At 61.2% G+C, this 461373-nt stretch carries 358 protein-coding genes, 7 tRNA genes, 5 pseudogenes and 4 riboswitches (1 of these 374 cut by a window edge); of the genes and pseudogenes, 235 read left to right on the top strand and 135 right to left on the bottom strand.

Annotated elements, in window-relative coordinates; translation table 11 throughout:
* The 4 genes from JF70_RS05815 to JF70_RS05800 form a co-directional block, all read left to right on the top strand.
* Positions 1–651, top strand: partial view of an ATP-binding cassette domain-containing protein gene (locus JF70_RS05815; RefSeq protein WP_045935616.1) — the 3' portion only. It extends 210 nt beyond the left edge of the window; the window shows 651 of its 861 coding nt (coding positions 211–861); its start codon lies beyond the left edge, outside the window; the stop codon is at positions 649–651.
* Complete coding sequence (locus JF70_RS05810) at positions 648–1610, top strand: hypothetical protein (RefSeq protein WP_045935615.1); 963 nt, start codon at positions 648–650, stop codon at positions 1608–1610. Before JF70_RS05815 ends, JF70_RS05810 begins: the two co-directional genes overlap by 4 nt.
* 90 nt (positions 1611–1700) lie before the next feature.
* Complete coding sequence (locus JF70_RS05805) at positions 1701–3704, top strand: RecQ family ATP-dependent DNA helicase (RefSeq protein ID WP_045935614.1); 2004 nt, start codon at positions 1701–1703, stop codon at positions 3702–3704.
* 78 nt (positions 3705–3782) lie between these two features.
* Complete coding sequence (locus tag JF70_RS05800; protein WP_029678668.1) at positions 3783–4265, top strand: S-ribosylhomocysteine lyase; 483 nt, start codon at positions 3783–3785, stop codon at positions 4263–4265.
* 78 nt (positions 4266–4343) lie between these two features.
* Here JF70_RS05800 and JF70_RS05795 read toward each other — a convergent pair whose 3' ends face one another.
* The 5 genes from JF70_RS05795 to JF70_RS05775 all read right to left on the bottom strand — a co-directional run bounded on the left by JF70_RS05795 (position 4344) and on the right by JF70_RS05775 (position 9478).
* Complete coding sequence (locus tag JF70_RS05795; RefSeq protein WP_045935613.1) at positions 4344–5243, bottom strand: dihydrodipicolinate synthase family protein; 900 nt, start codon at positions 5241–5243, stop codon at positions 4344–4346.
* A 2-nt stretch (positions 5244–5245) separates the two neighbouring features.
* Entirely contained in the window at positions 5246–6043 is a 798-nt protein-coding gene (locus tag JF70_RS05790; RefSeq protein ID WP_045935612.1) for an amidohydrolase family protein, read from the bottom strand.
* Position 6044: 1 nt separating this feature from the next.
* On the bottom strand, positions 6045–7313 hold the full coding sequence (locus JF70_RS05785; protein WP_045935611.1) for an MFS transporter: 1269 nt from the start codon (positions 7311–7313) through the stop codon (positions 6045–6047).
* Between the two features lie 8 nt (positions 7314–7321).
* Positions 7322–8113, bottom strand: a complete 792-nt coding sequence (locus JF70_RS05780) for an SDR family oxidoreductase (RefSeq protein WP_045924701.1) — start codon at positions 8111–8113, stop codon at positions 7322–7324.
* Positions 8114–8194: 81 nt separating this feature from the next.
* Positions 8195–9478, bottom strand: coding sequence for an enolase C-terminal domain-like protein (locus tag JF70_RS05775; RefSeq protein ID WP_045935610.1), 1284 nt, complete (start codon positions 9476–9478; stop codon positions 8195–8197).
* Between the two features lie 150 nt (positions 9479–9628).
* Between JF70_RS05775 and JF70_RS05770 the strand changes: the two genes are divergently transcribed.
* The 6 genes from JF70_RS05770 (at position 9629) to dnaG (ending at position 16846) form a co-directional block, all read left to right on the top strand.
* A complete protein-coding gene (locus JF70_RS05770) occupies positions 9629–10684 on the top strand; it encodes a LacI family DNA-binding transcriptional regulator (RefSeq protein WP_052690774.1) in 1056 nt (351 codons plus the stop codon).
* A gap of 146 nt (positions 10685–10830) precedes the next feature.
* Positions 10831–11466 (top strand): hypothetical protein, encoded by a 636-nt coding sequence (locus JF70_RS05765; protein WP_045935608.1) that lies wholly within the window; start codon positions 10831–10833, stop codon positions 11464–11466.
* A gap of 42 nt (positions 11467–11508) precedes the next feature.
* Positions 11509–12867, top strand: a complete 1359-nt coding sequence (gene alr, locus JF70_RS05760) for an alanine racemase (protein ID WP_045935607.1) — start codon at positions 11509–11511, stop codon at positions 12865–12867.
* Positions 12868–12937: 70 nt separating this feature from the next.
* A complete protein-coding gene (locus JF70_RS05755; protein WP_045935606.1) occupies positions 12938–13396 on the top strand; it encodes an Ohr family peroxiredoxin in 459 nt (152 codons plus the stop codon).
* A gap of 18 nt (positions 13397–13414) precedes the next feature.
* Positions 13415–14698, top strand: coding sequence for a deoxyguanosinetriphosphate triphosphohydrolase (locus tag JF70_RS05750; RefSeq protein ID WP_045935605.1), 1284 nt, complete (start codon positions 13415–13417; stop codon positions 14696–14698).
* 57 nt (positions 14699–14755) lie between these two features.
* The gene (dnaG, locus tag JF70_RS05745) at positions 14756–16846 is read left to right on the top strand and encodes a DNA primase (RefSeq protein ID WP_045935604.1); all 2091 of its coding nucleotides are present in this window, start codon (positions 14756–14758) and stop codon (positions 16844–16846) included.
* Between the two features lie 121 nt (positions 16847–16967).
* Here dnaG and JF70_RS05740 read toward each other — a convergent pair whose 3' ends face one another.
* Positions 16968–17177 carry a hypothetical protein gene (locus JF70_RS05740; RefSeq protein WP_045935603.1) on the bottom strand — a complete coding sequence of 70 codons (210 nt, stop codon included), beginning with the start codon at positions 17175–17177 and terminating at the stop codon, positions 16968–16970.
* A 536-nt stretch (positions 17178–17713) separates the two neighbouring features.
* On the opposite strand from JF70_RS05740, the gene JF70_RS05735 reads away from it, so the two are divergent.
* On the top strand, positions 17714–18424 hold the full coding sequence (locus JF70_RS05735; protein WP_045936182.1) for an HAD family hydrolase: 711 nt from the start codon (positions 17714–17716) through the stop codon (positions 18422–18424).
* Positions 18425–18434: 10 nt separating this feature from the next.
* Here JF70_RS05735 and JF70_RS05730 read toward each other — a convergent pair whose 3' ends face one another.
* A complete protein-coding gene (locus tag JF70_RS05730; RefSeq protein WP_045935602.1) occupies positions 18435–18767 on the bottom strand; it encodes a nucleotide pyrophosphohydrolase in 333 nt (110 codons plus the stop codon).
* 67 nt (positions 18768–18834) lie between these two features.
* Between JF70_RS05730 and JF70_RS05725 the strand changes: the two genes are divergently transcribed.
* The 4 genes from JF70_RS05725 (at position 18835) to JF70_RS05710 (ending at position 24919) form a co-directional block, all read left to right on the top strand.
* Positions 18835–20988, top strand: a complete 2154-nt coding sequence (locus JF70_RS05725; RefSeq protein WP_045935601.1) for a DUF2075 domain-containing protein — start codon at positions 18835–18837, stop codon at positions 20986–20988.
* A 105-nt stretch (positions 20989–21093) separates the two neighbouring features.
* The gene (uriH, locus tag JF70_RS05720) at positions 21094–22038 is read left to right on the top strand and encodes a uridine-preferring nucleoside hydrolase UriH (protein WP_045936181.1); all 945 of its coding nucleotides are present in this window, start codon (positions 21094–21096) and stop codon (positions 22036–22038) included.
* Positions 22039–22043: 5 nt separating this feature from the next.
* Positions 22044–23492: a uridine transporter UriT gene (gene uriT / locus JF70_RS05715; protein WP_156149616.1), complete on the top strand. Its 1449-nt coding sequence runs from the start codon at positions 22044–22046 to the stop codon at positions 23490–23492.
* A 245-nt stretch (positions 23493–23737) separates the two neighbouring features.
* A complete protein-coding gene (locus JF70_RS05710) occupies positions 23738–24919 on the top strand; it encodes an SLC13 family permease (RefSeq protein ID WP_045935600.1) in 1182 nt (393 codons plus the stop codon).
* 11 nt (positions 24920–24930) lie between these two features.
* Here JF70_RS05710 and JF70_RS09195 read toward each other — a convergent pair whose 3' ends face one another.
* A complete protein-coding gene (locus JF70_RS09195) occupies positions 24931–25113 on the bottom strand; it encodes a hypothetical protein (RefSeq protein WP_045935599.1) in 183 nt (60 codons plus the stop codon).
* Here JF70_RS09195 and JF70_RS08775 point away from each other — a divergent pair.
* The gene (locus tag JF70_RS08775) at positions 25055–26221 is read left to right on the top strand and encodes an MFS transporter (protein WP_338058846.1); all 1167 of its coding nucleotides are present in this window, start codon (positions 25055–25057) and stop codon (positions 26219–26221) included. The two genes, JF70_RS09195 and JF70_RS08775, sit on opposite strands and share 59 nt — an antisense overlap.
* A gap of 46 nt (positions 26222–26267) precedes the next feature.
* Here the strand turns inward: JF70_RS08775 and JF70_RS05695 are convergent, their stop codons facing one another.
* The 3 genes from JF70_RS05695 to JF70_RS05685 are packed head-to-tail and all read right to left on the bottom strand — an operon-like array spanning position 26268 to position 28005.
* Positions 26268–26873, bottom strand: coding sequence for a DNA-3-methyladenine glycosylase (locus JF70_RS05695; RefSeq protein ID WP_045935597.1), 606 nt, complete (start codon positions 26871–26873; stop codon positions 26268–26270).
* Positions 26870–27256 (bottom strand): ferredoxin, encoded by a 387-nt coding sequence (gene fdxA, locus JF70_RS05690; protein ID WP_045935596.1) that lies wholly within the window; start codon positions 27254–27256, stop codon positions 26870–26872. The genes JF70_RS05695 and fdxA overlap by 4 nt, the downstream gene beginning before the upstream one ends.
* Entirely contained in the window at positions 27253–28005 is a 753-nt protein-coding gene (locus tag JF70_RS05685) for a helix-turn-helix transcriptional regulator (protein WP_156149615.1), read from the bottom strand. Before JF70_RS05685 ends, fdxA begins: the two co-directional genes overlap by 4 nt.
* A gap of 58 nt (positions 28006–28063) precedes the next feature.
* Between JF70_RS05685 and JF70_RS08585 the strand changes: the two genes are divergently transcribed.
* On the top strand, positions 28064–30718 hold the full coding sequence (locus tag JF70_RS08585; protein ID WP_052690772.1) for a multicopper oxidase domain-containing protein: 2655 nt from the start codon (positions 28064–28066) through the stop codon (positions 30716–30718).
* Between the two features lie 25 nt (positions 30719–30743).
* On the opposite strand, the gene JF70_RS09115 is transcribed toward JF70_RS08585, so the two are convergent.
* Positions 30744–30989, bottom strand: coding sequence for a TM2 domain-containing protein (locus JF70_RS09115; protein WP_052108376.1), 246 nt, complete (start codon positions 30987–30989; stop codon positions 30744–30746).
* A gap of 833 nt (positions 30990–31822) precedes the next feature.
* Between JF70_RS09115 and JF70_RS05670 the strand changes: the two genes are divergently transcribed.
* The 4 genes from JF70_RS05670 (at position 31823) to JF70_RS05660 (ending at position 35315) form a co-directional block, all read left to right on the top strand.
* On the top strand, positions 31823–33379 hold the full coding sequence (locus JF70_RS05670) for a hypothetical protein (protein ID WP_156149614.1): 1557 nt from the start codon (positions 31823–31825) through the stop codon (positions 33377–33379).
* A gap of 156 nt (positions 33380–33535) precedes the next feature.
* Positions 33536–34021, top strand: a complete 486-nt coding sequence (locus JF70_RS08575) for an NUDIX hydrolase (RefSeq protein WP_156149613.1) — start codon at positions 33536–33538, stop codon at positions 34019–34021.
* A 487-nt stretch (positions 34022–34508) separates the two neighbouring features.
* On the top strand, positions 34509–34685 hold the full coding sequence (locus JF70_RS08975; RefSeq protein ID WP_156149612.1) for a hypothetical protein: 177 nt from the start codon (positions 34509–34511) through the stop codon (positions 34683–34685).
* 6 nt (positions 34686–34691) lie between these two features.
* Positions 34692–35315: a hypothetical protein gene (locus tag JF70_RS05660; RefSeq protein ID WP_045935593.1), complete on the top strand. Its 624-nt coding sequence runs from the start codon at positions 34692–34694 to the stop codon at positions 35313–35315.
* Between the two features lie 629 nt (positions 35316–35944).
* Here JF70_RS05660 and JF70_RS05655 read toward each other — a convergent pair.
* Positions 35945–36021 (bottom strand) — tRNA-Arg (locus tag JF70_RS05655).
* Between the two features lie 38 nt (positions 36022–36059).
* Positions 36060–37961, bottom strand: coding sequence for a 1-deoxy-D-xylulose-5-phosphate synthase (locus JF70_RS05650; protein WP_045935592.1), 1902 nt, complete (start codon positions 37959–37961; stop codon positions 36060–36062).
* A gap of 179 nt (positions 37962–38140) precedes the next feature.
* Here JF70_RS05650 and purE point away from each other — a divergent pair, with 179 nt between their 5' ends.
* The 3 genes from purE (at position 38141) to JF70_RS05635 (ending at position 40310) form a co-directional block, all read left to right on the top strand.
* Entirely contained in the window at positions 38141–38647 is a 507-nt protein-coding gene (purE, locus tag JF70_RS05645; RefSeq protein ID WP_024626635.1) for a 5-(carboxyamino)imidazole ribonucleotide mutase, read from the top strand.
* Positions 38631–39797, top strand: coding sequence for a 5-(carboxyamino)imidazole ribonucleotide synthase (purK, locus tag JF70_RS05640; RefSeq protein WP_045935591.1), 1167 nt, complete (start codon positions 38631–38633; stop codon positions 39795–39797). The genes purE and purK overlap by 17 nt, the downstream gene beginning before the upstream one ends.
* 69 nt (positions 39798–39866) lie before the next feature.
* On the top strand, positions 39867–40310 hold the full coding sequence (locus tag JF70_RS05635) for a Fur family transcriptional regulator (protein ID WP_045935590.1): 444 nt from the start codon (positions 39867–39869) through the stop codon (positions 40308–40310).
* Here the strand turns inward: JF70_RS05635 and JF70_RS05630 are convergent.
* Together JF70_RS05630 and JF70_RS05625 are read right to left on the bottom strand one after the other, a co-directional pair.
* The gene (locus JF70_RS05630; RefSeq protein ID WP_082069416.1) at positions 40282–42867 is read right to left on the bottom strand and encodes a bifunctional lysylphosphatidylglycerol flippase/synthetase MprF; all 2586 of its coding nucleotides are present in this window, start codon (positions 42865–42867) and stop codon (positions 40282–40284) included. The genes JF70_RS05635 and JF70_RS05630 overlap by 29 nt on opposite strands.
* Positions 42868–42921: 54 nt before the next feature.
* On the bottom strand, positions 42922–44286 hold the full coding sequence (locus tag JF70_RS05625; RefSeq protein ID WP_045935588.1) for an alpha/beta hydrolase: 1365 nt from the start codon (positions 44284–44286) through the stop codon (positions 42922–42924).
* A gap of 189 nt (positions 44287–44475) precedes the next feature.
* Here JF70_RS05625 and JF70_RS05620 point away from each other — a divergent pair, with 189 nt between their 5' ends.
* The gene (locus JF70_RS05620) at positions 44476–45396 is read left to right on the top strand and encodes a metal ABC transporter solute-binding protein, Zn/Mn family (protein ID WP_045935587.1); all 921 of its coding nucleotides are present in this window, start codon (positions 44476–44478) and stop codon (positions 45394–45396) included.
* Between the two features lie 127 nt (positions 45397–45523).
* Positions 45524–47671 (top strand): LTA synthase family protein, encoded by a 2148-nt coding sequence (locus JF70_RS05615; RefSeq protein WP_052690769.1) that lies wholly within the window; start codon positions 45524–45526, stop codon positions 47669–47671.
* On the opposite strand, the gene purD is transcribed toward JF70_RS05615, so the two are convergent.
* The 6 genes from purD to purT form a co-directional block, all read right to left on the bottom strand.
* Positions 47668–48939 (bottom strand): phosphoribosylamine--glycine ligase, encoded by a 1272-nt coding sequence (purD, locus tag JF70_RS05610; RefSeq protein WP_045935586.1) that lies wholly within the window; start codon positions 48937–48939, stop codon positions 47668–47670. The genes JF70_RS05615 and purD overlap by 4 nt on opposite strands.
* Before the next feature lie 15 nt (positions 48940–48954).
* Complete coding sequence (purM, locus tag JF70_RS05605; protein WP_045935585.1) at positions 48955–50007, bottom strand: phosphoribosylformylglycinamidine cyclo-ligase; 1053 nt, start codon at positions 50005–50007, stop codon at positions 48955–48957.
* Positions 50008–50052: 45 nt separating this feature from the next.
* Positions 50053–51558: an amidophosphoribosyltransferase gene (gene purF, locus JF70_RS05600; RefSeq protein ID WP_045935584.1), complete on the bottom strand. Its 1506-nt coding sequence runs from the start codon at positions 51556–51558 to the stop codon at positions 50053–50055.
* A 17-nt stretch (positions 51559–51575) separates the two neighbouring features.
* Positions 51576–55355: a phosphoribosylformylglycinamidine synthase gene (locus tag JF70_RS05595; RefSeq protein WP_045935583.1), complete on the bottom strand. Its 3780-nt coding sequence runs from the start codon at positions 55353–55355 to the stop codon at positions 51576–51578.
* Positions 55356–55434: 79 nt separating this feature from the next.
* Positions 55435–56187 (bottom strand): phosphoribosylaminoimidazolesuccinocarboxamide synthase, encoded by a 753-nt coding sequence (gene purC, locus JF70_RS05590; protein WP_045935582.1) that lies wholly within the window; start codon positions 56185–56187, stop codon positions 55435–55437.
* 77 nt (positions 56188–56264) lie between these two features.
* The gene (gene purT / locus JF70_RS05585) at positions 56265–57572 is read right to left on the bottom strand and encodes a formate-dependent phosphoribosylglycinamide formyltransferase (RefSeq protein WP_052690768.1); all 1308 of its coding nucleotides are present in this window, start codon (positions 57570–57572) and stop codon (positions 56265–56267) included.
* Positions 57573–57707: 135 nt separating this feature from the next.
* Here purT and JF70_RS05580 point away from each other — a divergent pair, with 135 nt between their 5' ends.
* From JF70_RS05580 to JF70_RS05560, 5 genes are all read left to right on the top strand, one after another.
* Entirely contained in the window at positions 57708–58760 is a 1053-nt protein-coding gene (locus tag JF70_RS05580; RefSeq protein WP_197069108.1) for a methionine ABC transporter ATP-binding protein, read from the top strand.
* Positions 58757–59437, top strand: coding sequence for a methionine ABC transporter permease (locus JF70_RS05575; protein ID WP_045935580.1), 681 nt, complete (start codon positions 58757–58759; stop codon positions 59435–59437). The genes JF70_RS05580 and JF70_RS05575 overlap by 4 nt, the downstream gene beginning before the upstream one ends.
* A gap of 25 nt (positions 59438–59462) precedes the next feature.
* Complete coding sequence (locus tag JF70_RS05570; protein ID WP_052690767.1) at positions 59463–60344, top strand: MetQ/NlpA family ABC transporter substrate-binding protein; 882 nt, start codon at positions 59463–59465, stop codon at positions 60342–60344.
* 33 nt (positions 60345–60377) lie between these two features.
* Positions 60378–61241, top strand: a complete 864-nt coding sequence (locus JF70_RS05565) for a MetQ/NlpA family ABC transporter substrate-binding protein (RefSeq protein WP_045935579.1) — start codon at positions 60378–60380, stop codon at positions 61239–61241.
* Between the two features lie 77 nt (positions 61242–61318).
* Positions 61319–62476, top strand: coding sequence for a glycosyltransferase (locus JF70_RS05560; protein ID WP_045935578.1), 1158 nt, complete (start codon positions 61319–61321; stop codon positions 62474–62476).
* Positions 62477–62488: 12 nt separating this feature from the next.
* Here JF70_RS05560 and JF70_RS08570 read toward each other — a convergent pair whose 3' ends face one another.
* Together JF70_RS08570 and JF70_RS05550 are read right to left on the bottom strand one after the other, a co-directional pair.
* Entirely contained in the window at positions 62489–63265 is a 777-nt protein-coding gene (locus JF70_RS08570; protein ID WP_052690766.1) for an ABC transporter permease, read from the bottom strand.
* A 2-nt stretch (positions 63266–63267) separates the two neighbouring features.
* A complete protein-coding gene (locus JF70_RS05550; RefSeq protein WP_045935577.1) occupies positions 63268–64194 on the bottom strand; it encodes an ABC transporter ATP-binding protein in 927 nt (308 codons plus the stop codon).
* 157 nt (positions 64195–64351) lie between these two features.
* On the opposite strand from JF70_RS05550, the gene JF70_RS05545 reads away from it, so the two are divergent.
* On the top strand, positions 64352–65044 hold the full coding sequence (locus tag JF70_RS05545) for a response regulator transcription factor (protein ID WP_015022157.1): 693 nt from the start codon (positions 64352–64354) through the stop codon (positions 65042–65044).
* Positions 65045–65093: 49 nt separating this feature from the next.
* Positions 65094–65999 carry a sensor histidine kinase gene (locus JF70_RS05540; RefSeq protein WP_197069107.1) on the top strand — a complete coding sequence of 302 codons (906 nt, stop codon included), beginning with the start codon at positions 65094–65096 and terminating at the stop codon, positions 65997–65999.
* Between the two features lie 206 nt (positions 66000–66205).
* On the opposite strand, the gene JF70_RS05535 is transcribed toward JF70_RS05540, so the two are convergent.
* The 8 genes from JF70_RS05535 to JF70_RS05500 form a co-directional block, all read right to left on the bottom strand.
* Positions 66206–67255 carry an NAD(P)-dependent alcohol dehydrogenase gene (locus JF70_RS05535; RefSeq protein WP_045935576.1) on the bottom strand — a complete coding sequence of 350 codons (1050 nt, stop codon included), beginning with the start codon at positions 67253–67255 and terminating at the stop codon, positions 66206–66208.
* Between the two features lie 265 nt (positions 67256–67520).
* Positions 67521–68546 (bottom strand): threonine aldolase family protein, encoded by a 1026-nt coding sequence (locus JF70_RS05530; protein WP_045935575.1) that lies wholly within the window; start codon positions 68544–68546, stop codon positions 67521–67523.
* A gap of 81 nt (positions 68547–68627) precedes the next feature.
* On the bottom strand, positions 68628–70037 hold the full coding sequence (locus JF70_RS05525; protein WP_045935574.1) for an NAD(P)(+) transhydrogenase (Re/Si-specific) subunit beta: 1410 nt from the start codon (positions 70035–70037) through the stop codon (positions 68628–68630).
* Positions 70034–70402 carry an NAD(P) transhydrogenase subunit alpha part 2 gene (locus JF70_RS05520; protein WP_045935573.1) on the bottom strand — a complete coding sequence of 123 codons (369 nt, stop codon included), beginning with the start codon at positions 70400–70402 and terminating at the stop codon, positions 70034–70036. The genes JF70_RS05525 and JF70_RS05520 overlap by 4 nt, the downstream gene beginning before the upstream one ends.
* Positions 70399–71589 carry an NAD(P) transhydrogenase subunit alpha gene (locus JF70_RS05515; protein WP_045935572.1) on the bottom strand — a complete coding sequence of 397 codons (1191 nt, stop codon included), beginning with the start codon at positions 71587–71589 and terminating at the stop codon, positions 70399–70401. The genes JF70_RS05520 and JF70_RS05515 overlap by 4 nt, the downstream gene beginning before the upstream one ends.
* 488 nt (positions 71590–72077) lie before the next feature.
* The gene (locus JF70_RS05510; protein ID WP_231578866.1) at positions 72078–72815 is read right to left on the bottom strand and encodes a hypothetical protein; all 738 of its coding nucleotides are present in this window, start codon (positions 72813–72815) and stop codon (positions 72078–72080) included.
* 659 nt (positions 72816–73474) lie between these two features.
* A complete protein-coding gene (locus JF70_RS05505) occupies positions 73475–73984 on the bottom strand; it encodes an NAD(P)H-dependent oxidoreductase (RefSeq protein WP_045935570.1) in 510 nt (169 codons plus the stop codon).
* A 60-nt stretch (positions 73985–74044) separates the two neighbouring features.
* On the bottom strand, positions 74045–74371 hold the full coding sequence (locus tag JF70_RS05500; RefSeq protein ID WP_045935569.1) for a carboxymuconolactone decarboxylase family protein: 327 nt from the start codon (positions 74369–74371) through the stop codon (positions 74045–74047).
* A 304-nt stretch (positions 74372–74675) separates the two neighbouring features.
* Between JF70_RS05500 and JF70_RS05495 the strand changes: the two genes are divergently transcribed.
* Positions 74676–75059, top strand: coding sequence for a VOC family protein (locus JF70_RS05495; protein ID WP_045935568.1), 384 nt, complete (start codon positions 74676–74678; stop codon positions 75057–75059).
* Between the two features lie 114 nt (positions 75060–75173).
* Here JF70_RS05495 and JF70_RS05490 read toward each other — a convergent pair whose 3' ends face one another.
* The 7 genes from JF70_RS05490 to JF70_RS05460 form a co-directional block, all read right to left on the bottom strand.
* Entirely contained in the window at positions 75174–76082 is a 909-nt protein-coding gene (locus JF70_RS05490; protein WP_045935567.1) for a LysR family transcriptional regulator, read from the bottom strand.
* A gap of 764 nt (positions 76083–76846) precedes the next feature.
* Positions 76847–78922, bottom strand: coding sequence for a BbrUII/HgiDII family restriction enzyme (locus JF70_RS05485; RefSeq protein WP_045935566.1), 2076 nt, complete (start codon positions 78920–78922; stop codon positions 76847–76849).
* Positions 78919–79974 (bottom strand): DNA cytosine methyltransferase, encoded by a 1056-nt coding sequence (locus JF70_RS08770; protein ID WP_045935565.1) that lies wholly within the window; start codon positions 79972–79974, stop codon positions 78919–78921. The genes JF70_RS05485 and JF70_RS08770 overlap by 4 nt, the downstream gene beginning before the upstream one ends.
* 1160 nt (positions 79975–81134) lie before the next feature.
* Positions 81135–81207 (bottom strand) — tRNA-His (locus JF70_RS05475).
* Positions 81208–81327: 120 nt separating this feature from the next.
* Complete coding sequence (locus JF70_RS05470; protein ID WP_045935564.1) at positions 81328–81786, bottom strand: ASCH domain-containing protein; 459 nt, start codon at positions 81784–81786, stop codon at positions 81328–81330.
* On the bottom strand, positions 81776–82351 hold the full coding sequence (locus tag JF70_RS05465) for a DNA-deoxyinosine glycosylase (RefSeq protein ID WP_045935563.1): 576 nt from the start codon (positions 82349–82351) through the stop codon (positions 81776–81778). Before JF70_RS05465 ends, JF70_RS05470 begins: the two co-directional genes overlap by 11 nt.
* A complete protein-coding gene (locus JF70_RS05460) occupies positions 82348–83340 on the bottom strand; it encodes a YwiC-like family protein (protein WP_197069106.1) in 993 nt (330 codons plus the stop codon). Before JF70_RS05460 ends, JF70_RS05465 begins: the two co-directional genes overlap by 4 nt.
* Before the next feature lie 118 nt (positions 83341–83458).
* Here JF70_RS05460 and JF70_RS05455 point away from each other — a divergent pair, with 118 nt between their 5' ends.
* The 10 genes from JF70_RS05455 to gmk all read left to right on the top strand — a co-directional run bounded on the left by JF70_RS05455 (position 83459) and on the right by gmk (position 95848).
* Entirely contained in the window at positions 83459–83827 is a 369-nt protein-coding gene (locus tag JF70_RS05455; protein ID WP_045936171.1) for a DUF488 domain-containing protein, read from the top strand.
* Positions 83828–84414: 587 nt separating this feature from the next.
* Positions 84415–84786 carry a 30S ribosomal protein S12 gene (rpsL, locus tag JF70_RS05450; protein WP_015022141.1) on the top strand — a complete coding sequence of 124 codons (372 nt, stop codon included), beginning with the start codon at positions 84415–84417 and terminating at the stop codon, positions 84784–84786.
* Between the two features lie 3 nt (positions 84787–84789).
* Positions 84790–85260 (top strand): 30S ribosomal protein S7, encoded by a 471-nt coding sequence (gene rpsG / locus JF70_RS05445; protein ID WP_015022140.1) that lies wholly within the window; start codon positions 84790–84792, stop codon positions 85258–85260.
* A 25-nt stretch (positions 85261–85285) separates the two neighbouring features.
* A complete protein-coding gene (gene fusA, locus JF70_RS05440; RefSeq protein ID WP_045935561.1) occupies positions 85286–87412 on the top strand; it encodes an elongation factor G in 2127 nt (708 codons plus the stop codon).
* A gap of 195 nt (positions 87413–87607) precedes the next feature.
* Positions 87608–88807 (top strand): elongation factor Tu, encoded by a 1200-nt coding sequence (tuf, locus tag JF70_RS05435; protein WP_045935560.1) that lies wholly within the window; start codon positions 87608–87610, stop codon positions 88805–88807.
* Positions 88808–89043: 236 nt separating this feature from the next.
* Positions 89044–89607: an elongation factor P gene (gene efp, locus JF70_RS05430; RefSeq protein ID WP_045935559.1), complete on the top strand. Its 564-nt coding sequence runs from the start codon at positions 89044–89046 to the stop codon at positions 89605–89607.
* A gap of 22 nt (positions 89608–89629) precedes the next feature.
* Positions 89630–90334 (top strand): transcription antitermination factor NusB, encoded by a 705-nt coding sequence (gene nusB, locus JF70_RS09300; RefSeq protein WP_045935558.1) that lies wholly within the window; start codon positions 89630–89632, stop codon positions 90332–90334.
* A gap of 196 nt (positions 90335–90530) precedes the next feature.
* Positions 90531–91760, top strand: a complete 1230-nt coding sequence (gene carA, locus JF70_RS05420; RefSeq protein ID WP_045935557.1) for a glutamine-hydrolyzing carbamoyl-phosphate synthase small subunit — start codon at positions 90531–90533, stop codon at positions 91758–91760.
* Positions 91753–95127 (top strand): carbamoyl-phosphate synthase large subunit, encoded by a 3375-nt coding sequence (gene carB, locus JF70_RS05415; RefSeq protein ID WP_045935556.1) that lies wholly within the window; start codon positions 91753–91755, stop codon positions 95125–95127. The genes carA and carB overlap by 8 nt, the downstream gene beginning before the upstream one ends.
* Positions 95128–95224: 97 nt before the next feature.
* Positions 95225–95848, top strand: coding sequence for a guanylate kinase (gmk, locus tag JF70_RS05410; RefSeq protein ID WP_045936170.1), 624 nt, complete (start codon positions 95225–95227; stop codon positions 95846–95848).
* Positions 95849–95923: 75 nt separating this feature from the next.
* Here gmk and ilvD read toward each other — a convergent pair whose 3' ends face one another.
* A complete protein-coding gene (ilvD, locus tag JF70_RS05405) occupies positions 95924–97783 on the bottom strand; it encodes a dihydroxy-acid dehydratase (RefSeq protein WP_045935555.1) in 1860 nt (619 codons plus the stop codon).
* Between the two features lie 178 nt (positions 97784–97961).
* On the opposite strand from ilvD, the gene rpoZ reads away from it, so the two are divergent.
* From rpoZ to JF70_RS05355, 10 genes are all read left to right on the top strand, one after another.
* A complete protein-coding gene (gene rpoZ / locus JF70_RS05400; protein ID WP_015022131.1) occupies positions 97962–98246 on the top strand; it encodes a DNA-directed RNA polymerase subunit omega in 285 nt (94 codons plus the stop codon).
* 61 nt (positions 98247–98307) lie between these two features.
* Positions 98308–99528 carry a methionine adenosyltransferase gene (gene metK / locus JF70_RS05395; RefSeq protein WP_045935554.1) on the top strand — a complete coding sequence of 407 codons (1221 nt, stop codon included), beginning with the start codon at positions 98308–98310 and terminating at the stop codon, positions 99526–99528.
* A gap of 93 nt (positions 99529–99621) precedes the next feature.
* The gene (locus tag JF70_RS05390) at positions 99622–101925 is read left to right on the top strand and encodes a primosomal protein N' family DNA-binding protein (RefSeq protein WP_045935553.1); all 2304 of its coding nucleotides are present in this window, start codon (positions 99622–99624) and stop codon (positions 101923–101925) included.
* A 101-nt stretch (positions 101926–102026) separates the two neighbouring features.
* Positions 102027–102731 carry an HAD family hydrolase gene (locus tag JF70_RS05385; RefSeq protein ID WP_045935552.1) on the top strand — a complete coding sequence of 235 codons (705 nt, stop codon included), beginning with the start codon at positions 102027–102029 and terminating at the stop codon, positions 102729–102731.
* Positions 102732–102776: 45 nt separating this feature from the next.
* On the top strand, positions 102777–103751 hold the full coding sequence (fmt, locus tag JF70_RS05380; protein ID WP_045935551.1) for a methionyl-tRNA formyltransferase: 975 nt from the start codon (positions 102777–102779) through the stop codon (positions 103749–103751).
* 66 nt (positions 103752–103817) lie between these two features.
* Positions 103818–105380 (top strand): proteasome ATPase, encoded by a 1563-nt coding sequence (arc, locus tag JF70_RS05375; RefSeq protein WP_045935550.1) that lies wholly within the window; start codon positions 103818–103820, stop codon positions 105378–105380.
* Entirely contained in the window at positions 105377–106885 is a 1509-nt protein-coding gene (gene dop, locus JF70_RS05370; protein WP_045935549.1) for a depupylase/deamidase Dop, read from the top strand. Before arc ends, dop begins: the two co-directional genes overlap by 4 nt.
* Before the next feature lie 90 nt (positions 106886–106975).
* On the top strand, positions 106976–107812 hold the full coding sequence (locus JF70_RS05365; RefSeq protein ID WP_045935548.1) for an inositol monophosphatase family protein: 837 nt from the start codon (positions 106976–106978) through the stop codon (positions 107810–107812).
* A 54-nt stretch (positions 107813–107866) separates the two neighbouring features.
* Positions 107867–108040: a ubiquitin-like protein Pup gene (locus JF70_RS05360; RefSeq protein WP_045936169.1), complete on the top strand. Its 174-nt coding sequence runs from the start codon at positions 107867–107869 to the stop codon at positions 108038–108040.
* A gap of 3 nt (positions 108041–108043) precedes the next feature.
* The gene (locus JF70_RS05355; protein WP_045935547.1) at positions 108044–109471 is read left to right on the top strand and encodes a proteasome accessory factor PafA2 family protein; all 1428 of its coding nucleotides are present in this window, start codon (positions 108044–108046) and stop codon (positions 109469–109471) included.
* A gap of 100 nt (positions 109472–109571) precedes the next feature.
* Here JF70_RS05355 and JF70_RS05350 read toward each other — a convergent pair whose 3' ends face one another.
* From JF70_RS05350 to JF70_RS05295, 12 genes are all read right to left on the bottom strand, one after another.
* Positions 109572–109859, bottom strand: coding sequence for an HU family DNA-binding protein (locus tag JF70_RS05350; RefSeq protein ID WP_015022121.1), 288 nt, complete (start codon positions 109857–109859; stop codon positions 109572–109574).
* Positions 109860–110028: 169 nt separating this feature from the next.
* Positions 110029–112500 (bottom strand): lysylphosphatidylglycerol synthase transmembrane domain-containing protein, encoded by a 2472-nt coding sequence (locus JF70_RS05345; protein WP_197069105.1) that lies wholly within the window; start codon positions 112498–112500, stop codon positions 110029–110031.
* A gap of 2 nt (positions 112501–112502) precedes the next feature.
* The gene (gene purB, locus JF70_RS05340; RefSeq protein WP_045935546.1) at positions 112503–113948 is read right to left on the bottom strand and encodes an adenylosuccinate lyase; all 1446 of its coding nucleotides are present in this window, start codon (positions 113946–113948) and stop codon (positions 112503–112505) included.
* Positions 113949–114019: 71 nt separating this feature from the next.
* A complete protein-coding gene (locus JF70_RS05335) occupies positions 114020–115447 on the bottom strand; it encodes a PGAP1-like alpha/beta domain-containing protein (RefSeq protein ID WP_045935545.1) in 1428 nt (475 codons plus the stop codon).
* Positions 115444–115770 (bottom strand): hypothetical protein, encoded by a 327-nt coding sequence (locus JF70_RS05330; protein WP_045935544.1) that lies wholly within the window; start codon positions 115768–115770, stop codon positions 115444–115446. The genes JF70_RS05335 and JF70_RS05330 overlap by 4 nt, the downstream gene beginning before the upstream one ends.
* 201 nt (positions 115771–115971) lie before the next feature.
* Positions 115972–116523, bottom strand: a complete 552-nt coding sequence (locus tag JF70_RS05325) for a DUF6466 family protein (protein ID WP_156149608.1) — start codon at positions 116521–116523, stop codon at positions 115972–115974.
* Complete coding sequence (locus tag JF70_RS05320; RefSeq protein ID WP_045935542.1) at positions 116520–117548, bottom strand: vWA domain-containing protein; 1029 nt, start codon at positions 117546–117548, stop codon at positions 116520–116522. The genes JF70_RS05325 and JF70_RS05320 overlap by 4 nt, the downstream gene beginning before the upstream one ends.
* Positions 117545–118621, bottom strand: a complete 1077-nt coding sequence (locus JF70_RS05315) for a vWA domain-containing protein (RefSeq protein WP_045935541.1) — start codon at positions 118619–118621, stop codon at positions 117545–117547. The genes JF70_RS05320 and JF70_RS05315 overlap by 4 nt, the downstream gene beginning before the upstream one ends.
* Complete coding sequence (locus JF70_RS05310; RefSeq protein WP_052690764.1) at positions 118618–119151, bottom strand: hypothetical protein; 534 nt, start codon at positions 119149–119151, stop codon at positions 118618–118620. Before JF70_RS05310 ends, JF70_RS05315 begins: the two co-directional genes overlap by 4 nt.
* The gene (locus JF70_RS05305) at positions 119148–120080 is read right to left on the bottom strand and encodes a DUF58 domain-containing protein (RefSeq protein WP_045935540.1); all 933 of its coding nucleotides are present in this window, start codon (positions 120078–120080) and stop codon (positions 119148–119150) included. Before JF70_RS05305 ends, JF70_RS05310 begins: the two co-directional genes overlap by 4 nt.
* Positions 120077–121132, bottom strand: a complete 1056-nt coding sequence (locus tag JF70_RS05300) for an AAA family ATPase (RefSeq protein ID WP_045935539.1) — start codon at positions 121130–121132, stop codon at positions 120077–120079. The genes JF70_RS05305 and JF70_RS05300 overlap by 4 nt, the downstream gene beginning before the upstream one ends.
* 45 nt (positions 121133–121177) lie before the next feature.
* Positions 121178–121966 (bottom strand): uracil-DNA glycosylase, encoded by a 789-nt coding sequence (locus tag JF70_RS05295; RefSeq protein WP_231578864.1) that lies wholly within the window; start codon positions 121964–121966, stop codon positions 121178–121180.
* A 150-nt stretch (positions 121967–122116) separates the two neighbouring features.
* On the opposite strand from JF70_RS05295, the gene JF70_RS05290 reads away from it, so the two are divergent.
* The 3 genes from JF70_RS05290 (at position 122117) to groL (ending at position 125070) form a co-directional block, all read left to right on the top strand.
* A complete protein-coding gene (locus JF70_RS05290) occupies positions 122117–122761 on the top strand; it encodes a LytR C-terminal domain-containing protein (protein WP_045935538.1) in 645 nt (214 codons plus the stop codon).
* A gap of 169 nt (positions 122762–122930) precedes the next feature.
* Entirely contained in the window at positions 122931–123134 is a 204-nt protein-coding gene (locus JF70_RS05285; RefSeq protein ID WP_015022108.1) for a cold-shock protein, read from the top strand.
* Positions 123135–123450: 316 nt separating this feature from the next.
* Complete coding sequence (groL, locus tag JF70_RS05280; RefSeq protein ID WP_015022107.1) at positions 123451–125070, top strand: chaperonin GroEL; 1620 nt, start codon at positions 123451–123453, stop codon at positions 125068–125070.
* A gap of 193 nt (positions 125071–125263) precedes the next feature.
* On the opposite strand, the gene JF70_RS05275 is transcribed toward groL, so the two are convergent.
* Positions 125264–125557, bottom strand: coding sequence for a WXG100 family type VII secretion target (locus JF70_RS05275; protein WP_015022106.1), 294 nt, complete (start codon positions 125555–125557; stop codon positions 125264–125266).
* 189 nt (positions 125558–125746) lie between these two features.
* Between JF70_RS05275 and JF70_RS05270 the strand changes: the two genes are divergently transcribed.
* From JF70_RS05270 to JF70_RS05245, 6 genes and pseudogenes are all read left to right on the top strand, one after another.
* Positions 125747–126418, top strand: coding sequence for a TPM domain-containing protein (locus tag JF70_RS05270; protein ID WP_052690763.1), 672 nt, complete (start codon positions 125747–125749; stop codon positions 126416–126418).
* 4 nt (positions 126419–126422) lie between these two features.
* The gene (locus JF70_RS05265) at positions 126423–127181 is read left to right on the top strand and encodes a response regulator transcription factor (RefSeq protein WP_029678575.1); all 759 of its coding nucleotides are present in this window, start codon (positions 126423–126425) and stop codon (positions 127179–127181) included.
* Positions 127171–129090, top strand: a complete 1920-nt coding sequence (locus JF70_RS09230; protein WP_052690762.1) for a sensor histidine kinase — start codon at positions 127171–127173, stop codon at positions 129088–129090. Before JF70_RS05265 ends, JF70_RS09230 begins: the two co-directional genes overlap by 11 nt.
* Before the next feature lie 122 nt (positions 129091–129212).
* Positions 129213–129602: a cold-shock protein gene (locus JF70_RS05255; protein ID WP_015022102.1), complete on the top strand. Its 390-nt coding sequence runs from the start codon at positions 129213–129215 to the stop codon at positions 129600–129602.
* 68 nt (positions 129603–129670) lie between these two features.
* Positions 129671–130645, top strand: a pseudogene (locus JF70_RS05250) (DUF3027 domain-containing protein); the annotation flags it as partial.
* A 131-nt stretch (positions 130646–130776) separates the two neighbouring features.
* A complete protein-coding gene (locus tag JF70_RS05245) occupies positions 130777–133425 on the top strand; it encodes an ATP-dependent Clp protease ATP-binding subunit (protein WP_045935535.1) in 2649 nt (882 codons plus the stop codon).
* 417 nt (positions 133426–133842) lie between these two features.
* Here the strand turns inward: JF70_RS05245 and JF70_RS05240 are convergent, their stop codons facing one another.
* The 4 genes from JF70_RS05240 to JF70_RS05225 all read right to left on the bottom strand — a co-directional run bounded on the left by JF70_RS05240 (position 133843) and on the right by JF70_RS05225 (position 138795).
* Complete coding sequence (locus JF70_RS05240; RefSeq protein ID WP_231578863.1) at positions 133843–136287, bottom strand: energy-coupling factor transporter ATPase; 2445 nt, start codon at positions 136285–136287, stop codon at positions 133843–133845.
* A gap of 21 nt (positions 136288–136308) precedes the next feature.
* Positions 136309–136914, bottom strand: a complete 606-nt coding sequence (locus JF70_RS05235) for an ECF transporter S component (RefSeq protein ID WP_015022098.1) — start codon at positions 136912–136914, stop codon at positions 136309–136311.
* Between the two features lie 5 nt (positions 136915–136919).
* A riboswitch (FMN riboswitch) is annotated at positions 136920–137054 on the bottom strand.
* Between the two features lie 136 nt (positions 137055–137190).
* Positions 137191–137964 (bottom strand): histidine phosphatase family protein, encoded by a 774-nt coding sequence (locus JF70_RS05230; protein ID WP_082069414.1) that lies wholly within the window; start codon positions 137962–137964, stop codon positions 137191–137193.
* A gap of 51 nt (positions 137965–138015) precedes the next feature.
* Positions 138016–138795 (bottom strand): nitroreductase family protein, encoded by a 780-nt coding sequence (locus JF70_RS05225; RefSeq protein ID WP_045935533.1) that lies wholly within the window; start codon positions 138793–138795, stop codon positions 138016–138018.
* 173 nt (positions 138796–138968) lie between these two features.
* Between JF70_RS05225 and ppgK the strand changes: the two genes are divergently transcribed.
* From ppgK to JF70_RS05205, 4 genes are all read left to right on the top strand, one after another.
* Positions 138969–139739, top strand: a complete 771-nt coding sequence (gene ppgK, locus JF70_RS05220) for a polyphosphate--glucose phosphotransferase (RefSeq protein ID WP_029678405.1) — start codon at positions 138969–138971, stop codon at positions 139737–139739.
* 75 nt (positions 139740–139814) lie between these two features.
* Positions 139815–141011, top strand: coding sequence for a pyridoxal phosphate-dependent aminotransferase (locus tag JF70_RS05215; protein ID WP_045935532.1), 1197 nt, complete (start codon positions 139815–139817; stop codon positions 141009–141011).
* A 116-nt stretch (positions 141012–141127) separates the two neighbouring features.
* The gene (locus tag JF70_RS05210) at positions 141128–142504 is read left to right on the top strand and encodes an MFS transporter (RefSeq protein WP_231578862.1); all 1377 of its coding nucleotides are present in this window, start codon (positions 141128–141130) and stop codon (positions 142502–142504) included.
* Between the two features lie 78 nt (positions 142505–142582).
* On the top strand, positions 142583–144820 hold the full coding sequence (locus JF70_RS05205) for an exo-alpha-(1->6)-L-arabinopyranosidase (protein WP_045935531.1): 2238 nt from the start codon (positions 142583–142585) through the stop codon (positions 144818–144820).
* A gap of 18 nt (positions 144821–144838) precedes the next feature.
* On the opposite strand, the gene JF70_RS05200 is transcribed toward JF70_RS05205, so the two are convergent.
* Positions 144839–147097, bottom strand: coding sequence for a hypothetical protein (locus tag JF70_RS05200; RefSeq protein WP_156149605.1), 2259 nt, complete (start codon positions 147095–147097; stop codon positions 144839–144841).
* Between the two features lie 50 nt (positions 147098–147147).
* Here JF70_RS05200 and JF70_RS05195 point away from each other — a divergent pair, with 50 nt between their 5' ends.
* From JF70_RS05195 to JF70_RS05185, 3 genes are all read left to right on the top strand, one after another.
* Positions 147148–150552: a tetratricopeptide repeat protein gene (locus JF70_RS05195; RefSeq protein WP_231578861.1), complete on the top strand. Its 3405-nt coding sequence runs from the start codon at positions 147148–147150 to the stop codon at positions 150550–150552.
* On the top strand, positions 150545–153109 hold the full coding sequence (gene ligA / locus JF70_RS05190; protein WP_052690760.1) for an NAD-dependent DNA ligase LigA: 2565 nt from the start codon (positions 150545–150547) through the stop codon (positions 153107–153109). The genes JF70_RS05195 and ligA overlap by 8 nt, the downstream gene beginning before the upstream one ends.
* A 69-nt stretch (positions 153110–153178) precedes the next feature.
* Positions 153179–154375, top strand: a complete 1197-nt coding sequence (locus JF70_RS05185) for an Mrp/NBP35 family ATP-binding protein (RefSeq protein WP_045935529.1) — start codon at positions 153179–153181, stop codon at positions 154373–154375.
* 133 nt (positions 154376–154508) lie between these two features.
* On the opposite strand, the gene JF70_RS05180 is transcribed toward JF70_RS05185, so the two are convergent.
* The 5 genes from JF70_RS05180 to JF70_RS05160 all read right to left on the bottom strand — a co-directional run bounded on the left by JF70_RS05180 (position 154509) and on the right by JF70_RS05160 (position 160678).
* A complete protein-coding gene (locus tag JF70_RS05180; protein WP_045935528.1) occupies positions 154509–155855 on the bottom strand; it encodes an MFS transporter in 1347 nt (448 codons plus the stop codon).
* 202 nt (positions 155856–156057) lie between these two features.
* The gene (glnA, locus tag JF70_RS05175) at positions 156058–157494 is read right to left on the bottom strand and encodes a type I glutamate--ammonia ligase (RefSeq protein WP_045935527.1); all 1437 of its coding nucleotides are present in this window, start codon (positions 157492–157494) and stop codon (positions 156058–156060) included.
* Between the two features lie 145 nt (positions 157495–157639).
* On the bottom strand, positions 157640–158374 hold the full coding sequence (locus JF70_RS05170; RefSeq protein WP_045935526.1) for a DUF4191 domain-containing protein: 735 nt from the start codon (positions 158372–158374) through the stop codon (positions 157640–157642).
* A 48-nt stretch (positions 158375–158422) separates the two neighbouring features.
* Complete coding sequence (locus tag JF70_RS05165) at positions 158423–159910, bottom strand: dihydrolipoyl dehydrogenase family protein (RefSeq protein ID WP_082069413.1); 1488 nt, start codon at positions 159908–159910, stop codon at positions 158423–158425.
* A gap of 141 nt (positions 159911–160051) precedes the next feature.
* Positions 160052–160678 (bottom strand): DUF3043 domain-containing protein, encoded by a 627-nt coding sequence (locus JF70_RS05160; RefSeq protein WP_045935525.1) that lies wholly within the window; start codon positions 160676–160678, stop codon positions 160052–160054.
* A 66-nt stretch (positions 160679–160744) separates the two neighbouring features.
* Between JF70_RS05160 and JF70_RS05155 the strand changes: the two genes are divergently transcribed.
* From JF70_RS05155 to JF70_RS09285, 5 genes and pseudogenes are all read left to right on the top strand, one after another.
* Positions 160745–162121, top strand: a complete 1377-nt coding sequence (locus JF70_RS05155) for a dipeptidase (RefSeq protein WP_045935524.1) — start codon at positions 160745–160747, stop codon at positions 162119–162121.
* A 27-nt stretch (positions 162122–162148) separates the two neighbouring features.
* A riboswitch (TPP riboswitch) is annotated at positions 162149–162264 on the top strand.
* A gap of 49 nt (positions 162265–162313) precedes the next feature.
* Complete coding sequence (locus JF70_RS05150; protein ID WP_231578860.1) at positions 162314–162988, top strand: ECF transporter S component; 675 nt, start codon at positions 162314–162316, stop codon at positions 162986–162988.
* Positions 162989–162998: 10 nt separating this feature from the next.
* A pseudogene (locus JF70_RS09295) lies at positions 162999–163559 on the top strand (energy-coupling factor ABC transporter ATP-binding protein); the annotation flags it as partial.
* Positions 163533–164456 (top strand): annotated as a pseudogene (locus JF70_RS09290) (ATP-binding cassette domain-containing protein); the annotation flags it as partial. The pseudogenes JF70_RS09295 and JF70_RS09290, both read left to right, overlap by 27 nt.
* A gap of 42 nt (positions 164457–164498) precedes the next feature.
* Positions 164499–165494, top strand: a complete 996-nt coding sequence (locus tag JF70_RS09285) for an energy-coupling factor transporter transmembrane component T family protein (RefSeq protein WP_420042866.1) — start codon at positions 164499–164501, stop codon at positions 165492–165494.
* Positions 165495–165606: 112 nt separating this feature from the next.
* Here the strand turns inward: JF70_RS09285 and JF70_RS05140 are convergent, their stop codons facing one another.
* Positions 165607–166227: a superoxide dismutase gene (locus JF70_RS05140; protein ID WP_015022073.1), complete on the bottom strand. Its 621-nt coding sequence runs from the start codon at positions 166225–166227 to the stop codon at positions 165607–165609.
* 220 nt (positions 166228–166447) lie between these two features.
* Here JF70_RS05140 and JF70_RS05135 point away from each other — a divergent pair, with 220 nt between their 5' ends.
* From JF70_RS05135 to JF70_RS05045, 20 genes are all read left to right on the top strand, one after another.
* Positions 166448–167368, top strand: coding sequence for a TrmH family RNA methyltransferase (locus tag JF70_RS05135; RefSeq protein WP_045935522.1), 921 nt, complete (start codon positions 166448–166450; stop codon positions 167366–167368).
* 69 nt (positions 167369–167437) lie between these two features.
* On the top strand, positions 167438–168505 hold the full coding sequence (gene pheS, locus JF70_RS05130; RefSeq protein ID WP_045935521.1) for a phenylalanine--tRNA ligase subunit alpha: 1068 nt from the start codon (positions 167438–167440) through the stop codon (positions 168503–168505).
* Between the two features lie 7 nt (positions 168506–168512).
* On the top strand, positions 168513–171119 hold the full coding sequence (gene pheT / locus JF70_RS05125) for a phenylalanine--tRNA ligase subunit beta (protein WP_082069412.1): 2607 nt from the start codon (positions 168513–168515) through the stop codon (positions 171117–171119).
* A gap of 25 nt (positions 171120–171144) precedes the next feature.
* Entirely contained in the window at positions 171145–171753 is a 609-nt protein-coding gene (locus JF70_RS05120) for a DUF4190 domain-containing protein (RefSeq protein WP_052690759.1), read from the top strand.
* A gap of 232 nt (positions 171754–171985) precedes the next feature.
* The gene (locus JF70_RS05115) at positions 171986–172588 is read left to right on the top strand and encodes a DJ-1/PfpI family protein (protein WP_045935519.1); all 603 of its coding nucleotides are present in this window, start codon (positions 171986–171988) and stop codon (positions 172586–172588) included.
* 74 nt (positions 172589–172662) lie between these two features.
* Positions 172663–173754, top strand: a complete 1092-nt coding sequence (gene argC, locus JF70_RS05110; RefSeq protein ID WP_045935518.1) for an N-acetyl-gamma-glutamyl-phosphate reductase — start codon at positions 172663–172665, stop codon at positions 173752–173754.
* Entirely contained in the window at positions 173751–174920 is a 1170-nt protein-coding gene (gene argJ / locus JF70_RS05105) for a bifunctional glutamate N-acetyltransferase/amino-acid acetyltransferase ArgJ (RefSeq protein WP_045935517.1), read from the top strand. Before argC ends, argJ begins: the two co-directional genes overlap by 4 nt.
* Positions 174921–174984: 64 nt before the next feature.
* Positions 174985–175932, top strand: a complete 948-nt coding sequence (gene argB / locus JF70_RS05100) for an acetylglutamate kinase (RefSeq protein ID WP_045935516.1) — start codon at positions 174985–174987, stop codon at positions 175930–175932.
* A complete protein-coding gene (locus JF70_RS05095) occupies positions 175919–177235 on the top strand; it encodes an acetylornithine transaminase (protein WP_045935515.1) in 1317 nt (438 codons plus the stop codon). The genes argB and JF70_RS05095 overlap by 14 nt, the downstream gene beginning before the upstream one ends.
* Positions 177236–177283: 48 nt before the next feature.
* The gene (argF, locus tag JF70_RS05090; RefSeq protein WP_045935514.1) at positions 177284–178258 is read left to right on the top strand and encodes an ornithine carbamoyltransferase; all 975 of its coding nucleotides are present in this window, start codon (positions 177284–177286) and stop codon (positions 178256–178258) included.
* Positions 178258–178794 carry an arginine repressor gene (locus tag JF70_RS05085; protein ID WP_045935513.1) on the top strand — a complete coding sequence of 179 codons (537 nt, stop codon included), beginning with the start codon at positions 178258–178260 and terminating at the stop codon, positions 178792–178794. Before argF ends, JF70_RS05085 begins: the two co-directional genes overlap by 1 nt.
* A 59-nt stretch (positions 178795–178853) precedes the next feature.
* On the top strand, positions 178854–180104 hold the full coding sequence (locus JF70_RS05080; protein WP_045935512.1) for an argininosuccinate synthase: 1251 nt from the start codon (positions 178854–178856) through the stop codon (positions 180102–180104).
* 17 nt (positions 180105–180121) lie between these two features.
* Complete coding sequence (argH, locus tag JF70_RS05075; RefSeq protein ID WP_082069490.1) at positions 180122–181567, top strand: argininosuccinate lyase; 1446 nt, start codon at positions 180122–180124, stop codon at positions 181565–181567.
* A 93-nt stretch (positions 181568–181660) separates the two neighbouring features.
* Positions 181661–182392 (top strand): SGNH/GDSL hydrolase family protein, encoded by a 732-nt coding sequence (locus JF70_RS05070; RefSeq protein ID WP_045935510.1) that lies wholly within the window; start codon positions 181661–181663, stop codon positions 182390–182392.
* 244 nt (positions 182393–182636) lie between these two features.
* Positions 182637–183968, top strand: coding sequence for a tyrosine--tRNA ligase (gene tyrS / locus JF70_RS05065; protein ID WP_045935509.1), 1332 nt, complete (start codon positions 182637–182639; stop codon positions 183966–183968).
* Between the two features lie 23 nt (positions 183969–183991).
* The gene (locus JF70_RS09180) at positions 183992–186181 is read left to right on the top strand and encodes a helicase (RefSeq protein ID WP_231578859.1); all 2190 of its coding nucleotides are present in this window, start codon (positions 183992–183994) and stop codon (positions 186179–186181) included.
* Positions 186181–187245: an HAD-IIA family hydrolase gene (locus tag JF70_RS05055; protein WP_045935508.1), complete on the top strand. Its 1065-nt coding sequence runs from the start codon at positions 186181–186183 to the stop codon at positions 187243–187245. The genes JF70_RS09180 and JF70_RS05055 overlap by 1 nt, the downstream gene beginning before the upstream one ends.
* A gap of 5 nt (positions 187246–187250) precedes the next feature.
* Positions 187251–187571 (top strand): hypothetical protein, encoded by a 321-nt coding sequence (locus tag JF70_RS08965; protein WP_156149604.1) that lies wholly within the window; start codon positions 187251–187253, stop codon positions 187569–187571.
* A gap of 47 nt (positions 187572–187618) precedes the next feature.
* Positions 187619–188377 carry a TlyA family RNA methyltransferase gene (locus JF70_RS05050; protein WP_045936157.1) on the top strand — a complete coding sequence of 253 codons (759 nt, stop codon included), beginning with the start codon at positions 187619–187621 and terminating at the stop codon, positions 188375–188377.
* Positions 188378–188483: 106 nt separating this feature from the next.
* Positions 188484–188560 (top strand) — tRNA-Arg (locus tag JF70_RS05045).
* A gap of 148 nt (positions 188561–188708) precedes the next feature.
* Here the strand turns inward: JF70_RS05045 and JF70_RS05040 are convergent.
* Positions 188709–189569: an Ltp family lipoprotein gene (locus JF70_RS05040; RefSeq protein WP_052690758.1), complete on the bottom strand. Its 861-nt coding sequence runs from the start codon at positions 189567–189569 to the stop codon at positions 188709–188711.
* 873 nt (positions 189570–190442) lie between these two features.
* Positions 190443–191735 (bottom strand): MFS transporter, encoded by a 1293-nt coding sequence (locus JF70_RS08765; protein ID WP_082069410.1) that lies wholly within the window; start codon positions 191733–191735, stop codon positions 190443–190445.
* Positions 191736–192613: 878 nt separating this feature from the next.
* Here JF70_RS08765 and JF70_RS08960 point away from each other — a divergent pair.
* Positions 192614–196378 carry a hypothetical protein gene (locus JF70_RS08960; RefSeq protein WP_156149602.1) on the top strand — a complete coding sequence of 1255 codons (3765 nt, stop codon included), beginning with the start codon at positions 192614–192616 and terminating at the stop codon, positions 196376–196378.
* A 468-nt stretch (positions 196379–196846) separates the two neighbouring features.
* Here JF70_RS08960 and JF70_RS05030 read toward each other — a convergent pair whose 3' ends face one another.
* Positions 196847–197836 (bottom strand): helix-turn-helix domain-containing protein, encoded by a 990-nt coding sequence (locus tag JF70_RS05030; protein WP_045935507.1) that lies wholly within the window; start codon positions 197834–197836, stop codon positions 196847–196849.
* A gap of 176 nt (positions 197837–198012) precedes the next feature.
* On the opposite strand from JF70_RS05030, the gene JF70_RS05025 reads away from it, so the two are divergent.
* From JF70_RS05025 to JF70_RS05000, 6 genes are all read left to right on the top strand, one after another.
* Positions 198013–200031: an ABC transporter ATP-binding protein gene (locus JF70_RS05025; RefSeq protein ID WP_052690757.1), complete on the top strand. Its 2019-nt coding sequence runs from the start codon at positions 198013–198015 to the stop codon at positions 200029–200031.
* Positions 200032–201789, top strand: coding sequence for an ABC transporter ATP-binding protein (locus JF70_RS05020; protein ID WP_197069103.1), 1758 nt, complete (start codon positions 200032–200034; stop codon positions 201787–201789).
* A 319-nt stretch (positions 201790–202108) separates the two neighbouring features.
* The gene (locus JF70_RS05015; protein ID WP_045935506.1) at positions 202109–202651 is read left to right on the top strand and encodes a hypothetical protein; all 543 of its coding nucleotides are present in this window, start codon (positions 202109–202111) and stop codon (positions 202649–202651) included.
* Positions 202648–203871 carry an ABC transporter permease gene (locus JF70_RS05010; RefSeq protein ID WP_045935505.1) on the top strand — a complete coding sequence of 408 codons (1224 nt, stop codon included), beginning with the start codon at positions 202648–202650 and terminating at the stop codon, positions 203869–203871. Before JF70_RS05015 ends, JF70_RS05010 begins: the two co-directional genes overlap by 4 nt.
* Entirely contained in the window at positions 203871–204536 is a 666-nt protein-coding gene (locus tag JF70_RS05005; RefSeq protein WP_045935504.1) for an ABC transporter ATP-binding protein, read from the top strand. The genes JF70_RS05010 and JF70_RS05005 overlap by 1 nt, the downstream gene beginning before the upstream one ends.
* Positions 204537–205137: 601 nt before the next feature.
* Complete coding sequence (locus JF70_RS05000) at positions 205138–205905, top strand: LOG family protein (RefSeq protein ID WP_045935503.1); 768 nt, start codon at positions 205138–205140, stop codon at positions 205903–205905.
* Between the two features lie 18 nt (positions 205906–205923).
* On the opposite strand, the gene JF70_RS04995 is transcribed toward JF70_RS05000, so the two are convergent.
* From JF70_RS04995 to JF70_RS04985, 3 genes are all read right to left on the bottom strand, one after another.
* Positions 205924–206601, bottom strand: coding sequence for an O-methyltransferase (locus tag JF70_RS04995; RefSeq protein WP_045935502.1), 678 nt, complete (start codon positions 206599–206601; stop codon positions 205924–205926).
* Positions 206602–206674: 73 nt separating this feature from the next.
* Positions 206675–207826, bottom strand: coding sequence for a succinate dehydrogenase/fumarate reductase iron-sulfur subunit (locus tag JF70_RS08760; protein WP_420804937.1), 1152 nt, complete (start codon positions 207824–207826; stop codon positions 206675–206677).
* A gap of 142 nt (positions 207827–207968) precedes the next feature.
* A complete protein-coding gene (locus JF70_RS04985) occupies positions 207969–209870 on the bottom strand; it encodes an FAD-dependent oxidoreductase (protein ID WP_045936152.1) in 1902 nt (633 codons plus the stop codon).
* Between the two features lie 78 nt (positions 209871–209948).
* Between JF70_RS04985 and JF70_RS08755 the strand changes: the two genes are divergently transcribed.
* The gene (locus JF70_RS08755) at positions 209949–210293 is read left to right on the top strand and encodes an MGMT family protein (protein ID WP_082067705.1); all 345 of its coding nucleotides are present in this window, start codon (positions 209949–209951) and stop codon (positions 210291–210293) included.
* On the opposite strand, the gene JF70_RS08555 is transcribed toward JF70_RS08755, so the two are convergent.
* The 4 genes from JF70_RS08555 to JF70_RS04965 form a co-directional block, all read right to left on the bottom strand.
* A complete protein-coding gene (locus JF70_RS08555; protein WP_052690755.1) occupies positions 210209–211822 on the bottom strand; it encodes a DNA-processing protein DprA in 1614 nt (537 codons plus the stop codon). The two genes, JF70_RS08755 and JF70_RS08555, sit on opposite strands and share 85 nt — an antisense overlap.
* 49 nt (positions 211823–211871) lie before the next feature.
* Complete coding sequence (locus tag JF70_RS04975; RefSeq protein ID WP_045935501.1) at positions 211872–213458, bottom strand: YifB family Mg chelatase-like AAA ATPase; 1587 nt, start codon at positions 213456–213458, stop codon at positions 211872–211874.
* Positions 213458–213976 carry a YraN family protein gene (locus JF70_RS04970; RefSeq protein WP_082069406.1) on the bottom strand — a complete coding sequence of 173 codons (519 nt, stop codon included), beginning with the start codon at positions 213974–213976 and terminating at the stop codon, positions 213458–213460. The genes JF70_RS04975 and JF70_RS04970 overlap by 1 nt, the downstream gene beginning before the upstream one ends.
* 740 nt (positions 213977–214716) lie before the next feature.
* The gene (locus tag JF70_RS04965) at positions 214717–215613 is read right to left on the bottom strand and encodes a pyridoxamine kinase (RefSeq protein ID WP_045935500.1); all 897 of its coding nucleotides are present in this window, start codon (positions 215611–215613) and stop codon (positions 214717–214719) included.
* 266 nt (positions 215614–215879) lie between these two features.
* Here JF70_RS04965 and JF70_RS04960 point away from each other — a divergent pair, with 266 nt between their 5' ends.
* The 5 genes from JF70_RS04960 to JF70_RS04940 all read left to right on the top strand — a co-directional run bounded on the left by JF70_RS04960 (position 215880) and on the right by JF70_RS04940 (position 224954).
* Positions 215880–217199, top strand: a complete 1320-nt coding sequence (locus JF70_RS04960) for an O-acetylhomoserine aminocarboxypropyltransferase/cysteine synthase family protein (RefSeq protein WP_045935499.1) — start codon at positions 215880–215882, stop codon at positions 217197–217199.
* Positions 217200–217394: 195 nt separating this feature from the next.
* Entirely contained in the window at positions 217395–218285 is an 891-nt protein-coding gene (locus JF70_RS04955) for an ABC transporter ATP-binding protein (protein ID WP_231578857.1), read from the top strand.
* Positions 218286–218296: 11 nt separating this feature from the next.
* Positions 218297–220990, top strand: coding sequence for an ABC transporter permease (locus JF70_RS04950; RefSeq protein ID WP_197069102.1), 2694 nt, complete (start codon positions 218297–218299; stop codon positions 220988–220990).
* A 392-nt stretch (positions 220991–221382) separates the two neighbouring features.
* Positions 221383–222267, top strand: coding sequence for an ABC transporter ATP-binding protein (locus tag JF70_RS04945; RefSeq protein WP_156149601.1), 885 nt, complete (start codon positions 221383–221385; stop codon positions 222265–222267).
* 35 nt (positions 222268–222302) lie between these two features.
* Positions 222303–224954 (top strand): ABC transporter permease, encoded by a 2652-nt coding sequence (locus JF70_RS04940; protein ID WP_231578856.1) that lies wholly within the window; start codon positions 222303–222305, stop codon positions 224952–224954.
* A gap of 19 nt (positions 224955–224973) precedes the next feature.
* Here the strand turns inward: JF70_RS04940 and JF70_RS04935 are convergent, their stop codons facing one another.
* The 7 genes and pseudogenes from JF70_RS04935 to JF70_RS08530 form a co-directional block, all read right to left on the bottom strand.
* Complete coding sequence (locus JF70_RS04935) at positions 224974–225663, bottom strand: response regulator (RefSeq protein WP_045935496.1); 690 nt, start codon at positions 225661–225663, stop codon at positions 224974–224976.
* A gap of 325 nt (positions 225664–225988) precedes the next feature.
* Complete coding sequence (locus JF70_RS04930) at positions 225989–228697, bottom strand: sensor histidine kinase (protein ID WP_045935495.1); 2709 nt, start codon at positions 228695–228697, stop codon at positions 225989–225991.
* A gap of 391 nt (positions 228698–229088) precedes the next feature.
* Complete coding sequence (locus JF70_RS04925; RefSeq protein ID WP_420804936.1) at positions 229089–230072, bottom strand: ribokinase; 984 nt, start codon at positions 230070–230072, stop codon at positions 229089–229091.
* A gap of 54 nt (positions 230073–230126) precedes the next feature.
* Positions 230127–231161: a LacI family DNA-binding transcriptional regulator gene (locus JF70_RS04920; RefSeq protein WP_024626484.1), complete on the bottom strand. Its 1035-nt coding sequence runs from the start codon at positions 231159–231161 to the stop codon at positions 230127–230129.
* 479 nt (positions 231162–231640) lie between these two features.
* The gene (locus tag JF70_RS08550) at positions 231641–235276 is read right to left on the bottom strand and encodes an RCC1 domain-containing protein (protein WP_082069402.1); all 3636 of its coding nucleotides are present in this window, start codon (positions 235274–235276) and stop codon (positions 231641–231643) included.
* Between the two features lie 526 nt (positions 235277–235802).
* Positions 235803–238669: pseudogene (locus JF70_RS08540) on the bottom strand (InlB B-repeat-containing protein).
* Positions 238670–239189: 520 nt separating this feature from the next.
* Positions 239190–242786: an RCC1 domain-containing protein gene (locus JF70_RS08530; protein WP_082069401.1), complete on the bottom strand. Its 3597-nt coding sequence runs from the start codon at positions 242784–242786 to the stop codon at positions 239190–239192.
* A 253-nt stretch (positions 242787–243039) separates the two neighbouring features.
* Between JF70_RS08530 and JF70_RS04895 the strand changes: the two genes are divergently transcribed.
* The 6 genes from JF70_RS04895 to JF70_RS04870 all read left to right on the top strand — a co-directional run bounded on the left by JF70_RS04895 (position 243040) and on the right by JF70_RS04870 (position 249178).
* Positions 243040–244419, top strand: a complete 1380-nt coding sequence (locus JF70_RS04895; RefSeq protein WP_045935493.1) for an alpha/beta fold hydrolase — start codon at positions 243040–243042, stop codon at positions 244417–244419.
* A 10-nt stretch (positions 244420–244429) separates the two neighbouring features.
* On the top strand, positions 244430–245233 hold the full coding sequence (gene proC, locus JF70_RS04890; RefSeq protein WP_045935492.1) for a pyrroline-5-carboxylate reductase: 804 nt from the start codon (positions 244430–244432) through the stop codon (positions 245231–245233).
* 42 nt (positions 245234–245275) lie between these two features.
* Entirely contained in the window at positions 245276–246382 is a 1107-nt protein-coding gene (gene ychF, locus JF70_RS04885; RefSeq protein WP_045924585.1) for a redox-regulated ATPase YchF, read from the top strand.
* The gene (locus tag JF70_RS04880) at positions 246379–247179 is read left to right on the top strand and encodes an alpha/beta fold hydrolase (protein WP_045935491.1); all 801 of its coding nucleotides are present in this window, start codon (positions 246379–246381) and stop codon (positions 247177–247179) included. The genes ychF and JF70_RS04880 overlap by 4 nt, the downstream gene beginning before the upstream one ends.
* Before the next feature lie 54 nt (positions 247180–247233).
* Positions 247234–248049: a L,D-transpeptidase gene (locus JF70_RS08750; RefSeq protein ID WP_082069400.1), complete on the top strand. Its 816-nt coding sequence runs from the start codon at positions 247234–247236 to the stop codon at positions 248047–248049.
* Between the two features lie 121 nt (positions 248050–248170).
* A complete protein-coding gene (locus JF70_RS04870; RefSeq protein WP_045935490.1) occupies positions 248171–249178 on the top strand; it encodes a bile acid:sodium symporter family protein in 1008 nt (335 codons plus the stop codon).
* Between the two features lie 33 nt (positions 249179–249211).
* Here JF70_RS04870 and JF70_RS04865 read toward each other — a convergent pair whose 3' ends face one another.
* The 4 genes from JF70_RS04865 to JF70_RS04850 form a co-directional block, all read right to left on the bottom strand.
* On the bottom strand, positions 249212–249592 hold the full coding sequence (locus tag JF70_RS04865; RefSeq protein ID WP_045935489.1) for a fluoride efflux transporter FluC: 381 nt from the start codon (positions 249590–249592) through the stop codon (positions 249212–249214).
* On the bottom strand, positions 249589–250026 hold the full coding sequence (locus tag JF70_RS04860; RefSeq protein WP_045936143.1) for a FluC/FEX family fluoride channel: 438 nt from the start codon (positions 250024–250026) through the stop codon (positions 249589–249591). The genes JF70_RS04865 and JF70_RS04860 overlap by 4 nt, the downstream gene beginning before the upstream one ends.
* An 89-nt stretch (positions 250027–250115) precedes the next feature.
* Positions 250116–250188: riboswitch (Fluoride riboswitch) on the bottom strand.
* Between the two features lie 38 nt (positions 250189–250226).
* Positions 250227–251579, bottom strand: a complete 1353-nt coding sequence (locus JF70_RS04855; protein ID WP_156149600.1) for an ABC transporter ATP-binding protein — start codon at positions 251577–251579, stop codon at positions 250227–250229.
* Positions 251580–251599: 20 nt separating this feature from the next.
* Positions 251600–253339 (bottom strand): ABC transporter permease, encoded by a 1740-nt coding sequence (locus JF70_RS04850; protein WP_045935487.1) that lies wholly within the window; start codon positions 253337–253339, stop codon positions 251600–251602.
* A 97-nt stretch (positions 253340–253436) separates the two neighbouring features.
* A riboswitch (M-box (ykoK) riboswitch) is annotated at positions 253437–253595 on the bottom strand.
* 133 nt (positions 253596–253728) lie between these two features.
* On the opposite strand from JF70_RS04850, the gene JF70_RS04845 reads away from it, so the two are divergent.
* The 13 genes from JF70_RS04845 (at position 253729) to JF70_RS04785 (ending at position 268464) form a co-directional block, all read left to right on the top strand.
* Positions 253729–254361 carry an NAD(P)H-dependent oxidoreductase gene (locus tag JF70_RS04845; RefSeq protein WP_045935486.1) on the top strand — a complete coding sequence of 211 codons (633 nt, stop codon included), beginning with the start codon at positions 253729–253731 and terminating at the stop codon, positions 254359–254361.
* On the top strand, positions 254358–255521 hold the full coding sequence (locus tag JF70_RS04840) for a glycosyltransferase family 4 protein (protein WP_045935485.1): 1164 nt from the start codon (positions 254358–254360) through the stop codon (positions 255519–255521). The genes JF70_RS04845 and JF70_RS04840 overlap by 4 nt, the downstream gene beginning before the upstream one ends.
* Before the next feature lie 9 nt (positions 255522–255530).
* Positions 255531–258731 (top strand): UPF0182 family membrane protein, encoded by a 3201-nt coding sequence (locus JF70_RS04835; RefSeq protein WP_045935484.1) that lies wholly within the window; start codon positions 255531–255533, stop codon positions 258729–258731.
* Complete coding sequence (locus JF70_RS04830) at positions 258728–259258, top strand: GNAT family N-acetyltransferase (protein WP_052690747.1); 531 nt, start codon at positions 258728–258730, stop codon at positions 259256–259258. The genes JF70_RS04835 and JF70_RS04830 overlap by 4 nt, the downstream gene beginning before the upstream one ends.
* Before the next feature lie 40 nt (positions 259259–259298).
* On the top strand, positions 259299–259898 hold the full coding sequence (gene pth / locus JF70_RS04825) for an aminoacyl-tRNA hydrolase (protein ID WP_045935483.1): 600 nt from the start codon (positions 259299–259301) through the stop codon (positions 259896–259898).
* The gene (gene mfd, locus JF70_RS04820; protein WP_045935482.1) at positions 259888–263490 is read left to right on the top strand and encodes a transcription-repair coupling factor; all 3603 of its coding nucleotides are present in this window, start codon (positions 259888–259890) and stop codon (positions 263488–263490) included. The genes pth and mfd overlap by 11 nt, the downstream gene beginning before the upstream one ends.
* 43 nt (positions 263491–263533) lie before the next feature.
* Positions 263534–264829, top strand: a complete 1296-nt coding sequence (gene eno / locus JF70_RS04815; RefSeq protein ID WP_024627326.1) for a phosphopyruvate hydratase — start codon at positions 263534–263536, stop codon at positions 264827–264829.
* Between the two features lie 95 nt (positions 264830–264924).
* Positions 264925–265509: an FtsB family cell division protein gene (locus tag JF70_RS04810; protein ID WP_052690746.1), complete on the top strand. Its 585-nt coding sequence runs from the start codon at positions 264925–264927 to the stop codon at positions 265507–265509.
* A 158-nt stretch (positions 265510–265667) separates the two neighbouring features.
* Positions 265668–266258: a DUF501 domain-containing protein gene (locus JF70_RS04805; protein ID WP_156149668.1), complete on the top strand. Its 591-nt coding sequence runs from the start codon at positions 265668–265670 to the stop codon at positions 266256–266258.
* Between the two features lie 11 nt (positions 266259–266269).
* On the top strand, positions 266270–267271 hold the full coding sequence (locus JF70_RS04800; protein WP_045936140.1) for a Ppx/GppA phosphatase family protein: 1002 nt from the start codon (positions 266270–266272) through the stop codon (positions 267269–267271).
* A gap of 24 nt (positions 267272–267295) precedes the next feature.
* Positions 267296–267381: transfer RNA gene (locus JF70_RS04795), tRNA-Leu, on the top strand.
* Positions 267382–267471: 90 nt separating this feature from the next.
* Positions 267472–267879 carry an FKBP-type peptidyl-prolyl cis-trans isomerase gene (locus JF70_RS04790; RefSeq protein ID WP_024627330.1) on the top strand — a complete coding sequence of 136 codons (408 nt, stop codon included), beginning with the start codon at positions 267472–267474 and terminating at the stop codon, positions 267877–267879.
* Positions 267880–267984: 105 nt separating this feature from the next.
* The gene (locus JF70_RS04785; RefSeq protein ID WP_024627331.1) at positions 267985–268464 is read left to right on the top strand and encodes a GreA/GreB family elongation factor; all 480 of its coding nucleotides are present in this window, start codon (positions 267985–267987) and stop codon (positions 268462–268464) included.
* A 178-nt stretch (positions 268465–268642) separates the two neighbouring features.
* Here the strand turns inward: JF70_RS04785 and trhA are convergent, their stop codons facing one another.
* Positions 268643–269563: a PAQR family membrane homeostasis protein TrhA gene (gene trhA, locus JF70_RS04780; protein WP_156149597.1), complete on the bottom strand. Its 921-nt coding sequence runs from the start codon at positions 269561–269563 to the stop codon at positions 268643–268645.
* Between the two features lie 168 nt (positions 269564–269731).
* Here trhA and JF70_RS04775 point away from each other — a divergent pair, with 168 nt between their 5' ends.
* Entirely contained in the window at positions 269732–271219 is a 1488-nt protein-coding gene (locus JF70_RS04775) for a sensor histidine kinase (protein WP_045935480.1), read from the top strand.
* A 129-nt stretch (positions 271220–271348) separates the two neighbouring features.
* Here JF70_RS04775 and JF70_RS04770 read toward each other — a convergent pair whose 3' ends face one another.
* The 4 genes from JF70_RS04770 to JF70_RS04755 all read right to left on the bottom strand — a co-directional run bounded on the left by JF70_RS04770 (position 271349) and on the right by JF70_RS04755 (position 276568).
* Positions 271349–271627, bottom strand: a complete 279-nt coding sequence (locus JF70_RS04770; protein ID WP_015021978.1) for a WhiB family transcriptional regulator — start codon at positions 271625–271627, stop codon at positions 271349–271351.
* A gap of 77 nt (positions 271628–271704) precedes the next feature.
* Complete coding sequence (locus tag JF70_RS04765) at positions 271705–273660, bottom strand: FtsK/SpoIIIE domain-containing protein (protein WP_052690745.1); 1956 nt, start codon at positions 273658–273660, stop codon at positions 271705–271707.
* Between the two features lie 87 nt (positions 273661–273747).
* A complete protein-coding gene (locus tag JF70_RS04760; RefSeq protein WP_045935479.1) occupies positions 273748–275028 on the bottom strand; it encodes an LCP family protein in 1281 nt (426 codons plus the stop codon).
* Between the two features lie 73 nt (positions 275029–275101).
* Entirely contained in the window at positions 275102–276568 is a 1467-nt protein-coding gene (locus JF70_RS04755) for an LCP family protein (RefSeq protein ID WP_052690744.1), read from the bottom strand.
* Positions 276569–276873: 305 nt separating this feature from the next.
* On the opposite strand from JF70_RS04755, the gene JF70_RS04750 reads away from it, so the two are divergent.
* The 3 genes from JF70_RS04750 to JF70_RS04740 are packed head-to-tail and all read left to right on the top strand — an operon-like array spanning position 276874 to position 281850.
* Entirely contained in the window at positions 276874–277131 is a 258-nt protein-coding gene (locus tag JF70_RS04750; RefSeq protein WP_029678496.1) for a WhiB family transcriptional regulator, read from the top strand.
* Between the two features lie 58 nt (positions 277132–277189).
* Positions 277190–280330 carry a glycosyltransferase family 2 protein gene (locus JF70_RS04745; RefSeq protein WP_045935477.1) on the top strand — a complete coding sequence of 1047 codons (3141 nt, stop codon included), beginning with the start codon at positions 277190–277192 and terminating at the stop codon, positions 280328–280330.
* A complete protein-coding gene (locus JF70_RS04740; protein ID WP_045935476.1) occupies positions 280327–281850 on the top strand; it encodes a DUF5719 family protein in 1524 nt (507 codons plus the stop codon). Before JF70_RS04745 ends, JF70_RS04740 begins: the two co-directional genes overlap by 4 nt.
* Positions 281851–281860: 10 nt before the next feature.
* On the opposite strand, the gene JF70_RS04735 is transcribed toward JF70_RS04740, so the two are convergent.
* Positions 281861–282295, bottom strand: a complete 435-nt coding sequence (locus tag JF70_RS04735; RefSeq protein ID WP_029678500.1) for a metallopeptidase family protein — start codon at positions 282293–282295, stop codon at positions 281861–281863.
* A 65-nt stretch (positions 282296–282360) separates the two neighbouring features.
* Between JF70_RS04735 and JF70_RS04730 the strand changes: the two genes are divergently transcribed.
* Together JF70_RS04730 and JF70_RS04725 are read left to right on the top strand one after the other, a co-directional pair.
* Entirely contained in the window at positions 282361–283200 is an 840-nt protein-coding gene (locus JF70_RS04730; protein ID WP_420804935.1) for an HAD-IIB family hydrolase, read from the top strand.
* A gap of 97 nt (positions 283201–283297) precedes the next feature.
* Positions 283298–284077, top strand: coding sequence for a ComF family protein (locus JF70_RS04725; protein ID WP_082069398.1), 780 nt, complete (start codon positions 283298–283300; stop codon positions 284075–284077).
* On the opposite strand, the gene JF70_RS04720 is transcribed toward JF70_RS04725, so the two are convergent.
* The 4 genes from JF70_RS04720 to JF70_RS04705 form a co-directional block, all read right to left on the bottom strand.
* Positions 284074–285426 carry a Y-family DNA polymerase gene (locus JF70_RS04720; protein ID WP_045935474.1) on the bottom strand — a complete coding sequence of 451 codons (1353 nt, stop codon included), beginning with the start codon at positions 285424–285426 and terminating at the stop codon, positions 284074–284076. The two genes, JF70_RS04725 and JF70_RS04720, sit on opposite strands and share 4 nt — an antisense overlap.
* Complete coding sequence (locus JF70_RS04715; protein WP_052690743.1) at positions 285423–286040, bottom strand: LexA family protein; 618 nt, start codon at positions 286038–286040, stop codon at positions 285423–285425. Before JF70_RS04715 ends, JF70_RS04720 begins: the two co-directional genes overlap by 4 nt.
* A gap of 70 nt (positions 286041–286110) precedes the next feature.
* Positions 286111–287250: a sensor histidine kinase gene (locus JF70_RS04710; RefSeq protein ID WP_082069397.1), complete on the bottom strand. Its 1140-nt coding sequence runs from the start codon at positions 287248–287250 to the stop codon at positions 286111–286113.
* Between the two features lie 9 nt (positions 287251–287259).
* Positions 287260–288003 carry a response regulator transcription factor gene (locus JF70_RS04705; RefSeq protein ID WP_045935473.1) on the bottom strand — a complete coding sequence of 248 codons (744 nt, stop codon included), beginning with the start codon at positions 288001–288003 and terminating at the stop codon, positions 287260–287262.
* 223 nt (positions 288004–288226) lie between these two features.
* Here JF70_RS04705 and JF70_RS04700 point away from each other — a divergent pair, with 223 nt between their 5' ends.
* A complete protein-coding gene (locus JF70_RS04700) occupies positions 288227–288847 on the top strand; it encodes a CarD family transcriptional regulator (RefSeq protein ID WP_045935472.1) in 621 nt (206 codons plus the stop codon).
* A 14-nt stretch (positions 288848–288861) separates the two neighbouring features.
* Positions 288862–289341, top strand: a complete 480-nt coding sequence (locus JF70_RS04695) for a 2-C-methyl-D-erythritol 2,4-cyclodiphosphate synthase (RefSeq protein WP_045935471.1) — start codon at positions 288862–288864, stop codon at positions 289339–289341.
* A gap of 6 nt (positions 289342–289347) precedes the next feature.
* On the opposite strand, the gene JF70_RS04690 is transcribed toward JF70_RS04695, so the two are convergent.
* Entirely contained in the window at positions 289348–290175 is an 828-nt protein-coding gene (locus JF70_RS04690) for a metal ABC transporter permease (protein WP_045935470.1), read from the bottom strand.
* Positions 290172–291047, bottom strand: coding sequence for an ABC transporter ATP-binding protein (locus JF70_RS04685; RefSeq protein WP_045936134.1), 876 nt, complete (start codon positions 291045–291047; stop codon positions 290172–290174). The genes JF70_RS04690 and JF70_RS04685 overlap by 4 nt, the downstream gene beginning before the upstream one ends.
* Before the next feature lie 209 nt (positions 291048–291256).
* On the opposite strand from JF70_RS04685, the gene JF70_RS04680 reads away from it, so the two are divergent.
* The 6 genes from JF70_RS04680 to pyk all read left to right on the top strand — a co-directional run bounded on the left by JF70_RS04680 (position 291257) and on the right by pyk (position 299384).
* The gene (locus JF70_RS04680) at positions 291257–292177 is read left to right on the top strand and encodes a bifunctional methylenetetrahydrofolate dehydrogenase/methenyltetrahydrofolate cyclohydrolase (RefSeq protein WP_045935469.1); all 921 of its coding nucleotides are present in this window, start codon (positions 291257–291259) and stop codon (positions 292175–292177) included.
* 102 nt (positions 292178–292279) lie between these two features.
* On the top strand, positions 292280–293785 hold the full coding sequence (rpsA, locus tag JF70_RS04675) for a 30S ribosomal protein S1 (protein WP_045935468.1): 1506 nt from the start codon (positions 292280–292282) through the stop codon (positions 293783–293785).
* Between the two features lie 71 nt (positions 293786–293856).
* Positions 293857–294504: a dephospho-CoA kinase gene (coaE, locus tag JF70_RS04670; RefSeq protein WP_231578855.1), complete on the top strand. Its 648-nt coding sequence runs from the start codon at positions 293857–293859 to the stop codon at positions 294502–294504.
* Positions 294505–294542: 38 nt separating this feature from the next.
* A complete protein-coding gene (gene uvrB, locus JF70_RS04665) occupies positions 294543–296654 on the top strand; it encodes an excinuclease ABC subunit UvrB (protein ID WP_045935467.1) in 2112 nt (703 codons plus the stop codon).
* 174 nt (positions 296655–296828) lie between these two features.
* A complete protein-coding gene (locus JF70_RS04660; RefSeq protein ID WP_045935466.1) occupies positions 296829–297830 on the top strand; it encodes a TerC family protein in 1002 nt (333 codons plus the stop codon).
* A 111-nt stretch (positions 297831–297941) separates the two neighbouring features.
* A complete protein-coding gene (gene pyk, locus JF70_RS04655) occupies positions 297942–299384 on the top strand; it encodes a pyruvate kinase (protein ID WP_045935465.1) in 1443 nt (480 codons plus the stop codon).
* A 152-nt stretch (positions 299385–299536) separates the two neighbouring features.
* Here pyk and JF70_RS04650 read toward each other — a convergent pair whose 3' ends face one another.
* Positions 299537–300130 (bottom strand): NUDIX domain-containing protein, encoded by a 594-nt coding sequence (locus tag JF70_RS04650; RefSeq protein ID WP_045936132.1) that lies wholly within the window; start codon positions 300128–300130, stop codon positions 299537–299539.
* Between the two features lie 121 nt (positions 300131–300251).
* On the opposite strand from JF70_RS04650, the gene JF70_RS04645 reads away from it, so the two are divergent.
* The 9 genes from JF70_RS04645 (at position 300252) to JF70_RS08745 (ending at position 309295) form a co-directional block, all read left to right on the top strand.
* Positions 300252–300325, top strand: a tRNA-Leu gene (locus JF70_RS04645).
* A gap of 49 nt (positions 300326–300374) precedes the next feature.
* The gene (locus JF70_RS04640) at positions 300375–301022 is read left to right on the top strand and encodes an ANTAR domain-containing response regulator (RefSeq protein WP_110413020.1); all 648 of its coding nucleotides are present in this window, start codon (positions 300375–300377) and stop codon (positions 301020–301022) included.
* Positions 301023–301029: 7 nt separating this feature from the next.
* Entirely contained in the window at positions 301030–303924 is a 2895-nt protein-coding gene (gene polA, locus JF70_RS04635; RefSeq protein WP_045935464.1) for a DNA polymerase I, read from the top strand.
* A 48-nt stretch (positions 303925–303972) separates the two neighbouring features.
* A complete protein-coding gene (locus tag JF70_RS04630) occupies positions 303973–304890 on the top strand; it encodes a Nif3-like dinuclear metal center hexameric protein (protein ID WP_045935463.1) in 918 nt (305 codons plus the stop codon).
* Between the two features lie 35 nt (positions 304891–304925).
* The gene (locus JF70_RS04625; protein WP_082069489.1) at positions 304926–305609 is read left to right on the top strand and encodes an NUDIX hydrolase; all 684 of its coding nucleotides are present in this window, start codon (positions 304926–304928) and stop codon (positions 305607–305609) included.
* Between the two features lie 127 nt (positions 305610–305736).
* The gene (locus JF70_RS04620) at positions 305737–306450 is read left to right on the top strand and encodes a TetR/AcrR family transcriptional regulator (RefSeq protein ID WP_052690742.1); all 714 of its coding nucleotides are present in this window, start codon (positions 305737–305739) and stop codon (positions 306448–306450) included.
* 116 nt (positions 306451–306566) lie between these two features.
* Entirely contained in the window at positions 306567–307298 is a 732-nt protein-coding gene (locus JF70_RS04615; protein WP_045935462.1) for an ABC transporter ATP-binding protein, read from the top strand.
* Position 307299: 1 nt separating this feature from the next.
* A complete protein-coding gene (locus tag JF70_RS04610; RefSeq protein ID WP_045935461.1) occupies positions 307300–307995 on the top strand; it encodes an ABC transporter permease in 696 nt (231 codons plus the stop codon).
* Positions 307996–308008: 13 nt separating this feature from the next.
* Positions 308009–309295 (top strand): MFS transporter, encoded by a 1287-nt coding sequence (locus JF70_RS08745; protein WP_082069395.1) that lies wholly within the window; start codon positions 308009–308011, stop codon positions 309293–309295.
* On the opposite strand, the gene JF70_RS04600 is transcribed toward JF70_RS08745, so the two are convergent.
* Positions 309287–309360: transfer RNA gene (locus tag JF70_RS04600), tRNA-Pro, on the bottom strand. The genes JF70_RS08745 and JF70_RS04600 overlap by 9 nt on opposite strands.
* Positions 309361–309476: 116 nt before the next feature.
* On the opposite strand from JF70_RS04600, the gene aroA reads away from it, so the two are divergent.
* Positions 309477–310835: a 3-phosphoshikimate 1-carboxyvinyltransferase gene (aroA, locus tag JF70_RS04595; RefSeq protein ID WP_156149596.1), complete on the top strand. Its 1359-nt coding sequence runs from the start codon at positions 309477–309479 to the stop codon at positions 310833–310835.
* Between the two features lie 32 nt (positions 310836–310867).
* A complete protein-coding gene (gene hisN, locus JF70_RS04590) occupies positions 310868–311668 on the top strand; it encodes a histidinol-phosphatase (RefSeq protein ID WP_045935459.1) in 801 nt (266 codons plus the stop codon).
* A gap of 147 nt (positions 311669–311815) precedes the next feature.
* Here hisN and JF70_RS04585 read toward each other — a convergent pair whose 3' ends face one another.
* From JF70_RS04585 to JF70_RS04575, 3 genes are all read right to left on the bottom strand, one after another.
* Entirely contained in the window at positions 311816–313042 is a 1227-nt protein-coding gene (locus tag JF70_RS04585; protein WP_045935458.1) for an acetate/propionate family kinase, read from the bottom strand.
* A gap of 191 nt (positions 313043–313233) precedes the next feature.
* Entirely contained in the window at positions 313234–314922 is a 1689-nt protein-coding gene (pta, locus tag JF70_RS04580; protein WP_045935457.1) for a phosphate acetyltransferase, read from the bottom strand.
* A gap of 126 nt (positions 314923–315048) precedes the next feature.
* Positions 315049–317523: a phosphoketolase gene (locus tag JF70_RS04575; protein ID WP_045935456.1), complete on the bottom strand. Its 2475-nt coding sequence runs from the start codon at positions 317521–317523 to the stop codon at positions 315049–315051.
* A 337-nt stretch (positions 317524–317860) separates the two neighbouring features.
* On the opposite strand from JF70_RS04575, the gene guaA reads away from it, so the two are divergent.
* The gene (guaA, locus tag JF70_RS04570; RefSeq protein WP_045935455.1) at positions 317861–319423 is read left to right on the top strand and encodes a glutamine-hydrolyzing GMP synthase; all 1563 of its coding nucleotides are present in this window, start codon (positions 317861–317863) and stop codon (positions 319421–319423) included.
* A 135-nt stretch (positions 319424–319558) separates the two neighbouring features.
* Here guaA and JF70_RS04565 read toward each other — a convergent pair whose 3' ends face one another.
* The 7 genes from JF70_RS04565 to JF70_RS04545 form a co-directional block, all read right to left on the bottom strand.
* A complete protein-coding gene (locus JF70_RS04565; RefSeq protein WP_045935454.1) occupies positions 319559–319915 on the bottom strand; it encodes a PH domain-containing protein in 357 nt (118 codons plus the stop codon).
* A gap of 3 nt (positions 319916–319918) precedes the next feature.
* Positions 319919–320338 carry a TetR/AcrR family transcriptional regulator gene (locus JF70_RS04560; RefSeq protein WP_045935453.1) on the bottom strand — a complete coding sequence of 140 codons (420 nt, stop codon included), beginning with the start codon at positions 320336–320338 and terminating at the stop codon, positions 319919–319921.
* A 32-nt stretch (positions 320339–320370) separates the two neighbouring features.
* Positions 320371–320712 carry a hypothetical protein gene (locus tag JF70_RS08955; protein WP_156149595.1) on the bottom strand — a complete coding sequence of 114 codons (342 nt, stop codon included), beginning with the start codon at positions 320710–320712 and terminating at the stop codon, positions 320371–320373.
* Positions 320713–321598: 886 nt separating this feature from the next.
* Entirely contained in the window at positions 321599–321895 is a 297-nt protein-coding gene (locus tag JF70_RS04555) for a hypothetical protein (protein WP_045935452.1), read from the bottom strand.
* A gap of 246 nt (positions 321896–322141) precedes the next feature.
* Positions 322142–322255, bottom strand: a complete 114-nt coding sequence (locus tag JF70_RS09175) for a ParA family protein (protein WP_231578853.1) — start codon at positions 322253–322255, stop codon at positions 322142–322144.
* 296 nt (positions 322256–322551) lie between these two features.
* Complete coding sequence (locus tag JF70_RS04550; protein WP_045935451.1) at positions 322552–322917, bottom strand: hypothetical protein; 366 nt, start codon at positions 322915–322917, stop codon at positions 322552–322554.
* Between the two features lie 214 nt (positions 322918–323131).
* Positions 323132–323605 (bottom strand): hypothetical protein, encoded by a 474-nt coding sequence (locus JF70_RS04545; protein WP_045935450.1) that lies wholly within the window; start codon positions 323603–323605, stop codon positions 323132–323134.
* A 604-nt stretch (positions 323606–324209) separates the two neighbouring features.
* Between JF70_RS04545 and JF70_RS04540 the strand changes: the two genes are divergently transcribed.
* The 3 genes from JF70_RS04540 to JF70_RS09225 all read left to right on the top strand — a co-directional run bounded on the left by JF70_RS04540 (position 324210) and on the right by JF70_RS09225 (position 330533).
* Positions 324210–325262 carry a hypothetical protein gene (locus tag JF70_RS04540; RefSeq protein WP_052690741.1) on the top strand — a complete coding sequence of 351 codons (1053 nt, stop codon included), beginning with the start codon at positions 324210–324212 and terminating at the stop codon, positions 325260–325262.
* A gap of 114 nt (positions 325263–325376) precedes the next feature.
* Entirely contained in the window at positions 325377–329729 is a 4353-nt protein-coding gene (locus JF70_RS04535; RefSeq protein WP_156149594.1) for an LPXTG cell wall anchor domain-containing protein, read from the top strand.
* Between the two features lie 219 nt (positions 329730–329948).
* Positions 329949–330533 carry a DUF4062 domain-containing protein gene (locus JF70_RS09225; RefSeq protein WP_082069393.1) on the top strand — a complete coding sequence of 195 codons (585 nt, stop codon included), beginning with the start codon at positions 329949–329951 and terminating at the stop codon, positions 330531–330533.
* Between the two features lie 447 nt (positions 330534–330980).
* Here the strand turns inward: JF70_RS09225 and JF70_RS09220 are convergent, their stop codons facing one another.
* The 3 genes from JF70_RS09220 to JF70_RS04520 all read right to left on the bottom strand — a co-directional run bounded on the left by JF70_RS09220 (position 330981) and on the right by JF70_RS04520 (position 333117).
* Entirely contained in the window at positions 330981–331379 is a 399-nt protein-coding gene (locus JF70_RS09220) for an isoaspartyl peptidase/L-asparaginase (protein ID WP_052690740.1), read from the bottom strand.
* 60 nt (positions 331380–331439) lie between these two features.
* Positions 331440–331676: an isoaspartyl peptidase/L-asparaginase gene (locus JF70_RS09100; protein WP_231578847.1), complete on the bottom strand. Its 237-nt coding sequence runs from the start codon at positions 331674–331676 to the stop codon at positions 331440–331442.
* Positions 331677–332292: 616 nt separating this feature from the next.
* Entirely contained in the window at positions 332293–333117 is an 825-nt protein-coding gene (locus JF70_RS04520) for an oxidoreductase (RefSeq protein ID WP_045936125.1), read from the bottom strand.
* Between the two features lie 773 nt (positions 333118–333890).
* Here JF70_RS04520 and JF70_RS04515 point away from each other — a divergent pair.
* Both JF70_RS04515 and JF70_RS04510 read left to right on the top strand, forming a co-directional pair.
* Positions 333891–335063 (top strand): aminotransferase class I/II-fold pyridoxal phosphate-dependent enzyme, encoded by a 1173-nt coding sequence (locus JF70_RS04515; protein ID WP_045935448.1) that lies wholly within the window; start codon positions 333891–333893, stop codon positions 335061–335063.
* Between the two features lie 80 nt (positions 335064–335143).
* Positions 335144–336136 (top strand): D-2-hydroxyacid dehydrogenase, encoded by a 993-nt coding sequence (locus tag JF70_RS04510; RefSeq protein WP_045935447.1) that lies wholly within the window; start codon positions 335144–335146, stop codon positions 336134–336136.
* A gap of 39 nt (positions 336137–336175) precedes the next feature.
* On the opposite strand, the gene JF70_RS04505 is transcribed toward JF70_RS04510, so the two are convergent.
* Positions 336176–336766, bottom strand: coding sequence for a xanthine phosphoribosyltransferase (locus tag JF70_RS04505; protein ID WP_045935446.1), 591 nt, complete (start codon positions 336764–336766; stop codon positions 336176–336178).
* 247 nt (positions 336767–337013) lie between these two features.
* Between JF70_RS04505 and JF70_RS04500 the strand changes: the two genes are divergently transcribed.
* Together JF70_RS04500 and JF70_RS04495 are read left to right on the top strand one after the other, a co-directional pair.
* Positions 337014–337307, top strand: a complete 294-nt coding sequence (locus JF70_RS04500) for a hypothetical protein (protein ID WP_045924523.1) — start codon at positions 337014–337016, stop codon at positions 337305–337307.
* A gap of 204 nt (positions 337308–337511) precedes the next feature.
* On the top strand, positions 337512–340016 hold the full coding sequence (locus tag JF70_RS04495; protein ID WP_045935445.1) for a UvrD-helicase domain-containing protein: 2505 nt from the start codon (positions 337512–337514) through the stop codon (positions 340014–340016).
* A gap of 51 nt (positions 340017–340067) precedes the next feature.
* Here the strand turns inward: JF70_RS04495 and JF70_RS04490 are convergent, their stop codons facing one another.
* The gene (locus tag JF70_RS04490; protein ID WP_045935444.1) at positions 340068–340721 is read right to left on the bottom strand and encodes a response regulator transcription factor; all 654 of its coding nucleotides are present in this window, start codon (positions 340719–340721) and stop codon (positions 340068–340070) included.
* Positions 340718–341953 (bottom strand): sensor histidine kinase, encoded by a 1236-nt coding sequence (locus JF70_RS04485; protein ID WP_045935443.1) that lies wholly within the window; start codon positions 341951–341953, stop codon positions 340718–340720. The genes JF70_RS04490 and JF70_RS04485 overlap by 4 nt, the downstream gene beginning before the upstream one ends.
* A 179-nt stretch (positions 341954–342132) precedes the next feature.
* Between JF70_RS04485 and JF70_RS04480 the strand changes: the two genes are divergently transcribed.
* From JF70_RS04480 to JF70_RS04470, 3 genes are read left to right on the top strand one after another with little or no spacing between them, the layout of a single operon-like run.
* Positions 342133–343089, top strand: a complete 957-nt coding sequence (locus JF70_RS04480) for an ABC transporter ATP-binding protein (protein ID WP_045935442.1) — start codon at positions 342133–342135, stop codon at positions 343087–343089.
* Positions 343090–343130: 41 nt separating this feature from the next.
* Positions 343131–344324 (top strand): ABC transporter permease, encoded by a 1194-nt coding sequence (locus tag JF70_RS04475; RefSeq protein ID WP_045935441.1) that lies wholly within the window; start codon positions 343131–343133, stop codon positions 344322–344324.
* Positions 344311–345645, top strand: a complete 1335-nt coding sequence (locus JF70_RS04470) for an ABC transporter permease (protein WP_045935440.1) — start codon at positions 344311–344313, stop codon at positions 345643–345645. Before JF70_RS04475 ends, JF70_RS04470 begins: the two co-directional genes overlap by 14 nt.
* 15 nt (positions 345646–345660) lie before the next feature.
* Here the strand turns inward: JF70_RS04470 and JF70_RS04465 are convergent, their stop codons facing one another.
* Both JF70_RS04465 and JF70_RS04460 read right to left on the bottom strand, forming a co-directional pair.
* Positions 345661–346905 carry an MFS transporter gene (locus JF70_RS04465; RefSeq protein ID WP_231578845.1) on the bottom strand — a complete coding sequence of 415 codons (1245 nt, stop codon included), beginning with the start codon at positions 346903–346905 and terminating at the stop codon, positions 345661–345663.
* A gap of 29 nt (positions 346906–346934) precedes the next feature.
* Positions 346935–347621: a TetR/AcrR family transcriptional regulator gene (locus tag JF70_RS04460; RefSeq protein WP_052690736.1), complete on the bottom strand. Its 687-nt coding sequence runs from the start codon at positions 347619–347621 to the stop codon at positions 346935–346937.
* A gap of 320 nt (positions 347622–347941) precedes the next feature.
* Here JF70_RS04460 and rpsD point away from each other — a divergent pair, with 320 nt between their 5' ends.
* From rpsD to mltG, 7 genes are all read left to right on the top strand, one after another.
* The gene (gene rpsD / locus JF70_RS04455) at positions 347942–348568 is read left to right on the top strand and encodes a 30S ribosomal protein S4 (RefSeq protein WP_015021916.1); all 627 of its coding nucleotides are present in this window, start codon (positions 347942–347944) and stop codon (positions 348566–348568) included.
* A 92-nt stretch (positions 348569–348660) separates the two neighbouring features.
* Positions 348661–349329: a histidine phosphatase family protein gene (locus JF70_RS04450; protein ID WP_045935439.1), complete on the top strand. Its 669-nt coding sequence runs from the start codon at positions 348661–348663 to the stop codon at positions 349327–349329.
* 92 nt (positions 349330–349421) lie between these two features.
* Positions 349422–349853 carry a DUF948 domain-containing protein gene (locus JF70_RS04445; protein ID WP_045935438.1) on the top strand — a complete coding sequence of 144 codons (432 nt, stop codon included), beginning with the start codon at positions 349422–349424 and terminating at the stop codon, positions 349851–349853.
* Positions 349853–350092 carry a hypothetical protein gene (locus tag JF70_RS04440; RefSeq protein ID WP_045935437.1) on the top strand — a complete coding sequence of 80 codons (240 nt, stop codon included), beginning with the start codon at positions 349853–349855 and terminating at the stop codon, positions 350090–350092. The genes JF70_RS04445 and JF70_RS04440 overlap by 1 nt, the downstream gene beginning before the upstream one ends.
* Positions 350093–350258: 166 nt before the next feature.
* A complete protein-coding gene (gene alaS, locus JF70_RS04435) occupies positions 350259–352940 on the top strand; it encodes an alanine--tRNA ligase (protein WP_045935436.1) in 2682 nt (893 codons plus the stop codon).
* 8 nt (positions 352941–352948) lie between these two features.
* On the top strand, positions 352949–353431 hold the full coding sequence (ruvX, locus tag JF70_RS04430) for a Holliday junction resolvase RuvX (RefSeq protein ID WP_082069392.1): 483 nt from the start codon (positions 352949–352951) through the stop codon (positions 353429–353431).
* A complete protein-coding gene (gene mltG, locus JF70_RS04425) occupies positions 353432–354628 on the top strand; it encodes an endolytic transglycosylase MltG (protein ID WP_045935435.1) in 1197 nt (398 codons plus the stop codon).
* 30 nt (positions 354629–354658) lie between these two features.
* Here the strand turns inward: mltG and JF70_RS04420 are convergent, their stop codons facing one another.
* Positions 354659–355132 carry a hypothetical protein gene (locus tag JF70_RS04420; RefSeq protein WP_045935434.1) on the bottom strand — a complete coding sequence of 158 codons (474 nt, stop codon included), beginning with the start codon at positions 355130–355132 and terminating at the stop codon, positions 354659–354661.
* A 62-nt stretch (positions 355133–355194) separates the two neighbouring features.
* Between JF70_RS04420 and aroC the strand changes: the two genes are divergently transcribed.
* The 12 genes from aroC (at position 355195) to JF70_RS04360 (ending at position 370580) form a co-directional block, all read left to right on the top strand.
* Positions 355195–356388, top strand: coding sequence for a chorismate synthase (aroC, locus tag JF70_RS04415; RefSeq protein WP_045935433.1), 1194 nt, complete (start codon positions 355195–355197; stop codon positions 356386–356388).
* A 13-nt stretch (positions 356389–356401) separates the two neighbouring features.
* The gene (locus JF70_RS04410; protein ID WP_045935432.1) at positions 356402–358033 is read left to right on the top strand and encodes a bifunctional shikimate kinase/3-dehydroquinate synthase; all 1632 of its coding nucleotides are present in this window, start codon (positions 356402–356404) and stop codon (positions 358031–358033) included.
* Between the two features lie 3 nt (positions 358034–358036).
* A complete protein-coding gene (gene aroQ / locus JF70_RS04405) occupies positions 358037–358507 on the top strand; it encodes a type II 3-dehydroquinate dehydratase (RefSeq protein ID WP_045935431.1) in 471 nt (156 codons plus the stop codon).
* On the top strand, positions 358504–361047 hold the full coding sequence (locus tag JF70_RS04400) for an excinuclease ABC subunit UvrA (RefSeq protein ID WP_045935430.1): 2544 nt from the start codon (positions 358504–358506) through the stop codon (positions 361045–361047). The genes aroQ and JF70_RS04400 overlap by 4 nt, the downstream gene beginning before the upstream one ends.
* A gap of 65 nt (positions 361048–361112) precedes the next feature.
* Positions 361113–362777: a CTP synthase gene (locus JF70_RS04395; RefSeq protein WP_045935429.1), complete on the top strand. Its 1665-nt coding sequence runs from the start codon at positions 361113–361115 to the stop codon at positions 362775–362777.
* A gap of 260 nt (positions 362778–363037) precedes the next feature.
* Entirely contained in the window at positions 363038–364492 is a 1455-nt protein-coding gene (gene sufB / locus JF70_RS04390; protein WP_154313578.1) for a Fe-S cluster assembly protein SufB, read from the top strand.
* Positions 364492–365718, top strand: a complete 1227-nt coding sequence (gene sufD / locus JF70_RS04385; protein ID WP_045924506.1) for a Fe-S cluster assembly protein SufD — start codon at positions 364492–364494, stop codon at positions 365716–365718. The genes sufB and sufD overlap by 1 nt, the downstream gene beginning before the upstream one ends.
* Position 365719: 1 nt before the next feature.
* Positions 365720–366499, top strand: a complete 780-nt coding sequence (gene sufC, locus JF70_RS04380) for a Fe-S cluster assembly ATPase SufC (RefSeq protein WP_045924505.1) — start codon at positions 365720–365722, stop codon at positions 366497–366499.
* Between the two features lie 21 nt (positions 366500–366520).
* The gene (locus JF70_RS04375) at positions 366521–367795 is read left to right on the top strand and encodes a SufS family cysteine desulfurase (protein ID WP_045935428.1); all 1275 of its coding nucleotides are present in this window, start codon (positions 366521–366523) and stop codon (positions 367793–367795) included.
* 60 nt (positions 367796–367855) lie between these two features.
* Positions 367856–368443 carry a Fe-S cluster assembly sulfur transfer protein SufU gene (sufU, locus tag JF70_RS04370; RefSeq protein WP_045935427.1) on the top strand — a complete coding sequence of 196 codons (588 nt, stop codon included), beginning with the start codon at positions 367856–367858 and terminating at the stop codon, positions 368441–368443.
* Positions 368440–369162, top strand: coding sequence for a metal-sulfur cluster assembly factor (locus tag JF70_RS04365; protein WP_045935426.1), 723 nt, complete (start codon positions 368440–368442; stop codon positions 369160–369162). The genes sufU and JF70_RS04365 overlap by 4 nt, the downstream gene beginning before the upstream one ends.
* 101 nt (positions 369163–369263) lie before the next feature.
* Positions 369264–370580, top strand: coding sequence for a uracil-xanthine permease family protein (locus JF70_RS04360; protein WP_045935425.1), 1317 nt, complete (start codon positions 369264–369266; stop codon positions 370578–370580).
* Between the two features lie 130 nt (positions 370581–370710).
* Here JF70_RS04360 and JF70_RS04355 read toward each other — a convergent pair whose 3' ends face one another.
* Positions 370711–371586, bottom strand: a complete 876-nt coding sequence (locus tag JF70_RS04355) for a TrmH family RNA methyltransferase (RefSeq protein WP_045935424.1) — start codon at positions 371584–371586, stop codon at positions 370711–370713.
* Between the two features lie 238 nt (positions 371587–371824).
* A tRNA-Leu gene (locus tag JF70_RS04350) sits at positions 371825–371913 on the bottom strand.
* Positions 371914–372031: 118 nt separating this feature from the next.
* Here JF70_RS04350 and JF70_RS04345 point away from each other — a divergent pair.
* The 6 genes from JF70_RS04345 to era all read left to right on the top strand — a co-directional run bounded on the left by JF70_RS04345 (position 372032) and on the right by era (position 377400).
* Complete coding sequence (locus JF70_RS04345) at positions 372032–372832, top strand: 16S rRNA (uracil(1498)-N(3))-methyltransferase (protein WP_045935423.1); 801 nt, start codon at positions 372032–372034, stop codon at positions 372830–372832.
* An 89-nt stretch (positions 372833–372921) separates the two neighbouring features.
* Positions 372922–373269 carry a histidine triad nucleotide-binding protein gene (locus JF70_RS04340; RefSeq protein ID WP_045935422.1) on the top strand — a complete coding sequence of 116 codons (348 nt, stop codon included), beginning with the start codon at positions 372922–372924 and terminating at the stop codon, positions 373267–373269.
* Positions 373270–373309: 40 nt separating this feature from the next.
* Positions 373310–374494 carry a PhoH family protein gene (locus tag JF70_RS04335; protein WP_045935421.1) on the top strand — a complete coding sequence of 395 codons (1185 nt, stop codon included), beginning with the start codon at positions 373310–373312 and terminating at the stop codon, positions 374492–374494.
* Positions 374491–375045, top strand: a complete 555-nt coding sequence (gene ybeY / locus JF70_RS04330; protein ID WP_045924471.1) for an rRNA maturation RNase YbeY — start codon at positions 374491–374493, stop codon at positions 375043–375045. Before JF70_RS04335 ends, ybeY begins: the two co-directional genes overlap by 4 nt.
* Positions 375038–376450: a hemolysin family protein gene (locus tag JF70_RS04325; protein ID WP_045935420.1), complete on the top strand. Its 1413-nt coding sequence runs from the start codon at positions 375038–375040 to the stop codon at positions 376448–376450. The genes ybeY and JF70_RS04325 overlap by 8 nt, the downstream gene beginning before the upstream one ends.
* Positions 376447–377400, top strand: coding sequence for a GTPase Era (era, locus tag JF70_RS04320; protein ID WP_045935419.1), 954 nt, complete (start codon positions 376447–376449; stop codon positions 377398–377400). The genes JF70_RS04325 and era overlap by 4 nt, the downstream gene beginning before the upstream one ends.
* Positions 377401–377406: 6 nt before the next feature.
* Here era and JF70_RS04315 read toward each other — a convergent pair whose 3' ends face one another.
* A complete protein-coding gene (locus JF70_RS04315) occupies positions 377407–379377 on the bottom strand; it encodes an AMP-dependent synthetase/ligase (protein ID WP_231578926.1) in 1971 nt (656 codons plus the stop codon).
* 286 nt (positions 379378–379663) lie between these two features.
* On the opposite strand from JF70_RS04315, the gene JF70_RS04310 reads away from it, so the two are divergent.
* The 3 genes from JF70_RS04310 (at position 379664) to JF70_RS04300 (ending at position 382580) form a co-directional block, all read left to right on the top strand.
* Complete coding sequence (locus JF70_RS04310) at positions 379664–380287, top strand: 50S ribosomal protein L25/general stress protein Ctc (protein ID WP_045935417.1); 624 nt, start codon at positions 379664–379666, stop codon at positions 380285–380287.
* Between the two features lie 187 nt (positions 380288–380474).
* Positions 380475–381602, top strand: coding sequence for a branched-chain amino acid aminotransferase (locus JF70_RS04305; protein WP_045935416.1), 1128 nt, complete (start codon positions 380475–380477; stop codon positions 381600–381602).
* 183 nt (positions 381603–381785) lie between these two features.
* Positions 381786–382580, top strand: a complete 795-nt coding sequence (locus JF70_RS04300) for a trimeric intracellular cation channel family protein (protein ID WP_045935415.1) — start codon at positions 381786–381788, stop codon at positions 382578–382580.
* Between the two features lie 40 nt (positions 382581–382620).
* Here JF70_RS04300 and rpsT read toward each other — a convergent pair whose 3' ends face one another.
* Complete coding sequence (gene rpsT, locus JF70_RS04295) at positions 382621–382881, bottom strand: 30S ribosomal protein S20 (protein ID WP_015021872.1); 261 nt, start codon at positions 382879–382881, stop codon at positions 382621–382623.
* A 145-nt stretch (positions 382882–383026) separates the two neighbouring features.
* Here rpsT and lepA point away from each other — a divergent pair, with 145 nt between their 5' ends.
* From lepA to metF, 12 genes are all read left to right on the top strand, one after another.
* The gene (gene lepA, locus JF70_RS04290) at positions 383027–384904 is read left to right on the top strand and encodes a translation elongation factor 4 (RefSeq protein ID WP_045935414.1); all 1878 of its coding nucleotides are present in this window, start codon (positions 383027–383029) and stop codon (positions 384902–384904) included.
* Positions 384905–384908: 4 nt separating this feature from the next.
* Positions 384909–386252, top strand: a complete 1344-nt coding sequence (hemW, locus tag JF70_RS04285; protein WP_082069391.1) for a radical SAM family heme chaperone HemW — start codon at positions 384909–384911, stop codon at positions 386250–386252.
* 123 nt (positions 386253–386375) lie between these two features.
* On the top strand, positions 386376–390950 hold the full coding sequence (gltB, locus tag JF70_RS04280; RefSeq protein ID WP_045935413.1) for a glutamate synthase large subunit: 4575 nt from the start codon (positions 386376–386378) through the stop codon (positions 390948–390950).
* Between the two features lies 1 nt (position 390951).
* Entirely contained in the window at positions 390952–392499 is a 1548-nt protein-coding gene (locus tag JF70_RS04275; protein ID WP_045935412.1) for a glutamate synthase subunit beta, read from the top strand.
* A gap of 45 nt (positions 392500–392544) precedes the next feature.
* Positions 392545–392997: a hypothetical protein gene (locus tag JF70_RS04270; protein ID WP_045935411.1), complete on the top strand. Its 453-nt coding sequence runs from the start codon at positions 392545–392547 to the stop codon at positions 392995–392997.
* A 2-nt stretch (positions 392998–392999) separates the two neighbouring features.
* Positions 393000–393839, top strand: coding sequence for an ABC transporter ATP-binding protein (locus tag JF70_RS04265; RefSeq protein WP_045935410.1), 840 nt, complete (start codon positions 393000–393002; stop codon positions 393837–393839).
* A gap of 142 nt (positions 393840–393981) precedes the next feature.
* Positions 393982–395745: an ABC transporter ATP-binding protein gene (locus JF70_RS04260; RefSeq protein WP_045935409.1), complete on the top strand. Its 1764-nt coding sequence runs from the start codon at positions 393982–393984 to the stop codon at positions 395743–395745.
* 12 nt (positions 395746–395757) lie between these two features.
* Complete coding sequence (locus tag JF70_RS04255) at positions 395758–397692, top strand: ABC transporter ATP-binding protein (RefSeq protein WP_045935408.1); 1935 nt, start codon at positions 395758–395760, stop codon at positions 397690–397692.
* Positions 397693–397698: 6 nt separating this feature from the next.
* Entirely contained in the window at positions 397699–398832 is a 1134-nt protein-coding gene (locus JF70_RS04250) for a tRNA (adenine-N1)-methyltransferase (RefSeq protein WP_045935407.1), read from the top strand.
* A gap of 80 nt (positions 398833–398912) precedes the next feature.
* Positions 398913–399473 carry a SixA phosphatase family protein gene (locus tag JF70_RS04245; protein ID WP_045935406.1) on the top strand — a complete coding sequence of 187 codons (561 nt, stop codon included), beginning with the start codon at positions 398913–398915 and terminating at the stop codon, positions 399471–399473.
* Between the two features lie 178 nt (positions 399474–399651).
* Positions 399652–401988, top strand: a complete 2337-nt coding sequence (gene metE / locus JF70_RS04240) for a 5-methyltetrahydropteroyltriglutamate--homocysteine S-methyltransferase (protein WP_045935405.1) — start codon at positions 399652–399654, stop codon at positions 401986–401988.
* Positions 401981–402862 carry a methylenetetrahydrofolate reductase [NAD(P)H] gene (gene metF, locus JF70_RS04235; RefSeq protein WP_045935404.1) on the top strand — a complete coding sequence of 294 codons (882 nt, stop codon included), beginning with the start codon at positions 401981–401983 and terminating at the stop codon, positions 402860–402862. Before metE ends, metF begins: the two co-directional genes overlap by 8 nt.
* 29 nt (positions 402863–402891) lie before the next feature.
* Here metF and JF70_RS08735 read toward each other — a convergent pair whose 3' ends face one another.
* From JF70_RS08735 to JF70_RS09330, 3 genes and pseudogenes are all read right to left on the bottom strand, one after another.
* The gene (locus tag JF70_RS08735) at positions 402892–404685 is read right to left on the bottom strand and encodes a sialate O-acetylesterase (RefSeq protein WP_082069390.1); all 1794 of its coding nucleotides are present in this window, start codon (positions 404683–404685) and stop codon (positions 402892–402894) included.
* 14 nt (positions 404686–404699) lie between these two features.
* A complete protein-coding gene (locus JF70_RS08730) occupies positions 404700–405578 on the bottom strand; it encodes a GDSL-type esterase/lipase family protein (protein ID WP_231578924.1) in 879 nt (292 codons plus the stop codon).
* A gap of 18 nt (positions 405579–405596) precedes the next feature.
* Positions 405597–405776, bottom strand: a pseudogene (locus JF70_RS09330) (electron transporter RnfD); the annotation flags it as partial.
* Positions 405777–406324: 548 nt separating this feature from the next.
* On the opposite strand from JF70_RS09330, the gene JF70_RS04230 reads away from it, so the two are divergent.
* The 5 genes from JF70_RS04230 (at position 406325) to JF70_RS04210 (ending at position 413719) form a co-directional block, all read left to right on the top strand.
* Positions 406325–407728: an ABC transporter substrate-binding protein gene (locus JF70_RS04230; RefSeq protein WP_045935403.1), complete on the top strand. Its 1404-nt coding sequence runs from the start codon at positions 406325–406327 to the stop codon at positions 407726–407728.
* Between the two features lie 75 nt (positions 407729–407803).
* On the top strand, positions 407804–408862 hold the full coding sequence (locus tag JF70_RS04225) for a carbohydrate ABC transporter permease (protein ID WP_045936120.1): 1059 nt from the start codon (positions 407804–407806) through the stop codon (positions 408860–408862).
* Positions 408862–409755 carry a carbohydrate ABC transporter permease gene (locus tag JF70_RS04220; protein ID WP_231578839.1) on the top strand — a complete coding sequence of 298 codons (894 nt, stop codon included), beginning with the start codon at positions 408862–408864 and terminating at the stop codon, positions 409753–409755. Before JF70_RS04225 ends, JF70_RS04220 begins: the two co-directional genes overlap by 1 nt.
* 122 nt (positions 409756–409877) lie before the next feature.
* Complete coding sequence (locus JF70_RS04215; protein ID WP_082069389.1) at positions 409878–412589, top strand: glycoside hydrolase family 2 protein; 2712 nt, start codon at positions 409878–409880, stop codon at positions 412587–412589.
* A 98-nt stretch (positions 412590–412687) separates the two neighbouring features.
* Complete coding sequence (locus tag JF70_RS04210) at positions 412688–413719, top strand: LacI family DNA-binding transcriptional regulator (protein WP_045935402.1); 1032 nt, start codon at positions 412688–412690, stop codon at positions 413717–413719.
* A 43-nt stretch (positions 413720–413762) separates the two neighbouring features.
* Here the strand turns inward: JF70_RS04210 and JF70_RS04205 are convergent, their stop codons facing one another.
* On the bottom strand, positions 413763–414350 hold the full coding sequence (locus JF70_RS04205) for a DUF624 domain-containing protein (RefSeq protein WP_231578922.1): 588 nt from the start codon (positions 414348–414350) through the stop codon (positions 413763–413765).
* Positions 414351–414396: 46 nt separating this feature from the next.
* The gene (locus tag JF70_RS04200) at positions 414397–415167 is read right to left on the bottom strand and encodes a hypothetical protein (protein WP_045935400.1); all 771 of its coding nucleotides are present in this window, start codon (positions 415165–415167) and stop codon (positions 414397–414399) included.
* Between the two features lie 219 nt (positions 415168–415386).
* On the opposite strand from JF70_RS04200, the gene JF70_RS08725 reads away from it, so the two are divergent.
* The 10 genes from JF70_RS08725 to JF70_RS04150 all read left to right on the top strand — a co-directional run bounded on the left by JF70_RS08725 (position 415387) and on the right by JF70_RS04150 (position 427456).
* Complete coding sequence (locus JF70_RS08725; RefSeq protein ID WP_082069387.1) at positions 415387–416556, top strand: glycoside hydrolase family 26 protein; 1170 nt, start codon at positions 415387–415389, stop codon at positions 416554–416556.
* Positions 416557–416689: 133 nt separating this feature from the next.
* Positions 416690–419770 (top strand): bifunctional [glutamine synthetase] adenylyltransferase/[glutamine synthetase]-adenylyl-L-tyrosine phosphorylase, encoded by a 3081-nt coding sequence (locus JF70_RS04190; RefSeq protein WP_045935398.1) that lies wholly within the window; start codon positions 416690–416692, stop codon positions 419768–419770.
* A 70-nt stretch (positions 419771–419840) separates the two neighbouring features.
* On the top strand, positions 419841–420848 hold the full coding sequence (gene pyrB / locus JF70_RS04185) for an aspartate carbamoyltransferase (RefSeq protein WP_045935397.1): 1008 nt from the start codon (positions 419841–419843) through the stop codon (positions 420846–420848).
* Positions 420845–421258, top strand: coding sequence for an aspartate carbamoyltransferase regulatory subunit (locus JF70_RS04180; RefSeq protein WP_015021856.1), 414 nt, complete (start codon positions 420845–420847; stop codon positions 421256–421258). Before pyrB ends, JF70_RS04180 begins: the two co-directional genes overlap by 4 nt.
* A gap of 1 nt (position 421259) precedes the next feature.
* Positions 421260–422684, top strand: a complete 1425-nt coding sequence (locus JF70_RS04175) for a dihydroorotase (protein ID WP_045935396.1) — start codon at positions 421260–421262, stop codon at positions 422682–422684.
* The gene (pyrF, locus tag JF70_RS04170) at positions 422672–423733 is read left to right on the top strand and encodes an orotidine-5'-phosphate decarboxylase (RefSeq protein WP_045935395.1); all 1062 of its coding nucleotides are present in this window, start codon (positions 422672–422674) and stop codon (positions 423731–423733) included. The genes JF70_RS04175 and pyrF overlap by 13 nt, the downstream gene beginning before the upstream one ends.
* Complete coding sequence (locus tag JF70_RS04165) at positions 423730–424575, top strand: iron-sulfur cluster-binding protein (protein ID WP_045935394.1); 846 nt, start codon at positions 423730–423732, stop codon at positions 424573–424575. The genes pyrF and JF70_RS04165 overlap by 4 nt, the downstream gene beginning before the upstream one ends.
* A complete protein-coding gene (locus tag JF70_RS04160; RefSeq protein WP_045935393.1) occupies positions 424572–425519 on the top strand; it encodes a dihydroorotate dehydrogenase in 948 nt (315 codons plus the stop codon). The genes JF70_RS04165 and JF70_RS04160 overlap by 4 nt, the downstream gene beginning before the upstream one ends.
* Entirely contained in the window at positions 425516–426265 is a 750-nt protein-coding gene (gene pyrE / locus JF70_RS04155) for an orotate phosphoribosyltransferase (protein ID WP_231578834.1), read from the top strand. The genes JF70_RS04160 and pyrE overlap by 4 nt, the downstream gene beginning before the upstream one ends.
* A 126-nt stretch (positions 426266–426391) precedes the next feature.
* Complete coding sequence (locus tag JF70_RS04150) at positions 426392–427456, top strand: DsbA family protein (protein WP_052690735.1); 1065 nt, start codon at positions 426392–426394, stop codon at positions 427454–427456.
* A 109-nt stretch (positions 427457–427565) separates the two neighbouring features.
* Here the strand turns inward: JF70_RS04150 and JF70_RS04145 are convergent, their stop codons facing one another.
* The 3 genes from JF70_RS04145 to JF70_RS04135 are packed head-to-tail and all read right to left on the bottom strand — an operon-like array spanning position 427566 to position 431242.
* The gene (locus JF70_RS04145; protein ID WP_045935392.1) at positions 427566–428504 is read right to left on the bottom strand and encodes a LysR family transcriptional regulator; all 939 of its coding nucleotides are present in this window, start codon (positions 428502–428504) and stop codon (positions 427566–427568) included.
* 24 nt (positions 428505–428528) lie between these two features.
* The gene (locus tag JF70_RS04140; RefSeq protein WP_045935391.1) at positions 428529–429311 is read right to left on the bottom strand and encodes a 2,3-bisphosphoglycerate-dependent phosphoglycerate mutase; all 783 of its coding nucleotides are present in this window, start codon (positions 429309–429311) and stop codon (positions 428529–428531) included.
* A 26-nt stretch (positions 429312–429337) separates the two neighbouring features.
* Positions 429338–431242, bottom strand: coding sequence for a bifunctional ADP-dependent NAD(P)H-hydrate dehydratase/NAD(P)H-hydrate epimerase (locus tag JF70_RS04135; protein ID WP_045935390.1), 1905 nt, complete (start codon positions 431240–431242; stop codon positions 429338–429340).
* Positions 431243–431375: 133 nt separating this feature from the next.
* On the opposite strand from JF70_RS04135, the gene JF70_RS04130 reads away from it, so the two are divergent.
* Positions 431376–432065: an MgtC/SapB family protein gene (locus JF70_RS04130; RefSeq protein ID WP_015021846.1), complete on the top strand. Its 690-nt coding sequence runs from the start codon at positions 431376–431378 to the stop codon at positions 432063–432065.
* Positions 432066–432089: 24 nt separating this feature from the next.
* Here the strand turns inward: JF70_RS04130 and JF70_RS04125 are convergent, their stop codons facing one another.
* Together JF70_RS04125 and JF70_RS04120 are read right to left on the bottom strand one after the other, a co-directional pair.
* Positions 432090–433691 carry an ABC-F family ATP-binding cassette domain-containing protein gene (locus tag JF70_RS04125; RefSeq protein ID WP_045935389.1) on the bottom strand — a complete coding sequence of 534 codons (1602 nt, stop codon included), beginning with the start codon at positions 433689–433691 and terminating at the stop codon, positions 432090–432092.
* Between the two features lie 117 nt (positions 433692–433808).
* On the bottom strand, positions 433809–434978 hold the full coding sequence (locus tag JF70_RS04120; protein WP_045935388.1) for a TspO/MBR family protein: 1170 nt from the start codon (positions 434976–434978) through the stop codon (positions 433809–433811).
* A 182-nt stretch (positions 434979–435160) separates the two neighbouring features.
* Between JF70_RS04120 and JF70_RS04115 the strand changes: the two genes are divergently transcribed.
* The 12 genes from JF70_RS04115 (at position 435161) to hemH (ending at position 449908) form a co-directional block, all read left to right on the top strand.
* Positions 435161–435763, top strand: a complete 603-nt coding sequence (locus JF70_RS04115; protein WP_045935387.1) for a DNA-3-methyladenine glycosylase I — start codon at positions 435161–435163, stop codon at positions 435761–435763.
* A 162-nt stretch (positions 435764–435925) separates the two neighbouring features.
* Entirely contained in the window at positions 435926–438847 is a 2922-nt protein-coding gene (uvrA, locus tag JF70_RS04110) for an excinuclease ABC subunit UvrA (protein WP_045936115.1), read from the top strand.
* On the top strand, positions 438844–441144 hold the full coding sequence (gene uvrC / locus JF70_RS04105; RefSeq protein ID WP_045935386.1) for an excinuclease ABC subunit UvrC: 2301 nt from the start codon (positions 438844–438846) through the stop codon (positions 441142–441144). The genes uvrA and uvrC overlap by 4 nt, the downstream gene beginning before the upstream one ends.
* Positions 441145–441205: 61 nt before the next feature.
* Complete coding sequence (locus JF70_RS04100; RefSeq protein WP_045936114.1) at positions 441206–442165, top strand: shikimate dehydrogenase family protein; 960 nt, start codon at positions 441206–441208, stop codon at positions 442163–442165.
* A 2-nt stretch (positions 442166–442167) separates the two neighbouring features.
* The gene (rapZ, locus tag JF70_RS04095; RefSeq protein ID WP_156149590.1) at positions 442168–443061 is read left to right on the top strand and encodes an RNase adapter RapZ; all 894 of its coding nucleotides are present in this window, start codon (positions 442168–442170) and stop codon (positions 443059–443061) included.
* A 120-nt stretch (positions 443062–443181) separates the two neighbouring features.
* Positions 443182–444141: a DNA-binding protein WhiA gene (gene whiA, locus JF70_RS04090; RefSeq protein ID WP_045935384.1), complete on the top strand. Its 960-nt coding sequence runs from the start codon at positions 443182–443184 to the stop codon at positions 444139–444141.
* Between the two features lie 79 nt (positions 444142–444220).
* Positions 444221–445417 (top strand): phosphoglycerate kinase, encoded by a 1197-nt coding sequence (locus tag JF70_RS04085; protein WP_024628061.1) that lies wholly within the window; start codon positions 444221–444223, stop codon positions 445415–445417.
* Positions 445418–445507: 90 nt separating this feature from the next.
* Positions 445508–446290 (top strand): triose-phosphate isomerase, encoded by a 783-nt coding sequence (gene tpiA, locus JF70_RS04080; protein ID WP_045935383.1) that lies wholly within the window; start codon positions 445508–445510, stop codon positions 446288–446290.
* A gap of 60 nt (positions 446291–446350) precedes the next feature.
* Positions 446351–446599: a preprotein translocase subunit SecG gene (secG, locus tag JF70_RS04075; RefSeq protein WP_045935382.1), complete on the top strand. Its 249-nt coding sequence runs from the start codon at positions 446351–446353 to the stop codon at positions 446597–446599.
* Between the two features lie 232 nt (positions 446600–446831).
* Positions 446832–447590 carry a hydrogen peroxide-dependent heme synthase gene (hemQ, locus tag JF70_RS04070; protein WP_045935381.1) on the top strand — a complete coding sequence of 253 codons (759 nt, stop codon included), beginning with the start codon at positions 446832–446834 and terminating at the stop codon, positions 447588–447590.
* A 4-nt stretch (positions 447591–447594) separates the two neighbouring features.
* Positions 447595–448992, top strand: a complete 1398-nt coding sequence (locus JF70_RS04065; RefSeq protein WP_045935380.1) for an MFS transporter — start codon at positions 447595–447597, stop codon at positions 448990–448992.
* Entirely contained in the window at positions 448985–449908 is a 924-nt protein-coding gene (gene hemH, locus JF70_RS04060; RefSeq protein WP_045935379.1) for a ferrochelatase, read from the top strand. The genes JF70_RS04065 and hemH overlap by 8 nt, the downstream gene beginning before the upstream one ends.
* A gap of 104 nt (positions 449909–450012) precedes the next feature.
* Here the strand turns inward: hemH and tal are convergent, their stop codons facing one another.
* Complete coding sequence (gene tal / locus JF70_RS04055) at positions 450013–451122, bottom strand: transaldolase (RefSeq protein ID WP_029678820.1); 1110 nt, start codon at positions 451120–451122, stop codon at positions 450013–450015.
* 155 nt (positions 451123–451277) lie between these two features.
* Complete coding sequence (gene tkt, locus JF70_RS04050) at positions 451278–453380, bottom strand: transketolase (RefSeq protein WP_045935378.1); 2103 nt, start codon at positions 453378–453380, stop codon at positions 451278–451280.
* 184 nt (positions 453381–453564) lie between these two features.
* On the opposite strand from tkt, the gene hrcA reads away from it, so the two are divergent.
* Together hrcA and dnaJ are read left to right on the top strand one after the other, a co-directional pair.
* The gene (gene hrcA / locus JF70_RS04045) at positions 453565–454638 is read left to right on the top strand and encodes a heat-inducible transcriptional repressor HrcA (protein WP_156149589.1); all 1074 of its coding nucleotides are present in this window, start codon (positions 453565–453567) and stop codon (positions 454636–454638) included.
* Between the two features lie 84 nt (positions 454639–454722).
* Positions 454723–455859 (top strand): molecular chaperone DnaJ, encoded by a 1137-nt coding sequence (dnaJ, locus tag JF70_RS04040; RefSeq protein ID WP_045935376.1) that lies wholly within the window; start codon positions 454723–454725, stop codon positions 455857–455859.
* A gap of 10 nt (positions 455860–455869) precedes the next feature.
* Here dnaJ and JF70_RS04035 read toward each other — a convergent pair whose 3' ends face one another.
* The gene (locus JF70_RS04035; protein WP_045936113.1) at positions 455870–456664 is read right to left on the bottom strand and encodes a fructosamine kinase family protein; all 795 of its coding nucleotides are present in this window, start codon (positions 456662–456664) and stop codon (positions 455870–455872) included.
* 145 nt (positions 456665–456809) lie between these two features.
* On the opposite strand from JF70_RS04035, the gene JF70_RS04030 reads away from it, so the two are divergent.
* Both JF70_RS04030 and JF70_RS08515 read left to right on the top strand, forming a co-directional pair.
* A complete protein-coding gene (locus JF70_RS04030) occupies positions 456810–457685 on the top strand; it encodes an undecaprenyl-diphosphate phosphatase (RefSeq protein ID WP_045935375.1) in 876 nt (291 codons plus the stop codon).
* 184 nt (positions 457686–457869) lie between these two features.
* The gene (locus JF70_RS08515; protein WP_082069385.1) at positions 457870–461232 is read left to right on the top strand and encodes an RCC1 domain-containing protein; all 3363 of its coding nucleotides are present in this window, start codon (positions 457870–457872) and stop codon (positions 461230–461232) included.
* Positions 461233–461373: the final 141 nt, after the last annotated feature.

The raw sequence follows: 461373 nt of genomic DNA, 5'->3' as shown, positions 1-461373 counted from the left end.
AGAATCGTTCGCCGAGTGGCTTTGGTCAACGAAACCTGGCCCTATCCATCCCGACGGCGCATTAGACAGGCATTTGCCATGGCCGAGGGGTTTTACGGCGGTTTCGACTGGCACTTGGCTGAGAGTATTCTTAAGAGCTTCGCATTGAGGCTGACTGACACTTTTGCCTCCCTTTCCACGGGGCAGCGTCAGGTGGTCAAGGACGTCATCGGACTCTGCCTGCCTGTGGAATACCTCATTCTGGATGAACCGACGACAGGAATGGATGCGGCGGCCAGGGAGAGGATCTACTCCTTCCTTCTGGAGTCCTATCAGCGCCGCGGACCGACCATGATCATCGCTACCCATATCATCAACGAGGTCAGCCAGCTCATCTCCCGCGTCACGATCATCGACCAGGGGCGGGTCCTGCGATCTTTCAGCGTGGATGATCTGTCAGGTCTGGGGACCACTGTCACTGGCCGTCCGCGTGACGTGGAGGGCTACCTTGCACAGGGCGACCCGAAGCTGCTGGGCAGGCAGCGCATCGGCGACCTGCTACGCGTCAGCTTCGAGGGTCCGGTGACCGACGAGCAGCCCAAGGGGCTTATTGTCGCCCCCATGGACTTGCAGACCTACTTCGTCCAGATTACGGAAGGTGTGGCACAATGAGTAACACGCAAGTTGCAGAGACGGTAGGGACGAAGACCAAGCCGGGGTCAGACAGCCCCGACCTAGGTTCCGGACCTGCTGAAGGCTGGGCTCAAATCAAGCGCTTCCTGTTGCCTGCGGTGCAGACCCGTATGGCCCTGCGCGTACAGGTGATGCCGAGGCTGATCGTCTTTTTGATTTGGGCCCTCGTCCTCGCTCTGGGGGTTATGGGGTTTATCCCCTTGAGTTCTGGATTCACCGGTCTGTTCACCGAGATGGTGCTTATGGCCACCGCCTTTGTCTGCTCACTGACGACTTTCCGGCCCTTGATCTCCAATGCTGTGACCCGCTCCACAATCGCATGGACCCAGATCATCTCCAATGTGGTCATGGCCCTGGCGACAAGCACTTTCATGATCGTGGTCGCGATTATCAGCAGCCTAGGCCAAATCGGATGGATGCCCTTTACGGAAAGTTACCAAAGGTTTCTTGTACAGGGCTGTTCGCCTTGGAGACTGACTCTTGATCCCTGGAGTGTGTCATGCTTTAACCGGTCGTATGCCCAGCAACCGTCCCGTTGGCTGGCTCTGGCGCTGCATGTCTTTATGGTGCAGGTAGCCTTCATTCTGCTTGGCCAGGTGCTGGGTGACCTGGCCGCCCGTCTTGACCGAAAAGGCAGATGCCTGCTGCTGGCAGGGCTGTTGATCTGTGTTGGTTTCTGGCATTCGATTTCCGGTTGGAATTTCTGGGGATGGCCGCAAACGGCGGTTCAGATGCTCAACCTGGCGCGCGGTCATTGGATGTACAAGACCTTGAGCCCCTTCATGAATACGGACCTCTGGGGATACTTCACCGTGTATGTGCTCTGGCCCCAGGTGGTCTTCACCCTGGTCTTCTCCGCCATATGCGTCCTGTTCAGCTACTGGCTCACCAGCCGTCGGCAGCTATCGGCCATCCAAGGGTTCAGCATTCTGGGTTAGTGCCAGGATAGCCATGCATTCCGGCGACAATTGACCACATGGTCGTTCGCCCACTGCTTGACTCCTGCCGGGGCAATAGACTGGGGAATCATGGTGGACATCCAGGATGCAGGGCAGGCGCTGAAGCGGTATTTCGGATATGAGTCCTTTCGCCCGGGTCAGGAGGATCTGGTCAAGGCCATCCTGAATGGGCGGGACTGCCTGGGTGTTATGCCGACCGGGGCCGGCAAGTCCATCTGCTATCAGATTCCTGCCACCCTCCTGGACGGTCTGACCATCGTCATCTCTCCCTTGGTCTCCCTGATGAAGGACCAGGTGGACGGGCTGGAGGATGCCGGCATCCCGGCTTCCTTCGTCAATTCCACCCAGGATATGGATGAGCAGTCCCTGGCCCTGGCTCAGGCTGCCCAGGGACGCAGCAAGATCCTCTACGTGGCCCCCGAGCGGCTGGATGCCCCCAGGTTCAGAGATTTCGCCCAGCATACGAAAATCTCCCTGCTGGCAGTGGATGAAGCCCACTGCGTATCCCAGTGGGGTCAGGACTTCCGCCCTGCCTACTTGGGCATCGGCGACTTCATCGGATCCCTGCCTAACCGGCCCACGGTGGCGGCCTTCACCGCTACGGCGACCGAGAAGGTCCGGCGCGATATCGCATACATGCTGGGTCTGAACGATCCTTACGTAGCAGTGACGGGATTCGACAGGCCCAACCTTTTCTTCGACGTGATCAAGCTGGAGAGCAAATACAAGAATCGCTGGGTGGTCCGGTACGCCCTGAAGCATGGCGATGACTCAGGTATCGTTTACTGCGCCACCCGCAAGGAGACCGAAGCCCTGGCGGATGATCTGACCAAGGCCGGTGTCAGCGCTGTCAGCTATCACGCTGGCATGGATACCCAGGACAGGGAGCAGGCGCAACGGGACTTCGTCAACGACAAGGTGCAGGTGGTCGTGGCCACCAACGCCTTCGGTATGGGCATCGACAAGTCCAATGTGCGCTATGTCATTCATCACAACATGCCTGAAAGCATCGAGGCCTACTACCAGGAGGCAGGCAGGGCGGGACGCGACGGCGAGCCGGCTCGTTGCTCCCTGCTATGGAACGAGAGCGACATCGTCACCCGCAGGCGCCTGCTGGACATGGACAACGGCAACGACAGACTGACTGGCGAGCAGGCTGAAGCCGTCAGGGCCGAACACCGGCGTTTGCTCAATGTCATGATTGGCTACTGTCGAACCACTGGCTGCCTTCACCAGTATATGCTGCGTTACTTCGGCGAGGAGGTGGACCAGGCTGCCGCGGGTCTTTCGCCTGCCGAGGCCGACAAGGGCAAATCAGTCCCGGTCGGGCATCCCGACACGGGCAGCGGCGGCTGTCAGAACTGTTCCAACTGTCTGAGCACCTTCACGACCATCGACGTCAGCGACGTGGCCCGTGCCATCAGCAGGTGTGTGCATGATGTGAACCAGGGGTTCGGCTCCGGCAAGATCGCCCAGATCCTTCGGGGTTCGCGCTCGCAGGACCTTCTTCGGCGCGGGCTGGATAGGTGCCCCAGCTATGGCGCTCTGGCCCAGGTTCCAGAGGCGCGGATTCGCGACGTGCTCAACCAGATGGCCTCGGACGGGTATCTGTATATCACCGAAGGACGGCTGCCCATGGTCCATTTCGGGCCCAAGGCCGCGCAGACGGTCAGTCCGGACTTTCACTACGAAATCAAGCGGACGGAACGACCATGTGCCTCGGGCAAGGTCTTCGGCGGCAGATCCTCTTCAACGGTCGACGATGTTGGTCTCGACCAGGCCGGTGCAAGCGATGCCAGCCCAGAGGATGAGGAACTTTTCCAGAAGCTGCGCGATCTGCGGACCAGCATAGCCCGCAAGATCGGCAAGCCTCCCTACATCGTCTTCTCCGACAAGGCACTGCGAGATATGTGTCGCCTTCGGCCCGTCGATGATGCGACCTTCCTGGCTGTCAACGGAGTGGGGCAGCACAAGCTGGAGCAGTATGGGCCCCAGTTCATGGGGGTCATCTCAGAGTTCTCGGCCAGAAAAGCAGTGAATGTGGTCATGGGTGCCGCCGGATCTGATAGGTAGGTCGGCCTACCATGAGATGTACATGACTTTATCAAGGTTGCCTTTCATACCGGGCGCCCGACAGGAAAGGAAATAACAATGGCTGACAAACCTATTGTGGAGAGCTTCCAGCTGGATCACACCAAGGTCAAGGCGCCCTACGTTCGTCTGATCGACGAGGAGAAGGGCCCCCAGGGAGACATCATCTCCAACTATGATCTGCGCTTGGTCCAGCCCAACCAGAACGCCATCCCAACTGCAGGCCTGCACACCATCGAGCACACCATCGCCGTGCTCCTGCGCGAGCGCATCCCCGGCTACATCGACTGCTCTCCCTTCGGTTGCCGGACGGGCTTCCACCTGCTCGCCTGGGGCCGTCATTCAACCGAGGATGTGGCCAAGGCACTGAAGGAGTCGCTGGAGTTCATCGCCGAAAAGGCCACCTGGGACGACGTACCCGGCACCGAGATCACCTCGTGCGGCAACTACCGCGACCATTCGCTCTTCTCGGCCAAGCAGTGGAGCCGTGACATCGTCGCTGCCGGCATCAGCTCCGATCCTTACGAGCGCAAGCTGGTCTGAACGCTGACAGACAAACAACCGGGCCTGAGGAAGGGCGGGTTCCCTTCCTTAAGCCCGGTTCAATGAAGAGACGAAAGCTCAACTACGCAGTATGGTTCCGATCTGTTTCATCTGGTCATCATCAATCTGCATGGCAGGTTCGCGGATGCGTGTGCTGATGGGCAGACCCTGCAGTCGCACGGCTCCCTTGATGGCCGATACGAACAAATCCGCAGTGTCGTAAATTGCCATCAAGTGGTTGATGCGTCGGGCCTTGTCTAGCGCAGTCCGGTAATCGCCCTCTTGATAGGCCCGATGCATGGCAACGAAGGTTTCCGGCTCCACGTTGGTCAGGCCCGATAAAACACCGTTACCTCCGCAAATGCGGTTGACCATATAGTATTCGTCGAATCCAGAGAACACCGAGAACTCAGGGCTGACACGTCTGACTGCTGATACGACCCGACGTGTGTGGCTGATTGTGTCCACCGTGTCTTTGATGCCAACGATGTTTGTACATTCCTGAGCCAGTCTCGCGACCAACTCCGGTGAGCAGTCGTTACCTGTACGAGCAGGGAAGTTGTAGAGGATCACCGGTACAGCCGAGGCCTGGGCGATGCTGGTGAAATATCGGTAAGCGGTCGGTTCCGAAGGACCGAAATAATAGGGACTGACAGCCACTACGGCATCGGCGCCGATTTGTCCGGCAAACTTGGTCAGATCCATAACCCGGTCCATGTCAGTGTCGCCTACTCCGACGAATAACTTCATGCGCCCCCGTATATGGTCGACGGCAAATTGCAGGGCTGAGCGCTTCTCTTGGAGATCATAGGCATAGAACTCGCCGATGCTTCCGAACAGAAGCACTCCATTAATGCCAGCCTGGATCAGATGGTCCAGATGTCGTCCCCACAGGTCGGTGTCGATGACTCCTTGATCGTCGCTGATGGTAATCGACGGGCAGAATATTCCCTCGAATTTAGCTGATGATGTGCTCATGTTCACCCTTCCACAGTAAGCATATCGGCATGGATCCCATAGGCCCTCATGGCATTGTGCTTGAAGAAGTCCTCATCAGGGCCAAAGATGTCCAGCATCAGTTGCCAGTGTTCCCTGAGTGAGGAGTGCACGGTGACGACCGGCCAGTTGGAGGCATAGAGGATCCTATCCGGGGGAAATGTGTCCCTGACGAAGGCGACGATGTCGCGATCGACCGGCAAGTCGCCTGACACCTTGATATAACAGTGCGGCAGGGCCGCCATGGCCTGCATGGCCTTTCTGGAGGCCGGCGACAAGTCGGGCATGTTGCCCAGATGGTCCATGATGACAGTCAGGGAAGGAACCTGAGAGAAAGCCTGAGCCATGTCCGGCAGTTCTGCCCCCCGGTTGCATAGCTCAAAGGGCAGGCCCTTATCAGCCATGGCGCGGAGCCCAGCGATGAAGGAGGGTTCCATGCAACGGCCGCGAGGGGCAGAGTCAGTATGCAGTGGCTCTCTGATGCCCGTAGCGTTGATGGGCACTCTCATATAGGGCCCTACCTGGGCTCGGAGCATTCGGGCAAGGATTTTGGGGTCATTGTTCTCATAGACCAAGCGGTCCTCTAACAGGGGGTCATCCGAGTCTACTTCCACATAGACTCCGCCCAGAAATTCCGCTCCCAGCTGCTCGTACTCGTTTTCGAGCTCATGAAGGGGAAAGCTTCGGTCCAGTGAGGGCATTCCGTCCAGCCATGGCAGATGCTGCCGCTCAAGATTCCACATATGGAAGTGAGCATCGATGACCTGTAGTTGTCGTGTCATGTCAGGCTCCCTGCTTAAGACCTATGCGGCACCCACGGAAGGCATACCAGGCAATGTAGAGGAATCCGGGCACGGTCACCAGCATGGCGATTTCGATGCCCATGGCATCCTGAATGGCACCCAGCAGCAGCGGGATCAGGGCTGCTCCGACGATACTCATGACCAGCGCCGAAGAGCCGGTCTTGGCATCGTTGCCCCTGATGCCCTTGAGCGTCAGCGAGAAGATGGTGGGGTATCCGATTGATATGAACAGATAGGCAACCAGGAAGCAAATGACCGAGAACCGTCCCAGACCTAGGAATACCAGAACCATCAGCACGGCTGTGATGCACATGTAGATGCCCAGTATCTTGCCGGCATCGAATTTGGTCATTAACGGAGTGGTCAGGAACCGCCCAAGGGTGAACAGTAGCGACAGCAAGGCCAACAGTGTGGCAGCCAGACCGGCGGTGATGCCGGCGCCCCAGTGTTTGAGGGCATAAGCGGAGAACATGGCCATGCCTGCCACCTGCAAGCCGATAAAAATGAACTCGGCAATCACGCCCAGTACGAAGTAAGGGCGTTTCAACAGACTTGAGGTGCCGGAACCGGTGCCAGTTTCCCCCTCCTGCTCGTCATCGCCGGGCGGTGTTGGCAGTTTGAAGACGATGAAGACAGCTAACACCAGCAGAAGGACGATGCCGATGACGATATAGATCATTCTGGTATCTGACAGGAACTTGACCTTGGCTTGCTCAAAGCCCGGCTCTTTTGGGGTCAGGGTTTTGGACAGGACTCTGCCCAAAATCAGAGGCCCTACCACGTTGCCGACGCCGTTGAAGCTCTGTGCCAGATTGAGTCTGAAGGATTCGCCTTTTTCGTCGCCCAGCTTGGTGACATAAGGGTTGCAGTTGGTCTCCAGCGAGGAGGCTCCCAGCGCTACCACGAACATGGCGAATAAGAAGAGTCCGTAGCTGGCCATATTTGTGGCTGGTACCACGATGAATGCTCCAACCGCGAACAGTATCAGTCCGGAAATGACCCCGCCCTTGTAGCCGAAGCGCTTGGAGATGATTCCTGCTGGGATGGCCATGACGAAGTAGGCTCCGTAGTAGGCCACCTGCAGCAGCGATGCCTGGGTGCTGTTCAGCTCCATGTAGTTGCTGAATGGGCTGTTGAGGGCGTTGACCAGATTCATGGTCAATCCCCAGATGAAGAAGAGTCCGATGACCAGGGTTATGGCGACAGTGGCCTTGGACCCGCCCTTGTTTCGTGTATTTGTATTTTCCATGGCAGAGCTCAATTCAGTGCCCGGTCCAGGTGGACGTATCCGCCATCGACGAACACCCATTGGCCGGTGGTGTGTGATGCGCGATCAGAGAGCAGGAAGGTGGCGGTGTTCCCGATCTCCTCGGGTGTGGTCATGCGATGTTCCAGAGGAATCTTGTCTGTGATGACTGAGAGACGGGCCTGCTGGGCCTTTTCATCGCCAAAGGTCTTGATCCAGTCGGCATAGAGCGGGGTCCAGCATTCCGAGACCACGATGGCGTTCACTCGTACGTCATCGTGCACCAAGGCCGCAGCCCATTCTCTGGTCAGGCCCAGAACTCCGCCCTTGGCTGCCGCGTAGGCGCTGGTCTTGCCCTGACCGGTCACGGCGGTTTTGGAGGTGATGTTGATGACGGATCCGTGGCTTTCCTTGAGGTAGGCACAAGAGGCATGCATGAGCTCGTAGTAGTGGGTGAGATTGCCGTGTACGGAACGCTCGAACTCCCGCCAGTCAGTGGTTTCCAAAGCTTTGTTGTCGTTGACTCCAGCGTTGTTGACTATGCCATCGATATGGCCGAATTCCTTGTGTACCTGCTCCACAATGGGGGCTATGCCGTCGGTGTCATTCAGATCCAAAATGAAGGTCCGGTAGGTATCGGTATAGGCCTCGATGTCTTTGCAGAACTGGTCCCTGGCTGACTCGTCACGGTCTATGACTGCGGTTATGGCGCCCTCCTGGGCCAGTTGTAGGGTTATGCCCCTGCCGATGCCCTTGAAGCCACCGGTGATGATGAATACCTTGTTCTTGAGATGCAAATCCATGAGAACTCCTTTGTCTATATGGATGGATGATTTGTTAGAGGTCCAGTGATTGGACCGGATTTTGATTGAGGTGGCCCGAGGTCACTTCTGATGGAGGTAGCGCTGTGCAGTCTCCACGGTCATTTCAGCCCCATTGCCGGGAGCGGTCGGTGCCTGATACATGCCTTGGCTGATACGCACGGGGTTCACGAAATATTCGTGCTGGTTGTCTACGTATTCGATCATTCGGCCCTGTGTGGTGCAGGAGACGGCTGCGTAGTCGAACATGGCGAAGTGGCAGACCATCTCGCACAATCCGACCCCGCCGGCGTGGGGGCAGACTATCTTGTGGAACTTGCGAGCCAGCAGGTATTCCAGAACTATCTCCTGGGGGCCTGCCACTCTGGTGGCGTCGATCTGCATGATGCCGAAGGCGTTAGCCTGCAGGAATTGCTTGAACATGATGCGGTTCTGCATCTGTTCGCCGGTTGCCACGGGGATGGGATTGATGGCCCTGGCAATGGTTGCGTGGCCGATGATGTCGTCGGGGCTGGTGGGCTCTTCGACCCATGCCAGGTCGAAGTCATGGAAATGGTTGATCCAATCAATGGCTTGCGGGACATCCCAGACCTGATTAGCGTCGACGGCCAGGCGGACGTCGGGACCGATGGCATCCCTGGCCAGTCCCAGGCGGCGTATGTCATCATCGAGGTTCTGGCCTACCTTGAGCTTGATCTGCTTAAAGCCCTTTTCCTGCGTCTCCCGTTTAGCGATCTCCACCATTTTTTCGTCGCTATAGCCAAGCCAGCCTGGTGCTGTCGAATAACCGGGGTACCCGTGCTGGCGAATGTCCTCGATGCGCTCCTGCTTGCCGGATTGCCCATCCTTGAGGATGTCTATGGCCTCCTCGGGGCGCAGGGCGTCAGACAGATATCGAAAGTCCAATGTGCTGACAAGATCCTCAGGATCCATTTCAGCCAGCAGCAACCACAAGGGTTTTCTCGCCCTTTTGGCTTTCATGTCCCAAAGGGCGCTCAGCAGTGCGCCAATGGCCATGTGCTCTACTCCCTTTTCGGGCCCCAGCCAGCGCAGCTGTGAGTCATGGACCAATAGGTCCCAGGCCAGACCCATGCTGTCCAGCAGACGTTCAACCTCTAGGCCACGCAGAGTCTCTCCTATGGAATCTATGGCTCTGCAAACAACATCGTTGCCTCGTCCGATGGTGAAGACCAGACCACAACCTTTGATGCCGTCGTCAGCCGAGGTGTGTATTTCCACATAGGCAGCCGAATAGTCTGGGTCTTTGTTCATGGCATCCGACCCTGAGAGGGTCAGAGAAGTGGGAAAACGAAAGTCATACGTTTTCACCGCAGTGATAGTACTCATCGTGGCTCCTTTGCCAATCTTGTGAACGTATACCCCAGTATAGGCGTAGAAATAGAAATTTGAAAATTAGAAATGTAAAAATTCTAAATCTGACGTGGATGCTTTCGCTGCTTCCTTGGTTACGATTGGTGGGTAATGGAAAGGACGCACATGGCCAGACAGGAACCAGGCAATCCGCACGTTGGCGCCATAGCCGAGCAGCTCGGCATCTCTGCTTCGACCGTCTCCAAGGTGATCAACGGTCGACCGGGCGTGGCGGCAAAAACCCGTCGAAGAGTCGAAAAAGCTTTGGCAGACGAGGGCTATGCGCATCCGCTTGTCAGCACGAAGATTGCTCAGACTATTGAGCTGGTTGTGGATTATATTGCCAACAATGGCACTATCGAGATGATACGTTATGCCTCAAAGTGGGCTTTGGATGCCGGTTTGGCTCTGACGGTGACACAGACCGATCACCAGCGGCGTGCCGAGGAATGCCTGAGGGGGATCATTGATCGCAACCCGCTGGGTGTGATCACCCAGATGTCCTCCATAGACCAGGAGGGCAAGAATGTGCTCAAGGCAAGGGGCATTCCCCTAGTGGCGGTCGATCCGGTGGACTTGGTAAGCGATGAGGACATGAGCATAACGCTAGACAATTGGACCGGAGGATACCAAGCGGCCAAATGCCTTCTTGATGCCGGGCACCGGCGCATTGGCGTTATCGCTGGACCGGCGAATGTGCAATCCGCGCAGGCCAGACTGGCTGGATACCGAGCAGCATTGGCGGCCATTGGTGCCGGTCTGCCGTCAAATATGGTTCAGCAGGGAGACTATTTGCCTGACAGAGGGTACCAAGCCGCCTGCGATCTGCTGGACCGCGCGCATCGTCCAACAGCGATTCTGGCCTGCAACGACTTGACAGCCGTCAATATCTACAGAGCGGCGCGCGAACGTGGGCTGGAGCCCGGGCAGGACCTGTCTGTGGTCGGATTCGACAACGTATATCCATCCTCTTATCTGATGCCCGCTCTTACCACGGTGGACCAGCCATTTGATTTGATGGCCAGGATGGCGGTGGGAATGATTCTTGATGCACGCCAGGGCAAGGAGTTCCAGCGGCATGTGGTCATGCCAACCCGTCTGGTCAGCCGACACAGCGTGGTCAACCTGACCCGTGCTCGTCGTTTGCGCTCGGAAGATCGGGTTCAGGAGAGTGCACAATAGCCCAAACTATTCCCCGATTCGCTCAATGCGTACTCACTTCGTGACTGCCTGCTGATGGATACACTCGTACTTCGGCAATCGCGGGGGCGGGTCTCGTCCCTGCCGCACCGGTCGAGAAAGAGGTAGCCACAGTGAGCAGGTACGCGATGGAGACTGCACGTTGGATCCGTCATGCCACCATGGACGACTTTGAGGCGATCATGCCTGTCTACGCCTACGCCAGAAAGCGGATGGCCGAGACCGGCAACCCCCGTCAGTGGGGGGACAAGTACCCTCTGCCTGAACGCATCCGTGAGGACATCGCCGGGGGCCACACCATGCTCTTGGTTGACGATGCAGCTGGCATGGATCAGATTCCTGAGGATCCAGCCTATCCTGAACCTGAGTTGGACGAGCACAAGGGCAGTCACGAGCGCATCATCGGTGTTTTTGCTCTCTTTCATGACCCGGAACCCGACTATAAGGTCATTGATGGCAGCTGGCTTGACGACCGGCCCTATACCACCATCCATCGGGTGGCTGCCTCGGGACTGGGGCGTCACGCGGCTGGGGACCTGCTTGACTGGAGCATGCGCCGGTACGAGAATATCCGCGCCGACACGGGACTGAAGAACTATGCCATGCAGCACATCCTGGAGACTCATGGGTTCACCCGCTGCGGCAACATCATCATGCCTGAGAACAAGGAGATCGAGAACGTGCGGGTGGCCTACCAGCGGCACGATCGGCCCCTTGACCTGGCTGAGCGCGAGAGGGCGGCCAAGCATTTGGTTGCCGTCTGAGGGCGGGTGCCGACCGTCGCTGCGGCGTCGCACAATGGGGCCATGACATTGAGTGCAGCACCGGCATGGCGGTTTTCCGGGCCCGAGGGCCAGCAGCATTACGAGCAAGCTCTTCGGGCCTATCCTGGGCAGATCATCGTGGACTTGCGGACCTTGAAGGCCAATATGGCCACCCTGGTTAAGCTGGTTCATTCCACGAACCCCGGTGCTGCAGTCATGGGTGTGGTCAAGGCCGATGCCTACGGGCACGGGCTCATCCCCACAGCCCTGGCGGCCTTGTCCGGCGGGGCCACCTGGCTAGGCACGGCCCAGTCCAGCGAGGCCCTGCGTCTGCGCCGAGCAGGCATCGGCCCCGACCGTTGCCGGATTCTGTCCTGGATGTTCAATGGGGACCGCGCGCCCTTCGACCAGCTGATTCAGGCTGACATCGACCTGGGCATCGGTTCCCTGAAGACCATGGACATGGCGGCGCAGGCGGCAGATCAGATCGGCAGGCCTGCCCGTGTCCATATCAAGGTGGACACCGGCTTTGGACGCAACGGCTTCACTCCTGAAACCTTCGAGGATGCCCTGCGTGAGCTCTCCCGCCTGGCCGCCCAGGGTCTGTTGGAACCTGTGGGGCTCTTCAGCCACCTGGCAGTGGCCGACATGCCTGACGTTGACGAGTTCGTGTCGTCCACTGACGAGCAAATCGCCCTGTTCGAGGAGTTCTCCGATAGGATGACCGCCGCAGGCATGAAGCCTGAAATCCGGCATCTGGCCAATACCGCAGCCACGCTCACCCGTCCTGGGATACGTTATGACCTGACCCGTCCTGGCGTCGGCCTGTACGGTTACGAGCCCGATCCCTCCATGGGGGTTTCGGCCGATTATGGTCTGCGTCCGGCAATGACCCTCCAGGCCCAGTTGGGCACCGTCAAGGATATGCCGGCCGGTCATGGCATCTCTTACGGGCGTACCTATCTGACGGAGAATCCGACAAGCACGGCCATCATGCCACTGGGCTACGCTGATGGTATCCATCGGTCAGCCTCGGGCTTCGACCGCGAGGGTGCCATAGGCCGCGAGCACCTGGGCGGTCCCGTCCGTCTGATGACTCGCCAAGGGCCCAGGCTGGTTCGTGTCGCTGGAAGGGTCTGTATGGACCAGTGCGTACTGGATCTGAAGGGTATGGCTTCGGATTTGGGAGTGAGCGAGGGCGATACTGTTGTCCTCTTCGGGCCGGGCCAGGGGGAGGATCAGGCCGAGCCAACCGCTGATGACTGGGCCCGGGCCGCCGACACCATCAGCTATGAGATTTTCACCTGCCTGCGTAGCCGGATTCCACGACTTTACCTTGGTGTGCACGAGGTGGTGAACCCTTCCGACCTGCATCTGTTTGCCCCTGAATCCATTCTTTGAGACCACTATCACAGGTAGAACCTAGACCTGGGGCCTTGTCAAGGGGCAACATAAGTGGTGAGATGAGGTTATGACTACATATACAGGAAATGAACCAAGCAATATCTCATACACAGCCGTAGCTGACATCACCGGTGGTCGCGAGGGCCATGCGGACAGCCACGAGCCCGACCTCTCCCTGGACCTGGACACACCCAAGGCCATGGGGGGCAAGGGCCAGGGCACCAATCCCGAGCAGCTTTTCGCAATCGGTTGGGGCGCCTGCTTCCAGGGAGCCATGGGACTGGCCGGCAAGGAGTTGCGCGTGCCGGCCACCAAGCTGGCCCAGAGCAGGGTGCGCACCCATATCTCCCTCGGTGACCAGGGCGAGTCCTTCGGCATCAAGGCTCTGATCGAGGTCTGCCTGCCTGGTGTCGATCGTGATCTGGCCACCCGTCTGGTGGAGCGCACCCAGGAACTCTGCCCCTATTCCAAGGCCACGGCGGGCAATGTGCCCACTGAAGTGGTGGTCGTGGACAATCTGGACTGAACAGAGCGGACACGCCTGATGGGCACTGACGAGGAGGGCGGTTCCCGCCTGCTGGCCGAGGGCTATTCCGCCCGGGATCAGGAAAGGTGGGCTCCAGAGCCTCCAAAGACCAGCGGCAGGACTCCTTTCGAACGTGATCGGGCGCGCCTGGTCCATTCTTCGGCGCTGCGTCGGTTGGGGGCCAAGACGCAGATCCTGGTCGCCGGCACTGACGACTTTGCCCGCACACGGCTGACCCACACTCTTGAAGTGGCCCAGATTGGACGGCAGATCGGGACCATGCTGGGCTGCGACCCCGATGTGGTGGACTGTGCCTGCCTGGCCCATGACCTGGGTCATCCGCCCTTCGGCCACAACGGCGAACGTGCCCTGTCCTCGCTGGCCTCGGATATAGGGGGATTCGAGGGCAACGCGCAGACCCTTCGACTACTGACCAGGCTGGAGCCCAAGGTCTTCCACCCGGACGGACGTTCAGCAGGGGTCAACCTGACCAGGGCTGCCCTGGACGCTGCGGTCAAGTATCCCTGGACCCTGGCCGAGGCCTCGGCTCATCCCAAGGGGGAGAGGACCGCCAAGTTCTGCGTCTATCCGGACGACCAGGAGGTCTTCCATTGGCTTAAGCAGGGGGCGCCGCAGGCCAGCACACCTATGGAGTGCCAGGTCATGGACCTGGCTGACGACATCGCCTACAGCGTCCATGACGTGGAGGACGCCATTGTGGTCGGTTCCTTCGTGCCTGAACGGCTGGCTGAGCCCCGGATCATCGATGGCGTGGTCCGGGCCGCCCGATCCTGGTATGGGGACCGATGGGATGCCGACCAGTTGGTCCGAGCCTTGGAGGCCGTCCGTGGCATGCTGCCGACGGGCTTCGACGGTTCACGCCGGGCCCTGGCTACGTTGAAAAACACCACCAGTTACCTGATCGGACGCTTTGCCGACTCCGTGGAGGCGGCCACCCGAAGCCGCCACGGCCAAGGCCCGCTGACCAGGTATTCGGCGGGGCTGGTCATTCCTGCCCGGACCTCCTACGAGATTGTGGCCTTGAAGGGGATTGCCGTCTACTTCGTCATGGCTCCCCGTGAGAAGGAGCCCTTCCACGCAGAGCAGCTGAAAATCGTGACCGACCTGGTTGAGGTTATGATGGCCGACTCGCCAGCCCCCTCGGATGCTCTGGAGGATGTCTTCCTGGAGGATTGGCGCCAGGCGGGTTCGGATGGTGAACGCCTGAGGGTGGCCATCGACCAGGTGGCCTCCCTGACCGACGGTTCGGCGCTGGCCCTGCATTCCCTGGTCTGCCCCTAGGCCTGCGGCATTTATGCCGGGCGCAACACATCGCCCTGAACCGGTAGGCTGGGTGTCATGTCCGGAATGATCAAGAAGGAAGACATCGAGAAGGTCAGAGCCAAGGCCGATCTGTATGAGATCGTATCTGAAAGCGTGACTCTGAAGCCTTCAGGTTCCGGCACTTACATGGGCCTGTGCCCCTTCCACGACGAGAAGTCTCCCTCTTTTTCGGTGCGTCCGTCCATGGGGGTCTGGCACTGCTTCGGCTGCGGCCTGGGTGGCGATGTCTTCACCTACGTGGAGCAGGAGGAGAACGTCGAGTTCGGCGATGCCGTCGAGATCCTGGCAGACAAGTACCAGATCGAGCTGCATTATGAAAACTCCCGCCAGGACAAGCGCCGCGGGTCCAAACGTTCCCGGCTGCTGGAGGCCAACGAGGAAGCCCAGCGTTTTTTCGTCTCGCAGATCATGAGCAAGGAGGCGCTGGCGGCGCGCAAGCTCTTGGCGGGCAGGACCTTTTCCCAGGCTGACAGCGCACATTTCGGCTGCGGATACGCTCCACGAGGATGGGACAACCTGGTTCGCCATCTTGCTACCAAGGGCTTCACCCAGCAGGAGATGCTGGATGCGGGTCTGGCCAGGCAGGGACAACGGGGGGTCTATGACTACTTCCGGGGCAGGGTCACCTGGCCTATCAGGGATTCCACGGGCCGTACCCTGGGCTTCGGCGCTCGCAAGCTCTATGAGGACGACGGCATCAATGCCAAGTACATCAACACGCCGGACACCCAGCTCTACCGCAAGAATCAGGTGCTCTACGGCATCGACCTGGCCAAGGATGCCATCGTCAAAAAGCGGCAGGTGGTCATTGTGGAGGGTTATACCGACGTCATGGCCTGCCACCTTGCCGGCGTTGACACGGCCGTAGCCACCTGCGGCACTGCATTCGGCGAGGACCACGCCAAGATCGTCCGTAGACTCATCTCTGATGACGCCTTGGGGGCTATCCAACTGGTGGGACCGGTCCAGGGCTCCCGGGTGGTCTTCACCTTCGACGGGGATGCCGCCGGGCAGAAGGCCGCCCTGCATGCTTTCGGCCTTGACGGGAGCTTCCTGACGCAGACCTTCGTAGCGGTGGCCCGGGAAAATCTGGATCCCTGCGATCTGCGTATCCGGTACGGTGATGAGGCCGTGCGATCATTGGTCGAGCATGCCCGGCCGCTGTACGACTTCGTCATCGACACCGCTGTGGCCATGTTCGACACCCAGTACACTACCGGGCAAATGGGGGCTGTCAAGGCTGTGGCACCCATCCTGGCGCAGATCAGGGATCGCTCCCTGGTGGGGGCCTACACCCGCAAGACCGCCAGAAAAATCGGGGTGGATCTGGATCTGCTGCGTCAGGAGGTCAACAGGGCCCGTCGCAAGCTGCATGTAAAGGACCAGGATGCCTATGCGGTCCGCACTCCTCACCGCGGTGCAAATGAATCGGGAGGTCGCGCGGGCCATGGCAGCGACGACGCCATGCAACGCCGGAGGATACAGCGTGAGGATGCCCTCCGACAGGGCTATCATCACATCGATGATTCGGTCTTCATCTGTGAGCAGCAGTTCATGGGCGTGCTTATCCAGATTCCCAGGGCGGTCGGATCCGATGCCTTCGGCCAGCTGAGTCCGGAAAGTTTCGAGGTTCCGATTTTCCGCTCGCTCTATCGGGCTGTGCAGGCCGCCGGAGGGTTGCCTGACAAAAAGACGCCTCAGGGACTGTGGATGCATAATCTGACCAAGGCGGGCGGGCCCATGCTGGAGTCGGCCATCAACGAGTTGGCTGTCATGCCCTTGCCGCTGAATTTGGATAAGCAGGAGGATAGGCAGAGGGGCTCAGTACCGGGCTCCAAGAAAGGCGATAATGGGGACGAACAGGGTGCAGACTCCGATGACACGGATGTTCAGCTGAAGCAGCCTAGCCCGGAGGAGCGTCAGTATGCTTCCGAATTGCTGGCAAGACTGTTGGACGCCACCTACATGCGGCTTATTGCATCGGCCAGGCATCGGATGAATCAGTTGCCAGACGGACAGGAGAAGTTCGATCTTCTTGGCCAGCTCACCCAATACGAGACCCAGCGCAACGAATTGCGCAACCAAGTCTTCGGCAACGCCGAGTGAACTGGTGATCAGATAGGTTAGTCCTCCCTGTCCTTGTTGACATCTTTGCTTCCGAACAGGGGCGGGAAGGACTTGGGTTTTTAGTTTCCTGTAAGGCGGAGAAGTAGAGCTGGGAGTTGATTCAGGTCATCACGGTGACCATAATCGCAGTTATGATGCCACCCAGATAGGGATTCCTGGTGTGACGGTAGATCGCCTGAGCCTCCAGATGCAGGACGGCCAGTTGGACCAAAGGTATCAGCATCCAGTCGGGTGTCTGCGTGTCGATACCAAAAAGACTGTTGGCTCCGATGACGAAGAAATATCCATATCCAGGTGCTACTACAAGCAACGCAGTAGCTTGAACAGCGACAAATTCATTGTTGATGCAAGGCAGAGTTTGAGAATTCTTCCTTGTTTATAAACCCGTAATGCCTTACAAATATAGTATTACTGGTAAAGCACGATAATTCACTCTTTGTTCCTACTTTGGCTGTATGGCACATTCTCAAGTACCGAGCGGGTGGGCGGAATACGCCGTGGTATTAGGCTTGAACATACAACGCCGAAGGACGGCTTTACATTACAGCCAAGAGTTCGTCGCCTATAATGCCAACCTTTCCCGATTCGCATATCAACAGTTGGAGCATGGTCAGTCGCGACCCGGGAGCCCAGCCAATCCCAGTTTGATCAACATAATGGCAGTTGCTCAAGTGCTTAATCTGGGTCTGGATGAGCTGCTACCTGATCCATGGCCGGATCTTCATGCCAAGTAATGCGCAGCAGCGCTATTCTCAAGACGAGCCTTGCCGATAGGGTGAATGCATGAACATGGAGCATAAAAGGGAAGAAAGCCGTGCCGGGTCGACTGACAAAGCCCGGTCTGATATGGGTCACCGACCGCTTGCGGTCTTCTGGGACATGGACGGAACCTTGATCGATTCAGAGCCCTACTGGCATCAGGCGGAGGTCGATCTGGTGCGCGAGCATGGGGGGGACTGGAATGCCGACATGGGCTGGCAGGTTTCCGGCAAACCTCTCACCAAAGTGGCAAGGTTAATGCGGGAGCGTGGTCTTGACCTTCCTGAGGACCAGATTCCGGATTTGTTGATCGATGGGGTAATCGCCATGGAGGAGCGTCACATGCCATGGATCGAAGGGGTTCGTGCCATCCTGACAGACCTGGTTGAGGCTGGCATCCCTTCGATTCTGGTCACTACTTCGCCACGCCGCATGGCTCAGGCTGTGGTCGCCAAGGCACCCAAGGGGGCTTTTGCCGACTATGTTTGCGGGGATGATGGGCTGGCCCAGAAGCCCGATCCTGCCCCCTATCTGCATGCGGCCGGTCTGGTGGGCATCAACAGCCCTGATCTGATGGCCTCCTGCCTGGCTTTCGAGGATACCTTGACCGGCATCACTTCGGCTGTGGCATCAGGAGCCACCACTGTGGCCTATACCGGCACCAACCCGGTCGACACCTCGTCAGGCCCTCAGTTCGCTTCCATAAACAGCTATCGGGGAGTCACCTTGGATGATCTATCCGCACTGATCGCCAAGCGACTCGGACGGTCGGGGCCGTCGGCTGCGCAGACCTGCTGAATCGATCCGCCTACTGCAGGGGCCGGTATTTCCGGCTGGAGCCGCGTGAGGTTGCCACCGGATACCTCTCGGCCGTCCTTTGCAGTTTGTCCATGATGATTCGGTCCATGTCCAGATCCAGCCGATCCGCCAGCTGGATGCAATAGGTGAGCACGTCAGCCAGTTCGTCGGTCACGTGGCCCTCATCTCCGTCCCTGGGATCATCCCCCCACTGATAGCATTCCAAGAGCTCGGCGGCTTCGATGCAGATTGATTTGGCCAGATTTGCGGGCGTATGGAATTGATCCCAGTCGCGCTCGTGCACAAAATCCATCACCGCTGTTTCCGTTTCCTTGCTGATCATGATTTCGAGCCTATCAGTCGGCTCTCCTTGCATCAGTTTGGTATGGGTTCGTGGCATAGTGAAAATCATGGATTCATCAAGTGCGCCGCAGCCTGTGGTGATGACTCTGCCCTATGGCAATTTCAGGGATGAGGATTTTTCCAAGGCTATTGCCGAGTACAAGCAGTCGGAAGCTGTCGGCAGCCGGGACAGCAATTTCGAGGAGAGGCTGCTTGAGGAGCTGTTCCTGCGCTATCCCACTGTATATATTGTCTCTGCCGACGTAGGGGACAGTGGCAAAAAGCATGGTGGTGGACCCCCTTATGTGGTTTACGTCGGTGAGACCAACGACATCCGTTCTCGAACCAGGCAGCACATCGAGCTGGATCCACGTACACGAACGGATTGGGAACGCCTGGTGCGATTCATGCGCAATCATCAGGACAGGGTCTGCCAGTACATCATCGGTGATCGCCACTTCAATAAGTCCCTGACTCTGGATATGGAAAATCGGTTGATGGGGTATATGCAGAGCGTAGACGCGGTCAAGCTGGTTATGAACCGTAGAACCAACGCTCAGGATATGTATTACACCAGCGACGAGTTCGACAGCATCTTTTCCAAGGCCTGGCAGACCCTGCACGAAATGGAGCCCGATCTGTTCCCGGAAGAGAAGGCGATCCTGGATTCCGCCCTGTTCAAGGCCTCGCCCTTCCGCAAACTCACCGACGAGCAACGGCGGGCTGAAGAGGCTGTGCTGCATGTGTTGGAGTCGGTCATTGTTCAAAATCGTGACGAGGGTTTCCACTCATTGACGGAATCGACAGGACCGGTTCGGATCAACGATAAAGTCCATACCCAGGTCATTGTCGTTCAGGGCATGTCAGGGACCGGCAAGACCGTTTTGCTCAGCCATCTCTTCTATCAGATATGTGCCAGATATGGCATCTATGGGAACTTGAACGGCAAGGACGATAACCGTTCGGCAAAGGCCAGGCAGCGTTCCTACATCATTGTCAACCAGGCCGAGCAGGCCAATGTCTATAACCAGATGGCTCTGAAGCTTGGATTGCAAAAGCAGCGCGGCCAGTGCGTGGTTGGCGCTGTCCAGTTCATCAACCGGTTCAGCAAGCACACCAATCGAAATGGCCGATCCACAGGCAGGGCAGCGGATCCTATGAATAGCGTCGATGCCAAGGCGGATGTGGTGCTGATTGACGAGGCACATCTGCTGCTGACACAAGGGTCGCAGAGCTACTCCGGAGGCAACCAGCTCTACGATATTCTCCGGCGGTCAAAAGTGGCCATCGTGGTCTTCGACCCGGAACAGGTCTTGCGTGGATCCCAGTTCGTGGATGCCCAGGAAAGTCGGCTTCTGGGATTGACGGGTTCCGAGCATGGCACAACCTTCTCGCAACCCATGCTCATCCGTGAGAAGTCACGGGATGGCCAACATGCACGCGAGGATACCTTCCAGGTCAGTCATGTTCGTTTGGACCAACAGATGCGCATTCAGGCTGACCCTGCAACCTGCGCCTGGCTGGATCGGATGACAGTCAAGGATGGCGTCATTGGTCCCTTGCGTCCGGATCCTTCGGAACATCCTTATGAGATCAAGGTATTTGACTCGCCTACGGACTTGAGGAAGTTCATTCGTCGAAAGGACCAGGAGCAAAGGGGCGAGGGCTCCTTGGGCCTCTGCCGACTCCTGGCCACCTATGACTGGCCTTATAGCAGCAAGAATCAACCGGATCCACGCGAACCCTCCCGACATTGGCAGGTTGCACTACGCCAAGAGGATTCAGGTCAATGGGTGTGGGCCGAAGAGGGGCAGGACGGGGATGGTGAATTCGCCATGCCCTGGAATTACGAGCTATATGAGGCGCAGGGAAACTCCACTGCAAATCACCGGATCGCCTGGGCCGAGTTGCCTTTCACCATTGATGAGGTGGGCTCCATCTTCACCATCCAAGGTTTTGATCTCAACTACGCGGGGGTCATTATCGGGCCCTCGGTCACTTACAGGAACGGAAAGATCGAATTCGAACCCAAGTTCAGTTGCAACACATTGGCGACCAACCAGCGGTCGGAGCCGGAGATGAATCCTGTGGATAATCTTCGGCACGAGTTCAATGTGCTGCTCAAACGAGGGGTGCACGGATTGGGGCTATTCGCAGTTGATCCCGAGCTTCGGGATCGACTGGCCTGGGCAGTGGGTGGGTTCGCCCAGGTCCGGGGCTGACCAGTCTAACGCGCCTACATCGATTGAATGCCAATCAGCGGTATCATGTCCTGGGCCATGATCAATGGCCCAGGACATATTCATGAGAAAGGCGTAGGCGAGTATATGACGACGCGCAAGATCATCCTGGACTGCGATCCAGGTCATGACGATGCGGTGGCTATCCTTCTGGCAGTAGGCGATCCGCGGATCGACCTGATCGGAGTGACTACGGTTGGCGGCAACCAGAGTCTGGACAAGGTTACCTATAATGCGAGGGCTGTGCTGGAGAAGGCACATGCGCGCCAGGTGCCGGTCCATGCCGGATGCGATAGGCCGTTGGTGCGTCCTCAGGAGGTGGCTGCTTCCATCCATGGCCAGACCGGCCTGGACGGCGTCGAGCTGCCTGAACCTACCCGACCCCTGGACCCCGGGCATGCAGTCGACTGGATCATCGAGACCATCATGCGCGAGGAGCCGGGCACGGTGACCCTGGTTCCCACTGGGCCCCTGACCAACATCGCCATGGCCGTCCGCAAGGAACCCCGCATTGTCGATCGCGTCCGCGAGGTCGTGCTCATGGGCGGCGGTTACCATGTGGGCAACTGGAGCGCTGTCGCTGAATTCAATATCAAGGTTGATCCCGAGGCCGCTCACATCGTCTTCAACGAGCCCTGGCCGGTCACCATGGTGGGGCTGGATCTGACCCATCAAGCCCTGTGCACCCCGGAGGTTCAACAGCGCATCGAGGGCATCGGCACCGATCCGGCCCACTTCGTCAGCGGGCTGATGGACTTCTTCCGCAAGTCCTACCAGGACAACCAGGACTTCGTGGATCCGCCTGTGCACGATCCCTGTACTGTGGCCTATCTGATCGACCCCTCTATTGTGAGCACCCGTCGTTGCCCGGTAGATGTGGAGCTGCGCGGGGACCTGACCTGCGGGATGACCGTGGCCGATCTGCGCGGCCCGGAGCCCTCTGCCGAGGACTGCCACACCCAGGTGGCCGTCAAGCTGGACTTCCAGGGATTCTGGGACCTGGTGGTCAAGGCCATCACCGCGATTGGATGAGATCAATGAAGACTTCGAACATAGCCGCACCCAAGACTGATAAGCCCATAGATACGACCGCTGGCGGCTCAGGCTCTTCCATCGTCGCCTTGATGACGGCCCTCATGGCCGCCGTCTTCGCCTTCCAGCTCAACGCCTCCATGCTCTCGCCGGCCCTGACGACCATGGGGACCGAGCTCAATGCCAGCAGCTCCAGCATCGGTCTGACCCAGACGGTGTTCTTCACCTCCTGTGCGGTCTTCTCCCTCTTCCTGCCCCGGCTGGGCGATCTGGCTGGCCGCAAGAAAGTACTGCTGGGCATGCTGAGCCTTACGGCGCTGGGATGCGTGGTCTCCGCTTTGGCTCCCAACGTGACGGTGCTCATGATTGGGCGCGTCATTCAGGGGGTGGCCGGTCCGGTCGTGCCCATGACCCTGATCATGCTGCACGCCGAAGTGACTGATGAGGCCCGATACGCCAGGCTCATGGCTGTTCTCACGGCTGTCAACGGCGGCATCGGCGGCGTTGATGCCATCCTGGGTGGATGGCTGGCCGGCACTTTCGGCTTCCGCTCGGTCTTCTGGTTCATGGTGGCCATTGCGGTGATTGCCGTCCTTCTGGTGGCACTGTTCGCCCGCGAGAGCTATGCAGACGATCGCCCCCGCATGGACTGGGCCGGTGTGGTCTTCCTCTGCATCGCCTTCCTGGCCGCATATCTGGCTATCAATGAGGTCGAGAAGCTAGCCCAGGCGCGCTGGATCCTTGTGGTTGTCGAGATTCTGGTTGCTGCGGTCTTCTTCATGATCTTCTGGAAAGTCGAAAGCTCCACGTCGGCACCCATGGTCACCACCACCTACCTCAAGCAGCGGCGCACCTGGGGGCTTCTGCTGACGACTCTCACCACCATGGTCGGTGTCTTCGCCATCATGAACGGGATTGTTCCGGCCCTGGCCCAGGACGGCGAGGTCGGTGTCGGTTTGAAGGCCAGCATCGTCTCCTTTGCCACACTGACCCCCTATGCCCTGGTCGGTCTGGTCTTCGGCCCGGTGGCCGGGACGCTGGCATCGCGCTTCGGCTACCTCAAGGTTCTGAGAGTCGGTCAGCTGGTGAGCGTGTTGGGACTGGTCTTCGGCATCTACGTCTGCCTGGTGCCCAGCATCTGGAGTCTGGTGGCCCTCTCCCTGATCCTGGGCGTCTCCTATGCGGGGACGGCCAACATCATGCTCAACGGGCTGGGCGTGGTCCTGTCCCCTGCGGACAACACCGGTTATCTGCCGGGACTCAACGCCGGAGCCTTCAATCTCGGTTCGGGCCTGAGCTATGCGGTCCTCTACGCATTCATGAGCGGCCTGGCGGCGTCCGGGGGAGCCCGTACCGGCTATGTGGCGGCCATGATCGGCGGCGGCGTGCTGGTGCTGATTGCCTTGGCTCTGTCCTATCTGATCCCCGATCCGGAACGAATGGACGACAAGTAATATTGACAACTGATGGGGGCCCTGCGAATACAACCTATCCGCGGGACCCCTTTCCATGCTTTGTGGGCATCCGACTTTATGCGTATCCGACCAAGGGCAAAAGTCGGGGCGAGACAGGCTAGCAGCCAGTAGCTCGCAAGTGTTCCGACCGTAGGCTCAGCAGCGGAAAATAGCGCCAGGAGAGGTCCTGTAAGCCATGGGCCGGCGCGTAAACTAAGTGGGGAATTCGTTCGCCGGAGGTGACCATGCAACATCGGGTGATCGGACTGCTGAAAAACGAGACCGTCCTGGTCGTCGCGGCAGTCATCGCTCTCGTATCCTGCATCCTCATTCCTCCCGACCGACAGTATCTGGGCTATATCCACGTCAATACCCTCACCCAGCTGGGTTCCCTGATGATGGTGGTCTGCGGCTTCCAGCGCATCGGGGTCTTCCACGCCATTGGTGCCGGCCTGTTGAGCCGTGTCCGCTCGGTGCGTGGCCTGGCCCTGGTCCTGGTTTCCCTGCCCTTCTTCTCCAGCATGTTCATCACGAACGATGTAGCCCTGGTTACCTTCGTGCCCTTCGCCATTGCTGTTCTCATCATGGCCGGGCTGGAAAGCCATGCCCTGCTGATCGTCACCCTGATGACCCTGGGTGCCAATGTGGGCAGCATGCTGACGCCCATCGGCAATGCCCACAACTTATACCTCAAGGCCCGCTCCGAGATGCCTGCTGGTGAGTTCCTCCTCCTTATGGCTCCTTATACACTGGTTGCGGCACTGATGCTCTTCCTGTGTTGCTGGTTCGCCTTCAGGAATCAGCGTCTGAACAAGTTCGAAGGCATGGATGCGCAAGAGATTCGCCGCAGCATACTTGCGCCCAGGGAGGAGGGGATACAGCCTCAGGTCAAGGAGATGCAGCAGTCCAGCGGCTGGCGTATCGCCATCTATCTCCTTCTCTTTCTTGTCTGCCTGCTCGGTGTGGCCAAGCTGATTCCACAATGGGCCATGGTCCTGGTGGTGGCGGTGACCTTTCTGATCTGCGACAGGCGGGTCTTTCTTCATGTGGATTGGGGACTGCTGCTGACCTTCGTGGCTTTCTTTATTTTCATAGGCAACGCCAGGAGGATTCCCCAGTTTTATAACCTGGTCAGCGGCCTGGTCAATATCCACCCTTTGATTACCTCGGTCCTGTGCAGCCAGCTCATCAGCAATGTGCCGACGGCCCTCCTGGTCTCAGGGTTTTCGACAGCTTGGCGCCCGATCATTCTGGGCACCAACCTGGGTGGGCTCGGCACCCTGGTGGCTTCAATGGCCTCACTGATTTCCTACAAGGCTGTAGTCAAGCAGTATCCGGGCAAGAAAGGCTATTACCTGAAAATCTATACCGTTTTTAATCTGCTCTTCCTCGTCGTGTTGGTTGGCATGGCCCTGCTGCTGGAGTAGACTGCCCTCCATCAACCAAATGGTGCCGCTAACATTGAGAGGGAGGCAGGAACGATGGAACCGGCCCCGTGCACGTCTAAGCCAAAGCACACAGGGATATTGACCAGACGGAATCTTGGGGTTCTGGTCGGAATCATGGCCTTGGCCATCATGTCGCGGTTTGACTCCATCATCTCTCCTTCCGTTGCAGCCATCCAGGCATCCTTTCCTCATACCGATCCCTCCACCGTTGAATCGGTGGTCTCCATAGGCTCTTCGGCAGCTATAGTTTCAGCTCTTTTATTTGGCCAACTCTTGACCAGAATGAGTTTCAGAATTGCTGCCTGCATCAGCTGTCTGTGCGTCGCCCTGGGCGGCTTGATGCCCTTGGTTGTGCACAGCAGCGTAAGCCAGCTTCTCCTGTTTGCTTTGGTAGTCGGGTTTGGCGTGGGTATCGCTACCACAGTTCTCCCTAGTCTGTCGGCCAGGTTCTTCTGCGGGAGGAAGTTGGCGGCGCTGATGGGGCTGGTCCTGGCTGTTCAGGATGGCTCTTCCATGCTGGTTCTTGCCCTGGGCGGTGTTCTGGCCAAGGGAGGGTGGCTGCACAACTATTGGCTTTATTTCCTGGCCTTGCCTGCCCTGGTCCTGGTCATCTTCATGGTCCCCGGGGTCGGTGCCGTCGAGGAGGAGTCGGGAAAGGTCGTAGGTTCTAAAGTATCGTCCTCCCGAAAAAGCGGACAATGCTGGTGGGCTACCATTTCCTGTATTCTTATCGGGTTTCTGAGCATTTTCCTGGTCGCGGTCCTCTACAACAAGCTTGCGGTCTACATAGCCAAGTACGGTCTGGGCGGCACCAGTGCAGCCGGGGTGGCCCTGATGTTCAACACGGGTTCCTCGGTCGTGATCGGGCTTAGTATCAACGCCATCAAGCGGATTTGTCGACAATGGACCATTCCGGTCGCCTTCCTTCTGATGGCCCTGGGCGCCCTGCTCTTCCTGACCACCCGCTCCTTCCCGTTGGTCTGCTTATCCGCCTTCCTGGTTGGTTCAGGTAGTGCCATCAATATGGCCACCTGCCCCTTCCTCCTGTCCAATCTGACTCCACACAAGCGCTATCCACTGGTCATGGGGATCTTTTCGGCCACCACCAGCCTCGGTTTTACGGCATCCACCTGGGCCTTCAAGGCTTTCTCATCAGTGTTCGGACTGAATCCGGTAACAGGCAGTTTCATAGGCATGCTGATCATCGCTCTGCTGGCTGCTGTCATTCTCTCGCTTGTCCGATTCCAGAGCTGTGTGGAATCGCGCTACGTTGAGCAATAAGCCGCCCTTTAGGCCGTAGAAGTCAGAAGTGTAGGATCCTGTCCTTTCATCGCGACAGGTAGGGGTTGCCGGTGATGACGAACCGTCGCAGGGTCTCTTTGGCATGGGATATGCTGATTCGGGGGGTCGCCGTGATGGTCTCGTCCTGGGCAAGTCCAGCGGTTGCCAGGCGGATGGGCGGTTTTCTGAGGTCGTGGCCGTAGTGGCGCTTGTCGATGTCCAATGCCTGACAGAGCTTGGCGGGTCCGTTGGTCAGATCCTGGTCCGGGTGACGGCCGTGCCTGTGGCTGCGCAGAAGATCCAGACCCTGCACTGGCTGGCAGGCTCGAATCAGCACCCCGGCGCCGAACCCGTCCTCCTGGCAGGAGATGTTCATGCAATAGTGCATGCCATAAGTGAAGTAGACATACATGTGTCCGCTGGGGCCGAAAAGGGCGGCGTTGCGGGTCGATCGTCCATCGTAGGCGTGGCTGGCCGGATCATTCTGATCGTAGGCTTCGGTTTCCACAATTCGAACCCTGGCCTGTTCACCTTCCGACCCATAATCACGAATGATCAAGCAGCCCAGAAGCATCCGGGCGGCCTGATCCACAGGACGGTCCAGAAAGTCGGGGAAGACCTGGTGATCGTCATGGCTTGCACCGGCCTTCATTCCGCTTGGTCCTTGCGGACCCAGACCGCGCGCTGACCGCGTGATTCCGGCTGAATGCAGATGAAGTTGTTCTGATGGGGCAGGGCTGCGACCTGTGGATGGTCGTGATCATAGGGTCCCTGGGCCTGGGCGCCGCCGGCGTCACCGACCTGGGCAAAGAAGTCTTCGGAGGCATCCTTGAACCAGGTCCATTCCTCTGGCAGGTCCTCTTCGTAGAAGATCGCCTCCACGGGGCAAACGGGCTCGCACGCGCCGCAGTCGATGCATTCGTTGGGGTTGATATACAGGTTCCTGGGGCCCTCGTAGATGCAATCCACCGGGCACTCGTCCACGCAGGCCTTGTCCTTGACGTCCACGCAGGGCTGGGCAATCACGTAGGTCATTGCTTTCCTTTCCTCCTTGGTTGGTTGTCTGCTGTCGCTGCTTTCAGGAAGCATCCCTTTGGCGATGACAGAGGTTTCAGCGACACACTGGCCTTTTTGTCCCTGGCCGCCATGCTGCTGCCCTCCACGATTCCTTGGACCATACCCAGATGGATTGTGCAGATGATGGGATGGGCGTTGACGCTGTCCAAGAAGGGGCATGAGGTCAGATACAGACTCGCTGAATCCGGTTCTGCCGCAACCGGAGCAAACCCCAGGGTGGCCAAAGTGTTCAACAGTGTCTGCGTCATGCTCGATGACATGCCCTTTTTTGCATTCCCCCTGCTTTGTCTGGCCAGGGCACGGCCCCAGGCCTGACCTGCTTTCAGTGCAGCCCTATCCCTACTGCCAGTATCGGGGCAGGCAGTTTCCAGAGCCATGCAGAGCGAGGAGATCATATCCTCCTGGGTGTGGTTTGTGGATGTGCGGGAGTAGATGACAGGCGGTCTGCCCCGTCCGGCTGATTGACCATCGCTGTCGTTTCTCCGGCGGACTGCTTCGCCCTGTTCGACCAGATGTTCAAGATGGAAACGAGCAGTCGTCGGATGGATGCCAAAGGCAGCTCCGATCTGCTGTGCGGTCAGACCTGTGCCGGTCTGTTCGGCCGCCATATGCAGATAATCCAAGATTGCGGAGCGGATCTCCTCACCGCTTCTGCGCTTGCCGGGGGCTTGGACCAGTTGTTTACGGGCTTGAATTTCCTGACTCATCGATTAAATTGTATAACTATCAAATTAATTATCAAACCAGGACAAGGCGGACAGACCCATGCACAATGACGCGAAGATGCGCAAGTCCGGCGGCAGGACGGCCTTGCCCAGGTCCAGGATGGTCCTCCTCATCGGCGCAGGCCTGGCTGCGCTGCTTGGCCTTGTTGCTGCGCTGATCCGCGCGGATCTGATCCATCCCTCAGGCAGGGTACCCCTGGCTGATCTGCACGGCGGGCTCATGGTCTATGGGTTTTTGGGCGCTGCCATTGGTCTTGAAAGGGCAGTGGCTTATCGTAGCGGCGGACCTGGCAAACCCTCCTGGGGATTTTTCGCTCCCGCCTTGGGCTTGCTGGGGTCTTTGCTCTGCCTGCTGTCGCTGATGGTTTCGAGCCCCGCTGCTGTCCCGGCATGGGTCAGAGTGGAGTTTTTGGGCGGCATTCCGTGGACTTTGTCCATGTTGGTCCTGACAGCCATGTACTTGGCCATCTGGCGTCGGCAGCCTTCTGCGGAGGTGCTCATACAGGTCCTCGGATCCCTGGTGGGTCTGGTCGGGGCTGCTGCATGGGTTGCAGGATTGGACGCCTCGGTTCTGGCTCCAACCTGGCTCTTCTTTCTGATTCTGACCATCGTGGGGGAACGGGTGGAACTGGCCAGGGCGGTCTTTTCGGATGTCCGTCTTGAATCGGGGATTCTGGGACTCAGCCTCCTGGCGGTCCTGATGCTGCCGGTCCAAGCCATGGCGCCTTCGGTCGGCTATCCGCTTCTGGGGCTGTCCCTGGGCCTGCTCCTCCTGGTCATGGCCAGTCATGATGTGGCCAAGGGCACCTTCCATCATGGAGGCCTGCCAGGATTCATGGGCACCTGCATGCTGTCGGCCTACGCCTGGGGACTCCTGGCTGCCCTCATCTGGATGGCGGCACCTCTGGATTCCAGCACCTACTGGGGCGACATGGCACTGCATGCCTTGGCTGTGGGATTCATCATGACCATGGTCATTGCCCATGTCTGCATGATCGTCCCCTCCGTCATTCGCAGGCCTCTGCCATTTCATCCGCTCCTTTGGGGTGCCTGGGCGCTTATGCAAGTCGGTTTGCTGATCAGGCTCCTCGGAGCCATCCGGCTCTACACGCCCTTGTGGAAGGCGGGGAACCTGCTGAATGTCCTGGGAATCCTCTCCATGATGCTGACCGTGGTCTACCTGGCTGCTCGTGGCAAGCAGGTCCTGGCATCCAAGCGCTACCGTCGGCGCCAGCCAGAGGGTTCACAAGCCGAACATGTTGGGACCCTGGCCCTGCGGATGGACCTGATTGCCACCTCGGCTACAGTGCTGGTCCTGGTGGCCGCCGTTGTTTTGATGGCCCTGCGGCCGACGCTGGCCGTCTCGGTCGGGGCTGCGCCCACCGGAGGTGTCCAGGAGGCTTCATCGAAGAGCGTCCAGCCGACGGGTCACATCAGCCGAGCTTCAATCAGAGTAAAGGGGATGGCCTTTGTGCCGGATACCATCACCATCGAGGCAGGCGACCGGCTGGTTGTAAATTTTCAGAACACCGGAGATCAGCGGCATGACCTGGTTTTCGCCAATGGCAAGAGCACGGGGTCAGTTCCGGTAGGCCAGAGCGTCTCGGTTGACGTAGGGGTCCTGGGGGGCGACACACTGGGCTGGTGCTCCTTGGCAGGGCATCGTCAGATGGGCATGGAGCTCAAGATCAGGGCAAAGGGGGGAACCGTTGCCGAGCAAAGTCGGTCCTCTGCAGGGAAGGCAGTGCAAAGCCATGTCCCATCAGCCGCCAAGCTCAAGTCGCAGGCTGAGAAGAGCGACCCCGCCAAGGCCGCCCTTCCGCCACTGGACAATCATGGGAATGCTGGAACCAGAAAATACACACTGGACGTCAAAGAGCGCAAGGAGCAGGTGGCAGCAGGGTTTGATCGCACGGTCTGGAGCTTCGACGATGCGGGCGATCCACGGGATAAAGGGTCGCGGCCCCTGGCTCAAGGTCCGGTGCTCAGAGGTCGGGTGGGGGACACCTTTGAAGTAACCATCAGGAACAAGGGAAGCATGAGCCATTCCATTGACTTTCACGCCGGCCCGGCCGTCCCTCAGACCATGATGCGCAACATAGAGCCAGGCAAGGAGCTCCTGTATACCTTCACCGCGGATCGGGCTGGCATTTGGATGTATCACTGCAGCAGCGACCCCATGTCAAACCATATTGCCAACGGCATGTACGGGGCCGTGGTCGTCGATGACGGCACCCTGCCGCCGGTAAGCGCGGAGTATGTTCTGGTCCAGTCTGAAATTTATCTGGGGTCCAATGGAGGGAGTGCCGATGCTGAAAAGGTGGCGGCCATGAATCCGGATATCATGACCTTCAACGGACGGGCCTTTCAATATGACGCCCACCCTCTCAAGCTGGAGAAGGGGCAAAGAGTCCGCATTTGGGTTCTGGATGCGGGTCCCAACCAGCCGCTGTCCTTCCATATTGTGGGCACCCAGTTCGATACGGTCTGGACCGAGGGCCGCTATCTGATAGGCGGAGGTGCAGGCGTGAATTCTGCCGGCGCTTCATCGGCCGGAGCGCAGGTCCTGCCCCTGCTGCCGGCCCAAGGCGGATTTGTCGAGCTCAAGGTCGATCAGCCAGGCGATTATTCCATAGTCAACCATGTCATGAGCCTGGCCGAGAAGGGTGCGCATGGCATCATGCGGGTGTCGTGACGCTATCAAGCGGCGTCCGTCGCCTTCAATCCTGCAGCTGGAGTCCCTTGCCGTCCATGTGGTAAGGCGAGCCTGGATGTGAGCCAAGAATCTGCGCACCTTCGACGATGGCCCAGATTGATGAGATGAGAGGGCCGATGAAGAGGACGAAGATGGTGATCAGCAGCTGAGCTACCCCGCGCCCGGTCTTGCCCAGATAGAAGTTGTGTATGCCGAAGCCGCCCAGGAAGAAAGCCAGGATGGCCGCCGTGACCTTCGACTTGTTCGACATGCCCGGCCCGCTGATATATTGGGCCTGAAGCTGCCAAGGTTGAATTTGGGCCGGTCCGCTGGTGCCGGTGGATTGAGGCGTATATGCGGTTTGGCCATAGGGATTCTGCGGCCCTCCCTGGGTGCTCGTGCTCGGAGCCTGCCAAGTTTGATTCGTATCCGGGTACCCGTTGGCAGTTGCCGAGGGATTACCCTGCTGGGAAGCAGACTTGTAGCTTTGGTTGGAAGGCTCTTGCCCGTATTCCCTGTAGCCTGAGTAATTCTGGCTTGCCTGAGCCGTCGGGTCTTGGTCCTCACCTGTTTGCTTATCTGTGGGTTGATGCCAATCGTTCATGGTTGCCTTTCTTATCCATACCATTGTGGGAATGCAACATTATATCTCCAAGAGGGTTTGACTAAAGAGAGGACTTGGCCCTGAAATCTGTTCAGCCAAGACTTAAAAAAGTAGGGCAAAGAATTATTTGGTCATTATTTGGCTATGGATATGTGCTTTGCGCCGGTGACGTCGGCTGTTCTGTGGATCCTATGGAAAACGGCTGATACTAGGTTTGGTTGTTGAATCGAATATACTTTGCAAGAGCAGAGCGCGGGCTTGCAGACAGGCAGAGAGGGTCAGTGAACAAAGTTCTCATTCATGCTTATAGGCATATTCGAGTTTGTGTTTATTTGCAGATGGTTCCCAAGGGAAGCGGCAACCGTGGTGTGGAACATCCCGCGTCTCCATGACCAGCAATCGGTCTTTTCGGCGTTTTCTTTCATGACTCAGTTGCTTGTACCGGCTTTAAGAGGGAATGTGCTGAACGAGTAGGTAAACACGAGGTCTAGCATATAGACATGAGTCAGAGCGTAGGTTCATATGCCATCATGCTGACCAATTTCGATTCGGAGGAACAGCTGAACGATTGGAATCAGGTCAGGCTTCTATGCAACAGCAAGCATAAGCAGAAATGCGATCAAGAGCGCATTCCAGAGGTGAATTCGAAGTTCTGGTCAGATGGTCCTGACGGAGTGAGCGTCTGTGAAAGAACCATTCAGCAGCATCCGGAGTTCCTAGAACGATTTGCCGGCATTCTCAGAACGGCATTCCTTTATAGTCCCCGTGTCCTTGTCACTGATGCGGAGCTCTTTGATGGCGTGTATTTTCTGGCATTTGGCCCTGATGTCGTCCTTGACCTTCTGGGGCAGAATGGTTATGAAACGCCTTTCCTCACCGTTTCCGGCAGACAACCGACCTTGGAGCAGTGCCTGCTGCGCTTCACTACAGTGCCGCTTGACCATCAGCATCAACTTTCAGCCGGAGAAGAGACGATTACTCTGCCGGAGATAGGTACGCTGCGTCCGCTGCAATATCAGGTTTTGCAGAAGACCATCACCTCTGAAGAAAGCCAACGGTTCGTTCCCCAGGCCAGAGCCGTCTTGAGTGAGCATGCAGAGGATAATTGGTCAATAGCTCACAGGATCGCTTGCTTGTACTCCGCATACTGCCAGCAGGATCCGTCTGAGGGTACCTGCCAATTGCTGGCTCAGCGCTGGCAGGAATGGATAGATGCCGAACGGAAGGGTCTCATCAGGTATGAGCAACAACGTTCTCAAACTGAGTCGAATTCCGGCATCGTCCGCAGCTTCAATGATGCCTTTCTTCCTGTTGTCAGCGAAAACGCCGATTGCCTGCGTTCCTGGTGTTCCACATCCAAGGCGAACGAGGTAGAAAAGACCGCATTTCGGGATGTCTTGGACAAGATAAGTCATGAGCCGAGGCGGTCCAAGGCCTTTGCGCTCATCAGGCATTCTGCTTTGCCCTTGGGCACGACTGATTGCAATAGGACCATGGAATGCGACCAGCAAACGCTGGTGGACTGGTACCAGTTCGTCTACCGCTTGGCAATGGCGGATTACCTGGGCTGCTGCCTTATGGCCGTACAAAGCAAACCGAATTCGTATGAGCGCTATGCTGGCCGGACAGGTGGGCGCTCATTGATGCTGTCGGGTAAGGTAACTGAATTGTTCGGGCAGATGCCTTCCGGCTGTTTCGTGCAGTTCTGTTATCAGTCAAGAGATGCGATACAGCAGTGGCGTAATTGTCGACCGAACGCCCCGGACTCTGACCAGCAGCAGCATATTCGTAACATTGCCTATTGCGTGCAGAAGTTTGCATCGCAGCTAGACCGAAAACAGGACAAGTTTAAAATTATCAAACAGTTCATTGCGACCCTGATCATCGCATCCATATCCGTTTTTTGTGACAAGATCATTTTTTCAAGTTCGATATCCATTATCGTGATATTGACTGGGGCTTGGTTCATTGAAGTATTTCCCGAGTTGCTGACAATGATGGAGTGGATGCACGATCAGCATACGGCAACACAAACCATGGTATTCGCTCAACGGTAATCATCGACCAGGAAGGTGACTGTGAAAAACGCTGACGAGTTGAGGCCTAGGGTTCCTCTGCAGGAAATAAGGCGTAGGAAAGTCTTCGAGGAAGCCGGGGGAGCCGACTTTACCGTGACTGCTGTGGACGTCAAGGTGAGGGACACAGGTGCAAACATGACCTTGCACGTGGCATCTGTCAAACAGGGTCGACCGGGTGTGATCTGTGTGACGGTCGTAGAACGAGGGGGAGAGGACTTCTATCTGATAGCGCGCCACTGGCGGGTCGCTGTAGAAGACTGGCTATGGGAATTTCCGCGAGGTATGGGGGAGCAAGGCGAGAATCCACAGACTACAGCCATCCGTGAATTGCACGAAGAGACCGGACTGTGGGCTCAGCCTGACACCGTCCGTCAGTTGCACAGGCTTCATGCCGATGCCGGGGTGCTTCAAGACGACGTGCGGGTGATGGAAATACGGCTTGATCACGTTTCATCCATTCCTGTACTCGATAGCGTCAAGCAAGGCGGTGATTGGGAATTGGAGGATCTGCAATGGCTGCGGTCAGCTGATATTACCAATATGATCCGTGAAGGACAGCTGATTGATGGGCTTACCATAGCTGCATTCTCAATACGGGAGATTGATAAGCGAAAGCAGTAAGGCTCTTGTGCGATTTGCGTATTTGCGGTCTGCTGCGCAAAGTTCGGACTGCTTGCGTGCTTGATAGGACAATTGCCACCATTGAACGAACCCTTGTCGGCAGTCGTCAATTACTGCGAATCGTCTTACCTATTATTTTTGAAGATATGTGATTCGGTCGGCTCCTTGCTTTCGATGCTGAGGCGCTGGCCCTGAAGGTAGATGTGGACGTAAGCGGTGAGGCGCCAATGCAGTCGATGACAGTTTTGAATATTTGATGAGCCAGATTGCGCTGGACATTAGAGACAGCGAGTGGCGAGATAATTGGATAAAAGAGCTGTGAACAGTTTGCCTCAACTTTGTCCATGCTATGAAAAATGAATACAAATGTCGTAGTTTCCGCTATAATTAGGGATACTGGTTTTCTATAAGAAGACAGCGCGTTGAAATTGACAGTAATTCATGCCCGTTTCGAATGGATAAATCAGTATAGGAAAGGACGAATAAAATGGCGTTCCGTTCATTGACGCAACACTATGTGATCGATCCGGCCCAAATAACTGAGGAGAAGATCGAGGAGTCCAAGAGGAATGCTGCAGATTTTGTTGCCAGCTTTGCATCGTGGGATTCCGACCAGGTCACCATGCCCCGGCATGAGATTGGTTTCACCGCGCATCGGGACTGAAATTTAATGAACGTACAGCATGAAGTGGTCGGAGTGGGGGAATTTGACTCACACCCCGACCAATCTTTTATCGCTGATTTGAAAAAACAGATGAGAGAATTTTCGTGCTGTCGAAGCTCTACCATCCAATCGTTCATAACAACCGATAAAATATATAATGGAGAGAATCACGGAGAATCTCGCTCCTATGTTATCTGCGATTCTAAGAGAAAGTTGCTTGGTTTTTTCACTTTGGGAATCACTGCCATAGAGTGGAATACCGTTGAGAATAGTTCCGCGTGGCAAGCGTTGCCAAAGAAGAAAAAGAAGCATCTAGGCAACTACCTGCGTACCAATGCGGGCTATATAGGCATTTACACTATTGGCGAGCTTGCGCGTAAAGATGGCGTGAAAAGTGAGGATCTTCCGGGGAAGGTAATTCTGATGTTTGCTTTGAGGAGCATCCTTAAGGCAAGCAAAATTGCAGGAGGAAGGTTCGTGCTCGTAGATTCTCGCCGAACTGTTTTCGATAGTCTTTACCATGAAGCTGGATTCATGGAAGTAGGAACTAAGGAATCACCCAATAAAGGTGAAGACGAGCAGTTTGTAATTAGTCTGCTGCCCTTGGAAAACGTCGCAGGTTTGTTATAAGACCGTATTCACCGACAATAATTTGGCCTTCGAGAGATTAAGTTATACCTTAATCCAACATTACGTCTATTTGGATTGATGCCGTTAGCGATGCCATTGTGTTTGCATCTACTGCAATTCACCCGTCGTTTGTGATGGCCCCACACTATCGATAGAACAGACAGGTCATGCGCTTACGTTCATGTTCCCTTTCTTATAGTGACGGTAGGATTGGGTTCCGTGTAGTCCGCAAGGGTGACCAGCCGTTGCCCGCCTGTCGGAGGCATTCAAGAATGACGAGTCAGTGCATCTCAACGCAGAGCCCGCAAAATTCGGTGTGTGCGATGTCGCACTCCCTTACGGTTACTCCCATTTCATCTACCCGGTAGTAGTAGCGGCGAGCCTGTACACCTACAGGCTAACTTACGATTCCTTTCCGTGCATATGCTTGTACTGAATCTGATTTCGCTGACAGTTGCTAGCTGTCGAAATCATCCGACTCGAGTTTGCGCTCCTTGTTCGTATCCTCGAATGCGGACACTCTGTGCTTGCCGGAGTTCAGCACGATTTACGCCAACAGCCCATTGGTAATTTCACTTTTTGGAAGAGTCTGATGCCTCAGTCTCCCAATGAGGAATAGAACATGTCACTGGTGACCCCGGAGAGATTCGAACTCTCGACCTACAGATTAGAAGTCAGTTGCTCTATCCAGCTGAGCTACGGGGCCAAACCCTTTCATTCTACCCGCCTGGGTCCACCGGCGGGTCAGATCCATGAAGCCTGGTCGGTAAGGGCATCCGATATGGCTCGAGTCATTGCCGGAACGGTCATGCCATACCTTTCCAGCAGGGTGGTCTTGGGGACCCGGTCGTTGAACTCCTTGGCCGCTCCGAACGCCAGGGTGTGAACCTGACTAGGTCCGTAGTATGCAGCCACGGCTTGGCCCCAGCCGCCGTCCAGCTGACCGTCCTCGATGGTGACCACCAGGGAGTGAGAACCGGTCAAGGTGTCCAGGGTCTGCTCATCCAAGCTGTCGTAGCGATGGGGATCTACCAGTGTGGGCTTCAGCCCCGTGGACCTCTCCAAGGAATCAGCAAGATCGCAGCCAAGTGGAAGGGCATCGCCGAGAGCCAGTAGGGCTACGGTCTTACCTTCTTGCAGGATTCGATAGTGATCCCAGGGAGCAGCGTCCGATCCGCATTCAGCATTGGTCTTCGAGGGATTTGCAGCCAGCTCCATTGGCTTGCCTACGCGTTCCGTCGCCAGCGTGCGCTCGCCGGGCACCCTGATGACCACCGGCTGCCGGGCCGGGCCCGTGGCCCAGGCCAGCATGTCCAGGAACTCGGCCCCGCTGGTCGGAGCCAGGCAGATCAGTCCGGGGATGCCTCGCATCATGACCATGTCGGCCGTGCCTGAATGCGTGGCATCGGTTTTGGCAACACCGGTGGAGAAAACCAGCAGGGTCACCGCGCTGCCGTTCAAGGCCATCTCCTGCTCGATCTGGTCGTAGGCCCTCTGGAAGAAGGTGGCTGAGGTGGCGACTACAGGCGTGCCTCCGGCCTTGGCGATGCCCGCGGCATAGGCTATCGCGTGAGATTCGGCGATGCCCACGTCCCGGTAATGGTTCCCGGCCCGCTGGCGGAAGTCGGGATCGATACCGTTGGACAGAGGCGTGGCGGGGGAGATGACTACCAGGCCCGGCTCTTGTGGGAACCTGGCCTCCAAGGCCTGCATGGCCATTCTTCCGTAAGTCTTTCGTGAGTTGGGCAGGCGACCCAGAGAATCCAGGCCGTCCTGCCAGTGGTTGGCCTCCACCGGACCTTCGGCGGGCAAATCCGGCAGGGGAGTCATATGGGATGTTTGCCCATCGCTCTGGGTTATCGAAGTCGGGCCGATCTGCCCCTGACTGCCCTGTCCAAGCCCCAGACCCTTGCGGGTGTGGATATGGACCACCACCGGATGATCGGTGTCCTTGACCTGACGGAAGGCCTCTATCAGATCCTCGATCCGGTTGCCCTTCTCCACGTATCGGTAGTCCAGTCCAAGGGCGCGGAAGGGATTGTCTGAACTGCGTCCCCCACTGGCACGCAGGGCGGCCAGGCTCCTGTAGAGCCCCCCGTGGTTCTCGGCGATGGACATTTCGTTGTCATTGACCACGATGATCAGGTTGCCGCCCTGTTCTGCGGCCCAGTCCAGCCCTTCGAAGGCCGGCCCGCTGCTCAGTGAACCATCCCCGATGAAGGCGATGATGTTGTCCTTGCCGCCGGTCGCATTCCGCTGGGCCGCCATTCCGCAGGCCAGGCCGATGGAGGTGCCGGTGTGCCCCAGCATGAAGTCGTCGTAGGGGCTCTCCTTGGGCGAGGTGAATCCGGACAGATCCTCCTGTGACCCAGGGTCCGTGTAGGCCCGGCGCCGACCGGTCAGAATCTTGTGGGTGTAGGCCTGATGGGAGACGTCGAAGATCAGATGATCATGGGGCATGTCGAAGACGTAGTGCAGGGCGATGATGGGCTCGATGGTGGCCAGGTTGGAGCCCAGGTGGCCGCCGTGACGTCGACAGAAGCGGATCAGCAACTGACGGATCTCGTCGGCCAGTTGATTCAGCTCTTCCAGGGAGAGAACCTTCAGATCCTGTGGGGAGTCGATGCTGTCCAGAAGCTTGCCCATAACCCTCCTGTCGGTTTCTGTAATGCAATCCAATGATTCTAGGTCTGGCACGGGAGTTCGGAGCCGCTGAAAGCCCGATGTTCACCAAGCCCGGCCCTTACATCCATAGGACCGTCACGATTGGCTGGCTTCTCCCCGGTCTTGCGTAGTATCGAATGTGCATGAACATTGGAGGGCCAATGGCTGACAATACACATGAAGGGGCTCGCGTCGCAGTGATCATGGGATCATCGAGCGACTGGGAGACGATGAAGGAAGCCTGTCGGATGCTGGACCGGTTCGCTATCGTCTACACCAAGGAGGTCATCTCCGCCCATCGCACACCTGGGCGCATGGCGGAGTTCGCGCATCAGGCCCGGAGCCAGGGCATAGGGGTCATCATTGCCGGGGCCGGTGGGGCAGCCCATCTGCCGGGCATGGTGGCGGCCCAGACCACGCTGCCGGTCATCGGGGTGCCCGTGAAGTCCCACGCCTTGAGCGGGGTTGATTCACTCCTGTCCATTGTGCAGATGCCTGCCGGTATTCCTGTGGCGACCACGGCCATAGGAGCATCCGGGGCTACCAACGCCGGTCTGCTGGCGGCTTCGATTCTCTCCATCAATGATCCGAGGCTGGCTCAAGCCCTGGATGACTACCGTGCCGAGCTGGCCCGATCCGTGGAGGCTTCCAATGCCAAGCTTGTCTGAGGAGACCAAGGGAAGAATCGACCACCTGGAGCCGGGGTCCGTCATCGGTATCGTGGGTGGCGGCCAGCTGGGACGGATGATGGCCCTGAGCGCCCGCTACCACGGATTCCGTATCGGTGTGCTGGACCCCACACCCGATGCTCCCGCGGCCCAGGTGGCCGACTTCCAGGAGACGGCCGACTATGACGACCTCGACGCTATCAAAAGGCTTGCCGACCGCAGCGATGTGCTCACCTACGAATTCGAAAATGTGGATGCCGACGCACTGGATCAGGTGAGGGACCGTGTGGCCATCCCCCAGGGAACCGACCTGCTCAGGGTCACCCAGGACCGTGTCCACGAGAAGACCTTCATCAACCGCCATGGCATCGATACCGCCCCTTGGAAGCAGGTTGACGGTCTTGAACAGCTTGACTCAGCCCTGAAAGAGCTGGGAATGCCCGCTGTGCTCAAGACGCGAACCGGCGGCTATGACGGCCACGGTCAGGCGGTCCTGCGCACGAAGGAGGATCTTCAGGCCCTGCAGGCGCGGATGAAGGGCCGGGACTTCCCACCCTCCGTGCTGGAGGGGTTCGTGGACTTCGCCTTCGAGGCCTCCATACTGGTCTCAGGCAACGGGAAGGACTATGTCACTTTCCCCATGGTGCGCAACGAGCACCGTCACAACATCCTGCACATGACTCTGGCGCCGGCCCAGGTCGAGCCTGAGATGGCCGACCGGGCGCGTGACATGGCCCTGACCCTGGCTGACGGCTTCAAGCTGGCCGGGACTTTGGCACTCGAGCTCTTTGTCATGTCCGATGGCGGTCTGGTGGTCAACGAGTTGGCCCCACGCCCCCATAACTCCGGTCACTACACCATCGAGGCCTGTTCCATGGACCAGTTCGATGCCCATGTCCGGGGCATCGCCGGGTGGCCCTTGCCCAATCCCCGCCTGCTCAGCCCGGCAGTCATGGTCAACGTTCTGGGCCAGCATGTGGCCCCGGTCAGAAGGCTGCTTGGTGAGCATCCCGAATGGTACCTGCATGATTACGGCAAGGCCGAAGTGCGTACCGACCGCAAGATGGGGCATCTGACGGTGCTGACCGACGATCTCGAGCAGACAGCCAAGGATCTGGAGGCCACAGGCTGCTGGTCCGACCTGGGCTGAACCGAATCCTCACATCTGTCCCGACAATCCGGATGTAGGCTTGGTGGAGCCCAAGGAGTGTGTCTAATCATGAACGCTGGCTCATCCGTCGGCCGCCGGACGCGGCAGAAGAACGCCATCTGGAGGGTTCTTCAGGCCCAGAACGACTTTGTCTCAGCCAAGGAGCTGCACCGGCTTCTTCGCGATTCAGGCCAGCGAATCGGCTTGGCAACGGTCTATCGTCAGCTGGGCTCCCTGCATATGTCCGGCAGCCTGGACTGCATTGAGCACGGAGGCATCCACCTCTACAGGGTCTGCCTGGCCCAGCGGAGGCACCACCATCATCTGGTCTGTGAACGCTGCGGCAGGACCGTCGAAATCAGCCCTCCGGACGATGGTTGGCTGAAGGCCGTGGCAGATGAACATGGCTTTACGGTATCCTCGCACACCTTGGAGGTCTACGGCCTGTGCAGCAGCTGTCGGGACCACTCCGGTCAGACAGAGCTCAGTGATCCTCCCGGCCCTTGGGCATGATGGTCTTGATGGCATCCCAGGCCTGCGAAGCCTTGAGATTGGGCAGGTAGGCCTGGACCACAGCCAGCCCGATCTGGGCCAGCTGGGCTGGGTCGGGATAGCAGATATAGACCGGGTGCTCGCTGGGTTGGAACTTCTTCTTGAAGAAGAAGAGGGAGCGGAAGCCATAGGCCGGTTCCATCAGGTCGGCCACCAGATGCAGGGCATGCTGCAGGAAGGCGGTCCGATCTTCGCCGCCGTCCATGCCGGCCAGGGGAGCGGCCGACAGGCTCATGAATTCCGCCGTACCCTGGCCGCGCAGCCGTTCGGCCATGCGTGCTATCAGGAACTCCATGATTCCGTTGGGGCTGTCGGTCCGGTGCCGCATGAAGTCCAGGGTCCAGCCGATCACCTGGCCCTGGCGGTAGGTGGGCATCCAGCTGGTCACGGCCAGCACCTTGCCCTGGTCGTCCACGGCGTACAGGATGGCCATGCGCGGGTCCCTCAGCTCATCCAGGCCGCCCAGGGTGAACTTCATCTCAGGAAGCGCCTTGAGCTCGGCCCACTGCTCGGAGATGTCAACGATCTGCGACTGGACGTCCCAGGAGGCGTCGTTGAAGGTGGTCAGCACGTCGGTGATGTTGTCACGCTTGGCCTTGTTGATGGCTGTGCGAATGTCCTGCCACTTCTTGCCCTTGGTCTGCCAGAGGCTGGGGGTGACCACCATCTCCGTGCCGACCGTCAGGGTGGACCAGCCGCGTGCGGCAAGCAGATCACGTTGGGGCTTGTGGACGCTGTAGAAGACCGGTGACCAGGAGTGGGCGTTGCAGAAGCGCGTGAATTCGTCCAGGTCGTCCGTATATTCGTCAGGGTCGCCGAATGGGCCAGTGGTGGTCAGGGCTATGCCGTGCAAAAGCCGGTAGGCGATGCCAGAGTGGCCGCTGGGGGAGAACCAGTAGCTGTTGCCCTCCCAGGTGGTCATGAAGGACATGCTTTCGCCACCGTACTCGACCAGCTTGTCGGCCTCCTGGCGTTCGCTGCCGTTCTGGATGACCGAGCTGCGCATCCAGGAGAGCAGCACCACCAGGACCACCAGCCAGAAGATCAGTCCTATTCCATGGCTGACTATTCTGCCAGTGGGGGTGCGCGGCACCAGGGTCGGAAGGAAGCGTGAAGCCACTCCATTGGGCAGGTAGAGCTCAGGCAGCTGGGAAAGTGCTCTGCCCGTGGTGGGCCAGGGGCTGAAGGAGCCTGGACTGATGGCGGTGAAGGCCATATAGCCCATTGCGGTGGCCAGGAAGGCCAGGACGATGGCCGCCCAGCCCAGTTGCAGACGTGAGGTCTTGGTCCGGACCAGGAAGATTCCCAGGTTGCGCACCAGGAACCAGCTGAGAATCAGCGGCGGCAGGGTGATGATCAGCAGCGAGGGGATGGCGCCGTGGCGGATGGCCTGGGGCAGACCTTCGCCGATGGTCAGTGGGAATACCAGGAAATAGAGCAGAGCCAGGACGACGGTCAGAGCGTTGAGGACCACACCGGTGACTGCGGCGACGCGCCGGCCGTGGTAGATGCCCCAAGCCGCAACCAGCATAACCAGCGTGGGCATGATCAGGGCGGAGATGCCGGTGGGGGCATGGCCGGCGACCAGGCCGTAGTGGGCGTAGCAGCTGACCTGGTTGTTTTCCGCAAGGCAGTGAGACAGTGCAGCGCTTCCGCCTGTATTGGAGCCCATGAATGTACCCAGGGGGGTGAGGAAGCCGGCGCGGATGCGGGAGGAAACGGTGACCAGGGGGCCGAGAGCCAGAACCGTGGCGACCGCTCCCAGCAGGTGTCGGGTCTCGTAGGATCCGCTATGGCCGTGCGGATTGGCATCCTGGACTGGCCCGTGCCAGAGGTGCCCGGTCAGGTGTCCGATCAGCGCAGCCGCCAGGGCGCAATAGGAACCCGGATTGCCGGTGTAGAGCACCATAAGGATCAAGGCTGTGTAACCGATGGTGGCGATCCTGCGTCGCCAGAGGAAGTCGCTGAAGGGGATGGATGCCATCAGGGAACCGACCACCAGGATGATGGGGCTGAGCGACATGGGCACTCTGATGAACCAGGCCCAATGATCCTGGAGGGCGTTGATCAGCCAGCAGATGATCAGACCGGCCGCCGCGCCGCCTACTGCGCTGATGACCGCTGCCAGCACGGTGCGCCTGCGCCCCAGCCTGGTTTCGGCGATGCATAGCATTACCAGCACCAGTGCGACGTCGATAGCCAGCGGCAGGGGTCCGGGGGTGATGACCAAGGACACCAGTAGTCGTGCAAACTGGACCAAGAGCGATGGGCGACCCTGACCATGGAAGGGCCGGGAGGCCTGACGAATGATCAAATCGGACAGGGGCATGCCCAGCCGGTTTCTGCCGGGGATGCGCAGCAGCCAGATCAGCAGCCAGCTGATCAGATTAAGCAGGATCAGTCCGAGGCTGAAGGCCAGTGCGAGCGCGTGGCGTCTGGCCCATTGTGCCAAGTCTGTCAGCAAGACACTCTTGGGTGAAGGTTCCATGAGTCTGGATCCCTTATTCGTTGTCTGCATGATTGCGGCGGCTCTTTCTGCTGATGATCTCTATTGATCTGCTGTATCGGCGCTTCAGCTGATGTTCATCTCAACAATATCCGGAAAGTCCTGGACTGGTTGGGATATTGGCCCAAGACCCATGGCTTCGCCAAGCCATTCCAGACCGGGCTTCCAGGCGGTCTTGACCGTGTGCCAGTCATGGCCCGAGCCCTGGGTTATGACGGCCTCCACGCTCATGCCTGCCTGGTCTGCGGCCTTGGCGATGACCATCATATTGTGTTGGGACTCCTTGTCGTTGGAACCAGCGGCAGTGAATAACCGTTGGCTCGATGGCGCCCGATCAGTGATGGCTTTGGCAGGGACCTGGGCCAGGAAGCCTTTCCGGTCGCCGCCGAAGTAGTCGTGGATCATCCGGTCCTGTCGACCCTGGGTCGGTTCCAGCTCCCCATCGGCGGGGAGCATGTTCCCGTAGACGTCGGGATGCCGTGCACCCAGCTGTGTGGAGCAGGTCCCTCCCTGGGAGAATCCTCCGATGGCCCAGAGCTGGGGTTTGCTGTCGACCGGCAGATTGGCCCGGATCCACCTAGGCACGTCACGGCTCAAATAGGTTTCAGCCTTTCCATAGACGGGGGAGTCTACGCACAGGCTGTTGTGGAAGGAGGACCCGTTCTGGTCGGGGGAGACCACCACCGGAGCCAGTCCATCGTGTTCGGCGGCGTAAGCATCCATCATGGCGGGGATGGATCCGGCGGTGAAGAGCCGGTCGGGGCTGCCGGGCTGACCGGCCAGAAGGACGAAGACCGGCAGGGCCGGAGGCTTCTTGCTCAACGCAGCGGGCGGCAGGTAAATATCGGCCGGTCGGGCCAGGAAACGGGAGCTGTCATTGGGGATGTGCACGCTGTAGGAGCGACCGGTGCGGGGATGGGCCGGCAGGTCGCCCCGGGAGGCCCTGGCGCGCCACTGGGCCACGCTCATGGCCGGTCTGGCCGCCTGATGACTCCCATAGTCAGGATAGAGGGTGACGCTGAAAAGGGATCCCAGTGTGGTGAACTCCCCATAGATGATATCCACCCGCAGACCGGTGGACAGCAGACAGAGCAGGACGCTCAGGGCTGCCAGGAGCCTTCGCCATCCATGTGCAGTAACGAGGATGCATACGGCGAACCCCACAGCCAGGAAGCCCAAGGCCACGGTGATGATGACCATCCAACCCAGGGAGACTCCGAAGAGCATGAAGACGTCGGAGACCAGCCAGGTGGCCAGCAGTCCCAGGGCTCCTATGCCTACGGCGATGGCGACCTGCCTCAACAGGGTCCGCCAGCGTCCATGGGTCAGTCCGGTCAACACCAGCAGGGCCAGGGCCAGGGCCGTCAGGGTGAACAGCGTCGTGGGCAGCCATCCCTGGGTCAGATGGACCTTTGCCAGCCATGTACCCATGCAGTTCCTTCCAGCAAAACGTATCCGCAGTTCAGTATAGGGAGTGTTCAGGCGGATGATTGCCATTTGCCTGGGCAACCTTTCTGGCCATTGGTTGTTCTATGGTAGATTTATTGATAATCAATCTCAGTAACGCTCGTAGGGTTTGCCAAATGACCTCACGTTGTTGCCAGGAAGGAACCTATATCCATGCATGCCAGCAGCCCACGCCTTCGCCGGACCCGCACCTTGGTCGCCGCCCTTCTGGCCGGACTGACCCTGCTGACCAGTCTGACAGGCTGTGGGAATAGCGAAGCGTCCTCGTCGCCCACTGGGTCCGGCCCTTTGCAGGTGGTGGCCAGCATCAATCAGTGGCAATCCCTGGCCGAGGACCTGGGCGGCGACCAGGCCCAGGTGGACACCATTCTGAGCAACACTTCGACTGATGCCCATGACTATGAGCCGACGACGGCCGACATCGCCCGAATCAGCCGTGCCGATCTGGTCATAGTCAACGGGGCCGGCATCGACGACTGGGCTGCCAAGGCCGCTGAAACCGGGCAGGTCAAGTTGGTGGACATATCCAAGGCATCAGGGCGCAAGGCCGGCGACAACCCCCATCTCTGGTTCTCTTCCCAGGGCAGGAGCGCGGCTGCCAAGGCCGTGCATGAGGCCTATCGGCAGCTGCGTCCAGGCCGCGAGGCCGATTTTGACAAGGCCTACCAGGACTGGCAGGTTCGACAGACCCGGCTGGACAATCTGATAGCCGATGCGCGCAGGCAGACCCAGGGACGTCACTATGCGGCCACGGAATCGGCTGCCTATTATCTCTGTCATGACCTGGGCATGGAGGACCTGACCCCCGAGGGGTACCTGCGGGCGGCCGCCAACGAGAGCGAGCCTTCGCCCGAGGACCTGGTGGCCTTCCGTCATCTGCTGGCATCCGGGCAATTGGACATGCTGGTGCTCAACGTTCAGGAGGTCAATCGAACCTCCAAGGATCTGGCCATTGAGGCGCGTAAGGCCCATGTGCCGGTCTTCGAGGTCAGCGAGCAGCGCCCCAACAAGTACCGGAACCTGGAGGATTGGATCAGCGCCCTGGTCCAGCGGGTGCCGGGCGCCAAGGCCTGATGGGTCCGCTCGCTCTTCATGTTCGCTAAGGGGTGTTTTCATGGGGCTTGTCGTCCTTAATGGGAACAATGGCACAGGTATCGGTAAAAGGCCTATGGGGCCCAGTCACCAAAGTCAGGAGTAAGCGGTGAAGGATCGTAAGCGTCAGCCCGGCCGGTGGACATCCTGGATGCAGAACATGACCGGACGTCTTCGGGTGCGTGGGTGGGTCTACCTGCTCGCCTTCATCCTGATTGACTTCCTGTCGGTAGGCATCCTTCAGTGGGGGGTCTCCCTGAACAGTTCCCGCGTAGAGCTGTCCAACCCGCTGATCGGCTTCTGGGGCTTCATCTCGGCCATGTGGACCCAGCGTCGGTTCGTCCTGGTGCTCAACATGCTGGCTATAGGCCTGGTTTACCTGGCCCTGGCCTACCTGACCAATCGCTTCTGGGCGGCATCGGGCCTGATTCTGGCCATCTGTGCGGTCATTGCGATCATCGAGCGTTTCAAGGTGCGTGCAAGGTATGAGGCCGTCCTGCCCTCCGATTTGGACTTTCTCCATGCCGATGCGGCCAACTTGGTCTCCTTCCTGCCGGCCCGGTCCCTGATCATGATCGGGCTGGGAGTTGTAGCTTTGATTATTCTCGGATTGCTCTGCTGGGTGGTGACACGGATGGATGCCCGTCGCGGTCGTCCGGTGTCCACCGGCAACAAACCCCTGGGCGCCGGGCTGCGTACGGCAGGGGTCCTGGTCCCGGTCCTGGTGGTGGCACTCTTCATGTCCACTGTGGGCACCTACGGCAGCCCCGCCTACCGCTTCTCGCAGTTCATGGGCGACATACCCTCCATGTGGGACTCGGTCTATGACGCCCAGCGCAACGGGGTCTTCGTCTCCTTCTCCCGGCAGCTGCGGCCCAAGGTCATGGACCAGCCCTCAGGATACAGCCGCGCCACCATGCAGTCTCTGGCCCACCGCTACCAGCTTTCGGCGGACCGTATCAACCGTGACCGCAAGTCCTATATGAATGAGTCGAGCCTGGTCTATATCCTCTCCGAGTCCTTCTCGGACCCCACACGGGTGCCGGGCGTGGCACTCAACCAGGACCCCATGCCCCATATCAGGTCCATCAAGGAGGGCACCACCAGCGGGCTCATGCTCTCCTCCGGCTATGGCGGGGGTACGGCCAATCTGGAGTTCCAGGCCATGACCGGCCTGTCCATGGCCAACTTCGATCCTTCGCTGACCTCTCCCTATCAGCAGGTCATCCCTCACCTGAGCTGGATACCCACGGTCAATCAGGCCTGGGGGTCGCCATCCAGGTCCCTGGCCTTCCACCCTTATGAGTCCTCCATGTACTCCAGGGCCGAGAACTACAAGAAGTTCGGCTTCTCGCACTTCTACTCGCTGACGGGCCCCGACCAGATAGCCCACCAGGACCGTATCGACCGCAGCCAGTATGTGGGGGACCGGTCCGCCTACGATTCCGCCCTGGAGCAGATGGGCGACGACAAGGGCAACCAGTTCGTCGAGGTCATCACCATGCAGAACCACATGCCCTACAACGACTGGTATGACGACAACAACTTCTCGGTCAGCTCCTCTGACCCCAACATGCCCCTGGGCGACGATGAGATGCAATCCATCCGCACCTACGCCAAGGGGGTCAGTCTGACCGATCAGGCCACTGCCGATTTCCTGAACAGCCTGGACTCCCAGAGCAAACCGGTCACCGTGGTCTTCTATGGGGATCATCTGCCCGGCATCTATGGCACGGCCGGTTCGGACCAGCGCAACTCCCTGGCCCTGCATCTGACCGACTACTTCATCTGGTCAAACAAGGCCTCGGATGCATCGGGGACACAGGTCAGCAACAGCGCCTATTCCTCTCCCAACTTCTTCCAGGCCCAGGTGGCCGAACACATGGATACCAAGGTCTCTCCCTTCACGGCCTTCCTGACCGAGCTGCACGACAAGATCAGTGCCATCGAGCCCCCGGTGGCCAACCAGATCCAGGACTGGAACAGGATCCCTGCAGGGCAGACCAACTATCTGGATGCCCAGGGTCAGCCCATGAACGCCCGTGACTTCGACCAGGCCACCCGGCAGCTCCTGAACGACTACAAGCTGATCCAGTACGACATCATGGCCGGCAAGCACTACCTGCAGGGGACCGGCTTCAACACCACGCCCACCCGCCATTCGGATGCCGCCCGGCAGAAGGCCAAGGAACAAGCCCGCCAGGAGGAGCAAAGCCAGGATAAAGACAGCGGGGACTCGACCAGCTCGGCCAATTAGGCTTCCAGGCCGCGGTGGCCGATGTCGTGCCGATAGAACAGGCCGGGCATCGACAAGCCGTCCAGCCGGGCATAGACCCGGTGGGCTGCCTGGGCCAGGTCGTCGCCTTGGGCCACCACCAGGGCGGTCCTCCCAGAGGACGATGTCAGACCGGTTGAAGCCGAGCCGGACACTCCGGCGTAGTAGGCTCTGAGGTCCTGCTCCGGAGCAATCAATGGCACGGGCACCCCGGTCTTGGGGTTCCCGGGATAGCCCTGTGCTGCCAGGACCACTCCAAGGCGGCTGTGGGAGTCGTCCCAGGTGAATTGCGGCTCTCCGCCCTCCATCAGTGTGCGGATGGCCGTGCCCAAGTCGCTGGTCAGTGCAGGCAGCACCACCTCGGTCTCCGGGTCACCCAATCGCGCATTGAATTCGATGACCTGAGGGCCTTGATCGGTGACCATCAACCCCGTGTACAGGACCCCGGTGAAGGGACTGCCTTCCCGGGCCAGGGCACGAACGGTGGGTGCGACGATGGCGTCCAGGGCCTTTTGGGTCAGTTCCGGGCCGAACTGCGGAAGAGGGGAGTAGGCCCCCATGCCGCCGGTGTTGGGACCCCGGTCCCCGTCATAGGCGGGCTTGTGGTCCTGCGACAGCGGCATGGGCCAGAACTGCTCACCCCGGACGAAGCACATGAGCGAGCACTCCTGGCCCACCAGCTGATCCTCGATGACCACCTGGGCTCCGGCCTGCCCGAACTTATGATCGATGAAGATGGCATCCAGGGCCTGCATGGCCTGGTCAAGGTCGGTGGCCACCGTCACACCCTTGCCCGCAGCCAGCCCGTCAGCCTTGATGACCACTGGTGCTCCGTGCGAGCGCACATAGGACTTGGCACCGTCCAAGTCATGAAAGACCGCATAGTCGGCGGTCGGGATTCCATGCCTGCGCATCAGGTCCTTGGCAAAGCCCTTGGATCCCTCTATGCGGGCCGCAGCCTTGCTGGGTCCAAAGGCGGGGATGCCGGCAGCCTGCAGTTCGTCGACCAATCCAGCCGTCAAAGGAGCCTCGGGCCCGACGAAGACCCAGTCGATTCCCAACTCGCGTATGGCAGCGATCAGTTTTTCGGGTTGTGTGGGATCCTCTCGAAGCAGGCTGATGCCGTCCGGTTCCATGCCCGGGTTGCCCGGGGCGCACCAGACCCGATCCACTCCTGGCCCGGACAGCAGGGTGGTGGCGATAACGTGCTCCCTGGCTCCCGATCCGATGACCAGTACCTTGTCCGCCATGATGGGCTCCTCTCGCTATTGCTGACGACCGTCTTCGTTAAGAATGACCCGCTGGCCGTTTTGAGCACCTGTCACCCGACCGATCAGGGCGTAGGGCTCCTGCTCCTCATCCAGGACTGCGCGGGTCTGGTCCAGCCGGTCAGGGGAGACGACCAGGACCATCCCAATGCCCATGTTGAAGATGTTGTACATCTCCAGATGGTCGACCCTGCCCATCTCCTCGATCATCGTGAAGATGGGCGGCACCTTCCAGGAATCGAGGTCGAAGCTGGCAGCCAGACCCTCGGGCAGAATCCGGGGTACTTTCTCCACGAAGCCGCCCCCGGTGATGTGCGCCGCACCCCTGAGCAGGCCAGAGGCGAAGAGCGGGCGCAGCGCCTTGACGTAGATGCGGGTGGGCGTCAGCAGTTCCTCACCCAGGGTCCGTCCGCCAAGCTGGTAGGGCCGGTCCTCCAGCTTCATGCCCCCCTGGTCAAGCAGGACCTGACGAATCAGGGAGAATCCGTTGGAGTGGACTCCCGAGGAGGGCAGGCCGATCAGCTGGTCGCCTTCTGTGATGGCCGAACCATCCACCAGGGACTCCCGTTCGACCACGCCCACGGTGAATCCGGCCAGGTCGTACTCGTCGGGCTGGTACATGTCGGGCATCTCGGCGGTCTCCCCGCCTACCAGGGCGGCCCCGGCCTGGACGCAGCCGTCGGCGACGCCCTTGACCACCTGCTCCAGCAGAGCCGGGTCGTTGTGCCCGCAGGCGATGTAGTCCAGGAAGATCAGCGGCTCGGCCCCCTGGGCGATGATGTCATTGACGCACATGGCCACGCAGTCCTGGCCGATGGTGTCATGGCGGTCGGCCTCCCGGGCCACCATCAGCTTGGTGCCCACGCCGTCGGTGCCTGAGACCAGGACCGGGTGGCGGTAGTTGAGTGCAGACAGGTCGAAGTCGCCGCCGAAGCCGCCGATGTCACCGGCGCCCGGCCTATGGGTTCTGGCCGTGTGGGAGCGGATCCTGTCGATCAGTTCGTATCCGGCCTCCACCGATACCCCAGCCTGCTCATATGCCTTCGGCATGGTTGCCCCTTTCTCTGCCCTGTCTGTCCTGCTCTTCGCTAGTGCTCATTGGTCTGTTCTCCGGCTCGACCCTGCAGACATGTCAAGCCCATAGGATCCCTTGGAGGCTTCCAGCCGGGCCCGGTCCTCCGGAGTCAGCGAGGCCAGGAAACCCTGCTCGTAGTCGTCAAGCTGCGTTGGGTAGTCTCCGTTGAAATAGGCCACGCAGAGCCCTTGGTAGGGTGCATCACGGCCCAGACCGATGGATTCCACCAGACCGTCCAGACTCAGGTAGGCCAGGGAATCGGCCTCGATGGCTTCCCTGATCTGCTCCACGGACTTTTTGGCGGCGATCAGTTCGGATGTCCGTTGGATGTCGATGCCGTAGTAGCAGGGGTAGCGCAGGGGCGGGGAGGCGATGCGCATGTGCACCTCGCTCGCCCCGGCCTCCCGCAGCAGACGGACGATTCTGCGCGAGGTGGTGCCTCGGACGATGGAATCGTCGATGACCACCACCCGCTTGCCGGCCACGACACCGCGCACTGCTGCCAGTTTCATCCTGACTCCCTGTTCGCGCATGGCCTGGCTGGGTTGGATGAAGGTGCGTGCCACATACTGGTTCTTGATCAGTCCCATCTCGTTGGGCAACCCGGCCGCCTCGGCATAGCCTGAGGCTGCGGAAAGGGAGGAGTTGGGCACCCCGATGACCATGTCGGCGTCCACCGGGGCCTCGCGGGCCAGCCTGGCTCCCATCCTCTTGCGGGCCGAGTGGACGTTGACCCCGTAAATATTGGAATCGGGCCTGGCGAAGTAAATGAATTCCATGGAGCAGATGGACAGGCAGGTCTGATCGGTATAGCGCTCGATGCTGTAACCCGAGTCATCCACCCTGACGATTTCACCGGGGCCGATGTCCCGCACCAGCGTGGCGCCGACCAGGTCCAAGGCGCAGGTCTCGGAGGCCAGGACATAGGCCCCACCTGGCAGCTGTCCCAGCGAGAGGGGACGGAAGCCGTTTGGATCCATGGCTCCGATCATGGCGTCCTCCGTCATGAGCAGGTAGGCGAATCCGCCATGGACCTGGCGCAGGGCCTGTTTGAGCGCCGCCATGAACTCCTTTTCGGGGCTGCGGCGGATCAGGTGCATGAGCACCTCGGTGTCGGAGTTGGAGTGGAAGATGGCACCCTGATCCTCCAGCTGTGCCTTGAGGCTGTTGCAGTTGGTCAGGTTGCCGTTGTGGGCCAGGGCTATATCCCCGTCGTGGAAGCGAAAGACGAAGGGCTGGATGTTCTCGATGGACCCCGATCCGGTCGTGGCGTAGCGCACATGCCCGACGGCCCGGTCCCCGGTCAGCGGTGTCAGGCTGGACTCGTCCGGGAAGACCTGAGTCAGCAGGCCCAGACCCCGCCGTCCGATCAGGTGCCCCTGGTCGTTGGAAACGATGCCGGCACCCTCCTGACCGCGGTGCTGCAGGGCATGCAGGCCGAAGTAGGTTAGTCGGGCGGCATCGGGATGGCCCCAGACCCCGAAGATCCCGCACTCCTCGTGGATGCCTTCAAGCTCCAACGACATGGTCTATGTCCTTTCCCCTAGGCGGTAAAGTAGTCCACTCCAGACTGGAAGAGCGGTTGCGTATTTTTTCCGGGCACATTCAGATACAGGTCGGGGCCGCTGCGTTCCGTGTGACCCATCTTGCCCAGCACCCGGCCGTCCGGGCTGGTGATGGCCTCGACGGCCATGTCTGACCCATTGGGGTTGACCAGCGGATCCATGGAAGGATGACCCTGCTCATCCACATACTGGGCAGCCACCTGTCCTCGGTCAATCAGGGTGCGCAGGAAACTAGGCTCGGCCACGAACCGTCCTTCGCCGTGGCTGATGGGCATGGTGTGGATGTCGCCCACCCGGCAGGCACTCAGCCAGGGGGAGCGTGTGGAGCTGATCCGGGTGTGGACCAGACGGCTCTGATGGCGTCCGATGGTATTGACAGCCAGGGTGGGATCCTTGGGTGAGCCGGTGACGATTTTGCCATAGGGAACCAGGCCCAGCTTGATCAGCGCCTGAAAGCCGTTGCAAACGCCCAGGACCAGTCCGTCCCGGTCCTGCAAAAGCTCCTGGAGGGCATCGGCAACCTGGTTCGAGCGCAGGAAGGAGGCCACCAGTTTGGCCGAGCCGTCGGGTTCATCGCCGCCGGAGAAGCCACCGGGCAGCATCAGTATCTGGCTGTTGCGGATGGCCTGGGCCAGGCGGCGGGAGCTCTCGGTCACGTCCTTGGCATTCAGGTTGCGGATGACCACAGTCTCCACCTGGGCTCCAGCATCCCGGAAGGCTCGTGCGGAGTCGAATTCGCAGTTGGTGCCGGGGAAGACGGGCATGACGACCCTGGGTCGGGCGGTCATGGAAGTCCCCTTGGCTCTGTGTGCTGCTGGCCTGCCGGACTGGCGGTCGGTGCGGCCAATGGTCGGCACTGGGTCGCCTTGGCCCCGGTATGGGAAGATTGATTCCAGACCCTCGGCACGGATCTCCTCCAGCTCGGCCAGGTCCAGATCCTCGTTGCCGCAGCGCAGGCGATAGTCCTCGCGAGTGTGCCCTAGTAGGCGCAGATGCAGGCCTGAACTCTGAATGAACAGGGGTTCCGGACCAGAGGCCTCCAGGATGAAGCTTCCATAGGCGGGGCGGAAGAGCGCAGGTATGGCAGTGTCTGGCGCCAGGTCCAGCCCGATTCTGTTGCCCAGGCACATCTCCATCAGGGACTGGGCCATGCATCCGTAGCCCGGTGTGGCTGCAGCATCCACCAGGCCCTGGCTGATCAGCGTCTCCACCTGGTCCATGACGGTCCGCAGGCTCTCCGGGTCGGGCAGCAATCCGTCCTCCCGGTATTCGGGGGTCAAGAGGTAGACCTGACGGTCAGCCGCCTTGAATTCGGGGGAGACCGCATCCTTGGCCTGCCCCAGGGCCACGGCAAAGCTGATCAGGGTGGGTGGAACATCCAGGTCCTCGAAGCTGCCGGACATGGAGTCCTTGCCGCCTATGGCGCCCACGGAAAGATCCAGCTGGGCCTGGAGGGCTCCCAGGACGCCGGCCACCGGCAGACCCCATCGCCGGGGGTCGGCACCTGGCTTGGGGTAGTACTCCTGCAGGCTCAGGTGGGCCCGGGAACGGCTGAAGCCAGAGGCCACCAGCTTGGCCAGGCTCTCGACCACGGCCAGGTAGGCGCCGGTGTATGGGTCCTGGCTGCTGATCCAGGGGTTGAATCCCCAGGCCATGGCCGAAGCGGTGGTGGTGTGCCCATCCACCGGCAGCTTGGCCACCATGGCCTGTGCCGGAGTCAGCTGTCGGGCTCCGCCGAAGGGCATGAGGACGGTGCCTGCGCCGATGGTGGAGTCGAACTGTTCGGCCAGACCCTGCTGGGAGCAGACGTTGATGTCCGTAAGCAGGGCCCTCATGCGCGCATCCAGGCCGCCTTGGACCTCGAAGGGGGCGTGGTAGGGAGCGGGGACCGGCACCTGGGCACCGGCCTTATGCGGGGCGCCGTTGGAGGCCAGGAAGGCTCGGGGGATGTCCACGATGGTCTTTGACCGCCAGGTCATCCGCAGCCGGGGTTCTTCCGTCACCTTGGCGATGACGGTGGCCTCGAGGTCCTCCTGCCGGGCGTATTCGATGAAGGTGGGTGCGTCTTCGGCAGCCAGGGCCACGGCCATGCGCTCCTGGCTCTCGGAAATGGCGATTTCGGTCCCGTCCAGCCCCCGGTACTTGAGTGGCACCCGGTCCAGGTCCACGCTCAGTCCGTCCGCCAGCTCGCCTACGGCCACGGCAACGCCGCCGGCTCCGAAATCGTTACAGCGCTCAATCAGCCTGGCTGCCTCCGGGCGGCGGAAGAGGCGCTGGAGCTTGCGCTCCTCAGGCGCGTCGCCCTTCTGCACCTCGGCTCCGCAACGTTCCAGACTCTGCTCGTCCTGGGACTTGGAAGCCCCTGTGGCGCCGCCGATTCCATCGCGGCCGGTCCTCCCTCCGACCAGGATGATCAGATCGCCGGGTGCAGGCCGACGGCGGATCACATGGTCGGCTGGGGTGGCTGCCACCACTGCGCCGACCTCCATCCGTTTGGCTGCATAGCCGGGGTGGTAGATCTCCCGAACCTGTCCGGTGGCCAGCCCGATCTGATTGCCATAGGAGGAGTAGCCATCGGCCGCCTGACGGACGATCCGGCGCTGGGGCAGCTTGCCGGGCAGGGTCTGATCCAGGGGCTGGCGGGGGTCTGCTGCCCCGCTGACCCTCATGGCCTGGTAGACGTAGCCCCTTCCGGACAGAGGATCGCGGATGGCTCCGCCGATGCAGGTGGCGGCACCGCCGAAGGGCTCGATCTCGGTGGGATGGTTATGGGTTTCGTTTTTAAAGAGGAAGAGCCAGTCCTGAACCTGGCCATTCACGTCGACCTTGGTCCGGATAGTGCAGGCGTTGACCTCCTCGGACTGGTCCACGTCGTTCAGGATGCCTCGCTTCTGCAGGTACTTGGCTCCGATGGTGGCCATGTCCATCAGGCATTCCGGCCGGTCCTGGCGGCCCAGCTCTTCGCGGATGGTCCGATACCGTTCCAGCGTGTCACGGGCCCGGGGGTTGTCCGCATCGATCCGCTCCAGCCTGGTGTTGAAGGTGGTGTGCCGACAGTGGTCGGACCAGTAGGTGTCGATCACCTTGAGCTCGGTCAGGGTGGGGTCGCGCTTCTCCTGACGGTAGTGGTCACGGCAGAATCGGACATCCGGCAGATCCATGGCCAGGTCCAGTTTGTCGATCAGCGCTTCCAGTCCAGGATCATCCAGATCGCGGAACCCGTCCAACACCGGCACTGGATCCGGGTCGTCATCAGGCAAGGCCAGGGTCTTGGGCTGCTCCAGCCCTACCACCCGTGAGTCGACCGGGTTGACCAGGTAATTGCGGACGGCCTCGATCTGCCCGGCATTCAGGTCGCCCTGGAGCAGATAGACGGTGGCCGTGGCCACCAAGGGGCGGGCGCCCTGGCCGATCAGCTGGACACACTGGGCTGCGGAGTCGGCTCGTTGATCGAACTGACCGGGCAAGGGGGCCACGGCGAAGAGCATGGGGGAGTCCAGGGATGGCAGATCCTCATCGCCCTTCATGCGTAGGGCCTGCTCCAGTTTGGTGGCCACCAGGTCGGTCTGGGGCTGGGCGAAGACCGTGGGCAGGCAGCGTTCGAAGAGGTCTTCGTCGATCCCTTCCAGATCGTAGCGGTTGATCATGCGCAGGCCGGTCAGCCCTTGCACACCCGGCAGGGTGCGAAGCTGTTCGGCAAGCCTTTCGGCGGCCTGGTCGAAGCCCTGCTTTTTCTCGGTATAGACACGGAAGAGCACAATGGATCCTTTCGCGATGGACTGGTTGGGGACCAATGAAAAACCCGGAGGCGATATGCTCGCTTCCGGGTCGACCGATTCAGCTGTTCGATTGGCTCTCGCGTTCCTCCAATTCGGTCAGCCCATCCAGAATGGTTTGATAAGCCGGAATGATGCTTCCCAGGTCCCTGCGGAAGATGTCCTTGTCCAGGTGGGTGACATGGCTGTCATTATTGTTGCCGATCGCCCAGAGCCGGCAGGTGTCAGGGGTGATCTCGTCGCCGAGAAGGATGATGCCCGAGCCGGTCTTGCCCATTTCGATCTTGAAATCCACCAGCTCCACGTTGATGGCGCGGAAGATGCCGGTCAGCGCGCCGTTGATCTCCCTGGTCTTTGCGGCGATGATGTCCAGATCCTGCTCGGTGGCCAGTCCCAGGGCCAGGATATCGTCCCGGTTGATAAATGGATCATCCAGGGGATCGGACTTGTAGAAGAACTCCAGCACAGGCTGCTTCAAGGCGGTGCCCTCCGCAACCCCGTACCGCTGGGCGAAGGAGCCTGCGACCCGGTTGCGCATGACGATCTCCAGGGGGAACATGTCCAGCCGACGATTGAGCTGTTCGGTATCCGAGATGCTACGTATGAAGTGGCTGGGGATCCCCCGGCGGGCCAGCAGGGAGAATATCACCGTGGTGATCCTGTTGTTCAGTCTGGCCTTGCCTTCGATATTGGCCTTCTTGGCCCCGTTCCCCGCGGTGGCCTGGTCGGTGTACTCAACCCAGAGTATGTCCGGATCATCCGTCTCGTACAGTTTCTTGGCCTTGCCTTGATAGCGCATTCCCAACTTTTCCACTGTTCGCCTTCCTCGAGTTTGTTGCGAATTGGAAACTTCTGCACTGCTTGGGACACGACCACCATAGCAAGCCCGGGTTACATCCCCGTGCCCACCCGGGGTTTCAGATCGTGGACCACGGCTTCGGCACGCTTGGTGGCGGTCTGCAGGTCAGGGCCCAGGGCCAGGGCCACGCCCATGCGGCGCAGGCCATGCACTTCCGGCTTGGAGAAGATGCGCAGATCGGTGCCTGGGTGGTCAAGGGCCTGGGGCAAGCCTTGGAAGCTGACCGGTCCCTGGCCCCTGACCAGGATGGGCCGGCTGACCGCGCATGTGCCTTCCGGCAGACCCAGGGTCAGATCCTCCTGGTGGACGGGAATGCCCAGGATGGCCCGGGCGTGAAGATCGAACTCGCTCAGCCGTTGGGAGATCATGGTCACCATGCCGGTGTCATGGGGACGTGGGGCCACCTCGTTGAAGAGCAGCGACCCGTCGCGCAGGACGAAGATCTCCACACCGTAGATCCCCCAACCGGTCTCGCCACTCTGGCGGGCCAGGGAGGTCATGGCCTCAACCAACCGGGTGGCCATGCTCCGGGCCTGCTGCAGGATGTCAGGATTCAGATCCGCAGGTTGCCAGGAGAGGCGGTAGTCCCCGTCCTCCTGACGCTGGCCGATGGGTGTACAGGTGGCCACGCCGGCGCAGGAGGCCACGGTCAGAACAGTCAGCTCATGGGCCAGGGGGGCCAGGGCCTCCACGATGACCTCGGCCTTGCCCTGGTGCCTGGTGGCTGCCCGGCCTTGGGTCAGTGCCGAATTCCATGCTTGCGACAAACCCTCCCTGCTCCGCACCAGGGTCTGTCCGTGGCCGGAGGAGCTCATCAGGGGTTTGACCATGCAGGGGTAGCCCACCTGGTCCGCCGCGCTGGCCAGCTCTTCGGGGGAGTCGGCGAATCGGTAGGGGGTGGTGGGCAGGCCCACCTGCTCGTGGGCGAAGACGCGCAGGGCCCGGCGGTCCATGCACATGGCCGCCAGGGGGGCGGCAGGCACTACCTGGATGCCCCTGGCCGCGGCACCGACTAGGCGGTCTGTGGCGATGGCCTCCACCTCAGGCACGATCAAATCGGGGTGGACCTTGTCGATCAGGTCCTCCAAAGCCTGGGGATCGCTCATTTTCACCTGGTAGCCGGCATGGGCCACCTGGGTGGCCGGTGCGCCAGGGTAGGAGTCCGCCGCGCCGACCCAGGCACCCAGCCGCATCAGGCTGATGGCAATCTCGCGTCCGAGTTCGCCGGCTCCCAACAGAAGGACTCGTGTAGGTCTTGGCCCCAGAGGAGAGCCGAACGGTCGCTCCCCGGGATTGATGGTATTGATAATCCGCTGCTGACCGGATGCGCTCATACCCATATTCTGCCACCGACCCGTAGACCAAGCAGGTGAATTATCGATACATGCCTATAAACGACATCTATAGAGGCCTTCTTGTCCGCTGGCCGTCGGGACGATTACCATGTCATGCAGTCGACCAGGGAAGGCGGGAACGTGAGCGAGCGGACACCGGCGGTGCGGATGGAGCACCTGACCAAGACCTATCACAGCGACGACGACGAAGACAAGACGGCACTGGCCGACATCGATCTGACCGTCGAGACTGGGGATATTTTCGGCATCATCGGACTGAGCGGGGCAGGCAAGTCCACACTGGTCCGCTGCATCAACGGGCTCGAGGATTACGACTCGGGCAGCGTCAAGGTTCGCGGCCGTGAGGTCAAGGATCTGTCACCGGCTGAGTTGAGGGACTTGAGGCGTCGTACCGGCATGATCTTCCAGCACTTCAACCTGATGCCCTCCAGGACGGTGGCCGACAATGTGGGCCTTCCCCTGCGGGGGAGCGGACGCGACCGTGCCTCTCGACGGGCCCGGGTGTCCGAGCTTCTGGAACTGGTAGGGCTGACCGAGCTGGCCGATCACTACCCAGCCGAGCTCTCCGGCGGCCAGCAGCAGCGCGTGGCCATCGCCCGAGCCCTGGCCAACGAACCTGATATCCTGCTCAGCGATGAGGCCACCAGTGCACTGGATCCGACCACCACGCGCTCCATTCTTCAGCTGCTGCGTGATCTGCACGACCAGCTGGGCATCACCGTGGTCATGATCACCCATGAGATGTCAGTCATCAGGCAGATCTGCAACCGGGTGGCGGTCATCGACCAGGGCGTCATCGTGGAGCAGGGCAGGGTCTTCAATGTCTTTGCGGACCCCAAGGCCCAGCTGACCAAATCCTTCGTGGCCACAACCTCCAACCTGGACAAGGTCAAGGATCTGATGGCCGCCGATTCGCCCCTGGTGGCCCTGGAGCCCGGACAGATCCTCATGCGCATGTCCTATGTCTCCAAGGAGGTCTCCGAGGCCCTGGTCTCCACCATCAGCCGTCGCTACAACCTGGACGTCAACATCATCTTCGGCGACATCGATGTGGTGGAGGGGGCGCCCCTGGGCGGACTGGTGGTCAGGATGGGCGGCGACACTGAAAATATCCGTCAGGCCATGGAATACCTGCGCTCGCGCAACATCGGAATCGAGGTTCTCAAGTCATGACGTCCCTGCTTACCACCTGGTTCCCCAACGTCATGAGCCGGCTGCCGGAGTTTTTCAGCAGCATGGTTCAGACCCTGGTCATGGTCGGCGTCTCCGGGGTGATCTCCTTCCTGTTCGCTCTGGTCATCGGGGTGGGGCTGATCATCAGCCGACGTGACGGCATCCGCCACAACGGCCTGGTCTTCACCATCCTGGACAAGCTGATCGATCTCTTCCGCTCCATCCCTTTCATCATTTTGGCGGCGGCCCTGGTGCCGGTGACCAGGATGCTCATGGGCACGGCCATCGGGCCCAAGGGGGCGATCTTCCCCCTGGTCGTGGGGATTACTCCTTTCTTCTCCCGGCAGATCGAGTCGGCCCTTGCTGGTCTGGACCCTGGGTACGTCGAGGCGGCGGAGTCCATGGGTATGACCACCTGGCAGATCATCTGGCATGTCTACCTGCGTGAGGGCATCCCCTCCATCATCCGGGTGACCACCATCACCATCGTCAGTCTGGTGGGTGAGACCGCCACCGTGGGCATCGTGGGCGGCGGAGGTCTGGGCGACTTCGCCATCCGTCTGGGCTACCAGCGGTCCATGAACGACGTGACCATCGCCACCATCATCGTGCTGGTCATCTTCATCGCCCTGATCGAACTGTTCGGCCGACTTCTGGCCGAGGTCGTCGAACACTGAGCACCCCGGGAAAGGTCAGATTATCGTGGTCGGTCGCAGTCACGTCGGCAAAAAGAACAGAGCCAAGGTCCAGCTGGCGGCGCTCAGCCTGGTCATCGTCCTCCTGCTGGCGCTGGTGGTCGGCACCGATGTCCGCCTGAACCAGGTGGGTGCCGATGTCAAGGTCGTCAAGGTCGGCGTCATCGGCAGTTCGGACGACCAGATCTGGAAGGCGGTCCAGGCAGAGCTGGATCGGCGGGGCGAGCACATCAGGATCGAGCTCAAGCCCTTCCAGGATGCCATCTACGTCAACCAGGCCACAGCCAACCGCGAGGTGGATTTCAACGCCGCCCAGCATTACGCCTACCTGGAGGACGATGTGAAAACCAACCACTACCAGCTGGCAGTGCTTGGCAATACCTATATCTCGCCCATGAACCTCTACTCGCAGCGCTATGCCAAGCCCTCCCAGTTCCAGGACGGCGACCGGGTGGCCATCCCCAACAACGCCACCAATATGGGCCGGGCACTGAAGGTCCTGGCCGATGCCAAGCTGATAGGTCTGCGCGACCCCAAGGCCACCAACCCGCTGCCCGAGGATGTGGTGGACAATCCCAAGCATCTGCACATCGAGCAGGTGGACCCGGCCGGCATCCTCAACCTTCTTCCTGATTATGCAGGTGGGGTCACCAATGCCAACTTCGTGGTTGACGCAGGTCGCAGCGTGCACGATGCCATCCATGAGGTTCCCTACGATCTGCAGAACCCGGCCAACAAGCCCTATATCAACATCATCGTCACCACCAAGGATCAGCGGGATAATCCCACCTACGCCGCAGTGGTACGAGCCTATCATTCCAAGCCCGTGGCCGACACCATCGTTCGTGTCTACAAGGGCGCCTGTCTGCCGGCCTTCAAGGTTTCCTGATGCGATAGGTTCAACAAATGAAGGAGGACGGATATGAGCACCAGAAGAACCAGGGCCAAGCGGGAGCTGGCGGCTGTCTCGGTCGTCATCCTGGTGGTCGCCGTCCTGATGGGTCTGGCCTATATTAAGGTCAACCAGCCCGAGCGCGGCCAGCGGGAGATCAGCATCGGCCTGGTGGGCGATGCCGATGAGGAGATCTGGAAGGCCGTTCAGCATGAACTGGACCAGCGCCGGGCCGGCATAAAAATCAAGCTCCGATCCTTCCAATACGGGCGTTACGCCAATCAGGCGCTGTCCAACGGGGAAATCGACCTGAACGCCTTCCAGCACTATGCCTTTTTGGAGCAGGAGTCCAAACAGCACGGGTACCGGTTCGCAGCGATCGGAGACACCTACATCTCACCCCTCAACCTGTACTCCAAGAAGTACCGGAGCGTCGACCAGATAGGGCATGGCGAGCGGCTGGCCATCCCCAGCGATCCCATTGACCTGGGCCGCTCCCTGAAAGTGCTTGCCAGCGCCGGGCTGATCGGTCTGCGAGATCCCAAGGCCACCACGCCGGTTCCTGAAGACATTGTCGACAACCCGCGCGGGCTGGTCCTGGACCAGGTCGATCCACCGGGAATCGTCAAGGTCCTGCCCGACTATGCGGCCGGCATCACCAACACCAATTTCATCCTGGATGCCGGCATGAAGATCCAGGATGCCATCTACCAGGTTCCCGGCGATCTCAAATCGCCAGCCAATCACCCCTATGTCAACATCATCGTGGCCAGGCAGGCCGACAAAAACGACCCCGCCTATACGGCCCTGGTCTCCGCCTACCACAGCCGCTACGTGGCTGATGCCATCAACCGCTACTACCGCGGTGCGGCCGTCCCGGCCTTCTCCTACTAATAGTGGGTGCAATCGGGCGGTCGCCTTGTCTTGGCCCGGTCCAAGTCTGCAACTGTAGAACAGCGGAGGGAACGCTGATGAAGGATCATGATCGCCTGACGCTGGCCCTGGTCCTGGACTCCTTCGGCAACAGGGGCAATGGGACCTCCAACTCCGCCATTCAGTACGCCCAGGGTCTGGAGGCGCTGGGGTACCGGGTCCGTCTGGTGGGAGTGGGTTCGACCGACTATCCGGCGCGGGTGCATCGAATCCCTCTGGTCTCCCGTGTGGCGGCCAGACAGCAGATGAGCTTCGCTCGTCCCGATCCGGAACTCTTCCGAAGGGCCTTTGCCGGTGTGGACCTGGTTCATATCTACGAACCCTTCGCCTTCGGCCGCGCCGCCCTGGCCCAGGCCAGGTCCATGGGCATACCGGTGACCGCCGGGTTTCACATTCAGCCTGAGAACATCACCTATTCCTCTGGCCCATTGCGCTGGATGCCTGGGGTGGATGCGGCCATCTACCGGCTCTTTCGGTTCTGGCTCTACGATCACGTCGGGCACATCCACGTTCCCACCCGGCTGACGGCCGACCTGCTGCGCTCGCATGGGTACAGGGCCCGTCTGCACGTCATATCCAACGGGTATCAGCCCAGGTTCAATCCCGGCGCCCGATATGAGCGGCAGCGATCCGGCCGGTTGATCCATGTCGTGGCCTCCGGCAGGCTGGCCCGGGAAAAGGACCATCTGACCCTGATTCGAGCCCTAGCTTTGTGCAGGAACAAATACAGGATCCGCTTGACCATAGCAGGCACAGGGCCCATGGAGCGCCGACTGAGGGCGGAAGTCGCCAGGCAGCTGGACGGCATGCCAGTCTCGATTGGATTCCATCAGAATGCAACCATGCCCGACCTGCTCAGGCGGGCCGATCTTCTTATTCACCCCTCAATCGCGGATTTGGAATCGGTCAGCGTTCTGGAGGGGATGGCTTGCGGCGCAGTCCCGATCATCGCCCGATCCGAGCTGAGTGCCGCCGGCCATTTCGCCCTGACACAGCACTCGCTCTTCCCGGTCGGCAAGGCTCGGTTCCTGGCTGAGCAAATCGACTGGTGGGTAGACCATCCCGATGCCCTTGCAGTCTGGTCCAGACGCTACGCCGAACATGCCAAGGAACATTACTCACTGGATGCCTCCGTCAGGGCCTTTGCCCATATGGCCGTCCAGGCCGTCAGCGATCAAGAGTCGGGCCAGGCATAGCCCTGACCGGGCTTAGATCTCCTGCTTGGATATGATCAGAGCCGACCCGATGATGGCCACCAGGACCACGCCCACGGATACTCCGGCATAGATCCAGACCTGATTGGCCTGCAAAGTGCCAAGGATCATCTGGTCGCCGAACCCGACAAAGTCGAAGTATTTCAGCCAGTTCAACTTAAAGGCATACTCCACGAGGGAGATCAGAATAGGCCATATCACGATCACCACCGCTGGAATGACCAGGGATTTGGTAATGATCAAGAGGATAATGCCCAGACTGATGATGACGGAAATACAGAAGCCAACCGTCAAAGTCATGAAAGCCACATCCTTGCCCAAGATGCCCCAGCCAGCCCCCGGCTTCCTTCCCAAGGCGAGTCCGGTCAGCAGGATGGTGATGTAGTAGCACAGGGTCAGGAGGATGATGTCAGTCAGGATGGTCACATACTTGCCCAAGATGAACTGTATCCGCGAGATGCCAGAGGTCAACGTGTTCTTCAGGGTGTGCTGGCTGTATTCCGCACCAATGACAATGACGAAGACCGCGATGTAAAAGTAGATTAGAGACGAGGCGGAGGCGACACCCACTTGCAGGCCGGTCCTGATGGTCCAGCTTTGGCCCTGAATTTCCATCAGTTTATGAGCGTATTCTTCGCCCCCAGTGCTCATTCCTATGGTCGTCTTGCTCCATGTGATTACTATGCCGAGTGCCACAGTGGCAATCAGCAGTATCAGCATGCCGATGGAGCGTCGCTGTCTGTAAAAGTCTGCCCTGATCTGGTTAATCATTGTTACCTCCTAGGCTCTTGAGAATCCTTGTTCAGCAGATCCGCGAAATATTCCTCCAGCGATCCCTTCTGCTGGCTGATTTGATTGACCAGGATGCCTTCCTGAACAAGAAGACTGTTGATGGGTCCCGGTTCCAGATTCCCTTGCCTGATCAGAATCTGATGGTCGTCAAGGACTTGGAAGGGGCCGATTCCCTGGCGATCCAGGAGCATGGCGGCCCTGGAGCTCTGGTCCACGTCGATCAAAAGTCCATTTTGATTGATCCGGTCCAGTTCATCCTTGTTTACTTCCTTGATCAGGCGACCGTGGCTGATGAATCCGAACCGGGAGGAGACCAGGTAGAGTTCGCTCAGAATGTGACTGGAGATGAGAAGGGTCGTCTGGCGCTCCTTGTTGAGCTTGTCCAGGAGTGTTCTGAATTCCATGATTCCTGCCGGGTCCAGGCCGTTGATGGGCTCGTCCAGAATCAGGAAATCGGGTCGGGTGAGGATGGCCATGGCCAGCCCCAAGCGCTGACGCTGGCCCAGAGAGAGGTGACCGGCCCGAGTCTTGGCCTTTTCGCTCAGGCCGACGAAGTCGATGGTCTGATCGATGGCCTTGTCGTCGGCCAGCCCGTGCTGGATGGCTGTCAGCTTCATGTTCTGGCTGACGGTCAGTTTTTTGAAGGCGGCTGGTGCCTCAATGACCGAGCCTATTCTGCTCAGTATCCGGCTGTCCTTGCCAATTGTGTGCCCCATTAGCCTTATGGTTCCCTTCTGTATGGGGGACAGTCCGGTGATCAGACGCATCAGGGTGGTTTTGCCAGCGCCGTTCTCGCCGATCAGCCCGTAGATCTCGCCCTTGTTTATGGAGAGGCTGAGATCGTCCAGTGCCTGGAAGCGGCCGAACCGTTTGCTGACATGGTTAATATCCAGAATGGTATCGTCCATGGAATTCCTTTCCCTGTGTCGCTATCAGAGAATCTAAAGTGCCTTTCTTAATTGCATGGCTAAGAAATCATTAAGAATTGCATAAATCCGCTTGGGCGAGACCGGCCTCGTTAGGTAGCTTCAGTAACATGAGAGTGACCTGCGAAAGGAAGACAGTATGCCGACGATTCTGGTCGTGGAGGATCAGGAGGACATCCAGTCCCTGCTCAAGGATGTGCTGGGCGAGACCTACAGGATTATCCAGGCGACGACGGGCGCCCAGGCCTTGGCCCGCTTTCAGCAGGAGGAACCCGACCTGATCCTTCTGGATCTGATGCTCCCTGTAGTTACCGGGGACAGCGTCCTCAAGGCCATTCGGCATATGTCGTCGGTGCCGGTCATCATCCTCACGGCCATTCAGGATAAGACCAGAACCGTCAGCCTCCTGGAGCAGGGCGCCAATGATTATGTGACCAAGCCTTTCGACATTGACGAGCTCCGCGCTCGTGTCCAGGTCCAGCTGCGCCAATCCGGGGCACTGAAAGCCGATGCGGATGCAGCAGGTGAATCCGACGCCAAGATTTGTTTTCAGGGGATCGAGCTGGACCGGATGGAGCACACGGTCAGCGTTGATGGGCACAGGGTCGAACTGGCACGCAAGGAATTCGCCATCCTTGAGCTTCTGATGGACCATCCACATCGGGTCTTCGAGAAGGAGGACCTCTACAGGCAGGTTTGGAACCAGCCATACATCAATGCCGAGAATACTCTCAATGTGCACCTGAGCACCTTGCGGACCAGTCTGAACAGATACGCCGGCAGTCAGCGCTACATCGTGTCGGTCTGGGGCATCGGCGTTCGCCTGGTCTGAATTCGGATGGAAGAAAGAACGATGAATAAGGGTCGTCGGAGGTGAATCCGTGAAGGTGGTTGCACTTGTTTTGGGTCTTGTCGCTCTCGCCCTGGCGATTGGCCTGATAATGCTGATTGTCGACCTCAAACGGATCAGTGACGATCTGGACTTCATCAACCATGCCGACACTAATGCCTTGGTAACCACTGGGTCCAATATCGGGCTCATCCGCACTCTGGCGGATAGGATCAACGCCGTTCTGAACAAGACCAGACGGCTGCAGATCACTCAGGCTGAGCAGAACAAGCAAGTCCGGCAGATGCTGACCAACTTAACCCATGACATCAAGACCCCGCTGACCGTGGCCAGAGGATACGCCCAGCTGCTCAAGGAAGGATCGGCTGATCAGGAGCAATTGGGCAAGATCCTCAACAACCTGCAGTCGGTGGATCACTATCTGCATTACCTGATGGATTTCAATCTGATACAGGAGAAGAGCGTGAGTCTGGATCTGACCAGGGTGAACCTATCGGCATTGGTTCAGCAGGAGCTCTTCAATGCCTTCGATTCTCTGACTGCGCGGTCAGTCATTGTGGAGCCCAGAATCCAAAATGGTGTGGAAATTTCGACGGACCAGACCATGGTAAGTCGAATAATCCAGAACCTGATCGGCAACTGGCTCAAGTATGCGCAGGATTCAGCCTGGGTTGACCTGCACCAGGATGAAGACGGGCGGATTCATCTGGACTTCGGCAACGAAACCAAGGGCGGAGCCGTCGATGTGGACAGGCTCATGGAACGGTTCCAGACCGATGATCAATCACGGACCGAGATCAGAAGCACAGGTCTGGGTCTGAGCATCGTCGATTCCCTGGTGGATTCGCTCGGCGGCTCCATGAGGTTGGAATCCGCCAACGGAATTTTCTTGGTCCACTTGCTGCTAAGTGATGTTCCCCAATCAAGCAAACTGTAAATACCGCGGGTTTGAGGCCGCTTGGTGAAATGCTGTGGCCTGCCATGGCCTTATAGCAAGACCGTGACAGGCCACCAGCGCATGTAGACGAAGAATGGTGTCAGCGTGTGAACCTAGCTGTTCTTGAATCTGACAGTACTTGAATCTGATCGTGCTTAAATCCGACAAGTAGATGAGCCGTTTCTCCGTCTACGCACAAGGGGGAATCAGGCCTTGGTGTGGGGGACTATGACGGCCCTGGCCGAAAGCTTGTTGTCGACCAGCTTGTGGTAGGCATCCAGGGCGTTGTCCAGCGAGTAGGTTTCGATCTCGGTCTCGATCTGGCCGTGGCGATACATGTTGGCCACATCGTAGAGCTCAGGGATGGAGCCCCAGTAGACGCCAAGCAGCTCCTGCTCCCAGGGCTTGGAATACCAGTCGTATTCCGCCTTGCCGCCGGCGATGCCGACCACGGTCACCCGGGATCCCGGGCCGCCCGAAGCCTGTGCCGCAGCAATGGTCGGCGCCACACCCACGAAATCAAAGGCGGCGTCCACACCCTCGCCGTGGGTGATCTTCCTGATGTTCTCCACCTGATGTTCGTCGCTTACCACGGGGATGGCACCCTTGGCCTCAGCCTTGGCCAGGGCCTCCGGCTTGGTGTCGGTGGCAATCACGGTGGCGCCGGTCAGGGCGTGAAGAATCTGAATGGCGATCTGGCCCAGTCCGCCCAGGCCAATGACCAGAGCATACTTTCCGCCGCCGTTCAGATGGGGCATGGCAGCCCGGATGGCGTGGTATGGAGTCAGGGCCGCATCAGCCAGGGGTGCTGCGCCGATTGGATCAGCATCGCCCAGGGGTACCAGGTTGCGGGCCGGGACGGTCATGTATTCTGCCATGCCGCCGTCGCGCCCCAGACCCAGAGCCAGCGACTTGTTGGTTGCGGCGCTGGAGCAGTAGTTCTCCTGGCCGGCTACACAGTGAGGGCAGTGGCCGCATCCGGTGGGTCCGTAGACGATGTAGGCATCGCCCTTCTTGAAGCCCGTGACGTCGGGCCCTACCTCTTCGACCCAGCCCGTGGTCTCATGTCCCAGAATGAACGGCGGCTTGGTGTGACTGCCTGTTTCGGGGGTGTAGTCCTGGAAGACCGAGACGTCGGAATGGCAGCAACCTGCCCCGGCCACCTTGAGCAGCACCTCGCCGCTCCCGGGAGTCGGCTCCGGCACTTCCTTGAGGGTGGGGAAGGTGTTGAATTGCTCGAAAACAACGGCTTTCATAAGTTTCCTTTCATCGTTGAAGCATTTCTGCCCTTGCGTTCAGGGCGGGAGTGTCTGCATCTACATCGGTGCAATAAAAATTTTACTGAACGTCAGATTTGCACTCACCCGAAAGAGTGTGAGATGTCCAACAATGCAGGATTGGCCATGCCTATAGGTCGGGCCGAAAAGCCATATATACATATCCCCCCCCCCCCCTAAGACGAACTGGAAGGGGAGGGGACAAAATGATCTGGCGCTAGCCTTGGATGAATGTGAGCGGCTTTTACAGCAGACTGATCAGAGCCTGGGTGTCCTCAACGGTTGTCGCCCATGAGGTTGCCAGTCGGATGACTGTGTGGGTGGCATCGCTGCGTTCCCAGAAGTCGAAGGTGACCTGCTTGGACAGCTTCTCCATGCGCTCATTGTCCAGGCGGACGAAAGTCTGGTTGGTGGGGGAGTCCATGACAATCTGATACCCCTTCTCCCGCAGGGCCTTTTTGATCATCGCCGCCGTCTGGACGGCGTTGCGGCTGATTCGTAAGTAGAGGTCGTCGGTGAAGAGGGCATCGAACTGCACCCCCAGAAGCCTTCCCTTGGCCAGGAGTGCTCCCCTTCTTTTGATCATGGTGCTGAAATGCTCGGGAGCGTTCCCCCTGGGGAAGACCACCGCTTCCCCACAGAGTGCGCCGACCTTGGTCCCGCCGATGTAGAAGACGTCGCAAAGACGGGCTATGTCCGTCAGATCGACGTCGGTTCCGGGGGCCACCAGCCCGTACCCAAGCCTGGCCCCGTCCAGGTAGAGCGGGATCTTGTGTTCCCGACAGATTTGCGAGAGGTCTTCCAGCTCCTGGCGGGTGTAGAGGGTTCCATACTCTGTGGGATGGGAGATGTAGACCATTCCGGGGAAGACCATCTGCTCATGGTTTTCGTCGGCGTAGAAGCCTTCCAGGAAGGCCTTGAGATCCCCTGCACGAATCTTTCCCCGTTCGCCGGGGATGGTCAGAACCTTGTGGCCTACGGCTTCAATGGCACCGGCCTCGTGGACGTTGACGTGGCCGGTGTCCGCAGCGATCACTCCCTGGTAGGACTTCAGCAGGCAGGAGGTGACGACCTGGTTGGTTTGGGTCCCGCCGGCCAGGAAATAGACATGAGCCTCGGGGCAGTCGCAGGCCTGAGCGATCTTCTGAGCGGCGGAGGAGCAGTACCGATCCTTGCCATAGCCGGGAAGGTGCTCCATGTTGGTGTCGATCAGCCGCTGCAGGACTTCGGGGTGGGCGCCCTCGGAATAGTCGTTGACGAATGACAGCATGTGGGTCCTTCCTGTTCGGCGATAATTGGCTCCGGACCAGCCAAGCCAATCCGGAGCCATGGCTCTGACTACAGCATATGCTCAGGCGATGAGCTCCTTGACGGAGGCAATGATCGCCTGAAGGCTGACCTTGGCGTCGTTGAAGAGCATCTGCGTGTTCGGGTTGAAGTAGAGATCGTTTTCGATGCCGGCGTACCCCTTGCCTCTGCCTCTCTTGAGGACAACGACATGCTGGGCCTTGTCAACATCCAGAATGGGCATGCCGGATACCGCGGTCCCCGGTCGGCGGGCTGCCGGGTTGGTCACGTCATTGGCGCCAACCACCAGGGCGACGTTGGCTGATGGGAACTGGGGATTGATGTCGTCTAGGTCGATCAATTCCTCATAGGGAACGTTGGCCTCGGCCAAGAGGACGTTCATATGCCCGGGCATACGGCCGGCCACCGGATGGATGGCATAGGAGACCTCCACGCCGCGGCCCTTGAGCAGTTCGCCCAGGTCGGCCAGTTCGCGCTGGGCCTGGGCCTGCGCCAGACCGAAGCCGGGGACGAAGATGACCTTGTCGGCGTAGACCAGCTGGACGGCCACATCGTCGGGTGTGGTCTCCTTCATGGTCCCCTGGGCACCCTGATCCTCGCTGGAGCTGACAGAGGAGCTGCCGAACCCGCCGGCCAGAACGCTCAGGAGCGGCCTGTTCATGGCCTGGGCCATCAGGACGGATAGAGTGGCACCTGCTGCGCCTACCAAGGCGCCTGCCACGATCAAGGCGACGTTGTTGATGGCCAGACCGTTCATAGCCACAGCTGTGCCGGTGCAGGCATTCAAGACGGAGATGACCACGGGCATGTCGGCGCCGCCGATGGGGATGACGAAGACCAGTCCGTAGCCCAGGGCGAATATTGCCGTGAGGAGGGCCCATAGGGTCCGATTGTCCGGATTCAGACAGAGCATGATCAGGCTGAGGATCGTCAGTAGGGCGAATAGCATATTCCAGACAGCCTTGGCCGGCAGCTTCAGGTTTTTGATCACGCTGATGCCCTGGAGCTTGCCGGCAGCTATCAGGGAGCCGGTGAAGGTGATGGAACCGATGACCACGCCCAGGCCGGCGGTGATCAGCACCACCAGAGTCGGGGTGCCCTCGGAAGTCAGTATGTCGTTCAGGGCGACCAGGGCTGCAGCGCCGCCGCCGACCGTGTTGAAGACGGAAACCAGCTGAGGCATGTCCGTCATTTTGACCTTTCTGGCCGAGTAGACCCCTGCTGCCGATCCGATCAGGATGCCGAGCACGAGCAGAATGATGGCCAGGGAGGAGTTGAAACCGGTGGCGAACAGATGGATGAAGGCCATGGCTACGGCGATGACCATGCCTGCCGCAGAAATCCTATTGCCTGTACGGGCCGTCTTGGGGGAGTTCATGTAGTGCAGGCCCATGACGAACATGACTGAGGAAAGGAGATAGACGAACCAGGTAATGATATCGAGGGTGTTCACTTGTCGGCTCCCTGGTCCTGAGCGTTTTCGGTCGTGACGGCCGAAGCCTGTTCGTCCTGGCTGGCCTTATTTTTACCCTTGCCTAGTTTGGAGGACTTGAACATCTCCAGCATCCGGTCGGTTACCACGTAGCCGCCCACCACATTCATGGCGCCAAGGACGGCAGCCAGGAATATGAGTACGTAGGAAAGCGGGGAGTGGGCCTCCGCCGCGATGATGATTACCCCGACGATCACAATGCCATGAATGGAGTTGGCGCCCGACATGAGCGGTGTGTGAAGCGTGGCCGGAACCTTGCCAATCACCTCCACGCCGATCAGCAGGGCCAGAATGAAGAGCGTAATTGCTATGACCAAAGAATTCATTGCTCCCGACCTTTCTCTTCGGTCTCTTCGGCATCTGGAGCATTCGCGCTTTCGCTCGTGCCGGATTCGGCTGCTCCTGTTACAACCAGTGCTTGATCAATCTCGTCGTCTGCTTTTATGCTGAGCGCGCCATTGCGAAGGAAATGCACCAGCACGTCCGCCACATTTCTGGACAGCAGGTTGGATGCCGTCGTGGCTACGCCGCTGGCCAGGTACGGAGCCCCGATCATGGTGACCCCCTTGTCGGTGGTTCTGGTTCCCACCTGTGAACCCTCGACGTTGCCGCCCAGGTCACTGGCGGCGCAGTCCACGACCACAGCTCCGGGGTGCAGGTTGGCCACACCCTCGGCGCTCAGGAGGCGAGGAGGCTTTCCACCTGGAACCTTTGCCGTGGTGATGACCACATCGAAGCCTGCCGCCTTGGCATCCACCGCAGCCTGCTGCTGGGCCTGTTCCTGATCGGTCAACTGGCGCGCATAGCCTCCCTGGCCCTGTCCTTTGGAGAAGTCCAGTCCCAGGTCGAGGAACTTGGCTCCCAAGGATTCCACCTCCTGTCTGGAAGCGGGTCTGACGTCATAGGCGGTGACCACGGCTCCCAACCGTTTTGCGGTCCCGATGGCCTGCAAGCCTGCGATGCCAGCGCCCAGAACCAGGACCTTGGCCGGTCGGATGGTTCCCGCTGCGGTGGTCATCATGGGGAAGAAGGATCCATAGGCATCGGCAGCCACAAGTGCCGCCTTGTATCCCATGACCGAGTTCTGCGAGGTCATCTCATCCATGGATTGGGCCGAGCTGAGCTGTCGGGGGAGTCGCTCCATGGCGATTCCGGTAAGCCCTGACGCCTCCAGGGATTTGACGTAGTCCTTGTCGCTCAATGACCCCAGCATGCCGATGATCCATGTTCCGGCTGGAATTCGCTTTAGCAAGGGGCTATCCGGTCTGCCGACGAAACCCAGGACTGTCGACTTGGATAGGACAGTATCCCTGTCGGTGACTGTGGCTCCCTCCTGCTGGTAGTCCTCATCCATGAAGCCGGCTCGAGCCCCGGCTCCGGACTCCAATAGGCAGGTAATGCCTTGTCTGGTCAGCCGGGTCACGATATCGGGCGTCAGGGCAACACGGTACTCCTCATCGTCTGTCTCTTTGAGGACCCCGAAGGTTACAGGAGATTGTTCTGGTCCACTCATGTCTTTCCTTCTTCAAGCACAACTGCGTGTGAACAATTTCATCAATGATTCTAGTTGCTGAATGTTCTTGTTGGCAGGCCAAGACAACTTATTATGCATCTGCGTTTTATAAGTACCAGTCGAGGATAAACTAAGTTCAAGATAACTTGTAGGGTATCTTGGCTTGGGGGATGAGAAACAGAAAGAGCAAAAGCTATGCTCGCCCAGTTGTGTCTACACAGCTCATAAATTGTCTGAAGAGTGGTTTCGCGGTTTTGATGCCGGATTTTTATGAGCCGGGCGGCATAGTGCAGGGCATTGCGGCCCGAGTCAAGCTGCAGCAGGTGACATGATCAAATTAAAGGGTGCCGCGCATCTTCATGAACGATGAGCGGCACCCTGAGGCGGAAGGCCTTGGCGGGAAGAACGCTGTGGGGATTTCACATGCACGGCCTGCTATTTGGCCTTCCCGGCCTTCTTCGCAGTTTCAGACCAATGCTCGCCGCCCCTTATTGCTTCCCCTTGCGTTGATCGTTTGCCGCAGGGTCCTTGGGCTTGGATTGTAGGGGATTGTGATGATAGATAAGGGCGAAGGCAGCCAGGGTCTCGATCATGCTGGCGATGATCCAGGTGATGACGATGGCGTTCTGGTGTTTGCCGACTGTTCCCATTCGGGTGAAGATGAACACATCCATGATGAAGGTCTGCAGAACCAGAAGGACCGTCGCCACAACTACCGTCCTGGTGTGCCTGTCCGTCTCCGTTCCCTCTCCTTCTGGTTTGCCGGGAGACTTGAAGCTGGCATAGGAGAGGAGCCAGATGCCGATTCCAAAGAGGACAGCGGCAAGAGGCAGGGAGAAGAAGATCGGCATGGTGCTCAGGCTGAGGCCCAGAGCTGCGACCAGGACTGCCGAGGACAGGCCCAGATAGAAGGAATCATGGTTTTTCGCCTTGCCCGGTTTAGGTATGCTGGCAACGCTCGTCGGTTGAGATGCCTTGTCGACAGGCTTGCTGGGCTGGTTCGGCTTGTCGTCAGGGGAGGGGCCACGCTCTTTGTCCGGATGGCCGGCTTGCACATGGCCGGTGGTTAGACCCTGTTCCTGCTTATTTTGCGTTTCAGGTCCGCCATGGTCAGCGTTCTTGTTGGATGAGCCCCTGCCTTCCTTCTCGCCTGTTTGTCCTGATACAGGCTTGGTCTTGGAAGCATTTTCAGCTTTGCTTTCTTTTCCGCTGTTCGCATTCCCCACTGGTTTCGGCATGCGATTCTTGTCATCCATTGTTGAGTGTTGGGAACTTTCCCGGGTGCCATTGCTCCGTGAGGAGTTGCCCTCGTACCTCTTTTGCTGGTTATCGGGCACCCGCGATTCCTCATGCCTGCCTTGGTTCTTATTTGCACGTTCGTTTCGATTGTTGCTCATCTGACCCTCCAGGCTTGTTCTTCCCCATTACTTGTGGCAGGTCATCTGGCGGCCTGCCCATTTTCAGGAAGCAACCTCCGTTGAGGCCAGTGTATGCGCCGTTTTCTCGTAAAAGCGGCATTGACCGGCACCAAGTTAGCATCATTTTTGCGGGTGGAGTGCTGATGGTTAGACAAAAGGGGGAGCCTGCAAAAGCACTGGATTTGTTGCAATATATTCGATGACGAAGGGTGCTTGTTTATGCACGGGCAGCATCAATGTTCATGTTCTGAACTTTCCACTCTTGGCCTATGTTGCTTGTGCGCTCTTACGTCCACTTATTCTTCTGCTCATTCTTGATGTGGGTACGTCCGAGGAGGCTACACGTCTGCATGTGATATCTTATATACAGTGACTGAGGTCTGCTGAGCCGATAAGACGAGGGCGCCCGCACTTGAAGATTCCAGTGTGGGCGCCTTCGTCTCGATATCAGGGATTGTCGCTGAGGCCTATTGTGCTGGCCAATCGCCTTGCAGACAGCTCAAGTAATCCTTGGCCGCCTTTTCCAGGTTTCGATTGCTCATGTCTGAGCTAACGCCGGTCAGAATGAAAGGCTTCCGATAGATAGCTCCGATGAGATTGCTGGTAGCTTTGAACGGAACCAGGAGTTCGTCCACCGTATAGCCGAATTCACCCTCATGGTGATAGTTCTCTCCAGCAGAGCCGACCGAGACGGCGAGCATGAGTTCCTTGCCTTTCAAGGCATCGCCGTGGGTACCGTAGGCCCATCCGTAGGTAAGCACCAGGTCTTCCCACTCCTTGAGCAGGGGAGGGCAGCTGTACCAGTACATGGGAAACTGCCATACCAGACGGTCACAGCCTTTGACGAATGCTTGTTCGCCGGGAATATCGATTTGACCTGAGCGCAAAGCGGCGTATTCGTCCCGGACCAGAATGCTCTCATCCTCATGCCCAATGGCTTCCCGCATGAGGCGGGCGTTGATCCGTGATGCTTCCATACGGGGGTGGAAGACACCAGGACCGCCGTCTTGGTGTTTTGTTTCATTCCTTACTCTCTTTCAGTCATTATTTTGCCAGATTTGCTTGGCGCGGTTGAAGGCCGACCAGGCCTTCGGCCAGCCTCCGTGGAAGGCCAGATGGGTGATTTCCGCTACTATCTCGTCCTTGGTGATTCCGTTCTTTTTCCCGATGTTCAGATGAGCGTCGAGCTGTTCTGTGCTGCCCATGGCAATCAATGCAGCTATGGTGATCATGCTTCTGTCGTGTGCGGACAGTGCTTGTTCATCAGCCCAGACTTCGCCGAATAGAACATCGTCATTCAGAGCTGCGAACTGAGCTGCGAATTCGCCCAATTGCTCTCTTCCTGCTGTTTGTTTTTTGGCCATGATCTTCCCTTCCTTGCCGACTGTATGATGGTCCAATATGCAGGTTCACTGCTGTCTTGGATGTGAATGGCAACAGTCTAGGGCTCTCGAAACGATATGTATAATGCTGATTGCTTATATGTAGGTATTCGTTTTTTGCATGGATTTATTGTCGTGCTTCTGCCCGATCGGTTTCTTCTCGGCCCGGGTAGAGGACTTGTCTGTTGTGGCAATGGGTCGCCTTCTTTGCTGGTCGTAATGCCGTTTTTTGGCTTGCGGGAGTCTAGGCTGTCTTTTGGGTTGTTCTGCGATTGGAGTTGGGTGAATGAGGATCACTGGTTTGGATCATCTGGTCATCACGGTGCGGGATGTCGATGCGACCTGTGCCTTTTACCGTGAGGTGCTGGGCATGCAGGTGCAGACTTTCGGCAATGGGCGGTTAGCGTTGAAATTCGGCCGGCAGAAGATCAACATTCATGAGGCCGGCCACGAGATTGACCCCAAGGCGGACAGGCCCACGCCCGGCTCTGTTGATTTGTGTTTGCTGGTGGAGGATTCGCTGGATGATGTGGTTGCCGCGCTTGATGAGCATCGTGTCGACTATCTGGGTCCGGTCAGCCGGACCGGCGCGGATGGGGCCATCAACTCGGTGTATGTCAGGGACCCCGATAGGAACCTGATCGAGCTTTCCAGATACGACCAGGACTGATACTGGAGAAGAACCGGATGCGTCGGCGCATGCATCCTTGCGGCTAGATTCTTTGAGCCGGTGGTTCGATAAGTGCAGGCTGGGTTTCGTGTTTCTGATATATTTTGAGTCGAATCATAGGGTTTTCCTGGCTTCTGCCGATTTGCAGGCGTTTTCTGCTCCAATCTGGCTTCGTAATATTTCCAGGTACCGACTCGCCGCCGATGAAAAATGTCTATTGCTCTTCCAAACCAGGTTCACTCTTGTTCTAAGTTCAGGCACCAGAGGTTTGAAGACCAGATTCGAGTCTTCGGTCAGATTGATGATCCGGTCCGGGCAGAGCGCGTAACCACAACCTTCACTGACGAATAGTGACGCGTTGAAGAGCAGATTGTAGGTTCCTACAACATGCAGTTCGTGCTCCGAGAAGGAACTCCACCCGCTGAATTCTCTGTCGAACCTGACTTGCCGTGAGAGCAGGAGGGGTATCTGCTCAAGATCTTCCTGGCGGATGCCATCATGGCTGGCCAACGTGGAGTCCTTGCGCATGAGCAATCCCCACCTGTCGGCTGTAGGCAAGCTGATATAGGAGTATTTGGTGTTGTCCGATGGCTCAAATAGCAGGCCAAAATCCAGAAGCCCTGATTCTAATTGATCTGTTACGGCCTGACCGTTGCCGCTGAAAATGTGGAACTTTACCTGAGGATATTGCTGTAGCATGCACTCTGCGGCCCTGGCCAGGAAGCGCACGGCTTCTGTTTCCCCTGCGCCGATGTAGACATTGCCGTTGATTGGCCTGTCTATGCTTGTGAGCTCGGCCTCGGCACGGTCTGCCATGAACACGATCTCGCGTGCCCGGTCACGCAGCAGTTCTCCGGCCGGAGTCAGCGTGATTGTGCGGCTTCCGCGGTCAAAGAGTTTGTGCCCTAGATGCTCTTCCAGATCTTTTATCTGCCTGGACAGGGATGGCTGGGATATGCTCAGGTACTCAGCTGCCCCACTGATGCTTCCCTCTTCAACGATGGCCAGGGAATACCTCAGCACCCGTTAATTCAATTTGAGCCACTGGCTTGATCTTTTAGGAAGGTTGCTTGGCAGCGCTCAGAAAAAAATAACTGTCCTATAGGCAGTATAGAAACGAATTCTCTTAAGTAAGTACTGATTCATTTTTCTCATACAGTAGCTTCTACGAAGTCAGCAGACGAGGTAGCCATATAAGAAAACTGTGATTAACAAAATTCAAAAAATAAATAAGCATAACAGATTTCTTTGAATTAAACAATAACTAATAGTTTATATCCGCTCTTACCAGCAAAGTTGTCACCTATTAATCAATAGGAATGCAAATACTACGCAAAGCGCTGGACTCTGTCAATACTATATCTCCAACAGAAAGTAGCAACGTGTTCTAAACAATCAGCACTTTAAAAGAATACAGTACCTTACAAACGAAACCATGTAACATTGTTGACGGAGAATAAAGAACTCACAAAAAGCTATAAAAAGCTATAGCCGTCAGGCTTGAATATATATATTCGCAGGCTGGATCAAGTTCAATATTGACGTATTCTTAAATTTATAATAACGATACGAAGTGCATTAACCGGTAACGCCGTAGACTATTTGATTTCATTTTTGTTACATTGTTTTATTACGCCTTTATTCGGGTAAAGTGTATTCGTGGGCGTGCAAGGAAGCATAATTGACATTATAATGACCGTAAAAACGAAATCGGGGCATAGCCTGCTAAGTTAAAAACTCATACAACTCTAGTCGAGGGAATTGTTTGATAGTTATTAGGAGCAAAGTCATGAAGATTGATTATTTTTACAGTAATCTTCAACCGCTTTTATAGCATGTCCTACAAGATCATCTTCATTAGCTGCATCGATGAATTCCTTATAACGTTCGCTACTTTGTACCAACATATCAGAAAAATATAAGAACTTTGCGTTATACAACGCTACTTCAGAATTAGCTGTCTTCGGCTTTAGCATCTCCCCATCTTCGTCAAAAACTCCTTGTACAATTATTATGATGTTAACCCGGTTGTCAATACCCCTCTCGTTAGTCGGATATTGGTGCTTTTCCCCCTTCGATTCATCATATTGTTGCAGTACACGTGTCATTGCTTTTGCATATCTAAGAATTTGATCTCTGATTTCATTAATTTTTACCTTACGGTCATACCGTTTGAATTCAACTATAACTTGTCTGTCCGTACTCTCAAGATACTTTAGATCCACTCTACTGTTGGATTCAGAATCATCCGTAAAGTCAATTTTATACTCTTCTTTTGCTACTCTTCTAAAGCTCTTTTCTTTTACAATATTTTCAGTAGCCCTTTCCCATGAAGGGTCAAGCAGCCATGGATTCGATGCTACAAAGTCTCTTGTCGTATTTTCTAATGCATTGGTATCTAACAAGTTCTGCAGTTTATTGATCACTAGTAATCGAGAGCGCACTATCTCGGCATACTCAACATCTTCATAGCTAGAATAAGAAGTGAGAATTTTCAGCAAGGTTTCGGGCGTCAAGGAATCAACTTCTGATAATGTTGATAACTCATCGTGTTGTTGTAATCGTGTAAAAGCAATCATCGAAGATTGATACAGAGAAAATCGATCATCTGAGCTGATGCTATCTATCTTTGCAATACTATTAATCATTTTGCTGGCTGCCTGCTTGCTGTCTCCCTTTAAGCTATCCAGCCATTTTTTAACTTCTGGTAAGGTTTTATAAAGCAATTTCGTATTTGAAGTAGTCCGGCTATCTGACCACTGTTGGTCGGCCGTTTTGAAAGCTTCTTTAACCTGTTTATACAATAATTGAACACGTGGGTCGCTTTCAACCAAACGTTGTCTGTCTGATGTAGCTAAGTCGTCACTTCCATTTTCGTCCAAATAGTCGGCTTGGATCTGGCCTGTTACGTAGTTAGTGAAATGCTTGTCATAATTTAGGTGGTCAAGCAGCCCTTCTTGTATAGGACGCTTTCGAGCAAGTACAATGATATTTTTCATAGTTTCTGTATCATCATCGAACACTCTATCTTTCGGATGCTTTACACTTCCTATCCAGCCTGATATATTCCAATCCGAATTCCCCGCATCAGGTTCTGTTGTGATTTGGAAAACAGTCGCACTAGTCTTGGCTTCTTCCGGAAGTTTAAATCCATTCAGAAGCCATATATATTCTAGTTTTTGTAAATCCCCACGATCCTCATATGTAACCGCCTTATCGTTTATTATTATTTCGAATCGACCTTCATCCTTAGGCACGTTTGCATAATGAAGAACATCAAAGCGACGAGCAATGCGCCTTCGTACAGCATTTAGTGTAAGATGTACACGCTTACTTCTTAATTTGGATAGCTTTATCTGTGTTCCATGATTTGTTGGGAAGGTCGAACTAGGTATTTCTTTTATAGGGGCGGGATGGTAAATTCTGTCTATTGATCTAGCCTCATTCATTTTCTTTTCTAATTCATCGACTTTGATTGTGAATCCGTGAGCTTCTTGCTCATCAGTTTTTGAAAGAACAGTAATTTCATCAGCTATGGAGAAAGCCGACAATTTACCAATGCCTTTTTGCCCCATGAAAGGCCTTTTATACTTTGGTGATACGTCTCCTTCGAGTTTTCTTTTGTGATAACCAACCGTCAAAAATCTTGCGTTGAGTTTTTCCAAATCCATACCCGAACCATCATCACATATCTTTATGAAATCATTATCGCGGTCGTATTGGATATTTACTGAATTAGCGTCGGCATCCCAAGAATTTGCAACAAATTCAGTAAGCACAGCGGCAGCGTTTGAATACAGATTTCTGCCTAACGCATCAATAGTTGCAATATCCACAGTTAATGTATAGAGGGAATCACTCAATTGTTCTCCTTTGAATTTAGTGCTTTAATAATCTCGTGAGCAATTGCATCTCCAAATACGGGAGGCACCGCATTGCCTATCAATTTTCCTATTGTTGATACAACAATAGGTTTATTTGGATCGTTAAAGATATAAGAATCTGGGAAACCTTGTAAACGAGAAGCTTCGCGTAAAGTCAATGATCGGTCCTGTTCTGGGTGAGTGAACCGACCAGCTCCGGGGTTGTAAAACTGAGTCGTAATGGTCGGAGAAGGCTCATCCCAACGCATGCGCCCATAAAATGACTTAAAGGTTTTCCCTTTTTCTGTTTTTTGGCAGTTTAATCTTAACTCCTCTGGCCAGTCCAACCACGTACCACCAGGCCTGGAAGCGCGTAGTCTTTTCAAATTTAATGGTGTAAGGTTTCTTGCTGCGTGCAAGGGATCGTTTGGATCTCTCTCCCCAGAAGCAAGGGACGGAAGATCATGAATTGCGTCATATACTGTATGGTAATTGTTTTTTTCATATTTTGGCTTAGGGAGTTGCACCTCGTAGCCAAGTCCTGCAAGTAAGACGAGTCTTTTACGTTTTTGGGGGAGGCCATAGTCAGGCCCATATAACACCGTGTATTTAACTGTATATCCTAAAGATTTGAGAGTATTAACAAAATTATTGAATACAATTGAAGAGCTGATGTTTGGGACATTTTCCATTGTGACGAATTCCGGGTGTGTTTCATCAACTAATCTCCCGAACTCTTTAAGTAGTGGCCATGCTTTTTCATTACGGGTGTCAGCTCCGCGTCTCTGGCTGGAGAAAGGTTGACACGGTGCGCATCCAGCAAGTAAGCGTATCTCAGACTGGTTCCACAGTTGATTTAGATCAGCACCCGTTATGTCGGCTACACTGGCTTTGATGAATTTTGCTTTCAAATTATACTTATATGGATATTCACAGGCATCGGCATTATCAATACCTGCAATAATGTTAATCCCCCCTTGCTTGAGCCCAAGAGATAAACCACCAGTACCGCAAAAGAGATCTATGGCTTCTACTCTTGATTTTCCTAACATAAAAAAACATGATACTCCTTACAAGCTGTGCCACCAATCCAATTGGGGACTTTCATATGTGTGATAGCCAACAAAATAAGAAACAAGTAAATTTGTTGTGATTGCTTATTGCTAGGTAGCTTTTCTTAAAGACCTATAGTTGTAATAGACAACTTGAAAAGGCTTCTTAAAGAATTAGTCCTGTTCAATAGATTCGAACATTATTTGGTCTTAAAACCTTGTTGCCTTCTAAGTTGGCTTATCTTCCGTCTGTAAAGCTTCGTGTGTTTGGAATTCACAGGGTTAGAGTTAAATCTTATTTTATATCTCACTTTTTCAAATTGCTCACATCTTTTATTTTCTTTTAGGGTTTCTGATCTATAGAAGAAATTGATTTGAGAAAAGTCTGATTCTTCACTTTGGTCAAGAGCTTGTACAATGTTCTTCAATTCAGTCTAGGCTCCATATAGTTAAAGAACAGAGTCTCCTTTGAGGTTGTGTTTGCCTATTTGATAAACGTACAACTTTTTAACGGTGACTACGATTTATTCTTACTTATCACGTATAGATAAGCATAGCAACTTACATGCTGTCTTAGCGTATTAATATCTTGTTTTGTAGTTTAGTGGTGAGTCAATTAAAAAGCTGCCTGCAATATGCGCATACACGGTTTATCGTCGTTTGCTCTTTAGCTCCTTACCTATCCGGGAAGCTACCGATAATTACTTTATTATGCTTGATTCTTTGCTTAATTGATAATATCGGCTATGATTCAAAGGATTTGCTGTTAATGATAGAGTCATTCCTTATCCTTTAACACTGTAGTGACTGTATGCGCGAAAAAGCAATATGACCTTATTCCTATATCGCTCGTTGGAAGTAATCTTTATATACAAGCTATCGGTTCCAGGGGTAGTTTTATTTTACTGATTTTATCGGAATTTATATTCCACTGATTTGGCCGGTTGTATACTGATTTGTAGCCTTGCAATCTTTCTTAAAAAGAGTGCGGTAGGAGAAATGTGTAATTCCAGTATACGCGAGCAATCTGGTATATGTTCGAATTTAACTTCCTGAAATTGGGGTAAATGAATAACTAGCAAGTTCAGTTTAGAATCAGGTTTGACTTATTTAAGACACTATTTTTAATTAACTACTAATCAGCAGTAAGCGGCTAGCAGGGTGGCTAACGCGGCTCGAACGCGCGACCTCCTGAACCACAATCAGGTGCTCTACCGACTGAGCTATAGCCACCATAGTGAATTGACCCGCATAGCGGATCAATGCAACAGATGAAACTATACACGATGGTATGACATGGCACGCCGGTGAAGTGTCACCCGGGTGGCAAAGGCCGTGTTTGTCATTGGGCCTTCAGTTCACGACTATGGCCTCTACATAAAAAGCCTCTAGCACCACCAGGGTCTGGTCGTCGACGGTGAAGTCCGGATCATCCAGTACCTGTCGCATGTTCTCTGAGGTCCAGAAGGACTTATGAGCCTGGCGCCACTCAGGAAGGCTTTTATAGTCTTCTCCTTCATTCAGAACATGCTGCGGCGTGACCAGGCCGAGTCGGGTCACGCTCACCGAGGCATATCTGAGGACGGCAACTGGCTGGTCATCTGAGTTCAACAGAAGCGTTCGTCGGCCGGCGGCGGGGAGTGGCTCATGATTATGAATGAACTCTGCCATCAGGCTGGTCGTAGTAGTTTTGCGCCCCTCCAGGATCGCTTCCACCAGGCAATCACGTTCTGGACCAGGGAAAGCGAATTCATCCTTGGGAAGGTTCGCAACATCTTGGGCTTTGACCGTTGGTATTTGCCTATTTGTCATAGTCGTTGTGGTTGTCTTGCCTATCAAGCTTAGGCTCTTTGTCGTCGAGCACTTTTCTTATGGGTTGGTAGGCCTTGATCAGATCGGCCAGGCTCATAGCGGCATTGGCGGGGCTGGTGGATGGCAGATTGATCATCGTCGGTCGATACCCTTTCTCCTGCAGGATCGGCAGGCAGTAGCGACGGTAAAGCTGGCCGGCCTTGCGTCCTGTGGTGAATATGGTGCCGATGGGCACACGGTCCAGCAAGCCAGCGATGTCGGTCGGCACGACATTGGTTATTGAAGCGTCGGAGGCGCCGTGGATGTCGCATTCCTGGATGACATCCCAGAGTGCTATGCAATGATTGAGGGCAAACCTAGCACGGACAGCCGGATCAGGCCCTGGAACAGGCTGATCGAAGAGTGCGGCCAGTACGGGCCAGAAGCGATTGCGCGGAAACATGTAGTAGAAGCCGGCCACGCGCGAACTCGGGCTGGGAATGGAACCCAGGATCAGCACACGAGATCGGTCATCCCAGACAGGCCCGAATCCGTGGGTGACATGGGTGACGGAACCTGCAGTCATGCGCCAAGCAGGCTTGTCAGAGACGCGGTCATCACGTCAGCCTGTGCAATTACCAGAATGAAGACCAGGAGGCTGGTTGCGCATTCAACCAGGCCCACATACAGAATGGGGATGCGGCGCCGGCGGGAAATGGCTGGCAGTAGGGCCGCACGTATCAGCAGAACCAGGGCGGTCAACAGAGGCCACCATCCTGCGGTGTGCACCATGGCGACCCCGATCAGGCAGAGTGCCAGGTTCCAAGCCAGCGAAAGCAGGTAGCACCAGGTCTTGCCGCGCTCGCGGATCATGGTCTTGACGAAGATGACCGAACCGAACTGGGTCACAGCGAATACAGCTGCACTGACGACTCCGATCGATGGCAGGGCGGCGCTTGGCAGGAATCCGCTGGCGAAGCAGTCCACAGCAGGATTCGGCTGGCACCCGAAGTAGCCGGCGTTGGCACCTTCCAGTCCTGGTCCGGGCTTCTGGAATCGTGACCCCAGGGAGACAGCGATCAGACAGAGCGTGCAGGCCGCAATCACGACTACCGTATCGTTCCACCAGGAGCGCTCTGCACGCATCCAGGCGGCGGCAAAGTTCAGCACGCCCAGCACCAGGTAGAGCGGGGCCCATCGCAGAAGCCCAGGGGTGCCGACCAATAGGATCAGTCCGGTCACGGCCGTGAGCAGGGCGTAACCCAGAGCTGGTGGTGCGAATCTGGCAGCCCGGTGCGAGACCATCCATCGCGAGCCGGTGAACTCAAAGCAGTAGCAGAAGACCCAGGCGACCATGAGCAGCAGACCCCTCCAGGTCGGGCCTCCGATCAGCAGACCGGCTAGGCCCGGCATCAAGGCCATGGCCCAGCCGCCTATCTGGTCGGGTATCCATAGCCGCCGCCACTGTCGTCCCTTGGATCCTGATCCGGTCGATTCTGCCGATTTGCGGGCTTGAGGGTTTGGTCTGCTGCCGTTCGACCCGGCGGCCTTGCCCTTGTCTGCGTCTGTAAGCATACTCATCAGCCTACGCCCCGGTATGGCTGTCACTGCCTCTTCCGTAATGCCGATTCGGTCAATATCATGGTCCAAGGAGTCATGAATCACACGGGTTCCTGGTTTCAGGAGGCAGATGATGGGTCAGGTGGATATCAAGCGCGTATACGAGCAGGCCGCCGATGAGGACGGGGTCCGCATCCTGGTCGACAGGCTTTGGCCACGTGGCGTCAGCAAGGAGCGGGCAGCCCTGTCCGGCTGGCTCAAGGATGTCGCACCCAGTCCGGACCTGCGACGCTGGTGGCACCATGATCCTGACCGCTTCGAGGACTTCGCCCGCCGGTACCGTACTGAGCTGGATGACAATCCTGCCTTGGAGGATCTGCTGAGCATTGTGCGCGAACACGATCGGACGACACTGGTCTATGCGGCCAAGGATCCAGCCGTCAACCATGCCCTGATCCTGCGCGACTACATTCGGCAGGCTCTTGAGAAGGAGGACAGGTAGACGGCTGGCCATCCACGAATTCCAGATCACAACCGGACAATCACATTTGTGTCACCGGATGCCGGCACTTACGTCCCCGGACACCGGCAGCTATGTTTCCGGCATCGATATTTACTGATTGAGTTATGTATTTTCCGACACCTATATAGACACCTATATATTAGGGAGCTGTTATAGGCGGATAAGCGATTATTAATCTGTGGATACAAGTATGCAACTCCATGAATACGGGTATGCGTAAGGATTTGTTACAGATCTCTTCCAAGCCTTTCCTACTGACGGTTCCGGTGCGGTACCACAGTGAGCAAAGCCCAGAGCATACTTCCGAGTGCAAAACGTGGCCATGTCCGCCCGGGTGATATACTTTTCAACGTGTGTGCCGGCAGCACGCCTTATGTCACAGGTGAGCTTGTCGGGATATCCCTGAATCCGAAGAGTGCAGGCAGCAATGCCCGGCAGGAGGATCACGGGCCATCGGGCCGGTGGACAGTGGCTGATCTCTCCTCCTGGGAGCGACTGCGGCTGCGGTGCGGCGGTCTCGCAGTGCAAACGAAGACAAGTTCATCGAAGGAATCGGAGAGAGTCAGTTGCCAACAATTGAACAGCTCGTCCGCAAAGGGCGCAAGGCCAAGCCTCGCAAGTCGAAGACTTTGGCACTCAAGGGCAGCCCGCTGCGTCGCGGCGTGTGCACCCGTGTCTACACCACCACCCCCAAGAAGCCGAATTCGGCTCTGCGGAAGGTTGCCCGTGTCCGTCTGAGCTCCGGCATCGAGGTTTCCGCCTACATCCCCGGAGAGGGACACAATCTGCAGGAGCACTCCATCGTGCTGGTGCGCGGCGGACGTGTCAAGGATCTGCCCGGCGTGCGCTACCACATCGTGCGCGGTGCGCTGGATACCCAGGGAGTCAAGGATCGCAAGCAGGGCCGTTCCCTGTACGGAGCAAAGAAGGCCAAGTAACACATGTCACGCAAAGGACCAGCCAAAAAGCACCAGCTCCTGCCCGACCCCATCTACGGTTCCACCGTGGTGGCCCAGCTGATCAACAAGATCCTGCTGGACGGCAAGAAGTCCATCGCCGAGAACATCGTCTACACCGCCCTGGAGCAGGTCAAGGAGAAGACCGACCAGGAGCCTGTGGCCGTGCTCAAGCGCGCCTTGGACAACATTCGTCCCAGCCTGGAGGTCCGCAGCCGTCGTGTCGGCGGTGCCACCTATCAGGTCCCCGTCGAGGTCAAGCCGAACCGCGCCAATACGCTCTCGTTGCGGTGGCTGACCGATTACAGCCGCGCCCGTCGTGAGAAGACCATGTCGGAGCGGCTGGCCAACGAGATCCTTGATGCCTCCAACGGCCTGGGTGCCGCGGTCAAGCGCCGCGAGGACACCCACAAGATGGCCGAGGCCAACAAGGCGTTCGCCCACTATCGCTGGTAATCCAAGAGAGCGAGAACAAGGAATTATGGCACAAGACGTGCTCACGGACCTGACCAAGGTCCGCAACATCGGCATCATGGCCCACATCGATGCCGGCAAGACAACGACGACCGAGCGTATTCTCTACTACACCGGCGTCAACTACAAGATCGGCGAGACCCACGACGGCGCCTCCACCATGGACTGGATGGACCAGGAGAAAGAACGTGGCATCACGATCACCTCCGCCGCCATCACGGCCTTCTGGAACCGCCAGTCCCACGATCCTGAGGACCGCTACCAGATCAACATCATCGACACCCCCGGCCACGTGGACTTCACCGCCGAGGTGGAGCGCTCCCTGCGCGTGCTCGATGGCGCTGTGGCGGTGTTCGACGGCAAGGAGGGTGTGGAGCCCCAGTCCGAGACCGTCTGGCGTCAGGCCGACAAGTATGGCGTGCCCCGCATCTGCTTCATCAACAAGATGGACAAGCTGGGCGCCGACTTCTACTACTCGGTGGACACCATCAAGGACAAGCTGGGTGTCAAGCCGCTGGTCATGCAGCTGCCCATCGGCGCTGAGAGCGACTTCCACGGCGTGGTCGACCTGGTGCGCATGGTGGCCTACTACTGGAAGGACGAGGCCGATCTGGGCGCCAAGTACGACACCATCGACATCCCCGACGACCTCAAGGACAAGGCCGAGCAGTACCACACCGAGCTGCTTGAGGCCGTGGCCGAGTCGGATGAGGATCTGCTGGAGAAGTATCTGGGCGGTGAGGAGATCTCCCAGCAGGAGATCCGCAGCGCTGTGCGCAAGATGACCATCGAGCAGTCGGCCTTCCCGGTCTTCTGCGGATCCGCATTCAAGGACAAGGGCGTGCAGCCCATGCTGGACGCGGTCGTGGACTACCTGCCCAGCCCCGAGGACGTGCCGGCCATCAAGGGCTACAAGATCGGCGACGAGTCCGTCGAGATCGACCGCAAGCCCACCGTGGACGAGCCCTTCTCGGCCCTGGCCTTCAAGGTGGCCACCCACCCCTTCTACGGCAAGCTGATCTACGTGCGCGTCTACTCCGGCAAGGTGGCCCAGGGCGAAACGGTCCTGGACTCCACCAAGGACAAGAAGGAGCGCGTCGGCAAGCTCTTCCAGATGCACTCCAACAAGGAGAATCCGGTCGACGAGGCCATCGCCGGCAACATCTACGCCTTCGTCGGGCTCAAGAACGTCACCACCGGTGACACCCTGTGCGACGAGAAGGCACCGCTGGTGCTGGAATCCATGACCTTCCCCGATCCTGTGATCGAGGTCGCCGTGGAGCCCAAGACCAAGGCCGACCAGGAGAAGATGGGCATCGCCCTGCAGAAGCTCTCCGAGGAGGATCCCACCTTCCAGGTCAAGACGGACGAGGAGTCCGGCCAGACCCTGATTTCCGGCATGGGTGAGCTCCAGCTGGACATCCTGGTGGACCGCATGCGCCGCGAGTTCCATGTGGAGTGCAACGTGGGCAAGCCCCAGGTGGCTTACCGCGAGACCATCCGCAAGCCCGTCATGAACCAGGAATACACCCACAAGAAGCAGACCGGCGGGTCCGGCCAGTTCGCCAAGGTGCTCATGAACTTCGAGCCCCTGGATACTTCCGAGGGTGAATCCTACATCTTCGAGAACAAGGTCACCGGCGGTCACATCACCAAGGAGTTCATCCCCTCGGTCGACGCGGGCGTGCAGGAGGCCATGGAGTCCGGCGTGCTGGCAGGCTTCCCGGTCGTGGGTGTCAAGGCGACCCTGACCGACGGCCAGATCCACGAGGTCGACTCTTCGGAGATGGCCTTCAAGATCGCCGGCTCCATGTGCTTCAAGGAGGCCGCTCCCAAGGCCAAGCCCGTCATCCTCGAGCCCATCATGGCCGTCGAGGTCCGTACTCCCGAGGAGTACATGGGCGACGTCATGGGCGACATCAACTCCCGTCGTGGCTCCATCCAGTCCATGACCGACGCCACCGGCGTCAAGGTCATCGATGCCAAGGTGCCCCTGTCGGAGATGTTCGGCTACATCGGCGACCTCAGGTCCAAGACCCAGGGCCGCGCAATGTTCACCATGCAGATGGACTCCTACGCTGAGGTTCCCAAGACCGTAAGCGACGAGATCATCAAGGCCCAGCGAGGCGAGTAATGCCGGTCCGGTCCGCCGCCACGGCGGGCCCGCGCAAAAAGGCTCTTCTGTCACAAGTCGGCGTTACACTCTTGTAGCGCTGACTGGGCGGAGGGCAAAAGTGGCAAAGAACCCGATAACCCAGTAATATGTAGCGAGTGCTCTGTGCGTGGTTCGCGCAGGCAACCTACGAGACGTCCAGGAGGACAAAACACAATGGCAAAGGAAAAGTACGAGCGGACCAAGCCGCACGTTAACATTGGCACCATCGGCCACGTCGATCACGGCAAGACCACCCTGACCGCGGCCATCTCCAAGGTGCTGCATGAGGAGTACCCGGACGTCAACCCCGAGTACGATTTCGCCCAGATCGACGCTGCTCCTGAGGAGAAGGAGCGCGGCATCACCATCAACATCGCGCACATCGAGTACCAGACCGCCAAGCGCCATTACGCCCACGTGGACTGCCCCGGGCACGCCGACTTCGTCAAGAACATGATCACCGGCGCTGCTCAGATGGATGGCGCCATCCTGGTGGTCGCCGCAACCGACGGCCCCATGGCCCAGACTCGTGAGCACGTGTTGCTGGCCCGCCAGGTCGGCGTGCCGAAGATCCTGGTCGCCCTGAACAAGTGCGACATGGTCGACGACGAAGAGCTGATCGAGCTGGTCGAGGAGGAAGTCCGCGATCTGCTGGACGAGAACGGCTTCGACCGTGATTGCCCCGTCATCCGCACCTCCGCCTACGGTGCCCTGCATGACGATGCTCCCGACCATGACAAGTGGGTTCAGACCATCAAGGATCTCATGAATGCCGTCGACGACTACATCCCCACCCCGGTCCACGACCTGGACAAGCCCTTCCTGATGCCCATCGAGGATGTCTTCACCATCTCCGGCCGCGGCACTGTGGTGACCGGCCGTGTCGAGCGCGGCAAGCTGCCCGTAAACACCAACGTGGAGATCGTCGGCCTGCGTGACACCCAGTCCACCACCGTCACCTCCATCGAGACCTTCCACAAGCAGATGGACGAGGCTGAGGCCGGCGACAACACTGGTCTGCTGCTGCGCGGCATCGGCCGTGAGGACGTCGAGCGCGGTCAGGTTGTGGCTGCTCCTGGCACCGTGACCCCTCACCACAAGTTCGAGGGCGAGGTCTACGTGCTGACCAAGGACGAGGGTGGACGCCACTCGCCGTTCTTCTCCAACTACCGTCCGCAGTTCTACTTCCGGACCACCGACGTCACCGGCGTCATCACCCTGCCCGAGGGCGTGGAGATGGTTCAGCCCGGCGATCACGCCACCTTCTCCGTCGAGCTGATTCAGCCCGTCGCCATGGAGGAGGGCCTGACCTTCGCTGTTCGTGAAGGCGGCCACACGGTCGGCTCAGGTCGAGTCACCAAGATCATCGAGTAGGATTGCCTGTCGCTTATCGACACGATCCAATGACGGGGCCCGGAATCCTTCCTGTGATTCCGGGCCCTGCCCATATCCGGCAGACTTCGCCGCCGGACCAGCCGCGGTGTTCATGCGCCGTGGCATAATAGGCGAGGATTTATCGCGAGCGGGCCGGATCCTGTGTGGCCCGGTGCTTTCGGCAGATGGCCAGGAGCCCTCCGAAGGAACGTTCATCAGAATGAGGTGGTATCAAGGTGGCACAGACTTCCAACGACATCAAGAACGGATCGGTCATCAACCTGGATGGCAAGCTTTGGACCGTCATCAAGTTCCAGCACGTCAAGCCGGGCAAGGGACCGGCCTTTGTACGCACGACCATCAAGGACGTCCTCACAGGTAAGATTGTGGACCGCACCTTCAATGCGGGCATGAAGATGGATTTCGAGACCGTCGACAACCGGACCATGCAGTACTCCTACCGCGACGGGGACTCCTTCGTCTTCATGGACATGAACACCTATGAGCAGGTCAACATCCCCGAGGCCCTGGTCGGCGATCAGGAGCGCTTCCTGCTTGAGGGCACCGACTGCATCATCAGCTTCCATGACGGCAACCCCCTGTCCGTGGAGCTGCCTGCGTCCGTGGTGCTGACCGTGACGGCAACCGAGCCCGGCGTGCAGGGCAACCGTTCCAACGCCGGCACCAAGCCTGCAACTGTGGAGACCGGTGCCGAGATTCAGGTGCCCCTCTTCGTAGGCGAGGGCGAGAAGGTCAAGGTGGACACCCGCGACGGCTCCTACCTGGGCCGCGAGAACTGAGTCAGGCAGAAACCACACATCCATGGCACGTTCCACAGCCCGCAAGCGGGCCTTGAATACCCTGTATGAGGCCGATGAGAAGAGCCAGGATTTCCTTTCCCTGTTGGAAGAGCGCAAGGTTCGGCCTGGGGCTCAGACACCTCTGCCTGCTTATGCGGTGACCATCGTCGAGGGTGTGGCAGAGCATCGTCGAGATATCGATGAGGCTTTGCAAACCCATTCCACCCGATGGCCGCTGAGCCGGATGCATGCCATTGACCGCAACATTCTGCGTATCGCCGCCTGGGAGATGCTCTACAACCCCGAGGTTCCTGACAAGGTGGCCATCGATGAGGCCCTGTCCTTGGCCAAGACACTTTCGGATGCCGATGCTCCCTCCTTCATTCACGGCGTTCTCAGCGCCCTGGAGCAGGAGAAGGATGAGCATCAGGCTCGTCGTGAGCAAGCCGATCGAATTGCTGCCCTGGCTGATGCCGAGGCCGATGCAGATGTTTCGGATGATGAATCCGATAAAGCAAAAGCAGAGGTCGTAACCTCCGAGCCCGTTTCCTCCGAGGACGCCCATGCTGACAGCGAGTCGGAATCGGCAGCGAGTGGATCCGAAGGAGGGGAATCCGGTCAGGTTCCTGACCATACTGTTGATCAGTCGGCCCCCAGCTTGGACCAGCTGAAACTGACCTTGCCGGAGGAACTGACCTCCGATGTGGATCGTCCTTCAGGCAACTGAGCAATGATTCGGATAAAGGCCGACCGATGCCCGCTAACTATCAGGGCATCAGGTCGGCCTTTTGCCCTATTCGGACTGGTTGACCAGCGGTCTATCCTGCAAGATTTGACCAACCATTTTTTGGCTGGGTCTGCCGGCATAATCCATGGGGGTCATTAATATGGGTGCGAATATCCGCGGTAAACAAGGGGGTTCGGTGAACCTGAAAGACACCAACACCATCACCTCCGATAGCCGTTTCTCCAATCGTGCCTTGCTCATCCTTGAGGATGGGGAAGTGTATGTGGGGAGAGCCTTCGGAGCGGTGGGCACTACCATAGGTGAAATTGTTTTCTCGACCGGAATGACGGGGTATCAGGAAACCCTGACGGATCCCAGCTATGCTCGGCAGATCGTTGTGCAGACCTTCCCCCACATCGGTAATACCGGTGTCAATGACCAAGACGGGGAGTCAGACAGGTTCTGGGTGGCAGGATATGTAGTCCGGGAACCCAGCCCCAACGTCAGCAACTGGCGGGCCCGGGGCAGTCTCCATGACCAGCTGGTCGATCAGGGCATCGTCGGTATCAGTCACATAGACACCCGCCGGCTCGTGCGACACTTGCGTTCTGCAGGTGTCATGCGGGCCGGTATTTTTTCAGGCCCGGACCCAATGCTCAACGACGGCGGTAGGCCCAGAACCATGCAGGAACTCCTCAATCAGGTCCGTTCGGCCCCCAAGATGACCGGGTCCCATCTGACCGGCGAGGTCAGCACAGACAGGTCCTATATCGTCGAACCAGTCGGAGACCGTCAGACGAAAGAGCCTGTCTGCACGGTGGCAGCGGTGGATTTGGGAATCAAGTCCATGACCCCTCACAGGCTGGCTGAGCGCAGGTGCAGGGTCCACGTACTCCCCGTCGACACCACCATCGAGCAGATAAAGGCCCTGCGGCCTGACGGGGTTTTCTTCTCCAACGGTCCAGGCGACCCATCGACCGCGGACGAGGAGGTGTCGCTCCTCAGGCAGGTTTTGGATGCCGGACTGCCATTCTTCGGCATCTGCCTGGGCAACCAGCTTCTAGGCCGTGCCCTGGGCTTCGAGACCTATAAGCTGAAATTCGGTCATCGCGGCATCAATCAGCCGGTCATGGATCTCAGCACTGGCAAGGTTGAGATCACCGCCCATAATCACGGATTTGCAGTCAAGGCACCCAAGGGAGACCCAGTCCCCTCACCCTACGGTGAAGGCCGATATGGCCGTGTCCGGGTGTCTCACGTCGATCTCAACGACGGCGTGGTCGAGGGTCTGGAGTGTCTGGACATTCCGGCCTTTTCCGTTCAGTACCATCCGGAGGCGGCGGCTGGTCCGCACGATGCCTCCTATCTGTTTGACAGGTTCGTCACTTTGATGCAGGACGCCAGGGAAGGGAAGGCACATGCCTAAGCGGCAGGACATCCATTCAGTCATGGTTATCGGCTCGGGGCCCATTGTCATCGGGCAAGCGGCCGAGTTCGACTATTCGGGGACCCAGGCCTGCCGGGTGCTGCGCGAAGAGGGGATTCGTGTCATCCTGGTCAATTCCAATCCCGCCACCATCATGACGGACCCCGAGATGGCCGATGCCACCTACATTGAGCCCATCGCCCTGCCCTTCCTGGAGCGGATCATCGCCAAGGAGCGGCCTGATGCGCTGCTGCCCACCCTGGGCGGCCAGACCGCTCTGAACGCTGCCGTGGAGCTGGGCAAGGCTGGCGTGCTGGAGCGCTATGGGGTTGAGCTAATCGGCGCTTCGCTGGAGGCTATCGACAGGGGAGAGGATCGCGAGCTCTTCAAGCAGGTGGTGGACCAGGCCGGTGCCGAGTCGGCCAAGTCCCGCATCGCCCACAGTCTGGATGAGGCCGAGGCAGTGGCCGCCGAACTGGGCTACCCCCTGGTTGTTCGTCCATCCTTCACCATGGGCGGCCTGGGCTCGGGCATCGCGCACGATCGCGAGGAGTTGAGGCGGATCGCCGGCGCTGGCATCCATTATTCGCCTACCGATGAGATTCTTCTGGAGGAGGGCATCGAGGGGTGGAAGGAGTATGAGCTGGAGCTCATGCGGGACCGCCTGGACAATGTGGTTGTGGTCTGCCCCATCGAGAATGTGGACCCGGTCGGCGTGCACACCGGTGACTCCATCACCGTGGCTCCGGTCTTCACCCTGACCGACCGGGAATATCAGCGCATGCGCGACATCGGCATCGCCATCATCCGCGGCGTGGGGGTGGATACAGGCGGCTGCAATATCCAATTCGCCGTCAACCCGAAGAACGGCCGGATCATCGTCATCGAAATGAATCCCCGTGTTTCGCGCTCTTCGGCCCTAGCTTCCAAGGCCACCGGCTTCCCCATCGCCAAGATCGCGGTCAAGCTGGCCCTGGGATACACCCTGGATGAGATCGAGAACGACATTACCCGCTCAACGCCTGCCTCCTTCGAACCAACCATTGATTATGTGGTCACCAAGATCCCGCGCTTCACCTTCGAGAAGTTCCCCGGGGCGGACACGACTCTGACCACCTCAATGAAGTCCGTGGGCGAGGCCATGGCCCTGGCCGGAAACTTCCGTGAATCCCTGGGCAAGGCCATGCGCTCCATCGACAAGCGGCACATGACCTTCTCCTGGGATGGCCCCCGGCCCGACCAGGCCGAAACGGATCGGCTGCTGGAGGCCATGCACACCCCCACCGAGCACCGTTACCTGCAGATCCAGCGGGCCTTCTGGGGCGGAGCCACTGTGGAGCAGGTCCACCAGGCCACCAGGATCGATCCCTGGTTCCTGGAACAGATCAGCATGATCAATGACCTGGCCCTTCAGGTGCGCGAATCTGAGGTCCTGGACGATGACCTGCTGCGCCGGGCGAAGCAATCAGGACTGAGCGACCTGCAGATCGCCCACCTGCGCGGCATGGGAGACCAGGGTGAGGCGGTTGTCAGGGAGCTTCGCTGGGCCTTCGGTCTTCATCCTGTCTACAAGACTGTGGACACCTGCGCAGCCGAGTTCGATGCGGTCACACCCTACTACTACTCCTGCTACGCCGACGAGTCCGAGCTGCGACCCCGTCAGCGCGAGGCGGTCATCATCCTGGGTTCGGGCCCCAACCGGATCGGCCAGGGGGTCGAGTTCGACTACACCTGCGTGCACGCCGTCCAGGAGCTGGGCAAGGACTATGACACCATCATGGTCAACTGCAATCCCGAGACGGTCTCCACCGACTATGACATGTCCGACAGGCTCTACTTCGAGCCGCTGACCTTCGAGGACGTTCTGGAGATATACCGGGCCGAGAAGGCCATGGGACCGGTCAAGGGTGTCATCGTCCAGCTGGGCGGTCAGACCCCCCTGTCCCTGGCGGCCAGGCTCAAGGCGGCCGGGGTGCCCATCCTTGGCACCAGCCCCGAGTCCATCGACCTGGCCGAGAACCGCGAGCTCTTCGGGCAGGTACTCAGCAAGGAGCACCTCAACGCTCCACGGTACGGCACCGCTCTTTCTTTGGATGAGGCCAGGGAAGCGGCCCATGCCATCGGCTACCCGGTTCTGGTCAGGCCCTCCTACGTGCTGGGCGGACGAGGCATGGAGATCGTCTACGATGACCAGCAGCTGGCCACCTACGTGGATCGCGCCCTGGATGAGGCCAAGGCCGATACGGTGGTCTCCGGCCGGCTGCCCTCGCCTCTGCTGATTGACAAGTTCCTCCAGGATGCCATCGAAATAGACGTGGATGCCCTCTATGACGGGCAGGAGCTCTACATCGGCGGCATCATGGAGCATGTGGAAGAGGCCGGGGTCCACTCCGGCGATGCCGCCTGCACCCTGCCGCCTTCAACCCTCTCCGACGACCAGATCAACCGGCTGCGGCAGGCCACCCTGGCTATAGCCCAAGGTTGCGGGGTCCAAGGACTGATCAATGTTCAGTATGCCTTCATGGCCAACACCCTCTATGTGATCGAGGCCAATCCCCGCGCATCCAGGACCGTTCCCTTCGCCTCCAAGGCCACGGGTACGGCACTGGCCAAGGCCGCGGCGCGGATCATGGTGGGGGAGTCCATCGCCCAGCAACGAGCCAATGGTCTGCTCCTGCCCGTCGGCGACGGTGGCATGGTCCGTGTCGGCCAGCCTGTGGCGGTCAAGGAGTCCGTCCTGCCCTTCAAACGCTTCCGCACTCCGGTGGGTCGGACCGTGGACATCCTGTTGGGACCGGAGATGCGTTCCACCGGGGAGGTCATGGGCTTCGATCGGGACTTTCCGCACGCCTTCGCAAAGAGCCAGCTGGCCGCCTACCAGGGAGGATTGCCCACCGGTGGGGTCGCCTTCCTGTCGGTCAATGATTCGGACAAGCGCCAGCTGCCCATGCTGGCCGCCCGTCTACTGGAGCAGGGCTTCAGTATCTGCGCCACCAGTGGCACGGCTTCAGTCCTGCGCCGGTATGGCTTCGATGTGGCCGTTGTCGACAAGATCAGCGATGGCGAAGAACAGGGTCGGGCCTTCACGGATGCCGACGGGGTCAGACACATGGGCCGCAATCCCGTCCAGCTTATTGAGGATGGGTCCATCGACATGATCCTCAACACGCCCAGTTCCAGGGGCTCGCGTTCTGACGGCTATCTGATCCGCGTGGCCGCCATAGCCGCCGATCTGCCACAGTTCACCACCATCACCGAGTTCTCAGCCGCCCTGATGGCCATTGACGTGGTCAAAAAGGACGACTACGAGGTCATGAGCATCCAGGAACATGCGGAGCGGCTGCTGGAGTTGGAGAAGGCCAGGTAGGTACTGGCTATATGATTGACCCATGTTCCGGTCCATATATGCCGGAGGATGACCCTTAGGAAAGGAAGTGGCCGTGTCAGCGATCAACGGTGCCGACATGTCGATTCAGGATTCTTCGGGAGAACAGACCGGAGGTCCAAGGAAGGCGGGCGGCCGGCTGATCGTGCTGACGGGGCCCACGGCCGTAGGCAAGGGCACTGTGGAGGCGGCCCTACGCCATGCCCACCCGGAAGTCTGGGTCTCCGTCTCGGCCACCACCCGGGCGCCGCGTCCGGGCGAAAAGGACGGCATCACCTACTGGTTCATGGATGAGCAGGAGTTTGCCCGCAGGGAGGCCGCCGGAGAATTTCTGGAGACAGCGCTGGTCCATGGCATGTCCCACTACGGCACCCCGCTGCAGCCGGTTCTGAATCATCTGGCGGCAGGGGTGCCCACAATTCTGGAAATTGATCTGCAGGGGGCGCATCGTGTCCGCCAACGCGCGGGGGAGCTGGGCCTGGAAGTGTTCTACGTCTTCCTGGCACCGCCCTCATTCCAGGACCTGGTTACCAGGCTGAACATGCGGGGGACCGAAAATGAGGAACAGCGGGCCCGCAGGCTGGAGACCGCCAAGGTGGAGCTGGCCTCAGAGAATCAGTTCGACCGGGTCATAGTCAACGACAGCGTGGATAAGGCAGCCCAGGCGCTCTGGGAGGTAATCTCCAAGGAATACGGTCTCTGAGCACCTGGACTTTACTTCAGAAGAGTCAAAGAATCCCCCAATCGAGTGGGAGCCCGATCGGGGGATTTTGGTTTATCAGTCCAGACCCGACAGTTGGTTGATCAGATCCGGGTCGCGGGTGGCGCCCTTGTCTGCCGAGCGGGCGAAGGCGGCGTAGGCCTTCAGCGCCAGGGAGACCTTGCGGTCCCTGTGGGCTACGTATCCCTCGCCGGCCTCCAGCTCTGCGCGGCGCTGGGCGAGTTCCTCATCGCTCAGCTCGACGTCTACACGCCGGTTGGGGATATCGATGCGGATCATGTCGCCGTTGCGGATCAGGGCGATTGGGCCCTTGTTGGCTGCTTCAGGAGCGATATGGCCGATGGCCAGGCCTGATGAGCCGCCGGAGTAGCGGCCGTCGGTCAGCAGGGCCACATCCTTGCCGATGCCCTTGCCCTTGACGAATGAGGTGGGGTAGAGCATCTCCTGCATGCCTGGTCCGCCCTTGGGTCCCTCGTAACGGATGACCAGGGCCTGACCCTTGTGCAGGGTGCCGTTGAGTATGACCTCCACGGCCTGCTCCTGCGATTCGACCACCAGGGCCGGTCCGCGGAAGTTCCAGATTTCCTTGGGCACGCCTGCGGTCTTGACCACGCAGCCATCGGGGGCCAGATTGCCTCGCAGTATGGCCAGGCCGCCTTCGGAGACGGCCGGGTGATCCAGGTCGTGAATGGCGCCGTTGACGCGGTCGGTGTCCAGGTCCTCCCACTCCTTGGACTGGTTGAAGGGCTCGGGCGAGGTGATGTGTCCGGGCGCTGCGTGATAGAGTTCCTTGGCCTCGTCCAGGCAGGTGGGTCGCATGATGTCCCAGTCGTTGAGCTTGGACTCCAGGTCCGGGTAGTCGATGGAATGCGTGTCCTGGTGAAGGACCCCGCCACGGTCCAGCTCGCCCAGGATGCCGCAGATGCCACCTGCCCGGTGGACGTCGGATATCTCCCAGTCTCCGGAGGGAGAGGCCTTGCAGATGCAGGGGACCGTGTGGGAGATACGCTCGATGTCGTCCAGGGTGAAGTCCACATCCGCAGACTGTGCGGCGGCGAGGATGTGCAGGACGGTGTTGGTTGATCCGCCCATGGCCACATCCATGGTCATGGCGTTTTCGAAGGCCTTCTTGGTGGCGATGGAACGCGGCAGGACCGAGTCGTCGTCATCCTGGTAGTACCGGTTGGCGATTTCGACGACCAGCTTGCCGGCCCGCTCGAAGAGCATCTTCCGCGCTGTGTGCGAGGCCAGGGTGGTGCCGTTTCCGGGCAGGGCCAGACCCATGGCCTCGGTAAGGCAGTTCATGGAATTGGCGGTGAACATGCCAGCGCAGGAACCACAGGTTGGGCAGACCGTCTTCTCCAGGGCCAGCAGACCCGCATCATCGATGCTGTCATCCGCCGAGGCGTACATGACGTCGATCAGATCGGTGCTCTCTTGAACCGTCCCGTCGGGCATGACGGTACGTCCGGCCTCCATGGGGCCGCCGGAGACGAAGACCGTGGGGATGTTCAGACGCAGAGCGGCCATGAGCATGCCGGGGGTGATCTTGTCACAGTTGGAAATGCAGATCAGGGCATCGGCGCAGTGGGCGTTGACCGAGTACTCCACGGCATCCGCTATCAGGTCACGGCTGGGCAAAGAGTAGAGCATGCCGGTATGACCCATGGCGATGCCGTCGTCCACGGCGATGGTGTTGAACTCGCGGGGGATGCCTCCCGCTTCCTTGACGGCCTTGGAGACCAGACGCCCCACCTTGTTCAGGTGGACGTGGCCGGGCACGAATTCGGAGAAGGAATTGGCGATGGCCACGATGGGCTTGCCGAAGTCCTCACCCTTGACGCCAGCGGCACGATAGAGAGCACGGGCGCCCGCGAACTCTCGTTCCTTCATCAACTTGGCTGATCGCATCTGCATAGTTTTATTCAAGTGATTGCGGGCATCGACGGGTTGGTCATGACCACATGTTGGAATTTTCGGCCTTTTCGCCCAGCTTTTTCCGGCAGAGAAGCATCCGAGGCTAAAATCGAGCCCGGGCGGTAAAATCATTCAGATTGAATGAATGGTTCATCCAGTTGAATTGGAGAAACATCTTATGGCATTCGGTACCGAGCCCCATCCGCAGGGATTTGCGAATCCTCCCATCGACGACCTCATGAAGCACGCCGATTCGAAGTATGCACTCTCTATCTTCGCGGCCAAGCGGGCCCGTCAGATCAATTCCTATTTCACTCAGCTCAATGAGGGCCTGCTGCAGAACGTCGGCCCCCTGGTCGAGTACCAGAACCAGGAGAAACCCCTGTCCATCGCCTTCCGTGAGATCAACGAGGGCCTGCTTGAGGAGACCCTGGGCGAGGACGATCTGAGCGAAGGCAACTGAGCCTTCGACTCTCATTGCAGGGTTCTCGGGCGGTGACGGTTTCTAGACAAAGGTGAATGAAATGACAGAGCGACGGCTGATTTCGGCTGAATCAGTGACCGAGGGCCATCCAGACAAGGTCTGCGACCAGATTTCCGATGCCATCCTGGACGATCTTATCGCCCAGGATCCGCATTCGCATGTGGCTGTGGAGACCTCGGCGGCCACTGGCCTCTTCTTCGTCTTCGGAGAGGTCTCATCACAGGGCTACACGGATATTCAGTCTCAGGTTCGGTCGGTGCTGCGCAGGATCGGCTACACCTCATCCGATATTGGACTGGACGCGGATTCCTGCGGCGTGACCGTGGCTCTGAGCGAGCAGAGCAAGGAAATCAACCAGGGTGTGGAACGGCTGTCGGCCAGCCAGGAGAGCGCCGCCACCCGCGAGGAGCGCTACCAGTCCCAGGGGGCCGGCGACCAGGGCGTCATGTTCGGCTACGCCTGCGATGAAACCGATACGCTTATGCCCCTGCCCATCTATCTGGCCCACCAGCTGGCCTTCCGGCTGGCACAGGTGCGCAAGGAGGGGATCATCCCTCATTTGCGTCCCGACGGCAAGACCCAGGTCACCATCGAATACGATCAGGATGACCGCCCCCGCCGTGTGGACACGGTCCTCATCTCCACCCAGCATGATCCCGAGGTGGGGCATGACTGGCTGCAGGAGCAGTTGATGGAGCATGTCATCACGCCCGTTCTGGATCGCGTCTGCGGCAAGGCCGTCGAGCACCAGGGCTACCGGGTGCTGGTCAATCCGACCGGTTCCTTTGTTCTGGGCGGACCAGCGGCTGACGCAGGATTGACCGGACGCAAGATCATCGTGGACACCTATGGCGGTGCGGCCCATCATGGAGGCGGCGCCTTCTCCGGCAAGGATCCCAGCAAGGTCGACCGGTCCGCTGCCTACGCTGCGCGTTGGGTGGCCAAGAACATCGTGGCCGCTGGACTGGCGCACAAGGTCGAGGTCCAGGTGGCCTATGCCATTGGCGTGGCCGATCCGGTCAGCGTCAACGTGGAGACCTATGGCACCGAGCAGGGGGTCAGCCGCGAGCAGATCCAGGAGGCCGTGCGCGAGGTCTTCGACCTGCGGCCTGCTGCCATCATCGATGAGCTGGATCTGTTGAGACCCATCTATGCCAAGACTGCAGCCTATGGGCACTTCGGCCGGGAGGACCCGGATTTCACCTGGGAGCAGGTGGACAAGGTGGGCGAGCTCAAGGCCGCCATCGGCATGACCAGGTAGTAGCTGTTCGTCAAGAGCCACGGCGGGTTTCCAGGTCATCGACTGGGGGAATCCGCCGTGGTTCTCTTAATTGTGAAAGCGAGGGGAGCATCCATGGATTCGCAGGCCGTCAGTCAGCCCGCCCTGGATGGCCTTGCCCCACGCCGTCGTTCGAACAGCAGTCGAAGGAAGCCTCCGCGCCGACCGGCCGATGGACTCCCTGTGGCACGGGTGGTGCTGGACGTGCAGGCCACCCATCTGGGCGGGACCTTCGATTATCTGGTGGATGCCGACCAGGACGATCATGCACAGCCGGGATGCCTGGTTCGCGTCCGGTTCGGGGCGCGCAGGGTCAACGGCATCATCTGGGAACGTGTGGCAGACAGCCAGGTTCCCCGTGCCTCCCTGCGTTTCCTGGAGCGGGTGGTGCTGGATCGCAGCCTGATTTCACCTTCCCTGCGCGCGGACATCACTGCCATCGCCGGAGCCTATGGGGGCACCGAGGCCAATATTCTGCGGCTGGCCCTTCCCCCTCGAGTGGCGCGCATTGACAAGGAGCAGCAGCTAGTTCCCGGTCAGCCCCGATTGGCTTCCGACCCCGCCTGGGTGGCCGGGCTGGCCCAGCGACACAAGGACCTGAAACAAAGGCTTGATCCGGGCTATCAGGGGTTGGAGAATCTGGACCAATCGCTGGAAGACGATGCCTTCGCCTCCTTTTTGGCTGACATTCTGCCTGGCATGGACCAGGCCGCCCTACTGGCTGCCAGGGTGCTGATAGCCGCCCTGCTGGCCGGCAGATCGGCGGTTATGGTGCTGCCGGGCACCCGTCAGGTGGTCCACCTGTCCGCAGTCCTCCAGCAACTTGGGTTGCGTCCCTTCGGCCCTTCTGTCACAGCAGGACCTGGCCAACAGGAGGCCCGCGGCTGGTCCGGAGATTTCGCCATTCTGGACAGCGGCATGGCTCCTGCCGAGCGGTACAGGGCCTACCTTGCTCTGGCTTCCGGTCAGGTCCGTTGCGCCATAGGACTGCGGGCTGCCATGTACGCCCCGGTGGAGGGTCCAGCCCTCTTCGCCCTGATGGACGATGCCAGCTATCAGTACGCCGACGGGATGATGCCCTACGCCAACGCCCGGGGAGTGCTGAGGCTGCGGGCACGTGCCCACGGCGGCGTCTTCCTGGCCATGGCCCGAGCCAGAAGCGTGCGTTCCCACTGGGAGGGTCTGCCCGAGGCCACCGAATCGGATTCTGGCGTGACCGGTCCAGGTACCGCCTTGACCCTTGACCGGTCTGCGGTGACGACACTGCTGCCCTGGATCCGCTGGCTGAACCGGGAGGAACTGAGTCATCTGGCCGACCCGACCATTGGCGCCCGGGTTCCTCATACCGCCGTCGCCGTTATCAACAAAGCCCTGGAGCGTGGCCCGGTTCTGCTGTCCATCCCGCAGGACGGCATCTTCGAGAGCCTGAGCTGCGCTCGCTGCCATCATCAGGCTCGTTGCCCGCGTTGCACCGGACCCCTGCGGGCCAGGCGGTCTGGCGCGCCCCGCTGCGCCTGGTGCGGTGCTGCGGCTACGGACTGGTCCTGCCCGGATTGTGGGGGTTCACGGCTTCGGGTGGTCAGGGTAGGCGCCGCTGGGACGGCCCAGGAGCTGCGCATGCTCTTCAGAAATGTGCCCATCGTCATCTCTTCGCCCAGCCAGCCCCGCGGGGTGGTCGAGCGTGTACAGGATCGTCCCAGTCTGGTCATCGCCACCCCGGGCGCCGAGCCCAGGGTGGTTGGTTCGGGCGTTGATGGCAACAATACAGACACTGGCGATCCGAATCTGCCCAGGCTGTCGCGAGGATACCGTGCGGTGGCAATTCTGGATGCCTGGACCAGCCTGTATGCCCCTGGCGTCGATGCACGTATGGACACTCTGGGAGCCTGGATGCGCGTGGCCTCCTTCTGTCGCCCCCGGGCCCAAGGAGGTCAGGTGCTCCTGCTGGGGGAGTGCGATCCCCAGCTGGCCCAGGCGCTGATGACCTGGCAGGGGCCGGTGTTGGCTGCCGCCGATCTGGAGGACCGCCGGTTGACTGCCATGCCCCCTGCTGTCGGCATGGCTGCAATCTGGGGCGAAAGAGAGGCCGTTGTCTGGATGTTGGACGCCGTCGGGATTGCGCCGGGTCAGGAGGCTGTGACGGATGCTGGCCCTGAGCCAGTTCCTGCCTTGCTTGGGCCTGTACCCATACCGGCACCGTCCACGCTGAAAGCCGGCTATCTGGAGGGAACCCAGGACAGGGTCCGGGCCCTGGTTCGGGTGCGCACCAGCCGCCGGGACAAGCTGGCTGACGATCTCAAGCAGGCTCAGGCCAAGTATGTGGCCGGTCGCGGGAGAGGAGAGCTGCGCTTCCGGATGGATCCCAAGGATCTGACCTGATTGGCGATCCAGGTGGATACGCAGGGGGTCTATGCGGCGTGGTTTCATGAGGGGACGCAGGCAAAGGCGTATATGAACGAATTCAGGAAAGGCGGAGCGTCATGAAGGGCTGGCCGGGCGAGATCCAGGTTGAGGCAGATGTGATCCAGGCTGGGTGGCAAGCGGCTCAGGCCCAGGGTCAGCCCATTGAACAGGTCATCTTCGACTTCGGCAATGTCCTGATTCGTTGGCAGCCTGAGATGGCCATGGTGGCCCGATACGGGCGCAGCAGCATCGAAGCCATGCTGGACGACAACCGTTCCGGCTTCTACCGGGCCAACAACATGATGGACGGCGGAGCCACCTGCGCCCAGGCCTGTGACTGGGTGGCCGCCGAATGCGGATCCCCCTGGGATGCCATGTTCGCCTACTACTGTGATCACTTCGTCGATTCGCTGACCGGCCCGGTGCCTGGTGCCCGCATGCTGGTGGAGGATCTGAAGGCGGCAGGTCTGGGCGTTTGGGGGTTGACCAACTGGGGTGCCGAGCTCTTCCATCATGCCTGGGACGGCGACTCCTTCCTGCATAGGCTGGACGGGGTGGTGGTCTCCGGGCCCATCCACATGCGCAAGCCTGACCCGGCCATCTACCGCTATGCCCTGGATCAGTTCGGAATCCAGGCTGGCAGGACCCTCTTCGTGGATGACAAGGGTATGAATGTAGTTGGCGCCAACAAGGCCGGCATCCGCAGCCTGCGATTCAGCGACCCCTACGGACTGCGCACCGCCCTGATCGAGGCCGGGGTGAACATTCCTCAGGTGCAGTGAAAGCGCGGAGGTCCACAGCCGTCGGATGAAAAGGAGATTGCCGATATGGTCATGACATTGCTGTTTGCGGGCACACCTCAGGTCGCCTTGCCATCTCTGAGATTGCTGGCGGCCGATCAGGAGCATTTCCGGGTTGCTGCCGTGCTCACCAGACCCGACGCCCCCCAGGGGCGTGGAAGGCATCTGCATCCCAGTCCGGTCAAGGCTGAGGCACTGAAGCTGGGGATCCCTGTTCTTGAGGACGACCCATCCGATCCGGATTTTCCGGCGCGGTTGCAGGATACGGGTGCCAGCTGTGCGGCCGTCGTGGCCTACGGGCGGATCCTGCGTCAGCCGGTTCTGGACGCCTTTGAGGGTGGCTGGTACAATCTGCACTTTTCCCTGTTGCCGCAGTGGCGGGGGGCGGCCCCGGTGCAGCGGGCCATCTGGGCCGGGGATGCCATCACCGGCGCCACGGTTTTTCAGCTGACGGCCGGCATGGATGAGGGGCCCATCCTGGCTCAGTCCACCGTCGAGATTGGGCCGCACGAGACCTCGGGCGAGCTGCTGGATCGGCTGGCTGAGGATGGGTCCCATCTGCTGGCTGCCAGTCTGGAGGCCCTTGCCGAAGGTCGGATTCAACCCAAGGAGCAGACACAGGGCGCCTACCAGGTGGCCGCTAAAATCACCCACCAGGATGCTCACATGCGTTTCGATGTGCCCGTCTTTGCCCTGGATCGACAGGTTCGGGCCTGCAGCCCGGAACCGGGAGCCTGGTGCCTGTATCAGCAAGGCAATGGCCCGCAGGACAAGCAGACAGGGCTAACCGTGCTCAGGGCGGCACCAGCCCGGGGGAATGAGCCCGGTCTTCCCTCGCATCTGGAGCCGGGTCGGCTGGCCATGGACCGTCGCCACCTCTGGGTGGGCACCAAGACCCTGCCTCTGGAGCTGCAGATGGTCAAGGCTGCCGGCAAGCGTGCCATGAAGGCCATGGACTGGGCCCGTGGCGCTCGCTTGGAAGACGGGGCCCGCTGCAGCTGAGCTCTTCCGCTCGGCTGGCGGTCCAAGCTGAGAGGGGATTCCAGGGAGGGACGAAGGAGAGAAGCCATGCAGTCCGATGATGTCGAGCAGGCTGAACCTGCCAATGACCGGGACCAGGCCGCTGATCGGCGCAACCGGGCCTTGGCTGCGGCGCTGACCAGGGCTGCCAAGGAACTGGCCAAGGCCAAGAGCCAGTTGGCCCAGCTGGGTCAGCCGCCCTTGACGGTCGCCCTGGCCTTGGGTGTGGATTCCGTCGCATATGACAGCCAGGGGGTGCAGCAGGCCCGCCTGCTGATTCTGAACGGTTCCAGGCGGATGGTGGTTCCTCTGGCACCTGATATCCGTGCCGAACGGATAAGGGCCGGCCAGGAGGTTCTGCTCAACGCCGATATGGTGGTGGTGCGTGTGGGCGATCAACCGGTGACCGGGCAGGTCCGCACGCTGCGGGAGACCTTGGAATCCGGTGCCCTGCTGGTGGAAGACCCTTCCGGACAGACCCGCGTCGCTGCACGTGCGGGCTCTCTGCAGGACCAGCCCATCGAGGCGGGCAGCGCCTTGCTCATGGATGAAAGCTGTAGGATGGCCCTGGCTGTTCTGCCTGAGTCGGACCAGTCCGACATGCTGCTGGAGGAGACTCCTGATGTGGACTTCTCGGATATCGGCGGCCTGGACAGGCAGATCGAGCGGATTCGTGATGCGGTACAGCTGCCCTTCCAGCATGCCGATCTGATGCGCCGTTACGGGCTCCAGGCCCCCAAGGGTGTCCTGCTCTACGGACCGCCCGGCAATGGCAAGACCATGATCGCCAAGGCCCTGGCCCGTGCACTGGCCCAGGAGAGCGACGGCCACGGGGTCTTCCTATCGGTCAAGGGCCCCGAGGTGCTCAACAAGTTCGTGGGCGAGTCCGAACGTCTGATCCGCCGCCTGTTCGCCAGGGCCCGCAGCCTGGCAGGCCAGGGTGGACCCGTGGTGGTCTTCATCGACGAGATGGATGCCCTGCTGCGCACCCGTGGGTCGGGCATCTCATCGGATGTGGAGACCACCATCGTCCCCCAGTTTCTGACTGAGCTTGACGGTGTCGAGTCACTGGACCAGGTCATGGTCATCGGTGCCTCCAACCGCATCGACATGATCGACCCGGCGGTTCTGCGCCCAGGACGGCTGGATGTCAAAATCCGCATCGATCGGCCCGACAGGACCAGGTCGGCCGCCATCCTGGGTAAGTATCTGAGCTCCGATATGCCCATGGAGGATGATGCCAGGCCCGAGGAGCTGATCCAAACACTGGTCGACGGACTCTTCGCTCGGGATGATGACCACCTGCTGGGCAGGATCATGGATGCCACGGGCCGCTGGCAGCCCCTCTACCTGGAGTCCGTGGTCTCCGGCGCCATGCTGCACAACCTGGTTGACCGGGTCAAGACCATGGCGGTCAAGGCCTCCATCGAACAGGGTCGGCAGGTGGGTCTTGACCGTGGGTTCTGCAAGAGGGCGGTCCGCAGGCAGTATGAGGACACTCTTGAGGAGCTCCGTGGCCAGGATCCGGACCGCTGGGCCGATCTGGCCGGACTGCGTCCAGGGCAGGTCCAGGAGGTTCGCCCGGTCGACGGGCCAGGGGAGCGGTCATGAGTGCCGGGCGGGTCATAGGCACCGAGACGGAGTATGCCATTGCCGACCCCGGGGATCCCGGCGCTGATCCACGTGCTCTGGCCCTGCGTCTGGTAAGGGCCGCTGCCCAGCCGGACCTGGCTCACATCCGCTGGGACTATGGTGGCGAGGATCCGGTCAATGACGCCAGGGGAGGTCGGCTGCCGCGTTCCGCTGCAGCACCGAGCATGCTCACTGATGCACCCGGCGCCCGGCTGATCGATGTGGCAGCTGCCAATGGGGCACGGATTTATGTGGATCACGCCCATCCCGAGTATGCCTCGGCGGAAACGGTGAATGCCTTCGATGCTCTGGTCCAGGACCGAGCGGGTGACCGGATGATGGCCCAGGCCGCAGAAAGGGCCGGAGATTTGGCCCTCTACAAGAACAACGTGGATGGCAAGGGTGCCGCCTGGGGATCCCATGAGAACTATCTGATGGATAGGGCGGTGCCCTTCGCCAGGGTGGCGGCCCTGATGACCATTCATTTCGTCACCCGACAGATCTATACCGGTTCGGGCAGGGTGGGTCTGGGACCCAGGAGCGAGGGGGCCGGCTTCCAGCTCAGCCAGCGCGCCGACTATCTGACCAGCCGTATTGGACTGCAGACCACCTTCGGGCGGCCGATCATCAATACCCGGGACGAGTCACACGCCGGGCCGGGCAGCCGCCGTCTCCATGTGATCGTGGGCGATGCCAACCGTCTGGATGCGCCCCTGGTCCTCAAGCTGGGGACCACCGATCTGCTGCTGGGGCTCCTGGAGTCCGAGGGCGATTCGACAAGTCTGGTTGATGAACTGTTGGATCGCTGGATGCTGGATGATCCGGTGGCGGCCTTGCACACGGTTTCCCATGATGTCACCTTGACCAAACCGCTGGCCTTGGCAAACGGAGGGTTCGCCGATGCGCTTGCCATCCAAAAGGCACTTCTGGGTGCGGCCCGCCAGGGCAGACGGGATGCCGATAGACCAGGTCCTGCCGGCGACCGCGTTCTGAAACTCTGGGACCAGGCGCTTGAGGATCTGGCTCTGGTTCGGTCTGGCGACGACGAGGCCCGTCTGGCCATGCATGACCAGGCAGGCAGGTTGGAATGGCTGCTCAAGTGGCAGCTCTTGGAGCGTCTGCGCCGTCGTCGGTCCATATCGGACTGGTCGGATCCCCGTCTGGCGGCCCTGGACCTGGCCTGGGCACGGGTGGATCCCGGCCGTGATCTGCCTTGGCGACTCAGAGGATCCGTTCTGCGACTGGCCGATTCCGACCAGATCACCAGGGCCATGGACCAGGGGCCTGAGCAGACCCGGGCCTGGTGCCGGTCCCAGCTGCTTCACCGTTGCCCTGATGCGGTCAGGGCCGTCTCCTGGAGTCGTGTCATCCTTGAGGAGCGGGGATCGGATGGTGAGCCTGGGACCAGGGTTGTGGACCTGTCCGATCCGCTGGGTCACACACGGTCTTCCTGCCGGGATGACCGCGACATATACTGCAGATAGCGCAGAAAACAGTCCGATATCCGACCGGACGACCACCGGTGGACCACGGTCGGCAATGCCTCGACCACCCGTTTGAAAGAGAAGAGAAGTATGGAATTGCGCGATTTGGCCATGCAGGCCGCCACCATCGCTGTGGAGGCCGGCCGTCATGCCCTCCAGGACCAGATCAACCCCCACGATCCCCGCTCCACCTCAGCCATCGGCCAGGGCACCCAGTTCTCGCCGGGCATCGATACGCGTCTGATCCGCTATTGCCGAACCAAGATCGCCGCCCTGGACCCCATGGATGGCTTCTGGGAGGAGGAGGCTGGCAACCGCCGTCCTGGCGGCCGCTACTGGTGCCTGGGCCACATCGACGGCCCGGTCAACTATGTGCGCAACATGGCCGAATGGACGCTGACCATCTCCCTGTTCGCCGTGGACGAGAAGGGCCACGCTTCGCCGGTCCTGGGCATCGTGCATGCGCCGGTCCTGGGCCTGACCTATCTGGCCGCCAAGGGCCAGGGCGCCATCAGGATCCGACGGACCATCGTGGGCGACAAGCGGGAGAAGATCATCCCCTCCACGATGACCACCCTGACCGGATCAGTGATCAGCTTCGGCATGTCCTACTTTCCCAACGAGTCCGAAAAGGTCCTGCAGATCGTCTCGCGCATGGCCGGCAAGCCTGCCGACATCAAGCGCGTCGGTCCGGTCTCGCTGGACCTGTGCCGGGTGGCGGACGGCAGCTACGACGCCTACTTCGAACCGGCCTTGCACTCCTGGGACATCCCTGCCGTCTCCGCAGCGGCTGTCGTGGTCCGGGAGGCCAAGGGCACCCTCTGGCGCTGGGACGGCGGGCATGTGCGTTGGGAGGGCAGCAACGACGTGGTGGCCACCAACGGACTCATCGCGGAGGATCTGAATACGTATCTGAGCGGGCGCTGATCCGCTCCGGAAAGGAGAGCGACCATGGCTGAGGCATCCCAGCAGGGACGGCGCATGGCAGTCGGGCAGCAGCAGGAGCAGGAAGAGGATTTGCCGCAGACCGGTGCACATGAACAGGACCAGGCGGCTGGGTCCGACCTGGATGCCGTCCTGGATGACATCGAGACCACCCTGGAGACCAATGCCAAGGAGTATGTGCAGGGCTTCGTCCAGAAGGGCGGCCAGTGATCCATGGCGGACGGGCAGGGCAGTGACTCGGACTTTCGCAGGATATTCGGCATCGAGACCGAGTATGGACTGAGCCTGACCGGTGCCAGTGCCCCATATGCCGCCGGCAGGGTGGCCATGGCCATGTTCCGCCCGCTCATTGTTAAGCACGGTTCAACCAACATCTATCTGCCCAATGGCGCCAGACTCTACCTGGATGTGGGCTCCCACCCGGAGTATGCCACGGCGGAGGCGCGCGATCCGCTGACGGCACTGACCCAGGTGCTGGCCGGGGAGCGGATCATGACCGACCTCGCGGAGCGCGCCGGGAAACGCTTGGCGGAGGACCTGGGCAGGCCCGTGAAGGTTCACGTCTTCGCCAACAATGTGGATGCCCAAGGCCATGCCTTCGGCTGCCATGAGAACTACCTGTTGGACCGGCGAGTCCCCCTGGACATGATCGGAGCCTGCCTGGTTCCCTTTCTTGTCACCCGACAGCTGATAACGGGGGCGGGTCGTCTGAGTTCGGATGGGTTCCAGCTCAGCCAGCGGGCAGACTTTCTGGACGAGGCGGTCTCCTCGGCCACCACCCGTGCCCGTCCCATGGTCAACACCCGTGATGAGCCTCTGGCCGATCCTGAACGATGGCGGCGTCTGCATGTGATCGTAGGGGATACCAACCGGTCGCCGTTGGCCACTTGGTTCAAGATGGCCAGTACCCACCTGGTCCTCAACCTGATTGAGCAGGCCTGCCGTCGGGGCCGACGGCCAGACCTGGCCGACTGGGCCCTGGCTGATCCCGGTACAGCAGTCCGAGCCGTCAGCCGGGATCGGACCGGCCGGGTCACCCTGGAGCTGCAGGATTCCACGAAGACCAGCGGCATCAGCGCTCTGGGTCTGCAAGAGGCCTATTGGTCGGCCTGCAAGGCCTTGGTGGACCAGCAGGAGGATATAGGCGTCGACCGGTCCCAGGCTCTGCGTGCCCTGCAACTTTGGAGGGCGGCCCTGGATGCGCTGGATGCGGGACGTTGGCGGGATCTGGCTGACTGGGTGGATTGGGCTGCCAAGCTGCGGCTGCTCCGAAGGCTGAGTCGACGAGGCGCCGGACGGGATCTGGACGAGGCGCTGGACCTGGACTATCACGATCTGAGCGCGGGAAGGTCCTACTCCGGCCTGATCAGTCATGGACTCATGCGCTCGCCGATCGACGATTCCGAGGTACAGCGCGCCATGGTTCAGCCTCCACAGGATACCCGGGCCCGTTTGCGTGGCGACTTCGTCCGTGCCGCAGACCGGGGAACACGCACATGGTCATGCGACTGGAGCCACCTGGTTCTGGGCGGTTCTCACCGAGTCGAGGTGGACTTGCCTGACCCCTTCGACCATCTGGGACCGTCCCGATACCACTCCCTGATGGACTTTCTAAAGAGTGCCGCAGAGCCTGGTGCCTAGAAGCCCGGTTTGCATTGCGGGACTTCAATTGGGTTTCTTCTGACAAGAAGGGCCCTGGCATCCGTGGATGGATGCCAGGGCCCTTGCAGAAAGGCTGGTTTCACTTCTTGTTGGTGACGGCCTTCTTCAACAGCGAGCCGGCAGAGATGCGCACGCCATAGCTGGCCGGAATCTTGATGGTCTCACCGGTACGGGGGTTGCGGCCGGTGCGGGCGGCGCGCTTGACACGCTCGGCCGAGAACAGACCGGTCAGCTTCAGACCCTCACCGGACTTCATGGCCTCGACGAAGACATCCTGGAAGGCGTTGACAGCAGCTTCCGCCTGAGCCTTGGTCAGGTTGGACTTCTGCGCAATCTTCGAAACGAGATCAGACTTGTTGTATGCCATAGAACATCCTTCTTTCGGGGGCCTCCCATTGCTTGATTTGGGGAAAGCCCAACGGTCAATGACTGATATTACCGCAGATTAGGCCCAAACACCGCATTTTCCGGGGGTTTCCGACATTTCATCAAGCGATTTTTGAGGTCCTCTGGATTGGGCCTGCCCGAAGGGCCCTTCAGATGCGATTATGGCTGCCCAGCCAGCGCATGGCCAGGGCTCCCAGGGGAATGCGGAGCCAATAGGTGGCCACCCGGAAGACCAGAGTGGCCGATATGGCCACGCCCGAGGGAACACCAGCCAGGCGGAAGGCGGAAAAGAGCACCGCTTCAATGGCCCCCAGGCCGCCGGGGGTGGGGACGGCCGAGCCTAGCGTGTTGGCCAGGAGGAAGACGAAGGTGGTCTCGAACACGTTGGTCCGACAGCCGAAGGCCATCAGGGCGGCCCAGAAACTCATGCCCAGGGCGGCTGACTGCAGTACGGCCCCAAGCACGGCCACCACCAGTTGCCTGGGCTGGGTCAGAATCTCCACAAGGTGGCGGGCGTAGGAGGCCACGATGGGCATCAGCCGCTCCATGACCAGTCGCCGTGTGTAAGGGATGGCCATAATCAGGGCTGCGACAATGGCCACCGTCCCGATGACGATGACCAGGGTGTTGGTGGGGATCATCCCGGATAGGGTGTTGCGCCCGGTGAACAGCCCGATGACGATCAGCAGGCAGAAGGTGGTCGCAAACTGGACGGCCACCACGGCGCTCATGATGGCCGTGGCCATGGTGTTGTCATAACCGTCCCGCCGCAGGAACTGCAGGTTGACGAAGGCTGGGCCCACCCCGGCGGGCATGGAGACCGAGGTGAACGAGGAGGCCACCTGGGACAGGAAGATGCCCTTGAAGTCGCGCTTGGCTGGGTCGATGAAAACTCCCAGGGTGATGGCGCAGCCCACCCAGGACAGCGACCCCAGCAGGAAGGAGAGTCCGGCCATCCAAGGGTTGGCGTTGCGGACGGCGCTGATGACCTGGGGCAGGTTGAACTGGGTGACGATGACCGCCACAGCCACTACCAAGAGGGCCAGGGCCACGAAGCTGCGCAGGCTGAAGCGGGAGAGGGTCACCTGGCCGGTCTCCGCCACCGACTCAGGAGGAGCCAGGGCCCGCAGCTGTTTTCGCAGGTCAGTCAGAATCTGTCGATCCCAGCCGGGCAGGGCCTGGGTCTGTGAGGGAATGGCCACCATCTGGCAGAAGGGCGACAGTCCCGCCAGGGTCTTGACCCCCCAGGATGCGCGGGCGGCCTGGATGGCTTGGTCCACGCCGATCAGCGTGGCGACCAAGGTCAGAAGCTGGATTCGGTCCAGGGCGATGTTGGCCTGAGAGCTGGCGCTGTCGCCGTTCTCCCAGCCGGCGATGACCATGGAGCCCGACTGGTCCATGGCCAGAGTCTCCGGACGGATGCGACGGTGCGTGAAGCCGCGCTCGTTGGCCCGGCGGAGGTAGTCCATCAGCTGCTTGGCCCTGTCCGTGTCCAGGCTACCCGGTTCCAGGGGCCGAAGGTGGACGTCATCCTCCAGGACCAGAATTGAGGATTCCGCGCTCTCCGCCAGACCATAGGGGTGCAGGGCGGTCAGCCCCAGGTCCCGCAGTTCAGCCAGCATGGCCATGTGATGTTGCATGGAGTTTCTGACTGACCGGTCCCGGCGCATGGAGACTCCGGACAGCTTGATCCACTGCCAGAGCTGCATCAGATAGCCCATGGTGTGCAGCTGGCCGTCCATGACCGACACCGTATAGTTATGGCCATCCCTGTCCCGGGCTCTGTAGATGCGGGAGGCCTCGATAAGGTCGTCGTCGAGGGCGGGCAGGGGCTGGCCATCAGTATCCAGACTGGGATCCTGACGTTCCAGGCTGGCGGCGTGGATACCGATGGAGGCTATGGCCTGTACCACTCCCTGCCCCCAGGCGCCCTTGTTCTGCGTGCCCGCCAGGTATCGGACGACCATGCCCATGATCCGTCCCAGAATCAGCGAGACCAGAACCCCGCTGGCCGAATTGGAGGATATGGCGACCATGATGATGGCCACAATATAGAGAGCGTTCCACCCCCACTTGACCGAGCTGCGCAGGCGACGGGGTCCTGCTGCGCTCAGGAAGGCAGCCAGACCTGCATAGAAGTCAGGCAGCAGGACGGGCGACCCTATGGTGTTCTGGGAGCTGAATGAGGCGATCAGGGTCGGGTTGCCCGCCTTCAGGATCAGGTTGGAGGTCAGCATGACCAGCCCGAACCCCAGGAACATGGCCAGGGGGGCAGTGATGGCCTGGATCCACTCCCTGTTGACCAGCAGGTGGACAATCACGGCCAGGACCACGGTCACGGTCACTGCCTGCTGGAGGAAGGATGTGGGTACGTCCATGAGCCAGTCCATGGCATTGCCGGCCTGGCGCATGTCCGACTCGACCCCGGCGGCTATGCCTTTCAGATAGACAGCTGCCAGGGTGATCAGGATTCCCAGGATCAGGGCAGCCAAGGCTCGCAACAGGTCTTCGGCGTCGTGGACCCGTTGTGGAGGGGTATCCCGGATGACGACCTGATCTGTCTGATCGGTGTCGACAGAATCGGTGTCCTCGGGGGTGATGGTCGACTGGGACGGGGTCATGATCAGTCGCGATCGAAGTCCACCAAGGTTCCGGCTGCACCGGTGTAGGTTGCCGGTGTCAAGGCCTTGAGCCGACTGGCCGTGTCCTGGTCCAGGTCCAGGCCATCGATGAAGTGCTCGACATCCTCACGTCCGATCCTCTTGCCGCGCATCAGCTCCTTGACCTGCTCATAGGGATGATCCATGCCTGAGCGTCCAGCCAGACCTGCAGCCCGCATGGCCGTCTGTATGGGCTCGCCCAGGACCTCCCAGTTGCTGTTCAGCTCGCGGGCCATCAGGGCCTTGTCCGGGTGGATGGTCTGCAGGCCGCCGTCCAGGTTGTCCAGAGCCAGCAGGCTGTAGCCCAGGGCCGAACCGATGTTGCGCTGGGTGGTGGAGTCGGTCAGGTCCCGCTGCCAGCGGGTTTCGGTCAGGGTGGCGGCCAGGGTGTCCAGCAGGGCTCCTGAGATCTCCAGATTGGCTTCGGCGTTCTCGAAGCGTATGGGGTTGACCTTGTGGGGCATGGTGCTGGACCCTGTCGCGCCTTTAACGGGTTCCTGGGCGAAGACGCCGCGGGAGATGTACATCCAGACATCCACGGCCAGGTTGTGCAGGATCCGCCCCAGGTGGGCGATGTTGCTGAAGAGCTCGGCCTGCCAGTCGTGCGACTCGATCTGGGTGGTCAGAGGATTCCAGACCAGACCCATCCGCTCCACGATGAAGGTCCGGGTCAGATCGATCCAATCCACCTGCGGCAGGGCGGCCAGATGGGCGCCAAAGGTTCCAGTAGCGCCATTCATCTTGCCCATGTAGTCCTGATTACGAATCCGGTCCAGCTGCCGGTGCAGCCGGTGGACGTAGACCGCCATCTCCTTGCCCAGGGTGGTGGGTGTGGCCGGCTGGCCGTGGGTCAGGGCGAGCATGGGCAGATCCCGGTATTGCTCAGCCATGGTGGCCAGATGCTCCTCGATCCGGGTGGCCTTCGGGAGCCAGACCTGCTCGACTCCGCCTCGGATGCAGCGGGCATAGGCCAGGTTGTTGATGTCCTCGCTGGTGCAGGCGAAATGGACCAGGGGTGTCAGCCTCGGAAGTTGGGACTCGGGGCCAAGGGCTGTTGCTGCAGTCTCCAGACGGCGGTCGATGTAGTATTCCACAGCTTTGACATCGTGGTGGGTCTGGGCTTCGATGCCAGCCAGTTCGGTGATGCCGTCGGCATCGAAATCCTCGGGTATGGCTCGCAGGTAGGCCATTTCAGCCTCGGTCAGAGGCTCTACGCCCGGTAGGACCGGGTGCTGGCCGTTGCCCTGGTAGCCGTTGGCCAGCATGATCATCCATTCGACTTCGACCCGCATGCGCTCGCGGTTCAAGGCAGGTTCGCTCAGAAAGTCCACCAGATCGGCGGTCTGTCTGCGATAACGTCCGTCCAGGGGATTAAGGGGGATGACTGGGGTGATTCGGCTCAGGTTCATGCCTCCAGCCTAGACGACCGGGTCAACCAGCGGGAACCGGCATGGGCGCCCTGGGGGCCAGCGTGTCTCGCTCATCGTCGTAGTCTGCCACGGTAGTAGCGGGTCTCCTGCAAATCGCCCTCGATGGCATGGGCGAAGTGGTCGTCCTGGCGTCGTACTGCGGGTGAGTTCTGATCCCGGGCATCGGCCCAGGCTGCCTGTTGGTAGGCCATGCCGTGGGTGGATTCCTTGCCGGGTCCAACGGTGATCACTGTCCGGCCAGTCTGGTCGCCGCCTGGAGGGGGAGGTCCGCCCGCTCTTCCCCTGACTGTCAGTCGATTGGGTCGAGAGGGGTTGTCGGCTCCATCAAGGCTGGAGACCAGCTCTTCGCGCATCTCCACACTGGTCACCCAGGTGTCAGACTGTATTTTGCGATGGGCGATGGGCGAGCCGACGGTCACGATGTGATCAAAGCGGTAGCGGTCTGAAAGATCCGAGGCCATGGTGGCGGCCACAATGCCACCCTGGGAATGGCCCACCAGGCTGACCGGATCATCCGGACGCACCCCCGCATCCCGCATGGCCCGGTCCACTAGACGTAGGGAGGCTGCCCTGTCACGAACTGAAGCCTTGTCGCTCATGAGCTGGATGTTCTGGGCCCAGCCGATGGGGGAGTCCAGATGGGAGCTGGTGCCGGGTATGTAGACCAGCCAGTGGTCCTTGCCGTCGGCCTTTCGGTAGCGCTGTACGGCGACTGTGGCGTAGGGAATGCCGTCGCGGCAGGATCCCAGGGTCTCCAGGTTGTGCAGGGCGCCGGCGATGTCATGGGCCTCGCCCAATCCTTTGCCCTGTGGCTGAACGGGATCCATCGTGATTCGGTCACCCTGGAAATGAGCGAGTATCAGGGGCATCAGCAGGCCGGGGCCGGTGACCAATCCGCCGATGGGATCATGATGGTCCGAAGACAGGCCGGATGCGACAGCGGTCAGCAGGGGCTGTTGGATGCTGGCTGTGGTTTCCATAAATTCCTGGAATTGCGATGTGTCCAGGTGACCGGTTAGTTTGGCCATCCCCAGGCCCAAACTGATGGATCCCAGCATGAACGGGGCAATAGGCTGAAAGACGGTCAGGGCCTTGGAGGTCAGGGAGCCCATCAGCCGGTCCATGAACGATTCAGCTTGCGAGTACAGCCCGTAGGCCTTGGTCAATCGATCGGCCACAGACTGGAGCCGGGTGCGCAGATCTTCGCAGGCCCGGGCCTGGTCACTGCAGAAGGACACCATCCGATCCATGGGCAGACGGGCATGGCCCGGCGGCGGTACGGCAGCCTGGGTGCAGGGGAGGGCAGGCAGTCCCGGCATGGTTCTGCAGATGGCCTGATTGGTCAGAACCCATTGGGACTGCATGGTGGCCAGGGCACCACCTGCTTGGTTGAGCCGGTCCGCCATGCCGGTCAGGTGGTCCAGCTCGGTGCGCGTATAGCCGTTGGCGTCGGGGGCGGCGGTGATTGTCCGCTTCATGGCCGGATCTCTTGATCGATCAGGCTCAGGGTGCGACTTGCCTGGATGCGCTGATCCTGGCAGACGGCATCCATGGCCCGCACCTGGGCCCTATAGGCCTCAGCAGCCCGGCCTTCCCAGTCGACCCTCAGAGCTTGGTCGGCTAATTCACTCAGATGGACCAGAGTGGTTCGCGACTGCCGTGCCATATCGGACAGCATGGCCCGGCAGCGGGCCGCTCTAGCATGACAGGGGCAGGTTTGGGCCGCTTCCGGATCAGCCAGGAAGGATTGCTGCTCAAGGAAGGGACCCAGGGTGGGTAGTGACGAGGATGACCTATGCATGTCTCCACTACAACATTGCAATCATCCTGAAATGATCCCCGTAGGGCCATGTGGTCGAATGAGGTCCGATTCATCTGGCTGTGGACGGATTTACCGCTAATTCTGTCGGTCTGATAGTCATGGGACGTTCGTCTGCATGGGGATCGATTTGTTGGGGAAGAGGGTGGTGGAGTGACTCACGCGAAAGGTTGTGTGGGCCGGTCACCAAGGCTTGACGTTCTTCCCTTGACCCTTGTTGTCGCCCGCCTTGCCTGTCGGCGTGGGGGAGGTAGACGGTTCACTCTGTTGCTGATTGCGCTTGAGCAGATCCTCCACCTCGGCCTCCTGCTGCTTGGTCAGCCCTGAGGAGGAGCCCTTGCCGGATCCGTTATTTCCGTCCTGGGCCTTATCGGCCTTCTGCTTCTTGAGCAGATGCTCCGTGCGGCTGGTCAGCGCAGCGTTGGCAGCGCGGTTGGCCTGGGCAGCCTGTCTGGTCTGTGGCAGAATCAGGGGTCCCGGCCGTTCGACCTGGGCGAAGAGGCGCTCGGCCTGGTCCTGCAGGGCCTTGATGGATGCTGGATCGGCCTGGGGGTTTTGGGCCTGTCGAACGTTGGTGCTCAGCGTGTGCGTGCCTTCGTTATAGGTGGCGATGGCTTTGACGTTGATCAGGCCCCAGGCCCCGGCCAGGGCTGCGACCAAGGCCAAGCCAGCCAAAATCAGGCGCACTCGCAGGCGGCCCCCGCTCCTTGCTCTCTGCTGGGACTTCCTACTCATAGCAGTCTCCTTGAAGTATGGACCCACAGCCCCGCCTCAATCAGGATCAGGGCCAGTTCCACCAGTGCCAGCGGCCAGACCAGCGGAGTGACATGCTGGCGGACCTGGTCGACCCTGGTAACCCGGTAGCGCTTGGAAGCCGTCGCCGTAGCTCCCTCGCGTACGGTGGCCCCCTTGGCCAGGGCCTGGTAGTGGCCGCTCATCTCGTCGGCCATGGCCTTGAGGGTTTTCGGGTCCATGGAGGAGATGCCAGGCTGGCCGGTCTTGGGGTCCGTCACCCAGCCGTCGGCATCACTGCCAGCGACATCCGAGCTCATGGGCACCATGCCGCCCTTGGCCGAGCCGGTTCCCAGCACGAAGGCATCGTCCAATCCCTCCCTGAGCACGCTGAAGGATCGTCGTTCATCCGGTCCGGTCTGTTCGCCGTCGCTGATCAGGTAGAGCAGGATTCGGTCGTCGGGATGCCGATCCCTGGTCTGCTTCATGACCAGACTCAGGCGATCCAGCGGAGCATCCAGGCTGGAGCCGGCGGACCTGGATGTGGGCTCCGTAGCCAGCCCCCTGGCCCAATTGTCCACAGCCCGCACGTCGGGAGTCAAAGGCAGATCGACGCTGGCTGAGGCGCCGAAGCTCAGGGCTGAGAAGGAGGCATCCGGGTAGATGCGTGTCAGGTCGTGGGCGGCCGCCCGGGCCGCCTCCAGTCGGCTGATTCCTTCCTGGTCGCCATATCCGGCATCCTTGACAGCCATGGAACCGGTCACGTCAACTGCAATGAAGACATCAGTGGCGTTGACGGCTTTATTGGTGGTTTTGCTGACCGTGCTTGGGGTCAGGACCATGAGGGCCAGAATCAGGACCATGGCGGTGCGTCGGGTCAGGGCCCAGCGATCGGCATCGGTATCCCGGCCCTTGTGCAGTCCATGGATGACCAGCGCAAGGGCCAGGAGCAGCAGCAGACCCGCCAGAAGGCCGCCGGCCACCCAGCCCAGGGCAGGCTCAAAGGTCAGGGATTTGAGTATGTTCATCGCTTCAGCCTCCAGGCCAGGAGCAGATAACCCGACAGTGCCAGGGCCAGGGCCAAGGTCCACCAGCCGGGTGCATCCACCAGGCTGGACTGCTCCTGCTGGCGGGGGTCGGCTCCGTGCCGATGCTCAATTTGGCGGACCAGTGCGTTGATGGAGTTCCCGTCCTGCCGTCTAAGGAAGATGCCGCCACGGGCCTCGATCAGCCGCTGCATCTGCTTGGTGCTCTCATCCTCGGTACCCTGGTCCGGTCCCGAATAGAGGCCGTCCACGGCGATTCCTGCGGCCGAGGTCAGCTTGAGCGCCTCCTCCAGGGTGTAAGTGGGTTTGCCGGAGACCACGTTATCGGTGGCCAGGACCAGGGAGCTCGATCGTTGGCCGGCCTTTGCCGGTTTGCTCTGGTCCTTGGGGGCGAATTGCGGCAGGAGCGCAGCGCAGCCCACCAGCCCGTCGCCGATCAGTGAGGTGGTGTCCCGGCGGTTCTGTGTGCCCTCCAGCCAGTCGCTGATGTCCTGGTACTGTCGCCCGCTCATGGCATCGATGCGGTCCTGGGACTGCACCCCGTCCAGGATCCGCCGCGCCTTGCTCAATTCGGCGGTGATCATGTCGTAGTCATCGGTCAGGGGGAAGACGGTGCGCGAGGTGGAGTTGAATATGCTCAGAGCCATGCGTTCGCCCTGGAAGTTGCGGACCAGATCAAGGTAGGAGGCGATCACCTGCCGGTCGTAGGGCAGGGTGGAGCCGGACACATCCAGGCATAGGACAATATCGCGGTTATGGCCCTGCTCCAACGTCCGATCGACCCGGGCGGGCCTTGCAGCCAGGCTCAGAACCATCAACAAGGCCAGAGAGAGCAGGGCTGCGGCGCAACGGTTCAATCGCCGCCAGCGCCGCAGGGCTTCATGCCCCTCCTCGGTGTCCAGGTCGCTGTTCAAGGTCCAGACCCGGGCTCCCGGTTCCTGATCAGACCTGCCACGACGCGCCTTACGGTAGGCCAGCAGGCTGAACGCCAGGGCCAGGACCAGGGCCAGAACAGGCAGCCAGGGCCATCTCCAGGACAGATTGCCCATGCTCATCGCGGCCACCGTTCAATCAAGTCCCGTACCCAGTCGGCCGCCTGATTCACCGTGGCGTCGGTTCCTGCGCTGTCTCGGGGAAGGGCGAATTCAGGCGGGTAGAGGGCATCTATGGTCTGCCGAAGCAGGTCCAGGCCCTTCCGGGTGCCCGGCGTACGGGGCTGGGCCTGGATTTCGGCCAGAGTCTTGGATTTCATGTCGCTGTTCCAGGAGCGGGAGGCGAATCCACGAGCGATGGTGGCCAGTGCCGTCATGGCCTGGTCGCGGTCCAGCTCGCCGTTGTCGTACCGGGCCACCACCTGATCAATCCGTTGCCGCCATGCATCGCGGGAGTCGGAGCTCACCTGGGCCGGACCCTCCTCTTGCTGACGGCGGAACCTGGGCAGGAGAACGGCCGCTGCGGCCAGAGCCAGGGTCAGAATGATGGCGGTCGTCGTCAGGGTCAGCAACCAGGTGGGCTGGGTCATGGTGGGCATGACCTTGATCCGGCCATGACCTGACGCAAGACGAATAAGGGCGACAGCGTTCATGCCGCCATCACCGTCCGTCGCATGGGGATGCCCGGTCGGCCGGCTGAAAGCAGGTGGATGAACCTGTTGAACATGGCTGTGCTGGAGTCGGCACGGATCAGCGAGGCTCCGATTCTGGACAGTTCCCGGCCAAAGGCTTCAATTTGATAGCGCCTGTGCAGGTCCACAGCCTTTGTTCCGTTCGCAGTGCGCAGGAATGCCGGGATCTTCCGTCCGCTGGGCGCATCCGTTACCGAGCCCACAGCGGGCTGCTGGCGCAGGGGGTTCATGGTCTCCACACCGATGAGATTCACGGGGTGGGTGGTGGCCAGCTGGCGGATGGTCGGCATCAGGTCAAGGTTCAAGGCCGACTGGTCGGTGGCGATGACCAGCATGGCCTGTCGGTCCTGGATGCCGGCGGCGTAACCCAGCAGGGCCTCAAGGTTGCGTGGCTGATCCGGCGGTGACTCCAGAGCCCGGTCCAGGGTCTGCTCGAAACGGGCGAAGCCGCCCTGGCAGGGTATGCGGCGGATGGCGGTTGAATCGACCAGGACCAGGTCCACCTCATCACTGCGGCGCAGGCAGAGGGAGGCGAACATGCACAGGGCGTTGGCCGCCACCTGGATGGCCTGCTCCCCATCAGGGCATGTTCCTGACATCTCACGGCCGATGTCCAGCAGCAGCCAGACCCTGCTGGTGACCAGGCGCTCGCGCTCGACAACCATAGGCCGACCCACCCGCGCGCTGGCGTGCCAGTCGATCATGCGGGTTTCGTCTCCGAACTCATAGGCGCGCAGGTCGGCACGCTCGTCTCCGCCGCCTCGACGGCCGGAGGAATGCTCGCCCTCCAACAGGCCCAGGGCCCGGCGCACCGTGGGAAGGCGCAGGCTGGTATCCAAGGACTCGATCCGCCTGCGGACCGGGTCGCGATCCGAGCGTCGACGGCTCATGGCACCGGCACCGTGTCGACGATCTGGTTGATGACATCATCGCTGCTGATGCCGTCGGCCTGGGCCTCGAAGGTCAGCAGGATCCGGTGGCGGAGCACCGAATGGGCCCAGTCCTTCAGATCCTCGGGAATGACGTAATCCCTGCCTGTCAGCAGGGCTCTGGCCTGGCCGATGCGCACCAGGGCGATGGAGGCGCGTGGACTGGCTCCCAGCCTCACCTGCTCGGCCAGCCCTTGGATGGGCCGCGATCCGGCCCCCCTGCTGGTGGCTGCCAGATCGACTGCATATCGCATGATGGGCTGTGCCACGTGGACCTGCCGGGCCTTCCGCCTCAGGAAGTCCACATCGGCGATGGTCAGCGCATCCCGATCGTCCTTGCCGGGCATATCGGTGCCGCGGCTGGTCAGCATCTGCAGCATCCGGGTCTCCTGGTCGGCATCAGGATAGGTCATGACGGCCTTGAGCATGAACCGGTCCATCTGGGCCTCGGGCAGGTTGTACGTGCCCTCCTCCTCGATGGGGTTCTGGGTGGCGATCACCATGAAGGGCCTGGGCAGGGCTATGCGCTCGCCGCCGATGGTGGTGGCGCCCTCGGCCATGGCTTCCAGCATGGCCGACTGGGTCTTGGCGTTGGAGCGGTTGATCTCGTCCAGGAGGACGAAGTTGGCGTGGATGGGGCCCAGCTGTGTGGAGAATCGTTGGGTGGAGAAGTCGTAGACCTGGGTGCCTACCAGATCCGAGGGCATCAGGTCGGGTGTGCACTGGATCCGTTTGAAGCTGCCGGAGACCGAAGTGGCCAGGGTCTGGGCGGCAGTGGTCTTGGCCAGTCCGGGAACGGATTCGATCAGGATGTGTCCGGAGGCCACCAGCGTCAGGATCAGTGCCTCGCGCAGGTTTTCCTGCCCTACCAGGGTCCTTGAAAAGCGGGTCCGGATGCGGTCGGCCAACTGACGGCAACGTTGCAGGTCGTCCTGGCTGATCGGCGGAACCTGCCGGTCCTGACTGGGCTGAACAGATGGGGACTGACTGGGTCGAGGTGGGAATAATGCCATAGCAGACATGGTAATGGCATTTCCTGACGACTCAGCCAGCAGGACTCAGGTCAGCGACCAGTCCACCGGCTCGGCGCCCATGGCCTCCAGCGCTTGGTTGGCCTTGGAGAACGGACGGGAACCGAAGAAGCCGTACCGGGCCGACAAGGGGCTGGGATGCGGGGATTTGATGATGGCCGCGTTGGTCAGCAGGGGCTCCAAGCTCTGGGCCTGTCGTCCCCAAAGAATGGCCACCAGGGGACGGATTTTGCCCTCCTGGTCGCGTCTGTCGTTCAGAGCCCGGATGGCGGCGTCGGTAATCTCCTCCCAGCCCTTGTTCCGGTGGCTGGCCGGCTTGCCCACCCGCACGGTCAGGCAGCGGTTGAGCAGCATGACCCCTCGCCTGGTCCAAGGCGTCAGATCGCCGTTGGAGGGTGTGGGAAGGCCCAGGTCGGCGCTCAGCTCGGCGTAGATGTTCCGCAGGGAGCCGGGGATGGGGTTGACAGCGGGGTCCACGCAGAAGCTCAGGCCCACCGGATGGCCGGGCGTTGGATAGGGATCCTGACCCACGATCAGGACCTTGATGGAGTCGAAGGGGATGGTAAAGGCGCGCAGAATGTTTTTGCTGGCAGGCAGATAGCGATGGCCCTGGGCCAGCTCGCTCCTGAGGAAGTCGCCCATCCGGTGGATGTTGGGTTCGACTGGTGCCAGAGCGCGGGCCCAGCCGGGGTCCACCAGGGCGCTCAAAGGTTTGCGCTGGGTTCGGCCCTGGCCTCCTGCTATGGTCGGAGGATTGGTACCGGTTCGGTTCGTCGGATCAGGGGAGGTTGCGGCAATTGGCTGGCTGCTGTTCATAAGGTCACTATATCGCTTGGCGTTATGGGCCGGTCAGGGCTGCCTCGGCCATTCCAGGGTTGGCGGAGGACGTCGAATGGCCGGTTGAATGTTGACCCGGCGACGCATTACTTATAATGGTTCATGATCCGGTGGAGCAGAGGAGAGTTCATGGCTAGCACGCGCGACAATGGGACGCAGGCGCGCCCTCAGGTTCATGATGCGTTCGACAACCCTCCCAAGGGGCCGGTCGGCGTGCATCGCGGGCCCCGTTCCCTGTCGGTCAGGGTCCTGCCCTACCTGCTGGTGGTTGTCTTGGCGGTGCTGTGCGGTCTGGGCGTATGGGCTGCGGTCAGCGGCTCCCTGCCCTGGCAACAGACGCACACTGAAGCCTCCAGGGTCATCAGCAGCCATCTGCCGAAGCGTTCAGCCTCCTCTTCGGCTTCAAGCAGCGCGACCGCTACCGATCAAGCCTCCCAGGAACAAACTTCTGAGCCCTCCTCCCAGTCGCCTTCAGCGAGCGCTTCCAGCAGCAGCCCGGCTCCTGTGGTCAACCGGGGCACGCGGGTAACCGTCATCAATGGAACCAGGGTCACCGGGTATGCCGGCAAGAAGCGCCAGGTTCTGGTCAATGCCGGGTACACTGCGGTCACGGCATCCAACCCGCAAGGTGCCCTGCCTGGCGTAAGCATGGTCCGCTACCGTGACGAGGCCGACAAGGCCACAGCCCAAGAGGTGGCCAACGTGTTGGGTATTGCCCAGGTGGAGCAGTCCTCCGTGACCACGACTCCGGTTGAAGCCATCCTCATGCAGTGAAGTTCGGCCAACCGGAGAGTGGAAGAAATACCACGGCAAAACATTCGGAATTTCGGCTCGGCGTTTTGCAATTGCCCCATAAATAGGCCTAAACTGACCTTGCCGACCAGGCAGATGCGGTCAGTCTCGTATCTGTTGTGACGCGGCACCTATGTTAAGGAAGTTAGTTATGGCACAAGGCACTGTGAAATTCTTCAGCGCTGGCAAGGGTTACGGATTCATCAATCCCGACGATGGCGGCGAGGACGTGTTCGTGCACTACTCGGCCATTCAGTCCGATGGCTTCAAGACCCTTGATGAGGGAGATAAGGTCGAATATCAGGTGGAGCAGGGCCCCAAGGGTCTGCAGGCAACCAAGGTCACCAAGCTCTGATTGTCGTCTTCTGTATTCGTCATGGGGACCCCGGTCATTCCGGGGTCCTTTTTTATGGCACGTTGCCTATAGCCAGATCTGAGCCAGGACTGCACAGGGTGCGGATTGTTTGTCGGTGCGACCGATATTTCTGGGCAAATATGACATACAGCCTGCAGCGTATTTTCACTTCGGGTTGGCACTCGGCCTCATCGAGTGCTAATCTGCTGAATTAGCACTCGAGGTGCGGGAGTGATAACGCGACAGCTGACGGTCGGGTTCCGTTCCACGCCGACAGTGGGTCATGAAACCTCAAGCCATGACGGAGGAAGCAACAATGGCAAAAATCATCGAGTATGACGAGGAAGCTCGTCAGGGCATGCTTGCCGGCCTGGACAAGCTGGCCGATACAGTTAAGGTCACTCTGGGCCCCAAGGGTCGCAATGTGGTGCTGGATAAGTCCTATGGCGCCCCGACCATCACCAACGATGGCGTCTCCATCGCCAAGGAGATCGACCTGGAGGATCCCTACGAGCGCATCGGCGCCGAGCTGGTCAAGGAAGTCGCCAAGAAGACCGACGACGTCGCCGGAGACGGCACCACCACCGCCACCGTGCTGGCCCAGGCCCTGGTGCATGAGGGTCTGAAGAACGTGGCTGCCGGGTCCAACCCGATCGCCCTGCGCCGCGGCATCGAGAAGGCTGCCGACGCTATCGTCAAGGAGCTCGTGGCCCAGTCCAAGGAAGTCGAGACCAAGGACCAGATCGCTGCCACCGCCACCATCTCCGCAGGCGACCCTGAGATCGGCAATGAGATTGCCGAGGCTCTGGACAAGGTCGGCCAGGATGGTGTGGTCACCGTCGAGGACAACAACCGCTTCGGACTGGACCTGGAGTTCACCGAGGGCATGCGCTTCGACAAGGGCTACATCGCTCCCTACTTCGTCACCAACAACGACGACCAGACCGCTGTTCTGGATGATCCCTACATCCTGCTGACCTCGGGCAAGGTCTCCAGCCAGCAGGACGTGGTCCACATCGCCGAGCTGGTCATGAAGACCGGCAAGCCCCTGCTGATCGTGGCCGAGGATGTGGACGGCGAGGCGCTGCCCACCCTGATCCTCAACAAGATTCGCGGCACCTTCAACTCCTGCGCCGTCAAGGCTCCTGGCTTTGGAGACCGCCGCAAGGCCATGCTGCAGGATATGGCCATTCTGACCGGCGCACAGGTTGTCTCCGATGAGCTTGGTCTCAAGCTGGACTCCATCGACATGAGCGTGCTGGGCACCGCCAAGAAGGTCATCGTCTCCAAGGACGAGACCACCATCGTCTCCGGTGGCGGTTCCAAGGACGAGGTCTCCGCCCGCGTGGGCCAGATCCGCACCGAGATCGAGAACACCGATTCCGACTACGACCGCGAGAAGCTGCAGGAGCGGCTGGCCAAGCTGGCAGGCGGCGTGGCCGTCATCAAGGTCGGCGCAGCCACTGAGGTCGAGGCCAAGGAGCGCAAGCACCGCATCGAGGATGCTGTCCGTAACGCCAAGGCCGCCATCGAAGAGGGTCTGCTGCCCGGAGGCGGCGTGGCTCTGGTTCAGGCCGCTGCCAAGGCCGAGAAGGATGTCAAGCTGGATGGCGACGAATCCACCGGCGCCTCCATCGTCTTCCGCGCCATCGAGGCCCCGATCAAGCAGATTGCCGAGAACAGCGGCGTCTCCGGTGACGTGGTCATCAACAAGGTCCGCTCGCTGCCTGCCGGCCAGGGCTTCAACGCAGCCAACAACGAGTACCAGGACCTGCTGGAGGCCGGCGTGGCCGACCCCGTCAAGGTGACCCGTTCCGCCCTGCAGAACGCTGCCTCCATCGCCGGGCTCTTCCTGACCACCGAGGCTGTCGTGGCCAACAAGCCCGAGCCTCCGGCACCTGCTGCCGCTCAGCCTCAGGGCGACATGGGCTACTGATCCCTTGAGGTTCGGCCGGAATTTCGGCTGAACCGGGTGATTGCCAAAGACAGGGGCCTGCGCACCGGACAATGGTGCGCAGGCCCCTGTCTCTGTTATGTTCTGCCTTTCCATGTGCCTGTCAGGTCTGGATCCGATACGTCATGAATACCCTGTGGTTGTATGGCTTTGAGCTGCCTCATCATCCAGGCGTTCAGGCTCCGGCGAAGAGGCGGGTGGCCTGGGCCTCGGTGTCTGCATAGAGAGCCGAGGCCTGTGTCAGGGCCGCCTGGATGCCTTCAAGCGCCTGCTCCATCTGGGCCTGCGAGGCACGCCACTGCTGGGCCACTGTGGCGAATTGGCTGGCTGCCGAACCCTGCCAGACGCTTTGCAGATTGTCCAGATTGGTGTACATTCCCGCCACGGCATCTCTGATGGCCCCTATCGAGCCGCTGACCGCGCCGGAGGCAGTCTGTATCTGATCCGAATCAACTTGGAACCGTGTCATGGTTGTCCTTTCCGTGAATGGCGGTGATGGTGGGGGAGTCCAAGGCCGTCAACCGCTACTGTGGACACTATGACAGTGTTCACGCAGTTGCCCCGTCCACGGACCCATGTGGTCGAACGAGTTCCCCTCCACAAGACGGGTCTGTTCCGTCTTTCGACAGTGAGGCGGGTTCTGTCTCTTCTGCTTTTGATGGTTTTGGCGGTCGGCGCTCTTGGACCGACCAGTGCTTTTGCCGATGAACCTCAGACCGGGGCCGGAACCATGACCGATACAATCACCGATCCGCAGAATCTGCTGGGTTCTGATGTGGGCTCCGTCAAGGATGCAATCAAGGAGACTGCAGAGCAAACCGGAGTATCGGTCCGACTGCTCTACCTGCCGCATTTCTATGAGGGCGTCAAGCCGGAGACCTGGGCATCCCGGGTGCTCGAATCGATGAAGCCCGCCCACGACACAGTCATGCTGGCCGTGGCCTCCCAGGACGGCAAATTGGTCGTGGCGGTCTCCAGCAACTCGCAGGCCTGGCTCAAGGATCAAACCAGCGTGGACCAGCTCTCACAGGCTGCTCTGGAGCCGGTCACCAAGGGTCGGAACCCTGACTGGGTGGGCTCGGCCAAGGCCATGATGACCCAGGTGGAGACCCTGAACCAAAACCAACGACATCACCGAATCATGATCATCGCTCTTTCGGCGACGGCTGTGGTCCTGGTCATTCTGGCCGTGGTCGTTGTGATCTGGTGGCGTCGCAGCAGCCGAGCCGGGGCTCATCATCGCAAGTCCAGCCTTGCGAAGAAGAAATCACGTCCGACAGAGACGATCAGCGAACTTTCAGACAATACCCAGAAAGAGGCGGCAAGCTGAAGTCATGAGCAAACCGACGCAAGCACAACTGGTCGTGGTCGACGACGAACCGTCCATCAGGGATCTGCTGGTGGCCTCCCTGCACTTCGCAGGCTTTGCTGTCGAGACCGCGGCATCCGGCTCCGAGGCCATTCAGGTTATCGAGCGCGTCCAGCCTGATCTGATTGTCTTGGATGTCATGCTGCCTGACATCGATGGGTTCACGGTCACCTCCCGCATCCGTCAGGAGGGAATCGATGCGCCGGTGCTCTTCCTGACCGCCAGGGACGACACCCAGGACAAGGTCATGGGGTTGACCGTAGGCGGCGACGATTATGTGACCAAGCCTTTCAGCCTGGAGGAGGTCGTGGCCAGGATCAAGGCCATACTGCGCAGGACCCGCGAGCACCAGGAGGACGACCCGATCATCCGCGTGGGCGATCTGGAGATCAACGAGGATTCCCACGACGTCACCAGGGCCGGCCGACCCATCGACCTGAGCCCGACCGAATACAAGCTGCTGCGCTACCTGATGGACAACGAGGGTCGTGTGCTCAGCAAGGCCCAGATCCTGGACCACGTCTGGCAATACGACTGGGGCGGCGATGCAGCCATTGTGGAATCCTACATCTCCTACCTGCGCAAGAAAGTGGATGGCATCACCGTCAGCGACGGACACGGCGGGGAGCACAAGGTCACACCGCTGATCGAGACCAAGCGGGGCATCGGCTACATGATCCGGGCACCCAGGCAGAACGCATCGGACGGCGGCGATGGCGACTAGTCGCCAGGATCCGGCCCCCAAGACAGAACCGTCGGCCGCTCCCGACCCGAGGGCGGCTGAAAGGTCCGGATCCTTCATGGGTTCGGACTCCGGCAAGGCAGCCGGCTCCGGCAAGCCGAGGGGTCGCTCTTTGCCCAGGTCGCCTCTGGCTGCCATTCCCCTAAGTACCAAACTTGTGGCCAGCATGCTCATCCTGCTCATCGTGGGCACGGTGGGCGTCTCCGTAGCCATCTGCCAGATGGCCGACGACTATCTGATGAAGCGTACGGACACGCAATTGATCCGCCAGGCCAACCTGGGAATTCGCAACGCCACCCTTCTTCGCCAGGAGGATCTGAGCAAGAACGGCCTGGGCCCAACCGACTACTTCCTGCAGATCCGCGACAACGACCTGCACATCATTTCGGACGATCTGAACCCCATGCAGGTCAACGGGGTCATCTCCCGCCCGCGCCTTCCAACCGACGGCAGCCTGGGCTCGATACCCCTGGGCCAGCCGACCACGGTACCGGCCTACGTGCGCATCTCCAAGCAGGCCTCGCCCGACCGGGACACCATGAAGCGGGCCCGGGCCTCCTGGCGTGTTGTGGCCATGCAGTGGAAGCTGCGCAACGAACTGGACGATTCCGAAATCAGCGGCGTGCTCTTCATCGGCCTGTCCATGAGCGACCAGGACGAGGCTGTGCATGATCTGACGGCTTTCTGCATGATCATTTCCGTCGTGGTGGTTCTTTTGGGCGGAGTCATCTCGGTCCTGCTGATCCAGTCCACCCTGGTTCCCCTCAAACGCATCGAGAAGACCGCTGCAAAGATAGCGGCCGGCGACCTTTCCCAACGCATTCCCAGCTTCCCGGAGAATACCGAGGTGGGCTCCCTGGCGGCATCCCTCAATGCCATGCTGGCGCGAATCGAGCATTCCTTCGAGGAGCAGCGCCAGACCACTGAAAAGATGAAACAGTTCGTTTCGGATGCCAGCCATGAGCTGCGTACCCCACTGGCAGCCATCCACGGCTATGCAGAGCTTTACAGGATGCAGCGCGACTATCCAGGGGCTCTTGAGCGTGCCGACAAGTCCATCCAGCACATCGAGGACTCTTCCACCAGGATGACGGTCCTGGTCACGGATCTGCTCTCGCTTGCACGCCTGGATGAGGGCAGGGGGATTGACCCGACCCTGTCAGTCGATCTGACTGGACTGGTTCGAGACGGGGTGGACGACCTGCATGCCCTGGATCTGGGAAGAGAAGTGGCTACGGGAAAGGTTTGCCTGCACACCGAGGATCAGCCAGCCCCCCAGGAGGTCCCGGTCGCAGCCAACAAGGGTCTGCCGGGCCTCAAGGCACGCAGCAAGGAGAAAATCACGGTGGGCGGGCACCTGGGTCCATCCGTCAGCCTGGACATTCAGGAGGGCCCCCTGCCCCCGGTACAGGTGACTGGCGACCCCAGCCGCCTGCGTCAGGTGATCACCAATATCGTGGGCAATATCCACCGCTACACTCCGTCTGATTCGCCGGTTCAAGTGGGATTGGGCCTGGTCAAGGCGACCATTGCTCCAGCGGATCTGACCAGGCTGGAGGCCACCGAATCCTCTCTGGGACACCTGACCGAGGCGATCCAGGTGGCGGAGAACAGCCATGTGGGCACTGACTACGCCATCATCCGGGTGGTCGACCACGGGCCAGGTGTCCCGGAGGAATCCAGGTCCAGGCTCTTCGAGCGCTTCTACACAGCCGATCCGTCCAGGGCTCGGGAGAAGGGCGGCACGGGGCTGGGCCTAGCTATCGTCCAGTCCATTGTCAAGGCTCATCAGGGGTTCATCTGCGCCTCTCCGACCCCGGGAGGCGGTTTGACCTTCACCATCGTCATACCCCAGGGCGTCAGGCGGGATCAGGGGGGAGCTGAGGGTTAGGCCAATCCTGCCACCAACCGCCCCGTACGCCTATGACAAGATGGGTCGTCCTGCCCGTCCTGTTCAGGTAAACTGATTTCGGATATACCTGTTCAAGAAGCAACGTAAGGAAGTGGCAGAGCATGCCCAGCGGGAGAGTACGGTGGTACGACGCCAAGCGGGGGTTCGGGTTCATCACGGATGAACAAGGTGGGGATGTCTTCCTGCCCTCATCAGCCCTGCCCGCTGGTGTATCCACCATACGCAAGGGATCCCGGGTGGAGTTCTCGGTGGCTGAGGGCCGCAAGGGCCCCCAGGCCCTGGATCTGAAGCTGGTGGGGCCGACCCCCTCCATTCTGCGCGCCAAGCGACCCGATCCGGACGATATGGCCGCCATCGTGGAGGATTTGATCAAGCTGCTGGACTCGGCTGGCAATGGCCTGCGTCGGCACCACTATCCGGGTCGGGCCGAATCCGCCAAGCTGGCCACCCTCCTGAGGGCTGTGGCAGATGACTTTGACGTGCCGGACTGAGTGGACGGCGAGAAGAATCCGACGTGGATCGGTCTTGTCCGATCCCACTGATGATGAAGGTGTGATAGATGGTTCAAGAGGACCTGGATCCTGAGGAACTGGCCAGGCGGGTGGCTCTGAGCGTGGCTGCCGACAGCGATGAGGTCGGTGCGCTGGTCGGCCGTACCCTGATCGGGGATGGAGTCTGGGACTACCGGTTCGCCTCGGCCATCAAGGGCTATGAGGGCTGGCAGTGGTCGGTCACTCTTTACCGTGATGAGGATGCCGATACCTGGACTGTGGATGAATCCTCTCTGGTGCCCACCGATGCGGCCCTGCAGCCCCCGGCATGGGTTCCTTGGAAGGATCGTCTGCTGCCCTCGGATCTGAGCGTGACCGATGCCATGGGAACCGACCCCGACGACCCCAGGCTGACGGGCGGATACAAGCCTGTGCAGGCTAAGCCTCAGAATTCTGAAGTACAGCAGACCCCAGGGGACAATGAAGAAGGCCAGAAAGCATTAACCTCGGCGGAGACTGACGGCTCTGATCAGCAGACCGACGGTGCGGTCTTCCGCCTGGTGGACCGCTCGGGTGACGAAAAAGACGTTCATGAGCAGGAAGCGGATGATCAGGTTTCCTTCGGCGCACAGACCTCCTCCGACGACCTGGACGAGGCCGTCGATCGCTTCGCTCTGACCCGTCGGCACCTGATGACCCCTGAGGCCAGATCCGCCACTGCCAAGCGCTGGTACGAGGGGCAGCACGGTCCCAAGTCCCTGTCGACCCGGACGGCCAAGGGCAAGGTCTGCGAGACCTGCGGCTTCATGATTCCCCTGGCAGGCGATCTGGGTACCATGTTCGGCGTCTGTGCCAACCGTTGGAGCCCGGACGACGGGCGCGTGGTCTCCCTGGATCACGGCTGCGGCGAGCATTCCGAGATCGAGCCCCAGGAGGAGTCCCATCTCTGGGTACAGTCCCAGCCGGCCTATGACGATCTTCATATCGATGTGGTCAGGCAGAAGCCACGGGAGGAGCGTCCTGAGGTGGAACTCATGGAGCAGATGCAGTCGGAAGACGGCTCAGAGGACTGATTCCAGGCCTCGTTGCGTTCAGAGCGCAATCACCGGCGGGCCGAGAATAAACGTCACCGTAAATCTGTAGAGTGAATTACGGATCAAAGGGAAGGACAAGTATGTTCGAACGGTTTACCGACCGTGCGCGGCGGGTGATTGTGCTGGCGCAGGAAGAGGCCCGCACCCTGCAGCACAATTACATCGGCACCGAGCACCTCCTCCTGGGCCTGATCAGGGAGGGTGACGGTGTCGCCGCCAAGGCCCTGGCCTCCAAGGGCGTGGAACTGGATGCCACCCGCAAGCAGGTCGAGGAGATGATCGGTAAGGGCAATGCGGTTCCCAATGGGCACATCCCATTCACGCCGCACGCCCGTCAGGTCCTTGAGCTGTCGCTGCGCGAGGCGCTTCAGCTGGGTCACTCTTACATTGGCACTGAGCACATTCTGCTGGGACTCATCCGCGAGGGTGAGGGCGTCGGCACCCAGGTGCTGATCAAGATGGGTGTGGACCTGGGCGATCTGCGGACCGCCACGATTGACATGATTCGCGGCAACCATGAGGGTGGCGATGCCGGCAAGGGCGATCTTGCCAATGCCGGCGGCGTTGCCAACAAGGGCGGACAGACCGGTTCGGCCATTCTGGACCAGTTCGGCAGGAACCTGACCCAGGAAGCCGCTGAGGGCAAGCTGGACCCGGTCATCGGCCGGGCCAACGAGATCGAGCGGGTCATGGTCGTCCTTTCCAGGAGGACCAAGAACAACCCTGTGCTGATCGGTGAGCCCGGCGTGGGCAAGACCGCCGTGGTCGAGGGCCTGGCCCAGAAGATCCATAACGGCGATGTCCCCGAGACCCTCAAGGGCAAGCAGGTCTACTCGCTGGATCTGGGCTCCATGGTGGCCGGTTCACGCTACCGGGGCGACTTCGAGGAGCGTCTGAAGAAGGTGCTCAAGGAGATCAAGACCCGCGGCGACATAATTCTCTTCATCGATGAGATTCACACCATCGTCGGCGCAGGTTCGGCGGATGGGGCCCTCGGTGCCTCTGACATGCTCAAGCCCCTGCTGGCCCGCGGCGAGCTGCAGACCATCGGAGCGACCACTACCGACGAGTACCGTAAGTACATCGAGAAGGATGCGGCCCTGGAGCGGCGCTTCCAGCCCATCCAGGTCTCCGAGCCCACCATCGCCCAGACCATCGAGATCCTCAAGGGTCTGCGCGGCCGCTACGAGCATCACCACCACGTCACGATCACTGACAAGGCCCTGCAGTCGGCGGCCGAGCTCTCTGCGCGTTACATTCAGGACAGGAACCTGCCTGACAAGGCTATCGACCTGATTGATGAGGCCGGCGCACGTCTGCGCATCAAGCGGCTGACCGCCCCGCCGGAGCTCAAGGAGCTGGATGCCAAGGTGGATCGCATCTCCGCCCAGAAGGACCAGGCCATCAAGGACCAGGACTTCGAGAAGGCCGCTCAGCTGCGCGACAGCCAGGAGAAGCTGGAGGCCGAGCGCAAGGAGAAGGAACAGGCCTGGCACGAGGGCGAATCCGACGTCAAGATGGTTGTCGACGAGGATGTGATCGCCGAGGTGGTCTCTTCGACCACCGGAATCCCGGTCTTCAAGCTGACCCAGGCCGAGTCCAAGAAGCTCCTGGGCATGGAGAAGGAGCTGCACAAGCGGATCATCGGCCAGGATGAGGCTGTCTCCGCCCTGTCCCGCTCCATCCGCCGTACCCGTGTGGGCCTCAAGGATCCCAAGCGTCCCGCAGGTTCATTCATCTTCGCCGGGCCCACCGGCGTGGGCAAGACCGAGCTGGCCAAGGCTCTGGCCCAGTTCCTCTTTGACGACGAGAATGCCCTGATTCGGGTGGATATGTCCGAGTTCTCGGAAAAGTACTCCACCTCTCGTCTCTTCGGTGCCCCTCCGGGGTACGTGGGATACGAAGAGGGCGGCGAGCTCACCGAGAAGGTCAGGCGCAAGCCGTTCTCCGTGGTCCTCTTCGACGAGATCGAGAAGGCTCATCCGGACATCTTCAACACCCTTCTGCAGGTGCTGGACGACGGCCACCTGACCGATGGGCAGGGTCGCATGGTGGACTTCAAGAACACCATCATCATCCTGACCACCAACCTGGGAACCCGTGACATCGCCAAGGCGGCCAACACCGGCTTCAACGTGAGCGGCAACACCGAAACCTCCTATCAGCGGATGAAGGACCAGGTGACCAGTGAGCTCAAGCAGCAGTTCAGGCCCGAGTTCCTGAACCGCCTGGATGACATCATCGTCTTCCAGCAGCTGACCGAGCCCCAGGTCCGGCAGATTGTCGATCTGGACATCGCTCAGCTCAACGACCGTCTCTTCGAGCGCCACATGTCCCTGGATTTGACCGACAAGGCCAAGGATCTGCTGGCCGAGAAGGGCTTCGATCCGCTCCTGGGTGCCCGGCCCCTGCGCCGTGTCATCCAGCGGGATATCGAGGATGCCGTCTCCGAGAAGATCCTCATGGGCGACCTTACGGACAATGAGTCCGTCCAGGTCGATGCCGAAGGCGAGGGCATCCTGGGTGAGTTCACCTTCACAGGAAAGCCCTTCGAGGGACCCCGGCATGCGGCCAGCTCCGCTGATAAACAGGACCAGAAGTCTGAACTGGTGGGAGCTTCGGTGAGCTCTTCCGACGCTGATGTTCCGCCAGCAGGCGAGGCCGACAGCCAGAGCCAGGATGGTCAAGGTTCTGAGCAGTCCGCTCAGAGTTCGCCTGCCAGTGACTGAGATAAGGGTTGAGGCCCGACGCAGCTGACTGAAGAGGGGTTGGGGCACATTACAGTGCTCCAACCCCTCTTATTCTGTGCTGCCGGGGATTTGCGTCGATCTCTGTAATGCAGTTTCTGAAACGTCACTTGGAATCCATGGCTTCTATTGGCAGTGTGAGCTCGGCATTTGCTTTTGCTTGCGAGTCCATCGAATGGTTCGATCATTCTCTCATATCAGGCTTAAGGCAGCGATGGAATTGGCAGGTAATTGACATCAGTGTTTGCCAGGTCAGCATTCCATGCATAACGGTTCGTTTACCCCAAACGGCCGGCGACTCAGGCAGTTGCGTGGTGAAGAACTCAGGCCAGGCGTGGAAGAAGGCCTTGTTGACCTTGAAGGAACAAGGAACCTAAATGCTTGACGTAGCCGGACCCCTCAGAACAGGGGATGCAGCAGCAGGGCCAACAGATAAAGGGCCATGAGAGCAATGAACAGGATGTCCATCCTGCCCAGTTGCAGCAATCGGTAGTGGGTGCGCTGTTGACGGCTGCCCTCATAGCATCGGGCATCCAAGGCCCGGCTCAGATTGTCAGCGTGGCGCAGAGCTCCGGCGAAGACGGGAACCGTGATGGCTATGGCCGCATGCAGGCGTTGCGAGAGCGAGCCGGACTCGATGGATCCGCCACGGGCTGACTGGGCTTCCACGATGGCCTGAACCTCACGTCCCAGTGTGGGGATGAAGCGCAGAGCCAGTGAGAGGACCAGGGCTATCTCATTGGTGTGGATGCCCAGCCTGGACAGTGGACTCAGCAGCGATTCACAGGCATCGGTCATCTGCGTTGGGGTGGTGGTCTCCACTAGGAGCGCGCCCAGAAAGATGATCAGCATGAAGCGGCAGGCATAGAGCACAGCCACCCAGATGCCACCGGTGGTCAGCACGAATGGACCCCAGGCAGCCAGTCTACGGCCGGTCTGGGTGACCAGAAGATTGAATACGGCCAGTAGAAGCATGAGGATCAGAAAGCCCTTGACTGATTTCATAATGGAACGAAGTGGGGCTCGGGCGGCGGCAAAGAGGCCGATAGTAACCACCAGCGCCAGAACAAGCTGCGCAGGCGTGGAAATGGCGAAAGCGGTGAACATGGCTAGGAGGAAGGTCACCAGCTTGGCTCGCGGGTCCAGCCTTGCCAGCAAGGATAAGGGTTTCTGGTCGGCTTGGGTGCGATCCGCTTTCCTGCCTGAAGTTTCTTTGCCAGCGGCCTCCTTCTCCGCTGCGTCTGTGGCGAGCAGCTGATGGTAGCGCTCCACGACTTTGGCAGTAGGCCCATAGGCTAGCGTTTCTCCATGCTCCAGGAGCAGGGTCTGGTCGGCCAGGTCCAGGGCCTCGCGATCGGCGTGGGTGCTCATGACGATGGTGACGCCGCGCTGATGGAGCACCCGAAGCAATGCCATAATTCGTACGCAGGCCTGGGGGTCGAGACTGGCGGTGGCTTCGTCCAAAACCAGCAGTTGCGGGCTGCAGGCCACGACGCCGGCGATGGCCACCAGGCGCCGCTGACCCCCCGAGAGGTCGAAGGGGGAGCGGTCGGCCAGGTCACTGATGCCCAGAAGCTTCATGGCCTCATCCACCCGCTGCTGCACCTGTTCGGGCCCATAGCCCAGGTTGTGCGGACCATAGGCGATGTCCTGGGCAACGGTGTCCGCAAAAAGCTGATGTTCGGGGTATTGCATGACATAGCCGACCCTTTGGCGCAGAAGCTTCAGATTCCGTCGTCGCAGATGCTTGGCCTTGGGCCGGTCGGGCCCGGCCAGGGGCAGGCCGGCCACCTGGATGGATCCGCTGTCTGGGGTGGCCAGGGCGCAGATGAGCCTGGCCAGGGTGGACTTGCCGGATCCATTGCGCCCGATGATGGCTAGGGTCTGTCCTGCCGCCAGCTCCAGATTCACTTGGCTGAGGGCTTTGCTCCCGGAATCCGGAAAACTGTAAGAGACATCAGACAACTTGACCATGGGGAGAGCGTGGTCATCGACCGGGGTCTTCGCATCCGTGTCTGATACCTTGCTTTGGGTCAGCGGATTTGGGTCAGGTTCGCCGACAAGGGCTGGCAGATCCTGCCTGTTCAGGATCTGGTTCGGACTTCCGGAGGCCACGATGCGCCCATGGTCAAGTACCAGGACCCGATCGGCCTGTCTGGCCTGTTCGAGCAGGTGGGTGATGTGCACGACAGCCGTGCCCTGGGTCGTCAGCCGGCAGAGGATTGATTGAATCTCCTGTCGACCGGCCGCGTCGAGCATGGCACCAGGTTCGTCCAGCACCATCATGCCTGGATTCATGGCCAGGCCGCCGGCCAGGGCCAGTCGTTGTTGCTGTCCGCCCGACATGCGGGTGGGATCATCATTCATCCGCGTCTGCAAGTCGACCTGTTTCAGGGCCGCTGGCACACAGGAGAGCATCTTCTGGCGGGGTATGCCCAGATTCTCGGGTCCGAAAGCCACGTCGTCCTGGACGACGGTGGTCACGATCTGGTCCTCAGGGCTCTGAAAGACCATGCCGATGCTCCGCCGTGCCTGTCGGTAGGCCTCAGTGTCGATCTGTCGGCCCTGATCCGGGGTGTCGGAGCAGACCGCTCGGCCCATAAGCTCGACCTGGCCGTGGTCAGGTGCCGTCGCACCCGAGAGGATGCTTCCCAGCGTGGATTTGCCGGAACCATTTGCTCCCAGGATGCATAGATGCTCGCCTGCATGCACCTCCATGGAAAGATGGTCCAGGGCCCAGGTCTGGCCTTCGTCATAGGAGAAAGAGACCTGGTTGAGTCGGGCGACGGTTGCCTTCGAATCCGCTGAATCGGAGCCTGTGGATTGGGTCATGGATGCTGCCATGACGTTCCGAACCGCCGTGGCCTACTTGTTGATCAGCGTGGAGATGGGCTTGTAGATCAGGAAAGTGACCACGCCGTGGATGGCGAACTTCATCAGGTTGAAGGGCAGAAGGATCGGCACGATCATGGCAATCACCTTGGCCATGGACATGTGCGCGTAGAAGGGGGTGATCACCACGTTGCACAGTATGGCTGCGATCACGCCCAGAACAGCGCCGGAGACGATCCCGATGACCGCTCCTTTACGGCTGTGCATCCTCCGGTAGACCAAGGCCGCCGGCACGCTCAGAGCCAGGGCCACGATCATCGAGATCAGAGCACCGAAGGGGTTGGTGAACAGGTGCGGGACGAATCCCAGGATGGAGATGATGGCGGCAGCCGCTGGGCCGAAGGCGAAGCCGCATACCAGGACGACGATGCCCGAGGGGTCATATTTGAGCCAGGGTGCGGCAGGAAAGATCGGGAAGGAGAAGAAGCTCAGAACCATGGCCAGGGCTACGAAGAGCGCGTAGACTGCAATCCGCTTGGTCGACCAGCGTCCTGAACCACCTGCACCTGTGGAGTGGACATCGTTGAAGCGCGTGTCCTTGTTTGTAGTGGTGTGCGAATGAGAATTGGGCATGCTCATAGAGGGCCTCGTTTCTTCCATCCGGACTGTAACCGTTGGCTTCGGATTTTGACCGATATCCACCGCTTGCGCGGGTCGCGGGCTCCCGGCATTCAGCCGGATACCGCCAGTAAGGACTTTCACCTTCCCTGAAACTGACGATTTCAATATAGCTGCGGTCCTTGGAATGGTCAATTCCCTCTTGCTGCTGGTGCATTTTCAAGACAAGCAGGAAGGCAATAAAACCGCTAAAATCCAACAGCCGGAGAAGTGCGGCGCGCTTGAACGTTCTGCCTGCTACTTGTCCTGGCTGCCTGCCTGGAAGTATTCCATGGAGCTGACCGGGCCCGCCAGGCGGAAGCCGTCATCCCCATAAATCACCTTGGTGACTGCGGTGTTGTCCATGTCGGGAATGGGGCAGTGGTCGTCGATGGCCACCAGGAACTGTTGCAGGCACATGCCCGAGGAGACCACCAGGACAGGTCCGCCTCCCTCTTCGATGGCAGACCGGGCGATGCGCGTCAGCGCGCCGATCATTCTGCCGCGGACCTGGGCCGTGGTCTCAGCCCGGTCCTCTTTCTCCAGTCCGGCGGACAGGACGTCCTGGGTATCCAGCCGGTGGAAAGTGTCCTGCATATGGACGGGGATGTCCCTGCCGTAGGTTGCCTTGGCCGCGGCAAAGTCCTTGAAACCCATGGCGGCGCAGACCTGGTTCAGAGTGGTGGGCTCGTCCCGGCCCTCGAAACTGCCGAAATTGTCCTCGCGCAGATCGGGGTCCACCCCCACCCGCAGGTCACCATTGCCGGACATGTCAAGGGCCAGGCGGGCCGTTTCATACTGTCGGCTCAGATCGCTACTCCAGGCTGCCCGGAAACGAATGGGTCGCAGTCCCCGGCCGAACTGACGCACATCCTCGCGACCTTGCCTGGTCAGGGGAAAATCGGACCAGCCCTGCATCAGATGCATGACGTTGGCCGTCGTTCTGCCGTGCCGGGTCAGGTACAGGGTTGTCGAACCCGCTTCAGTGCTCGGTTCGGCGACGGATTGTGATGAAGATGCTCCATTGTTCATAGTTCATCACCCTACACGGCCCCTTGCCGGGTCACTGGGATACCGCTACGGTCAGGACCTGATGAAACGGCCTCCATCGCCCCAGGTCCATGTGCCGCCCCCGGCCCCGATCTGGAAGTTCATTTTGGCTATGCCCAGGTCGACTGCGGACCTGTAGGAAACCGAGGGGTCCAGGGTGGCGATCGCATCGCCTGTGTCCTTGTCCCAGGCGAAAAGCACCGGCTGTCCGTTCATGGCCGAAGGAGCCTTGGCGGCGGCAGCCACGCCGGCCTTGAACCATTCCGGTGCATCCTGGCGGTCCTGTGCGCTCATGGCTGAGGTCAACTCCTCATAACTCTTGGAGGTTCGATGCTCGCTCTGACGTTGGCAAAGCTTGTCGAAGTCCTGGTTGCCGTAGCCGACCTGGTCGGCCGGATAGCCGATGGTGACCACCAGATAGAGCGACTGGCTGGGGGTGATCCGGCAGTGGCGCTCGGCAGCCTGACGGTCCCAGCTGCCCGACACCCATCCTGTCCCCAGTCCATACAGCGTGGCGGCAAGAACCATGCGCTCGCCATAAAAGCCGGCTTTTTCCAGGCTCTCCTGATCATCCTTGGGTCCGACCAGGGCAAGGTAGTTGGCCGCATTGGCCAGGTGGCCGGAAGCGTTGTCGGTCGCGAAGGCGTCCGGTTTGCCTAGGACCAGTTGCATGTCCAGACCGCTGAGCGTATTCAGAGCGTTCAAGGTGCTGCCGAGCTGTCTGGCGAGGTCGGGATCGATAGGCTTAGGATCGTATTCTCTGGTAGTGATGCGCACGTTAACTGCATCAATGAGCTGTGTGTGTTCGGTCATAGCCTTATTATTCCACTCAATTCTTCTTCCTGCAGTTTGTAGCACAGTGCCAGCGAAACAGCCTGACCCTCTTCCGGCTCATGCCGCTCCTACGAGTTGCAGAGGCATGGCTTGGGGTACAATCGCTACCGTGCCGGTTCGGACCCTCATCTTTGATCAGCTAAGGAGCAGCAATGATTGAAACAGCGCAGGCTTTCGGAGTGGATATTGGTGGATCCGGCATTAAGGCTGCCCCTGTTGACTTGACGATCGGCGATTTTGCAGAGCCTCGCAAAAAAATTCTGACTCCGGAACATTCCACGCCAGAGGCTGTGGGGGCTGTTGTCAAGGAGCTCTTGGATCGTTTTGAAGTTCCGTCGGATGTGCCTGTGGGCATCGCCTTCCCGGCCCCTGTCAAGCCTGACAAGCCGCTGGATTTCATGGCCAACCTGGACCAGGCCTGGGTCGGTACTAATGTCCAAGAGGTTCTTTCCAAGGCCTGCGGTAGACCCGTCAGCGTTGTCAACGACGCGGATGCGGCCGGGCTTGCCGAGGTGCAGTACGGGGCTGCCAAGGGCCAGAAGGGTCTGGTCATCGCCACCACACTGGGCACTGGCATCGGCACGGCACTGATATATAACGGCGTTCTGATTCCCAACAGCGAGCTGGGCCATCTGACGCTGGACGGCAAGGACGCAGAGAAGTACGCAGCATCATCGGTGCGTGACCGCAAGAAGCTGAGCTATAAGAAGTGGGCCAATCGTCTGACCAAGTACTACCGCTTGCTTGAGCACTACTTCAACCCTGACTTCTTCGTTGTCGGTGGCGGAGTCAGCAGGATGAGCGAGAAGTTCCTGCCCCACATCGACATCAAGACCCCCATTGTGGCTGCCAAGCTGCGCAACCAGGCCGGTATCGTGGGTGCCGCTTATCTGGCTGACCTCCGGCAAAAGCATCTGGGGTGAAGCAGAGCGTTTTCTGCGACCAATCTACATGAGGCGTTTAGGCGGTTGCTGGATCGGATGAGGAGCTGAAAAATCATGCATTTTTCTCACCGTACCGGGTCTGACCGCCCCAATCGCATAGCTCTGGCCGAGTCAGAAGCACGAGCCCATGGTCTCAAGTTAGGCAGGTTGAATGATTCCAATCCCACCCGTTTCGGACTGGCCCCGGCATTTCTGCCTCAGGTCTACGAGGCCGAACCGAGGGGGCCTCGTAAGGCTCGGCAGGCTCTGGCTGAGTTTCTGACCAAGCATCAGAGTTTGTACGGCAAGGATCGTGGTATTGCGGTTGATCCTGATAACCTCTACCTGCTCTCTTCCACATCCCAGGCTTATTCCTGGCTGATGAAGCTCCTCTGCGACCCGGGTGACGCCATTCTGGAGCCCAGACCGGGATATCCTCTGATTGAATCCATCGCCGGTCTGGAATGCGTCCGAACAATACCATACCGCCTGACCTATGACGGGTCCTGGGTCCTTGACTTGGCCACGGTAAGGCAGGCCCTGGAGGGGCCTGGAGGCGACCGTATCCGTGCCCTGGTCCTTATCAACCCCAACAACCCCACCGGTTCCTACATTCATCCGGAAGAGCGTCGGTCGCTGCTGGAACTCTGCCAGCGGCAGGGGGTGGCCATCATCGCCGACGAGGTCTTCTTCGGTTATCCTCTGGATCCCCTGCCGGGCCGTGCCCGGCTGGCTGGTGAGGATCGGGTGCTGACCTTCGCCCTGGATGGGTTCTCGAAGAGTCTGGCAGCCCCCCATGCCAAGTTGGGCTGGATCCAGGTTTCCGGGCCCGCAGACCAAGTAGCCGCCGCCAAGCGTCATCTTGACCTGATAGCCGATGACTACCTGCCCATGAGTCTTCTGATCACCAGGGATATGGAAGCCATGCTCTCGGATATTCCCGTTCAGACCAGCCGGGTGGGCAAGCGTATCAGGGGCAATCTCGAAATCCTCAGACAGACATTGAGCCAAAAGGAGTCCTGCGTCTCCCTGCTCAGGCCTGAGGGAGGCTGGAACGTTCTGTTGCGTTTTCCTCAGGTCATCGACGAGGAGGAGCTGATTCTTCGTCTGATTGGGTCCTACGGGTTGACTGGCCAGCCCGGATACTTTTTCGACATGCCAGGCAACGGATATCTGGCCCTGTCGCTCCTGCCGGAATCCTCGGAATTCCGCCGAAATGTGAACTCAGTCGTCTCAGCTATCGGAAAAATAACCTGTTTAGAACCCACGTAATGCACTGTTCGCTCCGATAATATATTCGGAACAATTGCCGGTTATGGAAGGGGGAGATTGGTACGGCTCAATGATGAGCCACTGATTGCAAGGCTGCACACGAAGGAGTGATAACGATGGTAGACGAAAATAAGGATCGAAGGGGAGGCCCAGCCGACGGGGCTGGTGCCCGAATCGGGGAAAACATCAAGGCCATGGCCTCTGTAGATGAGACCGGAGGTGCTGTGGCGAATCAAGGCGTGGATCCAAGCCTGGCTCCGGATACGGGCAGAAGGCTCAACAGCGCGGAGAAGGTCCGCTTTGCCATTGGGTTCGTCCTGGTATCCCTGCTCTGGGCCGCGCCATTTACCATGGGGTCCGGGGTCCTCCTGCCTCAGATTTTCAATTCCCTGCATGGAGTCAGCGCTGAAGCGGCTCTGGGGACGATGAATTCGATAGGCTGCGTGTTCGCCTTGGTGGCCAACGTTGTTTTCGGCGCTCTCTCTGACATGTCCAGGTTCCGAGTCGGCAAGCGCACCCCCTGGATCGTGCTGGGCGGCATCATCGGCGCCCTTGGCTTCCTGCTGGTCATTGAGTCCCATACGCTCCCCATGATCATTTTCGGCTGGTGTATTGTGCAGGTGGGCATCAACTGCTTGATAGCCCCGGCCGTGGCAGTCCTCTCAGACAGGATTCCCGAGTCGACCAGGGGAACCTACTCGGCACTCTATGGTGCCAGCCAGGTCATCGGCCAGCAGTTGGGAACCATCATCGGCAGCTCGTTCATGGGCAACATCCATACCGGCCTTGTAGTCGCCATGATCATCTTCCTCTTTTCCGGCATTCTCACCGTGCTGATCTGGCCCCGGGAGAAGTCGGCTGCCAACACGGTCGTGGAACGGACCTGGGCGGATGTCGGCCGGTCCTTCATACCGCCCACCAAGAATTGCCGCGACTTCTACCTGGCGCTTCTGGGCAGGTTCACCTTCGTCGTCGGCTGCTTCATGATTCAGGGCTACCAGCTTTATATACTGCAGAAGTACTGCCACATGAGCGATGCCCAGGCCGCATCCACACTCAAGGTCATGGCACTGATCTCGGTGGTGACAACCATCCTGGCCTCCGTGGTCTCGGGTCCGCTCTCGGACTTCCTGCACAGACGGAAGGTGATCGTAGCCACCAGCTGCCTGATCCTCGCCGTCGGCATACTCTTCCCCTTCCTGATGCCGACCGCCACGGGCATGTACTTCTATGCCGCCCTGGCTGGAATCGGCAACGGCTGCTACATGTCAGTCGACCAGGCGCTGAACGTCGACGTGTTGCCGAACGCCAAGGAGGCGGGTAAGGATCTGGGCATCCTCAACCTGGCCAATACGATCGGTCAGGTGATCGCCCCCGGGTGCACCACGCTGGTCATTGGCGTTTTCGGCGGCTACAGGATGATCTTCCCAGTCGCCATCGTCTGCCTGCTGGTGGGAACCGTCTTCATCATGATGATCCGCAAGGTCAAGTGAGTCTGAAAACCTGTAATCTGAACCTGTGCTGAGCCGCGGACCGGCTAATCGAACCCGAAAACTCGAAAGGAAAAAGACATGACAGAACAAACGCATACCAAAGCCAAGGATCTGGACCTGCAAGAGGAGGCCTCGCTGACCTCGGGGTCCGACTCCTGGCACCTGCAGGGGCTGCCCGACAAGGGCTATGAAGGTTATATGATCACTGACGGCCCCTACGGCCTGCGCAAGGCCACCGGTTCTGACGTCTACGGATCGGTTCCGGCCACTTGCTTCCCTCCGACCGCCGGATTGGCCTCCTCCTGGAATCCTGATCTGACCTACCAAGTGGGCCAGGCCATGGGCGAGGAGTGCGTCCAGGAGAAGGTGGCTGTAATCCTGGGACCAGGCATCAACATCAAGCGAAGCCCGCTGGGTGGCCGCAACTTCGAGTTTTACTCGGAGGATCCTGTGCTGGCCGGGCATGAAGCCGCAGGTCTGGTTGAAGGTGTCCAATCCAAGGGGGTTGGAACCTCTCTGAAGCACTTTGCAGCCAACAACCAGGAGACCGACCGGCTCAGGGTCAGCTCTGACGTGGACGTGCGCACCCTGCGCGAGATCTACCTGCCGGCCTTCGAATATGTGGTCAGGAATGCCAAGCCCTGGACCATCATGTGCGCCTACAACAAGATCAATGGCGTCTTCAGCTCGGAGAACCGCTGGTTGCTGACGGACGTTCTGCGCGGCGAGTGGGGCTACCAGGGCATGGTCATGTCAGACTGGGGTGCCGTCCACAACAGGGTCAACGCTCTGCAGGCCGGACTCAATCTGGAGATGCCGCCCTCCCGCACTGATGACCAGGTTGTCCAGGCTGTACAGGCTGGCAATTTGGACAAGGAGCAGCTGGACCAGATGGCTCAGGGGATCCTGGACCTGATCGACAAGGCCCGTCCGGCCATGTCCCAACAGGGTTATCGCTACGATGTCCAGGAACACAACAACATGGCCCGTCGCGCGGCCCAGGAGTCCATCGTCCTCTTGCGCAATGAGGACAGGATTCTGCCTCTTGATCCGAAGCAGAAAGTTGCCGTCATCGGCGAATTCGCCCGGACTCCGCGCTATCAGGGTGGAGGTTCCTCGCACATCACACCGACCGAGGTCTCATCAGCGCTGGATGGCTTCAAGGAGGCCGGTGTGAATGTGGACTTCGCACCCGGGTTCACGCTGGATGAGAAGGAACAGGATCCTGCTCTGACCCAGCAGGCGCTGGATGTGGCGCGCGGAGCCGACACCGTGGTGCTCTTCCTGGGATTGCCTGAAGATGCCGAGTCCGAGGGCTTCGACCGCACCAGCATGGATCTTCCCGACAAGCAGGTGGCTCTACTCAAGGCCGTGTCCGAGGTCAATGACCGGGTGGTCGCCGTCCTCTCCAATGGAGCCGTGGTGACTGTTGCCGACTGGATGGACAAGACCAAGGGCTTGCTGGAGACCTGGCTTTTGGGCCAGGAGGGTGGACGCGCCGTGGTGGATGTGCTGACCGGTGCCGCCAACCCTTCGGGCCATCTGCCTGAAACCATCCCGGTTCGGCTGGAGGACAACCCCACCATCACCTCCTTCCCCGGCGAGGAGGGTCACTCCCGCTACGGCGAGGGCGTCTACGTGGGATACCGCTACTACGACACCTTCCAGCGTCCGGTGGCCTTCCCCTTCGGATTCGGTCTGTCCTATGCCGACTTCGATCTGGATCAGGTTGCGGTGACCAAGACCGGAGCCAACTCGGCTCGGGTGGAGGTGACCGTGACCAACACCTCGCAGGTGGATGGCGCCCAGACCGTGCAGGTCTATGTGGCCCCCTGCGCCAGCCGGGTGAATCGGCCCAGTCATGAGCTCAAGGCCTTCACCAAGGTCTTTCTGAAGGCGGGACAGTCCAGCCGGGTGAGCATGGACTTGACCGAGCGCGACTTCGCTTACTGGTCGACAGCCATGGATGCCTGGCATGTGGAGGCGGGCACCTACCGCATCCAGGTGGGTACCTCCAGCCGCGATCTGGTTGCAGAAGAGAATCTGCAGGTGGATGGCGACGGCCGGTTCATTCCGCTGAATGCCGAATCGACCATGGCCGAGTGGCGCGAGAATTCAATCGGCGGACCTATCCTGCGCGATCGTATCGATCAGGATGGCATACCGCTGCCCGACGATCCCAACACAGCCCAGCTCTTCGACACCATGCCTCTGGCCTCGGTCATCACCTTGTCGGGTGGCGATGGCAATGGCATCGTGGCTGACATGGTCGACCGGTATCACCAGGCCCTCAAGCAGCAGGGTCTGGACTCCTGATATCACTGTCGGCTGGGCTCAGGGTGCTATAAACCAGACGGCTACGTTCATGGCCTGACTGAGGTCGAAGTGCTCCAGCAGGACCATGGCGTTGATGAACGTCAGGACCAGTCCAGCCAGACAGGCTAGTGTTAGCAGGCTCATGACGGCCGCTCCCGCTGAGGAGCGGCCGTCTTCGTATGTTGAGGATGCGGTGGCCATGACCACAACAGCAACCAGGCAGATCAGCCAGGCGAAATCGATACTGTAGCGCACCGAGAACCCGCCTAGGTAGGAGTCTGCAGCCATGACCAGGACTGCCAGAGCCAGGGCCAGGATCAAGGCGGGCATCCACCTCCGACGTTGCAGTTCCTTTCGCATCCTGGGCAGAGCAAGAAGTGCAAGGGTCAGTATGAGTACCGGTGTAGTGATCAGCAGCCCGCCCAGGCCGGGTTCGGTGAAGTGCCAGACCTGCATAGGAGCGGGGGAGAATTGCAGGTAGGGGAAGACCGGCAGGGTGGTCAACGGCTGCAGCAGGTAGTAGCCAAAGACCTGAAGCAGGCCCCGGGTGCCGGGATGATAGTTGGTCAGGTCCAGGACGGTCATCTGATACCGGTTGCCGAAGTCCAGCAGGGACCCGAAGCGCCAGCGGTTGTACCAGAGCAGGGGAGCGGCCACCAGGAGGACCGGCAAGAGGCCGCAGACCAGCAGGGACAGCGCCCGCCTCCGAGACAGGTCTGCAGGATGGCTCCTGCGCGTGAACAGGGAGTTGATGACTGCCCTTATTTCCTTGGCGAACAGAGGCAGCGCCAGCAGGCCTGCAGCCAGGAAGGTGGGTCGGCAGCCCAGGGTGGCAGCCACCGACAGCGATCCCAGGAAAAGCCGTGGTCTGGACAGATGCCAGGGTCGGTCCCCATCCTCCACGGTCCACATCCGTGTTGATCCACGACCCGAATGTTCGCCAGTGTCCGCAGACTGTCGCTGGACCCGTCTGGCCCCCATCCAGAGCCAGAGTCCCGTCATGACCGCAAGCAAGGAGGCATCGAAGGGAATCGTATAGAAGTTGCGGCGGCACCAGAGGTAGACCATGCCGGATCCTCCCAGCATGGTTATAAGGGCCATGCCGACAACGGCCAGGTTGACCCGGGGGAACCAGCGGGCCAGCAGGCGGATGGTGGCCAGGACGGTCATGATGGTGGCCGCCGCAACCAGCAGGGCTGCGGCCGAGCTGGTGGGCAGGGCATAGCCGCCCGGATGCACCAGGCTGGTTATCACTCGGTAGGGCAGGAAGAGCAGCAGCACCGGCAGGACACCGAAGTAGGAGTACCAGTGGCCGTTCCGGTAGACGTAGTCCCAATATATGGGTTGCTGGTCCTGGGCCAGCAGCGCGTTGCGGGTGGCTATGTCGAAGGGGTTTGCTGCCTGGGCCAGACCCGGTGCCTGGCCAAGATCCAGCCAGGGGCGTCCATGCAGCAGTGCCCGGGCCACGTGATCGTACTGGTTGAAATCGTAGACATAGGCATGCGGCTGGTGGTAGGCCATGGGAGTGAAGGTGGACAGATCGTGCTGGATGTTCCAGCAGGACCAGGCTGCCAGCGGAGCCAGAATCAGGGCCAGGACCAGGCGCTGGCCCACCGAGCCAGTATCCAGCCGTATCCGCCAGAGGGCCGAGCCGGGCAGGTAGCCCAGGATCAGCGCCGCCATGCAGGCCAGCATCAGTATCCGCGCCGGGTTGAGGTCCAGGGGGACCACCCTGACCGGAGTCATTCCGGTCAGCTCCAGCCGGGATCCGATGGGCTCCTGTATCCACAGTCGCATGGCCTGGATCCGGGCTCCGCTGGGTTTGCCCCTGATGCGCAGATAATGGCTGCGGGCCTGACCGGGGCAGATCAGCCCTCGAGTGCCCTGGGTCCAGTCCCTGTCGCCGACCAAGTGTAGGTCGAGACGTACATGGATCTGCGACAGGAATGAACCCTCGATGTCCTCTGCAAAGTAGGCCTGGGCGAAGGATGCCTGTCCATCTGCGACAGGGACATCCACCCAGGCGCCAGCCGGATCGGTGACTTTTAGACCCCCGCCATGCAGCCGGGACAGCCCTGGTCCCAGCCGGTCCGGTCGTGATTCAATGTTGTCTGCAGTCCCTGCCGAAGAGCCCGATGCGGAACCCGCCAGCGACTGCCAATGAGCCAGGTTGAATACCCCCAGTTCGAGGATGAGCACAACAATAAGTGCTACCAGCAGTCGGATGGTCGTGCCCCTGGCCGGGGCGGGGCGTCGCAGGGCTGGCAGAGTCATCACGGTTTTATTCTAACGGCGACATGTCGGGCTGGATTGGGACAATCAAAGGTATGTCCAAGAACGCGAAGAAGTCCCGGGGGTTCGGGAATCTGTCCGGCCTGGGCCGTTCCATTCTTTCCGCACTGGAAGGACTGGTAGGCTCCTCTCGGCCGACCACAGGGGGTCGCGGGGATCGTCCCCTGGATTCTTCGGTGGCCGACATGGTCAATCTGATCAACCGGACGGGGCGTCATCCTGACGATCGGCAGATGCGCGAATTTCTGGCCTCCCACAGCCGTATTCTGGGTATCGCTGTCAAGCGCCGGCTTTTTCCTCGGCTGCAGGGCGTGCCCGAGGGGCTGACGCTGGGCTGGGTCCAGTGGCCTGACGCGCCGGGCCGCGGCTTCGCGCTGGGGATCTTCACCGATCGTCGTCACTTTGCCCAGATCGCTCTGGCCGACGACCATGGCCGTGTCTTCATCGGCGAGCAGGGTCGGATGGACCTGCAGAACATGGAGCCCGCCTTCCTGCTGGGTCGGGAAGAGGAGGTGACCCTGGCCGACGGTCGCCGGCTGGGTCGTGATCCGGGTCAGGATTCGGGGCCGGTCCGCGCCCTCCAGGGTGCTGTAGCAGGCCGTGACGATGCCGGCCACATGCGCTGGCTGGCCTCCTGGCTGCGAGCCGATGGGCGCTATTCGCTTGAGCAGCTGCGTCCACTCCTGCCCCCGGAGATGCGCCTGGACCTGGAATACCGGGATGCCGTGGCCATCGCCTTCTTCGCCGCCTATCTGCTGCCGCGCATCCAGGGAACCTTCACCGGGTTCGGCTCGGGCAACATCTTCTACCGGCTCAACCGGGAGGCGCCCATGGGAGCCATCCGACGCAGCGTGGGCGACATGATCCAGGCGCGCTCCCACGGACAGCGGGTCTCCGGCCTGGAGGATCTGTTCGCCGACCTGATGCGCGAAGCCGGGGCCTTATCACCTGTCTCCGGTCTTGAGGCTGTTCACGGGGCCGAACCCCTGCATCTATACGCTTCCTCTTACTCCGGCGCCTACTTCCTGAGCTGGGACAACGGACTGGAGTTCACCGCCGCCCTTGCAGCCCTGCGCATCGAGGGCAATCTCAACAGGTTTGCTGCCGTCAGTGCCTGGCTGGAGCGCAATGCCCGCCTGGGGACGCTGCCCACTGAGGACTCGATCAACCGCGTCCAGGCAACCCGGCTGGACCAGGCACTGTTGGAAGATCCTGCCATTGTCGCCCTGATGCGCCCGGGAGACTATCCGATTCGCTTCGACCCCCTGGAGGACGATGGGCGGACCGCCATCAACGCCATGGTCGGCAAGGCCGCAGCAACCGCTGCCATGGTCCGTCAACAGGCTCCCCAGGCTCTGCCGGTGCGAGCGGACGGCCAGGGTCAGGAGCCGGTGCGTTCCGAGTGGGTCTACCGGCAGACGCTGTCCATGCTGATGCGATCCCTGCGGCTGCCCTTCCGCTTCGATGTGGAGTTCAGATCCAACCTCGCCCAGGGGAAGGTGGCCCTGGCTTTCACTGCGGCAGGACGCACCATGATGCCATCCAGCCGCTATGAGGACCAGTCACGGGCCTGGCGGGACCTGGACGACGGCGAGCGATCCGCCATGAGCGCTGACTACAACCTGCGCGTCGGGCTGATGATGGCCGCCCTGGCCTTCGGGGTGGATCCTTCCGTGCGCGAGGTCAGCCTGCAGATCGACTCAATCGGTCTGGAGGAGGCTGTCGACCAGCAGAACTCGGCCATCAGGACCATGATGGGACAGGCCCTGGAGGCCTTTGAGCGCATGCGTTCCGGCGAGGTGGCCCCCACTGGGTCCAAGGCTGATCCCAAGGATGGCGACGTGCACGGCGATCCCACCAAGCCCATTGCCTCACGTATGGCTCCTGAGCAGCAAGAGGGCAATGAGGAGGACAAGGCAGGGGATCAGGGTGAAAAGGAATCCGTGGATCGAGAGTTCAAGGATCTTATGCAGGGCGTGGACCTTGACTCTGCCGCCTTTGCGCCGCCGTCGTCAGCCAATGATGATGCATCCAAGGAGGATGCCTCGGATGAGGATGCCTCTGCGGATCAGACTGACGAAGGTGCATCCCAGAATCCGCTCAGCGCCCTGCAGAGCAATCCGACCATTCGCACACTGGTCTCGGTGGTCTTCAGCAGGGAACTCCTCCTCTCCCGCATCCGTTCGCAGGGGCTGAAGGATCCACGTGCCATCTACCGCTTCTTCGATGCGGCCATGCGGGTGGATTCCCAAGGCGGACTCAAGCCCACCGAGGCTGTCTTCGACATGCGCGATGACCACTTCAGCCCTCATGGCAGCCAGGAGGAGCCCGAGTTTTCGGAGGTGGCCTTTGCCGACAAGTCTGCCAAGGCCCTGGGCGCGCATAAGGCCGTGGACCTTTCCATCCAACGGGCCGACCTGCTGCAAAGGGCTGTAGGAGGTTTCCATCAGCTGGCCTCGGACCGGACCATGACTTCGGCAGCCAAGGCCCAGGAAGCCACGAGCATCATAGAAAGCATCGGTGACCCGGAGCTGGAACAGCTATCACCACAGGTTGCCAGCGCCATGATTGACGGCACCCCTGTTCCAGACTTCGACTTCTCCCTGTCCTCACAACTGGACAAGGAGCGTGTCAGGGCCCGCGATCTGCTCTTTTCCGGCGGAGCGGCCCAGGGCATACAGGTGGAGCAAGACGCTATCGCTCATCTGGATGCCGTCTTTGCGGCCGAGGGCCAGGTGCCCCGCTACTTCAATTCCTACGCCGAGCGGGTGGTCTATAACCGCCTCTTCGCCACACCGGGGGAGCGTACCCTGCTCATTCCTGACAACCTCTTCTACGCCCACCTGGAGATAGCCGACCTCCTGGCCCAGCTCAAGGAGGACCAGGCAGCCCTCAAGCATCTGAACGCCATGGTGGCCTATGCGCCCGCCTACCCGCTCTCCCACCTGAAGCTGGCGGTCATGCTGGCCAACCGGGAGGACTGGGATTCGGCCCGGGCTGCCACCCTGAACGCCCTGCGGGTGGCTCTGGACCGGGACGATGCCTCCTTCGCCTACTACCGTCTGGCCTATGCCTCATGGATGCGCGACGAGTTCGACGTGGCTGCAGCGGCCTATCTGATGAGCGAGCACATCAGTCCCGACCGGATACCGGCCCTCAAGAGTGAGCTGGCCGAGCTGCAGGCCAGGGCCCGCTCCCAGTGCGTTGTCCTGCCCGAAGACCACAGGCAGGCTCGCCGGGTCCTGGCCGAACATGGCCTGCCGGTCTGGCCTCACACTGAGGTGGCCTCCATAGTGCGCCAGGCCGCGCGCATCTGTGTGGACGGTGGGCTCTTCGTCCCGGCCCGGACCCTGTCAATGGCGGCCGCCAGGATGAACGACGACGATAATGAAGGTGTTGATGTGGTACAGGCACAGTTCATGAGGTCGCTCAATGCATGACGGAACAGCTCAGAAAGATATTCAGCAAACCAGTGATGAGGGCGGGAATGCCGAGTCCAGGCCCAGGCCGGGCACTGACCGATGGATAGCCTCCCTGCAGCCTGACGATGCTGATGCCATGCGACTGGGGGAGCTGGACCTTGACTCCTTGGGAGCCCAACAGGCCCAGCGTCTATGGTCCAGGCTGGCCGCCTGGGTGGAGTCCGACCAGGTCGCCTACTACATAGACGATGCGCCGGTCTCCTCCGACGCGGCCTATGACGCCAGGATGCGTTGCCTGCAGGAGCTGGAGTCCCGCTTCCCAAGCCTGGATACCCCCCAGTCGCCAACGCACCGGGTCGGAGGGACCTTCTCCAACGACTTCGCCTCCGTCCGCCACCCCTCCCGGATGCTCAGCCTGGATGACGTTTTCAGCGTCGCCGAGCTGCGCCAATGGTATGACGGGCTTCGCAACGAGCTCGACTGGCCGCAGGACAAGGCCCTGCCCATGACCAGCGAGGTCAAGATCGACGGCCTGGCCCTCAACCTCCTCTACCGCAACGGGGTCCTGGAGCAGGGCCTGACCAGGGGGGACGGGGTTACCGGCGAGGATATCACCCTCAACGTCAGAACCATTCCGGGCATTCCCCAGAATCTGTCGGGCCCGGCCCGCGACATCCCCGAGTTCGTGGAGGTCCGTGGTGAGGTCTTCATGCGGTTCGACGACTTCAATGCCCTGAACGAGCAGCAGGAACAGGAGGGCAAGGCGCCCTTCGCCAACCCCCGCAATGCCGCCGCCGGGTCGCTCAGGCAGAAGGATCCGCGCATCACCGCCAGTCGCCGTCTGAGCTTCTACGCCCATGGCCTGGGCTCCCTGAGGTGGGGCCCGGCCCATCCCAAGGGGACCCACGATGAGGTCATCGACCAGTCACAGGCCTACGACCTCTACAAGCAGTGGGGGATTCCGGTCTCGCCCCACAACCGGGTTGTCACCTCCTTCGATCAGATCCTGGACATGATCGACTATTACGGTCAGCACCGCAATGACATCGAGCATGCCCTGGACGGCATCGTGGTCAAGCTTCAGGACCGGGATCTTCAGCGTAGGCTTGGAGCCACCTCGCGTGCCCCCCGCTGGGCCGTGGCCTACAAGTACCCTCCGGAGGAGGTCAATACCCGGCTTCTGGACATCACCGTCCAGGTGGGCCGGACCGGGCGAATCACCCCGGTGGCGGTTCTCACCCCGGTTACCGTGGCAGGTTCCACAGTATCCAGGACCACTCTTCACAACGCCTCCGAGGTCAAGCGCAAAGGCATTCTGATCGGGGACACGGTGGTGGTCCGCAAGGCTGGCGATGTGATCCCCGAGCTGGTCGGACCGGTCGTCGAGGCCAGGAAGGGGCGTGAGAAGGATCTGAGGCCCTTCGTCATGCCCGAGACCTGCCCCAGCTGCGGCGCCCGCCTGGCCCCGGCCAAGGAGGGCGACGTGGACATCCGCTGCCCCAATGTGGAGTCCTGCCCGGCCCAGCTGACCGAGCGGATCATTCATATGGCCTCGCGGAAGGCCCTGGATATCGAGCATCTGGGGGAACAGAGCGCCATAGCCTTGACCAACCCCGATGAGAACCGTCCCGATTCCGTGGAGGTCTATGCTCCCGGCCTGCGCGAGGTCCTGGTCGACCAGGGCGGCCAGGCAGCCCCCTACCAGCCGGACCCGGACCTGAGGCTTCCACCATGTCAGGATCCGGTTCTGACCAGCGAGGCGGGCCTGTTCGACCTGAAAGTGGAGGATTTGCGCCAGGTCTATGTCTGGCGTGAGGTTCCCCTGATGGAGCAGGTGGAGGTCGAAGGCCGACAGGGGCACACTACAACCAAGCGTCGGACTGGCGGCAGCGGTCTCTGGTACCGGGTGCCCGCCTTCTATAACCAGGGCGAACGGGCCATGAACAGTCATGAGACCCAGGCCCAGGAGGCCGCCCTGGGCACTGCCGATGCCCAACCCTCCAGGAACACCCTGCAGATGCTTGAAGAGATCGACAAGGCCAGGCATGCCGACCTGTGGAGGGTCCTGGTGGCCCTGTCCATACGGCACCTGGGACCGACCTCGGCCCGAGCCATAGCCACCCGCTTCCCGTCGCTCAAGGCCGTGGAGGAGGCCAGCGTGGCGGACCTGTCCGAGCTGGACGGGGTGGGCCCGGAAATTGCGCACTCCATTCATGACTGGTTCCAGGGTGCGCGACAGCCCGGCGACTGGCGCGGGCGCATCCTGGATGCCTGGCAGGCCGCCGGGGTGGGCGCTCACGTGGAACGCAGCACCAAGCCGCAGACCCTGAAGGGCATGACCGTGGTGGTCACCGGCAGTCTGGAGGACTTCTCCAGGGACTCCGCCAAGGAGGCCATCGTGGAGCGCGGCGGCAAGGCCTCGGGGTCCGTCAGTAAGAAGACCACCTATGTGGTGGTGGGCGCCAACCCGGGCTCCAAGGCTGACAAGGCCGAGAGTCTGGGCCTGCCCATCCTGGACGAGGCGGCTTTCCACCGACTGCTTGATACCGGCGACCCCAGCCCGGTCCAAGCCTGATTGTGACATTCGCAATATCCGACCAGCCGCGCCCTGGCAGCCGATGGCTGGGCGCGATATGGTGACGGCATGGAACAAGTAGAGCATCGCAAGGAAGGGACCCGGAATCTGGAGGAGCTGCCTCGAAGAATCAAGGGGGAGGTCTATGAGCGGCTCAGCCGGGTCATCGATCCGGAACTGGGACGGTCCATCACCGATCTTGGCATGATCACCGACATCATCGTCGAGCCAGCCAGGGATGCCCAGGCCGACTACGAGGTGACCGTACGGGTGGAGCTGACCATCAAGGGATGCCCATTGTCGACCACCATCACCAACCAGATCAATGGGACCGTGACCTCCTACCCGCGAGCCCGGCTGCGCCCGCACATCGATGTCTCCTCCATGAGTCGGGAAAAGCTGGACAACCTGGTGGCCGACCTCAAGGCGGCCCGGCGCAGCAATCCCTTCTCCAAGCCTGGCGTGGGCACCCGCATCTTCGCCATCGCCTCCGGCAAGGGGGGCGTGGGCAAGTCCTCGGTGACGGTCAATCTGGCTGCCACCTTGGCGGCCCTGGGCTATGACACTGCCGCCATCGACGCTGACATCTACGGATTTTCCCTGCCTGGGCTCTTCGGCGTGCACAGCCGGCCCACCAATCTGCATGGCATGCTGATGCCGGTGACCGCCTGGGGGGTCAAGCTGATCTCCATCGGCATGTTCGCCGGGTCGGACCGGGCCATTCTCTGGAGGGGTCCGCGCCTGCAGCGCTCGCTGGAGCAGTTCCTCTCCGATGTCTGGTGGGGGGACCCCGACGTGCTCCTGCTGGATCTGGCCCCAGGCACCGGGGACATGGCCCTGTCCGTGGCCCAGGCCCTCCCCAACAGCCGGCTGATCGTGGTCACCACCCCCCAGCCATCGGCCTCGCAGGTGGCCGTGCGTTCAGGGTTGGTGGCCCTGCAACTGCCCACCAAGGTCCAGGGTGTGATTGAAAACATGTCCTGGTACGAGCACAATGGCGAGCGTCTGCGCATCTTCGGTCAGGGGGGAGGCCAGCGTGTGGCCGACCAGCTGACCCGGGATCTGGGGTATCAGGTGCCCCTGCTGGAGCAGCTGCCCCTGCAGACCGATCTGCGCGAGTCGGGGGAGTCCGGACGTCCGGCCGTGCTCAGACCAGATGGTTCCCTGGACGATTCTCCGCTGACCAGACGGTTTGTGGACCTGGCCAAGACCCTGATGGCGGGTTCGGAGCCCGGCGATGCCCATAGGGCAGCCGATGAAGACTGACTTTAAACGAGGACTGACTCTCAAGAGGTAACTCAGTCTGTCGGACTGGTCATTGAGGGTATGCCTTTTTGACCGCTCTTCGAATCGACCGCCCCTCAAAAGTTGTTGGTCCGGTGCCGTGCCTTGCCCGAGGTCAGACGGCGGCCGGGCTCTTCTGGCTGGTGATCTGCCGCGAGGGGATGGCCAGGAACCAGGGGACGGCCAGCACGACCAGGCCGATGGCGCACATGGCCAGGAAGGGAATGGCCTCATGCCCGGCCAGGATGTAGGAGGCGAACATGGGTCCCACGATGTAGCCCATGGAAGCGGCGGTGTTGAGCAGGCCGAACATGCGCCCGCTGAACGAGGGTCCGGCCAGCTCGGCGGCCACCACCGGCTGGGAGATGCCCATCATGACCTCGCCCAGCCCGAAGATGGTGATGCCCAGGGATGCCACGCTCAGGGCGCCGGCAGTGGAATCCAGGCGCAGGCCCAGGACGATGATCACCCAGGCCGCAGCCCAGAAGACCGGCACGGTGCGCAACATTCGCACATGGTTGGCGTCCTTGAGGCGGGGCAGCAGCACGATGTTCATGATGACCACCGAGAAGGTGTTGACCACATCCACCACCGACAGGGACCAGCGGGGGATGTGCGGATCTGAGATCAGGGTGGTGACCAGGCCGGCGTCGAACTGGGAGTAGCCGAACAGGTCCATGAAGAAGGTGCCCAGGGTCAGCAGGGCCATGGATGCCAGCACCCTGGTCAGGGAGCTGGTCCGTCCGCCGAAGGTGCCGTTGATGGCCATGCTTGCTTTGTTGTCCGACTGCTTAGTCTGCAGGGCGCCGATGGCCCCAGCGGATTCCTGGACGATCTCCCGCTCCGCCTGGGCCTTGAGCTCGGCCGTCAACCGACGCAGCTGCCAGTGGCGTTCGATGACCAGCAGGGACAGGCTGAGCAGGGCGAATCCCAGGGCCCTGCCGCCGAAGCCAATGCGATAGAGGAAGTCCTGACCGCCTGCGGCCAGCAGTCCGCCCACGGCCGCTCCCAGGCCGATGCCCAGGTTGAGCTCGGCCTGGTTGATTCCGTAGACGATCCGGTGTTGCTCCCTGGTGGAGATCTGCGTCAGAATGCTGGCCCAGGAGGTCTGCATGCCCATTCCCAGGCCCGAGACGAAGGCGCCCGCCACCGCTGCCCGGTAGTCGTGGGCCATGGTGAAGATCAGGGGGCCGATGACCGAGAAGATCATGGCCGTGTGCATGGCCAGCCAGGAGGAGCGACGGTCCGAGACCCATCCGATGATGGGGTTGGAGATCAGGGAACCTACCGAGCTGATGGTCACCAGAAGGGCGGCCTCGCTCATGGTGGCGCCCAGGGAGTGGGTGGCGAAGAGCAGTTCGATGGGCATGACCAGGCCGATGCCGAAGTTGCACATGAGGTCCACGATGAGCATGGCTCGCAGATATACGGGCAACTCCATGAACTCACGCAGCCAGCGCATCGGTCTCCACCTCCATCGGATCTGTTTGCATACCTCTCCTCATTCTGGCCTCACCGCATGCCGGTATGCCGGGGCTGGCGTGTTGCCATCAACGGGCGAATGCCGATGGTTGTGTGACGACGCAAAAGGCCCGACCCCTCAGCAGGAAGGATCGGGCCTTTTGCGACCTGTCCGGTCAGCCGGCCTTGGTCGTCATGCGAACTCAGATGTGGAAGTAGAGTTCATACTCCAGGGGGGTGGGGGCCAGACGGGTCTGGTCCAGTTCACCGCGCTTCAAGTCCAGCCAGGTCTGGATCAGGTCGTCGGTGAAGACGTCGCCCTCGCTGAGGAAGTCGTGATCCTCCTCCAGCGCGTCCAGGGCCTCCTCCAGGGAGCCGGGCACCTGCTTGATCCGGGCGTGCTCCTCCGGGGGCAGCTCATAGAGGTCCTTATCGATGGGGGCCGGGGGCTCGGTGTGGTTGAGGATGCCGTCCAGTCCTGCCATCAGCTGGGCCGAGAATGCCAGGAAGGGGTTGCAGGAGGGGTCGGGAGCGCGGAACTCGATCCTCTTGGCGGCAGGAGAGGTGCCGGCCAGGGGGATGCGGATGGCCGCCGAACGGTTCCGGGCCGAGTAGACCAGGTTGACCGGGGCCTCGTAGCCGGGCACCAGCCTCTTGTAGGAGTTGGTGGAGGGGTTGGTGAAGGCCAGAACGGACGAGGCATGCTCAATCAGACCGCCCACATACCAGCGGGCGATGTCGGAGAGACCACCGTAGCCGTTCTCGTCGTAGAAGAGGGGCTTGCCATCCTTCCAGAGGGACTGATGGCAGTGCATGCCGGTCCCGTTGTCCCCGGCGATTGGCTTGGGCATGAAGGTGGCCGCCTTGCCGGCCAGGGCGGCGGTCTCGTGGACCACGTACTTGTATTTCATCAGGTCGTCGCCAGCGTGCAGCAGGGTGTTGAAGCGGTAGTTGATCTCCTGCTGGCCGGCGCCGCCCACCTCGTGATGTGAGCGCTCCAGAATCAGGCCCACCTTCTGCAGGTTGGCCACCATGTCGTCGCGCAGATCCTGGTAGTGGTCGATGGGTGGTACGGGGAAGTAGCCCTTCTTTACCCGGTTCTTGAAACCGATGTTGTCGGAGCCGTCCTCCTCGACATCCACGCCCGAGTTCCAGGGGGCCTCGATGGAGTCGACCTCGTAGAAGGAGCGCTGCATGCTGTTCTCGAAGCGGACCTTGTCGAAGATGAAGAACTCGGCCTCGGGAGCGAAGGAGGCCGTGTCGGCGATGCCTGTGGAGCGCAGGTAGGCCTCGGCCTTGGAGGCGATCTGCCGGGGGTCGCGCGAGTAAGGCTCGTCGGTCACCGGGTCCACGATGGAGAAGGCCACATTCAAAGTGCGGTGGCGCCGGAAGGGATCCAGGTAGGCTGTTTCAGGATCCGGAATCAGCTTCATATCGGATTCGTTGATGGCTTGGAAGCCTTGGACGGAGGAGCCGTCGAAGGCCATGCCGTCCGTGAAAGCCTCTTTGAGGAATTCGCTGGCGGGGACGGTGAAGTGCTGCTGGACCCCGATCAGGTCCGTGAACCTGACTGAGACATATTCCACGCCCTCCTGGTTTATCAGAGCTTCGCAATCGGCCTTTGACTTCAGTTCTCTCACTGAACTGCTCCTTTCGTGGAAACCGTAACGGTCCCCCAGTCTAGGGGACCGGTTTTTTCGGCAATGCGCCACTGAGGTTACGGGGGTGTTTCATGCGAAGGTCCCGGCGCCTCCCTGGTGGAAGATGCCGGGACCTTGGAAAACATCAACGCCCGCGCATGGCCTTGCGGCTGACGTGTATCCTGGTCGGATCGATGCCCTTGGGCATTCCCAGGGCGTTCTGCCGCTTTTGCAGGGTGACCAACCGGTCGTTCAGGGTCTCCAGCTCGGTGGCGGTCAGCTTGATCTTCTTCTTGACCACAGTGCGCTGGAGCTTGTTGAGCGGGACCTGGTCTGGGCCGTGGCCCACGCTGATCCGGTAGATGGGGATGGCAGACCCGCGGGTGATGCGGCGGATCTTCTCCTCCTCGCGGTTCATGGCCTTGTTGACGCGGTTGTAGTCGCCCTCGGCTATCAGATAGACCCCGGTGCGACCGGTGCCCCTCCAGATGGCATCCTTGGTCTTGGCGTCAATCCAGACGGGTTCCTGGGGGAAGGAGAAACCTGCCTTGGAGATGCTGCTCAGGACGGCGGCGGCAGCGCCTGGACGACCCTCCATCTTGGCGTAGCCGACACGGTCTGATCGCCTGGTCAGGGTCATGGTGGCCAGAAGCAGGCCGACCATGATGCCCAGAAGCACGGTCAGGATCCAGGACAACCAGCCGAAGTGGGCCAGCAGGCAGATCACCACTGCTATCAGGGTGGGTACCAGAATGGCCGCGGCCAGCAGCCAGGGAAGGGCCTTGTCCTCTTCATAAGTGAATCGGTAGATCTTGACGATCTGGCTGATCGTACTGGTCTTCTTTTTTGCTTTTTTGCCCTTGGTGTCCTCTGTAGCCATGCCATCCTCACTCGGAAACGTTCACTGGTTGACCAGTCTACCGCATGCCTACCGCATGTTCAGGGGTCTGCCGTCAGCCTTGAGCAGGGCCTCTCCAATGGCTTCCGAGAAGGTGGGATGGGGGTGGATGAGCCCGGCCGCCCGGTGCAGGGGAATCTGGTTGCCCACCAGCTGCTGGGCCTCGGCGATGTTTTCCGAGGCCTGGGGGGATACCATCTCCAGACCGACCACTATCTGCTTCTCCATGTCGGTGGCTTGGCAGGCGGTGATCAGACTGAGGGTGCCCTGCATGCCGCTCATGCGCATGCGCGAGTTGGACATCATGGGGTAGATGGTCTCCTTGACCTGATTCAGTGATGGATCGTCCTCGGCCTCCTGACGGCTGAAGCCCACAGCTGCGGCCTGGGGGGAGGAGAAGACCACGCGGGGGATGGTGGCCTCGTTGACCGGCTCGGGGTCCAGACCGGAGGCGGCATCGGCCAGGGTGATGCCCTGCTGGAAGGCCCTGTGGGCCAGGTGGTGACCCGGGGTGATGTCGCCCAGGGCCCAGACCCGGTCACGGCTGGTGCGTCCCTGGGAGTCGGTCAGGACCTGGCCATGTTCGTCCAGGTCGATGCCCAGCTCCTTCATGTGCCTGGGATCGGTGTTGGGGTCCCTGCCGATGGCCACCAGGACCAGATCAGTCTCGATCGTTCCCGCCTGGCCCTTGTCGTCCGTTGGCTGGTAGTCGACCTGGATGCCTCCATCAGCGGGTAGACGGTGCCCGCCCGAACAGCGGGCATGGGTGATGATCCGAATCCCTTGACGCTCCAGCTCCCGGGTCAGGATCTGACCGGTCCGCCGCCCCCAGTGGGAGAGGACCCGGTCCCGCCTGACCATCAGGGTCACTTGGCAGCCGGCTTGATTCCAAATGGTGGCGAATTCCAGGGCCACCGCACCTGAGCCGATGATCAGTGCCCGGCGGGGGAAGGGCTTGAAGGTCAGGGCCCGGTCGGTGTCGATGACAAGATCATCGAAGGGGAGTTCCTCCAGGGCCCTGGCATGAGACCCGGTGGCCAGGATGGTGTCACAGGTGGTCAGGCGGGTTTGATTGCCGTCAGCATCGGTCACCTCCACCAGGCCGTCGCCGACGATGGTGCCATGGCCGTGCACCACGGTGATGCCACGCTGCTTCAGCAGGCTCGACAGGCCTCCGGTCATGGCATCAACCATCCGGTCCTGATAATCCTGGAGCTTCCGGTAGTCGATATCGGCCGACTTGACGTTGATGCCCATGGCGGCCCCGAGGTCGGCCTGTTCGAGAACCTGGGTGGCGGTCAGCAGGGCCTTGGTGGGGATGCATCCCCGGTTCAGACAGACACCGCCAACAACAGGGTCCTGCTCGACCAGGGCCACCCTTCCGCCCAGCTCTGCCGTGCGAAGGGCCGTGGCATAGCCGCCTGGGCCGGATCCGATGATGATGGTGTCGTACTGGCGGCTGTTGGCATCCCAGGGGTCTAGGGACTGCGTACCGGGTTGGTTGATCGATTGCTGCATAACAATCAATGCTAGCCGTAGAGGCTGGGAGAATGAAGACCATCAGCAGAATGTGGAGTGAATACGAAGAACGCCCGGAACCTCAAGTGGAACCGGGCGGCGCGGCTAATCGATGGGTCGGTAAGTCAGGACAACCGGCTGTCACTTGGGCCAGTGCCCACGCTTGCTCTGGCTGGGCTTGGGGACCCGCCAGCGCCGGACCATCATGGCCCGTTGCCAGGCATAGGAGGCCGAGCGGGAACCCTTGGCCACCGAGCGCTCGCCGAACTTGTCGATCAGCAGGCGCTTGAGTTTGCGCCACATCAGCCAGGTGTCGACCAGGGCCACGATCAGGTAGCCATAGAGAAGGATGGTCACCACCATGGTGAAGGTGGCGTAATGCTGCGGACCCACGAACATGCCCATCAGGGTGGCCACGAACATGAGGATGATGGCCGGGAAGATCCATTCCAGCAGATTGAAGCGGGCATCCACATAGTCGCGGATGTAGATCCTCCAGGGCAGGCGCTCCGACTTGGGCATGTGGTCGATGTCACCGGTCCTCATGGCCTCGTACTGGGCATCCTCACGGGCTCGGATCCGGGCTTTGGCGGCCTTGCGCGAGGCCTTGCGGTCCTTGGGGACCAGCGGACGCAGGTTCCGGGCCTCGGCCTGCTTGCGCTTGGGTGTGGGGCGTCCCTTGCCTCGTACCTCTTCAGCGGAGGCCGTCTGGTCCGCCTCCGCCTCTTTGTCCCGTCGATCCTTGCGTGAGAAGGGGTTCCATGTCATGCGAACAGGTTACGGTGACGCCTAGACTCGCAAGCATTGATACGCAGGCAATTATAGGAGGTAACCATGGCGGAACTGGGCCTGGAGACGATCCGCACCCGTGTGCAGGACGATAGGAGCCGGATCGTCGATCTGCTCAGGGACAAGATCGCCCTGGCCTCGGTCTCGGCCAAGGGAATCACCGGGGATCACATGCGGCGTTCGGCCGACTATGTGGCCGGACAGCTTAGGCAGGTGGGCGTGGACGCCCGTGTGGTCCAGGCCGCCAATCCTGACGGGACCCTGGGAGCCTTCGAGGTCATCGGATCCCGGCAGGTGGATGCCAATGCCCCGACCGTCCTGCTCTATGCCCATCACGACGTACAGCCGGTGCCCGATCCCTCCCAGTGGTCCACTGATCCCTTTACCGGCGTGGAGAAGGATGGACGGCTCTACGGACGCGGATCGGCCGACGACGGCGGCGGCATCGCCATCCACTCGGGTGCCCTGCATGCCTTGGGCAAGGACCTGCGCGTCAATGTCAAGGTCTTCATCGAGGGTGAGGAGGAGATGGGCTCGCGCAGCTTCATCCCCTTCCTCCAGGCTCATCGGGACGATTTCGCCTCGGATCTGATCATCGTGGCCGACTCGGGCAACTGGTCGGCGGACACCCCGAGTCTGACCACCTCACTGCGAGGGAATGCGGACCTGGATGTCACGGTCACAGTCCTGGAGCACCCGGTCCACTCCGGGCAGTTCGGCGGGCCCATCCTGGATGCCAACACCCTGGCCGCCATGCTGATCGCCTCCATGTATGACGACCAGGGTCAGCTGGCGGTGCCCGGCCTGGAGGGCGGACAGCCCATCGGCGGCCTGCAGCGTGACCTGGACCAGGCCCAGCTGCGTGCCGATGCCGGCGTGGTGGACTCCTACCGGCTGGCCGGAACCGACTCCCTGGCCTCCCGGCTCTGGACCAAGCCGGCGGCGGCGGTGATCGGCTTCGATGCCCACCCGGTGGAGGGTTCCTTCAACGTGCTGGCCGATAAGACCCGCTTCCGCATTTCCCTGCGCACTGCGCCCACCCAGCGTCCTGAGCAGGCCGCGCAGGCACTGGCTGATTTCCTGATCGCCCATGCTCCTCAGGGGGCCAGGGTGGAGGTCACGCCCGGCGACATGGGCATGGGATGGGCCATGGATGCCGACAGCCCGGTGGTCCGGCAGGCCGAGGAGGCCATGCGGCAGGCCTTCGGACGCGACCCGGTCAACAAGGGCGAGGGCGGATCCATCCCCTTCATTCCCGAACTCAAGCGGCTCTTCCCTGAGGCTCAGGTTCTGGTGACCGGCCCCGAGGATCCCCAGTCCAACGCCCACAGTCCGAACGAGTCCATCTCCCTGCAGGGGCTGGTCGACAACATCATCACCGAGGCCCTCCTGCTGGATTCCCTGGGCGCGGGTCAGAACTGACTTTTTGGCCACGGTGTGTTCTAGGGTTATAGGTGACACGGGGGCCGTATGCCTGAGGGCGTGCGGCTGAGAGGAGGCTCAGCCTCAACCGGACGAACGTTTACCGGGTAATGCCGGCGCACGGATGTCACTGGACCCGTGCCTGAACGGGATGGCGCTCATAGGGAGCGCCCCGAGGAAAGGCACAAGATCATGACCGATGGTCATTTCATGAACAATACTGTTTCCGGATCGGAGCCGGAGTCTGAGCGGACCCCCTCCCAGGTCAGGATCCCCTCCAAACGGTGGAGGGTGGTGGATATCGCCGTCGCCTCGGTCATCGGGGTGGCCTCCGCCGTCATCTACTGGGTGGTCGCCATGGTGACCACCATTCCCTGGTCCTTCCTGGATGGGGTTGTGCCCGGTCTGGGAGGTATCCTCAATGGCCTCTACCTATTCGCCGGGCCCCTGGCTTTGGTCATCGTACGCAAGCCGGGGGCTGCCGTCTACGCCGAGCTGGTGGCAGCCATCCTGGAGTCGCTGTTGGGCAGCCAATGGGTGCCTGTGGAGACCATACTGATCGGTCTGCTTCAGGGCTTCATGGCCGAGCTGGTCTTCATGCTGCTGCGTTATCGGCGTTGGAACATGCCCACGGTGGCGCTGTCCGGTGGGGCAGCTGGTTTCGGCTGCTGGCTATATTCCTTCTGCACGCACCTGCAGGCCATCAACCTGACCGGCCCCTACGGGGTGATCTATCTGATAGCCACCCTGATTTCGGGCGCGCTGATCGCCGGAGTGCTGGTCTGGTACCTCTACAAGGCCATCGCCGCGACCGGGGCCCTGGACCGCTTCGCATCCGGCCGCGATATTCGCATGGCCGGGAAGTAGAGGATCGGGAGTGGACCAGAGCATCCAGGACAATCCCTATCGACCCGCAGCCTTGGAACTGCGCGGCTGGGGGTACCGGCATGCCTATCGGAACCACTTCGCCGTCAGGGATCTTTCCCTGCGCATTCCTGCAGGTCAGCGGGTGCTTCTGCTGGGAGCCTCGGGCATTGGCAAGTCGACCATCCTTGAAGGTGTGGCCGGTCTGCTGGGCGATCATGCACCGCAGAGCGGCCAGGACCAGGTCGAGGATGACGAGGGCGGGGTGACCCAGGGCCAGGTCCTGATCGACGGCAATCCCGCCGTCTCCAGCCGGGGGCGTGTGGGACTGGTCCTTCAGGACCCGGATGCTCAGGCCATCTTTCAGCGCCTTGGCGACAATGTGGCCTTCGGACCGGAGAACATGGGACTGCCTCGAGATCAGATCTGGCCACGGGTGCGTCAGGCCATGGCCGAGGTGGGCCTGGCTGACCTGCAGTTGACCCGGTCCACCATGCATCTGAGCGGAGGGCAGATGCAGCGTCTGGCCTTGGCCGGCGCCCTGGCCATGCAGCCTGGGCTGCTCTTATTGGACGAACCTACGGCCAACCTGGACCCGGTCGGCGTCGAGCAGATAGTCGATGCCGTCAGGAAGGTCCTGGACCGGCAAGGCTCCACCATGGTTCTGGTCGAGCACCGGGCGGGGCCTTGGATGGACATGATCGACCGGGTCATCGTGCTCGGGCTGGGTGAAGTTGAAGGCGGTGTCGGCGGTTCGGGCGCTGAGTCCTATCGCAAGACCGTGATCATGGCCGACGGCAGTCCCCAGGAGGTCTTCACTGATTCCGAACTGGACCTGGCCTCCCTGGGTATCTGGGTTCCCGAGGTTTATAGGAGCGCCAGGGATTCGCTCCCTGAGCTTGGCCAGGACAGGATCAGGTCTGGGCAATCCGGTCCCGGCCAGGATGGTCATCCCGTCCTGCTGGCCGCCCGGGATCTGGCGGTGGGCCGTCAGGGTAAGGCAGTGGCCGAGCATATCGATCTGGAATTCAGGGCCGGTCAGGTCACCGCCCTGGTCGGGGTCAACGGGGCCGGCAAGTCCACTCTGGCCATGACCCTGGCCGGTCTGTTGGAGCCGGTGGCCGGTTCGGTCCTTGCCCGGAATCGTCTGCTTCGGGGGCCCCAGGGGCAGACGCCCGTGGAGTCCGAGCCCATCCGGTGGACCTCATCCCAGCTGGCGGCGCGCATCGCCTATGTCTTTCAGAATCCCGAGCATCAGTTCGCCCGGGGCACGGTCCTGGATGAGGTCAAACTGGCCCCCATCCGCACCGGCATGAGCGAGGACCAGGCCCAGACCCGCGCCCTGGAACTGTTGGGCCGCTTCAGACTGAGGCAGTACGGGCGAGCCAACCCCTACACGCTCTCCGGCGGCGAGAAGCGGCGGCTCACAGTGGCCTCGGCCCTGGCCGCTGCGCCCCAGGTGCTGATTCTTGACGAGCCGACCTTCGGGCAGGACAGGAACACCTGGGTCAGCATGGCCCGGCTGATTGCAGACCTGCGCGACCAGGGCGCCTGCATCATCCTGGTCACCCACGACCGGGAACTGGTCCAGGCCCTGGACGCCCGTCTGGTGGAGATGACGCCTCCGGGAGCCCGGAAAGCCGTCTGGCCTGCAGCCGGGTCAGACTTGCAGGCTCCTCAGGAGACTGTTGCGGCCAGACTGACCGTCACGCCCATGGATCAGCGGGATGAGCCGGTCAAGCCGGCCAGCCGGTCGCCATACATAGCCTCCATCAATCCGGCCTTCCGTCTGATCGGGGCCTTTCTGGCGGCTCTGCCCCTGCTGATCAGTCTGGACCCGGTCTCGGCCACGACGGCCCTGATCCTGGAGTTCCTGCTGCTGGGTGCGGCAGGCTTCACGCCCCTGCGCGTGGTCAGATCCACCTGGCCCATCTTCCTGGGGGCACCAGGTTCGGCCCTGGCTATCATCCTCTATGGCAAGAGCGGCGGCGCCACCTTCTGGCAGTGGGGGATGATCCACATCACCCAGCGCTCGCTGGATCTGGCCCTGGCCACTGCCTTGCGAATCCTGGCCATCGGAATCCCCGCCATCATCACCGTACTGGGAATAGACGCCACCGACCTGGCCGATGCCTTCAGCCAGGTGCTCCACCTGCCTGATCGCTTCGTCTACGGGGGGCTGGCCGGTATGCGGCTCTTCACTGTTCTCAAGGATGATTGGTCGGCTCTGACCGCCTCGCGCCGCAGCCGTGGACTGGGCGATGAGAACCGTTTCAAGGCCTTTATGCCACAGGCTTTCGCTCTGTTGGTCCTGTCCATCAGGCGTTCGACGACCTTGGCCACGGCCATGGAGGCCAGGGGCTTCGGCGGCAGCACACCGCGCACCCATGCCCGGGTCTCCCAGATCAGACCACGTGATGCGGGCTTCCTGCTCATATGCCTGGCCGTGCCCGCGATTTCCCTTACCGTGGCTGCGCTGACCGGCTCCATCGCCTTCTTCGGCAACTGACTGTCGGGGATTTCTGCAGCAGACTCCGGATATGGAGGGACCCCGGTCCTTTCCGCCTCCCGCAGAGAGGGGAAAGGACCGGGGTCCGCCTGTGGTTGGAAGCGCTGGTCTTTTACCTGGCCAGTGTGGTGTTGATGTTGCGCACCTCGTCAAAGCGCTTGGAGGCATCCTCCCAGTTGACGATGTGCCACCAGGCCTTGACGTAGCTGGCCCGGTCGTTCAGGTACTCCAGGTAGTAGGCGTGCTCCCAGAGGTCCAGCAGAACCAGCGGGAAGATGGTGACGGGCAGGTTGCCCTGGTGGTCGTACATCTGCAGGGTGACCAGGCGTTCGCCCAGGGTATCCCAGGCAAGGACGGCCCAGCCGGAGCCCTGGATGCCTGCGCACATGGACTCGAAGTAGGTCTGGAAGCCCTGGAAGGACCCGAACTGGTCCTCGATGGCGGCCTTGAGCTCGCCAGTGGGCTCCTGGCCGATGGCCGGGGCCATGTTCTTCCAGAAGATGGAGTGGTTCTTGTGCCCGGCCAGGTTGAAGGCCAGGTTCTTCTCCAGCAGGTTGGACTGAGCCACGTTGCCGGACTCGGCCGCGTCGTGGATCTGCTCCAGAGCCTTGTTGGCACCGTTCACATAAGCCTGATGGTGCTTGTCATGGTGCAGCTCCATGATCTTGCCGGACACGTACGGCTCCAGCGCCGAGTAGTCGTAGGGCAGATCGGGAAGTGTGTATACGGGCATATCGTCTCCTCACAATGATTCTGGCCAAGCCAGATGAGTGATGGTCGGTCTGCGCCATACCAACGACGGACGTGGTCGACCCGACCGGTTCTTTTCACACTAGCCCCTTGTCCGGCGAGCACAAGGGGTGAAGACCTTTCTTTCAGTGAATTTTCCCACAGATGTGGGCCCATCAAGGCCCGGCTGCCGGGCTCTCGACTGCCGGGGCTAGAGTTGTGCCATGCCCTTTGATGATTCCCTTCTTGACAATCCCCGTGCCCAACGAATTCGCCGTCTGGCTGAATTGCAGGATCGGCGGGCCCGGCAGCGTCATGGCCGCTTCCTGATAGAGGGGCCGCAGAGCGTACGCGAGGCGGTCCGCTGGCGTCCCGACCTGCTGACCGACCTTTATATTCAGGCGGACGAATCCTCTCCTGTAGCCCAGGGCGGTCATCAGCAGCCGCTCAACGAGACCGTAGGCGCCATCATGGAGCAGGCTCGGGAGCTACCCGACTGCTACGGGCACTTTGTCTCCGCTCGGGTCATGCGTGCCATCAGCGGCAACGCCCAGGGGATTCTGGCCCAAGCGCGCACGGACGGATTCCTGGCCCAAGCGACGGATCCTGACGATCCCCGGAGCCTGACGAGGCAGGGACCCGACCTGGTGGCAGCCTTCTGGCAGATTCGTGATCCAGGCAATGCCGGAACCGTCATCCGCACCGCCGATGCCGCAGGCTGCAGGGCGGTCATCCTGGTGGACCAGTGCGTGGAACCCACCAATCCCAAGGTCATCCGCTCCACGGCCGGTTCGGCCTTTCATATACCCCTGATGACCATGGGCACCGAGGACTTCCTGGCCCTGTGCAGACGGCAGGGCCGGGCCATGGTGGCGGCAGATGTCTATGGCACGCCGGACAAACCCGTCCGCTCCCTGACTGAATTGATGGCGGGCGGTGCCCTGACCAAGCCAGACTCGGCGGGTCAGCCCATGGCCCTGCTCTTCGGCAATGAGGCTCGTGGACTTCCTGATGACCTGCTGCAGGCCATGGATCAGATCGTTCGGATACCCATATACGGGCGTGCTGAATCCCTCAACCTGGCCACCTCGGCGGCGGTGCTGCTCTACGCCATGGCCATGTCGAGTCGTATTGAAAGAATGTGAAGGCGTCAACGACCGGGATTTCCGCTGATTTGCGGCCCGGACACGGCATTGGCAACAGTGGAAAGGTCCATGGTGGCACAGGAAGAATTCGACCCCGCGGCGATGACCGACGAGGTCAACGAGGGCATCGGCAGGATTCGCGAAGCCTCCGATCTGGAAGAGCTCAAGGCGATCAAGGCCAAATATGCGGGGACAGGTTCAGCCCTGGCCGGATCCGGACGGATCATCGGAAGGCTGCCAGCGGATCAGAAGAAGACCGCCGGCCGCCTGGCTGGCAAGCTCAAGGCTGATTTCGGCCGTGCCTACGGGCTCAAGGAGCGGCAGCTGCGCCAGGAGGAGGAGTCCCGCCGCCTGGCTGCCGAGCAGGTGGACATGACCCTGCCGGTCAACCGCCGTCCCCAGGGCGCCCGGCACCCGCTGTCCAAGCTCATGGAGGACGTGGAGGACTTCTTCGTCTCCATGGGTTGGAGCATCGCCCAGGGCCCCGAGCTGGAAGCCGAGTGGTACAACTTCGATGCCCTCAACTTCGGCCCTGACCATCCTGCCCGCCAGATGCAGGACACCTTCTACGTCAAGGGCAGCCAGGCCAGGGACGCCGCCGGTTTCGTCGGGTCCAACATGGTCATGCGTACCCATACCTCGCCCGACCAGGCCCGTTCCCTGATAACCCGTGGTGTGCCGCTCTACGTGGCCTGCACGGGCAGGGTCTTCCGCACCGACGAGCTGGATGCCACCCATACCCCGGTCTTCCACCAGTGCGAGGCCATCGCGGTCGATGAGCACCTGACCATGGCCGACCTCAAGGGCACCCTGGACAAGCTCGCCGTGGCCATGTTCGGCCCCGAGGCCCGGACCAGACTGCGTCCCTCATACTTCCCCTTCACCGAGCCCAGCGCCGAGATGGACCTGTGGTTCCCCGACAAGAAGGGCGGTCCCGGATGGATCGAATGGGGAGGCTGCGGCATGGTCAACCCCAACGTTCTGAGGTCGGCCGGCGTGGACCCGCAGCGATACTCAGGGTTCGCCTTCGGCGTGGGCATGGAGCGTACCCTGCTCCTGCGTCACGATATCAACGACATGCACGACCTGGTCGAGGGTGACGTGCGGTTCAGCCAGCAGTTCGAGATGGGGGAGTGACCGTCAGATGCCAATGGTAGATATCGACTGGCTCAAGGAGCATGTGCAGGTTCCCGAGGATCTGACCTATGAACAGCTGGCCAAGGACCTGGTCCGGGTCGGCCTGGAGGAGGAGGACATCCATCAGTCCACAGTGACCGGTCCCATCGTGGTCGGCTATGTGGTGGATGCCGAGCCTGAGCCTCAGAAGAACGGCAAGACCATCAACTGGTGCCATGTGGATGTGGGCGAGCAGTACAACGCTGTGGACGACCAGGGCCGCAAGGTGCCCAGGGGCATCGTCTGCGGGGCCCCGAACATGGCTGCGGGCGAGAAAGTGGTGGTGACCCTGCCGGGGGCCGTTCTGCCCGGGGACTTCCGTATCGAACCGCGCAAGACCTATGGCCACATCTCGGACGGCATGTGCGCCTCCGAGCGTGAGTTGGGGCTGGGTTCGGACCATCAGGGCATCATCCTGTTGCGCGATTACGGGTTCACCCCCGAGCAGTACGATCAGCTCAAGCCCGGGGACGATGCCATGAGCCTGTTGCATATGAACAGGCCCGTGCTTGAAATCAACATCACCCCGGACCGTGGCTACGCCTTCTCCTACCGGGGGGTTGCCCGGGAATACCACCACTCCACGGGCGCCGAGTACACGGATCCGGTGATCGAGCTGAACAAGACCGTGCCTGCCTCCGCAACTCAGGAGGATCAGGCTCCGCTGGCCGTGCATGTTGAGGACGACAACCCCATTCATGGTCAGGTCGGCTGTGACCGCTACTATCTGCGGGCCCTGACCGGGTGCGACCCCAAAGCCGCCACTCCCAGCTGGATGCGTCGTCGGCTGGTGCGGGCCGGCATGCGCTCCATCAGCCTGCCGGTGGACATAACCAACTACGTCATGCTGGATCTGGGCCAGCCCCTGCACGCCTACGATCTGGACAAGCTCAGCGGCCCCATCGTCGTCCGCAGGGCCAGGCAGGGCGAGCACCTGACAACTCTGGATGGAAAGGATCGCCAGCTCAGTACCGAAGATCTGCTCATCACCGACTCACCCGAGGGACAAGAGGGCTCCCGCATCCTGGGTCTGGCCGGGGTCATGGGCGGTCTGTATGGGGAGGTGACCGATCAGACGAAGAACATCCTGATCGAGTCCGCCCACTTCGACCAGGTGACCATCGCCCGGACCGCCCGTCGCCACAAGCTGCCCTCGGAGGCCTCCAAGCGCTTTGAACGCGGGGTCGATCCGCAGATGCAGCCGGCCGCCGCGGCTATGGCCGCCGACCTGTTGCATCGCCTTGCCGGTGGCCAGGACCTGGATGCCCCGCTGGATATGGACCAGACCAAGCCCATGCCGGTCATCGACTTCGCGGTCAGCGAGGTGGCACGTCTGACCGGACTGGAGGTGGAGCCCCAGCGCATCGTGGCCATTCTGCGTGACATCGGCTGCACGGTCCAGGGTGATCCTCAGGACCGGCTGTCGGTGACCCCGCCAACCTGGAGGCCCGACCTGGGCGAGGGTTGCGACCTGGTCGAGGAGGTGGCCCGCCTGGTGGGCTATGACCGCATCCCCGTCACCGTGCCATCGCCCAAGGTGTCCGGTGCGGTTGGTCTGACCGATCGCCAGCAGCGTCGCCGTTGGGTGGCTGACACCCTGGCCGAGTATGGGCTGACCGAGGTCCTGGACTACCCGTTCGTCGGCGATAATGATTTCAAGGCCTTTGGCATGGATCCTGACGAGGTCCATGTCAACAGCGTGGAGCTGGCCAATCCCATGGCCGCTGACCGGCCCTACCTGCGGCAGAGCCTGCTGCTGCCACTGGCCAATACCGTGGAGCGCAACCTGCGCCGCGGCAACACGGATGTGCGTCTCTTCGAGATCGGCTATGTCTTCCGTCGCGACCCTCAGGCTCCTGCTGTGCCCACCCTTCCTGGCGGCGTGCGGCCCAGCGACGAGGATCTGGCCCGACTGGACCAGGGTCTGCCGGAGCAGCGGTTGCATGTGGCGGCCCTGTTGACCGGCCGCGCCCAGGAGGACGGCTGGCTCAAGGACAGCAGGGATGTGGACTGGACCGATGCAGTCGAATCGGCTCGTCGGGTTCTGGATAGGCTGGGCGCCGACTATCGGCTGGAGCAGTCCCCGGCCGAGCAGGTGCCCGATCAGTGGCATCCGGGCCGTACCGCCAGACTGGTCCTCGATGATGGCATGCTTGCCGGTATGGTGGGCGAGCTGCATCCCCGGGTTGATCAGGCTCTGGGCCTTCCTGCCCATTCGGCCGCCTTCGAGCTGAGTCTGGACACGGTGCTGGACCACCTGGACTACACGCCCCTGCAGGCCAAGCCGGTCTCGACCTTCCCGCCGGTCCGCCAGGATCTGGCCTTCACCGTGCTGGACACGGTCTCGGCCGCCGAGCTGACTTCCGCCATCAGAGAAGCGGCTGGGTCTAGTCTTGAATCCATCGAGCTGTTCGACGTTTTCACGGGCGATCAGATCGGTGAGCATGCAAAATCGCTGGCCTTCGCAGTCACTTTCCGCGCCCCGGACCGTACATTGACGTCCGAGGACAGCGAATCCCTGCGTCAGGCCATCGTTGACAAGACTGCGGGTCTGGGCGCAGTATTGCGCGCCTGACCGGGCATCAAGGGGACCGAGGGACATGACGGATTCTCAAGAACAGGGCACAGCCGGTGGACCTGACCGCCAGGATCATGATGGGAGCGACCAGCCCTTGTACGGCGCGCGCGCCGATCGTTATCCAGGATGGAATCCCTACATATACGGTCGACCGGACCCCGAACCCAAGGCCAAGGAATCGGATTCCTCCCAGCGCAACCCCGCCAACAGGCCCATGCCCATGGCGGGGCAGCCGGGCCCCGGACGTGGCGGGAATCCCGGGAATCCTCAGACCCGTCCCGGCGCGCCCGGATGGCCTCCCCAGGGCATGCCCAATTTGAACGATCCCTCGCAAAATCCGGTCTACGGCCACTGGGATCCCTGCGCCATCATCGCTTTCTTCATGGCCCTTTTCCTGCCCATGCCCGTGATTCCAGCTCTGCTCGGCGGCATTTCCATGTATCGGACACGTCGCCTGCATATGAAGGGCTATGGGCTGGCCATGGCTGCCCTGATCATCAATCTGCTCTTCACCCTGGCCTGGATCTGGCTGCTGGCCAACGGCATTTCCCTGAATGACTTCTACCAGCAGATGGTGCCGTCGCCCTCAACGGGTGGTGGCGGCTCTGGCTCAGGTGGCGTCAGCGCCTGAACTCCCACGATACGGGTGTCGCCAGTGTCAACGTGGGCTGTGGGTAAGAGGCTGTGAAAGAGTGCCAGGAAGGACCTGGCAGTTATAGGCCTGGCGGTACCATCGATTGAAGCGGTGATGCCACTTTCTGAAAGTGAGCATTGGCGTCAACGAGTAATTCATGCCTGTGTGACTGATGTCAGCCTTGAGACTGATGAGGGGCGGGTCTGCCAGTGGGGAGAGGTTCATTCGAATGGTGCCGGATGCCAATATTGTCGTATTCGATGGATTCGAACCCCTGGATGTCTCCGGGCCCTTTGAGGTTTTCATCAACACAGATGGTGCCGGCGTGCGGATATTCTCCCTGGACGCTCCCGGTGTGAAAGTCGGCGAGGGCGGCGTCAGGGTCGAGGCCCTGGGACCGGAAAAGATCGATCCCAAGGGGGTTCTGCTGATGCCTGGAGGGCCCGGCGCGCGCGACCTGGTTGACGATGATCGCTGGCTGGACAAGTTGCGGAGCCTGGTTGCGCAGTCTTCACAGGTGCTGACGGTCCGCACGGGCTCGGCTCTGCTGGCTGCTGCCGGTGTTCTGGATGGTCGGCGGGCCACCCCCAACGATCCGGCCTTTGACTGGGTGGTCAGTACGGCTGAGCGGGTGGATTGGGTTGAAGGGGCCCGTTGGGTGGTCGATGGAAAGCCCCAGACCTCTTCGGGCATTTCGGTTGGCATCGATATGACCTTGGACTATGTTGAAAACGCATGCGGGCCCGAGGTTGCGGACCAGGCCAGTACCCGGATGGGATACATCCGCAACCGGGAGTCCGGTTATGACCCTTTTGCAAAAACGGAAGCATAACGACACGCCAGATTGCATAATTATGCATTTTGTCGCATGACTATTTATGATGGTGCCCGGTGAAAGGAGCGTTCATGCACCAATATACAGTGGCCGTGGTGGGAGCCTCAGGGTATGCCGGTTCTGAAATGATCCGACTCATGGCCGCTCACCCCGCCTTCCGGGTATGCACGGTCACTGGTCGCGGTTCAGCGGGTCGACAGCTGGGGGAGTTCTCGTCCAATCTTCCCAATTCGTTGGCCTCGCTACAGATTCAGCCCACGGATCCGAAGGTCCTGGCCGGCCATGATCTGGTGGTGCTGGCCCTGCCCCATGGTGCCTCCGGTCCCCTGGCAGAGCAGCTGGATCCGCAATCCTTGCTGGTCGATCTGGGTGCCGACCATCGGTTGGAGGATCCGGTCGATTGGCAGGACTACTACGGCGGCCACTTTTTCTCCCCCTGGACCTACGGGATGCCGGAGCTATTGACGGCAAAGGGCGTCCGTCAGCGTGAACTGCTCAAGCATGCCCGCCGGATAGCAGGTCCGGGTTGCAACGTAACCGCAGTCACCCTGGCTTTCCAGCCGGCCCTGGCTGCCGGTTTGGTGCAGGCCGATGACCTGGTGGCCGACCTTGCCGTGGCTTACTCGGGTGCCGGTCGCTCCAGCAGCAGGATGGATCTGCTCGCGGCCGAGGCCATCAACTCAGCCCATCCCTATTCGGTCGGCGGCACCCACAGGCACATCCCCGAAATCCTGCAGAACCTGCGCAAGGCAGAGGCTGCCAATCCCGACCCCGGGGGAGATCATCAACCGATTCGCCTGGGGCTGACCCCCATCCTGGTTCCCATGTCGCGAGGGATCCTGGCCGTGGTTTCGGCCAGGCTGAACGCGCGTGGACGTGCATTGGGGGCGGAGGGCATTCGTGCCGTCTGGGAAAAGATCTATGCCAAGGAGCCATTCGTTGATCTGCTGCCCCAAGGCAGACTCCCCTCCACGGCCGACGTGTACGGTTCGAACCTGGCGCAGGTTCAGGTCCTTGCAGACGAACGCGCCGACCGTCTCTATGCTTTCGCAGCCATCGACAACCTGACCCGGGGCACCGCCGGCCAGGCCCTTCAGGCCGTCAACCTGGCCCTGGGTCTGCCCGAGGAAACCGGTCTGACAACCATAGGAGTGGCACCATGAGCATCACCTACGCCGCGGGCTTCCAGACAGGCACCGCCATCGCCCACCGCCCGGGAGGCTCACGTCGCCGCAACCTGGCCCTGGTTGTCAATAAGGGGCCCATGGACACTGCTGTGGGCGTCTTCACTCCCAACCGCTTCCGGGCCGCTCCGGTCATCTGGACCAGTAGGATTCTGGAAGAGGGCCGGGCAGGGGCCGTGGTCATCAACTCGGGCAATGCCAACGCCTGCACGGGTTCCGAGGGTCTGGACCAGGCCAAGGCCATGGCCGAGCGGACAGGCAGAAATCTGGGCCTGCCAGCCGAACAGGTTGCCGTCTGTTCCACCGGGATCATCGGCCACCTGCTGCATCTGGACCCCATACTGGCCGGCATCGACCAGGCGGCCCAGGAGCTGTCGACCAGCCAGGAGGCCGGCGAGGCGGCAGCCAAGGCCATATTGACCACCGACACCTGCACCAAGACCGTGGCCCTGGACGGCTCCGGCTGGCGGCTGGGCGGCATGGTCAAGGGCTCGGGGATGATCGCCCCGCAGCTGGCCACCATGATCTGTCTGATCACAACTGATGCCATTGTGGAGCCTGACCAGGCCCGCCGCGCTCTGTCTGAAGCCTGCCGGCTCAGCTTCAACCGGATTGATGTGGACGGTTGCATGTCCACCAATGACACGGTCCTGCTCATGGCTTCGGGCGCTTCCGGCGTTCGGCCTGACCCTGTTGAGTTCCAGGAGTTGCTCAGCCAGGCCTGCGGTGAGCTATCCCGCCGCATTGTGGCCGACGGCGAGGGCAGCCGCCACCGTATCCGCATCCAGGTGGACGGCGCCGGGAACGAGGACGCGGCCCTGGCTTGTGCCCGCGCTGTCTCCGGCTCCACCCTGCTCAAGTGCGCCGTGGCTGGAGAGGATCCCAACTGGGGTCGCGTAGTAGCCTCCCTGGGCACCGTGCCGGTTTCGACGGCGGCCTATGATCCGGACCATGTGGATGTCAGCTTCAATGGAGTCAAAGTCTGCCAAGGGGGCCGCCCCGGACAGGATCCCTCCCTGGTCGACATGCACGTGCCCGAGGTCCATATCGATATCGATCTTGGCCATGGCGACAGCCAGGCCACGGTTTGGACTGACGATCTGACCCACGAATATGTGACCATCAACGCCGACTACCACACCTGATCCGGCACATGCGCACGAGCGTGAGGCACCGGAGGCAGAAGCGGCAATGAGGAAAGGGAAAAGGATGGCAGATGGCGAGCAGGAGGCAGAAGCCGAACGGGCCCTGGACGATGTCAGCAAGGCCCAGGTGCTGATTGAGGCCCTACCCTGGCTGGAGGAGTTTGCAGGTCAGCGGATCGTGGTCAAGTACGGCGGCCATGCCATGGTTGATGACCACCTGCGCCGGTGCTTTGCCCAGGACATGGTCTTCCTGCGGCAGGTCGGCATGCACCCGGTGGTTGTCCATGGGGGAGGCCCCCAGATCTCTGCCATGCTTCAGGCCCTGGGCATCCCCTCGGTGTTCCGCGGTGGTCTTCGGGTGACCACGCCGGAAATCATGAAGGTGGTCCGCATGGTCCTGACCGGTCAGGTGGGCAGGGATTTGGTCGGTGCCATCAATGCCCATGGTCCCATGGCCGTCGGTCTGTCTGGAGAAGATGCCGGTCTGTTCAGCGCTGCCCGTCGTACCGCTATGGTGGACGGTCACCCGGTGGACTTGGGCCTGGTGGGCGAAGTCGTGGCTGTGGATGCTTCGGCCGTGGAGGATCTGATTGATGCCGGGCGGATTCCTGTGGTTTCTTCGGTGGCTCCGGACGAGCAGGACGCCACCCAGGTGCTCAACGTGAATGCCGACGCCGCCGCCTCTGCCCTGGCTGCGGCCTTGGGCGCCAGAAAGCTGGTCATTCTCACCGATGTGGAGGGACTCTATGCCAACTGGCCTCAGACCGATTCCCTGATTTCCAGCATTGGAGTGGATCGTTTGGATGGTCTGCTTGGAGACATGAAGGCGGGGATGCGTCCCAAGATGGAGGCCTGCCTGCAGGCTGTGCGTGCCGGGGTCAGTCAGGCCCACATCATTGACGGGCGGCAGCCGCACTCCATGCTCACCGAAATCTTCACCCAAAACGGGATCGGCACCGTGGTTGTGCCGGGTCATGAAATGGTCATGAGGAGGAGCCATGAACAAGGCTGATCAAGATTGCGCCAACGTCGCGGAGCCAGCCGAAACGGTTGAGGGTCCCCGGAGTCGCCAATGGGCCGATCGCTATGACCATGTCCACATGCAGGTCTTCGGAAGGCCGGGCAGGGTCATGGACCACGGCCAAGGCGCATGGATATGGGACATCGACGGCAATCGTTATCTGGACATGTTGGCAGGGATCGCGGTCAACGCCCTGGGCTATGCCCATCCGGCCTGGAACAGGGCCCTGGCCCAGCAGGCCGGCAAAATGGCCCACATCAGCAACTTCTTCGCCTCCCGGCCTCAGATTGAACTGGCAGAGCGGCTGCTGGAGCTGGCCCAGGCCCCGGATGGTTCACGCGTCTTCTTCTGCAACTCCGGAACCGAGGCCAATGAGGCGGCCATCAAGCTGGCCCGGCTACATGGCACTCGCATGGGCGGGCATCCCGGCCGGATCCTGGCCCTGACGCACAGTTTTCACGGTCGTAGCATGGGCTCGCTCAGCCTGACTTGGAAGCCAGCCATCCGTGAGCCCTTCCAGCCTCTGGTACCAGGGATGGGCTTCCTGCCGGCCGGCGACTCCACAGCCTTGGAACAGGCTTTCACTGGCGAAGAGGCTTCCGACCAGCCGGTGGTCGCTGTCATACTGGAGCTCATCCAGGGTGAGGCTGGCGTGCTGCCGCTGGAGCCCGACTATGTGGAAAAAGTGCGTGAGCTCTGCAGTCGGCATGGTGCATTGATGATTCTTGACGAGGTGCAGACCGGCATGGGCAGAACCGGCCACTGGTTCGCCTTCCAGGATCAAAGCCTGTCCGGCGGTGCCTGCCCTGATGTGCTCACCTTCGCCAAGGGGGTGGCCGGCGGCTTCCCCATGGGCGGGATGATCACCTTCGGCTCCGGGCCTTCCGGTCTGCTGACCCCTGGCACGCACGGTTCCACCTTCGGTGGCAACCCCCTGGGATCGGCCCTGGCGCTGACCACCCTGGAGACCATCCAGCGGGAGGGTCTGCTGGAACGGGCAGAGCGGATGGGGAAGAGGCTGCGCGATGGCATAGCCGCCTGCGGCAACCCCCTCTTCACTTCGGTCAGAGGCAGGGGTCTGCTGGATGCCATCCAGCTGAGGTCCCCCTGTGCCAGCAAGGTGGCCGCCTGGTGCCTGGACCACGGGCTGATAGTCAATCCCGTGGCCCCTGATGCCCTGCGTCTGGCGCCGCCGCTGATCATCCAGGCCGATCAGATCGACCTGGCCGTTGACATTCTTTCCAAGGTCCCGACCCGTCTCGGGGACGTGGATTCGCCGCAGGGTGATCGGTGATTTACAGCATTCAGAGACAATCGTGACGACACCGTAAGGGAGGCAGAGATGAACAGCGGTTTGCGGCACATGCTTCGTGACGACGACCTCGACCACGAGGAGCAGCTGGAGGTGCTTCGGCTGGGCATGGCCTTCAGGGCCAATCCCTATTTGTCCAGGCCTTTCCTGGGTCCTCAAGCCGTGGCGATCATCTTCGACAAACCCAGCACGCGCACCAGAACCAGCTTCTGCGTAGGCGTGGCCCAGCTGGGCGGCTACCCCATGGTCATCGACAGCCCAGGCTCGCAGCTGGGCCGTGGCGAGCCCGTGGCGGACACCGCCAACGTGCTGACGCGGATGACATCCGCCATAGTCTGGCGCACCTTCGGCCAGGATCGGGTGGAGACCATGGCCGCCCATGCCACCGTGCCCGTCATCAATGCGCTGACCGACTCCTTCCACCCCTGCCAGGTCCTGGCCGACTTCCTGACCCTGGCCCAGCACCGGGGCGGGGTCGACGCCCTGGCCGGCATGACCATCGCGTATTTGGGCGACGCAGCCAACAACATGGCCAACTCCTATCTGCTGGGCGGGGCGGTGGCCGGCATGAACGTGCGGATTGCCGGCCCCCACGGCTTCCTGCCAGATCCGAGCCTGGTGGAACAGGCGCGGACCCTGGCCGCTGAAAACGGAGGTTCCATTCTGGTCACCACGGATCCGGTCCAGGCCGTCGAGGACGCCGACTGCGTCTTCACCGACACCTGGGTCTCCATGGGCGAGGAGGACCAGTACGCCGTTCGCTCCCATCCCTTCCTGCCCTATCAGGTCAACGCCCGACTTATGGCCCATGCCCGCCCGGATGCCCTCTTCCAGCACTGCCTGCCCGCCTACAGGGGCCGGGAGGTGACGGCCGAGGTCATCGACGGCCCCCAGTCCGTGGTCTGGGACGAGGCTGAAAACCGGTTGCACGCCCAGAAGGCACTGATGACCTGGTTGGTGGCCCGCTCCCGGGGTGACGAATCCCTCCTGCAGGGGGTGTGCTGATGCGTCCGACGACCAAGGTGGCCCGGCTGGATGCCATCCGCCAGGCCCTGAACCGACATCGGGTCAACTCCCAGCAGCAGCTGTCCTCCCTCCTGGCTGAGCAGGGCATCGAGGTGACCCAGGCCACCCTGAGCCGGGACCTGGACGACCTGCATGCCACCAAGCTGCGGTATGCAGACGGGAGCATGGCCTACTGGATTCCCGCCACCACCGATCAGCAGGCCATGGAGGCCGCTGCCGCCGAAGGGCCTGAGGTCGAGGGGGAGAACAAGACCGACGCCTACCTGGCCAAGATCCTGACCGGGCTGATCACCTCGGTGGCCCGGGCCCGCAACCTGTTGGTGGTAAGAACCCCGGCCGGCGCCGCCCAGTATGCGGCTTCCGCCCTGGACCGTCAGCCGATCAAGGGCATCCTGGGCACCATAGCCGGGGACGACACGATTCTGATCATCGCAGCCGACGATGAAGTGGCATCATCCCGGGCCAACTGGCTCATGACCATCGTCTCCGGCCAGGAGGACTCCCGGGCCCGATGATCGGTGAAAGCGCGAACTGAATATCTGCAAGTGTGAAATTAGAAGGAAAGAGGATCGCCATGACCGAAAACAATCGCATCGTGCTGGCCTACTCGGGCGGCCTGGACACCTCGGTGTCCATTCCCTACCTCAAGGAGCGCACCGGCAAGGATGTGGTGGCCGTCTCCCTGGATGTGGGCCAGGGCGGCGAGCGTCTGCAGACCATCCGCCAGCGGGCCCTGGACTGCGGGGCCGTCGAGTCCGTCGTGGTGGATGCCCGGGATGAATTCGCCAGGGATTATTGCATGCTGGCGCTCAAGGCCAATGCCATGTACGAGGGCGTCTACCCGCTGGTCTCGGCCATCTCCAGGCCGCTGATCACCAAGCATCTGGTCCAGGCGGCCCACCAGTACGGTGCCGATACCATAGCCCACGGCTGCACCGGCAAGGGCAACGACCAGGTCCGTTTCGAGGTCTCCATCATGTCCATCGACCCCTCGTTGAAGGCCATCAGCCCCATCCGCGACCTGGGATTGATGCGCGATGTGGAGATCGCCTACGCCAAGGAGCACCACCTGCCCATCGAACAGACCGAGGAGAGCCCCTATTCCATCGACCAGAATGTCTGGGGACGGGCCATCGAGACCGGCTACCTGGAGGATCCCTGGAACGGACCCACCAAGGATGTCTACTCCTACACCGACGACCCGGCCTTCCCGCCGGTCGAGGACGAGGTGATCATCGACTTCGAGCAGGGCATTCCCGTGCGCATCGACGGCAGGGCCGTCACCCCTCTGGAGGCCATCGAGGAGATGAACCGCCGCGCCGGAGCCCAGGGGATCGGACGTGTGGATCTGATTGAGGACAGGCTGGTGGGCATCAAGTCCCGCGAGCTCTACGAGGCTCCGGGGGCCGTGGCCCTGATCACCGCCCACCAGGAGTTGGAGAACTGCTGCCTGGAGCGCGAACAGCACCGGATCAAGCGCGACATCGACAAGCGCTGGGGCGAGCTGGTCTACGACGCCCAGTGGTACTCGCCTGCCGTCCGTTCACTGAACGCCTTCATCGAAGAGACCCAACGCTATGTCTCCGGTCGCATCCGCATGGTCATGCACGGAGGACGGGCCGTGGTCACCGGCCGGCACTCCGACAGCTCCCTCTACGACTACAGCCTGGCCACCTATGAGTCCGGCGATAGCTTCGACCAGAACGCCTCCAACGGGTTCATCGCCATCTACGGCCTGGCCGACAAGGTGGCCGCCGCCCGTGATATGCGCTTCGGCAACGGCATTGCACAGGACGGGCAAGACCAGGACGGACAAGAGCGGTGAGCAGCGGCGACAAGCCCATGGCCCTCTGGGGCGGGCGATTCAGCAGTGGGCCCTCGCCGGCCCTGGTCGAGCTTAGCCGATCCACCCAGTTCGACTGGCGGCTGGCCGACGACGACCTGGCTGGTTCTCGAGCCCACGCACGGGCCCTCAACCGTGCTGGACTGCTGGATGATGACGAGCTGGCACGTATGGAGCAGGCTCTGGATGAACTCCAGGACCAGGTGGACTCCGGCGCCTTCGCCCCTGAGCCTGGCGACGAGGATGAGGCCACGGCCCTGGAGCGCGGCCTCATTGACATAGCGGGGGACCAGCTGGGCGGCAAGCTGCGGGCCGGGCGCTCGCGCAACGATCAGATCGCCACCCTCATTCGGATCTGGCTGCGTCGCCACGCCCGGGTGCTGGCCAAGGACCTGCTGAGCGCGGCCCAGGCTCTGATGGATCAGGCTCGGGCTGCGGGAACCACGGTCATGCCCGGCCGCACCCACATGCAGCATGCCCAACCCGTCCTGCTGGCCCACCAACTCATGGCCCATGTCTGGCCTCTTGTCCGTGACCTGGAACGCCTGAGGGACTGGGATAAGCGTGCCGATGCCAGCCCATATGGATCTGGCGCGCTCGCCGGCACCACCCTGGGTCTGGACCCCCTGCCGGTGGCCCGGGATCTGGGCTTTAGCCGGGTCTGCGCCAACTCCATCGACGGGACCGCCGCCAGGGATGTGGTGGCTGAGTTCGCCTTCGTCGCCGCCATGATCGGCGTGGATCTGTCCAGGCTGGCCGAGGAGATCATCATCTGGAACACCCAGGAGTTCGCTTTTGTCCGCTTGGATGACGGTTACTCGACCGGGTCCTCCATCATGCCCCAGAAGAAGAATCCGGATGTTGCCGAGCTGGCCCGAGGCAAGGCCGGTCGACTGGTCGGGGATCTGGCAGGCCTGCTGACCACTCTCAAGGGGCTGCCGACAGCCTATGCACGCGATCTGCAGGAGGATAAGGAGGCGGTCTTCGACCAGGTGGACACCCTGGAAGTCCTGCTTCCCGCCTTTGCCGGCATGGTCGCCACCCTGACCTTTAACAAGGATCGCCTGGAGGAGCAGGCCCCCACAGGCTTTGCGTTGGCCACCGACCTGGCTGAGTGGCTGGTCAGGCAGGGAGTGCCCTTCCGGCATGCCCATGAGCTCTCCGGGGCCTGCGTCAAGCTGGCCGAGGGTCGTGGTTGTGAGTTGGCCGACCTGGATGATGGCGATTTCGTCAAGGTCTTCGCTGACTGGGTGCCCGCAGATCGGGCTCCAGAGGTTCGCTCGGTCCTGACCGCCGGGGGAGCCGTGCGCGCTCGCCGGGGCCAGGGAGGCACTGCACCGGAGAGGGTCAAGGAGCAGATGGACCAGGCTGCACATGCGCTGAAGGAGCTGCAGACCTTCGCTGACTCGCAGTCTGATGGGCCTGCCTACCGTCCGCCCAGGTGAGTCTTCTGATCTCTGCTAGGCCGATGGCCGCGCTAGAATGCCCAACGGCAATCCCTCAAGGTGAACGGCAAACAGCGAAAGGCGGCGGCGATCATGAATCCGGTGGCACTGGTCCAGGCTTGGTGGGCCAAACAGCACATCACTCTGGCCAAGGAGCCCCCCGGTTCCCGCCAGGGGCTGTGCTCGCCTCCGGACCAAGGCCGCGACCTGGAGCCGCTGACCATGCTGGTGGTGGGCGACTCCATGGCGGTCGGCTGCGGGGTGAAGGACCAGAGCCAGGGCTTCGTTCCTGACATAGCCGCCTGCCTGGCCACCCGGCTGGGGCGTCCGGTATCCTGGTCGACCCAGGGTCGGCTGGGGGCCACCATCCGCAGGGTGCGCTACCGGTTCCTGCCCGCCCTGCAGGACCATCCCGATCTGCTGGTCCTGTGTGCAGGATCCAACGACATCATGGCCAATCGCACCGATGAGCAGTGGCGGGATGACCTGGCTGCCAGCATCGAGCTGGCCAAGGGCAAGGGCCGTCGGGTGCTGGTCCTCAGCTCCGGTCAGCTCTATCGGGATCCTGCCCTGGGCCGGGCGCTCAGGGCTGAGGTGGAGCGTCGGATAGCCCGCCAGACGCAGACCAGCCGTCAGGTCTGTCAAGAGGCCTCGGTGCCCTTCGTGGATGCCACCCGCGACGACGTTGGCACCGACCGACCCGACTTCTGGGGCATCGATCACTTCCATCCGGGGGTTGAAGGTTACCGGCGCATGGCCGCCTGCGTGGTCGACCACATCCCTCAAGACCTGATCAATCAGTTGTCTGTGTCTGCGCGTTCCTGACTTAGACGCGGTGGTTTTGCTGAGAGGATTCAGCCGGCCGCCCCGTCTTGGCAAAAGCAGCCAGCGGTTAATCGCCAATCCGCAGTGGTCGATTCACAGTGATTATCCGGTTTCGCCCCCTGGGGATTCCTGCTTGGTGAGGCCTTGTCTGCGGCGGTCCGGGGCCCTGCCGTGTCGGTATCTGTTGCAAGAATAGTAGGGTTTAGCGTACATTCATCAAATATTCGATAGGGAGTAGCCTCTCATGTCGCAGGTCACCGATTTCAGGCAGGCGGGTTTCGACTCGCTTTTCGACGAACTCAAGTGGCGCGGTCTCATTGCCCAGTGCACGGACGAGTCCGAGCTCAGGAAGGTGCTGGCCGACCCCTCGGTGACCTATTATTGCGGATTTGACCCCACAGCTCCCTCTCTGCACGTGGGCAATCTGGTCCAGTTGCTCAACATGCGCCACCTGCAGGCGGCCGGTCTGCATCCCATCGCCGTTGTGGGCGGGGCCACAGGGCTTATCGGCGACCCTCGGCAGTCGGGTGAGCGCACCCTGAATCCCAAGCAGACCGTGGCCGAATGGACCGAGCGCCTGCGTGGACAGATCGGACGCTTCCTGGACACCGAGGGGGACAACCCTGTCCGGTTCGTCAATAATTATGAGTGGACAGGGTCCATGAGCACCATCGACTTCCTGCGCGATGTGGGCAAGAACTTCCGCATGGGCACCATGCTGGCCAAGGACACGGTGGCCCGCCGTCTGAATTCCGACGAGGGCATCTCCTTTACCGAGTTCAGCTACCAGGTGCTCCAGGGCAACGACTTCCTGGAGCTCTTCGACCGCTACGGATGCAGTCTGCAGCTGGGCGGCAGCGACCAGTGGGGGAACCTGACCAGCGGTCTGGACCTGATCCGCAAGGTGCGCAATGCCTCCGTCAACGTCATGACCAGCCCGTTGATCACGGACTCCCAGGGCAAGAAGTTCGGCAAGTCCGAGGGCAACGCGGTCTGGCTGGATCCCACCATGTTCAGCCCCTACCGCTTCTACCAGTTCTGGTTCAACCAGCCTGACGACCAGGTGGTCAAGTTGCTGAAGACCTTCACCTTCCTGCCCAAGGCCGAGATCGAGCGTCTGGAGGAGCGGACCGCCCAGGATCCTGGTGCCCGCGAGGCCCAGAAGGTCCTGGCATGGCAGGTGACCTCCTACGTGCACGGCGAGCATGCCGCCCAGGGGGCCATCGATGCCTCGGGCGCCCTCTTCGGTCGTGGCAAGACCCTGGAGGAGCTGGACGAGGATGTGCTGGATTCCGCACTGGACGGCCTCAAGGTCGATGATGGTCAAGGCGGACGAGCCCTGCCTGCGGCCAGCGAGGGTCAGCGTCTGGTGGAGGCCGGAGTTGCGGCCGGACTCTTCCGTTCGGTCTCCGAGGCTCGGAAGACTGTGGCCGCGGGCGGTTTCTACCTGAATAACCAGCGTGTCGAGGATCCGGATCAGGTATTGGGCAACAAGGACTTTCTGCACGGGCGCTTCGCCCTGGTTCGCAGAGGAAAGAAGGCCCTGGGCGCACTTGAGCGTCGGGCCGGCAAGTAGGAACGCAGGAATTAAGGACACTGATGGCAGAAGAACACAATCATTCCCGGAGCGATCGCGGACGGGACCGGGGCGGTTCGCGCCCAGGCGGCTTCCGGTCGGGCGGCCGTCGCTCTTCGGGCTTCCACAAGGGCGGTTCTCACTCGGGCGGGTACCGCTCCGGAGGATATCGTTCGGGAGGTCACCGTTCCGGCAACTTCCACAACCATGACGGCGAAGGCGGCGAAGAGCGTCGTTCCGAGGGCAGGAATGGACAACGGCCCTTCCGCGGGCGAGGGCACGACCGGTTCGACCGTGACAATCGCGGATACAGGCATGACCGTCAGGATGGCCACGGCGGCTTCCACAGGGATTCCGACCGGGATCGCCATGGCCGTCGGAAGGATGGAGACCGTCCACGTCGTGACTTCCATGCCAATGGGCATGGCGGATACGGGCATGGTGGGTACGGGCATCGTGATCATGACAACGACCGCGGTCGGTCGGGATATGGCGAACGTCGTTCCGGACGTGGCTACCAGCGGCATGACCGTGACCGTGATCGTGGTCAGGGCTTCCACGGTGACCGCCGTCGGGGTGACGACCGGAGGTTTGATCGTCGGCAGGATGAGCGGTCCGGCGGGGATCGTCCATGGAACAACCGCTCCCGTGATGACCGTCCACGTCAGGACCGTTCACGTGGGGACCGTCCCTATGGCAAGCGCTCTTACGGTGACCGTTCTCATGACGACCATCGTCAAGGCGGCTATCGGGGCGACCGCTCCCATGGCAACAGGTATCAGGGCCAGCATGGTCGTGATGACCGTCGTCGTGACGACCATCGTTATGACGACCGCCGTGGGGCCTATCAGCGTGACCGCCAGAATGGCTATGACCGCGGTCGCCGCAACTCAGACGGGACCATCTCCTATCCCTCGCAGAACCCCTACACGGATCGCCGGCCTGGCGAGCCCAAGATGCCCAAGGGCCTTGAATGGTCTATGCTCTCCAAGGATGACCGTCTGCGCCTGCGCGGACTGAGCAAGGAACACGCGGAGAACATCGGCCTGCACATCCTGGCCGCCTACGCGCTGGAGGAGACTGATCCCCAGGGAGCTCTGGCTCATGCCAAGTGGGCTGCCCGGCAGGCCTCGCGGATCGATCTTGCCCGTGAAACCCTGGCCCTGGTGGCTTATCGTCAGGGCGACTACAAGCTGGCCTTGAAGGAGTTCCGCACTGCACACCGTATGAACGGCTATTCCGATTACCTGCCTTTCATCGCCGACTGCGAGCGGGGTCTGGGCAATCCTCGCAAGGCCATTGAGGAGGCCACCTCTGAGGAGGGCAGCCAGCTGCAGGGCGAGTCCAAGGCGGAGATGTTCCTGGTCTATGCCGGAGCCTTAGGCGATCTGGGCCTCTGGGACAAGGCCATCGAGACCGTTCAGGCCCTGGTCAAAGCCCGGGGGCTCAGCGGCGACTACCGGATGCGTGCCGTGCAGGCCGAGCAGAACTTCCTCGAACAGGCTGGTCGCAGCCAGGAGGCTCTGGAGCTGGAACCCCTGCTGGATCGGCTGGAGACGGAGTATGCCGACGAGGATGAGGACGAGGATGGTCAGAAGGACGGGCAGTCTGAGGAAATCCTGATCGACTACGACCTGGAGCACCTGGATTCGGCCATGATGGAGGATCTCTCCATTGACCCGGATGGCGGTGAGGATGACTCGGATGAGACTGAAGCTGAGACTGAAACCGCCCAGTCTGATTTCACTGATGCATCCGATCAGGGTGCCGATGACAGCCTGGTTGAGGAATCTCCAGAATCAGTTGCTTCGGACGATTCAGCGGATTCAACTGACACTGGTAACTCATCCGATTCGACTGATACATCTGATTCGACTGATACATCCGACGCGGTTGATTCGACTGGTTCGTCCGACTCAACTGCTTCATCTGAAGTGTCGGAATCTGAAGTGCCGGAATCGTCAGATACTGTGAAGCAACCCGGGGGGGAGTCCTCTCGCCTTGATGCAGAAACTTCGGACGATGGGTCTCAAAGTGACCAGAACGGTAGCGAAGCTGACGTGGCTGTCGCCGATAAATCTGCTGCTGACAACGGTGACGCGACTGTCCAGGCTGCAGGATCCGAGGCAGGCGCTATCGATCATGAAACTGAACAGGCCAAGGATGAGCAGGTCAATGAGTCCGATACGCCTGATGAAGCTAGGACTGAATAGTGACCGTATTCCTCAAAGGAACTGACGACGCTCCGGCAAAGACCTATCATCTGGCACTGCTTGACCTGGATGGGGTGGTCTACCGGGGTGCTGACCCTGTTGAGCATGCGGCCGAGGGCATCGACCGCGCTCAGACGCTCGGCATGCGCATGGCCTACACCACCAACAATGCATCCCGGTTTCCCCATGTAGTGGCCGATCAGCTGCGCGGGTTCGGTCTGACCCTGGACGATGGCCAGGTCATCACCTCGGCCGTAGTCGCCGCACGAATGCTACGCCGACACCTGCAGGAGGGAGCCAGGGTGCTCGTCATTGGATCCGATCATCTACGTGATCAGATCCGCCTCAACGGAATGGTACCGGTAAACAAGGCCGCAGATAAGCCAGAGGCCGTCATTCAGGCCTGGTATCCCGAGCTGAGCTGGCAGGACCTGGCCCAGGCCGCCTTTGCCATCGAAAACGGTGCACGCTACTTCACCACCAACAAGGATCAGACCCTGCCCCGCGAAGGTGGCATGGCGCCCGGGAATGGGGCTATGCTCCAACCGGTGATTCTGGCTACTGGCAAGCAGCCGGAGGACTCGGCCGGCAAGCCGGAATCGGCCATGTACGACGAGGCACGGCAGCTGTTGACCGACAGCCAGGAGAAGAGCTTGGACATCGGCCGGTGCCTGCCTGTGGGCGATCGTCTGGACACCGACATCGAGGCAGCCAACCGGGGCGGGTACGACTCAATGCTCGTCCTGACGGGTGTGGCCCGAACACCTGCCATTCTGACTGCACCGGCCAAGTTGCGGCCTACCTATCTGGCTGAAGACCTGCGCGGCCTGACTGCACCACAACCCCAGCCCAGTAAGGAGGCCGACCAGACCTGGCACTGCGGCGGCCAAACCGCAAAGGTGGATGACGACGGGCATGTCACATTGCGTGCTCTTGAGGGTGGCGGCGACCCCCTGTCCGATCTGGATGCCGTGCGGGCCTGCGCCTGTGCGCTCTGGGAGTACCAGGATCGTGGCGGAGACATGGACGCGCTGGATCTGCCCGCCTTCGTCGTAGGGGCATAGAGGCCATGACGGAAGAGGTCGATTCCGGACAACCGGGAGCGAGTGGACCATCCCAGGAGTCCAATCACTACGGGCCACCTGAGCAGTCCGGCCAGACCGGGCAGCCTGTAGAGTCTGAGCGTTCTGGATGGTCCTCTCAGGCAGATGACGAGGATACGACTGCCTCAGTACCCGAAGAGCCCATGGATAAGCAGGCTATGGCACCTCTTTTGGAACGTTTCCCTGATTTGGCTCAATTGGACGATCTGGACGATGCCCAACAGGTCGAGCTGCTCGGCAAGGTGCTGGCCGGGCTCCAGCACGACCTGAACCGGGAGGGCAAGTGAACGTTGAGGACACGGTCGTCAGCGCTGGGGACGGTCGTCGAAGGACCGTGGCTCACACCCGCGACCGGCTTGACCGCATCCTGCCTGCACAGGGGCTGACGGATTCACGGGCCAGAGCCCAGGCGTTGATTCGGCAGGGCCGAGTTACGGTCAACGATCATCTGGCTTCAAGACCTGCTCAGAGCGTCCAGCCAGGCGATGTAATTCTCCTGGACCCGGGCGATGACTATGCCTCCCGGGGAGCGCTGAAGCTGGAGGGCGCCCTGACGACTTTTGCGGCGCAGGGGATGCCCGGTCCGCAGGACAGGCTCTGTCTCGATATCGGGGCCTCCACGGGCGGTTTCACTGACGTTCTGCTCAGACACGGGGCAAGGCGAGTTATCGCCCTTGATGTGGGCCACGGACAGTTGCTGGAACGGATTGCCGCTGATCCTAGGGTGATTGACAGGAGCGGTGTCAACATACGCGAAGTCCAGCTGGGCGACCTGCCGTATCGCCCGGAATATGTGGTTTCGGATGTGTCCTTCATCTCGCTGACCTATGTCATTCCCGTCCTTCCTGCCTTGCTGGCGCCTGCTGCCAACTGCCTGCTGCTGGTCAAGCCCCAGTTCGAGGTCGGACGCAGCCTGCTGGGCCATCATGGCATTGTGACGGACGAGGATCGCAGGCACGAGGCGTTGGAGCGCGTCTTGGCCTGTGCATGTGAGTATGAATTCGTTGTCCGTGCTACCATGCCATCTCCCATAACGGGAGCCCATGGCAATGTGGAATATCTGCTCTGGCTGTCTTGGTCACAGTCGGTCTGAAGGCTGTGGCTTCCCGCTTTCCACGCGACACACCAGACTGGACAGAATCTACAGTTGCGGTAATATAAATGAGTTGTCAAAAACGAGTTCCTCGTCGAGATGACATGCGCCAGTAGCCCAACGGATTAGAGCAGCTGACTACGGATCAGCAGGTTGCAGGTTCGAATCCTGTCTGGCGCACCACACGAAAGCCTTACAGCCACAACGGTTGCGGGGCTTTTCCATTACTCGGCAAGTTTGCTTAAAACTTGATTTTGTGTGACATTTGTGTGATAAAGGTTCCCGCAAAGGAAAAGCCCCGCCGGAGCAGGGCTGATCCGTTGGGATCTGGTTACTGATTGAGATGCTGCATGGCGTAAGCCACTTCTTCGGGGGTGAACTTACCTCCGTACTGACTGGCCAGCTGATGCCGGATTTCTGCTGGGCTCATGTTCGTGTACTTCTGGTAGTCTTTGGCTGCGGCGAGAGCAGTGGCCTTGTAGTCGGCTTTGAGGTTATCTACGGCGTGCTGGGCGACATTGGGCGTGAATTTATCCTCGCTGGTGAGGTCGTAGTAGATGCCCTCCTTGCTCTCGTGTGTTATTTCCAGGTAATGTTTGGCTTTGGCGTGAGCAGCCGCGTTGTCGTCGGCTTTGAGGTTATCTACGGCGTGCTGGGCGGCCTCGGGCGTGAATTTATCCTCGCTGGTGAGCTCATCGTAGATGCCCCGCTTGCTCATGTGCATTCTTTTCTGGTAGTGTTTGGCTTCGGCAAGGGCATTGGCGTTGTAGTCGGCTTTGAGATGGTCTACGGCGTACTGGGCGGCCTCGGGCGTGAATTTATCCACGCTGGTGAGCCTATCGTAGATGCCCTGCTTGCTCATGTACAGGAGCTCAGAGAAGTCTTGCGCCTGAGCCAGAGCCGCCTTGTGATTGTCAGAGTCAGGGTTAGCAGGTTTTTTAGGGGCTTTTATAGTTTTCTTCATCTTGTTCAGTTGCTGTGATATACCGGCTGTCTCGATCTTAGGGACGCTGATTGGCAACTTGATGTTTGATCCTGCGGTTGCGGCAAAAACAAGAATGGCAACGACGGCGATGACGACCCAGAACCAGACCCTCTTGTAAATCGGCTTTTCCTCCGGTGGCTGCATCCACGGGGGCACGGGTGTCTGTGGGGTCTTTGGAGTCTGTGGGGTCTGTTCAGCGTTGGGCATGACTTACCTTCTCCCTTCGTCCTCTATGACTACCAGCAGGCTACCATTTATTCTGTACGGTGATCTTGCTTGTTGGGGTTGACTCTGTGCTTTGTAGCGCATCCGGCTCGAATCGGGTATGGGCTGGTAGTAGCCCTGGTTGATTTGGAGGGCGGCGTCGGGTTCGCAGACGATCCGATATTCGAGGGGTTGGCGAGCTTCAGCGCGGTTTCGCGCCTTGTACGGCGTTCCAGGCGCAGACCGTAACGCCTGTTCTAGTAGCGTCGGTGTGCTGCCAGTGGATGGTCGCCCGTCTTGACTGTGTCCAAGCACATAAGGCGCCTTCTTATCCTCTGAGAGTCGAAGGGAATCCACAGTCAGAGAGGATAGGGGCTAGGCTTTCCGTCATACGTTGCTCGGCCCTGCGGATGACCACCCTGATGTCCGACACATATAGTCGCAGATCTCATTGGCAACTGCTACCTCTATTGGAGGCTTTGCATTTAGCCAGTTCGACATTGCGGATCTTGCATGGTCCAGGGGTCTGCCACCTTGCCTTGACTGTATCCGTGTGAGGCGTGGAACTCTCAACCCTACATCAATGTATATCCGTACAACATCGCCCTGTTGTGAACAGTACTGGTCGTGCAAGCACTAACCTGCATTTCTGGTGAGCAGTAACTGAATCCATTGCGGTAGGCTGACCGATGCGTCATCAACCCTTCCGGTTAGTCATACTTAGAAGCACAGCTATATCACGCAAAGAACCACGAGGAAGGTCAATATAACTCTACATGCATGCATGTATATCCGCGGACATCTTATTGATGCCTTACTTTAAATATTGAACTATGATTATCAGCTAATTACTTTTTCTTGTTGGACAAAATTGAACTAAACCTTTTCTACTCGATATCGAAGCATGGTCAATCCCGCAAAGGTTCCTGCGCCTATTAGACTAACTGCCGCTAGAATTGCGGTATTCGTAGGACCGACTAAGTCTGATAACCAGCCGGTTAGAGATCCTCCGATAAGATATCCGACCGTACCTACCGCGCCTATAGTGGACATTACAGAAGCTCTATATTCATTGGGGGAGAGAACTTGCTCAAGTAATTCTTCAATTACATTGGCAATTGTATAGAATAAGGAAAATACAAAAAAGCTGCAGAAAGCGAAAATCAGAGATTGACCGCTCAATGCAAACGCGCAGAAGGCTATTCCAGAAGCGATGAGGGACATTGGCAAACTTTTTATTGCTGATCGGGTATTTGAGGAAAAAGGTGCAGCTAGTGCTGCTCCGATAAGTGCCCCAATGGATCCAATCGTGTTTAAATACCCGTAAACAGAGTTTGGAGCATGTAACACCGTACGGGTGAAAACAACGAGTAGAGTTTCTTGTAGTCCGAGGCCGAACCAAAGTGCAAGAACAACAATGGACAGGGCAGCAAGAAGTCGTTCCTTTTTGATAAGGTCTAAAACATTTTTTAATCGAATGGTGGTTGAAGAAATTATCCCTTTTAACTTAACCCAGAAGGAAATACTATGACTTTCGCGAAAACCATTGTGTGAATCGACAGCTCGCTTCGAATTATGCTCCTCATGTGAATAGCAACCGTCAAGTGAAGCCGCAATTAAGCTGCCAAAAGCAGCAACCGCAAATGCAGCGACACTGTTGAAATTGGTGAGCAAACCGGCGAGGGCGCCAGAGGCGATACCTGCAGCATTGATCATGAAAGATAAAACAGAATTGAGAACTGACAGTTTTGAATCTGAAACTAGTTCAGCAGCTTTTGCATATCGTGCTGGCTTCATAACCGCAGCTATGCTTGTTATAACAAAAGCAAGAATAAATGAAAGAGCAATGTTATGGTTAAATGCGAGCAACAGACAACAAAGAGCTCGTAGCGTTCCGCCCACTGCTAAAACAATCCTGCGATTGTATTTGTCAGCTATACCAGAAAACAGCGGAGCTACAATTAAATTTGGCATAAAGGTAACTAAAAAGAGGGCACTGACCGCCAGCGGAGACGATCCCGAAATATCGTATACATGAATGGTCAGTAAGAGATTAACGATTCCACCGACAAGACTGGTAAAGAAAGCACCAAGCGATAATGTAACCAATGGTTTGTGTCTCAAAACGTCTTTGAGGGCTACGAATGTTGTCGCTGCTTTACTTAACATGTGGCATACATCCTTCGTCTACTTATGGCTCAGTCAGCAGATTGGTTTAAACTTTCAAGGATTTCATCGTGTGGAATTCAAATTTCGTAATAGATAATATTATGCCATCCGTGACTTGTTCATCTTTGATTTCAAAATGGCCAATTTGGGTCTAGTAGAATCCGTGCTTCGGCTCAGTACTGCATTTTATGCTCCACGAGGTTAGGTTCAAGTGCTACGTGGATTGCTTAATTAAATCTTGTCTTCTTGAAAGCGACATGCTGCATCTTTGCGGCATTTATATATCAGATTTCCCATGTTGGTGCTACTGCTCGATATGCGTACAGCTATTAGGTATTCTTCATATATTCGTTCGCAATCAGAACTAAAATCCCGGCGATTCCAAGGGTATTGATTGCGACATTTCGATCCGCACTCCAACCTATGATCGTGTTGCAGAGCATGCCAATCAAGCTTCCCAACGAGCTCGCAATATTAAGAACAGTGGAGTGCCGATCAGGCGGAATCAAACTATTCGCAACTGCCGGAGTTATGGGCTCTCTTCCATTCATGCCCACTACGACAAGCAGGAATCCTATCGCTACGACGATGGCGAAGGAACTGCCATGTGCGCGAAACGGGCTGCCCCTATAGTAAAGGCTAAAAAGAGAGCTTTTGATCTTTTAAGGTATACCTCAAGCTTGTCAGAAAGGTAGCTATAAACTGAGGCTCAAATAAGAGCAGCGGACGCCAGCAGGCCCCAGTATGACATAGGCAAATTCGTATGCTCATATAAGGGTTGATTTAAGGTATAAACAGCGTTGAAAAGCACGTATCAAATCTTATAGGGCGAAGAAGTAAAGTAGGTGTAGTCGTTTCATAAGGTCAGGAAGGGAATTATGGGGAGACTGCCGTATTTAGCTCAGCTCAAAGATGTTTATTCATTTGGAAGAACAACTACAGCTCGTTCGGCATTGCCTATCCTGATAAGAAGAATTATCTTGCAGTCAAATCAAACAATCACTTTTATTAAAATGCCCGGAGAGGAAGATACGGACCTAGGTGGATACGATGGTCAAGTGCGTGCTGGGCAAGGAAACGCATTTGTTCCATCAGGGTACAGTGTATGGGAATTTGGCACATCTCGTGGTATCAAAGCTAAGGCTAATTCTGACTATATCAAGCGTACAAAAGAACCATTAGGTATAAACCAATCCGAAACCACCTTCGTGTTTGTTACCCTGGGGAGATGGGCGGATGCACAGGCTTGGGCTCACGAGAAAAGCAAAGAGGGAATATGGAAAGAAGTCCGTGTATATACCGCCGATGACATATTAACAGCGCTTGAGGAAACTCCAACGGTATATTTGTGGTTTTCTGAAATGTGCGGGAAATCGGTTCATGGATTATCCAGTCTGGAAACTTGGTGGAATGACTACCGAAAACCGTGTGATAATCTACTTACTTCTGAGCTTGTCTTGTGTAATCGATCTTATGAAAAAAGTCTTCTTAAGAAGAAACTAAGTGACAGCAAGCCGAGTCAAATAATAATACGGTCTGTGACGATTGAAGATTGTCTTGCATTCGTGGCGGCGACTTTGCTTTCTGATGAGCAAGGAACGCTGTCTAAAGCTGTGGTCGTTAGTGAGGCAAGCGCACTGGAGTATTTAAGACACCTGTCAGAACGTCTGATTGTGCTTTTGTCAGATGCTGCTCTAGTAAGAGAAGCTGAACTACTTACCGGACACCATATAGTTATTGGCGTAAATAAAGTGCAGCAAATCGCGCCAACAATAAATTTGCCTGACATCTCGTATGAAAAAGCCGTAAACTATTTCAAAACAAAAAATATATCAGATGAAAAACAGACGGAGTATGCACGTGCGGTACATAAAAGTATACCACTCCTGCGTAATAAAATTGCTTTAACACCTCTTCCAGATGAGCTCTTACCGAATTCAAATTCTCCTCATGCAAATCAACTAGTTAGAAGAGCATGGATGCTTGGGCGGTGGGACGGTGCAATAAAGGGGGATGCAGACGTGGTTGCTCGTTTTGTGATAGACCCCAACGATGAAGAGTTAACTGATGCGCTACTTAAGGACGCTAATAGTGCTAATCCTATTTTTTCAATATTTGGAAGTGTGCGTGCAGTTATTTCCCCCATTGAGAGTGCTGAACGCTTGTTGCAAGCGATAACAAGATCCGATTTGGTTGCCTTTCGAGAGGTGGTTTGTTCTGCACTGGAAGAAGCAAATCCCGCCCTTGCACTTCCAGAAGATCAGCGATGGGCGGCGAAAATTTATGGAAAGGGGAGGAAAGAATCTGACGATCTTAGAAAGGGAATTGCGACTACACTAGCCTTGCTAGGTTCCTCGAGTGCGACTGTAAGCGATTTTCCCTCTCTGTCTTTTTCGGATTGGGCGGCCAATGTCGTTTCAGATATACTGCGCTTCGCAAATGACGATTGCACCGGGGGCATATGGATTTCGATAAATGATGTTTTGTTGGAAATTGCTGAGGCGGCACCCGAAGAGTTTCTGGATGAATTGCAAAGAGCAATAAGTCCAAGCGGTGTACTTATGGATAAATTATTCCATGAATCATCTAATTTGTTGGCACCTACCAGCCCGCATGTACAAGTGCTTTGGGCTTTGGAACGCCTGGCAATGGTTCCCGATTATTTTGGGAGAGCTATGTGGTTACTTGCATTACTTGCTGATTACGATCCTGGCGGGAAACTTGCTAATCGGCCGTTAAACTCTCTCGCTACTATTCTGCGTGTATGGTATCCTCAAACAGCTGCATTATCGGATGAAAGGCATTCGTTCGTTCAAAAAGTCTGCAGAAAACTACCTGAGGTTGGTAAATCACTAGTTATTGCTCTCATTCCCAGGATAGGAGAAAGCACTTCAACAATTACGCCGTTTGAATTTAGACAATCCGCTTCACCAAATAAGCCGACCGACAATCAAATCGTTGATGATATTAACGTATATCTTGGCTGTGCTGTTGACCTTGCTGAAAGTGATCCATCAATCTGGATCAAGATCATCCCTAAGTTGCCTTATTTGCCTCAAAAGAGCAAAAATACTGCTTTGAATAAGCTTAGTCTAGCTAAGTTGAAACCAACCGATACACGTGATGCGATATGGTTGGAGTTTTATAAACTTATCGGGAAACATCAGTCTTCAGCAAATGTGTCAGCGTCTTTATATCTCAAAGATATCGAATACTTCAAATCAGTCATGAAAGAGCTAGAACCCGTGGATCCTGTTGTTCAAGTAGCCCCGCTATTTACTTACGACTGGTTGGTTTACGTCTTGGACAATCATAACCAGTCGATTGATAGAAAGCAGCTTCTAGGAAAAGCCAGAAATGATGCAATTAGTAAGGTCTTTGAGGAAGGTGGTCTGGAGAGCGTATTGCGACTTGCCAAAAGAGTTGAATGCCCTTGGATCGTTGGAGACGCGTTTGCTTGTCTCGGCCTACAGATACAAGAACACGCGATTGCCAGACTATTAGAAAGCGAGTTTTCCAAAGTATGTTCTTTTGCGAGATCGGCTTTGTATAGGCTAACGAATGGTAAATTAAGCAATCTACTGGAGATAATGCATAGTGATAGTTTGTCCAACACGGTAAAAGCTCGCTTGCTCTTACTCTCTAATGAATTCGATGAAGTATGGACATCTCTTGGTAGTTATGATGAAGAAGTGGAGATGATACATTGGCTGGAGTTTCCAATTGATCACTTAGGAACCGATTTCACGTTAGCCAATGAAGCAGCAAAACAGCTTGCGAGTCATGGACGAATCGTGGACGCTCTCAAATTGCTCGCGTTATATTGTGAGGCCAGTGCTGTTAAAGTTGATTCGGGCTTAGCGGCTGATCTTATGGAAAAGTTCCTGATATGCCATGATCATGAAAGTGAGACATTATCTAGTCATGAAATAGAAGTGCTGATAAAACTCCTCCAAGATAGTGTGAGTATAGACCGTACTCGTCTTGAGAAACTTGAATGGGCCTATTTGCGTGCATTTAATGATGGGCATGTGTGCTTATTTTTGCACCGGAAACTCGCTGATGATCCGCGCTATTTTGCTGACATTCTCTCTCTTGTATACCCAGAAACTGCTAATGGTGGAAAACAGCCGGAGGTCCCGAAAGAGCAGTCGGAAAAAGCTTGGCTTCTGCTAAATACTTGGAGAACAATCCCTGGAGCGGTCAATGAGTCAAGTGAAATTGTCGAAGAACAACTGAGATCATGGATTCAAGAAGTTCAAAAGATACTGGGCTCGCGTGATCTAACTAAACGAGGAGATTACTATATTGGAAAAGTACTGGCTTATGCTCCCGCTGATAGTGACGGCACATGGCCATGTAAATCAGTATGTAATATAATAGAAGACTCTCAATCCACGTCTTTAGATGAAGGTTTCAGTGCTGAGCTGTTCAACAAAAGAGGGGCGGTTAGTCGTAGTTTAGAAGAAGGCGGGAAACAAGAGTATGAGCTTGAAGATGAGCTCCAAAAATGTGCTAACAGAATTAACGTTCAATGGCCGAAAGTGGCTGCGCTGCTGACAAGACAAGCGAGAGAATATCACTCAATGGGATTAAACGAAGATGAGCAAGCTAAAAGGTATAAAGAGGGAATAGATTATTGAGTCCGGTGCTCTGGACTGCGGATAATGTGGTTTTGCATTTGGTGGTTAAGCAGTAAAACTGGTAATAGTCCTGCTCTTTGGCGTTTTCAGTGGTACATATGCCACCAGGCGTCTTATTTTGTCCGTGTTTAGCGAATTCAATACAAGTAATTCGCCTGTGCCTTTTGCCATTCAAAATAGTAAAGAATAAATCGACATATACGCCTGGAAGTTCTAGAAATAACGATTCGTGGCGACAAGCCGCGGATAGGCTCCTTAGTTTCGATGCAGAGCCATATGGGCCTGATCTATATATGAGGAGGAACGTGAGCTGGTTCCCTCTGCCAGGACGGGAACATCACCATCGCTCCATACAGCTCCTCTGCCTGGACGCCAAAATCGGACAATGGTCTCAGCTAGGGGAACGTTCATAAAGTCATAGTCCTCGGGTCTGTGACCGTCTACTTGACTTTCGCAATTGTGGACTTATCAATTGCAGCGAGCTTGTTCGATACGCTTGCTTTGCTTGCGCCAAGCGATTGGAGTAACACCGGTTTCTCTGGTGAAAGTCGCGCTGAATGAACTGGGACGTATATATCCGACCTGCCTGCCGATCCAGGCAATGTCCTCCCCAGTGGACGAGAGAAGATGGCGGGCCTGGTCCATTCTTTGCTCTCTGATGTACCTGGCCAGACTTGTGCCGGTCTGACGTCTGAAGGCGAGGCATAAACGTGTGCGTCCCACATACAGGGATTGGGCTATCTGATCGATGGAGAGGTCGCCGCCAAGATGGGATTTGATGTGGGCTTTGACCTGCTGGACCAGGTCGCGGTCGAGCGACAGTTCGTGGCTCTGTTCAGGCGCGGAGGAAACCTGGGCCAACATTGCCATGAGGAGGTCGATGTGTGCTTTGATGAGGAACTCCGTTTGCCCCGGCCTTCCGGGGGACAACTTTGACATGGCGGTTAAAGCGGCCAGGGCAATATCGGATGGCCAGGGTTGGCGGAAGGCGTCAAAGAGTCCCTTGACCTGGCCAGGCCATTGGTTTTCCAACTCCATGAAATAGTCGGGCAGGATGCAGATGCTCCGGGTCCGCGAGCGGGAGCCTGCCGGTATGCGGTTGGTGACCGATCCCGCCTGCTGGATTAGGGAGACCATATTGCCCTCCTGCTTTGTACATGGCTGCAACCCATAAGGAGCGGGGTTGGCTGCCGGGCTTTCATCCAGGGTCAGGCAGGCATGGTCGGTCATGGCGTACTCGTTAAAGTTCATTTCGCGCAGGAAGGTGATGTCGTGCCATATGACCAGGCAATGAGGACCTGCCGGATTGGCTTGGAATCTTCCCTGGCAGATATCGCCATCGACCTGCCCTTCCAGTCTTCCCGATCGGTGATGGAGTTCCATGCCGAGTTGCTCCACCTGGGGGCGATACAGGGTCTGTATCTCGCGGGACTCGGAACGTATCGTGTGGTCTGTCATGGCTCACCTGCTTTCATCCTGCCGGCTTTCACAGCAATCTCGGCGGACTTTCGTTTTCGTTCGCACCTTTTACGGATTCATCCGTCGCTCTGTGACGGTCTTCCAGCCGTTGGCTTCTCAGATTACGTTCGATGGCAGCGAACGACAAGAGTTTTGGATGAACCTGGAGGAAAGAGATGACCACAGATCAGGCGGATTCGGGTAGCAAATCGGATCCTGCAGAAGGTAAAGCACAGGGCGGGGGAGGTGCGCCTAATCGTGAGAGGTCGCATGGGCGTAGTTCCCTCAGGCGGCTGCTTGATTTCGCCGGCCCTCGCAAGGTGTTCTCCTATCTCGGCTGTGGTCTGTCCGCACTCTCCACGATTGCCGGCCTTGGACCCTACATCTGCATATGGCTGGCGGTAAAAGACCTCCTCGCCGTAGCGCCGAAGTGGTCCCAGGCCACGGGAATCGCCATATACGGATGGGCCGGATTGGGGTTTGCGGCGGCTTCCGTCATGCTGTACTGTGCAGGACTGTTGATGACGCATCTGGCAGCTTTTCGGAGTGCCTCCAACATGCGTAAAGAGGCCGTAAGCCACCTGATGAGCCTGCCTCTGGGGTATTTCGACCTCCACGCTTCAGGCGAGTTGCGTCGCACCATTGATGGCTCGGCGGGCGATACCGAGAATCTGCTTGCCCATATACTCCCTGATGCAGCCGGCTCCTTCGCCATGATTCTGAGCATGCCGATACTGATGCTGATTTTCGACTGGCGTATGGGCCTGGCCTGTCTCTTCCCCATCCTGATTGCCCTGGTCTGCATCCGTGTCATGATGAACGATCAGGGACAGTCCTTTATGAAGGAATACCAGGATGCCCTGGTGCGAATGTCCAAGACGGGAACCGAATATGTCCGTGGCATTCCAGTGGTCAAGGTCTTCCAGCAGACGGTTTATTCCTTCAAGGCCTTCCATGAGGCCATCGAGCATTACAGCAGAATAGCCAGGAACTATGCCATGAAGATCTGTCACCTGCCTCAGACCATTCAGATGACGGCCCTGAACGGGACTGTGGTTTTCCTTGTTCCTGTAGCCATCCTGCTGGCTCCAGGGCAGAGTGACTTTACCTCTTTCCTGACCGATTTCGCCTTCTATGCCGTCTTCTCGGGCATGGTTCCCACGGCCATGACCCGTCTGCAGTTCTCCAGTGAGTCCTTCAGCAAGGCTGACGATGCCTTAAACAGAATCACCGGCGTGCTCAGTATTGATCCCCTGACGGTAGCTGCTCAACCGAAACACCCGAAGTCGGCGGATGTGTCTCTGGATCAGGTATCATATACCTATCCGGGTGCCAATCGTCCGGCACTGGATCGGATTGACTTCAAGGTGCCGGAGGGTGGAATGGTCGCTCTGGTCGGTCCCTCGGGAGGCGGCAAATCGACCTGTGCCAGTCTGTTGCCACGTTTTTGGGATGTGGATTCGGGCAGGGTCGCTATGGGCGGCATTGATGTCAGATCCATCGATCCACATGATCTGATGGGGCAGGTCGCCTTTGTCTTCCAGACCAACAGGCTCTTTTCGACCACCCTGCTGGAGAACGTTCGCGCAGCCAGACCGGACGCCGCTCCTGAGCAGGTTATGGAGGCATTGAGAGCGGCCCAATGCATGGACATCGTTGACAAGCTTCCCGAGGGGTTGGATACTATGCTCGGCTCAGGTGGAACCTACCTTTCCGGGGGGGAGGTCCAGCGCGTGGCCCTGGCCAGGGCAATCCTCAAGGAGTCTCCCATTGTGGTCCTGGATGAGGCGACTGCTTTTGCCGATCCCGAGAATGAATTCTTGATACAGAAGGCGCTGACCAAATTGACACGGGCCGAAGGGGGCCGACGGCGAACCGTTCTCATGATTGCCCACCGTCTATCGACTGTGGCTCATGTCGATCGAATCCTGGTATTGGATGGGGGCCACCTGGTAGAGCAGGGCCCTCATCGCCAGCTTCTTGATGCGCAGGGTACCTATGCCCGTATCTGGTCTGATTACGAACGGGCGGTCTCCTGGAAGGTCGACAATTCTCCGAAGGCTGCCGCCGGAGCGGGTCAAAATCCCGCCGGCCCCATTGCGGGTGAGAAGCACGTCGTTCCCGGTGTCGGGCCATTCGCTACGGACTCGTCTACCGGTGATTCCGACATCCAGAGGAAAGGAGGTGAGGCATAAGTGTTCGCCTCATTCAAGAAGAAGTATGCCCTGTCCGACCAAGGTATGAAGATCGTGGTTCTGGGAACGCTATGGACCGCGCTGACCAATCTGATTATCATGGCGGGAACAACCTCCCTTCTGCTGGTCATGAACGCTTTTGTTGAGCACCTGACGGCAGGGGCGTCTTTACCGAAGGTCCTGCCCTATCTGGTTGGTCTCCTGGTCTTTGCGCTTATTCTCTTCGGCACCTCCTGGTTTCAGTACAGTTATTCCTATGGCGCGGTCTTCAGCCAGACCGGAACGCAGCGGATCGACCTGGCCGAGAGACTGCGCAAACTCCCACTCTCCTTTTTCGGGCGGCGTGACCTGGCTGATCTGACCGATACAATTCTGGGTGACGTGGCCACCATGGAACATGCCTACGCCCATGCGCTGAGCCAGCTCTATGGCGCAGTCGTTTCATCCGTCCTGATATTCCTGTCGCTTCTGCCCATCGATTGGGCACTTGATTTGGCTGCATTCTGGAGCGTGCCGGTGGCTTTCACTATCATCTTTGCCACTCGACGATTCGTTGAAGCTTCGTCACGGCGTACGAGGCAGGCCCAGATTCGGGTCAGTGACGGCATTCAGGAGGCGCTTGACTGCGTTCGGGAGATTCACGCCACCAACCAGGAGGAGAGGTATCTGGAAAGGCTTTCCTCGACCATCGATGACACCGAAGCCACTACGGTCCGAACCGAGATGACCAATGGCCTCATATTGAACTCCGCCATGGTGGTTTTGAGGTTGGGTGTGGCAACGACCTTCCTGGTGGCTGCCGGATTGATCATCCAGGGCAGGATTGACTTCATGGTTATGTTCCTATTCCTCCTGATGGTCTCACGGATTTACTCGCCCTTTGATCAGGCGCTGATGCTGGTTTCGGAACTCTTCCAATCCCAGGGCTCGGCCCGGCGGATTCGCTCCATCAACGAGGAACCTGTAGCTGAGGGGAGTGAGGAATTCCACCCCGATGGGCACGATATCGTCTTCGACCACGTTGCCTTTTCCTATCCCGCGCTTGCGGGTAAGGCGGTAGGCGAGCCGGTTCTCGAAGATGTGAGTTTCACCGCCCGGGAGGGGGAGGTCACGGCCCTGGTCGGTCCTTCGGGTTCCGGGAAATCAACCTGTGCTCGGCTGGCGGCTCGCTTCTGGGAAGCTGCTGCAGGCTCCATCACCGTAGGAGGAGTGGATGTGAGCCAAGTGGATCCGGAGGTTCTTCTGCGCGACTATGCCGTGGTTTTCCAGGACGTGATGCTCTTTGATGACACGGTCATGGGCAATATTCGGATGGGTCGGAACGGTGCAACTGATGAGGAAGTGTTGGCTGCAGCCAGGGCCGCCAACTGCGACCAGTTCGTCTCGTGCCTGCCACAGGGGTACCAGACGAAGATTGGTGAAAACGGCTCCAGACTTTCCGGGGGCGAGCGGCAACGAATCTCCATTGCCAGAGCCATCCTCAAGAATGCACCGATTGTCTTGCTTGACGAGGCTACCTCCTCCCTGGATGTGGAGAACGAGACGCAGGTGCAGGAAGCCCTGTCACAACTGCTGGTGGGGAAGACCGTCATGGTCATCGCCCACCGGATGCGCACCGTCGAGCAGGCTGACAAGATTGTGGTTCTGGGCCATGGGCGCGTGGTCGAGCAAGGTTCCCCGCAGAAGCTCATGGCCGCAGATGGTGAATTTGCGCGGATGGTTCGTTTGCAGGCAGAGAGCGCAGACTGGTCCTTGTAGAGAGGGCTTGGACCGACTCTTGGTATCGCCAAACGGCAGAGAAGGGCAACACTACATCATAGGCAGTCAGAATATTTCCGAACAAACTGAGGAACGAGTGGCTGAATGCGAGATTTCTTTCCAAAATTGATTGTTCCAAAGACTGTTCCGAGTAAGCTTGAACTGTTTGCATTTATATTGCTGACTTTTATCAACGCGTAGTATAAAATTTTAATTTATAAGTTTTAATGTAAGCTCACATGCTTCACAAGGAGGTGGCTTTACAGAGAGAATTGAATTTGATTGAGCCTCTTCTGCCGCTCGAAACAAGTCATGAAATTTGATCAGCATCATCAAAGGTAAGTATCACTGGATAATCAAGCAGCTCGGACATGTCGAAATTAGCCTGGTGGCGTCTGCGAAAGGTGGCACGGTGAGACGCTTTATGGATAGATCGATACTGAGGCTCAACAATCGCCTGGAGTTGGTCTTTCTGTATTTGGGCTGCTTTCTATTGGCTGGGTTTTTCGTGTATTTGAAACACCAGGCGGATGATTCGGAAGTGTTGATGAGTTACATCAAATTCATGATCGAAAAACGGCGCGCTTTCGTTCTGGGGTTTTCTGCGTTTGTGTTGGTGTTTCTTTATCAATTGGTGACAAAAGCCAGAACTGAGGTCAGATGCCGGGTACTGGTGGGAGATACGTTGAGGCAGATAAAACTCCGGTATCTTGTCGAATGCCTGATATTGCTCGGCATTTCTTTCTTGCTTTCGACTGTGGTCCATCTGCTGTTGGGCTTCGAGATAGTTGATAGCTTCTATGTGCTCTTGGCCCTGGCCGCATACGTACTGTTGAGCGCTCTGTTCTTGGGGGCAAGATGAAGGTTTTCCGCTTCTTTCTGACTCGTGTATTTCTCAGGAAACCAATCTTTGCCATAGGTGCGCTGGTCTTGTTCTTGATGGCCAACTACATGGCATTTCTGACAGCTCATAGTGTTTTGTCCACGCGTGAGGGATACCAGCAAATGGCGCATTTTGACAAGGAGGGAACATTCGTAGCGAACCTGGATCCGAATTCAGATTTTGGTAACAAGGACATCTCAAAAGCATCGATTCAGAAAGTCTACGATCGTCTGGACAGCCGATATCACTACGCGCTCTATACGGACGGAATGATGACCAATCTGGCTAATGGTTGCGGGGTTAAGGTTCCAGTGAGTTATATGAATCAGCGATATAACGACCTGGATGGGTTTCCCATTGCTCAAGGAAGCGGGTTGACGTTTGATTACAGCCTGGTGCGGAACGATGCCATTCCCGTGTTGGTGGGCGAGGGACTGGCCGACGACTATCCGCTTGGCACGCAATTCAAGATGCATGACCCTGCCCTGCTGCGAGAAGTAAGGGTGAAGGTCGTCGGTGTCATCGCCGAGAATTCGGTGCGTTCAAACTTCTACGCGCTTAATTCGAAGAAGTACTACAATTTTTCAGTAGTTGTGCCCGTCACCACGGCTTTCATCAAACAGGCTGATGTCAGTTTTAATATCAACGCACTCAACGATCTCGTTCTATCTGATACCGATCGTGCGGACGTGTCCGAATTGGGCGATTACATCGACAAGACGATTGGGGCCAAGTTCAACCTTTACAGTTATCAGGACAACATTGACTATTACAACGAATATTTGTTCTCTTCTTTGCGTTTTCTGACCGTGGCTTCAGGCCTACTGCTTATTCTCATCGTTTTGCTGTCTGTCTGGAGTGCACTGATCAGTGTGCGGGTAATGATGCGTGATTTCACGATCAACCTCATGGTGGGGCTGAGCTATGGCAGGCTTCGTCGGCTTTTCTACGCATATTATGCGGGCCTTTCCTTAATTGCATTGCTTGCCGTTTTCGCTATGGCAGCTTATTCGCGGCATAGCTACTGGCGAAGGAAGGATGCATTCTTAATGACCTATGGCTTGTGGGGAATGATCAGGATGGACTGGCTGGCCTTACTTGTCGCGTCGCTGTTCGATTTTCTTTTGGTTGCCATGCTCGCTCAATTGATCACCTGGAGGCTCAGGCGTGTTCCTATCTCATTGGGGGTGCTGCAGTAATGGACAAGGTCATCGATCTCAACCTGGATCATAAAACATACAGGAAGGGCTCATCTTCAGTCACTCTTCTTGAACATTTCTCGCTGACGGTCGCCGAGGGCGAGAAGGTCGCAATCGTTGGAGAGTCCGGCGTTGGCAAGAGCACATTGCTGAACATCCTCGGTCTGCTCGATACACGCTATGAAGGCTCTTACACGCTGCTGGGCAGATCCGCGCGCACGCTGTCCGACCTCGAATCGGCCGCATGGAGGAACCAGAAAATCGGGTTCGTCCTGCAGGAATCAGCACTCATCGGTTCCTTGAGCATCGCGGACAACATCAGGTTGCCCCTGCTTTACGCGCGGACACCGCGCAAGGGGGATTCTCGAAGATTCGACCAGGTGGTGGACTCTTTAGGCATCGGGTCGATACTGAGCAAAAAACCGCTTGAATGCTCCGGAGGGGAAAAATCAAGAGCAGTCTTCGCACGGGCCGTCATTATGAACCCCGAGGTTGTTCTTGCCGATGAGCCCACTGCCTCACTCGATTCAGAGAACCGGTCGAGGATCATCGCCCTGCTCTTTGCCCTGAACCGCGATTCGGGATCCACAATCGTCACCGTTACACACGATGCCTCACTGGCTGACCAACATGATCGAATCATCAAACTTCAACGAAAGGACTAGAGCATGGGTTTCTGGATTATGGTATTCGAGGCTTTTCTCGGGCTGGTGCTTCTAATTCTGGGAGTCGTTCGGGGGCAAGAATGACAAGCGCTGGTTTGCGCTGTGCATATTGGGCATAGCATGCCTGGCATTCGCCGTTTGGCTTGCCATATGAGCACCTGGTGAAACAATAAGACTCACATTTGGCGACCGTACAGATTCTTGTCATAGTAGGCGCATCAGTATTGCCCAATCTGCTTTCGTTCAGGGATGTTGGTCTAGTTTTTGTCCTGTCCTTATTGGGCCTGGTCATGTTCCTTTATTAAGCATGTATAACAGTTGAACTGTCAAAGTGAGTCGTAAGTTATCTATACTGCAAGCCGTAAAAGGGTTGGAGGGCCGAACTAGGTTTTTCTCTTAGTTATTTGTCCATGTCCGAGACTGCAACACCATACTCCGTTGATCTGATTCGAGTCGTCCACGCTACACCCATCGCTTGGGGCGATTTCTTCAGATATGAATCTGGCCTTGCCATCAGCCAGGCGGCGGGGGCCGCTATCATGAGAGCCGGAACAGGATCGAGCGGGTCCTTCTGATCGGGGCCCGATGAAGGAATGCGTACATGGCGGATATGGTTGACAATCACAATGACGACGAAGGCCCGGACCTGGGCCGGACCTACCACAGCGGTCCGGTCATCATGCGCGGGCCCATGATTCCCGAGGCGGATGCCAATGCTGGGTTGCTCTCGTCGGGCGGTGACACGGACTGGCTGCATATGGATCCCTGGCGGGTGCTGCGCATCCAGGCCGAGTTCGTCGACGGGTTCGGTGCGCTGGCGGAGCTGGGGCCCGCAGCCGCTATCTTTGGGTCAGCCCGGACCGGCAGGGATGATTCCACCTATGCGGCTGCGCGCAAGATGGGCGGCGACCTGGCCAAGGCCGGTATGACGGTCATCACGGGGGGAGGGCCCGGCATCATGGAGGCGGCCAACAAGGGCGCTGCTGAGGTCGGTGGCAAGTCCGTCGGTCTGGGCATCGAATTGCCCATGGAGCAGGGACTCAACCGCTGGGTGAATCTGGGCATCACCTTCCGCTACTTCTTCGTGCGCAAGATGATGTTCATGAAATACTCCTCGGGCATCATCGTCTGCCCTGGTGGGTTCGGCACCCTGGATGAGATGTTCGAGGTGCTGACCCTGGTCCAAACCCATAAGGCGCCCAGCATGCCCATCGTCCTCTTCGACAGGGCCTACTGGCAGGGGCTCTTTGACTGGATTTCGGACACAGTGAAACAGCGGGGCATGATTTCTGAGCTGGACCCCGATCTGGTCATCCGCACTGATGATCCTGATGAGGCTGTCCAGGCTATCCTGCGTCACCGTGCCTGAAAATTAGGCGAGCGGCAGTCAGTGGGCGCGGGTGGCCATGATCATGCCCGTGCCGATGGGCAGCAGGCAGGATTCCCAGGCATTGTCTTTGCTTATGGCCTCCATGATGGTCCGTAGGGTGGTCGTTTTGGCGGATCTGTTGGCCGGGTTGAGCACGCCGCCCTTGTCCGGGTCCTCCAGCAGGTCGAAGGCATCCGTGAAGATCAGCTGTCCCCGGTCCTTGAGCAGGCGCGGGGCCTGGTCCATGACCTGTTGGTAGTTGTCCCTGTTTCCCGAGACGACGATAAGGTCATAGTCGCTGGGGTTGAGCCTGGGGAAGTATGTTCTGGCAGCTGCGTTGACCGCCCGCAGTCTCATGCCGGGGTGGGCTTTCTCCATTCCCGCGAATATTTTTTTGACCAGAGAAGTGCCTTGGGCTGTGGAGTCGACGGCGGTGAACTGGCCATGGCCATGCAGGCCTGTCATCAGGCGCAGGGCTTCGACCACGGAGCCGTTGCCGACAAGGATGATGGATGCCGGAGCGTTCCGGCCGGCCAAGAACTGCAGAAAGGCGCCTTGAGACCGGGAACACTGGGCGAATCCGGCCTCCGAAGCCTTGTCTCGCAAGGTCTGCAACTTGTCGGATTCGACGTTCAGAGCGCTTGCCTCGGCGAATTCCCATCCTCTGGCGATGTTGTTGTACGAGGTTTTGTCCATGCTAACCATGGTAACGACTAGAGGGCACAAGCCTGTCGCATGCTCACGCTGGCCTGTGTGTGCAGGAGTTTGGCTACTCCTTGACGGCTTCGACCAGCTTCCACATCTCTTCACCCACGTCGATGCCTCTGGGGCAGGGTCGGGTGCAGGCACGTATGGACTGGCATGCCTGGATACCGTCCACCTGGTCAATGGCCTCAAGACGTTCCTGCCGATGACTGTCGCGGGAATCGTTGATGAATCGAGCCGCTGCTATCATGGCCGCCGGGCCGGCAAATGCCTCACCGCCCGCATAAATAGGACAGGCACTCTGGCATAGTCCGCAGGCGATGCAGGTGCTGAGCAGTTCATACCGGGCCAGCTCTTCTGGCGTTTGCTTGTATTCTGACGCTGGTTCTGTCTTGGCTGCTTTCGTCCGGTCCGCTTGGCCGCTATCGGCAGAGGAGTCATCATGGAGCAGATAAGGCTTGAAGCGCCGAATCTGCTCGAACATGGCATTGGTGTCCACTATCAGGTCCCTGAGCGGGGTGAAGCCGGGAAGCGGGCGAATCTCCACTGCTGAAGATTCTGCAGGGTCCGGTTTTTCTGTGGGGTGTGGGGCGCCTATAAGGCCTGTAGTTTTTGTAGCGGTTGCGGTTTTCCTAGGATCTGTAGCTAAGAAGTCCGGGACCGTTGAATCTGAATCTGAATCTGAGACCGAGCCTGAGTGCGATGCCGACATGGATACGGCCGTTGCGGTTGTCGTTGTACCTGTGCGACGGAAGGCCGGAGGTTGCTGAGCCTGTAGGTTTCCTGTAGCTACACCGGGGGAGGCGTATACGTTCGGTATGGTCTTGGATACAGACAGGCAGTCGGCAATGGTGGCTGTGCAGAGCAGATCCGGACGGCCGTTGATGAGCACGGCATCCGATCCGCACATGCCATGGCCACAGGAGTACCGGAAGTTCAGTGTGGGATCCACCTCACGCTTGATCTGCAGAAGGGCATCCAGAACGGTGCGCTGTGGGGCGATACGAATCGTGTACTCCTGCGTCCAACGACGGCCGCGGGCCCGTCGGTTACCGGCTGTGGCGAAAGGATAGCTTTTGGCGAATGGGTTGGTTCGCGCCGGACGCTCTGATTGAGGTCGTGGGGTAAACCGGGCTATTCGGAAGGTCACCGGGCGGGGATCGCGGTCCGATGCGGATGCCTTGGATCCGTCTGATTCCGTGGACTGTGATGTCACGGTTGCTCCTGTCCTTGTTCGGGAAACGGCCCGATGCCCACTGATATGCGCGGACTCCATCCTAATCCCTGCCTGACCTAGATAGGTGTCGAACAGGTACCTGACTGAACAGATTGGTCTCAGAGTCCATCATCAGGGTCCATCAGTAGTTGCGACCCTTGGGAGGCATGTCGACGATATGAACGGGCTGCCAGGAGACGTTTTCCTCGGCATCGATCATGGTGTGAGCCAGGTAGTGTTCGTCATCGCGCTGCGGATAATCGCTCCGGTACAGGGCGCCGCGGGACTCCCGACGCTGCAGGCTGGCGTTCAGGACGGCCCGGGCCAGGGTCAGCAGGTTGTCCACCTCCATGATGGCGGTCACCTCCTGGTTGAGCACTGCCGTGCCACTGTGTGCGCGCAGCTGTCTGGCATCAGCATCCAGTTGATTCAGGCCGCGCAAACCCTTTTCGATGCTGCTCTGATCGCATCGGACGGCAACGGCCTCCTCCATCAGCCGTCCCAGTCGGCCCATCAGTGCGTAAGGATTGTTCAGGTTGGACCGATCACTGGTGTCGGATTCTCGGTTTTGATTGTCGGCCAATGCTGGTTCCGAGGGCCCGGCGTTGCTTGCGCCAGCCAGCAACTCGTCCATGAAGGCCTGACGCTTCTGCAGAATTTGTACCAGCGGAGACGTGTCGGTAATGTCGTTTGGCTTGTCGGCATTGGACATGGCGGCGGCGATGGTCTGTCCTGTTCGGGTACCGAAGAGGCAGGCATCCAGCAGGGAGTTGCCGCCCAGTCGGTTGGCCCCATGAACGCTGACACAGGAGCATTCCCCGGCGGCGAACAGTCCGTCGACTATTCGACGGCGGCCATCCTGCCAACGATAGACGCGGCCGCGATCGGTGATGGGGATGCCTCCCATGGTGTAGTGGGCGGTGGGCTTGACCGGAACCATGTCCACAGTGGGATCCAGATGGGCGTAGCGATGGATGGTCTCGGTGACCTGGGGGAGCAGGGTGGTCATGCGCTGGCCGTCAATGCCGGTCATATCCAGCCAGACGCAATCATGAGGTCCGTCAGGGTCCGATGGATCGGCCACTCCCCGGTCTGCATCAATCTCGGCCATGATGGAACGGCTGACCACATCCCTGGCAGCCAGGTCGCCGTGTCCCGGCGCGTAGTCCTGCATGAAGGCCCGTCCCTGACTGTTCCTGAGCACGCCGCCTTCTGCGCGTGAGGCCTCCGACAACAGGATGCCCGTGTGGCCCAGGCCCGTGGGATGGAATTGGATGAACTCCACATCCTCCAGCTGCAGGCCGGACTGCAGGGCTAGCGCCATGCCATCGCCGGTCAGATCCCAGGAGTTGGAGGTCGTATGGAAGAGCCGGCCGGCCCCGCCCGTGCACAGGACGATATTGTCGGCTTGGATGGCCTGCAGCTTGCCGGCGTGGGTATCCAGGACGATCAGTCCTCGGGCATGGCCGCCGGATTCCTCATCAGTGGGCGGATCAACGACCAGATCGGTCACATACCACTCCTCGGCGAACTCGACTCCCTGACGCAGGCACTGCTGCCAAAGGGCGTGGAGGATCTGATGGCCGATACGGTCGGCTGCATAGGCTGCCCTTTTGACTGGGTGGCCGCCATAATCAGCGGTATGGCCGCCGAACTTCCGCTGGGCGATGTGCCCGTCTTCAGTTCTTGAGAAAGCCACTCCGTCATGCTCCAGCTGGATGACGATGCTCGGGGCCTGCTCGGCCAGAATCCGCACGGCATCCTGGTCAGCCAGCCAGTCGCTGCCCTTGATGGTGTCGTAGTAGTGCCAATGCCAGTCGTCCTTCTCCTGGTTGCCCAGACTGGCCGCAATGCCGCCCTCTGCTGAGCCGGTGTGGGATCGCAGGGGCTGCAGCTTGGAGACGACCAGGACCTTTGGCGACGAGCCGTTCCTGTTTCCGTCGCTCTCCAGAGCTCTGTGGAGTCCCAGAGCCGTCGACAATCCGGCCGCTCCGGCTCCGACGATGACGGCATCATAGCGGTTTCTGACCTTCTGCGGATTCATACCATTGATACTGTCACGACCTATTGATAGCGGCGGCTCCTCCGGCCCATGTCTGCTTGCGCGGGCAGAATGGGTCCCATGACCGAACTTTCCTTCTCCCAGCAGGTGTATCAGGTCGTCAGGCGGATCCCTCGCGGCAAGGTGGCCACCTACGGGCAGGTCGCCTCTCTGACTGGCCATCCGCGCAACGCCAGGTTCGTGGGTTATGCGCTTCACGACAATCCTGAACCTGGGGTGATTCCCTGTCATCGCGTGGTCTTCCGCGATGGTTCTCTGGCCCCGGGATTCGCTTTTGGCGGGCCTGAACGTCAGCGTCAGCTGCTGGAGGATGAAGGCGTTCATTTTGTTCCTCCCCGCAGCGATGAATCGGCTGGTGCGGACGGCTGGGTGGTGGATTTGGATCGCTGTCGCTGGAAGGCTTGATTCTTCTGGTCTTCAGCTACCACGCATCCATTCTGCAGGCTGATCAGACCACAGATCTCCAGGGAACCCAGCAGCTGCATCAGATGCCTGACTGAGAGCTCATGTCCCTGATTGGCCAGCTCAGCGCGAAGCTGTCCCATCATGGGCGGACCGCCCCGGCACTGGCAGGTACGGATAGCCGCCAGCACGGTTGCCTCTTCCTTGGTTAAAGGCAAGTCGTCAGTTTTTTCACATTCACAGTCCCTACCTGGATTCGATGGCGGGGTTGAAGGATGCTCTTTGTGCTGAGAGTGGGTCGGAAGCCTACCTCCATTAGTGCCGGATTGTTTGAGTGTGATCTGGAGCGGCTGATTGCCATGAGTGGTTTGGATCGGATGATCACAGTCAAGCGGCGGTACGCGCTGCGTGGGCTGCATACTTCCTTGATGCTCATGATCTTCGGTGGTTTTGACTAAGCCGCTGGTTCCTTGTTGAACAGACCTTCCAGGGTGGATAGATGCATGGGCGGGATGGCAGATGTCTTGGATGTCGGATGCCGACAGGAGCAACTCCGCCTTGCCCTCATGGATGAGGCGGTTGCAGCCGGTGTTTTCCGGCTGGTCGATTCTGCCGGGCGCAGCCAGTACGCGACGGCCCAATTCCACGCCCCAGTTGGCTGTGTTCAGTGCGCCTGATCGGTGCCGTGCCTGTGCTACCACGATATCGAAGGCCAAGGCTGCAATGATTCGGTTACGCAGCAGGAACCGACGCGCCTCAGGGATGGTGTCAGGGGGTAGCTCGCTGATCAGTGCGCCGCCATCCGCCTCAATGTTCTCGAACAGACGGCTGTTGCGTTTGGGCCCCATATGTCGCAGGCCTCCGGCAAAAACGGCTACTGTGCGTCCGCCGCCGGCGGCCAGGGCTCCCCAGTGGGCTGCGGCGTCCGTGCCCATGGCTCCGCCGGAGACGACCAGGTGGCCTTGGCTGGCGGCCTGTCTGGCAATCTGGTGGGCGATGGACCGGCCATACTCGTCGCAGGCCCTGGACCCGACCACGGCCAAGGGGCGGTCACAGCAGATCAATGCTTCAGGATCGCCACGTCCCCATAGACAGAGGGGAGGAGCCCAGTCGGATCGGCGTGCCAGGTCATCCATCTGGCCTGGCCAGCAGGAGTCACCTGGGGTCATCACCCAGAATTGGCCTCCACCAGTCATCATGGTCCGTACTTGGCCAGTGTCCATGACCAGCAAGGGAGTCAGGCGTCTTCGCCAGGTGTCGCTGGTCTTGTGGAACCGGGTGAGATCCTCAGGGCTCGTTTGCCGTCCCCATCGAGCCGTCCCCTTAAGAAAGCGTTCGTCCAGGCTGGTGCGAGCAGCATCATGGGGGCTGTCGCCCCCCGGCTGGTTCGGCGCTCCCAACTCGATCAGGTTTCGGCACAGGTCGGCTGCCTGGTCCGAGCCCAGCAGGCAGGCGATCATAAAGGCATCGGGGCCATCTGCAGCCATGGTCAGGACAGCTCTGGCAAGCCAGTCGCTTTCAACCGTGGTCATTGGTCGCGGTTGGCTGTCGGGTATGGTCTTCATCAAGGGTCGGGACATCTCAGACAACCCTCGTTCTGAGCAGGATGCCGGTGGTCACATCGTCGGCATCGGGGCTGGTCCGTCCATCCAGGTCCGCCAGAGTCCATGCCAGTCGCATGGTTCGGTCGGCTCCTCGCAGACTGATCCGTTGTTTGCGCAGGGCCTGGTCCACAACCGAACGTGCCTTGGCTGATGTGTTCTGGCGCAGCCATTCGCCGCTGATCTGGGCATTGCAGGTCCAGCCCTGCTTGCGGAAGCGTTCTTTTGCTGTCTGACGGGCGCGGGTCACACGCTTGCGGATCTGGGCGCTGTGCTGGCGTGGACGGTGGTCGTCGAATCTCGGGTCGGTCACCGGGGGGACTGTGGTCTGGATGTCGATGCGGTCCATGATGGGTCCTGACAGCCTGTTCCAGTAGCGGAGGCGCTCGCGGGGCGTGCAGGTGCAGCGCTCGCCTGTGCCGTATCCGTATCCGCAGGGGCAGGGGTTGGCAGCCATGACCAGTTGGAAACGAGCCGGGAAGGTGGTGCTGCCCTTGGCGCGGGACAGGAAGATTCGCCCGATCTCCAGGGGCTCGCGCAGGGATTGGATCACTCTTGGTGAGAATTCCGGGGCTTCATCCATGAAGAGGACTCCGCGATGGGCACGGGTGATGGCGCCAGGTGTGGCCAGTCCTGCGCCGCCCCCGACCATGGCCGCCATGGAGATCGTATGATGAGGAGCCTCGAAAGGCGGCACATCGGTGATCCCATACTGGCTCAGCGTGCCACACAGGGATCGGATGGAAGCCACCTCCAGCTGTTGGACAGCGTCCAGGGCGGGCATGATGCTGGGAAGCCGTTCCGCAAGCATACTCTTGCCGGCTCCCGGGGGACCGACCATGAGCATGTGATGGCCGCCGGCTGCAGCCACCATCATCGCCCACTTGGTCTCCTCCTGGCCGATCACGTCAGCCATGTCCGGCTTGGGCGGAGTTGGATCGACATTGGCGGGGGAGTTGTCTTCATGCTGGCCGGTTCTGGGATGTGCACGCACTATGGTGGCCGGCTTGTCAGAAGTCTGGCGAGTGTCTGCTTCGGGGATGGCGACCCTGCTTCGCCCGCCCAAGGCTTGGATGAGCTGGCCCAGGTGGCGCAGTCCCACGACCTCGATATCGGGAACCAGACGGGCCTCGTCAAGGTTGTCTGCCGGGACGAAAGCCCGAGTGATTCCCTGAGCTCTGGCCTGGGTCAGAATGGGCAGCAGACCGTTGATGGGTAGAATCGTGCCGTCCAGGTTGAGTTCGCCCAGGATGACCGTATGCTCCAGGCCTTCCGTCGGCAGTGCTCCTCCAGCTTCCAGAACGCTGGTCGCTATGGCCAGATCATGCGAGGAGCCATGTTTGGGTTTTGAAGCAGGGGACATGTTGACGGTGACCCTGGTTTGCGGCCACCGGAATCCGCAGGCCGAGCAGGCGGATTTGACCCGTTCCCGTGACTCCGACAAGGAGGCATCCGGCAGACCGATGATGGAGAAGTAGGGCAGCCCTGGGGAGATGAAGGACTGCACGTGGATGAGAAAGGCCTTGAGGCCTATCAGTCCCACGGATTCAGCGGATCCGAGACGCATCAGAAGGCCTCCTCGGTGTGTCTGAGGAAGACCGATCCCGGATTCCATCCGCCCCTGCCCGAACGGTTGGTTTCCCTGGCAGCCTCGGTGGATGTCTGGCAGGAAGCCAGGGGATAAGGGCTCTCGGAATGCATGCTCCTACCAGGGTCGGACTTGACTGACAGGCTGATGACATCGAAACGGGTGCCGCGATGCCGTGCGATGGGATCCCGGTCGTGACTGATCAGCCATTGGACTGCTGCGCGACGAAGATGGGTCTGTTTGCGCGGGCCGACAGCCTGTTCCGGGGACCCGAACCGACCGGTGCGCCTGGTTTTGACCTCTACGAAGACCAGAATCGCTTCGGGATCCAGGGCGATGATGTCCAGCTCGCCGAACCTGCTTCTCCAATTCCGGGCAAGGATTCTCCAGTTTCGTTCTCGCAGCCACTGGCAGGCGTAGTCTTCGCCCAATCGTCCCAGCTCTCGGCTGTTTATGCCACTGACTCTGATCTGTCGTTCAATATCTGCCAGCTCCATGTCATTGGACTCATCGTTGCTTGTGCCTAACCTTGTTCTCCAAGGTCGCGTAATTTCTGGATTGTCGGCGGACCTTATGGAATCGGGCAGAGTGCTTATGGGCTGTGTGACCGATGGGTCTGCGAACATAGCGTCGGCATCGGTTCTGTCATCCTTATCGTTGAGAACTGTGCGGAGATTGGTTGGTCTAGTCAGTGCTTGTGTGTCCATGTTTCTAGGAGACCACTGGAAGGAAGTCGGCGACCAGTCGAACCAGGCATGTGGTCGAATGAACCTGCGCACGCACGAAAGTGGATGAACGGGTGGGTTGACGATGCTGACGCTTTATCGATTGCACTCATCTCTGCATCAGGAAGAGGCGGCAGAGGCAAGAAGGGCTGAAACAGAAACGAAAGAAAACGGAAACCAAGCAAATCTGACCCAAGGAAACAGAAACCAAGGAAACAGAAACGAGTGGCACCAAGTAAAGCAAATAAGCGAAGGGAGCAAGACAGCAAGCAGCTAAATGAACCAGAAACAACGAGATAACAGAGACCGGAAGGTACCGCCGGCGAATTCGCTGGCAACGCCCTCCGGTCTGGTGGGTCCGCATAGCTCTATGACGGATTTATCACCTTGTAGACGAGTATCCGATCGGCAAGAATGCGGCCATTGAGGTGGTTTGGGTTCCACTCATCCACCTTGGTCCTCCGCTCTTGACAAATTCCCGTATTCCTAGGCCGCTTTCACCGGCCTTGGGCTCACTGCCCCTGCATCAGGGCGGTCATCTGCCCCAGGTCCAGCTCGAAGCTGACCCCGCGCTGCTGATAGTCAGGCTGGTTGCGTGTGTGCTGCATGGCCGAGCGGACGAATTCGCCGGCGATCCGGGCGGCATCGGCCAGGCCTCGCCCCGCAAAGAGCGCCCCGCAGAGGCTGGATGCAAAGGCATCGCCGGTTCCGTGGATCATGAAGGGCAGCTTGTCGTGGACCAGCTCGGTGCGCTCGCCGACACCGCCATGATCTGCCGAGGCCACGAAGTTGCGCAGCTTGCCGTCCTTCCGGTCAATGCCCTTGATGATGACGTTTTTCGCGCCCATGTCCAGCAGACGGCCCAGACGCTCGCCAACCTGGGCGTCGTCAAGGTCCTGGCCTTCGTAGTCGATGCCGGTCAGCAGACTGACCTCGGTCAGGTTGGGCATGAGCAGGTCGGCACCATCGACCAGGTTGGTCACGGCCCGGCACATTTCCTCGGTGTAGGTGGGGTACATGGATCCGCCGTCGCCCATGACCGGGTCGACCAGCCGCAGGGCCTTGGGGTATTCCCGATACATGCGCTGAATGATGTCGACCTGTTCGGCGCTGCCCAGGAACCCGCTGTAGATCCCGTCCAGCTCGACGCCCTCCTTCTGCCAGGCATCCAGGTATCCCGGCAGCATCTCGGTGGTGTCGTGGAAGGTGTAGTCCTTGAACATGGTATGCGCGCTGAACAGGGCCGTGGGCACCGGGCAAACGTCGCATCCGGCAGCAGAAAGGATGGGGATGGCGGCCGTCAGCGAGCACTTGCCATACCCGCACATGTCATGCACAGCGGCGACTCGGGGGATGTACTTGCTGTCGCGCTGGTAGAGCCTGTTCTGATCGTCCGTCTGTCCGGCCATCTTTTGAACTCCTTCATGCCTGCTGAGGCTGTTCGCAGCGGAGCCTTCTCCGTTGCTTACCCGACTCTACAGCGAAGGGGTTAAACGGGTACCTCCGCGTGTGCAATGTCGAGACGGAAAAGGCCCGCTTTCAACCTTTTGGAAGCTGTTATAAAAAAGGACGATACCGAAAAGTCCTTTCCGGCTTGAACAGGTGGGCTTGGGCCGCTTATGGTCACATCAAGAACTTGACCGATGACGTACGTCACCAACAGATAGGAATCGACATGACCGACCAGAACACGCACAAGTACCATTTCGAGACGCTTCAGCTCCACGTGGGCCAGGAGCAGGCCGACCCCGCCACTGATTCCCGGGCCGTGCCCATCTACGCCACCACCAGCTACGTCTTCCACGACTTCGATCACGCCGAGGCCCGGTTCGCCTTGAAGGACCCGGGCAACATCTACGGCCGTCTGACCAACTCCACCCAGGGGGTCTTCGAGGACAGGATCGCCGCCCTGGAGAACGGCACCGCCGGTTTGGCCGTGGCCTCGGGAGCAGCCGCCGTGGAATATGCCTTCCGGAACATCACCCAGACCGGGGATCATATCGTGTCCTCCAAGAACATCTACGGAGGAACCTTCAACCTGCTCAAGCACACCCTGCCCCGCGATGGTGTCGAGACCACCTTCGTGGATCCTTCGGACCCGTCCAACTTCGAGTCAGCCATCCAGGAGAACACCAAGCTGGTCTTCTTCGAGACCTTCGGCAACCCCAACGCCGACTTGCCCGACTTCGAGGCCATTTCAAAGATCGCCCATGACCACAACCTGCCGGTGATTGTCGACAACACCTTCGCCACTCCTTACCTGTTCCGGCCGCTGGAGCACGGGGCTGACATCGTCGTGGAATCGGCCACCAAGTTCATCGGCGGCCATGGCACCACCCTGGGCGGGGTCGTCGTGGAAGGGGGACAGTTCGACTGGGCGGCAGTGCCCGGCAAGTTCCCCACCTTGACCGAACCCGACCCCAGCTACCATGGTCTGCGCTTCTACCAGGATCTGGGGGCTGCGGCCTTCGTCACCCGTATCCGCGCCATCCTCCTGCGTGACACCGGTGCCGTCATCTCGCCCTTTGCAGCCTTCCTCCTCCTGCAAGGGACCGAGACGCTCTCGCTCAGGGTTGAGCGTCATGTCGAGAACGCCCTGAAGGTGGTGGACTACCTGCAGACCGTGCCGGAGGTGGAGTCGGTCAGCCATCCGGCCATCGAGGGCCGCCCCGATCACGAGCTCTACGAGCGCTACTTCCCGAACGGTGCCGGCTCCATCTTCACCTTCGATCTGAAGGGCGGCAAGGATGCGGCCAGGGTCTTCATCAACAACCTGCATCTCTTCTCCCTCCTGGCCAACGTGGCTGACGTGAAGTCGCTGGCCATCCACCCGGCATCGACCACCCACTCCCAGGAGACGCCGGAGGAGCTGGAGGATCAGGCCATCCATCCAGGTACCATCAGGCTCTCCATTGGCACGGAGAACATCGAAGACATCCTGGATGATCTCAAGGGTGCCTTCCAGGCATTGAAGGGGTCCGGTCTGGCCAAGTAGCCGGCAATCACACTTCCTTCCTGGTCCCGTATATGCGTGATATATGACCAAGAAGGCGAAGAAGCACAGGGTGCCTGTCGAAACCTCATTACGTTTCGATGGGCACCTTTGTATATGTCCTCTCCTCACCTCTCCCCAGTGGCAGGAAGCACCTGACATGTGAATCGGAAATTTTGCGGTGGGTAAGATGGGGGCATGAAACATGGAGCAAAGACGAGGTCGTCTTCTGATTCGTCGTCCGGTGCGGGGAAACCGAGGCAGATCGCCCAGGTGGCCATCAAGGCAAAGGGACTGACCAAGGACTATGGGAGTGGGGAGAACCTGGTCCATGCCCTGCGGGGTGTGGATGTCGAATTCGAACGGGGCAGGTTTACGGTCATCATGGGTCCCTCCGGGTCGGGCAAGTCCACCCTCATGCATACCTTGGCCGGCTTGGACACCGTCACCTCCGGTCATGTCTACCTGAACGGGACCGATGCCGTCGGGGTGAAGGGCAGGCGGGCCCACCGTCAAGGAGGGCGGAGGGGCGTGGTCGACCTGACCAAGCTCAATGACAATCAGCTGACCCTCTTGAGGCGCCAGAGCCTGGGCTTCATTTTCCAGAGCTTCAACCTCCTGCCCATGTTTACGGCCAAGCAGAATATCCTCATGCCTCTGATTCTGGATGGGGCCAAGCCAGACACAGCCTGGCTGGACGTTCTGGCCAAGACCTTGGGCCTGGAGGAAAGACTGAGCCATCGGCCCAGTGAGCTCTCGGGTGGTCAGCAGCAGCGTGTGGCAATCGCCAGGGCCCTCATCACCAAGCCTTCGATTGTCTTTGCGGACGAACCCACGGGAAACCTGGACACAGCTTCCTCGACCGAGGTGCTCAGCTTCCTGCGGGACTCGGTTCGCGAGCTGGGGCAGACCATCATCATGGTCACGCATGATGTCTTTGCGGCCTCCTTTGCCGACCGTGCCCTGGTATTTGCGGATGGGCGAATCGTGGCGGACCAGGACAGGCCCACTGTGGATTCCATGAACTCCCTGCTCTCCGAGGAAGTAATGGCCTCTGCAGATACAGCTGACTCAGCTGCTCATCGCTGAGGGGAATGCTCATGTGGTTCGTTGCCAGAAAAATGATGCGGCATGACCTGGGCATGATGGTTCCCGCCGGCATCGCCATTGTCGTCGGAACACTGTTTATTGCCATGACCTTCCTCTTCGGCAACACCATGGACGTTTCCATGCGGCGGATGGTCTCATCCGATGCTGCCCAGGCCAACTACGCCATCATCCCCGCGGAGGGCAGCCATCCCGATCAGAAGAGAGTGAAGGACTTCAAAACCGAGGAGCTGGCAAAAGTCCCAGAAGTTCACGCAGTCAGATCAGACACCCAGCTCATGGCGGATGTCCGCGCCGGCAAGATTAAGAGCGAGGGTGTAATCGCCATTCCTATGGCGGATTCATCGCTGATGCCGGTCGGTCTTGCCAAGGGATCCTGGCCCAGCGCCGATGACCAAGTGGTCCTACCAGGACCGACTGTGTCCAGGCTCAGGCTCTCCCTGGGCGACAAGGTGAATCTGAACCTGTCGCCTAACATGCTGTACATATCCGAGGACCATGGGTCGAAAAATCAGGCCAGTGCCGACCAGGTGGCGGGCAGGTTCATATCGGAGCCCCTGACCTTGTCGGGCGTCAGTTCGAACCGGGGCAACGAAGGCGGCGAGTTTGGCGAGTCGGGCGGCGCAATCGTGCTGACCCCCAAGACCATAGATGCCTTTATGGCTACAGCAGGCCTTGGCAACATGGGTAATCTGTATGCCCAAAATGCCTACTTGAATGTTGCCGGACAGGGCAGCGACCTCGATGGGACTCTGGCCTCTCTGCGCAAGCTCATGCCTTCGGGCTATTCCCTAGAGGACCGTCACACCATGGAGGACCGGCTGGTCAAGACCGCGCTCGGCGGTTCCCAAAACCCCGTGACCACCTTCCTTCTGGTCTTTGGCACACTGGCCATGTTCGTGGCTGCCACCGTCATCGCCAACACCTTCCAGGTCATGGTCGCTCGGCAACGTCGCTATTTGGCCCTCCTGAGGACGATAGGCGCCAATAAGAGCCAGGTCAGGGCCAGTGTTCTGATGCGTTCAATCATCCTGGGCGCTGTGGCATCCCTGATCGGGGTTGGCGTCGCCATCGGCATCATGGCTGTTCTGGGTGCAGCCAAGGCTCATACGAGTTCCCTCTACTTCCAATTGAAGCTGACTCCGGCCGTCTTCCTGGTGCCTCTTGTTTTCGGCATCATTGTCACGGTCCTGGCCTCCCTGGGCTCCTCATGGGCCGCCACCAGGGTCAGTCCTTTGGAGGCGCTGAGGCCTGCCGATCTTCTGGAGAACAAGCGGACGAGCAGGATGCGTCTGTTCGTCAGCGTGGTCATGATTCTGCTGGGCATCACCATGACGGTCTGGTCCCTCTGGCAGGTCAGGCTCAGTGCCACGGCAGACAAGGCCAGCAAGACATCCGGAGACGGGCCGAACATTGTTGCTGCCATGGCTGTCATCGGCATTGTTCTTGCCTTCCTGGGCATTTTGTCCAGTGCCAATCGTTGGATTCCTTTCATCCTCAAGGAAGTCGGGTCCCTGGTTTCTAGGATCGGGCCCTCGTCCACAATCGCCGTGGCCAACATTGCGCGGAATCATTCCCGTGTGGCGGCTACGGGTACCGCCCTCCTAATCGGCGTGACACTGGTCGCCACCCTGGCCACGGGCGCCGCCAGTGCCAAGCAGACCATGGCCAACATGCTGGACGAGCACTACTCCGTCGATCTGCAGATCAGCGCCGATGGCCTGGATGACAAGGCTCTGAACGCCATTCGTCGAATCGACGGGGTCGCGCAGGCCGAGCTGGTGCCCCAGTATGCTGCCATGGTCAAATCAGGCGGTGAGAACGGTGCGGGAATGACTATTTTCGCCCTGGATTCACACAAGATCGATCGTCTCCTGAACGCCAAGGTCGGCAAGGATCTTTCCGGACAGGATGCCCTTTTGCTCCCGGAAAGCCGCATGGACAAACAGAAGGATTTTCATGACGGAGGGAATCTGGGGCTCAATATTCTCAACCCGATTCAAGGCGACGCTCATGGCGGATCCGCATCGGTGGCTCAAAGACTCTTCGTGACCAGTGTCTATGCGCCCTTCCAGGGGATTGATGCCAGTAATTTCTATGGTCTGACTGACTCATCCTCGCTAAATGGCGTTCAGCCTCAGACCGTGCAGATCTGGGCCAAGGTCGATGGTTCACCAACAGTCCCGGCATTGATTGACAAGGTGAAAGACGCGCTTTCTGGTTATTCGGCTGTTGCCGTCAAGGGTGGTCTGGCTGAAAAGCAGCAGTGGGATCGGACCATCGACAGCCTGCTCATGATCATCCTGGCTCTCTTGGCGGTTGCAGTGGCCATCGCCCTGATTGGCGTGGCCAACACGCTTTCCCTCTCGGTACTGGAACGCCGACGGGAGTCCGCCACCCTGCGGGCCATCGGGATGACCCGGAAGCAGATCAGGCGGTCCCTGGCTGTGGAGTCAGCGTTGATAGCTCTGGTGTCGTCCTTGTCTGGCATGGTCCTGGGCCTGCTTTTCGGCTGGGCTGCAGCCTATGAGATCTTCTCCTCGCTGGGTACGGTGGCTTTCCCCATTCCCTGGTCCACTGGTCTGGTGATTCTGCTGGTGGCGCTCGTAGCCGCGATCTTGGCAAGCGTTCTGCCTGCAAGACGCGTCAACCGGACTCCGCCGGTCGTGGCTCTTGCAGAGGAATGACGGCAAGCCAACCTTCATTCTGGCATGCCTTGGTCGGCGCCGGGAATGAATGACTCATTCTGCCAGGTGATGTTTTCCTTGACGCTGCTTGGGTGTTCCTGTAGTCAATCACGGGAATCCAGACAACTGTTTCAATCCCTTGGTCCGATGGTTGCATGTCTTGTGGCTCGTGTCTTTTGTGCTGAACAAGATGTTCCTCATCTCCGCAGATGTCCATTCCCGCAGCCCCGCGTTGAGTTGGATGGTGTCAGCCTAACAGGAGGACTTCTTCAGCGCACTCATCCGTAAGGATGATTATCTTCATCGCTCCCAGGGAGCATATCGCGGCAGCTAATAGCCGCATAGGGTCGGAAGCTGACGGGAGAAAGGTTTCCTCGCGGATAAGGAGCACCATGCAGAACAAAGCGGATACTTCGTCTTCACAAGGGTTGATCGACAGAGCAGGTCCAGGCGTCGTGGGACAGCCGGCCGTCAGCGCCAGGCAGCTGACCAAGGATTATGGGCAAGGATCGAACGCCGTCCATGCCCTGCGTGGAATCGACGTGAATTTCGAGCGTGGCCGGTTCACGGCCATCATGGGACCCTCAGGTTCGGGCAAGTCAACGCTCATGCACGTTCTGGCTGGTCTGGATACTGTCACCTCAGGCCATGTCTATATGGCCGCTGATCTTCTGCATTCGAAGAGCGGAGATCGTCACCATCCATCGATTGATCAGGCCGGCCGAGTCGACCTGACACGAATGGACGACCGTCAGCTGACCCTTATCAGGAGACGGCATCTGGGATTCATCTTCCAGAGCTTCAACCTATTGCCTATGTTCACTGCCAAACAGAACATCCTCATGCCGCTGGTACTGGACGATGTTCGGCCCGACACCTCATGGATGGAGCAGCTGGTAGAGACTCTGGGATTGTCGGAGAGGCTGGACCATCTTCCCAGTGAATTATCCGGGGGGCAGCAGCAACGGGTCGCCATCGCCAGAGCGCTGATAACCAAACCCGGTCTGGTCTTTGCGGACGAACCGACGGGCAACTTGGACCTGGCCTCCAGCACTGGTGTTCTGAAGTTCCTGCGTGATTCCGTGCGCGAGCTGAATCAGACCGTTATCATGGTCACTCATGATGCCTATGCCGCATCCTACGCAGATCGTGCGCTTGTCCTTGCCGACGGACGGATAGTCGCGGACCGACAGAATCCGACAGTGAAGGCCATGAATGACCTTCTGGCTGAACAAGTGTCGGCTGGCACTGCTGACGATTCCCAGGTACAGGACTAGGGGGGTGCACTGTGTGGCGGATAACCCGTACGATGATGAAGCGCGATGCACGTATGATGATGCCGGCTGGTCTGGCCATCGTGATCGGCACCATCTTTATGTGCCTGACGCTCCTTTTTGGCAACGTGGCGAATGCCTCCATGCGTCGCGAAATCAGTATGGATGCAGGTCACGCCAACTATGCTGTGACCTCCAGAAGGGATCAGGACCAGCCGATCCTGCTCGACGAATTCAATGGCAAGGGGCTGTCGAAACTGCGCGGTGTTAGTGGTTTGCGCCCTGATGTCGACCTTATGGTGGATACGGAAGCAAACGGTCAGTCCAGCAAGGGGATTCTGGCCATTGTGGGTGCCAGGCAGGAGCTTATGCCTATCGATCTGGATCGGGGGCAATGGCCTGATTCAGACGATCAGGTTGTGCTGCCGCATTCCGTCGCCAACAGGCTCCAGGCTGGTCTGGGTGATAAGGTGCGCCTGCATCTGTCCTCGGCGATGCTGCCAGGTGGTGATAGCGATAGTGCTCAGGATTCTTCAAGTAAAGAACGCCTTGTTGACCAAGGCACTGTAGACTTGACCATCTCAGGCATCAGCAAGAGCCATGGAGGAAAGTACGACGACTTCGGCGGAGCTGTGGTGCTGACGGGTACTCGGATTGATCGTCTGCTGAGTATGGCAGGAATGGTTGGACTGGAGTCCCCTCCTGTGGGAAACATCTATCTGCAGGTTGATGGCCAGGGCAAGGAACTCCAGAACACTCTGCAAAATATCAGTCGATACGTTCCTGATGGATACCGGTTAGAGGACCGTCGTGCCATGGAGGACAGGCTGCTTAGTGAGCAGACCGGCAATGTTGTGAACTTCATGACCGTCTTCCTCATGACTTTCGGTGTGCTGGCCATGGTGGTGGCTGCCTTGGTGATTGCCAACACCTTCCAGATCATGGTGGCCAGACAGCGCAGGTATCTGGCCCTGCTGAGGGTTATTGGTGCTGATCGATGGCAGATCAGGGCAGGCGTGTTGCAGCAGGCCCTGCTCCTTGGCGTTATATCTTCCCTGGTCGGCATCTTGTTGGCTATGGGATTGATGGGCCTTGCCGGTTGCCTAGGTTTGCATTCGGGCACCATGAAGCTTGAACTTCTGCTTACACCTACAGCCCTTCTGGTTCCGTTTGTGCTCGGCGTTCTGGCAACCTTGGTGGCTGCCTTTGGGTCTACTCGTACAGCTATCAGGGTCAGACCACTTGAAGCCCTGCAACCAGTGGATCATCAGGAGTCAGGCAGCAGGAAGCGGACCGGTCTGCTGATCAGCATCTTGCTGGCAGCCAGCGGCTTGGTATTCGTGATCTGGTCCTCTTGGCGCGTCACAGAGCTAGTCAGGACAAACTCTGGCAATACAGTCCAGGCCAGTAATCAGCAGGAACTCTTGCTAGGTCTCGCGGTATTGGGTGTTTTGCTGATTTTTCTGGGTGCGTTGATAGGGGCTCGTCGATGGATTCCGGCTCTGCTGTGTTGCCTGGGTAGACTTGTGTCCAAGATTGGACCATCTTGCAGGGTCGGAGTAGCGAATATCGCTCGAAATCCCTCACGAGTCGCTGCCACAGGTGTTGCTCTGCTGATTGGCGTAACTCTGGTCTCCACTTTGGCTACGGGTGCGGTAACCGCTAAACGTACTTTGTTCAAGGATATTGATCAGCGTTATTCCGTGGATATTGAAATATCTGGTCAGGGGCTGAACAAGAGAAATGTGCGGGCCATTGAGCGTGTCGAAGGTGTTGCAGATGCAGAGCTGGTGCAGCGATTTAATGCCAAGGTCGAGTCAGGAGGCCCCTCACAAGCTTCCATGACTGTCTATGCCTTGGATGCTTCACGGATCAGGCGAGTGCTTCATGCCGATCTGGGTCCAGGTATGCAAAGGTCGGATGCGCTACTGGTGTCGACCAGAACGATTTCCAAGCATTCCGGTTACCGGGATGGAAGTCAGCTGAAGTTGTCGATAGCTGATCCTCAGGCGGACGACGAACGTGAAAAGGAGGCAGATGCAAGAAGAACATTGACCGGGGTCTTCGCCGGATTCGGAGGGCTGAATAACAGTGGCGTCTATGCAATCACGGACTCCCGGAATGTCGCTGGGATTGACACCAAGACGCATGAAATCTGGATTAGGACGCAGGGAGATCGCGATGCTGCACTGCTCTTGGATGACATACGTCAGGCTGTAGGAGAGCATGACGACATGGCTATGAGCGGAGGGCTGACGCAAATGAGGACATGGAGCGAAACAATCGATTCCTTGTTGGCAATCATGGTGGCATTGCTGGGCGTTGCTGTGATTATCGCCCTGATAGGGGTTTCCAACACTTTGATGATGTCGGTGCTGGAACGCCGTCGTGAGACTGCCACGCTCAGGGCAATCGGCATGAGCAGCGTCCAGGTTCGTCGATCCTTGGGAGTCGAGGCCTGCATGATAGCCCTGGGAGCCAGTCTGGCTGGAATCGTTCTAGGAACGCTCTTCGGATGGATAGGAGCCTACCAGGTCTTTGTGCCCTTAGGATCCGTGACCTTCACCGTGCCATGGTCGACTTTTGCGCTGATACTGCCAGTGGCCTTGCTGGCTGCGGTGGCAGCCAGTGTGCTGCCAGCCAGGGAGGCAGTCAAGGTTTCACCCATTGAGGCTCTTAGTGACGATTGATGCTGCATGACGTCCAGGTTCATACCAGATGGTTTTCGTAAGCGAAGACCACCGCCTGGACGCGGTCCCGGGCATTGATCTTCTGGAGAATGTGAGTGACATGAGTTTTCACTGTGGGCAGTGAGATCCCCAGATTGTCGGCTATCTCCTGGTTGCTCAGGCCCTGGGCTATGTGAATCAGGACCTGCAGCTCGCGATCAGTGAGCAGGTCCACTTCGGGATCGCGGTAGGTCGATCCCGATGGCATGGACCCGGCCGCAGGCACGTCATGGGCCATGTGTTCGATCAGGCGTTTTGTAGCCGAAGGAGCGATGATCGCGTTGCCCCGGTGAACTGTACGGATGGAGGACAGGAGGGTTTCAGGCTCGGTATCCTTGAGCAGAAATCCTGATGCACCGGCTTTTATGGCAGCCATGACGTATTCGTCAAGATCAAAGGTGGTCAGCACAATGACCCTGGGCTCCGGACCGTCGGGTGACAAAGTAGTGATCAGGCGGGTGGCTGTCAAACCATCCATGCCGGGCATGCGGACATCCATGAGGATCACGTCAGGACGCAGGCGTGAGGCCAGATCCACTGCTTGCTCGCCGTCCGCGCCTTGGCCAACCACGGTCATGTCATCCTGGGAGCCGATGACCATGGCAAAACCGGCTCGGACCAGATCCTGGTCGTCCACGACGGCAACGCTGATGGGTTCGGTCCGTTCCATGAGAGCCTGCTTCTTTCCGCTAGATGATGGCCAGCGCCACCATCCGATTTTATCTGAGTTGAGTGTTGCTGGGAATTATGACTGGGAATTACGACCGGTTTCAATTTCTAATCAATGTAATCGCTGCCTGGTTGATTGTTGACTGAGTAAATGTTGACTGAAATGTTGACTGAACAACTGTCGTCGGAGCGACTGTTAAATAGTGGAGTGGCGCTCGTCAGCTATCGTTGCCTGTAGTGGGCTAATCTTCGGGTGTATGACTTATAGAGTGCTCATTTTTCTGTATGTTCGTCTTAGGAGGTGCTCCTCATCAGGAACGCCTATGTCAGGAGTTCGATTGCTCTGATTGGTCCGATTGGGCATGCTCTGGCTCCTTATCCTGTTGTGATTGTTGCGAATGGTTGTCGAGCTGATCATCGAGATCTACTGGCAGGGGTTTGGCTGGATGAAGAGCCGGCAAAGGTATGGTCTTGTGTGTGGGTTCGACCATCTGGTTCCTGCATGAATCGAGGCTCGTGTCTTGGGAATCGGCGGTGTCAATGTTTGAACGCAAATCGGTTCTGGAACTGTGACGCAGGATAGTGAGCAGTTGTCGCATGCGAGCTAGGGCCTGGCGTCCTTGAGTTGCAATGTCGCCGAAGGCTTGCGCTACCTGCTCTGGGGGAGGGTTCACCCCCTTGACTTGATAATGGTTCAACTCGGAGATGGCTTTGGTAGTGGATGCAATGACTGTATTCAGGGTTGCGGCCACTTCTACCTGCATGGTAGAGCCAATGAGTTCGCGCTCTTGATTGGCTGCCAGAGCCTGGCTTTCCTGCAGGGTCTGGTTTAGCGCGCGCTCGCGTTCCTGCTGGAGGAGCAGGACTGAACCACGAGTACGTCGGCGTGAGGCAATCAGAATGGTCAGCAGACAGATCAAGGCCGGTGCGGCCATCACTATGAAAAGTATTAAATGGGATTCAGAGAAAGATGATTCTGCCGGGCCTTCTATCATGTAGGCCAGAATGGTTGGACATCCTTGGTTATTGGCTACACATCTTACAGCCCATAAAACCGTATCCGCGATGACCGCCAACGGAACCCACCGCCGGGTGGTGTATTTACCGTAAACCATTGCTGAATAGACGGCGACTGGGGATAAGACTGCAGCTTCTGGCAGCCAGGGCGAGAAGAGCAGCAGCAGGGCGGCAACTGCAGATACTATGGCGGCGCAAATGCCGGGACGGACCCTGCGCACAATCAGAGGCAAAGCAATACCTAGCGTGGCGATGATCTTTACTGGTCGGCCTGGATCATATTGTCGCGTGACAGGTGCTATAGCAAGAGCTTGACCTGGATTCTCTATCAATACGAGTCCGATTACCAAACCCAGGTCGGCCGTCAATGGATGGCGTTGAAACCAGACGAAGAGCGTGAAGACAATCGAGCGCAGGGACCATTGAGCCTGTCGATTTGCACGTATCCCCGCTTCAGGGTCGGACTTTGGCGGAGTGGCAAAAGGAATCCACGCTTGGAGGTGGTAACCGCCTTCTGTTTCGGGACCAGTTTGAAGGTTGCCTCCAAGAGAAGTCAGTCGTTCGCGCATCCCTAAAAGACCGAAACCTGAATGCGTAGGTCGGTCCATCTGTGGCGGAGAATCTGAATTGGTAGAGGCATGGTCAAATGGGCGGTCGTCAATGGTTAGACACAAACCGTCCGTGAGCCACTGTTCTTCAACTAGCACAGCCGAAGCCGGAGCGGCATGCTTGCGAACATTGGTCAATGCTTCTTGCAGGACCCGGTAAGCAGTTATGGCGCGGCTGCGATCCAGCTTTTCTGGGCATGGTCGGCCTTTAATGCGTCGGCTGAATTGGGATTTCGGCTGAGCAAGTCGGGCGGCATCTATCAGGTCTGACCATGATTTATAGCTGGTCGGCGGATTGTTTGAAGAGGTGGCAACCGAGGGCCAGGTACGCGCATTGTCGGCCGTATCCATGTTGGCCTTGGCAGTGTTGGCAGCTGGAATCTCTTTGATTGTGGGAAGATGGCCGCTGGTTTGGCTCGGCTGAGTGCAATCTGTTCCGGCTGGATTCAGATTATGAGCGTTCGCGGATTGACTAGCGGAATTCGTTTGGGCAGTTGCTTGAGATTGGTCAGGCGGCTGGATATGGGCTGGGTTCGTTGGTGGTGGGGAGGAAGAGGGTTGGCCTGGAAGAGGATCCGCTGTTTTTTGGCTGGTTTCGGATGCCGGGTTGGGTGGAGCCTTGAGTTTGCCAAAAAGCGAGCTCAGCTCACGTAGGGCGCGGCGGCTCTCTTGATCAATGGTGCGCATGGTCTTGAGAGCAAGGTTCGCATCGGCAGTGGCTGCGTACCTGCCGGCATCTGCCTGCACAATGACAATGGACAGAGTGTGAGCGACTACATCGTGCATTTCACGCGCTATGCGGGCCCGCTCAGCGCTGGCAGACAGGGCCGCGCTTTGCTCTGCCTGCAGGGCCAAGGCGTGGTTGCGTCGCCGGGCCTCATCAATGGCATCCCTTCTGGTCCGCGTCCAGTAGGCTGCAACGATGGCTATGAGTAGCAGAAGCCCCTCGATCAGTAAATTCGATAGGAAGGTGATTGCCAGATCTTTGAATGAGATCGGCAACATTGAGATGTGGTCCGGCCACGTCTTGCCCGGAGGCAGAAACCCCAGATCGACCAATGTGAAGATAAGGCAGGATAGGGGCGTCATGACCCAGGCCACGGTCAGATAGAGTCGGCGCCAGGATGGACATCCGTAGAGCAGACAGGAATAGACCATCACCAGGCAGACTGCATCGGTGAGCATGATGGCAGGCCCCAACAGGAGCTGAGCCAGAGCCACAGCGACGAAGAGCCCGGCTGCTAAATCCGGGAATCGGCGACGGATAACGACAGGGGCTATGAGCAGGACCGTCCACATCAGGATCAGGTTTTCCTGCAAGGGGATCAGGGCCCCATCTCGTAGATTGGCGCTGGAGCCGCTCACCAGCAGAAACAGAAGGATGGCGAAGAGAGCGTCAGTCAGCAGCATTCGATTATTGGACCTGGTGATTGGTCGCTGCGCTGTTTGACTGACTGTGTTCATGGAATCAACAATATTCGTGGGTGATGGGAGGCGCCATCAGTCCGAGGGATGATGTGGTCACATGTGGTCCCTGGCTGCCGAAGAATTGTGGCTTTGCAGATGTGGTTACTGATCATCGGTTTAGCCACCTCGAGGGGTTTAATGCCGTTCCTTCGCTCAAATACCAGTCAGGCCGACTCCCCGTCGTGCATTCCACAACGGTTCGTCGGCCTGATAAAGTTGGGGGAGGGTCCACCTGACTAATCATCGGACCCTGACCAACAGACCTTGGTCATAAGATCCCGGTGGACTAATCCCGATGGCTCGACCTTGATGATCCGCCTCCGAGCGCCCGGCCTCAGGAGAAACGTAGCCTAATCTGCTCGGCCGTGCCGTAGGAGGCCTGCGCCCCCTGCCCGGTGGCGGCGTAGGCGGAGACGTAGGAGGCCAGTTGGGCGGCCTGCACCAGGGTCATGTCGGAGGCCAGGCCGGCCAGCACGGTGCCCATGAAGGCATCCCCGCAGCCAGTGGTGTCCACGGCGTCCACATGCACGGCGTGAATCCGGTAGGTCTGGCCATGGTCCAGCACCATGGATCCTTCGCCGCCCAGGGTGACGATGGCCCGATGGAAGCCGAAGTCCTGCATGGTCTGGTTGATCCGGTCCCAGTCGGCCCCCAGCCAGTCGCCGTCCTCGGGCTCGTCGATGCCCAGCAGCTGGGCCATCTCATGCTCGTTGACCAGGATCAGGTCCGAGTTGGCGATCAGGTCGGCGGGCAGGTCGGCGCGGAAGGGGGAGTCGTTGAGCAACACGGTCATACCGGCCTCGTGGCCCATGCGCGCGGCCTCGGTGACCGTCTCGATGGGGCTCTCCAGGCACAAGCCCAGCACCTTGGCCGAGGTAAGGGCCTGGCGGGAGCGGTGGGCGTAGTCCACATCCACCTTGCCGTTGGAGCCGGGGGAGTAGACGATGGTGTTCTCGCCGCTCGCGTCCACGGTGATGACTGTGGTTCCGCTGGCTCCCGGCACGGTCATCACATGGGAGACGTCCACTCCGGCGTTGCCCAGCTGCCCCAGCAGGAAGTCGGCGTTGGAGTCGGATCCCACGGCCCCGAAGAGCCTGACCTGGGCGCCGATGCGGGCCGCGGTCGCCGCCTGGTTGGCCGACTTGCCCCCGGGCAGCACCTGCAGGGGACCGCCGTTGATGGTCTCGCCGGGCTTGGGCAGCCGGTCGGTGTTGACGGTGTAGTCCGCATTCATGGACCCGACCACCGAGATGGACCCCGTGATGGCATCCAGTCCCTTGAGCACCTGGTCGGGTGCCGCCGCCATATCTTGAATCATGTTTCTCCGTTCCTTGATGAGCTTGTCCGCCTTGATGATCACGCTGTGACAGGTTCAGGGATCCTGGCCGGTGTGCGCGGGCGGGCGACCCACCGAGGCGCAGTGGCGGTAGCTGGTCTGCAGCCGGACCGACCGCACGGGAGAGCCTGCCATCAGAGCCAGGAGCATGTCCACGCAGCGGGTCCCCATGGTGTCGATCTGCTGGGAGATGGTCGACACTGCCGGGGTCAGGATGCGGAAGACGGGCAGGTCGTCGAAGGTGATCATGGACAGGTCCTCGCCGATGCTGATTGCTCGCGACTGGGCCGTTTTGATGGCGCGTATGGCATCCAGGGAGGATCCGAAGAGCACGCCGGAGATTCCCTGCCGGGCCCAAAGGTCGATCATGTCGGGGTCGAAGGTTCCGGGCTCTACCTGGTCGGCCAGGGGGTCGTCCATGCCCTCGATGCCTGCCAGCAGGTTCCGGTAGACGTCCAGGCGCTCCCGGAAGGTGGCCGATTCCTTGAGGGGCCCGGGCACCAGGGTGATGCGTCGGTGGCCCTGGGCGTGCAGATCCTCAAGGGCCTGTCGCAGGCCGGGCTCGGGGTCGGCGTCCACGCAGGGGATGGCCCGCCCGTCGCGCCCGGCGGCACCCTCGGCGGCACGGTCCACGCAGACCAGAGGCAGTCCGCGTCTGGTCAGTTCCTCCAGGGTGTGCGAGGAACGCGGCCCGGGCACGATGATGGCTCCGTCGATGTGCTGGCCCAGCAGGTTGCGCACCTGGGCCCGGTCCTCGCCGGGGTCGCCCTGGGTGGAGGTGCAAATCAGGGTCTGGAAGCCGTGGTTGAGTAGCTGGCCCTGAATCAGATAGGCCAGGTCCGCGAAGTAGGAGTTGCGGATGTCGGGGATGAGCAGGCCGATGGTGCGCGAGTGGGCGGAGTGCATGGATCGGGCCCGGGAGTCCGGCACATAGTGCAGGTCGTGGATGACCTGGTTGATGCGCTGTCGTGTGGCGGGGGAGATGCGCCCGGAGTCGTTGAGGGCTCGGGAGACCGTCGATACGGAGACACCGGCCCGTTGGGCCACATCCCTGATCGTCGCGTACGCCATCATGGCCTTTCGTCGAAGTGGTCGGCCGCCGGGCCGGACTGCCGACCTCGGCGGTTGCCTGACCGCCGCCATGGGCAGGCGAACGGTTCTGACAGCCTTCAGTTATATCAGTGCGGTAACGATACCGCAACTTTCACAGCATGGCCCGTCGAGGCTTGGCTGTGGGTGAATGTGAGCGAGGCTGAATGCGCGGAGACGAAGCTGCTGTTTGCACGATTATGCTGAGATAGGGAGATGAACAGCGGCCAGGCTGGCTAGGGGCTGTTAAGTCTCCTGGCCGGCTTGGCCGTGTTTCCCTCTCTCCCGGGCGGGGACGGGGGCGTGCATGCCTGCCCTCGGCTTCCGTCTGCAGAAGTGTGGTGGGGGCGCGGGAGGGAAGTGTCGGCTCTCTTGGGGTTTGAGCCTTGATTGACATGTTTCCTCCCTGCTCCCCCTTGATGGGCCGGGGGCGGGGGGATTGATACGCCGCCCGGCCGCTCTTACTCGTGTGAAGCGTGTGACAGTTGGTGTGTTTCCTTTCGGTGGCGGCGGGATGCGAGGACCCCGCCCATGCCGGTCATGCCGGTGGCGAGGGCGAGCAGGATGCCTTCCCCTCCTGCCTGGGGGAGTACGCCTGCGGGCAGGTACGTGTATCTGAGGGAGGTGTCCGGCGTTTGGGGTGCGCCGCCCAGCGTGTAGTCCACGCTGACGGTGACCGTGCCCGGCTGGTGTGCGGGCGTGAGCACGGTCACGCTACCTCCATCGCCGCGCGTCAATCCTGGTACGGCGGTCTGGTCGAATCTGACGCCGGTGATCACCAGCTGCAGGTTGAACGACACCGGCACAGGAACAAGACTCTTGGCTTTACTGTTATATTCTCCTGTGGGGATGCTGTCGTTGCCGAGCTGGCCATACTGGTTCCGTCCCCAGGTGTAGGCGTTGCCGTCGCTGCCCACGGCCAGCGAATGAGAGCCTCCTCCGCTGACCTGTGCGGCTTTCAGTCCTTTGCTCGTGTCTGTGGGGCTGGCGGGGTCATGCACGTGCACAGGAACCGACGAATGGCGGCTGGTGTTGTTGCCGAGCAGGCCGTAGCCGTTGTATCCCCAGGCGTAGGCGTTGCCGTCGCTGCCCAGGGCCAGGGAATAATGGTATCCGGCGCTGACCTGTGTGGCTTGCAGTCCTTTGCTCTTGTCGGTGGGGTTGGCGGGGTCGCGCACGCGCATAGGAACAGGATTCACGTCACCGTACCAGCTGGCGGTGTTGTTGCCGAGGTTACCATAGTAGTTGCATCCCCAGGCGTAGGCGTATCCGTCGCTGCCCACGGCCAGCGAATGATCCAATCCGGCGCTGACCTGCACGTAGGTGAAATCCTTGGGCAGGTCCGGGTACGTGTTGCGGTCGGGCGTCCTCACCATGACCGGCGTATTCCGCTTGGTGGACGTCCCTCCGTCGCCAAGCTGGCCATTGCTGTTGTATCCCCATGCGTAGGCGTTGCCGTCGCTGCCCAGGGCCAGCGAATGACCCCATCCGGCGCTGACCTGCACGTAGGTGAAATCCTTGGGCAGGTCCGGATACGTGCTGCGGTCGGGTGTCTTCACCCTGACCGGCGTGTTCCGATAGCTGGTGGTCGTCCCGTCGCCGAGCTGGCCATTGCTGTTGTCTCCCCATGCGTAGGCGTTGCCGTCGCTGCCCACGGCCAGCGAATGATGGGCTCCGGCGCTGACCTGCATGTAGGTGAAATCCTTGGGCAGGTCCGGGTACGTGTTGCGGTCGGGCATCTTCACCCTGACCGGCGCATACCGGGTGGTGGTCGTCCCGTCGCCGAGCCGGCCACTGCTGTTGTCTCCCCATGCGTAGGCGTTGCCGTCGCTGCCCAGGGCCAGCGAATGACCCCATCCGGCGCTGACCTGCACGTAGGTGTAATCCTTGGGCAGGTCCGGATACGTGCTGCGGTCGGGCGTCCTCACCATGACCGGCGTATTCCGCTTGGTGGACGTCCCTCCGTCGCCGAGCTGGCCGTAGCCGTTGTCTCCCCAGGCGTAGGCGTTCCCGTCGCTCCCCACCGCCAAGGAAAAACCATGGTCGGCGTCTTTTGGTCCGCTGATCTGGCTGAACCTGATGCCTCGGCTGGCGCTGTCTGGCGGGGTGATGGTGGTGGGTTCCCTGCCCAGCTGGCTGCCCTTGTCGGGGCTGATGCTCCACGTGGTGTTCCGGCCTGCGGGCGACCAGTGGGCGGTCAGGGTGAGATCCTTGTCGACGGGTCTGCTGAAATCGTAGGCGACATCCCCGGTGAACCATCCGTCGAACAGGAAACCGTCACGTGCCGGGTCGGGTGAGGGCCGCTTCACCCTGCCGTTCGTGGTGGGGAAACTCTGGTCTGCTGGTTCGGGTTTTCCACCGTCCGTGTCGAAGCGGACCGTGAGCGTGGATCGTGGTTCGGTGTCTCGTGTCAGCGTCTGGCCGACTGTGTATTTGAAGTTTCTGGTGAAGGGCCGGCCGTCCTGCCTGCCAGCGATGAGGATGACGGCTTCTCCCGGCTTGCGGGCGGGCATGTCCGTCTGCCATGAGTCGTTGTTCCTGCTGAGCGTCAATGCTTGGCCGTCCATGCTGGCTGTTTCCAGGATGGGCGCCTGTGTGGTGTTGAGCCTGGCTGGCCTGCCGGGCTGGCCCTGCTTATCCAGGCTCCAGGTGAACATGTCGCCCTTCGTGCTGAAGGCGGTGATCCTACTGCCGGTGCTTGAAGCTTGCACGTATGACTGATTCCCGTTGTCCGCGCGCTTGGGCGCTTCGCCCGGCTTCCAGGACCATACGTGGCCGTCCTTGCCGACGATCATGGCCTGGTTCTTGTTGGCGGTGATCCTGCTGGCTTTCATGCCTTCGGGCAGGTTGACCTGGATCATGGCGGTGGTGCTGTCGGCCAGGTAATAGGTGTGCCCGTTCGTGTCCAGGAGGACGGACCCTTGGTTGAGGGCTTGGGCTTGGACGGTGCGCATGCTCGGGTCCTGTTTGATGCGTGCGGGTTTGATGTTGCCGCTGTTGTTCGCATCCCAGGTCCAGGCCTGCCCGTCCGCGTCCACGATGAGGGCCCGGCTGTCGGAGGCGACGGCGGTGACGGCCTGCGCCTTTTCGGGCAGAGTGGTCGTGGTCTGCTTTGTGAATTTCGGGTTCAGATCCTGGCTGTCAGCATCGGTCGCCTGGTAGGCGTGGGCCTGTCTCTGCCGGTCCACGGCCAGGAGTCGGTCATTGTTTAGGCTGATGCTGGTGAACCCGGCATCCTGGCCGGTGTCGAGAATCGTGGGTGTGTCCTCTTGGCTGTTCCATGTGTAGATGTGCTGGTCGGATCCTAAAGCTGCGTGCCGTCGGCTGCCGGCTGCAACCTGCAGGTAGCGGAACCCGTCGGCGGCCTGGGCGGGGGAGGGAACCTGCTTGGTCGTGCCGTCTTGTGCCCAGACGTAGATACGGCCGTCGCCGGTCAAACCGACGGTCTGCTCTCCTGCGGCTTGGACGCTGACAAATTGAGGTTCCTGAGTTTTGGGCGGGCTGATAGTCAGCCGGGCTCCGGACGCGGGCCCATGGTCCGGGCTTAGTGTCCAGTCTGTGGTCTTGGTCCACAGGGCTTTCAGAGTCGTGTCTTGGAGGATTGGGGTCTGGAAGTCGAAAGGCTGGTTGTCGAGTGTCCACCCGTCGAATCGGAAGCCTTCACGCACTGGGTTCTGTTGTGGGGGAGTGGCGAGGGTGCCGGTTTTCACACTCGCTTGGGTGGGTTTGCTGCCGTCGGCCGGTTCGAAGCGAACTGTATGCGAAGTCTTATCATCTGTCTTTTCGGCTGATTTAGCAGGAGCGGAGTCTGTACTGCCGGTTGTTCCTGTCGTCGATGACGGGGTGTCTGGACTTGGTGTTGCGGAACTTAATGGTGTGGTGGTTTGTATTGGTGAGGGTGTGGGTAGTGGTGTGCTGGTTGCGTTGCTGGAGGAAATGCCGTGGGTTCCGTCAGCTACGCGAGGGGTCTGACGACCCCCCCCCCCGGTGAGGATAGGAGCGTCCGCCTGGGCGGATGCGACGCCCAGGCCTGCCAGCAGACTGATCAGGACGGTCATCATCGCCAGTGTGCGACGCAGACGGGAAACCGGATGCATGAAACCAAAACCCCTTCACCAAACACCAAGCGGAATCAACACCGCCTGCCTAATAAAGTTCTGTCTATCGGAAAGCCGTGCTGCCTGCCAACGCCAGCCCTGCATCGGATTACAGGAGCCATGGCGCAAGCCAGTCGTCTTCTCGACATCCCCCACTTTTCACCCTACCACCCAGTCCGCAGACAACACACAAGCCAGATCCAACCGCCCGGCAACAATGAGCGTGGCAATTGCGGAAAAGCGATTGTTTACGAAATTATGAGGTTGTAGGGAATGAACGGCGACTTGCCTGACTGAGTGCTGTAAGCTTCATATGTCGGCCTGTCTGTGTTTCTCTATTTCTCTCCTTTTTCTGAATGTGGGTGTGCATGCCTGCCCTGAACTCCAGCAGATAAAAGTGTGGTGGGGGTGCGGGAGGGGGTGTCGGCTCTCTTGAGGTTTAAGCCTTGATGGACACGTTCCTCCCTGTCCCCTCCCCCTGTGTAGGCCGGGGGCGGGGGGATTGATACACCGCCCCCGGCCTCTCTTACTCGTGCGAAGCTTGTGACAGTTGGCGTGTTTCCCTCCGATGGCGGCGGGATGCCAGCACCCCGCCCATGCCGGTCATGCCGGTGGCCAGGGCTAGCAGAATGCCCTCACCGCCGGCCTGAGGGAGCACGCCTGCAGGTGTGTACGTGTATCTGAGGGACGTGTCGGTCAGTGTGTTTCCCGCGCCGCCCATCGTGTAGTCCACGCTGACCGTGACCGTGCCTGGCAGATGTGCAGGCGTGAGCACTGTGGCGCTGTTGCTGTTGCTGTTGCTGACAGGAGTCAGATGCGTGCCAGGGCTGGTGTCGAACTTGGCTGCGGCGATCACCGGCTGCGGGTTGAACATCACCGACACGGGAACTCACTTGCCGTTGGTGGTACCGTCGCCGAGCCGACCGTTTCCGTTGTTTCCCCAGGCGTACACGTATCCGTCACTGCCCACGGCCAGCGAATGCCAGTATCCAGCACTGATCTGTGTGGCTTTTAATCCTTTGCTCGTATCAGTAGGGTTGGCGGGGTCACGCACGGGCACAGGAACATGCGAATCCGTTTTCGTGTTATTGCCGAGTTGGCCAGAGCTGTTGTATCCCCAGGCGTATGCGTATCCGTCGCTGCCCAGGGCTATCGAATGCCGGCCTCCGGCGCTGACCTGTACGTAGGTGAAATTCGTTGGCAGGTCTGGATACGTCTTGCGATCAGGTTTCTGAACCATGACCGGCGTATATCTGGAGTTTTTGGCCGTCCCGTCGCCAAGCTGGCCATACGTGTTGTCTCCCCAGGCGTACGCGTTCCCGTCGCTGCCCACAGCCAGGGAGAATGAACCAGTGTTTGAGCTGCTGATCTGGTTGAACTTGATACCGTTTGTATTGGTTGGTGGGGTAATGGTGGTCCTTTCACCGCCGATTTGGCTGCCCGTATCAGGGCTTATTGTCCACTTGTTTGACGACCAATGGGCAGTAAGTCTGAGGTCTTTGGTCACAGGCTTGCTGAAGTCGTAGGCGACGTTGTCGATGAACCATCCGTAGAACTGGTAACCATTGCGCGTCGGGTCGGGGGAGGGCCGCTTCACCCTACCGTAGGGGTAGCCGACTTGCTGGGGTTGGGGTGCCTGGCTTCCTCCTGCTGTATCGAAGGTGATCGTGTGGGTGGAATCCTGTTGAGCATCCCTTAACAGCGGCTGGTCGACGGTGTAATTGAGGCTCTTGGTGAAGGGCTTATCGTCCTGCCTGCCGGTGATGGTGATGACGGCCGGCCCGGGATCGCGGGCGGGGACATCTGCCTGCCAGGCATCGCCGGTCTTGCTGAGTGTCAAGGCTTGGCCATCCAGGCTGGCTGATTCCAGGGTGGGAGCTGTGGTGGAGTCGATTTTTGCCGGTTTGCCGGGCTGGCCGTGGGTGTCGATGCTCCACTGGCATAGGCTTCCCTGCCTGTCTAGGGCGGCGATTCTGCTGCCGATGCGGACTGCCTGCAGATAGTGCTGGTTCCCGCTGTCTGCGCGCGTGGGTGCCTCGCCTGACTTCCAGAACCAGAGGCGGCCGTCCTTGTCTGTGATGATGGCTTGGTCATTGCTGGCGCTGATCCGATTGGCTTTCGTGCTTTCTGGCAGGTTGACGGCTTTGGCACTGGTCGCGTTGTCGGCCAGGTACCAGGCCTGCCCGTCAGCGTCCAGCAGGAGCAGCCCCTGGTTGAGGGCTGCAGCCTGGATGATGCGCACATCCTGGTCCTGCATGATGGGTGACGGCTTCGTGTTTCCTGCCTGGCCTGGCTTCCATGACCATGCCTGCCCGTCCGCGTCCACGATGAGTGTCCGGCTGGCGGAGGCGACGGCCAGTGTCGCCTGAGTTTGCCCGGGCAGGCTGATTGTGGAGTGCTCAGTGGGTTTCATGTTCCGGCTGTCGGCCTGGCTGGTCTGGAAGATGTGGACACGGCCCTGCTGGTCCACGGCCAGCAGCCGGTCGTCGCTTGTGCTGATGCTGGTGAACCTGATGTTCAGGTCAGTGTCGAGGATGGTGGGCGTGGGCTGTTGGCTGGTCCAGGTGTAGATGTGCTGGTCGGATCCGAGGACCGTCTGCCACTGGCTGCCGGCTGCGGCTTGCAGGTAGTGGAATCCGTCGGGAGCTTGGGCAGGGAGAGGAACCTGTTTTGGTGTGCCGTCTTGTGCCCAAACGTAGATGTTGCCGTCGCCGGTCAGGCCGATAAACTGGCTGTCTGCCGTGTGGATGCTCGTGTAGTAGGGCTCCTGCTTGTCAGGCGGGCTGAGGGTCAGGCGGGCGCCGGAGGAGGGTCCGTGGTTCGGGCTCAGAGTCCAGTCCGTGGCCTTGGTCCAACGGGCGGTCAGCGTCGTGTCTTGCAGGATGGGGGTCTGGAAATCGAAGGGAAAGCCGTCACGCGTCCACCCGTCGAACCGGGATCCCTCACGTTGCGGGTTCTTTTGCGGAGGTGAGGCAAGCGTCCCGGTCCTCACGGTCGCTTGGGTGGGTTTGCTTCCGTCGGCCGGATCGAAGCGCACCGTGTGCGCGGCCTGATCATCTGTCTGCCGGGATGGCCTGGTTGAAGCGGAGTCTGCACTGCCTGGACTGTCTGTCGGCGATGACGGGGTGTTTGGGCTTGATGTCGTGGGGATCAGGGGCGAGGCAGTTGTCAGAGGTGAGGGCGAAGGAAGCGGCGTGCCGGTTGTGCTGCTGGGAAGAGTGGCGGGGGTTTGCTTAGCTACGCGAGGGGTCTGACGACCCCCCCCCCCCCGATAAACATAGATTCAGTACCAGCGTCGGTTTCAGCTTCGGCTTCGACCATGCCCAAGCCTGACAGGAGCAGCAGAAGAATAATCACGAACGTCAGTGAACCCGCTCGGGAGCCTATACGGATGACTTACAAACCTCTTCCCCAACAACAGGCTTGCCTGCCTTCTGTTATTCCCCAACGACAAGCCAACACCACTGCTACATCTTACTTGCAGAGGAGTCTCTCGAACGGTCAAAGCCGATCCGGCGCCAATTGCCCGAATGCGGTCAGAAGACGAAAGACCCCTCAACATCCCCACAAAAATCATACCATCTGAACTTATAGGCATCGGCCAAATCCACGTCCAGGCGGTTGGGAAAGAGCGACTGCTTATAGTAATTATTTGGGATAGAGAAACAAACAGCGGCCGGGCTGGCTGGTGGCTGTTGAGCCTCTTGGCCGGCCTGGCCGTGTTTCCTCCTCTCCCAAGCAGAGGCGGGGGCGTGCATGCCTGCCCTCGGCTTCCGCCTGCAGAAGTGTGGTGGGGGCGCGGGAGGGAAGTGTCGGGCTCTCTTGGGGTTTGAGCCTTTAAGTGGCACTTGTCCTGCCTGCTCCCCCTATGTAGGGCCGGGGGCGGGGGGATTGATACGCCGCCCGGCCGCTCTTACTCGTGCGAAGCGTGCAATAGTCGGCGTGTTTCCTGCCGGTGGCGGCGCGAGGCGAGGACCCCGCCCATGCCGGTCATGCCGGTGGCCAGGGCGAGCAGGATGCCTTCCCCTCCGGCCTTGGGGAGCACGCCTGCTGGCAGGTACGTGTACCTGAGGGTAGTGTCCGGCGTTTGGGGTGCGCCGCCCAGCGTGTAGTCCACGCTGACGGTGACCGTGCCCGGCTGGTGTGCGGGCGTGGTCACGGTCACGCTGCCGCCGTCGCCGCGCGTCAGCCCTGATGCGGCGGTCTGGTCGAACCTGACGCCGGTGATCACCAGCTGCAGGTTGAACGACACCGGCACAGGAGCCGACTTGCTGTTTCTGCTGTTGTCGCCGAGCTGGCCACTGCTGTTGTCTCCCCATGCCCAGGCGTTCCCGTCGCTGCCCACGGCCAGGGAATCATGGTATCCGGCGCTGACCTGTGCGGCTTGCAGTCCTTTGCTCGCGTCCCCGGGGCTGGCGGGGTCGCGCACGCGCGCAGGAACAGGATTAAAAGTGGAGCCACTGCTGTTGTTGCCGAGCTGGCCATTGCCGTTGTATCCCCATGCCCAGGCGTTGCCGTCGCTGCCCAGGGCCAGGGAATGAGAGTATCCGGCGCTGACCTGCAGGTAGGTGAAGTCCGCTGGCAGGTCCGGGTACGTCTTGCGGTCGGGCGTCTTCACCCTGACCGGCGTAGACTGGCTGTAGCTGGTTGTCCCGTCGCCGAGCCGGCCATTGCCGTTGAATCCCCAGGCGTAAACGTTGCCGTCGCTGCCCAGGGCCAGCGAATGCAGCCATCCGGCGCTGACCTGCAGGTAGGTGAAATCCTCCGGCAGGTCCGGGTACGTCTTGCGGTCGGGCGTCTTCACCCTGACCGGCGCATACCGTGTGGTGGTTGTCCCGTCGCCGAGCTGGCCCACGTAGTTGTATCCCCAGGCGTAGGTGTTGCCGTCGCTGCCCAGGGCCAGGGAATGATAGGTTCCGGCGCTGACCTGCAGGTAGGTGAAGTCCGCTGGCAGGTCCGGGTACGTCTTGCGGTCGGGCGTCTTCACCCTGACCGGCGCATTCCGGTAGCTGACGGTTGTCCCGTCGCCGAGCTGGCCATACTGGTTGTATCCCCAGGCGTAAACGTTGCCGTCGCTGCCCAGGGCCAGGGAATGAGAGGCTCCGGCGCTGACCTGCAGGTAGGTGAAATCCGCTGGCAGGTCCGGGTACATGCTGCGGTCGGGCGTCTTCACCCTGACCGGCGCATGCTTGTCGTCTATCGTCCCGTCGCCGAGCCGGCCATACTGGTTGTATCCCCAGGCGTAAACGTTGCCGTCGCTGCCCAGGGCCAGGGAATGCCAGTATCCTGCGCTGACCTGCAGGTAGGTGAAATCCTCCGGCAGGTCCGGGTACATGCTGCGGTCGGGCGTCTTCACCCTGACCGGCGCATGCTTGTCGTCTATCGTCCCGTCGCCGAGCTGGCCATAGTAGTTGTATCCCCATGCGTAGGCGTTCCCGTCGCTGCCCACCGCCAAGGAAAAACCAGGACTACCGCCGTATGTTGATGCGCTGACCTGGCTGAATCTGATGCCGCGGCTGGCACTGTCAGGCGGGGTGATGGTGGCGGGTTCCCTGCCCAGCTGGCTGCCCTTATCAGGGCTGATGCTCCACCTGCTGTTCCGGCCTGCGGGCGACCAGTGGGCGGCCAGGTTCAGGTCCTTGTCGACGGGCCTGCTGAAATCGTAGGCGACCTCGCCAATGAACCAGCCGTCGAACAGGAAGCCTTCCCGCACAGGGTCGGGTGAGGGGCGTTTCGCCCTCCCGTATGGGGCGGGGACAGTCTGGTCTGCTGGTTTGGGGTTTCCGCCGCCTGTGTCGAAGCGGACCGTGAACGCGGGTCCTGGTTCCGCAGCCCGTGCCGGCGGCTGGTCGACCGTGTACGCAAGGCTCCTGGCGAAAGGCTGCCCGTCCTGCCTGCCCGTGATAAGGATAGCGGCCTGTCCCGGCTTGCGGGCAGGAGCTTCAGCCCGCCAGGAGCTGCCGGTCTTGCTGAGGCTGAGCGGCTGGCCGTCCAGGCTGGCTGATGCCAAGGTGGGCGCAGCAGTGGTGTCGAGCCTCACGGGTTTGCCGGGGTTGCCTTGGGCGTCCATGCTCCACGCGAGCATGCCGCCCTGCCTGCTGATGGCGGTGATCCTGCCGCCGGCAGCGGCGGCCTGCACGTACTGCTGGCTCCCGTCGTCTGCGCGCTTGGGGGTTTTGCCGGGCTTCCAGGCCCAGACGTGGCCGTGTTTGTCGATGATCGTGGCCTGATTGTCGCTGCTGTTGATTGTGCCGGTTTGCTCGCCGTCGGGCAGGCTGACGATTGTCGGGCTGCTCTTGCCATCGGCCAGGTACCGGGCCTGACCGTCCGCGTCCAGGAGGAGGAACCCCTGGTTGAGGGCCTGCGCCTGGACGATATGGGTTTCCGGCTGCTGCTTGACGCGTGCGGGCTTGGCTTTGCCGGTCTTGCTCATCTCCCAGGTCCAGGCTTGCCCGTCCTCGTCCACGATGAGGGTCCGGCTGCCGGAGGCCGCAGCGGTGACGGCCTGCGCCTGCCCGGGCAGGCTGATGGCGGCCTGCTGTATAAGTTCCGGGTTCTGGCTGTCGGCATTGCTGGCCTGATAGGCGTGGACCTGTCCCTGCCGGTCCACCGCCAGCAGGAGGTCGTCGTTCAGGCCGATGCTGGTGAACCCGGCATCCTTGCCGGTGTCGAGGATGGCGGGCGTGGGCTGTCCGCTGGCCCAGGTGTATATCCGCTGGTCGGATCCCAAGGCGGCCTGCGACCGGCTGCCGGCTGCAACCTGCAGGTAGTGGAACCCGTCGGGAGCCTGGGCGGGGAAGGGCACCTGTTTGGGCGTGCTCTCCTGCGTCCAGGTGTAGATGCGGCCGTCGCCGGTCAGGCCGAGGATCTGGCCGCCTGCCGTTTGGATGCTGGCGAATTGAGGCTCCTGCATGTCGGGCGGGCTGATGGTCACTCGTGCGCCGGAGGCGGGTCCGTGGTCCGGGCTCAGCGTCCAGTCCGCGGCTTTGGTCCATTGGGCTTTCAGGGTGGTGTCCTGGAGGATGGGGGTCTGCAAGTCGAAGGGCTGGCCGTCACGCGTCCATCCGTCGAACCGGAAGCCCTCACGTTGAGGATTCTGTTGCAGAGGGAAGGCGAGCGTGCCGGTTTTCACGGTTGACTGTGCGGGCTTGCTGCCGTCGGCCGGGTCGAAACGCACTATGTGCGAAGCCTGACCATCCCTCTTTTCGGCTGGCTTGGCCTGGGCGGAGCCTGCGCTGCCGGGTGTTCCCGTCGTCGATGACGGGGTGCCTGGCGTGGGGCTTAATGGTGTGGCTGGTTGTATCGGCGAGGGCGAGGATAGCGGAGTGCCTGGTGCGCTGCTGGGGGGAATGCCGGGGGTTTGCTCAGCTACGCGAGGGGTCTGACGACCCCCCCCCCCGGTGAGGACAGGAGCATCCGCCTGGGCGGATGCGACGCCCAGGCCCGCAAGCATTCCCAGCAGGATGACAGCCATCGCCAGGATGCGGCGCAGACGAGAAACCAGATGCATCAAACCAAAACCCCTTCACCAGACACCAAACGGAATCAACGCCGCTTGCATAACAAAGTTCTTCTTGTCGGAAAGCCGCCCATTGCTCAATGTCAGTCCGTGCAAAAGATTGCACGAGCCGGGACAAAAGCCAGTCGTCTTTTCGACATCCCCCGCTTTTCACCCTACCACCCAGCCCGCCAACAACACACGAGCCAGGTCCAACCGCCCGGCGACAATGAACCCGACTGATCTCAAAGAAAGGAGCCAGCGTATGACCAACCAGGGATATTATCTGCCGGGACTCTACGTTCGGGAGGGGTCCATCCCCGTTCCCTTGGACTGGGCGGGCAGTGAACCTGGCGTCTGGCGAGCCGAAGATCATTCGGGCCAGGCGGTCATCCGCTGCTTCTACCGCGTGGTCTGCGCACCCGAGCACATCCACGACGACCTGCCGCTGCTGGTCTACCTGCAGGGCGGCCCCGGATCGGGCGCCCCACGGCCGCTGAACGCCACTGCCGACGGGTGGATGGCCGAGGCCCTGCGCAACTTCCGCATTGTCCTGCCCGACCAGCGGGGTACGGGCCGGTCCAACGCCATCGACGGCTCCACCATGGCCTCCCTGGGAGAGCCCCGGGCCCAGGCCGACTATCTGAAGCATTTTCTGGCCGACTCCATCATCAGGGACTTCGAGCACCTGCGTCGCACGGTCTTCGCCGGCCGTCCCTGGGTGACCCTTGGGCAGAGTTTCGGCGGCTTCCTGACCATGGCCTACCTGTCGAACTTCCCCGAAGGTATTGCTGCGGCTTTTACTACCGGGGGCGTGCCGCATATCCCCGCTGATGCCTATGAGCTCTATTCCCATACCTTCACCAAGATGGCCCAGCGGTCCCAGATCTTCTATCAGCGCTATCCGGGGGACCAGGACCGTGTGGCAGCCATTGCCGACCGGCTGGCCCAGGGTGATGTGGTTCTGCCCGGAGGCGATCCCCTGAGCGTGGAGCGGCTGCAGACCCTGGGCGCCGACCTGGGCAAGAGCGGCGGGTTCGAGCGTCTCCACTGGCTGTTGGACACGGCCTTCCTGGACGGGGACGGCAGCCTGCCCGCTTCCGGCGCCAGCAGCTCCCGGGCCACCCTCTCGCAGGCCTTCCTGGAAGGGCTGCGGGCGGCCACTGCCGTCACACCGCTCTATTGGCCCCTGCAGGAGTTCATCTACGCCGACGGAGACTGCGAACCCCTGCGCTGGGCTGCGCAGCGGGTGCGCGATGCCCGTCCTGAATTCGACACTGCTGCCCGCCCGCTCATGTTCACCGGGGAGGCGATCTTCCCCTGGATGTTCGAGCAGGAGTCGGCCCTGCGCCCCTTCGGCCCGGCGGTCAGCCTGCTCATGGAGGAGGGCTCCTGGGGCCACCTGTACGATCCCGACCGCCTTGCCGACAATCAGGTACCCCTGCAGGCCGCTGTCTATGCCGACGACCTCTACGTGCCCTCCGAGCTTCAGCTGGACACCCTCTCGCGCGTGGGTCACGCCCATGCCTGGGTGACCAACGAGTTCGAGCACGACGGGCTGCACGGGGACAGGGTCTTCGCCCACCTCTACCGGCTGGCCCTGGAGCGCGGCGATCTGGAGGGGCTCTTCCCGGCGCGCGGCTAGACTTGAGGGCATGAACACGGACTCACTGACTCTTGGATTCATCGGATACGGCAACATGGCCCAGGCCATGGCCCAGGGGCTGGTCGACGCAGGCGTGCTGCCCGGCGGCCGGATTGTGGCCTGTGCAGCCCACTACGACCGGCTGGTGGAGCGGACGGCCCAGATGGGGGTGCGGCCCATGCACTCCGGCACCGAGGTGGCTGCGGCCGCTGACCTGGTGATTCTGGCCGTCAAGCCGGGGCAGGTGGCCCAGGTCTGCGAGCCCATCCGCCACGAGCTGGCTGACCCGGACCGCATGGTCCTCTCGGTGGTGGGCGGCATGACCCTTGAGGACTATGCCGACCTTCTTGAGGAGGGCACGCACCTGATCTGCGCCATCCCCAACACCCCCATTTCGGTAGGGCAGGGGATTCTGGTCACCCAGGAGGACGATACCCTGACCGACCAGCAGCGGGAGCTCTTCACCCAGGTCTTCGACCCGGTAGCCATGATTGAGCGGCTGCCCCGGGAGCTGGTCTCTGTGGGCACGACCATCGCCGGATGCGCGCCCGCCTACACGGCCATGTACATGGAGGCCCTGGCCGACGCCGGGGTGGAGCACGGGCTGCCCAGGCAGGCGGCCTACCGGCTGGCGGCGCGCATGGTGCAGGGGACCGGAGCCCTCTACCTGGCCACCGGCACCAACCCCGGGGCCATGAAGGACGCGGTCTGCTCGCCGGGCGGAACCACCATCAAGGGGGTCGCCTCCCTGGAGAAGCACGGCTTCCGTGGAGCGGTCATCGAGGCCATCGATGCGGTGGAGCGCGGCGACTAGGGGGAGCCACGCCGGGGCAGTCCGGGCAATAGACTGGTGGATATGTCGTTAACCATAGGAATCGTCGGGCTGCCCAACGTCGGCAAGTCCACACTCTTCAACGCCCTCACCCGCAACAACGTTCTGGCGGAGAACTATCCCTTCGCCACCATCGAGCCCAACACCGGTATCGTGCCCCTGCCCGACGACCGTCTGCCCGTCCTGGCCAAGCTGGTCCACACGGACAAGATCGTGCCTGCCACGGTCACCTTCGTGGACATCGCCGGCATCGTCAAGGGGGCCTCGGAGGGGGAGGGGCTGGGCAACCAGTTCCTGGCCAACATCCGCGAGGCTGACGCCATCTGCGAGGTGGTTCGTGCCTTCAATGACGACGACATCGTCCACGTCAACGGCAAGGTGGATCCGGCCGACGACATCGACACCATCAACACCGAGCTGATCCTGGCCGACATGCAGACCATCGACAAGGCCCTGCCCAAGCTGGAGAAGGATCAGCGCGGGGGCAAGATCAAGCCCGCCTACCTGGACACCGTCCGCAAGGCCAAGGAGATTCTGGGCCAGGGGCGGACCATCGACCAGGCGGCCCAGGCCGGGGACATCGACAAGGACGAGCTCTACGACCTGCATCTGATGACCGCCAAGCCCTTCATCTACGTCTTCAACGTGGACGACGACGAGCTACAGAACGAGGACTTGAAGAAGCAGCTGGCCGACTCCGTGGCTCCCGCTCCCGCCATCTTCCTCAACGCCCAGTTCGAGTCCGAGCTGACCGAGCTGGATGAGGCCGATGCCCGCGAGATGCTGACCGATGCCGGGCTCAAGGAGTCCGGCCTGGACCAGCTGGCCCGGGTGGGCTTCGACATCCTCGGCCTGCAGACCTTCCTGACCGCCGGGGTCAAGGAGGTGCGCGCCTGGCAGATCCACAAGGGCTGGACCGCCCCCCAGGCCGCCGGGGTCATCCACACCGACTTCGAGAAGGGCTTCATCAAGGCCGAGGTGGTCTCCTACGACGACTTCGTGGCCGCCGACGGCTCCTACGCCAAGGTGCGCGAGGAGGGCAAGATGCGCCTTGAGGGCAAGGACTACGTCATGCAGGACGGCGACATCGTGGAGTTCAAGACCGGCATTCCCTCCGGTTCCAAGAAGTGAGCGCCAGGCCCGGGTTCGCCATTCGTCGGGGTCATGGGCTGCCGCTGATCTTCGTGCACGGGTCCGGCGTGGACCACCACATCTTCGACGACCTGGACCCCGTCTTCGAGCGGGTGGGGGGTTTCGAACGGATCTATCTGGACCAGCCCGGCTTCGGCCGCACGCCGCCCGACCCGTCCATTCTCGACCTGGACGGCCTGGCCCGGTGGCTGGATGACCAGGTGGACATTTTCAGCGGTGGTGGCCCCTTCGCTCTGGTGGGCAACTCCCTGGGCGGGCTGCTCAGCCGCCACGCCGCGGCCGGTCGGTTGGACCGCTGCCGGGGGATGGCCCTGCTCTCCTCGGTGGTTGACCCTGTGACCGCCCACAGGCGCCTGCCCCCGCGTCAGGTGTTGGTCCGGGAAGATCAGAGCCTGGCCGACGTGGACGAGTTCACCAGGCATGCCTACCGGCAGATGGCTGTGGTGGAATCCAGGAAGCATCTTGAGGCCTACCAACGCACCATCATGCCCGGCATTCGATCGGCCGATGCCGATACGGTGGCTCGAATGGAGGGGGGCTACCAGCTGGATATGGACTTCGACCGAGCATGGAACGGGTTCATAGCCCCTGTGCTCTTCGTCTGCGGCCGTCAGGACGACCGTGTGGGCTACCTGGACCAGTTCGACCTGGCCTGCCGCTTCCCCCGGGCCTCCTACTCGGTGCTGGACCGAGCCGGCCACAATGTGCAGATCGAGCAGACCGTCCTGGTCTGCAACCTGCTGGAGGATTGGGCCAGGCAGGTGCTGAAAGGCTGAGTCCGCCCTGTTTCCTTCTGCCGTTAAAATGAACTGTGCATACAAGTTCGTTCGATGGCGACGAAGGGGAAGGACATGGCTGTCTGGGGATTGGATAGCAAACGCCTTAAGCGGCGTGTGCTTGCCATGCTCCGTTGGCTGCTGGACCCTGTCCGCCGTACGCCTGTGGTAGTGACAACCGCTCTGCTGACGCTGCTGTTGACAGTCCTGATCGTCAACCTGATCCAGCCGGTGGATGCGGCCCGTGCGGAACGATCAGCAGGTGCGAGCGCTTCCAGCACAGCCACTGTTTCGGCGAGACAATTTTCCAAGGCGCATCATTCCGGTAAATCCGAGTCCTCCTCTTCATCAGCGACAAAGAGGCACACAAAGGAACAAGATGAGGAGCAGACAAAGGTTGAGAAGGCAGACTCTGCTAGCTCCTCCACTCATCCTGTCGATTGGCTCAAGCCTTCGCAGCAGGTCGATTACCCGGATCCGGCAGCCCACCCCGGCCTCTCCCTGGAGGTCAGCCTTCAGGATCAGCGGGTCTATGTGCGCGATGGGTCTCAACTGCTCTACACCATGTACGCCTCGACGGGTATGGATGACTCCACGCCCAGGGGCAGCTTCCGCATCCAGTCTGAGCGCGGCGACCACTTCTACAACCCCAGGGAGGGGATGGGTGCCCGCTACTACACCAGCTTTCTGAACCACGGGGTCTTCCTCTTCCACTCGGTGCCCACTGATTCGAGCGGCGACTACATCAAGGAGGAGGCCGACATGTTGGGCGTCCGACCCAGTTCACACGGCTGCATCCGACTGACGGTGCCTGATGCTCGGTGGATCATGCAGTCCGTGCCCACCGGCACACCCGTCCTGGTCAACTGAATTCCAGTCGGAGCCGGAACGGCCTCGTCCAAAATGTGACCATTAGCAGGCGTGCCTGCCCTCGGTTTTCTAACTTTGCTCTACCACAGAGAGAACTATCGAGAGGAAGTGGTCAGGAATCATGCAAAAGGTGCAGCGGTTCAGTGACTGGTTGACTAAGTGGTTCATTCTGGTGGTCCTAGCGTGGGCCGCCATCAACTTCTTTGTCCCGCAGATTAGCATTTGGGCCCGTAGCTACACCAACTACTTCCTGAGCATTATTCTCTTCGGCATGGGACTGACCCTGAGCCTGGACGACTTCAAGCGAATCGTCAAGATGCCGCTCATGGTTATCGTCGGCACCATAGCCCATTACCTGATCATGCCCCTGCTGGCCGTGCTGCTCTGCCGCATCTTCCGGCTGGACGGCATGATCGCCGTGGGAGTCATCCTGGTGGGCTGCTGCCCCTCGGGGACCTCCTCCAACGTCATGTCCTACCTGTCGCGTGGCGATGTGGCCCTGGACGTATCAATAGGACTGCTTTCCACCCTGTGCGCGCCCTTCATGATCCCCATGCTGATGAACCTGCTGGCCAGCCAGTATGTGGCCATCCCCACCAAGCAGCTCTTCCTGACCGCCCTTGAGGTGGTGCTGATCCCCATCGCCCTGGGCCTGGCCGTCCACGCCATCTTCAAGGAGAAGGTACAGAAGGTGACCGCGGCCCTGCCGGCCGTCTCGCAAATTGCCATCCTGGTCATCATCGGTGTGGTGGTCTCGGTCAACCACGCCAAGCTCTTCACCGCCGCCACCGCCCTGGTCCTGCCGGTGGTCATGCTCCACAACCTGTGCGGGTACGGGCTGGGCTTCCTCTTCAGCCGGCTCATGTACCGTATCTACCCCAAAGGGTTCCGCTACGCCCAGCAGAAGGCCATCACCTTCGAGGTGGGCATGCAGGATTCCGGACTGGGCGCGACCCTGGCCCTGCAGGCCTTCGCCGCTGACCCGATCGTGGCCATACCCTCCACCTTCTTCAGCGTCTGGCACAACATTTCCGGCTCGGTGCTGTCCGCCTGGTGGCGTCGTCATGACGACCGGCTGGGGATTGCCGCAGACTCCGCCCAGGGTCGCCCGGAACCGGTTCGCGCCTAGGTTCCGCAGCTCCTTGATTGCTGGCTGGATCTGCTACATGCCCGGTCCGGCCAGCATGAAACCAAGGGCCGTCAGCAGTGGTGGCAGGAAGATCGATGCCGATAGATAGCCCAGGGCTGCCAGATGCCGTCTCTGCCGGGCCAGGGCTAGCACTTCGTTGACTGCTGTCGAGAAGGTGGAGAAGCCACCCAGCAGTCCTGTGGTCAGCAGCAGCCGTCCCCAGTTAGGCAGTCCGTGGAAGGTGGCAAGGGCGGCCACCAGTCCTGCGCCCAATCCGGCCAGCAGGTTGATGATCATGGTCGACAGGGGCAGGTCCACCTGCCAGCGGGCTTTGACCAGGGTATCCAGCAGGTAGCGCAGTCCGGCACCCAGGCCGCCGCACAGGCAAATCAACAACGTAAACGTAATGGTCATCGCGCACCCGCCTGGATGCGTGCTGCCAAACGCGCTCCCAGCGCTGCCATGGCCCAGGAGGCCATCAGGCCTCCGGCAAAGGAGACCAGCAGGTATGCAAGGGTTGCCCAGACTTGGCCGCCCGACAGGCCTTGGACCAGTTCCAGCGAGAGCGTGGACATGGTCGACAGTCCTCCGCACAGGCCCATGCCCAGACCCTTGTTGGTCAGCTGCCTTCGGCGCGCGTGTGCGCTTTTGGGCAGTCCGGCCAGGAAGGCGGTCAGCAGGGCGTAGCCTGCGCAGGCGATCAGGTTGGCCAGGAGGGTTCCCGGATGCAGCGGACCACTCTGGCCCGGCAGCAGGCTCAAGGCGTACCGGCAGCCGGTGCCCAGGGTTCCGCCCAGCATCACCACCAGGGCCGTGGCTATGTCAGGTCCGGCAGGGGGTTTGGTCATTGGAGGCTCGGTTCCCGACGGATCAGCGTCCGCAGGGTCGGGCTGAATGGCATGCGCCTGCACCCGGCCCGCAGACGGGGTCGTCGAATCATGGTGCAGGAACTGTCAGCAGTTTGCGGTTCGGGGCTCAAGCCCCGGGCGGGTTCCATCGCCCGAAACCCATCCTAGGAGCGGAAGGGGACCGTGACTGCCCCAGCTGCTCACTCGGTGTGGTTCTCCGGGTCCAGGGTCAGCCGGTCGTCGTCGGCGTCGTAGTCGAAGAGCTCGCCGTAGCGGCCCCAGGTGATGGCGGTGTCGAACTGCTGGACGGCCTCCTTGTCCGAGTGGTGAGCCCGCAGCAGGTCCAGGATCAGGGAGCCGTGCAGGCTCTTGTCGTCGCTGTTCTTCAAGGCCCGGTCGATGATGCGGATCAGCGGAACGTGATCCATCAGCATGTGTGAGAACATCTCCTTGCTCTCCAGGATGTCCGCGTCGTGCCAGGCACGGCCCTGGTCGGTCAGCCTGACGTGTCCGTTGTCCGCCTGGAAGATGCCCAGCATGAGCCCGGCATCGATCAGGGGGAAGAGGTCGTCCACCTCGAAGGAGAGCTTGGCGGCCAGGTCGGCCAGATCCATGCCGTTGGGCTGGTTGACCATGACATCGGCCAGACCGGCCAGGCCGCCGGGGGTGGCGTCGGGCAGGTTGCGCTCGGCGGTCTCCTCGTCCCGGACCGAATCCCGCACAGCCTGACGGTTGCGCACCTTGGTCTGCAGACGGCGGCGGATGTCCTCGCTGTCGCGCTGGCCGGTCAGGATGGAATAGAGGTAGTCCACGCAGGACTGGAAGAGGTCGGACTGCTTGTCCCGAGGCCTGTCCAGGTTGATGGGCACGTCGGCGATGACCCGGCCGGGATGCGAGTCCAGGACCAGGACCCGGTCGGCCATCTCCACGGCCTCCTCGATGTTGTGGGTGACGATCAGGACCGATTTGACGCTGCCCGCCTCCTCGGACCAGACCTTGAGGACCTCCTGGCGAAGGTTTTCGGCAGTCAGCACGTCCAGGGCCGAGAAGGGCTCGTCCATGAAGAGGGCGTCCGGCTTGAGGACCAGGGCACGGGCGATGCCCACGCGCTGGCGCATGCCGCCGGAGAGCTCCTTGGGGTAGGCGCTTTCGAAGCCGTCCAGGCCGATGGCGTCGATGGCGGCCAGGGAGAGTTTCTCGCGCTCCTTCTTGGGCACGCCACGGGCCTGCAGGCCCAGCTCGACGTTGTCCTTGACGGTCAGCCAGGGCATCAGGGCGAAGCTCTGAAAGACCAGGGCCACGCCGGGGTTGGGTCCGTCCAGTTGCTTGCCCCGGTATTCGACGCTGCCCTTGCTGGCCGGGACCAGACCGGCCAGGATGCGCAGCAGGGTGGACTTGCCGGCGCCTGAGCGGCCCAGGATGGCTACCACCTCGCCCTCGTGCAGGGTGAAGTCGATGTTGTCCAGGACGGTCAGCTCCGCGCCCTTGTCGGACTGGTAGGTCTTGGTCACGTGCTCGGCCGTGATGATCCCGTTGGAATTGATCTTGGTCATTGTCGAACCTCTCAGACTTCTCATGTCAGGGAATAGCGCCGTTGTGCCAGTGATTGCAGGGGAGACCAGAAGAACCGGTCGGCCAGGACCACGAAGATGCTCATGACGGCCACCCCCAGGATGATGCGGGGGGTGTCTCCGGTGGCGGTCACCTGGGCGATGTAGGCACCCAGGCCCTTGGCCGTCAGTTCGGTTTTGCCGTAGGAGACCACCTCGGAGACGATGGAGGCGTTCCAGGCCCCGCCGGCCGCTGTGATGCCGCCGGTGCACCAGGAGCCGAACAGGGCCGGCAGGATCAGGGTCTTCCATCGTTGCCAGCGGTTCTGGCCCAGGCTGCGCGACATCTCCAGCAGGTCGTCGGGGATGGCCGAGGCCCCGGCGATGACGTTGAAGAGGATGTACCACTGGGTGCCCAGGGCCATGAGCAGGATGCTGCCCCAGTTGATGTCGATCCGCCAGATGATGAAGACCATGGTGACGAAGGGGAAGATGAAGTTGGCCGGGAAGGAGGCCAGGATCTGCACCAGGGGCTGCAGGTAGCGGGAGATGCGCGGATTCATGCCGATCAGGGCGCCGATGGGCACCCAGACGATGGTGCAGACCACCATCAGGATCAGCACCCGCAGGAAGGTCAGCAGGCCCAGCTGGAAGACGTGGCCGACCTCGCCCAGCCCCAGCGGGCGGATGACCAGGCGGTCCAGCTGCCAGAGACCCCACAGGCCGATCAGGGCCAGGCAGGCCCACCAGACCAGGTCGCTGGCCCGTCTGCGTCCGCCGCCACGGCTCCAGCGCGCCCCGGTGCGGCCCAGGGGGCGGGTGATCCGGTCCAGCAGGTCGGCCAGGGGGTGGCCCACCAGGCCCAAGAGGTCCTTGACCCCGGACAGGCGGATGACCGTCAGCACCAGGCTGCGTCGGGGCTCAGTGGACTGGCTGCTGGTGTAGCGGAACTTCTCGGCCCAGGCGGTCAGCGGCTTCCAGAGCAGGAAGTCAATCAATAGGACCACCACAATCATGGTCAGGATGGCCAGGCCCACCTTGCCCAGGTCCTGCTCGGCGGTGGCCTCCTCCACGAAGGAGCCGATGCCGGGCAGGGCCAGGGTCCTGTTGTTGACCGAGATCATCTCGGAGGCGGTCAGGAAGAACCAGCCGCCGCCCATGCTCATCATGCAGTTCCAGAGCAGGGGGATCATGGAGTTGGGCACGTCCAGCTTCCAGAAGCGCTGCCAGCGGGTCAGGCGCATCAGCCTCACCGCCTCGTCCAGGTCGGCGGGCTCACTGGTCAGGGAGTTATAGAAGGAGAAGGCCATGTTCCAGGCCTGGCTGGTGAAGATGGCGAAGATGGAGGCCGCCTCCACGCCCATGATGGACCCGGGGAAAAGGACCAGCCAGATGGAGATGGTGGCCGACAGGAAGCCCAGGACGGGCACCGACTGCAGAATGTCCAGCAGGGGGATGAGCACGGCGCCCAGGCGGCGGGAGCGCGCGGCGGCCAGTCCGTAGAGGAAGGCGAAGACCAGGGAGATGATCAGGGCCGTGAACATGCGGAAGAGGGAGCGCAGCGCGTAGTAGGGCAGGTTGGACGGGTCGGTGGAGACGTGCGAGGGTACGCCGGCGGGGCCTATGGGCGCGCCCAGGGCCGGCAGCAGATAGGCCAGGGCCCCCAGCAGGACCAGGGCGCCAATGGCTACGGCCAGGCCCGTCCATATGCGGGTGGAGCGCGATGCCTGGCTGCGGTCGTCGTTCAGTGGAGAACGGAGCATTCCTGGCAGTGCGACAGTATTCACGATGGCCTCCCTCCAAGGTGCGGAACATCCCTGTCGGCAGCCTCGAAGACGGCGTGGCGATCGGCCATGAGCCGACCATTGTCATCGTTCAAGCTTCGGCTTCGCATGGTATTTGGCCCTGCATTAGTCCCTGCCTTGATCCGACGGGGACTGTTGACCTGCGCGGGGTGTCTCCACCACTTTGCGGCAGCATGCCTTGTCCATGCGGTAGCTTCACCTACCGACCACCCAATAACATAGATGGGCCCAGGAGCAGTGTCAAGCATTTGCCGAACCAGTGTTGCCGTCCTTGCCAGGACTGACAATGACAAGGGTCTGCACGCAGTCGGTGCAGGCGCGAAATGGAATGTAAGGAGCGAATCCCCATGAAGATCGTGGCAGTCACGGCCAACCCCGAACCCAAGAGCCTGACCGATGCGGCGGGCAATGCCCTGCTGGACGGGGCGGCCGAGGGCGGGGCTCGCACCGAGTTGATCGACCTTTGCGCCGAGGGGTTCAATCCCGTCTTCGGCATGGAGGACAGGACCCACTACCTGGGCCAGGGACCCATGCCCGAGGATGCCCAGGCCATGCAGGAGCGCATCAAGGATGCGGACGTGCTGGCCCTGGTCTTCCCCGTCTACTGGTACAGCATGCCGGCCATCATGAAGGGCTTCATCGACCGGGTCATCTGCCGGGGCTTCGCCTACCACGCTGACGGAACCCCGGGGGCCCTGGCCGGGCGCCGGGTGGAGCTGATCATGCTGACCGGCGGGGAAAAGGAATGGTACCAGTCCAGCGGCGTCGGTGAGGCCCTGGACAATCAGCTGCGCAGACAGACCTTCCTCAAGTACTGCCAGGTCGCCCAGGTGGAGACCATCTATGTGGATAAGCTGGACTCGGGCAACGACGAGCAGCAGGCGCGGGAGGCCGCCGACCGGCACCTGGTGGCCTTGGCCTTGAAGGGTCGTCAGCTGGCTGCAGGGACCGAGCCCGGAGCAGGCCAGGACGCTCAGTGACGCTCAACATCGGGTTCGTCTTCGATGACACCCTGGATGTGTTTGACGGGGTTCAGCAGCACATTCTGACCCTGGGACGGGAGCTGGGCAGGCGGGGCCATAGGGTCCAGTACCTGGTCGGGCAGACCGCCCATCCGCCGGTTGACGGGGTTCACTCCCTATCCCGTAACGTCATGGTCTCCTTCAACGGCAACAGGATGCGCATACCGCTGCCTGCGCCCAAGGCGCCCATCCGCCGGGTCCTGGAGGCCGGGCACTTCGACCTGCTGCATGTTCAGGCACCCTACAGCCCCTTCCTGGCCGGGCGTGTCATCCGGGCCGCAGATCCGACAACGGCCCTGGTGGCCACCTACCACATCGCCCCCACGGGAAGCCTGCAGCTCTTGGGTGGCCGGTTGCTGGGGATGATCAACCGCAGGACCCATAGGCGCATCGACAGGGTCATCGCGGTCTCGCCTGTGGCGGCCGGCTATGCCCGGCGGACTGCCGGTGTGCCCAGCAGGGTGGTGGCCAATCCCGTGGATGTGGCTGCCCTGCGCCGGGCCCGAGAAGCCGCCGGAGACCAGGAGGTGGCGCGTCTGCACGGCCAGGGGCCGCATCTGGTCTTTCTGGGACGGTTCGTGGCCCGCAAAGGGGCTGGGATCCTGCTTTCGGCCCTCCAGGCGGGGGAGCGGGACGGCATTCTGCCTGAGGGCCTGCATGTGACCATGGCCGGCAAGGGGCCGCTGCTGGAGGACTGCCGTCGGAAGGCCGCTGTCCTGCGCACCCCGGTGGCCTTCCCCGGCTTTGTGGACGAGAAGGACAAGCCCGCCCTGCTGGCCTCCTCAGACCTGACCGTCTTTCCCTCCACCGGGGGTGAGTCCTTCGGCATCGTCCTGCTGGAGGCCATCGCCTCGGGCACGGCTCCGGTGCTGGCCGGGGACAATCCAGGCTACCGGTCCACCCTGATGGGCGATGAGCGGGCTCTGGTGCCCGTCGACTCGCCCAACACCCCCGAACTGCTGTCCCGGCGAGTTGCCCAGGCTCTGGGGGACGCTTCCTGGAGGCGGAACGTGCGCCATGACCAGCTTGCGCTCCTGGACCGCTACGACGTGACCACCGTGGCCGATCAGGTGGAGGAGGTCTACCGGCAAGCCATTCAAGACCGCCGTCTCATGTAGGCTAGGTACATGTCATTCTTCGATTTCTTCGGTTCCATGTTCGACCCTGAGGGCGGTCCAGGAGGACCAGGCCGGCGTCGCAATGAAGACGACCCGGTCATCCTGCACGTGCAAACCGATGGGGAGGGTCCAGGCCAGGAGGGCGGCGGTACGCCTCGTTTCCGCTTTCCCGGACCAGGTGATCCCCGGCTGACTTCCCGCAGGAAGGGCAGTGACGGGCCTTCCCGGGGCTCGCGGATCCTGGCGGTGGTTGTGGCCGTCGTCCTGGTCGTCTTGCTGCTCCTGTTCGCGCTCAGCCGTTTCATCACCGATGTCATGTGGTTCTCCCAGCTGGGAGCCGCGCAGATCGTCTGGACCCAGCTGGGCATCAAGGTGGGTCTATGGCTGGCCTACGCCCTGCTGCTGGCCGCGGTGACCCTGCTCTCGGCCGTACTGGCCATCCGTAGCCGTCCCGATTCGCCCGACGGGTCCACCATCAGGGTCAAGGGTGATCTGATCGAGGTCGGCAAGGGGGTCTCCTCAAGCAGGGCGCTCAAGGTGGCCGTGGTGGTCTCCCTGATCGTCGGTGTCTTCTTCGGCTTCCAGTTCAACGCCGACTGGAAGCAGGTGCTCCTGCTCTTCAATGCCCAGTCCTTCGGGGTGCGTGACCCCCAGTTCGGTCTGGACAACGGCTTCTACGTCTTCATCCTGCCCGGCCTGCAGCTGCTGGTCTCCTCCCTGCTGATGATGCTGCTGGCGGCCACGGTCTTCAGTCTGGTCACCAACTTCCTCATGGGCGGCATTCGGCTGACCATGCCCGTGCATGGACGCGGCATTCTGGAGATGACCCGTCCCGCCCGTCGCCAGGTGGCCGTCTGGCTGGTCCTGTTCATGCTGGTCTGGGCCGGAGACACCGCCCTGGGCGTCTTCGGCAGGCTGACCGAGGAGGGCGATCGGATCACCGGCGCCTCCTACACCTCGGTCAAGGCGGCCATCCCCGTCACCCTGATCATGTCCGTGGTCATGGCCCTGCTGGGCATCATCCTGGCCGTATGGATTCTGTGCTCACACACCCTGGAACCCGGCCGTGTCCATGCAGGGTCGCTGGGTTCGGCCGTCAAGCAGTGGCGGGTGCCCGTCCTGGCCGTGGCCGTCACCATCGTCCTGTCCCTGCTGTTGACCGTCTTCTGGCCGGCACTGGTCCAGCGCTTCCGGGTCAACCCCAACGCCCAGGAGATGGAGTCCGCCTACATCCAGCGCAACATTGCGGCCACCACCAAGGCCTATGGGCTGGACAAGCTCAAGACCGAGGCCTATGACGCCACCACCGAGGTCCAGTCGGGCGCCCTCTCCCGTGATGCGGAGACCACCGCACAGATTCGTCTGCTGGACCCCCAGGTGGTTTCCCCCACCTTCCGCCAGCTGCAGCAGTCCAAGCAGTACTACACCTTCGAGGACACCCTGGCCGTCGACAAGTACGACATCGACGGAGTCAGCCAGGATACGGTCATCGGCGCTCGTGAGCTGGACCTGGAGGGCAACGACAACCGCAACTGGGTCAATGACCACACGGTCTTCACCCACGGCTACGGCATCGTGGCCGCCTATGGCAACAAGGTCACCCCTGACGGGCAGCCCGAGTTCTTCGAGCAGGACATCCCCACCAAGGGCAAGCTGACCGAAAGCCAGCACTACGAGCCGCGAATCTACTTCTCGCCCAACGCGCCCGAGTACTCCATCGTCGGCGCGCCACAGGGTTCATCGGGCTGGGAGTTCGACTATCCCACCGGTTCCAAGGGAGCCACCAACACCTTCAAGGGCAACGGCGGCCCCTCGGTGGGCAACTTCCTGGCCCGGGTCCTCTACGCCATCCGCTTCGGATCCGACCAGATCCTCTTCTCGGACCGCGTCACCCCCGACTCGCAGATCCTCTACAACCGCTCACCCAAGGAGCGCGTGGCCCAGATCGCCCCCTATCTGACCCTGGACGGGCGCGTCTACCCGGCTGTGGTGGACGGCAGGGTCAAGTGGATCGTCGACGGCTACACCACCTCCGACGCCTACCCCTACTCCCAGAAGGTGGACCTGGGTCCCATCACCCAGGACACGACCACCCTGAGCTCCGAGGCCGTCAAGGGCCTGGGCTCCCAGAAGGCCAACTACATCCGCAACTCCGTCAAGGCCACGGTCGATGCCTACGACGGCTCGGTGGATCTGTATGCCTGGGATGCCAAGGATCCGGTGCTCAAGGCCTGGCAGAAGGTCTTCCCCGGCCAGTTCAAGCCGCTCTCGTCCATCTCGGGCGACCTGATGAGCCATATGCGCTACCCGGAGAGCCTGTTCAAGGTGCAGCGCCAGCTCCTTTCCCAGTACCACGTCAACTCGGCCAGCCAGTTCTTCTCCGGCGAGGACTTCTGGCAGACCCCCGTGGATCCGACCGGGAGCAGCAAGGAGCAGACAGCGGGGATCAAGCAGCCTCCCTACTATCTGACCCTGCAGACCCCGGGGACCGACAGGCCCGCCTTCTCACTGACCTCCACGTTCATCCCCGCCGGCACCTCCACCAGGGAGATCCTGACCGGATTCCTGTCCGTGGACTCCGACGCCGGGTCGACCAAGGGGGTGATAGGACCGGACTACGGGACCATCCGGCTGATGGAGCTGCCCAAGAATTCCAATGTGCCAGGCCCTGGGCAGGCCCAGAACAACTTCAATTCGGATGCTGCGGTCTCCACCGAGCTCAACCTGCTCCAGTCCGGGTCCACCAAGGTCAAACGCGGCAACCTGCTGACCCTGCCCATAGGCGGCGGACTGATATACATCCAGCCGGTCTACGTGCAGTCCAGCGGCGCCACCAGCTTCCCCCTGCTCAAGCGGGTTTTGGTGGCCTTCGGAGACAAGGTCTCCTCCTCGGCGACGCTGGATGCGGCCCTTGACAAGACATTCCAGGGCAACTCGGGCGCATCGGCAGGTGATGCCGACAATACCGGACGCACCAATTCCGATAAGGCCCCTGATTCCGATAAGGCCCCGGATAAGACCGACGGGTCCGGCGGGGCGTCGGCGACAGGAGGGCAGGCCCTGAAACAGGCCCTGGACAAGGCCAACCAGGCCATGAGCGACGGCGATGCCGCCCTGAAGAAGGGCGACTTCAGCGCTTACGGCGAGGCGCAGAACCGCCTGCGTGAAGCCCTCAAGGAGGCCTCCGACCAGGAGGGCGGCAACAAGTGAGCGCCACCCCGCGCATCCGGCTCTGCCGTCGCGGGGACCTGGAGGCGATCACCGCCATCTACAACCAGGCGGTCATGGACGGTGGTTCCACAGCGGATACGGCCCCGGTCAGCCTGGACCAGCGCCTGCAGTGGTGGCTGGGCCACGAGCCGGACCAGGGCCATCCGGTCCTGGTCCTGGAGCAGGAGGGCAAGGTGCTGGCCTTCGGCTCCCTGTCGGCCTACTACGACCGGCCCGGCTACCAGGAGACCTGCGAGCTGGGCTACTACGTGGACCGCGACAGCCGTGGCCGGGGCCTGGGGGCCCTGATGGTCCATTCCCTGCTGGAGTGCGCCCAGCAGGAGGGCATGCGTCTGGCCGTGGCCATCATCTTCGATGACAACTCGGCCTCCAAGGCCCTGCTGCAGCGGTTCGGGTTCAGCTGCTTCGGCCTCCTGTCCCAGGCCGCCTGGGACAGGTTCGTCCTGCATGACGTCTCCTACTGGAGTCTGTCCCTTGAGCGTAAAGGGGTCGGGGAGCCTGTGTAGAATCTCACCGTCCCGTTCGAGAGCAGGAGGTATCACCTACATGGCATCCGATTTCTGGCTGATAGCCGGACTGGGCAACCCGGGTGACGAGTATGAGGGCACCAGGCACAACATGGGCTTCATGTGCGCCGATCTGCTGGCCGAACGATGGTCGGTCAACCTGCGCGACCACAAGGGTCTGGCCCAACTGGGCCGTGGCACCCTGGACCTTGACGGACGGCGCATACCTTTCTTCCTGGCCAAGCCGCTGACCTTCATGAACGACTCCGGCGACGCCCTGGCCTCCATTTGCTCCTACTACCACATACCCGTTGGCCGGGTCGTGGTCATCCATGACGACATGGACCTGGAGTTCGGCCGGATCAAGGTCAAGGCCGGCGGGTCCTCGGGCGGGCACAACGGCATCCGTTCCATCGACCGCTCCCTGGGCAGCAACGCCTACGCCCGGGTCCGTATGGGCGTGGGGCATGCCCGGAGGGGAACGGACGCCCACCGCCGCACTGTGGACTGGGTCCTGGGCACCTTTGTCGGCGATCAGCGCAAACGCCTGCCTGAGTTCCTGGCCGACGGTGCGGATGCCGCAGAAACCGTGATCACCAAGGGCCTCAGCCAGGCTCAGGAGCAGTTCAATGGTCGATGAGCATACCCAGAAGGCGGAGCCCCAGGAATCGCTGAACGGGTCCCTGCGTCCCCTCCTGGACGACTTGAAGGCGGATGCTGCCTTTACCGGATTGGTCCAAGGAGACTCCCAGCCTGCTGCCGACACCGACACCTCCCTCATGGTCCAGGCTCCCCAGGGCATCAGGCCAGCCCTGGCGGCCGCAGCAGCCGGACGTGCCCCGGTGGTTCTGGTCGTCCCCTCCGAGCGTGACGCCCAGGAGATGACCGGTGCCATCCGCTCCTGGTATGAGGGCGACCCGGATGATGTGGCTCTGCTGCGCTCCTGGGAGACCCTGCCACACGAGCGGCTCTCGCCCCGGGCAGACACCGTGGCCTCCCGGATGGCCGTCTTCAGGCGCCTGGCCCATCCGGTCCAGGACGACCCTGACTTCGGACCCATCCGCATCCTGGTCATGCCTGTGCGCTCCCTGCTGCAGCCGGTTGTCAAAGGCCTGCAGGATGTGGAGCCCCTGGTCTTCCTGCGCGGCCAGGAGCTGCCCCTGGATCAGGCAGTCCAAGCCCTGGTCCGCAATGCCTACACCCGGGTGGACCTGGTCATGGAGCGCGGCCAGTTCGCCGTCAGAGGCGGTATCCTGGATGTCTTCGTCCCCACCATGGCCCACCCGGTGCGCATCGAGTTCTTCGGCGACGAGGTGGACACCATTCGCAGCTTCCACGCCTCCGACCAGCGCACCTACGGCCCCGACCTGGATCGGATCTGGGCGCCGCCCTGCCGCGAGCTTCAGCTGACCGACCAGGTCCGGGCCCGCGCCCGCTCCCTGATCGGGAGCATCCCCAACGCCGACGACATGCTGGAGTCCATCGCCCAGGCCATTCCGGTGGAGGGCATGGAATCCCTTCTGCCTGCCCTGGTCGACGACCTGGTGCCGGTGGGGTCCATGCTGCCCGAGGGCGCTCTGATTCTGCTGTCGGAACCGCAGCTTCTGGCCCGGTCCGCCCAGGACCTGGTCAAGACCGCCAACGAGTTCCTGGCCGCCAGCTGGCATGTGGCCGCCTCAGGACAGGGCTCGGGCGCGCCCATCAGCTTCGACAGGGCCAGCTTCCTGGACTACGACGAGGTCATCTCATCCCTGGAGTACCGCAAGGGGGAGGTCTGGAAGCTGACCGACCTGTCGGTGGACCCGGACCGGGAGGGGGCCGAGCGTCTGGATGCCCTGGCTCCGGACCAGTACCGCGGCGACGAGGATCGGGCCGCTTCGGGCATCGCCTCCCTGCTGGAGCGCGGCGACCGGGTTGTGGTGACCGCTCCGGCCCAGGGAACGCTGAGCCGTCTGCGCCGGGCCGTACAGACCACTGGCGTTGTCGGGGTGGAGTACCACCGCTCCCTGGCCGTGGACGGCTTCGTGGACCAGTCCGCCCATCTGGCCCTGCTGACCGAACGTGACCTGACCGGCCGTACCAGCGTGGCTGCCGGAAGCAAGACCTCCAACCGTCGGCGCAAGGCCATCGACCTGGACGAGCTCAAGCCCGGCGACTACGTGGTCCACGACCAGCACGGCATCGGCCGCTTCCTGGGCATGCGTCAGCGCAGCGTGGGCGTGGGCCCCAGCAAGGGCAGCCGGGAGTATTTGGTCCTGGAGTACGCCCCTTCCAAGCGCAACGCCCCACCGGATAAGCTCTTCGTACCGGCCGACCAACTGGACCAGGTCAGCCGATACATCGGCGCCGAGATCCCCAGGCTCAACAAGCTGGGCGGATCCGACTGGTCGGCCACCAAGGCCAAGGCCCGCAAGCACGTCCACAAGATCGCCCAGGGCCTGGTCAAGCTCTACTCGGCCCGGCAGCGCACCAAGGGCTTCGCCTTCAGCCCGGACACCCCCTGGCAGAAGGAGCTGGAGGACGCCTTCCCCTACCAGGAGACCCCCGACCAGCTGACCGCCATCGACGAAGTCAAGGCTGATATGGAGAAGCCGGTGCCCATGGACCGTTTGATCTGCGGGGACGTGGGCTTCGGTAAGACCGAAATAGCCATCCGTGCCGCCTTCAAGGCCGTTCAGGACGGCAAGCAGGTGGTGGTCCTGGTACCCACGACCCTGCTGGTCCAGCAGCACTACCAGACCTTCACCGAGCGCTTCGAGGGCTTCCCGGTGGATGTGGCCGCCATGAGCCGCTTCCAGACCGCCAAGGAGAACCAGACCACCATGGAGGGCCTGGCCAGCGGGGCCGTGGATGTGGTCATCGGCACCCATAAGCTGCTCAACCCGCGCATCCGCTTCAAGGATCTGGGCCTGATGATCGTGGACGAGGAGCAGCGCTTCGGCGTGGAGGCCAAGGAGACCCTCAAGGCCATGCGGACCAACGTGGACGTCCTGTCCCTGTCGGCCACGCCCATTCCACGCACCCTGGAGATGGCGGTGACCGGCATCCGGGAGATGTCCACCCTGGCCACGCCCCCCGAGGACCGCCTGCCTGTGCTGACCTATGTGGGCGCCTACGAGGACGCCCAGGTGACTGCGGCCATTCGCCGCGAGCTCCTGCGCGGGGGGCAGATCTTCTACATACACAACCGGGTGGAGGACATCGGCAAGGTCTCGGCCAAGGTCCAGACCCTGGTCCCCGAGGCCAAGGTGGGCGTGGCCCACGGCAAGATGGGGGAGAAGCAGCTGGACGGGGTCATCCGCGACTTCTGGCACCGGGACATCGATGTGCTGGTCTGCACGACCATCGTCGAGACCGGACTGGATATCCCCAACGCCAACACGCTGATCGTGGACCGGGCCGACCGCTTCGGGCTCTCCCAGCTCCACCAGCTGCGCGGCCGGGTGGGACGTGGCCGGGAGCGCGCCTACGCCTACTTCCTCTACGACCCCAGCAAGCCCATGACCCAGACCGCCCACGACAGGCTGGCCACCATCGCCCAGAACACGGCCCTGGGGTCCGGCTACGACGTGGCCATGAAGGACCTGGAGCTGCGCGGCACCGGCAACCTGCTGGGCGACGAGCAGTCCGGCCACATCGAGGGGGTCGGCTTCGACCTCTACGTGCGCATGGTCTCCGAGGCGGTGGAGGAGTACAAGGAGCCCGGGCGGACCGAGCCGGTCACCGTCAGCATCGACCTGCCCCTGGAGGCCTCCATTCCGGTGGACTACATCGACTCGGACAAGCTGCGTCTGGAGGCCTACCGCAAGTTGGCCTCGGCCCGCAACGAGCAGGATCTGCGCGACCTGCACGAGGAGCTGACCGACCGATACGGACGTCCGCCGGCCCAGTTCGACACCCTCTTCGCGGTGGCCAGGCTGCGGGCCAAGGCTCGCTCCCTGGGCATTTCGGAGATCGCCTCCCAAGGCTCCCGGGTACGGATCAGGCCCGTTGCCATGCCCGACTCCCTCCAGGCCAGGATCGCACGAATATACAAGGGCAGCCAGTACCGTCCGGTGACGCAGACCCTGCTGATCCCAGCGCCCTTCGCGGGCTCCCTGGGTTCGGGACCCATGGATTCGGCGGCCATGACCGCCTGGGTGGACACCCTGCTGGACGACCTGGCCTGGGGGCTGCCCAAGTCCTCGGACGATGGCACGCCAGCGGGTCCCGCGCCCGTCCAACAAAACTAGTATCCTGTAAGAGACATCACAACAACTTATTGAAGGAGCAGTTGTGGCAGCAATTGAAAGCGTGTTCGCGCGCGAAATTCTTGATTCCCGTGGCAACCCGACCGTCGAGGTCGTTCTGCAGACCGAGGACGGCGCCGAGGGGCGTGGTCTGGTTCCCTCCGGTGCTTCCACCGGTGAGGCCGAGGCCTGGGAACGTAGGGATGGCGACAAGAAGCGCTATCAGGGCAAGGGTGTGCTGGACGCCGTCAAGGCGGTCAATGAGACCATCGCTCCCAATGTCATCGGCATGGACGCCACCGATCAGCGCGCCCTGGACGAGACCATGATTGATCTGGACGGAACCCCCAACAAGGGCAAGCTGGGCGCCAACGCCATCCTGGGCGTCTCCCTGGCTGCGCTCTATGCGGCTGCCGAGTCCGCCGAACTGCCTCTCTACCGCTACCTGGGCGGCACCAACGGCCACATCCTGCCCGTGCCCAACATGAACATCATGAACGGTGGCGCCCACGCTGACTTCGCCACTGACATCCAGGAGTACATGATCTCCCCCTACGGCTTCGACTCCTACCGGGAGGCCCTGCGCGCCGGCGTCGAGGTCTACCACACCCTCAAGGGCATCCTGAAGAAGGACGGCCACGAGACCGGCCTGGGCGACGAGGGCGGCTTTGCCCCCAAGATGAAGTCCAACGAGGACTCCCTGAAGTACATCGTCGATGCCATTGAAGCCGCCGGCTACGAGCCCGGCAAGCAGATCGGCCTCTGCCTGGACGTGGCCTCTTCGGAGTTCTACAACAAGGACACCGACAAGTACCACTTCGACGGCGAGGACCGCGACGCCGACTACATGCTGGACTACTACCAGGGCCTGGTCGAGCGCTATCCGCTGGTCTCCATCGAGGATCCCTTCGCTGAGGAGGACTGGGGCGCCTGGCAGAAGATCACCGCCGCCATGGGCGACCGCCTGCAGTTCGTGGGCGACGACCTGCTGGTGACCAACCCCAAGAGGCTGCAGAAGGGCATCGACCTGAAGGCCGCCAACTCCCTGCTGGTCAAGCTCAACCAGATCGGCACCGTGACCGAGACCCTGGACGCCATCGAGCTGGCCACCGCCAACGGGTTCACCTCCATGGTTTCCCACCGTTCCGGCGAGACCTCCGACACCACCATCGCCGACCTGGCCGTGGCCAAGAACACCCGCCAGATCAAGACCGGCGCCCCGGCCCGTGGCGAGCGCATCGCCAAGTACAACCGTCTGCTGGAGATCGAGGAGGAGCTGGGCTCCACCGCCGAGTACGCCGGCTACAGCGCCTTCAAGGCCTGCAAGAAGTACACCAAGTAAGGTCTTGCCGGTCGGGCCGGACCCCTTGCAGGTTTTGACCCGACCGTGAAGTCTTTCACCCGTGGCGGTCCGCGTCGGCTGCCGCGGGTATTTTTATGGGTATGGCCAAGAACAAACGTGACGGCACCGACCGGCGGACAAGCAGGCGGTCGTCGGGACCCATCACCTTCTTTGTGGCGGTCATCATCGTGGCCCTGGGTCTGATCCAGCTGGTCTCCACCTTCCACGCCTACGCCATCAATCTTTCCGAGCTCAACGGCCTGCGCAACCAGCAGGCCCAGCTTGTCGAGCACAAGCGTGACCTGGAGAACCAGATTCGGCGCTGGGACGACAAGGCCTATGTGACCGCCCAGGCCCGGGATCGGCTGGGATTCGTCTTCCCCGACGAGGAGGCCATCAGGGTCCTGCATCCGGAGGCGGTTACGGGCGGCAAGGACAAGGACCAGGCCGACAGCAAGGGGGTTCGGGCTCCCAGGAAGAACTCCCTGCCCTGGTATCAGGAGATGGCCTATTCCTTCGCCAAGGCCGACCGGGATACGTCGGCCAATAGGAACAAGGGGGGCACGGATCAGCATCCTGGCGACGGAGCCGGTCCGAGCGGATCGGCTAGCCCAGCTGGTTCCAACAGTCCAGGTGGCTCCGACGGCCCCTCTCCATCCAAGGGCGGGGGAGGACAGTGAACCCCGACGGTTGATGAACTTAGCGGCAGCAAAGAATCAGGAAAGATGAGGACAGCGTGATCAAGGCCCAGGAAAGGCCCCAGGCAGCAGTGGAATCCCAAGGCGGGGACAAGGCCCGGGTCGAGCCTAAAGTCTCCGGCCTGGTCGGCGACCGGGAATTGGCAGCGGTCGGAGATAGAGTCCAGGAGCTTTTGGCGACTCCGGCCACACCGGAGCAGGTAGCCGCCGTGAACCGGCAGCTGGGTCGCTATCCGAGGGGCATGGTGGCCGTGGGCGCCCGCTGCGTCTGCGGCAATCCGCTGGCTGTGGTCACCCGGCCCCAGTTGGAGGATGGCACGCCCTTTCCGACCACCTGCTATCTGACCAGCCCTGAGGCCGTCAAGGCCGTCTCCCGGCTGGAGGCCGACGGCATCATGGCCGCCTGGAATACCGAGCTGGGTTCGGATGCGGACCTGGCCAGCGCCTACCGTAGGGCCCATGGGCTCTATCTGGCCTTCCGTTCTGCCCTGGCCCGGCGGTTGGGCGACGACGAGGGGCACATCGCCGGAATCTCGGCCGGCGGCATGCCCAAGCGGGTCAAGTGTCTACATGCTCTGACCGCACAGTCCCTGGTCATGGGCCCTGGGGTCAATCCACTGGGCGACCGGGTCCTGGACCTGGTGCGTCGGGTGTTCGATCCGCAGGTCTGCAGGTGTGCCCAGCCCTGGACCGGGACATCCCGGCAAGAGAACCGGCAGGAGAGGCAATGAAGGGGGTTTCCATGGATCAGGTGACGGTGGCGGGCGTGGACTGCGGCACCAACTCCATACGTCTGCTGATAGCCCGGGTGGACCGACAGGGGCTCCATCCGGTGGCTCCCAGGCTGATGCGGGTCATCAGGCTGGGGGAGGGCGTGGACCGCAACCACCGCTTTTCCGACCAGGCCCTTGAGCGCGCCTTTGAGGCCTGTCGGCTCTTCGCCCGGCAGCTGCAGGAGCACCCTGTGGATGGCCTGCGCTTTGTGGCCACCTCGGCCACCAGGGATGCCGACAACCGAGAAAGTTTCGAAGAGGGTGTGCGCTCCATCCTGGGGGTCACGCCCGAGGTCATCAGTGGCTCCCAGGAGGCCTCCCTGAGTTTTCTGGGCGCGGTCAGCGTGCTTGAGCAGCGCGGCAGCGACGACATGCCACCTGCGCCCTACCTGGTGGTCGACCTGGGTGGCGGCTCCACCGAGTTGGTTTTGGGCGGGGACGGGAGCGATCTGCCTGTCGACCAGGTCAAAGCCTCCTACTCCATGAACATCGGCTCCGTGCGGATGACCGAGCGCCATCTGCTGGACGATCCGCCCACCCAGGAGCAGATCGACCAGGCGCTTGAGGATGTTGACGGCTGGATCGACCGGGCCTTCGACCAGGTCCCTGTAGCCGGTGTAGGCAGTCTGATCGGGGTCTCCGGCACGGTCACCACCATGAGCGCACTGGCCCTGGGATGCAAGGTCTACGATCGCCATGCTGTCGATGGCCGGTCCATTCCGGTCGATGCGGCCCGCCGGGTTGACGACCAGGTGCTGAACATGAGCCGCCAGGAACGTAGGGAGCTCAAGGCCATCCATCCCGGGCGTGTGGATGTGATCGGCGGCGGTGCCCTGATCTGGAGCCGTCTGCTGGAGCGTCTCGGTCGGGCCAGTCCCAGTGCGCTGGCTTCGGGAACCTATGTGGCCAGCGAGCACGGCCTTCTGGACGGCCTGGTCCTGGACTACGGTCGGACCCTCCTGCGCGAATGATATACTAAGGCGTTATGGGTTACGGCCCCGGTGGCGAAATGGTATACGCATCGGACTTAAAATCCGCCGCCTTCACCGGCTTGTGGGTTCGATTCCCACCCGGGGCACCAAGGCCTCATCGGCTTGGACGGCAGTGTCGCAACTTGTCACCCGGCCGACGAACCGATACTCTGGTACGCAAGAAAACCAAAGGAGTTGTCATGAGTGACCAATCCATGCCCGAGGTGAACGCCGAATTCGGCGCCACGCCGACCATAACCTTCCATGGTCCGGCACCCAGCGGGCTGCGCGCCGTGGAGCTGGTCGAGGGGGACGGGCCTGTCGTCCGCAAGGGCGATACCGTCACCGTCAACTATCACGGCGTCGTTTGGGGTTCGGATCAGGTCTTCGACTCCAGCTTCCAGCGTCATCAGCCGGCCAGCTTCGGCATCGGCGTGGGGCAGGTCATTCGCGGCTGGGACCAGACGGTGCCCGGTCACAACGTGGGGTCCAGGTTGGTGGTCTCCATTCCGCCGGAGTACGGATATGGTCGTCAGGGGATGCCCCAGGCGGGCATCGGCGGCGACGATACCCTGGTTTTCGTGATTGACATCATATCGACACGGTAGACAAAGGTCTCCAGGCGCCGGTGAGGGCCGGCGCCTTTTTCATACCCTTGACTTTGCAGTTCAGGTCGGGCCACGAGATAAGTGCATCAAACAAGGAGGAATCACATGGCTGAGGAAAAGACGATTCTGCTGACACAGGCCGCTTACGACAAGCTGAAGGAGGAGCTTGACCACCGTCAGGGCGAGTACCGCGACGAGATCACCGAACGCATCGCGGCGGCTCGGGCCGAGGGCGATCTGAGCGAGAACGGCGGCTATCAGGCTGCCCGCGAGGAGCAGGGCAAGAACGAGGGGCGGATCAACGAGCTGATCGTCAAGCTTCGCAACGCCAAGATCCTCAAAGCCCCCAAGGCGGGCACGGTAGGCAACGGCTCCCTGGTGACCCTGACCATGGCCGGCAACGAAATGGTCTATGTGCTGGGCTCCAGGGATCTGACGGTGGCCACCGACTACGATGTCATCAGCCCCGAGTCGCCCATCGGCGCGGCCCTTATGGGCGCCAAGAAGGGCCAGACCGTGACCTACAAGGCTCCCAACGGCAAGGACATCTCGGTCACCGTCAAGGATGCCCAGCCCCTCAAGTAGCGGGACGACCCCTCACCATCCCAGCCCGGCCTGAATGAAGCCGCTCCCCGCCATGGTCGACGGAGGGCGGCTTCTTCTATAAGAGACCGCTCTATGGGCGACCGCTTGATTCGTACGGCAGACCGATGGTCTTTGTTGGGCGGAGCTTGATGAAAAGACCGCCAGGCTGGCCATTTATTCAGCGCAGATTGCAGACCACCAGGTAGATGGCCACGATATGGCAGGCGTAGCCGATGACCGTGCCGCAGTGGAAGATCTCGTGGAAGCCGAATACCCGGGGCCAGGGGTCCGGCCGGCGCAGACCGTAGACAATCGCCCCAAGGATGTAGGCCAGGCCACCGGCCACGATCAGCCACACCACCGGCGGACCGGCCATGGGGGAGTCCCAGAAGAGTTTCAGGAAGCCCACCCCCGAGACTCCGAAGACCACGTAGACCAGTGTGTAGAGCCAGCGGGGAGCATCGATCCAGAAGACGTGGACGATCATGGCCACCAGGCTGGCCCCCCACATGCCCAGGATGATGATCCGCCGCCAGAAGGGGTCCAGCGCGAAGGAGATCGGCGTGTAGGTGCCGGCGATGAGCAGGAAGATGTTGACATGGTCCAGGCGGCGCAGCACATCTGTGGTCCCCGGTGTCCAGTCGCCCAGGTGGTAGAGGGCCGAGTTGCCGAAGAGGGCCAGTGACGCGACCATGAAGACCGCGCAGGCAAGTTTCAGGCCAGTGCCGTGGGCCAGGCAGATCAGCACGATGCCGGCGGCCAGGGCCAGCGGGGCGGCCACAGCGTGGATCCACCCGCGCAGGAGGGGCTTGGGACGGCCGTGTACATCCAGGCGGACCTTGCGCTCGATCTCCATGTCGGGGATGCCCTCGATCCGTGAGGCCTTGATCTCGGCCTTGGCCATGATCCGTGCAGCCTTGGCCCTGGCCTTGGCGCGCACCGCGTCGGCCCTGGCCTGCAGATGGGCCTCGTGGGCCACCTCTGCGTCCCGGCGCAGGTAGGTCAGCTCCTGGCGGCGCTGCTGGCGTCGGCGTTCGAGATCGGGATCGACCTCCTGGTCTTCAGGCGGTCTGCCGCCCTCGCTGGTCCTGGTTGCCATGGCCCTCCCTTGGCCCCTTGGCTGGTCCGGGCCTGTCGGGTCCGGCCGCCGGGGCGAAACATCCGTGAACCACCCTACCCCAGACCTGTGTATTGGACGCGCATGTCATCATCGCCTTGGGCATGACCCGTCTGTCTGCTTCCGAGGGCCCTTTGTATGATGGAGGGCATGGCTGATTTTTCCGAGATTCTGGCATCCTGCGACGACTGCAATGAGGAGGACCGCGAGTGGCTCCACCACCTGGTGGCCGACTGGCAGGTCATCGCCGATCTGAGCTTTGCCGACCTGCTGCTCCTGCTGCGCACCGGCGAGGGGGAGTTCACTGTGGCCGAGCAGTGCAGGCCCTCCACGGTCATGTCCCTGCGCACCGAAGATGTGGTCGGAGAGCATTTCCCGGCTGATCGCCGCGAGGAGCTGGAGGCGGCCATGCAGTCTAAGGGGGTGCTGCGGTCCAACAAGCTGCGCACCATCGGCCGCGCCACGGTCTGCGACGTCTATGCCCCCATCCGTCACCAGGGCAGGACCCTGGGTCTGGTGGTCCGCGAGACCAACATGGCCACCCGCGAGTCCAACGGCCGCTATGAGAGCGAGAGCATCAACGCGGGCAAGGAACTCTTCGAGATGATCACCCGTGGCGAGTTTCCCTACGCGGATTCGGTGCTCAACCAGCGGCACAACGCCAGGGTGGCCGATGGCTTCTTCGTGCTGACGGCAAGCGGTGTGGTGCGTTACGCCTCGCCCAACGCCATCAGCTGCTTCCGCAGGCTGGGCTCGGTGGAGACCATGATCGGCCAGTACCTGAGCGAGATCGGCACCTCCCTGCTCAAGGAGAACGATCCCGTGCCCGATTCCCTGCCGCTGGTCCTGTCGGGCAAGGCGGCCGTGGATTCGGAGCTGGACGCCAATGGATCGGCCGTCTCCATGCGCTCCCTGCCCCTGTATGGCAAGCAGGGCAGAACCGGTGCCATCGTGCTCTGCCGGGACGTGACCGAGCTGCGCCGCAGGGAGAAGGAATTGCAGACCAAGGATGCCACCATCTCCGAGATACACCACCGGGTCAAGAACAACCTCCAGGCCGTGTCGGCCCTGCTGCGGCTGCAGGCCCGGCGCACCAAGTCAGACGAGGTCCGCAAGGAGCTGGAGGAGGCCCAGCGCCGCGTCCAGACCATCGCCGTGGTCCACGAGGGCCTCAGCCAGACAGCCGACGAGATTGTGGACTTCGACAAGGTGATCGCCAACCTGCTGAAGATGAGCGTGGACCTGGCCACCACCAGCGACCAGCACATCACCATCTCCTATGTGGGCAAGTTCGGGATGATGCCCGCCCAGGATGCCACACCCCTGTCCCTGGTGCTGACCGAGCTGGTCAACAACGCTGTCGAACACGGCTTCGAGGGCCGTGACGAGGGGCATATCACCATATCGGTAGGCCGGGGCGGCAACAACCTCAACGTGGTGGTCGAAGATGACGGCAACGGCTACAGCACGGAGTCGGATCAGGGGCAGGCACGTTCCACCGGGTCCGGGCTGGGCACGCAGATCATCAACACCTTCGTCACCAACGACTTCGGCGGCACGGTCAAGTGGGAGCCCCGCCGGGATGGCGGCACCCGGGTGGTCATCAACATCAAGTTGCGCGTGGCCCAGGATGTGTGATACCGGGCGCCTTTTAACCGGGGCGCCTTGTAGCCCGGAAACCTACAGCCAGTGATATTTTCAGGGAAAGAAAAGGGACGACGGCATCAAGCCATCGCCCCTTAACCGTTTGGCGCAATCGGGAAGGATTCAGGACTGCATCTGCATGGCCTGGGACCTGCGTGCACGCATGGCCCGGCGCTTCAGAGCCCTGCGTTCGTCCTCGCTCAGTCCGCCCCAGACGCCGTAATCCTGATTGGTGTCCAGCGCGCACTTCAGACAGGCGTCAATGACCTTGCAGGTCCGGCAGACAGCCTTGGCCTCCTCGATCTGCTGATAGGCCGCACCTGTGTTGCCGACGGGGAAGAACAGCTCAGGGTCCTTGTCTCGGCAAGCAGCCTTGGCGCGCCAATCGAACGCATTACTCATCTACCTAAGCCTCCAAGAAGTTTTTATCGGTGCTTTATCACTACCCTATGCAAGATAAGCACGATGAGTGACTTTTTTCAAGGGTTCATTCGTTTTACGGCTAAAGAGAACACCTGTAGCGGAATGGCGAGACCTGCCTCCAGGACCAGACACCGTCCAGGAATGGCGCTGACCCGGGTGGATAGGGTGGCCAGCTGATCGGCGGGGATGCCAGCTGCCAGGTCGGCCCCCCGTTCGCCACAGGGGAACACCAGACGGCGGCTGAAACGCTCCGGTCTGCGCAGGGCATTGGCCGTATCCACAGCCAGGACCACGGTGGCTCCTTCCTGCCCCAGAGCCTCCTGCAGAAGCGGGGCCAGAGGATCCCGGCAGAGCGGATCCAGCAGATCCTGGGCATCGTCAAGGATCCAGACCAGCCCACGGTTGCCATTTTGACGGTCATGAGGCGGTGCCGGCACCGGACCTGGGAAGTCCCGGCTGCTGTAGCCATGGCCTGTCCGACGCGTGATACGCAGGTCGAAGCAGGGCTCTGGTCGGGCCCCCGGCTGCATCAGGGGGAGCAGGGAACGAGCCAGCAGGGCCAGTAGGATGCTCTTGCCTCGTCCTGGTGGTCCGATCAGGGCCGTATGTCCTTTGAGCGGCAGGCGATAGAGGTGGAGCAGGACCCCGTCATCCATATGCCCCAGGGGTATCAGGGGCCGTCCTGACCGCCAGAGGATCTTTCCACAGGCCGGATCGTGCTCGGGCAGGGGAGGGGAGAAGAGTGGTGCCGGTGGACGGCAGCCGCAGAAGCGACCGGCTTTGATGATCTGTTCCACCAGGGCCTGCGGATCAGCCGCTGGGCAGGTACGGAAGGCCTGGGGGCCCCGGCCCTGCTCCAGGAAGCCCAAACCTGGACAGGCCGGGTCGATCGCCGTGGCGCAGGAGGATCCAAGCAGCTCCCTGGACTGCAGGGGGTCACGTACCCGCAGGCAGATTCCCAGGTTCATGTTGGCCCGCATCTGGGCGCTGACCTGCCCCATGGTCTGCTGGGTGCAGGCCACCAGGTTCATACCCAGGGACCTGCCCTGGGAGGCCAGCGAGGTCAGCCTGTCCAGATAGTCGGGCAGGAGTTGGCGCAGGGCCTGGAATTCGTCGATGACCACCACCAGGCGCGCTGGTGGGTCGGCCATCAGGGCAGTGTCCTCGACCCCTGCCCTGGCAACCAGGCGCTGGCGGCGTTCCAGCTCCCTCTGAAGGCCGTTCAGCGCGCGCACGGCCCGGTCCAGATCCAGATTGGTCACGCAGCCCACAGTGTGAGGTAGTCGGGCCAGCAGGCCGAAGCCGGCACCACCCTTGAAGTCCAGCAGGATCAGGTTGAGCCGGTCCGGCGGCTGGCTGGCGGCCAGGGCCAGACACCAGGTCTGCAGAAAAACCGATTTGCCTGATCCGGTGGTGCCTGCCACCAGGGCGTGGGGCCCGTCGCGTGGCAGATCGATGGTCAGCGGACCGTGATCAGGACGGATACCAATGACTGCCGGGGCTGCAGAACCTGATGCTGAAAGCCAGGCATGGACGATGCCCTGCCAGAGCTGACCATGTGCTCCCGAGGCCCCTGATCCTGACAGCCGGGACTCAAGCCGGGGGCCTGGGTCAGCAGCCAGCTCCGTCAAGTCCTGCCGGGTCCGGTCCTCTGTGGTCGTAGATAGGGATGCGCGATCCGATGCTGCACCGTATCCCAATTGCGCGCGGGCAGAAGGTGCAGTCAATGGCTGGCGATGCGCTCGCAGCAGGCTCAAAAGCACCATGGCCAGGGTGCCGGTCAGGCTGGGCAGCAGCAGGAGGAGCAGCATCCAACGGCCCTGGCCGACCACATACCAGATCATGCCCGCCTGGGCCAGGGCCGGAGCCGTCTGGGCAACCAGGGTCAGAATGACCTGGAACCTACCCGTATTGGCAGAGCGTGGATTGCCATCCTCGGCCTCGGTCGAAGGCTCGGGGCCGACCGCCCCCGATGAGGGGGGCGCAGTTGCTAACGAATGGGCCTTGGTCATGTTTCCAGCATGAAAGGACCGGCGCCTGAATGCCAGGGCGAACCTGGCATGTGGTCGAATGTGGATGGCGCCTGCCAAATTGGGCGGTCAGATGCCCCCGACGGTGCCCGGCTCGTGACTGCCCTGGACCAACTGGTCGAACAGCTCGGTGTTGCGGGCCTGATCCAACAGAACGGTGGAGCCGACGCGCCTGTTGGGGAAGTAGTTGGGGTTGGTCCAATACAGGCTTCCGGTGACGCCCTTTGGGCCGCTGGCGCTGCGGAAGGCCAGGACCATGCGCACCAGATCTATGGCGTTGGCCCGCTCATCCACCACCAGGGAATCCAGACCTGCCGAAAGGACCTTGCCGGCCGTGACGGGATTGAGCAGGACCGAAGGCTGCAGGGCCTTGGAGGTGATGGCCGAGATGGCTTGACGCTGCCGCTCGGCCCGCCCGAAGTCACCCTTGGGATCCGAGTAGCGCATGCGGGTGAAGGCCAGGGCCATGCCGCCATCGGCCTGATGACAGCCCTTGGACCATACCATGCCTGATCTGGGATCGTTGACATCGGCGTCATAGCAGAGATTGACGCCACCCATGGCATCGACCACCTTGCTCAGGCCTCCGAAGCGGATCAGAGCCACATGGTCGACCTTATGGCCCGTGATGTCCTCGATCTGGCTGGTCAGGGACCGGTAGCCCGAGGTGTAGGCCACGGCGTTGATTTTCATGTATCTCCCGTCCTCTTTGACCAGGGAGTCGCGGGGGACTGAAATCAGTGAAGCAGCTCCGTGCCGGGGCTTGGTCAGCACCAGTATGGTGTCGGTCCGGAAACCGGTGATGCTGGTGTCCTGGCCGGCCCCGGGGGAGCCGTCACGCTGGTCCGACCCCAGCAGCAGCCAGGTGGTGGCCCCGGAGCCTGGAGCGTCCGTCAGCATTTGCTCGCGGTTGAGCCTGGCATTGATCCAGAACCATCCGCCTCCTGCCAGTACGACCAAGGCCATCAGGATGACCAGGAGCAGTATGCCTATGAACCTGCGCACTGGATGCCTGCGTACCAGGGCATTGCCGGACCGCAGACCACGGTTGACCCGATGGCCTCGGTTGCCGCCATTGCCCCAGCCATTCCCGCTGGGAGCTGCCTGGGCGGCTGGCATGGGCGTGGTCCGCGAGGAGCCGCTGGTGCGTCTGGCTGCTCGGGGCCTGCCGACTTGCGCCGGCTGTGCGCCCCTTGAGGAGGGCGAGAAGCTGGGAGGTTCCGGCTGTCTGCTGCTGTGCCTGGCCGAGGCGGCGGGAGCGCTGGCAGCGGTTTCGGGACGACGATGTCTGGAGGGCATGAAGCTGGGTGGCTCCTGCTCTTGTCCGCCTTGGTCTGAACCAGTCCGCATGCCTTCAACCTCCATAGCTTTGACCGACTAGGCAAGCAATAGCATGCCTGAACGACCCGAGGGATCTGAACGGCTATCTCTGCGCCGGAACCGCACAGACCGTGGCGAACAGATAGCGGTCGGCCATGCCGATGTACTGTCCGGTGTTCGCGTCCTTGATGGTCCCGTCGTTCGGATCGACGATTCCGCCTGTGCTCGGATCAATCAGGGTCTTATTGGGCATGGTAATCAGTCCTGTGCGCGGATCCGGATCGGGCATCGCAGTGGCGGAGGCAGAGGGGGTCTGGGTGGAGGACCGGGTTTCAGAGCTCCTGTTGCGGCCTTGAGTCCTGCCCTGCTCCCTTTGGGTGCCTTGGGTCTGATTATCGGGCGAGGAGGCGGCTGACGAGGAGGTGCTTGGCAGGGAGGCTTCCTCGGCCTCCTCATTGGCCTGGGTCAAGGGCTTGCCCTGGCGAAGCAGGCGCCAGATGGTTTCGGCCTGCTCGGTCCATACCACCCGATAACGGTCCTGGGACCATTCCTTGACCGGTATGGTCCGGGCGTAGATGTGGGCGGTGTCGATATGTTTGAGTGAGTTGCCCAGGCCCAGCAGGGTCTGGAAGCTGCCCAGGCCCTCGCTCAGCTGCAGGGTCGACATGGAGGTGGTGGCCAGACGGTAGGCCTTGGGAAGGTCTGAATAAATATCGACGTTCTTGGCCTCGTTGACCAGGCTCTTGATCAGGTACTGCTGGCGGGTGGTGCGCATGATGTCCGATCCGTCGGCTCCGGTTCCGTGGCGCATGCGGGCGTATTCGGTGGCCTGGGTCCCGTCCAGATGGTGCAGTCCCCGCTTCAGATCGATGCCGGTGTAGCTGTCCTTGGTGTCCTTGGGGATGCATACGTCGACCCCGCCCAGGGCATCGATGATGGATTTGAATCCATTGAAGTCGGCCACCACGAACTGCTGGATGTCCAGGCCGGTCAGGGAGCGGACCGCAGCCAGGGAGCAGCTGGCGGCCGAATTCGCATCGCCGCCCTGGTTGTAGCCCTCAGCGAAGATGGAGTTGAACATGACCTGGCGGCGGGCCGGGATGGTCTCGCCCTTGCTGGTGACGCAGGCCGGGGCGTTCACGATGGAGTCCCTGGGGATGGAGACCACGTTCACATAGGAGCGGTCGGCGGCGATCTGGACCACCATGGCCGTGTCGGACTGGTGGTTCTCCTCCAGGCCATCCCCGCTGCCGCCCACTTCCGAATTGCCCTTGCCGTCGCGGGTGTCCTGGCCCAGCACCAGGACGTTCAGGGTTTTGCCCTTGTAGATGTCTTCAGGGGCCTTGTGGGCTTGGGTCAGGTTGATGGGCTCGAGCACATGCATGTGCCCGTTGATGTCTGTCCAGAAGGCTGCCACCGTCGAGGCCAGGAAGCAAAGAACGAAGGTGAGGGCCAGACAGATGCCAGTGCGCAGGTTGTGGCTGCTGCGGAACCCATCGCTGTGCTGGGGCTTGCCGTTCCTGCCCGCCTTGATGTTGGGCAGACCCATCTTTCTGGTTGGGGACGTCAATGGTATGCCTTCCTCATCGGCTGTCGCTGTAGGGGCCATTCCGGCGGGAAGAACCGGGATGGCCCTGGCGCGTGCTTGAACCAGTCACAGTATAGTCTGACCCCCCATCCTCAGCTCCTCTTCGGGCGATACGGATCCCCCAAAGTGTTGTTAAGTTGCGCTTGCAGGCATGTAGGGGTTGACAGAAGACCCCGGCAGTGTCTGTAATAAAAGTGTGTAAACACACTAGGGACTGGGGGGTCGCTATGAGTGGTTTTGTAGACACTCGATACAGCAATACAACTAAAAACAGGCTGACGCCGCTGATGCAATGGTTCGAAGTCAACATCGGACCATCCTGGCGAAGCGAGGCGCTTTGTGCACAGACCGACCCGGAAGCATTCTTCCCGGGCAAGGGAGGCTCCACCCAGGAGGCCAAACGGGTCTGCGCCGACTGCACCGTCCGAAAGCAGTGCCTGGACTGGGCGGTCGAGCACGACGAGCGCTTTGGCATCTGGGGCGGCATGAGTGAACGGGAGCGCCGCCGTTACAAGAAGAGGATGCGCGCACAGCGTCAGGTCTGAATCGCCGCAGGTGTCCGAGCGGGGCATCCGGTGACCTGGATTGCGTAGACTGGAACGCATGAGTTTCGTCGCGCCTCAAGCCCAGGATGTCCGGCAGGTCCTCTCTGCAGTCATGAACGAATGTTCGCCTGCCGCCAGCCCTCATGTAGAGGATGCGGTGGCGGCGGTAATCACCGTCGAGCATGACCTGACCTACCTGCCTGACACCCTGCGTGCCCTCTTGCGACAGAGCCTCTTGCCGCGCCTTCTGATCATCGCGGACTGCTCGGGGACCACTGTGGAGCCTCTCTATGCGCAGTTCCCGGTGGAGGGGCCCGCGCGGATGGAGGTACAGGTGGTTCGCGCCCGGGGCGCCTCCTCCTTCGGTGATGCCGTGGACAAGGCGCTTGGCTATGCCCGTCTGCCTGGTCGGGTTCGCGCACTTTGGCTTCTGCATGACGACTGCCGTCCACTGGACAATCATTGCCTGGACAAGCTGGTGGACACCTGGCACAGCAATCCCACTGCCTCCCTGCTGGGTGCCAAGCAGTATGACTGGCAGGGCGAGGGTCTGCGGGACGTGGGTCGGTATGCCTACCATCACCGAACGGTCGGCCTGGTGGTGGACAGCGAGCCCGACCAGGAACAGTATGACGCGCGTCAGGATGTCTTCGCGGTGAGCCTGGCTGGAGCCCTGGTGCCCATGCAGACCATGAAGGACCTGGGCGGACCGGGCGCCTGGGCTGGCACTTTCGGCCAGGCCGACGACCTCTGCCGCCGCATCTGTCTGTCGGGAGGACGGGTGGTGGTTGTGCCCAGCGTCCGGATGGCCCATGCCAGCGCCCGGATGAGCGGATTGCGTGACCGGAATGGACGGCCGGTGCCTCCCGACCACCGCTTGGATGCCTCCATGGGGCCCATACTGGCTCGGGAACGCTACCTGCTGACCGATTTTGCCCTACCCTGGTGGCCGTTGGTCTGGCTCTGGCGGGTTCTGGCGGCACTGTGGTTCATGGCCGTTGATCTTATCGGCAAGCGGCCCTACAGGGCCATCTGCCGTCTGTGCGCGCCCTGGCGGATTCTGGCTCGTCCCGCGGCCTTGCTGACCATGCGTCGTCGTCTGACTTCCGCCTGCCATGGCGGTCCCCGCCGATTGGACATTCTTCAGGCCAACAGTCAGCAGATCCGGCAGTGGCGGCAGCGCAGGCAGGCCTTCCGCGACCAGCGGGAACATCCCATGCTCAGCCACCTGGCCCTGGCTCATCTGCGCCAGCAGTTCCTGCGCCGCCTGGCCTGGGCGACAGGCATGACCCTGGCGGTCTTGGTGGCCCTGGTGGCCACCCACTGGCCCCTCTGCCGCGCCATTTTTTCGGGAGGGGCCATCCACGCACCCTCCCTGCCCTCGTCGGGAGCCGACTGGTCCCGCCTGCTGGAGGCGGCCACCACATCCTGGTCCTGGGCCGGAGGTGTGGGACAGCCCGCAGTTCCTGCCCCCTTCCTCCTGGTCCTCCTGCCCTTCGCTCTGCTGACCGGCGGTCACGTGGCCCAGGCCATGGCCCTGATGCTCCTGGCGGAGACGGGACTGGCCGCTCTGTCTTTCTGGGCCCTGGCCGGCGTGGCAACCAGGTCCAATCCCATCCGCGTCCTGCTGGGGTTGATCTGGGCCTGCCTGGCATTCGCCCTGGGCATCGTGGATGGTCTGCAGCTGCCCATGCTGACGGTCATGGCCTTCATGCCCGCCGCTTTCGCCTTCGTTCTCAAGGCTGTGGGGCTGTATCAGACCGAGGCTCCCGTGCATCCCAAGGCTTCGGTGCAGCAGGCGGCTCTGGCCTCCATCTGCTTCCTGCCGGTCCTGGCAGCCGAACCTCAGCTCATACTGGCCATGATTCCGCTCTTCATCATGGCGATCTGCCTGGTGCCCTCCCATCGGATCATGCTGCTGCTGATGCCCCTGCCTTCGGTGCTGGCCCTGGCGCCCACCCTGATCAACTCCCTGCATCATGCCAAGGATGGGTTTTGGAGGCAGCTTTTTGCAGACCTGATGGTTCCCTCGGGGGACCTGACCGGTCAGCCTCGAACCGGAAGCCTGGGGGAACTGTTGGCCCGCCTGTCGGGTCTGGATGTTTCGGTCCTATGGCCCATCAGGTGGCGACCTGAGCTCTGGCGTCCGGCCACGCTGGCCTGCTGTCTGCTGGCGGTGGCCCTGCTGGCCTTTGTTGCCCTGGTTGTGCCTCGGGTGCTCAAGGCGGCCAGGATTCTTTGGACCACGGTCCTGCTGGGTCTGGTCCTGGCACTGATCTCGCAGGCGGTCTGCACCGGCTTGGACCAGTCCGGTCCGGTGGCCGGTTCGGTTCTGCCTGGCATGATGATGGCCTTCATGGGGCTGCTGGCTTGTCTGGGCCTGCTGGCTGGCAGGGCCGTCCGCCCGTTCTCGCCCCTTGCCCCCGGGCATGATCAGGTCCCTGATGGCGAGGCCGATCGCCCGCCCCTGCCTCCTGCTCAGTCGTCCCCAACGTCAGCAGTTGCAGTCGATGGTGGCGGACGGGTTTTGAGGCTCTTGCTGGGCCTGGTCCTGGCCCTAATCACTGCAGGCGTGGCAGTGACGGGTCTGGCTGCGCCAGTCGGCGGCCCCCTGTCAGCGGATGGCCGGCAGCTTCCGGCAGTGGCCGTGGACTACCTGGACAAGGATCCGTCCCATCGGGTGCTGGTGCTGACCTCGCCCTCCCATGGCCGTGTGGCCTACACCGGTCTGCACACCTCACGAGGGGAGCTGATCGATGCCTCGCCTGCCCTGCGCATCCAGAGGGTCAACGGCAATAAGCTGACCGGCGAGGATCTCCTTTCGCATTCGGCGGCGGCCCTGATGGCCAATGCCGACTCCAAGGCCGTAGCCGCGGTGACCGGCCTCGGCTTCGGGGGAATCTATGTGCCCGTCGACCGTTCAGGAGCCGCCGGCTTGGGACCCACGCCCAACGATGACCTGGTTTCCAACATCACCGCCAGCGATGGCGCCCAGCAGGTGGTGGCCAATGCCCAGGGAACCTATTTCCGTCTGAGCCCGCAGTCCGACAAGGATGTGGGCGTTGACATGGCTGGTGTCACGCAAGCGGAGGCCAGCACCTGGAGGAGGGTCTGGCTGTGGGCCCTGGGTCTGATCCTGCTGGGATACTGCCTGGTGGCCCTGCCGCGTCCGGGCTACTTTGGAGGGGAGCAGCTATGAGTGCACGAAGCAAGGGATCCCTGGTTGCCGCTCTGGTCACGGTGCCCCTGGTGGCGGTCCTGATCGCCGCTCTGCTGGTCTGGACGCCTCCGGCATTCCTGGCCGACGGGGCTCAGGGTTCGACAGTCGTTGCCAGCCGGGTCAGCCAGCGGGAGGTGGCGGCCTACTGCCCGGCTCGAATGGCGGTAGCGGACGAGGACAAGGTCGGCGACGACCAGTTCAAGGCATCGGAGGGTGATCTGAGCTCACGTGTCACAGCGGCCGCCTTCGGATCCATCGGCAGTTCCAGCCTTACTCCAATGGGGGGCGGGCAACGCACCTCGGTGACCGATCCCGATCTCTTGGACGGGCAGAAGGCCATGGCTGCCTCGCTCGACCCTGGCGCTTCGGCCACTGCCTTCGATTCACGGATGCTCAAGTCCCAGCCGGGCACGGGGGCTGCCGTCGGCATGGTCTCCTGGGCCACCGAGGGCGATCTTAGAGGAATCCAGGCGCTGGCCTGCCCCCGGGCCTTCATGAATGCGGACTTCCTGCTGCCTGCCACCAGCAGAGGGACCACCCAGCGGCTGGTGGTCTACAACCCCTCATCCAAGGCCACGGTGATCAGCCTTGAGGTCCAGGGTTCGCACTCCTCGGGCCACCTGTCCCTGGAGACCGGAAAGACCATGACCGTGGCTCCTGGCGGCCACGCCTCATATGACCTGTCTGCGGCGGCTCCCGGACAGCAGGCCATCTATGTCCGGGCTCGCAGCTCCCAGGCCCCGGTGGCCATGTCGGTCTCGGTCAATGTCATGTCGGGGCTTGATCCGCGTGGGTCGGACCAGGTGACTGCTCTGGCGGCTCCCGGCCGTGATCTGGTCATTCCCGGCCTGCGAGGTGCAGACCAGGCCACCCTCCTTCTGCAGGGATCCCATGCCACGGCGGTGGACCTGTCCTGGGTGGATGAAGGCGGTCAGCAATCCCTGCGGCGGGTGGATCTGCAGGGTTCTCAGGCCACGGCGGTGGACCTTGGCGGTGTGCCGGATGGCAAGCTGGCTCTACAGCTGCATGCCGACCGGCCTGTCCATGCAGTCCTGCAGGTGACCGCCCAGGGCAGTCAGGACCAGTCGCAGTCCGACCTGGCTCTGATTCCTGCGGGAACTGCCGCCGCCTCCTCGGCCCTGACCATATCCCAGCCTGCCCAGGCCGCGCTGACCCTGGTCAACCCATCGGCGGATCCGGTCAAGGCCGAACTGGTTGGATTCGATGACAAGGGCAACAAGCTGGGCGAGCGCTCGCTGACTGTCGAGGCAGGCCGAGCCAATGAGCTTTCGACTCACGATTTGGGCGATCAGGTGGCCGCCGTGCGGCTGAACGAGGACTCCGGGCATGGTTCATCCCGGCTGATCTGGAATGCCCGTCTTAGCGTGGACGCGGTCAACCAGGCTGGCCTGGCGGGTCTGGCGGTCATGGCTCCTGACGGGCTCATGCCCACCACCACCGTGATCCGTTCCGGACCGGACTCCACCGTCCTGCCCTGAGATTCGGCCCTCAGCGTCCCCACATGGGGTCGATTTCCTCGGGGTCGCGCCCGTAAAGGTCAGCCAGCTGCAGGACCAGCTCGTCACGGATGATCAGCTCCAGCTCCGTGCGGTCCCGGGTCTTGCTCTGGATGGGCATCCGGTAGAGGACGATTCTTGCGGGGATGCCGCGGCCCGCCGGAAAACTGCGTGAGAAGAGGTCGGACCGGTCCTCCCAGGGGGTCGGGTCGGAGGGCGGCACATCCTCGACGGCGAATTGGACGGGCTTGACCAGTTGAGGCCAGCCGGCGCCCAGCCGCCGGATCTGGGCCGCGGTCAGATCGTCGAAGATCCCGCATCTGGTGCGATAGCGGGGTAGGCGTGTGCCGAAGGTGGGCCGACGAATCCCTCGGCCATGACTGTCCCGGTAAACGGTGCGGGCCCAAGGCGGCTGATCGTTGATCATGACACTCACCATAACCCCTCAGGTCTGTGGCGGTTTCGATTCAGGGTGTCTTGTAGCATGGAGCGATGATCGACAAGCGGATGGGAGCAATCATGGCGGAGGACGGTGCGGTGGACGTGGCCTGGTGGGGCAGCCAGGACATAAGGTTCATCTGCGCACGGGCACGGGTGCTGGCCTTCGATCTGGACAATACCTTGGCGCTGTCCAAGACCCGCATGGACCAGACCATGGCCGTCCATTTCGCCGCCCTGACCCGGCTTCGGCCGGTGGCCATCGTCTCAGGCGGACGGTTCAGCCAGTTCCGCGACCAGGTGCTGGACGCCCTGCCCGACGACACCCGTTTCGACCAGCTGCATCTGATGCCCACCAGCGGCACCCGCTACTACCGCTGGCAGGACGGAAGCTGGAATTGCGTCTACGCCCACGACCTGAGTGCCCAGGACCGGCAGGCCGCCGAGGCCAGCCTTGAGCGCAGGGCCAAGCAGCTGGGCGACTGGGAGGAGCAGGTCTGGGGGCCGCGCATCGAGGATCGCGGCAGCCAGATAACCTTCTCAGCCCTGGGTCAGCAGGCTCCTGTCGATGCCAAGGAAGCCTGGGATCCCGACAACAGCCGCAAGGATGCCCTGGCCCGGGCCGTGGCTGCTGATCTGCCCCATCTGCAGGTGCGCTCCGGCGGCTCCACCAGCGTGGACATCTCAGCCAAGGGCATCGACAAGGCCTATGCCATGACCTCCCTGGCCAGGATACTGGGCGTGGAAGTCGGCCAGATCGCCTTCGTGGGCGACCGGATGGATCCGGACGGCAACGACTATCCGGCGGCTCTGGCCGGGGCCATGGCTCTGCGTGTGCATAATCCCGCTGATGCACTGGACCTGATCCGGGCCTTGGAGGCTGACCTGGCCTGAACCTGCTGAACCTGTCCACGGACGAGCCTGTGAACAGTGTTTCCGTGAACAGCTAGCCTGTTCATGCACATGGCCTTCCCCTGCTTGCCTATCCTCAATGTTTGAGGGTTGGCTGGGCCATATGCGCAACCTTTCATTGGCATCCGGCCGGCTCCGACAAGCCGCTTACGCTGTCGTCTCGGCCTTGGCCGGCTCGGTCCTGGATTTGCTGGCTCCTCGGGCCTGCGCCGGCTGTGGCCGTCCTGATTGCTTGCTCTGCCTCAGTTGCAGATCCCTGCTCTTCCGACCCCTGTGGGTACCTGCGCCCGCCTATGCCCTTGGTCTGGCCCTGGCCTGCGCTCCATATCGCGGACCCGTCCGGCGGATCATTCTGGCATGGAAGGACCATGACAACAGGCCTTTGGATGGACCCTTGGGCCAGGCCATGGCCGGTCTGGCCCCGACCCTGTCCAGGCTGATTGATCCTCTGCTCCGGTCCAAGCCTGCGAAGGCGATTCTGGTGGTTCCCGCCCCCTCCTCGGCTGCCTCCCTGCGCAGGCGGGGGAGGGTTCATCTGCAGCCGATCCTTCTGTCCCTGGTCCAGGCTCTGCAGCGGCAGGGTTTGGACGCCCGGGTGGAACCAGCGCTGATCATGAACTCCGTGAGAACCAAGTCGGTCCAGGCGGGCGGCCGCCGGAATCGTTCTCGTCGGCTGGCAGGCCGGATCGCGGTTGCGGATCCCTCACAGCTGGCCGGTCATCCTGTTCTGGTGGTGGACGACATCATCACTACGGGATCCACCATCCGTCAGTGCGCCCGTGCCCTGGAGGCCGCAGGCGCCCTGCCGGTGGCTGCCTTGGCTCTGGCGGCCGTTCCTCCAGGCCATGAGGACCTCTAACGGGCCTGGGCCACGGCCATCTCGTCCCAGCGGGTGGTGGACCTGGGGGAGAGCATGCCCCGGTTCATGGCCCAGTCGGCTCCTGTGTCCTCGTCGCCTCGGCCCTGGCCGCGGATGCCTCCGTAGCCTACGCCCACCCGGAAGGGGCCGAAACGACGGGTGGCATCCTCCAGGACATCCCCCAGGCCATGGGTGTCCCGGGCTGCGTCCAGGCCCTCCAGTGTGTGGAAGCGGTCGGCATCGGTCAGGTCCAGCAGAACCACCCCGGCCCGGATCCAGCGGGCGTGCGGATCCACCCGGCCCTTGAGCGCCCGGCTGGCTGCGCCGGCGATGACCAGGGGATCGTCGCTGGGATCCTCCAGGACGACAGTCCGGCCGGCTGCGCAGAACTGCTGGGGGGCATAGGGGCTGGTGGAGCAGAAGACCCGCACTTTGCCGCAGAGGCCGTGCTGCCGACGCAGACGGCGGCAGGCCTTCTGGGCGTAGATGCTCAAGGCCTGGGCCAGGGTGGTGTAGCCCTCGACGGGATGGGAGAACATGCGCGAGCACAGAATCTGATCGGTGCGCACGCCCCTGGCGGCATCCGTCTCGGGTTCGATGCAGGGCCGTCCTCTCAATTCCAGGACGGTGCGTTGCAGCATGACGGAGAACCGGTGCCGGATCAGGGAGGGATCGGCATCGCGCAGATCCAGGGCAGTGGTGATGCCCATGCCCATGAGCCTGCCGGTCAGCCGTCGGCCCACCCCCCAGACCTGGTCGACGGGCACCGATGCCAGAGCCTGGTCGCCATACTGGGCCTCCACCTGGCTCCAGAGGGTGATCCCCTCGGTCGAGGGATGGTCCTTGGCCCAGTGGTTGGCCACCTTGGCCAGGGTTTTGGTGGGCGCCACCCCCACGCTGACGGGAATGCCGGTGGATTGCAGGACCGCGGCGCGCAGATCCCGGCAGATTTCAATGGTGCGCTTGTCGTTCCAGATGCTGTCCATGAAGCACTCGTCGATGGAGTAGACCTCCTGGTTGGGCAGGAAATGGGCCATGATGGCCATCATGCGCCTGGAGAGGCTGGCGTAGAGCTCATAGTTGGAACTGCGGGCCACCACCCCGTCCTGCAGGGCCCGTTCGCGAATGGTGAACCAGGGTGTGCCGTTGGTGATGCCCAGGGCCTTGGCCGGGCGGTTGCGGGCCACCACGCAGCCGTCGTTGTTGGATAGCACGACCACCGGGCGGTCAGCCAGGGAGGGGTCGAAGACGGCCTCGCAGGATGCGAAGAAAGAATTGGCGTCGGCCAGGACCACCTGGCCTGTCAGAGCGGTCCTGGCAGCAGGATCGGCCGGTCTCTGCGCGCTCATGCCGACCCCCAGCCCGTGGAAGGATAGACGGGTTTTCGGCCTTGACTTCCCGTGCGCCCATGTCCGTGCGGGTTGCGTCCGGGATAGGTGACCTGAGGCAGGGGAGAGCCGCTCCGGGGTTCGCCCTTGGTATCCACCCGCTGCCAGTGGTAGTTGCCGATGACCACCCCCCAGATGACCAGCTCCTCGCCCTCCTGGGGCATGAAGTCGGGGTAGGCGGGGTTCTCGGCCCGTAGCATGGTCCGTCCATTGCGCCTGGCCAGCCGCTTGACCAGCAGCTCGTCGTCCAGGATGGCGATGACGATGTCCCCCTCGCGCGGCTCCAGGGAGCGGTCGACCACCAGCAGGTCCCCATCGAAGATGCCGGCGCCGGTCATGGAATCGCCGGCCACATGGATGATGAAGGTGGAGTCGGGGTGGACGATGACGTTCTGGTCGAAGCTGAAGTCGCCGCTGAAGTAGTCCTGGGCCACTGAGGGGAAGCCGGCGTGGACGGCCTCCAGGGCCTGGGGGACAGGGCTGGGGTGTCCTCGGAAGAGGCTCAGGGCATCGACCCGGCACTCCGGCAGGGAAGCAGGGGCCGCATCCGGCGACCCATGAATGGTAGCGACCATGGCACACCTCGAACTCGATGACATTCGAACAAATGTTCGATTTCATTATGAGCCGAAGTGCGCCTCCCCGTCAATGCGGCGCGTCGGGCCCGCCGGAGCGGTCCACGTCCCCCTCGTCCTCGTCGGGGTCGCGGTGATATCTGGGCAGGGTGATCTCGAAGTCCGCTCCACGCGAATCGTCCACCACCTGCACCTGGCCCCCATGCAGCTGGGCCGCCCAGCGGGCGATGGACAGCCCCAGCCCGGTGCCTCCCGACTCGGTGCCCGGCCCGGCCTTGCCCTTGACGAAGCGCCGGAAGATGTCGGTGCGGGCCTCGGGGGGTATCTGCGAGCCGAAGTTGACCACGTTGGTGACTATGGTCTCCCGCTGCCGGTCCTCGTGGGCCTGAATCAGCACCGTGGTGCCGTCGGCCGAGTGCTTCAGTGCATTGCTGATGACGTTGGTGAAGAGCTGGCGCAGCCGGTCCTGGTCGCCCTCCATCCTCAGACCCTTCTCCAGATCAACCTGGATGTCGTGGGCGTGCCCGGCATCGGCTATGGCCAGGGGCTGAAGGGTCTCGTCGATGAAATCCCCGAAGTCGAAGTCCTCGATCTGCAGGCTGGCGGCACCGGCCTCCATCCGCGACAGGTCCAGCAGGAAGGCGATCAGGTCGGACAGCCGGTGGGTCTGTTCCAGAATCCCCTCCAGGTTGGCTGGTGTGGGCTCGGTCACCCCGTCCGCCATGTTCTCCACCATGGCCTGCAGGGCCGAGACGGGGGTGCGCAGCTCGTGGCTGACATTGGCCACCATGTCCCGGCGCATCTGGTCGGCATGCTGGAGCTCCTCGGCCATCTCGTTGAAGGACTGGGCCAGGAGCCCCACCTCGTCATGGCTGGTCGTGGTGGCGTGGACCCGGACCGTGTAGTCCCCGTCGGCCATGGCTTCGGCCGCATCCCGCATCTGCCGCAGGGGGGCGGTGAGCCCTCGGGAAAAGAAGTAGGTGATCCCCAGGGCCACCACCAGGGTCAGCGGCATGGCGATCCAGCCGCTCCAGCCCATCTTCAGCAGGAACCAGGCCATGACGAAGGCGATGGCTGTGGAGATGATGATCAGGACACTCAGCTCCACCTTCAGTGAGGCGAAGGATCCGATGGGCCGTTCGCGGTCCACCCGCGCACTCAGACCGGGCCCCTTGCGCCGGCTTCTGCCGTCCTTGTTCATGGCGTACATCCGCGGTCGCTACCGCTGATCTTTCTCCTGCTCCTGGTCCTCGGGCGGTTCGAAGGCGTAGCCCACTCCGTGCACGGTGCGGATCATCTGTGAACCCAGCTTGTGGCGCAGGGCCTTGACGTGGGAGTCCACCGTCCTGGTGCCCGAGGCATCCACCCAGTCCCAGACCTCCTCCAGCAGCTTCTCGCGGGTGAGCACGGACTTGGGCCGACGGGCCAGCGTGGCCAGCAGGTCGAATTCGGTGGGGGTCAGGTGGATCTGCTCCCCGCGCAGGGTCACGATGCGCTGGGCCGGGTCGATGACCAGGGATCCGAAGTCCAGCACCTTCTCGTTCTCGGAGTTCTTGGCGATGACCTTGGCCCGCTCCACCCGGCGCAGGAGGGCCTTGCAGCGGGCGATCAGCTCGCGCATGGAGAAGGGCTTGGTCATGTAGTCGTCGGCCCCGGCGCCCAGACCGGTCACCTTGTCGGCCTCGTCGTCCCGGGCGGTCAGAATCAGCACCGGCACCGGCCGCTCGGCCACGATCCGCTTGGTGGCCTCCAGTCCATCCATGATGGGCAGCATGATGTCCATGATGACCAGGTCGGGTTTGATCTGGGATGCGGCCTGCACGGCGCTGGCACCGTCCGAGGCCACCCGTGCCGTCCACCCTTCGGCGGTGATGCGCTGGGCGATGGCGGTGGCCAGGGTGGGTTCATCCTCAACCACCAGGATGGTGCTGGGTGTAGTGTAGCGGCTTGTGTTTTTGATCATGCCTACCTCTGTCTTCGATCACTGATCCGCAAAACGATGCTCGTCATGCGGGGTGGAGCCTTGCCGGCATTCGTTCCACCACCGTCGTTTCTTCCAGAATAGTCTTCAGAGCCTCCAGGGGAAGTGTGCTCGCAGAGAATCGCGTCGCCTCCGAGCCCCATCGGCAAGTCCATGCGCAATGACATTATTGTATGGTATTTTATCGACTCGTTCTGGAGGACATATGGGTTACAAGGTCGGTGACATGGTCGTCTATCCGCGTCATGGGGCCGCCAGGGTGGATGCCATCACCGAACGGACCGTCAAGGGCGTCACCCGCAAGTACCTGCAGCTGTCCGTGCTCTCCTCTGACGGGCTGGTCATCAACGTCCCCGTCGAGAACGCGGCCAAGGTGGGCGTCAGGGACATCGTCGACGCCAAGGCGGTGGCCAAGGTCTTCGAGATCCTGCGCACCCCGGTGGTCGAGGAGAAGGAGATGAACTGGTCACGCCGCTACAAGCTGAACGTGGAGAAGATCGCCACCGGCGAGGTCAACAAGATCGCCGAGGTGGTGCGCGACCTCTCCCAGCGTGACGTGGACGAACATGGGCTGTCGGCGGGCGAGAAGCGGATGCTGATCAAGGCCCGCAAGATCCTGACCTCCGAGATTGCCCTGTCCGAGAAGCTGGACGAGGACGAGGCCCAGCGTCTGCTGGATGTCAACCTGGGCTATGCGGAGCCTATGCCCGGCGACGACAAGCACCATACCAAGTCTCCCAAGGAGCCGGCTTCCAAGACCCTGGCACGGGTGGCCCAGGAGGCCGCCAAGAACAAGGGCAAGGGCAAGACCAAGGCCAAGCGCTGAGGCCGGGGCCGGTCATGGGGCATCCAAGCGTCGGACTGGGCTTTGACGCGCATCGCTTCGACCCGACCGGCGGGCGTCCCCTCTGGCTGGCCTGCCTGTCCTGGGATGAGGGAACCCCTGGCCTACTGGGCGATTCCGACGGCGATGCGGCCGCCCATGCCCTGATCGATGCCATGCTGTCAGCAGCCGACCTGGGCGACATCGGCACCCTGTTCGGCCTGGGATCACAGGCCCCCGGAGCGGGCATGCATGGGGCGGCCATGCTGGAGAAGACCGTGGACTGCCTGCATGGGCACGGTCGCAGGCTGCTCAACGCCTCCCTGGTCATCGTCGGACAGCGCCCCAGGATTGCCTCCCGTCGTCACCTGGCCCAGCAGGCCATGAGCCAGGCTGTTGGTGCACCGGTTCGGCTGACAGCAACCACCACTGATGGCATGGGCTTTACCGGTCACAACGAGGGCATCGCCGTCATGGCCGCCGCCCTGGTGGGCTGACCGGCATCAGGCGCGCAGTGCGGCCCATCCCTTGGCCAGAGCCCAGAAGAGGGTGGACAGGGTCACGATGACGAAGCTTGGAGGGGCTGGCACCATGGCCGAAATCACCAGACCTCCCCAGATGGAAGCCAGGCAGATCAGTCCCGACAGGAGCATGGCCCGCAGGGGAGAGGCCACCAGGATGTTGGCCGTGGCCGCCGGGGTGACGACCAGGGCGAAGATGAGCAGGGTCCCCACCGCCGGCACGGCGATGGTGATGACCCCCGCCATGATGGCCATGAAGGTCAGGTTCATCAGCCCGATGGGCACGCCACGGGCCTGGGCCACCTGCTCATCCAGGGAGCTGAAGAGCAGGGGCCGGTAGATCAGGGCCAGCAGGATCAGCAGGATTGCATCGAAGATTATGAAGCCGATGACCTGGCCCCGGGTGATGGTCAGGATGGATCCGAAGAGGATGGCCTGCATCTGCTGGGAGGCCGAACTGGACATCCTGGCGAAGAAGAGCCCCAGACCGGTGGCGAAGGCCAGGACCGTGCCCGTGGCGATCTCCCTCTGGGAGGCCCGCTTGCCCAGGGCTCCGATGACCAGCGCCCCGCCCAGGGCGAACAGCCCCATGCCGGCAGAGACCGGCAGCCCCAGCAGGACGGCCCCCGTGGCGCCGGGCAGGCCGATGTGGGCCAGGGCATGGGCGGCGAAGGTGGAGTGTCTGGCGATGGTGAAGTAGCCCATGGCTCCGGCGGCCACGGCGATGCACAATCCGGCCACCATGGCGTTGCGCATGAAGGGGGCGGCGAGGATCTCCGTCCAATGTGGGTCGAAGACTGGCGTGGTCATGAGGTCCTTTCCCGGTCCGCCCTGTGCAGGCGGGCCACCTGGCTGGGTTGGTAGCGATTGTGGACGGGGCCGATCGGCTCGTCCATGTCGGGGGCCACGAACATGTCCCCCTGGGGAGTGGTGACCACCTCCACCTTGGTGCCGTAGAGGTGGGTGAGCAGGTCCGAGTCCAGCACGTCGTCCATGCGGGCGTAGTGGGGATGCCCGTCCAGCAGGTAGACCGCCCCGGTCAGCACAGGCAGCAGCATGTTTAGGTCGTGGGCCACCACCTGGATGGTCATGCCCAGACGGCTGTTGAGCTGTGCCAGCAGGTGGACGGTGGCTCGCTGCCCGGCCAGGTCCAGATTGGCCAGGGGCTCGTCCAGCATGAGCAGGTCAGGATCGCAGACCAGGGCCTGGGCGATGGCCACCCGCTGTCGCAGGCCACCGGAGAGCTGGGACAGGCGCAGGTGGGCCCTGTCCTCCACGCCGACGAAGCGCATGGCCTTTCTGGCGCGCTCGCGGTCCTGCCGGGTGACGGGGTGGATGCCGAAGCGGGTGCCGGTCAGCCCCAGCAGGACGGACTGTTCGGCCGTCAGGTTGGAGTCGATGTCCGAGGTGTAGCTCTGGGGTACGTAGCCGATGCGGTCGTTGGCCTGGCCGGCCGGCTGCCCCAGGACCTGCAGACTGCCGGCATCCAGGGGAAGCAGACCCAGCTCGGCCTGCATCATGCTGGTCTTGCCGGTGCCGTTGGTGCCCACGATGGCGGTCACGGTTCCCGAGGGGATGGTGAAGGTCCCCTCCGACCAGATCAGCCGCCCGGATCGCCGGATGGCGGCATGGTCGAAGACGATGCAGGCCTGCGTGGATGTTCTATCCGTGTCCTTGTGCATGGCGTCCTTCCCGCAGGCATTCCAATTGGTGATCCTGCTCTTATTGAGCATGATTCTCATTATCGCTGGGGAGAGGACAGCGCGCAACTTCATCGCCAAGTCTTCCGTACCGGCTCTTGGACGATGCTTCCGGTCGGGGAGGAATCTGCGCTAGTCTGGCCCAGACGGCTTCGACAAGGGTTTGCGCCCGCTTGGATGATGGAGATGTATTGACTGCAGTGAAACTGGACGGCAAGGCGGCGGCTGCGGAACTCAAGGAGGACCTGCGCGCTCGCGTGGCGAGGCTGACGGCCATGGGACGCACTCCTGGCCTGGGGACCATTCTGGTGGGGGAGGACCCTGGCTCGCTCAAGTATGTGGAGGGCAAGCATCGTGACTGCAGCCAGGTGGGCATCCGGTCGATCAGGATCGATCTGCCCGCCGACGCCGGCAAGGAGCGGATTCTCGCTGCGGTGGATCAGCTCAACCAGGACCCTGACTGCACCGGCTACATCGTCCAGCTGCCCCTGCCCGAGGGCGTGGATACCACGGAAATCATCGATCATATCGATCCGGCCAAGGACGCCGACGGCATGCATCCATACAACCTGGGCCAGCTGGTCCTGCATACCGACGGCCGGGTGCGGACCCCTCTGCCCTGCACACCGCGGGGGATCCTGTATCTGCTGGACCATCACGGGATTGACCTGGCCGGCAAGGAGGTCTGCGTGCTGGGCCGAGGATTGACCGTGGGCCGCACCATCGGGCTGCTCCTGACCAACCGTGGGGTGGATGCCACCGTGACCCTCTGCCATACCCGCACCAGGGATATCGATGCCCACCTGCGCAGGGCTGACGTGATCATCGCAGCTGTGGGTCAGGCCGGGCTGGTTGGCCCGGACCAGGTTCGCCAGGGTGCCGTCCTGGTGGATGTGGGCGTCTCGCGAATCCGGGATCAGCAGGAGGGGCGTTGGCGGGTCAAGGGCGACATCGATCCGGCCGCCAGGCTGTCTGCAGCCGCCTATACGCCCAACCCCGGCGGGGTGGGACCCATGACCCGGGCCATGCTCCTGGTCAACGTGGTCGAATCCGCTGAGCGGGCCGCCGGAATCCCTGCCTGCGACACGCCCGAGGCTCCCCGGCGACAATGACCGTGGTGTCTCCTATCATGGAGAATGTTCGCGCCCACCGGCGGGAACGCATAACTCAATACGGAAAAATATCCACCAACTATACAAGAAACAATTCAATTAATGGCAGAGAACAAGAAGGAAGTCCCCCAGGTCGCGGTCAATGACATCGGGTCCGAGGAAGACTTCATCAAGGCAGTCGATTCCACCATCAAGAACTTCGACGATGGGGATCTGGTCGAGGGGACGGTCGTTAAGATCGACCATGACGAGGTTCTGCTGGACATCGGCTACAAGACCGAGGGCGTGATTCCCTCCCGCGAGCTTTCCATCAAGAAGGATGTCGATCCCGACGATGTGGTCCAGGTCGGTGACACCATCGAGGCTCTGGTCGTCACCAAGGAGGACAAGGAAGGCCGCCTGATCCTGTCCAAGAAGCGTGCCCAGTATGAGCGCGCCTGGGGCGACATCGAGAAGATCAAGGAGTCTGACGGCGTCGTCGAGGGCACCGTCATCGAGGCCGTCAAGGGCGGACTCATCGTCGACATCGGCCTGCGTGGCTTCCTGCCCGCATCCCTGGTCGAGATGCGCCGCGTACGCGACCTGTCCCCCTACATCGGGCAGAAGATCAAGGCCAAGATCCTGGAGCTGGACAAGAACCGCAACAACGTGGTCCTCTCCCGCCGCCAGTACCTGGAGGAGACCCAGTCCGAGGTGCGCGAGACCTTCATGGCCCAGCTCAAGAAGGGCCAGATCCGCGAGGGCACGGTCAGCTCCATCGTCAACTTCGGCGCCTTCGTCGATCTGGGCGGTGTGGACGGCCTGATCCACGTCTCCGAGCTCTCCTGGAAGCACATCGATCACCCCAGCGAGGTCGTCAAGGTGGGCGACAAGGTCACCGTCGAGGTGCTGGATGTCGACATGGACCGCGAGCGCATCTCGCTGTCCCTCAAGGCCACCCAGGAAGATCCTTGGCAGCGCTTCGCCCGGACCCACGTGCCCGGACAGATCGTCAAGGGCAAGGTCACCAAGATCGTGCAGTTCGGTGTCTTCGTCTCCGTCGAGGACGGCATCGAGGGCCTGGTCCACATCTCCGAGCTGGCCAATCGCCACGTGGAGAACCCCGAGACCGTGGTCAAGCAGGGCGAGGAGATCTTCGTCAAGGTCATCGACGTCGACCTGGATCGCCGCCGTATCTCCCTGTCCCTCAAGCAGGCCGACGACTCCGTCGACCCGACTTCCGAGGACTTCGATCCGGCCATCTACGGCATGCCCGCCGAGTACGACGAGGAGGGCAACTACAAGTACCCCGAGGGCTTCGACCCCGAGAGCAACGAGTGGATCGCCGGCTACGAGAAGCAGCGGGAGGAGTGGGAGTCCCAGTATGCGGCCGCCCACGACCTCTGGGAGCAGCACAAGGCCTTCGTGGCCAAGGAGCTGGAGAACGCCGAGGCTTCGGCCGCCGAGGACAGCCGGTCCTCCCAGGCGCCTGCCGCCGGCTCCCGCTCCCGCCGTCAGAGCTCCGAGGAGACCACCAACTACAGCTCGGAGTCCAGCTCCGAGGGCACTTTGGCCTCCGACGACCAGCTGGCCGCCCTGCGCGAGCAGCTGCTCAAGGAAAAGAAGTGAGCATTAAGCGGTGAATGGAGGGGTCCGGCCTCGGTCGGGCCCCTCCATTTGTATTCGCTGCCATAAGGTATATGCGGGAGGTCGGGATGATACGTGTGGGATTGACCGGCGGAATAGCGGCCGGCAAGAGCACGGTGGCGGCTCGGCTGGCTCAGGACGGGGCCCGGGTCATCGACTACGACCGGCTCTCCCATGAGGTCATCGCTCCGGGCGGGCCCGGCGTGGGGCCGGTCCTGGAGCGCTTCGGTTCAGACTGCGGGGACGGTCACGGTGGGGTGGACAGGTCAGCCTTGGCGGCACGGGTCTTCGGCGGGCCGACGGCCGACCGGGATCGCAGGGACTTGGACGACATCATCCATCCGCTGGTCTATGACCTGGCCGCCAAGGCCGAGCGGCCCTGGCTGGACGGTTCCGATGTGGTGGTCCATGAGGTGCCTCTGCTGACCGAGGTGGGATCAGCCATACCGTTTCATTTCGACAGGGTCCTGGTGGTGGAGGCCCCCAGCCAGGTGAGGATTGCGCGTATGGTGAATCAGCGGCATATGACTGGAAGCCAGGCTGTTGAGCGCATCGGTTCCCAGACCAGCAGCAGTTCGCGACGCGCCCAGGCCGATCTGCTGGTGGACGGGTCCCAGCCTATCGAACAAATGTTCGAGTCTGTTGATAGAATATATGAAGAGTTAAAGGCCTTGGCCAAGGGATCCTCGCGCAGCGACTGACGGGCCTTGGTGAATGACGCATCCTGGAAGGGAGTTTCATGGGGTTCAACATTGAGCGGACCAATAAGCCCTTCGTGGTCAAGTCTCCCTACAAGCCCTCCGGCGACCAACCAGAGGCCATCGAGGAATTGGCCACGCGGATCGAGAACGGCGAGAACGACGTGGTGCTCATGGGCGCCACCGGCACCGGCAAGACCGCGACCACGGCCTGGCTGATCGAGCGCCTGCAGCGGCCCACCCTGATTCTGGAGCCCAACAAGACCCTGGCCGCCCAGCTCTGCGCCGAGTTCCGCGAGCTCATGCCCGACAATGCGGTCTCCTACTTCGTCTCCTACTACGACTATTACCAGCCTGAGGCCTACATTCCCCAGACGGATACCTATATCGAGAAGGACTCCAACATCAACGACGATGTGGAGCGGCTCCGTCACGCCGCCACTGCCAACCTGCTGACCAGGCGCGACTGCGTGGTGGTGGCCACCGTCTCCTGTATCTACGGCTTGGGCACGCCCGAAGAGTACGCCGGGCGCATGCTCTTCCTGCACGAGGGGGACCGGATCAACCGGGACGACCTGCTGCGCAAGTTCGTGGACATGCAGTACAAGCGCAACGACATCGCCTTCACCCGAGGTACCTTCCGCGTGCGAGGCGACACGGTCGAGATCATCCCCGTCTATGAGGAGCTGGCCGTCCGCATCGAATTCTTCGGGGACGAGATCGACCGCATCTCCACCCTGCACCCGCTGACCGGGGACGAGATCGCCCATGAGAGCTCCGTGCACATCTTCCCCGCCTCCCACTACGTGGCCGGTCCCGAGCGGATGGAGCGCGCGCTGAAGACCATCAAGGAGGAGCTGGACTGGCGTGTGGGCCAGCTGCGCAAGCAGGGCAAGGAGCTGGAGGCCCAGAGACTGACCATGCGCACCACCTACGACCTGGAGATGCTCACCCAGATCGGCACCTGCTCCGGAGTGGAGAACTACTCCAGGCACTTCGACGGGCGCGAACCCGGGACGCCGCCCCATACCCTGCTGGACTTCTTCCCCGACGACTTCCTGCTGGTCATCGACGAATCCCACGTGACCGTCCCCCAGATCGGAGCCATGTACGAGGGGGATGCCAGCCGTAAGCGGACCCTGGTCGAGCACGGCTTCCGTCTGCCCTCGGCCATGGACAACCGTCCGCTGAAGTGGCCTGAGTTTCTGGACAAGGTGGGCCAGACCGTCTACCTGTCGGCAACGCCGGGCGACTATGAGATGGGCCTGTCCGACGGCGTGGTGGAGCAGGTCATCCGGCCCACCGGCCTGCTGGATCCCGAGGTGGAGGTGAGGCCTGTCAAAGGCCAGGTGGACGACCTCCTGGACGAGATCAAGGCCAGGGTGGCCCGTCACGAGCGGGTCCTGGTGACCACGCTGACCAAGAAGATGGCCGAGGACCTGACCGACTACCTGATGGAGCGCGACATCAAGGTGGAATACCTGCACTCTGATGTGGACACCCTGCGGCGGGTGGAGCTCCTTCGTGAATTGCGCGAGGGCAAGATCGACGTCATCGTGGGCATCAACCTCCTACGTGAGGGGCTGGACCTGCCCGAGGTCTCCCTGGTGGCCATACTGGATGCGGACAAGGAGGGCTTCCTGCGTTCCTACCGTTCCCTGATTCAGACCATCGGCCGTGCGGCCAGGAACGTGTCCGGCAAGGTCATCATGTACGCGGACGAGGTCACCGACTCCATGGACAAGGCCATCAGCGAGACCAACCGTCGCCGTGCCAAGCAGATAGCCTATAACAAGGAGCACGGGGTGGACCCCAAGCCGTTGATCAAGAAGATCAGTGATGTCAACGACATGCTGGCCAAGGAGGATGTGGACACCCAGACCCTGCTGGCGGGCGGCTACCGCAATGCCAACAAGGCCGGCAACTCCCACCTGGGCGTGCCCCTCTACGACAAGGAGGAGGCCGACAAGCGGCATCAGGAGATCCTCCAGGCCGGTCTGCCGGCGCAGGACCTCGCCGACCTGATCCGTCAGCTGAGCGACCAGATGCACACGGCTGCGCAACAGCTGCAGTTCGAGCTCGCAGCCCGCCTACGCGACGAAATCAAGGATCTGAAGAAGGAGCTGAGACAGATGACCGAGGCCAAAAAGTAAGTTTGCTCCTTGGTCCGGAGCTCTTGACCAGTGGCCTGCCCCGGCCATGCTTAGGGCCTGTGATGCCAGGCGAGAGCATCACAGGCCCGATCCGCTGACCGCTCTCTGTGAGGATGTTCTGACATGCGGAGGGGCAGATGAGCACGTCATATCTTGCCGCTAAAGTCAGGTGATATGTCCGAGACACCTCTGCCGTTCATGGTTGTGAGCCTGGTTGTGCTGGCCGTTTTCTTCGTAGTTGATCTTCTGGTGATCGGGCGGCGGCCGCATGTGCCCTCGACCGGCGAATGCGTGAGGCACATCGGCTTCTTCGTGGTCATGGCCTTGATTTTCGGGGCACTGATCTGGAAGGTGGCCGGATCCAAGCCGGCAATCGAGTTCTACTCGGGCTGGCTGACCGAGTACTCGCTCAGCATCGACAACCTCTTTGTCTTCGTCATCATCATGGGCAATTTCGCCGTGCCCCTGCGGCTTCAGCGTTATGTGCTCAGCGTCGGCATCACCATCGCGCTGCTGCTGCGCGGCGTCTTCATCCTGGCCGGAACGGCGCTGATCACCCGCTTCACCTGGGTCTTCTTCATCTTCGGCTTCTTCCTGCTTTACACCGCCTGGAACATGGTCTCCAGCCGAGGCAAGCAGGAGGAGTACCACGAGAACGGGCTGATCAGGGTCCTGCGTCGGGTCATCCCCATCACCAGCCACTACGACGGTGAGCGCCTGCGGACCACCTTTGAGGGCAAGCGCTACTTCACGCCCATGCTGGTGGTCTTCCTGGCCATCGGCACCACCGATGTCATGTTCGCCTTTGACTCCATTCCGGCCATCTTCGGACTGACCAAGGACCCCTTCATCGTCTTCACCTCCAATGTCTTCGCCCTGTTGGGCCTTCAGCAGCTCTACTTCCTGCTGGGATCCCTGCTGGACAAGCTGGAGTATCTGCCCCTGGGGCTGGCCGTGGTCCTGGCCTTCATCGGGGTCAAGCTGATCATGGAGGCTCTGCACGGCAACACGCTGCCCTTCATCAACGGCGGGCGGCCCCTGGAAGCAGTGCCGGAAATACCGACCTGGGCATCTCTGCTGGTCATCGTTTTGGCCGTGGGCATCGCGGCCCTGGCTTCAGTGCTCAAGAGCCGCCATATGTCCTCTGCAGCTGCTCCCCAGGGAGCAAAGCAATAAGGGAAGCCTTGAGCCGCAAGGGTTGTTAGCGCTAACGGGAAATACTGGTCCATAGCAGCCTGAGTCTGTACAATGGAACGGTAAGTAAGAAAAAGAACAGGCAGGTAGCATATGCGCAAAGCCAAGATCGTCGATACCATCGGGCCGGCTTCGGAGTCGCTTGAGAACATTACCAAGCTGGTCAAGGCCGGCATGGATGTGGCCAGGCTCAACCGGTCCCATGGCACCCCCGAAGATCACCTCAAGGTTTACAACAACGTGCGTCAGGCCAGCAAGGAGACCGGACGCAACGTGGCGGCCCTGGTCGATCTGCAGGGTCCCAAGATTCGTTGCGGTTGGTTCAAGAAGAACGAGCAGGGCGAAGACAAGGTCATCCTCAAGGAGGGCCAGGAGTTCACCATCACCACCGACGATGTCGAGGGTGACGAGCACATGACCTCCACCACCTTCAAGGGCCTGCCCGGGGACTGCCACCCCGGCGATCCCATCCTGATCGATGACGGCAAGGTCCGTCTGGAGGTCACCAAGGTCGAGGGCAACCAGGTCCACACCAAGGTGGTCGTGGCCGGCCCGGTCTCCTCCCACAAGGGCATCAACCTGCCCGGTGTGGCCGTGAGCCTGCCGGCACTGACCCCCAAGGATGAGGAGGACCTGCGCTGGGGTATCCGCACCGGCGCCGACATCATCGCCATGTCCTTCGTCCGCTTCGCCACCGACATCGACCGCGCCCATGAGATCATGGACGAGGAGGGTCGCCGCATCCCCATCGTGGCCAAGATCGAGAAGCCCCAGGCCGTTGAGAACCTGGAGGAGATCGTCAAGGCCTTCGACGGCATCATGGTTGCCCGCGGTGACATGGCCGTGGAGATGCCCTTCGAGCAGGTCCCCCTGGTGACCAAGCGTTGCATCGAGCTGGCCCGTCAATACGCCAAGCCGGTCATCGTCGCCACCGAGGTCCTGGGCTCCATGGTTCATTCGCCCATCCCCAGCCGTGCCGAGGCCTCCGACTGCGCCAACGCCGTGCTTGACGGCGCCGACGCCACCATGACCTCCAACGAGACCGCCGTGGGCGACTACCCCGACACCACGGTCTCCACCATGGCCCGGATTTCCGAGTACGCCACCACCCACGGGTTCGACCGCATCCCGGATATGCACGACCTGGACATGTCCAACTCCGGTGCCGTCTCCTCCGCCGCTGTGGATTTGGCCGACAAGATCAACGCCAAGGCCATCGTGGCCTTTACCCAGACCGGCAACACCGTGCACCGCGTCTCCCGTGAGCGTCCGGCCGCCCCCATCTATGCGCTGACCACCGATGAGCACACCTATCATTGGCTGGCCCTGAGCTGGGGCACCGAGGCTTTCATGTGCGAGCAGGACTACCACGACTTCAACCGTGCAGGCCTCATGGCCTTCGTGGACGCCACCCTGAAGAAGCAGGGCAAGGTCTCCGACGGCGACTGCCTGGTGGTGCTGAGCAGCGCCCAGGGCGAGTATGAGCCAGGAAACACCGACTGCATCTACGTGCACACGGTTGGCGCCAACGACTGATTCTCCGGCATGCCGCCTGGCTGTCGACTGAGTCAGCCAGGCGGGTGGCCGTCAGGTTCATTCGGTACTGATAGAGCAAGAAACCGGTGGTCTTTCCCCCGCCCGCCAAGGTAGGGGAGAGGCCACCGGTTCGTCGTGCGGGGGTTCCTGCATCAGTGCAGGTCCGACAGTCCGATTTTCGCCCGCAGGATGGCGATGGTGGTTTTTGCATCCAGTATGGTTCCTGCGATCACCATGTCGTAGGCCTCGTCCACGGTGAAGAGTCGCACATTCTGGTGGGGGGTCTCCGGTGCCAGGCTGGCAGGCTGGACCGGGGTCAGGCCCTCGGCATAGAAGAGGGTGGTGTGCTGCGTGGAGAAGCTGGGGGTGTTGATGAACCTGGCGAACTGGTTGAAGGAGGCGGCCTTGTATCCGGCCTCCTCGCGCAGTCGTCTGGTGGCTACATCGATGGGGGCTTCCTTGTCGTTGAGCGGATGGCCGGCCGGCAGCTCAAGGGTCCAACGGTGGGTGGGCAGACGGTACTGCTCGACCAGGGGTATCCTTCCGTCGTCGGTGATGGCCAGGACGGCGATGGTATCCCCATGCTTCTCGCTGACGATGCTGCGGTCGAAGGTCTGACTGTCGCTGGATTCAAAGGTGACCCTGTCGACGCTGAAGTAGTGGCTGTCCATAATTTGCTTGCGGGCCTTCTCCTGGACGGGGGAGGTGCGCCAAGGATCGAACCGTCGATAGATATGAGTGGTCATCATGCTCTCCTTCGACTGCTGATGTGCCTGTATACATAACTGTCTTCATTCTAAGGCAGATTCAACACGAATAACCTTGCGTCGTCGCCAAAGTATGGTAGATTCTCTGTGGTAATGAAAAGCCCCCGTATCCCAATTGGTAGAGGAAACGGCCTCAAAATCCGTGCAGTGTGAGTTCGAGTCTCACCGGGGGCACGATAAAGCGAACCCCATCCGTCCCTCATCGGCTTTCGGTGAGGATCGGATGGACTTTCAGGAAACGAGGTTGAAAGTGGCTTCAGAGAGTAAGAACCGCAGCGATTCACCCGAGGGGCGGACCGTGGTTGTGGCGGAGGATGAGGCTTTGATCAGGCTCGATACCGTCGAAGCTCTCGAGGATGCCGGCTATGACGTGGTCGGCCAGGCGGCCAGCGGCCAGGAGGCCATTGATCTGACTCGCGAGCTGAGGCCAGATGTAGTCGTTATGGATGTGAAGATGCCCGGCACCGACGGCATTACCGCCGCCACTGAGATCGGCAAGGAGAATCTGGCTCCGGTGGTTATGCTGACGGCGTTCTCCCAGCAGAGCCTGGTCGAGAAGGCGGCTGATGCAGGAGCCATGGCCTATGTGGTCAAGCCCTTCGCTCCGGAAAAGCTGCTGCCGGCCCTTGAGGTGGCCATTTCCCGCTTCGATCAGATCAACGCCCTGAAGGACGAGGTCACCGACATGAAGGCCCGTTTCGAGGCCCGCAAGCGGGTGGACCGGGCCAAGGGCCTGCTCATGGAGAACATGGGGATGACCGAGTCCGAGGCCTTCCGCTGGATCCAGAAGACCTCCATGGACCGTAGGCTGACCATGCAGGAGGTGGCCGACGTGGTCATCAACAACGTGGCCAACCAGAACGACCGTTAGCCCGCCTATGGAAGACCAGACGAAGAAGCAGGACAAGGACGACCGCACCCTGTTGGTCGTCGATGGACATTCGCTGGCCTTCCGGGCCTTCTATGCCCTTCCCGTCGAGAGTTTCACCACCTCGACAGGGCAGCCCACCAACGCGGTATGGGGCTTTGCCACCATGTTGGCGGATGTCATGGCCAAGGAGAAGCCCACTCATATGGGCGTGGCCTTTGACGTCAAAGGCGGCACCTTCCGCAACGCCATGCTGCCCCAGTACAAGGGCACCCGTGAGGCCGCGCCAAAGGAACTGCTGAGCCAGCTGCCCCTGATCCAGGACCTGCTCAAGGGTCTGGGCATCACCTATATCGAAAAGCCGGGCTACGAGGGTGACGACATCATCGGGACGCTGGCCACCATGGGCGAGCAGGCTGGGTTCAAGACCCTGGTCCTGTCCGGGGACAGGGATGCCTTCCAGCTGGTGGACGACGACATCACGGTGCTCTACCCCGGCCACCACTTCAAGAACCTCAAGCACATGACGCCCCAGGCCATCATGGATCGCTACAAGGTGACCCCGCAGCAGTACCCGGATCTGGCCGCCATGCGTGGCGAGGGAGCCGACAACATCCCTGGTGTACCGGGCGTGGGCGACGGTTATGCCGCCAAGTGGGTCAATAAGTACGGATCGCTGGATTCCATTCTGGAGCACGCCGACGAGATCGGCGGCAAGAAGGGCCAGGCCCTGGCGGAGAACGCCGACCAGGTCCGGCTCAACCGGAAGGTCAACGCCCTGGTGCGCGACCTGGATCTGGGCGTGAAGGTGGAGGATCTGCGTTTCGGCACCATCCACACGGATCAGGTCCTGCCCATCTTCGAGCAGCTGCAGTTCGGCCCGCAGACCCGTAAGAAAATCCTGCGCGGATTCAACACGGTAGCCGATTATGATTACTCTCCAGCCTCGGCACTGGTCGATGTAAGCAACAAGCAGGAGGAGTTCACCCAGCCCGAGCGTGATAAGGCGGAGTCGGCCGACCAGCTGCGGGACTGGTGCGAGAAGCATCTGCCGGATAAGGCCCTTTGCCGACAGTCGGCGGACCATGTCAAGGCCATGGCCGATTCCCTGGGTAACGTCAAGGACATCGGCGATACCGACCAGAATGCCATGCGCTGCAGCGAGGCCATGAAGGAGCACTGGGTTCTCCACGCCATCGGCTGGGCCAAGCACGGCGACTATGGCCTGGAGGAGCTGGCCATTCTCTCCATGGATGGCCACGGTCTGGTCTTCATGGCGGAAGACATTGACGAAGACATGCGTGCGGCCATCCAGGAGCTGATCGACCAGCGGATCGGGACCTGTGTGGTCCATGGCTACAAGGAGCATCTGCACTTCCTGGAAAGCCAGGGGCTGCACATGCCCCTGCCCCTGTTCGACACCAAGTTGGCAGGCTATCTGGCTGAGCCTGATTTCCATGCCGACAATCTGGAACAGGCCGTAGCCCACTTCCTGGCCATCCCCGTAGAGGAGGAGCCAGAGGCCACACAGGGGGCCCTGGCCCTGGACGGGCGAGAGGATGAGGACGAACGTCGGCGGGGGACCCGGATTCTTCGCCAGGCGCAGTACGTCATGATGGTCTCCGAGCGTCTGCAGGAGCTTATGGACGAGCGCCACCAGTACGGCCTGCTGCGCACCATAGAGCTGCCCACCTCCGCAGTCCTGGCGCAGATGGAGACCGAGGGCGCAAAGGTGGATGATGCCCGTCTCAAGGAGATGCACGACAGGTTCGCCGCCGAGGCCCGCCAGGCTCAGGAAATCGCCTGGGACAGGGCCGGCAGTCGTGTCAACCTGCAGAGCCCCAAGCAACTGAGCAAGGTGCTCTTCGATGACATGGGCCTGGTGCCCACCCACAGGACCAAGACCGGGTCCTATTCGACCAACGTTTCGGTCCTGCAGGACCTCTACATCAAATCGGTCAACAACGAGCGGGCCAACGACTTCCTGGGCGCCCTGCTCAAACACAGGGAGACCAACAAGCTCAAGCAGATCGTGCAGACCCTGCGAGAGGCCGTCAACCCCCGGGATGGGCGGCTGCACACCACCTACGAGCAGACCGTGGCCGCCACTGGCCGGCTGAGCTCGGTCGATCCCAACCTGCAGAACATCCCCAACAGGGATGCCCGGGGCCGCGAGATTCGTTCGGCCTTCGTGCCCGGCAGCGGGTATGAGGCGCTGCTCTCCTCGGACTACTCACAGGTGGAGTTGCGGATCATGGCCCATCTTTCCGGGGACCAGGCCCTGATCGACGCCTTCAAGTCGGGCGCCGACTTCCATCGGTACGTGGCCAGCCTGGTCTACGACATCCCCATGGAGGAGGTCACCGGGGACCAGCGTTCCCACGTGAAGGCCATGAGCTACGGCCTGGCCTATGGTCTGAGCACCTACGGCCTGGCCCAGCAGCTCAAGATCAGCCCGGCTGCGGCTGACGTGCTGCGCGCCAAGTACTTCGCCACCTTCGGTAAGGTCCATGAGTACCTGGAGTCCCTGGTGGCCGATGCCCGGGAGAAGGGCTACACCGAGACCATGTTCGGCCGGAGGCGCTACTTCCCTGGGCTGCGCTCCAAGCGTCGTCCCACCCGCGAGGCTGCCGAGAGGGCCGCCCTCAACGCGCCCATCCAGGGATCGGCTGCGGACATCATGAAGATCGCCATGATCAAGGCCAGCCGTGCCTTGTCCGACCAGGGGCTGAAGAGCCGCATCTCCCTGCAGATCCACGATGAACTGCTGGTGGAAATAGCTCCCGGAGAGACCGACAAGGCCACCAAACTGGTCAAGGATTCCATGGAACATGCCGTTGAATTGGCCGTGCCCCTGGACGTGTCCACCGGCATCGGCCAGGACTGGGAGCTGGCTGCTCACTGACCTGACACGGAGTGGCCTGGGACCAGCAGGATCCGAGGAGGGATCGTCATGTCTGACCGACAGGATGAGGTTCAGGGGCCTTCAGTGCTCCTGGGCCAGGTGGTGGATCTGCTGGAGGGGCTCTACCCTCTGGACTACGCGGAGGACTGGGATCATCCGGGTCTGGTGGCGGGGGATCCGTCCTGGCCGGTCAGACGGATCTGGTGCGCTGTGGACCCTCGGCCTGATGTGGTTCAGGAGGCTCTGGATCACAAGGCCGACCTGCTGATCACCCATCATCCGCTTTTCTTCAGATCAGTCCACCAGGTTTCCGGCCTGGACTTCCGCGGGGATATGATAACCAGACTGGTTGAGGGTCACTGTGGGCTCTGGGTGGGGCATACCAACGCTGATGCCGCCTACCGTGGTGTGGCCCAGGCGGCTGCCGATGCCCTGGATCTGCAGGAGGTGAGACCGCTGGCTCCTCAGCCGGTCTCCAGGCGCGACCTGCATGCCGATCAGGGGATTCAGGTAGGCCTGGGTCGTTGGGGAAGGCTTCCCAAGCCCACGCCTTTTGAGGATTTGGTCCATACAGTGGCGGGCCTCCTGCCCAGGACGGCTCTGGGTGTTCAGGCGGTCGGTCCGTACGATACCATGGTCTCCACAGTCGCCCTGCTGCCCGGCTCGGGGGACTCCGAGTTCGACCTGGTTCGGTCCACGGGGGCCGACGTCTACATCACCAGCGATCTGCGCCATCACCCTGCCACGGACGCCTACCAACAGGCCCTCTATGAGGCCAGGATGGCCGGTCGGCCCAATCAGCCCAGACCCATGCTGATCAACACCCCGCACTCGGCCATCGAGAGCCTCTGGTTCCACTACGCCAAGGGGGATATTGCCAGGGCCCTGGAGACGGCTACCGGTGTTCGCCCGCAGGTGGAGGTTTCGTCCATCGTCACCGATCCCTGGACCATGGTGGTGCGTTGACGGCTGAGGATTGATGGTTGAGGATGAGTGATTTCATGAGCGATGAAGCGCAGGATCTGCAGGCACGATTGGCCGCCAGACTGGCAGGCCGGGATGGTCAGGGGCCCAAGGGCATCGATATGACCCGCGCTCCAGAGCTGATGGATGACAGGGAAGTCTTTCGCGGCCCGATATTCGTTATCGACCAGCAGCAGGTGGCCATGTTCAAGCGTGACGGTTCCAAGGAAACTATCGATCGGCAGCTCATCCGTCACGACCCCTGCGTGGTCATGCTGGTACACGACTGCGCTGCCGATGCCTATCTGCTGACCCGCGAGTACCGGGTGGGTGCCCAGGCCTATGTCTTCGGCCTGCCGGCCGGCTTCATCGATCCAGGGGAGAGCCCCGTCAAGGCCGTCCTGCGCGAGCTGCGTGAGGAGACCGGTCTGGTGCCCGGGCCTGAGGGTGCGCCGGGCTTAGAAAGCCACCTGGATCCGGAGGACGGTTGGATCGATGCTGCTCCCGATGTCTATTCCTCTCTGGGGATGAGCGACGAGCTCGGCCACATCGTGGTCATGCATCTGCGTCGCTGGCATCAAGGATCCACCGACTTCGACCCGGGCGAGCATATCCAGTCGGCCTGGGTCTCCTGGCAGGAGCTTTGTGCAGCGGGAGTCGCCGATGCCAAGGCAGTGGTGGCCATCCAGCATGAGGCCATCCGTCGCCTGCAGAAGGATTAATGTCGAGTTGGCAAGTGCTATGAATAGGTAGACATAACATACCAGTGGTATGATAGCTTCCTGTAAGAAGAGATCGTCGGGCCACGATGGTCAGACGTCGATGCGTTGACAAGGAGGGGAGTACCGCATGGGCACGCCGAAGAATCCCGAAGGACATCGCAATCAGATCCTTGATGTGGCCCAGCGGCTCTTCCTGGAAAAGGGATATGACGGGACCAGCATCCAGGACATCGTCGACGGCCTGGGCGGCATGACCAAGGGGGCGGTCTACTACCATTTTCCTTCCAAGACGGCCATTTTCCGTGCGGTTACCGAGCGCATGGCTTCCTCCTCATCCCAGGGGGACTGGCTGGGGCAATGGCCCGGAAAAACTGGTCTGGAAAAACTGCGCAACGAGCTGATCGCCTCCCTGTCGGCCTACTCGCGTCTCGATGTGACCTTTTCAGCCAGAACCCTGTTGAAGAGTCCCCGCATGGTGGGGGAGATGTACTTGAAATCCATGGACAGGATTGTGGACGTGATCATCCCCTACGTTCGAGAAGGCGTGGAGGACGGCTCCATCGCCCCTTGCAATCCCGAGGATTTGGCCCAGGTGCTCTATATCCTGCTCAACATGTGGATAGGGATCCGGTTCTCGACCATGACGCGGGACCAGGTGGTCTCCAAGTTCACTCTGTTGGCCGATATGCTCAAGGGGATCGGGGCGCCGGTCATCGATGATCGGGTTATTCGTGCAGCCGTGCACTTGCATGCGCATCTGAAGAGCAATCCTCTGACTGCCACCGGCGGGGAGTCCACGCAAGTGGAATCTGACCTGAATCAGGATCAAGGGATCGCTTAGAGCCGATGGATTTCTTAAGGCAAAGTGCTCTGGCTACTGGCAAGATTCGGGCACTCAACGAGTGTATGGTTTTTGTTTCCATCAAACATACCAGTGGTATTTTTGAAAGGAGTTTCATGAAGGTGCTGGAGGCGGACGGTATCGTCCAAGTGTTAGACGGCAGGGAGGTGCTGTCCGGACTGGACCTGACCCTGGGGCAGGGCGAGGTTCTGGGCTTGTTGGGTGCCAACGGGGCCGGCAAGTCCACGCTCTTGAAGATCCTGACCGGAATGCAAAGGCCCGTCGGCGGTCGGGTCCGCTTTCTGGGCAAGCCTCTCAGCGAAGGCTACCCGGGCATCCTTGCCAGAATGGGGGTGTCCATCAACGGGCCCGTCTTCTACGAGTCCCTCAATGCCAGGGAGAACCTGGAGATTGATCTGGCCTACCTCGCGCTGGCAGACGGGGGGCGTAGGGCCGCCGAGATCACCGGGGTCAGCCAACTTTTGGAGAAGGTTGGATTGACTGCGGATTCAGTCACGCCTGTCGGCAGGTATTCCATGGGCATGAGGCAGAGGCTGGCCCTGGCCAGGTGCATGGGCCATCATCCTGACCTTTACCTACTGGACGAGCCGCTCAACGGACTGGACCCTGTGGCCATCGGACAGCTGCGAGATAGCCTGCGCAGCCTGGCAGCCCAGGGGAGTGCAATCCTCTTTTCCAGCCACATTCTCTCCGAAGTGTTGCGCACGGCCGACAACGTGATGGTCGTGGCGGACGGCAGAGTCAGCCTGCGGGCCAGCGTGCCGGAGCTCCTCAATCAGGGCCAGGAGGTCGCCGAGCGAACCCTGGTCAAGGCCATGGAGGGCTGATATGAAGACGCTGCTGAAATTAGAACTGAAAAAGACCAGGCTATGGCCCTGCATCTTCGGAGGGCTGGCAGTAGTGGCCGCAGCCTTGGCCATCGGAGGCATGTTCCTGGCCATTGGCCACACTTGCGGACGGTCAGATCCTCGGTTGTCAAGCCTGGCCTTCGTGCTGCAGATGGCCATGGTCATCCTTCTGGTGGGCTTTTCCCTGGTGGCTGCTGCCCTCTGCAACCTGGTCTTCATTGAGCCCTATACGGGGAGGAACCTGGCGCTCACCCTCTCATTCCCCATATCGCGGAGCCGAATCCTGCTGGCCAAGCTAATCTTCGCCGGCCTCTTCACTGCGCTCTCCTACTTGGCTGGGACGGCCATCACCCTGACCGTCATGCTACTGATCGACCGTCTTGTGGGTTCGCTTGGAACGGGCTCGCCAGGCAGTCTGCTCGAACAGGTTCTCCTCATGCTGGTTACCAGCCTTGCCGGACTGGTGGGGTTGGTTGGCATCGCCCTCTCTATAGGCTTCTGGAAGCGTTCGCTGCCCATCATGTTCGCGGTCCTGCTCCTGCTGGACGCTGTAGTGGGCAACTTGCTCTCCCAATCCCCGCTACTGTCTGCTCTGCTGCTTCTGATCATCTTTCTGGCCTCCCTGCCGGCATGGTGGCTGCTTCATCGGACTCTCATGAAGATCGAACTGCCCTGATCGACGGCTGACCATGCAGGAGCTTCTTAAGAACAAGCCTTTTGTGACCATGGTTCTGGCCAGTCTGTTGAATACGGTCGGAGGCGAGCTCTTCAACATCGTCTTCATTGTCTATGCCCAGACCATGCCCTTTGCCGGACTGGCTGTTTCCATAGCCTCAATGGCCTGGGTGGCTCCAGCCCTGACGGCCATCCTGACCGGATACCTGGCCGACAGGACCGTGCACAAGACACGGATGCAAGTTGTGATCAAGCTGATTCAGGTGTGTATTTACCTGGCTATGGCCATGACAATCGGCAGGTCCAAGAGTTTGCCCGTCTTTCTGCTGCTGGTAGCCATGGACATGGCATCTTCCATGTTGGAGGGATATGCAGGAAGTCTGTGGATGCCGGTCCTCAAACACCTGGTCCAGCCAGGCCAGCTCCATCAGGCGACCTCAATCACCTCCGCTGCATCCAATGTCGCGGCTGTCATCAGTGCAGGCGGAGGTGCGGTGTTGATCGCTATCCTGGGCAACAGATTCGCTGTATTCGCGCTGATCAATGCTGCCACCTTTCTGCTGGCGGGAATTTTGGTGGCTATTGGCTATAAGGCATTCGCCAGGGCGGAGGTCGCAGGCAATGGTTCACCTGTGGGCAAGCATGTGGGCCTGTCCTCCAGCCTCCGTATGGCCTTGGGTGAGTTCCGCAGCTCTACCTTCCTGGTCCTGATGGTGGGCTTCGGCTGTCTGGTCAACCTTCTGGGGACGGCTCTGCAGCCCCTGCTCAATCTGGGGCTGATTTCCATGCCCGAGGTCTGGTGGGGAAGCTACGGCACAACCATAGCCGTAATCAACGGCATCTCCTCGCTGGGACTTATCCTTGGCGCACTCCTTGCCGCAGATCCGCTCAGGCGGCTGCCCATGGCCCATTTGCTGACCGGAGTCATGGCCGCAGCCGCCATGGTAGGGATCAACCTGGTATGGCTGCACATTCCTGCCCTGCTGTTCCTCCCGCTCCTGGTCATGAACTATCTTTTGGGCAAGATCAACCCTCGGTTCATGACCATGCTCATCAGCACAGTGGGTGAGGACCACCTGGCTGCAACCATGGGAGTGGTACAGACTGTCATGATGATAGGGGCGCCTCTGGGGCAGATGATTTTTCTAACGCTGGGAAATCTGGTCGGCATCGCCATCACCATGTCGATTTATGCGAGTCTGACGGGCCTTCTAGCTCTGACGATTCTCCTTACAGGATTGCTGGGCATGAATGCCAAGGATCCGACTCCCGACATGGGACGAAGGCAAAAGTCGGGCTAGCCGGATTTGAACCGGCGACATCCTGCACCCAAAGCAGGCGCGCTACCAAGCTGCGCTATAGCCCGGCGCTCATAAGCATCAACGTATGAGCACAATGTATCAATATAGCACAGGGCCAGGTCCCTGCTGGACCCTTGGCGGGTGAACAGGGAGTGGGAACAGCTCTGCGCCTGCGGTTACCATGGTTACCATGACAGCGGAAGAGACATGGGAGGCACCGCAGGCGGGTGGCCCCTTGGATGCAACGGTGACCATACCGGGAAGCAAGTCCCTCTCGAATAGGTATCTGATTCTGGCGGCCCTGGGAAGCCGCCCCGTCAGGCTGACCGGTCTGCTCAGGTCGCGTGATACGGACCTGATGATCGGGGCCCTGGAGGCTCTTGGTGTGGACTGTCGGATTGACCCGAACAACGCTACGAATGTGACCGTCATTCCACCGGCAGGCGGGCGATTCCGGGGTGGCGCTCGCGTGGACTGCGGATTGGCCGGAACCGTCATGCGCTTTGTGCCGGGCCTGGCCATGCTGGCTGATGGTCCCACCCACTTCGACGGGGACGAGCAGGCCTATCGCCGCCCCATGAGACCTCTGCTGGAGGGGCTGACCCGGCTGGGAGCCAGGATCGAGTACCTGGGCCAGGAGGGCTTCCTGCCCTTTGCGCTCACACCGCCGGACCGCCTGGTAGGCAGGGAGGTGACCATAGACTCCTCGGCATCCTCGCAGTTCATTTCCGGCCTCCTGCTCTTGGCTGCCAGGGCTGAGGGCACTATGACCTTCGTTCACTCTGGCCAGCATCTTCCCAGTCTTCCGCACATCGCCATGACTGTTGAGGATCTGCGTCAGGCCGGAGTCCAGGTTCAGGCCAATCCCGACCGTTGCAGGTGGAGTGTTGAAGGCAGGGGATCTGCTGGGACGCAGCTGCCTGATCAGATCCAGGTGGAGCCCGACCTGTCGAATGCGGCCCCCTTCCTGGGAGCGGCCCTGATAGGTGGCGGACAAGTCAGCGTGCCCAACTGGCCAGATCGGACAACACAGCCAGGCGGCTTGCTGCCCAAGTATTTGGAGACCATGGGCGCGAAGGTAGACATGGTTCCCGACGGTCAGGGTAGCGCCACCTGTAGGGTGACCAGCGGGGAAGCCATCCATGGACTTGGCGACTTCGATCTGTCTCCCGCGGGGGAGATTGTGCCATCTATTGCAGCCATCCTGGTTTTTGCGGACGGGCCCAGTCGCCTGCATGGCATCGGCCACCTGCGTGGTCATGAGACCAACCGGCTGAAGGCGCTGGCCACGGAAATCACCAGAATAGGAGGTCGAGCCCGCGAACTGGATGATGGCCTGGCCATTGAGCCTGTGCCGACTCAGCGTATGCACGGGGCCGTCATGGAGACCTATGCCGACCATCGCATGGCTACTTTCGCCGCCATGATTGGTCTTAAGATACCCGGCATCCGGGTGCGCAACATCGGTACCACGGCCAAGACCATGCCTGACTTCCCGGGTATGTGGAAGCGAATGCTGGCAGGCGAGGTTCAAGGCTGAACCAGAGCGATTCAAGCGAAAGGAACCGTGTTATGAGCATCGAGGATGAAAGGCAGACCTGGCAGGAGGATCTGGATCTGGCCATCGCCATGGCCGATCAGGCCGATCAGGTCACCGTGGGTTACTTCAAGTCGCCGAATCTTCACGTGGAACGCAAGGCGGACAATACTCCGGTCACCCAGGCTGACAGGGAGGCGGAGGCGGTGATCCGTCGCGTGCTGGCCCGGGCTAGGCCGAACGATACCATCTACGCCGAGGAGCTGGGAAAGCAGGAGTCCAACGGCAGGCGGTGGATCATCGATCCCATTGACGGGACCAAGAACTATGTGCGCGGGGTCCCGGTATGGGCGACCCTGATCGGCTTGGAGGCAGACCATCAGATGGTGGTCGGTGCGGTATCGGCCCCCATGCTGGGCACCCGCTGGTACGCTGCTCAGGGTCAGGGAGCCTACATGGCGCGCCAGGGCGAGGCCCCCAAGGCCATCCACGTATCAGGAGTGGACCGGATGGAAGACGCCTCCATGTCCTTGTCATCACTGACCGGCTGGAAGGCCATAGGCCGACGGGAGCGGCTTCTGGACCTGACCGATCGGATCTGGCGCCTGCGTGGTTTCGGCGACTTCTGGCAGTACATGCTCCTGGCCCAGGGGGCCATCGACCTGGCGGCCGAGCCGGAACTGGACCTCTACGACATGGGTGCCCTGGTTCCCATCGTGACCGAGGCAGGGGGCAGCTTCACCGACCTGGCAGGCAACCCGGGTCCCTGGGGAGGCAATGGTCTTGCCAGCAATGGTCTTCTGCACAAGGAGGCCTTGGAGGCCCTGGGCGACTGACATATAGAAGAAGGCCGGCAACCACAGTATGTGGTCACCGGCCTATTTGGTTCTTAAGACCAAATCCTTAGGACCAAACCTGGGCCTCAAACATCCATCATTCAACCAACAATCGGATTGAGATGATAGAACAGGTCGGGTCAGCGGTCAGGCCTGGAACTTGTTGCCGTAGGCGTCGCCCTGGCTGGCGACGACCTCGGCCTGACGCGCGATGGAGAGCTCCTCGTTGGTGGGGATGACGCAGACGGCGACCGTGCTGTCGGGGGTGGAAATGATCCGGGCCTCCTTGGAGCGCTGGTCGTTCTTCTCCTGGTCCAGCTTCACGCCGAAGGGCTCCAACTGCTCGATGACCCGGCGGCGCACGATTTCATCGTTCTCACCCACGCCGGCCGTGAAGGTGATGGCATCCAGGCCGCCCATCTGGGCCGTGTAATTGCCGATGTAGCCGACAATGCGGTGGATGTAGATGTCCAGGGCCAGCTTGGCGTCCTCATCGCCCTCGGCGATCAGCTTATGGACCTCGCGCATGTCGCCATGGCCGGTCAGGCCGGTCATGCCGGAACGCTTGTTGAAGAGGGTGTCCAGCTCATCCACGCTCATGTGGGCGTTGCGGATCAGGTGGAAGACAACGGCAGGGTCGATGTCGCCGGTACGGCCGCCCATGACCAGGCCCTCCAGAGGGGTCAGGCCCATGGAGGTCTCGACGGGATGTCCGGAAACCTGCGCCGAAGCGGAAGCCCCGTTGCCGATGTGTAGGACGATCTGCCGCAGACCTTCCGCAGGCTTGCCCAGCAGGCCGGGAACCAGCTGGCCCACATACTGATGGCTGGTTCCGTGGGCGCCGTAGCGACGGATGTGGTACTGCTTGGCGATGTCCTTGTTGAGGGCATAGGTGGAGGCCTTCTTGGGCAGTTCGAAGAAGAAGGAGGAGTCGAAGACGAAGACCTGGGGGGTCTGCGGCATCAGCCGGCTCATGACCTCGGCGCCCTCAGCCTCGGGTCCATTGTGCAGGGGGGCCAACACGGCCAGATCCTTGACCTGGCTCAGGGTCTTCTTGGTCAGGAGGGCGGGCTTGGGGAAGATGGCTCCACCCTGGACGACACGGTGGCCTACGGCGATGATGCCGGCCTTGTCCAGATCAGGGCCATACTCCTTGAAGAAGCCCAGGACACGCTTGAGCCCGACCTCATGATCGTGGATGGGCTCCTCAAGCTCATGCTTCTCGCCGCTGACCTCGTGCTTGTAGTGGCCGTCGGTGGGCTCGCCGATCTTCTCGACCAGACCCGAGGCCAGGCTCTGGCTGGTCTCCAGATCGACCAACTGGTACTTGATCGAGCTCGAACCCGAATTGATGACTAGGACGGTTTTCGCCATTGGGGCATCCTCCTGATGTGCTTGTATAGAAGCCTGCGCTCCTCAATCAGTCTTCAAGATTACTCGTCGGCCCTTACAAGGCGCGGTATATCGCCAGGCTGACATGGTTTTGGGGCTGCTGCTGGATCCATTTTGGAGATATGAACCAGCAACAGCCCCTGAGGTTTATAGGGACGTTTCAGGGACGCTGATCAGTCCTGGGCCTCGACGGCGGTCAGGGCCACGGTGTTGATGATGTCGGCCACCAGGGCGCCGCGGGAAAGGTCGTTGACCGGCTTGTTCAGACCCTGCAGGACCGGTCCGATGGCCAGGGCGCCCGAGGTTCGCTGTACGGCCTTGTAGCCGATGTTGCCGGCGCTCAGGCTGGGGAAGACGAAGACGTTGACCTTTCCGGCAACCGGATCGCCCTTGGCCTTGGTGGCTGCCACAGTGGGGGACCAGGCCGCGTCGAACTGGATGGGGCCCACGATGGGCAGGTCCGGCGCCTTCTCCTTGGCCAGGCGGGTGGCCTCTTCGACCAGGTCCACATCCGGGCCCTTGCCTGATCCCAGGGTGGAGTAGGAGAGCATACCCACGCGCGGGTCCACGCCGAAGGAGCGGGCCGTTTGAGCCGACTGGATGGCGATGTCGGCCAGCTGCTCGGACGATGGGTTGAGATTGATGGCACAATCCGCGAAGACCGCCACATGGTCGGGGAAGCACATGAGGAAGGCTCCGGAGACCAGCGAGGCGCCCGGCTTGGTCTTGATCACCTGCAGGGCTGGGCGGACCGTGTTGGCTGTGGAGTTGATGGAGCCGGACACCAGGCCGTCGGCCTTGCCCAGCACGACCAGCATGGTGCCGAAGTATGAAGGATCCGCCAGTTGCTTGCGTGCCTGCTCCGGGGTCATGCCCTTCTTGGCACGCAGCTGGCAGAGGCGATCGACCATGGGCGCCAGCACCTGCTCGTCGTCCATGGGCTGGAAGGAGGCCTTGTCCAGGTGGTTGAGGCCAAGCTCCTTGCCACGCGCCAGAATGGAATCCTTGTCGCCCACGATGATCAGGTCGACGATGTTGCGGGTCAGCAGGTAGTCGGCCGCCTTGATGATGCGGTCCTCGCCGCCCTCCGGTAGGACGATGGTCTTCTTGTCGGCCTTGGCCTTGGCCAGCAGATCGTTCTGGAATGCTACAGGCGTGGTGGCCTTGGGGCTGGCGGCGTCGGCGGCCTTCAGCACCTGGTCGACGTCCACCTCCTGCTGGAATGTCTGGCTGGTGGCCTGGCGGGCCTGATCGGCGGACGGATCCGTGTCGAAGTCCATCTTGGAGACGGTCCAGGTCGGCAGATCATACTCCTGGAAGGCCTGGTTGAGAGGCGCCTTCTGTTCAGGCTGGCATCCGGTGATGAAGACTCCGGCAAGCACAGCTCCCTGGGCCTCGATGGTCCGACGGCAGGCAGCCACGGTCTTCATGACCTGGCCGGGTTCCCTGCCGATAGTGCAGACGGCCAGCATGACCGGGGACCTCAGGTCGGCGGCGATCTGTGCATTGAGAGCAAACAGGCCGGGGTCGAAGAGCTTTGAGGCATCGCTACCCACAACCAGGACACGCTCGGGATGGGCGGCATCCACCAGCTCGTCATAGGCGTTGAGGACATCGGCCCGGGTCTGCATGGGGTCCTCAGTAGCGTGACAGGGGCACTTGCCGCGGCAGATTTCCGGATCCATGTCCGGGAATGAACTGGCTGCAACCAGTTCCGGGGTCAATGGGTGCTTCCTGCAGGCGATTGGTCTGAATACGGCCGTTTTGGCTTTGGCGCTCAAGGCCTTGGTCAGGCCGTAGGCCACGACGTTGCGGCCGTTGGCGGCTTCGGGGCTGATGATGGTGATGCTTGCAAGACTCACTGTGTCTTCTCCTGTCCGGAATTGGTTGCCTTGATGACTGCTTTGTTCACAACCTTGTCCAGTATACAGAAACCGCCCGCCATGCGGGCTGCGCATGACGGGCGGTTTCAGGGTCGGATCAGCGTATCACTCGTTGTCTCCGGCGGTCGCGGCGGTGGCGGAGATGGTCTCCTGTCCGGCGCGGTTGGCATCGGGCCAGACCCAATCGGTGTAATCGGGGTGGTCGTAGCCCTTGTCCACGGCGAACTGGAAGGCCTCGTCGCGGAACTTGGTCCACTTGTCGATCTGGTCGGCGTACTTGCCGGCATCCACCAGCTTCAGGGCGGAGGCGGCCAGGCACCAACGATCCATGTTGTTGACGCGCACCATGTCGAACGGCGTGGTGGTGGAGCCCTGCTCCTCGTAGCCGTGCACGGAGAAGTTGTCGTGGTTGGGACGTCCGTGGATCAGGCGGTAGATGGAGCCGGGGTAGGCGTGGAAGGCGAACAGGACCGGCTTGTCCTTGCTGAAGAGCTCGGTGAACTCCTCGTCGGACAGGGCCTGATCGTTCTCCTCGGTGTCCTGGATCTTCAACAGGTCGACCACGTTGACGAACTGGACCTTCACGCCCAGCTTCTGCAGCATGTCGTCGGCGGCCAGGGCCTCCTGGGTGGGGATGTCGCCTGCGGTGGCGATGACGACATCAGCATCCTCGGCATTCTTGGCGTTGGAGGCCCAATCCCAGCGGGCGGCCCCCTTCTCCAACTCGGCGGCGGCCTCGTCCACGCTCTGGTAGGTGGCGGCGGGCTGCTTGCCGGCGAAGATGGCGTTGATGCAGTTGGTCGACTTGTAGCAACGCTCGCCCACGTTCAGCAGCATGTTGGCATCGGCGGGGAAGTAGATGTTGACCACATGATCGTTGTTGAAGTTCTTGTTCAGCAGGATGTCGACGAAGCCGGGATCCTGGTGGGAGAACCCGTTGTGGTCCTGACGCCAGACGTGCGAGGTGACCAGGAGGTTCAGTCCGGCGATGGGCTTGCGCCACGGGATCTCGCGGACGGTGGCCTCCAGCCACTTGGCGTGCTGGTTGATCATGGAGTCGATGACGTGCACGAAGGACTCGTAGGAGCTCCAGATGCCGTGGCGCCCGGTCAGCAGGTAGCCCTCCAGGAAGCCTTCCATCTGGTGCTCGGAGAGCTGTTCGATGACCTGGCCGGTGTGGGCCATGTGCTCGTCGGTCAGCTCCGACAGGTAGTCGGCATCCCACTGCTTGTTGGTCACCTCATAGGCGGCGGCCAGACGGTTGGAGGCCGTCTCGTCAGGTCCGAAGATGCGGAAGTCGGTGGGGTTCTTAGCCAGTACGTCGCGGGTGTAGTAGCCCAGGACGCGGGTGGCCTCGGTGGCGCCCCAGCCATGGCCGTGCTTCTTGATGTCGATCTCGTAGTCGTGGATGTCGGGCAGCTCCAGCGGCTTGAGCAGACGCCCGCCGTTGGCGTTGGGGTTCTCGCCGATGCGCAGGTCGCCCTTGGGCATGAAGCTGGTGACCTCGGGACGCAGGGTGCCCTTCTCGTCGAAGAGCTCCTCGGGCTTGTAGGAGGCCAGCCAGTTCTTGAGGATCTGGAAGTGGGCCTCGGTGTCGCGGGCGGAGGTCAGCGGCACCTGGTGGGCGCGCCAGGATCCCTCGGTCTTCTTGCCGTCGATGAACTTGGGGCAGGTCCAGCCCTTGGGGGTGCGGAAGATGATCATGGGGTAGAAGGGACGGGTCATGTCGTCGGTTTCGGCCCGGGCCTTGATGTCGCAGATCTTGTCGAAGACGGTCTCCAGCATGTCGGCGAAGCGGCGGTGGATGGACAGATGGTCCTCGTCGTCGAACCCTGCAACGAACTCGAAGGGCTCATAGCCCATGCCATGGAAGTACTCATGCAGCTCCTCGTCGGAGATGCGCGAGAGGATGGTCGGGTTGGCGATCTTGTAGCCGTTCAGGTGCAGAATGGGCAGGACGATGCCGTCGGTGCGGGGGTTGACCAGCTTGTTGGACTGCCAGCCGGTGGCCAGAGGGCCGGTCTCGGCCTCGCCGTCACCCACGATGCAGGGCACGAAGAGGCTGGGGTTGTTCATGATGGCGCCGTAGGCGTGGGAGAGGGCATAGCCCAGCTCGCCGCCCTCGTGGATGGACCCGGGGGTCTCAGGCGCGAAGTGGGAGGGGATGCCGCCCGGGTAGGAGAACTGGCGGAAGAACTTCTGCAGGCCGGCCTCATCGTTGGTGATCTTGGGGTAGTACTCGCTGTAGGTGCCGTCCAGGTAGGACTGCGAGGTGCCGGCGGGGCCGCCGTGGCCGGGGCCCATGATGATTACGGTGTTCTGCTGATGGTCGGCGATCAGACGGTTGATATGGCCCAGCAGGAAGTTCAGGCCGGGGGTGGTGCCCCAGTGGCCGACCAGACGATGCTTGACATCCTCCCGAGTGAAGGGCTCCTTCATCAGGGGGTTGCTGCGAAGATAAATCTGTCCGATGGAAAGATAGTTGGCCGCCCGCCAATACTTGTCGACGGCCTCGAGGGTCTCCTCGGCGATTGGGGTCTCCAGCTTCGCCCAAGGGGTGCCGATAACAGGATTCGTCATGTGTACTCCTGCACTATAGTGCGATTGTTTATTTACCTCGGTTACGGGCTCGTACGGTGTCATTTCAGGCATCCGTCGGGTTCGTACCCAATGCCTACATGGTACGTGAACGAGCAGACTTTTCTGAACGTTTTCTTGCAGTGTGTGTTCGCTCTTGTGAGAAAATGCGAGGGAATTGTCTGCTTGCAGACATGAATTTCCGCCGGGGGTGCCGATGAGGGCTCAATGACGGTAGCATTGTCGAAAACTGCAACCATACTGGACTTGTCCGCGAGCGTTGAATCATCGCTTTCGGACATCCGTGGCAGATACAGCATACATATATATAAGGAGTCTTATGGCACAGGGTCCCGTCCTGGTGGTCGATTTCGGTGCGCAGTACGCCCAGCTGATCGCTCGTCGAGTCAGGGAGGCGGGGGTCTACTCCGAGCTGGTACCTCATTCGATGAGCCTGGATCAGATGCTGGCCAAGGATCCAAAGGCGGTCATCCTCTCCGGTGGACCGGCCTCTGTCTACGTGGACGGGGCGCCGACCATCGACAAGAGGATTTTCGAGGCGGGGGTGCCCGTGCTGGGCATCTGCTACGGCTTCCAGGTCATGGCCCATGAGCTGGGCGGCGAGGTGGACAAGGCGGCCCTGGGGGAGTACGGCAAGACCGAGGCCTTCATCGACAGCGCCAAGGGAATACTGCAGGATTCTCCCGCGCGGCAGGATGTGTGGATGAGCCATGGCGTCGCCGTCAACCGTGCGCCCGAAGGCTTTGAGGTTCTGGCGCATACCGAGGGTGCTCCGGTGGCGGCCATGCAGGATCCTTCCCGGGGGCTGTACGGGGTCCAGTGGCATCCCGAGGTCACCAACACCCCTCTGGGGCAGGACCTGATCGACCGCTTCCTGCATCAGTGCGCCGGACTGCCGTCGGATTGGAACGCCTCGGGCATCATCGAGCAGCAGGTGGAGAAGATCCGTCGCACGGTGGGTGACGACCAGGTCATCTGCGGCCTGTCGGGCGGCGTCGATTCAGCCGTGGCGGCCGCTCTGGTCCACAGGGCCGTCGGCGACCAGCTGACCTGCGTCTTCGTGGATCATGGTCTGCTGCGTAAGGGGGAGGCCGAGCAGGTCAAGCATGATTTTGTTGCCGCCACGGGTATCAAGCTGATTGCCGTGGATGCCTCGCAGGACTTCCTGACGGCCCTCAAGGGCGTTTCCGAGCCCGAACGCAAGCGCAAGATCATCGGCGAGAAGTTCATCCGCACCTTTGAAAAGGCCCAGCGGCAGGTGATCGAGAAAGCCGGCAAGACTGGCAAGGAAGTCAAGTTCCTGGTGCAGGGCACGCTCTACCCGGACGTAGTCGAGTCCGGCGGCGGAGACGGAGCGGCCAATATCAAATCCCACCACAACGTGGGCGGTCTGCCCAAGGATGTCAAGTTCAAGCTGATCGAGCCCCTGCGCACCCTCTTCAAGGATGAGGTCCGGGCCATCGGCACCGAACTGGGCCTGCCTGACCAGATCGTCTGGCGTCAGCCCTTCCCGGGCCCCGGTCTGGGCATCCGCATCATCGGCGAGATCACCCAGGAACGTTTGGAGACCCTGCGTGAGGCCGACGCCATCGCCCGCGAAGAGTTGTCCAAGGCCGGGCTGGATCGGCAGATCTGGCAGTGCCCGGTGGTGTTGCTGGCCAATGTGCATTCAGTAGGTGTGCAGGGCGACGAGCGTACCTATGGTTCGCCGATCGTGCTGCGTCCGGTCTCCTCCGAGGATGCCATGACCGCTGACTGGACGCGTCTGCCCTATGACGTGCTGGCCACCATCTCCACGCGCATTACCAACGAGTGCCCGGGCATCAACCGCGTGGTCCTGGACTGCACCTCCAAGCCTCCGGCAACCATCGAGTGGGAGTGAGCATCTGGGCCGACAAATCATACGGCAATACGTCAAAGACCATATGGTCATATGACTTGTCGGCCCACCTATTTTGTTCTTGGGCCATTAAATGTCGATAGTCGATAAAAGAGCTCAGGTCCGGCAATTTATTGTTTACTGCTTTGTAATGGCCACATTGATCTGGTTGACCAGCTCGCGGGGTTGCTCCACCCCGAGCACCAGCCGGTCATAGTGCTCGTCCTTGAGTTGGATGACGATGGGACTTTCCGGTCTGGTGACATTCCAGAATGTCTTTTCCCCATGCTCAATGTATGTGCCGGCCCATTTACCGGGAACATGAAGGCCGGGCGCACGCAGGCCTTTGGCATCATCAAGAATGCCCGGATCCTCGCTGGCGCCGAGAACATGCTCGAGCGGCACCACCAGTTTCCCTTTGAACGACCACATCTTATCCAAGCCCTGCGGTTCAACTTCCAGCGTCCGCCCGACAATTGCCACCTTGTTGTTCATGACTTATCTTCTTTCATCATCAGACTGCAACCGAATATGTGCACGCTGCAGCAGCGTCTCGCCAAGGAGCGTGGCGACATCAGCGGTCACAGCATTGGTATCTCCCGATCCCGAGCAGGACAGCTTCGCAAGGTAATCCCTGACCAGCCTGCGAACCTCAGTATCATGGTCTGACAGCTCCATGAGTGCCACCAATACCAGATTGAGCACTCCTGAATCGCGCGACTCCGAATCCGTTGCATCATGCAGCGCAGCTACGAACATGCCACGCTTGCTGCCGAAGGCACCGTAGAGACTGCCTCGGAGCAGACCCGTGGCCTTGACGAGAGCATCAATCGACGTGCCCTCATAGCCATGCTCCAGGAAAACCTCGCGGGCACGGGCAAGTACCTCATCATCATCGAAACTTCTCTTGCGACTCATGCTCGTCAAGATAGCATTATTTGACTAAACAGTCAAGAATGATAAACGGTATTTTTACCCGCAAATATCGTTTCCTCTTTTTGGAAGCTGTCGGTGCTGGGAATAGTAATTCGCTGGCTAAGCTTCCGGTAATGAACACAAGAATTAAGAGCCATGAAGATGGCCCCCACCCGAGCATAAAGATTGCGATAGGAGAGAGTGATAACCAGTGTAATAATTACGTATCCCAATGACACTGCTGGCCCTGAAGGACTTTCTGTGTTCTGTTTTTCGATTGAATGAAAATATTCAGGGTTTCCAGGGAACCGATAAGGAATACGAGTACCAGCTGGGTAGTCGCGTGCATTGTTGAACGAGTATGCGCGGTTTTCCAAAAAATTGTTACAACGAGAAAGATCAGTGTAAATATCACCCCTTCAACACCGCTAACGATGATATTACCAATCCAGATATCTATAAATAAAAGGTCGAAACCGCTCCGCTTCTCTTCCTGGTTTCATTCGATACTCTTTAATTATAAGTAAAGTTGGCGAATGCGAGCATTTTCGGTGTTAGTCGTTGCCGGAATTGCAAATACTCAGAGCATAAATCAGCTGAAACACTGCCGTATTACGGAGTCAAATTCCAATTATTCCCAACAGCACATTGGGGGAAATCTTCTCTAGTTGGAACCTGTTCAATCATTGGCTTCTGTGCAGTTGTAGTGAGTTCAGAGGCGCTCGCTGTTCCAGTAACACCAACATCTGCGTCGCTGACACGCTTGCGGCCACTAGGGTCGGTGGCTTGTGTGTTCTTTGACAGCATACCGAACGGCTTAGCCATGCAGTATCCGCAGAAAACAAAAAAGTCAGCATAATTGCTGATGAGATCAATGCTGCAGGAAAGACACATGATGATTCAATGGCTTTTGTTGCGTAATTGTAGAGCGCTGTATCGCCTCTGATTAATGTGATGGGCAAGGTTAGCGCAGCGGTCTAGGCCAGGTCTAACCGAGATCTTCCGCAATCCAACAAGTGTTCCGGGAAGCGCCATTAGCATCATCAAAACTAGAGTTATGGCCGCACTGGTGTTACCCCCGGACAGTGAGACAGATGGCTCATCTCCATAAAATAGCTGAGAAAGCGAGAAGCATTATCTTATTGGGGGAGAAGATATACCCGAACAAAACGGTCCCAATCACGATGGGCTCGATATGTAGTCAATTGGATGACTTTGAGGCATACCTATATGTCCAGTTCGCTTGATTGGGACTGGAAGGGCTCACGGAATATTGCAATTGGTGTCAGGCAGACTCTTGATGCCTGTACCATCTGTGTTGCCTTCAGTTCGGTAAGCTCGCGCTGTCATCTGGGCAAGATACACGGCTGATTTCAGACTTAGACTCGGCTCCGCATGCCTGAGTTCACGGATGAACACAACTTGATCCTTGCTGGGATCTATTCCCCTAGATGTAGCGATGCTTTGAGCCCATTCCACTGCAGTAGCCATCGGGTCTTCGCAGTCAGCAAATATCATTGTGACTTCAACCCTCGGATTGTTGTCATTCGTCAAGCTCATGGCTTTTCCTTTCAAAGTTCCTGGTGCTTATTTTCTGGCCGCTGAAGTGTTGACCACTTCTATCATTCAGCTGTAAGAGTCGTCGTCAAAGCCCCAACGCCGATCTGAACGCACTCAGCTGAAGAGGCAGTAACGAAGGAGAAAATCGACGGGATTGGCGAGAGCGCCGGAGTGGTATCAAATCCGTAAGCGCGAGTTCTGCGGGAAAGGCATAGGCCTCGTAGCCAGAAATAAGACTCGTTACGTTCAATGTAGAGGTTGGCATATTCGGTTCCTTCTGGTGCCGGCGGTGAGCGTGATGCTGGTGGTCTTGCCGACGCCTCCCTTGGTGTTGGCCCAGGCTATGACGTTTGCAATCATCGCTCCTTCCGAGTCCTTCGGACAGCACGCCTGTTTAAGGTTAGCATGCTTACTGTGTAATGTTTAAATTAAACCTTTTCATATATCATATGCAGCTAGAATGTTTACCCTGCCTAAAGGTTCGGTGTTCTGCTCTTACGCGGGCCCGGAATCATTGAGGTAAAATATTTATGTTTTACATTAAAAATTAAACATTTGATGGCTTCAAGGGGGCGCAACATTTGGTGACGCGGACGGGGGAAGCCCTTGGGCCGCGATGAACGGCTCCCGCCGCCTGGGAGACGCTTGTGCTTCCTTCACATGACGATCTTTCGTTGTTCTCGTTGACGATTTGTCTTTGCAGGTGCTCGGGTGTTGGTTCGCGACGGACTGTTGCCGCATTCGTCCCTACTCCAGGAGATGTAGCTTTCCTGCGAGATGGTCAGGAAGTCTGCGTGGCGCGCAAACCGGTCCTTAGCACTCAAGTCCTCGGTGACTTGGATTTGCATGGCGCTGACGGCATCGAGCGGGCGTCTGAACGCTTTATAATCGCCTCCGCTGGGATTGCGCATGATGTAGACCCGGTTCTGTGCATTGAGCTGCTGCCATTGTTCACCGGTCGGCTGGTCAGTCGCGTCGTTCTCCGTTGCGATGTGTACTGCCCCTTGGTATTGCTTTTGCAACAGGTCGCATCCGTTTGTCGTCGATTGCCGAAGTCTGTGCCGCTGTGTTGTAAAGCTTTGACGCTCGAGTTTTGGGTACTTTTGCGACGTGAAGCTTTTCGAGTCTGGACCCCGTCCGAGGATTGTCGGACGGTGGTAATTCTTACCTGCCTGCAAATATACGCCAGAAACGTCATGTCCCGCCGCCGCGGTGTGCGCGGCCTGCGGAAAAAAGTCATTTCTTCCGGCTATGCCTTCTTATCCGCTCGGTCGCGGGGGAGTGGGTCTCTTCCTGTTGATGATCGGTTTCCCGCAGGTAGGCGGTTAGGGCTTCCTGTATGCGCTGGCCGAGGCGCCGGCCGCCGGAGGCCTCCTTCAGCAGGGTTGCATGCTCCGGATTCAGGTCGTACCCGCATTTGTCGAAGATGTTCATGCACTGCTCGGTTGGATCCTTGCCGAAGTGCTTGCATACGATGGCGAATTCCGCGATGGTCAGCGGCACGCCGGTCAGGTGCATGATGCTGTACATTTTTGCGGCAGAAAAGCCTAAGAGTTCCGCCAGGTCAGTGATCGAGGTGTCGGAACCCTTTTCATGGAGCCAGCTCTTGATCAGAATGACCGACTCCTTATCGGCTTGATGCCATCTGCTAGATTTCATCAGAAGCCAGTTTACGGCACAGGCAAGCCTTTTTCGGACAATGGAGATCACGTCTCAGGCCCTTCTTCAACGAGTTGGGGAAATTCTCTGTTTATCTTCTGGAATACCAGAATCACAGCATTATATGTCATCGAATTTATTGAATATGAGAATTTTGGTGTATTCTGTATTGAAGAAGGCGTAACGGCTGCGGTCGGAGTCTGGATTGCAGCCGGCTATGGCGTGGGGATCCATGGGATTTTTGTGGATGCGAAGATGAGCCGACATGTTTTACGCCTACATGAGGAGAGGGGGTGCAGTGCAGGTGGCGGTCGTTGGTGTTGGTGACCGAGGGTGTCCTGCGGGGGCAAACCGTATTGCTGGTGCGGCGGCAGTTTGGGCTGCGGGCGCGGCACGTTGGCCAAGTACGTGCGTCGATTCCTCGTTCGCGGGGAGGACGGCGGGGAAAAGAAGACCCCCGGCCTGATCGGGGGGATGCATATCCAGCCCTTTGGCGAACCTGAGACTTGTCGCCAAAATTTATCTGCGGTTTACGCCGTCAGGGTTCTGAAGTAAGGATGACTGGTTTAAGTACAGGAATTTACTTTAACGCTGCGCGCGCGGTTACGATGGAAGAATACACCAGTAATCCGCGTAGATGAGAAGAGGGATATTCATGGCGGATCATGAAGATGAGGGGACCATGGACCTGCAGAGTGTGTCCAATCAAGTCGAGGGGGAAGACCAAGCGCCGCCGGCGATTGTGTCGGAGGGCGGTGGAGACCTGCCGGGCAAGCCACGACCGAAGTGGCTGGTCCCGGTGGTTGTCGCCGTGGTCGTGGTGGTGGTCGTCGTGGCTGGTCTTGTGGGCTGGCGCGTGGTGGAAAGCCGCCGGCATGATGCGGCGTTTGAATCCTGCAGCCAGGCGGTGAAGGCCTTAAAGGGGAAGACCGGCTCGGACCGGTTGGCGCAGTACCGTGAGGCGGCGGGCATAAAGACCGACCAGGTCAAGGATGCGAAGACCGTGGTGGCCATGGCCCGCAGCGTGAAGGACGCCGAAGGAATCAAGGAGCAGACGATCCGGTGCAAGGCCTCCATGTCCACCGGGGATCTGAACGCGACGGCCGACCAGGCCGGAAAGATCGACGGCAAATATGCGGCTGTGGCCAGGGCTGCCAAGGCGGTGATCGCATCCCGTGATGCGAAGGCCCTGGAGGATGCCAGGACCGCCCTGGACGGGAAGAAGGAGGAGGCGTCGAGGCTGCTGGCCGATTCGGACGGGAAGGTGGCCGACAATGCGACCCGTGACACCCTTCAGCAGGCCATCGATCAGGCGGGCCAGGTCAAGGGGGATAAGGCGAAGGCCTACCGGGATGCGGCGAATGCGCTGCAGGCGGCCATCGACCGGGTGAACGCGTCCGTGCAGGCCAAGAGCCAGGCCGACCAGCAGGCCGCAGCCCAGGCGCAGGCGCAGGCCGCACAGCAGCAGGCGCAACGGCAGGGCACCACCCAGCGCCGTCAGGCCTCCTCCAACAGTGGGCGGAGAGGCTCCACGAAATCCCGCCGGCCCGCCTACCGGCCGTCCGGCAACCGGGGCGGCGGAGGCGGCGGATCAGCTCCAGCTCCAGCTCAGGACAATTGGTCGGAACAAGCGTTTGAGGAATGGTCCAAAGGGAATACTACAGGCGGTAATGGTTGTAATTCGGCTGGCGTGTGTGTCCTTGGCTGATTGATTGAGAATTTGCCAGCGGGACCGGTTTCTTACCAGGTCTCCTATCCCGCTGGCGTTGTTTGTGGGCGACCACATGGCCGTCCCCTTCATGATAGTGGAAGGGAAACATAAATGATGACTCCTGGAAAGATCGGACGCTGGGCGTGTCGGCTTTTGCGCCTGCGCTCCGGATGGGCGGGCAAGGCGGTGGCCATAGCCGCTGCCGGGGCCACGCTTATGATCGGCGTCCAGCCGGTCTTCGCCGCCGGCGGCGCCGGATCGGGCGGCGACAACACAAGCAACTCGCATTCGGGCAAGTTCGCCCAATCCTGGGCCTACCGGGACAATGAGAGCGGCGCCTTCGGCGGCGCCGACCGGGCTGCGGTCATGACTGCGATGGCGGAGATGGGCGTGACCATCCACAACGAGCAGGCGTGGGGATCCATAGACAAGGCCCTGAATGAGGCCAACACGAACTGCCTGGCGCGTTTCAATGAGGCACATCCCGACCAGTCAGGCGATGGCCAGTGCCGCACGGTGGCCGTGGGCATGGTCACCACCCCGGGCAAGGTCTATCAAGGCCTGGACCGGGCCAGCCACGACATCTGGATAAAAAACTGGATGGCCACCGTGTCCGGCAAGACATTCAGCAACCATGGTTCACCATATAAAACCGGTGACTATTTTGCTGATCAGCCTGGTACCTCGGTTGATAAGCTTGCTGACGAGTATGCGGGCGATGCCACGCATACTTCGGTTGTGGTGATCATGCTCAACATATATGAGCCGAAGCCTGCGAATTATCGTCTCCAGGTGTCCACGGATCAGCAGTCGCTGACGGCCATGGTGGTCGGCGGCACCAATGAGGTCCAGGACGTAATCCATGCGGATGCTTCGGGCTCCCCGATCCGGGAGAACGTGACCGCGACGGTGGTCATGCATTACGATGGCCAGCCTGACGGGTATGTGGGCGCGAAGCAGGCGGTGAAGAACGTCGCCCTGCCCAACCAGGGTGATGCGCGGGTCGGGTTCACCCCGGCCGATTTCGGCCTGGCCTATTGGCAGGAGGGCCGGTACTGGTTCGATGTGCAGGTGCCGCAGCAGGGTCGCATGGATGGGGTGGTGGACACCCCGGACCGTGATCCGCGTGAGGTGTTCAGCGTCTCCTCGGTCCCCCCGCCCGCTCCGGTGAAGAAGATCCAGAAGGGCACTTCGGCCGACCGGATGGTCAACCATACGACGATCACGACCGGAACGGGCCGTGGCGGCTATGAGCTGCATTTCCGCGAGCAAATCGACCCGCATGGTGTCCCGTATTCGGTGGAGAACATCAGGTTGAGGGATCTGACCGACGGCCGTGACGTGGCCGGAGAGTTCTCGGTTGTCTGGGACCAGGCCACGGGCCTGCTGACGGTCGACCGGACCCCCGACAATGGGGAGATGCCGCTGGAGCACCAGTACGAGCTGTCCTTCGACGTGCGGGTGTCGAAGCCTGATTTCAGCAAGGTCAGCGATCATGCGACGGTGGGTTGGAACAAGAGGCCGGCCGTGGACACGGGGGCCAAGGAGTTCCCGACGTGGCGCCCCCAGCCCGACAAGTCCTGGATCAGGCAGGACACGGCGACGGGCAGGTGGGCGGCGGTCATCGACCCGTCCCGCACGGACACGACCGGCGCCGACAATGCGAAGTTCCTCGACGGCGACAGGGTGGCTTCAGTGGTGAACGCCACGGTGGCGGCCGACCTAATCGAGGCGCCCGCCCAGTTCGAGATCGGGGACGACTGGTCACAGGCGTCCTACATCTTCAAGGCGGACGACGTGTCGAAAATCCGCGTCTACCAGGCCAAGGCCGGCACCGACCGCGCCTCCTCGGTCAGCGACATCGCCAACCGGGGCCAGGATGTGACCGACCGGTTCGACATCACCATGAAAGGCACGCATGCCGTGGCCAAGGCCAAGCCGTCGTACCCGCGTGGCCTGAAGGGCATGGCGGACCCCCTGCAGGTGACGATGCTCGTCCCCGGGTCGATCAGCTTCGCCCGCGGCAAGGGAGCGGCCCAGGTGCGCAAGGACTTCGGCAGGCAGCCCGGCGACGAGCTGACCTTCTGCAAGGAGCCCGGCGCCACAGGCGCGGACCTGACCAACAGCGCCTACGAGCAGGTCAACACCCACAAGGTGGCCACCAACGAGCCGAAGATCTGCGGGTACGTGCCGCCGGTCAAGAAGGACGTGGTGTCCGAGGCCAGCCAGGGCGGCGACCAGGACAGCGTGGACGGCAAGGTCGTCTACCCCGGCCAGAAGGTCGAATACCAGCTGCTCACCCAGCCCAAACTCCCCGACGACCTGGCCTACGGGGTGTGCCGCGTGATCCTCACGGACACCTACGACCAGTGGCTCAAGGTCGACAAGCAGACCCTGGAGCTGATGGATCTGAACACCGGCCGGGTGATCCCCAAGAGCCGGTACAGCACGAAGTGGGACGACGCGCACCACCTGGTGCAGGTCGTCTTCACCGACCAGGCGCTGATCGGCCAGTGGAGGGCAGGCGGGAACCCGCGCATCCAGCTGCGGTTCGAGGGCACCGTCGGCAAGAAGGCCCCTGCCGGGCACAGGGTCAACAACCGGTGGATGCTGACCCTGAACAACAGCCTGACCCCGTCCAACGAGGTGTTCAACACCCCGCCGGACTTCAACCCGGTCAAGAAGGACGTCAGCTCGAAGGACCAGGGCGTCAGCATCGACGGGAAGACCCTCCTGCTGGGCGACACGGGCTACTACCGGGTCACCCTGGAAGCCAGGCAGACCAACCAGGCGTACGCCGTGTGGCGGCTGGGCCTGGTGGACGACTATGACGACGAGTACCTGTCCATCGACCCCTCCGGTATCGAGGTGCAGGGTTCGGACGGCAAGGACTACACCCAGAAGTTCAACATCCAGGTCAAGGACGGCGTGGTCTACGCGTTCGCCCGGACCGTGGACACCAGGGTGCCGGCGACCGGGGAGATCCTCAAGGGCGACCCGCAGCCTGCCGACCTGGCCGCCTACGCCGCCAGGAGCCACAACCCGCTGCTCGAGCCGGCCATCGACCAGGGCCTGCTGGGCCGCACCTATGACCTGGTGCTTCCCTACAGGGTCATCAAGGTCAAGGACGGCTACGTGGTGAAGAACAAGGCCACGCAGGTCATCAACGACCTGCGCAAGCAGACCAACCAGGTGTCCAACCCGCTCAAGCCGATCAACCCGTCCAAGGATGTGGTGGTCAAGGTCAACGGGGAGAGCACGAACGGCAGGAGCATCTACAAGGACCGGCTGTTCCTCTACCAGCTGGACAGCAGCATCCTGCCGGCCAACCGGGCATACGCCCAGGCCGACCGTTGGCTGATCGAGGACCAGCTGGATCCCAAGTTCGACCAGTACACGGGCCAGTGGGCCGTGTACGCCACCCGCGACCTGTACAAGGACGGGAAGGTGCTGGCCGGCAAGGGCGACCGGATCGCCGGCTCCGGGTTCGTCTCCCCGAAGCTGGGCGAGCTGTTCACCCTGGAGCAGGACCGGTCGGGCAAGGTGACCATCCAGGCCACACCCGCCTACCTGGCGCTGGTGTCCGCGTCCGGCGACCGTGATGCCGGCTGGCGCGCCTACATCCAGTGCAAGCGTCTGGCCGTCACCAAGCATCACGAGAACCGGTTCACCGAACGTTACAACGACAAGGTGAACCCCTCGAACGTGGTGTGGACCCGGACCCCGGACATGACCCCCAGGCTGCGGATCGTCAAGTTCGACACCAGGAGCGACCTGCCCCAGGGGGATCGCAACGACCCCAAGCAGGCCCTGACGGTGGACGGCGACACCGACATCACGGTGCACATCTACAACGAGTCTGGCATCGATCCCGACACGGGCACGGGCTACGTGTTCCTGGGCCGGGACCTGAAGCTGGAGGACAAGACCGTGGCCGGCGACGGCCAGGTCGTGGACTGGAAGTATCCGGACGGGTGGGCCGACTACCAGCTCAAGCCCGGCAAGTATGTGGATGTGCACGGCACCCTCAAGGGCGTCACCGGGCACCACACCAACCGGGCCAAGGTGACCGGCCGGCCGATGGCGCCCTGCGTGGTCCCCGGCGACGACAAGCCCTTCGACCCGAAGGACCCCGACGCCAAGCCCGTCCAGGAGACGCCGAAGGATGCGGTCATGGTCGACGGGGTGGCCCTGTGCGGGGACACCACGGTGGAGTCCAACACCGACGACTGGAACGGCAAGGTCGAGCCTCCGGCCCTGCCCGCCACGGGCTCACAGATCGCCCTGGTTGTCCTGGCCGCCGGGCTGATGCTCCTGGGCGGTTACGTGGCCGTCCAGGGCGGAGCCTGGATGCGTCGCCGGCGTGCGGAGAACCATGAGGCCGCCCTCGCGTTCAGCGAGCAGGTCATGGCCCAGGCCGGAGCGCCGGAGCCTGACGACCCGCGGGACGAACAGCCCCGCTGACGGTATCCGAGCCGCACCCCTGCAAGGGGTGCGGCCCCTTCCTTGCAATGCTTCCCTGCCGGGCTTCTTTGTCGGCCGCCTGCTTCTTAGGTTGCCTCTATTTCTCGGCCCGGCTGGGCAGTGGTCCCTTGTCAGGGATGATCCGGGTGCAGCGGCGGACGGGCTGCCTTCCCGCCGCCGGCTGCATCGTCGGTCCTCCGGTCCTGTAACGGATCGGTAATGATTCTTCCCGTATGTGTTCTAACTGACGTGAGCGGGATGATGCGCGGAGGAGCCGACTGCTTCCCCACTTCTCGGTACCTCCTCCGTTTCGCCATCATGGGTCAACGTGGCGGAAAAGCCGAGGCGGACTTCCCCTTGCCCCCTAGATCCTTGGACACCCAAATCTTCCAAGTCTTCCGTGCCACATCGCAAGCAGGCACGCTAGACAACGGGCACGATCCGCAAGTACACCAGCAGAGCAAAACACAAGTGAAACAGGCGGAACGGAAACATTACGCGGTGTTCGTCAGCTCGACCTTCGAGGATATGAAGGATATTCGCGCAACTGTGTCGGGGAAGCTATATTCCATGAAGAACTTCATGGCCTCCAACAGTAGCCAGTTCGACTACATCCGTGAAAGGCTCAATGACACCGACATCTACGTGCTGCTTCTGGGCGGCAGGTACGGCACCCTCACTCCCGGCGAGGACAGGAGCTACACGCATGAGGAGTATGAGATGGCCAAAGCCAACCCCGATGTCAGGGTGCTGTCCTTCGTCTGCAACCACCCCGAGAATCGGCCTGCCGAGAGACGCCGGTAAGACGATGATGAGCACGACAAGCTCATGAAATTCACTAAGGAAGCGGAAAGCAGCAAAATGGTCGGACTCTGGAATGTCGATACCAGCCCGGAGAACATGTTGAAGACCAACATCTCATCAGGCATGGCGGTATCCGTCTGCTCGGTCGGGCTGCGGACGGCTGGCCTTTGGCCCCTGAGGAATAATCGACGTAGATCCTCTCACGCCTCGCCTTCTTGAGAGTGTCGGTCTGCAGATCCTCATTCTGCTCAAGTGCGCTCACACTCGCATAGCCGATCGGCATGCCCCCCCTCCAACAGTCGGCGGTGACGATTGGACGGGCCTGCCTGAGGCTATTGATTTTAAAATCACATGTTTAGCATGCATAAATTAAAAAATTAGTTTATTCAAACTTATGGCTTTCATCAGGCAACATAGCCGTCCCTGCGCCCAATATATTGAAAACGGTCATTTGATGGGCGCCTTTAGTGAGCGCTTATATTCCTGCAGCCATTCCTTCTTCACCGGCTCGATTCGTGCTCCGCCCTTGCTATCCGGATGGGCCCTGAGTATTTGTATCTGCTCGCTTTGTCTGGCTGTGCAAAAGGCGAATTCCATGTTGGTGGCGGCCGCCCCTCTGATGGCGCTGTCTACATAGATGCCCGAGCTGGGCAGGGGAGAATCGGCTACTCTGCCCGGCTGCTTCATAAGTAGCCGCGATGTCGATGTGTCGGCAGCCACCAACCCCTGGCATATCCAAGGTGATGGTCCCGACCGTATCGTGCCCTCGGTAGGGGCCGGCAGACTCCGGTGTTGCAGCCTTGGCAGCTTCCAGCTTCCAGCGTCTTCTGGCCTGTCCGTCAGCATATTGCGCATTTTGAATCTGCTGACCTGATCATAGCGAGTTGCCCCCGTGCCACCAAGAAACTACTTGTATGGCGTCAGCTCAGCTATCTGGCCACGGATATGGGGTGGGTGGAGTACATGCTGGATGCCGGCCACTGCGACCAAGGCCATGCTGTTCCCGTCCATGAAGGCGGCATCCACCTCCATCATGCCTTCCGGGTTGGGCTCAATCTCTTGAATCAGCACCTCTACAGCATCGCGCGCCCATCCACCTTTTTCAAGACTGGAACTGGACTTGACCATACTTTCATAGGCCATCCGCCAGGTAGCAATAGATGCCCGGGTGGAGTGATTGTGACTTGCTTGCTGCAGGGATGAACCACTCATTTCCTTGTTTCTTTCTGTCGGGATGGTCGCTTGGCTGTTCCTGATGGGGGCGCCAATACTGTTTTGGAGCGGAAGAGTAAGCCGGAACTCAGCCGGTCAATGGATAATCAAGCTGATAGACCGCACTATTGAGGAGCAGGTCGTCAGCAGCGGGCTTGCCTTGTTCGCGTTCAGACAGCAATTGTGTCCGTTGCTCTCTTTTTATCTTTCAATGAAAATTACTGGAGTTACTTCTTATTTTGCGAAATGTTATATTGGCACTCTTAATCGTTTGATAGGCATCAACTTTTGGTCTACATGCCGTATGGTTACTATATAGAACTTTTGAGTCGTAACAATTGAGATTACGGTTATGACTGTCAAGCTACTTGTATGGATACAGTTTCGTTGGCATTAAAACTAGAGTGTCTCATAGAGAAAATTCTAATTTTATTTAAATATTTATATATCATCTATATTGATTTATAAGAAATAAAAGATTCTTCTCTACGCAAGAAGAGTATAAACCCCCTTTTTGTTTCGGCTTGGAAATAGCCTATGCCTTCATTTACAGGTCCTTGGCATGGACCATCAGGTAATCCCAGGCACGGGTGGGTAGCAGGGCATGAAGGGCAACCAGAGGTTTGGCGCCGAAGCCCAGAAGGTAACGTGGGCGGGGATAGCGTACCGTCGAGGCACGAACGATGGCCTTGGCAATGGTTGTTGGTTGGGTCAAATGCCTGCTGGAGTAGAGCCTGCGCAGTCCGGCAGCAGCACGGAAGCCTGCCTTTTGATAGGCGCTTTTGCGGGTGACCTTCTGGAGATGGTCGGCGGCGATTGTGCCCCAGTTGGTGGCGATGGCTCCGGGCTCGATCAGGACCACGTCGATGCCGAAGGGACGCATTTCCATGCGCAGGGCGTCACTGGAGGCTTCAAGGGCGTACTTGGTGGCATGGTACCAGGCACCCATATAGGTGACCATCCGGCCTGCCATGGATGAGGTGTTGACGATTCGGCCGCGTCTGGTCCGGCGCATGGCGGGCAGTACCAGCTGGGTCAATCGGGCAAGTCCGAAGAGGTTGACCTCGAATTGTCGACGGACCTCGTCGATGGAGACCTGCTCGACCGGCCCATAGGACCCGTAGCCGGCGTTGTTGACCAGCAGATCGACCCGCTTCTCCTTCTGCAGAATTCGACCGACTGCCTTCTCGATGGAGGCAGAGTCGGTCAGGTCCATCTGCAGGGCCGTCACCCCCGTGTCGGCCAGCGGCTTCAGTCGCTCGACTCGTCGTCCTGCCGCATATACCCGGTATCCAAGATCGGCGAGCATTCGAGAGGCTTCGTACCCGATGCCGCTGGTGGCCCCAGTGACCAGCGCTACTCGTTTCGTCATTCCCTCACCCCTTTTGACCGACATCCAAGGATTCCTTCTCTTGGCTGTCTTTGAGGCAAAGTATATGACAGAGATCTCAACGCGGAGGCCTGACAGTCAAACAAGCCAGTCTCGTGGCCGAGTTCGGCGGTACGACAACACTTTGACATGGCTCTTTACCCGAATTCGTTCTTGCCGACCATTGCTTGACGACCATTGCGAAGAAATTGAGCCCAACATACAACCGACCAAGGCTTCGTGCTGGAAGGGAATGGGGTGGAATGTGATGAGAGCTTGTGCGCGGAGGGGGACGGGGCTATCTCAATGTGCTGATAAAGATCACGAACTGCGATTTGCCAGTCTGGTGAATGGGTAATCCGAGGAAGACTCCCAGGGAACCTGAAGATCTATCTGGGAAATTTCAAGATCAATCTGGTCTGGCATTGTGTCACCTGCTATAAACACGTGTTTTGCATGCCAATCGCGTCCGCAAAATGGAAGAGACTGGTCAAATAATGGTCACGCTCATATGATTGTTGAAATTCCGCAGTATGCTTATCAGCAATGCTGATTGTAGATTCCGCAGGAGGTTTCAGCATGCAGGGCACACGATTTACCTATTGGTGGCACGGATTCGATCTGTGACGCCGCGTGCCTTGTAGGAACGGTTGCATGGATCGGAACCCACCGGCCCTGCAGTCGTCGACAGCATTTCCCGTGCATCGTCACCGCATAGTCGGTAGGGCGGCACCAGCAACAATGGTTGTAGTAACCGCATGGGAAAGGACAAGCCAATGACATTGGCGGATCATATGAATGCCAGGGTCAAAGCCCTGGCGCCGAGCGACATTCTCGAGTTCAACAAGGAGATCGCCGGAATAGACGGCATCGTGAAGCTGACCCTGGGGGAGCCGGATTTCTTCACCCCCGAGCACGTCAAGCAGGCGGGCATCCAGGCCATCCAGGACAACCACAGTCATTACACCGAGAGTCGCGGCATGCCCAGTCTTCGTAAGGCGGCTGCCGATTATCTCCACTCTAAGTACGGACTGGACTACGACCCTGACAACCAGATTGTGATCACGGCAGGGGCCACTGGGGGCATCTTCTCGGGCCTGACCGCCATGATCAACCCGGGCGATACGGTCATTCTGCCCACGCCCATCTTCCCCCTCTACATCCCCATCGCCCAGCTGAGCGGAGCCAAGACCGTCTTCGTCGACACATCCGATGACGGCTTCATTCTCAGGCCGGACAAGCTGGAGGCCGCCATCGAAAACAGCGATGGTCCGGTCAAGGCCCTGGTGCTCAACTATCCGACCAATCCCACCGGAGTGACCTACGCCCGTGAGGATCTGGAGGCTCTGGCCCAGGTGGCGCGCAAGCACGGCTTCTTCGTGCTCAGCGATGAGATATACGCCGAGCTGACCTATCAGGGCACCCATGTGTCCATGGGCACCATCCTGCCCGAACAAACGGTCGTTCTTGGCGGGGTTTCCAAGTCCCATGCCATGACTGGATGGCGGGTCGGCATCGCCGCTGGCCCGGCCGATGTCATTGATCAGATCAGCAAGGTCAACGAGTTCACCATCACTTCGGTGACCACCAATGCCCAGTATGCGGCCCAGGAGGCTCTGACCAAGGGCATGAATGACACGGATCCGATGCGCGAGGCCTACCGCAAGCGGCGGGACTATCTGGTCAAGGCCCTGCCCGAGGTCGGTCTGGACGTCATCGATCCCAGGGGCGCCTTCTATATCTTCGCCCGGCTGCCCGAGGGCATGCGCGACAGCTGGAGCTTCGTCTACGACCTGGCTCGAAAGGCCAAGGTGGCGGTAATCCCCGGAGCAAGCTTCGGGCCTGGGGGAGAAGGCTACGTCCGCATCTCCTATGCTGCCTCCATGGAGGATCTGCATACCGCCGTGGAGCGGATCGGCGACTATATGCGCGCTCAAAATCGTGGCTGATCCTTCCGGCGATTCACTCGGCGATCATCACAACCATCATCTAGCAACAATCAACGAGGACAGTTACCAAGGACTAGAAAATGACCAGCATTCTCATGTATTCAGTACGCCCCGACGAGCAGGAGGCCATTCAGGCCTGGGCGCAAGCCAATGACATTCAGGTGGACACCACCAACCACGATCTGGGGATGAAAACCGTGGACATGATCAAGGGATACGACGGCATCGTCATCCAGCAGCACGCGGCCCTGCCCGAGCCCGAGCTCTACCAGCGGCTCAAGGAGTATGGCCTCAAGCAGCTGACCCTGCGGATCACCGGCTATGACATCGTCAACCTGCAGGCCGCTCGGGAGAACGGGCTTGTCGTCACCAACGTGCCTGCCTACTCGCCCCGGTCGGTCTCCGAACTGGTCCTGGCCCAGGTCATGCGTCTGGTCCGGCATCTGGGGGAGGCCAGCGCTCGCGAGGCCAAGGACGACTATACCTGGGCTGGGCTTCAGGCCCACGAGATCCACAATCTGACCGTGGGGATCATCGGAGCCGGCAAGATCGGATCGGCAGTGGCCAGGATCTTCCGGGCCCTGGGCTCCACCGTCATCGCCAACGATCCAGTTCACCGCCCCGAGCTGGCGGACACCCTGGATTACGTGGACCTGCCCACCCTTTTGCAGCGGGCCGACATCGTCACCGTTCATACGCCGCTGGACGAGACAACACACCATCTGATCAACGCGCAGGCGCTGGAAGCCATGAAGCCCTCGGCCTTCCTGATCAACGCCGCCCGTGGCCCCATTGTGGACACCCCGGCCCTGATCAAGGCCCTGCAGACCAAGTCCATTGCCGGTGCCGCCATCGACACCATCGAGGGGGAGGCCGGCATCTTCGAAAATGATTTGAGCGGGACCAAAGTCGACAACCAGGCCCTGGAGACCCTCAAGGCCATGCCCAATGTGGAGGTCTCGCCCCACATCGGCTTCTACACCGATGCCGCCGTGACCGCCATGGTCAACATCTCGCTGAACGACGTGAAGACCATTCTGGAGGGCGGCACCAGCGAGCATCAGGTGGACTGAGTCCATCGTTTATGCGACCCGGACCGGGTGCCGACCTACTCAGGCAGGATTGTGAGCAAAGGTGATGGTGCCCTGGTCCGGGTCCATGCTTTCCACAATGGCCAGGGACTTGAGGTTGTAGCCCTCTTTGCGCAGGGTGCGGCCGCCCTCCTGGAAGCCCTTCTCCACGGCGATGCCGATGCCCTCGATGACGACCTTGGCATCATGGCAGATGTCGATCAGCCCGTGCAGGGCGTTGCCCTTGGCCAGGAAGTCGTCAAGGATCAGCACATGCTCGCCCTTCTTGAGGAAGCGTTTGGCCACGATGACGGGGTACTCACGCTGCTTGGTGAAGGAGTAGATGCGGGTCGTGTACTGGTCGCCGTCAAGGTTGATGGACTGGGTCTTCTTGGCGAAGACCACCGGCACGTCCCCGAAGTGGCGGGCGGCCAGGCAGGCGATGCCGATGCCGGATGCCTCGATGGTCAGAATCTTGTCGATCTGGTGCCCAGCGAACAGGCGGGCCCATTCAGCGCCCATGTGGTCGAAGAGCCGCACGTCGCACTGATGGTTGAGGAAGGCGTCCACCTTGAGTACATTGCCAGGCTTGACCGTGCCCTGGCGGCGGATTCGCTCCTCAAGTTCCTGCATGTCATCGTCCTTGTCGTCATGAATGCGGGGCCCCTATGGTCCCGACGGATAGACACCAAGATAACCCGGTTCTGGGACTGTGGTCCGGCCGCCCTGATCCGCCAGGTTTCACCTCCAGCGGATTGGAGTGTCTTCCTGGCGTGTCAGCCCGTCAATCCGCGGATTCAAGGCCCTAACTGTTACAGTGAAAATTGACCGCAATGGTCACGCATCGTCACGGTGCGTTCAAGGACCTAAGGAGGACCATATGGGGATTCTGGATGATGCAAAGGATGCCATGAAGTCTGCCGGCGAGAAGATTTCCGATGTCGCTGGCGATGTAAAGGACACCGTTATGGACAAGGCATCCGATGCCAAGGACGCCGTTGCCGATAAGATGGGCGACGCCAAGGACGCTGCCCAGGACAAGATGGGCGACGCCAAGGACGCCGCCTCCGACAAGATGGACCAGGCCAAGGCCGATGCCAAGGTCGGCAAGGCCAAGGCTGAGCAGGGCGCCACCGAGGCTGTCAACAACGCCAAGGACCAAGTGCGCAACTGACCGGGTCATCTCGACTTCCCCGACTAAACCCCGTTCGCTTTCCTTATCTAAGGCGGACGGGGTCTTTTATTTGTGTTGGTATGCTTGCTGGCTAACCCATGAGCCAAGACCGATGACACCGCTTTGTGGTAGAAATGGTTGTTTGCCGGGTGTGCGCCATCCGGCCTGAGACGGTGACCGAGACCAGATGGCAAGAGGTGGCTTGTGAACGAGGAACCGGACTTGATCCAGCGCAGCGCCAAGGAGCTGCTCAAGGGGCTCAACGATCGGCAGGCCGAGGCGGTGCAATACCAGGGGCCGGCCCTGCTGATCGGGGCAGGCGCAGGCTCGGGCAAGACCAGGGTGCTGACCCGCAGAATCGCCTGGATCCTCAGTCAGTTCGGCGCCTGGCCCAGCCAGATCCTGGCCATCACCTTCACCAACAAGGCGGCCTCCGAGATGCGCGAGCGTCTGCGCCGACTGATCGGGCCCGTGGCCGACCGCATGTGGGTGTCCACCTTCCACTCGGCCTGCGTGCGCATTCTGAGGCGGGATGGCAAGGAGATCGGCCTGCGATCGGGTTTCACCATCTATGACACGGCCGATTCCGAGCGTCTGATCAAGCTGATCGGCAAGGATCTCAACATCGATCTGAAGCGCTACACCCCCAGAAACATTCTGGGCCACATATCCGACTACAAGAACAACCTGCAGGATTGGCGCACCCAGCTGCAGGAGTACGCCCCCGACTACCGGCCCGGGCAGCGCGGCCAGCAGATCACCGCCCGCTTCGGCAACGAGGAGGAGCTCTACTCCGTGGTCTACGCCGAGTACGAGCACCGGCTGGCTCAGGCCAACGCCGTCGACTTCGACGATCTGATCGTACGCACGGTCCAGTTGCTCCAGCAGTCCCCGATGGTGGCGCAGTATTACCACCATCGGTTCCGCTACGTGCTGGTGGACGAGTACCAGGACACCAACCATGCCCAGTACGTGCTCATGCGCGAGCTGGCCGGTGCCGATGCCGGCAAACAGGACCAGGCCTGGATCACCGTGGTGGGCGATTCGGACCAATCCATCTATGCCTTCCGAGGGGCCGACATCAGCAACATCAGGGACTTCGAGAAGGACTTCCCCGGAGCCCGGACCATCCTTCTGGAGCAGAACTACCGTTCCACCCAGACCATTCTGGATGCGGCCAATGCCATCATCGTCAAGAACGAGGGCCGCAAGCCCAAGAAACTCTGGACCGCCCTGGGCAAGGGGGAGCCCATCGTGGGTTATGCAGCCGACAACGCCCAGCAGGAGGCCGCCTGGATCGCCACCGAGATCGCCCGACTGCGCAGCGAGGAGGGCATTCCCTACTCCGACATGGCCATCATGTACCGGGCCAACGCCCAGTCCCGCGCACTGGAGGAGGGGCTGATCAACGCCGGTCTGCCTTATCAGCTGGTGGGCGGGACCCGCTTCTACGAGCGTAAGGAAATCAAGGACGCCCTGGCCTATCTGCACGCCATCGCCAATCCCCAGGACGACGTGAACATGCGCCGGATACTCAACGTGCCCAAGCGCGGCCTGGCCGCACGTGCCGAGGCGGCGGCGACCTCCTATGCGGATCTGCATCAGGTTTCCTTCTGGCAGGGGGTGCAGCATATCGAGGAGGTGCCCGGGGCCTCCACGCTGATGGTCAAGCGGATGAAGGCCTTCAGGGATCTAATCACCTCCCTGACCGGCTTTGCCGCAGAGCACGATACCAAGCCGTCCCAGATTGTTGAGAAGGTGCTGGAGGACTCCGGCATGCTGGACGAGCTGCGCAGGTCGGTCGATCCGCAGGATGCCTCCAGGCTGGAGAACCTCGGTCAGTTGCAGTCAGTGGCCGCCGAGTTCGAGCAGAAGACTCCCGACGCCACGCTGGCGGGCTTCCTGGAGACCACGGCACTGGTGGCCGACTCGGACCAGCTGCCGGGCCTGGGCGACGACTCGGGCAAGGTGACGCTGATGACCCTGCACACGGCCAAGGGCCTGGAGTATCCGGTGGTCTTCCTGACCGGCATGGAGCAGGGAACCTTCCCTCACTCCCGCTGCCTGGAGGATGCCGACGAGATGCAGGAGGAGCGTCGGTTGGCCTATGTGGGCGTGACCCGTGCCAAGCGGCGTCTTTACCTGACCCGGGCGGCCGTCCGCTCCCAGTGGGGACAGGTCAATGAGATGCTGCCCAGTCAGTTCCTGGATGACATCCCTGACGAGCTGATCGACTGGAAGCGTAGGCAGGCCGGCAACGAGCGGATGCGCGCAGGCTGGGACCTGGGTGACGACGAGGACGAATTCGGCGGCTTCGAGGATGAAAGCGACGGCCGTGCATTCGGTCATCGTTCATTCGGCGGCTTCGGCTCCGGCTTTGGCTCTTCCCGCAATGGATACGGGCGCTCGCGGACCTCCTCGCAGCGGTCGTTCGGCTCCTCCTCCAGAAATGGAAGGGTCATGACCAGGCGGAGCACGACAAACCCGTCGTCAACCTCACACGCTGGCAGGGCCTCGGCCCAGCCCAAGTCGAACGGCCTATCCATTCAGGACTTCTCCCTGGGAGACAGGGTGGCCCACGACCAGTATGGCCTGGGCAAGGTGGTCGACATTCAGGACAAGGGGCACAACTCGGTCCTGACCGTGGACTTCGGTTCCGAGGGGACCAAGCGGCTGATGCTGCGCTTGGCGCCGATCGAAAAGCTCTGAACGATCGAGACTCAGGGCCTACCCACGGACGGGACCACAGAATCTATGCGTTCATGACTCTTGCGAGGACAGCCATTCCACGGCGAGCTGGGTGCGGTTGGCCAGGTTGGTCTTGGCTAGGATGGCGGAGATGTGATTGCGGACGGTGCCTTCGCTGAGGCAGAGCCGACTGGCGATGGCCTGGTTGTCGAGGCCATCGGCCACCAGAGCGACGATTTCATGTTCGCGGTCGGTCAGGGTTTGGAAGCGCCGGGGAACAGGCTTGGACGGGTCCTTTCGCGTCTGCTCCTCCTGCTTGCCAAGCGACAGATTAGCCACGGCCTCGGCTCCGAGAACCGTCTGCCCGGCCATGACGGCCTGGAGGGCCGGCACCACCGAGGCCACGTCCTGCTTGATCACATACCCCTTGGCTCCCAGGGCCAGGGCGCGGGAAATATATTCCTTGTCTGCAAAAGTGGTCAGAAAGAGCACACGAGCAGCCGGATCCACGGCGATGATGCGCTCCGCCGCCTCCAGGCCGTCCATGCCGGGCATCTGCACATCGAGCAGCAGCACGTCAGGCCTGCCGCCAGCCGCCTGGAAACACTTGAGGGCTGACTGGCCGTCATTGGCTGTCCAGATCACGTCTGCAGTACCAGTTGCCGTCAGAATCGTTGACAGGGACGAGCAGACAATCGGATCGTCATCAGCGATAGCGACTTTCATGCCATGACCTTCCTATCCTCTCCATGCTCAGCTGCGCTGTGGTCGGACCAGGGCTCCTTGGGCAAGGATACGAAGACCTTCCATCCTTGTCGGTTGGGGCCGCTGTTGGCCGTGCCGCCCAAGGCCCTGGCCCTGGCCTCCATATCGGCCAGCCCCATGCCGCGGCTGTCAGGCTGCGATTGCTGAGACCCGCCGTCGTCCTGCACCACCATCTGCCAGAAGGCCGGGAGGTCGCACAGAATGACCTGTGCCGACCTGGCTGAGGAATGGCGGACCGTATTGGTAAGGGCCTCGCGAACAATGGTGGCCAGGCAACGGCACACTGGTGCAGGCGCTGTCTCGATGCCGTTGTTCAGATCGACCTTCAGCCGCCCCATAGAAGCCTCGGAGCTGGCATCCTCCATCTGGGATGCGAAGTCGGTGCCCTCATCCTCCAAGTCATGCACCGAACGACGAATTGTGGTCATGGCCTCATTCAGGGTCTTGCCGACATCATCCAATATCCGCTCGGTACTTTGATCGCCCTTGCTCTGCGCAACCACCCGGCCAGCCTGGACTTGCATGATGGCTCGGGTGAGCAGGTGGCCCACATTGTCATGAATATCCCGAGCGATCCGGGTCCGCTCGGATAAGTGCGCCATCCGGGTCGCCTGGGCCCGCTCCTCGTCCAGGTCGTTGATGCGGCCGTGCAATTGGCGAATCCGGTAGCGCTCGGTGTCTTCAATCTGCCATTCACGACCCTTAGCCACGGCCAAGTGCGCACATGCCAGTCCGCCGCCTTGCGTCAGTGCTGATGTCAACAAAACAAGCAGCGCATAGCCTTGGGTGAGGCCTCTGAACAGTATGAGGTCAGTGATGGCAGGTATCAGCCAAAAGAATGCAGGCAGCAAGGCCAAGAGCTGCCTGAGGGAGGCCAGCACAGAGTCCTTGGTCTGGGTGTCTTTCAAGTCGGCTGATCCGGTAGCTAGAACCATGGTTCCGAGTCCAACCCCTGCCTCGAAGGCCAGAGCCGGCAAGAAGAAAAGCCAGACAGGTATGAACATTGCCAAAAGCGACACCAGAGCGCCGCCACACATGGAACCTGGCGCCGGCAGCAGCCATTCACACAGGGCCCCTGCGGCTAGAGAGGCCAGGAGGCCGGCGATCAGGGTTGCTGAAACCCCTGAACCATACCATGATCCGCATAAGGTCCCCAAAGCAAGCAGGACCAGCCAACCAGCTATCCTGCCCATGAATGTCTCCTCGCCCTGTTGTCCTATTGTCTCAAATAATAATTGGCGGGCTACCCCTTCCTGCGCCTATCCGCATGCGGAAGCACCCATGACAAATGTCATAGGTCTGATTCGACCATCCACAATATTGATGACGGCTGTCACGGTGTTGGGCCAGCCATAGCTGGGATGATGGAATCATGAACAGTTCACGTGAGCAAGAGCCGGCCTTGAAGGTCAGCGCATTGGTGAAGCGTTACGGTGACATGGTGGCCTTAGACCACTTCGATATGGAAGTCGGTCGTGGTGAGGTATTCGGACTGCTTGGCCCCAATGGTTCAGGCAAGTCAACCGCCATCAACTGCATCCTGGCCCTGCTCAGCTATGAATCGGGGACGGTTCGGATATTCGGGCAGGAGATGACCCCGACCTCCTACGACCTGAAAAGTCATATCGGCGTGGTTCCACAGAATGTGGCCGTCTTCAACGAACTGAGCGTGCAGGAGAACATCGACTATTTCTGCTCCCTCTATGTGCCCAGGAAGGCCGACCGCAAGGATCTGGTCGAGCAGGCCATCGACTTCGTGGGGCTGGACGACTTCCGCAGGTTCCGTCCGGGCAAGCTGTCGGGCGGTCTGCTGCGCAGGCTCAACATCGCCTGCGGCATCGCCCATCAGCCGGACCTCATCTTCTTCGACGAGCCCACCGTCGCCGTTGACCCCCAGAGCCGCAACGCCATCCTGGAGGGCATCGAACGGCTGAACGCCCAGGGGGCCACTGTGGTCTACACCAGCCATTACATGGAGGAGGTGGAGCAGATCTGCACGCGGATCATGATCATGGACCACGGCCGTCAGATCGCCCTGGGGACAGCCGAGGAACTCAAGGGCATGGTCCAAGCCGGCGAGCAGGTCACCGTCGAGACCCTGGACCTACAGGATTCCACACTGGCCCGGATCCGTGCCCTGCCCCTGGCCCAATCCGCCGACTATGACGGCAAGGAACTGGTCATCCACTGCCGCCAGGGCGAACACAACCTGCAGGACGTGCTGACGGTCCTGGAATCCACCCAGACCAGCTACGGCCACCTGACCAGCCGTCCGCCATCCCTGAACGATGTGTTCCTGGAACTGACCGGCAAGGAACTGCGCGACTGAGCGCGGTCCCAAGCTCAATTGCCGTAAAGGAGCACCTATTCATGTGGAACTCATTTCTGATCAACGTCAAGACCTCGATACGCAACACCTCCTCTCTCTTCTGGGTCCTGGCCTTCCCGGTCATTCTGGCCGCTCTGATGCTGGGCATCATGGGCAACCTGCAAGACGGTTACACTGCCGAGGCACAGCATTTCGCCATTGTCTCGGACGCCAACTGGAAAGCCAGCCCAGGTGCTGACGAGCTCGTTTCCTCACTATCGAAGAAACCCAAGGCCGGGTCCGATGACACTCGGCTGCTTATCCCGACGACGGTGGCTTCCAAGGCCGAAGCGGACACACGTCTGGATGGCCGGAAGGACATCGGATACCTGTACGCGGGTCCTGACGGACTGGTCAACATGGTCCTGTCGGACCGCGAAGCCGCCAGCATCCAATCCGACTCAACCGCCTCCGAAGGCATAACGGTCTCCATTCTGTCCGCCTCGCTGGGAAGCTTCAACCAGGCCAACGCCGCAAGGTCCACCCTGGCCTCGACGAATATCCGAATACTCGTGCAGTCCGGCGAACAGACCTACACCAAGCAAATCCGCCTGACGCACATCCACCCTTCTATGACCGCGCCCTACTTCTTCGCTGTGCTGGCTATGGCCTGCCTTATCGGTGCCAGCACCGCAGCCGAGATGATTGCCAGGACCCAGCCCAACCTTTCAGCCCTGGGAGCCCGACGGGACAGTTCTCCCAGCCCCAAGCGGCGGCAGGCAGCGGGTGCCTTTCTTGCCTCCTGGCTCTTCTCCGCAGCCAGCCTCCTGGTCGCCTACATCTTCGTCCGCACAGTCTGCGGCGTGCAGACCGGCGGTCGCGACCCGATAGCCCTCATAGCCATCGCAGTGGGCACCTTTATGGCGACCGCTTTCGGCTCTATGATGGGCGCCATTCCCAAACTTTCCACCGAAACGAAGGTTGGCCTGGTAATAGCGATCGACTGCACGTTGAGTGCCTTCATCGGCCTCTATGGCAGCCTGGCTATGGACCTCAACAATGCCATCCAGGAGCATGCTCCCATCTTTCATCTGCTCAACCCCGTCAAGCAGGTCTCCAACCTCTTCTACGACATCGTCTACTACGACAGTCTGGCACCCTTCGCCCGCACCTGCGGCATCCTGGCCATCATGGCTGCCGTCTTCCTGTCCATCTGCGGCCTGCTCCTAAGGAAACAACGGTATGAATACTTGTAAAACAGCACTGCGCATCATCTGGGCGCATAAGTTCTACCTCCTTCTGTATCTGGTGGGCATGAGCCTGATCATGATTGTCATCGGTTCCACGAACGTGCAGGCCGCGGTACGTGCCAACGCCTCAAGCTCGATTGGTCGCTTTGAGCCCGCACGTGCGAAGGTGGTCGTCATCAATAGGGATAGCGGTAACCAGGCTGGTTGCGAGCTGGGCCAGGGTCTGAAGAAGTATCTGGGCAAATCGGCCCAATTGGTGACAGTCGAAGATAAGCCCCAGGCCCTGCAGGACGCCAATGTATCGGGTAAAAGCGATTTGACCGTCATCATTCCTAAGGGATATGGTCAACGGTTCCTTGAGACGCTTGAAGACACTGCTGCCCAAGCTCGCAGCGGCGGTAAGACGACTGATTTTCCTAAGGTTGAAACGGCCGCCTCCTATAATTCCAGCCGTGGCAGTCTGGCACAATTGCAGGTGGACAGTTATTTTGATGCTATTCGTACTGCTCTGCTGAGCGGTCTGGGCCAAAACGGTTCGACGGATCTGCACTCGCCGGCTGCGGTCAAGGATGCGGCTGCCTATGCAGTGGCCTACTATGCCGGCAACCAGCCACATGTGGGCATCCATGCCAGCCCAAAGAATGATGATGGAGCCCTGTTGAAAGGCTTCGCCACGACAGTCGGCCTGGCTGCCTTTCCCTTGATGACAGCGCTGACGGTCTGCGTAGCCACACTCTTCGGAGCCTTCAGTTCTCCAGACCGACATCGACGCCTTCTTGCCTCTCCGATCCGGTCCAGCAGCCTGAATGGACAGGAGCTCACGGCAGCCCTCATTGTGGCAGGTGTCTCATGGGCATATTACGTGGCACTCGTTGCCTTCAGTATGGCGGCATCGGGGGTGTCCTTGGCTTCGTTTGGCTGGGGGAGGGTGCTGCTGAGCTTTTTCGTCATGCTGATATTCGCTGTATCGGCGGCATCCTTTGGATTCATGCTTTCTCAGTTCAATCCTTCTTCTTCGCTCATAAACTCCGTCGGGGTCACCTTCGGCCTGGTGGTTATGTTCACCTCAGGATCGAGTTCCGGCGGCTCCCTGCCTCCGGTCATGCAGACCATCGGCAAACTGACGCCGGGTTGGTGGTACAACACTGCAGTCCAATCAATCATGGATTCAAGCACAACAGGTTTGGCCTCCTGGGGCCTTCCGCTGACTGTGGTTGCCTTGTTCGCTCTGGCTTATGCCTGTGTCGGTCTCATGGTCTCCCGCCTGACACGCACCCGGGCCACCCTGGTCGCTCCTGTCAGCTCCGACCCCAGTATGATCGGCTGATGCCTGATTTGCCAGTCATTCATCCGGCTTCATGGCCAGTCTGGCAATCAGACATGTCAGCAGTGTCACCATGACAACACCAGTGATGATCAAGGTCATGGGGCAGTGGTCGATCAGCGGGCCGAAGGCGGCCTGTCCCAGCGGAATCGCGCACATGCATAGACTGTTGGTCAGCCCTATCACCTTGCCTATCAGCATTGCAGGGGTATGAATCTGCTCATAGGACATGGAAGTGATGTTGACCGTCTGCACCATTCCCGCAGCCAGAGCCATGCACCCGGTTACCAGGGCGAAGAGGACATGAGCAGGCAAATGCAGAAGCAGCCCTGCGGCAATGGGCAGGAGGACCAGGGCGCTGCCCGAGAGCAGCAAGGGTATCCGTTGCAGATAGAACCAGCTAGGGCGGATGGACACCAGGATGGCTCCAAGCAGGCTCCCGCAGGCCAGTATCCCTTCGGCCAGCCCCTGCATGGCATTGCTCAGGCCCAGTGTCCGAGTGATTATATATGGCAGGGCCACGTTGATGTACGAGGCAAAGATCAGGTTGGCCGCCAGGCTGAGTCCTATGACCACTTTGAGGTTGCTGTGCCTGACCAGAAACTGTGCAGCCGCTTTGGTGTCCGCAGCCAGATGGCTCACCAGTGCTCCTGGGCCTTGGGAGGGACCCTGTGCCGGTTCGGGAATCCTGACGGCGATTCTGATCCAGACGGCAGAAAGAAGACAGACCAAAGCGGCAACCCCGACCACTTGCATGATTCCGAAGAAGCCCATGACCATGCCGGCCACTACTGGTCCGATCATTCCTACCAGGGAGATTGCCTGGGAAACCAGGGCTGATGCGCGGGTCAGGTCTTTTCTGTCCACCAGACAGTGAAGGGCCGCCTGCACCGTTGGGCTGTAACAGGCTCTGTAGGCATTGACCAGCATCATGCAGGCCACGGTCAAAAAAACCGGGTCAATCTTCTGGCTTATCAGGATGTACAAGAAGGCTGTCAATGCCGACAGAATGTCCAGGACCGCCATGGTGGACTGCTTGTGCAGCCGGTCGGCCAGAGCTCCGCCCAGGGGGGTAAGGAGTATGGATGGAAGGACCGCCAGAGCGGAGACCATGCCATAGAGGGATGCCGATCCTGAGATGTTGAGCAGGTGAAGCGGCAGGGCGAAGACCAAGCATGTTTGCCCTAGATTGGAGAGAATCTCAGTCGTCAGAAGAGCAATGAACGGCAGTGTCAGCAGCCCCTTGCCTTTGGAGTGGTCCATGCTTGAGGTTTGGTCGTGAGCGGGCGGGTTCATATCGCGACTTCGCTTTCGGTTTTTTCCTTCTTGTTGCCTTTGGTGTCGGTGCCGAAGGAGGCCAATAGGTCGGAGAATCCCTGATCTTGCAGGGGGATGCCCAAGCTTTGCATGATCGAGAAGAAACAGGCGGCTCTGGTGCGCAGTTCTGCCTTCGTGCCCCGGCGAAAGAAGGGCAGCAGCCACATGTTGGCCAGTAGGCGGAGGATCTCTGCGGCTTGTTCGACGTGTTCCACATGCAGTGAGCCGTCCTGGTTGCCCTGTGTGATCAGGTCGACAAAGTCGTCCCGCTCATCCACCAAGGAGGTGAATTCCATGCCGATCATCTTGGGATTGGCCTTTGGGTTGAATTTGCGGAACATCAGATTCGCGGCCTCCAGTCTCTTTTGCGCTCGCTCAGGGGAGAAGAGCGACTGCAGCTGCTCCAAAGCCGTGCCTTGCTTCGATCGGGTTTGGGTTTTGCCGGACGTCTCGCTCATGGTGTTCATCAACCTGTCGGCCACGGCGTCGAAGAGATCTTCCTTGGACCTAAAATGGTGGTAGACGGCCCCCTTGCTCAAGCCTCCGGTTGCATTGATGATGTCCTGCATGCTGGTTTTGTCGTAGCCCTGGCTGGTGAAGAGTTCGGTGGCGGCTTCGACGATTCTCTCCTGCGTCAGCTCGGGGTGTGCGTTGCGGGCCATGGTCGTCTTCCTTTCAGATCCCTGAGATGGGTCGTTGTTGATCGGTTGGGGGAGTCTTCATGCCTTGGATCAATATAATATACCGACCGTTGGTATGAATATATCACAACATACATGTAATCCCAGGTCGGGCTCATGTGGTTTAATAAACACTTGGTTTGCGCATTTGTGCGCGAACCTATCTGGAGTCTCAGCCCATCAATGGGTCGGCGGCCGCAAGGTCGTTCGTGCTTGGCACGGTGAAGCATTGGAGAGGCCTGACTCGACGGTTCCGGCCGTCTTCGTTCAGATAACGACAGAAGCAAGTAAGGATTGCATCAATGACTAACATTCAGCGTGCGCGTCGCCAGGTCCGCCTGTCCCGCGCTCTTGGCATCGCCCTGACCCCCAAGGCCCAACGCCTGTTCGAGAAGCGCCCCTATGGCCCCGGCGAGCACGGCCGCAGCCGTCGTCGCACCGAGTCCGATTACGCCGTCCGTCTGCGCGAGAAGCAGAGGCTGCGCGCTCAGTACGGCGTCTCCGAGAAGCAGCTGCGTGCCGCCTACGAGCGGGGCACCCATGAGTCCGGCCAGACCGGTGCCGCCATGCTTCGCGAGCTGGAGTGCCGCCTGGACAACCTGGTCCTGCGCGCCGGCATCGCCCGCACCACCGCCCAGGCCCGCCAGTACGTGGTTCACCGCCACATCCTGGTCGACGGCAACATCGTGGACCGCCCCTCCTACAGGGTCAAGCCCGGCCAGACCATCCAGGTCAAGCCCAAGAGCCAGACCATGGTCCCCTTCCAGATCGCCGCCGAAGGCGTCCACCGGGATGTGCTACCCGCAGTCCCCGGCTACCTGGACGTGGACCTGGCCTCCCTGAAGGCCAGCCTGGTCCGCAAGCCCGAGCCGGAGGAGATCCCGGTTCAGATCAACATCCAGTACGTGGTCGAGTTCTACGCTCGCTGAGCACTAGGAACTTTGGGGCCCCGGTTCGTCCGGGGCCCTTTGCATGTCAGGATTTGCCGCCCCCGCTGGGGTATGGGTGGGATAATAGGGGCATGTTGCTCCATCTGTATGCCGTCCGCCATGGGCAGACCTATTTTAATCGCTACAACCGTCTCCAGGGCTGGTCCAACTCGCCCTTGACTTCATCGGGGCTGGAGGATGCCGACCGTGCAGGTCGTAAATTAACTAAGGTCAGTTTTGCGGCCGCCTACTGCTCGGACACCACCCGGGCCCAGGAGACAGTCCACAGGATCCTGGCCCAGAACCAGTCTGGGAACAAGCCTGAACCGGTCAGCGACAGCCACTTCCGCGAGCAGTTCTACGGCTACTTCGAGGGGCAGGACATGGCCATGGCCTGGTGGGCTGCAGGCGCGCCCCATGGAGCAGGCACCTACCAGCAGATTGTGGACCAGTTCGGTCTGTCCGCCACCAGGGACTTCCTCAAGGAGGCCGACCCATTTGGCGATGCCGAGTCCGACAACGAGTATTGGACTCGGATTGCCGGAGGATTCGCCCTGATCGCCGCCGACCCGCATCTGAAGAATGGCGACCGCGTCCTGCTGATCTCGCACGGCAACACCCTGCTCAGTCTGGTCAACCGCTTCGGCGGCGGTCGTTACGACACCAGCAGCCGCCCGAGCAACGGAAGCGTCACCATATTCGACTTCGATACGGAGGCCCCCTTTGAGCGCGCCCTGCAGGTTCGGTCCTTCAACCGTTGAACCGGCTTCAACCGGCCGGTCATGGCCTGGTCTGATAGACGGCGCGTGCTAGCGTTGTCCCCAGTATCGTACCAATGGAAGAGAGGTAGCAGATGGACGTAGGACAGATTGCCGGCCTGATAGCGGCCATTGCCTTCGCTATCTTGGCAGGGTTTCTGATCTATCCCCTGATTCGTCTGGGGAAGCTCTTCGACCAGCTGGCGCAGACCATCAAGCAGGCGGGCGACCATGTCGTGCCCACCCTGGACGAGTCCACCAGCACGGTCACCCAGCTCAACCAGACCCTGACCGACGTCAATCGCATCTCCGCAGCGGCCTCGACCACGGCAGGCAACCTCGGCGCCCTGACCGACCTGTACGGATCGATGCTGGGCAAGCCGGTCATCAAAGCGGCAGCCTTCCTCTATGCCCTGCGCAAGACGATCTCGTCATTCCTTTCAGGAGGCCGCGACAGTGCCGAATCCAAACCTTCCACTGCAAAAAAGGCCAATGACGGCCAAGGGAACGAGGGGAGTACCCGCTGATGTTCAAACGGATCTTCTGGATGGGGCTGGGCGTCACGGCAGGTGTAGTCCTGGTGACCAAGGCCGAGGCCTATGTCAGGGCCAATATCCCCAAGCGTGCAAGGGAATTCGTGCTGGGCGAGGACCAGGACCAGGTGGCCTCACGGACCCTGTCCGGCCTGGTACGCCAGTTCACCCAGACCATGCACCAGCGGCAGGATGAGCTGGACCGCCGCTATCTGGACCGTTTCCAGGGCTGAGCCTGGGGCGGACAAGCCAGGACAGATGCGCCTGGCCGGTGTAAAATTCACCATATTCACCCATGGGTCCGGAGTGTGGGCGACTTGTCCGCGCCCTGGACAACCGAGTCATTTGACAACCCGTAATCCAGTCGGCGTTCATCGGGTCTGAAGGAGCAGAAGCAGCATGCGCACATCGGAAATCGCCAAGCGTTTCCTCGATTATTTCCAGGACAAGGATCATCTGGTGGTTCCCTCCGCCTCTCTGATCTCGCCCAATCCCACCACGCTCTTCACCATCGCCGGCATGGTTCCCTTCATCCCCTATCTGCTGGGGGAGCAGACCCCGCCCAAGAGCCGGATGGCCAGCAACCAGAAGTGCGTGCGCACCCTGGACATCGATGAGGTGGGCAAGACCACCCGTCACGGCACCTTCTTCCAAATGCTGGGCAACTTCTCCTTCGGGGACTACTTCAAGGAGGAGGCCATCCACTATGCCTGGGACCTGCTGACCAAGCCCCAGGATCAGGGCGGCTACGGCTTCGACCCCGATACGATCTGGGTGACCACCTATACCGACGATGACGAGGCTCGCTCCCTGTGGAAGAACGAGGGCTTCGACCCCGAGCACATGGAAATCCTGGGCATGGAGGACAACTTCTGGACCACCGGCGGCCCCGGCCCCGGCGGCCCCTGCTCCGAAATTTACGTGGACCGCGGCCCTGCCTATGGCAAGGAGGGCGGCCCCTCGGCAGACGAGAACCGGTATATCGAGATCTGGGATCTGGTCTTCGAAAACTACGAGGTGGACAATGTCCGCTCCAAGACCGACCTGCACATCGTGGGGGAGCTGGAGCACAAGAACATCGACACCGGCGCCGGCCTGGAGCGCCTGGCCTATCTGCTTCAAGGCAAGCAGAACATCTACGAGACTGACGAGGTCTATCCCGTCATACAGGCTGCCGAGGGCCTGTCTGGTCGGCACTACGGCGACGATGACCAGGATGACGTGCGCTTCCGTGTGGTGGCCGACCATGTCCGCTCGGCCCTGATGATCATGAGCGACGGCGTCCGTCCCAGCAATGTCGGCCGGGGCTATGTGCTGCGTCGACTGCTGCGCCGGACGATCCGCTCCATGAAGATGCTGGGTGTGGACCAGGAGGTTCTGCCCCAGCTCTTCCCGGTCTCCAAGGAGGCCATGGCCCCCAGCTACCCAGAGCTCAACGACACCTTTTCCGAAGTGGCCGAATCGGCCTATGGCGAGGAGCAGGCCTTCCGCCGGACCCTGGACAAGGGGACCACCATTCTGGATACGGCCGTCAACAAGGCCAAGAGCGGGAAGGGCGATCCCGAGGTCTCCGGCAAGGATGCCTTCACCCTGCATGACACTTACGGTTTCCCCATCGAACTGACCCTGGAGATGGCTGCCGAACAGGGCGTCAAGGTGGATCAGGACGAGTTCCGGAAGCTCATGAACGAGCAGAAGTCCAGGGCCCGCGCCGATGCCATGAAGAAGCGGCACAACGTGGACCTGAGCGTATACGACGATATGCGCAAGAGCCTGGACGAACCTCAGGTCTTCCTGGGCTACACCGACTTTTCCAGCCGCTCGACCGTCCTGGGCATCATCCAGGAAGGCAAGGGAGCGGTTCCGGCCGTCAAGGCCCCTGCCCAGGTCGAGGTGATTCTGGACCGCACGCCCTTCTACGCCGAGGCCGGTGGCCAGCTGGCCGACCAGGGCGAGATTCTGACCGACGATGGGGCCGTCCTGGAGGTGGACGACGTGCAGAAGCCCATCAAGGGGCTGACCATCCACCGCTGCCGGCTGACGGAAGGGACGCTGACCCTGCAGGCCAAGGTCACGGCCAACATCGACCGGAACCGGCGCGGGGCCATTGCCCGCTCGCACACCGCCACGCACATGGTCCACAAGGCCCTGCGAGAGGAACTGGGTCCCCAGGCCACGCAGCGCGGTTCCGAGGATGCACCCAACAGGCTGCGTTTCGACTTCCAGTGGTCGCAGGCCCCCAGCCGCCAGGCCATGGATGCTGTGGAAGCCCGTGTCAACGACCGGCTGCGCGACAACCTGGCTGTGACCGCGCAGGAGATGAAGTATGACGACGCCATCGCCCTGGGCGCCATGCACCTCTTCGGGGAGAAGTACGGCGATGTGGTCCGTGTGGTCTCCATAGGCGAGGACGGCTGGAGCCGTGAGCTCTGCGGGGGAACCCATGTGGACCACGTGGGTAAGATCGGCGCGGTCTCCATCATGTCCGAGGCCTCGGTGGGCACCGGCGTTCGTCGTGTCGATGCCGTGGTGGGCCAGGGGGCTTACGAATACAACGCCCGTGAGCACGCCCTGGTCTCTCAGCTCTCCGACAAGCTCAACGCCCGCCCTGACGAACTTGAGTCCAGGATCTCGGCTCTGCTGGCCAAGCTCAAGGAATCCGACCGTCGACTGGCAGCCACATATGAGCAGCAGATGGCCCAGGCTGTGCCCGAGCTGGCCAACCAGGCCCTGCATGCCCCGGGTGAGGTCAAGGTTGCATCCCGGAACATGGGGCATTTCGGCTCGGTCGATGCCCTGCGCAAGACGGTGACCGACCTGCGGGCCCGTATGGGCGATGAATACCCGGTTGTGGTCGCCTTGGCCGGTGTCAGCGAGGACGACAAGCCTGTCATCTTCGTAGCCACCAACCAGGCGGCCCGTGACCGCGGTCTTAGGGCCGGCGACCTGGTCAGGACGGCCTCCAGGGTCCTGGGAGGCGGCGGCGGTGGCAAGCCTGAATTCGCCCAGGGCGGAGGCCAGGATGCTTCGGCCATCGATCGGGCCTTGAAAGCCCTGAGCGATCAGGTCCAAGAGGGCTGAGCTTTCCCGTGGGATCACAGACAGCCGTGTGGCTGGGGGTGGATCTTGGTGAGGCCAGGGTGGGTCTGGCCCTGTCGGACCCGGAGCTGACCCTGGCCTTTCCCGCTGGCAACATCAGGGTTCAGGGTGACTACTTCCAAGCCCTGGACCAGGTGGAAGACCTGATTATGGACAAATGCGTGTCCAGGGTCGTAGTCGGACACCCCCTGCTTCTGAGCGGCCAGGCTGGTCGCAGCGCCAAAAAGGCGGCCCGTTGGGTGCGTGCCCTGACCGGTCGCCTGCAGGAGGCGGCCCAGGATGCCGATATTGCCCCTGAGCAGCTGCCCAGTGTAGTATTGCGAGACGAACGACTGACGACCGTCAGCGCCCATCGCCAGCTCTACGATGCCCGTGTGGACGGGCGAAGACATCGTCCCGTGGTCGATCAGCAGTCCGCTGTTGTGCTGTTGCAGTCGGCCCTGGACGACCAACGTGCCGACAAGGAGTGCTAATTGGCCGACGACATGCAGGAATTCTTCCAGGACAAGGTCCAGTGGGTTGCCGATGGGCAGGCCCCGGTTTCCGCCATGCCGCCGCGTCCTCCTCGTTCACGCCGTGAGATGCGCCGTCGGCGCGAAAGGCGCAAGCATCGCAAGCAGATCATGACCATCATCATCGCCCTTGCGGTCGTGCTGGCCACCTCCTGTGTGGTGATTCTGGTAGGTGGGCTGCGCCATGGCGCCCCCCGGATCGTAGCCACCAAGGAGGTCGCCCCCGACTATCCAGGCCCGGGCGGACAGCCCCTGGAGTTCACGGTCGAGAGCGGCCAGGGGGCTGATCAGGTGGGCGCCAATCTGGTCAAGGCGGGGGTGGTCAAGTCCACGGCCGCCTTCCTGCAGGCCATCTCCAGCGCCCAGTCCGAATCCAGGCTCCTGCCCGGCACCTTCGATCTGCGTCTGCGGATGAAGGCCTCCGACGTGGTGGCCATTCTGACCGACCGAAGTAAGGCCGGAGGCTTTCTGCAGGTGAGGGCCGGCGAGCGGGTCCGCGATGTGGTTGCCCGGGCCGCCCAGCTCTCCGGTGTTCCACAGAGCGAATTCGATGCCCTGATCCAGGCCAAGGGCGAGGATATCCTGCCCCAGGAGGCGCAGGGCAACTTCGAGGGGTGGCTGCAGCCTGGCGAGTACGACGTGCGCAAGGCCGGGTCGGCCAAGGCCATCCTGGGCAACCTGGTCTCCAAGCGGATCGAGCACCTGGACCAGTTGGGCGTACCCGGCGGCCAGGAGCGGCAGACCATACTCAACACGGCCTCCATCACCGAGGCCGAGGTCAACAAGTCGGAATACTACAGCAAGGTGGCCCGGGTCATCGAAAACCGATTGGCCAAGGGAATGCCTCTGGGCATGGACAGCACTGTGGCCTACTCCAACAATGTCTCCGCCTTGAAGCTGACCGATGCCATGCTGAAGAATGCCAACGACCCCTACAACACCAGGGTCCATCAGGGTCTGCCACCAGGCCCCATCGGCAGCCCGGGAGACGAGGCCATCCAGGCTGTCATGCACCCCGAGTCGGGCGATTGGCTCTATTTCGTGACCGTCAACATGGATACCGGAGAGACCAGGTTCAGCGACAACCCGGATCAGTTCAACCGCGACGTCAAGGAGTACAAGGCCTGGGAGTCCCAGCACAACGAGCAGGGCAAGTAGCGTATTGTCCCTGGATCTCAGTTGCCGGTCCTAGATGGCTGCGATGAGCAGGGCCACCACCGCTGCGGCCAGGATGACCGGGACGTAGGCCAGCGAGAGAGGGTCGTCTGTCCTGGCCGACCCGCGGCGACGGGCCAACCAGACCAGAGCCAGGGCGGCCAGCCCCAGCAGGCCCATCATCAGCCACCAGACCAGGATGGTGGTCCATCCCAGAACAGACAGGCTCAGGGCGACCAGACCCGTAGCCGTCACATCGCCCAGTCCCAGGGCGCCGGGTCGGACCAGAGCCAGCAAGAGCTGAAGGCCTGAACATGCCAGGGTCAGTAGCAGGCACTGCACCAGCAGCATCGGTTGAGCCTGGATCAGGCAAAAGCACAGCAGGGTCACGGTCTGCAGTATCAGTCCGAAGAACACCAGAAGACGTGGGACTCGCCGGGAACGGATATCGATCAGGGCCAGGAGGAGGGCGGTCAGCAGTCCCGGCGCTGGGATGAGGTAGACCATCTTCTAAGATAATCATAGGTAGCCCTAACCTGGCAAACGAGGAACGAACGAGGAGCTTGAATATGTTGCGCTGGCAGACGGCAGGGGAATCCCATGGAGAGGCCCTGGTGGCCATGATGGAGGGTCTGCCCGCAGGGGTTGCCGTGTCCACCAAGGACATTGAATCGGCCCTGGCCCGTCGTCGGCTGGGCTATGGCCGCGGGGCCAGAATGGGCTTTGAGCAGGACAAGGTGCGTCTGCTGACCGGAGTCAGGCATGGGCGCACGCTCGGTTCACCGGTGGCCATCGAGATCGGCAACACGGAGTGGCCCAAGTGGGAGCGGATCATGAGCGTGGACGAGCTGCCCGCCGATCAGGAGCCCCCGGCGACCGGTCGCAACGCCCCGCTGACCAGGCCCAGGCCCGGCCACGCCGATCTGACCGGCATGCGCAAGTACGGATTCACGGATGCGCGTCCCGTCCTTGAGCGCTCCTCGGCCAGGGAGACCGCCTCCAGGGTGGCCCTGGGATCGGTGGCCGCAGACTTCCTGCGGCAGGCCCTGGGCATACGGACCGTCTCCCACGTCATCTCCATAGCCGGGGTCGGCCTGGAGGGGCATGAGGTCACGCCCGGCCCTGAGGACGGACCCGCCTTGGACGCCTCGCCGGTCAGGACCTTGGACAAGGACGCCGAGAAGCAGATGATGGCCAAGATCGACCAGATCAAGAAGGACGGCGACACCGCCGGCGGGGTCTTCGAGGTCATCGCCTATGGCGTGCCTGCAGGCCTGGGCACCTATGTGGAGGACGACCGGCGTCTGGATGCGGCCCTGGCCGCCGCCTTCATGGGCATTCAGGCCATCAAGGGCGTGGAGATCGGCGACGGATTCAGGGAGGCTGATCGCCCTGGTTCACAGGCCCATGACGAGATGGAGCCCGGTCCGGACGGCACCATCCGCAGGCTCAGCAACCACGCAGGCGGACTGGAGGGCGGCACCTCCAACGGCCAGCCCATCAGGGTGAGGGCTGCCATGAAGCCCATCTCCTCGGTGCCGCGGGCCCTGCGCACGGTGGATGTGGCCACCGGCCAGCCTGCCCAGGCCATCCATCAGCGTTCCGATGTGACCGCCGTGCCCGCCGCCGCAGTGATCGGCGAAGCCATGATGAACCTGACCCTGGCCCGATTCGCTTTGGAGAAGTTCGGCGGCGACTCGCTCGAGGAGGTTCGGCGCAACGCCCAGGCCTACCTCCAGTCCTGGCCCGAGCATCTGCGGTGAGGGGCGGTCTTGCATGATTGAAAGCAGCAGTATGCCCAAGGCCGTCGTCATCGGCATGCCCGGCGCGGGCAAGACCCGTCTGGGCAGGGAGACGGCCGCCCTGATCAAGGCGCCCTTCCGGGATACGGACCAGTGCATCGAGGAAGAAGCGGGTCGGTCGGTCAGTGAGATCTTCGACACTCAGGGTGAGCAGGCTTTCCGTGACATGGAGACCCGGGCGGTCCTGGACCTTTTGAAGGACTTTCCTGGTGGCATCCTGTCCCTGGGTGGAGGCGCACCCATGAGTACCGGTGTCTTCCAGGCGCTCCAGGACTATCGGCGGGCAGGCGGTGCTGTGGTCTACCTGCAGATCGACCCCGAGGAGGGCGTAAGCCGGGCGGCTCGCTCGGATCACCGCCCCCTTCTTCGCGGCGGCGCATCGGAGCGCTGGATGGCCCTCTATCGCGAGCGGCGCAGCGTCTACCAGGAGCTGGCCACCATCACCCTCAAATCCAGGAACACCACCCCCCGTGCCCTGGCCCGAAGGCTGGCCGATGCCTTGACTGAGCGGGTGGTTCACGTCAGCGGTCCCGATCCCTACGATGTGAGGATCGGCGCCGGGGTGACCGGGCGACTGCATGAGCTGCTCGGCGACCAGACCATGAGGGTGGCCCTGATTCACACCCAGCCGGTCCAGCGCCATTCCGACCATGCCCGGGCCCTGCTTCGCCAGGCAGGGTATCAGGTGGTGGATCTGACCATTCCCGACGCGGAGGCCGGCAAGACCATCCAGGTCAGCCAGGGCATCTGGGAACGTCTGGCCACCGAGGGCTTCACCCGTTCCGACGCGGTTGTGGGACTGGGCGGGGGAGCGGCCACAGACCAGGCCGGGTTCATCGCCGCCACCTGGATGCGCGGCATTCGCTATGTGAACTGCCCCACCTCCCTGCTGGCCATGGTCGATGCCTCCACCGGCGGCAAAACCGGCATCAACCTCGAGCAGGGCAAGAATCTGGTCGGCAGCTTCTATACCCCTGCCGGCGTCCTGGCTGACCTGCGGACCCTGCGGACCCTGCCCAATGAGATCTTTGTAGAGGGCCTGGGCGAGGTGGCCAAGTCCGGATTCATCATGGACGGCGGCATCCTGCGTGAGCTGGAGGAGCGGGCCGAGTCCCTGCGCGCCTTCAACGGACGGGAGTCCGACCAGTGGCTGGGCACGGTTGTCCAGGAACTGATCGAACGTACCGTAGAGGTCAAGGCCCGGCACGTCTCAGTGGACCTCAAGGAATCCGGCTTGCGGGAGTTCCTCAACTATGGTCACACCCTTGGCCACGCCATTGAGAAGATCGAACACTTCACCTGGCGGCATGGTCAGGCCGTGTCCGTGGGCATGGTCTTCGCAGCCGAGCTGGCCAGGATCACCGGCCACCTGGATCAGGAGGCGGTCGACTATCATCGGCGTCTTCTGTCTTCGCTGGGACTGAGAACCTGGTGGAATGGGGGAGACTTCGATCAGGTGTTGGCCCTCATGCATCGGGACAAAAAGGCTCGTGGCAACAAGTTGCGGTTTATCATTCTTGATGGTTTGGGCAAACCCACCCACCTGGACGACCCGCCGGTCTCGGCGCTCAAGGAGGCCTTCCAGGCCATACGCGAGGAGGGATGACAGATGGCGGATGCCTACAAGGGCAGGCAGACGGTTCTGGTGGTCAACGGACCCAACCTGGGTCGGCTGGGTGTGCGGGACCCTGAAGTCTACGGTCGTCAGGATCTGGCGACCCTGACCAGGGATTGCGAAGACTGGGGCCGGCAGCTGGGTCTGGATGTCCAGGTGCTGCAATCGGATGACGAGGGCCAGGTCATCCGTTGGATGCATCAGGCAGTGGACCAAGGCAGTGCCGTAGTGCTCAACCCGGCCGCCTTCACCCACTACAGCTATGGGCTTGCCGATGCCGCCGTCCAGGTCACCCAGGCAGGGCTGCCGCTGATGGAGGTCCATATTTCTAATCCTTCATCCCGCGAGGCCTTCCGCCGACGCAGCGTCATCTCGCCGGTGGCCACCGGCACCATCACCGGCATGGGCTTCTACGGTTACCGGCTGGCCCTGGAAGCAGTGGCCCACCTGTTGGAGACCGCATGAGCGAGGGCGGGGAGACCGGCAGGAAACTCTCCGCACCGCCCAAGGCCATCCTTGTCCGCGGCGCCAGGGTCCATAACCTGCGCAATCTGGATGTCGACATTCCTTTGAATCGCCTGGTGGGCATCGCGGGGGTCTCGGGTTCCGGCAAGTCCTCCCTGGCTCTGGGAGTCCTCTATGCCGAAGGCTCCCGCCGCTACCTGGAGTCCCTGTCCACCTACACCAGGAGGCGGATGACCCAGGCCCAGCGTCCCCAGGTTGACTCGGTGCGCTTCCTGCCTCCGGCTTTAGCTCTGCGTCAGCGGCCGGGCGTGGGCGGCATGCGCTCCACCTTCGGCACCGCCACCGAGCTGCTCAACGTGCTCAGGCTGATGTTCTCCCGGCTGGCCAGCCACGTCTGCCCCAATGGCCATCGCCAGGCGCCCACCCTGGCCGTGGCGGCCGAGATGCCCATCACCTGCCCGATTTGCGGCGCTAAGGTGGAGCCCCCCAGCGCCGAGGAGCTGGCCTTCAACTCCCTGGGAGCCTGCCCCACCTGCCAGGGGACCGGGACCGTGCGCGAGGTGGACGACGCCACCCTGGTCCCCGACGACAGCCTGACCATCGACCAGGGGGCCGTGGTGCCCTGGCGGACCTTCGGCTTCAATGTCCAGCCCGACATCGTTCGCGAGTTCGGAGTCCGCACCGACGTGCCCTGGCGGGATCTGACTGATCGGGAGCGGAGGATCGTCTTCGAGGGCCCGGCCGAGAAGAAGCACATCACCATCACTTCGATCAAGGGGGTCCACGAGCTGGACTTCACCTTCCGCAACGCACGGTTGACCGTGACCGAGGAGCTCAAGAGGGCCAACGACGACAAGCGTCTGGCCAAGGTGGCCAAGTTCCTGACCGAGCGGACCTGCCCGGACTGCAAGGGCACCAGGCTCAACCAGCAGGCGCGTCTGCCCGAGATCAACGGGAACAATCTGGCCGAGGTCACCTCCTGGCCCCTGGATAAGGTGCTGGACTGGGGTCGGAAACTGCCGCCCACATTGCCCGAACCCATGCGGCCCATGGCCTCGGCCCTGTGCAAGACCCTGGACGAGATGGGCAGGCGGTTGATCCAGCTGGGACTGAGCTACCTGACACTGGACCGCTCCAGTGCCTCCCTGTCCACAGGTGAGCGGCAGCGGGCCCAGTTGGCCAGGGCCGTGCGTAACGAGACCACCGGCGTGCTTTATGTGCTGGACGAGCCCTCGACCGGTCTGCATCCTGCCAACCTGGAGGGGCTCATAGGGGTCATGCGCGACCTGCTGGCCGACGGCAATTCGGTGGTTTTCGTCGACCACGACGTCAAGGTTCTGCAATCAGCCGACTATCTGATTGAAATGGGTCCCGGGGCAGGGGAGCGCGGCGGCAGGATACTCGCCCAGGGAGCCCCAGAGCGAATCGCCGCAGACACGGATTCGCGCATCGCCGGCTTTTTGGACGGACGTGAATCCGTTTTGGTACGGGACCGGCATCCCATGCCTGCAGGGAATGGGTGGATCCACATGCAGTCAGGACCCATTCACACGGTCCATCCTCTGGATCTGGCCATTCCTCGTGGGTGCATGACGGCTGTGACCGGCGTATCCGGCTCCGGCAAGACCACCATGATCCTGGAGTCCCTGGTCCCGGCCCTTCAGGCCCGCATCCAAGGCCACCCCATGCCCAAGCATGTGCATAGCCTGGATCCGGCGGGCATCGACAGGGTTCGCCTGGTGGACTCCTCGCCCATCGGCATCAACGTGCGCTCCACGGTGGCCACCTACTCGGGGCTCATGGACCGGCTGCGCCGCCTCTTTGCAGCCACTGACCAGGCGAAAAAGGACAAGCTCGGCATCTCGGCATTCTCATACAACACCGGATCCCTGCGCTGCCCACAGTGCGACGGAACCGGGCAGATCAGCCTGGACGTGCAGTTCCTGCCCGACATCCCCATCACCTGTCCCAGCTGCCAGGGTCGTCGATACCGTCCGGAGGCCGAGCACTATCGCCTGTCCACGCCGTCCCACCAGGAGCCGCTGAGCCTGCCCGATCTGCTGGCCATGGAGGTGGGCCGGGCCCTGGAGGTCTTCGCACAGGGCCGCGAGTACACAGCTATCCGCCGAGGCTTGCAGACCTTGAAGGACCTGGGCCTGGACTACCTGACCCTGGGGGAGGACACCCCATCCCTGTCTGGCGGGGAGGCCCAGCGGCTGAAGCTGTCCAACGAGCTGGGCCGCAGGCAGAACGGCTCCATGTTCGTCCTGGACGAGCCCACCACCGGCCTGCATCCCTTGGATGTGCGCGTCCTAATCGGAGTGCTGGAACGTCTGGTCAGCAAGGGGGCCACGGTTGTCTTCATCGAGCACGATCTGGACATGATCGCCAACGCCGACCATGTGGTCGATATGGGCCCGGGGGGCGGTGATCGGGGCGGAAGAATCGTGGCCCAGGGCGACCCTGAATCCGTGGCCCGCAACCCGGATTCGGTGACCGGCCGTTACCTGGGCGACCACCTGCATCTGAGCCGTGCCTGAATCCGTCCCTCCTCCTCGAGTGTTGGCCGGTTTCTGGTCGCTCCTGCCTGATAGGCTGAAGTTCCATGGTCAGAGAACATGGAAATTCGCAAGGGCATATCACCAAACACATTTTCGTCACCGGCGGCGTGGTCTCTTCACTGGGCAAGGGGCTGACCGCATCCTCTCTGGGCCGACTGCTGAGAAGCCGCGGAATCCGCGTTCTTCAACAGAAGCTGGATCCCTACATCAACGTCGATCCGGGGACCATGAACCCCTTCCAACACGGCGAGGTCTACGTGACCGAGGACGGGGCCGAGACCGACCTGGACATCGGCCACTATGAGCGTTTCACCGACGTCTTCCTCTCCCAGAAGGCCAACGTGACCACCGGCCAGATCTACCAGTCCGTCCTGCGCAAGGAGCGGGCGGGGGAGTACCTGGGCCAGTGCGTCCAGGTCATTCCCCACGTGACCAACGAGATCAAGAGCCGCATGCGGGCCCAGGCCAGCGACGATGTGGATGTGATAATCACCGAGATCGGCGGGACTGTGGGCGACATCGAGTCCCAGCCCTTCATGGAGGCCGCCCGCGAGGTGCGTCGGGACATCGGCCCGGACAACTGCATGTTCGTCCATGTCTCCCTGGTGCCCTACGTGGCCGCCGCCCACGAGCTCAAGACCAAGCCCACCCAGCACTCGGTCATGGCCCTGCGCCAGCTGGGCATCGCCCCCGATGCCCTGGTGCTGCGCTCGGACCGGCCGCTCAACCAGGGCATTAAGGACAAGATCTCCCTGATGTGCGATGTGGATGCCGAGGGCGTGGTCAACTGCGTGGATGCGCCCAGCATCTACGACGTGCCCAAGATTCTCTACAAGGAGGGTCTGGATACCTACGTGGTGCGCAAGCTGGGGCTGCCCTTCCACGACGTCGACTGGAACGAGTGGGAGGACCTGCTGGACCGGGTCCATAACCCCCGTACCAAGGTGGCCATCGCCATCGTGGGCAAGTACATCGACCTGCCTGACGCCTACCTGTCGGTCATCGAGGCGCTGAAGGCCGGCGGCTTCGCCAACTGGTCCCAGGTGCAGGTCAAGCTGGTGGCGGCCGACACCTGCGAGACCATGGATGGTGCCCGCAAGGCCCTGGAGGGCGTGGACGGCATCGTGGTCCCCGGAGGCTTCGGCATCCGCGGCATCGAGGGCAAGATCGGCGCCCTGCGTTACGCCCGCGAGACCGGCCTGCCAGCCCTGGGACTCTGCCTGGGTCTGCAGTCCATGGTCATCGAGTTCGCCCGCCACGTCCTGGGGCTTGAGGACGCCAACTCCTCGGAGTTCGAGCCTGACTGCGAGAACCCGGTCATCGCCACCATGGAGGAGCAGAAGGACATCGTGGCCGGCCACGGCGACATGGGCCACACCATGCGGCTGGGCGCCTACCCGGCGGTGCTCAAGCCCGATTCCCTGGTGGCCCGGCTCTACGGCTCCACCGAGATCTCCGAGCGTCACCGCCACCGTTACGAGGTCAACGTGGCCTACAAGGAGCGGCTGGATAAGGCCGGACTGCACATCTCGGGCACCAGCCCGGACGGGCAGCTGACCGAGTTCGTGGAGCTCTCCCAGGACCAGCACCCCTTCTATGTGGGCACCCAGGCCCACCCGGAGTTCAAGTCCCGGCCCACCAAGCCGCACCCTCTCTTCGCCGGCCTGGTCAAGGCCAGCCTGGAGCACGGGGGCCAGGAGGCCGCCTGAGGTCGATTCCTTTCGGACCCTTTCGGTATGATCGCTCGTTTCCCTCTTGTGGGGAGGCGGGCGATTGTCCATATCGGCGCTCTTGTCAAGAGGAAGTGTCGGATTCCTTAGAGAGCGTAAGCCCGGGTCTGGCGGTTCACCAGTGCCCCGGTTATCCTGTAATGGTGTGATCGGCCGCATATGGCGGCCGTGCGTGTGTTAGGAGGTCTCAGCTCGTGGACAGCACCTCGCAGCGGACAGACACATCGCGGGATGTGGAAATGAGCCAGTATGTGGCCGACCGCTCCCGCGTCAATGAAGAAAAAATCAAAAAAGACGACCAGATCATCTCCGAGTTCGGCGACTATACCTATGGCTGGCATGACTCCGACGATGCCGGGCGCAACGCCCACAAGGGCATCGACGAGGACGTGGTCCGGGCGATCTCGGCCGACAAGGGCGAGCCTGACTGGATGCTGCAGATGCGTCTCAAGGGTTATCGGGCCTTCATGGAGAAGCCCATGCCCAAGTGGGGCGTGGATTTGAGCGGGTTCGATGCCGACGACTTCAAGTACTACGTCAAGCCCTTGAAGGAGCAGGCCAAGGACTGGAAGGACCTGCCCGACGACATCCGCACCACCTATGACCGGCTGGGCATCCCCGAGGCCGAGAAGAAGCGGTTGGTCTCCGGCGTTGCCGCCCAGTACGAGTCCGAGGTCATCTACAACTCCATCCGCGAAGACCTGCGCAAACAGGGAGTCATCTTCCTGGATACGGACACGGCCCTCAAGGAGTACCCGGACCTCTTCCGCAAGTACTTCGCCACGGTCATCCCTCCGGATGACAACAAGTTCGCCGCCCTGAACACGGCGGCCTGGTCGGGCGGATCCTTCGTATACGTGCCCAAGGGCGTCCATGTGGACATCCCCTTGCAGGCATACTTCCGCATCAACACGCCCAACATGGGGCAGTTTGAGCGCACGCTGATCATCGCCGACGAGGGTTCCTACGTCCACTATGTGGAAGGCTGCACGGCCCCCATCTACTCCACCGACTCCCTGCATGCGGCCAACGTGGAGATTGTGGTCGAGCCCCACGCCCGTGTGCGCTACACCACGGTCCAGAACTGGTCCAACAACGTCTACAATCTGGTCACCCAGCGTGCCTATGTGCGCGAGGGCGGCACCATGGAGTGGGTTGACGGCAACATCGGGTCCAAGGCGACCATGAAGTACCCGGCCTGCATCCTGGCCGAGCCCTACGCCAAGGCCGAGACCCTCTCCCTGGGCTTCGCCGGCAAAGGCCAGTACCAGGACACGGGCGCCAAGATGATCCACCTGGCACCCCACACCTCCTCCACCATCGTCTCCAAGTCCATCTCCCGCAACGGGGGGAGGGCCGCATACCGTGGCCTGGTCAAGATCATCAAGGGGGCCGAGAAGTCCTCCTCCTCGGTGGTCTGCGATGCCCTGCTGGTGGACGACTACTCCCGCTCGGACACATACCCGCACGTGGATGTTCGCGAGGACGACGTCTCCATGGCCCACGAGGCCACCGTCTCCAAGGTCTCCGAGGACCAGCTCTTTTATCTGATGAGCCGCGGCCTGGAGGAGAAGGAGGCCATGGGCATGATCGTGCGCGGGTTCGTGGAGCCCATCTCCCGGCAGCTGCCCATGGAGTACGCGTTGGAGCTCAACCGCTTGGTCGAATTGCAGATGGAGGGTTCGGTAGGCTGATGTCACAGAAGAGCGAAGTAACCATTCCGCACGCGGATCCCAAGGATCCCTATGCTTTCCCGGCCACCATGCCGTCCAGCGCCGACAAGGAGCCCCGCTCCTTCGATCCTGACGACTTCCCCATGCCCACCCGCAAGCAGGATGACTGGCGGTTCACCCCCATCGACCGGATGGAGGAGTTCTTCACCGTCTTCCAGCCCAGCGGCCTGACCAAGGTCTCGGTCTCCATGATCGACGGGTCGGAACCGCCTGCGGACCAGGTCAGCTTCAGCCGGATTCCCATGGATCAGGCCCCCTGCGGCACCGTCCTCAAGCCCAGCGACCGAGCAGCCGCTGTGGAGTGGGCCAGCGGCAAACAGGCGACCGTGGTCAACCTCAGGGGCACCCTGGATCAGCCCGTGCTGGTCCGTGTGGACGGCGGCGGCCCTGAATTGGATGCCTTCCACCTGGTCATCAAGGCAGAGGCGGGCACCAAGGCCGATCTGGTGGTTGAGCACCAGGGCCAGGCACGTCTGGCTGAGGGCGTTGAAATCGACATCGGTGACAATTCGCAGATGTCGACCACCTTCATCCAGGAGTGGGACAAGGGCAGCAAGCATGTAGGCAACCACCGCATCCACCTGGGCGCCGAGGCCTCCCTGCGTCACTCGGTGGTCAGCCTGGGCGGCGATGTGGTGCGGTTGCGCATGGACCAGGACTTCGGCGGCGAGCAGGGCGACCTGAACATGCTGGGCATCTATTTCGTCGATCCCGGCCAGCACATGGAGCACCGGACCATGGTGGTGCACAACCATCCCAACTGCAAGTCCCGTGTGGTCTACAAGGGGGCCTTGGACGGAATCGGCGCGCACACCACCTGGGTGGGCAACGCGCTCATTCAGCCCACCGCGCCTGGAACCGACTCCTACGAGCTCAACAGGAATCTGGTGCTGACCCCTGGGGCCATCGCCGACTCCGAGCCCAACCTGGAGATCGAGAACGGCGACATCATCGGGGCAGGCCATGCCAGTTCGGTCGGACGCTTCGACGACGAGGAACTCTTCTACCTGCAGTCCCGCGGCATCCCCGAGCAGGAGGCCCGCAAGCTGGTGGTTCGGGGCTTCTTCGGCGAACTGGTGGAGGAGATCGACGTCCCCAGCGTCTCCGGGCACCTGATGGGGGTCATCGACCGCAGGCTGGCGGCCGGCGAGGATCAAGAGATGCAGCACGTTTTGGAGGAGAACTGACATGTCCACATTGGAAATCAAGGATCTGCACGTCTCAGTGGAGACCAAGGAGGGTCGCAAGCAGATCCTCAAGGGGGCCACGCTGACCGTCCACTCCGGTGAGACCCACGCCATCATGGGGCCCAACGGGTCGGGCAAGTCCACCCTGGCCTACACCCTGGCGGGTCATCCCAAGTATGAGGTGGATTCGGGCCAGGCCCTGCTGGATGGGCACGATCTGCTCAAGATGACCCCGGACGAGCGGGCCAAGGCCGGACTCTTCCTGGCCATGCAGTACCCGGTCGAGGTGCCGGGTGTGTCCATGACCAACTTCCTGCGTACCGCCAAGACCGAGGTCGACGGCAAGGCCCCGGCCATCCGCCAGTGGACCAAGGATCTGAACGATGCCATGAAGCGGCTGCGCATGGATTCCAAATTCGCCCAGCGCTCGGTCAACGAGGGCTTCTCGGGCGGCGAGAAGAAGCGGGCCGAGGTCCTGCAGCTGGAGCTGCTCAAGCCCAAGTTCGCCATCCTGGACGAAACCGACTCCGGGCTGGACGTGGACGCTCTGCGCATCGTCTCCGAAGGGGTCAACAGGGCCAAGGAGAACACCGGCATGGGCGTGCTCATGGTCACCCACTACACCAGGATCCTCAAGTACATCAAGCCTGACATCGTCCATGTCTTCGCTGACGGTCGCTTCGTGAAGACCGGCGGTCCCGAGCTGGCCGACACCCTGGAGGAGACCGGGTACGACCAGTACCTGCCCGAGGGTGCCAACTCGGAATCAGCCCTGGCCTGAGGATAAGAGAAGAGGTCCGCAATGGTCATCGATGACAGCATCCGGCAGCAGTTTCCGATTCTGGACCAGCAGGTGCATGGCCACCCCCTGGTCTATCTGGATTCGGCTGCCACTGCCCAGAAGCCCCTGGCGGTCATCGATGCCGTTCGGGACTTCTATCTGAAGGACAATGCCGGGGTGCATCGGGGCGCGCACGAATTGGCCGCCCGCAGTACCATGGCCTTCGAGCATGCCCGCTCCCGCGTGGCCGCCCTGGTCGGCGCAGAAGGCCAGGAGGGCGGAGAGGAGATTGTCGTCACCGCCGGGGCCACAGCCGCTCTGAACCTGTTGGCCACCTCCTTCGGAAACGCCAGCCTGGGCCGTGGAGGCAAGGCAGCACGTCGATTCGCCCTGAAGCCTGGCGATGAAGTCGTGGTCAGCAAGGCCGAGCACCACTCGGTCCTCCTGCCCTTCCAGGAGCTCTGCTACCGGACCGGGGCGGTCCTCAAGTACTTTGATCTGGACCATGAAGGCCGTGTTCTGGCCGATACCGCCGACCAGGTCATCACCGAGCGGACCAAGGTGGTCGCCGTCACCCACGTCAGCAATGTGACCGGCGCCATCACCAACATCGAGCCTATCGTCCGTCGTGCCCACCAGGTGGGCGCCCTGGTGGTGCTGGATGTGTGCCAGTCGGTGCCTCACCTGCCTATCGATCTGCATGCCATGGATGTGGACTTCGCCGCCTGGAGTGCGCATAAGATGTATGGCCCCACCGGCGTGGGCTTCCTCTATGGCCGCCGAGAGCTGCTTGAGGCCCTGCCTCCGGCATCATTCGGCGGATCCATGGTGGAGCTAGCCTATCTGGACCGTCCAGCCAGCTACATGGATCCTCCGGCCCGGTTCGAGGCCGGTACCCAGCCGGTGGCCCAGATGATAGGTGCTGGCGTAGCCGCCGATTGGCTGATGGATCTGGGTATGGAGAACGTGGCCGAACACGAGAAGGCCATCACCGCCGGTCTGTTGAGGCTGGGGGAGTTGGACGGGGTACGCATCCTGGGGCCGACCACTCCGAAGGATCGGATCGGCACGGTCGCCTTCGACGTGCAGGGGGTCCATCCCCATGACGTGGGCCAGTATGTGGATTCGCGCGGCATCGCCATCCGCGTGGGACACCACTGCGCCCAACCGGTCCATCGACACTTCGGCCTGATGGCCTCCAACCGGGCCTCGACCGGCGTGTACAATACCGTGGCCGACACGGATGCCCTGCTGGATGCCGTCTCCGGGGTCCGCAAGTTCTTCCGGGTGGCCTGAGGGTCTTCACCGGCAGCGCATCGACGGTTTTGGCAAAGACATACTGGTAGGTTTGAGGACATGGCGGATTTCGGGATGGATGACGAGGAACTGGAGCAGATGTACCAGGAGGTGATCCTGGATGCAGCCCGGGATCCTCACGGGCGTGTAGGGGATCAGGCTGGTGCCGGGGGGGACCCGGCTGGCGACGGCGTGACCATCAGGGTGGAGCATGAGGCCTGCCTGGCTGCCGAGTCCCATCAGTTCAATCCCACCTGCGGAGATCAGGCCACCATCCATGTGGAGGTGGCGCCCGGCGAGCAGGGTGGTCCCGACCTCATCCAGCGGATCGTCTGGCAGGGTTCGGGTTGCTCAATCAGCCAAGCCAGCCTGTCCATCATGGTGGATCTGGTCCAGGGGCAGACCGTCGATCATGCCATGGACCTGGCTGCCGACTTCCGCAAGCTCATGGAGTCGCGCGGAGCCGGACTTGAGGATGAGAAGACGCAGGACGCTCTTGGCGATGCCATGGTCTTCCAGGGCGTGTCCAAGTATCCCATGCGAATCAAGTGCGCCCTGCTGGGCTGGGAGGGCATGAAGGCCTCGGTGGCCCAGGCCCTGTCAGCTGGACGAGAAGGCGACAAAGGTGAGAAGGAGGAGCAGGTATGAGCGGTAATACGAATCTGGTGCCCGAACCCCAGGACTCCATCCTGGCCTCGGTGGGCAGGGCCATCAGCGATCCCGGCACGGCACAGGCCCTGGCCAGCAATCCCCTGGGTGCCGAGACGGTTCTGAAGTCGGCCGAAGGCGGTTCCATGCGTCAGGTTGACGGCCAGGCGGACAAGAAGTCCGATTCGGCCAAGTCTGACGATCAGCGTGCCAACACAGCTAACTCTGAAGGCTCCCCTGAAGGCCCGTCAGCGGACCAAGGCTCGAGTGCCCAAACCCCAGCCAGTGCGTCGGCCGCCAATGGTGAGAAGACTGCAGACCAGAATGCCGCTGATGCCGAGGCAGCCGCCGAAGAGGCCATCCCTCTCAAGGCCGTCGACGACATCGGCCGGGCCACAGCCGAGGATGTCAGGGAGGCCCTGCACCAGGTCATCGATCCCGAGCTGGGCATCGATGTGGTCGACCTGGGATTGGTCTATGGCATCGAAATCGACGAACTGGGACGGGCCATCATCACCATGACCCTGACCACGCCGGCCTGCCCGCTGACCGACCTGATCGAGGACCAATGCGCCAGCGTCCTGGCGGGCCTGGTCGAGGAGTTCCGCATCGACTGGACCTGGTCGCCGCGTTGGACCCTGGACATGATCACTCCTGAGGGTCGTGAGCAGCTGGCCGCCATCGGCTTCAATTTCGAGAACATGCCCACCTATCAGTGAGGTTATCCGCCCGGTAGACTGACCTGGGTCCTCCCATGCGAATATACTGATGTTTCCGGTCCGCCGTGACCGGCACGGCGCATGAGAGAAAGCACAGTGAAATGGCATTGTCCATGGGCTGGAAACTGCACGGCGACGGGAAAACATTGGCTCCGGGCGAAGTGGTGGAACCCGATGAGCGACTCACATGGCCACGAACGGCGGGCATCGGCGCCCAGCATGTCATCGCCATGTTCGGCTCCACCTTCCTGGTCCCCATTCTGACCGGATTCGACCCTTCTACCACCCTCTTCTTCACGGCCATGTCCACGGCCCTCTTCCTCTTGATCAACCGCAACCGTCTGCCCTCCTACCTGGGCAGTTCCTTCGGCTTCATCGCTCCCGTCCTGGCAGTGACCACCGCCCACAAGGGTCTGGCTGTGGCCTCCTTTGGGATCATGGTCACCGGCGCCCTGCTCTTCCTGATCGGCCTGATCGTCCACTTCGCCGGTTCGCGTTGGATCGATATGATCATGCCCCCGGTGGTCAACGGTGCCATCGTGGCCATCATCGGCTTCAATCTGGCGCCCTCGGCCTGGAAGAACTTCAAATCCGCACCATTGACCGCCCTGGTCACCCTGGTGGCCGTCATGCTGATAGCCGTCCTCTTCAGGGGTCTGATCGGCCGGCTCAACATCCTTCTGGGTGTCATCGTCGGCTACATCTTCGCGGTCACCCAGGGCCAGGTCGACTTCGCGGCTGTGGAGAAGGCCGCCTGGTTCGGTCTGCCCCACTTCCACACCCCTCAGGCCGACCCGTCCGTCCTGGCCATGTTCATCCCGGTGGTCCTGGTCCTGGTGGCCGAGAACATCGGTCACGTCAAGTCGGTGGCCCTGATGACCGGCCGCGATTATGACGATCAGATCGGAACCGCCCTGATGGCCGACGGGCTGGGCACCACGCTGGCAGGGCTGGGCGGAGGTTCGGGCACCACCACCTATGCGGAGAACATCGGCGTCATGGCCGCCACCAAGGTCTACTCCACGGCCGCCTACTGGTGCGCCGCAATCTTCGCCTTCCTGCTCTCCCTCTGCCCCAAGTTCGGGGCCATCATCAACACCATCCCCACAGGCGTTCTGGGCGGGGTCACCACCATGCTATACGGCATGATCGGCATGCTGGGCATCCGCATCTGGGTGGAGAACAAGGTGGACTTCGGCAAGTCCGTCAACATGACCGTGGGCGCCGTCGTCATGATCGTGGGCATCGCGGACTTCACCTTCGCGGTGGCCGGGGTCAGCTTCAACGGCATCGCCATCGGCTCTGTGGCAACGCTGGTCATGTACCACGGCCTCAAGGCCATCGGCCGCTGGCGGGGGACCATCGATCCTGACGACTACATTCATGAGGATTCGCCGGCCGTCTCCCAAGACCACTGATTGCGTCAGGTTCACCCGGTATTGAGCCAGGCAGTGAAAAGACTCAGGGCGGCAGGAATTTGCTACGCAGCAAAGGGCCCAGTCGGTTGGCTGGCTCGGTCGGTTGGCTGGCTCAGTCAGCTGGCTGGGATCAGCTAGCGTGTTCGGGTCTGGTCGCGTAGAAGGCCACTGCACTTGAGGCAGCCACATTCAGGCTGTCCACCTCGTGGCTCATGGGGATGCGCACGGTCAGGTCCGCCCGGGCGATGGTCCTGTGGCTTAGCCCGTCGCCTTCGGTACCGAATATCAGGGCCAGACGATCGATCCGGTCCGTCCCTGGTCCTAGGCGTTCAGCCAGTTCATCCAGGCTGATGGCATCACGGTTCAGGGCCATGGCCGCCGTGGTGAAACCCAGATCATGCAGCTGCTTCATGCCTTGGTCGGGCCAGGCGTGGACGTCATCGCCGCCAATCCTGGTCCAGGGAACCTGAAAGACCGTACCCATGGAGACCCGTGCGGCCCTGCGGTAGAGGGGATCCGAGCAGGAGGGGGTGACCAGGACCGCATCCACCTGCAGGGCTGCCGCAGAACGCATCAGGGCGCCGATGTTGGTGTGATCAACGATGTTCTCCATGACGGCCACACGCTTTGCCGAGTGGCAGATCTGCTCCACGGTTGGCAGGGGCCAGCGTCGCATGGCGGCAAGCGCGCCCCGATGCAGCCGGTACCCGGTGATGGTCTTGAGCTGTGCAGGGCTGGCCACGTAGACGGGAACATTGGGTCCGAAGGCTGCGTCCACCTGGTCGAACATGGAGCGCATTCCCTCAAGCCAGGGCTCTTCCACCAGGAAGGAAATGGGCTCAACCCCGGCATCCAGGGCACGGGCGATGACCTTGGGGGACTCGGCGATGAACAGACCCTTGGCTGGTTCCAGACGATTGCGCAGCTGCGGCTCGGTTAGCCTGGTGTAGGCCTCGATTCTGTCATCCTCGATGGAGTCGATTCTCACCTTGAGCACGCCTGCCATACCTCCTTCTCGTTCTGACAACAGCATAGGCGGCGCGACCGAAAACCAGGCCGTGGTCATTTCAGTGAAGAAGTCAGGCGATAAGTCAAAAAGGGCCGTATTGATCAGCTGCATGAATCAAAGCCACGATTCCGGCCATACATGGATTTGCGAATTCTATATGTGACACTGATCCTCGGTAAATATGCAAATTGGAAAGGATACGAACCGCGGTAGTCCCCAACGACGTGGAATCGAGTGTCCGGAACGGGAGTTGAACCCGTACGCCTGTATAAATATAGGCACTAGCACCTCAAGCTAGCGCGTCTACCATTCCGCCACCCGGACAGGTGCGTAATCGCAACGGAGATAATCATAGCATCTCAGGCGACATCGTGCACTGGGCGATCGGGGGAGCGTGTCGTCACAGTGAGTGCTTTTCGGCGGCGGGCTGTAGCCTGACACCATGACCGCACCCCTCTTCCTGCTGGATCCCGACCATGATGATTCCCCATTGGCCAGCGATGAGCTCCATACCGGCTGGCGCCTGACCCTGCCCGAGCACATCCGCCGCCATGCCCTGGGCTCCATGAGGCTGAAGAGCGGGGACCAGCTGGATCTATCGGACGGGGACGGACTGCGCATCAGCGCCCTGGTCAGGGATGCATCGACCGGCCTGGTGGAGGTCACCGCCGTTGGGCGGCAGGCACCTCCCGAGAAGGAACTGATTCTTGTTCAGGCCCTGGCCAAGGGCGGCAGGGACGAGCAGGCCATTGATATGGCCACCCAGATCGGAGTAGATCAGATCATGCCCTGGCAGGCTGACCGGTCCATAGCCAAATGGCGGCCCGGCCGCAACGACCGGCACTGGAAAGCCGCCTTGGACGCTGCCACCGAACAGAGCCGGAGGGCCTACCGCCCTCGACTGCTGGACAAGGTGGACAGCCATGGCCTGGCCTCCTGGTGCCGGAAGGCGACCGATCAGGGAAGTCTGGTCCTGGTACTGCACCAGGATGCCGACCTTGGGTGGGATGCGGTCCGCAAACGCGTACATAAGCTGCCATCGGGCTCGTCGGTCGCCATAGTTGTGGGCCCCGAAGGAGGCATTGCCGATCAGGAGATTCAGGGCATGATGAGGCAGGGGGCCCTACCGGTCCGGCTGGGGGGCAACATCCTCCGTGCCGCTTTGGCCGGACCTGTGGCCTTGACCCTGCTGGCGGACATGCTGGGTCGTTGGCACTGCGAAGCCCCTGAGCCCAGCGCATGAAGTCGCGCGCAATATACGACCTCGACAATAAGATGGAAAACAGCGAAAACGCCAAAAACAGCCATGTCGGCAAACGGTAAGGAGTGGTCATGAGCGATGACGATCGACAAGAGGACTGCATTTTCTGCAGAATCGTGGCAGGGGATGTCCCCAGCGAAAAGGTCTATGAGGATGAGACCGTCTACGCTTTCAAGGATGCCAACCCCAAGGCCACCGTCCATGTCCTGATCGTCCCGCGCCACCACTATGGGTCAGTGGCCGAATTGGCCAAGGCCGATCCCGATACCCTGGCCCACATCGTCCAGGTGGCGCAGCAGATCGCCGACAAGGACTTCCACGGAGCCTATCGGCTGATCTTCAACACGGGGGAGGACGCCGGCCAATCGGTCTTCCACGTCCACGCCCATGTCCTGACCGGACAGGTGCTGCCCGAGTGAGGCCTATGTTCACCATCGTCTTCGTGCAGGAAGGTAATCCGTGGCGGTAACTACGCGAACCCTGGAGATTCCGGAGGGGATCGACCCGGTTCAGGTGCTGGGGCCGGAGGATGCAGTCATCGACAGGATTGACCGCGCCTTCCCGGCTGTGTCAATCCTGGTTCGCGGCAACCGGATCATGCTGCGGGCCCAGGACCGGCAGGGCGACGTTCAAGCGGCCCAGATCCGGGATCTACTGAATGAACTCATGCAGACCGCGGATCAGGTTCCCCTGGATGCCGATCAGGTGGGGCGGATACTGGACCATCGCCGCATGGGGACCGCCGAGGCAGACGATTACTCCCATCCGGATGAGCAGAAAATTACAGACAGCGATAAGGCAGACCAAACCTCCGTAGGTCGAAAATCCGAGGATCCCAATACGACAGACAGTACTTCCGTAGACCGCAATTATCGGGGGACAGCCATTGCAGAACAGGCGAGGGCCAACGCCCTGGAAGACGCCGACCAGTCGGGTCAGGCAGCCCCTGCTGTAGTTCGTCGCCGTCCCCTGACCCAGGCGTCCAAGGGTCCGATCAGGCCCAAGACCGCCGGCCAGTCCGCCTACGTGGCCGCCATTGAAACGCATACCATCACCTTCGGCATCGGTCCGGCCGGCACCGGCAAGACCTATCTGGCGGTGGCCAAGGCCGTTCAGGAATTCCGGGCCGGGCGCATCGGGCGCATCATTCTGACCAGGCCTGCCGTTGAGGCGGGGGAGAGCCTGGGCTTCCTGCCCGGCACCCTCAATGAGAAGGTCGACCCCTACCTGAGGCCCCTCTACGATGCCCTGGCTGACATGCTGGGCACCACGCGGCTCCACCGCCTTCTGGCCGACGAAACCATTGAGGTGGCCCCACTGGCCTACATGCGCGGGCGAACCCTGAACGATGCCTTCGTCATCCTGGATGAGGCGCAGAACACCACCCGCAGGCAGATGAAGATGTTCCTGACCCGTCTGGGTTTCAACACCAAAATGGTCATCACCGGCGACGTCACCCAGGTGGATCTGGGCGGACCCGCATCCGGTCTGGCCACCATCGAACAGGTTCTGCACGGCATCGACGATATCGCCTTCGTGCACCTGCAGGCGGCTGACGTGGTGCGCAATCGGTTGGTCGGGCAGATTGTCCGGGCCTACGACCGCGCCGATCAGGCCCGCAGCCGGGGATGGGAGCAGGCATGAGCGTAGAGGTGACCAACGAGACCCAGTGGCTGATCGACGCCAAGACCTTCTCCGACCTGGGGGTATGGGTGCTGGACCAGATGCGGGTGAGCACCCAGTCCGACATGACCATCATCTTCAACGATCCCGAGCCCATGGCGGTGCTGCACGAGCGCTGGATGAACCTGGCCGGTCCGACCGATGTCATGAGCTTCCCTATGGATGAGTTGCGCCCCGGCGATGAGAACCATCGGCAGGAGGGCATCCTGGGCGACATTGTCATCTGCCCCTGGGTGGCGGCCCAGCAGGCCCTGGCAGCCGGCCATTCCACCATGGAGGAGATGCTGTTGCTGGCCATCCATGGCACCCTGCATCTGCTGGGATACGACCACGCAAGCAGGGAGCAGGAGGCGCAGATGTTCGGTCTGCAGCGTCAACTCCTGCTGACCTTCCTGGCCCTGCGCCAGGGGCCCATTGCGGATGCCGCGCTGCCGGCCGGGGCCACCAATGCTCTGGCAATCTACGAGCGGTACGGTCGTGATGCCCACCGGAGAGGCGAGTCCCATGAGTGAGCGGACCATCGCCGCCCTGGTGGTCATGGCTTTGGCCGTCATCGCCCTGGTCGTGCTCTCCCTGGCGTTGGCAGAGGCCCAGGGGGCGCTCAATCGGGTGACCCGATCCAGTCTCAACAATTTGATTTTGGGACTGCAGACCGACCAGGAACTCAGCCAGTTCTCCAGGATGAAGCGGATTGACCGCATTCATCGGGCCCAGAGCCTGATCTCGCAGCGGCAGGTGACGGGAAGCGCCTGTGCCTTTTTCCGCATCATCTGCGACATCATGGTCGGCGTCCTGGTGGCCTGCATGGCTGCTCTTGGCGGTTTGCCCCTCTGGGAGCAGCTACTGTGCGGAGTGGTCATGGCCATCCTGGTGGCCGCCCTCTCCGTCACCCTGGGTCCTCGTGGCCGGTCCCGCCAGCCCATGGAAGCACTGCTCAAGCATGTGCGTCTGGTCGGGCTGGCCGTTTTCATGACGCCTTTCAAGCGTCGGCGGCAGGCTGAAGCCCGTTCCCGCAAAAACCATCGTGGTGACCTTTCCGACGACGAGGAGCTGGAGAAGATCCAGATCGAGCAGGGTCGTGCCATGGTCGACCAGCTGGTGGAGGCCGGCGCCTTCGATCCGGAGATCTCCGAGATGCTGAAGAACGTGCTGACCCTGTCGACCACGCTGACCCGCGAGATTATGGTCCCTCGCACCGACATGATCTGCATCTCAAAGGACGCCAGTCTGGATTCGGCTCTGAAGCTTTTCTCCCGGTCGGGATTCTCCCGCATTCCCGCCATTGGGGACGACGTGGATGACCTTGTCGGCATCGTCTACTTGAAGGATGTGGTCCGCGCCCTGGCCTTCAACCGCAAGGGCGACAGATCGGTCGCCTCCATCATCCGTAGTCCCGTACTGGTGCCTGAGTCCAAGCCGGTGGACGACCTCTTCCACTACATGCAGCGCTCCCGCCACCACCTGGCCGTGGTCGTGGACGAGTACGGGGGCATCGCCGGCCTGGTCACCATCGAGGATGCCATCGAGCAGATCGTGGGCGAGCTGGAGGACGAGCACGACCGGGTCCAGCACGATGAGCCCAAGCAGATCGGACCACACACCTGGCAGCTGCCGGTCCGCACGCCCATCGCCGACCTGGAGGAGCTCTATGAGATCACCATCGACGAGGACGACGTGGATACGGTCTATGGCCTGTTGACCAAGCTGCTGGGTTCCGTGCCCGTTTCCGGTTCATCGGCGGTGACCCGGGGAATCAGGCTGACTGCGGGCGAAGCGGTCGGCCGTCGAAAGAAGATCGCCACCATCGTGGTCGAGCCAGCCAACGGATCCAGCATCGCCCTTGAGGACGGCGTGGAGCAAGAAGACCAACAGACCAACGGGGATCAACCCGAGCAGGACAGTCAGGAGAATTCATGACCAAGGAAGAACACAGCGATGCCAAGGCGCCGGTCCACCGATCGGGCTTCGTGGCGGTGGTGGGCCGACCCAATGTGGGCAAGTCCACGCTCATGAACGCCCTAGTGGGCAGACCCATCGCCATAGCTTCCTCAAGGCCGGAGACCACCCGCAAGGCCATCCGGGGTATCATGACCCGTCCCGAGGCCCAGGTGGTCCTGGTCGACACCCCGGGCATCCACCGTCCGCGCACCCTGTTGGGCCAGCGGCTCAACGACGTGGTGGAGGCCTCCCTGTCGGATGTGGATGCCATTGCCTTTTTGTTGCCGGCCGACCAGGCCATAGGCCCTGGCGACCGTCGCATTCTGAGCCGGTTGCGGTCCGACTTCGCCCGCAAGGACAAGGACGGCAAGTGGATCTGGCGAAAGCCCCTGATTGCTGTAGTGACCAAGATTGACCAGCTGAGCAAAGGTCAACTGGTGGACAAGCTCCTGGAGATCGGCGCCTTCGCCGACTTCTCCCAGATCGTTCCGGTCAGCGCCCTGGAGGCCGACAACGTGGACGAGGTGGCCCAGGTGCTGATGGATGCCATGCCCGAGGGCCCTCAACTCTACCCTGACGACCAGCTGACCGAGGAGCGTCCCGAGGACATGATCGCCGAGCTGGTCCGTGGAGCCTACCTGGAGGAGCTCGACGACGAGCTGCCCCACTCCCTGGCCGTCCGCGTGGAGTCCATCGAGCCGGATCCGGATGGCGGGCGCGACACTGTACATATAGGCATTTATGTAGAGCGCGACTCCCAGAAGCCCATCGTCATCGGGCGGGGGGCCGAGCACCTGGTGCGGGTGAAGAAGAAACTGCGTACCGCAATCAACCGGACCATGGGACGCAAGGTCCGGTTGGATCTGCACGTCAAGGTGGCCCACAACTGGCAGACCGACCCCAAGCAGCTGGAGCGCCTGGGGTTCTGATCGTGCTCAGCGGCGGGGTGCCGGGGTGCGCTTTGCTGTGTACATCCGGGTGTTCAGCAGGTCGGCGTAGCGCTCGATGACCTTGGGCCGGATCACCTTCATGGATGGTGTCATCAGCCCGTTGTCCTGGGTGAACTCCTCGGGCAGGATGATGAACTTGCGTACCGATTCGGCCCGGGAGACGCCCTCATTGGCCCGGTCCACATACTCCTGGACCTCGGCCCGGACCACGGCGTTCTGCGCAGCCTCCTGCAGGGACATGTTCCGATCCAGTCCCTTGGAGGCCAGCCAGGGTCGTAGGGCTGTTTCGTTCAAGGTGACCAGGGCCGAGATGAAGGGCCGCTTGTCTCCCAGAACCAGGGCCTGGGAGACGATCTCGGAACGCTCGATGACCTCCTCTATGGGCCTGGGGGAGACGTTCTTGCCGCCGGCCGTGATGATCAGGTCCTTCTTGCGCCCGGTCAGGAAGAGGAACCCGTCACGGGAGAGCCGCCCCAGGTCACCTGTGGCGTACCAGCCGTCCTCGGTGAAGGAATCACGGGTGGCCTCCTCGTTCTTGTGGTAGCGGTGGAAAACGCAGACGCCCTTGATCTGCACCTCACCGTCCGAGGCGATGCGGATGGTGAATCCCGGGAAGGGGATGCCCACCGAGCCCCTGTGGTAGGGGGTGCCCAGGGGGTTGAAGGCGCAGGGTGCGGTGGTCTCGGTCAGGCCGTAGCCCTCGTAGACCGGCACATTGGCGCCGCGGAAGAAGCCCAGCAGCTCCGGGTCCAGGGGAGCGCCGCCGGAGACGATCCACTTGGCCCGTCCGCCCAGGACCTGGCGTAGGGAAGAATAGACCAGAGGGTCGTAGAGGGCACGCCGCAGGGCGCTGCGCTTGGTCGGCCAGCCCTGGCGGGATATGTCTTCCATATAGGTGCGTGCAGCTCGGGCCGCTCTGTTGAAGATTCTGCCCTTGATGCCGTGCCCGGCCTTCTGGGAGGCGGCGTTGTAGACCTTCTCAAAGACCCTGGGCACGCCGATGATGACCGTGGGCTTGGACTCCTGCAGGTCGGACAGCAGGGTGGCCAGTCCGGTGGAGATGTACACGTGCATGGTCCCGTAGACGACCCCATAGCTGATGGCCCGGGCGAAGGTGTGTGCCTGGGGCAGGAAGAGCAGGATGGATCCATCCGGGTCGTGGGTCAGATTGGGGATAAAGGCGTTCAGGTTCCTGGCCAGCTGGCAATAATGCTCATGGGTCATCTCCACGCCCTTGGGCGCTGCTGTGGAACCGGAGGTGTAGACGATGGAGCAGAGGTCGGTCTTGTGGATGGAGTTGATCCGCTCGTCAAGCTCGGCGTCGCTGACAGACTCGCCGTAGGCCTGCAATTCCTGCAGGGCCCCGGACTCCAGGCAGGCGATCCGCTCCAGGGTGGGGCACTCCTTGTCGGCCCCCTCGGCCTTGGCCCGCATCTCGGCGGTCTGCACCACCAGCAGCCTGGCATCGGAGTTGTTGACGATGAATCGGATCTGCTCGGCCGAATCGGTGTCGTAGATGGTGGCGATGACCCCGCCGATGGACAGGACGGCGGCGTCCACGATGTCCCACTCGTAACTGGTCCTGCACATGAAGGCCACTGCATCGCCCTTCTTCAGCCCGTAGTGCAGGAAGCCCTTGGCGGTGGTCCTGATGTCGTGCAGGATCTCCCGGCCGGTCCGGTAGGTCCAGCTGCCGTTCTCCACAAAGTGCAGCACCGGCTGGTCGGGTGTGCGGCGGGCCCGGTCGGCGTAGATGTCATAGACGGTCATGTCGTCTGGCACCGGTCCCATGCCGGCGGTGGTGGCCGAAAGCAGGCCGGAGGCTGGATCCATGCGCGTGGTGGTGGCATAGTCGGCCGACCAGAAGTGCGTGTTGGGCAGGGCCAGGGACTCCTCGGCGGCCCTGGGAGCAGCCTGTGACGGATCCGCATTCTCCTCGCCAGTCGGTCCCTCCACATGACCCACCTGGTGTGCCACAAAAGATTTGACCGATGCTAGTAACGACACGTTGTCTCCTTCAATAATCGCGGGATATGTCCAGAATAGCCGCCCACTTGGAGAAGGGCGGCCTGGGTGCTAAAGTAGACACGTTGCTTTGGCGAGGGAGACCGCACGGCCTCCGTTATCGACTCGGCTGGATCATCGGCGGCCTTTCCTTTTGGGCGGTCCGGAATCCGACGCGGCGATGCGCCAGGACCGGCCCAGGTCGGTCTTGAGGAACCACTCAAGGAAGGAAGCCAACATGGCTAACACAATTAAGCTCGAGGGCGAAGTCCGCGACCAATTCGGCAAGGGGGCGGCACGCCGCATGCGCGTGGCCCAGCAGATTCCCGCCACCATCTACGCCGGCGGCGCCCAGCCCGACTACATCAAGCTGCCCATGCGCGAGACCACTCTGGCCCTGCGCCGCGCCAACGCCCTCTTCTCCATCAGCTTCGGCGGGAAGACCAAGACCGCCGTGGTCAAGGACGTGCAGCGCAACCCGGTCAAGCGCCAGGTGGAGCACATCGACTTCTATGAGGTCCGCGCCGGCGAGAAGGTCACCGTGGAGGTGCCTGTCTTCGTCAGCGGCGAGACCAAGGGCGCTGCCGTGGCCCTGATCGACACCCAGAACCTGCAGGTCCGGGCTGACGTGTCCAACCTGCCCGATCGCATCGACATCAGCGTGGAGGGCCTGTCCGAGGGCGACAAGATCCTGGCCAAGGATGTCAAGCTGCCCGAGGGCTCCGAGCTGGTCATCGACGATATGGAGGAATCCATCGTCTCCGTCGAGATCCCCAAGGAGGAGAGCCTGGAGACCCCCACCGAGGAGACCGAACAGGCCGATGCGGAAGCTGCTCCGGAGGACGACGCCCAGAGCGAGTGAACGCGGAGATCCGCTCTGCAAGGCCGTGGGATCATCACGATCCTGCGGCCTTTTTGCATGAGAAGGTCACTATGCGAAATGAGATGAACAGGTCGGGGCCTGCCTATGCGATAGTTCGGGTACCGGGCATCGCCATAAGCATTGCACCCGAGCAACCAAATACAGTAGCAAGAAGAAGTGGTAGACAATGGCAGAGCAATCACATCACGACCCGAAGGCACTCAATGAGTTGGCGGACGCTTTCAAGGTCATTCCCAACGATCATCCCGCCTCTGACGAGGAACGTGCCCGGCTGATTGACAAGCCCGCCTTCGGTCAGCTCTTCTCCGACAACATGACCCACATGGGATGGACTTCGGATGACGGCTGGAAGGATCGCAGGGTTGAGCCCTACGGACCGATCAGCCTGGATCCGGGGGCCTCGGTGCTTCACTACGCCCAGGAGGCCTTCGAGGGACTCAAGGCCTACTACCACGACGATGGTTCCATCTGGCTCTTCCGGCCCGATGCCAACGCCCAGCGCTTCTACAACTCAGCCAAGCGTCTGGCCCTGCCCCCGCTGGAGCCCGATGACTTCCTGGGTTCGGTCGCGGCCCTGGTTCGCCGTGACGCGGCCTGGGTGCCCAGGAGGCGTGAATACACGCTTTATATGCGCCCCTACATGTTCGCCTCCGAACCCTTCCTGGGCGTGCGCGCCCCGCATGCGGTGGATTATTGCGTCATCGCCTCGCCCTCGGGACCCTACTTCGCCGGCGGTGTCAAGCCGGTCAGCATCTGGGTGGAGGACAAGTGGTTCCGCACCGGCCCCGGTGGCACCGGCTTCGCCAAGTGCGGCGGCAACTACGCGGCCTCCCTGCTGGGCGAGAACCGCGGTGCCGAGCATGGTTGCGAGCAGGTCTGCTTCGTTGATGCGGCTACCAAGACCTACCTGGAGGAGCTGGGCGGCATGAACATGTTCACCGTCCACAAGGACGGACACCTGGAGACCCCCAGCCTGACCGGAACCATTCTGCCCGGCGTCACCCGAAACTCCCTGATCGCCCTGGCCCAGGACCACGGTCGTGACGTGGTGGAGACCATGATCCGTCTGGACACCCTGCTGGACGACATCCGTTCGGGCGAGGTCACCGAGGTGTTCGCCTGCGGGACCGCCGCCATCATCACCCCGATCGGGCGCTTCAAGTCCGAGAACTTCGACGTCCAGGTGGCCGACGGTGGTTCAGGCAAGGTCACCATGGACCTGCGCAACGAGCTCCTGGGCATCCAGCTGGGCGAGATCGAGGATCCGCACGATTGGATGTGGAAGGTCTGCTGAGCACTGACCCCATTCCTGCCTGACAGGTCTTGAAAGGAAGGCGGCTTCAGGGCGACTTTTTGCCCTGGGCCGCCTTCCCTCATCTTTGTGGCCTTGGACACATCCCCGGCCTGTTCAGCCTTGGGGTTGGCTAATCTATAGACAGATTTGAGTGCGGGACGATTCCGGGAGGAGAAGCGCGGGATGAAGACGGCCTTGGAGGGGAACCTCATCTTCATGGTCATCGAGTACCTGGGCATCTTGAGCTGCGGGCTTTCGGGCGGTCTGGCTGCCGTGCGCAAGGGCTACGACATCATCGCCATCCTCTTGGTTTCCTGGATCAGCGCCCTGGGCGGTGGGGTGGTTCGTGACGTCCTGCTGGGACAGGTGCCGCCCAGTGGCATCACCGACAAGGGCTCGGTCATCGTCACCCTGGCATCCGGCCTGGTGGTGGCTGTCGCCCATCCTGAAATCAGCCGAATGACCTGGTCCATGCTGGTCACCGATGCCATGGCCCTGGGATCCTTCGCCGTCAACGGGACCGCCAAGGCCCTGATGTGTGGAACCGGTGGCATGACGGCCATCTTCATGGGCATGGCCACGGCCCTGGTCGGCGGCCTGCTGCGCGACATCCTCCTCAACCAGGTGCCGGCGGTCATCCAGGACCAGCACTGGTACGCGCTGCCCTCCCTGATCGGTTGTCTGCTGACCTTGGCCTCCACGCGCGCCCAGCAGCATGGGCTCTATCCGGCCCGGGTCGACATGATCCTGGACCTGGCCATTGTGGCCCTGGTGGTCGTTCTGCGCATCATCTCGGTGAAATTCGACATCCTGGTGCCCGGGGCAATGGACCGTCGCTCGGCCCGGCTGCCGCTCAACGACGCCCAGCTGGCCAGGGCCATCCGTCACTTGATGCGCGGCAGGTCGAACATCAGCGTCACCATCAAGCACACCGGCGAGGACCCGGACAGGAAATCGGATACGAAAAAGGGCCGGTGACCCAAGCGCTTGGGTCACCGGCCCCAATGGGGCACCCGGTTCAGAGGGCGTTGACGGCGTTGGCCAGACCGGACTTGCGGTTGGCGGCCTGGTTGCGGTGAATCACACCCTTGCCGGCGGCCTTGTCCAGACGGCGGGCGGCCACCTGGTAGGCAGCCTGAGCGGCCTCCTTGTCACCGGCATCCACGGCCTTGCGCACGGAACGCACGGAGGTCTTGATTGCGCTCTTGACCTCCTTGTTGCGCAGGTGCGCCTTTTCGTTGGTGATGACCCGCTTCTTCTGCGACTTGATGTTTGCCAATGTTGCTCCAAACGATGAATGTATCTGTACAGACAACCCACCATAGTAGCACCCGACCGGGAGAAGAATCCGCCAGGGGCGGGCGCTTCGGCCCAGGGCATCGTCTAGAATCGTTAGACCAGACGTACGTGAGGAGAGCAGACCGGTGCAGGAAGCCAAGAACCAACCAGGATTCACCGACCAATCGCTGATCCGCAACTTCTGCATCATCGCCCATATCGATCACGGCAAATCCACGGTGGCCGACCGGATCCTGCAGCTGAGCGGGATCGTGCCCAAGCGCGAGATGCACGACCGGTTCCTGGACAGGATGGACATCGAGCAGGAGCGTGGCATCACCATCAAGTCCCAGGCCGTCCGCCTGCCCTGGGTCAAGGACGGCGTCGAATACACCCTGGGCATGATTGACACCCCCGGCCACGTGGACTTCACCTACGAGGTCTCCCGGGCCCTGGAGGCCTGCGAGGGCGCTGTCCTGCTGGTGGATGCCACCCAGGGCATTGAGGCGCAGACCCTCTCCAACCTCTATATGGCCCTGGAGGATGACCTGACCATCATCCCCGTCCTCAACAAGATCGACCTGCCCTCGGCCGAGCCTGACAAGCATGCCGAGGAGATAGCCAACCTGATCGGCTGCTCCACGGACGAGGTGCTGCGGGTATCAGGCAAGACCGGCGAAGGTATCCGCGAACTGGTGGACCGCATCGTGGACCAGGTGCCGGCCCCCAAGGGGGACCCCAAGGCTCCGGCCCGGGCCCTGATCTTCGACTCGGTCTACGACTCCTACCGGGGAATCGTCACCTATATCAGGATGGTGGACGGCGAGCTCAAGGAGCGCCAGAAGATCCGCATGATGGGCCGGGGGACCGTGCATGACCCCATCGAGCTGGGTGTGATCAGCCCGGACATGACCCCCACCAAGGCCCTGGGTGCCGGGGAGGTCGGCTATATAATCACCGGCGTCAAGGACGTCAGCCAGTCCAAGGTGGGCGACACGGTCACCACCGAGGCCAACCCGGCCAATGAGCCCCTGCCCGGCTATCAGGACCCCCAGCCCATGGTCTATTCCGGGCTCTTCCCCATCGACAACGCCCAGTTCCCCGAGCTGCGCGACGCCCTGGACAAGCTCAAGCTCAACGATGCGGCCCTGGTCTACGAACCGGAGACCTCAGTGGCCCTGGGCTTCGGTTTCCGCTGCGGCTTCCTGGGACTGCTGCACATGGAGATCGTCACCGAGCGCCTGAGCAGGGAGTTCGGCATGGACCTGATCGCCACAGCCCCCAACGTCACCTACCAGGTGACCATGGAGGACGGCAGCGAGCATACGGTGACCAACCCCAGCGAATTCCCCGACGGCAAGGTTCGCCGGATTCTGGAGCCGGTGGTCAGCGCCGACATCATCACCCCCAAGGAGTTCATCGGACCGGTCATGGAGCTCTGCCAGGACCATCGCGGGCGGATGGGGACCATGGAGTATCTGAGCCCCGAGCGCGTCGAGATGCACTACAAGATGCCCCTGGCCGAGATCGTCTTCGACTTCTTCGACCAGCTGAAGAGCCGGACCAAGGGCTACGCCAGCCTGGACTACCAGTCCGACGGCACCCAGTCCGCCGACCTGGTCAAGGTGGACATCCTCATCCAGGGGGAGAAGATCGACGCCTTCTCGGCCATCGTCCACAAGGACAAGGCCTACGCCTACGGGGTGATGATGACCAAGAAGCTGCGCAAGCTTATTCCCCGCCAGCAGTTCGAGATCCCCATCCAGGCGGCCATAGGGTCGCGGATCATCGCCCGGGAGACCATCAGCGCCCTGCGCAAGGACGTGCTGGCCAAGTGCTACGGGGGCGATATCACCCGCAAGCGCAAGCTGTTGGAGAAGCAGAAGGCTGGCAAGAAGCGCATGAAGATGCTGGGACATGTCGAGGTGCCCCAGGAGGCCTTCATCGCCGCCCTGAGCACGGGCCAGGCCCAGGACCGGGACACCAAGGACAAGATCCGGGCCGCCGCCAAGAAGGAGGGCTGAACGGGTGGGCTCCTACCAGGTGTACATCCATGTGCCCTTCTGCATGCGCCGCTGTGGCTACTGCGACTTCAACACCTACACGGCCCGCGACCTGGGCGGGGGCGCCAGCCGGGAGCACTACGCCGACCTGGCCATCCAGGAGATGCGCATGGTCCGCGACTGGCAGACCTCCCGCGGCCTGATAGAGCCGCCCGTATCCACCATCTTCTTCGGCGGAGGCACGCCGACCATCCTGCCTGCCCAGGATCTGGTCCGCATGGTCGAGGCCGTGGCCGACCTCTGGGGGCTATCCCCCGGGGCTGAGATCACCACCGAGGCCAACCCCGACACCGTGGATCGGACCTATCTGGAGCAGCTGCTCCGGGGCGGCATCAACCGCGTCTCCTTCGGCATGCAGTCAGCGGTGCCCAGCGTCCTGGCCACCCTGGACCGTACCCACACCCCTGCCAATGTGACCACTGATGTGGCCGCTGCTCAGGATCTGGGGCTCAGGGCCAGTGTGGACCTGATCTACGGGACTCCGGGGGAGCGGCTCGAGGATTGGCGGACCAGCCTGCAGGCGGCCCTGGACCTGGGAGTGGACCATGTCTCCGCCTATGCCCTGACCCTGGAACCGACCACTAAGATGGGCCGTGCCGTGCGCCGGGGCCAACTGCCCGCCCCCGATGACGATGACGAGGCGGCCAAGTACGAGATGGCCGACGACATGCTCTCCCAGGCAGGCCTTAACTGGTACGAGATCTCCAACTGGGCCCGTCCCGGCCAGGAGAGCCGCCACAACCTGGGCTACTGGCACAACGTGGACTGGGCCGGCATCGGGCCCGGCGCCCACTCCCACTATCGGGGCCTGGACGGCCAGGACACAGGCATGGCGCCGGTGGATGCAGCTCGGGAACAGGAGCCCATGCCGTCCGTCTCGCCCGGGTTCAGGGCCACAGGAACAGCAGCGGTGCAGGATGCCGATCCCGGGGCACGCTGGTGGCTGTCGCCGGAGCCCGGCCTGGGGGAGAGGCGTGCCCGGGCCATCCGCTCCTGGGACATCGCCCACCCCAGGGACTGGGCCGCCGCCATGGACGCCGGACATGTGCCCTGGCAGGATGCCGAGCTTCTGGGCTTCAGACAGGACCTGGAGGAGACGGTCATGCTGGCCCTGCGCCTGCCGGAAGGTCTGGGACTGGATCGGCTGACCAGGCAGGCGGGTCGTCCGGCCGACCCGAAGATCCTTAGGGATCTGGTCGATCAGGGTCTCCTGCTGCCCTTGCGTGACAGAATACAGGTGACCCGCCGGGGCCGTCTGCTCAACGATCTGGTCATCGATCAGGTCCTGGATGCGGTAGGAATTCGTTAGACACTGCGGAACGTTACACGGATGTCACCTGTGGATGCATTATTCTGTTGATTCACCATTGACAAGGCTCCTCAAGGGTGGAGCATGCCGGCCCCGCCCCCGTCCACGAATGAGGTGATTGCGGTGTCATTCACGGCCCCTCTCGATCTGCACGTTCACGGCCCGCAAGGGCTCTATGACCCTGATACGGAACACGATGCCTGCGGTTTCGGCATGGTGGCCACCCTCAACCGACGGGACGAAAGACTTATCGTCGAACAGGGCATCCGCGTCCTGGTCAACCTGGACCACCGAGGGGCCGTGGGAGCCGAGCCCAACACCGGCGATGGGGCCGGCATCATGCTCTCCATGCCCGACGGGTTCATGCGCACCCGCGTCCACCGGGATCTTCCTGAAGCCGGCCACTATCTGGCGGGTATGGCCTTCCTGGACAGGGATCCGGCACAGGCTGCCAGCCAGGAGGAGGCCATAGCCTCCATTGCCGGCCAGGAAGGGCTGCGCGTCCTGGCCTGGCGGGCGGTGCCCACCAATCCTGACGGACTGGGTCTGCAGGCCTTGGCCTCCATGCCCCGCTTCCTGATGCCCATCATGTGCGACGCCGGGCCTCAAGGCCGTGGAGGGCTGAAGCTGGAGCGGCTGGGCTACCGGGTCCGCAAGCGGGCCGAGCACGAGCTGGGCGTCTACTTCGCCTCCCTGTCCTGCCGGACCATCACCTACAAGGGCATGCTGACCACCAAGCAGCTGCAGGGCTTCTTCCCCGACCTGAGCGATCCGGCCATGAAGGCCCGCCTGGCCATCGTCCACTCCCGCTTCTCCACCAACACCTTCCCCTCTTGGCCCCTGGCCCAGCCCTTCCGGATGATCGCCCACAACGGGGAGATCAACACCATCCAGGGCAACCGCAACTGGATGTCGGCCCGAGAAGGAATGCTGAGCTCGGAACTGTTGGGCGACATGGCTCCGCTCCTGCCGGTCAACACCCCTGGAGCCTCGGACTCGGGCACCTTCGACGAGACCCTGGAGCTGCTCCACCTGGCAGGACGGTCCCTGCCCCACGCAGTCTCCATGATGATGCCTCCGGCCTGGCAGCAGGATCCGGACATGGACCCCGACCTGAAGGCCTTCTACGAGTACAACGACACCCTGATCGAGCCCTGGGACGGCCCGGCGGCCATCGTCTTCACCGACGGGACCCTGGTAGGCGCCCAGCTGGACCGCAACGGCCTGCGCCCGGGCCGCTGGCAGCTGACCGATGACGGCCACCTGGTCCTGGCTTCGGAGGCCGGCGTCCTGGAGGATACGCCCCAGGAATCCATCGTCGCCAAGGGCAGGCTGGAGCCGGGACGCATGTTCCTGGCTGACACCAAAGAGGGCCGGATAGTGCCCGACAGCGAGATCAAGCACCAACTGGCCGGTCTGCACCCCTACCGGAAGTGGGTTTCGGAGCGGACCGTCCGTCTGGACGACCTGCCCGAGCGCGAGCATGTCAACTACTCGCGCATCTCGGTCCACCGTCGGCAGCAGGCCTTCGGCTACACCCGGGAGGACCTGACCATGCTGCTGGGGCCCATGGCCGAAACCGGCGGCGAGCCCATCGGGTCCATGGGCAATGACGCGCCCATCGCCGTGCTCTCGCGCCGGTCCCGCATGCTCTTCGACTACTTCACCCAGAAGTTCGCCCAGGTCACCAATCCGCCCCTGGACTGGGAGCGCGAGGAGCTGGTGACCAGCATCGCCTCGGCCATCGGGCCCGAGCCCAACCTTCTGGAGGACACCCCCGAGCACGCTTGGAAGATCCACATCGACCTGCCTGTGGTGGATTCCGTGCAGATGGCCCAGATCAAGCGCCTGGACCGGGCACCGGTCCTGGAAGGCCGCTTCCGCCCCCGTCTGATCCGCGGCCTCTACCAGGTGGCTGGGGGCGGCAAGGCCCTTGAGGAGCGTCTGGAGGCCATCGAAGGGGAGGTGGATCAGGCCATCGAGGAGGGTTGCAATGTGCTCGTCCTGTCCGATCGGGACTCCAACCACATCTGGGGACCCATACCCTCCCTGCTGCTGACCGGGGCCGTCCGGCACCACCTGCTCCGCCAACACACCCGCACCCAGGTCTCCCTGGCAGTGGAGGCCGGCGACGTGCGCGAGGTCCACCATGTGGCCCTGCTGATCGCCTACGGCGCCGCCTGCGTCAACCCCTACCTGGCCCTGGAGTCGGTGGAGAACCTGGCCAACAGCGGCGACCTGCATGTGGACGCCAAAAAGGCCTCCGCCAACCTGGTCCGGGCGCTGAGCACCGGGGTCCTGAAGATCATGAGCAAGATGGGCGTGAGCACCATCATGTCCTACCGCGGCTCACAGCTCTTCGAGGCCGTCGGCCTGAGCCAGGAGGTCATCGACCGCTGGTTCACCGGCACCACCTCCCTGGTGGGCGGCATAGGCCTGGACGAGATCGCCGCCGAGGTGGCCCAGCGCCATAGGGTGGCCTATCCCATTGAGTGGACCGCAGGCTCCGGGCATGATCTGGAGACAGGCGGCAACTACCACTGGCGGCGCACTGGCGAGGACCACCTGAACGACCCGGAGTCCATCTTCCTGCTCCAGCAGTCCACCAAGCGCGGGGACTACGGACTCTTCAAGACCTACACCGACCATGTGAACGCGGCGGCCAAGCGCGGTATGACCCTGCGCGGCCTCATGGAGCTGCACTCCGACAGGGCGCCCATACCCCTGGACCAGGTGGAGCCCGCCGAGTCCATCGTCACCCGCTTCTCCACTGGAGCCATGAGCTACGGGTCCATCTCCCAGGAGGCCCATGAGACCATGGCGCTGGCCATGAATCGGCTCGGGGCCCGGTCCAACTCGGGCGAGGGCGGCGAGTCCCCGGACCGGATTGCAGACCCGGCCCGGACCAGCCGCATCAAGCAGGTGGCCTCGGCCCGGTTCGGGGTGACCAGCGACTACCTGGTCTCGGCCACCGACCTGCAGATCAAGCTGGCCCAGGGGGCCAAGCCGGGGGAGGGCGGCCACCTTCCCGGCGCCAAGGTCCCGCCCTGGATAGCCCAGGTCAGGCGTTCCACACCCGGGGTCGAGCTCATCTCTCCTCCGCCCCACCACGACATCTATTCCATCGAGGACTTGAAACAGCTCATCCATGACCTGAAGATGGCCAACCCCCGGGCCCGCATCCACGTCAAGCTGGTCTCCGAGCACGGGGTGGGAACGGTGGCCGCAGGAGTGGCCAAGTGTCATGCCGACGTGGTCCTCATCTCCGGTCAGGACGGCGGCACGGGGGCGGCCCCGCTCAACGCCATCAAGCACGCGGGCACCCCCTGGGAGCTGGGCCTGGCCGAGACCCAGCAGACCCTGGTCATGAACGACCTGCGCTCGCGGATTGTGGTCCAGTGCGACGGGGAGCTCAAGACCGGCCGCGACGTGGTCGTAGCCGCTCTGCTGGGGGCCGAGGAGTTCGGCTTCGCCACCACGGCGCTGCAGGTGGAGGGCTGCGTCATGATGCGGGCCTGCCATAAGAACACCTGCCCCCAGGGCATAGCCACCCAGGACCCGGAGCTGCGCTCGCGCTTCACCGGTCGGCCCGAGGACCTGGTCAACTTCTTCATGTTCATGGCCCGTCAGGTGCGGGAGATTCTGGCCTCCCTGGGATTCGCCAGCCTGGAGGAGGCGGTCGGCCACGTGGAGTGCCTGCGCCGGGACCCCTCCGTGCGCACCTGGAAGAGCCAGGGCATCGACCTGGATGCCATCCTGCGCAAGCCGGGCCCCACCCCGGGCACGGTGCTGCACCACACCCAGGCCCAGGATCACGAACTGGACAAGTCCCTGGATGTGGACCTGATCAATCAGGCCGTCGATGCCCTGGACGAGGGCCGGCCGGTGGCCATCAAGACAACCGTGCGCAACGTCAACCGGAGCGTGGGCACCATGCTGGGCTACAGGATCACCCGTAAATACGGCGCCGCCGGCCTGCCTGCGAACACCGTGGACATCACGTTGACAGGTTCTGCCGGTCAGTCCCTGGGTGCATTCATCCCCAGGGGCGAGACCATCCGGGTGACCGGCGAGGCCAACGACTATGCAGGCAAGGGTCTGTCCGGCGGTCGTCTGGTCCTCCACGCCTCCCAGGGCGTCCGCTTCGATCCGCACCGGACCGTCATCTGCGGCAACGTGGCTGGATTCGGCGCCACCTCGGGCGACATGTTCGTGGCCGGCCGGGCCGGGGAGCGCTTTGCCGTCCGTAACGGGGGCGGCCGCTTCGTGGTCGAGGGCCTGGGCGACCACGGTTGTGAGTACATGACCGGCGGCCTGGTGGTTGTTCTGGGTTCCACCGGACGCAACTTCGGCGCCGGCTTCTCGGGAGGGGATGTCTACCTGCTGGATATGGATGCCTCCCGGCTCAATCCAGAAGCCTGGAATGACGGCTCCCTGCTGGCCCTGGAGCCCGACCAGGACCAGGCGGTCATGCTCAAGGAACTGATAGCCGAGCATGTCCGGCTGACCGGGTCAAAGGCTGCGGCCGCCCTGCTGGAGGACTGGCCGAGCGCGCTGGCCCGGTTCACCCATCTGGTTCCCCGCCGTTATCTGGCCATGAAGAAGGCCATGGAAGAGGCCGAGCGCGAGCAGGTGGACTTCAACGCGCCCGGCGTCTGGGACGCCACCTACGCCCAGGTCATGGAAGGAGCGCACTGATATGGTCGACCCCAAGGGATTCCTCAAGGTACGCACCCGGCACGAGCTGGCCGAGCGCCCGGTAGCCGAACGCCTGAAGGACTGGCGGGACGTGCACCAGTCAACCGGTCCTGGTCCCTGGACCGCCGAGCAGGCCGCCCGCTGCATGGACTGCGGCACCCCCTTCTGCATGACCGGCTGCCCCCTGGGCAACCTCATTCCCGAGTTCAACGACCTGCTGTCCCGAGGCCGCTGGGAGGAGGCCTACGAAAGGCTGAGCCTGACCAACAACTTCCCGGAGTTCACCGGACGGATCTGCCCGGCTCCCTGCGAGTCCTCCTGCGTGCTCTCCATCCACCAGCCGGCCACCACCATCAAGCTGGACGAGCAGACCATCATCGATCAGGCCTGGTCCCTGGGCCTGGTCAAGCCCCGGCCTCCGCAGCGGCTGACCGACATGACCGTGGCCGTCGTCGGGTCGGGTCCTGCAGGATTGGCATGCGCCCAGCAGCTGACCCGGGCCGGGCACACGGTGGTGGTCTACGAGCGCGCCGATGCCATAGGCGGACTCCTGCGCTACGGCATTCCCGCCTTCAAGCTGGAGAAGTCCCTGCTGGACCGTCGGCTGGAGCAGATGGAGGCCGAGGGGACCCGATTCCGCACCGGCGTCGAGGTGGGCCGGGACTTGGGCTGGGACCAGCTACGGGCCCGCTATGACGCCCTGGTGGTGGCCATCGGTTCCACCGAACCCCGACGGGTGGATCTGCCCGGACGGGAGCTCAAGGGCATCCACTACGCCATGGACTTCCTGCCCGACCCAACCCGTAAACTCATGGGCCGCGAGCCCATCAACAACATCGATGCCGCCGGCAAGGATGTCATCATCATCGGCGGCGGCGACACTGGTTCGGACTGCCTGGGCACGGCCCTTCGAGAGGGCGCCAAGTCGGTCACCGTCCTCCAGATCCGGCCCAAAGAACCCTCCTCCAGACCCGATGACCGGCCCTGGCCTACCTATGCCAGGCTCTACAATCCCACCTCCTCCATGGAGGAGGGCGGCCACTACGAGTACGCTGTGGACAGCCTGGAGTACCTGGGCGACGGTTCCGATGACCGGATCAGCCTGGACCAGAGCAGTGCTCCCACCGGCTTCGACCGGGACCATGAGGGACGGGTGCGCGGCGTTCGCGTGGTGGACGTCAGCCGGGACGATCAGGACCGAATCGTCCCCCATCCCGAAACCGAGCGGGTCCTGCCCGCCGACCTGGTATTGATCAGCATTGGCTTCGCCCATCCGGAGACGGCCACCCTGACCGGGCAGACCGGCATAGGCCTGGACCCTCGCGGCAACGTGGCCCGGGATGCCGACTATGCCACCGACCGTGATGGGATCTTCGTGTGCGGCGATGCCGGACGTGGCCAGTCCCTGGTGGTCTGGGCTCTGGCCGAGGGTCGTTCCTGCGCTGCGGCCGTGGACCGGTATCTGACCGGCGCCACCGAACTGCCTGCCCCCATTCGAGCCGATGAGCGCGCCATGACCCTGCCAGTGGCCGGCCGGCGCCCACGCTAATATGAAAAGGTATGGTGCCGATCGAAGGGATGGAGGCAGTGGGATATGACCAACCGCGCTGAACGTAGGGCGCAGGCCAAGCGGAGCCGCCGTGGCGGCAGCGATGACCGGAGGATGACGGCCAAGGGCAGGGCCGGAGTGATGGACGAACGGGCCTTGCAGGAGCGCTCCCGCCGGCTGGAGGCTGGCCAGGGCGCCGAGTGGAAGCCCACCGGGCACACCGATGACCTGGTGCAGAAGGACTCCGTGGACCCCAACGATCGCAACCCCCGTCTGCTGAAGGCTCCCAGCGGCGTGCGTCAGTGGCTGCGAATCCTGGTCTGGGCCCTGATCATCTGCTCCGGCCTGGCCTTCCTGGTCTGCATGTGGCTGCCCCACGTTCCCATCTGGGCCACCATCGCCATCGCTGCGGTCTTCTGCCTGGGCGTGCTGGGACTCTTCCTGGTCGGCGGGAACCGGGACAATCCCCGTCTGGACTCCTACGGAACGGCCCTGTGACCATGAGCGAAAGCGTGGCAGAACAGCAGGCCGTGCTCATGCAGCACGTGGGATTCCGCCGTCAGGGCCGGGTCATACTGAACGATGTCAACCTTGAGGTGGGCCGTGGGCAGAAGTGGGTCCTCTTCGGACCCAACGGCGTGGGCAAATCCACCCTGGTGGCCATGATGAGCACCCGAGGCTTCCCCAGCACCGGCAGCGTAGAGATCCTGGGTAACCGGCTGGGCAAGGTGAACGTCTTCTCCTACCGGCATCGGATTGGTCTGGCCTCGGCCGGCCTGGCCAAGACCATCAGCCCCCAGGAGGATCCCTACGACGTGGTGCTGACCGCCTTCAGCGATACCACCGGACGCTGGAGGGAGACCTTCACAGCCAAGCAGGAAGAGGCCACCCTGGCCCTGATGGACCGGTTCGGCATCGCCTACCTCAAGGGCAAGCGCATGTACCGGCTCTCCGAGGGGGAGCGCGGCCGGGTGCTGATATGCCGGGCGCTGATGGCCAATCCCGACCTGCTCATCCTGGACGAACCGACCACCGGGCTGGACCTGGGCGGCCGGGAGCTGGTGCTCAGGGCCCTGAGCGACATCGGCCGGGAGGACAGGGACCGCACGGTCATCCTGGTCACCCACCGGCTTGAGGAGATTCCTCTGGGCTTCGATCGGATAGCCATGATGGGCCGGCGTCCTGCCGACACTGCGGACACCGGTGACCCGGATCCGGGCACCATCGTCTACCAGGGACCCTTGGAGGGTGGACTGACCGGTCCGCGCCTGAGCGAGCTCTTCGGCCTGGACCTGACCGTGGTCCACCGCGAGGGACGCTGGGGTGCCTTCGCCGTCTGAACGCCAATGCCTGCGGACCTGTTCTGACACGCCCGTATCAGCTCAAGGAATAGCAAATTCATCAGCCCAGACGCAGGTATAAACTATGGTGGTTTGTCTGCCCGGGGACCGCGGCGGACCTGTATGCGTGAAGGATGTTGACGTGATCAAGATATGGACCCGCTACCTGCGGCCTTACTGGCTCCAGGTGGCCGTTCTGGTGCTCTTTCAGGTGGCGCAGACGGCCTTGAACCTCTACCTGCCCAACCTGCAGGCGGACATCATCGACAAGGGCGTGGCCGTAGGCGACCAGGATGCCATCTACAGGATCGGCTGGCAGATGATGGGAATCACCGCCCTCCAGATCGTGGCCAACGTGGTCGCCGTCTACTGCGCCACCCGGCTGGCCATGAGGATGGGCTACGAGCTGCGCAGGGACCTGTTCGCTTCAGTGGAGGGCTTCAGCCTCAACGAGATCGAGCGCTTCTCGGCCGGTTCCCTGATCACCCGCACCACCAACGACGTCCAGCAGATGCAGATGACCACCATGCAGACCCTCATGATCATCCTGCAGGCCCCGGTCATGCTGATCGGCGGGCTGGTTCTGGCCCTGCGCCAGGACGGCCCCCTGACCTGGTCCCTGGCGGTCATTGTCCCCCTGATCCTCCTGGTGGCCCTGGTGCTCATGGGCAGGATGGGACCCCTGTTCACCCGCCTGCAGAACATGCTGGACTCGGTCAACCGTCTGGTCCGCGAACAGATTTCCGGCGTGCGGGTCATCCGTGCCTTCGTCCGAGAGAAGACCGAGGCAGCCCGCTTCGACAAGGCCAACCGCGACGTCTACGGCGTCCTGATCTCCACCGGTAGGCTGATGAGCATGATGGTGCCGCTCATGTGGTTCCTGCTGAACATGTCCAACGTGGCCATCATGTGGTTCGGCGGCCGCCGCATCGACTCCGGTGCCATGCAGATCGGCGCCCTGCAGGCCTTCATCCAGTACCTGATGATCATCCTGTCAGGCCTGATGATGGCCGCCATGATGTCGGTCATGCTGCCCAGGGCCGCTGTGGCCGCCCGAAGGATCAACGAGGTCCTGGAGGCCACCAGCGAGATCGCCGCTCCCGAGCACCCCTACCGCAACGAGCACCCCCAGGGATTGCTGGAGTTCAAGCACGTGGACTTCAGCTACCCGGGTGCCCAGGATCCGGTCCTTTCGGATATCTCCTTCACCGCCCGGCCGGGCACCACGACGGCCATCATCGGGGCCACGGGATCCGGCAAGTCCACCATCATCCGACTGGCCAACCGCATGTTCGACGTCACCGACGGCCAGGTCCTGGTGGATGGCCACGACGTGCGCGAGTACGACCCCGACCAGCTGGCCCTGATCTTCGGGCCCGTCCCGCAGAAGGCCATCCTCTTCACCGGCACCATCCGCGACAACATGCACTACGGGGACCCCGAAGCCGACGACGACCGCATCTGGCAGGCCCTACGCATCGCCCAGGCCGAGGACTTCGTGCGGGAGATCCCCGAGGGCCTGGATGCCCGCGTGGCCGAGGGCGGCACCAACTTCTCCGGCGGGCAGAAGCAGCGGCTCTGCATGGCCAGGGCCATCCTGCGCAACCCCCGCATCTACACCTTCGACGACTCCTTCTCCGCGCTGGACATGACCACCGACCGGGCCCTGCACAAGGCCCTGGTCCCGGTCACCCGCGAGGCCACCCAGATCGTCGTGGCCCAGAGGGCGGCATCCATCCGCCAGGCCGACCAGATTCTGGTCCTGGACCGCGGCCGCATCGTCGGCCGGGGCACCCACGACGAGCTCATGGAGGACTGCCCCACCTACCAGGAGATCGTCCAGTCCCAGGGCGGGCAGGGTCCCGACGTGGAAGAGCTCAGCATTGACGAGGGGAGGGCCGAGTAGATGGCAAGGAACTTGAGCACGAACACAGGCTCGCAGGCCGTGGGCGGCCGCCGTCACACCGTGGGCCGGCTGGTCCATTACCTGCTGGCCAGTCCCTGGAGGGTCATCGTCATGGTCCTTGCCGGCATGACCGCCGTGGCCATGATCGTCATCGGTCCCAAGGTCATGGGCGAGGCCACCAACGTCCTCTTCGAGGGTCTGCTGGGGTCCATGCTGGTCAAGATGGGCGCCAAGCCCGGCACCTCCAAGCAGGCTGTGGTCACCTACCTGCAGTCCCGTGGGCAGGACAAGTTCGCCCGGATGATCGACTCCATGAACGTCCAGGTGGGCGTGGGCATCGACTGGGGGCGCTTCGGCACCATCCTCATGTTCGTCATCGGAATCTACCTGATCTCCATCCTGGTCAGGCTGGTGCAGAACTTCCTGATGACCCGGCTGGTCTCCGACGCGGTCTACACCATGCGCAGGCAGATAGAGGACAAGCTTGACCGGCTGCCCCTGCAGTACTTCGACCGGACCCCGCGCGGCGAGGTCATGAGCCGGACCACCAACGACATCGACAACATCTCGGGCACCCTGCAGCAGATCCTGGGCGAGCTGCTATTCTCCGTCTTCTCCATCATCGGCGCCTTCATCATGATGCTGACCATCTCGCCCCTGCTGACCCTGATCGCCTTCATCATCATCCCGGTCATGGCCCTGTGCGCGGGCGTCATCCTCAAGAAGACCCAGCCCCAGTTCACCAGGCAGTGGATCCGCACCGGCCAGGTCAACAGCCACGTGGAGGAGATGTTCTCCGGCCATATGGTGGTCCGGGCCTTCGGCCACCAGGGCAAGGCGGAGGAGGAGTTCGAGGAGCGCAACCAGGAGCTCTACCAGGCCAGCTTCAAGGCCTCCTTCTTCTCGGCCCTGGTCACGCCCATGTCTACCTTCTTCGGCAACCTGAGCTTCGTGATCGTGGTCATCATCGGCGGTGTGCACGTGCTCAACGGCAGCATGAGCCTGGGCGGTCTGCAGGCTTTCACCCAGTACACCCGTCAGGCCTCCCAGCCCATCGGCCAGCTGGCCTCCATGGGCACCATGCTCCAGTCTTCCCTGGCTTCCTGCCGCAGGGTCTTCGACTTCCTGGACGAGGCCGAGGAGGTGCCGGACATCGAGCATCCCGACCATCTGGGCCAGGAGACCGGAGGCAAGGTCGAGGGCCATGTCCGCTTCGACCACGTCCGCTTCTCCTACGATCCGGCCGAGCCGCTGATCAAGGACCTTTCCATCGAGGCCAAGCCAGGACAGACCATCGCCATCGTCGGACCCACGGGGGCGGGCAAGACCACCCTGGTCAACCTGCTCATGCGTTTCTATGAGATCCAGGGCGGGCGCATCACCATAGACGGCGTGGACACCTCCAGGGTGACCCGTCACGACCTGCGCAGCCACTTCGGCATGGTCCTGCAGGACACCTGGCTCTTTGACGGGACCGTCCGCGACAACCTGCTCTACGGGCTGGACGAGGGGCAGACCATCCCCGAACAGACCATGATCGATGGCGCCAAGGCCACCCACGTGGACGAGTTCATCCGCAAGCTGCCCCAGGGCTACGACACCGTCCTCAACGAAGACAGCAGCGAGCTCAGCCAGGGCGAACGGCAGCTGATGACCATCTGCCGGGCCTTCCTGTCCGACCCCGACATCCTGATCCTGGACGAGGCCACATCCTCGGTGGACACCAGGACCGAGCTGCTGGTCCAGCAGGCCATGAACACCCTGCGCAAGGGCAGGACCTCCTTCGTCATCGCGCATAGGCTGTCAACCATCCGCGACGCCGACCTGATCCTGGTGGTCAACCACGGCTCGGTGGTCGAGCAGGGCACCCACGACCAGCTGCTGGAGCGCGGCGGCGCCTATGCCTCCCTCTACAACTCCCAGTTCACCAAGGGCGAGGAGGACTGAGGGGGCATGAGCCTTAGACGCGGTCCGCTGAGCGTAGGGGAGCGGGTCCAGCTGACCGACAGGCGTGGCCGCAAGCTGACGGTCATGCTGGAACCAGGCGGCCTGACCCAGACCGACCATGGCCTCCTGCCGCACGAGGCCATGATCGGTCTGCCCGAGGGGTCCGTGGTCGTCACGATTTCTGCTGACAAATGGCGGCGGATGCGCCACAAGCAGGATGCCGGCACAGACACGGAGGCACCTGACAGGGCCAAACCCTGGAAGTCCTCGCGAAGCATAGGGGGATGGGCCTTCACCGTCATGCGCCCCCGTCTGGAGGACTACATACTCTCCATGCCACGCGGCGCCCAGATCATGTACCCCAAGGACGTAGCCAGGGTCATCCTCCTGGGCGACATCCGTCCCGGCATGAGGGTGCTGGAGTCGGGAGCCGGCTCAGGGGCCATGAGTCTGGGCCTGCTGGATGCCATCGGCACGGAGGGGAAGCTGACCAGCATCGAGCGACGGGAAGAGTTCGCACGGGTGGCCATGGGCAACGCCACGGTCTTCTTTGGACAGCGCCCTGCCCAGTGGGACCTGCGTACCGGCGACTTCGATACCGTTGCCGCCGACCTGCCCAAGGACGGATTCGACCGTATTGTTCTGGACATGCTGGACCCTTGGAACCGTCTGGAGCAGGCCTACCGGGTCATGGCCCCCGGCGGCGTGCTGACCGCCTACGTGACCACCACCACCCAGTTGAGCCGATTGGCCGAGGCCCTGCGCGCCGACGGGCGGTGGACCGAGCCTGAGATCATGGAGAGCCTGGAGCGCTCCTGGAAGGCCGACGGCCTGGCGGTCCGACCCGAGCATGAGATGATCGGGCACACCGGCTTCCTCTTGACCAGCAGGGCCATGGCTCCCGGCCAGCAGGCTCTGCGCAAGCACGTCCGGGCGACCAAGGATTACCAGACCGACGTGGATCAGGGCCGGTCATCAGCCAAGAGCAGCGGCTTGGGTCATGAGCGGGAGATGGTGGACCTGGAGGATCTCGAGGATTTGGAGCTGCGCCGTGTCTCCGATCGCAAGCTGCGCAAGGTCTTGCGTGACCTGGACCATCAGGTGCGCACTCTGCAGGGCGGACAGGATCAGGAAGACTGATCACCCATGACCGGCGTATCCACTGGGCTCTGTCATAATGGGAAGGGCGACTGATGAGATCGTCGGGAAAGGAAGTATGAATGGGTTTGCGAAAGGGTCTGAAGGCCGAGGACCTGCGGCGGTGCAGCCGAACCCTCATGCTCATGCGTCACGCCAAGACCGAACGCCAGGGGTCACAGGGCGATCGTAGCCGCCAGCTGACCGATCGGGGCCAGAAACAGGCCCGGATCATGGGCCGTGGATTGACCGCTTTGGGCCTGGTGCCTGACCGCATCATCTGCTCGGGCGCACCCCGGGCCCGTCAGACCCTGGACGCCATGCTCAAGCCCTTGGGGGACGGACCGCGTGTGGATTACCGGGAATCCCTCTATGAATCCGGGATGCAGGCGGTCTTCGACGAGCTGGCGCAGACCGAGGACCGTGACCGCCGGGTCCTCATCCTGGGTCATGAGCCCACCATGTCTATCTGCTCACAATGGCTGGCCGAGGACAACTCCGATCCCGACCTTCTGGACCTGCTCAATCTTGGACTGCCCCCGGCCACCATGGTTCTGCTGGGCTCCGAGCGGCCCTTGACCGACTGGGGGACCCACCAGGCCCGTTTGCTTGGCATTCTGGGCCCCCAGGATCTTGAAGACTGACCGGCAGAACAAGCCGTTGACAATCCTCCTTAGGCAGTCTTAGCGACCAGTAATCCCGTGGCTGTTGTCATGTCGTTATCGATTCAGGTTATGGCGACACCTTATTTGCACCAATTACCCGCCTCCCCCCGCCGCTGATAGGCTGACCAAAGACATCAGGACGAAACTGGGAGGTTTCATGGCAGCGATTACATCCGTGTCCGGATTCCCGCGCATTGGCGCACACCGCGAACTCAAGAGGGCCATCGAGGGCTATTGGAAGGGCGAACGGAATCTGGACGAGGTCCGGCGCACGGCCGCCGATCTGCGGGCCAGGCACTGGCAGCTTCAGCAGCAGGCCGGCGTCGACCTTATTCCCGTCAACGATTTCAGCTACTACGACCAGGTCCTGGACACGTCCATCCTCCTGGGCGTCGTACCCGGGCGCTATCGGAAGCTGGGACTGGGCCCCGAGGACACCCTCTTCGCCATGGGCCGCGGCTACCAGGGGGAGCAGGGTGATGTGACCGCCCTGCCCATGAAGAAGTGGTTCACCACCAACTACCACTATCTGGTGCCCGAGATCGACCAGGATACCAAAATCGCCCTGGAAGGCGACAAGCCGTTCAAGGAGTTCCAGGAGGCACGCGAGCAGGGCATCGCCGCCAAGCCGGTGCTGATCGGCCCCTACACCTTCCTCAAGCTGGCACGCGGCCCCCAGGGCGAGCTGCTGGATCCTGACCCGGCACTGGTCCAGGACCTGGCCAAGGCCTATGCGACCATACTGGAGCGGTTCATCGGCCTTGGCGCCGACTGGATACAGCTGGACGAGCCCTATCTGGTCCTGGACAAGGAACCGAGCGACCAGGACCTCTTCGATACCCTCTATGGGCCCATTCTCAAGGCCCGCCAGAGCGGTCAGAGTAAGGTCCGTATCCTGCTCAACACCTACTTCGGCCATATTGGCGACTGCTATGCCCGGCTGGCTGACCTGGGCTTCGACGGCATCGGCCTGGATCTGGTCGAGGGCAGGGATGAGAACCTGGCCGCCCTCAAGGAGCACGGCGTGCCGGAGGGAACCACCATCTTCGCCGGCCTGGTCAACGGCCGCAATATCTGGCGTAACGACTACGCAGTCAGCCTGGGCCTGCTGGATGCCCTGCACCAGGTGACCCCGAACGTGGTGGTGTCCACCGCATGTTCACTGCTGCACGTGCCCTATACCGTGGCCGACGAGGACGGGTTGGATGCCGACACCGTGCGCCCTCACTTCGCCTTTGCCCTGGAGAAGCTGGGCGAGCTGCACGACCTGGCCCAGTTGGCCGATGCCGACGAGGACCAGCGCCGCTCCAGCAAGGCCCTTGCCGACAACCAGAAGCTCTTCGACGGCAGCCGCGTCCAGCCCGACCCGCAGGTGCAACAGCGCCTGGCCGGCCTTAAGGACGAGGACTTTGTACGCACCCCGGCCCGGCCCGAACGCCAGAGAATCCAGGCCCAGGAGCTGGGTCTGCCCCTGCTGCCCACCACCACCATCGGCTCCTTCCCCCAGACCGCCGAGGTCCGCGCCGAGCGTGCCCGCCTGCGCAAGAAGGAGATCAGCCAGGAGGACTACGACGACTTCATCGCCCGCAAGATCGACCAGGTCATCGACCACCAGGAGCAGATCGGCCTGGATGTGCTGGTCCACGGCGAGTTCGAGCGCAACGACATGGTCGAGTACTTCGGCCAGAACCTCAAGGGCTACCTCTTCACCCGGAATGCCTGGGTCCAGTCCTATGGCACCCGCTGCGTCAAGCCTCCCATCGTCTGGGGGGACATCTCCCGCGCCCGGCCCATCACCGTGCGCTGGTCCTCTTATGCACAGTCCCGCACCAAGCATGTGGTCAAGGGGATGCTGACCGGTCCGGTGACCATTCTCAACTGGTCCTGGCCCCGCGAGGACATCGATCACAAGCAGCAGACCCGCCAGCTGGCCCTGGCCATCCGAGACGAGGTCCTGGACCTGGAGGCCGCGGGCATCCGGATCATCCAGATTGACGAGGCCGCCCTGCGCGAGAAGCTGCCGCTGCGGCGCTCCGACTGGCACAGCCGATACCTGGACTGGGCCATCCCCGCCTTCCGGCTGGTGCATTCCGGCGTCAAACCCACTACCCAAATTCACACCCACATGTGCTACTCGGAGTTCAACGACATCATCAAGGACATTGATGCCATGGACGCCGATGTGATCTCCTTCGAAGCCTCCCGCTCCGACCTGACCGTCCTGGATGCCATCCAGGAGGCCAGGTTCGAGACCGAGGCGGGCCCCGGAGTCTACGACATCCACTCGCCGCGCATCCCCTCCACAGAGGAGATCGTGGACCGGATCCACGCCATCCTCAAGAAGCTGGACGCGGCCAAGGTCTGGATCAACCCCGACTGCGGATTGAAGACCCGAGGCGACAAGGAGACCTGGCCCAGCCTGGAGCACATGGTGGCCGCCGCCCATCAGGTGCGTGCGGAACTATCGTCCAGTCAGGAGTCGGATCATGCATGAGCCTATCTTTTCCCTGGAGGTCTTTCCCCCCAAGCGTGATGCCCCGGTGGGCACCATCTACGACACCCTGGATGGGCTGGAAGGGCTGATGCCCGACTTCATCTCGGTGACCTATGGGACAGGTCGGCGCTCGGACCGCACAGCCACGGCCCGCATAGCCAAGACCATCCATACCGAGTACGGCATCCCTGCCGTGGCTCACTTGACGGCCCAGTATGCGGACCGCGAGGTGATCGACCAGGCCCTGGACATGTTCGATGACGCAGGGGTGGCAGCGGTGCTGGCCCTGCGCGGCGACAGCGTGGAAGGCCGTGAGCCTGCCGGAGTCTTCGACCACGCCAGCGACCTGGCTGCCTACATCCGGTCCCGTCGGCCCAACCTGTCGATATACGGAGCCTGTTATCCGGAGACCCATCCGGAGGCCGCCTCGCCCGAGGAGGATATTGAGAATCTGAAAATCAAGGTCGATTCCGGCGTGGACCATCTGGTTTCGCAGCTCTTCTACGACAACGCCGATTTTCTGGACTTTCTGGACCGGGCCCGGGCAGCCGGCATCCAGGTGCCCATCGAGGCCGGCATCATGCCCATCACCAACGAGGGCCAGGTCCGGCACATGAGCGAGGTCTGCAAGGCGCGGATCCCGGCGGCGGTTGAATCCATCCTGGAGCGCTGGGGCGACGACCGGGCCAGCCTGCGCGAGGCGGGCATCATCTACGCCTCACAGCAGATCGCCGACCTGGTGGCCCATGGGGTGGACGGCATCCACCTCTACTCCATGAACCACTCCGGCGTCACCAGGCGCATCTGGCACAACGTCCGCCACCTCTTCCATCAGGCGGGGGCCAAGGAGGAGGCGGCAGACCCTAAGCTGTGATGAATTCCTTCTATTGAAGTCGCCTTGGTCTATTCATCAGCTACAGATATTGCCTTAAAAAAGGGCGGAGCAGGAAGGTCGGCATCATTCATCAATGGTGCCGGCCCCCATCCATGCCAGGCGTAACGAAGCCATCGTGGATTTCTGACCTTGTTCAATGGCAATATGATGATTCTGCGGTCGTCTTGTCTGCAGATTGGTCGACGGGATTGCCCTAATGGCAGGCAGGATTGCTTTCCTGAAAACGGTAGAATCTTCGCCGCAACCGGATAAAATCGGCCATCAGGTCCTGCCACTTCAAAACCAGATTCTCCTGCCTCTCTCCAATCAGAGGGATGAGCAATCTCAGCATGCCGCAACCCTGGAATGGTCGCACTAAAGCGCATACCAGCAGCGTGAACCATGGTCAGAGACAGATGGACTGGATCAATTTTTCTCGGCGTGAGTGGACTCGGCCCATTTATCGGTAGTGCCTGTTGACCGTACACCCAATGAAGGGCATGAACTGCCAAACGCTCACCTGGAGTGCGCTTGTCCTTCGGATGCAGGTTATGTTCCTCTCCGCAATCAATCAAACAAATTGTATGCACAGCACTCCTGGCCTGACTCATTGACAATTGCGCTTTTCTGATACAAGGCCAATCGGAGTCTGTTACTGTTTGATCTTCACTTTGTGAGGGCGACCACTGGGGCAATTGGACGATAAAGAACGGCAGCTTTTTCTGCGCAGCACTATCAGATGTGCTTATCGTATGATCCGGTAGCTGCCATAACAACCTCCATCGGTCTATAAGCAATCCAAGCAAAGTTTGGTAAGTCGAGCTAAATGGCCCATCTTCTTCTCCCTGGTACCAAAGGATACCTGCCAGAGCATAGGGGGCTATCCGTTCAAGCATAGAGGAGAAAGCCCCTGTTGGACGATATTTAGAATGCCGGGTCATTGGGGGCGGCCACGGGCATTGGCCGCATGCCGAGGTGATCTCTTCGTCTGATATCCCGGGATATGCCTGCCGTATTCCCGATACCCGTTTGTTCCACGAATCAAAGCTTGATTGCCACGATTCGGCTTGAGCTTCCAGCTCTTCGTCAGTGCGACCCGATACAGTCCTACTGAAACGATCCAGATAGTCCTGGCCTTCCGGACAGAATCGCAAGGTTTCTTGATCAAGCCAGACGGCTATTGAAGTACCGCCTATATAGCAATCGATGATTCCCACTGCGGTCTTTGAAGAGAGACTCTTGCGAAGCTTGTGGGCAAAGTAGTAGGCCACTGCAGACATTTGTCCGCTTGTTTTCGGATCGCAGCAGTTCCAACATGCCTGGGCTTCTGCCTGCCTGTCAATACGACCAGTCTGAGGAACCTGATAAAACCTCATCAATGGGTCTTGGCTTTCAGCGACAACAGTTGCTCCGTCGGCGCTATCCGCCAGGTTGAATGCCATATTGCTCTGACCCGAAGCCAGCCATACTTCACCAATCATCAGATTCTTCAGATTAACGCATTCTTTTTCAGTGCGAACGGAGAGGCTGTACGGCCCACCAGAGTGGCATGGTGGAAGAACGCCCAGCCATTTTCCGCCGGTTTCGACCCGACAGGTTGCGCTGATTGATCCGCTCAATCGATCCGAATTGGTCGGAGTTAATTCAATGTGGACTGTGTCTTCCGGGCAAGCCCTTCCGAAAATCGGGATTGGTTTGGAACTTTGGAGGACTGCACCATCAGTGAAGATGGCAGCAAGCTGTAATTTATGATGGTTGAAGTCGGTTGCAGACACTTTCCATCCCTTCGGATCACTTGTATTTTTGTAATGCTCGTTTGTCATCAGAGCCTTTTCTGTCACCAAATTCTGCTGCCCAAATCCTGAATAAAAGCCGCAAGCTCATCAGCCATTTCCTGCTGTTCGCTTATACGCGGATGACCGCTTGTGGCAATGCCATTGCGACGATATACAAGATGATGAATACAAGATCGGCCTAACTCGCGGCACGTCTCCTCAATGGCCCGGTCCCAATGCTCATTGTGGGCCAGGACGGATGTAGCGGTTATGATTTGTGCTCGAGGATAAATCTCCATAAGAGTCCGAAGAAACTTTGCATAGCTCCGCCGCCAATGTTCAGCCTGCGATCCTGAGTAGTCTTGAGCCATGAAATCTCTTGGATGAGCATCATTCTGGCCGAGGGCGACGATTACCACCTGCGGTTGGTATTGTGAAAAATCCCAGGGTCTGCAAGGACCGATAAACGAATTGTATTCAATTTTATTCCAGATACTCTCCATGCCAATGGATTGTGGTGCCTGGAACCAGCCAATGCCATCAAGCAGAGCGGCCCCGCCCTGTGAAACGTCATGGAGCTGTGCCCCCAGCGATCTTGCTGCAATAGCGGCGAAGGAATACCAAGCATTGCTATATGAACTAAGATCTGCTGATGGATCCTCGCGGCCTGCATACAGGCTGGCTTCATTGCGCTCTCCGCAAGCGATTGAATCTCCGAAGACCTCCATTCGTCGTTTTGACGGCTGTTCTTTATCAGGATACAGTTTTGCTGATTGTTCAAGCATGATTCCGGTTAACTTAAGATAATGCTGTCCATCCTGACGCTTGAATATTACTGCTTCATGCTCGATGTCAGGCAGGTTGTCAGCTATGGTTACTTCTACCGAATATGGCGATACAGCTGAATCAGACCAGACAAAATCTTGATCTGCGACAGGCACGTTCCTTTGTGAACGACAATGCACGAGGTCTATTCGATATTCAAATCCGTCTATAAATGCACCTAGACAGCTGGTTCCATATTGGCGTGCGTTTATCAGCCGGACACCAAGGTACTTTCCGGTGAATCTGAATCTGACCTGCGTATAGGGAAAGACCCATAATGGGCACTGATCAGCCTTCCAGTCAACCCTGCCCATGTATGTTAAAGACTTGTTTGCTGGCTTTATAAGTCGAAGTGTGTTCGCCTCGTTTGGCTTCGCATAGCTATCACTCAATGACAACGCCTCTCATCCCAACGCCATTCGACGATGACAGACAGCAACCGTCGTGTTCGTCTCGAGGTCGAACGGCATGCAACCTCACTGTTTGTGTTTATCAATTAAATAATAACTGAACCGATTCATTGTAGCAAAATGCAATAAGGTAGGATCGCCGGTATTTATAACTGAATGCCAGGAAATGAACGGCTGGATGTTATCACTGTTTACCCCATATTGCAGCGATTTTGCTGGGGATGATTTTAGAGTGCGTAATAACCGAGCAAAAAGCAGGTTTGCAGAAATGAACTTAACCGGTTGACAAAAAGACCATGGGTTGCTATTTTGTCAAGTATCGACTCCATTCATGTGATTCAGGAATGAATCGATGCTGAACTATTTCCAATAAGGCCAATAGGTGGCCTTTATCGGAACCGCTCAAAATGTCGCATAAGTGAATATCAGTGGATTTCAACGAGGAGATTTCAATGAAGAATGCACGCAAGTTGATTGCAGTAGCCATGGCCGGCTTATGTTTTTGGCCCTTGTCCGGATGCGGAGGAAACGGAGCTGATGATTCAAATGCCCAAGCGACAAAACTGAATTACTCATCCATCAAACTCGGTACTACCGGAAAGGATATTCACACCAAAATCAAGCTTTTCAATCACAAAACAGACATGTCTGTTGATACTTATCCTGGGAAAAACTGGAAGCAGTACGTCGCTGATTTCAACAAGCTGTATCCAAACATCTCCGTTGAAGTTGAAACCGATACCAATTATGCCGGCGATGCCTTAACGAGGCTGCAGGGCAAGGATTGGGGCGACATGATGATGATACCTGCAGTGGATCGTTCTGATCTGAGTACATATTTCCTACCCTTTGGCACCCAAGAGGAGATGTCAAAGTTGATTCGTTGGTCCAGTGCATCTGAATATGGCGGGAAAGTATATGGCGTACCGAGCAATGGAAACGGTCTGGGGATCGTCTACAACAAACGAATCTTCAAAGAAGCTGGGGTTAGTGAGAATCCAAAAACGCCTCAGGAATTTATTCAGGCCCTGAAAGCTATCAAAGAGAAGACAAAGGCTATACCACTTTATACTAATTATGCCGCGGGTTGGACCATGGCAGCTTGGGACGGATACATTGGCGTCAATGCCACTGGAGATGGGCGTTATATGAACCAGAAGCTGTTGCACACCAAAAATCCGTTCTCTGATCCGGGAGATGACACTCACGCTTACAATGTTTATAAGATTCTTTATGATGCTGTTTCAGACGGCTTGACCGAAGATGATTATTCTACGACCGACTGGGAGTCAAGCAAAGCCAAAATCAACAGAGGCGAGATAGCCACAATGGTTCTAGGTGCCTGGGCGGTTTCACAATGCAAGAATGCTGCAGACCATCCGGACGATATCGGTTATATGCCATTCCCGATCAGCGTCAAAAACAAGCAATACACCGTTTCTGCCGGGGATTATGCATACGGCATCAATAGCCATGTGTCCAAGACTCGCCAAGAGGCATCCATGATCTTCATCAAATGGATGACCGAGCTTTCCGGCTTTGCCAAGAACGAGGGAGGCATACCTACAGCGCAATCTGACAAGAGCATGCCTGATGCCTACAAGGAATTCGCTGATGTTCGTTTTGTCGAGGACCAGCCAGCTGTCAAAGGCGAAGAGGACCTGTTCAATACTTTGAATTCTGACTCGGAGCTCGCTGTTAATGCGGGCGGCAATGCGCGAATTCAAGCCATTGTTGAGCATGCTTCCAAGCATGACAAACCATACAATGACCTGGTCAAGGATTGGAATTCCAAGTGGAATGATGCTCTGGAGACAGAAGGTATCGAAGCGCAGTATGACACAGCAGGCAAGTAAGTATCCATGCTGATCAAGAGGCTGCCGACGGCACTTTACCGTCGGCAGTCCGGACAGATCGAGGAAGAAGGAGTTATGACAGCAACAATGGTTGGATCTTCGCTGTCTCCTGAAGTTCCGGACAACAAGCGGCCCTTTGATTGGCGAAAAGGCATCATTATCGTGGCCTTTTGCGCCATTCCATTGACGCTTCTTGTTGTTTTCACTTATCTGCCTTTCGGGCAAATGGTTGGATTCAGTTTCTATCGCATGAAATATATTGGTGTCCCCCATTGGGTCGGATTGCAGAATTATCGCCAGATTGTGACAAGGCCGGACATACTGCCCTCTCTGAAACTGAGCTTATATTACATGGCGGGGTCAGTACTTCATATTTCACTGGCATTGTATCTTGCAACCATACTGAGTTTTCGGGTACGATGCGGCAATCTTTTTAAGGGTTTGTTCTTCTTTCCTTACCTGATCAATGGAATAGCTGTCGGTTTTATATTTAAATTCTTCTATACGAGGGGTTTCATATTCGACAGCGTGCTTCAATGGTGCGGTTTCAGCCTGAACAGCCTGCCTTATTGGCTTAAGGATCAGTCCATCAACAACTGGTCATTGGTGGGCGCCTCCGTGTGGCGATATATGGGCCAAACCATGATTCTGTTCATAGGAGCCATCATGTCGATTGACCAGTCGCTCTATGAGGCTGCCGAAATAGATGGGGCCAATAAGTTTCAGCAATTTCTACATATAATTCTTCCGAGCATCAAAACGATCCTGGTTCTGAATGTTGTGCTGTCGGTTACTGGAGCCCTAAGTGTTTTTGAGATTCCATTCGTTATAACCACTGGGGCCAACGGCACAGGAAGTTATTTCGTTCTTATGGACCGCATAGCACATACAAATCAAAAAGTAGGTTTGGCTTCGGCTATGGCTGTCGTCTTGTTGATTGTCATTTTGATATTCGCACTTTTACAGCAGATCCTATTCAAATTCCTTTTCCGCAATCAGGATGATGGCGTTAAAGCAGCGAAAAGGCGTGCCCGGCGTGCCAAGCGTCAAAGGAATCGCATCGCTGCGGGCAAGGCACCACTGCTTGCAAATGGTAGAAGACAGAGGGCTTACAGCCTGGAACGGGGGCAGTGATGCAGACGAAAAAGATGACCGCGACCATCGGCAAACTAGGCCGATCCCGAGCGAATCCACCGGTCCTCAAGGATGCCGTCTTCAATGTGCTCAAATATGCAATACTGATATTCCTGGCTTTCTGGTTTATGCTGCCTTTGATAAGCTGTGTGATCACCGCGGCCAAGACAGATAAGGAATACGCCACAACCACAGTTACGCAGTTGCCAAAGAACTGGTTCAATATACAAAGCTATATCAATGCTTTTAATCTCTCCAATATGGGTAACGCCTTTAAGAACTCGTTTATTATTCTTGTGGTCGTTTTAGTCTGTACTACCTTGATTGGCACGCAGCTTGCCTACGTTCTAAGCAGATTCACTTTTCCAGGCAATACTCTTATCAGAGGGCTGTTTACTGTGGCTGCTCTCTTGCCCGGCATTGCAATGCAGGTGGCCTTGTATAAAATGATGGTTGGCATGCACGCAGTCAATTCGCTGTGGGGATACATCATCATGTCGATGGGCACTGATGTGATCTCCATATACGTTTTTATACAGTATTTTGAGAATATTCCAATTTCTTTGGATGAATCCGCGATAGTGGATGGTGCTTCATATTTCACCGTCTACTCAAAGATCCTGTTGCCGTTGCTTAAGCCTGCAATCGTTACCTGCGTCATTCTGAAAGGTGTTGGGGTCTATAACGAGTATTATGCTGCAAACTTGTATCTGCAAAGTGCGCATTTGAAGACCGTTGCCATAGCGCTGTATACTTTCACTGGTCCGCAGGGGAGCAAATACAATCTTATCTGCGCAGGAGTGATTCTGACTCTGCTTCCGATGCTTGTGTTGTTCCTGCTTTTCCAAAAGCAGATATACACCGGTATAGCAGCTGGAGCAGTCAAGGAGTAAATCACTCTCCCTGACAAAACATAGATGTTGATGCAGAGGCGACGAGATCAATTTACTTGTGCCTCGGTTATGAATATTTCAGTGGCCGGGTATAAACCGGCTAGCCGTGGAAAAGGAAAATAATGACGTCTGGACAGTTGCACTCATCAGGTGATTCTGCGCGTTTCCTATCACTCGACAAAGATTGGATCGTGCGGGCACTCAATCCCGAAAAGGCTCCGACCAATCTTCGAGAAAGACTCCGTGAGGGTCTTCCTGCAGAAGTACCGGGGGAGGTTACCCTGGACCTTCTGAGGGCGGGGCTGATACCCGATCCATTTGATGGCGACAATGAGCGGATGCAACAGTGGATTGGCGATATTGATTGGCAATACACATGTCAATTCGTATGGCATGAAGATGGTCAGCAATGTCATGACTTGGTGGCTTACGGGTTAGACACCGTGGCTTTGGTGCAACTCAATGGCCGTTTGCTGGGGACCGGCAGGAATTTCCATTGCGTCTACCGATGGAATGTTGACGGTTTTCTGCAACAAGGTATAAATACGTTGGTCGTTACTCTGAATTCGCCTGTTCGAGAGTCTGAAAAGCGCGAAAGGCTTATCGGGTATTATCCGCATACGGAGCATCACGCATTCAATCAACTGCGCAAGCCGGCTTTCCAATTTGGATGGGATTGGGGCATTGATGTGGCCGGAGTTGGTATATGGAGGCCAATCGGCATTGATTCTTGGTCACAGACAAGAATCCGAGCCGTGCGTCCGTCCATTCAGGTGCAGGATGATGGCACCGGCGTTGCTGAGGTTCATGTGGATCTCGACTGGGCTGGACTTTCTACGTCTCTGTCAGACAAGCAACCGCCTTCGGAGAATGTTCCGATGGAATATCAACTGACGGTTGAAGGTCATGGGACGAGAAAGGCTGTGGGGGGAACCATTGCCTATGGAGTTTCTGAACTGGTTTCGACTTTGAAGGTTCCTGAAGCCATGCTGTGGTGGCCACGCGGGTACGGGGAACAGCCTCTATACGATCTGTGTGTGCGTGTCGGAACGGCCGAATGGAAGGGAAGAATCGGCTTTCGTACGGTTACGGTGGATACCAGGGCAGATAAGAATGGACGTCCTTTCCGCTTATATATCAACGGGCTTCCAATTCACGCAAGAGGATTCAATTGGGTACCTCTGGATGCATTTATTTCCCGGGCGGATTCACCGGCATATCGAGCACGATTCCAAGATCTTGTCGAATCAAACGCCAACATGGTCAGAGCATGGGGAGGCGGCATTTACGAAACAGATGAATTTTACGATTTAGCAGATGAGTATGGAATCCTGGTCTGGCAGGATTTCGCTTTTGCATGCGCTGCATATCCAGAAACAGCCGAAATGCGGCAAGAAGTCGAAACTGAGGCAATACAGCAGATAAGCAGATTATGCCCGCATCCGAGTCTGGTTGTATGGAATGGTTCTAATGAAAACTATGTCGCATATGCGCAATGGGGTGGTTTCAAACAGGCCTTGAACGACGATCAAGAACCGAAGAACGCATACGGCTATGGCGAAAAGGGGTGGGGAAATTATTACTATTCTACGCTACTGCCCAAACTGCTGAAGAGACTGGATAATACTCGGGTTTATCTACCAAGTTCTCCCATGAGTTTCACTCCGTTTGTGGACGCCAATGCCGATACGGATGGCACTATGCATATCTGGGATGTATGGAACAATGCTGATTACCATCGATACCGCGCTTATCGTCCTCGTTTCGCTGATGAATTTGGATACCAAGCCCCTCCTGCCTGGAGCACTTTGATGAGAGTAATCCACGATCCTCAGCCTGGGCCGTCCTCTCCTCAGATGTTGGCCCACCAAAAAGCCTCGTCCGGTAATGAAAAACTGGCAAAGGGCATGCGGTCCCATTTGACTCCAGGACAATTTGATGACATCGCTTACGATTCGGATGGCTCACGAAATTGGTTAATCCCCAGTGACCGTTGGAGTGATCTGGAGGATTGGCACTGGGCCTGCCAGTTGCAACAAGGGCAGGCAATTCGTTACGGGCTGGAACATATGAGGTCATTGGAACCGCTTAATGCTGGAACCTTGATTTGGCAGCTCAACGATGATTGGCCGGTTATTTCCTGGTCGGCGATAGACTACGACGGCCATAAAAAGCCACTTTGGTTTGTGGCGCGCTCATGCTTCGCGCCCTGCCTTGCGACAATTCAGCCCTGGACTTCCGATCAGAGGCTACAGGATCGGAGCTGGGAGGGTTCCCAGGTGGATCCAGACAGCCTCGCTCTCGTGCTGATCAACGACAGCATCTGTGACCGCCATATGACTTGGAAGGTTGAACGACGTACCTTAGGGGGAACTGTATTAGCGCAGCAGGTTTTTCACGTCGATTCAGAACGGTTGAGTAAAAGGACCCTCTTGCTGAACGACGAAGTGGCAACCTGCTCCGATCCATATAATGAGCTGCTTGTGGCTGCGCCGAATGGTCAGGAGTGCTGTGATACGACATTTGCCAGAACCGTTTACGACTTTGCTGAAGTGATCGATCAGCGTTTGAATCCCAATCCTCTATCAGTAGAGGCAAAAACGTGCACAGATGGATATCTTTTGAAGATTACGGCCAATGCGTACGCTCGCGATATCTTCTGCATGGTTGACAAAATTGATTCTTCAGCTTCCATCGATGGTGGAATGGTGTCTTTGCTCCCGGGAGAAAGTCTGAACTGGCATATAGCTTCGCGAAAGAAAGTGGATCCCCGGGTTTTCGTCCAAAAACGTGTGCTGTGTTGCGCCAATGATTTGCGAGAATGCCATCGGTGAATCTTGGGCTACTAGAATAGCTTCGTACGTGCTGCATTAAGTGCACGGGTCTGCATTCGCCCTCCTTTCCAAACTATGCATTGACGGGAGAACAGAGCATGGTATTGCCGAAGTCGAAAGTGACTATTTCTGATGTGGCCCACGAGGCTGGCGTCTCCAACAGTGCTGTCTCCTATGCTCTCAACGGCAAACCTGGTGTTTCAAGCAAAACACGGCGAAAGGTATTGGACGTAGCCGAACATCTCGGATGGCGGCCTAACAGCGCGGCCAAGGCGCTTTCCGATGCCAAGACCCACAATGTGGGACTCGTGCTTACGTACGATACCGGTATCCTTTCAGTCGAGTCCTACACAATGGAACTTATCGCCGGGTTGACGACAGAGCTGGAGAAGAAGGGTTATTCCTTATTATTGCGATCCTCGCAAAGTCGGCAACAGGAGGTGGCTATTCTCAAAGAATGGATCAGTGCCGGTGCAGTTGACGCCACGTTGATCATGAACCTGGAGCTGGGCGACCCACGGATGGCTTTATTCAAGCGTCACCCTGATATGCCTGTGCTGGCTTTGTGCGATGTCTCAATTGCCGATGGGTTGCCGTCTTTGTCTGACGATGCTCAGAGTGCGGCTCATCTTATTGTTGATTATTTGCATGAAATAGGTCATCGCAAGATTGCAAGAATAGCTGGACCCGAGACTTTGGAGCATACTTTCATCAGAGATAATGCCTTTGTCGAGGAAGTAGCGGAATTAGGTTTGCAGTATAGTTGTTTTCACACTGATTATTCGCCTGATGAAGCACGAGCAAGCACGAAACGATTCTTGCAATTACCTGAAAGGCCGACTGCCATCGTTTATGACAGCGATGTAATGGCGCTTTCTTCGCTCAAGACCATTGCGGACATGGGGCTGCGCATCCCTGACGACCTTTCGGTGATTTCATGGAACAATTCCTTTATGTGCGAGGTCGGCCTGCCTAGTATCACAGCACTGGACCGCGACGTTGTGGCACGAGGTCGGAAAGCAGCTCAAATGATGCTGGCTTTGATTGCCGGAGACACAGTCCGTTCTCAAAGAGAGGATGATAGCAGTCTCATTTTCCGCCAGTCGAGTGGCCCCCTGAGAATCCACTGACTCTTTAGACACAAGACTGGTCATTCAATCACATGTTCTACGATTATGGTGCAGGTCGAGGAGCAACCCGGAGTAAAATTGCATTCGTAATATACGCTGTGACACTTGTTCCCGCAATGCTCCATACAATCCCAATGACAGGAAGCGCGTCAGGTGCAACGATCACGAGTATCAGGGGCAATAGCTTCAAAGCGGTTATTGCGCATGCATATAAGGGATGCAGCAAGGCCAGCCGCGCTGATGCTGTTATCAGTTGCATAGCCTTTGCGTCGCTCCGAGCGGCTAGCGGAAACACGAATGAACCAGCCGCCATTAACACAAAAGAAGTTGTCGCAACGATGCCGTAAGCCAGTGAAGACAAATCAGAGCCAATCATCCCGTTGGAAAAATACCATAGGTCAAAGCCGGTCAAAAAGACTAGGGATGCCATCACGATTGTCAATTTGAATGACCGTAACTTATTTTTAATCAGGCCACGGAAGAAGTGTCTGATCATATGGCTTCCGCGGCCAGTTTGAAGTTGGTCGATCTGGGTGTACAAGGCTGTGTCGGCTGCACCTATGGTAACCAGGGGTATACAGGATATGATCCAGCAAATATTGAGTATAGCTAAGTCTCCGAGGGCTGACATTACGGTATTATACGGGCTGTCCTGTCGAAACATAGATGCCATCGGTTCACCTTCCACACGCAAACTTCGCGAACCGTGCAGCATCATGCATGTGAGGACTATTCACTGCCAGTCCAATGACTGCTTGATCAGACGATGCGCTGTTTGGCCTTTGCAAATCCGTGCTTTTCGCTTTCTTTTTCTGGTGTGGTTGCCAGCGCTGATTTTGAATGGAATCGCACATTAAACCATAAGGCTTTACCGGGCCTTTGTTCATTGAGGCTTCTGCGTCGTCGTCCTGGCCGTCATCTGTTGGACCGGGCAAAAGCGCTTGTTTGCCAAACTGCTTATCCGGGAAAATTTGGCTCAAGTCACTCATATATCCATAACTGGCCAACCGAGCGAAGGTGCTCTTTGGTGCAATGATCACATCGACAGTACCGGCACTGAGCATGGTCTGAAGTTTAGGAAGACCATCACGCGAACAATCAAACCCGTCATCGACAACCAAACCGGAATTATCATCTGCTTTCATATGCAGGGTCATTGCTGCTTGCGAGCTCATTTCATCTGCTTCTGCACTCTCTATGGGATGATCAACAAGAGCTACGTATAGCTTGGGGCCGGGAGCCGGGTTCAGAATGTGCATGATCAGCCAGATCAACAAGCAGCATATGGTGATAATCGCGATAATTAGAATCAAAAAATGATCGACAAAGTAAGACCAGCGTTTTTTCCCTGAAAGCGATTGCAAAACGGCGATCCGGCCTCCAGTCCTCACTCGAGACGATGCCAAGGCATCCACAGCTTTGGAACGGTGCTCTTTCGGCGCAGTCAATGCAATCCTCCTTTCTGTAGCTTCTCAGGAGTCACGTCAGACTCAGCAATAAGAAGTCAAATAGGTAAATCACTGATTACGATGCTATATTTCAGTATAACTGAACCGATTCATCTGTGCGACTTTGCCATAGTTGGATGTCTGTTCTTGTTATGACCTTAGTCATGGCGTCGGTTCAGAGGCTCTAATCGATAAAGCAACTGCCTGGAAAGAGGAGATATGCATCATATAGGGTCGCCCATCGATAGCCATCCAACCGATCAATTACTAAGTCTGTACTCGCGTTTAAGGCGATTGACCGGGAAGAAAACAATGCTCGGCCACCAGGACACTACACTATGCCGACGCATGCACGAATGCGACAGTGATGTTGCGACTCTTACGGGAGCATACCCCGCCATTTGGGGGTTTGATCTGGGGCGTATTGAATTGGGTTGGGAAAAGAATATCGATGATGTTTCTTTTGCCCATATTCATCAAGAGGTTTTGCATGCAAACAATATCGGTGCAATTCCCACCCTCACATGGCACTCGGTAAACCCGGTCACCGGCGGTGGATACGGTAGCAATATAGCTCCAGGCTCTGTTCGTGCAGTGCTGCCGGGAGGCAATTGCCATGGGCGCTTTCTTGACTGGCTTGACCGTGTGGCTACGATGCTCAACTCTTTGACCGATGACGACAACTTACCGATTCCTGTGGTGTTTAGGCCTTTTCATGAGCACAATGGCACCTGGTTCTGGTGGTCCCTCGGTTCCCCCATGCAAGCAACTGACACCTCAGAAGAGGAGTTCAGGCAATTATGGCGAATGAGTATTGATTATTTGAGGAATAGCTGTGGTATTCACCATGTGCTGTATGCCTATTCCCCGGATCGCAGTAGAATAGACCTAACCAATAAAGCTGCTATGACAGAGGAATATCTGTACGGGTATCCGGGAGACGACTATGTCGATGTGCTCGGAATCGACGATTATTGGGACATGGATCAGCATCCTTCAAGCAAAAGTCCAACAAAGCAGCATGAGGAGCTTATTACTATGCTCACCCTGGTCGGACGTCTCGCCGAAGAGCGGGGAAAGCTTGCGGCTGCTACGGAAATCGGTTCTCCAGGAGCTTTTGCCTCAAGACTTAACAATGGAAGAGATGGGGAAGATCTATATGATTCCCGTCCTTGGACAGGCTATCTGCTTTCCGCCTTGGAAGCGAATCAGTTCACTACTCGAATGCTATGGTGCCTTCCATGGCGTAATTCCTTGGAAGCGGAGGGCACGGGTGCTTATGGAACACCTTCGGCTGATTCTCCTTACGCACAGGATTTTATCGATTTTGCGGGAAACCAGCGCATCGTTGTTGTTAAAGAATCGACAAAATCGCCAGCTGACGAATAAGCCATTATTCATACAAACGCGGAATTGCCATGCTGGTCCAACTGGGGCTGACGACCGTCACCCCTATAATGCCTGTATCGGTTCCGCAGACATCAGAGCCGTTGCGGGCCTGAGGAAAGGCAGGGGATAAGTCATGGAAGATCCGGTGCGACCGACCACTTCGACCCTGATCCACCTTGGGCTGCACGACCTGGACAAGGCCCGGGTTCGGCTGGATCGGCTTGCCCGTCTGGTGGACGACCAGACTCTGGCGCAAACCCTGGTCCAAGCCCTGGGACAGGCCTGCGATCCGGACGAAGCCCTTGCGGGGCTGACGCGAATTCTCGAACAGTATCCACAGGGAGTCAGGCCGGACTTTCTTTCCGGGTCCCCACGGGAAAACCAAGAGGCCGCCCAGTCGCTGATCAGGGTGCTGGGGGCCTCGGAGGCCATGGGCCGACTGATGCGCTCGCGGCCGGAGTTGGTAGAGGCGGCTGCCCTGGATCCGGATCACTTGGCTGACTGTCCGGCGGAAACCAGACAGAAGCGGGTCCTTGACGCCTTGGATAAGGTGGAAGCAAAATCGGACTCCGTGCGCTCGCTGGCGGCCTACGCCGATGCACTGCGGTTCGAATACCGGCTGCAGCTGGCTGCAGTCATGGCCCGGGACCTGGCAGCCAAGAATCCTCTGGAGCTGGAGCCAGCAATCAGCCGGGCCCTGTCCGACATGGCCGATGCCGCGCTCCAAGGGGCTCTGAGCATTGCCTGCCGTCAGGTTCCCGATGCGGATTCATGTCGTCTGGCGGTCATCGGCATGGGCAAGCTGGGCGCCCAGGAGCTCAACTACGTGTCCGATGTGGATCTCATGTACTTGGTGGAGCCGGCCTCGGGGACGGACACCAGTCAGTCCGATCCCATCGCCGTGGGCACTGCCATGGCCGTCCTCCTGCAGCGGGTCTGCCAGTCAGTCATCCCCGGTTCGACCGAGCCGCCGCTCTGGAAGGTTGATACCGCCCTTAGGCCCGAGGGACGTGACGGTCCCCTGGTCCGTCGTCTGGCCTCCTATGCTGACTACTATGCCCAATGGGCCGAGAATTGGGAGTTCCAGGCCCTGCTCAAGGCCCGTCCGATTGCGGGCGACAAGGCCCTGGGACAGGACTACTCTGCCATGATCGAGCCCCTGGTCTGGGGTGCCTGCCAGCGACCCAACTTCGTCTACGACTGCCAGCGGATGCGCCAGCGGGTGGAGAGGTTGATACCCGAGAACCGCAAGGAGCGGGAGATCAAGCTTGGCCAGGGCGGACTGCGGGATGTTGAATTCACCGTCCAGATGCTCCAGCTGGTCCACGGCTCCAGCGACGACGATCTGCGTTGTCCGGCCACCCTGGATGCCCTGCAGGCCCTGTCCCGTGGCGGCTACATTTCACGCAAGCACGGCGACCAGCTGGACCATGACTATCGGTTCGAACGGGTCATGGAACATCGTCTGCAGATGTGGCAGCTGCGCCGCACCCACCTCTTCCCGAAAATCAACCGTTCAGGCACCCCCGGTAAACGGCCGCCCAGTCTGGAGGAGCTGGAGAACAACCGCGATCTGCGGCGGCTGGCCCGGGCCTTCGGACTGCATGCCGACCAGATGCTGGCCCGATACCAGGCCACCAGAATCGAGGTTCGCAACCTTCACCAGGCCATCTACTTCCGTCCCATGCTGCCCATCAACGCCCAGGTGGACGAGGATGAGGTCAGCCTGCGCCCCCAGGCGGCCCGCGCCAGGTTCGCCTCCATCGGCTTTGCCGACCCCGATGCAGCCATCCGCCACGTCACGGCACTGACCACAGGGGTCACCCGGTCGGCGAGGATCAACCGTATTCTCATGCCCGCCGTCCTCCAATGGCTGGGGGAGGGGCAGGATCCGGACATGGGTCTTCTGGGCTGGCGAACCCTTGAGGAGCACTTCGGCGGCAAGAGCACCTACCTGGGCTTCCTGCGGGACTCCACCTCGGCCGCCCGCCGCCTCTGCCACGTCCTGTCCAACTCCCGGTATCTGTCCGGCGCCCTGGCCAGGTCCGTTCAGTCGGTGACCTGGCTGGGCCGTGACCAGGACATGATCCCCCGTGATCGGGCCACCCTGGACAAGCGCGCTGCTGCCTATCGAACCCGGCACGCGGACTCACTGGAGGAGTTCGCCACCGCAGTGCGGGCCATGCGCCGACAGGAGATAGAGAGGATCGGGCTGGGCTGGATGAGCGGGGTGGACGATCAGCAGGCCTGCCTGGCCGGGATGTCGGATGTCTACGATGCCGCCATCGATGCCGCCCTGGACTGGGCCGTGGATCACCGTCTGGAACAGACTAGTGCGCCGGCTGAAATGGCCCTCATCGCCATGGGGCGCTACGGGGGCAGGGAGGTCAACTTCAACTCGGATGCCGACATCATGCTGGTCTACCGTCCCGCATCGGGCGCCGATCAGGACCAGGCGGCCGAATTCGCACGTGGAGTGACCGCCGACCTGCGGGCCGTCCTGACTGGACGGGCCAGTCTGGAGCCCGGCATCGACCTGGACTTCGACCTGCGCCCCGAAGGACGCCAGGGGCCTTTGGTGCGATCCTTGGACTCCTACCAGCGCTACTACCGCGACTGGTCAGATACCTGGGAACATCAGGCACTGATCCGGGCCAGATTTGCGGCCGGGAATGCCGGCTTGGCCGAGGACTTCCTGGAGGGCATAGCCAATCCGCTTCGCTACCCCGAGCAGCAGCCCAATGAGGAGGAGCTGGGGCAGATCCGCCGTCTCAAGGCCAGGATGGAGGCGGAGCGGCTGCCGCGCGGGGTGCGTCGGGACCGGCATCTGAAGCTGGGCAGGGGAGGGCTGTCTGACGTGGAGTGGACGGTTCAGCTCCTCCAGCTGCGCTACGCCCACGATCTGCCTAAGCTGCAGGTCACCGGCACGCTGACGGCCTTGGACGCCCTGGAGGCTGCGGGACTCATAGAGACCAAGGATGCCGAGGCCCTGCGCCGTAGCTGGGTGCTCTGCACCGCAGCCCGCAACGCCAACTTCCTCTGGTCCGGACGCGTCTCCCAGGCGGACATCCTGCCGGACGACGGTCAGGTTCTGGGAGGCATCGCGGTCTGTCTGGGCTACCCGGCCCACCGGGGCCAGCACTTCGTCAACGAGCTGCTGGCGGCCATGCGCCGCTGCAGGCAGGTCATGGAACGGCTCTTCTACGGAGGCTGACCCCGGGTCCATCCGGCGTCGTATGCTTGTTCAGGTCACATAAGGTGGCCACCTTGAGGAAGGTGAGCCGTTGTCCCAACAAGTTGATCACGCATCCAAAACCTCTTCCGACGTCGTTCCTCTTCGTGGGCGAAGTGTGGTAACCCTCGACGACATTCCCATGACCCAGATCCTGGACCTTCTGGATCGGGCGGCCTACATCGACACCCATCGCCGTCAGGTGGCCCACACCTGCGACGGCCGGGTTCTGGCCACGCTCTTCTATGAACCCAGCACCCGCACCCGGCTCAGCTTCGAGACCGCCATGCTCCGTCTGGGCGGCCAGGTCATCGGATTCGCCGGCGCCCAGCTGGCCAGCGTCTCCAAGGGGGAGTCCATCAGCGACACCCTGAAGACCGTCTCCAACTATGCCGACATCGTGGCCATCCGCCACCCCAAGGAGGGTGCCGCCCTGGTGGCCTCCCAGGCAGCCACGGTCCCGGTCATCAACGCCGGCGACGGCGGACACATGCACCCGACCCAGACCCTGACCGATCTGGCCACCATCCGCGCCCGCAAGGGTCGGCTGAACCACCTGACCATCGGCCTGTGCGGGGACCTGACCTTCGGCCGCACCGTCCACTCCCTGATCACCACCCTCTGCCGCCTGGGCCACGTGGACTTCGTCCTGATCAGCCCCGACGAGCTGCGCACCCCCGAATACGTCCTGGAGAGGATTCGTTCCTCGGCCGACTGCACCTACCGGGAGACCGGGGACCTGAACGGGGTCATCGGCGACCTGGACGTGCTCTACATGACCCGTGTCCAGCAGGAGCGCTTCTTCAACGAGGACGACTACCTGCGCCTGCGCGACACCTACATTCTGGATGCCGACAAGCTTCGGGCTGCGCGCCCCGACATGGCCATCCTCCACCCGCTGCCCAGGGTTAACGAGATCGCCGTGGAGGTGGACCATGATCCGCGTGCGGCATACTTCCAGCAGGTCCGCAACGGCATGCTGGTCAGAATGGCCCTGGAGAGCGCCCTGCTGGGCGACGAGCTGCCCGGTTACCGCGAGCAGAAGGAGGTGGCGGCATGAAGGTCACCAGCATTGTCGACGGCATCATCATCGACCACGTTCGTGCGGGCACAGCCCTGAAGGTCTTGCACTACCTGCGCGTGGACCCGGCGAAGACCCGTCTGGCTCTGATCATGAATACGGACAGCCGCAAGTACGGGTCCAAGGACATCATCAAGATCGAGCAGACCGGGGATTTGGACCTGACCGCCTTGGGGTTCATCGCCCCCGAGGCCACCGTCGACGTAGTCCGGCAAGGCAGGATCGTCAGCAAGCATCAGCCGGACCGACCCAACCATCTGGTCAACGTCATCACCTGCGTCAACCCTCGTTGCGTCACCACGGTGGAGACCGGCGTGGACCAGCGCTTCCACCTGGACGCTGCCGGGGTCTACCGCTGCGACTACTGCGACGAGAAGGCAGAAGACTGACATGCGGCTGCTGGGGTTGACCGATTGGCGCAGCGGCAGGCCGGTCGATCTGGTGCTTCCCCAGGCCGCCGACAGCGCGCTGATTGACGAGACCGGCGCCATGTCGGCAGAGGTCGATCAGATAGACGCCTCGGGGCTGGTGCTGGCTCCGGCCCTGGTCGACCCCCATGTCCACCTGCGCGACCCTGGACAGACCGACAAGGAAGACATGGTGACCGGCACAGCTGCCGCAGCGGCCGGAGGCTACGGGCTGATACTGCTCATGCCCAACACCCGGCCCTCCATGGACGGCCGCGCGCGGATGGCCGATGGGCGCACGGTCATCGACTATCTGGAATCCTATGAGCGGGACCATGGGCTACGCCTGCCGGTGGACTACGCCCTCTGCGTGGCGGCCACTCTGGACCGGGCCGGCCGTCAGGCCTCAAACCCAGACGACTGGTCGGGGCACCTGCCCGGACACGGCTGGGACCATCCCGTAGTCGCCATCAGCGATGACGGCTCGGCCGTGACCGACCAAACCCTGGAGGACGTGGCCGCCAACGCCCGGGAATTCGACCTGCCCATCCTGGACCACTGCGAACACCACGAGCACGGTCAGGTCAATCTTGGCGCTGTCAGCCGTCAACTGGGGTTGGAGGGGATTCCCGCCTCGACCGAGACCGCCATCATCCACCGCGACATCGAGTTGGCGGAACGCACCGGCACCAGGGTGCATCTGCAGCATGTCAGCACCGCCGGGGGATTCGATGCCGTCCGCCGGGCCAAGGCCCGCGGGCTGTCGGTCACCTGCGAGACCGCGCCCCACTATCTGGCCCTCTGCGACGAGGACCTGTTGCGCAGCGGCAGCATGGCCAAGATGAATCCTCCGCTGCGCTCCCGCGCCGACCAGCAGGCAGCACTTGAGGCCGTGGCCGACGGCACTGTGGACATGATCGCCACCGACCACGCCCCGCACACCACCGCTGAGAAGGCCCTGGGGCTCAAGGACGCCCCCAACGGCATCATCGGCCTGGAGACTGCCTACGCGGTCTGCAATCAGGTCCTGGTCAAAAGCGGGCTCATCAGTCATGACCGTCTGATTGAGCTCATGTCCCTGGCTCCAGCCGAGCTCATGGGCATGCATCGGCTCCTGCCTGAAAACCTGCCCTCGCACAAGGCAAACAACACTGATCATCCTCGGCTGGAGTCCGATCAGCACAGTGATGCCGGCCAGCCACCCGTCGACCTGGTCATCATGGACCCTGAGGCCAGGTGGAAGGTTGATCCCAGCCGCTTCCACTCCAAGGCGAGGAACACCCCCTTTGCCGGGGCGGAACTGACCGGAAGGGTCATGGCCACCATAAGGGATGGGCGTCTGGTCTTCTCCCGCCTGCCCGCAAGCCGTGTCATCACCAGGGAAAGGATCCGTGCATGGACCGACTGACCGCGCTCATTCAGGACAAACAGAATCCGACCGTGGTCGGCCTGGATCCGCGACCGGAACTGTTGCCCGGCCAGCTGATCGAACAGGCCAGGCAGCGCGCCGCCGGAAGCATGGCCCGGATGGGCCTGGACCCCAAGGACCCGCAGCAAACCCAGGGCGAGCAGGCCCAGGCCGTCTGGGCGGACCACCTGGCCCGGGCCTATCTGCGCTTCAACCTGGCCATCCTGGAGGGCGTGGCCGATCTGGTGCCTGCAGTCAAACCCCAGATCGCCATGTACGAGGCTCTGGGACCCTGGGGCATCAGGGCCTACACCGGTACCTGCCGGGCCGCAGCCGACCGGGGACTCTACGTCATCGGGGATGTCAAGCGCGGGGACATCGGTTCCACGGCCGAGGCCTACGCCGCCCACCTGGACGGGCTTCCCCTGTCCTTCGCCCCGGGGCAGGCAGTGGATGAGCCGGCCCGGGCAGGCGGGAGGTTCCCCTGGTATGAGGATGCCCTGACCATCAACGTCTACCTGGGCTCCGACGGTGTGAAACCCTTCCTGCAGGCGGCCGAGCATATCCAGGGTGACCTCTTCGCCCTGGTGCGCACCTCCAACCCATCGGGCAGCCAGATCCAGGAACTTGGCCTGGACCCAGATTCAGGCGGCGGCACCATCTATCAGCGCTTGGGCGGCCTGGTCGAAACCTGGGGGCAGCCCTCCATCGGTGAATCAGGATACTCCAGGCTTGGAGCCGTGGTCGGTGCCACCCACCCCGAGGACGGGGCCCTTCTGCGTCAGGCCATGCCCCACACCTTCTTCCTGGTCCCCGGCTATGGAGCCCAGGGCGGTTCGGCGGCCGACGTGGCGCCCATGTTCGACCGGTCCGGCGGCGGTGCTGTGGTCAATTCCTCCCGGGGAATCATCGCGGCCTGGCGGAAGGATCCCGACTACAGCCCGCAGCGCAGCGTTCAGGCGGCCCTGGGCATGGTCACCCGCGATGCCCGCCGAGCCGCACAGGCCATGAAGGACGATCTCAATCAGGCGATTAAGGAGGCCCGATGAAACCCAACCTCTTCATATCCACCAGCCGGGTGGAGGATCAGGCCCGACAGGCAGGCCGCATGCCCGGACGCCGCACGGCCCAGGTCACCGGCATGGAGCCCCTGGACCGGCAGGTTTGGCGGATGACCATCAGCGACCCCTACCTGGCAGCCCACGCTCCGGCAGGAGCCTTCATCAACCTCTATTCGGCCGATCGCATGACCATGATGCCCAGACCCTTCGGCATCAGTCGGGTTCTGGAGGGCGAGCAGATCGAGATCATTTTCGCCGTCGTGGGCCAGGGGACCTATGAGTTCTCCCGCCTGCAGCCAGGCATGGCTGTGGACCTGCTGGGACCCCTGGGCCATGGCTTCGACCTGGAGAAGCCGGCTGACTATCTGCTGGTGGGCGGCGGCCTGGGCGTCCCTCCGCTGATCCGTGCAGCCCAGTGCCTTCAAGGCCGGTCCGGTGTGTGCACCACCGCCCTGCTGGGCTACCGGGACCATCGGTTCGCCGATGCCATCATGGGCCCGTTGACCGACCGTTTGGAGTCCATCGACAATGCCTCCGGGGATGTTATAACCCTCTTGGATCGGGTTCGCGGCGATATCGACCCGGGACGGACCATCATCCTGACCTGCGGCCCCCTGCCCATGATGCGGGCCGTGGCCGCCTGGGCCCGCAAGACCGGCCTGCCTGCCCAGTGCTGCATGGAGTCGCGGATGGGTTGCGGCTACGGCACCTGCGTGGCCTGCGTGGTCGACACCGTGGACGGCAGGCTCAAGGTCTGCAAGGACGGCCCGGTCTTTGCCGCCGACCGTCTGATCTGGGATGCAGGCGAGGACAAGAAGGAGACACGATGAGCGGGCTGACAATCATGGACCCTCTGGAGCCGCACGCCTGGCGGCATGGCACCGTTGTGGCCGGCACGCCCTGGAAGAACCCGGTGGGCACGGCCTCGGGCACCTTCAACCTGGATGCCTGCGGGGACTACTACGACGTCTCACAGATGGGCGCCATCTCCACCAAGGGGGTTTCGCCGGTGCCCTGGGAAGGCAACCCCACGCCCAGGACAGCCGAGAGCCCAGCCGGCATGGTCAACTCCGTGGGCCTGCAGAACCCGGGCGTGGACCATTACCTGGTGGACGAACTACCCAGGCTCAAGGCCCTGGGGGCCAACGTGGTCACCAATGTGGCCGGCCACAGCGACGAGGACTACGCCATCGTTGTGGAACGGCTGGCCGACTCCCCGGCCGACATGCTGGAGATCAACGTCTCCTGCCCGAACGTCTCACATGGGGGGATGTCCGTGGGCACCGACGCCAAGGCCCTGAACCGGTTGGTCACCCGGCTGCGGGGTCTGACCGACAAACCCATGGTGGTCAAGCTGACCCCCAACGTCACCGACATCGTGGAGGTGGCCAAGGCGGCGGTCGATGGGGGAGCGGATGCCCTCAGCCTGATCAACACCCTGGTAGGCATGCGCATCGACATTACTACGGGCAAACCCATCCTGGCCCAGGGCACCGGCGGCGTCTCCGGCCCCTGCATCCTGCCCATAGCTCTGTCCTTCGTCTGGCGGGTGCGCCGGGCACTGCCCGACATCCCCATCATCGGCATCGGGGGCATCGACTCGGGACGCACGGCCTTGGAATTCCTCTATGCGGGGGCCAACGCCGTTGAGGTGGGGGCCGCGGCACTGGTGGATCCTGTGGCACCAATGAGGGTGGCCCGGGAGCTGGACGAGCTGTTGGACGAGCGGCCCGAGCTGGCCGATTTGCTCAAGAAAGGGGAGTGCTGGCGATGAGCGCATCCGCAGCAGAAAACAGGGCCGAACATGACGGGGATGCCCAGGAGCAGACCCGCCGCATCCAGGAGGGTTTCACCAGCTTCCTCCTCCAGAGCGGAGCCCTCAAGTTCGGTGACTTCACCCTGAAGTCGGGGCGGCGCTCGCCCTACTTCATCAACGCCGGGGCCTTCAAGGACGGACGGCTGATCGCCCTGTTGGGGGAGTTCTACGCCCGGACCATCATGCAGGCCGTGAAACAGGGGACCCTGCCCGCCGATATCGACACGGTTTTCGGTCCGGCCTACAAGGGGATTCCCCTGGCCGTCTCCACCGCCATCGCACTGAGCGGGGCGCACGGCATGCCGGTCGGCTACACCTTTGACCGCAAGGAGGTCAAGGACCATGGCGACGGGGGGCTCATGGTCGGCACCCAGTTAAGGGACGGCATGAGGGTGCTGCTGGTGGATGATGTCATGACCGCCGGGACCGCGGTCCGCCAGGTGGTGCCCAAGATCATGTCCCAGGCCAAGGTGACCATCGTCGGCCTGGTGCTCTCCGTGGACCGGATGGAGCGCACCGGACAGGGCCAGGGCTCGGCTGTGGAGTCCATCATGGACGAATTCCACTTCCCGGTCATCAGCATCGTCAATGTCCGCCAGATCTTCGATGCCGCTGCCTCCATGAAGGGCCCGGACGGGTCGCCCATTCTGGACCAGCGCACGGCCGATGCCGCCAGGGACTACTTGGAGCGTTACGGGGCCTAGACAAGGGACCGGCTCATATCGGCGCACATTCTGCGGACGGCCATTCTGTCGGCCGACCCTCGTGTAGATTGGTAAAGGTCCGACGGGCAGGCCGACGGATCATCATCGCAAGGAAGGCCATGGATCATGACGAAACCGCTGGAGCAGAACGGTCATGAGGAACCGGACCAGACTGGGGTCGACGCGGTGGGTGCGGCAGAACCTGCCGATAGCCATATTGCGACTGAGGAGGAACCGGCCGAGACAGGCCAGCCTCAAGAGAGCGAGCTTGAAGGAACCGTGTTTGCACAGCGCTCACGGAGGCTGCCGTTGGTACTGGTGGCGGTGGCTCTTGTGCTGGTGCTTGCGGCAGGCATATACATGCTGTGGGCCGATCATTCAGGAGACGACCAGTCTGCCCAAAAGCCTTCATCCACAGGCTCGACCGCACAAGTCAGCCAGGGTCCCAGCGGGGATGCCAAGGCCTACAAGGCCCTGCAAGAGGTCACCGTCACGCCATCGGTGGCAGACGACCAGGGAGGGCTGACTGTTTCAGCCAATGGGATCGGCAGCAGGAAGAAGGTTGCCGATGCGCCGACCCTTGAGATCTTCATGGACCCCATGTGCCCCTGGTGCGGCAAGGTGGGCCGGGTCATCGATCCTCAGCTGCAGCGCATGATCGGCGCCGGTCAGATCAATGTCACCTACAACTTTTTAAACTTCCTGGATTCAGCATCCAGCGACCAGTACTCCAGCCGCGTGGACAACGCCCTGGCCATGGTGGCCCAGGAGGATCCGGATCATCTGCCGGCCTTCGCCGCCGCCGTCTTTGCCGCTGACTTCCAGCCCGATGAAAGCTCCTATCAGGCCGTCTCCGACGCACGCCTGGCCGACCAGGCTGTGGGAGTAGGCGTGCCCAGGTCCCTGGCAGACCGCTTCGCACAGGGTACTTACAGGCCATGGGTGGACAAGGTCAACGCCTACGCCATCACCCGCAAGGACGCCAAGGATGCCAAGGGGGAGTTTTCGACACCCACCATCATGATCAATGGCAAGGTCTGGGATCTGACCGCAGCGGCAAAGAGCCAGGGAGGCCTGGAACATCTGGATCGGGCCCTGCTCAAAGCCTTGGGACTCAAATCACAGGATGTGGGCCACCAGGGTAAGATGCCCTCCATCGGAGCCCAAGGGAAGGCGTTGAAAGTACGGTAAACCGCGACTACCAATCGATTGCCGGCCAGCAGCGAAGTCCAACAATCGCCGCTGGAGCATCAGCGGTCCGGTTCAGATGACACCCATTCAGCTGCTGCTTGCCTGGCTGCTACTTGCCTGACCCCTGTTCAATCAGTGAATATCCGTGGTTGGAGACCACCTGGCGCAGCTTGTCCAAGTAGAGTTCGGCGGCATGGGACAGCTTGGTCCGGCTGTTGACAATCCAGCCCACCAGCATGGATTCGTCCGACTCCAGGGGAACGCTGACGATCTTCTCGTTGTTCAGGTCTTCGTTGTCGATGCCGGTGCAGACCGTGTAGGCGTTCAGCCCCACGATGAAGTTGAGCATGGTGGCCCGGTCACTCACGGTGATCTGCTTGGGGGAGTAGTCGGGCCAGACCGCCTCCTCGGCAAAGTAGAAGGAACCCTCCTCGCCCTGCTCGTACTGCAGGAAGGGGTAGGGCTCCAGGTCCTTCATGGTCACCATGGCCCGATCAGCCAGGGGGTTGGTTCGTGCGATGAAGACATGCAGGTCCGCCCTGAAGAGCGGATGGAAGTCCAGGTGCTTCTCCCGGAGCATCTTGGACAGCACCCGTTTGTTGAAGTCGGACTCGTAGATGATGCCGATCTCGGACTGGAGGGTGGCCACCTGGTCGATGATGTCTCTGGTGCGCGTCTCCCGTATGGTGAATTCGTACTCGTCCGAATCGATGGAGTTGATCATCTCCACGAAGGCTTCGACTGCGAACATGTAGTGCTGGGTGGAGACCCGGCAGAGCTGTTTGCGGGGTCTGACCTGCCGGTAGCGGGCCTCCAGCAGGTCGGTCTGGTCCAGGATCTGCCGGGCGTAGGTCAGGAATTCCGCCCCGTCCACGGTCAGGGCGATCCCCTGGGAGTGGCGGGTGAAGATCTCGATGCCCAGCTCGTTCTCCAGCTCCTTGACCGAAGAGCTCAGTGCCGGCTGGGAGATGTAGAGCTCGTGCGAGGCCTCGTTCATCGAGCCGCATTCGACAATCTTGACGATGTAGCGCAGTTGGAGCAGTGTCATACAAGCCAATCTATACCCAAGGCCCTATCGGCCCAGGGCCGCGGTTTCAGCCATACCCTGGTTGGCGGCCTGCTGATCCAGATAACGACCCGGACCCTGGACCTGGGGGTTGCCGTCTTCGTCGGTCCCGAAGCTGTAGACCATGGGCACGCCGTTGGGCACGTTGATGGATCTGATGTCCTTGTCGTCAATATCTTCAAGGACCTTGATCAGGCTACGGACCACGGAACCGTGGGTGACGATGAGCACAGTCCGGCCCCAGGCCAGATTGGGGGCTATCCGGCTGCGCCAGAAGGGATTCAGGCGAATCAGCAGATCCTTGAGGCATTCGGCGCGGATCTCGGCCGGATTCCGGCTGTCCAGCCCGTCGCCCATGGCCGGGGCATAGCGAGGATCCTGTCCTTGAAAGTATGGTGAATCGGTTTCGATGGCAGGCGGCCGAACATCATAGGAACGTCGGTAGATATTGAATTGCTCCTGGCCGTATCGCTCCAGCATGGCCGGTCGCGTCTGTCCCTGGAAGGCACCGTAGTGGCGCTCGTTCAGCCTCCAGGTACGCTCCACCGGAATCCAGGCCCGATCGACCAGGTCCAGCACCGTGTTGGCGGTGACGATGCTGCGGGTCAGCAGGGAGGTGAAGACCAGGTCAGGCAGCAGGCCTGATTCCTTGAGCAGCTGTCCGGCATGACGGGCCTGGTCCAGTCCACGTTCCGTCAGGGGCACGTCCACCCAACCGGCGAAACGGTTGACCGACTTCTGTGTCCAGACGCTTTCCCCGTGACGCATGACAATGAGCTGCGAGGTCATCGAATCGACTCCTTTTTGATGACGCTCTAGAACCAGAGCGAGCTGTTTTCGAAGAACTGAGAGGCATCGTCCCCATCTTGAATGGGTTCGATCGGTTCAGCAGCCCCCTCGGCTCTGGACATGACCAGCCCTATGGCCTTGGGTAGGGCATCGGCCACCTGCCCGGCACGGATCGGTTGCCCCATGCGTCCTGCAACAGTCCCCTGGCCCTCCGGCTGGTTGTCCTCGGCTACCAGATCCGCAAAGTCCTGGGGCTTGCGGGGGTCGAAGATCAGCGGCTGCTCCCAGCCGGTCTGCCTGCCGCCACTGGCCAAGGAGCCAGCCAGTCCATGCAGGAAGGCCGCAGCAGCCGTCAGATCAACCATCAGCGTGGCATCATCCTGGATTGGTCCGGCGTTCTGGGCCAGCATGGCTCCGATGGTGCCGGAGAGTACATCCCCTGATCCGGCCGTGGACAGCCAGGCCGGGCCGAAGCCGGTGGTCATGACCCGGGGGCGGTCGGTGCCGTCCTCGCCGACGACCAGTGTGATGGCCCCCTTGAGCAAAATGGTGGCTCCGGTCAGCTGGCAGGCGCGGACAGCCCAGCGCAGGGGTTCGGCCATGACCTGGTCGCCGTCCACGTTCTCACCGTGCGAGTTGAGAAGGGCGGCCATCTCGCCGGCGTGCGGGGTCAGTACGGTGCGCGGTCCCAGCCGGTCCGGCAGCAGATCCAAGGCTCCGGCATCGGCCACCACCGCCGGATCGGCTGCTGCCTCGTCCTCGTCCAGGTCCGCGGCCTGTCGATTGAGTATGTCGGCAATCAGATCCCGCTGACCGTCCTGGCCTTCAGGACCGGCGGCCTCCTGGGCCTGCCGGGTGGGCACGCCCGAACCCAGCACCCAGGACTCGACCCGTCCACGGCCCAGGACCGTTTCGGGCAGCTCCTGCAGGATCAGGTCGCCCACCTGCTCGGGGCCGCAGTAACGGATCATGCCCACGTTGCCACTGGCCGCCGCTCTGCTGGAGAGCAGCCCCGCGCCATGGTAGAGGGCGGACCCGGTGACCAGACCGACCACGCCCCTGGTGTACTTGGTGTCATCCACCCTGGGCGCCCGCAAAAGTCCGGCGCAGTCCTCAACGCTCATGCAGGAGACGCTGGGGACCAGGGCCGAGGTGTCGAAGCCGAAGTCCACCAGGACGACTCTTCCGCAGACGTAGGCGGCCGGGGGAAGCATCAGGCAGGGCTTCATGGCCCCCATGGTCACGGTCACATCCGCCGGTATGTAGGCCCCGGGCAGGGTGCCTTCGTCCACGTCCAAACCGGAGGGAGTATCCACGGCCAGCACCAAGGGCCCATCCTGACCGGCGGGGTCGTGCCAGGCGGGCCTGTCGGGCAGACCGCTCTCCATGCCCAGTTCCGCGGCAAGAGCGGCGGGGATGCCGCGCAATGCACCTTTAAGGCCGATACCCGTCATGGCATCGATGATCAGATCCGCCTGCCGGCACAGCTCCAGGGCCTGGTCCAGCTCCTCTGAGGCCTGGTCCGGTCCTGTCGGCGCCTCGCAACCGGGGATGGCCGCCTGGGGGTCCAGGGCCGTGACCACTCCGCCGGCGCGCAGAAGGGCATCCAATCCGCCCTGGTGCAGGCTCCGCCCGGTCGCCACCACCGTCACATCGGCCCCGTGCCCGGCCAGGTCAGCCGAGGCATAGAGCCCGTCGCCGCCGTTGTTGCCGGCCCCTGCCAGCAGGACGATTCTGGCTTCTGCCGGCTCCATCCCGGCCTGGGTCAGCATGACGTCGGCCACGGAGGCCAGGGATCCGGCGGCAATGCGCATCAGGGGCACCCCGTCGTCCAAAAACGGCTGCTCCAGGGATCGGATCATGTCGGCGGAATAGGCGCTGGTGGCCAGGGTCCGCCGGGCTTCGCGGCGTTCATCTGGTGACGGCTTCATGGCATCACACCCCTCATTCAAAAGGTCCACGTGCGGCGGCGCGACCGGCCACGTGCTGGCTCCACTCTATCCGATGGCCTTGTCCTGCAAGCGTTATAAGGTCTGCCTATTTACGAGGGCAGGAAAGGAAATCATGCAGGGATTCGCGATGCCGAATCAAGGCCAGATTATGGCAGTGGTCCTGACGGTGGTGCTCTGTGGCCTGATCGGCTTCGAGCGCGAATTCCTCAAACACGACGCTGGCATCCGCACCCACATTCTGGTGGGCCTGGGCAGCTGCCTGTTCACCATGGTCTCCCTCTATGGCATCCAGGCCGCTGTAGGAAACTATTCCTGGGATGCCTCGAGAATCGCGGCCGGGGTGGCCTCGGGCATCGGCTTCATCGGCGCCGGAGTCATCTTCTTCAACCATGATTCGGTCAAGGGTCTGACGACGGCCAGCGCCATCTGGGTGGCCGCCGCCGTGGGCATGGCCTGCGGGGTCCAGCTCTTCGCCATCGCCATCCTGGCCGTCGTCTTCTACTTTCTGGCTGTCCTGGTCATCGCGCCCATCCTCAAGTGGTTCCTGCGCAATCGTCAGAACACGGTCCTGCGCATCGTATATCAGGACGGCCACGGCTGTCTGCGCGAATCCCTGCTGCTGGCCACCCGCATGGGCTTCGAATCCCGGGTGCTGACCATCCACGAGCTGCACCGGGATGCCTGGAAGGGCGCCGATGTCACCGTCAACCTGCTGGGCAAGGGGGACGTGACCGAGCTGGTCGAATCCATAGGTCAGACTCCAGGGGTCAAAGGGGTGGAGGTCCTGGGGGAGGACGACTGACCCGCTTTTCGCCATTGTGGCTACCTACTCTTCGGCAACCAGATCCAGGTAGTCGTCGCTCCAGAGGTCCTCATCACCGTCGGGCATGAGCAGCACCCGCTCGGGGTTGAGCGCCTTGACGGCCCCCTCGTCGTGGGTGACCAGCACGATGGCCCCCTCGTACTTGGCGATGGCCTTGAGTATCTCGTCGCGGGAAGCGGGGTCCAGGTTGTTGGTGGGCTCGTCCAGCAGCAGGACGTTGGCCCGGCTGGTCACCAGGGTGGCCAGGGCCAGTCGGGTCTTCTCGCCGCCCGAAAGCACCTTGGTGGGCTTCATGGCGTCGTCCCCCGAGAAGAGGAAGGAGCCCAGGATGGTCCGCGCCTGGGTGTTGTCCAGATCAGGGGCCACATGCTGCAGGTTCTCCAGAACGGTGACGTCGTTATCCAGTGTGTCATGCTCCTGGGCGAAGTAGCCGATCTTGGCCCCGTGCCCCAGGGTCACCTTGCCCGTGTCGGGCTGCTCGATGCCGGCCAGCAGGCGCAGGGTGGTGGTCTTGCCAGCGCCGTTGTATCCCAGGATGACCACCCGGGAGCCCTTGTCGATGGCCAGATTGATTCCGGCGAAGACGATGTTGGATCCGTAGGCCTTGGAAAGGTCCTCGGCCATGATGGGCGTGCGGCCGCAGGGGGCAGGATCCGGGAAGCGCAGGTCGGCCACCTTTTCGGCCTTTTCCGCCTCCTGGGTGTCGGCCAGCAGGCGCTGGGCGCGGCGCATCATGTTCTGGGCGGCCACGGCCTTGGTGGCCTTGGCGTGCAGTCGGATGCCCTGACGCATCAGACGGTCGGCCTTCTTCTCGGCCACCTCCCGTTCGCGGCGACGGCGCTCCTCGTCCACCACCCGCTGGCGCAGGTAGGCCTTCCATCCCATGGTGTACATGTCGATGCAGGAACGCTGGGCATCCAGGTGCCAGATCCGGTTGACGGTCTCGTCCAGCAGCTCGGTGGAGTGGGAGATGATCAGGAAGCCGCCCTCGAATCGGCGCAGGTAGCCCTTGAGCCACTCGATGGAGTCGGCATCCAAATGGTTGGTGGGCTCGTCCAGAATCAGGGTGTCGGCATCGGAGAAGAGGATTCTGGCCAGCTCGACCCGTCGGCGCTGACCGCCGGAGAGGGTGCCCAGTGCCTGCTGCAGGGTCTCCTGGCTCAGCCCCAGGCTCTCGCCCATGACGATGGCTTGAGACTGCGCCGCATAGCCCCCGGCGTTCTCGAAGTCCTGCTGGGCCTTGTCGTAACGCTTCATGGCCTTTTCCATGATCCTGGGGTCAGGATTGGTCATCTCGGTCTCTGCCTTGCGCATCCGCTGGACGATGGATGCGATGTCCCTGGCGCTCATGACCCTGTCCAGGGCGCTCTGCTCGGAGTCGCCCGCATGGGTGGACTGGGGCAGGTACCCCAGCTGTCCGGTCACCCGCACCTTGCCGGCCGAGGGGAGCATGTCGCCGGTGATGACCCTGGTCAGCGTGGTCTTGCCGGCGCCGTTGCGGCCCACCAGGCCGATCCGGTCGCCCTTGGTCACATGGAAGTCGGTGGCTTGCAGGAGTAGTCGGGCACCTATTCGGATCTCAAGTCCCTGCGCCTCAATAGCCATGCCGCCTCCGACCCCGCTTTCCTTATGGATTCAAAACTTGCAAGGGACCATGGTAGCAAGAAGCAAGCCCCGCCAGTGCGTCTCGGCTGACGGGGCAATGGATGGATCATGGATGGGTCAGCGGCGGACCAGCCTGAACTTGCTCCAGGGGAAGTAGACCAGGAAGGCGCCCACGGCGGTCAGCGCGATGACCAGCACGCCCATGGCGGCCGCGAAGGAGAATATCCTGATGCCGATGCCCAGGCAGGCCCAGATGGCCACCAGGCCGAAGACCCAGTCCTTGCCATGCCTGTTCATCAGGTAGGCGACGGCCAGGAGGGCGCCGACCACGATGATGGTGGCGAATCCCTGGACGGCATTGCCGACCCTGTGTCCGGCGACCACCATGTATCCTGCGTTGACCAGGGTGGCCACGCTCAGCCAGCTGGCGTAGATGGACAGGGGGATCCAGTCCAGGGCCTTGGCTGCGGTGGGGGTCCCGGCCTTGGTGGCGTCCCTGCGCACCAGGGCGTAGAGCATCCAGGCCAGCACGGTCAGAATGAGGATGATGACCAGGGCCCAGAAGTTGCGCTCCATGTGCCACAGGGCCAGCCAGGCGATGTTCAGACAGCAGGTGGCCACGAAGAGCAGCCCGCTCAGCGTGAAGGGCATGAAGCCAAGGCGTTTGCGGCTGGGGCCGGCCAGGCAGAAGCGGAAGAGCCAGATGGCCAAGGCGATGTAGATGACGCCCCAGATGGCGAAGACGTATCCGGCAGGCATGATCCACAGGTCGACCTTGCGTGCCAGGCCGCCCACGGTCGTGCCATGGAAGTGGTAGACCTCCGCATAGCCGTTGAAGCCCACCATGGCCACCCAGGCCACCCAGAGCAGGATGTCCTCGAAGATCTTCCAGCCACGTCCCTTGGAGGACTCCTGCGCTGCTTCATTTTCATTGCCGCTGCGATCAGAACGAGTCCCGCCTCCGTTGGCGGTCTCCTCGGCACCGGTATCCCCAGCCGACGACTTCTTCGACGAATCACCGGACTGCTTGGTTGTGGCACCCGAAGGCGATGAACCTGAGCTGGATGAATTTGAGTTGGATGAATTTGGAGTTGTTGCAGCCGAAGATGCCGAACTGCTATTCCCCGAATTCCCAGCTGCCGTTGCCGACCCTGCCGCTGTGGAAGACTTGGACGACGAATCTGAATTCGACTGGCTGCCCTGCATGGCAGGGGAGGTGCGCTTGGCCCTCTCGACCGGGTCCTCGTCGTCGGTCCAGAGTCTGCGCGGATTGTCCTTGTCAGTCATGGCACATGCTTCCTCTCCTTGCCGGCCGCAACCGTACTGCCGCCGTGGGGATTGCCCCGGGCATGGGCGACCGGCCTCTGCTCCAACTCTAAATCGGCCCACCCGACTCAGTGGTATTGACCACCCGGTCCGGGCCTCCGTCGGTGCTAGCCTGAACCCAAACACTGGATAGGGGAGTGCGAATGACCGAACCCTTATATCGATGCGACTGGGCACAGGTGGACGACCCGCTCATGCGCAGCTACCACGACCATGAGTGGGGCCGCCCCCTGCACGGCTCCCAGAGGCTCTTCGCCATGCTCTCCCTGGAGATATTCCAGTGTGGGCTCAGCTGGCAGCTGGTCCTGCATCGCCGCCAGGCCCTCTTCAAGGATTTCGACAACTTCGATATTCAGGCCGTCGCCGCCTTCGATGCCGACCGCATCGACCGTCTCATGGCCGACCCGGCCATCATCCGCAATCGTCGAAAGATCGAAGCCACCGTGGCCAATGCCGCCCTGATCGCCCGCCGATTTCCCGGGGAGGGATTCGACCGCTACTGCTGGTCCTTCACTGGCGGCCGGACCATCAACCACGACTACACGGACGATCCTTCAATACCGCGCTACGACCACCTGTCGGCCATCGTCTGCAAGGACATGCGCGACCTGGGCCTGCGCTTCCTGGGACCGGTGACGGTCCACTCCTTCCTCCAGGCGGCCGGCATGATCAACGACCACCAGCACGACTGCTTCCTCAACGGCTGCGGCCATCCGCCCCTGAATCCGCCGGACCAGGCCATCTAAGCCGTCATCGAACACCTGTTCGAATTATTCGGCCCCGGCGATATTATGGTCAGGCTTTGGCCTCAGCCTTGGCCATGGGTCTTCAGGGAAGCGGATGGGAAGCACGTGAAGCAGCAGAACAAGCCTAAGTCGACAGTGGACGCGGCCATCGAGAACCCGCGCATGATCGAATCCAAGGGGTCCCTGGTGGCGGACCTGTCCATGGTGCCCAACGACCGCAAAATCGTCATCCAAGGGGCCCGGGCCCACAACCTCAAGAACGTCAACCTGTCCATACCCCGCAACAGGATGGTGGTCTTCACCGGTCTGTCGGGCTCCGGCAAGTCCTCCCTGGCCTTCGACACCCTCTTCGCCGAGGGGCAGCGCCGCTACGTGGAATCCCTTTCCGCCTATGCCCGTCAGTTCCTGGGGCAGATGGACAAGCCCGATGTGGACTTCATCGAGGGTCTGAGCCCGGCCGTCTCCATCGACCAGAAGACCACCAACCGCAACCCCCGGTCCACGGTGGGCACCATCACCGAGGTCTACGACTACCTGCGCCTGCTCTTCGCCAGGACCGGCATTCCCCACTGCCCTGTCTGCGGGGCCGAGGTACGCGCCCAGACACCACAGCAGATCGTCGACACCCTCATGTCCAGACCGGAGGGGACCCGCTTCCAGCTGCTGGCACCCATCGTCAAGGGCCGCAAGGGCGAGTTTGTGGAGACCCTGGAGCTTCTGCGCTCCGACGGCTACTCCCGGGCCATCATCGACGGGGACATGCACCAGCTGTCCGACTCCATCAAACTCACCAAGCAGAAGAAGCACACCATCGAGGTGGTGGTGGACCGGCTGGTCATCCGCGAGGGCATGCGCCAGCGGCTGACCGACTCCGTGGAGACAGCACTGAGGCTGGCCAAGGGGACCGTGGTGGCCGACTTCGTGGATCTGGATGCCAAGGACCCCGAGCGCCGCCAGCCCTTCTCCGAGAAGCGGTCCTGCCCCAACGGCCACGAGCTGGAGCTGGACGAGATCGAGCCCAGGACCTTCTCCTTCAACGCCCCCTATGGAGCCTGCCCGGCCTGCACCGGCCTGGGATTCAACCTGGAGATCGACCCCGAGCTGGTGGTGCCCGACCCGGAGAAGAGCCTCAAGGACGGGGCCGTGGAGCCCTGGAGCGGCACCAAGAGCCAGCAACGCTTCTACGGCCATCTGCTGGACGGCCTGGCCAAGGAGATGGGCTTCTCCACCTCGACCCCCTGGAAGGACCTGCCCGAGGAGGTCCGTCATGCCGTCATGTACGGGCACGACTTCAAGGTGGACGTCTCCTACCGGAACCGCTGGGGCCGCCTGCGCGAGTACACCACCGGGTTCGAGGGCGTGGTCCGCACCCTGATGCGCCGCCACGACGAGACCGACTCGCAGCCCATGAAGCAGTATTACGAGTCCTATATGCGCGAGGTGCCCTGCCAGGTCTGCCAGGGCAAGCGCCTGAAGCCCGAGGTCCTGGCCGTGACCGTGGACGGCCTGTCCATCGCCCAGGTCTGCGACATGGCCGTGTCCGCCAGCCTGAAATGGGTGGAGGGCCTGCACATGGAGGGCGCCCTGGCCAAGATCGCCGGCGAGGTCCTCAAGGAGATCCGCGCCCGCCTGCGCTTCCTCAACGACGTGGGTCTGAACTATCTGACCCTGTCCCGGGCGGCGGCCACCCTCTCCGGCGGCGAGGCCCAGCGCATCCGCCTGGCCACCCAGATCGGCTCGGGCCTGGTGGGCGTCATGTACGTGCTGGACGAGCCCTCCATCGGCCTTCACCAGCGGGACAACGACCGGCTGATCAAGACCCTGCAGCGGCTGCGCGACCTGGGCAACACCCTGATTGTGGTCGAGCACGACGAGGACACCATCCGCCAGGCCGACTGGCTGGTCGACATCGGCCCGGGGGCCGGCGAGCATGGCGGGGAGGTCATCTTCTCCGGGCGCTCGCAGGACCTGGTCAAGGCCTCCCGCTCAATCACCGCCGACTACATCGCCGGTCGCCGTTCCATCGAGGTGCCCAAGCGCCGCCGAAAGACCAGCAAGACCCGTCAGCTGACCGTGGTGGGGGCTCGCGAGAACAACCTGAAGAACCTCAAGGTCTCCTTCCCGCTGGGGGTCATGACCCTGGTCACCGGCGTCTCCGGCTCCGGCAAATCCACCCTGGTCAACTCCATCCTCTATCCGGTGCTGGCCGACCAGCTCAACAACGCCCGCATCGTGCCCGGCAAGCACACCCGGGTGGAGGGCGTGGACCAGGTGCGCAAGGTCATCCATGTGGACCAGAACCCCATCGGCCGCACCCCGCGCTCCAACCCGGCCACCTACACCGGCGTCTGGGACAAGATCCGCCAGCTCTTCGCCAAGACCCCCGAGGCCCAGGTGCGCGGCTATGGTCCGGGCCGCTTCTCCTTCAATGTCAAGGGCGGCCGCTGCGAGACCTGCCACGGTGACGGAACCATCAAGATCGAGATGAACTTCCTGCCCGACGTCTACGTGCAGTGCGAGACCTGCCACGGCAAGCGCTACAACAGGGAGACCCTGGAGGTCACCTACAACGGCAAGACCGTCTCGGACGTGTTGGATATGCCCATCGAGGAGGCCGCCCACTTCTTCAAGGCCTATCCCTCCATCGCCCGCTACCTGGACACCCTGGTGGACGTGGGCTTGGGCTACATCCGTCTGGGCCAGCCGGCACCCACCCTGTCCGGAGGCGAGTCACAGCGGGTCAAGCTGGCCACCGAACTACAGCGGCGCTCCGACGGCAAGACCGTCTACATCCTGGACGAGCCCACAACGGGCCTGCACTTCGAGGATGTCCGCAAGCTGCTCAAGGTCCTGCACGGCCTGGTCGACAAGGGCAACACGGTCATCGTCATCGAGCACAACCTGGATGTGATCAAGACCGCCGACTGGATCATCGACCTGGGACCGGAGGGCGGCGACGGCGGCGGCACCGTGGTGGCCCAGGGCACTCCCGAGCAGGTGGCCGCCAATCCGGACAGCTGGACCGGCAAGTACCTCAAGCCCATGCTTGATCCCGCCAAGGTCGCCAAGGCTGCACGATCATGACCCGCAGCTGCTTCGAGCGGCACACGCCGCAGGTATGGCGACGCACCGCCCAAGCCCTGGAGGAGGAGTCCGCCACCGGCACCACGACCGGCGTCAACAAGAACGGCGCGCCCCTGCTGGGGGACAGCCGGGACCTCTTCCGCCCCAAGACCTCCGACATCCCCACCCAGCCGGGCGTCTACAAGTGGCGGGACGGCGACGGCCGGGTCATCTACGTGGGCAAGGCCAAGAACCTGCGCAACCGTCTGACCAACTACTTCCAGCCCTTGGAAAACCTGCACCCGCGCACCCAGACCATGGTGCTGACGGCCCGGAGCCTGGAGTGGACCGTGGTGGGCACCGACCTGGAGTCCCTGACCCTTGAATACACCTGGATCAAGGAGTTCGATCCACACTTCAACGTCAAGCTGCGCGACGACAAGACCTACCCCTACCTGGCCGTCTCCGTGGGCGAGGAGTTCCCCCGGGTGTGGATGACCCGCGTGCGCAAGCGGCACGACACCCGCTACTTCGGCCCCTACGCCAAGGTCTGGGACATGAAGCACACCCTGGATGCCCTGCTCAAGACCTATCCGGTGCGCACCTGCACCCCCGGCGTCTTCCGCAAGGCCAAGCTCAGCGGCCGCCCCTGCCTGCTGGCCTCCATCGGCAAGTGTTCGGCACCCTGTGTGGGCCGGATCAGCGCCAGCGACCACCGACGTCTGTGCACGGAGCTGACCGGGGTCATCACCGGAAGGCTGGGCAAGAGCTACCGGGCCGGGCTGACCAGAAGCATGCAGAAGGCCAGCAAGGAGCTGGACTTCGAGAAGGCCGCCCGTCTGCGCGACCAGATCGCCATGCTGGACACGGTCATCGAGCAGAATGCCGTCGCCTTCGCCTCCAACGTGGATGCGGACGTCTTCGGCGTGGCCTCTGACGAACTTGAGGCCTCGGTCCACGCCTTCTTCGTGCGCTCGGGAGCCATCCGGGGCGAACGCAACTGGAGCGTGGAGCGGGTGGAGGACGTCTCCGACAGCGAGTTGATCAGCGACCTCCTGGTGCAGGTCTACTCGGACCTGATGAATGAGAACGACAGCGAGTTGCACAAGCTGCCCGGAGATTCAGATACCCAGGTCTCCATCAGCCAGGACAGGGATGCCATGGGCTCCACCCAGAAGGTCACGGCCCTGGACGCCGAAGCCCGGGCCAAGGCCACCAGGAGCCGACACCAGCATCAGGATCAGACCGGACGCGCCGACCTGTTGGCCCCCATCTCGCCGGTGCCTCCCGAGGTCATCGTCCCCATCCAGCCGGATCGGACCGGCGACCTGCAGGAGTGGCTGCGTGAGCTGCGCGGTTCCGCAGTGACCATCCGGGTGGCCAGCCGGGGTGAGAAGAAGTCCCTGATGGACCGGGCCAATGCCAACGCCCGCCAGGCCCTGCAGCGCAGCAAGCTCAGCCGCATGAGCGACATGGGCACCCGAACCCAGGCCATGAACGACGTGGCCAAGGCCCTTGGGCTGGACCGCGCCCCGCTGCGCATCGAGTGCTACGACATCTCCAACACTGTGGGCGGCCAGTTCCAGGTGGCCTCCATGGTGGTCTTCGAGGACGCGGTACCCAAGAAGTCCGAATACCGTCGATTCGCCATCCGCGGCGAGGACGGCAAGGGCGCTGTGGACGACATGAGCGCCATCTACGAGACCCTGACCCGACGCTTCCGCCACGGCAACATCGCCGGCGACAGCGGTGACAGCATGGAGGCTGAGCGAAAGGCCAGCGACAAGGCACCCGAGTTGGTGGAGCAGGAGGAGGGCGCCATCGTCCAGCAGAACACCACCGCCCGTCACTTCGCCTACAAGCCCAACCTGGTCGTGGTCGACGGCGGCAAGCCCCAGGTGACCGCCGCAGCCCGGGCTTTGCACGACTGCGGGGTGGACGATGTGGCCCTGTGCGGCCTGGCCAAGCGCCTGGAGGAGGTCTGGGTGCCTGACGACGACTATCCCATCATCCTCAAGCGCCAGTCCGAGGGCATGTACCTGCTGCAACGGGTGCGCGACGAATCCCACCGGTTCGCCATCACCTATCACCGGCAGACCCGGCGCAAGGGTGCCCTGCGATCGGCCCTGGACGAGATTCCGGGCATCGGCCCCGCCTACCAGAAGAAGCTGCTCAATCACTTCGGTTCGGTCAAGCGCATGCGTCAGGCCTCCCAGGAGGAGCTGGAGGCCGTCAAGGGCATCGGCTCCGCCAAGGCCGAGGCCATCTACCGGGCCCTGCACAGTGACCAGGACCAGGCCGGGGACAGCCAGCGATAAAATGGCCCAGAAGGCTGGCAGAAGGCCATGCCCTGATCTTGATTGGTGCGTGATTGCAGACATGAATGGACCTGATTGTCGTTGTGCCGTTCTGGGCGACCCCATCAGCCATTCCCTTTCGCCCCTCCTACATCGCTCGGCCTACGCCGCACTGGGCCTGGACGGTTGGCGCTACGACCGTGTGCGCATGGACGCTGACGGCCTGGCGGACTTTATCCACGGGCTTGACCCGACCTGGGCCGGTCTCAGCCTGACCATGCCCCTGAAGAGTGCCGTTGGCCCCATGGGCGATTTTCGTGACTGCTGGTCCAGCACCCTGGGCGTGGCCAACACAGCAGTCTTTGCACAGGGCGGCCCAGCCAATGGGCTGTCTCTGTATAACACCGACGTGGAGGGAATTGTGGCCGCCCTGCTGGAGGCTGCCGACCGCTGCCGGGCCGACGAGGACCCTGACGAGTTGGCCGCCCTGCTTGAGGCAGCCGGTCAGGGTGGACAGGACCGGCTTCCCGACCAACCATACGGGGGAGCGCGGGCCCTGGTCATCGGCAACGGGAACACCGCCGAGTCCGCCTTCTGCGCCTTGAAGGTGCTGGGGGCCGAACATGTGGACCTGCTGGCCCGCAACCCAAAGCACTGCGACCACATGTTGGACCTTGCCTCCCGATTGGGTCTGCCTGAGCCAACCGTCACCGCCATGGACCAGGCTGAGGCAGCCGAAAGGGCCCTGACCAAGGGCGATATCGTCGTCTCCACCCTGCCTTCGGGTGCAGCCGATCCCCTGGCCGATTTGCTCAATACGGCTGATGGCGGCAGCCGCATGGGCCCGGTCCTTCTGGATGTGGTCTATGACCCACGGCCCACCCCGCTCATGAGAGCCTTCTGCCGTCGGCCGGGCGCCCGGGCCATCAGCGGTGAACGCATGCTGCTCTATCAAGCCGTGCGTCAGGTGGCGCTGATGACCGACCGACCCCTGGCCGCTGTACCGGTGGCCGCCATGGACCAAGCCTTGAGGGAGGAATGACGATGACGACGGAAAAACCGCCCTTCGCAGGCTTCGAGGTACTGCTGATCACGGGCATGTCCGGCGCAGGCCGCTCCCGCGCCGCCGACTCCATGGAGGACATGGGTTGGTATGTGGTCGACAACATGCCACCGCGCCTGCTGGTGCCCCTGGTCGACATGATGACCTCGGCCGGAAGCTCCCTGCACCGCCTGGCCGCCGTCATCGACGTCCGGTCCCGCTCCTACTTCGACGACCTGTCGGCCGTGCTCAGCCACCTGGACGACCTGGGCGTGCGCTGCCGCATCCTCTTTCTGGATGCCTCCGACCAGGTGCTGGTCAAACGCTATGAATCCGTCCGCCGACCCCACCCCCTGCAGGGCTCGGGCCGCCTGATCGACGGCATCCGCGAGGAGCGCCGCCTGCTGGGCGGGCTCAAGGAGCGTGCCGACATGGTCATCGACACCTCCAACCTGAGCATCCATCAGCTCTCCACCCGCCTGTACGAAATGGTCCTGGGCTCCGGCCCGACCACCGTGGGCGTGCACATCATGAGCTTCGGGTTCAAGTACGGGCTGCCCATCGATGCCGACTTCGTCGCCGACGTCCGCTTCCTGCCCAACCCCTACTGGATCCCCGAGCTGCGGGACCTGAACGGCCATGACGGCCCGGTCCGCGACTATGTGATGGCCAGCAAGGGCGCCAAGGAGTTTTTGGATGCCTACACCACCGCCATTCTGACCGCGCTCAGCGGCTATGCACGCGAGGACAAACACTATGTGACCATCGCCTTTGGCTGCACTGGCGGACAGCACCGCTCAGTGGCCATGGCCGACGCTCTGGCCGCCCGCCTGCGGTCCCGGGGAATGGAGGTGACCGTCTCGGCCCGCGAGCTGCCGCACCGTTCCCGCGGATAGCCAAAGGCGCAATTTGTCCAAGATATTCGGTATCACAGTAATCCGGTGGTTTGCACGGCAGGTGTGTCGCGCGGCCAGGAAGTATTCATTTTTCAGTATTTTTTCGTAGGAGGACGGCTCTTGGCCCTACTTGATGATGTCAAAAGCGAGCTGGCCGCGATTGACAACGAACCCCCCTCTGCCAAGAAAGCACAATCGGCGGCCATGATCCGCTTCGGCGGCGGACTGCACATCATTCAGCGTCACATTGTGGTGGAAGCGCAATTCGACTCCCTGCCGGCAGCGCAGTGGTTGCAGAACACCATCAGGGACGTCTACGGCCATGATTCCGATCTGATCCAGGTCAAGCGTCAGGCCCCCACCGGCAACCTGACCCGCTACTCGGTCCGCGTGCTGCGGGCTGGCGGTGCCCTGGCCCTGCAGACCGGTCTGCTGGACCGCCGCAAGCACCCGGTTCGCGGTCTTCCCGCCGATATCGTCTCCGGCAACATCGCCCAGGTCAAGGCCGCCTGGCGAGGGGCCTTCCTGGCCCATGGCGAGCTGTCCGACCCGGGCAAGGCCTCCTACCTGGAGATCGTCTGCCCCGGATCCGAGGCCGCCCTGGCCCTGGTGGGCGCCGCCCGCCGTCTGGGCATCAACGCCAAGGCCCGCCAGGTGCGTAGCTCCGAGCGCGTCACCCTGCGCGATCCGGACGTCATCGAACGCATGCTCAACCTGATGGGCGCCCCCAAGTCCTCCAGGGAGTGGACCGGCAAGCGCAGCGACGGTGAGTCCCGTGGTAAGGCCAACCGCCTGGCCAACTTCGACGATGCCAACATGCGCCGGTCGGCCAAGGCAGCCGTCGAGGCCAGCGCCAAGGTCACCAAGGCCTTTGAGATTCTGGGCGATGACATCCCCGAGAACCTGCGTGCGGCAGGCCAGCTCCGTCTGGACCACCGCGAGGCCTCCCTTGAAGAGCTGGGCCGCCTGGCCGATCCACCGGTCACCAAGGATGCCATCGCCGGACGCATCCGCCGCCTGCTGCAGCTGGCCACCAAGGTCGAAAAGAAGAGGGCCGAGGAACAGGCCAAACAAGAGTGAGATAGCTCACACAGGTCGGTCTGCCTGAGTACCATGGCAGGGGAGCGGGCGCATGGACCCGCAGTCAGAAAGGATACGCATGAAAACACTGAAGAGCCTCGGTGACCTCAAGGGCAAGCGCGTGCTCGTCCGCGCGGACTTCAATGTGCCGCTGGACGGCACCACCATTACGGACGACGGTCGCATCCGCGCCGCCTTGCCAACCATCGAGCAGCTTCGTGGCCAGGGCGCCAAGGTCATCCTCATGGCCCACCTGGGTCGCCCCAAGGGCAAGGTCGTCCCCGAGCTGAGCCTGGCCCCCGTGGCCGCCCGCCTGGGCGAGCTGCTGGGCGTGCAGGTCCCTCTGGCCGAGGACACCTACGGTCCCGATGCCCATGCCAAGGTGGCCGCCATGAACGACGGCGACGTGGTCCTGCTGCAGAACGTGCGCTACAACCCCGAGGAGACCAGCAAGGACGAGGCCGAGCGCGATGCCTATGCCCGCAAGATCGCCGACCTGGGTGATGTCTTCGTCTCCGACGGCTTCGGCGTGGTCCACCGTGCCCAGGGCTCCAACTACTCCGTGGCCAAGTTCCTGCCCTCTGCGGCAGGCCTGCTGGTCGAGAAGGAGGTCAAGGCCCTGTCCAAGGCGACCGAAAACCCCGAGCGGCCCTTCACTGTGGTCCTGGGCGGCTCCAAGGTCTCCGACAAGCTGGGCGTCATCGAGAACCTGCTCAGCAAGGCCGACCGTCTGGTCATCGGCGGCGGCATGGTCTTCACCTTCCTCAAGGCCGAGGGCTATGAGGTCGGTTCCTCCCTGCTGGAGGAGGATCAGGTCGATACCGTCAAGGGCTACATGGCCACCGCCCGCGAGAAGGGCGTGGAGCTGGTCCTGCCCACCGATATCGTGGTGGCTGACGAGTTCAAGGCGGATTCGCCCCACCAGGTGGTTCCTGCCGACGGCATCCCCGCGGACAAGATGGGTCTGGACATCGGCCCCGACTCCCAGAAGCTCTTCCACGACAAGATCGTGGACTCCAAGACCGTGGTCTGGAACGGCCCCATGGGCGTCTTCGAGTTCCCGGCATTCGCCGATGGCACCCGGGCTGTGGCCCAGGGTCTGGTCGATGCGACCAAGGCCGGAGCCTTCACCATCGTCGGCGGCGGCGACTCCGCTTCTGCCGTGCGCAACCTGGGCTTCCCCGAGGATGGCTTCTCGCACATCTCCACCGGCGGCGGCGCCTCCCTGGAGTTCCTTGAGGGCAAGGAGCTTCCGGGTCTGAAGGTACTGGAGTAGAATCGGCAGACAGACGGGCAATGCCGGGTCACCGGGTTTCGCATCCGGCGGCCCGGCATTGCTGTTGTTGCGCGGATGGAAAGGTCTGGTATGGCACGCATTCCCCTGGTGGCCGGCAATTGGAAGATGAACTTCGACCACCTGGAAGCCACCTATTTCGTGCAGAAGCTGGCCTGGCTCCTGCGCGACGCCCATTTCGACCGCAGGCGCTGCCAGGTGGCTCTCATGCCCGCCTTCACCGCCCTGCGTTCCGTCCAGGTGCTGGTGGAGGCCGACAACCTGCCCATCGAATACGGGGCGCAGGCCGTCTCCGTCACCGCACAGGGGGCCTTTACCGGGGATGTGTCCGCCGACATGCTGGCCCAACTGGGCTGCAGTTACGTCATAGTGGGCCATTCCGAGCGGCGCAAGTACCATCCCGAGGACGATGCCAACATCGTCGACCAGGTCCGGGCCGTCCTGGCTGCGGACATGAAGCCCATCCTCTGCGTGGGGGAGAGCTACGAGGAGCGTCGCCAAGGCATCCAGCTTGACTTCGCCGTTGGTCAGGTCAACGATGTCACCCGAGACCTGGCCAAGGAGGACATGGACAACCTGATCGTGGCCTACGAGCCGGTCTGGGCCATCGGCACCGGTATGGTGGCCACTCCGGATACCGCCCAGCAGGCCGCCCGGGCCATCCGCGATCACATTTCAGGCAAGTTCGGAGAGTCTGCCGGCCAGGCCGTGCGCATCCTCTACGGCGGCTCGGTCACCTCCAAGAACGCCTCCCAGATGATCACCCAGCCGGACGTGGACGGCTTTCTGGTGGGCGGCGCCTCCCTGGATGTGGAGGAGTTCGCGCGGATTGTGCGACTGGCCGCCAAGGGCTGATGCGTTTTTCGACGGGTGTATGTATACTTGTTTCCAGTTCCTTACGTGGAGGTATGTGCCGTGGCCATTGTCAAGATTGTGCTTCAAATCGTCGTCATCCTCGCCAGCATATTGCTGACCATGCTGATTCTGTTGCACAAGGGCAAGGGCGGCGGCCTGTCCGATATGTTCGGCGGTGGAATCGGCTCCAACGCCGGCACCTCGGGCGCAGCCGAGAAGAACCTGAATCGTCTGACCATTATCGTGGCCCTGATCTGGGTGGCCATCATCATCGCCTTGGATCTCATTTCCAAGTACAAGCTGGCCTGATTCCGACAGACAATACCTGAAATACCCGACCCCGGCATCGACCGGGGTTTTTCCATATCCGGACGACTTTGGTTCAAGACCTATAGTCCTTGACTATTACCACAATATGTCATTCACTATGCACCGATAATCCAACGATTCAGTCGCTCAACGGATAAGGTGGAAACGGTGTGCCGGATGAGCGGCGCATCACACAATGCCGTGCAAGCTAAGCAAGCGAAAGGAAGTGCTCATGGCTGAGCAAGCTGCACCGAGTCTGGAGGGCTGGTTTTGCCTTCACCTCTTCTGGAAAATCGATTGGGCCAAGTGGCGCCGAGTGCCCCAGGACGAACGCCGGGAATGCCTGGATGAGTTCAAGGCCCTGGCCGCACAACTGGACGAGGTCCAGTCCCAGGGCAAGGGAAGCCATTACTGGTGCCAGGTCAACGGGCAGAAGGCCGACCTGGGCCTGATGGTCCTCAGGGAGACCCTGGATCAGCTGCAGGAGGTCGAGACCTCCCTGGAGAAGCTGCGCCTGTCCGATTACCTGGAGCCGACCATCTCCTATGTGTCGGTCACCGAGGTGGGCCTCTACTCGGGCAAGCCGACCACGGACCGTGGCTGGTCCTACGTCAATGCCAGCCTGCATCCCAAGACGCCCGACAAGCCCTACATCTGCTTCTACCCCATGTCGAAGACCCGTGTGCCCGGAGCCAACTGGTACACGCTGCCCTACGACCAGCGCAAGGCCTACATGCACGACCATGGCAAGATCGGCCGTTCCTACGCCGGCAAGGTCTCCATCATCCTGACGGGTTCCATCGGCCTGGACGATTACGAGTGGGGTGTCACGCTCTTCGCCGACGACCCTGTCCAATTCAAGAAGATCGTCACCGAGATGCGCTACATCGAAGCCAGTTCCATCTACGGCGAATTCCCCTACTTCCTGGTAGGCACCCATACCGATCCCGAGCGCATCGACAGGCTGCTCACGGACCAGATGGGACAGTAACACCATGTCGACAAGAGAGAGAAGATCGATCCTTTCCACGCCCATATGGTTCTTCATGGTCATCGTCTTCATCACCCAGCTGGATGGGGGAGCGGTGCCGACCATGCTGCCGTCCATCACACGGACCTTCGGCCTGACCACCATGGGCTCCTCCTGGGTGGTCGGACTCTACACCCTGGGACTGGTGGTGGGCACCCCCATCACCTCCAACCTTTCCGACGCCCACGGGACCAGGAAGGTCTTCCTCTGGGAGCTGGCCTTCTGGTTCCTTGGATGTCTGATGACGGCGGTCTCGCCCAACTATGCGGTCATGCTGCTGGGCCGGTTCATCCAGTCCCTGGGAGACAGCGGCATCATGGTCCTGTCCATGAACGTCCTTCTGCAGCGCGCCCGCAGGAACAACCAGGGCAGGAAGGTCTCCACGGTGGGCATCATCGCCGGCCTTTCCGCCATGGTCAGCCCGGTCCTTTCGGGCATGCTCCTGGGCATCACCCACGGATGGCGGGCCTACTACTTCATGATGCTGCCCTTCCTGGCCATCCTGTTTATTCTGGCCTGGTTCATGATGGGCGACTCCCAGACCGACCGCGCCTGGAAGACCGACTACCTGGGCCTGGGCTCCTTCAGCATCGCCCTGGCACTGCTGATGGTGGCGATCACCTTCCTCCAGTACGGAACCGCCTATCTGGCCCTGATCATCGGGTGCTTCCTGGTCACAGTGGTGGCCGGCGCGGTCTTCCTGGTGCATGAGCGCAATCTGGGCGGTTCAAAGGAAACCATGCCCTTCCTGCCCATCCGCCTGCTGAAGCTGCCCTCCTACGGGCTCACCCTGCTGCTGGGAACGCTGGGAGGCATGTTCTTCTCCCTCTTCGTCTACATTCCGACCTATGTCCACTCCGTCTTCGGGCTCCCGGTCCGCTCGGCCGGCATGGTCATGGTCGGCGTCGGGCTCGGCTCCGTGGTCGGGTCCTGGCTGGGCGGTCTCCTGGTCGACAAGTTCGGCTACCGGACCACGCTCGTCTTCTCCTCATCGCTGATAGGCCTGATGGCCCTGGTGATCACCCTGACCCTGCACAATCTGCAGCTCTTCATGGTCCTGTCCTTCCTGATGGGGGTCGGCATGGGCTCCATGATGTCCTCGCCGCTCCAGGTCATCGCCGGAAGGCTGGCCGGGCCCGAGAACCGCATGCAGGCCATCGGCGGGCTGTCGGCCTGCAAGAAGATCGGCACCACCATCGCCCCCCTGCTCTTCGCCTCGGCCATTGAGCTGGGCAAGGCGGGTGGACAGGCCGGGCTGGCCTCCTACAGGAACATGTTCCTGGTGGTCATCGTCATAGCCCTGGTCAATATCGGCCTGACATACTGCATTCCATTTTCACAGAAAGAAGTTGCTGATGACTGAACCTACAGCAGTCCTCCTCATGGCTTACGGCACCCCCTACCAGGAGTCCGACATCAGGGGGTACTACACCAACATCCGCCATGGGCAGGAGCCGCCCAAGCCGCTCATGGACCAGCTGGTCGGCCGCTACAAGGCCATCGGTCTGCCCTCGCCCCTGGCCAGGATCACCACGGCCCAGCGCGACGGCCTCCAGGCTGCGCTGGACAAGGCCCATCCCGGCGCCTACAAGGTCTACGAGGGGCTGAAGTACATCACCCCCTTCATCCAGGATGCGGTCGACCAGATCGCCGCCGATGGCATCACCAGGGTGATCGGCCTGCCGCTGGCCCCGCAGTACTCCTCCTATTCGAGCGAGGACTACCACAACCGCGCCCGCAAGGCCATCGAGGCCCATCCGGGCATGGAGTACCTGCCGGTCCGGTCCTGGTGGAACCACCAGGAGCTGATCCACTTCTGGAGCGACCAGCTGGTAGCCAAGAAGGATCTGACCGACCGGCCGGACACCAAGGTGATCTTCAGCGCCCACTCCCTGCCCCTGCGCATCATCCAGGGAGGGGACCCCTACAAGGATGAGGTCATCGGTCTGTCCAATGCCGTGGCCCGGGCAGCCGGTCTCAATGAGGACCAGTACATACTGGCCTGGCAGTCGGCAGGCCGCACCGAGGAGCCCTGGATCGGGCCTGATTTCGTCACCGTGGCCAAGGATCTGATCACCGAGAGCGGCATGAAGACCATTGTCTCCGCCTCCATCGGATTCATCGCCGACAACCTGGAGATCTGCTACGACGTGGACATGGAGCTGGCCAAGGCCATCGAGTCCGCCGGCGGCACCCTGACCAGGCTGAACATGCCCAACGACAGCCCAGCTCTGATCGCCACCCTGCGGCAGGTGGTCGAGGAGGCCAAGGCAGAGTAGTCACACCTCTGCTTGAAATATAGTTGAGATAATAATTGTGCCCCCGTGCGGTTTGAGCCGGACGGGGGCACAATTATTATTGGCAGCGACTGTCAGTCAGGCGCTCAGCCGTTGACGCGGTCGATGCCCTTCTGCACGTCGGAGAGGACCGAATCCCAGGAGTCGATGAAGGCGGCGACGCCATCGGCCTCCAGCTTGTCGGTCACATCCTTGATGTTGATGCCCAGGTCTGCCAGCTTCTGCATCACCTGGTGGCTCTCCTCGTAGGTGCCCTTGACCGAGGGAGCGCCGTTGCCGTGATCGGCCAGAGCGTTCAGGGTCTTCTCAGGCATGGTGTTGACTACGTCAGGGGCCACCAGCTCGTCCACGTACTTGCAGTCGGAGTAGGCGGCGTTCTTGGTGCCGGTGGAGGCCCAGAGCGGACGCTGACGCTTGGCGCCCTTGGCTTCCAGGTCGGCCCAGCGGGGATCGCTGTCGAAGGCCTTCTCGAAGAGCTCGTAGGCCAGGCGGGCGTTGGCAACAGCGGCCTTGCCCTCCAGGGACTTGGCCTCGTCAGAGCCGTTGGCCTCCAGCAGTTTGTCAACCGCAGTGTCCACGCGGGAGACGAAGAAGGAGGCGACCGAGCCCATGTGCTTCAGGTCATGGCCGTTCTTGTCGGCCTGGACCATGCCCTCGATGAAGGCGTCGATGACCTGTTTGTAGCGCTCCAGGGAGAAGATCAGGGTCACGTTGACCGAGATGCCCTTGGCCAGGGTTGCGGTGATGGCAGGCAGGCCCTCCAGGGTGGCGGGGATCTTGATCATGGCGTTGGGACGATCGACCTTGTTCCAAAGCTCTTCGGCCTGCTTCTCGGTCTCCTCGGTGTTGTGGGCCAGACGAGGATCGACCTCGATGGAGACGCGTCCATCCACATAGTCGGTCTTCTCGGCGACCTCGCGGAAGATGTCGGTGGCGTTGCGTACATCGGTGGTGGTCAGCTCGCGGACGGCCTGCTCAACGGGGATGCGGCCCAGCTGCTTGAGCTGTTCGTCATAGGGACCCACCTGGCTCAGGGCCTTCTGGAAAATCGAGGGGTTGGTGGTCACACCCACCACATTGCGCTCGGCGATCAGTTGCTGCAGATTGCCCGACTCGATGCGGGTGCGGCTCAGATCGTCCAACCAGATCGAGACACCTGAATCGCTGGTGCGCTGGGTGTTTGCATTTTCTGCCATCTTGTCACTCCTTATTTGGGTTCCCGATGGAATCACATTCACTATGCACTACCGGGAAGTCTGTTGCTGTATTCCCGCAGGCCCGCGTTTCGGGCGCTCCTGCAGGGGAGGGGGCCGGCGTCGCGGACGGCCCCCGATTGATCACGATGCCGGGTTCAGCGGGCCCGACGGACTTCCTCCAGGGAGGCCTGTGCTGCTTCGACCACATGATCGGCGGTGATGCCCAGGTCGCGCATGTTCTCGTCGCCGCTACCCTGCAGGCCGAACTGCTCGATGGAGACGGGCTTGCCATAGCTGCCCAGGTACTTGTACCAGGGTGTGGCCAGTCCGGCCTCAACGGAGACGCGGGCCTTGACGGAGGCGGGCAGAACGGCTTCCTTGTACTCGTCGTCCTGCTCCTCGAACCACTCCAGCGAGGGCACGGAGATGACGCGGGCCTTGACGCCCTGCTCGGCCAGGGTCTTGGAGGCGGCCACAGCGTGCTGCACCTCGGAGCCGGAGGCCATGATCAGCACATCCGGCTGGCCCTCGGTGTCGACCAGCACGTAGGCGCCCTTGCGCACGCCTTCGCGGGCCTTGGCCTTGGTCCCCTCCAGGGTGGGCACGCCCTGCCTGGTCAGGATCATGGCCGTGGGGTGGGTGTTGTCCTTCTCGAAGAAGGCGCGGTAGGCCTCAGCGGTCTCGTACTGGTCGGCCGGGCGCACAACCTCCATCTGGGGGATGGCGCGCACGGCGGTCAGGTGCTCGATGGGCTGGTGGGTGGGGCCATCCTCGCCCAGGGCCACGGAGTCGTGGGTCCACACATACAGGTTGGGGATGTCCATCAGGGCGGCCAGGCGCACCGAGGGGCGCTCATAGTCGCTGAACTGGAAGAAGGTCCCGTTGTAGGGCCTGGTGTCCGAACCCAGCAGGATGCCGTTGGTGATGGCACCCATGCCGAACTCGCGCACGCCGAAGTGCAGCTGGCGGCCGTACTTGCTGGCCTTGGGCCACTGGACGGTCTTGTCGGCCTCGGGGGCGAAGGAGACAGCACCGTTGATGTTGGTGTTGTTGGAGCCGCCCAGATCGGCGGATCCTCCCCAGAGCTCGGGCATGATGGGGGCCAGGGCGTTGATGACTGCGCCGGAGGCCTTGCGGGTGGCCACCTTGGAGCCGGGCTCGAAGCCAGCCTCCAGGTCGTCCAGGGCCTTGTCGAAGCCCTCGGGCAGCTTGCCGGCATGGATGCGGTCGTAGAGGTCGGCCTTGTCGGGGTTGGCCTTGCGCCAGGCCTGGTACTTCTCGTCCCAGTCCTTGTGGGCGGCCAGACCGCGCTGGGCGACCTCGCGGGCGTGAGCCAGGGCCTCCTCGTCAATCTGGAAGCTCTGCTCAGGGTCGTAGCCCAGGGTCTTCTTCAGGCCGGCGACGGCCTCGGCGCCCAGGGCTGAGCCGTGGGCTGAAGGATCGTTGGTCTTGCCGGGGGTGGGCCAGGCCATCAGGGTGTCCACCTTGATGAACTTGGGCCGGTCGGTGACCTGCTCGGCCTTCTCCAGGACGGCAGCCAGACCCTCGACGTCCTCCTTGTAGGAGCCGTCGGGCTGGATGAAGCTGAACTCGTCGGTGTACCAGCCGTAGGCCTGGTAGCGCTTGAGGATGTCCTCGCCCAGGGCGATGCGAGTGTCGCCCTCGATCTGGATGTGGTTGGCATCGAAGATGACGGTCAGGTTGCCCAGGCGCTGGTCGCCGGCCAGGGAGCTGGCCTCGGAGGAGACGCCCTCCTCGACGTCGCCCTCGCCGCAGATGACCCAGACCTTATGGTCGAAGGGGGACTGCCCCTCGGGTGCGTCCGGATCCAGCAGACCGCGCTCGTAGCGCTGACCATAGGCGAAGCCCACGGCCGAGGCCAGACCCTGGCCCAGCGGGCCGGTGGTCATCTCGATGCCGGGGGTCAGGCCGTACTCGGGGTGGCCGGGGGTCCTGGTGCCGGCGGTGCGGAAGCGCTTCAGATCGTCCAGGGTCAGTCCGTACCCGGAGAAGTAAAGCTGCACGTACTGGGTCAGCGAGGCGTGGCCGCCGGAAAGAATGAACCGATCACGCCCGACCCAGTCGGGGTCGTTGGGGTCGTGCCGGATGAAGTGCTGGTAGAGCGCGTAGGCGATGGGCGCCAGCGAAATAGGGGAGCCGGGGTGGCCGCTTCCGGCCTTCTCGACCGCGTCGGCCGAGAGGACCTTGGCCATCTTGACAGCCCGCTCATCGAGTTCGGACCATGTGAAATCTGCCATATGGTGCTGCTTTCCTTCCAATGTAGAGGTCTCCATGTTCGACTTGTGTCGAAAATGTTCGATTACCTTCACTATGCGTTTCCATCGTATCGGTTTGAGACGACACAATTCGGCTCTTCGCACGACGTTTTGGCACTCTCATGGCCCGAGTGCTAATAATGAAACCATGACGGAAGGAGCGACATTGCCTAATACCAGACGCATGCTGGTGCTGCGCGCGGTCGTCGAGGACTATATTCGTTCTCGCGAGCCGGTAGGGTCGGGTTCGCTCACCAGAAATCATCAGCTTGGAGTCAGCTCCGCCACCGTGCGCAACGACATGGCGGCCCTGGAGAGCGAGGGCTACCTGGTCCAGCCCCACACCTCGGCCGGCCGCATCCCCACCCAGAAGGGCTACCGTTACTTTGTCGACAGGCTGGCCACCATCGTGCCCCTGTCCGCCGCCCAGCGCCGGGGGATCAACGCCTTCCTGTCCGGGTCGGTCAACCTTGAGGACACCCTCCAGCACGCCGCCCGTCTTCTGGCCCAGATCACGGGGCAGATCGCCGTAGTGGCCTCGCCCTCCCTGGCCAGCTCGAACCTGCGCCGGGCCGAGCTTATAGGACTGAGCCGGGGGACCGTACTTATGGTGGTCATCACCGACACCGGCCGGGTGGTCCAGCGCACCCTGCACGGGCCCCTGCAGGAGGACCCGAACGCCCTGGCGGACCTGTCCGACCAGATCAACAGACAGTGCCAGGACCTGCCCCTGGACCGCGCCGCCGACCGCTGCCGCATGCTGGCCGACTCCCTGACCGAAGGCCGTGACAAATCCATGCTGCGCCTGGTGGCCACGATCTTCGACGAGATGGCCACACGGGAGCAGACCAGCGGCCTCTACATGGCCGGCACCTCCCAGCTGACCCACAGCCAGGCCGTCTCCCTGGGGGACCTGGGCTCGCTGCTGGATGCCCTGGAGGAGCAGGTGGTGCTCATGCGGCTCATGCGGGCCCAGAGCGAACTCTCGCGCGAGAGCAACGGGGTCAGCGTGGCCATCGGCACCGAGACACGGACCCCGGAACTGGCCCACGCCTCGGTGGTGACCAGCGGATACGGGCATGCCCGGTCCAGGCAGACCGACGGCTCCGAAGCCGACGAGCCCGTGGCCTTCGTGGGCTCCATCGGCCCGACCCATATGGACTATCCGGCGACCATGAGCGCGGTTCGTGCCGTGGCCTCCTATCTGACCGGTTTTCTGGCCGGCGGCGGGGAGCCGTGAGCGTCAAGGCAGCGACATAAGTCATAGGTATCGTGGGCCCATGCAACTATGGGTCGAGAGGGCATCAAACGAAAAGGATGATCGGTGGCAGATTACTACGAGGTTTTGGGAGTCGAGCGCGGCGCGAGCGATCAGGACATCAAGCGTGCCTATCGCAAGATGAGCCGCAAGTACCACCCGGACATCGCCGGGCCTGAATACGAGGACAAGTTCAAAGAGGTCAACAGCGCCTACGAGGTGCTCTCCGACCCTGAGAAGCGGCGCATGTACGACGCGGGCGTGGACCCCAACGACCCGCAGGCCTCCCAGGGAGGCAGCCCCTTCGACATGGGCGACGTCTTCAACCAGTTCTTCGGCGGCGGCTTCGGGGGCACCGCCCAGGGGCCCATTCCGCGCACCCAGCCCGGCCGGGACGCCCTGGCCCAGGTCTCCGTGGACATGAAGACCGCCATCTTCGGCGGCGTGGTGCGCACCCCCATCAGCACCTACGGCCTCTGCCAGGAGTGCGGCGGCTCGGGGGCCCAGAAGGGGACCTCGCCGGTGACCTGCCCGGTCTGCAACGGCAAGGGCTATGCCCAGAAGGTGGTGCGGACCCTGCTGGGGCAGATGATGAGCCAGGCACCCTGCGAGCGGTGCGAGGGCCACGGCACCATCATCGAGCACCCCTGCCCGGTCTGCAACGGCCACGGCCGTGTGCGCACCCGGCGCGAGGTGGGCGTCAACGTGCCCGCTGGCGTGGCTGACGGCTCCCGCCTGCGGCTGGCCTCCCAGGGCGAGGTGGGCGAGGGCGGCGGTGCCGCCGGCGACCTGTATGTGGACATCACCATCAAGCCCGACAAGCACTACACCCGCAGCGGCCAGGACCTGCACTGCTGGATCGCCGTGCCCATGACCTGGGCCGTGCTGGGCCACCAGGTTGACCTGGAGACCTTCGACGGCCAGCGTCAGGTGGACATCCCCGCCGGCTGCCAGCCCGACCAGGAGATCACCATCAAGGGCCTGGGCGTCACCAGACTGGGCAACCGGGAGGAGCGCGGCGACATCATTGTCCACGTGCTGGTCCAGATCCCCACCAAGCTGGACGACGATCAGCGCCGCCTGATTGAGGACTTCGCCAACAGCCACGACTCCGAAGCCAAGCAGGTCCCGCAGAGCGCCAAGCCTGCCGGAGTCGGGGGCCGCAAGGGGATCTTCGGCAAGCTCAAGGACATCTTCAGCTGAGTCGGCTGGCTCAGCCCAGCAGCGACCGGCACATGTCCCGGTACTCGCTCACATAGCCGCCGCCGAAGAAGGCGCAGTGCCCGGCGATGGCGTAGAGCTGCCAGAGCGTGGTCCGGTTCTGGTAGCCGGCCGCCAGGGGATGCACGCTCTGGTAGCCGTCCAGAATCTGCCCCAGGTAGGGGATGCCGAACAGCTGCAGCATGGCCAGGTCCTCCTCGCGGTGGCCGCCGTGGGCCGCAGGGTCGATCAGGACGGCCTGGGTGTTCCCGTCGTTCCTGGTCCACATGACGTTCCCGCTCCACAGGTCCCCGTGGACCCGGGCGGGCTTATCATTGGCGGCCGCGCCCAGCAGCTCCGGCAGGGCCTGGATCACCTCTTCGGTCATCTTCATGTCCTCACGGTTCAGCGCCCGCCGATCCATGGCCATGCCCACCATGGGCTCCAGCCGTCCCTTGGCCCAGTAGGTGGCCGGGTCGTCCCAGGCACCCACGTCCATGGGCAGCGGATCCTGCAGGGGTCCGAAGTAGCAGGTGCCCGTGTAGCCCTCGGGCGCGGAGCCGAAGTGGTCGGCCCCGGCATCATGCATGTGGGCCAGCTGGGCGCCGAAGCGGTAGGCCGCGCCAGGCGTGGGGGAGGCGGAGGCCACCTCCTCGATGTCCAGGTAGTCCGGGCCCCAGTCGTAGACGTCCACCACCCGGGGACCGCCCTGCGCCTGGGCCTGGCCCAGCCATTGCAGCCCGCGCCCCTCGCACTCGAAGAATCCCGCCGGGGCCCCGCCCCTGGATTTTCTGTAGGTCTTGGCCATGATGATCCACACCCCTATTCGTCGAGTCGTCGATTCCGACAAGACCCATTGTGGGCATTCTGCGAGACATGCCCGGCCCCTGGCTCTGCCTGCCCTGCGCGGTGGCTATGCTTGCCATTGTTGTCCGACATAGCAAGAGGGGTCCATGAATTTCTTCGAAGCCATTCTGTTCGGCCTGGTGCAGGCCCTGACGGAGTATTTCCCCGTCTCATCCAGCGCCCATATCCGCATCGTGGGCGGCCTGCTGGGCCAGGACCCGGGCGCGGCCTTCACAGCCATCATCCAATTCGGCACCGAGCTGGCGGTCCTGCTCTACTTCCGGCATGACATTGCCCGCATACTGACCCACTGGTTCCGCTGCCTGGCCGGCAAGGACGGCTCCTCCTGGCGTGAGCGGATGGGCTCCAAGGACCATGACGCGGCCCTGGGCTGGTACATCATTCTGGGAACACTGCCCATCGTGGTGGCTGGCCTGCTCTTCCAGAAGATCATCGAGACCAAGCTGCGCAACCTCTGGATCACCGTAGTGGTGCTGATCGTCTTCGGCCTGCTGCTGGACTACTTCGACCGCCACGGCCGCCAGAACAAGGAGATCCGCCAGATGAGCGCCCGCGACGCCCTGCTCTTCGGCATCGGGCAGATGCTTGCCCTGATCCCCGGCGTATCCCGGTCGGGCGGCACCATGACCTTCGGCCGCGCCCTGGGCTACACCCGCGAGTCCGCCACCCGGGTCAGCTTCCTCATGGCCATCCCCGCCGTCTTCGGCGCCGGCATCCTCGAGACGGTAAAATCCTTGAAAAACATCAACGCGGACGCCGCCTTCCCAGGCTGGGGGGCCACCATCTGCGCCACCGTGGTCAGCTTCCTGCTGGGATACATCGTCATCATCGCCTTTTTGAAGATCGTCTCGCGCTTCTCCTACCGGGGATTCGTCATCTACCGGATCGGCCTGGCCGTCTTCGTGGCCATCATGCTTATGGTCGGCGCCCTGCCCGCGGTAGGGGGCGTGGCGGCCAGCTGAGCCTGGGTGAATTGCCGGGGGATTCGACGCTCATATGGCCCCGTGATAGGATTTGCTCATGCGCTGCCCATGGTTGCGGGGGACTGGGTCAGCCAAGCGTTTGAATCCTTTGGGGAGGTTTGTTGTGGTTTCGTCGTCGACGTCTGCCGATTCTCGTACGCATAGGTTTGGCCTGCGGTCGCTCATGTCAGCATTGGTGCTGATACCCCTGCTGCTGACCGGCATGGCCACCGGCACCGTCTTCGCCTCCGGCTCAGATGTCAACGGGGGGGGGGGTCGTTATACCGCTCAGGTAGATAACGGTTCCCTGAGCGATCTACAACCGACCAGTCTGCCTTCCCCGTCGCCGCTGACGACGTCATCTGTTTCTTCTTCCCCTGTTCAAACCCCGACAGGTTCTTCCCAATCCCTTGGAATCTCGCCATCCAGCTCTTATTCACCTACTGGGACCCAGTCTGCTGCTGATGCTCATACTGTGGTGTTCGACCCTGCCGATGGAAGCAAAGCGGAACATGTAACTGTGCCGGATGGCGCTTTGGTTTCGCCGCCTGCTGATAATCCGAAGCGCGACGGCTACCGTTTTAACGGCTGGTCCGAGCATGACAGGATCATGGATTTCCGCACCCCGATCACCAGGGACATCACCTTGAAGGCCAAGTGGACCCCGGTGACTGACTGGGCGCTCAGCCCCGACCATGGTCCGGCTTCCGGCGGCACCAGCATCACCATCACACCCCCGAGTGCGGACTCACCCTCGTTCAGCACATTGGAAGCCCATGACGACAAGCTGATCGGCGTGACCGGCGATGGCCGCCTGTACATCTGGACATCAAACGCTGAAATGCCTGTTCAGGTGCCATCGCCTCAGGGCGAACCCGGTGACGTGCGATTCATAACTGGGATAGTTGGCCATGACGGCTTTGCGGCCTTGAGCAGGGACCACCGCATCTACACCTGGAGCAAAGGCGGGGATACGCCTGCCCTGCTTGACGCAGATTCCACGACGTACACCAGCATTGCCATGGCTTCTGGCCAGCTCATAGCAGTGAATCAGGATGGCCGTATACGCACATGGACCAGCATGGGGAAGCCGACAGAAAAGGCCATAAGTCTGCCCAAGCAGGCCCCAGCAATCACGGTGGCTGGCAATGCTGATCGCCTGCTCGCCATGGATAGCAAGGGCAGAATCTGGACTTGGAAGCCGGATGCCATTGATACCGCTCAGATTCAACTCGTCAAGGTTGCTCACCGAATTGTTCAGATATCAGCCACGGATCATGGCTTTGTGCTTCTGGACTTTACCGGCCAGACCAGTTATCTGGACAACGGACAAACCCAGCCAGAATTGCTGATTGTGCCCGACCATTCTGCCGTCGCAGCAATAAGCAGTGACGCTACACAAGCAGCGTTGGTTGATTCCAATGGTCTTGTCTGGGCCTGGAAGCCCGGCGAAACCCCCAAGCGTGCGGATGACGGGAGCCAGCAGTACGTGCAGGCTGCAAGCATCGGCGGCGGGATCGCCGCCATCAGCAGGCAGGGCAGCCTGTACAGGTGGAGCCTGGACGGGCAAGGCAACCCCGGCAAACCCGATAGGCTCGACACCACGCAGGCGCCCATCCTGGAATCAGCCAGCCTGGACGGCCAGCCTCTCAATCTCAGCAAGACCGGCAGCTCCTGGCGGGCTGAAGCTCCCGCCCGCAAGCCGGGACAAGCCGCCATCCTCATCATGGGCAGGCAGGACGGGCAGCCTTTCGCCAGGAGCCTTGCGTACACGGTCGACCAGCCGCCGGCACGAGCTGCGGAGCCAAGATCCGCGTTCACGGTCCGCTTCGACACGGGCGGCGGAAACCCGAAACCAGCGGACCAGACTGTCCTTTCCCCGTACGGCAGGGTCAAGCGCCCCTCCCCCGACCCGTCGCGGGAAGGCTTCCTGTTCGACGGATGGTTCACCGGCGAGGTCGCCTACGATTTCAGCAGGCCCGTCGGCAAGGACCTGACCCTGGCCGCCCACTGGACGCCGGCAGGCCGGAACAGCAGGTGGAGCATCAGCCCCGATAAGGGCAGCCAGCTGGGCAGGGAACCCGCCACCATCACCCCGCCCGACAGCGCCAGCCGGGGCATCAGATTCAACCAGATAAGCGGAGGAAAAAACTCCGGCTCTGGTTTTTCCTTGGCGGTGGGCAGCGACGGGAACGCCTACGCCTGGGGATTCAACTACTATGGCCAGCTCGGCGACGGGACGAGAGACGACAAGCATGCGCCGGTCATGGTGAGGACGCCCGACCGGAAGGCGTACCCGGACCTGCCAGCGGACTTCACCTACCTGCAGGTCAGCGCCGGAGGCATTCATTCGCTGGCCGTGGGCAGCGACGGCAACGCCTACGCCTGGGGATACAACGGCAGTGGCCAGCTCGGCGACGGGACAAGCACCGAGCGGCATGCGCCGGTCATGGTGAGGACGCCCGACCGCAGCACGTATCCGGACCTGCCAGCGGACTTCACCTACCTGCAGGTCAGCGCCGGAGGCTCTCATTCGCTGGCCGTGGGCAGCGACGGCAACGCCTACGCCTGGGGATACAACTACTTTGGCCAGCTCGGCGACGGGACAACCAGCGACCGGCATGCGCCGGTCAGGGTGAAGACGCCCGACCGCAAGACCTACCCGGATCTGCCAGCGGACTTCACCTACCTGCAGGTCAGCGCCGGATACCAGCATTCGCTGGCCCTGGGCAGCGACGGCAACGTTTACGCCTGGGGATACAACGGCAATGGCCAGCTCGGCGACGGGACAAGCATCGACCGGTACACGCCGGTCAGGGTGAAGACGCCCGACCGCAACACGTACCCGGATCTGCCAGCGGACTTCACCTACCTGCAGGTCAGCGCCGGATTTGATCATTCCCTGGCCGTGGGCAGCGACGGGAACGCCTGGGCATGGGGATGCAATTTGTATGGCCAGTTCGGCAACAACAGCAGCGGCTCCACTTTTAATCCTGTTCCTGCGCGCGTGCGCGACCCCGCCAGCCCCGGGGACGCGAGCAAAGGACTGCAAGCCGCACAGGTCAGCGCCGGATACCATGATTCCCTGGCCGTGGGCAGCGACGGCAACGCCTGGGCCTGGGGACGCAACGAGTATGGCCAGCTCGGCAACGACAGCATCCCCACAGGGGAATATAACAGTAAAGCTCAGAGCCCTGTTCCTGTGCCGGTGTCGTTCAACCTGGCTCTGGTGATCACCGGCGTCAGGTTCGACCAGACCACCGTATCAGGGCTGACGCGCGGCGACGGCAATAGTGTCAGCGTGTTCACGCCCGCACACCAGCCGGGCACGGTCACCGTCAGCGTGGATTACACGCTGGGCGGCGCACCCCAAAAGCCCGACACCTCCCTCAGGTACACGTACCTGCCTGCAGGCGTGCTCCCCAAGGCAGGCGGGGAGGGCATCCTGCTCGCCCTGGCCACGGGCATGACCGGCATGGGCGGGGTCCTCGCCTCGCGCCGCCACCGGAAGGAACAACACCAACTATCACATGCTTCGCACGAGTAAGAGCGGCCGGGCGGCGTATCAATCCCCCCGCCCCCGGCCCATATAGGGGGAGCAGGGAGGAAACGTGTCAATCAAGGCTCAAACCCCAAGAGAGCCCGACACTTCCCTCCCGCGCCCCCACCACACTTCTGCAGGCGGAAG

Origin of the sequence: Bifidobacterium mellis (assembly GCF_000967265.1) — a bacterium.
Classification (GTDB): Bacteria; Actinomycetota; Actinomycetes; order Actinomycetales; family Bifidobacteriaceae; genus Bombiscardovia; species Bombiscardovia mellis.
This window is presented reverse-complemented; position numbering and strand designations above follow the sequence as displayed.

Coding starts and splice junctions, on each gene's coding strand:
- JF70_RS04500 (WP_045924523.1), top strand. CDS start 337,014: ATGGGGATTCTGGATGATGCAAAGGATGCCATGAAGTCTGCCGGCGAG.
- JF70_RS04620 (WP_052690742.1), top strand. CDS start 305,737: ATGGGCACGCCGAAGAATCCCGAAGGACATCGCAATCAGATCCTTGAT.
- coaE (WP_231578855.1), top strand. CDS start 293,857: ATGCGGGAGGTCGGGATGATACGTGTGGGATTGACCGGCGGAATAGCG.
- JF70_RS05535 (WP_045935576.1), bottom strand. CDS start 67,255: ATGAAAGCCGTTGTTTTCGAGCAATTCAACACCTTCCCCACCCTCAAG.
- JF70_RS09195 (WP_045935599.1), bottom strand. CDS start 25,113: ATGGCTGCAACGGAAGGAGAGATGATGGAGTCAAACCGCGACATGATG.
- JF70_RS04535 (WP_156149594.1), top strand. CDS start 325,377: ATGATGACTCCTGGAAAGATCGGACGCTGGGCGTGTCGGCTTTTGCGC.
- pyrE (WP_231578834.1), top strand. CDS start 425,516: ATGAGCGCATCCGCAGCAGAAAACAGGGCCGAACATGACGGGGATGCC.
- JF70_RS04360 (WP_045935425.1), top strand. CDS start 369,264: ATGGCATTGTCCATGGGCTGGAAACTGCACGGCGACGGGAAAACATTG.
- uvrB (WP_045935467.1), top strand. CDS start 294,543: ATGGGGTTCAACATTGAGCGGACCAATAAGCCCTTCGTGGTCAAGTCT.
- JF70_RS04270 (WP_045935411.1), top strand. CDS start 392,545: ATGACCAACCGCGCTGAACGTAGGGCGCAGGCCAAGCGGAGCCGCCGT.
- rpsD (WP_015021916.1), top strand. CDS start 347,942: ATGACTAACATTCAGCGTGCGCGTCGCCAGGTCCGCCTGTCCCGCGCT.
- JF70_RS05295 (WP_231578864.1), bottom strand. CDS start 121,966: ATGAACAGCAGCCAGCCAATTGCCGCAACCTCCCCTGATCCGACGAAC.
- JF70_RS05530 (WP_045935575.1), bottom strand. CDS start 68,546: ATGCTGTCATTCGTCAACGACTATTCCGAGGGCGCCCACCCCGAAGTC.
- JF70_RS04150 (WP_052690735.1), top strand. CDS start 426,392: ATGACGAAACCGCTGGAGCAGAACGGTCATGAGGAACCGGACCAGACT.
- JF70_RS05315 (WP_045935541.1), bottom strand. CDS start 118,621: ATGAGCATGGGCAATCTGTCCTGGAGATGGCCCTGGCTGCCTGTTCTG.
- argB (WP_045935516.1), top strand. CDS start 174,985: ATGGCAGATGGCGAGCAGGAGGCAGAAGCCGAACGGGCCCTGGACGAT.
- purE (WP_024626635.1), top strand. CDS start 38,141: ATGGCTGACAATACACATGAAGGGGCTCGCGTCGCAGTGATCATGGGA.
- hemH (WP_045935379.1), top strand. CDS start 448,985: ATGACTGAACCTACAGCAGTCCTCCTCATGGCTTACGGCACCCCCTAC.
- JF70_RS05470 (WP_045935564.1), bottom strand. CDS start 81,786: ATGACAAATAGGCAAATACCAACGGTCAAAGCCCAAGATGTTGCGAAC.
- JF70_RS04625 (WP_082069489.1), top strand. CDS start 304,926: ATGAGCGATGAAGCGCAGGATCTGCAGGCACGATTGGCCGCCAGACTG.
- JF70_RS04870 (WP_045935490.1), top strand. CDS start 248,171: ATGCAAAAGGTGCAGCGGTTCAGTGACTGGTTGACTAAGTGGTTCATT.
- JF70_RS05040 (WP_052690758.1), bottom strand. CDS start 189,569: ATGCCCAACGCTGAACAGACCCCACAGACTCCAAAGACCCCACAGACA.
- JF70_RS04450 (WP_045935439.1), top strand. CDS start 348,661: ATGTTGCTCCATCTGTATGCCGTCCGCCATGGGCAGACCTATTTTAAT.
- purB (WP_045935546.1), bottom strand. CDS start 113,948: ATGAACCTGAGCCGAATCACCCCAGTCATCCCCCTTAATCCCCTGGAC.
- uriH (WP_045936181.1), top strand. CDS start 21,094: ATGACGACGCGCAAGATCATCCTGGACTGCGATCCAGGTCATGACGAT.
- JF70_RS05770 (WP_052690774.1), top strand. CDS start 9,629: ATGGCCAGACAGGAACCAGGCAATCCGCACGTTGGCGCCATAGCCGAG.
- argC (WP_045935518.1), top strand. CDS start 172,663: ATGCACCAATATACAGTGGCCGTGGTGGGAGCCTCAGGGTATGCCGGT.
- JF70_RS05215 (WP_045935532.1), top strand. CDS start 139,815: ATGCATTTTTCTCACCGTACCGGGTCTGACCGCCCCAATCGCATAGCT.
- JF70_RS04375 (WP_045935428.1), top strand. CDS start 366,521: ATGGTCATCGATGACAGCATCCGGCAGCAGTTTCCGATTCTGGACCAG.
- JF70_RS05390 (WP_045935553.1), top strand. CDS start 99,622: ATGGATTCGCAGGCCGTCAGTCAGCCCGCCCTGGATGGCCTTGCCCCA.
- era (WP_045935419.1), top strand. CDS start 376,447: ATGACCAAGGAAGAACACAGCGATGCCAAGGCGCCGGTCCACCGATCG.
- rapZ (WP_156149590.1), top strand. CDS start 442,168: ATGACGACGGAAAAACCGCCCTTCGCAGGCTTCGAGGTACTGCTGATC.
- JF70_RS04250 (WP_045935407.1), top strand. CDS start 397,699: ATGAGCCTTAGACGCGGTCCGCTGAGCGTAGGGGAGCGGGTCCAGCTG.
- JF70_RS04145 (WP_045935392.1), bottom strand. CDS start 428,504: ATGACACTGCTCCAACTGCGCTACATCGTCAAGATTGTCGAATGCGGC.
- JF70_RS04855 (WP_156149600.1), bottom strand. CDS start 251,579: ATGACCAAGATCAATTCCAACGGGATCATCACGGCCGAGCACGTGACC.
- JF70_RS04705 (WP_045935473.1), bottom strand. CDS start 288,003: ATGATCAAAAACACAAGCCGCTACACTACACCCAGCACCATCCTGGTG.
- JF70_RS05160 (WP_045935525.1), bottom strand. CDS start 160,678: ATGACATGGAACCCCTTCTCACGCAAGGATCGACGGGACAAAGAGGCG.
- JF70_RS04125 (WP_045935389.1), bottom strand. CDS start 433,691: ATGGCTATTGAGGCGCAGGGACTTGAGATCCGAATAGGTGCCCGACTA.
- JF70_RS08725 (WP_082069387.1), top strand. CDS start 415,387: ATGCATCATATAGGGTCGCCCATCGATAGCCATCCAACCGATCAATTA.
- JF70_RS05355 (WP_045935547.1), top strand. CDS start 108,044: ATGGCGGACGGGCAGGGCAGTGACTCGGACTTTCGCAGGATATTCGGC.
- JF70_RS05140 (WP_015022073.1), bottom strand. CDS start 166,227: ATGCCCGTATACACACTTCCCGATCTGCCCTACGACTACTCGGCGCTG.
- JF70_RS05155 (WP_045935524.1), top strand. CDS start 160,745: ATGGCGGAACTGGGCCTGGAGACGATCCGCACCCGTGTGCAGGACGAT.
- JF70_RS04465 (WP_231578845.1), bottom strand. CDS start 346,905: ATGGACCACTCCAAAGGCAAGGGGCTGCTGACACTGCCGTTCATTGCT.
- JF70_RS04710 (WP_082069397.1), bottom strand. CDS start 287,250: ATGTACGCCATGAACAAGGACGGCAGAAGCCGGCGCAAGGGGCCCGGT.
- rpsA (WP_045935468.1), top strand. CDS start 292,280: ATGGCAGAGAACAAGAAGGAAGTCCCCCAGGTCGCGGTCAATGACATC.
- JF70_RS08570 (WP_052690766.1), bottom strand. CDS start 63,265: ATGATTAACCAGATCAGGGCAGACTTTTACAGACAGCGACGCTCCATC.
- JF70_RS04720 (WP_045935474.1), bottom strand. CDS start 285,426: ATGAGCGCGCAGAGACCGGCCGATCCTGCTGCCAGGACCGCTCTGACA.
- JF70_RS04210 (WP_045935402.1), top strand. CDS start 412,688: ATGGTATTGCCGAAGTCGAAAGTGACTATTTCTGATGTGGCCCACGAG.
- JF70_RS04230 (WP_045935403.1), top strand. CDS start 406,325: ATGAAGAATGCACGCAAGTTGATTGCAGTAGCCATGGCCGGCTTATGT.
- JF70_RS04420 (WP_045935434.1), bottom strand. CDS start 355,132: ATGGTCTACCTCATCCCAGCGCCGGGACTGCTGACCGCCCTCCTCCTG.
- JF70_RS05725 (WP_045935601.1), top strand. CDS start 18,835: ATGGATTCATCAAGTGCGCCGCAGCCTGTGGTGATGACTCTGCCCTAT.
- JF70_RS04340 (WP_045935422.1), top strand. CDS start 372,922: ATGAGCGATGACGATCGACAAGAGGACTGCATTTTCTGCAGAATCGTG.
- JF70_RS04895 (WP_045935493.1), top strand. CDS start 243,040: ATGACCAACCAGGGATATTATCTGCCGGGACTCTACGTTCGGGAGGGG.
- JF70_RS04945 (WP_156149601.1), top strand. CDS start 221,383: ATGCAGAACAAAGCGGATACTTCGTCTTCACAAGGGTTGATCGACAGA.
- metK (WP_045935554.1), top strand. CDS start 98,308: ATGACAGAGCGACGGCTGATTTCGGCTGAATCAGTGACCGAGGGCCAT.
- JF70_RS04445 (WP_045935438.1), top strand. CDS start 349,422: ATGGACGTAGGACAGATTGCCGGCCTGATAGCGGCCATTGCCTTCGCT.
- JF70_RS04100 (WP_045936114.1), top strand. CDS start 441,206: ATGAATGGACCTGATTGTCGTTGTGCCGTTCTGGGCGACCCCATCAGC.
- JF70_RS04275 (WP_045935412.1), top strand. CDS start 390,952: ATGGTCGACCCCAAGGGATTCCTCAAGGTACGCACCCGGCACGAGCTG.
- JF70_RS05150 (WP_231578860.1), top strand. CDS start 162,314: ATGACCGATGGTCATTTCATGAACAATACTGTTTCCGGATCGGAGCCG.
- JF70_RS05630 (WP_082069416.1), bottom strand. CDS start 42,867: ATGCAGACAACGAATAAGGGATCCAGACTCATGGAACCTTCACCCAAG.
- JF70_RS05310 (WP_052690764.1), bottom strand. CDS start 119,151: ATGAACGCTGTCGCCCTTATTCGTCTTGCGTCAGGTCATGGCCGGATC.
- JF70_RS05685 (WP_156149615.1), bottom strand. CDS start 28,005: ATGAGTCAGGAAATTCAAGCCCGTAAACAACTGGTCCAAGCCCCCGGC.
- JF70_RS04745 (WP_045935477.1), top strand. CDS start 277,190: ATGAGTTTCGTCGCGCCTCAAGCCCAGGATGTCCGGCAGGTCCTCTCT.
- JF70_RS04950 (WP_197069102.1), top strand. CDS start 218,297: ATGTGGTTCGTTGCCAGAAAAATGATGCGGCATGACCTGGGCATGATG.
- JF70_RS05730 (WP_045935602.1), bottom strand. CDS start 18,767: ATGATCAGCAAGGAAACGGAAACAGCGGTGATGGATTTTGTGCACGAG.
- JF70_RS04085 (WP_024628061.1), top strand. CDS start 444,221: ATGAAAACACTGAAGAGCCTCGGTGACCTCAAGGGCAAGCGCGTGCTC.
- JF70_RS05030 (WP_045935507.1), bottom strand. CDS start 197,836: ATGACAGACCACACGATACGTTCCGAGTCCCGCGAGATACAGACCCTG.
- JF70_RS04365 (WP_045935426.1), top strand. CDS start 368,440: ATGAGCGGTAATACGAATCTGGTGCCCGAACCCCAGGACTCCATCCTG.
- fdxA (WP_045935596.1), bottom strand. CDS start 27,256: ATGACCTACGTGATTGCCCAGCCCTGCGTGGACGTCAAGGACAAGGCC.
- proC (WP_045935492.1), top strand. CDS start 244,430: ATGAACACGGACTCACTGACTCTTGGATTCATCGGATACGGCAACATG.
- sufB (WP_154313578.1), top strand. CDS start 363,038: ATGAGCCAGTATGTGGCCGACCGCTCCCGCGTCAATGAAGAAAAAATC.
- alr (WP_045935607.1), top strand. CDS start 11,509: ATGACATTGAGTGCAGCACCGGCATGGCGGTTTTCCGGGCCCGAGGGC.
- aroC (WP_045935433.1), top strand. CDS start 355,195: ATGTTGCGCTGGCAGACGGCAGGGGAATCCCATGGAGAGGCCCTGGTG.
- JF70_RS09285 (WP_420042866.1), top strand. CDS start 164,499: ATGGCCCGGCTGATTGCAGACCTGCGCGACCAGGGCGCCTGCATCATC.
- JF70_RS04115 (WP_045935387.1), top strand. CDS start 435,161: ATGACCGAACCCTTATATCGATGCGACTGGGCACAGGTGGACGACCCG.
- dop (WP_045935549.1), top strand. CDS start 105,377: ATGAGTGCCGGGCGGGTCATAGGCACCGAGACGGAGTATGCCATTGCC.
- JF70_RS04935 (WP_045935496.1), bottom strand. CDS start 225,663: ATGGAACGGACCGAACCCATCAGCGTTGCCGTCGTGGACGACCAGGAT.
- JF70_RS05495 (WP_045935568.1), top strand. CDS start 74,676: ATGAGGATCACTGGTTTGGATCATCTGGTCATCACGGTGCGGGATGTC.
- JF70_RS05455 (WP_045936171.1), top strand. CDS start 83,459: ATGGGTCAGGTGGATATCAAGCGCGTATACGAGCAGGCCGCCGATGAG.
- JF70_RS04565 (WP_045935454.1), bottom strand. CDS start 319,915: ATGAACAACAAGGTGGCAATTGTCGGGCGGACGCTGGAAGTTGAACCG.
- JF70_RS05765 (WP_045935608.1), top strand. CDS start 10,831: ATGGAGACTGCACGTTGGATCCGTCATGCCACCATGGACGACTTTGAG.
- JF70_RS05240 (WP_231578863.1), bottom strand. CDS start 136,287: ATGGCAGCATCCATGACCCAATCCACAGGCTCCGATTCAGCGGATTCG.
- JF70_RS08975 (WP_156149612.1), top strand. CDS start 34,509: ATGGCGTTCCGTTCATTGACGCAACACTATGTGATCGATCCGGCCCAA.
- JF70_RS04615 (WP_045935462.1), top strand. CDS start 306,567: ATGAAGGTGCTGGAGGCGGACGGTATCGTCCAAGTGTTAGACGGCAGG.
- uvrA (WP_045936115.1), top strand. CDS start 435,926: ATGATCGAATCCAAGGGGTCCCTGGTGGCGGACCTGTCCATGGTGCCC.
- JF70_RS04440 (WP_045935437.1), top strand. CDS start 349,853: ATGTTCAAACGGATCTTCTGGATGGGGCTGGGCGTCACGGCAGGTGTA.
- JF70_RS08765 (WP_082069410.1), bottom strand. CDS start 191,735: ATGTTAAGTAAAGCAGCGACAACATTCGTAGCCCTCAAAGACGTTTTG.
- purF (WP_045935584.1), bottom strand. CDS start 51,558: ATGTCGTTGGAGCTTGAAGGCATCCACGAGGAGTGCGGGATCTTCGGG.
- JF70_RS05710 (WP_045935600.1), top strand. CDS start 23,738: ATGCAACATCGGGTGATCGGACTGCTGAAAAACGAGACCGTCCTGGTC.
- JF70_RS04305 (WP_045935416.1), top strand. CDS start 380,475: ATGGCAGAGCAATCACATCACGACCCGAAGGCACTCAATGAGTTGGCG.
- JF70_RS04940 (WP_231578856.1), top strand. CDS start 222,303: ATGAAGCGCGATGCACGTATGATGATGCCGGCTGGTCTGGCCATCGTG.
- JF70_RS05120 (WP_052690759.1), top strand. CDS start 171,145: ATGACGGATTCTCAAGAACAGGGCACAGCCGGTGGACCTGACCGCCAG.
- JF70_RS05795 (WP_045935613.1), bottom strand. CDS start 5,243: ATGAGCACATCATCAGCTAAATTCGAGGGAATATTCTGCCCGTCGATT.
- JF70_RS04740 (WP_045935476.1), top strand. CDS start 280,327: ATGAGTGCACGAAGCAAGGGATCCCTGGTTGCCGCTCTGGTCACGGTG.
- JF70_RS04685 (WP_045936134.1), bottom strand. CDS start 291,047: ATGCACAAGGACACGGATAGAACATCCACGCAGGCCTGCATCGTCTTC.
- JF70_RS04470 (WP_045935440.1), top strand. CDS start 344,311: ATGAATACTTGTAAAACAGCACTGCGCATCATCTGGGCGCATAAGTTC.
- JF70_RS08750 (WP_082069400.1), top strand. CDS start 247,234: ATGGCGACGAAGGGGAAGGACATGGCTGTCTGGGGATTGGATAGCAAA.
- pheS (WP_045935521.1), top strand. CDS start 167,438: ATGGTGGCACAGGAAGAATTCGACCCCGCGGCGATGACCGACGAGGTC.
- JF70_RS04985 (WP_045936152.1), bottom strand. CDS start 209,870: ATGAATCCGCAGAAGGTCAGAAACCGCTATGATGCCGTCATCGTCGGA.
- JF70_RS04225 (WP_045936120.1), top strand. CDS start 407,804: ATGACAGCAACAATGGTTGGATCTTCGCTGTCTCCTGAAGTTCCGGAC.
- JF70_RS04035 (WP_045936113.1), bottom strand. CDS start 456,664: ATGGCCAAGACCTACAGAAAATCCAGGGGCGGGGCCCCGGCGGGATTC.
- purT (WP_052690768.1), bottom strand. CDS start 57,572: ATGGGTATGAGCGCATCCGGTCAGCAGCGGATTATCAATACCATCAAT.
- JF70_RS04395 (WP_045935429.1), top strand. CDS start 361,113: ATGGTCAGAGAACATGGAAATTCGCAAGGGCATATCACCAAACACATT.
- gmk (WP_045936170.1), top strand. CDS start 95,225: ATGTCGATTCAGGATTCTTCGGGAGAACAGACCGGAGGTCCAAGGAAG.
- JF70_RS04180 (WP_015021856.1), top strand. CDS start 420,845: ATGAAGGTCACCAGCATTGTCGACGGCATCATCATCGACCACGTTCGT.
- JF70_RS05500 (WP_045935569.1), bottom strand. CDS start 74,371: ATGGCCAAAAAACAAACAGCAGGAAGAGAGCAATTGGGCGAATTCGCA.
- JF70_RS05025 (WP_052690757.1), top strand. CDS start 198,013: ATGACCACAGATCAGGCGGATTCGGGTAGCAAATCGGATCCTGCAGAA.
- JF70_RS08770 (WP_045935565.1), bottom strand. CDS start 79,974: ATGTTAGGAAAATCAAGAGTAGAAGCCATAGATCTCTTTTGCGGTACT.
- JF70_RS04175 (WP_045935396.1), top strand. CDS start 421,260: ATGCGGCTGCTGGGGTTGACCGATTGGCGCAGCGGCAGGCCGGTCGAT.
- JF70_RS05270 (WP_052690763.1), top strand. CDS start 125,747: ATGGTTTTGGCGGTCGGCGCTCTTGGACCGACCAGTGCTTTTGCCGAT.
- JF70_RS04800 (WP_045936140.1), top strand. CDS start 266,270: ATGGATCAGGTGACGGTGGCGGGCGTGGACTGCGGCACCAACTCCATA.
- JF70_RS05210 (WP_231578862.1), top strand. CDS start 141,128: ATGGTAGACGAAAATAAGGATCGAAGGGGAGGCCCAGCCGACGGGGCT.
- JF70_RS04775 (WP_045935480.1), top strand. CDS start 269,732: ATGGCTGATTTTTCCGAGATTCTGGCATCCTGCGACGACTGCAATGAG.
- JF70_RS05095 (WP_045935515.1), top strand. CDS start 175,919: ATGAACAAGGCTGATCAAGATTGCGCCAACGTCGCGGAGCCAGCCGAA.
- JF70_RS05465 (WP_045935563.1), bottom strand. CDS start 82,351: ATGACTGCAGGTTCCGTCACCCATGTCACCCACGGATTCGGGCCTGTC.
- JF70_RS04700 (WP_045935472.1), top strand. CDS start 288,227: ATGGGTTACAAGGTCGGTGACATGGTCGTCTATCCGCGTCATGGGGCC.
- JF70_RS05560 (WP_045935578.1), top strand. CDS start 61,319: ATGAAGGATCATGATCGCCTGACGCTGGCCCTGGTCCTGGACTCCTTC.
- JF70_RS05345 (WP_197069105.1), bottom strand. CDS start 112,500: ATGACCCCGTCCCAGTCGACCATCACCCCCGAGGACACCGATTCTGTC.
- argF (WP_045935514.1), top strand. CDS start 177,284: ATGAACAGCGGTTTGCGGCACATGCTTCGTGACGACGACCTCGACCAC.
- fmt (WP_045935551.1), top strand. CDS start 102,777: ATGGTCATGACATTGCTGTTTGCGGGCACACCTCAGGTCGCCTTGCCA.
- JF70_RS05135 (WP_045935522.1), top strand. CDS start 166,448: ATGCCCTTTGATGATTCCCTTCTTGACAATCCCCGTGCCCAACGAATT.
- JF70_RS05080 (WP_045935512.1), top strand. CDS start 178,854: ATGACCGAAAACAATCGCATCGTGCTGGCCTACTCGGGCGGCCTGGAC.
- carB (WP_045935556.1), top strand. CDS start 91,753: ATGCCTAAGCGGCAGGACATCCATTCAGTCATGGTTATCGGCTCGGGG.
- JF70_RS04750 (WP_029678496.1), top strand. CDS start 276,874: ATGCAATGGTTCGAAGTCAACATCGGACCATCCTGGCGAAGCGAGGCG.
- JF70_RS05800 (WP_029678668.1), top strand. CDS start 3,783: ATGGCTGACAAACCTATTGTGGAGAGCTTCCAGCTGGATCACACCAAG.
- JF70_RS05350 (WP_015022121.1), bottom strand. CDS start 109,859: ATGGCATACAACAAGTCTGATCTCGTTTCGAAGATTGCGCAGAAGTCC.
- JF70_RS05785 (WP_045935611.1), bottom strand. CDS start 7,313: ATGGAAAATACAAATACACGAAACAAGGGCGGGTCCAAGGCCACTGTC.
- JF70_RS05460 (WP_197069106.1), bottom strand. CDS start 83,340: ATGCTTACAGACGCAGACAAGGGCAAGGCCGCCGGGTCGAACGGCAGC.
- JF70_RS04300 (WP_045935415.1), top strand. CDS start 381,786: ATGAAGACGGCCTTGGAGGGGAACCTCATCTTCATGGTCATCGAGTAC.
- guaA (WP_045935455.1), top strand. CDS start 317,861: ATGGCACAGGGTCCCGTCCTGGTGGTCGATTTCGGTGCGCAGTACGCC.
- JF70_RS05515 (WP_045935572.1), bottom strand. CDS start 71,589: ATGAGTGGACCAGAACAATCTCCTGTAACCTTCGGGGTCCTCAAAGAG.
- JF70_RS08585 (WP_052690772.1), top strand. CDS start 28,064: ATGCACAATGACGCGAAGATGCGCAAGTCCGGCGGCAGGACGGCCTTG.
- JF70_RS04955 (WP_231578857.1), top strand. CDS start 217,395: ATGAAACATGGAGCAAAGACGAGGTCGTCTTCTGATTCGTCGTCCGGT.
- JF70_RS04400 (WP_045935430.1), top strand. CDS start 358,504: ATGAGCGAGGGCGGGGAGACCGGCAGGAAACTCTCCGCACCGCCCAAG.
- JF70_RS04845 (WP_045935486.1), top strand. CDS start 253,729: ATGAAGATCGTGGCAGTCACGGCCAACCCCGAACCCAAGAGCCTGACC.
- JF70_RS05565 (WP_045935579.1), top strand. CDS start 60,378: ATGAGCACCAGAAGAACCAGGGCCAAGCGGGAGCTGGCGGCTGTCTCG.
- purD (WP_045935586.1), bottom strand. CDS start 48,939: ATGGCGGACAAGGTACTGGTCATCGGATCGGGAGCCAGGGAGCACGTT.
- JF70_RS05550 (WP_045935577.1), bottom strand. CDS start 64,194: ATGGACGATACCATTCTGGATATTAACCATGTCAGCAAACGGTTCGGC.
- JF70_RS04560 (WP_045935453.1), bottom strand. CDS start 320,338: ATGAGTCGCAAGAGAAGTTTCGATGATGATGAGGTACTTGCCCGTGCC.
- argJ (WP_045935517.1), top strand. CDS start 173,751: ATGAGCATCACCTACGCCGCGGGCTTCCAGACAGGCACCGCCATCGCC.
- JF70_RS04030 (WP_045935375.1), top strand. CDS start 456,810: ATGAATTTCTTCGAAGCCATTCTGTTCGGCCTGGTGCAGGCCCTGACG.
- tkt (WP_045935378.1), bottom strand. CDS start 453,380: ATGGCAGATTTCACATGGTCCGAACTCGATGAGCGGGCTGTCAAGATG.
- JF70_RS04925 (WP_420804936.1), bottom strand. CDS start 230,072: ATGATTCAAGATATGGCGGCGGCACCCGACCAGGTGCTCAAGGGACTG.
- JF70_RS04160 (WP_045935393.1), top strand. CDS start 424,572: ATGAGCGGGCTGACAATCATGGACCCTCTGGAGCCGCACGCCTGGCGG.
- JF70_RS04205 (WP_231578922.1), bottom strand. CDS start 414,350: ATGTCAGCCCTCGGAGACTTAGCTATACTCAATATTTGCTGGATCATA.
- JF70_RS05325 (WP_156149608.1), bottom strand. CDS start 116,523: ATGAGTAGGAAGTCCCAGCAGAGAGCAAGGAGCGGGGGCCGCCTGCGA.
- JF70_RS04690 (WP_045935470.1), bottom strand. CDS start 290,175: ATGACCACGCCAGTCTTCGACCCACATTGGACGGAGATCCTCGCCGCC.
- tuf (WP_045935560.1), top strand. CDS start 87,608: ATGGCAAAGGAAAAGTACGAGCGGACCAAGCCGCACGTTAACATTGGC.
- JF70_RS04660 (WP_045935466.1), top strand. CDS start 296,829: ATGTCCGAGACACCTCTGCCGTTCATGGTTGTGAGCCTGGTTGTGCTG.
- JF70_RS08550 (WP_082069402.1), bottom strand. CDS start 235,276: ATGCATCCGGTTTCCCGTCTGCGTCGCACACTGGCGATGATGACCGTC.
- JF70_RS04265 (WP_045935410.1), top strand. CDS start 393,000: ATGAGCGAAAGCGTGGCAGAACAGCAGGCCGTGCTCATGCAGCACGTG.
- JF70_RS04715 (WP_052690743.1), bottom strand. CDS start 286,040: ATGGTCGCTACCATTCATGGGTCGCCGGATGCGGCCCCTGCTTCCCTG.
- JF70_RS05805 (WP_045935614.1), top strand. CDS start 1,701: ATGGTGGACATCCAGGATGCAGGGCAGGCGCTGAAGCGGTATTTCGGA.
- rpoZ (WP_015022131.1), top strand. CDS start 97,962: ATGGCATTCGGTACCGAGCCCCATCCGCAGGGATTTGCGAATCCTCCC.
- tal (WP_029678820.1), bottom strand. CDS start 451,122: ATGGCAGAAAATGCAAACACCCAGCGCACCAGCGATTCAGGTGTCTCG.
- JF70_RS05365 (WP_045935548.1), top strand. CDS start 106,976: ATGGAATTGCGCGATTTGGCCATGCAGGCCGCCACCATCGCTGTGGAG.
- alaS (WP_045935436.1), top strand. CDS start 350,259: ATGCGCACATCGGAAATCGCCAAGCGTTTCCTCGATTATTTCCAGGAC.
- JF70_RS05205 (WP_045935531.1), top strand. CDS start 142,583: ATGACAGAACAAACGCATACCAAAGCCAAGGATCTGGACCTGCAAGAG.
- JF70_RS05305 (WP_045935540.1), bottom strand. CDS start 120,080: ATGAGCCGTCGACGCTCGGATCGCGACCCGGTCCGCAGGCGGATCGAG.
- dnaG (WP_045935604.1), top strand. CDS start 14,756: ATGTCCGGAATGATCAAGAAGGAAGACATCGAGAAGGTCAGAGCCAAG.
- JF70_RS04695 (WP_045935471.1), top strand. CDS start 288,862: ATGGGGCATCCAAGCGTCGGACTGGGCTTTGACGCGCATCGCTTCGAC.
- JF70_RS04475 (WP_045935441.1), top strand. CDS start 343,131: ATGTGGAACTCATTTCTGATCAACGTCAAGACCTCGATACGCAACACC.
- JF70_RS04970 (WP_082069406.1), bottom strand. CDS start 213,976: ATGGAGCTGGCAGATATTGAACGACAGATCAGAGTCAGTGGCATAAAC.
- JF70_RS05735 (WP_045936182.1), top strand. CDS start 17,714: ATGGGTCACCGACCGCTTGCGGTCTTCTGGGACATGGACGGAACCTTG.
- JF70_RS05225 (WP_045935533.1), bottom strand. CDS start 138,795: ATGACCGAACACACACAGCTCATTGATGCAGTTAACGTGCGCATCACT.
- JF70_RS04510 (WP_045935447.1), top strand. CDS start 335,144: ATGACCAGCATTCTCATGTATTCAGTACGCCCCGACGAGCAGGAGGCC.
- JF70_RS09220 (WP_052690740.1), bottom strand. CDS start 331,379: ATGCTGACGGACAGGCCAGAAGACGCTGGAAGCTGGAAGCTGCCAAGG.
- JF70_RS04140 (WP_045935391.1), bottom strand. CDS start 429,311: ATGACCTCGCAGCTCATTGTCATGCGTCACGGGGAAAGCGTCTGGACA.
- JF70_RS08515 (WP_082069385.1), top strand. CDS start 457,870: ATGTCAGCATTGGTGCTGATACCCCTGCTGCTGACCGGCATGGCCACC.
- ligA (WP_052690760.1), top strand. CDS start 150,545: ATGCATGACGGAACAGCTCAGAAAGATATTCAGCAAACCAGTGATGAG.
- JF70_RS04120 (WP_045935388.1), bottom strand. CDS start 434,978: ATGACTGACAAGGACAATCCGCGCAGACTCTGGACCGACGACGAGGAC.
- JF70_RS04920 (WP_024626484.1), bottom strand. CDS start 231,161: ATGGCGTACGCGACGATCAGGGATGTGGCCCAACGGGCCGGTGTCTCC.
- JF70_RS04735 (WP_029678500.1), bottom strand. CDS start 282,295: ATGATCAACGATCAGCCGCCTTGGGCCCGCACCGTTTACCGGGACAGT.
- pheT (WP_082069412.1), top strand. CDS start 168,513: ATGCCAATGGTAGATATCGACTGGCTCAAGGAGCATGTGCAGGTTCCC.
- JF70_RS05235 (WP_015022098.1), bottom strand. CDS start 136,914: ATGAGCATGCCCAATTCTCATTCGCACACCACTACAAACAAGGACACG.
- JF70_RS04540 (WP_052690741.1), top strand. CDS start 324,210: ATGGCGGATCATGAAGATGAGGGGACCATGGACCTGCAGAGTGTGTCC.
- JF70_RS04995 (WP_045935502.1), bottom strand. CDS start 206,601: ATGGACAAAACCTCGTACAACAACATCGCCAGAGGATGGGAATTCGCC.
- sufC (WP_045924505.1), top strand. CDS start 365,720: ATGTCCACATTGGAAATCAAGGATCTGCACGTCTCAGTGGAGACCAAG.
- tpiA (WP_045935383.1), top strand. CDS start 445,508: ATGGCACGCATTCCCCTGGTGGCCGGCAATTGGAAGATGAACTTCGAC.
- JF70_RS05360 (WP_045936169.1), top strand. CDS start 107,867: ATGGCAGTCGGGCAGCAGCAGGAGCAGGAAGAGGATTTGCCGCAGACC.
- JF70_RS04220 (WP_231578839.1), top strand. CDS start 408,862: ATGCAGACGAAAAAGATGACCGCGACCATCGGCAAACTAGGCCGATCC.
- JF70_RS09180 (WP_231578859.1), top strand. CDS start 183,992: ATGGCAGAAGAACACAATCATTCCCGGAGCGATCGCGGACGGGACCGG.
- JF70_RS05180 (WP_045935528.1), bottom strand. CDS start 155,855: ATGCGCTGGCTGCGTGAGTTCATGGAGTTGCCCGTATATCTGCGAGCC.
- JF70_RS04865 (WP_045935489.1), bottom strand. CDS start 249,592: ATGACCATTACGTTTACGTTGTTGATTTGCCTGTGCGGCGGCCTGGGT.
- JF70_RS05505 (WP_045935570.1), bottom strand. CDS start 73,984: ATGGAAGCATCACGGATCAACGCCCGCCTCATGCGGGAAGCCATTGGG.
- JF70_RS05330 (WP_045935544.1), bottom strand. CDS start 115,770: ATGCATAGGTCATCCTCGTCACTACCCACCCTGGGTCCCTTCCTTGAG.
- JF70_RS08755 (WP_082067705.1), top strand. CDS start 209,949: ATGACCGAACTTTCCTTCTCCCAGCAGGTGTATCAGGTCGTCAGGCGG.
- aroQ (WP_045935431.1), top strand. CDS start 358,037: ATGGCGGATGCCTACAAGGGCAGGCAGACGGTTCTGGTGGTCAACGGA.
- purM (WP_045935585.1), bottom strand. CDS start 50,007: ATGCCGAAGGCATATGAGCAGGCTGGGGTATCGGTGGAGGCCGGATAC.
- nusB (WP_045935558.1), top strand. CDS start 89,630: ATGGCACGTTCCACAGCCCGCAAGCGGGCCTTGAATACCCTGTATGAG.
- JF70_RS05810 (WP_045935615.1), top strand. CDS start 648: ATGAGTAACACGCAAGTTGCAGAGACGGTAGGGACGAAGACCAAGCCG.
- JF70_RS09100 (WP_231578847.1), bottom strand. CDS start 331,676: ATGGCCTATGAAAGTATGGTCAAGTCCAGTTCCAGTCTTGAAAAAGGT.
- JF70_RS05255 (WP_015022102.1), top strand. CDS start 129,213: ATGCCCAGCGGGAGAGTACGGTGGTACGACGCCAAGCGGGGGTTCGGG.
- JF70_RS04480 (WP_045935442.1), top strand. CDS start 342,133: ATGAACAGTTCACGTGAGCAAGAGCCGGCCTTGAAGGTCAGCGCATTG.
- JF70_RS04515 (WP_045935448.1), top strand. CDS start 333,891: ATGACATTGGCGGATCATATGAATGCCAGGGTCAAAGCCCTGGCGCCG.
- JF70_RS04650 (WP_045936132.1), bottom strand. CDS start 300,130: ATGACCACTCATATCTATCGACGGTTCGATCCTTGGCGCACCTCCCCC.
- JF70_RS04960 (WP_045935499.1), top strand. CDS start 215,880: ATGACCGACCAGAACACGCACAAGTACCATTTCGAGACGCTTCAGCTC.
- JF70_RS05085 (WP_045935513.1), top strand. CDS start 178,258: ATGCGTCCGACGACCAAGGTGGCCCGGCTGGATGCCATCCGCCAGGCC.
- trhA (WP_156149597.1), bottom strand. CDS start 269,563: ATGGCAACCAGGACCAGCGAGGGCGGCAGACCGCCTGAAGACCAGGAG.
- JF70_RS05520 (WP_045935573.1), bottom strand. CDS start 70,402: ATGAATTCTTTGGTCATAGCAATTACGCTCTTCATTCTGGCCCTGCTG.
- JF70_RS05620 (WP_045935587.1), top strand. CDS start 44,476: ATGCATGCCAGCAGCCCACGCCTTCGCCGGACCCGCACCTTGGTCGCC.
- JF70_RS04790 (WP_024627330.1), top strand. CDS start 267,472: ATGAGTGACCAATCCATGCCCGAGGTGAACGCCGAATTCGGCGCCACG.
- JF70_RS04630 (WP_045935463.1), top strand. CDS start 303,973: ATGTCTGACCGACAGGATGAGGTTCAGGGGCCTTCAGTGCTCCTGGGC.
- JF70_RS04325 (WP_045935420.1), top strand. CDS start 375,038: ATGAGTGAGCGGACCATCGCCGCCCTGGTGGTCATGGCTTTGGCCGTC.
- JF70_RS05290 (WP_045935538.1), top strand. CDS start 122,117: ATGGCTAGCACGCGCGACAATGGGACGCAGGCGCGCCCTCAGGTTCAT.
- JF70_RS05010 (WP_045935505.1), top strand. CDS start 202,648: ATGAAGGTTTTCCGCTTCTTTCTGACTCGTGTATTTCTCAGGAAACCA.
- JF70_RS04835 (WP_045935484.1), top strand. CDS start 255,531: ATGTCATTCTTCGATTTCTTCGGTTCCATGTTCGACCCTGAGGGCGGT.
- metF (WP_045935404.1), top strand. CDS start 401,981: ATGCATGAGCCTATCTTTTCCCTGGAGGTCTTTCCCCCCAAGCGTGAT.
- JF70_RS08960 (WP_156149602.1), top strand. CDS start 192,614: ATGGGGAGACTGCCGTATTTAGCTCAGCTCAAAGATGTTTATTCATTT.
- JF70_RS08555 (WP_052690755.1), bottom strand. CDS start 211,822: ATGACCACGGTTGAAAGCGACTGGCTTGCCAGAGCTGTCCTGACCATG.
- JF70_RS05775 (WP_045935610.1), bottom strand. CDS start 9,478: ATGAGTACTATCACTGCGGTGAAAACGTATGACTTTCGTTTTCCCACT.
- JF70_RS04850 (WP_045935487.1), bottom strand. CDS start 253,339: ATGCTCCGTTCTCCACTGAACGACGACCGCAGCCAGGCATCGCGCTCC.
- purK (WP_045935591.1), top strand. CDS start 38,631: ATGCCAAGCTTGTCTGAGGAGACCAAGGGAAGAATCGACCACCTGGAG.
- JF70_RS05230 (WP_082069414.1), bottom strand. CDS start 137,964: ATGAACAATGGAGCATCTTCATCACAATCCGTCGCCGAACCGAGCACT.
- uriT (WP_156149616.1), top strand. CDS start 22,044: ATGAAGACTTCGAACATAGCCGCACCCAAGACTGATAAGCCCATAGAT.
- JF70_RS08745 (WP_082069395.1), top strand. CDS start 308,009: ATGCAGGAGCTTCTTAAGAACAAGCCTTTTGTGACCATGGTTCTGGCC.
- JF70_RS04640 (WP_110413020.1), top strand. CDS start 300,375: ATGGACTTTCAGGAAACGAGGTTGAAAGTGGCTTCAGAGAGTAAGAAC.
- JF70_RS09230 (WP_052690762.1), top strand. CDS start 127,171: ATGGCGACTAGTCGCCAGGATCCGGCCCCCAAGACAGAACCGTCGGCC.
- JF70_RS05545 (WP_015022157.1), top strand. CDS start 64,352: ATGCCGACGATTCTGGTCGTGGAGGATCAGGAGGACATCCAGTCCCTG.
- JF70_RS08575 (WP_156149613.1), top strand. CDS start 33,536: ATGACCTTGCACGTGGCATCTGTCAAACAGGGTCGACCGGGTGTGATC.
- JF70_RS05185 (WP_045935529.1), top strand. CDS start 153,179: ATGGAACAAGTAGAGCATCGCAAGGAAGGGACCCGGAATCTGGAGGAG.
- JF70_RS05660 (WP_045935593.1), top strand. CDS start 34,692: ATGAACGTACAGCATGAAGTGGTCGGAGTGGGGGAATTTGACTCACAC.
- JF70_RS04575 (WP_045935456.1), bottom strand. CDS start 317,523: ATGACGAATCCTGTTATCGGCACCCCTTGGGCGAAGCTGGAGACCCCA.
- JF70_RS04760 (WP_045935479.1), bottom strand. CDS start 275,028: ATGCGGACTGGTTCAGACCAAGGCGGACAAGAGCAGGAGCCACCCAGC.
- JF70_RS05245 (WP_045935535.1), top strand. CDS start 130,777: ATGTTCGAACGGTTTACCGACCGTGCGCGGCGGGTGATTGTGCTGGCG.
- sufU (WP_045935427.1), top strand. CDS start 367,856: ATGGCGGATTTCGGGATGGATGACGAGGAACTGGAGCAGATGTACCAG.
- JF70_RS04485 (WP_045935443.1), bottom strand. CDS start 341,953: ATGGGCAGGATAGCTGGTTGGCTGGTCCTGCTTGCTTTGGGGACCTTA.
- JF70_RS05265 (WP_029678575.1), top strand. CDS start 126,423: ATGAGCAAACCGACGCAAGCACAACTGGTCGTGGTCGACGACGAACCG.
- JF70_RS04215 (WP_082069389.1), top strand. CDS start 409,878: ATGACGTCTGGACAGTTGCACTCATCAGGTGATTCTGCGCGTTTCCTA.
- JF70_RS04770 (WP_015021978.1), bottom strand. CDS start 271,627: ATGAGTAATGCGTTCGATTGGCGCGCCAAGGCTGCTTGCCGAGACAAG.
- arc (WP_045935550.1), top strand. CDS start 103,818: ATGCAGTCCGATGATGTCGAGCAGGCTGAACCTGCCAATGACCGGGAC.
- JF70_RS04810 (WP_052690746.1), top strand. CDS start 264,925: ATGGGTATGGCCAAGAACAAACGTGACGGCACCGACCGGCGGACAAGC.
- JF70_RS04490 (WP_045935444.1), bottom strand. CDS start 340,721: ATGAAAGTCGCTATCGCTGATGACGATCCGATTGTCTGCTCGTCCCTG.
- JF70_RS05695 (WP_045935597.1), bottom strand. CDS start 26,873: ATGAAGGCCGGTGCAAGCCATGACGATCACCAGGTCTTCCCCGACTTT.
- JF70_RS04460 (WP_052690736.1), bottom strand. CDS start 347,621: ATGGCCCGCAACGCACACCCCGAGCTGACGCAGGAGAGAATCGTCGAA.
- JF70_RS04785 (WP_024627331.1), top strand. CDS start 267,985: ATGGCTGAGGAAAAGACGATTCTGCTGACACAGGCCGCTTACGACAAG.
- JF70_RS05320 (WP_045935542.1), bottom strand. CDS start 117,548: ATGAACATACTCAAATCCCTGACCTTTGAGCCTGCCCTGGGCTGGGTG.
- JF70_RS04135 (WP_045935390.1), bottom strand. CDS start 431,242: ATGAAGCCGTCACCAGATGAACGCCGCGAAGCCCGGCGGACCCTGGCC.
- aroA (WP_156149596.1), top strand. CDS start 309,477: ATGGTTACCATGACAGCGGAAGAGACATGGGAGGCACCGCAGGCGGGT.
- JF70_RS04520 (WP_045936125.1), bottom strand. CDS start 333,117: ATGACGAAACGAGTAGCGCTGGTCACTGGGGCCACCAGCGGCATCGGG.
- JF70_RS08735 (WP_082069390.1), bottom strand. CDS start 404,685: ATGACAAACGAGCATTACAAAAATACAAGTGATCCGAAGGGATGGAAA.
- JF70_RS04965 (WP_045935500.1), bottom strand. CDS start 215,613: ATGGCCGGACAGACGGACGATCAGAACAGGCTCTACCAGCGCGACAGC.
- JF70_RS05335 (WP_045935545.1), bottom strand. CDS start 115,447: ATGAAGCGGACAATCACCGCCGCCCCCGACGCCAACGGCTATACGCGC.
- JF70_RS08775 (WP_338058846.1), top strand. CDS start 25,055: ATGGCCTTGGCCATCATGTCGCGGTTTGACTCCATCATCTCTCCTTCC.
- ychF (WP_045924585.1), top strand. CDS start 245,276: ATGTCGTTAACCATAGGAATCGTCGGGCTGCCCAACGTCGGCAAGTCC.
- JF70_RS05285 (WP_015022108.1), top strand. CDS start 122,931: ATGGCACAAGGCACTGTGAAATTCTTCAGCGCTGGCAAGGGTTACGGA.
- JF70_RS04130 (WP_015021846.1), top strand. CDS start 431,376: ATGCAGGGATTCGCGATGCCGAATCAAGGCCAGATTATGGCAGTGGTC.
- JF70_RS04585 (WP_045935458.1), bottom strand. CDS start 313,042: ATGGCGAAAACCGTCCTAGTCATCAATTCGGGTTCGAGCTCGATCAAG.
- JF70_RS04505 (WP_045935446.1), bottom strand. CDS start 336,766: ATGCAGGAACTTGAGGAGCGAATCCGCCGCCAGGGCACGGTCAAGCCT.
- JF70_RS05790 (WP_045935612.1), bottom strand. CDS start 6,043: ATGACACGACAACTACAGGTCATCGATGCTCACTTCCATATGTGGAAT.
- groL (WP_015022107.1), top strand. CDS start 123,451: ATGGCAAAAATCATCGAGTATGACGAGGAAGCTCGTCAGGGCATGCTT.
- JF70_RS05385 (WP_045935552.1), top strand. CDS start 102,027: ATGAAGGGCTGGCCGGGCGAGATCCAGGTTGAGGCAGATGTGATCCAG.
- argH (WP_082069490.1), top strand. CDS start 180,122: ATGGCCCTCTGGGGCGGGCGATTCAGCAGTGGGCCCTCGCCGGCCCTG.
- JF70_RS05070 (WP_045935510.1), top strand. CDS start 181,661: ATGAATCCGGTGGCACTGGTCCAGGCTTGGTGGGCCAAACAGCACATC.
- hemQ (WP_045935381.1), top strand. CDS start 446,832: ATGGCTGAGCAAGCTGCACCGAGTCTGGAGGGCTGGTTTTGCCTTCAC.
- JF70_RS04165 (WP_045935394.1), top strand. CDS start 423,730: ATGAAACCCAACCTCTTCATATCCACCAGCCGGGTGGAGGATCAGGCC.
- JF70_RS04725 (WP_082069398.1), top strand. CDS start 283,298: ATGTTTGAGGGTTGGCTGGGCCATATGCGCAACCTTTCATTGGCATCC.
- ybeY (WP_045924471.1), top strand. CDS start 374,491: ATGAGCGTAGAGGTGACCAACGAGACCCAGTGGCTGATCGACGCCAAG.
- JF70_RS04310 (WP_045935417.1), top strand. CDS start 379,664: ATGGCTAACACAATTAAGCTCGAGGGCGAAGTCCGCGACCAATTCGGC.
- JF70_RS04065 (WP_045935380.1), top strand. CDS start 447,595: ATGTCGACAAGAGAGAGAAGATCGATCCTTTCCACGCCCATATGGTTC.
- JF70_RS05195 (WP_231578861.1), top strand. CDS start 147,148: ATGTCCAAGAACGCGAAGAAGTCCCGGGGGTTCGGGAATCTGTCCGGC.
- JF70_RS04410 (WP_045935432.1), top strand. CDS start 356,402: ATGATTGAAAGCAGCAGTATGCCCAAGGCCGTCGTCATCGGCATGCCC.
- mfd (WP_045935482.1), top strand. CDS start 259,888: ATGGTCGATGAGCATACCCAGAAGGCGGAGCCCCAGGAATCGCTGAAC.
- sufD (WP_045924506.1), top strand. CDS start 364,492: ATGTCACAGAAGAGCGAAGTAACCATTCCGCACGCGGATCCCAAGGAT.
- JF70_RS04975 (WP_045935501.1), bottom strand. CDS start 213,458: ATGCGTCTCGGATCCGCTGAATCCGTGGGACTGATAGGCCTCAAGGCC.
- JF70_RS04245 (WP_045935406.1), top strand. CDS start 398,913: ATGGGTTTGCGAAAGGGTCTGAAGGCCGAGGACCTGCGGCGGTGCAGC.
- JF70_RS04355 (WP_045935424.1), bottom strand. CDS start 371,586: ATGGCAGGCGTGCTCAAGGTGAGAATCGACTCCATCGAGGATGACAGA.
- JF70_RS04930 (WP_045935495.1), bottom strand. CDS start 228,697: ATGCTGCTGACTGACGCTCTCTTCGCCATCCTTCTGTTTCTGCTGGTG.
- JF70_RS05635 (WP_045935590.1), top strand. CDS start 39,867: ATGAACGCTGGCTCATCCGTCGGCCGCCGGACGCGGCAGAAGAACGCC.
- JF70_RS04860 (WP_045936143.1), bottom strand. CDS start 250,026: ATGACCAAACCCCCTGCCGGACCTGACATAGCCACGGCCCTGGTGGTG.
- JF70_RS09175 (WP_231578853.1), bottom strand. CDS start 322,255: ATGATTGCAAACGTCATAGCCTGGGCCAACACCAAGGGAGGCGTCGGC.
- rpsG (WP_015022140.1), top strand. CDS start 84,790: ATGTCACGCAAAGGACCAGCCAAAAAGCACCAGCTCCTGCCCGACCCC.
- ilvD (WP_045935555.1), bottom strand. CDS start 97,783: ATGCAGATGCGATCAGCCAAGTTGATGAAGGAACGAGAGTTCGCGGGC.
- JF70_RS08965 (WP_156149604.1), top strand. CDS start 187,251: ATGACGGAAGAGGTCGATTCCGGACAACCGGGAGCGAGTGGACCATCC.
- JF70_RS05000 (WP_045935503.1), top strand. CDS start 205,138: ATGGCGGATATGGTTGACAATCACAATGACGACGAAGGCCCGGACCTG.
- JF70_RS05115 (WP_045935519.1), top strand. CDS start 171,986: ATGGTGCCGGATGCCAATATTGTCGTATTCGATGGATTCGAACCCCTG.
- JF70_RS04730 (WP_420804935.1), top strand. CDS start 282,361: ATGATCGACAAGCGGATGGGAGCAATCATGGCGGAGGACGGTGCGGTG.
- JF70_RS05165 (WP_082069413.1), bottom strand. CDS start 159,910: ATGCAGCAATCGATCAACCAACCCGGTACGCAGTCCCTAGACCCCTGG.
- JF70_RS05170 (WP_045935526.1), bottom strand. CDS start 158,374: ATGGCTACAGAGGACACCAAGGGCAAAAAAGCAAAAAAGAAGACCAGT.
- hisN (WP_045935459.1), top strand. CDS start 310,868: ATGAGCATCGAGGATGAAAGGCAGACCTGGCAGGAGGATCTGGATCTG.
- JF70_RS05575 (WP_045935580.1), top strand. CDS start 58,757: ATGACGTCCCTGCTTACCACCTGGTTCCCCAACGTCATGAGCCGGCTG.
- JF70_RS05650 (WP_045935592.1), bottom strand. CDS start 37,961: ATGGGCAAGCTTCTGGACAGCATCGACTCCCCACAGGATCTGAAGGTT.
- JF70_RS09115 (WP_052108376.1), bottom strand. CDS start 30,989: ATGTCGAACAAGTCGAAGGTCACGGCGGCCATCCTGGCTTTCTTCCTG.
- JF70_RS04345 (WP_045935423.1), top strand. CDS start 372,032: ATGACCGCACCCCTCTTCCTGCTGGATCCCGACCATGATGATTCCCCA.
- JF70_RS09225 (WP_082069393.1), top strand. CDS start 329,949: ATGATTCTTCCCGTATGTGTTCTAACTGACGTGAGCGGGATGATGCGC.
- JF70_RS04610 (WP_045935461.1), top strand. CDS start 307,300: ATGAAGACGCTGCTGAAATTAGAACTGAAAAAGACCAGGCTATGGCCC.
- pyrF (WP_045935395.1), top strand. CDS start 422,672: ATGGACCGACTGACCGCGCTCATTCAGGACAAACAGAATCCGACCGTG.
- JF70_RS05670 (WP_156149614.1), top strand. CDS start 31,823: ATGAGTCAGAGCGTAGGTTCATATGCCATCATGCTGACCAATTTCGAT.
- JF70_RS05275 (WP_015022106.1), bottom strand. CDS start 125,557: ATGACACGGTTCCAAGTTGATTCGGATCAGATACAGACTGCCTCCGGC.
- JF70_RS05625 (WP_045935588.1), bottom strand. CDS start 44,286: ATGGGTACATGGCTGGCAAAGGTCCATCTGACCCAGGGATGGCTGCCC.
- JF70_RS05300 (WP_045935539.1), bottom strand. CDS start 121,132: ATGGCATTATTCCCACCTCGACCCAGTCAGTCCCCATCTGTTCAGCCC.
- JF70_RS04555 (WP_045935452.1), bottom strand. CDS start 321,895: ATGAGCTTGACGAATGACAACAATCCGAGGGTTGAAGTCACAATGATA.
- JF70_RS04190 (WP_045935398.1), top strand. CDS start 416,690: ATGGAAGATCCGGTGCGACCGACCACTTCGACCCTGATCCACCTTGGG.
- pth (WP_045935483.1), top strand. CDS start 259,299: ATGGCATCCGATTTCTGGCTGATAGCCGGACTGGGCAACCCGGGTGAC.
- fusA (WP_045935561.1), top strand. CDS start 85,286: ATGGCACAAGACGTGCTCACGGACCTGACCAAGGTCCGCAACATCGGC.
- JF70_RS08530 (WP_082069401.1), bottom strand. CDS start 242,786: ATGCATCTGGTTTCTCGTCTGCGCCGCATCCTGGCGATGGCTGTCATC.
- tyrS (WP_045935509.1), top strand. CDS start 182,637: ATGTCGCAGGTCACCGATTTCAGGCAGGCGGGTTTCGACTCGCTTTTC.
- pyk (WP_045935465.1), top strand. CDS start 297,942: ATGCGCAAAGCCAAGATCGTCGATACCATCGGGCCGGCTTCGGAGTCG.
- JF70_RS05755 (WP_045935606.1), top strand. CDS start 12,938: ATGACTACATATACAGGAAATGAACCAAGCAATATCTCATACACAGCC.
- JF70_RS05750 (WP_045935605.1), top strand. CDS start 13,415: ATGGGCACTGACGAGGAGGGCGGTTCCCGCCTGCTGGCCGAGGGCTAT.
- uvrC (WP_045935386.1), top strand. CDS start 438,844: ATGACCCGCAGCTGCTTCGAGCGGCACACGCCGCAGGTATGGCGACGC.
- ppgK (WP_029678405.1), top strand. CDS start 138,969: ATGATTGAAACAGCGCAGGCTTTCGGAGTGGATATTGGTGGATCCGGC.
- polA (WP_045935464.1), top strand. CDS start 301,030: ATGGAAGACCAGACGAAGAAGCAGGACAAGGACGACCGCACCCTGTTG.
- JF70_RS05780 (WP_045924701.1), bottom strand. CDS start 8,113: ATGGATTTGCATCTCAAGAACAAGGTATTCATCATCACCGGTGGCTTC.
- JF70_RS05005 (WP_045935504.1), top strand. CDS start 203,871: ATGGACAAGGTCATCGATCTCAACCTGGATCATAAAACATACAGGAAG.
- JF70_RS04765 (WP_052690745.1), bottom strand. CDS start 273,660: ATGACCAAGGCCCATTCGTTAGCAACTGCGCCCCCCTCATCGGGGGCG.
- metE (WP_045935405.1), top strand. CDS start 399,652: ATGGCAGCGATTACATCCGTGTCCGGATTCCCGCGCATTGGCGCACAC.